The sequence below is a fragment of the Rhodoferax sp. TH121 genome (assembly GCF_002251855.1).
Lineage (GTDB): Bacteria > Pseudomonadota > Gammaproteobacteria > Burkholderiales > Burkholderiaceae_C > Allorhodoferax.
In genome coordinates, this window is the sequence record NZ_NOXW01000020.1 from 168,225 (window position 1) to 618,938 (window position 450,714).

Here is a 450,714-nt window from a genome sequence, read left to right on the forward strand (position 1 = left end):
GACTTCGATCAGCGCCACTGGCTCCAGCCAGTTGTCTTCGAACAGTTCGTCGAGCAAACGTTGCAGTCCAAGCAGTTTGAGGATCATGGAAGGCTCCCGGCGGGTTGCAGATGCAGCCACTCTAGGTGGCGAATATGACGCTTTGATGGCACTGTGGTGGCCTAGCCTCAGCCCTCAGAAAGACGCTGCACAGGAATCCATGCGTGCCTATGCTTGCGCTTTCTTTGGAGCTTTGCCGTGTCTCTGCGCACTCTCGATGCCCTGACCGAACTGGAGCGGATCCTGCAGCTGGCCGGCAGCCGTGTGGAGGTGCGCGTGGTGCGTGAAGTGGATTGCCGTGGAACGACCTTGCCGGTGTACGCCATTGCCCTGGGCAACCCGGCCCCCCAGGTGCCCGCCATTGGTTTCTTTGGTGGCGTACACGGCCTGGAGCGTATCGGTGCAGAGGTGGTGATGGCCTATCTGCAAAGCATCGTCACGCGCCTGACCTGGGACCACACGCTGCACCGCCAGCTCGAATCGCTGCGCCTGGTATTCATGCCGCTGGTCAATCCCGGTGGCATGGCCTTGGGCACGCGTGCCAACCCGCGCGGTGTGGACCTGATGCGCAATGCGCCCGTCGATGCGCTGGAGCCAGTGCCTGCCCTGGTGGGCGGTCAGCGCCTGAGTGCGCGCCTTCCTTGGTACCGTGGGGTGGCGGGCGCGCCCATGGAGGAGGAAAACCAGGCCGTGTGTGAGGTGGTGGCGCAGGAGCTGCTGCCGCGCGCCTTCAGCATGTCGGTGGACTGCCATTCGGGCTTTGGGGTGCAGGACCGGCTGTGGTTTCCCTTTGCCCACACACGCCAGGCCTTGCACCACCTGGCCGAGATGTATGCTCTGCAGGCGATTTTTCGCCAGACCTACAACACCCACCCTTATGTGTTCGAGCCGCAAAGCCTGCAGTACCTGGCCCATGGCGACCTGTGGGACCACCTCTACCTGCAGTCGCGCGCGCAATCTGAAGCGGTGTTTTTGCCGCTCACGCTGGAGATGGGCTCTTGGCTGTGGATCAAGAAAAACCCGCGCCAGCTCTTCAGCCGCCACGGCATCTTCAACCCGCTGATTGGCCACCGGCAGGAGCGCGTGCTGCGCCGCCACCTGTGGATGCTGGACTTTTTAACCCGTGCGGCGTGCAGTGCGGAGTCGTGGGTGCCGCAGGACAATCAGCGCCATGCCTTGCACGCCGAGGCGCTGCAGCATTGGTATTAATTGGTCCGGCTTACAGGGCGCGCAGCACACCCAGTGCAAAGGGCAGGCTGGCCATGCCGAGCAGGGTGGACAGGGTGACCAAGCCTGCGACATAGGCGCCGTCGTAGCCCATGCGCGCTGCCAGCACGTAGCAGCTGGATGCGGTGGGCAGGGCCGAGAAAGCCAGCAGGATGGTGGTCTGGGTGGGGTTCAGTCCAATGAGGAAGGCTACACCCAGCGCAGCGATGGGCGTAAGCGCATGGCGAATCGCCAGCACGGCCACGGCCAACGCCTTGCCACGCGCCAGCGCACCCAGCTGCATGCCGGCGCCGGCCGCCATCAGCCCCAAGGCCAGCGATGCCGCACCCAGGCGGGTGACTGTGGGTTCCAGCCAGGCCGGGATGCTGAAGCCCATGAGATTGGCCACCAGCCCGGAGGCCGTGGCGATGATGAGCGGGTTGCGCAGCAACTCGCGTCCAAAACCCCGTTGTGCATGTTTGGCCATGGGCCAAACGGCGGCCACATTGAACAAGGGCACACACACACCGATCAATACCGCAATCAGCTGCAGACCTTGTGGACCGGCCAGCCGATCGGCAATGGCCAGGCCGATGAAGGAGTTGAAGCGAAATGCAATTTGGGCACTGGAGGCGTGGTCGCGCAGGTCCATGTATCGGCCTAAGCAGGGCAGGCGCGGCAGGGCATAGGCCATGGCAATGCCGATCAGTCCCGTGGCCCAGCCCGCGCCCATTAGGCTGGACGCTGCGCCCAAATCCAGAGGGCTTTTCACAATCGAGTGGAACAGCAGCACCGGGAACAAAAAGTAGTACACCAGCGACTCGACCTGCTCCCAGACCGGGCGGTTCAGGGCGGTGTAGCGGCAGACCAGGTAACCCAGCAGGATGAGGGAAAAATCGGGGAAGAGCAGTTGGGCGTAATTCACCCCGGAAGGATAGCAGCCATGGGCGGCGCGTTCGGGTTTCTACGGGGTAGGCATGTAAGCCTGTGTCGGCCGCCAAGCGGGTACCATCCCCGGCAATTCAACAGGAGATTGCCATGCACCGTAGAGTTTTGTTTGCCATGGGGTTGCTGGCCGCATCGAGTGCGGCGCTAGCCCAAGGTTATCCCAACAAAGTCATCAAGCTGCAGGTGCCTTTTGCGCCGGGTGGCACCACGGACATCATCGCGCGTGTCATTGCCGATCCATTGGGCAAAGTGCTGGGGCAGTCGGTGGTGGTGGAGAACAAGGCCGGTGGTGGCGGTGTGGTCGGCGCCAACGAAACCGCCAAGGCTGCGCCCGATGGGTATTCCTTGGGTATGGCCACGGTGTCTACGGTGGCCGCCAACCCGGCCATCAATCCCAAAAACCCGTACAACCCGCTCACGGACTTCACACCCATTGTCAACATTGCGGCTACGCCCAACGTGATTGCGGTGCACCCCAGTTTTCCGGCCAGAGACTACAAGAGTTTCATGGCCGAGCTGAAGAAGAGCCCAGGCAAATATTCTTATGCGTCCTCTGGCACTGGTGGCATTGGCCACATGCAGACCGAGCTGTTCAAGAATCTGGCAGGCGTGTTCATCACCCACATTCCTTACCGTGGCGCGGGCCCGGCCCTGAACGACACCGTGGGCGGCCAAGTACCGCTGATTTTCGACAACTTGCCGTCCGCTTTGCCCTTCATTCAGAGCAACCGCCTGGTGCCCATTGTGGTGGCCGCGCCCCAGCGTCTGGCACAGTTGCCCAATGTGCCTACCTTCAAGGAAGTGGGGCTGGAACCAGTGAATCGCATGGCCTTCTATGGCATTTACGGCCCTAAGGGACTGCCCAAAGAGGTGGTGGACAAAGTCAATGCGGCCGTGCGCAAAGTGTTGGAAGACCCGGCTGTGCGCAAGCGTATTGAAGAAACCGGTTCGTTGATCGAAGGCAACAGTCCTGATCAATTCACGGCCCAGATCAAGGCCGAATTCGAGGTGTACAAGAAGGTGGTGGAGTCCGCCAAACTGCGTCTGGAATGACTGCGGGCGGCGTAGACACAGCAACGATCGATACCTTTATCGATGCACTGTGGCTGGAAGAAGGGCTGTCTAACAACACCCTTCAGGCCTACCGCCGCGATCTCTCATTGTTCGCGCAGTGGTTGCAAACCACACCCTTGGTCGCTGCGCAAGAGCTGCACATCCAAGGCTACTTTGCTGCCCAGCATGCGCAGACCAAAGCCACCACAGCCAACCGGCGGTTGACGGTTTTCCGCCGTTATTTTCGCTGGGCCTTGCGCGAAGGCCTGGTCCAGCAGGATCCGACTCTCAAGCTTGATGCGGCCAAGCAAGCCCCACGCGTCCCCAAGACCCTGACTGAGGCGCAGGTGGAAGCCTTGCTGGCTGCGCCGGACACCAGCGAGGCGCTGGGTATCCGCGATCGCACCATGCTGGAGCTGATGTATGCGAGCGGCTTGCGTGTGAGTGAATTGGTAGAGTTGCGGGTGCTCAATGTAGGGCTGAACGAGGGCGTGCTGCGTGTGATGGGCAAGGGCTCCAAGGAGCGCCTGGTTCCTTTTGGCGAAGTAGCGGGTGCGTGGTTGCAGCGGTATCTGGGCCTGGCTCGGGGGGAGCTACTGGGGTCCAAACAAACCCAAGACCTGTTTGTCACTGTGCGTGGCAGCAAGGCTGGCTCTGCCATGACGCGGGTGATGTTTTGGGGGCTGGTGAAGCGGTATGCCTTGCAGGCAGGTATTCGTGCGCCTATTTCACCGCATACCTTGCGCCATGCCTTTGCCACCCATTTGCTCAACCATGGGGCCGATTTGCGATCCGTGCAAATGCTGTTGGGCCATGCCGACATTTCCACAACCACCATTTACACCCATGTGGCGCGGGAGCGCTTGGCCGCTTTGCACGCCCAGCACCACCCCAGGGGGTGATGTGTACCAGTCGCAACTCGCCGCCGGGCCGTCCCAAGACGAGTTAGCCCCCTTCGGGGACAGCGACCCGCGCAGCGGCGGGGCGTGGGGGCCTAATCCAGCAGGGTTTCAGCCCAGGCCAGGGCCTGCAGGTGTGCCCAGTTGACCTGATTGCTACTCAGGCCCAGGGCCAAAGAGGTGTTGGCAAAGGCTTCGTCATCTCCGGATTCACAGGCTTGCGCCAGGGCCAAATAGGGAGCCAAAGGGCCGGTGCCGTAGAGCAAAGCATCTGTGACGGTGTTCGGCAAACTCAAGGAAGCCAATGCGGCAGGCATAGGCAGGCCGAGCAGTGTGTCCAGAAGGGAAAAGATGCCAACTACAAAGGCGTTGTCGCTTTCGTCTGCGGGTAGTGTGTCAGCGGCCAGCAATTCCATGAGCCGTCCACGTACGACCGCTGTACTGCCCACGGCAGGCGGCACACCGCCAGCTTGTGAAGTGGTCAGTAGCAGGGCCGCCCACTTGAAGAGTTTCTTGAGGCCCAACAACATCACCGCATGCTTGAATGAGGTCACCTCCGTGCGCAGCCCAAAACTGGCAGAGTTGATAAAGCGCAGCAGGTTAAAGGACAGGGTCGGGTCCCGCTTGAGCACTTCCTCAATTTCATGTGTGCTGGCCTGTTGGCGCACTAGGTTGATGAGTTGCAGGATGGTTGCTTGCGCGGGGCGTATGGTCTGCCCGTTGATCAGCACGGGTTTGGCAAACCAGTAACCCTGAAACAGCTGTACACCCAACTCCAACAGCATGGTGTGTTGCAAAGCTGTCTCCACTTTCTCGGCAACCAGTTTGGCGCTGGATTTCGATTGCGCCAGCTTGACAAAAGAACTGACTGCAGCAGGTTTCAGCACCGATACATCAAACTTGATGAAAGAGGCGAGAGGCAGCCACGTTTCGTACGACCGAGTGAGCACCGAGTAGTCAAACGCCAGTCGGAAGCCTCGCGCGTGCATGGCTTGCAGTGTCGGAAGCCGGGTCTGAATCTGGTCGAGCTGCGCAATCGGCAAGGGCGGGATCTCCAGCACGATGTGGTCGGGCGCGACGAGTTCCAGATGACCACCGGCCAGGCTGTCATGGGTGCAGTTGATGAACAAGGTCTTCTTCTGCATCAGTGCTTCGTTGTCGGCCATTGACAAGAGATTGAAGAGCAACTGTGCATCACTGGATGCGGTGTGAAGTTCAGCCGAGACAGAGCGGTCAAACAGTTCGTAGCCAAAGACGCTGCGTTCACCGTCAAGAATCGCTTGGCGGGCAATCGCAACCGAGGGACCTTCGGATGACGTCGTGGTGTTGGGGGCGGTGTCAGGCATGGTGGTCTGGGTATTCAGGGCATTCTAGACCTGCGGAGATCCACTGGCCTGCAAGGCCTGCAGCTCGGCCTCCGTGAAGCCAGCGCGTTTGCGGGCCAACAAATTAAAGGGCGGTTTGGGCCTGGGGGCGGCATGGCGTACCGCCGCTTGGGCATAAAAAGACGCGGGCTCCAGCCCCTCACGTTGACACAACCAATGAAACCACTGGTTGCCAACGGCGACATGCCCTACTTCTTCGCGCAGTATGGTGTCCAGAATCTCGCAAGCTTCCAGGGCTTGGGAAGTGCCGACCTTGCGTAGCTTGGCTTGTATCAGCGGGGTGGCATCCAGACCTCGCGCTTCCAGGGTGCGGGGTACCAGTGCCATGCGAGCGACTACATCGTGGCGGGTGTTATCGCACATGGTCCAAAGCCCGTCATGGGCTGGAAAGCTTCCGTACGTGTAGCCCTGGCGTTGCATATGTGATTGCAGAGACTGAAAATGTTGCGACTCCTCCAGCGCCACCTGCACCCAGTCGCGGTAGTAGGCTTCAGGCATGTTGTGGAAGCGCCAGACAGCATCCAGCGCGAGGTTGATCGCATTGAATTCGATGTGGGCGATGGAGTGCATCAGCGCAGCGTGGCCCTCCGCTGTAAAAGGCGAGCGCCTGGGCACATTTTTGGGGTCAATGAGCAACGGCAAATCGGGGCGCCCCGGCCGCTCGGGCCATGCCAAATGCTGCTGGCAGTCCACGCGCAGTGTGTTTTGCCTTGTGCCCAGTTGCTGTACTGCTGCAACCTTTTCGGTGGGGTCACAGATGCTAAAGGCTTGCAGCGCGCAATGTCGAAGTTCCATCTCTACAATTCTAGTTTTGAGCAGTCTGGAGAGAGACCATGGCTATTTATGAACTTGACCAGATTGCGCCGCGCGTCGCTGCATCGGCCTGGGTGGCAGACAGTGCCCAGGTAATGGGCAATGTGGAGTTGGCTGAGGACGCCAGCGTCTGGTTTGGTGCAGTGGTGCGCGGTGATACCGAGACCATTCGCATTGGCAAGGGCTCCAATATCCAGGATGCCAGCGTCCTGCATGCGGATATTGGCAAGCCGCTGACGATAGGCGAGAACGTGACTGTGGGACACCAAGTGATGTTGCATGGCTGCACTATTGGGGACGGATCGCTGATTGGAATCGGCGCCATCGTGCTCAACGGTGCCAAGATCGGAAAAGGTTGCATTGTGGGCGCTGGATCGCTGGTCACCGAAGGTAAGGAGTTCCCGGATGGCTCCATGATCCTGGGTAGCCCGGCGAAGGTTGTTCGTGCGTTGTCTGCAGAGCACCAAGCCGGTTTGCGCCTGAGTGCGATGCATTACATCGACAATGCGCGCCGCTTCAAAAACGGACTGAAGAAAATAGCTTAACCGCTGGCCCTAGGTGGGCTGGCTTGAAGGGAGAGGTGCATGTCTGAGTTGCACAAGTTTTTGTTTGATGGCTTGCCCGTGCGTGGCGCAGTGGTGCGCTTGACCGACGCTTGGGTCGAAATTCTGCGCCGACGCGCCTCCAACACCATCACTGGCGCCTATCCAGAACCCGTAAGAAACATGCTCGGAGAGATGAGCGCTGCGGCGGTGCTGATGCAGGCCAACATCAAATTCGATGGTGCCTTGGTGCTGCAGATATTTGGTGATGGGCCGGTGCAGGTCGCGGTGGTAGAAGTGCAGTCGGATTTAACGCTGCGCGCCACCGCTACGGTTGCTGGTGAGGTGCCTCAGGGTTTGCCCCTGAGTCAGATGGTCAATGTCCACAACCAAGGTCGTTGTGCCATCACGCTCGATCCCAAGACCAAGTTCCCGGGGCAGCAGCCCTACCAGGGGGTTGTGCCGCTGTTTGATGACCACGGACAGCCGATTGAAAAGCTCAGTGCTGTTTTGGAACACTACATGCTGCAGAGTGAGCAGCTGGATACGACGCTCGTGCTCGCGGCCGATGACAAGGTGGCTGCGGGCTTGTTGATCCAGCGCCTGCCCATGCAGGGGGAAAATAATTTGTCGGGCAGCTTGGTTACCAAGGAGAACGAGGATGCGATTGGCCTGAACGAGCATTACAACCGCATCGCTACTCTGGCGGCCAGTCTCAAGCGCGAGGAGTTGTTAACCCTGGATGTGGACACAATTCTTCGCCGCCTGTTTTGGGAGGAGCAGGTCACCCGCTTCGAGCCATTGGCGGGAGAGACAGCTCCCCGGTTTGTTTGCAGTTGCAGTCGCGAACGTGTCGGCCGAATGATTGTCAGCTTGGGGCGTGAAGAGGTGGAGAGCATCCTGTCAGAGCGCGACGATATCGAAGTGTCCTGCGATTTCTGCGGCGCGCAGCAGCGCTTTGATCCGGTAGATGCAGCCCAGCTATTTACCGATCCCGTGCAGCGCCTGGACGGAGGCTCAGACGCGCACTGAGGCCCCTTGGGTGAGTCGGCTGAAGAGCCTGTGTTCACACTCTGCATCTGAGCATGTGTCGCACACCCAAGCCCATGCCGCCGACGATGTGGCTGGAAGCTGTGCGCGTTGTGAGGCATCTGCGTGGTCAATCGCTTGCAGGGCCGCCTGTAAACGCCGGGGACCAAGCCCGTATACCGTTGCAAATGGAATCTGGTGTGTAAGCAGTACGTCGCGCAGTCGCTGATCTATGCGCTGTTGCATGGCTACTCCATCACGCTGAATGCCATCTGCTACCCAAGGCAGGTCTCGGCACGCAAGCAGTGTGAGGTCGAGTCTGCGCTGAAATGCTACCGCCGTATCGTACAGACTGCTGTCGTGAAACAACACATCGCTGTACACCGCAGTAACCAGAGGCGTGGTGTCTGCTACTACGCAATCCGCGTCGGCTTGTTCAATGTGCGCGGCTTGTGTGTCCGAGACATGCTGCTGTTCGTGGGCCTGCGGCGGACGACCATGCAGTGCACTCCATGTGCGCAAATACTCCGGGACGCATTCGATGGAAGCGAAGCGGGACCGCAGCGCTGTGTGCAGTGCTTGCGATAACGTAGATTTCCCGCTGCATTCTGCCCCCACGATACCGATCTTCATGGGGATGCGTCAGCGTGCAATTTGCACGTAAATCTCGTTGGCCTTGACCATGCCCAGCTCTGAACGGGCTTTTTCTTCCACCATTTCCAGACCTTCACGCAGGTCACTGATTTCAGCGGCCAAACGCTCATTGGCCAGTGTTGCTTGGATGTTGTGCTGTTTTTGAGTGTCTAGCTGGACTGATAGCTTGGACACATTCGGCACACTGCCCCGGCCAAACCAGAGTTGCCCGTGCAAGATCACCAGCAAGGCAATCAATGCAGCGGGAACAAGGCGATTGGCCATGGCAGTGGTTCAGTGAAAAGCGGTTGTTTCTACAGCCACGCTACACCACGCCGCAATGCGACCCCTGCGTAGAGGTGCAAGCGACGGGCAGTGCGTGAGCGTGTGAGTCACCATTACTTCAGGTTGTAGAACGCAGCGCGACCGGGGTATACCGCGACATCACCCAAGTCCTCTTCGATGCGCAGCAACTGGTTGTACTTGGCCATGCGGTCGGAGCGGCTCAAGGAACCGGTCTTGATTTGTCCAGCGTTGGTGCCTACTGCGATGTCGGAGATGGTGGAGTCTTCGGTTTCGCCCGAGCGGTGGCTGATCACGGCGGTGTAGCCCGCACGCTTGGCCATTTCAATCGCTGCGAAAGTTTCGGACAAGGTGCCGATCTGGTTGATCTTGATCAGGATCGAGTTGGCGATACCCTTGTCGATGCCCTCTTTCAGGATCTTGGTGTTGGTCACGAACAAGTCGTCGCCTACGATCTGCACTTTGGCGCCCAGACGGTCAGTCAAAACCTTCCAGCCATCCCAGTCGCCTTCGGCCATGCCGTCTTCGATGCTGATGATGGGGTATTTGTCGACCCAGGCGGCCAACATGTCGGTCCACTCCTGGGCAGTCAGGCTCAGGCATTCGCCTTCGAGCTCATACTTGCCATTCTTGTAGAACTCGGAAGCGGCGCAGTCCAGGCCCAGGGCGATCTGTTCGCCGGCCACATAGCCTGCCTTGTCGATCGCTTGCAGAATCATTTGGATCGCTGCTTCGTGGTTGGCCACGTTGGGGGCAAAACCGCCCTCATCACCCACGGCTGTGCTGATGCCCTGGTCATGCAGGATCTTCTTCAGCGCGTGGAACACTTCGGCGCCCCAGCGCAGGGCTTCGCGGAAGCTGGGGGCTCCCACGGGGATGATCATCAGCTCTTGCAGGTCGAGGTTGTTGTTGGCGTGTTCACCGCCGTTCATGACGTTCATCATGGGCACGGGCATCTGCACGCTGCCCATGCCGCCAAAGTAGCGGTACAGGGGCAGGCCGGCTTCTTCGGCGGCTGCGCGCGCCACAGCCATGGAAACGGCCAGCATGGCGTTGGCGCCCAAGCGGCTCTTGTTGTCCGTGCCGTCCAAGTCAATCAGGGTCTTGTCCAGAAAGGACTGCTCGGAGGCATCCAAGCCCAGTACTGCTTCAGAAATTTCGGTGTTGATGTGCTCCACTGCTTTGAGCACGCCCTTGCCCAGGTAGCGCTTCTTGTCGCCGTCACGCAGCTCAATGGCTTCGCGGGATCCGGTGGATGCACCGGAGGGAACGGCCGCACGGCCCATGACGCCGGATTCCAGCAAGACATCGCATTCGACCGTGGGGTTGCCACGGGAATCCAGAATTTCGCGACCGACGATATCAACAATTGCGCTCATTGGTTTCTTTCAAGTTCAAAATCACACAGACAAAACGGCAGATGGAATCATGCCTGCCATCACTGGAAGTCGTTCTCCAGCAAGGCAGTTTTTTTGGTTACGAAATCCAGCGCCACCAAGGTTTCCAGCAACGCCTTCATATGTTTGAGCGGTACGGCATTGGGGCCATCCGACCAAGCTTCGGCAGGGCGCGGATGGGTTTCCATGAAGAGTCCGGCCACACCAGCGGCAACGCCAGCACGGGCCAGTACCGGAACCATCTCACGCGCGCCACCGCTGCTGCCACCCAGACCACCGGGTTTCTGTACCGAGTGGGTCACGTCGAACACCACCGGTGCACCCGACTTGCGCATCTCGGCCAGGCTGGTCATGTCTGCCACCAGATTGTTGTAGCCAAAGCTCACGCCACGCTCGCAGGCCAGGAAGCGGTCCGGCGAGAGCCCGACTTCTTCGGCGGCTGCGCGGGCTTTGTCGATTACGTTCTTCATGTCCCAGGGCGCAAGAAACTGGCCCTTCTTGATGTTCACCGGCTTGCCGCTCTGAGCGACAGCACGAATGAAGTCGGTTTGGCGGCACAGGAAGGCAGGTGTCTGCATCACATCCACCACACTGGCGACTTCGGCGACATGCGATTCGTCATGCACATCCGTCAAAATGGGCAAACGCAGTTGGCGGCGTACCTCTTCCAGTATTTTGAGGCCGGCTTCCAGCCCGACACCGCGCTTGCTGGTCCCAGAAGAGCGGTTGGCCTTGTCAAAAGAGCCTTTGTAGATCAGCGGGATGCCCAGAGGCTCGCAAGCCTCTTTGAGTTGGCCTGCGACGTCGATGGACATTTCCAGCCCCTCAATGGAGCAGGTGCCTGCAATCAGGAAGAAGCGATGCTCCAGCCCGACGTCAAATCCGCAGAGTTTCATCAAGCAACCGCCTTCAGGTTTTTGCCGCCGGACTGGTGGTCCACGGCCGCCTTGATGAAGGCATTGAACAAGGGGTGACCGTTCCAGGGTGTGGATTTGAATTCAGGGTGGAACTGGACCCCCACATACCAAGGGTGCACCGCTTGGGGCAATTCCACGATCTCGGTGAGTTGTTCGCGTTGGGTCAGCGCCGAGATCACTAAGCCAGCCTTGCGCAGTTGGTCCAGGTAGTTGACGTTGGCCTCATAGCGGTGGCGGTGGCGTTCGGTGACCACGTTGCCGTAGATCTTGTGGGCCAGGGTGTCCTTGGCCACATCCGAGCTCTGTGCACCCAGGCGCATGGTGCCGCCCAAGTCGGAGTTGGCATCCCGGGTCTTGATCGTGCCGTCTGCATCTTTCCACTCGGTGATCAGTGCGATCACGGGGTGCGGGCTGGCCGGTTCGAATTCGGTACTGTTGGCGTCAGCAAGGCCGGCCACATGACGCGCGAATTCGATGGTGGCGACTTGCATGCCCAGACAGATGCCTAAGTAAGGCACCTTGTTCTCGCGGGCGAAGCGGGCTGTGCTGATCTTGCCTTCGATGCCACGCTTGCCGAAGCCGCCGGGCACCAAAATGGCGTCGTATTTGGCGAGCTGATTGACGCTGGTGTTATCGATCGTTTCAGAGTCCACGTGCTCGATCTTGACGCGCACATGGTTCTTCATCCCAGCGTGGCGCAATGCTTCATTGACCGACTTGTAACTATCGGTCAGGTCCACATATTTGCCGACCATGGCAATGGTGACTTCGCCTTTGGGGTGTTCGGTCTCATAAACCAGCTCGTCCCAGCGCTTGAGGTTCGCCGGCGGTGTGTTCAGACGCAGCTTGTCGCAGATCAGCCCGTCCAGGCCCTGCTCGTGCAGCATGCGCGGCACCTTGTAGATAGTGTCCACGTCCCACATGGAGATCACGCCCCACTCGGGGACGTTGGAGAACAGCGAAATCTTGGCCCGCTCCTCGTCGGGGATCGGGCGGTCCGCGCGACAAAGCAGGGCGTCGGCCTGGATGCCGATCTCGCGTAACTGTTTGGCCGTGTGTTGGGTCGGCTTGGTTTTGAGTTCGCCGGCCGCGGCAATCCAGGGCAGGTAGCTCAGGTGTACAAAGGCGCTGTTGTTGGGGCCGAGTTTGAGGCTGAGCTGGCGCACGGCTTCCAGGAACGGCAGAGACTCGATGTCACCTACGGTGCCACCGATTTCGACGATGGCCACATCCACTTCATCGGGCTCACCAAAACGCGCACCGCGCTTCACAAATTCCTGGATCTCGTTGGTGACATGGGGAATGACCTGCACGGTCTTGCCCAAGTAGTCGCCACGGCGTTCCTTGTCGAGCACGCTCTTGTAGATTTGGCCCGTGGTGAAGTTGTTGGTCTTGCGCATGCGCGTTTCAATGAAACGCTCGTAGTGACCCAGGTCCAGGTCGGTTTCAGCGCCGTCGTCGGTGACAAACACCTCGCCATGCTGCAGGGGGGACATGGTGCCGGGATCTACGTTGAGGTAAGGATCCAGCTTGATGAGGGTGACTGTCAGGCCCCGCGATTCCAGAATCGCAGCTAAGGAGGCTGAGGCGATTCCCTTGCCAAGGGAAGACACCACACCGCCGGTGACGAAGACAAATTTGGTCATGTCAGGGGCGAACCTATGGGTTCGATGAGGTGGTAAAGCGAGATTATAGGCGTCTGCTACATTGCGGTCCTCGGCTCTACAGGCACACCATGGATTTATCGGGCAAACACATTGTTCTGGGGCTTACCGGCGGCATCGCCTGCTACAAGGCGGCTGAGTTGTGCCGCGCTTTGATCAAACAGGGTGCCACGGTGCAAGTGGTGATGACCGAGGCGGCGGCGCAGTTCATCACACCGGTGACCATGCAGGCGCTGAGCAACCGCCCGGTTTTTGATTCGCAGTGGGACGCGCGGGAGCGCAACAACATGCCCCACATCAACCTGAGCCGTGAAGCCGACGCGATTTTGATCGCGCCGTGTAGCGCAGACTTCATAGCCAAGCTGCTGCACGGCCGTGCCGACGATTTGTTGAGCCTCATGTGCCTGGCCCGTCCCATCGATTCCGTACCCTTGCTGATTGCGCCTGCCATGAACCGCGAGATGTGGGCCCACCCCGCCACGCAGCGCAACCTGGCGCAGCTGCAGGCCGATGGCGCGACGCTGCTGGGTGTTGGCAGCGGCTTTCAGGCCTGTGGTGAGACGGGCGACGGCCGCATGCTGGAGCCGCAAGAATTGCTGGAGGACGTGATTGCTTTCTTCCAGCCCAAGGTGCTGGCAGGCCAACGCGTCGTGGTCTCAGCAGGCCCCACCTTCGAAGCGATCGATCCCGTGCGTGGCATCACCAACCTGTCCAGCGGCAAGATGGGTTTTGCCATTGCCCGCGCGGCACGTGAGGCCGGCGCGGATGTCACGCTGGTGGCAGGCCCGGTATCGCAACCCACACCGCGTGGCGTGCAGCGTGTGGATGTGAGATCTGCAAAAAATATGCACGCAGCCCTCGTAGAATATGCGCAAGCAGCTACTATTTTTGTAGCAACTGCCGCTGTGGCCGATTGGCGCCCAGCCCAAGCTTCAGACCAAAAGATCAAGAAAGACGGCTCTGGCAACGCGCCCGTGCTGAGCTTTGTTGAAAACGTGGACATCCTGTCCGAAATCGCCCATTCCCCGCGTGCGACTAGCGGCGAATTGTTCTGCGTGGGCTTTGCGGCCGAGAGCCACGACCTGCTAGCGCATGCCACGGCCAAGCGAGCGCGCAAGGGTGTGCCGCTGCTGGTGGGTAATATTGGCCCCGCCACTTTTGGGCAGGACGACAACGCACTGCTGCTGGTCGATGCCCATGGTGCGCAAGAACTTCCCCACAACTCCAAACTGGCGCTGGCCCGGCAACTGGTTGCTGAAATTGCCAAGCGCCAGCGCGCCGCCCACTGAACCCCGACCATGAAAATCGACGTCAAGATCATCGACAACCGCCTGCACGGCAACCTGCCCACCTACGCCACGCCTGGCAGCGCGGGGCTTGACCTGCGCGCCTGCCTGGACGCGCCACTGACCTTGGCGCCCAACGCCTGGCAGCTGGTGCCCACGGGCATGGCCATTTACCTGGAAGACCCAGCCTACGCCGCGCTCATTCTGCCGCGCTCGGGCTTGGGTCACAAGCACGGGATCGTGCTGGGCAATCTGGTGGGTTTGATCGACAGCGACTACCAAGGCCAGCTCATGGTGAGCGCTTGGAATCGCAGCGCCACAGAATTCACCATTCAGCCCATGGAGCGCATTGCCCAGCTCATGATCGTGCCGGTGGTGCAGGCGCAGTTCAATGTGGTGACCGAGTTTCCCGCGTCACAGCGTGGAGAAGGCGGCTACGGTTCTACAGGCAAGGCCTGAGACGGTAGCCGCGCCGCACTTCAGTGATGCGTGTCGCTGCCGGGGACTGCGGCGTGGAAGGGCTGGATGCGGAAGAAGCCTGTGCCCGCGGTGCCGCGGCCGATTTCCTCTTCGGTTGCTTCGCGTACTGACTCCACTTTCAGGCTGATGCGGATGGCAATGCCCGCTAGGGGGTGGTTGCCGTCCAGCACCACGTGCTCGGGGTAAATGTCGGTGACGGTGTACAGCGCATCTTTGGGGGCGTCCGGGTTGCAGCCTGCGGGCAGGGCGTGGCCTTCCAGCGTCAGTCCTTCTTGCAAATCTTTGGGAAACAGGGCGCGAGGTTCCAGGAAAAGCAGCTGGTCGTTGAAGTCGCCAAACGCCTGCTCTGGCTCAATTTGCAGGTCCAGTTTTGCGCCAGCCACATGGCCTTGCAGAGCCTGCTCGATAGGAGGCAGCAGGTCGTTGCCGCCCAGCAAAAACTCCACTGGTTCGTCCAAAACGTCCAGTTCTTCGCCCAGGGTGTCTTTCAGCGTCCAGGTCAGGGCAACGACGCATTGTGGTGTGATTTCCATAGGAGAATTGTCCCATGAACATCCAAGAACCACTGCAGCTGCTGGGCGGGCTCTCGCCAAAAACCTTTATGCAACGCCACTGGCAGAAAAAGCCGCTTGTGATTCGTCAGGCCATTCCGGGGTTCGCACCCTTGCTGGACCGGGCCGAGTTGCTGGATCTGGCCGCGCAGGAAGAAGTGGAGTCGCGGCTGGTGGTGCAGGCGTCTGCCAAAGGGGGGACGGGCTGGCGTTTCAAGCACGGGCCGTTTGCCCGCAAGGCCTTGCCCCCCTTCAAGCAGGCGGGCTGGACCTTGCTGGTGCAAGGCGTGGACTTGCACGACGAGCGTTTGCATGCCCTGATGAATCAGTTCCGTTTTGTGCCCGATGCGCGCCTTGACGATGTGATGATCAGCTACGCCACCGATGGCGGCGGCGTCGGGCCGCACTTTGATAGTTACGACGTCTTTTTGCTGCAGGCCCATGGACGCCGGCGCTGGCGCATTGGCCGCCAGAAGGACCTGAGCTTGCAACCCGACATGCCCCTCAAAATTCTGGCGAACTTTGAGCCTGAAGAGGAGTTTGTGCTGGAGCCCGGTGACATGCTCTACCTGCCACCCAAGTACGCCCACGACGGCATTGCCGACGGCGAGTGCATGACCTACTCCATCGGATTCCGTTCACCGGACCGCGCCGAGTTGGCGCAAGAGATTTTGCAGCGTTTGGCCGAGCAGGCGGTAGATGAGCTGGGGCCTGGCCTGTACCGTGACCCCAAGCAGGACGCCGTAGACCGTAGCGCAGCCATGCCGGTTGCCTTGGTGGATTTTGCCCACGCCGCCTTACAGGACGCCTTGCGCGATCCCAAAGCGATTGCCCGTGCGGTGGGGGAATATCTCAGCGAGCCCAAAGCCAATGTCTGGTTTGATGGTGGTGAACCCGTAGTGCATGGCGCAGTGCGCCTGGACCGCAAGACCCGCATGCTGTACGACGCGGACCATGTGTTCATCAATGGGGAGAGTTTCAATGCGAGCGGCAAGGATGCCCAACTGATGCAGACGCTTGCCAATACGCGTTGCCTCAGCGCCGCTGACGTCAAGCGCCTGAGCGCTGGGGCACGGTCCTTGATGGAAGACTGGTGTGCCGTGGGCTGGCTGCATCCTGATGACTGAGTTATTGGCACCATCTCCGCTGCCGGAGGGCAACTTTTCGGGCCTCGCTGCGTTCGCGCAACGGGTGCGCGATGCGCTGGCTTGTGCCGCGCGAGAGGGCTGGTCGCACATGGTGTGGAGTGATGCCAACTTTCTCGATTGGCCACTGCGTGAGAAGGCCGTGGTTGAGTCCTTGAATGCCTGGGCTGGCAGTGGTCGTCGTCTGGTTCTGCTGGCCCACCGGTTTGATGAGGTGCAACGTCACCATGTCCGTTTTGTACAGTGGCGCAACACATGGGACCATGTTGTGGACTGTCGCGTTTGCAAGCAGCATGATGTTTCGGAATTTCCCAGTGCGCTGTGGAGCCCGCATTGGGTGATGCGTCGCCTGGACTTGGAGCACAGCACGGGAATTTCGGGTACAGAGCCCCAGCGTCGGGTGCTCTTGAAAGAAGAACTGGATGAATGCAGGCGCCAGAGTTCGCCGGGTTTCCCGAGCACAATTTTGGGTCTGTGAGTGCATAAAAAGGGTTTACCCCTATGCACTGTTTTGGGTCTTGTATAATTTTGTGCTCTGGGGAAAGAGATCGAATGCTTTTGCCAGGGCTGGGTAGCTTGCTACCTAGGCAATTTCCGGAAATTGTTTCGTTAACTCACTTAAAGTTTTTAAAAATGAACAAGTCTCTCGTTTTGGCAGCCGTGATCGCTGCTGCTGCCCTGGCTGCTTGCGGTAAAAAGGAAGAAGCTCCTGCTGCTGCTCCCGCTGTTGAAGCTCCTGCTGCTGCTCCTGCACCAGCCGCTGCTCCTGCTGCTGACGCATCCGCTCCTGCTGCTCCTGCAGCTGCTGCTTCCGAGCCAGCCAAGCAATAATCTGCTTGCAGACGAAAAAAAACCACCGCAAGGTGGTTTTTTTTCGTCTGAATGTAGGGCGATGCAACCGCCCCAGAGCTGCTACTTGATATCGTCAGCCAGCACTTTGACGATGCGTTGCGCAATCGGCGAAGTTTCGGGTTGGCCGTTCGTGTCCAGTACCAGTACGTTGGACTGCTCACCGGTGCTGCGCACGGCGATCTGGTACTTGGAGGGCTCGGCGGCTTTGCCCGAGCCGCTGAACAGCTTACTGAAGAAGCCGGGTTCGGAGTTCTCGGAGGTGGTGCTCACATAGCGAACAAAGTAAATGCCTTGTTTGCGGTCGCGGTCTTCCACGGTGAAGCCAGTGCGGTCCAGTGCCAAACCGACGCGGCGCCAAGCGCGATCAAACCCTTCCTCGAGCTTGACAGCTGGCTGGCCGTTGACAGTGGTCACGGCGGCTACGGGTTTCGGTGCGCTATTCGCCACCAAGGCCTTGGATTGTTCTTGCGAAACGCCGAGCTTGACCATCAATCGGCGCAGGAATTCGGCTTCCAGCTCAGGGTCGGCAGCACGGGGCTGCCACATGGTCTGCTTTTCACCAGTGTTTGCAGCGCCACTGTTGGTATACACCTCGATCATTCCACGGTGGCTGATGAAGATCTCCGTGTTGCCGTTGGCGTCGCGTTCCAAGCGGGTGCGGAACTTGTCACGCTCGCCAGTGGAGTAAAGAGAGTCCAACAACTTGCCAAGGGCCGCGCGGATGGCATCTTGCGGAATTTTGGCGCGGTTTTCAGCCCAGTCCGTTTCCATGATGCCCAGATTGCTTTGGTCCATGGCCAACAAAAAGCCATTTTCTTGCCAGAAATCTTTCACCGGTTCCCACAGTTTGTCAGCGGGGCGATTGACCACCAGCCAGCGCTGGTTGCCCGCACGTTCAATGCGTACATCGCCCACACTCAAAGTGGCCACGGGAACCTTGCTGTTGGCGACTTGGTTGGCCTGGTAGCCTGATGCAGAGATCGCTCCATCCACCACCGTGTAGCGCGTGTCTTTGGAGAGCTGCGTCAGATCAGGAGGAATGTCCAAGGACGGTGCTTTGCCCGTGGACCGGTAGTCCACCTTATCTGTTTCCAGGGAGCCGCATGCGCCCAGTGCCAGGGTGATGCCAATCAAGGCAGCTTTGGAGGTGAAATTCACAGAGTGTTCCAGTGCCGTAGAGGCTCAGATCAGGCCGCAGGTTTTCAGCGCGCGTTCGAGCACGGGCTGGTTGGCTGCAGTCAACGGGGTTAAGGGCAAGCGCAAAGCCTGCTTGCTCAGGCCCATGCGGGACACAGCCCATTTCACGGGAATCGGGTTGGACTCGACAAAGAGGGCTTTGTGCATGGGCAGCAATTGCAGCTGGATCTCCATGGCACGGGCCACATTGCCACCCATGGCAGCCATACACAGCTCGTGCATTAGGCGCGGCGCTACGTTGGCTGTGACGCTCACATTGCCATGGCCACCACACAGCATCAGTGCCACGGCGGTGGGGTCGTCACCGCTGTAGATGGAGAAGTGTTTGGGGGCTTCCTTGATCAGCCACTGGGCGCGTTCGATGTTGCCAGTAGCTTCCTTGATGCCGACGATGCCAGGCACTTCGGCCAGACGCAGCACGGTATCGTGTGCCATATCTGCGACCGAGCGGCCAGGCACGTTGTACAGCACGATAGGCAAGTCGCCCGTAGCTTCTGCAATCGCCTTGAAGTGTTGGAACTGGCCCTCTTGCGTGGGCTTGTTGTAGTAAGGGACTACCTGCAGTTGGCAGTCGGCGCCCACACCTTTGGCGAATTTGGCCAAGGCAATGGCTTCGCGGGTAGAGTTACCGCCACAGCCAGCCATGATAGGCACGCGGCCTGCCGCCTGTTCGACCGACACGCGGATGATTTCGCAATGCTCGTCCACGCTCACTGTGGGGGACTCACCGGTGGTACCCACCACACCGATGCAATCGGTGCCCTCGGCGATGTGCCAATCAATCAGTTTGCGCAGCGCGGGGTAGTCCACGGAGCCGTCGTCGAGCATCGGAGTGATGAGGGCTACGATGCTGCCCCTGATTGGACCTTTGGAAGCGTTCATGTCGTGTGATTGGTTCGGTAAACGGGCATTTTAACTAGAGAGCGTGTCGGGTTGGCACGGCCCCAGAGGCTGGGTGGGTAAAGCTACGCAAAGCAGCGATGCGTTGGACGAAGCGTGCCGGGTTCTCCAGGAATCCCTGCTCAAACGCCACCACATGCCAACCAGCGCACGCCGTCAGCAGTTCGCCGGGTTGCAGCAAAAAGTCGGGGCGGCTGGGCCGCCCCACGGTTTCGTTGCCGGCGGCGAAGGTTTCGTACAGCAAGCATCCGCCAGGAGCCACGCTGTCCAGCAGGGTGGGGAACAAGGGGCGCCACAGGTAGTTGGTCACCACGACGGCACCAAACTGCCGGGGGCGTGCGTTGTGCATCAGTGGCCAGGGCCCGTTTTCGATGTCGGCCGTGAGCAGTGTGGCCGCAGGCACCGATTGTGCCGCCAGCGTCGTGTCCCGGTCAATCCCGGTCACCGCGTGGCCGCGATCGGCGAACCAGGCCAGGTGCCGGCCCGCGCCGCAGGCCACATCCAACACACTGGTGTCCGGGAGTAGCAGATGGCTCCAGCGCTGCACCCAGGCAGAGGCGGCGCCACTACCGTGGGCTGTGGGGTCGGCACTCATTGTGGTTTGACGTGGTCTTTGAGCGCTGCCAGCGCCATCTTTTCCACCATGCCGGGTAGCAGGAGCTTCAGGAAGCGGCCCAGCTTGCCCTTGGTGGTCATGACCACTTCGCGCTCACGCCTGGCCATGCCGTCCAAGATCAGCGCGGCACATTCTTCCACCGTCATGGCCTTGTCTTCTTTGAGGCCGCTGGAACCTGCTGCTTGGCCCGCGGCATTCAAGCCCCGGCTGCGGATATTGGTCAACACCACGCCAGGGTAGGCTGTGGTCACACTCACCCCTGTGCTGCGCAACTCGGTCCGCAGGGCCTCAAAAAAGCCGGCCATGGCAAATTTGGACGCGCTGTAGGCAGTCCGCCCCGGCACACCCACCAGCCCGGCCAGGGATGAGACGGCCACGATCCGGCCCCGGCTGGCCTTGAGGTGAGGAAGCGCGGCGTGGGTGCACCACACGCTGCCCCAGAGGTTGATACGCATGAGCTGCTCATACCAACCTAGGTCCTCTGCCTTGACGTCACTGAACAAGGCTTGCGCCGAAATGCCCGCGTTATTAATGAGCGCGTCCACGCGGCCAAAGCGCTGCAAGGTTTGCTCCACCAGCGCACGGCATTGGGCTTCTACCGAGACATCGGTGGGCACTACCAGCACCTGGGCGCCGAGATGGGTGCACTGTTGGGCAACGGTATTGAGCAGCTCTGCATTGCGCGCGGCCAGCACCAGCGCGCCCCTGGGGCCTAGCGTGCGGGCCAGTTGGCGCGCCATTTCGGCGCCAATGCCATCCGAGGCGCCAGTGATGATGATGGTGTTCAGAGAGTCGGTCATGCGTGGTTCATTAAAAACAGGCCCAAACCTGGTTGGCCAGTTGCACCAAAAAATCCGGTTGGGTGTAGAGGTAAAACACGCCCACCAGCGCCAAAGCTACGGCACCCCAGAGGACCAGGCGGTGGCGGGTGTTCACGTCAGTGCGCCAACGCGGTGCGCTGGATGGGAGCTTCACGCACCGGCAGGTTCACCAGCGCCGCCAATACACCCAGTGCAATGGCGATGTACCAGACGATGTCGTAGCTGCCGGTTTTGTCATACAGGTAGCCGCCCAGCCAGACCCCCATGAAGGAGCCAATTTGGTGGCTGAAGAATACAAATCCCCCCAACATCGACAGATGCGCCACACCAAAAATCTGCGCCACGGTGGCATTGGTGGGTGGGATGGTGGACAGCCACAACAGGCCCATGACGGATGCAAATACGTACACGCTGGCGGGCGACAAAGGCACGACCAGGAACACACTGATGGCCACCGCACGGGCCAAGTAGATAAACGCCAGGATGTTTTTCTTGGCTATTTTTTGGCCCAGCACGCCCGCGGCATAGGTGCCAAACACATTGAACAGGCCAATCAGCGCCAGCGCGTAGCTGGCCACCTGGGGGGACAGGCCTTTGTCTTTCAGGTAGCTGGGCATGTGCACGCCGATAAACACCACCTGGAAACCACAGACAAAGTAGCCCGCCATCAACAATTGGAAACTGGGGTATTGGAAGGCTTCGCGCAGCGCCTGCCCAATCGACTGGTCGCGCTGGGGGGGGGTAGCACCCCCAAAACTGGGCTCGCGCAGGCCCCAGGCCAGCGGGATCATCAGCAAGGCGGCCGCACCCAGTACTACCAGCGCTTGCTGCCAGCCCAGGCTGCCAATCAAAAAGCCTTCGGTCGGGACCATCAAAAACTGCCCGAATGATCCGGCTGCAGCCGCCACCCCCATGGCCCAAGAGCGTTTCTCCAGCGGAACATTGCGCCCGATCACGCCGTAAATGACTGCATAGGTGGTGCCCGCCTGCGCCATGCCAATCAGCACGCCGCTGGACAGCGAGAACAGCAGCGGCGTGTTGGCATAGGCCATGCCGACCAGGCCTAGTGCGTACAGCACGGCCCCACCCACAATCACGCGGAAGGCGCCAAAGCGGTCTGCCACCATGCCGGCAAAAATGCCAGAGAGGCCCCACACCAGGTTTTGGATGGCAATGGCGAAGGCGAAAGTCTCGCGCGTCCAGCCTTGGGCCTGGGTGATGGGCTGTAGCCACAGGCCAAAGCCGTGGCGGATGCCCATGGACAAGGTCACGATGGTGGCGCCGCAGGCCAGGATCTGGACGATGGAAAGCGGTTTGGGAGACGAAGTCATCGCTGAAATGTAGCCCGTTTGCCGTGGCCCTGCTGCAGCGCCTGTGACAAACTCGACGACACGAAGGCTGGTGTATTCTGTATATGCATACAGTTATTTCCCCAGCCACCACTACAATTCGCCCACTATGGCAGTGAAACCCACCCCCGAATATTCCGAATCGTCGATCCGTGTGCTCAAGGGCCTGGAGCCCGTCAAACAGCGCCCGGGCATGTACACCCGCACCGACAACCCCCTGCACATCATTCAGGAGGTGCTGGATAACGCGGCCGACGAGGCGCTGGCCGGCCACGGCAAGAAGATGAAAGTCACGCTGCATGCCGATGGTTCGGTGAGCATCGAAGACGACGGCCGCGGTATTCCGTTTGGCATGCACCCCGAGGAAAAGGCTCCCGTGATCGAGCTGGTCTACACCCGATTGCATGCGGGCGGCAAGTTCGACAAGGGCAAGGGTGGCGCCTACAGCTTCTCCGGCGGCTTGCACGGTGTGGGGGTGAGTGTGACCAATGCACTGGGCAAGCGCCTGGAAGTCACCACCTACCGCGAGGGCTCGGTGGCGCGCATCGTGTTTGAAGGGGGCGATGTGACCGAAGCCCTGCAGGTGCGCAAGGCGGGCGAGGGCGATCGCAAGCAGGGCACTACGGTGCGCGTCTGGCCGGACCCCAAATACTTTGAATCCGCCGTGCTGCCCATGGGCGAATTGACCCACCTGCTGCGCAGCAAGGCAGTGCTCATGCCCGGCGTGAGCGTGACGCTGGTGAATGAAAAGTCCAAAGACAGCCAGAACTGGCTCTACAAGGGTGGCCTGAAAGACTACCTGGGCCAGACACTCACGGCCGACCCGGTCATCCCCATGTTTGACGGTGAAGGGTATGCCGATGGCAACAACGACACCTTTGCCGAAGGCGAGGGCGCCAGCTGGTGCGTGGCCTTTACCGAAGAGGGCCAGCCGGTGCGCGAAAGCTATGTCAACTTGATCCCCACCAGCGCGGGCGGCACACACGAAAGCGGCCTGCGCGACGGTTTGTTCACCGCGGTCAAGGGTTTTATCGAGCTGCACAGCCTGCTGCCCAAGGGTGTGAAGCTCATGCCAGAAGACGTGTTCGCCCGCGCCAGCTATGTGCTGAGCGCCAAGGTGCTGGATCCGCAGTTCCAGGGCCAGATCAAGGAGCGGTTGAACTCGCGCGACGCGGTGCGCCTGGTCAGCAGCTTTGTGCGCCCGGCGCTAGAGCTGTGGCTCAACCAGCACGTGGACTATGGCAAGAAGCTGGCCGAGTTGGCGATCAAGGCCGCGCAAACACGGCAAAAAGCCGGCCAGAAGGTGGAGAAGCGCAAGAGCAGCGGCGTGGCCGTGCTGCCCGGCAAGCTGACCGACTGCGAGAGCCGCGACATTGCCTACAACGAAGTGTTTCTGGTCGAGGGTGATTCCGCCGGCGGCAGCGCCAAGATGGGCCGCGACAAGGAAAACCAGGCCATCCTTCCCCTGCGCGGCAAGGTGCTCAACACCTGGGAAGTAGACCGCGATCGCCTCTTTGCCAACACCGAAATCCACGACATCTCTGTCGCCATCGGCGTAGACCCGCACGGCCCCAACGACACACCCGACCTGAGTGGCCTGCGCTATGGCAAGGTCTGCATCCTGTCCGATGCGGACGTGGACGGTTCGCACATCCAGGTGTTGCTGCTGACCCTGTTCTTCCGTCATTTCCCCAAACTGATTGAAACCGGTCATGTGTTTGTGGCCCGCCCGCCGCTGTTTCGCGTGGATGCGCCTGCGCGTGGCAAAAAGCCTGCCAGCAAGGCCTATGCGCTGGACGAGGGCGAGCTCACCGCCATCTTGGATAAGCTGCGCAAAGAAGGCGTGCGCGAAGGCGCTTGGTCCATTAGCCGCTTCAAAGGTCTTGGCGAGATGAACGCCGAGCAGCTGTGGGACACGACCCTGAACCCCGACACCCGCCGCCTCATGCCCGTGGAGTTGGGTGCCATCGACTTTGGTGCGACCGAGGCCCTGATTACCAAACTCATGGGCAAGGGCGAGGCCGCCGCGCGCCGTGAGCTCATGGAGTTGCACGGCGACTCGGTGGAGATTGACGTCTGATTGCTATGAAAATAGTAGCTGCTTGCGCACTATTGACGGGGGCTTTGGCCTCATTTCATACCAAGGCAGACGTTTGGGTATGGGTCGATGCGGACGGCCACAGCCACTTTGCGGCCGAGCAGGTGGATGCCCGCTACAGCCTGTTTTACCGTGCGCCGATGGTGCCAGCGCCCCAGACCAGCCCGGCAACCGCGGCTCCCGCTGCGCCAGAGATTCACCCCAAGCTGGCCGAGTTTTTTGAATCGTCTCCGCGCTACCGCAAGATCCAGCCGCTGCTCCAGACCGCGGCCGCCCGCTACGGCGTGGATTACGAGCTGCTGCAGGCCCTGGTGGCAACCGAGTCAGGGTTCGACCCCGCCGCAGTGTCCCCCAAGGGTGCCATTGGCCTGATGCAGGTGATGCCCGACACGGCGCGCCGTTTTGGTGTGGATAGCGACCGCTGGCTGTCGATAGAAACCAAACTGGCCGATCCCAAAATCAACGTCAACCTGGGCACACGCTACCTGCGCTTGCTGATCGACATGTTCCCGGGCCGGTTGGACCTGGCTTTGGCCTCGTACAACGCGGGGGAGGGCGCGGTGCAACGCGCGGGCAACAAGGTGCCCAACTTCAAGGAAACCCAAAACTACGTGGCCACTGTGGGCGAGCTGTATGCCGCGCTCAAGCCTGTGCCTGTTGCCCAGGCCAAGTCCACCAATGGCCCCGTGAAAGTTACTTACGGCGAAGGCTATGTGCTGGCTGGTGCCCGTGATCCCTATTTACTCAAAGCGCCTGGCGCTGCCCAGGCTGTGGCCTTGGGTGGCGCCGCTGGCCGCGGCAATATGGTGGCGCCGCTGCAGCTGCCGCCAGCGCCGGATTCCCGCATCGCAGACTGAAGAAACATGACTGACCAAACCACGCTTGATTTGATCCCCGAACCCGCCGCTCCTGGTGAGGAGGGCGAACTGAACCTGGCCACCTACGCCCAGCGCGCCTACCTCGAATACGCCCTCTCCGTCGTCAAGGGCCGCGCCTTGCCCGATGTGTGTGACGGCTTGAAGCCGGTGCAGCGCCGCATTTTGTACAGCATGTCGCGCATGGGCCTGGGCTTTGGCGGTGCCAATGGCAATGTGGGTGCCAAGCCGGTCAAGAGTGCGCGTGTGGTCGGCGATGTGCTGGGCCGCTTCCACCCGCACGGCGACCAATCCGCTTACGACGCGCTGGTGCGCATGGCGCAGGACTTTTCGCAGCGCTACCCGCTGGTGGACGGCCAGGGCAACTTCGGCAGCCGCGATGGCGACGGCGCTGCGGCCATGCGCTACACCGAGGCCCGCCTGGCCAAGATCACCAGCCTGCTGCTGGACGAGATCGACATGGGTACGGTGGATTTCCAGCCCAACTACGACGGCTCCACCGAAGAACCCTGCCAGTTGCCTGCGCGCCTGCCCTTCAGCCTACTCAACGGCGCCAGCGGCATTGCCGTGGGCCTGGCCACCGAAATCCCCAGCCACAACTTGCGCGAAATTGCCGATGCTTGCGTGGCGCTGGTCAAGAACGACAAGCTCAGCGACGACGACCTGTTCACGCTGATCCCCGGCCCCGACTTCCCCGGTGGCGGCCAGATCATCAGCAGTGCCACCGACATTGCCGATGCCTACCGAAGCGGCCGCGGCTCGCTCAAAGTGCGTGCACGCTGGAAGATTGAAGACCTGGCACGCGGCCAGTGGCAGCTGGTGGTGACGGAGCTGCCGCCCGGCGTGAGCAGCCAGCGCGTGCTGGAAGAAATCGAAGAGCTGACCAACCCCAAGGTTAAGGCCGGCAAGAAGGCTTTGAGCCAGGAGCAGACGCAGCTCAAGGCCAGCATCCTCAGCGTGCTGGATGTGGTGCGGGATGAATCGAACAAGGACGCGCTGGTGCGCCTGGTGTTTGAGCCCAAGACCCGCACCGTGGAGCAGCAGGAGCTGATCACGGCACTGCTGGCCCACACCAGCCTGGAAACGTCTTCGCCCATTAACCTGACGATGGTAGGGCTGGACGGTCGGCCTACGCAGAAGTCGCTGCGCCAGATGCTGACCGAATGGATCAGCTTCCGCCAGACGACCATCGAAAAACGTAGCCGCCATCGCCTCGGCAAGGTGCTGGACCGCATCCATATTCTGGAAGGTCGCCAGACCGTCCTGCTCAACATCGACGAAGTGATTGCCATCATCCGCCAGTCGGATGAACCCAAGGCAGCGCTGATTGAACGCTTCAAGCTCAGCGACCGCCAGGCGGAAGACATCCTGGAAATTCGCCTGCGCCAATTGGCAAGGCTCGAAGCCATCAAGATCGAGCAGGAGTTGTCCGAGCTGCGCACCGAACAAGGCAAGCTGGAAGAAATCCTCAACAGCCCCGCCGCACTGCGCCGCCTGATGGTCAAAGAGATTGAGACGGACGCCAAGACCTTTGCCGACCCACGCCGCACCCTCATCCAGGCCGAAAAAAAAGCCGTGGCCGAAGTGAAGGTGGTGGACGAACCGGTGACCGTGGTGGTGTCTGAAAAAGGCTGGGTGCGTGCCCGCACCGGCCATGGCCACGAGGCGTCCACCTTCGCCTTCAAGGCGGGTGACGGCCTGTACGGCACCTTCGAGTGCCGCACGGTGGACACGCTGCTGGTGTTTGGTTCCAACGGGCGCATCTACACCGTACCGGTGTCCGCGCTGCCCGGCGGGCGGGGCGACGGCCAGCCGGTCACCACGCTGCTGGAGCTGGAGAGCAGCACGCAAATTCTGTACTACCTCGCGGGCCCGGCCAGCGCGCAGCTGCTGCTGTCCAGCAGCGGCGGCTACGGCTTTATCGCCAGCGTCGAGAACATGACCTCCCGCCAGAAAGCCGGCAAGGCCTTTGTGGGTGTGGGCGAGGGCGAAACCCTGTGTGCGCCGTCCGTCGTGTCGGGGGCACAAGGCAAGGTCACCGTGGCGGGCACCCCGGCGACTGTCGTAGCACCGGCCACCCACGTGGCTTGCGCGTCCACCGGTGGCCGCATCCTTACCTTCGAGATCACCGAGCTCAAGCAGATGGCCAATGGCGGTCGCGGCCTCATGCTGATTGACCTGGAAGCCAAAGACACCCTGGCGGGCGCCGCGGCCTACACGCGCAGCATCCGTATTGATGGCATCGGCCGCGGCGGCAAAGAGCGCGACGAAACCCTGGAGATCCGCAGCCTCAACAACGCCCGTGCCGCGCGCGGTCGCAAGGGCAAGGCGGCAGATCTGGGCTTCAAGCCGAACCGGATTACGCGGGTGGAGTGAGTGAGGGCGCAAGTGCTCCTGATTTAGGTGCTGCTTGCGCATATTTCACGTGGTTTTTGGCGTTATTTGCGTGATTTTCGCGTGTTCATCCAATGGTCCAGTGACACGGCCAGCAGCAGGATGGCGCCTTTGATGACGTCCTGCCAGTAGACCGACACGTCCAGCAAAATCAGCGAGCTGGTCACCACCGACAGCAGGGCCAGGCCCAGCACCGCACCGTAGATGGTGCCGGAGCCACCCTTGAGGCTGGCCCCGCCAATCACCGCTGCAGCTATGACGTTGAGCTCCATACCCACGCCGAAGGTGGGCGTGGCGGCACCAAAGCGGGCGGTGTAGATGACCCCGGCAATGCCCGACATGGTGGCGCACAACACGGTGACCCACAGTTTGACCTTGTTGACGTTGATGCCCGCATACATGGCGGCGCGCTCGTTGCTGCCGGTGTAGAACACCTTGCGGAACAGTGTGGACTTGCGCAGCACAAAGTCGCTCACGATGACGATAGCCGCAAAGATCAGGATCACGATGGGCACTCCGCCCACCGTGCCCTGGCCGATGGCCTTGAACGCCGGTGGAAGGGCGAATAGCGACTGTGGTGTGCCCTGAGTTACAGCCAGGCTCAGGCCGCGCGCGATGACCATGAAGGCCAGCGAGGCGATGAAGTGGCTCAGGCCAATCTTGGTGACGCACAGCCCCATGCACAGGCCGATGAAGGCGCTGGCGGCAATGGCGATGAGACTGGCTGACCACGGGTCCAGGCCCATGAGGAACAGGGCCCCGACGATGACCATGGCCAGGCAGACAACAGAGCCGACTGCCAAGTCGATCCCCCCCACGATGAGCAGCACCGTCATGCCGACGACCACGATGCCTTCGATGGCAAAGGACAGCAGCATGGCACGGATGTTTTCCCAGGTCAGGAAAAACTCGGAGGCAAAGGACATGGCTGTGCACAGCACGGCGATGATGACGATGAGGCCCGCTTCGCGGAGGTTGCTGGTTTTGAGTTTCATGGGGTCTTATTCCTGGGTCAGGCCCGAGGCCAGACGCAAAATCGATTCTTCGGTGGTGGCTTCGGCGCGTAGTTCGCCCACCACGCTGCCGTGGCGGATGACCAGGGTGCGGTCGCACAGGCCAATGATTTCGGGCAACTCTGAGGAGATCACAGCCACGCCCACGCCGTCGTTGGCCAGCTGGCGTAGCACCTGGTGGATCTCGGCCTTGGCGCCCACATCGACACCGCGGGTGGGCTCGTCCATGAAGATCACCTTGGGGTTGGTGGCCAGCAGCTTGGCAATGGCCACCTTTTGCTGGTTGCCGCCCGACAGGCTGTCGGCGTTGGCGGCCACGCTGCTGGCCTTGAGCTTCAGGCGCCGGCCCAGCCGTTCTGCCTGTTCAGTTTCCTTGGCTGCGTCCACCGTGAAGAACTTGGACCGCACGCGGGCGAGTGCCATGGAGGCAATGTTGGACCGGATGGGCAGTTCCAGGAACACCCCCTCCGACTTGCGGTCCTCGCTGAGGTAGGCAATGCCGTGCGCCAGCGCGCGCTGGTAGTTGCGGGTGTCCACGGGCTTGCCGTGCAGCACCACGCTGCCACCGGTTTGGGGCGTGATGCCGCAAATGACCTTGGCAATTTCGGAGCGGCCCGCGCCCATGAGGCCGGCAATGCCCAGTATCTCGCCAGGCCGTATCTGCAGCGAGACGGACTTGACCAAGTCCGCATCGCTGATGTCCTTCACGTCGAGCAGCGGCTCGGTTCCCACGGCGGTGGATTTTTCCGGGTAGTAGCTGCCCAGTTCACGCCCCACCATCTTCTTGATCAGTTCGTCGGGCGTAGTGTCTGCGATGGTGCCGGTGAATACGCTGGCACCATCGCGCAGCACTGTCACATGCGAGCAGTGTTCAAAGATCTCGGCCATGCGGTGGCTGATGTAGATGATGCCAATGCCCGCATCGGCCAGTTCATGCAGCACCTTGAACAGCGCCTGGGACTCCACCTCGGTCAGGGCCGCCGTCGGCTCGTCCAGGATGAGGATCTTGCAGTCCAGCGCCAGCGCCTTGGCAATCTCCACCAGTTGCTGGTTGGACAGGCTCAGGTTCTCTACCAGGGTGGCGGTGTCCAGGTCTTTACCCAGGCGCTGTAACAGGGCGCGAGCACGCGCCTGCAAGCCGGCGTAGTCCATCAGCAGCCGGGGCGACTGGTTAACTTCGCACATGAAAATATTCTCGGCCACGCTGGCGCAGCCGCAGAGTGAAATTTCCTGGTGCACCAGCGAGATCCCGAGCTGCGCTGCATGCCCGGGATCCTTGATGCAAACCGGCCCCCCCTCCATCAGGAGCTGTCCGGTATCGGGTTGCAGAATGCCGTCGATCACCTTCATCAGGGTGGATTTGCCTGCACCGTTTTCTCCGCAGACGGCGTGGATTTGTCCCTTGTCCAACGAAAAATCAATCCCCGCCAGTGCATGGGTCGCACCAAATGATTTCCTGATTCCACGTAATTCGAGCAGCATCCTCAGTCCTTACTCGTTGATACCCTTGGTCCCGCGACGGCTCAGGTATTTGTCCCAGTAGAAGTCATCCGCATTCGCCTTGGTCACCACCGAGAGGCCGTTGTCCAGGAAGGGCACCGACATGGGGTTGCGACCCGCGCGTTTGGCGTCGTTCATGGGGTCGATCAGCGCCGTGTTCTTCGCCATGAACAGCAGCATCATGCCCGCGAAACCCTGCATGCCCTGGTTGGGGTTGATGGAGCCGAACACGTCGCCCGACTTGATCATGTCCAGGATCTTGGCGTTCACGTCGCAGCACATCACCTTGATGTCCTTCTTCGATTCGACCTTGGCCTGCGCCGCACCCAATGCGGTGTTGGCTTCTGGCATGAACAGGGCGCCCAGGTTGGGGTTGGCCTGAATCAGGCTTTGCACGGCTTGGTAAGCCTTGTTGGCGTCCTGGTTGGTAGCGGCACGGCCCACCAACTTCATGTTCGGGTACTTGGACTTCATGCGGTCCACAAAGGCCGTGATGCGGCGGTCGTGGTTGTCCTGGCCGGGGTTTTCCAACACGGCGTATTCGCCCTTGCCGCCCATGGCGGTGGCAATCGCATCGGCAGCGGCTGCGCCTTCACGGAAGTTGTCGGAGGTGACAAAGGACACGCGCTGGGAGTTGGGGGAGTCTGCAGCAAACGTGACCACCGGAATGCCCATGGCCGTTGCGCGGGCGATGGGCTCGATAAACGGGTCCGGGTTCATGGGGTGCAGAAAGATGCCGGCTGGCTTGCGCGCCAGTTGCTGCTCAAAGGACGCGAGCTGCTTGTTCACATCGTATTCTGGTGTGCCCGAGTAGCGGGTTTTCACGCCCAGCGATTTGCCCAATGACTTGAACATTTCGTAAACAGGGAACCAGTATTCCACCCCGCTCACCATCACGTTCATCACGTAGGTGTCATTGGGGTTGCCACGCAGGCCCACAGCATTTGCAGTCTGTGCAAACGCGCCCAACGATGCCATTCCAGCACCTGCAGCCGCAGCTGTCTTCAGAAAATCACGCCTCATTTCGACTCCTTCATTGCTTTTGGAAAGTTGCTTGTCTGGTCCGCTCTATGACATGAAACATGGTTTTGTTGTCATGACAGGATTGAATGTAAGGCACAAAAAATAACTGGAATATAAGGAGAAACCCGTACAAATTCACTGAATTGCCTTGATAAGATGTAATGACATGTTTGTGTTTGAGAGGATTTTGAGAATGGTGACCAGCGGGTACTTCGGCAGCGCATTCCAAGCGGGGGTTGCATGAGCGACTTTGACTACATCGTGGTGGGAGGTGGAACGGCCGGCGCCTTGCTGGCCAACCGGCTCAGTGCTGACCCGCACAATGCGGTTTTGCTGGTGGAGGCCGGCGGCCGTGACCGCTACCACTGGATTCATATCCCGGTCGGTTACCTGTACTGCATCAACAATCCCAAGACCGACTGGTGCTTTCGCACCGAGCCCGACCCTGGCCTGAACGGCCGCGCGCTGATCTACCCGCGCGGCAAGACGCTGGGCGGCTGCTCCAGCATCAACGGAATGATCTACATGCGCGGTCAGTCGCGTGATTACGACGGCTGGGCCGAGCAACTGCGGGACGCGCAATGGAACTGGTCGTCCTGCCTGCCGTTTTTCAAGCAACACGAGTGGCACCACCGGCTGGACGCGAACCCGCAGGCCCCGCACTTTCCGACGGCAGACTTCCATGGTGGCCAGGGCGAATGGCGCGTGGAGCGGCAGCGCCTGCGCTGGGAGCTGCTCGATGCGTTTGCCCGCGCGGCGCAACAGGCGGGTATTCCCAGCAGTGACGACTTCAATACCGGCAGCAACGAAGGTGTGGGCTACTTCGAGGTCAACCAGAAATCGGGCCTGCGCTGGAATACCTCCAAGGCTTTTCTGAACGCGGATGTGCGCCGCCGGCCCAACCTCACCATCTGGACCAATACCCAGGCCAGCAAGCTGCTGCTGGCGCGCGACGCCCAAGGCGCCCGGGTGTGCCGGGGGCTGGAGGTGCTGCGCCAGGGTCACACGCTTGCACTCACGGCCCGCAAGGAAGTGGTGCTGTGTGCGGGCGCCATTGGCACGCCGCAGCTCTTGCAGCTGTCAGGCCTGGGGCCTGCCGAGCTGTTGGCCAAACATGGCATTCCCGTGGTGCAGGCCATGGAAGGTGTGGGCCAAAACTTGCAGGACCACCTGCAGATTCGCGCGGTCTACACCGTGCAGAACGCGCTCACGCTCAACACCCTGGCCAATTCGCTCTGGGGAAAGTTCAAGATCGGCATGCAGTACGCGCTCTTGCGCAGCGGGCCCATGAGCATGTCGCCCTCACAGCTGGGCGTGTTCACCCGCAGCGATGCAGCGCGCGTGCACCCCAACATCCAGTTCCATGTGCAGCCGCTGAGCCTGGAGGCCTTTGGCCAACCACTGCACCGCTTTCCGGCGCTCACGGCCAGCGTTTGCAACCTGAACCCCAGCAGCCGCGGACAGGTGGCCATCCGCTCGAAGGACTGCACCATAGCCCCGGCCATTGCGCCCAACTACCTGAGCACGCAGGACGACCAGCAGGTGGCCGCAGACTCTCTGCGCGTGGCGCGCCGCATTCTTGAGCAGCCTGCCATGCAGCCCTATGCGCCGGTGGAGTACAAGCCCGGCGTGCAGTACCAGACCGACAGCGAATTGATTGCGTTGGCCGGCGACATTGCTACCACCATCTTCCACCCCGTGGGCACCGCCAAGATGGGCTTGGCTACCGATGCCATGGCGGTCACCGACAGCCGCTTGCGCGTGCACGGCGTGCGCGGCCTGCGCATTGCAGATGCCAGTGCCATGCCCACCATCGTGAGTGGCAATACCAACAGCCCCACCTTGATGATGGCCGAGAAGGCCGCGGCCTGGATACGCACGGGCGAATGAAGCCGAAGGAGATAAGACCCCATGCCCATCGTCAACTTGCACATCGTGCGTGGCCTCAGCGTCGAACAGAAACGCACCTTGGTGGCAGAGATCACCCAGACCCTGGCCCGGGTGGCTGGCGCAAAGCCGGCCAGAACCCACATCGTCATCCAGGAGGTGGCCGATGAGGATTGGGGGCTGGAAGGGCAGCTGGTATTGGACCGAAGGGCCGCACCGCCAGCGACGGCGTAGGCAACGGCCTGTGCCGCAAAGAGGTAGAGATTCAGGCCTGGGTGCGTACGTGCAGGCGGGTGTTCTGGCAGCGGTGCAGCGCAACGTAGTGCTCCACGGCGCGTCCGTCTTTGGTGTAAGCGACAGACTCGATGCGCAGCAGCGGCTCCAGCGTTTCCAGCTGCAGCAGCTCCATGGTCTCGGCGTCCGGCAGCACGGCGTCAATCCAGCGTTCGGCCTTGGCCACATGCAGGCCGTACTGGCGGCGTAGCACCTCGTAGAGCGATTTGTCCTCCAGCCGGATTTTGTGCAGCTCGGGTGCCACATCGGTGGGAATGGCGGTGCTGACCAGCAGGCGGATGTTGCCGTCCACGCTGCGCAGGCGCTGCAGGGATGTGACCTCGGCGTTGCTCTGCAGGCCCAGTGCCAGGGCTTCTTTTTCTTCCGGTGCGCGCTGGCTTTGGTGCAGCACCTGGGTCTTGACCACGCGGCCCTTGAGCGCCATTTCGTCGGAGAAGCCTAGCACCATGGAAATGAAGTCTTCATCGCGCTTGGGGGTGGAAATGAAAGCGCCCTTGCCCTTGATTTTGTAGATCAACCCGCTGCGTACCAGGTCGGAGAGCGTCTCGCGCACCACGATGCGCGAGATGCCGTAGATCTCGCCCAGCTCTGCTTCCGAGGGGAGTTGCGCGTTCACGCCCAATTCCCCTGTGACGATCTGCTGGCGCAGGATGTCGCGCAGCTGGATCCACAAGGGGGTGCCGCTATCGCGTTGCAGATGCAGGGGTTGTGAGCTCACACGCAGCCTTTCTTCTAATGGACTTCCGCCAATCGCCGCACATGGTGTTTGTTGACAAGAATGGCGCGGCACCGGTTGAGTTCGAAGTCTTTCCTGTCGATGCCCCAGCCCAGCTCTTCGCTGGCGGCCTGGGCCAGGGTCTCCAGCGCTGTGGCATCCAGATGGCCCAGAAAGGCCGCCAGGCTGCGGTGCAGCACCAGATCGGACAAGTGGACCACCCCGGTCAGGCGGCACAGGCGACGCAGGGATTGTATGTCCCCCCCATCGAAGCCCAGGTCGGTGGCGGGAATGGGCAGGCCGGCGGTGGATACCGCTCGCGTCTTGCCCAGCAGTGCCAGCACCGCATCGGTGGCCTCCTCGGCCAGGGCGCGGAAGGTGGTCCACTTGCCACCTACCAGGTTCACCACCGCAATGGCGCGCGCTGCCTGCGGGCCGTCCACGATGACATGGTGGTCGCGCGAAATCTTGCCGGGTGTGCCCGGCGCGGCATTGCGTGAATGCAGCGTGGCCAGTGGCCGCACGCCGACAAAGGTATAGACGATCTGCTCACGCGCAAAGTGCAGGCGTGGGAACACCTCGTGCAGCACGGCCAGCAGGTAGTCGATCTCGGAGGCATCGGTCTGCACCCGGTCGGGGTCGGTCACGGGAATGTCGGTGGAGCCGGCCAGTACGCGCCCGTTGAAGGGGTAGACGATGCACACCCGCCCGTCCTTGGCCTCGAAATACACCATGCGGCCCTGCAGCGCGGCCAGCAGCGCCGGGTGGTCCAGCACCAGGTGTGAGCCCTTGGTGCCCACCAGGCGTCCGCCCGGCACGCTGAACAGGGTGCTGAGCTGTTCCAGCCACGCGCCGGTGGCGTTGACCACCGTGTCGGCCGTCACATGCACCTCGGTGTCCAGCACGGTGTCGCGCAGCGTGAGCCGCTGGCCGTGCAAGGCGGTCAGGGCGCAATGGTTGCTGACCACCGAACGGCGCTGGGCGCGGTGGCCATCGGCAATCAGCTCGTGCATCAGGCGTTCGGGATGGGTGATCCAGGCGTCGTAGAAGTGGGCGGTCCAGCGCACGTCGTCTGCCAGCAGCGCCTTGTCTGCGGCGCTGGTCGCTTGCACATGGTGCCCGGGCAGCGAGCGATTTTTGCGGCCCATCAGCGCGTACAGCATGAGGCCCAGCCACACGGCCAGCACCCCGCGCGAGCGTGCGGGCGGGTGTGCGCCAAAGAAGCGCAGCACGCTGCCAAACAGCCCTCCAAGCCGGGAGGACAGCGGTATCACCGTGTGCAAGGGCTGCACCAGGTGTGGCGCGGTGCGCAGCAGGTTGTTGCGTTCCTGGGCCGACTCCTGCACCAGTGAGAACTCGGCATTCTCCAGGTAGCGCAGGCCACCATGGATCATGCGCGAGGGGGCGCTGCTGGCGCCACTGCCCACGTCGCCCTTGTCAATCAGCAGGCATTCCACACCCTGCAGGCACAGGTCCCGGAAGACGCCAATGCCATTGATGCCGGCACCGACGATGACCACCGGAAAGTGGCGCCCGTCGATGCTGGTAGGGCGGGTATGGGGGTGTGCCTCGGGGGAGGCGGCTGAGGGCGAGGGCGTGGCGTGCATGCAGGGCGGGTTCATTCAAGGGGCTGGTTCAGCCGGGCAAAGATGGGTGCCATGTCGGTCCGCAGGGCTTCAAAGCTGGCCAGGTACTGGCGGTAAAAGCTGCGCAGCCCCTCGGTGGGCTGCACGGTCTGCAGCGTGGCCTGCAGTGGCTGCGTGGCGTGGCCCAAGGATGCGGCTGCAAACATGGCTGCGCCGCGCGCGCCACTCTCGTCCGCACCCGGGGTGAGTACCTGGCAGTCAAGCAGCGTGGCCAGCAGGGCGCTGAGCCGCGCATCGGCCGCGCCGCCGCCCAGTGCAAACAGGCGCGTACGCGGCAGGCCGCTGGCGGCCAGGGCGTTGAGGCTTTGTGCGTGCAGGGCCAAGACGCCCTCCACTGCGGCACGTGCCATATCCGCCCGCGTATGGAAGGCGCGTAGGCCCAGAAAGCCCGCACTCGCATCGCCGCCCCCGTTGATGAAGGGCAGGTAGCGCAGGCCGTTGGCACCCGGTGGTGAGGCGAAGGCGGCATCAATCAGCTCTGGGGCCGACAGCCGCAGGGTGCCGCCTAGCCATGTGGTGTTGGCCATGGCGGCGGCGCTGTTGTGCATATACATGACGGCGCTGCCCCCATCCAGCAGCACCACATTGCTGATGCTGGGCGAACCCGCTTGCAGAAAGCGGGCGATGGAACCGTCGATGGGCCCCACGGCGGCGTTGACGCACCAGGTGCCCAGCACGGCGGCCGTGTCTCCCGCCTGGGTGGCACCCACACCGGCCATGGCGCCATACAGGTCGATCGCCCCCATGGCGATGGGAATGCCGGCGGACAAGCCGGTGGATGCGGCCACCTGTGGCAGCAGCGGGCCCAGCGGGCTGCCGCTGTCCTGCAGGCGCGCCAGCAAGCCGGGTTGCCAGGCCGCGCTGTCGGCTACGGCAAAGGCGTGCGCGGCAGGGCGCCGGCTGGTGCTGTCCAGCAGGCCAGCGGTGCTGGCGTCGCTGTAGTCGGTGGCGCGCGCACCGCACAAGACCATGGCCACATAGTCCTTGGCGAAGAACAGGGTGTGCGCCTGCTGGAAGGCGTCTGGCCGGCGGCTGGCGATGTCGGCTGCAATCATCGCGGGTTGCCCCGACCAGGGGCCGGTGCCCACACTGGCAAACAGCGCACCGGCTTCGCGCCGGGCCAAGGCATTGGAAATGGGGGTGGCGCGCTGGTCCGTGGAGGACACGGCAAAGTCGTCCTGCAGTGCGCCCTCAGCGTCCACCACATACAAGCCGCCCCCATGGCCCACACAGGCCATGGCCGCCACCTGGGCTGCCCGTGCGCCCAGTTGCCAGCCCACCTGGGCCAGCACGTCCAGGATGAGGGGGCGTAGCACGGTGCCGGGCACCTGGCACAGCCCCGAGGCCGCGCGCTGCCAGGGAATGGCCGCACCGGCCTGTGCCAGCACGGCTCCCGAGCTCCCGTCAAACGCCGCAATTTTCAGACTCGTGGAGCCGAGGTCCAGGCCTATGTAGATATGACTTGCCATGCAAAAGCGCCTTGTTGTTTTGATTACTTGTCATTACAGCACAGGATGCGCTGGTTTGCCAATACTAGGGTAAACCTCTATAAAAAACCTACATATGGACCGATAAACTCCTCGACATGTCATGACAACTAGGTGTCAATGGCATGTGTCCACAGCATGCAAACAATGGAAAGAACATGAAGCAAAGCGTATTGGGAACGTCGGGAATCCAGTGCTCCGGCGTCGGCCTGGGCACCTGGGCCATGGGCGGGTGGATGTGGGGCGGCAATGACGACGGCGCGGCCATCCGATCCATCCATGCCGCACTGGACGCGGGTGTCAATTTCATCGACACCGCGCCGGCCTATGGCCTGGGCCACGCCGAAACCCTGGTGGGCACCGCCCTCCGGGGCCGGCGCGACCAGGTGGTCTTGGCCACCAAATGTGGGCTGGTGTGGCACACCCAGCGCGGCACCTTGTTCTTTAACGAAGAGGGCAAGGATGTGTACCGCTACCTGGGCAAGGATTCGATTGCGTACGAGGTGGAGCAAAGCCTGGCCCGCCTGAAGACCGACTACATCGACCTGTACTTCACCCACTGGCAGGACGCCACCACGCCCATTGCCGAAACCATGGGAGCGCTGCTGGCGTTGAAGAAACAAGGAAAAATTCGCGCCATCGGCATCAGCAATGCCGACGAGGCCATCCTGGCCGAGTACCTGCGTTATGGCCCGGTGGATGCCATTCAGGAGCGCTACAGCCTGCTGGACCGTGGCATCGAAAAAGACCTGCTTCCCCTGTGCAGGGCCAACCAGGTTTCGGTGCACGGCTACTCGTCGCTGGCGCTGGGGCTGCTGGCCGGCCCCATCGACCCCGCGCGCGTTTTCGGGGGCGACGACCAGCGAAAAGATAACCCCCGCTTCAGCGCAGCCAACCGCGCACACTTGGTGGATTTCTTCGCCGCGGTGGAGCCCATCCGCGCGGTCCACGGCTGCAGCTATGGGCAACTCATGATTGCCTGGTCCCTGTCCAACGTGGACGTGGCCTTGTGCGGCGCCCGCACACCCGCGCAGGCGCAAGACAACGCCGGTGCTGGCGCCATCACGCTGGCCCCCGGGGAGTTGCAGGCCATTGCCGCCGCCCAGACCCATTTGCACACCATTGTTTAAAGGAAAACCCATGAAAGAGATTCGCCTCCAACGGCTGTTCCAAAACGGCGGCTGTCTGGATATCGCCATTGACCACGGTGTCTGCAACGAGCCCTCGTTTCTGGACGGGCTGGAAGATATGCCCGCGGTGGTGGATGCACTGGTCAGCGCGCAGCCCGACGCCATCCAGATGAACTACGGCCAGGCCGACCTGCTGCAGCGCCGCCCGGGCCGCACCAAGCCCGCGCTGGTGATGCGCGTGGACATGGGCAACCCCTACAACGCCACCACCCATCGGGTGATGTGGGCACTTCTGCAGAACAAGAACGATCCGGTGTTGCCTGCAGTGCAGATGGATGCGGCCTGTGTGGTGGTCAACCTCTTTATGCTGCCCAATGAGCCCGACCTGTTCCGCCAGTGCGTGGAGAACATCTCTATCGTGCGTGCCGACTGCGACAAATACGGCATGCCCCTGATGATCGAACCGCTGGTGATGCGCCCGCACAGCGAAAAGGGTGGCTACATGGTGGACGGCGACGCCGAGAAGATCGTCACCCTGGTGCGCCTGGCGCGCGAGATGGGTGCCGACATCATCAAGGCCGACCCCACGGCCGATGCGAACGAATTCCACCGTGTGGTGGAAGCCGCCCGCTGCCCGGTGCTGGTGCGCGGCGGCGGCCGCGAAGACCTGCGCCAGGTCTTCGCCCGCTCTCGCACCCTGTTGGACCAGGGCGCCGTCGGCATGGTCTATGGCCGCAATGTGTACCAACACGCAAGCCCCAAAGCCGTGGTCAAAGCCCTGATGGCCATGATCCATAACGGGGCCAGTGCGGAAGATGCCTGGGCGTTGTACGAAGGCAAGTAGACAAAGCCAGAAACAAAAACAGCTCCTAAATTAGGAGCTGTTAGCGCAGTATTCATAAAGGCTAGAGCCCTATTTGACTACTATTTCTGCTCTGCAGCAGGCTCCGTCCAACCGCCGCCCAGCACCTTGTACAAGGTCACCAGGTTTTGCAGTTGCAGCGCCTGCACTTGCACCACCGCTTGTTGCGCGGTGAACAGCGAGCGCTGGGCGTCCAGCACGTCGAAGGAGCTGGCCACGCCGTTCTGGAAGCGCAGGTCGGTCAGGCCCATGCGGGTCTTTTCGGCTTCCAGTTGGGCGGTCTGCGCTTGCAGTTGCTCGCCCAGCGTGGCGCGCCCGGCCAGGGCGTCGGCCACTTCGCGGAATCCGGTCTGGATGGCTTTCTCGTACTGGGCCACCGCAATCTCCTTGTTCACCTTCGCAGCTTCCAGGTTGGCCTGGTTGCGGCCCGCGTCAAACAGGGGCATCAACAACTGGGGCACAAAACTCCAGGCGCTGGTGCCATTGCTGAACAGCTGCTCCAAGTCGTTGCTGGCTACGCCGGCGCTGGCCGTGAGCGTGATGCGCGGGAAGAAGGCCGCGCGTGCCGCGCCGATGTTGGCGTTCAGGGCGAGCAGGTTTTGTTCGGCCTGGCGCACATCGGGGCGGCGTACCAGCAGCTCTGAGGGCACACCGGCCGGCAGGTCGGCCACCAAGCCTTGCTCTGCCATGGACAAGCCGGCGGGCAGGTCGGTGGGCAGGGGCTGGCCGATCAGCAGCACCAGGGCGTTTTCGTCCTGGGCGCGCTGGCGGGTCAGTTGTGCCAGCGACACCTTGGCCGCCTCCAGCAGGCTTTGCGCGCTGCTGAGGTCCAGCTTGGACGCTGCATCGTTGTCAAACTTGAGCTGCATGAGGCGCAGGCTTTCCTGGCGCGTCTTCAGCGTCTCGCGGGTGGCGCGCAGCAGTTCGTCGTCGGCCAGCAGGTTCAGGTAGGTATTGGCCACCGACGCGATCAGGCTGATCTGCACCGTCTTGCGGGCTTCCTCAGAACCCAGCAGCTGGGCTTGGGCGGCCTGGCTGAGTGCGCGCACGCGGCCAAAAAAGTCCAGCTCGTAGGCGGTGACTGACAGGCCCGCGGTGTAGCTGCTGGTGACGGCGCCGTTGGCGGCTGGGCCGCGGCTGCCGTTGATGCCGGCGTTCACCGTGGGCAGCTGGTCTGCGCGCGCCACTTGCAGCTTGGCGCGGGTCTGCTCGATGTTGAGCGCGGCCACGCGCAGGTCGCGGTTGTTTTCCAAGGACAGCTCAATCAGACGCTTGAGGCGCGCATCTTTGAAGAAGGCTTGCCATTCGGTCTCGGCGGCACTGCGTGCGTTGGCCTCGGCCGTGGGCAGCGCAGGGGCGGCGGCCACGGTGGGGAAGCTCTCGGCCACCGGTGCCGCAGGGCGGCTGAAGGTGGGGATGAAGCTGCAACCGGCCAGCCACAGCGCGGCTGACAGGGTGGCCAGGCGCAAGGCCGGGCGTGTAATAGAAGGCTTACTCATGGGAATCCACTCCGATCTGGTGTCCGTGTTCTGCGTCAAATTGGCGCTGGCGTTCGCTGCCCTTGAAGATGCTGCGCACCACCACAAAGAAGATGGGCACAAAAAACACCGCGAGGACCGTGCCTACCGCCATGCCACCGATCACACCGGTGCCAATGGCGCGCTGGCTGGCCGAACCCGCACCGCTGGCAATGGCCAGGGGCAGCACCCCCAGCATGAAGGCCATGGAGGTCATCACGATGGGGCGGAAGCGCATGTGCGCCGCGGCCAGGGCCGACTCGATCACGCTCTTGCCCTGGGCCTGCAGGTCCTTGGCAAATTCAATAATCAAAATCGCGTTTTTGGCCGACAAACCGATGATGGTGATCAGGCCCACCTGGAAGTACACGTCATTGGCGTAGCCGCGGAACAGCGTGGCCAACACCACACCCAGCACACCGAGCGGCACCACCAAGATCACCGACAGCGGGATGGACCAGCTCTCGTACAGCGCTGCCAGGCACAAGAAGACCGCCAGGATGGCAAACGCGTAGAGGATGGTGGCTTGTGAGCCGGCCTGCTTCTCTTGGCGCGACTGGCCGGTCCATTCAAAGCCGAAGCCGGCAGGCAGTTTGGCCGCCAGCTTTTCCATCTCGTCCATGGCGGCACCCGTGCTGAAGCCAGGGGCTGCAGCACCGCTGATGCGTACGGCGGGGTAGCCGTTGTAGCGCACGGTTTGCATGGCGCCCTTGATCCAGCGCGTGCTGGCAAAGGCGGACAGCGGCACGGCTTTGCCCTGGTTGTTGATGGCGTTGAACTTCAGGATGTCGTCGGGCTGCATACGCGCGGTGGCGTCGGCCTGCACCACCACGCGTTGCAGGCGGCCCGCATTGGGGAAGTCATTGATGTAGCTCGACCCCAGCGCCGTGGAGATGGTGCTGTTGATCGAATCAAAACCCACACCCAGGGCGCTGGCCTTGTCGCGGTCAATGTCGATCTGCAACTGCGGCGCGTCTTCCAGGCCGTCGGGGCGCACCTGGGCCAGCACCTTGCTTTGCGAGGCCATGCCCAGCAGCTGGTTGCGTGCGCCAATCAGCGCGTCGTGGCCCTTGCCACCGCGGTCTTGCAGGCGGAATGTGAAGCCCGAGGCGGAGCCCAGCTCAGGGATGGGTGGGGGGCTGAGCGGGAAGATGAACGCGTCGCGGATACCCATGAGTGCCCCAAAGGCGCGGCCTGCCAAGGCCTCGGCCGACTGGCCGGGGCCCGGGCGCTCGGCCCAGTCCTTGAGCGTCACAAAGCCCAGCGCCGCGTTTTGGCCCTGGCCCGAGAAGCTGAAGCCCAGCACGGCGACCATGCTTTGCACTTCGGGTTGTTTCAGGATGAAACCTTCCACCTGCTGCATCACATTGAGCGTGCGCTCTTGGGTAGCGCCCGGGGGCAGTTGCACGTTCACGATGATGGAGCCTTGGTCTTCACCGGGCAAAAAGGACGTGGGCAGGCGCATATAGACCACCGCCACGGCACCGATGATGGCCGCGTAGATAACGAGATAACGGCCAGCCTTCTTGAGCAGGCGCATAACCACGCTCTCGTAGCCCTTGGCGGTACTGTTGAAGCGGCGGTTGAACCAGCCGAAGAAGCCGGTCTTGGCATGCGCGTGGCCAGCCTCCACGGGCTTGAGCAGCGTGGCGCACAGCGCGGGTGTGAGCGACAGGGCCAGGAAGGCCGAGAACGCGATGGAGCTGACCATCACCGCCGAGAACTGGCGGTAGATATTGCCTACCGAGCCGCTGAAGAAAGCCAGCGGCACAAACACCGCAATCAGCACCACGGTCACGCCCACAATGGCGCCCGAGATCTGGCCCATGGCCTTTTTGGTGGCCTGCAGCGGCGGCAGGCCTTCTTCGCTCATGATGCGTTCGACGTTCTCCACCACCACGATGGCGTCGTCCACCACGATACCAATCACCAGCACCATGCCGAACATGGTCAGCACGTTGATGGACATGCCCAGCGCCAGCAGTGTGGCAAAGGTACCCAGCAGCGCCACGGGCACCACGATGGTCGGGATGATGGTGTAGCGCCAGTTCTGCAAGAACAAGAACATCACCAGGAACACCAGCACCACGGCTTCGACCAGGGTTTGGGCCACTTGGGTGATGGAGATCTGCACGAAGCGCGAGCTGTCGTAGGGAATGCTCCACTTCACACCGGCGGGGAAGTAGCTTTGCAGCTGTTCCATGCGCTCACGCACCGCCTTGGCTGCGGCCATGGCATTGCCGCTGGGCGACAGCTGCACGCCGATACCTACGGCAGGCTTGCCGTTCAGGCGGGCCGAGGTGGCGTAGCCCTGAGCACCCAGCTCGATGCGGGCCACGTCTTTGAGGCGCACGGCGGAGCCATCGGCGTTGGAGCGTAGGGCGATGTTGCCAAACTGCGCGACGCTGCCCAGCTGGCCGTTGACCACCACGGTGGCAGCAATGCTCTGGCCGGTGATGTTGGGCAGGTCACCAATGGCACCCGACGACACCTGGGCGTTTTGCGCGCGGATGGCGGCATTCACTTCGGCGGTGGACAGGTTGAAGGCCGCCAATTTGGCGGGGTCCACCCAGACGCGCATGGCGCGCTCGGTACCGAACAGCTGGGCCTGGCCGATGCCGGGCAGGCGTTGCAGCTCGGGCACGATATTGCGCGAGGCGTAGTCACCGAGCTGGACCGTGTCGAGCTCTGGGTTGTCCGAGGACAACATGGTGAACAGCAAGAAGTTGGCGCGCGATTTGTCTACGCGCACACCTTGTTGTGTCACCGCCGCAGGCAAGCGCGGGCTGGCGCGCGACAGACGGTTTTGCACGTCCACTTGGGCCAGGTCGGCGTTGGTGCCGGTCTCAAAGGTCAGCGTGAGGCTGCCGGAGCCGTCGGCCTGAGCCACCGACTCCATGTAGATCAGGCCGGGTGAGCCGTTCATTTCGCGTTCGATGACGGACAGCACGCTGTCCTCCAGCGTCTGCGCGGAGGCGCCGGGGTAGGCGGTGTTGATGACGATGGACGGCGGGGCCACGGGCGGGTACTGCGAGATGGGCAGCTGTGTGATCGCCACGCCGCCCATCACCAGGATGAACAGCGAGATCACCCATGCAAAGATGGGGCGCTTGATAAAAAACTGGGCCATGGAAAAGTGCCTCGTGTGTACTTATTTGCCCGCGGCCGATGCGGCTGCGGCAGGGGCGGATGCAGGGGCTGCAGGCGCACCGGCAGCGGCTGGCGCAGCGCCCGTCCAGGGCACGGCTTTCACCGGGGCGCCGGGAACCATCATTTTCTGGAAGCCATCCACGATGACCTGGTCGCCTTCTTTCAGGCCATCCAGAATCACCCATTGGTTGTTTTGCGCGTTGCCCACCTTCACCGGGCGGGGGCCGGGTTTGCCGTCCGCTCCCACGACCAGCACGGTGTCACCTTGGTTGGTGCGGGTCACGGCTTGCTGGGGCAGCAAGATGCCGGAAGGCAGTTCCGCCTGCGACAGGCGCACACGCACGTACTGGCCGGGCAACAGCAGACCGTCGGCGTTGGGCACCTCGGCGCGCAAGGTGATCTGGCCGCTGGTAGTGTCCACCGTCAGGTCGCTGAACAACAGCTTGCCGGGTTTGGCCAGTTCGGTGCCGTCTTCCAGCACCACGCGCACGGGCACCGATCCATCACCGGCCGCACGCAACTGCTTGGAGGCAATGGCCTTGCGCAGGCGCAGTACATCGGTGCTGCTCTGGGTGAAGTTCACGTAGACGGTGGCCGTTTGCTGGATCACGGCCATCTGGGTGGCTTCGGTGGCGCTGACCAAGGCACCTTCGGTCACCAGCGACTGGCCAATGCGGCCCGAGATGGGGGCGGTGATGTTGGCGTAATTCAGGTTGATGCGGGCGGTTTGCACGGCCGCCTTGGCCGTGGCCAGGTCGGCTTCGGCCTGGCGCTGGGCGGTCACCAGGGTGGTGTATTCCTGCTTGCTGACAGCGTTGGCTTCCATCAGCGGCTTGTAGCGCTCGGCCTGGGCGGTGGTCTGGGCCACATTGGCCTGGGCCTTGGCCACGCTGGCTTCGGCGCTTTCCAGGCTGGCGCGGTAGGGGGCGGCGTCGATCTGGTAGAGCACCTGGCCGGCCTTCACTTCGCTGCCTTCACGGAACAGGCGTTGCAGAACTACGCCGTTGACCCGCGCGCGCACCTGCGCCACCCGCACGGCGCTCACGCGGCCGGGCAGCTCGGACTGCAGGGCCACGGACTGGGAGGCCACGGTGACCACGCCGACTTCGGCTGGGGGCATGCCGCCGCCAGGTCCGCCGGCCGCAGGGGCGCCGTCTTTGGCACCACAAGCGACCAGGGCAACGGCCAAGGGAATGGCCAGCAGGGCCACGCGGCCGGTAGAGGTAAGGGGCGCACGGCCCTGGGTCTGACGGAACAGCGACATACAGATTTCCCTTGTGACAAAGGTGGTTGGGGAGGCAATTGGGGGAAGGGCTTGCCGGCGGTTTGATCTAGGGCAAACCCTCAATAAAAACGCAACCCTACCGCGGCAATGGCAGGTAGTATACATACATGCAAGAATGTATGTTTATAAAAACCTACAATTCCCACACAGCTCTATGAGGTCAAACCATGGCCCGCAAAACCAAAGAAGACGCCCTCGCCACCCGTGAATTGATCCTCGACGCCGCGGAACGTGTGTTCCACCAGCGCGGGGTGTCACGCACCTCCCTGCAAGAAATTGCCAAGGACGCCGGCCTCACCCGTGGTGCCATTTACTGGCATTTTGAGAACAAGGGTGAGCTCTTCCACGCCATGATGGAGCGCGTCACGCTGCCCATGATGGCGCGCATGACCGAGATCACCCCGGACGACGAGGAGCGTCCTTTGGACAAGATTCGGCGCAACACGGCCTCGGCCTTGCACCAAATTGCCCAAGATCCCCAGGTGCGCCGGGTGTTCGAGATTGCCACCCAGAAGGTGGAATACGTAGACGAGTTGCTGAGCATGCGCGAGCGCCACATTGCCGGGCGCAACGACTGCATTGACGACATGCACCGCCTGTTGCAGCTGGCCCGTGACAAAGGCCATGTTCGCCGTGAAATGGACGTTCGCCATGCCACGCTGGGCCTGTTTGCCTTGATTGGCGGGCTCAAGTACAACTGGCTGCTGGACCCGCAGGCCTTCGACCTGGAGCAGGTTGGCATGGCCACGCTGGATGCCTACCTGGCCGGCTTGCAGGTGCCAAGCGCGGTTTGATGCAAGATTTTGCTATCTATTTGGTAGCTATTTGCGCAGTATCTACGGGGTATGGCGGTCTATTTGGCCATAAAACTGCTGCAGCACGGCAGCGGTGGCCGCATCGGCAGGCAAAAAGGTTTCCAGTGCCAGCTCTTGCAACGTGATATCGATGGGTGAGCCAAAAATCGTCACCGTGCTGATGAAGTTCAGCTGGCCATGGGCCGTGTCCAGCTGAAAGGGCATGACCACGCCCCGTGTTTCGCCCTGCAGGTGCACCCGGTCCGGGCCGTGGCTGGCGCCATAACTTTGCAATTCTTCCAATAGCGTCTGCAGCGCCGCATCGCCCGTGCTGTGGATCTGCTGGCGCAGACGCTCAAACAGATGGTGTTTCCACTGGCCCAGGTTGGCAATCTGCGGCGCCAGGCCCTGCGGGTGCAGGCTTAGGCGCAGCACGTTCACAGGTGGTTGCAGCAGCGCTGGCGCCACACCTGCCAGAAACACCGGCACCATGCGATTGGCGGCCACCATGTTCCAGTGACGGTCCATGGCCAGTGCGGGGTAGGGCTCGTGGCAGCGCAGGATCAGCTCCACGGCCGCACGCGCCTCGGCCATGTCGGGGTGGTCCAACGGGCGTTCGCGGTACATGGCGGCGTAGCCCGCGCTGGTGAGCAGCTGGTTGCGTTCGCGCAGCGGCACTTCCAGCCGTTCGGCCAGGCGCAGCACCATTTCGCGGCTGGGCACGGAGCGGTCGGTTTCCAGAAAACTCATGTGCCGGGTGGAGATGTCAGCCTGGTGCGAGAGCTCTTGTTGGCTCAGGCGGCGGTGCTGGCGCCAGTGCCGCAGGCGCTGGCCAAAGCTGGTGGGGGCGGTGAGAGGGGTAGGCATGGCGGCATGGTAGCGCCGTCGCCATTGCACCGGCATGACCTGCGAGGTAATGGCTTTGCCGCGCAGGGCGCCGCACCATGCAGGCTCTTTCAACCCTCAGGAGTTTCTGATGTCTGCTGTTGCTGCTTTCAATTCCTCCATCGGTATCCGCCGTGTGCTGTGGCTGGACGCCATCACCGGCGCGGGTTCGGCCCTCGTGTCCTTGGGCGCTCCGGCGTGGGTCGCCGCCACGCTGGGGCTGCCTGCGGCGCTGGTGCAGGGCTCGGCCTGGCTGGTGCTGGCGTTTGTGGCCCTGATTGGCTGGCTGTTGGCCCAGCCGGTGCTGTCGCTGCGCGGCCTGCGGCTGCTGGCCACGGGCAATGCGGTGTGGGTACTGGCCAGCGTGGCGCTGGTGCTGGCCGGTGGCCTGGGGCTGACATCGCTGGGCGTGGCCTATGTGCTGGCCCAGGCCGCGCTGGTTGCGGTACTGGCAGCGCTGCAGTGGCAGGCCTCACGCAGCCAGCTTGCTACCAATTAAGTAGCTGTTAGCGCAGTATTCTCAGTCTTCAAGAGCATTTTTTACTTGAAAAAGTCCTTGATCGCTGTGCCGGCCTTGTCCAGTGCCCCGCCGACGGATTTCGCCAGGGCGCCCATGTTCACCGCGCTAAGCAGGCGTTTCTCTACCGCGTTGGTGATTTCCAGGCCCAGCTCGCCAGGTGTGAGGCCGCCCTTGGCCTTGCCCAGATCGCGCAGGGCAATGTCGGGCAGGGCGACGGTCACCGTTTGCCCGTTGAGAAAGCTGGCGCTGACCTGTGCCTTGGCGCCGCGAATGACAAACTCCTGCACGATCAGCTTTTTGCCCGGCCCACTGCTGGTCGACGGGCCCAGATACTGCGCAATGTTCTTCTGGATGGCGTCAAAGTTGGTCATGGCGTCACCCTTTTCGTAGGTCACCTCAGGCGCGATTACGGCAATTCTTTTCACCAGCACCACGTCCTTGGTCAGCGAAGCCACGTCCACAGCCAGCTCAATGGTGTCGGCCTTGACGGCATACGGCGTCTTGAAGCCAGCAGGGTTGCCCACGACCAAGCCTTTGAGCATGCCCTGCCCGTCGGTGGCCTTGAGCTTGACCGCGCTCACCCGGACGGAGGCACCGGTCATGGCGCTGCCGTACTTGCCAATGGCCGCCTGCACCAGCCCATCCAGATTGCCGTGCAACCAGAAGGCGCCAGCGGCAATCAGCAGCACGAGCAGGGCAGCAAGGGCGAGCAGAGATTTTTTCATGGTGTGGTGGCTTCAGGGCTTGTCGGATTTCATGGCGTACAGGCGTTGGTCAGCCGCCGCGATCAGGGCGTCCTGAGTGCTGCCGTCCTGCGGGAAGGTGGCCAGCCCGTAGCTGAAAGACACGCGGAATTCTGCATCGCCCACACGGGTGGGTTTGGTGAGCAATTTGGCACGGATGGCTGCAATGTTTTTTTCCATCACTGGCAGGTCGCTCTGGAAGTAGCAGGCGACAAACTCGTCACCTCCGAGGCGGCCCATGATGTCCGAATAACGGCAGGAGGCACGCAGTGCATTGGCAATCGCCAGCAGCACCTGGTCACCCGCCAGGTGGCCCAGGCTGTCATTGGTTTCTTTCAGCTTGTCCACGTCAAACAGAGCCAGCACAAACGATTCCTGCTGGCGCAGTGCCCGGTCCAGCGATACCTTCAACAGGTCTTCGAAGTAACGCCGCGTGAACAGGCCGGTAAGGGCATCCACTTGGTAGCGCTGGATGTTGGCGGTGTAGCGCTCCCGGGCCAGCAACGCAATTTCAATTTGCGTGCGGAATTGATCCACGATCTGGACATCTTCCATGTTGTAGGTGTCGGCAACTGCAGAGTCCAGACTCAAAGCGCCAAACAGGCGGTCCCCGACAAATATTGGCGCGTTGATGACCGACTTGAATTCCCATTCTCCTGGCTGGAAAACCGTTTTGATGCGTTGAAAGTCTTTGCTCGTGAACAACTGGGTGTCCTTGATGTTGCCGCCGGTGGCTTGGAATAGAAAACTATCCTCGAGTCGCAGGCGAAAGTTGTTCACAAACTCTTCAGTAAATCCCCGGCACGCTGCGATCGTGAAGTAACCATTTGCCTCCAAGACCTGCACAGACCCGCCACTGGCTTTGTTGAAGATGCGGAATAGGTAGTCCATGATCGTGCGGTAGATCAGCTCAATGTCCTCGTTGAGCAAAATCTCTCGGTTCACCTGCACGTTCATCTCGGCCAGCAAGCGCAGGCGGCGTGACGATTCTCTCTGCGCCTTGAGGCGTCGGTAGAGCAGCATCAGGCCGACATTCAAAAACAGCACACTCACCAGCCCTCCGAGCAGAGGAGCCCAGTCGTAGCCAAACCATATCAACGAAATCACGCCTGCCGCAATGGCGCTCAGTTGCGCCACCGCAATCAACCCGAAGCTAGCCCCAAAAGGATGAGATTTCCACTGCATGGAACTAAGTATGTCACGCGAAAGTGGGCTTTAAATCCAGCAATGCCGCGAGCCCGCTGCGCTTGGGATCGCCACGCCACGCCACGCCACCCCACACCGCATTGCCCGGCTGCGAGCAACTTTTTTTCATGGCACTGGCTTCTATCGGTTGCCGGATTTCATCAAGTAGAGGCGCCGATCGGCAGCGGCCACCAGCGCATCCTTGGTGGTGCCATCGAGCGGGAAGGTGGCCAGCCCGTAGCTGAATGACAAGGTGCGCTCTTGATCCCCCAGCCAAGTAGGCTTGGTGCGAAGCCGGCCTCGGATGCCGGCCAGGTGTTTGTCCATGACAGCGATCTCGCTCTGGTGGTAGCAGGCAATGAACTCGTCACCGCCCAGGCGTCCCATGATGTCCGAGTAGCGGCAGGAGTCGCGCAGCGCATTGGCAACCGCCAGCAGCATTTGGTCACCGGCCAGATGGCCCAGTGAATCATTGGTGCTCTTGAGGTCGTCAACGTCAAACAGCGCCAGCACAAAAGACTCCTGCTGGCGCATGGCCCGGTCCAGCATCACTTTGAACAGGTCTTCAAAATAACGTCGCGTGAACAGCCCAGTGAGCGCGTCCACCTGATAGCGTTTGATGTTGGAGGTGTAGCGCTCGCGCGCCAGCAGGCCAATCTCGATTTGGGTGCGGAACTGCTCCACAACGGAGACATCGTTGGCATCGTACGTGCCAGCGACCGGGGAGTCCAGGTTCAAGACGCCAAATAGCCGTTCTCCGATGAACAGTGGCGCACTGATGACGGAGCGGTATTCCCATTCGCCTGGCTTGAACACTGTTTCTATCCGCCGGAAATCCTCGTTGGTGATGAGGCGTGTACCTTGGATGTTGCCGCCAGTGACCTGGTACAGAAAACTGTCTTCCAGTTTGAGGTGAAACTTGCTCACAAAATCTTCGGTGAAGCCTCTGGAGGCTGCAAAAGTCAGGTAGCCATCCGCTCCCAGAATCAATATCGAGCCAGTACTGGCCCGGTCGAACACGCTGAACAGGTAATTGAGGATGGTGCGGTAAATCAGCTCAATGTCCTCGTTCAAGAGGATTTCGCGGTTGACCTGCACATTCATTTCGGCCAGCAAGCGCAGGCGCCGCGAAGCTTCTTTTTGAGCCTGGTAGCGCCGCAGTGCCAGCAGCAAGCCGGCATTCAACAGCAAGAGGCTCAGGAGCATCACCCCTGCCAAGGGCACCGACGCCTTGCCGACACGAACCAGCAATGCCAAGGCAGCTGCAGCAATGCCCAGCTGCCCTGCAAGCAACAATCCGATTCCCAACCAGCGGGGATGAAGTTTCCGCAGCATGACACCGAGTATGTCACTTCAGGGCCTGGTGTTTGGGGCAGAAATGGCGGGGGTTTCCGTCACTGACGACGTGCGGCCACCCCGATGGCTGGCCGTTCAGGCTTCCATCGTGATGGCCACGCCACCCAGTACCGCATTGCCCGATAGGGGGTCGCGCAGTTGATCGTCCAGCAGGGCGTTGATGTTGGCGCCCGGGCGCTCTGCGGCCACGCGCAGTTGGGCACCGGGGAGGTTGTGGCCCCAGCCGTGCGGCAGGCTGACCACGCCGGGCATCATCTGGTCACTGATGTGTACTTGGACCTGCACGCTGCGGGGGCCGTTGCGCAGCGTGGCCATACCGCCGTCTAGCACTCCGTGGCGAGCCGCATCGTCCGGATGCACCAGCGCCGTACAGCGGAAGGGTCCCTTGGCCAGCGTCGGCAGGTTGTGCATCCAGCTGTTGTTGGTGCGCACGTCGCGCCGGCCGATGATGACCAAATCGGGTGCTGGCCGTCGTAGATCCTGCGCAGCACGCTGCAAATCTTGTAGCAGCAGGGGCGGGGCCAGCTCTACCTTGCCGCTGGGGGTGCGCAGCATTTCGGGGATGCGGGGCTGCAGTTCGCCCAGGTCGATGCCGCCGCTGGGGCTGGCTTCCATCACCTTGCGCAGGTTCAAACCTTCGGGCTTCAAGCCGAACTGGTCGCCATACGGGCCGCTGCGCAGTGCCACGTCCAAGCCCCGTTGCGGGCCGCGCAAGCCGGAGGTGGCGGCGATGACCGCTGCGGCATGGGGGCCGAACAGGCGGTTGGCGTCGTCGGCAAAATGTTCGTCGTCCAGGAGGTTGGCGTCCTGCTGGGCGCCCTGGCCTTGCACGATGGCGACGAGCTTGAGCAGGGTCTGCCATTCCTCGGGCTGACCTTCTGGGCGCGGCAGCACGGGCGGGCTGTAGCGCGCATGGTTGCGCCAGGACAGCTGTGGGAACGCCACGTCGTAGTGCAAATCTTCCAGCGGTGAGAGGCCGGGAAGAATCACATCCGCATGGCGCGTGGTTTCGTTGAGGTAAATATCCAGGCTCACCATGAAGTCCAGCCGCTCCAGTGCGGCCGAGAGGCGCGGGCCGTCGGGGCTGGAAAGCACCGGGTTGGTGGCCACGGTAATCAGCGCGCGGACCTGGCCCTCTCCCGGGGTTTCGATTTCTTCCGCCAGGCAGGTGATGGGCAGCTCGCCATACACCTCGGGCGCGCCGCTCACGCGCGCATGGTGGCGGCCCGTGCTCACGCCTTTGCCCACGCCGGGTTTGCCGACGGTATTGCTGGCAAAGGCGGCAGACTTGGCAAACAGCATGCCGCCCTCCATGTCCAGGTGGCCGGTCAGCGTGTTGAGCACGTCCACCAGCCAGCTGGCCAGCGTGCCGTATTCCTGTGTGCAGGTGCCGATGCGGGCGTAGACGGCCGCACGTGGGGTGCGGGCCAGCTGGCGCGCCAGTGCGCGTATGGTGTCTGCGTCCATGCCGCAGCGCGCAGCCGCGGCCTCGGGTGTGAAGGGGGCGATGGCAGCTTTGACTTCGTCCACGCCATTCACCCACGGGGCCACACGGCCCAGTGTTACCAGGTTTTCGTCAAACAGGGTGTGCACCATGGCCGCCAGCAGGAACACGTCGGCGCCGGGGCGGATGAAGTGGTGGGCGTCGGCAATAGCCGCTGTCTCGGTGCGGCGCGGGTCGATCACGATGAGCTTGCCGCCCCGTGCTTGTAGCGCTTTGGCCTTGCCCTTGAAGTCGGGCACGGTCCACATGCTGCCGTTGCTGGCCAGCGGATTGGCGCCGATGACCAGCAGCAGCTCGGTGCGGGTAATGTCGGGCAGCGCGGTGGAGAGCCAGTGGCCAAACATCAGGCCGCTGGCCAGTTGTTTGGGCATTTGGTCCAGCGTGGAGGCAGAAAACACGTTCTTGCTGCCCAGTGTGCGGGCCAGCTTGCCGAAGTAGGTGAGCAGGCCAATCTTGTGGGCAGACGGGTTGCCCACGGCGATGGCAGTGGCATTGCGCCCATGTGCGGCGATGAGCGGGGGGAGGCGTTGCTCTATCTCGGCAAAGGCTTCTTCCCAGGTCGCAGGTTCGTGTTTGCCATTGCGCTTGATCAACGGGGTGCGCAAGCGGTCCGGGTCCTCGTGCAAATCTTTGAGGGCCACGGCCTTGGGGCAGATGTAGCCCCGGCTCAGCACATCGGCCTCATGGCCGCGGATGCTGACGACTTTGTCGCCCTGCACCTTGATTTCCAGCCCGCAGCAGGCTTCGCACAAAGGGCAGATGCGGTGGTGGGTGGTCTCTGTCATGGCGTGTCTCTCGGGTCTTGGTTTGGGGCGCATTTACGCACGGAGCCAAGGGCTTGTCGATAACACAGGCGACAGGGTTTTCCGTGCGCTGCTAGGATGGCCCCATGACGATCCAGACCCCTGCCGCGCGGGCGCGCGTAGTCATCATCGGTTGTGGTTTCGGCGGACTGGAGGCCACCAAGGCCTTGCGCCAAGCCGATGTCGACATCACCGTGGTGGACAAGCACAACCACCATCTTTTCCAACCTTTGCTCTACCAGGTGGCCACCGCCGGGCTCACAGCCCCGGCGATTGCGGAGCCCATACGCCGCATCTTCCGCAAGCAGCGCAATGTGACCGTGCTGATGGCCGAGGTGACTGGGGTGGATGCCCAGACCCGCAGTGTGTTTCTCAACGACGGGCAGGTGCTGCCCTATGACCATCTGATCGTGGCAGCCGGTGCCACCCACAGCTACTTTGGCCATGATGACTGGGCCGCCCATGCGCCCGGGCTCAAGACGCTGGAAGACGCTTTTGTCATCCGCCACCGCCTGCTCATGGCCTACGAAGCCGCCGAGCGGCTTCCGCCGCAGGCGCCTGCGGAGCAACGTGATGCCTTGCTCACTTCGGTGGTGATCGGTGCTGGCCCGACCGGCGTGGAAATGGCAGGCACCATGGTGGAGATTGCGCGCCACACCCTCAAGGGGGAGTTTCGCCGCTTCCAGTCGCAAAAGGCGCGTGTGCTGCTTATTGAAGGCGGAGCGCGCGTGCTGGGCAATTACCCGCAGGCGCTGAGCGAGAGTGCCAAGCAGCAGCTGGAAAAAATTGGCGTTGAGGTGCGCATCGGTGCGCGCGTGACACAGATCGACGCGCAAGGCGTGACGCTGGAGGAGGGTGGACAGACCCAGCGCATTGCCGCCGCCACGGTGGTTTGGGCTGCGGGTGTAGCCGCATCGCCGCTAGGCAAGGTCGTGGCTGCCGCCACGGGTGCCGAGCTGGATCGCGCGGGCCGCGTGCAGGTGCTGCCCGACCTGAGCCTGCCGGGTCACCCGGAGATCAGTGTGGTGGGCGACCTGGCCGCCGCCAAGAGCTATGTGCCGGGGCAAGAACCGACGCCGGTGCCCGGTGTCTCACCGGGTGCCAAGCAGATGGGCCGCACCGCAGCGGCCAACATCCTGCGCCGGCTGCGCGGCGAGGCGGGCCAACCTTTCCGCTACATCAACTACGGGGATTTGGCCACCATCGGGCGCAAGGCTGCGGTGGCGGATGTGGGCGTGCCGTTGCTGGGGCAATTGCGCTTCACGGGTTTTCCGGCTTGGTTGTTTTGGCTGTTCATCCACGTCTTCTTCCTGATCGGCTTTCGCAACAGGTTGGTGGTGATGATTGACTGGGCGTGGTCGTATTGGACCTTTGAGCGGCATGCGCGGATTGTGGTGGGCAAGGACGAGACGTAATTTTCTTTGTTTAACACCCACTCCCCCAGCCCCTCGCCCCGTCGGCGAGGGGAGCTTTTAACAGCCATATCTTTTTGCTTCGCGCCGGCTGCGTGGCTACTGGGGTGACGATGCCGCCGTTACTTCGCACCACGGCCCGCGCTTGCGGTTGTGGTTAATTCGGAGAGAGCTGTGTGCCAACGCTGGCGGCTGCGCCCGCCAGTGGCTCCGCGCCTAGATGTCTTCATTCTCCACAACCGCTGGCACGGGCCGTGGCGCGCCCATCTGGTGGCAGCGTTGCTTGGGTAGCACCCTGGCCGGCGCGAAGCCCCCAAATCGGCTGTTGAAAAGCTCCCCTCGCCGACGGGGCGAGGGGCTGGGGGAGTGGGTGTTCAAAAAAGCAATCCTTCCCAACCCCCCTGCGGTCAGGTTAACCCGGCCCACTTCGTGCATCCGTCACGCCATCGCGCCACAATCGCAACAGTGCCCCAACCCCAACAGGAGAGTCCCATGCCCCACGCCTTTGCCTCGACCCTCAAGAAGTTCAAGACTGCCTCCGGCAAGAGCGGCCAGTTCCATTCCCTGCCGGCGCTGGCCAAGCAGTTCCCCAATGTCAGCCGCCTGCCGGTGTCGCTGCGCATCGTGCTGGAGAGCGTGCTGCGCAATTGCGATGGCAAGAAGGTCACCGCAGAGCACGTAGCCCAGCTCGCCAACTGGAAGCCCCAGGCCGAGCGCACTGATGAAATCCCCTTTGTGGTGAGCCGCGTGGTGCTGCAGGACTTCACCGGCGTGCCGCTGCTGGCCGACCTGGCCGCCATGCGCAGCACGGCCCAGCGCCTGGGCAAGAATCCCAAGAAGATTGAGCCGCTGGTGCCGGTGGACCTGGTGGTAGACCACTCGGTCATGGTGGACCACTACGGCAAGAAAAACTCGCTGGACCTGAACATGCGCCTGGAGTTCCAGCGCAACCGCGAGCGCTACGAGTTCATGAAATGGGGCATGCAGGCCTTTGACACCTTTGGCGTGGTGCCCCCGGGCTTTGGCATCGTGCACCAGGTGAACTTGGAGTACCTGGCGCGCGGTGTGCACAAGACTTCCAAAGACCTGTACTACCCCGACTCGCTGGTCGGCACCGACAGCCACACCACCATGATCAACGGCATTGGCGTGGTGGCCTGGGGCTGCGGCGGCATCGAGGCCGAGGCCGCCATGCTGGGCCAGCCGGTCTACTTCCTCACGCCCGATGTGGTGGGCTTTGAACTGACCGGCCGCCTGCGTGAGGGCGTGACGGCGACTGACCTGGTGCTCACCGTCACCGAGATCTTGCGCAAGCACAAGGTGGTGGGCAAGTTTGTGGAGTTTTTTGGCGAAGGTACGCGTACGCTGGCGTTGCCCGACCGCGCCACCATTGCCAACATGGCGCCCGAGTACGGCGCCACCATGGGCTTCTTCCCGGTGGATGAGAAAACTATCGACTACTTTGAGGGCACTGGCCGCACCAAGGCCGAGATTGAAGCCTTCGAGGCCTATTTCAAGGCGCAGGGCCTGTTTGGTGTGCCGGCCAAGGGCGAGCTGGACTACACCAGCGTGGTGACACTGGACCTGGGCGACGTGACGCCCAGCCTGGCCGGCCCCAAGCGCCCGCAGGACCGCATTGAGCTGGGCAAGGTGGCCTCCACCTTCAGCAGCCTGTTCAGCAAGCCGGCCGCCGAGAACGGATTCAACCAGCCTGCCGAGAAGCTGGACCGCCTGTTCCAGGCTGGCGCCGATGTGCTTGATGCCACCTACCCCGGCAAGGAGCCGCTGCCCTTGCTGGTGCAGAACGGCGACGTGCTAATTGCCGCCATCACCAGCTGCACCAATACCAGCAACCCCAGCGTGCTGCTGGCGGCGGGTCTCCTGGCCAAGAAGGCGGTGGAGGCGGGGCTGACCGTGGCGCCCCACATCAAGACCAGCCTGGCGCCCGGCTCGCGCATCGTGACCGAGTACCTGACCGAGGCCGGGTTGCTGCCCTACCTGGAGAAGCTGGGCTTTGCGCTGGCGGGCTACGGCTGCACTACCTGCATCGGCAACGCGGGCGACCTGACGCCCGAGCTCAACGAGGTCATCACCAAGAACGATTTGGTCTGCGCCGCCGTGCTGTCGGGCAACCGCAACTTTGAGGCGCGCATCCACCCCAACCTCAAGGCCAACTTCCTGGCCAGTCCGCCGCTGGTGGTGGCCTACGCCATTGCCGGCAATGTGACCAAGGACCTGATGACCCAGCCCGTGGGCCAGGGCAAGGGTGGCAAGGACGTGTACCTGGGCGACATCTGGCCCAGCAGCGAAGAGATCTACAAGCTCATGAAATTCGCCATGAAGGGCAAGGCCTTCCGTGCGAACTACGCCAAGGTCAAGACCGAGCCGGGCAAGCTGTGGGACAAGGTGAAGGGCGTGAGCGGCACCGCCTACACCTGGCCGACCAGCACCTACATCGCGCAGCCACCGTTCTTTGATAACTTTGCTATGGATTCAGGAGCTGCTCGCGCAGATTCCACGGGGGCTAAGGGCCAAAAAGGCTCTAAAACTTCCTCTGCCGAGGCGGTGCAGGGCGCCCGCATCATGGCCCTGTTTGGCGACTCCATCACCACCGACCACATCTCGCCCGCCGGCAGCATCAAGGAAAGCTCGCCCGCCGGCCAGTGGCTCATTGCCAACGGCGTGCAGAAGGCCGACTTCAACAGCTACGGCGCACGCCGCGGCAACCACGAGGTCATGGTGCGCGGCACCTTTGCCAACGTGCGCATCAAGAACCTGATGATTCCTGCCAAGGCCGACGGCGCGCGCGAGGAGGGCGGCGTCACGCTGTACCAGGGCACGCTAGGCCGTGGCGAAAAGCTCGCCATCTTCGATGCCGCCACCCGCTATCAAGCAGAGGGCACGCCCACCGTGGTGTTTGCCGGTGAAGAATATGGCACCGGCTCCAGCCGCGACTGGGCGGCCAAGGGCACGCAGCTGCTGGGCATCAAGGCCGTGGTGGCGCAAAGCTTTGAGCGCATCCACCGCAGCAACCTGGTGGGCATGGGCGTGCTGCCGCTGCAGTTCAAGCCCGGCACCAGCTGGAGCAGCCTGGGCCTGACCGGCAACGAAACGATTGACATCATTCCCGATGCCAACCTGACGCCCCAGAGCGATGCGCAGCTGGTGGTGACGCGCGCCGATGGCTCGCAAACCAAGCACACCCTGCTGCTGCGCATCGACACGCCGATCGAGGTGGACTACTACCGCGCTGGCGGCATCTTGCCCTTTGTGCTGCGCCAGTTGCTGGCCTGAAGGGGCAGGGCGCCGCTACACCGTCAGGGTCGCAAAGTGCTGGACCAGCAGGTCCAGCGCATGGCGCACCTTGGCAGGCTGCTCGCCACGGCGCACGGTGATGGCATAGGCGTCATAGTCCGGCGGGCGCCAGTCCGGCAGCACCGGCACCAGGCGGCCATCGGCCAGGGCGCGGCGGTCGTCGTCGCTCAGCACAATGCTGATGCCCCAGCCCGCCACACACAAGGCATGCAAGGCGGTGACCTGTGTGGCCGACGCGCGTGAAGTGACCTCCACCCGCGCCACCTGCCCGTCGTTGCTGTGCAGCTGCAGCACCTCGTGCGCGGCCGAGTGCGGGCGGCCACCCAGCCAGTCGTGCCGGGCCAGGTCGGCCGGGTGCTGGGGCCAGCCGCGCGCGGCCAGGTAGGCGGGTGAGGCACACAGCTGCGCCCGCAGCGTGCCCAGCTTGCGCGCCACCAGGCTGGAGTCCTGCAGGTTGGCCACGCGCACCGCAATGTCCACCCGCTCAGCAATCACATCCACCAGCGCATCGTCCATCAGCAGGTGCAAGCTCAGCTTGGGAAAGTTGCGCAGCGGTGCCAGCGCAGTGGCCAGCACGCTGCCAAAGCCGATGGGCGCGGCAATGCGCAGCTCGCCCTCGGGCTCGTCGCGGTGGTGCTCCAGCGCCTGGTTGGCAGCGCGGGCGGCGGCCACCATGGCGGTGCAGCCCTCCACATAGCGCGCCCCCGCCTCGGTCAGCGTGAGCTTGCGGGTGGAGCGGTGCAGCAGCGCCAGGCCCAGCGCGTCTTCCAGTTGGCGCAAGTGCTGGCTCACGGCCGATGGCGTCATGCCCAGCTGGCGCGCCGCGCCGCTCAGGCTGCCCGCAGCCACCACCTCGGCAAACACCGCCATGCGCTTGAGCTGGTCCATGGGTTTCCTTTTGTTAGTTTTACTTCACAGTCAAAGTGAAATTTACCGTCTATTCAGAGTTTGGTGAAGTAATCACACTAGCGGCTTCTTCTTTTGCACCACAGACACAGGAGTTTTTATGAAAATCGCACTCATTGGCGCCACCGGTTTTGTCGGTACCCCCTTGTTGGCCGAGTTTTTGGCCCGCGGCCACCAGGTCACCGTGCTGGCCCGCAACCCCGGCAAGCTGGCGGCCCAGCCCGGCCTGACCGTGGTGCAGGCCGATGCGCTGGACGCTGCCCAAGTGGCCAAGGCCGCCGCCGGCCACGACGCCGTCGTCAGCGCCTACAACCCCGGTTGGACCGAACCCAAGATTGGCGAAATCTTCTTGCAAGCCACCCACGCCATCTTTGCCGGCGTCAAGCAGTCAGGCGTCAAGCGCTTCTTGATGGTGGGTGGCGCCGGCAGCCTGTTTGTAGCGCCCGGCGTGCAGCTGGTAGACACCCCCGAGTTCCCCGCCGAATACAAGGTGGCAGCCGCCGCCGCGCGCGACGCCCTGAATCTGATCCAGAAGGAAACCACGTTGGACTGGACCTTCCTGTCCCCCGCCATCCTGCTGAACCCCGGCGTGCGCACCGGCCAGTACCGCGTGGGCGCCGACGCCCCCCTGTGGGCCGAAGGCGGTGCACCCGGCAGCATTTCGGTGCAAGACATGGCCGTGGCCATCATCGATGAGATCGAGAAGCCCCAGCACATCCAGAAGCGGTTTACGGTGGCGAACTAATTTGCAATTTCACCCGTTTGGGGGATGGGCAAGGCAACAGACACAGGTTAGATTGCGGTGCAATTTCAACCGCCCCTCAATTGATGGGAGCCATCTTTTGAGGTGAGTCAGTGTCTGAAACTCAAGAGCCGCAAGAACCAGCGGCCAGCCAGTCGGAGAGCCAAGCCGCGGGTGCTGTTGCAGCACCCAGCAACACAGCCCTTGCCGCCCTGTGCGCCATCGCCCGTTTCCACCAAATCTCCGCCGACCCTGCCACCCTGGCGCACCAGATGGGCATTGCCAGCACGGACTCAGTCACCACCGCTGATCTACTGGGCGCCGCCAAACACCTGGGCCTTAAAGCCAAACTCAGCCGCTCCTCAATAGACCGCCTGGGCCTGGTTCCATTGCCAGCCTTGGCCCTGATACACACCGACGACGGCTCCTTGCGCGTTGTCATCCTGGCGCAGAGCGATGGCAAGCGGGTCCTCTTTCAGGATCTTGCAAAGGCGTCTGCTCCCGGCGCCGCAGCAGGTCCCACCATCGAATCCACCGAAGTCTTCGCCACCCAGTGGACCGGAGAGCTGATCCTCGTCACCAGCCGGGCTTCCTTGGCAGGTGCTTTGGCCAAGTTCGACTTCACCTGGTTCATCCCCAGCTTGGTCAAGTACCGAAAACTCTTGGGCGAAGTGCTCTTGATCAGCTTCATGCTGCAGCTCTTCGCCCTGGTCTCCCCCTTGTTCTTCCAAGTGGTGATGGACAAGGTCCTGGTACATAAAGGTATGACCACTCTGGACGTTCTGGTCATTGGCCTGGTCATCGTGGTGGTGTTCGAGTCGGTTCTCAATGCCTTGCGCGCCTACGTCTTCAGCCACACCACCAGCCGCATTGACGTGGAACTGGGTGCCAGGCTGTTTCGCCACCTGATCCAGCTCCCCCTGTCCTACTTCCAGGCCCGCCGGGTGGGGGACTCCATTGCCCGCGTGCGCGAACTAGAGAACATCCGATCCTTCCTCACCGGCAATGCCATGACCGTCTTGCTGGACGTTGTCTTCTCGGTCGTCTTCATCGCCGTCATGCTGTTCTACAGCGTGCCGCTGACCCTGATCGTCCTGGTCAGCCTGCCGCTGTACTTTGGCCTCTCCTTGGCGGTAGTCCCAATCCTGCGTGCCCGCCTGGACGTCAAGTTCGCCCGCGGTGCAGAAAACCAATCCATGCTGGTGGAAACCGTCACCGGCATCCAGACCGTCAAGGCCACCGCCCTGGAGCCCAGCTTCGCCAAGCGCTGGGACACCCAGCTCGCCTCCTACGTCTCCGCCTCCTTCAAAACCCAGAACCTGGCCAGCGTCGCCCATGAGGGTGTCAACCTGATTGGCAAGCTGGTCAATGCCGCAACTCTGTGGTTTGGTGCCCACCTTGTGATGAACAACGAACTCACCGTGGGCCAGTTTGTGGCCTTCAACATGTTCGCAGGCCGAGTCTCCCAACCCATCATGCGCATGGCCCAGCTCTGGACGGATTTCCAACAGACAGGAATCTCAGTCGCCCGACTGGGCGACATCCTTAACACCCGCACCGAAGTCCCTCCCAGCAGCACAGCCCAGCTACCTGCATTAAAGGGCCGCATCACCCTGGACAAAGTCGTCTTCCGCTACCGCCCCGAGGCCACCCCGGTCTTGAATAGCGTGAGTTTGGATGTGCGCCCCGGTGAAGTCATAGGCATTGTGGGCCGCTCCGGCTCCGGTAAAAGCACCCTGACCAAACTGGTGCAGCGCCTCTACAGCCCTGAAGGTGGAAGATTGCTGGTAGACGGCATCGACATCAGCCTCATCGACGCCGCCCAGCTCCGCCGCCAAGTAGGCGTAGTCCTTCAAGAAAACCTGCTCTTCAACCGCTCCATCCGCGAAAACATCGCCATTGCCGACCCGGCCGCTCCCATTGAAGCGGTGATACGGGTGGCCCAACTGGCCGGTGCCCACGACTTCATCAGCGAACTGCCCGAGGGTTATGACACCGTAGTCGGTGAACAAGGTGGCAGCTTGTCCGGTGGCCAACGCCAACGCGTCGCCATTGCCCGGGCCCTCTTCACCAACCCCCGCATCCTGATCCTGGACGAAGCCACCAGCGCATTGGACTACGAGAGTGAAGCCATCATCCAGAAGAACATGCAGTACATCTGCCAGGGCAGAACCGTGCTCATCATTGCCCACCGCCTCTCGGCCGTGCGCAACGCCCACCGCATCATCGTGATGGAGAAGGGCAACATCGTGGAAGCTGGCCCGCACGAAGCCCTGATCCAGAAACCCAAGGGGCTGTATGCCCACCTCTGGGCGATGCAGGATGGGGTAAAGGTAGAGAGTGACGAGCCGCCCAGCAGCAAACCGCAAGGGGTGCGCGCATGAGCACCAGTGCCATACCTCAGGCCATGGATCAAGCCAGGCCTCAAGCCTTGTCTCAAGCGCTTTCCAGCGCTGAAGAAGCAAAGCCCCGTCACCCCACGCTGGAACTGCTGGCCCGCTACCAAGCCATCTTTGCAGCCGCCTGGGCCCACCGCAAAGAACTGGCAGGCCCCGCTCGCATGGCTGATGAAGTGGCGTTTCTTCCTGCAGCCCTCAGTCTGCAAGAAACCCCGGTGCATCCCGCACCACGCCGGTTGGCCTGGGGCTTGATGGTTCTGTTTGTGCTGGCCCTGGTCTGGTCCATCTTTGGGGAGGTGGACATCGTGGCCACGGCACCTGGCCGCATCATCGTCAGCGACCGCACCAAGGTCATCCAACCCCTGGAAGCCAGTGTCGTCAAAGCCGTCCTGGTCAAAGACGGCGACAAGGTGCACGCCGGCCAAGTGCTGGTAGAGCTAGACCCCACCATGGCCACGGCCGACAAAACCAGTGTGCAAGAGCAACTCAAAGCTGCCCACAGCGAAGAACAGCGCACCCAAGCCTTGCTGCAACTGCTATCAAAAGAGAAGCTGCTCGCGCAAGTAATAAGCGGGCTAGAGGGTGATATGAGCACCAAACTCCAGTTGAAGGCCCAACTCCAAGCCGAATGGCAAGACATCAGCGCCAAACTCGCAAAGCTCGATGCTGAGAGCAACCGCCGCCAGGCCGAGATCGCCACCGTCAAAGCCAGCATTGCCAAGCTGGAAGCCACCGTCCCCATGGCCCAAAGCCGGGAGGCGGACTTCACCCGGCTGGTGGACCAAGGCTTTATCTCTAGCCACGCCACCCAAGACAAGACCAGGGAGCGGGTGGAGCTGGAGCGGGACCTGGCTACCCAAAGAGCCCGCCTGAGCGAAGCACAAGCAACAGCCGCAGAGACCGAACAAACCAAAGCCGCCTACCGCGCAGAAACCCAGCGCCAACTGGCGGACCGCTACGCCCAGGCCAGTACCAAACGTATCCAGCTCAGTGCGGACAACTCCAAGGCCGACCAGCGGCAAAACCAGACCCAGCTCAGAGCCCCGGTCTCTGGCGTCATCCAGCAACTGGCCATCCACTCTGTGGGTGGCGTCGTCACCAGTGCCCAGGCCCTGATGGTGGTAGTGCCCGATTCCAAGCAGGTAACGGCTGAAGTCTCCATCGCCAACCAAGACATCGGGTTTGTGAATGCAGGGCAGGACGCAGAGATCAAGCTGGAGACCTTTAGCTTTACCAAGTACGGCACGGTCAAGGCGACCGTGGACAACGTGTCAGCCGATGCGGTGACTGACGAGAAGCGGGGGAGCTTTTACCCGGCCATCCTGACGCTGGAGAAGAAGGACATGCTGATTGATGGCAAGCAGATACCTATCAGTCCGGGGATGAACATCACGGCGGAGATTAAGACGGGGAAGCGGCGGATTATTGAGTTTCTGTTGAGTCCGGTACAGAAGATGGGCTCTGAGAGTTTAAGGGAGCGGTGAGATTCACCATGAAACAAATATTCAGAGGAGGTTTACTATGAAATTAGTAGCTGTCTGCGCATATTTTAAGAGGGTTGGAGGCCAATTTGGCTTGATTTCTACCCCACACACCATGGTTGCGTTTTCACCTCCCATTGCACCACCTACAACCGATCACACCAAGGAGCCCTCCATGCATAAACCAGCCACCCTTCGCAGCCTGATGCAAACCACCGCCCGCCGCACACTGCTTGCCATTGGATTGGTTATGGGCCTGAGTGCCTGCATCGGTGCGGTTGGCGCTAGTGGTACTGGTGGAGATACATGGCAAGAAGAAGTGCTGTTGCATGATGGACAGAAGCTCATTGTGGAGCGTTATCTGGAGCGCGGTTTTGGCGGAAATGAGGCTGGTCAGCCGTCTCCGGGCAAAGAACAAGGGTTACGCTTTACTTTGCCGTCATCCCAAGAGACGGTCGAATGGAAAACCCAATTCAGCCAAGACATTGGCCGGTTCGACTTCATGCCCTTGTTGTTGGATGTTGTGGGGAAATCCGCCTTTGTAGTGGCGGCGCCAGTAGGGTGCCAGGCCTACAACAAGTGGGGGCGGCCTAACCCGCCCTATGTGGTTTTTAAATACGCCGAAAAATCCTGGAGCCAGATTCCATTGACGGAGTTGCCGCCTGAGCTTCATACACCCAATGTCATTATTTCCTCACCCGACAAGACTGTGCAGCGACTTGGAACGAACTTCGTCAGCGCTGACGTGGTGCTCGGCCTCAATAAAAGTCAGAGTCAGCAGCAGGAATACAAGAGCATTTTGAGGACGCCATTAACTGAGATAGGGCGTCATTGCCGAGTTGAGTTCTCAAATGGCAGGGGTACGTGGTTGAGCGCGGACTGGTTTAGTGAAGAAAGAGATTTGGCAGCCTGCTTGAAAGTTTGTGATCGAAAGAATTTCAATCAAGAAACGTGCCCTTGCGGGCAACTTTTTAAAGGTAAATGAAAATGGCGACCAATATTGAGTTGGCCTTGATGGCTGGTGCCGCATACGAATCGACCCGTAATGAGAAAAATCGACTTCCTACTCCAGTCGATTGGGCATCTTTAAAGCATGAAACGCAGGACAGCGGATTTGAGGCTGTAGCCTTTGTAGGTGAAGGATCGACATTAAAAACAAGCTCCGAAATCATCATCTCCTTCGCTGGCACCGATCCGTATCACGCCAATTTGCTGTCAGATCCAGATGGCAAAACCAATACCGCATTGGCCAATGGCAAGTGGAGCGAACAATTGCTGCAAGCCGCGCAGTACTACCTCGATGTCAGAGCAGCTAACCCGACAGCCACTATCACATTGACCGGCCATAGCCTGGGTGGTGGTCTGGCGGCCTTGATTGCCGTGTTCTTTGACGTACCCTCCACTACCTTTGATCAGGCCCCGTTTGCGCAATCAGCGTTGGACTGGCCCAATGGCGACAACGCCACCATTTTGAAGAAACTCTTGCCCGCCACCTCTGGTGTGGGTGATGGGGCAGCCGCATATGCCGCAGCGATGGCCAAACTCAGCCAATACTTGCAGTTGCGCTTGGCCAGTACGGGCCAAGTAGAGTCCATCCCCCGCGCTGAGAACATCACCACGCTACGCGTGGAAGGCGAGTTTTTGGACGGCGGGCTTGCCACCTACAAGCCCATTGGCGTCGCACCAGAGTTGGTAAAGCAAACGCTATGGGACCACGGTCCCGGCGGTACCAGTCTTGATTTGCACTCCCAAGCCTTGCTCACAGCTTTCCTTCAAAGTCAAAAGAGCGCAACGGCGAATGGTGCACCTACACAAACCTTGAACGAAGTTAGCAAGAAACTCACAGGCCTGCTGGAGCTGATCTTCAAAGACAAGCTGTTCGCTGCGGAGACTGACCCCTTATCGACGACTGAAAATTTTCTGGACCGTCTGGTTCGCCACGAAGCCGGCGTGCAAGGCTCATTTGCTGCCGACGCCATGGTGACCCGCTTCACAGCTGACTTGTGGAAACTAGCCAAGGAGGGTGGATTAACGCTCAATGACAATGGTGTGCAAAACAGCTCGCATAACAAGCTCAGCAAAACCCTGATGGCCTTTGCCATGCAGTTCTATTACGAAGGTTCTTCCAACGCTGTTGACTCGAATAAAACGCTCTTCAGCAATGTGACCGGCGGCGTGCGCTTTGACATGGCCGATGTATCGAAGGACGCAAAAATCGCCATCGTTGCGAACAAAAAAATAGACCTGCAAAAGATCGAAAACGGTAAATACCAAATAGCGGGCTACAAGTACTTTTCCGACTACCTGAAGCAAAGCACCTTCACCGATACAGAGCGCCAGCTCATTCAATCCATGCTGCCCCATATGCGTGACTGGTATGTGCAAGCAGGCTCTAACGGTCTGACCGCTGCGGATGACTTGAACCGTGGCGCCTTCATGCTGGGCGCCAAAGGCACAGACACCTTGACCGGTGGAGCCGCTGCCGACTTGCTGGTGGGCAACCAGGGAGCAGACATCCTGCAAGGCGGGGCAGGTAACGACATGCTGATGGGCGGCAGTGACGCCGACACCTACCAATTCAGCGGCACTTGGGGCAAAGACACTCTCATCGACAGCGACGGCCTGGGGCAACTCCAGCTAGCCGGCATCACCCTGAGCGGAGGCAAAGGTGCAGGGGTGGCCAACACGTGGAAGCAAACCCTGGCCAATGCAGACGTCATCACCTACCGGGTGGTAGACAACCAGCTCTCAGCCACCGGCAAACAACTCCTGATCACCAAAGAAGGCGACAGCGCCAACAGCATCACCATCAACCACTTTGACCTCGCTCAGGCTACCAGCACCGCCCCAGGGAGCACCGGTTATTTAGGCATCAAGCTCAATCCGGATAAGAAAATCGCCGTAAAAGAAAGCACCAGCAGCAACGTCTGGAGCGACTCCAGCTTTACGTTGGATAGCCTTGCGGGCCAAGCATCAAGTCTGATTGAGGGAACCGCCAAGACCTTCACGTTCTATTTGAACCAGCCAGGTAAAGCTGGTGAAACCATTACCCTGGAGCTGTCCGCACAGGCCGATAAGTTCAAAGCCATCCTGGGCGACAGCGTGGTAGACGCCAACGGAGCTGTGATCACGTTGGCGGAAGGCCAGGCACAGGTTTCCATCGCTTTGGTGCAACAAGGCGAAATCACCGCAGACGCCAGCCTGCAACTCAGCGCCACCTATGCGGGTGCGCAAGGGACCGTGACCAGCAACGCCTGGGAAATCCAGTTGAAAGATGCGGGTGAGGTTGTCAAGACGTTCCGAGGCGACCAACACGGAGCCATCAACACAACACACAGCACCTCTGCCTACTACGACTGGAGCGGTACCAGCTGGGCGGCTGACGGAACTTTGGTCAACGGCGTAGAAGAGGCCGGGTACGGCGACGTGATCCTCGGCAGTGCAGGCAATGACAAGATGCTGGGCCTAGGAGGCAACGACGCGTTGGAGGGATTGGCCGGCAATGACCAAATCGACGGTGGGGATGGCAATGATCTCATTGCTGGGGGCATGGGTGCCGACAACATCAAGGGGGGGGCGGGGGATGACACCATATTCAGTGATGCGTACTTCCGCAACTGGGATGGCACTGCCCTGCGGCAGCACACCTATGTGCAGCCAGTAGGGACGCCGGATGAATGGCAGAGGCCGCAGCAATGGAACGGCCAATGGTCACTGCCTGCAGGCGCCACCGTATTTGCCGATGGGGGCACATGGGGCACATATGAGCTCAATGGGGTTCGTGGTACCTCTGTCTACTATGACGTCGGGCTGGATGTTGCGTCCGACGTGGTGGATGCGGGTGACGGCAGAGACTATGTACGCACCGGCGCAGGAGATGACCGTATTCAGGGCGGCGCAGGGGATGACCTACTGTATGCCGCAGCGGGCAGCGACGTTGTGGAGGGTGGGACTGGTGATGACAAGCTGTATGGAGATGAGGCCGGTGTTTCAGAAGACAAACATGGCAACGACTTCTTGGACGGCGGTGAAGGCAGTGACCTGCTCATAGGCGGTGGCCGCGATGACGTGCTGTATGGCGGATCTGGAGCAGATACCCTGACGGGGGACGGTACGGTCGATGTCCAGTACAGCGGCAACGACTATTTGGATGGTGAGGATGGCAATGACCAGTTGGAGGGGGGCGCAAAAGATGACATTTTGTATGGCGGTGCTGGTGACGACACCCTGCGTGGCGATGCGTGGTACGACCCCCAAAACGATGGCGCTGACTACCTGGATGGGGAGGATGGAAAAGATACCCTGATTGGGGGGGGCAAGGACGACACCTTGTATGGCGGAGCGGGTGACGACGCGCTGTATGGCGATGGCACTACAGATGATGCCCATTACAGCGGTGCTGATTACCTGGATGGAGAAGCTGGCAATGACACCCTGGTTGGCGGTGGCAAAGACGACACCTTGTTTGGCGGAGCGGGTGACGATGCGCTATATGGCGACAACTCGACCAATATGTTGGCAGGTGCGTCGCACGGCAATGACTATTTGGATGGAGAAGATGGTGATGACCTCATCCAAGGCGATGGCGGCAATGACTCCATTTATGGTGGCGATGGAAACGACACCTTGTGGGGTGACGCGCTTGCTACCAGGGTAGGCGGTCAGTTTCACGGGGCGGACTCTATCGATGGTGGGGATGGCAATGACGACATCACCGGTGATGGTGGTGCCGACACCTTGCTGGGCGGTGCCGGGGATGATCGCATCACGGGTGACAGTTCTCTGCGTAACTCAAACGATGTTGGTTACTTGGAAGCGCAATACCACGGTGATGACTTCATAGACGGCGGTGCAGGGAACGACAGCTTGTGGGGCGATGGCGGCAATGACACCATCTATGGCGGTGCAGGGAACGATACGCTGTATGGCGATGCCGGGAGCGACTACTTGGATGGCGGCGAGGGCGATGACACTTTAGTAGCGGGTGCGGGTGACACAGTTGTGGATGAAAAAGGCACCAATACCCTCAAACTGGCTGACGGAGCAGCTGAACGTGTGCATGCAGAGGGGGCCGACTTGTTGTTTGACTATGGTGCAAGCGGTGTGCTGCGAGTGGTAAATGCGCTGACGGGTAGCGTAGCCAGCATAGATGGGCTCGCGATGGAGGAATGGCTGAAAGGCAACCTGTTGGACGAGGTAGAGCTAACTACAACTCGTGCCCACCAAAGGCTTGCCGGCGGATCTGGCAACGATCGACTCACCGCGAACCATGAGAACGCCACCTTGCTGGGTGGCGAGGGGGCCGATACCTTGGTTGGCAGTTTTGGTGATGACCAGCTGCACGGCGGTGCTGGCAATGACGTTGTGGACGGTGGCGCTGGCAATGATGTGCTGTTTGCTGACGAAGGTCGCGATGTTTTGAGGGGCGGCGCTGGACTGGACACCTATGTGCTGGGCCGCAGTACGGGGCGGGCGACGGTGCAAGACGACTCCTCCGAAGGATCAGTCATCCGGCTCGATGACTCGGGCTTGGGTTTTGACAATCTGCAGGCTTCGCGTCTGCAAAATGATCTGCTGGTGAGTGTGCGAGGGACTGCAACCAGCATGCGGATTGAAGGCTACTTCAATCAGTCTCAGCCCAATTATTTGATTACAGACAATGCACAGAACACAATGACTGTGGATGCATTGCTGGCGTCTTCCAAGCCTAGCTGGGACGGGTTGATCAGTGGTCTTCGGCAGGATTACAAGCTGTACGCGAGGTCAGTGGTTGGCGCAAGTGCCTATGCACAAGGTATGACTTTGCAAGCGGATGGCAGTTGGAAATGGACCAGTTCATATAAAGGCTCCAGTGTGTCCAATCATGTGGACAACATAACCTACGACAGAAAAATTGTTCACCTGGACTTGAACACTGGGCAGTATTCGACTACCACTTCGACTGAACAGGTGACGAACGTATGGGACACGTCAAGTTGGGAATATTCGGAGAAGTCGGGAACTGCACTGACGGTCAACTTTAGTGAGTTCAATCAAACGTGGAATATGGATGGCAACGCCATAAATAGTCGTTCACAGGTGTTGAGTGAGTACACCACCTGGGCTACCACGCAATGGACGCAGGGCCAGGTCTACACGTTTGGTCGCGACTGGTATGAAACCGGTGACTACTGGTGGGCACCAGGCCCAGGGACCGAACCAACGGAGTACCGACAAACATATGCAAAGGACAGCACCGTGCGAGTGGAGTACCAAGGCATTCTTGGCGAGGAGTCCCTGATTGCGCCAGCTGGGCAATACCTCAATGGCCCCTTGCCAACCTTCATTCCAATCGACTACCAGCATTACATTGACAGTTACAACCTGGGCCAAACGTTTGTGCCCAACGGCACGTATCTGATTTATGCGGACCGAACAGCCGATATCGAACTCACGGTTGGGGATAGCACTGTATATGGTGGTGGATTTGTATACGGTGGTGTCGGAAATTCAACGCTGTCATCTGGGCACACCTTGGTGGCTGGAACGGGTGACCAACGGCTTGAATATGGCCAATATATGGTTGTGGGCGATGGCCACAACACAGTGATTGGAAAAACTGACAGCTCAATATATGTAGACCCCAACAATGCGGGTATGGACCTGATTGCCAGCAGCAACCATAACGACGGGGCCGTGCTAGACACCATCTATGCCAGCGAAGGCATCACCAACTGGGCAGAGCGGTACCAGTATGCTGGCATGCTCCGTGTATCTCTTCTGGAGGGCTATCGTGGTTACTTCAATTCGATTGATGAGGCCCGAAGTGATTTCAATGCCTCCGTGAGCTGGACCACATTTGACGACGCCGTGGGGCTGGGCTATCTCTCAGTGTCCCAAGTGGAAGCCTTGCCGTTCTTGCCAAAACTCTACAACATGGACGCATTGGCCAGTATGTCTGCCAGTGCCTATTACAACAACCACTCCACGCCCGGATTGGTGTTGGGCGCCACAGAGTTTGCTGCTTTGCAGCCTTACATTGACGCAGATGCACTGCAGACCCCTCGCGTGCATTTTGGCCCTGGTCTATCTTTGGCAGACATTCAGTTCTCGTGGAGTGAAGCCATTTCTCCCATCAATGGCAAGCTGCACATCACGCTGGATTTGCAATGGGGGCAGGATCAGGGAGTTCGCATTTTGATCCCTGGTGTCTCCGATCCGCTCAACAGTGCAGTGCAACATTTTGAATTCGCCAACGGATCGGTTGTGAATCTCACGGACCTGATTGCCTTGGCTCCGCCCAAGGTATTGAACCGTGCGCCTACTTTGAGCGACCCCGTAGAGGAACAAGGGGTTGCGCAAGGGCAGCTGTTCAGTTTCAGTGTGGCGGGCCTTGCTTTCGTGGATCCTGACGATGGTGACACGCTGTCATACGACGCTATCCAGGCCAACGGGGAACCTTTGCCAGACTGGCTGAGCTTCGATACGGAAACCGGCATCTTTAGCGGAACGCCTGGCAATGATGATGTAGGCGCGTTGGAGTTGAGCGTTACCGCGATCGATCGATTTGGGGAATCGGTCACGACGTCTTTCAATATGACCGTTGTCAACGCCAATGATGCACCTGTCGTTGCCATGGTGGCTGCCGATCTTGTATGCCAGCAAGCCGAAGCCCTAAGTCTGCAGATCGATGAGAATCTCTTTGCTGACATCGATGTGGGAGACAGTCTGCAGTGGAGTCTAAGCTTGGCCAACGGTGACCCTTTGCCAAGCTGGCTTAGCTTCGATGCGCTGACCAGAACGCTCCTGGGCACGCCCCAATTCAAAGATACCGGAGTGTTGTCTTTGCAAGTCACAGTCACTGACACATCGGGCGCAACAAGCAGCCAGACCTTTGCACTGACCGTGAACGAAACTGCAGGACTGCAGGTGACGGGCACTACTGCCGACGAATCCCTGTTCGGTGGCTCTGGTAGCGACCACATTGATGGAGGCCAGGGGGCCGACACCATGAGCGGTGGCGAAGGCAATGACGTGTACGTTGTCGACAATGCACTGGATGGAGTGATGGAGGCCGCCAACGAAGGACATGACCGCGTAGAGAGCGCAGTGAGCTACACCTTGGGTGCCAACCTCGAAGACCTCACCTTGACTGGAACCGCGGCGATCAACGGCACCGGCAATGCTGGCAACAACACCCTGGTTGGAAATTCTGCAAATAACAGCCTAAATGGTGGCGCCGGCTCTGACGTTCTGATCGGCGGAGCTGGGAACGATACCTACAGAGTAGATGTTGCAACCGACATCGTGATTGAAAACCAGAATGAAGGCACTGACATTGTCTCGTCTTCTGTTATCAGCCTGACTCTAGGCGCAAATATAGAAAACATGGTGCTTCTGGGTTCAGCCGCGCTGAATGGTACTGGCAATGAGTTGGACAACTTCATCACTGGAAATGCGGGTGCCAATATCCTGGTCGGAGGTCTCGGAAATGACTCCCTGTATGGCGCGGGTGGTGCTGACACCATGAGTGGTGGTCTTGGCAACGACTCGTTCTATGTGGATAACACGGGAGATGTGGTGTTGGAGTCTGCTGGGGAGGGATCGGATACGGTGATTTCAACCATCAGTTATTCCCTGGGGGGTGAACTGGAGAACCTCACGCTGGGTGGCACAGCAGCGATCAATGGCACCGGGAACGATCTGGGTAACGTGATGCGTGGCAATGCTGCGAGCAACATGTTGTCGGGTGGACTCGGGAACGATACTTTGGACGGAAGTGCCGGGGCAGACAGCCTGCTGGGAGGGCTTGGAAACGATATTTACATCGTAGACAACGCAGATGACCAGACCGTTGAGTGGGCCAATGAAGGTATTGACACTGTGCGTACCGATCTGTCTTGGACCTTGGGCGCGAATGTTGAAAACCTCACACTCACCGGAACTTTGGCCTCTAACGCCACCGGCAATGCAGAAGACAACTCTTTGCTGGGGAATGGGGCTAACAACACCTTGGTTGGTGATGCCGGGAACGACATTCTGGACGGTGGCAACGGTTCGGACACCATGCTGGGTGGAACTGGCAACGACACCTACTATGTGAATCTGACCACTGATGTCGTGCAGGAGTCCTTGAATGAGGGCATTGATACCGTCATTACGACCGCGACATTTACCTTGTCAGCCAATGTGGAGAACCTCACCATGACGGGCAATGGGACGATGAACGGAACCGGCAATGAACTCAACAACATCCTCCGTGGAAATTGGGGCCTCAATACGCTCACTGCCGGGGCAGGAGACGATGTTCTGGATGGCGGTGCACACCGAGACTATCTCTATGGAGGTACGGGCAACGATACGTATATTGTTGGCTTGGGTTATGGCAGCGAGACCGTCTACGAGGACGACGCCACCGCTGGCAACACGGACGTGTTGAGCTTTATGTCCGGCATCGCCTCAGACCAACTGTGGTTCCGCAAGTTGTCGAATGACTTGGAAGTTCAGATCATCGGAACGAGTGATAGGGTGACCCTGACCAATTGGTACTTGGGCAACCAGCACCACGTGGAGCAGTTCAAGACCAGCGATGGCAAGACTCTGCTGGACAGCCAGGTGCAGAACTTGGTGAGTGCGATGGCAGCGTTCTCGCCACCCACAGCAGGTCAAACTACGCTGCCAGTCAACTATGCGAATTCGCTGTCTCCAGTGATCGCGGCCAATTGGCAGTGAGGTCGGTACGTCAATGCGCGTGCCCGGGGTGGTTGGCCTGCGCCAGCTCCCCCCGCGCTTGCCGCCACACCTGCCAGCCGCCTTGCAGCGCCAGCGCGGCCATGCCGACTGCTACCAAGAGGTCGGGCCAGCTGCTGCCGGTGCCGAGTACGCCCAGGGCGGCCAGCATCACGGCGATGTTGCCGATGGCGTCGTTGCGCGAGCACAGCCAGACGCTGCGCATGTTGGCGTCGCCTTCGCGGAAGGCGTAGAGCATCCAGGCCACGGCAATGTTGGCGGCCAGGGCTATAAAGCCCACCACACCCATGGTGGTGGCATCGGGCACGCTGCCTTGCCACAGGCTCCAGGCCGCACGGCCCAGCACCAGCAGGCCAAAGCCCATCATGCTGACCGACTTGAGCAGCGCCGCGCGCGCACGCCATGCCAATGCGGCCGACAGCACGGCCAGCGAGACGCCGTAGTTCAGCGCATCACCCGCAAAGTCAATCGCGTCGGCCAACAGAGACAGGGATCCGGAGCGCCAGCCGGCCAGCACTTCCACGCCAAACATGGCGGCGTTGATGAGTAGCGCAATCCACAAAATGCGGCGGTAGCGCGCGGGGTTTTGCAGGGTGTGGGCGGCCGGGGTGTCGTGTTCGCAGCAGTGTTGGCTCATGGTGTTTCCTGGTTGATGCCTGCATTGGAAACCCTGAAGCCGCTACAGAGTCAAACCCCTGTCGCCCAGAGGGTGTTTCAGCCGCGGCGGCGTTCCAGCTGGGCGTCTTCGTAGTAGCGGGTCTTGGCCTCAAACATGGCCTGGTCGGCCGCATGGATGGCGGATTCCACCTCGGCCGCGCTGTGGCAGGCGGCGGTGCCGATGGCCAGGCTGAGTTTTTGGCCGGGGTAGAACTGGTTGTTCAGGTCCAGGATGGATTCGATGCGTTCGCGCAGGCCTTGCGCGGCGCGCTCGTCGCAGCCGGGCATCAGCGCCACAAACTCGTCGCCGCCAACACGCGCCATACACAGGGGCTGCTGGTCGCCAGCGGCCTTGGCCAGCACTTCGCCCGCGCGGCGCAGCAGGGCGTCGCCCGCAGCGTGGCCCTGGGCGTCGTTCACCGCCTTCAGGCCATTCAGGTCCATGGCCACAATGGCCAGCGGCCAGGGCCCTTTGCGCGAGATGCGGTTGAGCTCTTCCACATAGAAGGCGCGGTTGCGCAGGCGCGTCAGGGCGTCGTGTTTGCCCAGGTACTCCAGGTAGGCCTCGGCCTTCTTGCGGGCGGTGATGTCCACCAGCGACACCAGCACCATGTCCCAGTGGGCCTCGTGCCCGGGCATCACGGCAAACTGCATGTGGATGTTGATGAGCTCGCCGCTCAGCGAGTAGTTGATGACCTCACGGGTCTGCACGGTCTTGCCGTTCCACAGGTCCAGCAGCTGGTCGGCGAACGAGGCGTTCATCTCGCCCTTGAACACCAGGTCCAGCTTGCTGAGCAGATCGGCGCGGCCTGTCGCGGCAAACATGTCCAGCGTGTGCTGGTTCACTTCCAGCACGCGGATCTGTTCCATGCAGCGGCCCACAAAGTCGGGGTGCACGCTCAGGAACACCCGGAAGTCCTGTACCCCCGAGTGGCGCACCTCGTCCATCAGCTGCTTCACGCCACTGAAGTCCTCCACCCACAGCGACACGGGCGACAGGTCAAACAGGTTGCGCGCGTGCTGCTCGCTGCGCTCCAGTTGCAGGCGCGCCCGGGTGTGGGTGGTTGTGTCTTGCAGCGAGACCATCACGCGGTCCCAGCGCTCCTCGTGGCCGGGCAGGATGCGCACGTGGATCTGCACGTCAATGCGCCGCCCGTCCAGCCCGTAGTTGACCGACTGGTTGCTGAACTCCAGCTGGCCATTCCACAGCTGGACCAGCTCGTGCACCATGGGCTCGAACATGTCACCGCGAAACACCTCGGGCAGGCGGGCGATCAGTTCGTCCTGGCTCTGCGCACCAAACAGGCGCAGGGTCTGCTGGTTGACCTGCAGCACCTGGTAGCACTGCGAGCACTGGGCCGCGCGGGCCGGGTCGGCGCGCAAATGGGCTTCCAGGTCGCTCACCCCCTGGGCGCGCCAAGTGTCAAACAGGTCTTTCAGTGCGCTGTAGTCCTCCAGCCATAAAGAGATGGGGGCGGATTCAAATAGCAGTTCAAAGTCGGTGGCAGCAGTCATGGTCGGGGGCAAAAGAAGTGTGCACAAGCAGTGTAGCTGCGCAAGGTCAATGCCAGGCCCCGTGCAGGGCATGGACAATGGCCCCATGGACAAAACGATGGTGATTGTGGGTGGCGGGATTGGCGGGCTGGCCGGTGCGCTGGCGGCTGCACGCGCGGGCTTGCCGGTGCGCTTGCTGGAGCAGGCAGCTGCCTTTGGCGAGGTGGGGGCGGGCATCCAGCTGGGGCCCAATGTGGTGCGTGTGTTGCAGGGCTGGGGCCTGGGCGATGCACTGGCCCGGGTGGCTGCGTTTCCGGCCCGGCTGGAGGTGCGCAATGCCCTGAGCGCCGCCACACTGGGCGTGCTGCCGCTGGGGGAACACGCGGTGGCGCGGTATGGCGCCGCCTACGCCACGGTCGCCCGGGCCGATCTGCACACCCTGCTGCTGCAGGCCGTGCAAACCCACCCGGTGGACCTGCAGCTGGCCACCATCCTGACCCAAGTGCAGCAAGATGCCGATGGCGTGCACCTGCAAACAGCCGCTGGGGACCGCTGGCAAACGCCACTGCTGGTAGGGGCAGACGGCCTCTGGAGCCGGGTGCGCCAGCACCTGCTGCCCCAGGCGCAGCCGCGCGCCACGGGGCACCTCGCCTTTCGGGCCATGGTGCGCCAAGACAGCTTGCCTGTCATGCTGCGCAGCCAGGTAGTCACTGCCTGGCTAGGCCCTCGCTTCCATGCGGTGCAATACCCGGTGCGCGGTGGCGAATGGCTCAATGTGGTGGCCATTGTGCAAGGCCATGTGGAAGGTGACCCGCAGTCCTGGGACCACAGTGCCAATGCCGCTGAACTGCGCGCGCGCCTGGCCAATGCCCAAGCGCCGCTTTTGGACTTGATCCACACCATCAACGACTGGCGCTTGTGGCCCCTGTACGACCGCCCGCCCGTGGCCGGCGCTGCCGAGCAGGCCCAAGGCCGCATAGCGCTGCTGGGGGATGCCGCCCACCCCATGCGGCCGTACTTGGCACAGGGCGCGGGCATGGCCATTGAAGATGCGCAGCAACTGGTGGCCTCACTAGAGGCCCAGCCAAGGGCTGTGCCTGCAGCATTGGCGCATTACGCCCAGAGCCGCTGGCAGCGCAATGCCCGGGTGCAAGCACGCGCCATCCGCAACGGCAAGATTTTTCACCTGCAAGGCCCGCTGCGGGTGGGGCGCGACACCGCGCTGCGCCTGCTGGGTGCGCGGCTGTTGGATGTGCCGTGGCTCTATGGTTATCGCGCCTGAATTGCTATTATTTTGGTAGCTGTTTGCGCAGTATCTACGGGGTCTAGAGCACTAAAAGGCTTGAATTTCAGCGCAGCAGGTTAGCGCCTTGCCACTGGCCCGTGCTGCACAGCGCACGCACCAGCGCGTGGGTGAGCCGCTCCACGGCCTTGGACGCGCCAGAGCCCGGGATATGGCCCGAGGCACACAGGGCCAGGGTGCGTGTGAGCGGCGGGCTGCTCACCTTGGTGGCCTGCAGCAGGCCGCTCTCGATTTCGTGCTGGAAGGGCATCAGCGGCAGCAGCGTGCGCCCCAGCCCGGCCAGCAGGGTGGTGCGCAGAATGCTGATGGAGCTGATGTCTGCCTCCACCTGCGGGGGCGCCAGCCCGGCGCGCGCGGCGGCTTGGTCGATAGTGGGCCGTACCCCGTGGGGGTTGGCAGGCAGGGTCAAGGGCAGCGCCAGCGCTTGCTTGAGCGGGATGCTGGCCCGGCGCTTTTTGGCGTCTTGCGCGGGCTCGATCAAATACAGCTGCTCACTGAGCAGCGGCGTGCTCGCAAACTCCGACAACTGCCCATCGTCAAACAGCACCGCCAGCTGGATCTGGCCCGTGCGCAGCTGCTTGCTGAGGTTGCCGGTCAGCTCCTCCGTCAGCTCCAGCTGCACCTGGGGCAGCTGCTGGCGCACGGCCCGCAGCAGCGGCAGCGCCAGCGCGTTCGACACGCTGTGCGGAATGCCAAACACCACCTTGCCACAGGGTGCCGCACTGTCGCTGCGTGCGCTGGCCACCGCCTCGTCCGCCTGGCGCAGGATGGACACTGCATGCGGGTGGAAGCGGCTGCCCGCCTCGGTCAGCTCCACACCGCGGCGTGAGCGGTGGAACAGCGGCGCGCCCAGCTCGCCCTCCAGCTGCGCCATCTGGTGGCTCAGGGCCGACTGCGCAATGAACACGCGCTCCGCCGCCTTGGAAAACGAGCCGCTGTCGGCAATGGCAAGAAAGTAACGGAGTTGGCGCAGTTCCATGGCGGGCAGGCAGAGTAGGCCGCCATCCTAGCCTATCCATCTGGAATCAAGATGCTTTTATATGCAATGCATATTGGACAGATGGATGGCCGCACCGTCTAATCGCTCCACCCACTCTGCTGTTTTGCACTCTCTGGCTACCCGCCAGAGAGCCAGCCAGACCCGGCGCTTGCCAGCGGCAGGGACACTCCGTACCCGGGGTGTTGGCGGTGGGTTGCAGGCCTGCGGGACTCAGCCCTTGAGCTGGGGCACGGCAGTTTCAATGTCGTCCAGCAGCCGCGGCCACAGGCGTTCACCAATCGTGCGGCGAAACGGGCCGAAGTGGCCAATGCGTGGCACGCCCAGATCGGCCGGTGTCACGTGGCGCAGCTCCGCCACACCGGGCGCATGGGCAAAGGCCTGCTGCAGCGCCTCCACCACACGGCGCGGGCCGAATACCTTGTCGTCGCTGATGGCCCAGAGGTGGGCGGTGCCCGTCCAGCGGTGGGCCGTGATCTCCACCGTCGGGTCACTGGTGAAGTAGCCCGGCGTCATGCCCCAGCGGCTCCAGTCCAGCGCCGCTGCCGCAGGCAGGTCTTCGCCGCCGCCCAGAGCCCAGCCCGGCAAACGGCCAAACAGGCGCACACACAGCGGCAGCCAGAACCCAAAGAACAGCAGGGCGCCCATGCGCTGGTGCCAGCGCGGCCACAGGCGCCAGAAGGGCAGTTGGGCGGCCACACCAATCGCGGCGTCAATCTCCTCCAGCCCCTGGCACTGGGCCAGCGCATGCCCGCCCAGCGAATGGCCAACCCACAGCGTGGCCAGCGGTGCGCCGGAGTCCGCACGGGCGCGGTGCTGCACGGCGGCCAGTGCGGCCTGCAGGTCCTGCTGCATCCAGTCGCGCATGCTGATGCTGCGGGCCGGCTGCGCGGCCAGCCGTGATTCGCCAATCCCCCGGTAGTCCAGCGTGAGGACGGCATAGCCGCGCGTGCTGAGCCAGCGGGCGAAGGCCCGGTAGTAGTGGCGCGGCACCGCGGTGGCTGGCGCCACCAGCGCCACGGCGCGGGCGGGTGTGCGGGGCTCAAACACCGTGGCCCAGAGTTGGCTGCCATCTTGCGTGGTGAGGCACAGGTCCAGCTCGCTGTGGTCGGCGCCCGGTGGGCTTTCAAAGGCCTGCGTCAGGTGCTGCATGGCGGGCGTCATGTTGGTGGCGGGGAGCCAGCGTGACGCCATGTCTTGGGTGTTGGTCGAAGTCATGGCGCCATCGTCCCCGCTTTGCCACTGCTTGACTAGACTATGCGCAGCATGCACTCTGTCAACGTTATGGAACCAAAGAAGCTCGCCATTCCCCGCGCCACACCCACCACCGCCCTGGATGCAGATGCCCTGGAGCTGTTCGCCCGGGTGGCGCGCGCCGGCAGTTTTTCATTGGCAGCGCAGCAGGTGGGGCAGACCCGTGCTGCCGTCAGCCGGCGCATTGCCTACATGGAGCAACGCACCGGGCAAACGCTGTTTCTGCGCACCACCCGTTCGCTGACGTTGACAGCGACGGGCCGCCGCTTGTTGCCCCATGCCATGACCGTTCTGGACGCAGTAGCGCAAGCGCGCGGCACGCTCACCTCGGTGCATGCAGGTCTGGCCGGCAGCTTGCGCATTACCTCGCTGCCCAGCTTTGGCACCACGGTGCTGCCGCCCTTGTTGCTGAAATTCCGTGCCCTGCACCCGGGAGTGAACTACGACCTCATCCTCTCGGACCGGCGGGTGGACCTGCAGCGCGAGGGGGTGGACATTGCCTTTCGTGTCACGCGCAAGCCACCGCCCGATTGGGTGGCACGGCCCTATTTGCAATTCCACGTTGGGGCGTTTTGCGCACCCGGCCAGTGGGCGCCCATGGCGCACCCGGATGAGCTGGCACCGGTTCCCCTCTTGCTATTGGGGCCCGTGTCCATGAACCCGGAAATGCGCTGGGTGCGCCGCGATGGCAGCGATGCGGTGATCTGCGCGCGCGCACCGGCGGCAGCCCAAAGTGATGACCTCACCGTGCTGATGCGCTTGGCCGAAGGCGGCATGGGCGTGGTGCTGGCCCCCAGCTACTGTGTGCAAGACGCCGTGACTGCGGGGCGCTTGGTGGAGCTGCTGCCCGAGTGGGACCTGGACATCCGCCAGGGCAACACCGTGCAACTGCTGACCCTGCCGCGCCCTCAGCTCAGCGCCGTCGCGCGCGCATTTGCCAAGTTTGTGCAAGAGCAGGCACCAGCCTCCGACGCCTAACTTGCTATCAAAACAGAAGCTGCTCGCGCAATATCCACGAGGGATAGAGGCCTATTTGCTCTCATTTTCCCAGATGGCCTGCATGGTGGCTTCAAACGCACGCGCGATGCGGTCCTGATCCGCATGGCGGCCCTGGGTGATGACGCGGCGCCCGGCCACCCACACCTCCTGAAACGCAGCGCCATGGCTGGCAAACACCAACGCGTCCAGCGTGTGGCTGGCGGGCACGCCCCGCAAACCACTGGCCTGCGTGTCTAGCACCAGCAAGTCAGCGCGGGCGCCGCGCGTCAGCCCCCACGTCTTCATGCCTGCGGCGGGTCCACCCGCGTGCAGTGCGGCGTCCAGCAGGCGCGCGGCGGTGGCGGGCTGCTGGGCGGGCGCTGCCGCCACATTGCGCTGCTGCAGGCGCAGGCGTTGGCCGTACTCCAGCCAGCGCAGTTCTTCGGCCCACTGGCGGCCCACATGGCTGTCCGAGCCCACGGCCATGGGCACGCCAGCATTCAGCCAGGCGGGCAGGTCGGCAAAGCCGTCGCCCAGATTGCCCTCGGTGCTGGGGCAGATGACCATGCCCGCGCCGCTGCGCGCTACGGTGTCTATCTCGGCCTGCTTGGTGTGGGTGGCATGCACCAGCTGCCAGCGCGCGTTCAGTGCCCATCGCTGCGTCAGGTGGGCGATGGGCCGCTGGCCGGTGGCGGCCAGGCAGTCGCGCACTTCCTGCATCTGCTCGGCTATGTGGATGTGGATGGGCATGTCGGCATCGCCCACTTGCGCTAGCAGCGTGTCTATCGATTCGGGGGCTGCCGCGCGCAGCGAGTGGATGGACACCCCCGCGTTCAGCAGCGGGCGCCGCGCCGCCTGCACACTGCGCTGCAGCCGGGCGATGAAGTCCGGCGTGCCAGCAAAGCGGCGCTGGTCTGGCCGTAGCGCGGGCTGGGCAAAACCGGCGCGCTCGTAGAGCACGGGCAGCACGGTCAGGCCCATGCCCGCATCAGCCGCCGCATCGGCCACGGCCCAAGCCATGGTGGCCTCGTCGGCATAGGGCTGGCCGTCGGGCTGGTGGTGCAGGTAGTGGAATTCGCACACCTGTGTGTAGCCGCCTTGCAGCAGCTCCACATACAGCTGGGCTGCTACGGCGCGCAGCTGCGCGGGCGTGATGCGCAGGGCCACGCCATACATGCGGTCGCGCCAGGACCAGAAGTCATCCGCCGCTGATTCGCGCCGCTCAGCCAGGCCGGCAAAAGCGCGCTGGAAGGCATGGCTGTGCGCGTTGACCATGCCGGGCAGGACGGGGCCCGGCAGCACGGTGGCGTGCGCGGGTGGGGTATTAATGCTGGCCCTGATGTCGGCCCAATGGCCTTGGGCGTCCACCGACAGGCACACGTTGGCCTGCCAGTGTCCGTCGATCCATGACAGCGGTGCCCACAGCAGTTGCGCGCTCATGCGGGCCTCCAGTCCAGCATGGTTTGCACCAGTGCGCGCAGCACGGGCAACAGCGTGGCGGCACGCGCAGGGTCTATGGCGTAGGGCGGTTGCTCGGCCATGTAGCAGCGCCAGCACATCTCCAGCTGGATGGCGTGGATGTTCTCTGCCGGGCGGCCATAGTGGCGTGTGATGTAGCCACCCTTGAAGCGACCGTCCACCACCTGCGTGAAGTCACTTTGGCTTTGCAATACTTTTGATAGCTGCTCGCGCAGTGTTGGTGAGGCACTGCTGCCATTTACCGTGCCAAGGTTCAGATCGGGCAACTGCCCGTCAAACAACCAGGGCAGCACCGAGCAGATGCTGTGCGCGTCAAACAAGACTGCGTGGCCATGCACACTGCGCAGGCGCTGCAGCTCGGCGTGCAGGGCATCGTGGTAGGGGCGCCAGTAGGTGTCGACCCGCTCGGCAATCTCGGCCTCGGTGGGCGTCTGGCCCTCGCGGTACAGCGGCTCTCCGCTGAAGAAGCGCGTGGGGCACAGCTCGGTGTTGTTCACCCCGGGGTACATGGGCTCGTTCTCGGGCGGGCGGTTCAAGTCCACCACATAGCGCGCGTGGCGTGGGACGATGGTGCCCGCGCCCATGGCGCGCACAAAGGCGTAGAGCGCCTCCAGGTGCCAGTCGGTGTCTTCGGTGGCCAGCGCGCGCGGCACCAGGCGATCCTGCAGGCTTGGCGGGATCTCGGTGCCCACATGCGGAAAACTCACCAGCAGCGGGCTGCTGCCGGGTGTCAGGGTGAAAGTGGCATTCGTCATACGGTGCGCTCCAGCCCGCCCACGATGGTGCGGCGGCAAGGGTTGTGGCCAAACCAGTAAGCCAGCTCGTGCGGGTGGTCCAGGTCCCACACACAGAAGTCGGCACGCTGGCCGGCGGCCAGCGTGCCGCGGTCGTGCAGGCCCAGCGCACGCGCACCATTGACGGTGGCGCCGCGCAGCGCTTCTTCGGGTGTCAGGCGGAACAGCGTGCAGGCCATGTTGAGCATCAGCAGTAGCGACAGGCCGGGCGAGGTGCCGGGGTTGTGGTCGGTGGCAATCGCCATGGGTACGCCATGGGCGCGCAGGGCATCGATGGGCGGTAGCTTCGTATCACGCAAAAAGTAATAGGCGCCGGGCAGCAGTACGGCCACCGTACCAGCAGCCTTCATTGCCCGGATGCCCTTTTCATTCAAATGCTCCAGGTGGTCGCACGACAGGGCGCCAAACTCGGCTGCCAGCGCCGCGCCACCCTGGTCGCTGAGCTGTTCGGCATGCAGCTTCACGGGCAGGCCCAGTGCGCGCGCCGCTTCAAACACAAAGCGTGTCTGGGCCGGCGTAAAGCCAATGTTTTCGCAAAAGGCATCCACCGCATCCACCAGACCTTGGCGCTGCAGCGCGGGCAGCCAGGCGCATACGGCGTCGATGTAGTCATCCGTGCGGCCTGCAAACTCGGGGGGCACGGCGTGGGCGCCCAGGTAGGTGGTGCGCACGGTGAACGGCAGCGTCTCGCCCAGCGTGCGGGCCACGCGCAGGCAGCGCGCCTCATCCGCTTCGCTCAGGCCGTAGCCGGATTTGATTTCTACGGTGGTTACGCCCTCGGCCATCAGGCTCTGTGCCCGCCGTGTAGCGCTGGCCAGCAAGTCCGCGTCGCTCGCGGCACGCGTGGCGGCTACGGTGGAGCGGATGCCGCCGCCCGCTCGGGCGATCTCTTCGTAGCTGGCGCCTTGCAGGCGCAGTTCAAACTCGGCCGCGCGCTGGCCGCCATACACCAGGTGCGTGTGGCAGTCCACCAGGCCGGGGGTGAGCAGGGCCCCGCCCAGGTCGACTTCGTTCTGAATGTGTGGGGTCTGCGCGGTGGGCAGGGCAGCTGCGTCGCCCGCCCAGACGATGCGCGCGCCCTGGGTGAGCAGGGCACCATTGGCCACCCAACCCCAGGGCGTGTTACTGGTCAACGTGGCCAGCTTGGCGTTGCGCCAGAGGGTGAGGGCGCTCATAGGAAACCTCCGATGGTGGCGCTTTGGGGCGAGAAGCCCAGCCAGTATGCACAGATGGGTCGTGTGCCATCGGTCGCTGCAAAGCGCCAGCTGGCGCTGCGCGGCTGGGCATGCCACAGCAGGGTGTGCGCACTTAATTGCACTGTGTTTGTGCCGTCGGTCCAGGCTCCTGCGTGGACGGTGTACAGGCCGCATGACGCCAAGCTGGCGCACCAGGCTTGGTCGGCTTGCACCGCCTGCATGAGGCCTTTACCGCCACGCACCATCAGGTTCAGGTCTTGCGTCGGGCCATCCAGCAGCCGGCAGCCGGGGGCGGCCGCGCCGTCAAAGCACAGCGGGGCATCGCCCGCGCGCAGAGTGCGTTCGCTGTCCAGCTGTAGCGCCACACCTGCGCCCTGCAGCACTGCAAACCAGCGCTGCACGCCGGGGAAGGCGGAGAAGGGGCCGTCGCTGTCAATGTCTGCACGGCTGATGCGCAGCTGCCAGGGGTCTGCCGGATCAGCGGGCGGCCAGGTCAAGAGCTCGCGGGTTTGCCCGCCGCCATTGCGCCAGGGCTGGGGCGCGCAGTCTTGGGCGCGGATGATTTGCAGTGTCATGGCTTGAACTGCCCTTGCAGCTGGTAGCGCGCACCGGGGTGCACCAGGCGCGCCAGGGTGATGGGCACATCGCGGTTCATGGTGCGGCGCACGACGATGAGGCAGGGGTCTGCCGGGGCAATGCCCAGCAAGGCGGCTTCTTGCTCCGTGGGGCGCCCGGCTTCGATGGAGTACTGCGCCTCCCACAGCGGGGCCACTTCCAGCAGGTAGTGGGTGGGCGTGGTTTGGGTGAAGTCCACGCCCAAATAGTCCGGTGCGCAGGCGGGGTTCACATAGCGGTCTTCGCACTGCAGGGGTACGCCGTTTTCATGGTGGACGATGAGCGTGTGGAACACCGGCCCCCCCAGCGGCAGGCCCAGCTGTTGTGCCAGGCCATCGGCGGTGGCCTCCTCGCGCGAGAGGATGACGCGCGCCTGGTGCTGGTGGCCGCGGGCCCGTATCTCTTCGTGCAAATCCTGGATGGTGAGGGTGGATGCCACGCGCTGCAGGTGGGCGGCAAAGGTGCCCACGCCCTGCACGCGGGTGACAAAGCCTTCGGCCTGCAGCTCGCGGATGGCGCGGCCCACCGTCATGCGGCTGACTTGGAACTGGCTCACCAGCTCGGACTCGGAGGGCATCAGCGTGCCCGGCGTCCAGCGGCCGTCGGCCAGACCTTGTTTGAGGAAATCCTTGACGCGGGTATAGGGTGCTTGGGCCATGGTGCAAATTCTAGTTGCGTAGACATGTCTAGACAAGTAGACTCCGCCTCATTCTTTGTTGTTTGTGAGAGCACACCCCATGGCATCTACCCACACCCCCGCCCAGGCCCGCCCGGTACGCGCACCCCGCGGTACTGAGTTGCACTGCAAAAACTGGATCACCGAGGCGGCCTACCGCATGTTGCAAAACAATCTGGACCCCGAGGTGGCTGAGAACCCCGATGCGTTGGTGGTCTACGGCGGCATCGGCAAAGCCGCGCGCAATTGGGAGTGTTTTGATGCCATCTTGTCCAGCCTGCGCACGCTCGAAGAAAACGAAACCCTGCTGGTGCAAAGTGGCAAGCCTGTGGGCGTTTTCCGCACCCATGCCGATGCCCCGCGTGTGCTGATTGCCAATTCCAACCTGGTGCCCAAGTGGGCCACGTGGGAGCACTTCCACGAGCTGGATAAAAAGGGCCTGATGATGTACGGCCAGATGACAGCCGGCAGCTGGATCTATATCGGCAGCCAGGGCATCGTGCAAGGCACCTACGAGACCTTTGTGGAGGCCGGCAAGCAGCACTTTGGCGGCAGCCTGGCCGGGCGCTGGATTCTGACCGCCGGCCTGGGCGGCATGGGTGGTGCGCAGCCACTGGCGGCCACCTTTGCCGGCGCTTCGTCCCTCAGTATTGAATGCCAGCAAAGCCGCATCGACTTTCGCCTGAAGACCCGCTACGTGGACGAGCAGGCGACCGATCTGGACGACGCACTGGCACGCTTGGCCAAGTACACCGCAGAGAAGAAGGCGGTGTCCATCGCCCTGCTGGGCAATGCGGCCGATGTGTTGCCCGAGCTGGTGAAACGTGCCAAGGCCGGCGGCCTGCGCCCCGACATCGTGACCGACCAGACCTCGGCCCACGACCTGGTGAACGGCTACCTGCCCAGCGGCTGGACGGTCGAGCAATGGCGCGCTGCTCAGGCGGACGACACACAGCACGCTGCGCTGCGCCTGGCCGCTGCCAAGGGCTGCGCCGTCCATGTGCAGGCCATGCTGGACTTTCTGGCCATGGGCATCCCCACGGTGGACTACGGCAACAACATCCGCCAGGTGGCGCTGGACCAGGGCGTGAAGAACGCGTTCGACTTCCCCGGCTTTGTGCCCGCCTATGTGCGCCCGCTGTTCTGCCGCGGCAAGGGGCCCTTCCGATGGGTGGCGCTGAGTGGCGACCCCGAGGACATCCGAAAGACCGACGCCAAGATGAAAGAGCTGTTCCCCGAAGACAAGCATCTGCACCGCTGGCTGGACATGGCCGGTGAGCGCATTGCCTTCCAGGGCCTGCCCGCGCGCATCTGCTGGATCGGCCTGGGCGAGCGCCACCGCGCCGGCCTGGCCTTTAACGAAATGGTGAAGAACGGCGAGCTCAAAGCCCCCATCGTCATTGGCCGCGATCACCTGGACAGCGGCAGCGTGGCCTCACCCAACCGCGAAACCGAAAGCATGCAGGACGGCAGCGACGCCGTGAGCGATTGGCCGCTGCTCAACGCACTGCTCAACACTGCGGGTGGCGCCAGCTGGGTCAGCCTGCACCATGGCGGCGGCGTGGGCATGGGCTACAGCCAGCACAGCGGCGTGGTCATCGTGGCCGATGGCACAGACGCTGCGGCCCAGCGCCTGGAGCGCGTGCTCTGGAACGACCCCGGCACTGGCGTGATGCGCCATGCGGATGCTGGGTATGAGATTGCACAACAATGCGCACGCGAGCAAGGTATGAACCTGCCCATGCTGACCAAATAACCAGAAAGACGACGGAATGACTTCTCTCATCCTCAACGCCGGCAAGCTTTCGCTGGACGATCTGCAAGCCATCCACAACGGCGTGTGCCAGCTCAGCCTGCCCGAATCGGCCCGCGTGGCCATGCGCGCCTCGCACGCACTGGTCAAGGCCGCTGCTGATGGTGATGCGCCGGTGTACGGCGTGAACACCGGCTTTGGCAAGCTGGCCAACAAGCGCATCAGCAAAGACCAGCTGGCCACCCTGCAGCGCAACCTGATCCGCAGCCACAGCGTGGGTGTGGGCGAGCCACTGGCTGCACCCATCATGCGGTTGATGATGGCTACCAAGGCCGCCAGCCTGGCGCGTGGCTACTCCGGTTGCCGTGAGGTGGTGGTGGACACGCTCTTGGCCGTGCACAACGCGGGCCTGGTGCCCTGCGTGCCTTCACAGGGGTCAGTGGGTGCGTCGGGCGATTTGGCGCCGCTCTCCCACATGACGTTGGCGTTGATGGGTGAGGGCGACATGCTGGTGGACGGACAACGCGTGCCCGCGCTGCAGGCGCTCAAGGCTGCTGGCATCACGCCGCTGGAGCTGGAGGCCAAAGAGGGCCTGGCCCTGATCAACGGCACACAAACCTCCACCGCACTGGCGCTGCACGGCCTGCTGGCGTTTGAGCCGGTGTTGGAAGCCGCATTGCTGATTGGCGCGCTCACGCTAGACGCCGCCCGCGGTAGCGATGGCCCGTTTGACCCGCGCATCCACGCCGTGCGCGGCCAGCCCGGGCAGATTGACGTGGCCCAGTACTACCGCGAAGTACTCAAAGGCAGTGCCATCCGCCAGTCGCACGCCGAGGGCGATGACCGCGTGCAAGACCCGTATTGCCTGCGCTGCCAGCCGCAGGTGGTAGGCGCTGCGCTGGACCAGCTGCGCCACGCCGCGCGCGTGTTGCTGATTGAGGCCAACGCCGTGACTGATAACCCATTGGTGTTCCCCGACGATGGCGCCATGATCTCCGGCGGCAACTTCCACGCCGAGCCGGTCGCTCTGGCCGCCGATGGTATGGCCCTGGCCATTGCCGAAGTGGGCGCGATTGCTGAGCGCCGCATTGCCATGCTGATCGACAGCGGCGTGTCACGCCTGCCGCCGTTTCTCACGGCGGATGCAGGGCTGAACAGCGGCTTCATGATTGCGCACGTCACCGCCGCCGCGCTGGCCTCCGAGAACAAATCGCTGGCCCACCCCGCCAGCGTGGACAGCCTGCCCACCAGCGCCAACCAGGAAGACCATGTCTCGATGGCCACCTTCGCCGCGCGCCGCCTGCAAAGCATGATCCACAACACGGCCCACATCCTCGGCATCGAACTGCTGGCCGCCGCGCAGGGCATCGAATTTCTGCGTCCGCTCAAGAGTTCGGCCGTATTGGAAGAGGTGCATGCGCTCTTGCGCAAGGACGTGCCCGCGCACCACGTGGACCGCTACCTGGCGCCGGACATTGCGCATGCCACCGAGCTGGTGAGGGGCGGTGCGGTGGCACGCCTGCTGGCACCGTTGGCTGGTCTGCCGGAGTTGTGGACGCCCGCATAGGCGCGGCAATTCGCGCCTGGCGGGTTGAATCAAGTGGTAGGTCATCGGAGCACCCAAGTGGTAGCACTGCACGCCCGCCGAGTGGCCAGGAAATAAGAGAAGGGCAGGGTTGGGTAGTGCGCCGCTCATTTTTGCTATCAAAATAGAAGCTGCTCGCGCATATCTAGTAGGCGCTAGCTGGTGATTCGTATGTTCCGGTTGCGTGTGCTATACGGCCTGGCTATCTGGGCGCCATGTGGTCTACCATGTCCGACGCGGCGAAACGCATGTCGAGCGTTTTGCCAGTTGACTCTTGGAATGGTTTGAAGGACCCCGCATGAACACCACGTCCCCCGTCGCACTCGTTACCGGCGCTGGTACCGGCATTGGCCGGGCCGTCGCCCTCACATTGCTCAAGGCGGGGTACCGCGTCGTGCTGGCTGGGCGGCGCATTGGCCCGCTGACCGAAGTGGCCCAGGCCAGTGGCACCGTGTCGGCCTATCCGTTTTGTGTGGACGTGGGCCAGCCTGAATCGGTGGACGCGCTGTTCGCCATGATCAAGGACACCTTTGGCCGCCTGGATGTGTTGTTCAACAACGCCGGCGTGGGCGCGCCCAAAGTCAACTTTGAAGACATCAGCTTTGCGCAATGGCAGACCGTGGTGGACGCCAACCTCACAGGTTCCTTCCTCTGCGCGCAAGGCGCCTTTCGTTTGATGAAGAACCAAACGCCCCAAGGCGGGCGCATCATCAACAACGGCTCCATCTCCGCCCACGCGCCGCGCCCCAACTCCGCGCCTTACACCTCCACCAAACACGCCATCACCGGCCTCACCAAATCCATCTCGCTGGACGGCCGCAAGTACAACATCGCCTGCGGCCAGATCGACATTGGCAACGCGCTCACCGAGCTGTCCGCCCGCATGTCCACCGGTGTGCTGCAGGCCCATGGCGAGGTAGCCGTGGAACCCATGATGGACGTACAGCAAGTGGCCGACGCCGTGCTGCACATGGCCCAGCTGCCGCTGTCCACCAACGTGCAGTTCATGACCATCATGGCCACCAACATGCCGTTTGTGGGGCGAGGTTAGCGATTTCTGGAAACATTTAAAAATGTCCATATCTAAAAACATTTAAGAATCATTCGCATTTACAATGCAGGCCTTCGCCGGGGTATCTGGCCTTTTGAAGGAATGTTTATGCGAATTGCTGCCACCGCACGCTGGCTATGTCTCTTGGGCCTGACGGCCGGTCTGATTCAAACCGCGCAGGCGGCCCCCGAAGTGATCAAAGACGTGCTCGGCCGGTCCGTGCGCGTCGACCTGCCGGCCAAGCGTGTGCTGCTGGGCTTCTATTTCGAGGACTACATGGCCATCGGCGGCGAAAAGGCCTTTGACAAAGTGGCGGGCTTGTCGCGCGAGGCTTGGGAGGCTTGGCGACCTGCCAACTGGGCGCTGTTCGCAGCGCACCGTCCTTCACTCAAAGATCTGCCCGACGTGGGTGAAGTCGAAGCGCAAACCTTCTCCGTGGAAAAAGTGCTGGCGCTGAAACCCGATGTTCTGGTTTTGGCTGAATGGCAATACAAAGGCTTGGGCTCCGATGTGAAGCGGATCGAAGACGCTGGAGTGCCCGTTGTGGTGGTGGACTACAACATGGAGTTGCCGGCAAACCACTACGCCAGCACGCTGTTGCTGGGCAAGATCGCGGGCGAAGAGAAGCGTGCCCAGAAGATTGCGGACGAATACAAGACCGCCATCGATCAGGTGCAGTCGCGCATCGCAGCTGCCAAGCAGCCCAAACCGCGCTTTTATGTGGAGTTTGGCAACAAAGGCCCGGCCGAATACAGCTTCAGCTATGGCAAAGGCATGTGGGGCCCCTTGGGCACCTTGGCTGGCGGTGAAAACATCGCTGCCCCCTTCGTGGAGTGGTACGGCCCGATGAATCCGGAAAAAGTACTGGCCTCTCTGCCTGAAGTGGTGTTCATTGCGGGCACCGAATCGACCAAAAACCCCAACTCAATGCTGATGGGGCAGGGCGTGGAGCCAGCGGTGGCCCAGCAGCGGCTGCAAGGCTTTGCCCAGCGCGCCGGGTGGAGCGAACTGCCTGCCGTAAAGAACAAGCGCCTGTATGCGGTCTACCAAGGGGCATCGCGTTCGGTGCTGGACTACACCATGGTGCAGTTCATGGCCAAGGCCCTGTACCCCACGTTGTTCAAGGACATCGATCCGCAGGCCAACTATCTGGCTTTCTATCGCCGCTACTTGCCCGTGCAGGCCAAGGGCAGCTTTGCACTGGGGATGTAAATGAATCAGCATTTTTGGAAAAAAATCGCGCTGTCCGCCATGCTCGCGCTGGGCGCGATCAGCGCCTGGGCGGCGCCCAGCACCATCGAAGACGTGTTGGGTCGCAAGATCACCCTGGAGCTGCCGGCCAAGCGAGTGCTGCTGGGCTTCTACATTGAGGACTATTTCGCCGTCGGTGGCGATAAAGCGTTCGACCGACTGGTGGGCTTGTCACGCGGCTGGTTTGTCAAATCGCGCCCAGCGGTTTGGGCACAGTACACGGCCGCAAAGCCCACGCTGCGCGATGTGCCAGACGTGGGCAACGTGCAGGACCAGAGCTTCTCGCTTGAGAAAGCGCTGGCTACCAAACCCGATGTGGTCATTCTGGCCGACTGGCAATTCAAGGCACTGGCGTCTGAAATCCCCCGTCTTGAAGCCGCTGGCATCCCGGTGGTGGTGGTGGACTACAACGCGCAGACGCTAGAGCGCCATTTGGCCAGCACCAAAGTGCTGGGTCTGATTACTGGTGAAACCGTGCGCGCACAACGCATAGCCGACGAATACCGCCAGGTGGTGGAGACGATCCAGCAACGCATTGCCAAAGCCAAGCTCCCGCGCCCGCGTGTCTACATTGAGCTCGGCGACAAGGGGCCGGCCGAACATAGCTACACCTACGGCAAAAACATGTGGGGCGCCATGGCCGACCTGGTGGGAGGCGACAACGTGGCCGCCCCGTTCGTCAAAGACTGGGGGCCCATGAACCCCGAACAGTTGTTGGTCACCAAACCACAGGTGGTGTTCATCGCCGGGTACGAAAGCGTCAGCAGCCCTGACGCCATGCAAATGGGCGTGGGTGTGCCAGCGGCAGAGGCGCGCCGACGCCTGCAAGGCTTTGCCCAACGCAAAGGATGGAGTGCTTTGCCGGCAGTTCAGGATGGGCGTCTGTACGGGGTCTACCACGGCGCCACCCGCAGCCTGCTGGATGCTGCCCAATTGCAATACCTGGCCAAGGCCCTGTACCCCACGCTGTTTACCGACATTCAACCAGAGGCCACGTACCAGGACTTCTACCGCCACTACCTGCCTATCCAACCCCAAGGCACCTTCGTATTGAGCGGCAAATGACCGAAATCACCGCCACGCCCGACATGGGCATGCAGATCGTGCAGCGTCAGCGCCTGCGCGAGCTGCGCCGCTGGCGTTGGCTGGCCTTGTTTGTGATCCTGGGTTTACTCAGCCTGATGTTGGACGTGGCCACCGGTCCCTCCATGTTGGCGCTGGGTGATGTCGTGCGGACGCTGTTGTCGCCCGCGGCTGCAGACTCCATGACGCGCGCCATCGTGATGGACATGCGTCTGCCGATTGCGCTCATGGCGCTGGTGGTGGGGGCGGCCTTGGGCGTTGGCGGGGTCCAAATGCAAACCTTGCTCGACAACCCTCTGGCCAGCCCTTTCACGCTCGGTCTGGCTGCTGCAGCCGGATTCGGGGCTGCGCTGGCTTTGGTATCGGGGGGCTTTGGTCTTCCTCCGCTAGTGGCCATTCCCATTGGCGCATTTGTGTTCTGCATGCTGGCGGCCAGCCTCTTGTTCGGGCTGGCACTGATGCGCCATGTCAACAGCCAAACCATCATCCTGGCCGGCATTGCACTGCTGTTTCTCTTCCAGTCGTTGTTGTCCCTGCTGCAGTTTCTGGCGTCGCCCGAGCTGAACCAACAGATCATCTTCTGGCTGTTTGGCAGCCTCATGCGCACCACTTGGCCCATGCTGTGGATCACCGTTGGAGTGACGCTGGTGTGTGCGGTGCTGCTGCACCGCGATGCCTGGCAACTCACCTGCCTGCGCCTGGGTGAAACACGCGCGCGCAGCCTGGGGGTCAATGTCACGCGACTGCGCATCAAAACCCTGGTGCTCGTCGCCCTGATGACTGCGACTGCCATCAGCTTTGTGGGTGTCATCGGTTTCATCGGGCTGGTGGCGCCGCATGTCGCGCGCATGCAGGTAGGTGAAGACCAGCGTTTTCTGATTCCACAATCGGCGTTGTGCGGCGCAGTCATGCTCTCGGTGTCCTCAGTGCTGTCCAAATCCATCGTGCCCGGCGCGCTGTTTCCCATCGGGATCGTGACCGCGCTGATCGGCGTTCCTTTCATGATCTGGCTCATCCTGGGCAACCGAAAGCGTCACCGTGCTTGAACTCCATGACCTGACCCTGCGCATCGGCGAATTAACCCTGGTCGAGGGGCTGAACCTGTCGCTGCAAGCTGGGCAACTGCACGTGATCATTGGCCCCAATGGCACCGGCAAGACCAGCCTGCTGCGCGCCTTGTTTGGCGAGCTGCCCTTGACCCATGGCACCGTGCGTCTGCATGGCTCGGCCATGACGCCCCACAATCTGCCCAGCTGGCGCCAAAGCATTGGCTACATGCCCCAAAACACCCAGCTCGACCTGGACCTGAGTGCGCTCGAAGTGGTGGTGCTGGGGCGCTTGCAGCGGCTATCCATGCGCCTGTCCGACGACGACCTGGGCGCGGCGCTGGAAGCCCTGCAGGCGCTGGACATCGCCCATCTGGCCGACCGCCCGGTACACACACTCAGCGGTGGGCAACGCCAGATGGTGCTATTTGCCCAGGTGCTACTGCGCCAGCCCAAGCTGATGCTGCTCGACGAACCCGTGAGCGCGCTGGACTTGAAGCACCAAATGCAGCTGATGGAACACCTGCAAATGCAGACGGCCGCCCAAGGCTGGGTCAGCGTGGCCGTGCTGCACGATCTGAACCTGGCGGCCCAGTTTGCCGACCAAATGATTGTGCTGGGTGATGGCCGCCTGCAAGCCTTTGGCCCACCGGCCCAGGTGCTGAGCCGCGACCTCATCCATCAGCTCTACCACGTCCCGGTGGACGTGCTTCACGACCAGCAAGGCCAACCTTATGTGCGCACCCTGCGCACTCCACATCTGGCCCCCGCGAGCGCCTGAATGCTCCGGACGCCAACGAATCGCGATATGACAACCCACCCAACGCACCAGTATTCCCTGTATCGCTCCTTGCTGGGAGGCTTGTTGCTGCTTTGCAGCCTGTTCGCCTCGCCTGCTTGGAGCACCGAGCACGTAGTGCGCATGCTCAATGCGGGTGCCGACGGATCCATGGTGTTTGAGCCCGCCTTCGTGTATGCACAGGTCGGCGACACAGTGCGCTTTGAGCCCACAAGCACTGGCCACTTCGTCCGCAGTCTGGCGGTCCCCGATGGTGCCAAGCCCTGGCTCAGCGAGCTTGATGTGCCATTTGTGGTGACGCTGTCGCACCAAGGTTTGTATTTCTACAACTGCCCACCCCACCTGATGATGGGGATGGTTGGGCTTATTCAGGTTGCAGAGGCAGTCAATCGCAGCACCGCCACCGCCGTCATGAAGTCCACGCAGGGACGCATATACAGCCATGCGGCCCGTGTTGACAGCTTGCTGGCACTCGTAAGGTGAGCCCGTGGCGCGGGCTCAGTCCTGCCGCCCGCGTGTTGGTGGCCAACGGGCTGGCGTTCAACCTGGGCTTTTACATGCTCATGCCCTACCTGGCGCAGCACCTGGGGGCGGACTTGGGGCTGGCGGGGTGGATCACCGGGCTGGTTATGGGCCTGCGCGTCTTCAGCCAGCAAGGCTTGTTTTTGCTGGGCGGCTGGCTCGGCGACCGCCTGGGTTACCGCAGGGCCATCGTCTGGGGCTGTTGTTTGCGCGGCCTGGGCTTTGTCTTGTTGGGTTGGGCCCAGGCGCTGCCGCTGCTGCTGCTGGCCGCCTTTCTGACCGGCTTTGCTGGCGCGCTGTTCACCCCGTGTGCCCAAGCCAGCCTGGCCGCCCAGTGCCCCGACCTGTCACAGCGCCGCTATGCCTTCACCCTGCACAACGTGGCCAGCGAAGTCGGCATGCTGCTCGGCCCCCTGATCGGGCTGGCGCTGCTGAACGTGGACTTCCGCCTGACCGGCTGTGTGGCCGGCGGGCTGTTCCTGCTGTTTGGTGCACTGCAATGGCGCTTGTTGCCCCCAGACCAAGGTGTGCCCAAGCCCCTCAGCCAGTTGGCATCCGGCACAGTGCACGCATCCCCCAAATCTCTATTCACCCAGTTGGCAGATCCCAGCCTGCTGCGCTTTGTCGGCTTCTGCGCCACCTACCAGGTGATGTTTCACCAGCTCTACCTGGCGGTGCCTGCCTATGTCCAAACACACGGCCTGGGCAGCAGCGCGCTTAGCGCCGTGTTCACGGTCAGCGCGGTGGTGGGCATTGCCTTGCAATGGCCCGTGAGCCGCTGGCTTGTGCCACGCCTGGGCGATGCTGCCGCGATGGGGAGTGGTTTGGCGCTCATGGGCGCGGCTTTTCTGTCGCCCCTGGTGCTGGCGGCCTGGCCGCAGGCAGCCATGCTCGTGCTCGCAACCCTGTTGTCGCTGGGTTCCATCTTGTGTTTTCCGCTGTTTGCCACCGTGTTGCCCCGCTATGCGCGGGACTGCCCACTGGGCACCTGTTATGGCTTCATGTCAAGCGTCGGGGGCTGTGCCGCGCTGGTGGGGCAGGCGGCCGTAGGTGCAGGCCTGGGCACCGCCCAGGCAACGCCCGCCAGCGGCGTCTGGCTGGCCCTGGCTGCCTGCGGCGTGGTAGGCGGGCTTGGACTCTGGCGTGTGACACGAACCCAAGGCACGCCCGACACCCGGTAGTCATCTCTCTGCATGACGCCACACCCGCCAACATCCAATGCGGCGTGTTGCCCATGGTCGAGATAGCACGGATACACCGTCTCAGCGCGTTAATATGCTATCAAAACAGAAGCTGCTCGCGCAATATCCATAAGGCCTGGAGGCCAATTTGATTCAAATTAACGTGACTGAAAAGTCTGGCCCATGCCATGGCCAGCCCAGTACGCTCAAGCCTCTGGCAGCTTGGCAATCACCTTGATCTCGAACTGAAAGCCGTAGAGCCAGGTCACGCCAATACCCGTCAGCGTGGGGTGCGGAGCAGGGCCCCAGAACTCATGGATCACCGGCCAGATGGTCTCCAGATGTTTCTCGGGGTCCACGATAAACACCGTGACGTCGATCACGTCATCAAAGGTGCAGCCCGCAGCAGCCAGGATGGCATTGAGGTTCTCAAACGCTAGGCGCACCTGCTTCGTCAAATCGGGTTCTGGTGAGCCATCCGGCTTGCTGCCCACCTGGCCTGACACAAACAAAAAACCATTCGATTGGATGGCGGGCGAGTAGCGGTTCTGCTCATAAAGCGCCTGGCGCCCGGCGGGAAAAACAACATGGCGGACTGACATGGAATACCTCGATGAATGGTGGGAGTGAAGACAAAAGCCAACTGGCTCGCCCTGAATTTAGGGCGCCATGCCCGCGGGATAAACCAGCAAGTCGCACAATCACTGTTTGCAGTTCCCAAACAATCGACGGGGTAAGGTGAGGCCGAGATGGACCGTTTTGATGCAATGCAAGCCTTTGTGCGTGTGGTGGAGACCGGCAGCTTTACCAAGGCTGCGCTCACCCTGCACATGAGCAAAACCACGGTGACCCAGCTGGTGCAGCAGCTGGAGGCACGGCTGCGCGTCAAGCTGCTCAACCGCACCACGCGGCAAGTCCACGTCACCGCCGATGGCGCGGCCTACTACGAGCGGGCGGTGCGCCTGCTGGTGGACCTGGACGATGCCGAGACCAGCCTGTCCAGCGCCACCGCTGCACCCCGGGGGCGGCTGCGTGTGGATGTTCCAAGTCCGCTGGCGCGCATGCTGTTGGTTCCCGCATTCCCAGAGTTCCACGCCCGTTATCCGGACCTGCAGATCGAGATGGGCGTGAGTGACCGCCTGGTCGACCTTATCGGTGACAACGTGGACTGCGTGATACGCGGTGGGGAAGTCACCCAACCCTCGCTCATCGCGCGCCATGTGGGCGACCTGCAGCTTGGCGTGTATGCGGCGCCCAGTTATCTGCAAAGGGTCAGCCAACCCCTGCACCCTTTGGACCTGGAAGCAGACCCGCACCGCATCGTCGGCTTTTTGTCGTCACGCACCGGCAAGCTCTTGCCCAGCACCCTGCGCCACGGCGATGCGCGCATCGAAGTCAAAGGCAAACACGCCCTGGCCGTTGACGATGGCAACGCCTACCTTGCCGCTGGCTTGGCGGGCGTGGGGGTGCTGTGGCTGCCGCATTACATGGCCAAGCCCCACCTGGCGCGTGGCGAACTCGTGCCCTTGTTCCAAGACTGGGCGTTAGACCCCATGCCCCTGTACTTGGCCTTCCATCCCAACCGCCATGTCAGCGTCAAGTTGCGCGTCTTTATCAACTGGGTTGTGGAGGTGATGGCAGAGCACGCGCCCATCGCAGCCGGAGCAAGCGATTGAATGAAGCATCCGTGTTTTCGTCAAATCCGCAGACATAATTGAACAAGAGATCTGCTATGCATTGAGTAGCTGCTCGCGCAATATCCACGGGCTCTAGAGGCCTCTTTGACATATATCCTGTGTACTGACTGCTGCAATGTCTTCCATGTCGCACCAAGCAAGCTATCCGCCCAACGCAGCCCGCCTGGGCCTGCTGGCCGCCTGCGGCGCGGGCTTTCTGTGGGGCACGGGCGCGCTCATCGTGAACGTGCTCATCGCGCGCCATGGTTTCACGCCAGAGAACATTTCTTTATGGCGTTTTCTGGTGGGGGCCATTGCATTGATGGCCGTGTTTGCGCGTCGCAACTTGTGGGCTGCGGTGCGGCCGCGCCTGGGCTTGGTGCTGGTGGCTGGCACCTGCATGGCCATGTATGTGCTGTGCTGGTTTTTGGGCATTGAGCGCATAGGCGCCTCCATTCCCACGCTGATTGCCCTGTGTTTGCCCCCGGTGCTCGTCACCCTGTGGGCGCTGATGAAGGGGCGGGAGCGCCTGGATGTGAGCTTGGTGCTGGCGCTTGTGGCGGCGCTGGGGGGAACGGTTTTGCTGGTGTTGCGCCATGGGGGCGCAGCCGGTGGCAGCGGCGCGATGGTGGCTGGCGTGGCGTTCTCTGTGGCATCGGCCGTGCTCTACGCCGGGTTTACCTTGGTCAGCGGGCGCTTGTCGCACGACCTAGGGGCAGGGCAGGCCGCAGCGTGCCTTACGCTGGTGGCAGCGGTGGTTATGGGCTTGACCGGATTCTTTCGGCCCTTGGTGTGGCCTGCCGACGTGCCGCCCCAAGCGTGGTTTCTCTACCTGGGTGTGGTCACCGCAGCGCTGGCCCTGCTGGCGTTTAGCTGGGGCGCTGCGCGCCTGAGCCCCACAGCGCTGACCGTGGCCACACTGGTAGAGCCGCTGACTGCCGTGGTGCTGGCCGCCTTGCTCTTGGGCGAATCGCTGGCGCCACTGCAATGGTTGGGTGGGGCGTTGCTGATCGGCAGCATCTGGGCACTGGGCAAGCGTTGCGCAAGTGCGCACGGATAGTCAGTTTGCTATCAAAATAGAAGCTGCTCGCGCAATATCCACGGGGTCTATAGGCCAATTTGACCCATAAACGCCACCGAAACACCTGCTGGGGCTACAGCGCGTTGGCCGAAGGATATTTGTCCAGCGGCGGGTAGTATCTGCGTGATATCTAAGGGAGGATTTTCGATGGCTGATACACCGAAGACTAACTGTGCCATTGCAGACAACTGGAGCTTTCAGACTGTGGCGCACGCCCTTTCGAAAGGACTCGAAATGGGCGAAGCCTCTTTAATCCGCATCGACCAAAAAACAAGTTCTCACGAGTTTTCAGATGTGCCAGCAGGAGCATTTGCCGTTGAGGCAGTCTTCGATTTGATAGCTGACATCGTGCTTCGAGAGCAAATATGGGTCGACGAAGCTTTCCGTACGTCATGGGAAGGTAAGCATCCGGGGCTGGATCAATTGGTGGCGAAAGGCGTGGTCGTGCCCTTTCGCTTCCTTGGTCAGCCGCAAGAGTTAGATGAGCCTCGGCGGTTTTATACGTCCAAGTTGTGTGTCACAGAGTCGCTAAAACAAGCACAGCGGGAAAATGAGGAAGGTTGGAGACGCGATAGGACAACTCCCCACCCGTATCTTTCCCAAATAGTTTGGGGTGGTGCCGGTATGCTTGCCCGCTCGCTTGTGTATCGACATGCGTACACGCCATTCCCCGCACGGCGTCACCTCATGATTGCTGCCGGTGTTGCCTGGGCACCTGACGCCGCCCGCAATTTGCGCGCCCTTGTCACTGAAAAGCAAGCGCGAATGAGTGTTTTAGAAGGCGCCGGCGCGCGCGTTACCCAGCTAAAGGTCAACGGTGCCGAGATTGCCGCACTTGCGATCCGCGAATCATCTACGCCCAAAGATTTGCTTGAGGTGGCTTTGCAGTTACGTGCTGAGTACGCCGAGCTCCGTGCGTGGATCACTGATTATCAAAGGGCACTTGAAGAGGATGACGCTCGGACACTCGGGAAGTGTGAAAGTCTTTTGCGATCTGTCTCATCCTTTGTGGATGCTCGGCTAGGTCGTAGTACATCGTCGGGGCCGACGTTCACCTTGGGCTGGGGGGTAATGCAAGCAGCGCTACAAGGAAATCCATTGGATTCGGTACTGAATCGATTCGGAGTACGAGCGCAAATAAACAAGTTGATGTTTCAGCAAGGATCGAAACAAGACTTAACGAAATTGCTTGCAATTTTTGGTCAACGCACCAGTAGCAATGGGCTCCAGATCGCGGAGTATTTTCAGGTCCGTTAATTGCTCTCTTCTAGAGTTAGATTTGTGTCTAAGCTGCTTGAAACGCTATAAAAAAAGAAGCTGCTCGCGCAATATCCACGGGCACTAGAGGCCAATTTGACTCATAAACGCCAGCGAAATGCCGGTGGAGCCTACAGCGCGTTGACCGAAGGCAGCAGGGCGGCCAGGTGCTTGCGCCCCAGTGGCGTGACCTCCAGCGCGCGCTCACCGTCATGGCGGCGCAGCCAGCCGTGTTGCAGGCAGTGCGCCAGCAGCGCCTTGGGTAGTTTGCCCGCCATGTGGTCGCGCCGCTCGGACCAATCCAGGCAGCGGTAGGCCAGGCGGGCGGAAGCGGAGGCTTTGTCCATGCCGTCCATCGCAAAGCCCATCGCATCCAGCCCAGCCTTGCCCTGCGCGGTAAGCAGGTAGCCATCGCCCGCCGGGGCCAGCCATTCCTTGGACAGCAGCTGCGAAAACATCTCCACGCCCAGTTGCCCCGCCAGGTGCCCGTAGCAGCAGCGGGCAAAGCGCAGCCGCTGGCGCGTGGGGTTGGCCCAGGCGGCGGTGTGGGTGCGGCGCTCGGCCATCAGCGCCAGCGCCTCCAGCGCGTGGGCTACCTCATCGTCAGCCAGCTTGTAGTAGCGGTGCCGCCCGCGCTGTTCGCACACCAGCAGCTCCGCCGCCATCAGCTTGCCCAGGTGCCCGCTGGCCGTAGCCGGCGAGACCGACGCAGCGCGCGCCAGCTCCCCCGCGCTGGCGTAGTCGCCCGCCAGCAGGTAGCTCAGCATGCGCGCCCGCGTGGCGTCGGCAATCACGGCGGCCAGGCTGGCCAGCCGGGGTTCAAACGGGGCGGGGGAGGGAGTTGTCATGCGGGTCAGGAGTGGGGCGCCAGCAGTGCCAAGTTGGAATCGTCCGGGGCCTCGCTGCGCTGCGTTTGAGTGTAGTCGCGCAGCACCTGCGCCACGCGGATGCGGTAGTCGGCAAACACCGCCGCGCGCCCCTCGGCCTGCCCGGAGCGGTGGTTGGCCTGGTTGCGCCATGCGCGCACGGCGGCTTCGTCGCGCCAGTAGCTCAAAGACAAATAGGTACCGGGCCGCGTCAGGCTTTGAAACCTCTCCACCGACTCAAAGCCGTCAATGGCCTGCAAATGCTCGCCCAGCATGGCCGCAATGTCAAAGTAGCGGGCCTCTTGCCCCGGCAGGGGCGTCACCTCAAACAGCACGGCGATCATGCGGCCTCCAGATAACCTGTGGGCGCTTGCAGGTAGCTGGCGGGCACCGGCTGGGGGAAGGTGCGCTCTTCCTTCAGGATGAACCGCTCGCGCTGCGCAAACGCAAAGTTGGCCTGTGCTTCGTCGTCCACACGCAGGCGCTGGCGGTAGTCCTCATACGCCGCCAGGCTGGGGAAGGAGAACAGCCCCCACGCCTCGTAGTTGCTGCCCTCGTGCGGCACAAAGTAGCCCAGCAAATGCCCACCAAGGCGGGGGATGATGCGGGCCCAGTTGTTGGCGTACGCCGTGAACTGGTCTTTCTGGAACGGGTCGATTTCGTAGCGGATGAAGCAGGTGATGGGCATGGGGACTTCTCTTGTGGTGGTGAGAGAAGTCTGGGGGACGAATCTTGGGGATGCTTTGGTCGATGGCGAATTGATTTGAGGATTTTTAACTAAGCGCTTGGGGCGTGAGCACTTTTGAATCGATTGCTTAACGTAATGTTTGAAGGGCATCTGCAATGGACACTTGAGTTGCGTACCACCGCTCGTGTGTGTGAAAGAATCTAAGTGAAATTACAGGGAGAGGCTGATGAGTGAAGAAATGAAATATGGTGCGCTGCTGATTGATACATCCATTTTTGACGGAAATGGACTTCGGCTTGAGAAGGGGCTACTCGGAAAACTCACGCAATTCAAAAGAAGTCCTGTCGCATTCCTAATGCCAGATGTCATATGTGGGGAAGTCAAAACTCATTTGGAGCAAAAAATTAGAGCTTCACGAAGTGCGCTAGAAAAATCCATAAATGAGGCTGGAGATCATTTGTTTTTCGACGGAAATACCTTGAATGATGCGAAAGCTATGCTGCTGGATAGCAAAGAAATTGAGGGCTTAGCTGATTCAAGGTTGGAGGACTTTCTCGAAAAAACGGGCGCTTTGAAGTTGGAGTGTGCTGATCATCTGAACATATCGAGTTTGCTGGATCAGTACTTCTCTAACAAAGCACCATTTTCAGAATCCGGAAAGAAGAAGAATGAATTTCCCGATGCAATCACTTTGATGGCAGTTGAAAAATGGGCGGAAAAAAATGAAAAATTAGTTTTGGCAATAGCCCAAGACTCAGACTGGAGTAGGTATTGCGAACAGTCTGAACGTCTAAAGTGCATCACCGAGCTATCTGATGGTTTGGCGCTCTTCAACAAGGCAAATGCACCATACGCTTTCATTTCTAGACTAGAAGCAGATTTGGATAGCGGCAAAGCTCAGAATTTCATAGATGAAGTTGCATCCCATTTGACTGCAATTCTTGAAGGGTTTACTCCCGATCAAGATGCCGAGTCGTATCTCTATTGGGAGCCGGAGGGGAGCAACGGCTGGTTCAATAGTTTTTACTTCACTTCCAATGAGTTCAAAATAATTGAGAGTGGAGATGATTATGTTGTTCTTCAGGCCATGGCCGCGATAACGGTTAAGGCCGAAGGAGAGTTCTCACTGTCAGTTCACGATTCGATAGATGGTGACTATGTACACATCGATTCCGTTACAGCTGAGGTCGAAAGAGAGTTTGAGTCTGCGTTACTCATAACTATTGAGGGTAATCTTGATGTGCCAATTGAAACCTTGGACATAGAAGACGTCGAGATCGTTACACCCTTGAAGCGCATTCACTTCGGAACTTTAGAACCAGATTTTGATGGCGAAGAATAGTATGCATTCCGATGCTGCTTACGTGACGATGAAATCCGCTCAAACCATCGAAGCCCGATGCGCCCCAAACCCCGCCATCGCGCCATCCGCCACGGCCAGCGTCACATTCCCCGCCGCCCGCGCAGCATCCCCGCACGCAAACACATTGGGCACGCTGGTGGCCTTGCCTTCGTCTACCTTGATGAACACGCCCATGGGGCCGTCTTCCAGCGCGCAGCCCAGTTGCTCGGCCACGGGGCTGGCCAGCAGCGTACGCGGCTGGGTGAACAGGCCGTTCAGGATGATGGTGCGGCCGTCTCGCAGCACTACGTCGGCGTGGCCGTCTATGCGCGCAATGGGCGTGGCCTCGATCTGCGTGCCACGGCGCGCGATGGCGGCCAGGTCTTCGTCGCTGGGTGTGTAGGCGCCGTTCAAAAAGAGCGTGGGGCTGCCCCAGTCCGGCAGCATGATCGCGTGGTGCAGCGCCAGCGGTGACGCGGCGATGATGCCGATGGGGCCGGCGTTCATCTCGTAGCCGTGGCAATACGGGCAGTGGAAGATGCTGCGGCCCCAGCGCTCGGCCAGGCCGGGCACGGGCGGCAGCTCGTCGCGCACGCCGGTGGCGAGGATGAGCCGGTGGGCGCTGATGGCCTCCGTGCCAACGCGAAATTCAAGCCTGCCATCGCTGGCCACGCGCGCGTCTTGTGCGGTGCCGTGTTTCCATTCCACGTTGGGGTAGTTCATGAGCTGCTCGCGGGCGTCGGCGGCTATCTCGGCGGGCGGACGGCCGTCTTGCGTCAGGAAGCCGTGCGATGTTTCGCCTGCGGCATCTACAAAGCGGTTGCGGCGCTGGCCGGCGTCTACCACCAGCACATTGCGGCGCGCACGGGCCAGTTGCAGGGCGGCGGACAGGCCGGCGTAGCTGCCGCCGATGACGGCAAAGTCGATGTGCTTCACGATTTGTGTTCCTTCAGATGGTGGTGGCTGGTATGGCTTGTGTGGCCAGATGCCCTGTGCTGCGCCATGCGGCGGTGAAAGTCGGCCGACAGCGTGGCCAAGGTGACGGCTCCAAAACGTTTGAGCAGCAGGGCCTCGGCCTCTTGGGCGGCGCCGGCCAGTGCGTCGTTCACCGCCTGGGCCACCAGGCAGGTGGGCCGGTCTTCTCTAAAACCCAGCGACACCAGCGGCGGTGCGCCCAGCGCCTGGTACACATCGCCCAGGGTGATGCGGTCCATGTCGCACGCCAGCACCCAGCCGCCGCCGTGGCCCTTGGCGGACACCACAAACCCGGCGTCGCGCAGGCCGCCCATCAGGCGGCGCAGCACCACGGGGTTGGTCTGCATGGCGGCGGCCAGCGCCTCGGAGGTGGCTGGGCCATCGCCCTCGGCCATGTGCAGCAGCACGTGCAAGACGTCAGACAGTTGGCTGTTTTGTTTCATGTAACTAATGTAGTTGCATGATGAAAACCTGTGGCGTGCTAGGGCTTTAGTGGGAGTTGGAGGGCGTTGGTCGAGCGAGGTCGGGCAGCCGTTGGCGCCGTTCGATAATAGGCAGACCCCTTAGCCAGCCACCCTGGAGCCCGCCGTGTCCCTTGCCATGTTGAAAACCCTGTATGCCCAAAAGACTTGGGCCAATGCCGAGCTCTACGACTGCATGGCCACGGTGGACTCGACCCAGCACGCCGAGCCGCTGCACACGGCCATCCGCATGCTGAACCACATTTATGTGGTGGACCGCATTTTTCGGGCGCACCTGCTTGGTGAGCCGCACGGCTACACCCAGAGCAATACGGTAGAGACGCCCGAACTGGGCGAGCTGCACTTTGCCGCTGCCGAGACGGACCTGTGGTTCGAGGCCTACCTGGCCGGGCTGAATGAGGCCGCATTGGCAGACAGCCTGGCCTTCCAGTTCACCGATGGCGACGCCGGGCGCATGACGCGCGAGGAGATGCTGTTCCATGTGCTCACCCACGGGGCCTACCACCGTGGCAACGTGGGGCAGATTCTGAAATCCATCGCCGTCACGCCGCCGCGCGATCTGCTCACCAAGTTTTTGCACCAGCGTGAGCCTGCCAGACGGCAGGGCTGAGGCGCCTTTCCTTATTGCTACACGAGACACCACATGCCTGCTACCACCCCTTATGTTTCCAACAGTGCCACCTCTGAAGCCCAAGCCTGGGAAGCACTCAAAGCCCTGGGCGACGCCGCACTGGCGCAGGGCGGCTTGCAGGCCGTGCTGCAGATGTTTGTGGGCACCCTCACCGGCGCCGAAGAAGTGGCCCGCGTGAGCGAAGAGGCCGGCCACCCCGACACCATGACGCCCGAGGTGATTGCGCAGTGGATTTACACCGACTACGCGCCGGGCATGCAGCAGGCGCTGGCGCAGGGCGGGGCGGCGTAGGACGGGGAGTCGGCACCATGCGTGACTACACCTTGCCAGATTCCACCGTGAGCGACTACGCGCGCCAAGGCGCCGTAGTGCTGCGCGGTGTGCTTAAGCCCGCGGAGGTGGCCCAGCTGGAGCGGGGCATTGAATACAACCTGGCCCACCTGAGCCCGCTGGCGCAGGTGGCCAGCCAGGCCGATGACCCGGGCAAGTTTGTGGAAGACTTTTGCACCTGGCAGCACAACCCTGACTACGCGCACCTGATGCAACACAGTGCCTTGCCCCGCGTTGCGGCGCAGCTGATGCAGAGCGAGACGGTGCGTATCTACCACGACCACTTGCTGGTGAAAGAGCCGGGCACGCGCCAGCCCACGCCCTGGCACCAGGACCAGCCCTACTACAACGTGGCAGGCCGGCAGAACGTGAGCTTCTGGATACCGGTGGACCCGGTGCCGCTGGAGAGCACGCTGCGGTTTGTGGCCGGCTCCCACGCGGGAACCTGGTACATGCCGCGCACCTTTCGCGATCTGCAGGCCAAGTGGTTTCCCGAAGGCGCGCTGGCCGAGCTGCCGCAGATTGACGCGAATCCCGACCAGTTTGAACAGCTGGGCTGGGCGCTGCAGCCGGGCGATGCGGTGGCCTTCCATATGCTCACGCTGCACGCCAGCAGTGGCGTGGGGCCGGGCACGCGGCGGCGGGTGTTCTCGGCCCGCTACCTGGGCGATGACGCACGCCACGCGGTGCGCAGCTGGCGCACCTCGCCGCCGTTTGCGGGCCTGGCGGACCGACTGCCCGATGGCGCGGTGATGGATGACGCGATGTTTCCCTTGCTGAACTGGCGCTAGGCCGCATGGAGCTGCTGCCGCATTTGCGCTTGCTGCGCGCCTTGGCGGCCGTGGCTCAGGCGGGCAGCAGCCAGCGCGCGGCCACGCTCTTGCATGTGGCGCAGTCCTCCGTCGTCCGTGCGGTGCAGCAGCTCGAAGCTGCACTGGGCAGCCCCTTGTTTGAGCGCGTGGGGCGCGGCATGCAGCCCACGGGGCGGGGCCGCCAGCTGGCGTTGCGGGCCACGCGGGCCTTGCAGTTGCTGGCCGATGCCGACCGGCACCGCACACGCAGTGCGGCTGCCGCCTGGCACCACAGTCCGTTGGCACTGGGTGTGGCGGCGCGGCATTTGCAGGTGCTGCAGGCGCTGGTGGATACGGGCAGCGAAGGGCGTGCCGCGCTGCAACTGGGCGTGAGTCAGCCTGCCGTGCACCAGAGCCTGCAGCAGCTGGAGCACATGGTGGCGGCGCCGCTGTTTATTCGCGCACGCAGTGGTTTGCGTCTGGACGAGGCGGGCGAAGGCCTGCTGCTCGCCAACAAGCTGGCCCAGGCCGAGCTACGCCAGGCGGTGGACGAATGGCCCGAACCGGGCGCGGCCCTGCAAGGGCGGCTGGTGGTGGGGACATTGCCGTTTTCCACCACCATGCTGCTGGCCCCGGCGGTGGAGCAGCTGCTGGCGCAGCAGCCGCATGTGCAACTGGTGCTGATTGACGGCACCTTTGATGCACTGGTGGCGCAGCTGCGCCATGCGGAGCTGGACTGCATTGTGGGCGCGCTGCGCAGTGCACCACCCGCGCCCGACCTGAGTCAGGAGCTGCTGTTTGAAGACCGCCTGGCTGTGGTAGCGCGTGCAGGCCACCCGCTGGCCCAGCGCCGCCGCCTGGGCTGGACGGCGCTGCGCGCGGCGCAGTGGGTCATGCCCATGCCCAACACCCCGGCTGAAAAGGCATTTGCACAAATGCTGCATGCTGCCGGTTTGCCTGCACCGACCGCACAGGTGCGGGCCAACAGCGCATTGATGATGCTGGCCATGCTGCAGGACAGCGACCGTCTGGCCCTGATGTCGCCACGCCAGGTGGCGCGCGAAATAGCAGCGGGCTTGCTGGTGGAGCTGCCCTTGCCAGTGCAGCATGCGCAGCGGCAGATTGGCGCCTTGTGGCGCAGCAGCTACCTGCCCACACCGGCTGCCGCGCAGTGGCAGGGTATCTTGCGGCAGGTGGGTGGGGCGCTAGGGTCGGGTCAGGTGCCATAAGCAGATTGCATAGGTCAGCAAGTCTTTGCATTGGACGCGCTGCGGCCGCGCTTGCACACTGGTGCCGGACACAAATAACCGGAGACACACCCATGCAAAAACGCACCTTCATCCGCACCGCCGCAGTCACCGCGCTGGCCGCCAGCCTCAGCATGGCCTGGGCGCAAGACAACACGTTCAAGATCGGCCTGCTGCTGCCTCTGACTGGCCCCTTTGCCAGCACCGGCAAGCAGCTGGAGAGCGCAGCGCGCCTCTACATCGCCCAGAACGGCGACACCGTGGGTGGCAAAAAAGTGCAGCTGATTGTGAAAGACGACACCGGCGTGGCTGACGTGAGCAAGCGCCTGGCGCAGGAGCTGGTGGTGAACGAAAAAGTGAATGTGCTGGCCGGGTTTGGCCTCACGCCTCTCGCCATGGCCAGTGCCACCATTGCCACCCAGTCCAAAACGCCGATGGTGGTGATGGCGGCGGCCACCTCCAGCATCACCGAGGCCTCGCCCTACATCGTGCGCAGCAGTTTCACGGTGCCGCAGGTGGTGACCATCCTGGCGGACTGGGCGGTCAAGAACGACATTCGCAAGGTGGTGACCTTGGTGACCGACTACGCACCGGGCGTGGATTCCGAGACCTGGTTCAACCAGCGTTTTGTGGCGCAGGGCGGGGTGGTGGTGGAGTCGCTGCGGGTGCCACTGCGCAGCCCGGACTTTGCGCCGTTCTTGCAGAAGGTGCGCGATGCCAAACCCGACGCGCTGTTTACCTTTGTGCCCGCCGGTGTGGGCACGGCGCTGATGAAGCAGTTTGCAGAGCGCGGCATGGACAAGGCGGGCATTCGCGTGATTGCCGAGGGCAGCGTGACAGACGATGACATTCTGGACGGCATGGGAGATGTGGCGCTGGGCGTGGTGACGGCGCACCATTACTCGGCTGCACACAACTCGGCACTCAACAAAAAGTTTGTGGAAGCCTTTGGCAAGGCCAACAGCGGCCTGCGCCCCAACTTCATGGCGGTGGGCGCCTATGACGGCATGCGTGTGATCTATGAGGCGGCCAAGGCCACACAGGGCGGCACGGGCGATGCGCTGCTGGCCGCCATGAAAGGCCAGAGCTTTGAGAGCCCGCGCGGCCCGCTCACCATCGACCCACAGACGCGCGACGTGGTGCACAACATCTATGTGCGCAGGGTAGAGAAAGTGGGTGGTCAGCTCTGGAACACCGAAGTGCAAACCTTCACCGCAGTGAAGGACCCGGCCAAGGCGGGCAAGTGAAGATGGGTGTGCAGACTCTCGTTTTACTGCCCGGCCTGATGTGTGACGCCGGGGTGTGGGAGCCGTTGTTGGCCCACCTGCCCGCGGGCACTATGCCGTGGGTGGCCGACTACGGCATGGCCAATAGCCTGGGCGCCATGGCGCGTGGGGTGCTGCAGAGCGCACCCGCGGAGCGGTTTGCCGTGGCCGGCCATTCCATGGGCGGGCGCGTTGCCATGGAACTGCTGCGCCAGGCACCCCAGCGCGTGACCGGCGTAGCGCTGATGGACACGGGCCACCTGCCGCGCGCAGCGGGTGAGGCCGGTGCACAAGAGGCTGCCAAACGCCATGCATTGCTGGAAGTGGCGCGCAACCAGGGCGTACGTGCCATGGCCCAAACCTGGGTGCAGGGCATGGTGCACCCCGACCGGTTGCAGGATGCGGCGCTGATAGAAGCCGTGGTGGCCATGTTTGCGCGCAAAAGCGCCGATGTGTTTGCCGCGCAAATTGAAGCGCTGCTGGCGCGGCTCGATGCCAGCGATGTGTTGCGCGCGCTGGCCGTGCCCACGCTGCTGCAGTGCGGCGCGCAAGACAGCTGGTCGCCCCCGGCGCAGCATGCCGACATGCAGGCGCTGGCGCCGCACGCGGTGCTGGATGTGATTGGCCACGCCGGCCACATGGCACCGATGGAGCGGGCGGCAGATGTGGCTGCCAGCCTGACGCGCTGGTTGGCCAAGACGGCAGCATGAGCACGCTGGAGGTATTGGCTGCCGAAGCCGCATGCCGCGCGCTGGTGCTGCAAGGCGCTGACGCGGTGGACCGTGGGGATGCACAAGGTTTTGCCGCGCTGTTTGTGCCCGAAGGCACGCTGGTGCGGCCGGACGGCAGTGTGTTGCAAGGCCGTGCGGCCATCGCCCAGACCTACGCCAGCCGCGACCCCGACCGCCTGACCCTGCACCTGGTGTGCAACCAGCAGGTGAGTGTGGACCTGCAGGCCGGCACGGCGCAAGCCCGCAGCAAAGTGTTGTTATGGACCGGCCGCCACAGCAGCCCTTCCACCCCACAGGGACGCTTGGCCGACGCGACCAGCCAGGTGGGCGAGTTTGTGGACCTGCTGGAGCACACCCCCGAGGGCTGGCGCATCCGCAGCCGCCGGGCGCTTTTCATGTTGTACCGCCAGGGTGGGTGAAGCCTGCGACTTGTTCGCGTCAGAACTCGGTAACGACGGTCACGCCCGCCACCTCGAACTTGTCCATGTTCATCAGTGCGGCTATGGACTGCTGCAGGTTGATCTTCTTACCCACCAGCTTTTCAGGGGCCAGCTTGCCGGTGCGCACCATGTCCAGCATGGCGCCGTAGCGGTGGGCCTGCATGCCGTGGCTGCCCAGAATCTCCAGCTCATGGGCAATGACCTTGGCCATGGGGATGGCAGGCGTGCTGTTCTCGGCCAGCATCAGCCCCACCTGCACATGCTTGCCGCGCCGGCGCAAATTGCTGATGGAGTTGAAGCAGGTCGTGGGGTGGCCCAGCGCGTCCAGCGACACATGGGCACCGCCCTGGGTGATCTCCATCACCGCTTCGACCACGTTGGCCACTTGGGTGGCGTTGACCGTGGCCACCGCACCCATGGCGCGCGCCATCGCGAGCTTGTCTTCCGAGATGTCGATGGCCACCACATTGGCGCCCACCGCGTGGGCAATCATGATGGCCGACAGGCCTACGCCGCCACAGCCGTGCACCGCCACCCATTGGCCTGCTGAGGTCTTGCCCTGATCGACCACCGCGCGGAAGGACGTCACAAAGCGGCAGCCCAGGCTGGCGGCAGTGGCAAAGTCCAGGCTCTCGGGCAGGGCCACAAGGTTCAGATCCGCCTTGTGGATGGACACATATTGCGCGAACGAACCCCAGTGCGTGAAGCCGGGTTGGAATTGCTTTTCGCACACCTGCTGGTTGCCGGAGTGGCACTCCGGGCAGCTGCCGCAGCCGCCCACAAAGGGCACGGTGACGCGGTCGCCCACCTTCCAACGGGTGACGTCTTTGCCCACGGCCTCCACCGTGCCAGCCAACTCGTGGCCGGGCACATGGGGCAACACGATGTCGGTGTCATGCCCCACCCAGCCATGCCAGTCGCTGCGGCACACGCCCGTGGCCTGCACCTTCACCACCACGCCATGCGTCTCGGGCGTCGGGTCCGGCACGGTTTGCAGGCGGGGTGGGGCGGAGAAGGCTTCGTAGACGACGGCTTGCATGGGAGGTCCTTGTGGGGGCGTTGAGATAACTCACATGCTATCAAATGAATAGCTGCTCGCGCACATTCGGTGGGCGCTAGCAGTCAATTTCGCTTGTAATCGCCTACAGCGCTGTGCGCAGCGTCCAGATCTCGGGGAACAACACCACGTCCAGCATCTTGCGCAGGTAGCTCACGCCGCCGGTGCCACCGGTGCCGCGTTTGAAGCCGATGACGCGCTCCACGGTGGTGACATGGCGGAAGCGCCAGAGGCGGAAGGCGTCTTCCAGGTCGGTCAGTTCCTCGGCCAGTTGGTACAGGTCCCAGTGTGCCTTGGGGTCGCGGTAGACCTGCAGCCAGGCGGCCTCGACTTCGGGGCTGGCCGCGTAGGGCTGGGTCCAGTCGCGCGCCAAGTGGCTGGCGGGCACTGCAATGCCGCGGCGGGCCATGAGCTTGAGGGCTTCGTCGTACAGCGAGGGCGCCTCGTATGCGGCCTGCACCAGTGCCAGGCGCTCGGGCGCATGGGCGTGGGGCTTGAGCATGGCGGCGTTTTTGTTGCCCAACGAGAACTCGATGCAGCGGTACTGAAAGCTCTGGAACCCGCTGCTCTGGCCCAGGTAGGGCCGCATGGCGGTGTATTCGGGCGGCGTCATGGTGGCCAGCACGTCCCAGGCGTGGACCAGTTGCTCCATGATTTTGCTCACACGCGCCAACATCTTGAAGGCCGGTGGCAGGTCGTCCTGGGCGATGTGGCGCATGGCGGCAGTGAGCTCATGCAGCATGAGCTTCATCCACAGCTCGCTGGTCTGGTGCTGGATGATGAAGAGCAGCTCGTCGTGCGTGGGCGACAAGGTGTGCTGCGCCGACAGGATGGTGTCGATCTGCAGGTAGTCGCCATAGCTCATGGTCTTGCTGAAGTCGAGCTGGGCTTTTTCTTCGGCGACGATGGACTCGCCGGCGGAGGTGGCCGAAGCGCCGTGCATGGGGCAGCCAGAAGTGGTGTTGTTCATGTCAGGTCACCGCATGTTTCTGGTTGAACTCGGGGCGCTTCCATTCTTCGGTTTCCAGCACCTGGCGCAGATGTTCCACGGCATTCCAGACATCCTCAAAGCCAATGTACAGCGGCGTAAAGCCAAAGCGCAGTATGTCCTTGTGCTTGCCGCCATCGCCGGCGCGGTAGTCGCCGATGACGCCGCGTGCGATGAGGGCCTGCACGATGGCAAACGCACCTTCATCCCGGGTGAGGCAGACCTGTGAGCCGCGCTGCGCATGGTCACGCGGCGTGGCCAGGCCCAGGCCGTGTCCAGCGCAGCGCTCTTCGACCAATTGAATAAACAGGTCGGTCAGTGCCAATGACTTGGCACGCAGGGCTTCCATGCCACCGAGCTTCTCTGCTGCTTCAAAGCCTTCCAGGCCACAGCCCAGCAGCGACATGCTGACGATGGGTTGGGTGCCGCAGAGGTAACGCGTGATGCCGGGGGCGGGCTGGTAGTCTGGCGTGAAGGCAAAGGGAGCCGCATGGCCCCACCAGCCGGATAGCGGCTGCCAGAAGCGGTCGGCATGTTTGGGGTGTACCCACACAAAGGCCGGCGCGCCGGGGCCGCCGTTCAGGTACTTGTAGCCGCAGCCCACCGAGAAGTCGGCGCCCGAGGCCTTGAGCGTGACCGGCACGGCGCCCGCGCTGTGCGCCAGATCCCAAATCATCAAAGCGCCAGCGGCGTGGGCGGCGGCGGTCACGGCGGGCATGTCGTGCATGGCGCCGGTGCGGTAGTTCACGTGGGTGAGCATCAGCACCGCCACGTCGGCAGTCAGTGCGGCAGCAATCTCTTCTGGTTCCACCAGTTTGAGGGTGTAGCCGCGCTCTTTGCACAGGCCTTCGGCGATGTAGAGGTCGGTGGGGAAGTTGCTGCGCTCGCTCACGATGAGCTTGCGCTGCGGCGCGTCTTGCGCAGCAATGGACATGGCTGCGGACAGGACCTTGAACAGGTTGATGGATGTGCTGTCGGTAGCCACCACTTCATCCGCATCCGCTCCGATCAGCGGGGCGATACGGTTGCCCAGGCGCTGCGGCAGGCTGAACCAGCCGGCCGTGTTCCACGAGCGGATCAGACCCTGGCCCCATTCCTGGGTGACGACTTCAGCGGCACGTGCGGCGGCGGTTTTGGGCATCACGCCCAGCGAGTTGCCGTCGAGGTAGATCACGCCTTTGGGAATATCGAACAGGTCGCGCAGCGGGCGCAGGGTGTCGGCCGCATCACGGGCGCGGCAGTCGTTCAGGGTGAGGGGAGTGGTCATGGTGTCTCAACGTGGGTGGTTTTGCGAAATTATGTGTTGAGGGCTTTGAAAGGTTGATATCTAATCTTCAATATTCAGAAAATGGACTAAGTTAGTCTTTGAAGATCGTTTGGAGAAAAATTTATGCAGCAAGTCACCGATAAAGCCGACCGCCTGCTGCTGCGGGCTTTGCAAGACAACGCCCGCCTCACCTCGGGTGAGCTGGCGCAGATGGCCCATTTGTCGCAATCGCCCACCTGGCGGCGCGTCAAGCAGCTGGAAGAGGCCGGCACCATCAAGGGTTACCACGCCGCGCTGGACCGTCGGGCGCTGGGCTACAGCGTGCTGGCCTTTGTGCTGATCGGCATCGACCACCAGAATGAAGCCTCGTCCCAGGCTTTTGTAGAAGCGGTGTCCGAGATCCCAGAGGTGGTGCAGTTCCACGCGATCTCAGGGCAGGCAGACTTTCTGGTGGGGCTGGTGGCGCGCGATCTGGACCACTATTCGGAGTTGCTGCAACGCAAGCTGCACCGCCTGCCGGGTGTGCGGCAGGTGCAGTCGCATTTTTCGTTACAAGAATTCAAGGGACAGATGGCGGATCTGCCGGTTCCGCTGGAGTGATGGGCGTTGGGTCGAGCGGCGGCAGGCCTCGGTTTGCGCGAGCCCGTGCGCAGGCTTCGCTGCCCTCGGTCAGTTCATGGCAGGGAGCCGGGCGCAGTGCGTAGATGCTGCAGCCCACTTGCTCACCCAGTTTGCCTGTCAGTGCGGTACAGCGAATGGGCACTTCAGCGGTGCCATTCATGCGCCAGCGGTTGCCACTGACTTCATGCGCCAAGCCGGCGGGCACGGTGCCGCCGGCAAAGTCCATCTCGTAGACTGAAAACTCGACACGGAAGCACGCGCAGCAGGCACCGCACGTGGTGCAGGCAGACATACGTGCTCAGAGCTTGCCCAGCAGCAGGTACTCCATCAGGGCCTTCTGCACATGCATACGGTTTTCGGCTTCGTCCCAGACCACGCTCTGCGGGCCGTCGATCACTTCAGCCTCGACCTCTTCGCCGCGGTGGGCGGGCAGGCAGTGCATGAAGAGGGCGTCGGGTGCGGCCACGGCCATCATCTTGCGGTCCACGCACCAGGCGGCAAACGCTTTGCGGCGGACTTCGTTCTCGGCCTCAAAGCCCATGCTGGTCCACACATCGGTGGTGATGAGGTCAGCACCGCGGCAGGCTTCCAGCGGGTCGCTATAGGTTTTATAGCTGCCCGCGCCCATTCCATGAGCGCTAGCAGCCAATTTTTCATTGACTTCGTAGCCGCTGGGGGTGGAGACGCGCAGATGGAAGCCCATGATCGCGGCAGCCTGCAGCCAGGTGTTGGCCATGTTGTTGCCGTCGCCCACCCAAGTCACCGTCTTGCCTTCGATGGGGCCGCGGTGCTCGATGTAGGTGAAGATGTCGGCCAGGATTTGGCAGGGGTGGAACTCGTTGGTCAGGCCGTTGATGACCGGTACCCGCGAGTTGGCGGCAAAGGCTTCCAACTTGGTCTGCTCGAAGGTGCGGATCATCACGATGTCGGTCATGCGGCTGATGACCTTGGCGCTGTCCTCGATCGGCTCGGAGCGGCCCAGTTGGCTGTCGCCTGTGGTGAGGTGCACCACGCTGCCACCCAGCTGGTACATACCGGCCTCAAAGCTCACGCGTGTGCGGGTGGAGGCTTTCTCAAAGATCATGGCCAGCGTGCGGTCCACCAAGGTGTGGTGGCGCTCGAAGGTTTTGAACTTGCGCTTGATGAAGGCCGCACGTTCCAGCAGGTAGGCGTATTCGTCGGCTGTGAAGTCGTCAAACTGCAGGTAATGCCGCACGGGTGGCGCACCTTGGGGCAGGGTGCTGGGGATACCTTGGTTGAGGGGGCTCATGCGGACTCCTTCAGTAGAGCAGAAATCAGCGGTGTCAAAATAGCCACGATCTGGTCGGCCTCGGCCGTGCTCAAAATCAGAGGCGGCACTAGGCGCACCACGGTGTCGGCGGTCACGCTGATGAGCAGGCCGGCATCCAGCGCCCGCTGTACCAGCGTACCGCAGGGCTTGGCCAGATCAATACCCAGCATCAAGCCCTGGCCGCGGACTTCTTTCACGCTGCCGTTGGCCAGCTCGGCTTTCAAGGCGGCTTCCAGCCCGGCCTTGAGGTGTTGGCCCACCTTTTCTGCATTGGCCAGCAGGCCTTCGGCCTCCATGATGCGGATGGTTTCGACCCCAGCGCGCATGGCCAGCGGGTTGCCGCCAAAGGTGGAGCCGTGGTTGCCCGGCTGGAAGATGTTGGCGGCCTTGGGGCCGACCACCACAGCGCCGACGGGGACGCCGGAGCCCAGGCCTTTGGCCAGAGGCATCACGTCGGGCTGGATTCCGGCCCACTGGTGGGCAAACCATTTGCCGGTACGGCCCATGCCGCACTGCACTTCGTCAATCATCAGCAGCCAGTCGCGCTGGTCGCACAGGGCGCGCACGTCGCGCAAGTAGTCCATGTGCATGGGGTTCACGCCACCTTCGCCCTGAATGGCCTCAAAGAACACTGCCACTACATTGGGGTTGCCTTCGGTGGCCTTTTTCAGTGCGTCAATGTTGTTGACCGGCACGCGGATAAATCCTTCCACCAGCGGGCCAAAGCCAGCCTGCACCTTGGGGTTGCCCGTGGCGCTGAGGGTGGCAATGGAGCGGCCATGGAAGGCTTTCTCATAGACAACCACTTCTGGGCGTTCTATGCCCTTGTCGTGGCCGAACTTGCGCGCCAGCTTGAGAGCGGCTTCGTTGGCTTCCAGTCCGGTGGAGCAGAAGAACACGTTGGTCATGCCCGAACGTTCCACCAAAAGCTTGGCCAGTTCTTCCTGCAGGGGCACGTGGTAGTAGTTGGAGGTGTGGATCAGCTTGGTGACCTGGTCTTGCAGCGCAGCCACCAGCTGCGGATGGTTGTGCCCCACCGTGTTGACGGCAATGCCACCCAGGCCGTCCAGGTATTCCTTGCCATTCACATCCCATACGCGGCAGCCTCGTCCATGGCTCAGGGCGACGGGCAGTCGGCCGTAGGTGTTCATCACGTGGGGTGAAGACGGCGAGGTGGCGAGAGCGGCGGTCATGCAATAACTCCGGGGGTGGTTAAAAAACAAGGCGGCCCAACTTGAACAAAGGCAGGTTGGGCCGTTGAAGCCTGATTCTAGGCGCATGGCCTATGCCAGTTTCGTGACAAATACACATCACAGTGATGCGCGGCGGCATTGCTGCTTTGTCATCCTGACGACAGCGGAGCGGGTAGAATCTTGTGCGGCGCAGCACGGCATCTGGCTATTGCGTTCCGCTGCTTTTATTCTCAACCTGATGGCCTCCACTCCTTCCAAAGAACTCTACATCCTGGGACTGACCTTGCAAGGCAAGACGTTTCGCCCCAGCGACTGGGCAGAGCGCTTGGCAGGTGTCATGAGCCAGTTTCGCCCTGGCGGCCCGCAGCCTGGCAGCCACTTGGGTTACTCCCCCTGGTGCGTGCCCACCTCGATTGGCCAGACCAAGTGCGTGATCGTGCACAGCGACCTGCGCGACTACGATGTGATGGCCTGGGACTTTTGCCTGAACTTCGCGCGTGACAACGAGTTGCAGGTTAGCGAAACCCGTCCTGAAATTCCTCCGCGCGCATAGCACTGCGCCTGGCGCAAATCCAGAGAAACCAGAAACAAAAAAGCCGTTCAGATGAACGGCTTTTTTGCTTTTGCTGACAGCGCACCCACTACAAACGGCGAATCCTGGCCAGCAGGACTCGTGCGATTGCCTAAATGATTAGGCGGCGAGTGCCAAGGCTTTCACCTTGGTAGCCAAACGGCTCTTGTCGCGGGCTGCTTTGTTCTTGTGGAAGATGCCCTTGTCGGCGACGGTGTCGACGACAGCTTGCATCTTGGCAAACAGTTCAGCGGCTTTGGTCTTGTCACCAGCCACAACTGCTTTTTCCACGTTCTTCACCGCAGTGCGGTATTTGGAGCGCAGGGAAGTGTTCGCTGCGTTGATTTTGATGTCCTGACGGACGCGTTTACGGCCCGACGCCAGGCGCGGGTTCTTTTTCTTGGGTTTACCAGATGCCATTTTGAATATTCCTTGTGTTGGAGGATGTTGTCAGCAAAGCCCGCGATTGTACCAGTAACGCCAAGCAAGCCCAAATCCTGGCATGGGCAGGCCATCTTTGCGCTTCGGCAGGGGGCTACACTTGGCGGCGTGAGCTTGATCAAATCTGTATCTACCGTGTCTCTGTGGACACTGGCCTCCCGCGTGACCGGGCTGGCCCGCGAGCTGCTGGTGGCAGCGGCCTTTGGCGCCAGTGCCATGACCGATGCCTTCAATGTGGCATTCCGCATCCCCAACTTGTTTCGCCGCCTGTTTGCCGAGGGCGCCTTTAGCCAGGCTTTTGTGCCTGTGCTGGCCGCCAACAAGGCGCAGCACGGAGAGGCCTCCACCAAGCTGTTGGTGGACCGCGTCGCCAGCTTGCTGGTGTTGGCTTTGCTGTTGACCTGTGTGTTGGGGGTGTTGCTGGCACCGGTATTGGTGTGGGCCATGGCCAGCGGCCTTCAAAAAGATGCAGCCGGGTACGACGCTGCCGTGCAGATGACCCGCTTCATGTTCCCCTACATCGGCTTCATGTCCCTGGTGGCCTTGTCGTCCGGCATTCTGAATACCTGGAAGCGCTTTGCCGTGCCCGCGGCCACACCGGTGCTGCTGAACATGGCCATGATCACTGCCGCGTGGTTGGGCGTGCCGTGGTTGGCTGCACGGGGCATTGAGCCCATTTACGCCATGGCGGGCGGCGTGATGGTCGGCGGAGTGCTGCAACTGGCGGTGCAGATTCCAGCCCTGGCGCGGTTGGGCATGCTGCCCCGCCTGCGATTCATGGGGCCTGCGCTGCGTGAGGCCTGGACCGACCCTGAGACCCGCCGAATTGGCAAACTCATGCTGCCGGCCCTGCTGGGGGTCAGCGTGGCGCAGATTTCCTTGCTGATCAACACCCAGATTGCGTCGCACCTGCCCACTGGCAGTGTGAGTTGGCTGACTTATGCCGATCGGCTCATGGAATTTCCCACCGCCATGTTGGGTGTGGCGCTGGGTGTCGTGCTGATGCCGCAGCTGGCTGGCGCCAAAGCTACGGGCGATGCGGACAAGTACTCGGCCCTGCTGGACTGGGGGCTGCGCATTGTGGTGCTCCTGTCTGTGCCCTGTGCGATTGGCTTGCTGGCGTTTTCCAAACCGCTGGTGGCGGTGCTCTACCACTATGGGGCCTTCACCGCCCATGATGTGCAGCAAACCACACTGGCCTTGATGGGCTGGGGTGTGGGCTTGGTGGGCATTGTGGCCATCAAGGTGCTGGCGCCGGGCTATTACGCGAGCCAAGACATCAAGACGCCGGTGCGGATTGCCGTGGTCGTGCTGGTCGTGACCCAGTTGCTCAACATCGGGCTGGTACCCCTGTTCAAACATGCGGGCTTGTCGCTGTCGATTGGTTTGGGTGCCATGCTCAATGCGCTATGGCTCTTGGTCGGTTTGCTGCGCCGTGGCAGCTACCGGCCGCAGGCGGGCTGGGGGCGGTTTGTGCTGCAGGTGTTGGCAGCGAGCGCGCTGCTGGTGATTTACCTGCTGTGGGCCGCGGGCCTGGTGGACTGGGTGGCGCTGCGCAGCCAGAGCATGCTGCGGATTGGCTGGTTGACCCTGCTGTTGGGTGGTGCCATGCTGGTGTACTTGGGCGCGGCATGGGCCGCTGGCCTGAACCTGCGGCAGATGTTGCGCCGCTAGACGGAGACCTTGCCATGGCCCTGCAATTCGCCATTCCAACCCCGCTGGATTACTTTGGCACCCTCGTGCGCAGTGATAGCGACTTTGCCCTGTTTGAAGCTGCCATCACCCTCGCGCAGGATGAATACCCCGAAACCGACACGCAAACTGTGCTCGGGGAGGTGGATCAACTGCTGGCCCGTGTGAAACGCCGCCTGGCAGCCGATGCCCCGCCGATCCAGCGCTTGCGGGTACTGAACCGTTTTTTCTACGACGACCTGGGCTTTGGTGGCAACCACAACAATTTTTACGACCCGGACAACAGCTTTCCCAGCGTGCTTCTGCGCACCCGCCGCGGCATCCCCATTTCGCTGGCCGTGGTCTGGATGGAGCTGGCCCAGGGCTTGGGGCTGGAGGTCTATGGTGTGGGCTTTCCCGGGCATTTTCTGGTCAAGGTCATGCTGCCGATCGGGCAGGCCGTGATCGAGCCCTTGACCGGGCGATCCTTGAGCCGGGAAGAGCTGTCGGAGATGCTGGAGCCTTACCGCAAGCGCAGCGGATTGGTAGATGCCTTTGAGGCACCGCTGGGCCTGTACCTGCAGTCGGCCACGCCGCGCGAAATTTTGGCGCGCATGCTGCGCAACCTCAAAGAAATCTACAAGTCACAAGAGGATTGGCAGCGCCTGCTTGCCGTGCAAGAGCGGCTGGTGGTGCTCTTGCCCGAGTCGTGGTCCGAGTACCGCGATCGGGGGCTGGTGCATGCCTCGCTGGGGCACCGGGCCGAGGCCTTGGCTGATTTGGAGTGCTACCTGGTGCACGCGGAGCACGTGGTGGATGTAGATGCCGTGGCCGAACAGGTCAGTGTGCTGCGGCAACAGTTGCGATCCAGCTAGCGGTGGGTTGCCTTTAGTGGCGTAGCAAAAACTGTGGCACCACAGTGCCCTGGCCCGGCAGTGCACGATTCAAGTCCACCCCGACAACGCCGTCAGGTCCCGTTTTGATGCCGGGGGCAAACACACTCAGACGGCTGCCGTGCACCAAGGACTCTTGTGCAGGCATCAGGCTGGCGGCCCGAGGCGCTTGCACTGTGCTGGGCTGGGCGGCGGGTTTGCTGGCAGGGATGGCGGCGATCACCGGGGGCTGGAGGCGAGCGATGGGGCGCAGCCATGCGAGGATGGGCTCCCATTGGGCCAAGTCCGCTTGCTGCGATGGCCCGGCGGTGTCGAACAAGGTGACGCCGGTTTCCAGGCCCCGCACATAGCCCTGGGTTTCACGCAGCACACCCAGAAAATTCAGTTTGCGTTCGTCGGCCCACTGGCGTAAGGTCTCGGCCCCTTTGGTTCTGGCATCCAGCCGCATTCCTACCACACCGAGCTGGCAACGTCCCGATGCAACCCGGGGCAAAGTGGACAACTCGGCCAGGCAGGCGGCGGCGGATTCGCGGTCGAACAGGGAGTTGCACACCGGCACGACCACAGCGTCGGCCGACATCACGATGCGCGCCAATTCAAAACCCTGCATGCCACCCGGCGTATCCAGCACCACATGGGTCACACCGGGGGGCGCTTTCAAGACGTTCTTCTGGTCCAGCGCCCAGGGCGAGATGGCGGGAAGGTGGGAGGCCCGACGTTTGAGCCAGGCCTTGGTGCTTTGTTGGCGGTCCACATCCCCCAGCATGACGGCCACGCCTTGTTGCGCCAGCCAGGCGGCCAAGTGCGTAGCCAGGGTGCTTTTTCCACTTCCGCCCTTGCGGTTGACGATTGCGATAACCGGCATGCTGCTCCGTGTGGTGACCAACGAAGCACAAAGTTTGGGGCAAAAAGTGCCAAAAGTCTAGATGGATGCTGCGCGAGCAGCTATAAATTTACTAGCGTACTCAGTGAGTCTGGGATGAGCCTTGGGGTTGTATGAGCAGCAGGACCAGGGTCAAGGCCGCAAATGCGGCGCCTGCCGCGAAGGGCGCGGAGGCTCCGAGACTGTCCCACAAGTAGCCCGCCAACGCACTGGCTACCAGCAGGATCAGGCCACTGACAACGTTGAACAAACCAAAGGCGGTACCCCGCAAATGGTCGGGAGCGGCATTGGCGACCAAGGCCGACATCAGACCCTGCGCCATGGCCATGTGCAGGCCCCACAACACGATGCCAGCCCAGACGCCGAGCCCGCCGTGTGCCAGCAGGCCGTGGGCCCCCATCAGGACCAGCAGGCTGGCGCCTAACAGCAGGCGCGGATGGAGGCGGTCGGACCACTGGCCAAACGGGTAGGCCAGCCCGGCGTACACCAGGTTCATGGCGATCAGGACCAGTGGCGTCCACGCCAGTGGCAGACCGTCCTGTTGGGCGCGCAACACCAGGAAGGCTTCGCTGAACCGGGCCAGGGTCAGGCCAGCGCCCAAGGCCACCAGCCACCAGTAGGAAGCGCGGAGTTGCCGCAGATTGGCGCGGGTGATGGGGTTTTGCAGGCGCTTGCGGTCCGCCACCACCGGTTCGCGCACGCCCACATACAGAAGCAGGAGCGCCAGCACCGCTGGAATGGTGGCCACCCAGAACACCGCGCGATAGTCGTTGGCCCACAGCAGCATGAGCCCCATGGCCAGCAGGGGGCCCACAAAGGCGCCCACGGTATCGAGAGCCTGGCGCAGCCCGTAGGCCGCACCGCGCAGGGATTCGGGGGTGATATCGGCAATCAGCGCGTCGCGTGGCGCATCCCGCATGCCCTTGCCCGTGCGGTCCATCAGGCGGGCGGACGCGATCAGCGAGACACTGCCGGCGGCTGCCAGCAGGGGCTTGGCCGCCGCAGACAGGCCGTAGCCCAGCAGCACCAGGGGTTTACGGCGCCCCAGGTAATCGCTAAGGCTGCCCGAGAAGGCTTTCACCAGCATGGTGACGGCACAAGCGGCCCCCTCGATCAGGCCAATGGTGGAGGCGCTGACGGCCAGCTGCGTGACCAAAAAAACGGGCAGAAGTCCGCTGACCATCTCGCTGGAGATGTCGGTCAGCATGCTGACCAGACCCAGCATCCACACGCTGGTGTGGAGCCGGGCCGCGGGGCTGGGATCTGCCAAGGCGGGTGTCAGGCCACCACGACAGCGGCGCCTTGCCCGATGGGGGCGATCTGGCCAATCGTGTAGACCGTTTCGCCAGCGGCACGCAGGGTGGCGGCAGTGGCTTCGGCGTGGGCAGCGTCCACCACCACGACCATGCCAATGCCGTTGTTGAAGGTGCGGTTCATCTCGATGTCGTCAATGCCGGCAGTCTTTTGCAGCCAGGCAAACAGCTCGGTCTGGGGCCAGCTGCCTTTCTTCAGGTGGGCGGCGGTGCCTTCGGGCAGCACGCGGGGGATGTTTTCCAGCAGGCCGCCACCGGTGATGTGGGCCAGGGCCTTGATGGGGTGCGCCGCCAGCGCCGCCAGCACGTTCTTCACGTACAGGCGGGTGGGTTCCATGATGGCTTGCTTGAAGGGCTTGCCGTCCAGGGTGGCGGGGGTGTTGGCGCCGGCGCGCTCAATGCACTTGCGCACCAAGCTGAAGCCGTTGGAATGCACGCCATGGCTGGCCAGGCCCAGCACCACATCGCCGGGTTTCACGTCTGCGCCGGTCAGGATCTTGGATTTTTCGACTGCACCCACGGCAAAACCGGCCAGGTCGTATTCACCGGCGGGGTACATGCCGGGCATTTCGGCGGTTTCACCGCCAATCAGTGCGCAGCCGGACAGCTCGCAGCCCTTGGCAATGCCACCCACCACCGCAGCCGCTGTGTCCACGTCCAGCTTGCCGCAGGCAAAGTAGTCCAGGAAAAACAGGGGCTCGGCGCCTTGCACCAGCACGTCGTTGACGCTCATGGCCACCAGGTCGATGCCCACGGTGTCGTGCATGTTCCACTCAAACGCCAGCTTGAGCTTGGTGCCCACGCCGTCGGTGCCGCTGACCAGCACCGGTTCCTTGTAGCGCTTGGGCACCTCAAACAGGGCACCGAAGCCGCCAATGCCAGCCAGTACGCCTTCGCGCATGGTCTTCTTGGCCAGGGGCTTGATGCGTTCGACCAGCGCGTCGCCAGCCACGATGTCAACACCGGCGTCTTTGTAGGAAAGGGGAGTGGGGGAGGCAGATTGGGTCATGGGAGGTGGCTTGTGGGGCAGAGCAGAGGCAGACCCCGATAGAATTTGCCCAGATTTTACGGGTTTGCTCCCGCCATTTTTTGTATGCAATTCACCCCCACCCAAAAAAGATTCGCCGCATGGGCCCTGATTGCGGCCCTGCTGGTGCTGGCGCTATGGCTGCTGGCACCGGTGCTGGCGCCATTTGTGGTGGCGGCCGTGCTGGCATACGCACTGACTCCGGTGGTGGACTGGCTCGATGACGTGGGGCGCGGCCGCATTCCGCGTTTGGCCGCAGTGGTGCTGGTCGAGTTGCTGTTTGTGGTGGCATTGTTGGGCGTGTTGCTGCTGATCGTGCCGATACTGGCCAAAGAGCTGCCGCTGATGCGTGAGCAGCTGCCGGTGCTGCTGGACAGCCTCAACACCTCGCTCAAACCCTGGCTGGCCCAGTGGGGCATCCACTTCTCGCTCGACGTGGCGAGCATCAAGGGCTTTGTCATGAAGTACCTCAATGCCAATGTGGAAGACGCCTTGGGCTCCGTGCTGGCCTCGGTCAAACTGGGTGGCAGCGTGGCTTTTGCCATCATTGGCAATGCCATCTTGATCCCGGTGGCCTTGTTTTATCTGCTGATGGACTGGGACCGCTTTGTCCGCCAGGTGCGTGATTTGGTGCCCCCGCGCTTGCGCGAAGGGGTCGACAGCTTTCTGCATGAAGCGGATGAGGTGCTGGGGCAATACCTGCGTGGCCAGCTGCTGGTCATGCTGATTTTGGCGATTGCCTACAGCGTGGGGCTGGCCTTGTTTGGACTGGATCTGGCGCTGCCGATTGGCGTGTTCACCGGCCTGGCCATTGCGGTGCCCTACCTGGGCTTTGGGGTCGGCTTGGTGCTGGCCACGTTTGCCGGCTTGCTGGAGTTCTCCAGCGGTGGCTTGATGTATCCCCTGGCCATGGTGGCGGTGGTCTATGGCCTGGGCCAGCTGGTGGAAAGCTTGTACCTCACGCCGCGCCTGGTGGGGGAGCGTATTGGCCTGCACCCGTTGGCTGTGATTTTTGCCTTGCTGGCTTTTGGCCAGCTGTTTGGATTTGTCGGCGTGCTCATCGCCTTGCCGGCCAGTGCCGTGCTGCTGGTCGCGGTGCGGCGCATGCGCGCCGGTTATTTGGCCAGTCGCCTCTATTTGGGATAAAGCTTTGGCCATGCAACAGATCGCGTTGGACATCGGCCTGTCCGCAGGGCCCACTGTGGCCAATTTTTTTGCCGGCCCCAACGAAGCGGCGCGGAAGCACCTGGAGTTGTGGATTGGTGCCAAAAGCGGCGCCCAGGCCCGCTCGCCAGTGCCCACCTATGTCTGGGGACCCGAGGGATGCGGCAAGAGCCATTTGCTCAAAGCTGCCCGCGAGGCGCTGCGTGAGCAGGGTGCCCGCGTGGGCTGGATGGATGCCAACGTGCTGGAGCCTGTCGAGTTTGATGAAGGCTGGGCCGCCGTGCTAATGGACGATGTGCACCTCTACACCGCTGAGCAGCAGCACATGGCCTTCAATTGGTTTGTCAACGCCCAGACTCACCAGCGCCCGGTGCTGGCCGCGGGCGAGTTGGCGCCCATTGAACTGAAGCTGCGGGATGACCTGCGCACCCGACTGGGCTGGGGCCACATTTACGGTCTGCAGTTGCTGAGCGAGCCTGAGCGCCGCGCCGTGCTGCGCCAGGCGGCCGATGCGCGCGGCGTGTTTTTGAGCGACGAGGTGATGGACTTCATGCTCAAGCGCTTCAGCCGCGACCTGGGCAGCCTCATGGAGCTGCTGGAACTGATGGACGGCTACGCCCTGCAAACCCAGCGCGCCATCACCATTCCCATGATCAAAGCCATGCTGGACAACCAATGACATTGAAGAAATTAGCGCTTTTCGATCTGGACCACACCCTGATTCCGATGGATTCGGACCACGCCTGGGGCGAGTTCACCACGGCGCGAGGCTGGACCGATGCCGCCGAATTCAAGCGCCAAAACGATGCGTTTTACGAGCACTACAAGGCTGGCACGCTGGATGTGCACGCCTATGTGCGCTTTGCCACGGCTGCCATCGTACGCCAGGGCGCTAGCAATTCGATAGCTGCTCACGCAGAATTTATGAGGTCTGTGATCCAGAATGCCATCAAACCGCAGGCCCTGGAGTTGGTGCAGGCGCACCAGCGGGCGGGGGACACGGTGATTGTGGTGACCGCCACCAACGCCTTTGTGACTCGCCCGATTGCCAAGGCCTTTGGTGTGGACGAGCTGATTGCGGTGGACTTGGCCGTGGACGATGCCCCCGGCGGCACCGGTTGGTACACCGGCGCGATTGCCGGTACACCGTCGTTCCGCGAAGGCAAGGTTACGCGCGTGAACCAGTGGCTGGTTGACCACGGGTTGGACTGGAGCCAGGTGCACACCACCTTTTATTCCGACTCGTCGAACGACCTGCCGCTGCTGGAAAAAGCCACGGTTCCCGTGGCCACCAACCCCGACGCCCGCCTGCGCGCTCTGGCCCAAGAGCGCGGATGGCGCATACTTGAGCTCTTTCCCTGACCCGCGGCCCTGACCGCCTGGAACCTTCTCTTGATCAAGACATTCATCGACAAATTGCTGGGCAAGAGCCCGTCCGCCGCGGGCAAGAAGCCCCAGTTCGGCAAACGGGTGGAAGTGCCTGTGTCTGTGCACGGGATCGATCCCAAGCTGGTGGACGAACGCGCCATCCATGTCGTTCGCACCCTGCAACAAGCCGGTTTTGAAGCCTATGTAGTGGGCGGCGCCGTGCGCGACCTGCTGGTGGGCCTGCGCCCCAAAGACTTTGATGTGGCCACCAACGCCACACCTGAGCAGGTCAAGAGCCTGTTCCGCCGCGCTTTCATCATTGGCCGGCGTTTCCGCATCGTGCATGTGGTGTACGGTCGGGGCCGTGAGCACGAGGTGATCGAGGTCTCTACCTTCCGCGCCTACCTGGACAACGCCGCCGCCGAGCAGGTCAAGGGCAACGAACGCACCAGCAAGAACGAACTGGCCGGCATGCAGCATGCCGTGGACAGCAGCGGCCGCGTGCTGCGCGACAACGTCTGGGGCCCGCAGGAAGAAGACGCGGTGCGCCGTGACTTCACCATCAACGCCATGTACTACGACCCCGAGACGCAAATCGTGGTCGATTACCACAATGGCCTGAAGGACGCCAAGAGCCGTACCCTGCGCATGATTGGTGACGCCGCCACGCGCTACCGCGAAGACCCGGTGCGCATCATCCGAGCCATCCGTTTCTCTGCCAAGTTGAGCCCACTGGGCTTCAAGCTCGAAGCCAAGACCTCCGGCCCGCTGGTCAAGAGCCAGAAGCTGCTGAACGATGTGCCGCAAAGCCGCCTGTTCGACGAAATGCTCAAGCTGCTGCAAACCGGCCACGCGCTGGCCTCGGTGGAGCAGCTCAAGGTGCTAGGCATGGCCCGCGGCATCTACCCGCTGCTGGACGTTGTGGTGGAGCGGGCCGAGCAGGGCATCGTCGCTGCGGCACTGAAAGACACCGACCGCCGTGTGGGCGAAGGCAAGCCCGTGGCGCCCAGCTTCTTGCTGGCCTGCGTGCTGTGGGCCGATGTGCGCGACGGCTGGGACCAACGTGTCAAAAGCGGCCAGCACAGCCACCCGGCGCTGCAGGATGCGATTGAGGACGTGTTCAACGCCCGCATTGGCGACGTGTCCGGGCGCGGTAAGCTGGCTGGCGATATGCGCGAGATCTGGCTCATGCAACCCCGCTTTGAGAAGCGCGTGGGCAGCACCCCGTTTGGCATGGTGGACCAGCCGCGCTTCCGTGCTGGCTTTGACTTCATGCGCCTGCGTGCCGACGCGGGTGAGATTGACGAAGTGCTGGCCGATTGGTGGCAAGAGTTCAGCATGGCCAGCGACGATGTGCGCCAAGACATGGTGGACCAGGTGCGTGCCGAGCAACAGCAGCAGCGCAAGCAGGCCCCACGTGTGCACCGCGCACCGGCCAAGTCCACGCCTGCCGCGCCCGCCAAGCCCGATGCAGAGGGCGACGGGCAGGAATTCTCCGTCGATGGCCAGAATGCCCCGCGCAAACGGCGCCGCCGCCGCCGCTCGGGTGCGGCCAAAGGGGAGGGCGGCGCCTCCTCAGGCGGAGCCGCCGAGTAATCCGCCGGCCCGATCTGCAAACCACCATGCGTGCGCCGGTGCTGGCCTACATCGGCCTGGGGGCCAATTTGGGTGAGCCCGTGGCCGCGCTGCACGCGGCGCTGGCTGCGCTGGCAGTCGTGCCCCAGTGCCAGCTGCTGCGCCACTCCGCCCTGTACGGCAGCGCTCCTATCGACTCCAGCGGCCCGGACTACGTGAATGCCGTGGCCGAACTCTCCACCACCCTGACCGCCCCGGCCTTGCTGCAGGCCTTGCAGCAGATCGAGCAGGCTGCCGGCCGCCAGCGCCCCTACCGCAATGCCCCGCGCACGCTGGACCTGGACCTATTGCGTTACGGCAGTGCCACCATCCAGAGCCCCGAGCTCACAGTGCCTCACCCGCGTATGCGTGAACGCGCCTTTGTGCTGCTGCCGCTGGCAGAGCTCATTCCCGATCAAATAAATGCTACTGATTTAGTAGCGGTACAAGGCCAAGGTATTTGGCGCATGGCAGGGTAAATCCGGTTATTTCCAACGCTTCTCCAACGCTCCAGCGTGGTTAAATTACAAAATAATTAAAGGAGATTGGAATGCGTTTTGACCGACTTCGCCTGGCCACCAAGCTGTGGACCGCGATGGGGCTGATGGTGGTGGTGTTGGCCATCATCATTGCTTTTACAGCCCTGCAGTCCCGCAAGTCCCGCGAAGCTTATGGCGCCGTCAATGCTGCCATGCTGGCGCAGATCAAGACCGCCAACCAGTGGGCTGCGCTGGTGGACGTGAACACCACCCGCGCCTACGCGGTGGTGGTGGCGGTGGACCCCGGCGTGGCCAATGCCTTCAAGGACGAGATTGCCCAGAGCAACGCCAAGATTGAAGAACTGCAAAAAACCATTGAGGCCGCGGACCCCTCGGAGGCCGACAAGGCCCAGCTCGCCAAGATCACCGAGCTGCGCAAAAAGCTGCAAGACCTGACCAGCCAGACCGCATTGCTCAAGGTCGTGAAGCCCGGCGAAATGCCAGCGTTTGTGGAGACCCAGTACCGCCCTGCAGTGAAGGCCTTGCAGGACGCCCACCAGCAGTTTGTGCAGATGCAGGACGCCGCCAACGAGGCCTTGCGGGACAGTTTTGAGGCCGAAGGCCGCAAGCTGATTTTGATGTCAGCGGGTGGTTTGGTCGTGTTGATCAGCGGCATCCTGGTTGGCGCGGCATTCCTGATTCGCTCCATCAAACAGCCGCTGCTGCAGGCCAACGACCTGGCCGCGCGCATTGCCGAGGGCGACCTGAGTGGCCATGTGGACGAAAGCCGTGCCGACGAGTTTGGCGACCTGATGCGCTCGCTGGCGGGTATGAACCGCTCACTGGGCCTGATGGTGGCCCAGGTGCGCCAGAGCACCGACAGCATTGCCACCGCCAGCACCGAAATTGCCACCGGCAACAACGACCTGGCCCAGCGCACCGAGCAAACTTCCAGCAACCTCGCGTCCACCGCTTCCAGCATGGACAGCCTGACCCACGCCGTGCGCATGAGTTCGGACAATGCCCACCAGGCCGCCACGTTGGCCGCCAATGCCTCTAACGTGGCGCAGCGCGGCGGTGACGTGGTGGCGCAGGTGGTCAGCACCATGCAGCAGATCGACGCCAGCAGCAAGAAGATTGCCGACATCATCAGCGTGATCGACGGCATTGCCTTCCAGACCAACATCCTGGCGCTGAACGCAGCGGTAGAAGCTGCACGTGCGGGCGAGCAGGGACGTGGTTTTGCGGTGGTGGCCAGTGAAGTGCGCTCCCTGGCAGGCCGTTCTGCAGAGGCCGCCAAAGAGATCAAGGGTCTCATTGGTACCTCGGTGGAGAAGGTCGAGTCGGGCACCCAGCTGGTGACCGATGCGGGCGCCACCATGCAGGAGATTGTGCAAAGCGTGCGCCGGGTCGTGGACGTGATCGGCGAGATCACCGCCGCCTCCAGCGAGCAGAGCGCGGGTATTGCCGAGGTCAACCAGTCGGTTGGCAACCTGGACCAGATGACGCAGCAAAACGCAGCCTTGGTGGAAGAGAGCGCGGCAGCGGCCGAGAGCCTGCGCGACCAAGCCGCCCAGCTGGCGCAGGCGGTGGCGGTATTCAAGGTGGCGCCGCAGTTGGGGCATGCTGGCGCATCGGGTGCACCCTTGCTGCTGAATTAGCCTTGTCTTTGGCCCACAAAAAAGCGCTGCCTCGGCAGCGCTTTTGCATCGGGAATCGGCGCGGGAATTCGGCGACTTAGGCCACTTCGGCGATCAGCTCAATTTCCACGCAGGCGCCCATGGGGATTTGGGCTACGCCAAAAGCGCTGCGTGCATGTGCGCCCACCTGGGGGCCAAACACTTCGCCCAGCAGCTCGCTGCAGCCGTTGGTCACCAGGTGCTGTTCGGTGAAGTCGCCGGTGGAGTTGACCAGGGACATGACCTTGACGATGCGCTTCACTTTGTTCAGGTCGCCCACGGCGGCGTGCAAGGTGCCCATCAGGTCGATGGCGATGGCGCGTGCAGCCGCCTTGCCTTCTTCGGTGGTGGTGTTCTTGCCCAACTGGCCCACCCAGGGTTTGCCATCTTTCTTGGCAATGTGGCCACTGATGAAGACCAGGTTGCCGGTCTGCACAAAGGGCACGTATGCCGCTGCGGGCACGGCCACGGGTGGCAGGGTGATGTTCAGGGCCGCGAGTTTGTCGTAAATGCTCATAGGGGTTCCTTTGGGTGAAAAGTGCCGTTGGCGCCCATGGTTATTGCGCAAACAGCTATTTAATTGATAGCGCCTTGGCTTTGGCTCTGCGCAGCCGCAGTGGCGGGCGCCGAGCCGGTATTGTCGCTGCGGATCTCTTCCACCGTCACGCCCACAGTGAGCGTGTGGCTAGCTCCGCCGTGGATCACACCACGCAGCGGCGACACATCGCCGAAGTCGCGTCCGGTGGCGACTGTCACATAGTCCACGCCGGGGGCCAACCAGCCCCAGCGCTTGTTGGTCGGGTCCAGGTCCACCCAGCGCTGGCCTTCGGGCAGGTCGCCCACATAGACGCTGACCCAGGCGTGCGAGGCATCACTGCCGATAAGCTTGACCTCGCCAGGCGCGGGCTGGGTGAGCAGGTAGCCGCTCACGTAGCGCGCGGGCAGGCCCATGCTGCGCAGGCAGGCCAGCATGATGTGCGCAAAGTCCTGGCACACGCCCTTGCGCTGCTCCAGCGCCTGCAGGGCGGGGGTGTTGATCTGGGTGCTATCGCTCTCGTAGGTGAAGTCGGCGTGGATGCGCTCCATCAGGTCCACCGCCACGGCCAACACGCTGGTGCCCGCCGCAAAGCTGGGCCGTGCGTAGCCGGCAAACTCCTGGCGGCGCGGCACAAAGGGCGAGGCAAACACAAACTCGGAGGCCGCCTCAAAGGGCGTGTGCGCCTGGTAGCGCAGCCGGTCGCGCAGCTGCTCCCACGGCTGCTCGCTCTCGGGCAGGGCGTGAGCGCGGGTGGACACGATGCTCATGGCCTGCACCTCCAGCACATGGTGCGGCACCTGCAGCGAGAAAAAGCAGCGCGTGTTGCCATACACATCCTGCGTGCTGCGCTGCTGCGCCGGCTGCGGGCTGATGCTGAGCGTGTGGCTCAGCAGGCTTTGCCCAGCATGCTGCAATGGCTGCAGATAGGCCACGTGCTGGGCGGTCTCGACGGCCGGCTGGTAGTCGTAGCGGGTGTGGTGGGTGACTTGCAGCAGCATCAGGTGCCCACACTCTGTTTGGTCTGGCCCGAGTGCGTGAAATAGGTGGTGCTGATGTCCTCGGACACGGCAAATGCGCAGGTGCTCAACGCATCCAACAGCTTGCGCAGGGCGGCGGCGCTGGGTTCACCTTCGGGCGTTTCGCACAGTTGGGCCAGGTCCCATGTATCAGGGTTGGGCACTTGCAACGACATGCGGCTCAGTTCGCCCGCCGGGCTCAGCGCCAGCTTGGCCAGGCGCCCGCGCAGCGTGTGCGCCACCCAGCCCAGGGAGCGCGGGTTGTCCCGGTCCAGCACCAGCAGGTCGGTCAGCGCCGCGATGTCGCGGCTTTGCTGGTACTGGGCGTGGAACGTGATGGTGCTGTCAAACAGCGTGAGCAGGGCCTCAAAGCCGCCATCGGTGTCTACCGCGCCGGTCTCAAAGCTGCGGGCCAGTGCGCTGGCCAAAAAGTGCAGGCGCTCCACATGGCGGCCAATGCTTAGCAGGCGCCAGCCGTCGTCGCGCGTCATGCGGTCGGTCTGCGCCCCGGTGATGGCGGAGAGCTGGTCGCTCAGATCGCCCAGCACGCGCAGGGCCTGGGCCGGGGCGTAGTCGCCTTGGGCGGCCAGCCGGGCGCTTTGGGTGAACAGGGTTTCTTCGGCTTTGACGATGGTGTGCCAGTGCTCCTGCGACAGTCGCTCGCGCACCGTGGCGGCGGCCATCTTGAGGGCCCGCACATTAAAGCCCACACTCGTGGCGCCATCGGCCGAGGCCAGGCTGGCAACCAGCGTGCGCTCGAACACGCGGCGCGCCTGCACGGCGGACGGCGTGCCCGGCAGCACCAGGGTGTTGGCCACGGCCATCTGGCTCAGCCACTGCAGCAGCGGGGCTGAGCTTTGCTCTTCGCCCCCCAGGCAGTCCAGTGTGAGGGCAGCCAGCCGCGCGGTGTTTTCAGAGCGCTCGGTGTAGCGGCCCAGCCAGTACAGGTTTTCGGCCGCGCGGCTGGTGACCAGGCGCTTGCGCTGCGCCAGGACCGCAGGCGTCAGGGCCACGGGCAGCAGGGTGGTGGTGTCCACCTCGCCCTCGGTCAGCGCCCACACATCGGCGCTGCTGCCGCCACGCTGCATGCTGGCAATGTCGGCCGTGGTGCCGGCCACGCGGGCCAAGCCGCCGGGCAGCACACGCCAATGGGGGCGGCCAGCGGCATCCTGCCCGTCCGACACGGCGAACACGCGCAGCAGGACCGAGCGCGCCACCATGGCGCCGGGCTGGCCGGGGCCGGCGCTGTGCCAGGTCGGCATTTGCGACAGCGGCATATAGGCCTGCACGGTGTGGTCTTCGCTCTGGCGCATGATGCGGCCAGCCCAAGCGTCCAGCGCGGTCTGGCCCAGGGTGTGGCCAATGACAGATTCGAAACTGGTGTGGATGGCCGAGCCGGGGTAAGTGGGCTTGATGGTGTGCTCGCGCAGGCGGCTCAGGGCGTCTTCCATGGCGCTGCGCTCGCCACACCACCAGGTGGGCAGGGCGGGCAGGCGCAGGTCCTCGCCCAGTGCGTGCTGCGCCAGCGCCGGCAAAAAGCCCAGCAGCGCGGGCGACTCCAGAAAGGCCGAGCCCGGCGCATTGGCCACCAACACATTGCCTGCACGGATGGCCTGCAGCAGGCCCGGCACGCCCAGCGTGGAGTCCGGACGCAGCTCCAGCGGGTCCAGGTACTGGTCGTCCACCCGCTTGAGCAGGCCGTGCACCGGCACCAGGCCGCGCAGCGTCTTGAGGAACAGGCGCTCGTCGCGCACGATCAGGTCGCTGCCCTCCACCAGGCTCAGGCCCAGGTAGCGGGCCAGGTAGGCGTGCTCGAAATAGGTTTCGTTATACGGGCCGGGCGTCAGCAGGGCAATGTGGGCGTCGGCACCGGCCGGGCTGTGGGCTTTGAGGCTGTCCATCAGCGCGCGGTAGGTGCTGGCCAGGCGCTGCACCTTGAGCGCCTGAAACGCCTGCGGAAACTGGCGCGACACGGCCAGCCGGTTCTCCAGCAGGTAGCCCAGGCCGCTGGGCGCCTGGCAGCGCTGGCCCACTACCCACCAGTTGCCGTCGGGCCCACGGGCAAGATCAAAGGCGGTGACATGCAGGTGGCGCCCGCCCACGGGCTGCACCCCGGCCATGGCACGCAGATAGCCCGGGTGGCCGTGCACCAGCGCGGGGGGCAGCAGGCCCTGGGCCAGAAAGTTTTGCGGGCCGTAGACATCGGCCATCACGGCCTCCAGCAGGCGCATGCGCTGCTGCACGCCAGACTCGATGTGCTGCCAGCTCGGCGCATCTACCACCAGCGGAAACAGGTCCAGCGACCAGGGGCGCTGCGGGCCCTCGGCATCGGCGTAGACGTTGTAGGTCACGCCGTTGTCGCGGATCTGGCGCTGCAGGCTGGCGGCACGGCTGTCCAGCTCGGCGCTGGTTCGGGCCTCCATATTGGCAAAGAATTGGCCCCAAACCCCCGTGAATTCTGCGCGATCAGCTACTGAATTGATAGCGTTTTCAGTGCCGGTGGTGTTCGGGGGGGCGCTCTTGGGGGGGATCGTGGCGCGCAGTTCGTCAAAGTGCCCGGCGGCGGCCATGCACTGGCGCGCCTGGGACAGCACATCGGCGTCGGTGGCGGGCCCATTCACGGCAAGGGGATCGAGAGAGGAGTTCACTGGCCTGAGAGTATGCCAGCGCAGGGGGCGCCGGGGACCCAGATTTGCACGCAAGCCCCGTGCCGTGCCAAACAGCGCAAAGCCCGCTACCATGCGCCCAAGGCCCACTGCTAACACCGATGGAGACTGAATGAACGCTGTATGGCGCGCTGGATTGGCTGCATGGTTTGCTTGGGGCCTGTGCATGGTGCCGGCCCTGCCTGCCCGGGCGACCGACTACAAACTCAGCACGCTGGAGTGGGCACCTTACACCAGCGCTGCACTGCCCGGAATGGGCTTTATCACTAGCACCATTGTGGATGCCATGGCCCTGTCAGGTTCCAGTGTCGAGGTACAGTTTTTCCCCTGGTCCCGGGCCGTACGTCTGGTGGATACCGATGCTTCATACACTGGTTTTTTCCCGGCCTATTACTCGCGTGAGCGCGCTGCGCGTTACCTCTATTCCGACCCCGTAGGGCGCAGCCTTGTCGTTTTTTTGGAGCGCACGGATCGGCCTGTCAAATGGTCATCCTATGACGATTTGCAGGGCTTGCGCATTGGTGTGGTGCGCGGGTTTGTCAACACAGAAGAGTTGGACGCACGGATTGCCAGCAAGATGGTGGCCTCCGAAGAGGCGCCCGACGACCGCAGCAACATCCTCAAGTTGATAGCCGGCCGGGTGGACCTGGCGGTAGTCGACCAGCAGGTCTATGAACACCTGGTGCAGACCGACCCCCAACTGGCGCGGGTGGCCCAGCAGCTCCAGGTCAACCCCAAGGTGCTGGAGAGCAAGAACCTGTATGTGTGTTTTCAGCGCACGGCCAAGGGAGCCATTGCGCAGCGGGCCCTGAACACCGGATTGCGCAAACTGCGGCCTTCGCCCTAGCATTGCCCGGCCGCCTGTCACCGGGCCAGCAGTTCGTGCAACGGCCGTGGCTTCGCGTAGTGGTAACCCTGGCCGTATTCGCAGCCCATGCTGGCCAGCAGCGTGCCGGTGGCTGCGTCTTCAATGCCCTCTGCCACCGTGGAGATCCCCAGCAGCTGCGACAGCGCCAGCGCAGACTTGATGATCTGGAAACTGCGTTCCGAGCTGTGCATGTGTGCCACAAACGCACGGTCGATCTTGATGGTGGTGAAGGGCAATGTTTGCAGGTAGTCCAGCCCGGCGTAGCCGGTGCCAAAGTCATCCAGGGCGATACCGATGCCCATGGCTCGCAACTGCGCAATCGAGGCCGACACTTTCTCCACGCTGCTGATGATCACCGTCTCTGTCAGCTCAATACGCAGCTCGTGTGCGTCCATGCCCGTGGTCTGCAGGCAGCGCTGCACCGCCTCCACAATGCCGGGGCTGCACAGCTCCGGCGCCGAGAGGTTGACGCTGACAAACGGCCGCTCGCCGTCACGGGCGGCACAAGTGTCGCGTAGCGCGGGCCAGTCCGTGGTGGCGCGTTGCAGCACCCATTGGCCAATGCGGTGTACCAGGCCGGTTTTCTCGGCCAGCGGAATAAATTCGTCAGGCTGCACCACCCCCAGTTGCGGGTGGTGCCAGCGCACCAGGGCTTCATAGCCCGACAGCGTGCCGCCCGGGAGCCGCACGATGGGCTGGTAAAACAGGTCCAACTGGTTACGGTCAATGGCGTCGGACAGGTCGTGCGCCAGCGACAAGGTGCGCACGGCGGCGGCATGCAGGTCTTCGGGCGGCGCAAAGCTTGCGTGGCCCGACAAGGGCGGCAGTGCAGGGGGCAACTCGGACTTGGCACTGCTGCTGCGAAAGCGCTCCAGCAGCAAACGCAGCAGGTATTGGATTACTGGGTCGGCGCGCACCAATAGCTCTTCCACATGGGCGCGGTCAATGCGTACCAGCGTGGTGGGCACCAGGGTACGAACGGTGGCGGTGCGGGCCTGGCGGTCCAGCAGTGCCACTTCGCCAAACATGGCGCCTTCGGCCAGCACGGCCACCCGCTGCTGGGCGTGTGCGGCCCCCACCAGCACCTCCACGCATCCCGACTCAATCACATAGGCCGAGTCACCGGTGTCGCCCACCTGGAACACCGCTGCACCCGCTGCCAAAACCCCGCGGCTGAATTCGCTGATCAGGGTGTGCATGGTGCCCTCCGGCAGGCAAGTCGTTTACTTGGCGAAAAGTTGCCCGATGTCCTTGAAGGCCTTGAACTCCAGCGCATTGCCACAGGGGTCCAGCAGGAACATGGTGGCCTGCTCGCCCACCTGCCCCTGGAAGCGGATGCCCGGCTCCAGCACAAAGGCGGTATTGCGGCTCTTGAGCCGCTCGGCCAGTGCGTGCCAGGCGTCCCACGCCAGCACCACGCCAAAGTGCGGCACCGGCACGTGGTGGCTGTCCACCTCATTGGTGTGGGCGTGGGTTTGGGAGTCGTTCTTCGGCGCCAGGTGGATCACCAGCTGGTGGCCAAAAAAGTTGAAGTCCACCCACTGCGCGCTGCTGCGGCCCTCTTCGCAGCCAAACACCTCGCCATAAAACTGGCGCGCCAGGGCCAGGTCGTACACGGGAATGGCAAGGTGAAAAGGCTGGAGTGACATGGTGAGTTCCTTGGGTGGCAATAGTTTGGTGGATGCTAACCCAGCGTCAGCCCAGCGGCAGGGTGTCCAGCGTGGCGTAGGCGTTTTTGAGCCAGGTCTTCACGCGCTGTCGCTCCAGCATGCCCAGCGCGTCTTCGCCCTCCTTGCGGTGGATGGCGGCCCAGAAGCTGGCGTTTTGCCTGTCGATCTTGCGCATGCTGGCCTCGTGCAGGGCCGGCAGGCTGACCACCTGGCCGCCCAGGGCGTTGGCTTTCTTCAGTGCGGCAGATTCGTCCAACTGCGAGAAGTCGCTGCCCCGGCCCAGGTTCTTCACCACGATGTAGTTGGGCCCGGCGCCATAGGTGGCCACCAGCCGGTCCAACAGGTCCACCGAATCCTTGCCCGCGTCGGCCACATGCCAGAAGTTCACGGTCACGCCCATTTCCGCCATCAGCGAAACCAGATCCGAGTCCTTCACCCAGCGCGCCAGCGGTGCCGCAGTCTGCGCCGCCAGATCCACAATCACATTGGGCGGCAGGCCCACTACGGGCTCTTCTTCAAACACACCGGCAATCAGGTCCAGGCCCTCGTAGGTGTCCACCACCACCGGGGCCGCGTAGTCCGCATAAAAGCGGGTGAAGGAGGTGTGCGAGCGGTCCGTGTCAAAGCCGGTAAACGCGCGCCCCTTGTCGATGAAGTACTGCGCCAGCACCCGGGCCACGACCGATTTGCCGACCCCGCCCTTTTCGCCGCCAATGAAGTTGATTGAAGCCATGAAGTTCCTTAAAGAAGATCACAGCGTATGCAAGTTGCGTGCAAGGCGTCAGTCTGCCCCAGGACTGGGCAAGCTTCCAGTCACCTTCGGCTGGCGACTGCCCTCTCAAGAACATGCGCATAGACCTCCATGGGGTCTACTGCTAAGGCGGAGAGGTTGAGGTTTAGCGCCCCAAAGCCAAGCACTTTGTTGGCAGACGCCATTGCGCGTTTCAGCAGTGACATGCGCGCAGTCCACTGCTCTGGATTGCGCAACTCAAGACAAACAAAATAGTTGCGATTGACTGACCTCAGCGTTGCTCCTGTAATTTCTGACCACGGAATGACTCCGACCCCTAGGGTTCGATCGAAAACACCCTCATCGTTGAGTACCAAACGAGGCCTTGAATCGAACAACTGCCGGGCGAAAGATGAAACACATGCACCACAGAAGATAAGGCATCCCCAGCCGTTCCATACATTTCTGGATGTTGTGTCAGTGACCATCATGAGCCCGACGAAGAAACCAAAGATTGCGATAAGAAGGAATACTGCGTACTTAAACCTTGATGCATGAATAGTGATTGGCGTCATAAAGCAGCGATTTTTTTGAGCGAGCGCCTAGGTCTCACCACCGTGGCGTCGCTGCAGGTTTTGAACGTGTTCGATGTCAGTCTGGCGTGTGAGGGCCAGGCGTGATGTTTCTAGGCGACCCACGCAAAACTGGACGCGATTCACGGACAGTAACTCGTTGGTCTGGCTGCGCATGTTTTCGATGAACCGGGGCAGCGTAAATACTCCATCAGGAATTTCTGTTTTGAACTCCGCTTCGCCAGTGAACACAACGGCTGATTTCACAGCGTCTGGCGGCAAAAAATCCAGAAGCGTTTGGACTGCTCGCAAATGTTGGTAGTTCTGGAATATCGGATTTTGAAATTTGTACTTGCTTTTGAAAATTGTTTGAGTCCAAGTTGCATGTTTAGGGTTCGCGAAAATCCAGCCTTTGTAGTCTTTGGTTTCGATCACAAAAACTCCAAATCGTGAGACGAGTATGTGATCAACCTGCGTGGTGCCATCCTTCAGGGGGAGGGTCACGTTGTTCATCAAGTGATAGTCCGGAGCCGAAAAATGCCTCCGAATGCTACGAGCGAGTAGGGCCTCGCCACGATTCTGGAGTGCTCGCGCACGGTACCGTCCGAGGGCGTAACCCACAATGACAGCGATGAGGACGTAAAGGAGGGTGGTCAAGATTCGTATGGCTTTGCGCTGTCTCTCGTTGAGCCCTGGCTGGAAAAAAGTGGACTAAGGACCAGGCAATTCTCACTGCAATACTGGAGTTGGAATATCCCCGATTGGGTGAGTTTACAAATCGCGACTCCCTGCCCACCCACCCACAGAGCTGGGAGAACGGCCCCCCGCCTCATACTGTCAAACGCCCAGAAATCGGCGGGGGGCCATTCCCCCAGCTCTGTGCCCCCCCGTCTCTATGCGTTTGCTACATATTCAGTAGCTGCTCGCGCATATTCCAAAAGGGCTGGAGCCCGATTTCATTAAAAATCAAGCCCGCCGCATGTCCTTGGTGAACGGAAACTCTTTGCTGCCTGCCACGTTGATCGTGGCCGGTGGCACCACCAGCACGCCGGGCGTGTGGCCCATGGCGGCGAAGCGTGCGAGGCGGCGGCTTTCGGCCTCGTAGCTGTTGACCGGGAATGTGTCGTAATTGCGTCCGCCGGGGTGGGCCACAAAGTACTGGCAACCGCCCAGCGAGCGCTTCATCCAGGTGTCCACAATGTCAAAGGTCAGCGGCGCGTGCACGCCGATGGTGGGGTGCAGGCTGCTGGGCGGGTTCCAGGCCTTGTAGCGCACGGCGGCTACAAACTCACCCACGGTGCCGGTGCTGGTCATGGGCAGGGCTTCGCCATTGCAAGTGACCACGTAGCGGCTCTCGTTCAGGCCGGTGACCCGCACTTCCAGCCGCTCCAGGCTGGAGTCCACATAGCGGGCGGTGCCGCCCGCAGCGCTCTCTTCGCCCATCACATGCCAGGGCTCCAAGGCGTTGCGCAGGGTCATCTCCACGCCCATGCTCTTGACCGAGCCGACCATGGGGAAGCGGAACTCGTAATGCGGGGCGAACCAGCTGGTGTCAAACGCGTAGCCGGCAGCGTTCATGTCGGCAATCACGTCATCAAAGTCCATCTTGATGAAGGTGGGCAGCATGTAGCGGTCGTGCAGCTCGGTGCCCCAGCGGGTAACGGGGGCCTTGTACGGCGTCTTCCAGAAGCGGGCGACGAGTGCGCGCAGCAACAGTTGCTGCACGCTGCTCATGTGCGGGTGCGGCGGCATCTCGAAGGCGCGCAATTCCAGCAAGCCCAGGCGGCCTGTGGACGAGTCCGGCGAGTACATCTTGTCGATGGAGAACTCGCTGCGGTGGGTGTTGCCGGTCACATCGATCAGGATGTTGCGCAGCGTGCGGTCCACCAACCAGGGGGGCATGGTTTGCCCATAGATCTCGCGGTTCTTGTAGATCTGCTCGATAGCAATTTCCAGCTCATACAGCTGGTCGTTGCGCGCTTCGTCCACACGTGGGGCCTGGCTGGTGGGGCCCACAAACATGCCGCTGAACAGGTAGCTCAAGCTGGGGTGGTTGTGCCAGTACAGCAGCAGGCTGGCCAGCAGCTCCGGTTTGCGCAAAAACGGGCTGTCGGCCGGTGTGGCGCCGCCCATCACAAAGTGGTTGCCGCCACCGGTGCCGGTGTGGCGGCCGTCGGTCATGAACTTCTCGGCACTCAGGCGCGACTCGAAGGCCGCGTTGTAGAGGAACTCGGTGTTGTAGACCAGCTCACGCCAATTGGTGACCGGGTGCACATTGACCTCGATCACACCGGGGTCCGGGGTGACTTGCAGCAGCTTCAGGCGCGGGTCGCGCGGGGGCGGGTAGCCTTCCAGCACGACTTGCATCTTGAGTTCAGACGCCGTGGCTTCGATAGCGGCCAGCAGGTCAAGGTAGTCTTCCAAGCGCTCCAGCGGTGGCATGAACACGTACATCACGCCCGATTTGGAGCCCACAGCTTCTGCCTTGGGGCCGCTGGCGCGGCGCGGGTCGCGCACTTCCACGCACAACGCTGTGCGGGTGATCCAGTGGGCGGATTCAAAGCGGTTGGGCGCTTGTGCGTACATCGCGGGCTCTGGCTGTGTGGCGCTTTGGGCGTTGGTGGCAATGCTGCTGTTGCCAGTCCCCTTGGCCGTTTGCATCTTGCGGCCGGCTTCGGGCACGGCCAGGTTGCCGGCCAGATAGGGCAGGCCGTTGGCGGCTACCGAGCCACTGGTTGGTGTGGTACCGGCAGCGCCCGGCGCATAGCGCGCCGCAAACGCGTTATGCGGGGGCAGGGGGCCGCGGTCCACAGTCGGGTCGCGCTCCACCAGATAGGGGTAGTCCCCCTGGCTGACCCAGGGCAGGGAATCGAGCGGCAGGCGCAGGCCCATGGGCGAGTCGCCGGGCATGAGGTACATGCGTTCATCGCGGAAGAACCAGGGGCCGGTGGTCCACTGGGTACCGCTCAAGCCGGGGTTGCCACTGGCACCGACCTTGAGCGGCAGCACATAGCCCACCACCGAGTCCAGCTTTTGCTCGAAGACGCGGCGCAGGCGGGCGCGCTCCATCTCGTCATCAAGCTTGCTGTTGAAGGGGTCCACATTCACCGGCAGGCGGCGCTCGCGCCACAGGTAGTACCAAGTGTCTTCATAGCCAGCCTGTACGTACTTGTCGGTCAGGCCCAGCTTGCCCGCCAGGGTGCGGATGAAGTAACCCGCGTCCTCGGGGGTGTAGTGGGTGGGCTTGCGCTCGTCGGTGAACAGGGCGGGGTTGTTCCACACCTTTTGCTTGTCCGCACGCCAGTAAATGTTGAGGGCCCAGCGCGGCAGCTGCTCGCCGGGGTACCACTTGCCCTGGCCGAAGTGCAGAAAGCCGCCCTGGCCATATTCGTCGCGCAGTTTGTGCGTCAGTTCGGTGGCAAAACCGCGCTTGGTCGGGCCCAGGGCGTCGGTGTTCCATTCGGGCGCGTCGCGGTCGTTCACCGCCACGAAAGTGGGCTCGCCGCCCATGGTGAGGCGCACATCGCCAGCCACGAGTTCGGTGTCCACTGCGTCGCCCAGGGTCATCACCTCGGCCCATTGCTCGGGCGTGTAAGGCTTGGTGACGCGGGGGGACTCGTACATGCGGGTGACCTGCATGTGGTGGGCAAATTCCACCTCGCACTTGTCCACGCCGCCCTCAATGGGCGCAGCACCGCTGGGCTGCGGCGTGCAGGCCAGCGGGATGTGGCCTTCGCCGGCCAGCAGGCCGCTGGTGGCGTCCAGCCCGATCCAGCCTGCGCCGGGCAAATAGACCTCGCACCAGGCGTGCAGGTCGGTGAAGTCGACCTCGGTGCCGCTGGGGCCGTCCAGCGACTTGACGTCCGGTGCCAGCTGGATCAGGTAGCCCGAGACAAAGCGTGCGGCCAGCCCGCAATGGCGCAGCAGTTGCACCAGCAGCCAGCCGGAGTCGCGGCACGAGCCGCTGGCGAGCGTCAGGGTTTCTTCCGGCGTTTGCACACCGGGCTCCATGCGAATGGTGTAGTTGACGGCCTTGTGCACCAGCTGGTTGATGTAGACCAGAAAGTCGATGGTGCGGCGTTCCTTGCGGTCTATGCCGTCCAGGAATTTTTTGAACTCCGGTGTCAGTGGCTCTGCGGCCAGATAGGGCGCAAGCTCTTGGGCCAGCAGCTTGTCGTATTGGAAGGGGAAGTTCTCGGCGGCCGGTTCAAGGAAGAAGTCGAAGGGGTTGTAGACCGCCATTTCGACCACCAGGTCCACCGTGACCTTGAACTCCCGGGTCTTCTCGGGGAACACCAGGCGGGCTTGGTAGTTGGCAAACGGGTCCTGCTGCCAGTTGATGAAGTGGGTGCTGGGCTCGACCTTGAGCGAATAGGAAATGATTTTGCTGCGGCAGTGCGGGGCAGGGCGCAGGCGGATGACTTGGGGACCGAGGTTGACCAGACGGTCGTAGGTGTAGTGGGTGACGTGGTTCAGCGCTGCGTGGATGGACATGGGCCGGTCTCTCGGTAATCTCACTCGTTGGTGCCGGTGCAGCGGTGGCCACACCGGCTCCATACTAACAATCGGGTTTGACAGGGGGCTCCAAGCAAGTCCCGCGCCATGCGCTAGGCGCCCATCGAGCGCGGGTTAGCATGGCGCCATGTTCTCTGTCGCCCACCGCACCAGCGCGTGGCCCCGCACGGTGTTTGCGGCGCTGCTGGGTGGGGTCTTGGGAGCGGCGTGGCAGCTGCATCAGCCCGCGCTGTGGTCGCTGTGGGTTTATGTGTCTTTTGTGCTGCTAGCCCTGGTGCTGTATGCGCGAGCAGCTCCTGAAAAGATAGCGATATTCACCCGTAAGACGGTGCCATTTTGGCTGGCGTCGGTGCTGGTGCTGTTGGCAGGCATGGCGCTGGGCTGGGGCGTTACGGGTGCGCGGGCTGTGGTGTTTGCCAGTACGGCCCTGGCCCCCGCGCTGGAAGGGCGCGACCTGCGCGTGACCGGGGTGGTGGAGGGCTTGCCACAGAGCACCGAGGCCGGGCTGCGCTTCACCCTGCGGGTGGAGCAGGCCATGCTGGACGGACAGGCGGTGGCCGTGCCGACACGCATGGCGGTGGGCTGGTATGCCAGTGGCTACGCGCTGCAGGGGGAGCAGACGGGCCTGCAGCGCGTGCCGGCCCCGTTGCAAGCGGGCGAACGTTGGCTGCTCACTCTGCGTGCCAAGGCGCCGCACGGCAGCATGAATCCGCATGGGTTTGACTACGAGTTGTGGCTCTGGGGGCAAGGCGTGCAGGCCAGCGCCTATGTGCGCGCCGGGCCCCAAGACCCCGAGCCCCAGAACCTGGGCCAGACCTGGCAAGCGCCGGTGGCGCTGGCGCGTCAGCTGCTGCGAGACCGCATCGTTGCCTCAGTGGAAGACCGGCGCGCTGCGGGCCTGCTGGCCGCGCTGGTGGTGGGCGACCAGGCCGCGGTGGAGCGCAGCGACTGGGATGTGTTCCGCGCCACGGGGGTGGCCCACCTGATTTCCATCTCTGGCCTGCACATCACCATGTTTGCCTGGGCGGCGACCCTGTTGACCGGGATGTTGTGGCGGCGCTCGCGCCGGCTGTGTCTGGCTTTGCCCGCCCCATCGGCGGCGCTGCTGGGCGGGCTGCTGCTGGCCTGCGCCTACTCTGTGCTGGCCGGCTGGGGCGTACCGGCGCAGCGCACCTGCCTGATGCTGGCCACGGTCAGTCTGCTGCGCCTGGCCGGCGCGCGCTGGCCCTGGCCGCTGGTGTGGATGCTGGCCTGCGCCGCCGTGGTGGCGCTGGATCCGTGGGCGCTGCTGCAGCCGGGCTTTTGGCTGAGCTTTGTAGCGGTGGGGGTGCTGTTTGCTACAGATTCAGGAGCTGCCCGCGCAGATTTCACCGGGGCTAGAGGCCATTTTTTCTTAAAAATATGGCATCTGCTGCGGGAGCAGTGGATCATCATATGCGCCTTGGCACCGCTGAGCGTGCTGCTGTTTGGCCAAGTTTCTGTGGTGGGGCTGGTGGCCAATCTGCTGGCCATTCCGTGGGTGACCTTGCTGATCACGCCGATGGCGCTGCTGGGGGTGCTGCTGCCCCCGGTGTGGGGGCTGGTTGTGCAGGCCATCGAACTGCTGTGGTGGTGGCTCAGCGCGCTGGCCACCTGGCATGGGGCTACCGTCAGCTGGCCTTTGCCTCCGCTGGGCTGGGGGCTGCTGGCTGTGGTGGGTGGCGTGCTGTGCGCGCTGCCAGTGCCCCGGCATCTGCGCGCCCTGGGGCTGCCGTTGCTGGTACCCGTGCTGCTGTGGCGCCCCGCACTGCCACCGCCGGGCGAATTTGAATTGCTGGCCGCTGATGTGGGGCAGGGCAATGCGGTGCTGGTGCGCACGGCCCAGCATGCCTTGCTGTTTGATGCCGGGCCTCGCTACAGCCTGGAGAGTGATGCGGGTCACCGCGTGCTGGTGCCTTTGCTCCGGGCGCTGGATGTGCAGCTGGACACCCTGGTGCTGAGCCACCGCGACAGCGACCACGTGGGAGGCGCGGCTGCCGTGCTGGCCCTGCAGCCGCAGGCCCGCTTGTTGAGTTCCATCGAACCCGGCCACCCGCTGCAACAGCTGCGCACGGCGCAACGCTGCGAGGCGGGCCAGCGCTGGGAGTGGGATGGTGTGCCTTTTGAAGTGCTGCACCCGCAAGTGAAGGACTATGACGCCAGCCCGGCGCCCAAACCGAATGCACTGTCGTGCGTGCTGCGCATTGGCACCAGTACGCGGAGTGCGCTGCTGGTCGGCGACATTGAGGCCGCGCAAGAGCTGCGGCTGGTGCAAGCCTGGCAGGGCACGGACCATTTGCGCGCAGCGGTCCTGCTGGTGCCGCACCATGGCAGCAAGACTTCCAGCACGCAGGAATTCCTGCAGGCTGTGCAGCCGCAGTGGGCGCTGGTGCAGGCTGGCTACCGCAACCGCTTTGGCCACCCGGCATTGCCCGTGGTGGAGCGTTACACCCAGGCAGGCACCCATTTGGTGACATCACCCCGTTGTGGTGCGATGGTCTGGCGCTCGGAGCAGCCCCAAAATGTGGCGTGCCTGCGGGACACCGAGCACCGATACTGGCACCACAATGTGCCATAGTGGTGCATGCAGGCGTGGTGTATGTCGTGGCACTAAGCTTGCATAGAACAGGTCATAGGAGAGGTCTTTTTATGCGGAAATTCGATGAGATGTACACCCAGCTTCCCTACGAGTTCTTCACTCAGGGCAAGCAGATAAGAGACCACTACAAGATTTACGACGAATGGCTGGCCCGCCAACCCGGCGACATGATGGCCAAGCGCCGTGAAGAGGCAGAAATGATCTTCCGCCGTGTGGGCATCACCTTTGCCGTCTACGGCGAAAAGGACGAGGACGGCGCCGGCACCGAACGCCTGATCCCCTTTGACCTGATTCCGCGCATCATCCCGGCGCACGAATGGTCCAGCATGGAGAAGGGCCTGACGCAGCGCGTCACGGCTCTCAACCGTTTCATCCATGACATCTACCACGACCAGGAAATTCTGAAAGCCGGCATCGTGCCGCGCGAGCAGATCGAGGGCAATGCCCAGTTCCGCCCGGAGATGATGGGCGTGGATGTTCCCAACAACATCTACTCGCAGATCAGCGGCATCGACATCGTGCGCGCGCCGGACGACAAGGGCAATGGCGAGTACTACGTGCTCGAAGACAACCTGCGGGTGCCCAGCGGCGTGAGCTACATGCTGGAAGACCGCAAGATGATGATGCGGCTGTTCCCCGATCTGTTCAGCGCACACCGCGTCGCCCCCATTGCCCACTACCCCGACCTGTTGCTGGAGACCCTGCGCGCCAGCAGCCCGGCCACCACGGCAGAGCCCACCGTGGTGGTGCTCACACCCGGCATGTACAACAGCGCCTATTTCGAGCACGCCTTCCTGGCCCAGCAAATGGGGGTGGAGCTGGTGGAAGGGCAGGACCTGTTTGTGAAGGACAACTTTGTCTACATGCGCACCACGCGCGGCCCGCGCCGGGTGGACGTGATCTACCGCCGGGTGGATGACGACTTCCTGGACCCGCTGGTGTTCCGCCCCAATTCGACGCTGGGCTGTGCCGGTCTGCTGGGCGCTTACAAGGCGGGCAATGTGACCATCTGCAACGCGGTGGGCACCGGCATTGCGGACGACAAGTCCATCTACCCCTATGTGCCCAAGATGATCGAGTTCTACCTGGGCGAGAAGCCCATCCTGAACAACGTGCCCACTTACATGTGCCGCAACAAGGACGACCTGGCCTACACCCTGGCCAACCTGAAGGATCTGGTGGTGAAGGAAGTGCACGGTGCCGGCGGCTACGGCATGCTGGTGGGCCCCGCTGCTACCAAGGCCGAGATCGAAGACTTCCGCAAGGCGGTGGAGGCCAACCCCAGCGGCTACATCGCCCAGCCCACGCTGAGCCTGTCCAGCTGCCCCACATTCGTGGAGAGTGGCATTGCGCCCCGCCACATCGACCTGCGTCCCTATGTGCTGAGTGGCAAGACGGTGCAGATGGTGCCCGGTGGCCTGACCCGCGTAGCTTTGAAGGACGGGTCCCTGGTGGTGAATTCGTCGCAAGGCGGCGGCACCAAGGACACCTGGATTCTGGAAGACGATGCGCCTGCCATGGCCGCCGTTGCACAGACCCAAAAACAATAAGCGAACTGCGGAGATATTTGTATGCTGTCAAGAACCGCCGACCACCTTTTCTGGATGTCTCGCTACACCGAGCGGGCCGAGAACACCGCGCGCATGCTGGATGTGAACTACCAGACCTCGTTGCTGCCGCAAAGCCAGGCCGTGGCCCAGTTGGGCTGGCAGGGCCTGCTGTCCATCAGCGAGCTGCTGCATTCGTACAAGGAACGTCATGGCGAGATCCAGGCGCGCGAGGTGATGGACTTCATGGTCAAGGACGAGAGCAACCCGTCCTCCATCATGTCCTGCCTGAGCGCTGCCCGCGAGAATGCACGCGCCGTGCGCGGTGCGCTGACCACCGAAGTGTGGGAGACGCAGAACACGACCTGGCTGGAAGTGAAGCGCATGATCAAAACCGGCGAGTTTGAGAAGGACCCAGCGCAGTTTTTTGAGTGGGTGAAGTTCCGTTCGCATTTGTCACGCGGCGTGACCGTGGGCACCATGCTGATGGATGAGGCTTTGTTCTTCATGCGCATGGGCACCTTCTTGGAGCGGGCGGACAACACCGCCCGTCTGGTGGATGTGAAGTTCCACGCAGTACAGAGCGACTTTTTTGGTGCCGCCAGCGAGAAGGACCAAGAGTACGACTTCTACCACTGGAGCGCCATCTTGCGCAGCGTGTCGGGCTTCGAGGTCTACCGCAAGGTCTACCGCGATGTGATCAAACCCGAGCGTGTGGCCGAGCTGCTGATCTTGAAGCCCGACATGCCACGCTCGTTGCATGCCAGCTTGAACGAAGTGGTGAACAACCTGCGCTTGGTGGCCAGCGACCCCGGCAGCGAGACCCTGCGCCGCGCTGGCAAGCTGCGCGCCGAGTTGCAGTTTGGCCGCATCGATGAAATTCTGGCCACCGGTTTGCACGCCTACCTCACGCAGTTCCTGGACCGCGTGAACGACTTGGGTGCGCACATCAGCCGCGAGTATTTGGTGCCGGTGACCTGAGGCACTGGGTACAGGGTTTACGCGGTCTGAAATCAGGCGGGATTCTGCCGCGCAAATCCAAGTTTTCAGCATAATGTCTTTAACAAGGAGACAGCATGCGCGTAGCGGATATCGACCGTGAAATAGAAACCGCCAAGTCTGCCGGGCCGTTGCGAGAGATCGTGATCCAGCCCTGTCCAGCCTTGTTGACGGACCTGCGGGTGGAGTTCAACCGCGAAGATCCGGAGCCTGCCACGATTGCCAAAATTGCCTCCCGGGATGTGGCCATGGCGGCGGCGCTGATCCGGGTGGCCAACAGCCCCATTTACGCCCGCTCCCGCGCCGCTTCCACGGTGGCGGAGGCCGTGGCTTTGCTGGGCATGGCGCAGACTGTCTCCATCCTCACCGGCTTTCTGCTGCGTGAAGCCATCACGGTGAAGTCGCCCCTGTTGGAGCATTTCTGGGAAACCTCGACCCGCCGCGCCTACGCCATGGGCTATATCGCGCGCCAGATGTATGGCATCAACGCCGACATCGCCCACACCTGTGGCCTGTTTTGCCATGTGGGTTTGCCCATCATGCTGCAAGGTTTGCCGGGCTATGAGGCGACGTTGGCGCAGGCCATGCAGGACAAGGAACGCACCTTCACCCAGGTCGAGAACGGAGCCCACCGCACCGACCATGCGGTGGTGGGAGCTATTGTGGCCAAAACCTGGCGCTTGCCACCGATCGTGGCGATTGCAGTGCGCTTGCACCATGACTTCACGGTGCTACGGGATGACAACATTCCTGCTGAGGTGCGCACGCTGGTGGCCATGTCGCTGTTGGCAGAACACTTGGTGGCCTTGCATGAGGGCCAAACCGAACATGTGGAGTGGGACCAGCATGGTGCGGCCTGTCTGGCCCACCTGCATGTGAGTGATGCGGAAATTGAGCACTGGCTGGACGCGCTGCATGTCCAGTTCGCAGGGCCTGCAGGTTTTTAGACCCAGGCTGCCCGCTACTGGGGGGCGATTTGCGCGTCCAGCCCCATGGCGCGGACCTTGTCGACCACCCGTTCGGCCTCTGCCTCGGTCTCAAAAGGGCCAACCCGCACCCGGATGCGGGTGCCTTGGCTGGTCCTGACGGTTTGGGTGCTGGCGGGCAGCTCGGCATCTGTGAGTTGGGTGAGGGCGTTGCGGGCGTTGTTCTCTTGGGCAAACAAGCCCACATTCACGACATAAGTTTGTGCTTGCACTGTGCGTGTGGCTGGGGTGCTGGTGGCGCCATTGGTCCGGTTCGCGGCGGATTCTGCGGCTACCGGTTTGGACAAGATAATGATCTTGGCCGGTGCCGAGCTACTGGCACGCGCAGCCGTCGCTGGCGGCGTTGTCGCGGCGGGGGGCTTGGGAGCTACTAGTGCGGGTGTGGGCTTGGCAGCCGTAGACGGAGCTGGAGCTGATGCGCTGGCGGCGCGTGCCGTCGCTGGCGCGCTCGCAACTGCTGTGATTTGAGGAGCCGGGAGCACGGCTGTTGCGGACGCAGCGCGTTGCGCAAGAGGCGCTGGCACGCTTGCAGGTGCAGAAGCTGCCGCGACGGGGGCCGAGGTCGCCACAACGGGAGCCGAGGCGGCTGGCGCTGGTGCTGGTGCTGGCGGCACCGACACATCAATGGTGCGGCCCACGGCCACATTGCGGGCATCGGCTACCACGGGGGGCGCTGCTGTGGCAGGGCTCCAGCCTTCGAATTGCAGCCAGGCGTAGGCCAACAAGGCCAGTCCCAGTGCGTTGGCCACCATCTGGGCGATCAGGCTTTGTCGGGTAGGGGCTTTGCGGCCCAACATCGCACAGGCCTCTGCCACGGTGTGGGTGGCTTTGAGCGCGGCCTCCATCCGTTTGCGGGTGGCCGCATGCAACACAGCATTGCCCCCCAAACCGGGTAGCAACACCGAAAGCAACACCAGGCCGCCTACCAGAGCCCACTGGGTGGTCTCTGAAAACTGGAACACCAGCCGCCCGATGCCAAAAATGCCCAGCGCCAGCGCCACCAGGATCCCGGCGTAGACCAGTGCGGCGTGCCAGAGATGGCGAAATGCCAGCCAGTTGAGGGTGTAAAGCGCCGCTGCGCCATTCCAGCTTAGGCCCGCACGGTCGGCCGCTTCAAAGCGCGCAAACAAGGGCAGGTAATACGCGCTGTTGACCTCACCCACCGCCGCACGGTACAGCGCGGTCGTGGAGTGTTCGTCCGTGTTGTCCAGGGCAGTGTCGGCGGGTGTGGGCATGGTTTATTTTGGCATGCTGCCCAAAGGAGGCAAGGCAGCGGCCACTTCTTGCCCCAGTTCGATCACCGCCAAGGCGTAGTAGCTGCTCCAGTTGTAGCGGGTAATTGTGTAGAAATTGTCGGTCCCAGCAATGTAGAGCGGCGCGTCGGCGCCGTTCTGCAGTTCCACCAGCGCCAGCTTGCCGGGGTGTGCGGTTGCCACTGCGTCCAGCAGCACGCCTTTGTCGTGCATGGTTTGGGCGCTGAAGGTGGGCAGGATGTCAGGGGCCAGCAGGGTGGCGCGGTCCAACCGGGCCAGGTCAAATTGCACCGGGTAATGCGTGGGCTGGCCTGGTTGCCATTTGAAGGCGACAAAGTAGTTGGCCACCGAGCCAATCACATCTGCCGCGCTGTGGAACAGGTCCACGCGGTTGTCGCCATCAAAGTCCACCGCGTACTTGGCCCAGCTGGACGGCATGAACTGCGGCAGGCCCATGGCACCGGCGTAGCTGCCTTTGAGGGCCAACGGGTCGGTGTTGGTGCGGGCCGTGAGGCTCAAAAAAGCCTCCAACTCCGCAAGGAAAAACTTGGCGCGGTCGGCCGCTCGCGGGTGGGCCGTAGGAAAGTCAAAGGCCAATGTGCTGAGCGCATCGATGACGCGGTAGTTGCCGGTCTGCTGGCCGTAAATGGTTTCTACCCCGATGATGCCCACGATGATTTGGGCGGGCACGCCGGTTTCACGCTCGGCACGGGCCAGGGTCTCGCGGTTGTCTTGCCAGAACTGCACCCCAGCTTTGATGCGGACAGGGTCGATGAAGCGGCTGCGGTACACCGCCCAATTCTTGGGGGTACCCACGGCCGGTGGTGTGCTGGCGCGCTGGATGGCGGGCACCACCCGGGCCTGGCCGATCGCGTGGCGTACCCACGCCGGGTCCAGGTTGCGGCGCTGGGCCAGGTCTTCGGCCAGCTGCATGACCTCGGGGCGCGTGCTGTAGAGCGGGCCTGGTGCTGCCGCGCTTGCGCTGGGGCGGTGCTTACTTTTGGAGGTTTTTTGGGCTGCAAAGCCCGTCGATATTGCGCAAGCAGCTGTTAAAAAGAGAGTGGTGAGGCGGAGCGTTGGGGTCACAGGGAGCAGCTATTCACGGTAAGCGGATGGGCCATGGCAGTTGCCTGCATTCTCGCCGCAATGCGGCCAAGGTGGCTGGAGCTTGGGGGGCATAGCGCCAGGCTTCCAGCCGCAGAAGCCAGGCGGCAGCGGCCGCACTGCGCGGGTCTGCACTGGCATGGGTTTGCAAGGTGCTGGCGAGTTGGCGCGGGGTGTCTTGGGGGGCGACGGTCCAACCCGCCTTGCGCATTTGGGTTTGCGCCCGGTGCAAGAGCCTCAGCCAGGGGTCTTGGTGGTAGCGCTCCCACAGCGTCCACAGGGCTCCCACGCTGCTGGCCAGCACGACCAAGGCGATCAAGACATAACTCAGGTCTTCCCAGCTCGGCGCATCGAAGCCCAGATTGCGCAACAAGTCCATTTGTTTGGACTGGCTGTAGTTGAGCACCCACTGGTTCCAGCGGTTGTTGGTGGCCTCCCAGATCGCACGCAGGTTGATGGCAAAGCCTGGGCTCACAGTGTTGAGCGCCTGGGTGAACACGTTTTGAGGGGGCAGCAGGCGCACCACAGTGCCGGTGCGCCCTGGTGACACGGCAGAGGTTGGGTCCACCCGCACCCAGCCCTGGCCGGCCACCCAGACTTCGGCCCAGGCGTGGGCATCGCTCTGGCGCACGGTCCAGAAGCCATCCACGTTGTTGACTTGTCCGCCCTGGTAACCGGTGACCACGCGGGCCGGCACGTCCAGCGCCCGCATCAGCAGCACAAAGCTGGAGGCTATGTGTTCGCAAAACCCGGCCTTGCGGTCGAACCAGAATTCGTCCGCCGTGTGGGTGCCATACACCCCGGGTTCCAGTGTGTAGGTGTAGCCACCGGTACGCAGGCGCTGCATCACGGCGTCCACCAACTGCGGCGTCTGCGCATTGGCCAGTTCGGGGCTGCGGCGCATCTCGGCCGCCAGCTGCAGGGTGCGCGGGTTGAAGCCGCTGGGCAGATCTACATAGTCTTGCAGACCTACGGCCAGGCGGGTGGGGCCGTGGCGGAACTGCGGATAACTGGTGGCCCGGTAGCGCACCAGATCACTCATGGGCTGGTCGGTCAGCCATTGCAAATCCGGCCCCATCGTGGGGGTGTAACCCGCGATCTCGGGTTTGGTGGGGGTGGCGTCCAGCACGATCAGCCAGGGCCGGTTGTTGGCGGCAAGCGTCACTTGGTAGTTGACCGGGGAGCCTTGCACCTGCAGGTCGGCGCCCAGCTGGTAGCGCGCCGGAAACGACGAGCGCAGTGCACGCCACTCGCGCCCATCAAAACTGGAGAGCACAGGGCCTCGGAAGTACAGATCAGTTTGCGTGGGGGGCTGACCGTCAAAACGGATGCGCATGGCAATGCTGTCGTCCAAGGCCAGGCTGGCGATACTGCCCACCTGCATCTGGCCCGAGAGGCCGCTGCGCCCGCTCATAGCATCGCCCGGCAGGCCCCACAGCGGGGCAATGCGCGGGAACAACATGAATAGCACGGTCATGATGGGGGCACCCAACAGCGCCATCCAGCCCGCCGTCTTGGCGGCTTGCAGCAGGGGAGGGCGGCCTACCGGCATGTGGGCGTTGACCAGTGCGGTGAGCAGGCCCAGCAGCGCCACCAGCATGGCGGCGGCGGTGAGCAGGCTTTGCGAGAAGAAGAAGTTGCTGAGCATGGTGAAGAAGCCCAGGAAGAAGATCACGAAGGCGTCGCGCCGGGCGCGCATCTCCAGTGTCTTGAGGGTTAGCAGCACCACGATCAGCGTGACCCCGGCGTCGCGTCCCAGCAGGGTCTTGTAGCTCCACCAGGTGGCCGCACTGGCCAGCGCCAACAGGCCCAGCAGCCACCAGCGCGCCGGCAGCGACTGACCCTGCACCGCGATGTGTCCACGCCACAGCAGCACCACGGCCGCCATGGCACTGCACCACAGCGGCAGGCGTTCCACTTGCGGCAGGATGACCCAGGCAATCACGGCCAGCAGGAACAGGGTGTCGCGCGCTTCGCGGGGCAGGTGGGTAAGGCGTTGCAGCATGGGTATGGACGGTGCTGGGCTCAGGCCAAGGCCAGCGCCTGCAGGCAGTTTTTCTGGTGGGCGGGGCCGCTGTCGGGGGCAATGTCCTGGCCGCCCAGGCGCAACCCGTAGCGCATGCCTTGTTTCTCGGCCAGCAGCACCCACGCGCACAGGCGTGAAAGCGCGTGTTCGCGTGACGCACTGGCGGTATGGGCCAGGTCCAGCCATAGTTCAAATCGTTGCGACTGTTGGGCGTCGCGGCTCACCAGTTCGTCGGCCTTGGCCACTTTTTTCCAGACCACCAGCTTGAGCGGATCGCCACGGCGGTAGGCGCGCACGCCGTCGAATTCGCCCGTGTTTTGTTTGTGGCTGTTGGCGGCGCCGCCAGCCCGCGGTTCACCAGGCGGCAGGGGCGGCGGGTGGGCCTCCGGCGCCGGGTAGACCAGCACCTGGGCGGCCGGGCGCCACACGGTCCACACACGGAAGGTGCCCAGCGGGAAGCGGGTTTCGGCTGTCAAAGCGGGCAGGGGATGCAGGCCACGCTGCGTGGGGGTGAAAGCCACTTGCACTTTGGCACTGCCTTGGGCGGGCACATCGGTCCAGCTCCAGTGCTCGGTGCCCAGCACGGCAAGACCAATGCCGTAGCGCACGCGCCGGCTATTGCTCTGCAGTTGGATGCCAATGGGCACGCTAGCCCCCACAAACTGGGCGTCAGGTGCTATCAAATGCAGAGTGAGTCCGCGCAGGGTGCCGTGGCACACATGCATGCCAATCACCGCGCTGCCGGTCAGCAGGAAGGTCAGCACATAGCCCAGGTTGAGCTGGTAGTTGATGCTGGCCACCAAGAGCACCAAGAGCGTGAGACCCAGCATGAGACCGGGGCGCGTGGGCAGGATGTAGACGTTGCGCTGGGTCAGTGTGGTGCTGTCCTTCAGCGGCAGGCGCGACTCAAACCAGGCGCGGAACCTGCGGCGCAACATGGTGAGGGGGTTCCACACCAGGGCACCCGTGGAGCCGGCTAGGCCGGGCCAGAGGGTGCGCCCCCCTGGGGGGGAGGCGCCGGAGGCGCTTCGGGGGGGCGTCATCAGGGGAGAGGTACGGCTTGCACCATGGCGCGCACTTGTTCTACCGCGCCACGGCCCGAGTCGCCCACGGGGATCAGCCGGTGCGCAATGGTTTGCGGCAGCACGGCCTGCACATCGTCGGGCGCCACGTAGTCGCGTCCGCTGAGCAGGGCCTGCGCCTTGGCCGCACGCACCACGGCAATACCGGCCCGCGGCGACAGGCCTTGCAGAAACCACTGGCCCGAGCGGGTGGCTGCGATCAGGTCCTGCACATAATCGAGCAAAGGGCCGGCTGCGTGCACCGCCAGAACCGTGGCTTGCAGCTGCGCCAGTTCACCCTCGGCCAGCAGGCTGGGCAGCTCGTCGACCATAGCGCGGCGGTCGGCACCGGCCAGCAGCGCGCGCTCAGACGCTCGATCGGGGTAGCCCAGCGAGATGCGCATGAGAAAGCGGTCCAGCTGCGATTCGGGCAAGGCATAGGTGCCCAATTGGTCCAACGGGTTTTGCGTAGCGATTACAAAGAAAGGCTGGGGCAGGGGACGTGTCTCGCCTTCCACGGTGACCTGCTTTTCTTCCATCGCTTCGAGCAGGGCGCTCTGCGTCTTGGGGCTGGCGCGGTTGATTTCGTCCGCCAGCAGTACTTGTGCAAAGAGGGGGCCGGGGTGGAACACAAAGGATTCTTTGCCGCGTTCGTAAATCGACACGCCCGACAGATCGCTGGGCATCAGGTCGGAGGTGAACTGCACGCGCGAAAACTGCAGGCCAAAGCTGCGAGCCAGCGCATGGGCCAGCGTGGTTTTGCCTACGCCGGGGACGTCGTCAATTAGCAGGTGGCCACCAGCCAAGAGGCAGGCCACGCAGTCCTGGATTTGCGCGGGTTTGCCCACAATCACCGTGTTAAGCTGGGCCAGCAATGATTTAAGTTTGAGTTGTGCGTCCATGGCACGACGTTACCCGAAAATCCTGAATGACGAGCGCACTGGTGAACAAGACCGGATACTTTTCGCACCGCGATTGCCGCAAGCATGAGATGGGTGAGGGCCACCCCGAATGCCCCCAAAGATTGGATGCCATCGACGACCGTTTGTTGCTCACCGGCGTGGCCGATGCACTGGATGCCCGCGAAGCCCCTCAAGCCTCCATCACCGACCTTGAACTTGCGCACGGCCGCATGTATGTGGCCTCGTTGCGCGGCCTGACCGACAGCCTGCGTGAAGAGATGGCAGCGGGCGGACCGGCCCATGCGCAGGTGGACCCGGATACCAGCCTCAATGTGCATACGTGGGATGCTACCTTGCGCGCCGCCGGTGCGGCAGTGGCCGCCACCGATGCCGTGATGGCTGGCGAGCTGGCGAATGCTTTTTGTGCCACGCGCCCGCCAGGCCACCATGCGTGCAAAGACAAGGCCATGGGTTTTTGTTTTGTCAACAATGTGGCCGTTGCCGCACGTCACGCGTTGGAGCGCCATGGCCTCAAGCGGGTGGCCATCGTGGATTTTGATGTGCACCACGGCAACGGCACCGAAAACATCGTGGCTGGCGATCAGCGCATCCTCATGGTGAGCTTTTTCCAGCACCCGTTCTATCCCGAAGGCGGCTCGCGCTCTCACGCCAGCAACCTGGTGAATGTGCCGGTGCCTGCTTACACCAAAGGTGCGGAGGTGCGGGCGCTGATCGCCCAACACTGGCTGCCACGGTTGGAGGCCTACCGGCCCGAGATGATTTTTATCAGCGCGGGCTTTGACGCCCACCGCGAAGACGACATGGCCCAGATGGGCTTGGTGGAAGACGATTACGCGTGGATCACTGCGCAGATCAAGGCGGCGGCCCAGCGCCATGCGCAGGGACGTATCGTCTCCTGTCTGGAAGGCGGTTACCACCTGGAAGCGCTGGCCCGCAGCGTAGAAGCGCATGTGCGCGTATTGGCAGATTTGCAATGAACTCTCTGAAAAACCTTCCTGCTCCCAAACCGATTGATGATTTTGAGGCCTGGTTGGCCATGTTCACCCAAGCGACAGTACTGCTGGAGCTGTTGGTGTTGGCGTTGAGTGTGGCGTTGGCCTGGGGGCTGGTGGCCACCTTGCGTCGCACATTGGGTATGCAGGATGAGCGCTCCATTTGGTTTGGTAAACGGGTGGTGGACGGTGTGTTGTTTCCGCTGGCGCTGCTGTGTTTGGGCTACCTGTCCCTGGAGCTACTGGGCAATTTCGTACCGGTTGCGGTATTGCGCATTGCCATTCCGGTCCTCATGTCGCTGGTGGTGATCCGGGTGGGGGTCAAGGTATTGCAAGCTACGTTTGCCGAGTCGCGCTGGGTCAAACCACTGGAGCAGACCATTTCCTGGGTGGCCTGGCTGGCCATGGTGTTGTGGGTCAGTGGCCTGCTGCCCGTGATCCTGAACGAGCTGGACCTGATCACCTGGAAAGTGGGTGGAACCACTTTGTCAGTGCGGACGCTGCTGGAGGGCTTGATCACTGCAGGTGCCGTGCTGATCATCACGCTGTGGATTTCAGCCGGCATCGAGTCGCGCTTGCTGCGCTCGGCCAAGGGCGGGGAGTTGTCCTTGCGCAAGGCGGTGAGCAATGCTGCGCGGGCGCTCTTGATGTTTGTGGGCTTGATGCTGGCATTGTCGGCCGTGGGCATTGATTTGACCGCCTTGTCGGTGTTGGGCGGCGCGGTGGGCGTGGGTATCGGCTTCGGTTTGCAAAAGCTGGCGGCCAACTACGTGAGCGGATTTGTCATTCTGGCGGAGCGCAGCATGCGCATTGGGGATGTGGTGCGGGTGGACAACTTCGAGGGCACCATCACGGAGATCAACGCACGTTACACCGTGGTGCGTTCGCAATCCGGACGCGAGTCGATTGTGCCCAATGAGATGTTGATTACCCAGCGCGTGGAAAACATGTCGCTCGCAGACAGCCGGGTGAACCAAACCATCAACATCGCAGTAGGCTACGACAGCGATGTGGAGCAGGTGATGGCACTGCTCTTGCAGGCTGCCTTGAGCCAGCCGCGCGTGTTGCGGCAGCCCGCACCGGCCATCAGCCTGGCCAATTTTGGCGCGGACGGGCTGGAGTTCACGGTGGGTTACTGGATCAATGACCTGGAGAACGGGCAGGGCAATCTGCGCTCCGATATCAATTTGGCCATCCTGCGGGCCCTGCGCACGCATGGCATCGACATTCCGTATCCACAGCGGGTAGTGCATACGCGCTGACGGCATCGCTTTTTTAATAGGCTGCCTCTAAGTTAAGTCACCCAAGCGCCAGAAGGCTGCGTGCGCACCGCTATAATCTTAAAAAAGCACGATCGTTCTATTTTGTAGGTATGATGGCGGAGCGCAGACGATAGCCGAGGCCGCAAGGCCGTCCCGCATAGAATCGACTGATTGACGTATACGTCAACTGAAATTGAGTATTTTTTAACCATCTGGAGTGGCAGCAATGAAAGTCCTGGTACCCGTCAAACGTGTGGTGGACTACAACGTGAAAGTTCGAGTGAAGTCGGACGGCACCGGTGTAGACATCGCCAACGTCAAGATGAGCATGAACCCCTTTGACGAAATTGCGGTGGAAGAAGCCGTGCGTCTGAAGGAAAAGGGCGTGGTCACGGAAGTCATCGCCGTCTCCTGCGGCGTGGCCCAGTGCCAGGAAACCCTGCGCACCGCCATGGCCATCGGTGCCGACCGTGGCATCTTGGTGGAAACCACCGAAGAACTCCAACCTCTGGCGGTGGCCAAGCTGCTCAAGGCCCTGGTCGACAAAGAGCAACCTGGCCTGGTGATCCTGGGCAAACAAGCCATTGACGACGATTGCAACCAGACCGGCCAAATGCTGGCCGCGCTGGCAGACCTGCCGCAAGCCACCTTCGCCTCCAAGGTTGAAGTGGCCGACGGCAAGGCGAATGTGACGCGCGAAGTTGACGGCGGCCTGGAAACCCTGGCGGTCACGTTGCCCGCCATCATCACCACCGACCTGCGCCTCAACGAGCCCCGCTACGTCACCTTGCCCAACATCATGAAGGCCAAGAAAAAGCAGCTCGACACCTTCAAGCCCGAAGACCTCGGCGTGAACGTGGCCCCCCGCATCAAGACCCTGAGCGTGGCCGAGCCGGCCAAGCGCAGCGCCGGTATCAAGGTGCCCGATGTGGCCACCCTGGTGGACAAACTGAAGAACGTTGCAAAGGTAATCTGACCATGACCGCACTCGTAATCGCTGAACACGACAACACCTCCATCAAAGGCGCGACCCTGAACACCGTGACCGCTGCGGCGCAAGCCGGTGGTGATGTGCATGTGCTGGTGGCTGGCAGCAATGCTGGTGCTGCCGCTGCGGCTGCCGCCCAAATCGCTGGTGTTTCCAAAGTCATCCACGCCGACAGCGCGGACCTGGCCCACGGCTTGGCTGAAAACGTGGCAGCCCAGGTGTTGGCTATCGCCGGCAACTACAGCCATATCGTCTTCCCCGCTACCGCTTCTGGCAAAAACATCGCTCCCCGCGTGGCTGCCAAGCTGGACGTGGGCCAAGTCTCTGACATCACCAAGGTCGTGAGCGCTGACACCTTCGAGCGCCCCATCTACGCCGGCAACGCCATCGCAACTGTGCAGGCCACAGACGCCGTCAAGGTGCTGACCGTGCGTACCACCGGCTTTGACCCTGCCGCTGCCACCGGTGGCTCTGCCCCCGTGGAAACCACTGCAGCCGCTGCCGGCCATGCCGCAGTCGCCTTTGCGGGCGCCGAGATCGCCAAGAACGACCGCCCGGAGCTCACCGCCGCCAAGATCATCGTGTCGGGTGGTCGTGCCCTGGGCTCCAGTGAGAAGTTCAATGAAGTGATGACCCCCCTGGCCGACAAGCTGGGTGCGGCCATCGGTGCCAGCCGCGCGGCGGTGGACGCGGGCTATGCCGCCAATGACCTGCAAGTGGGTCAGACCGGCAAGATCGTGGCGCCCCAGCTGTACGTGGCCTGCGGCATCAGCGGTGCCATCCAGCACTTGGCCGGTATGAAGGACTCCAAGGTGATCGTGGCGATCAACAAGGACCCCGAAGCACCGATCTTCTCCGTGGCTGACTTTGGTCTGGAGGCCGATCTGTTCGTGGCTGTGCCTGATCTGATTGCTGCGCTCTGATGCCAGTGTGAAAAAGGGCATCGCGTGCGATGCCCTTTTTTTTGGCCCGAATACCCGTGTACCCCGCCTGTAACAAGAATTTCTGGAGACTCTCATGAGCTACGTCGCCCCCGTCAAGGACATGCTGTTCAACATTGAGCACCTGGCCAACATCGAACAAATCGCCCAGCTCCCTGGCTTTGAAGACGCTGGTCTGGACACGGCCCAGGCAGTGCTTGAAGAGTCCGCCAAGTTCACCGAGGGTGTACTTGCCCCGCTGAACTGGGAAGGTGACAAGAACCCATCGAGCTGGAAAGATGGCGTGGTCACAGCCACCCCAGGTTTCAAGGAGGCCTTCAAGCAATTCACTGACGGTGGTTGGCAAGGCCTGCAGCACCCCGCAGACTTTGGCGGCCAGGGCCTGCCCAAGACCATTGGTGCAGCCTGCGGCGAGATGGTGAACAGCGCCAACATGAGCTTTGCGCTGTGCCCGCTGCTGAGCGATGGTGCGATTGAAGCGCTGCTGACGGCTGGTTCCGACGAGCTGAAAGCCACTTACCTCGAAAACCTGGTGTCTGGCAAATGGACCGGCACCATGAACCTGACCGAGCCCCAGGCTGGAAGCGACCTGGCCGCGGTGCGCAGCCGCGCCGAGCCCCAGCCCGATGGCACCTACAAGGTGTTCGGCACCAAGATTTTCATCACCTGGGGCGAGCACGACATGGCCGAGAACATCGTCCATCTGGTGCTGGCCCGTGTGACCGGCGCGCCTGAGGGCGTGAAGGGCATCAGCCTGTTTGTCGTGCCCAAATTCATGGTGAACAAGGATGGCTCTTTGGGCGCACGCAACGATGTGCATTGCGTCTCCATCGAACACAAGATGGGCATCAAGGCCAGCCCGACCGCCGTGCTGCAATATGGTGACCACGGTGGCGCCATCGGTTACCTGGTGGGGCAGGAGAACCGTGGCCTGGAGTACATGTTCATCATGATGAACGCCGCGCGCTACGGCGTGGGCGTGCAGGGCATTGCGATTGCCGAGCGGGCGTACCAAAAGGCCGTACAGTTCTCCAAGGACCGCGTGCAAAGCCGCCCGGTGGATGGCTCCATGCCCGCCGCCGCAGCCATCATTCACCACCCCGATGTGCGCCGCATGCTCATGACCATGCGCGCCTATACCGAAGGCTGCCGTGCCTTGGCCAGCGTGGGCGCCAGCGCGTATGACGCGGCCCACCACCACCCCGATGCCGACACGCGCAAGCAGAATCAGGCCTTCTACGAATACTTGGTGCCGCTCATCAAGGGCTATAGCACTGAAATGAGTCTGGAAGTGACCAGCTTGGGTGTGCAGGTGCACGGTGGCATGGGTTTTATCGAAGAGACAGGCGCCGCCCAGTACTACCGCGATGCCAAGATCCTGACCATCTACGAAGGCACGACGGCCATCCAGGCCAATGACCTGGTGGGTCGCAAGACCGCGCGTGATGGGGGCCAAACGGCCAAGGGCATTGCCTCCCAGATCGAGAAGACCGAAGCCGAGTTGACCGCCAGTGGGTCCGCTCAGGCGTTGGCTGTGGCTCAGCGCCTGAAGGCCGCACGTTTGGCTTTTATCGACGTGGTGGACTTCGTGGCCGGCAATACCAAGGCCAGCCCTAACGCCGTGTTTGCGGGCAGCGTACCCTACCTGATGCTGGCCGGCAACCTGATGGCGGGCTGGCAGCTGGCGCGTGCGCTGCTGGTGGCAGAGAAGCAAGCGGCTGCTGGTACCGATGTGCCATTCATGCAGGCCAAGATCACCACAGCGCGCTTTTATGCCGATCACATTTTGAGCAAGGCCGGCGGCCTGCGCGACAGCATTGTGGACGGTGCCGACAGCGTGACGGCGTTGCCGCTGGACGCGTTCTGAGCGACAACGGATTGCTATTGAATTGCTAGCTGCTTGCGCAACAATTACAAGGGCTAGCGTCTGATTACTTAAAAAACCTGACCCGAGGAGACCCATGTCCAAACTACCCGCCCCGCTGGATCGTTTGCCGTTCCCCGTCATCGGCTCGCCGTTGTTCATCATCAGCAACCCCAAGCTGGTGATTGCGCAGTGCATTGCCGGCGTGGTGGGCTCCATGCCCGCACTCAACGCGCGCCCGGCCGAGCTGCTGGAAGAGTGGTTGAAAGAAATTACCGAGACCCTGGCTGCGTACAACGCGGCGCACCCCGACAAGCCTGCCGCTCCCTTTGCCATCAACCAGATCGTGCACAAGAGCAACGACCGGCTGGAGCATGACATGGCGCTGTGCGTGAAGTACAAGGTGCCCATCATCATCACCAGCCTGGGTGCGCGCGAGGACATCAACGCCGCGGCCCACAGCTATGGCGGCGTGGTGCTGCACGACATCATCAACAACAAGCACGCGCGCAAGGCGATTGAGAAGGGTGCCGATGGTCTGATTGCCGTGGCTGCAGGCGCTGGTGGCCATGCGGGCGTGAAGAGCCCGTTTGCGCTGATTCAGGAGATCCGTCAGTGGTTTGAGGGCCCGCTGGCCTTGAGTGGTTCCATTTCCACGGGCGCTGCCGTGCTGGCGGCACAGGCCATGGGGGCCGACTTTGCCTACATCGGCTCGGCCTTTATTGCCACCGAAGAAGCACGCGCTGCGCAGGAATACAAAGACGCCATCGTGGCCAACGATTCGGACGAGATTGTCTATAGCAACCTGTTCACCGGCGTACATGGCAACTACCTGGCGCCCAGCATCCGCGCCGCGGGTCTGGACCCGGCCAACTTGCCCGAGAGCGATCCCAGCAAGATGAACTTTGGCGGCGCTTCTGCCAAGGCCTGGAAGGACATCTGGGGCTGCGGCCAGGGTATTGGTTCCATCACCAAAGTGCAGCCTGCGGGCGAGTACGTAGCCCAGCTCAAGCGCGAATACGCCGCCGCCAAGGCCCAGCTGCTTTCGCACCAGTACGCCTAGTTTCAAGTCTTTTTGGCCTCTAGCCCGCGTGAAATCTGCGCGGGCAGCTCCTTTTTCAGGAGCGACGCTGCCCCGCTGTCCCTTCGAGCCTTAGGCTTGCAGGCGCAGTTCCGGCTCGTTATCTGCCAGCAGGCGGTTGAGTGCACGCTCCACAATCGGCGCTTGCTCAAGCATGTGCAGCGTTCCATTGCGCAGCATGGCCGCGACTTCACGCTCATTGCGCACAAAGGCGTCGAAGCCTTCGCGGTTGGTGAACAGAAACCGCGTGCGCATGGGACTGACCCAGCTCAGGCGGCAACGGTGTGGCAGCTGGTTGGGCTCAGCCACTTCAAACCACACGCCGCGCGTCAGCAGCTGGGCACTGGCGTCGAAATCATCCATGGCAGCGGGGTCTTGCACCGTGAGCTGCGTGGCGCGACGCTGGTCCAGCGCTTCCATGGCGGCGTCGCCCGCACTTTCCTCCAGCGCGGCACTTTGCGTGTCGATGGGAGGAGGCGCCTTCATGCGGATCGCCAGCATGTGGGTCCCGATCAGGCGGCGCGTGAAGGTGGCACGCGGATCACCGTGCCAACCGATGGCATCCAGCTCCACGTTCAGGGTGCGTACCAGCTCGGGGAGAACGGCGACCAGCGCCTTGCGGTCTTCGGAAGTGGTTTTGGGCTGGGTGCTCCAGATCAGCTGGTCCATGGTCTGCAGTGCAGCATTCCAACGGCCGGGTTCGCTGTCTTCCCGCATCCAAGCTGCGGCAATCACTTGGCGCCATTCCGTGGTGAGGAAGGGTTTGAGGAAGGGCACCAGGGGCAGGTTGTCGGGCAGGGCACTGATGCGCGCGTGCACGATTTCATCGGCATGGGCCAAGGCAGCATTCAAGGCTTCCTGGTCCCGCTCCTGGTTGGCTACCGGTTCGATCTGCTGTTGGGCCTGTTGTTCACTTTCGAACAGGAATTCGGTGAACTCGGCCAGCAGCAGGCTGAACAGCGTCAAGTCGTCTTCAAACTCTTGCAGCACACGTTGCACCGTGTGTTCGATGCGTTGGTACAGCGGGTCTTGCTCGCCTTTTTCGGGTGTCCAGGCCACCGAGGAAGCGGCGAGCGTATCCACCAGCTTGCGTGCGGGGTGTTCGCTGCTCAGGAAGAAGTCGCGGTCCATCATGGCCGCGCGCAACACGGGGATCTGCAGGCGACCGATCACCACCTTCATCTGCATGGGGATGGCCTGGTCGGCAAACACGTAGTCAAACACCTCGGCCAGGGCGTCCACGGTGCCGCGGTCCAGTTCAGGGGCCTGGCGGATTTCTTCCTGCTCGCGGATTTGGCGCAACACATTGTGGTGACCGTGCGGGCTGTCTTGGGGTTGCAGGTGTTGCCAGCGTGAGGCACGGGGGCCGGCATCCGCCTGCATCTGGCCCAGGAAACTGAGCAGAGCCGGGTCGGCTGGCACCCAGTTGGCCTCGGGTTGCACCGTGTTTGCGTAGCCGTGTTCAGAGCCTTCGGTGTCGCCTTCGTACAGGCGGGCAGCACCACCGTTCGCCGTGGCTGGTCCCGCGTAGGCCGCGCCTGCGGAGCCTAGGCCGGCCGACCCTGTGGCACTGACGTTGCCGGGGGCTGCGACCACGCCCAGACGTTGCAGAAAGCTTTTGACCTGGGTTGCAATCTGTTGACCGGCCGGGGCCAGGGCACTCCAGGCGCTGCGGACAGGTTCGGCACTGACCGGTGCCATGTGTTGCGTGAGGGGGCCATGGGCGGATTGCAAGGGCGCCTGGCTGCTTTGGCCCGCATCACCCAAGGGCGCAGCACCGGACAATGGCGCGTAGGCCGAGGACACGGACTTGCGAATGCGGTGCACGGTTTGGGCCTGAATACCCGCTTGGCTCAGCGTGGCGCTCAGGTCGGTGTAGAGAGGCGCAAGGTCCATGGTGTGAGCGGGTTCCAGCGCTTGCACCAGGTGTTCCGTTGCCTGGGGTTCGAACTCACCCTTGTCCCAGGCGCGCATAAAGGCTCCCAGCAGCACCCCTGGGCGGAAGGGGTTGGATGACAGGCTAGGGGATTCGTTGCCAAACAGTGCCCCCAATTTTTGCGTGAGCGGGGTTAGGCTGTTCTCGTAGCGGGTGTTGAATTGCTGGGCCACACGGTCCAGCAACAAAATGCGGTGAACTTCGTCGACGTCAATCAGGCTCAGTGTCATGCCGTCGAGTGCATGGTCGCTGACAGGCGCTGGCTTGGCCCCGAGCTTCTCCATCTCGGGCCAGACGGTTTGGATCTCCTCCTGCAAACTCTGCTGCAGGGCATCGCGGTACAGACGTTTGAACTTTTCGGCCTGGCGGTCCAGCAGCACGGCAGCTGTGCGAAGGTTCTGGGATTGCAGCAGTGGCAATTTGCTGTCGGCCAGGTCCAAGAGGTGGGCCCGAATTTGTTTGAGCTGCGCGTCTTCGCGGTCTTCAAAGTAGCCTAGCGTCTTTCCCATCATTGCGCGCACCAGCCTCAGCGCCTGCGCGCGCGACTCCGGGGTGCTATTGCTGGGGGAAAAAGGCTGAAATGCGCTCATGTACCGCTGAAGGGGAGGGCCGCCCGTTGAGGCTGACAAACCCTTCGTCCATCGACTGAATTTCTGATGTGGAATGATCGCATGGACCACGGGTCATCCCTAGCCCCTAGCCGGACCTGCCACCCAGATTTAGCCACTTGATACACAGTTTCTCGTAACGAGTTGTAAGTTGGTGCTAATCGGAGGGAAAAGTCACATCGGCTTGCCCGGGAATCCAGGCTGGGAGTTTGTCCATGGTGCACAGGTACGTGGTTGATCGTTCGAATTGCGCCAGCCAAGCCTGCAGGGCGGGCCAACCTTGCTGGGCAAACCACGGTGCATCGGTATGTGCAAACTGGCGCACGAACGGGGCCAGCGCGGCATCGGCCAGCCCGAAGTGCGCCCCCGCCAAATAGGCCTGGGTACGGAGTGTGGTGTCCAGTGCGTGCAAAAACACGGCACCTGCAGTGCGGTGGGCGATGCCATCGGGTAGCGCGTAGCGATGGGGGTATTTGTAGCGGTCCAGGGTCTGTTTGAAGGGCCCGTCGTTCTCTGCAATCCAGGCCCGTGTGCGTGCCCAAGCAGCCTCGTCGCGCGGTAACCAGTGCTCGGGGTCCTGGGCCTGCAGGGCCCAGAGCATGATGTCAAGGCTCTGGTCGATCACTGTCCCATCTGCCAGCACCAGCACGGGCACCGTGCCTTTGGGAGAGGCCTGCAGCAACTCGGCCGGTTTGTGGGCCAGCACCACTTCGCGTAACGCACATCGCTGCTGGCTTACCGCCACGGCCATGCGGGCGCGCATGGCGTAAGGGCAGCGCCGGAAGGAGTACAGCACCGGCAGCGCCATGGGACGTCTCAGTCCGCCACCGGCTTGGGTAGCACTGCCCCGATGTGCACCTGCTGGCGCATCTTGGCCAGTTCCCATTGGCGTTGCCGTTCGCGGGCGCTGTTCTTTTGCGCAGCACTGGTGTGAGCATGGCAGCGCGGGCAGCTCACACCCGCTTCGTACAAGGGCGAGTCGGTGGCGCCATCTTCCAGCGGTTGGCGGCAGGCGCGGCACAGGCCATGGTGGCCGGGCACCAGGCCGTGGCCCACGGACACACGTTCGTCGAAGACAAAACACTCACCACGCCACAAACTGTTCTCTGGAGCGATATTTTCCAAGTATTTAAGGATGCCCCCCTCCAGGTGGTAGACCTCTTCATAGCCTTGTGCACGCATGTAGGCAGTCGACTTCTCGCAGCGGATCCCGCCGGTACAAAACATGGCAACCTTGGGCTTGCGGCCCGCACGGGGGCGCAGTGGCTCGGCTTGCTGCACCCACGCGGGTAACGCTGAAAAGCTTTTGATATGTGGATTGAGGGCTCCGGCGAATGTCCCAATTTCCACCTCATAGTCGTTGCGGGTGTCCACCACCACAACGTCAGGGTCGGAGATCAAGGCATTCCAGTCTTCTGGTTTGACATAGGTACCGGCCATGTGGGTGGGGCTGATACCGTCCACCTGCATGGTCACGATCTCTTTCTTGAGCCGCACCTTCATGCGGTAGAACGGAGCTTTGTCCGCAAACGATTCCTTGTGCTGGAGGTCGGCCAGCCGTGGGTCCGCCCGCAGGTAGGCCAAGACTGCATGCACATCGTCGGGTGCTCCGGCAATCGTGCTGTTGATGCCCTCGCGGGCCAGCAGAATCAGGCCCTTGACCTGGCGGGATTCGCAAAAGGCCAGCAATGCCGGTTTGCGTTCGGCGTAATCGGGCAGGTCGACAAACTTGTAGAAGGCGGCGGTCAGGTAGCGGCTTGGAGACATCGTGTAATTGTGCCTTGGTGCAGGGGGCTAGGGGTCAGCAGGGCCAGGTAGAACCATGTTCAGGCACCAGTGCGCGCCAGTGCAGTTCGTGTTCGATTCGTCCTCGCATGGTGTCGGCAGCGTCGGGGTCACCGTGCACCACATAGACTTGGTCCGGGCGGCTCGGGCTGCTGCGCAACCAGTCCAGCAGCTGGTTGGCGTCGGCATGGGCCGAGGCGGATTCCAGCTGCACAATTTCGGCCTGGACCTCCACGTCCCGGCCATGGATGCGCACGCTGCGGGCTCCGCTGGCCAAGGTGGCGCCCCGTGTGCCGGGCGATTGGTAGCCTGTCAGGATGACCATGTTGCGGTGGTTGCCCGCGTGGTGGGCCAGGTGGTGCAGTACACGCCCCCCAGTTGCCATGCCACTGGCGGAGAGGATGACCATGGGCCCATGGCGCGCCGCCAGGGCCTTGGATTCGTCCGTGCTCTGGACCATGGTGGCAGTATGGGTCATGGCGTGCACCTCGCTCTTGCTCAGCCGGTGCTCGCCCGGGTGCTGCTCAAACAGATGCGTGGTGTGGACTGCCATGGGGCTGTCCAGAAACACCGGTAACCCGTGGGGCAGGGCGCCCCTGACCTTGAGTTGGGCGATGGCATGTAGCAGTGCCTGTGCGCGACCGACCGCAAACACCGGTACGACGGCTACGCCCCCGCGCGCTGCCAGGCGCTGAAGGGCCGGTCCGAGCTCTGCCAGCAAATTGTCCTGCGGGTGGGTGCGGTCACCATAGGTAGATTCGATCAACACGGTGTCTGCCTGAGGCGCTGGCGCGGGCGGATTCATCAGGGTGTCGTCCGGGCGCCCTAGGTCCCCCGAGAACAAAATGCGCCGACCAGCCACCTCCAGCAGGATGCTGGATGCCCCCAAAATATGGCCTGCGGGATGGAAGGTCGCGCGCCAGTTGGGCAGGGGCTGGAAAGTGTTGCCGTGCGGTACTGCCTTGATCAGGGGCAGGCAGTCCAGGGCGTCTTGGCGGGTGTACAGCGGCAGTGCGGGGCTGTGTTTGGAAAAGCCGTGGCGATTGGCGAAGGCCGCGTCTTCCTCCTGAATGTGGCCGCTGTCGGGCAACAACACACGGCACAAATCACGTGTTCCGGCCGATGCATAGATGGGGCCACGGTAACCCTCTTTGGCCAACAGGGGGAGGTAGCCGCTGTGGTCCAGATGGGCGTGGGTCAGCAGCACGGCATCCACTTGGTCTGGCACGATAGGCAGGGGGGCCCAATTGCGCAGCCGCAGTTGCTTGTAGCCCTGGAACAATCCGCAGTCCACCAGCAGGGATTGGTTTCCGTGCCGCACCAGGTATTTGGAGCCCGTGACGGTACCCGCCGCACCGAGAAAGGTGATGGAAACGCCCATGAAATTCTCCATAAAAAAAGCCGCTGGGTCGTTTATAGACCGAGCGGCGTGGAGAGAGCGCGAGCAAGCTCCGCCTTTCTTGACCTGGATCAGCTAAAGAAGCTCTTCAGACGGTCGGTCCAGCTGTCACCGGATGGCGAGTGTTTGCTGCCGCCCTTCTTGAAGGACTCGTCCAACTCCTTGAGCAGCTTGCGTTGGTGCTCAGTGAGTTTGACCGGTGTTTCCACGGAAATGTGGCAGTACAGGTCGCCAGGATAGCTGGAGCGCACGCCCTTGATGCCTTTGCCGCGCAGGCGGAACTGCTTGCCAGTCTGGGTGCCTTCGGGAATGTCGATCGCGGCCTTGCCGGCCAGCGTGGGGACGTCGATCTCACCACCGAGTGCGGCAGTAACAAAGCTGATGGGCACGGAGCAGTGCAGGTCATCGCCATCGCGCTCGAAGATGTCGTGCTTCTTCAGGCGGATTTCGATGTACAGGTCGCCGGGCGGGCCACCGTTGGTGCCGGGTTCGCCGTTGCCAGCGCTGCGGATGCGCATGCCGCCATCGATACCAGCTGGGATTTTGACTTCCAGCGTTTTCTGGCGCTTGATCTTGCCCTGGCCGCTGCAGGCGGTGCAAGGCTCCGGGATCACCTTGCCATTGCCGCGGCAGGTGGGGCAGGTTTGCTGCACGCTGAAGAAGCCTTGGCGCATCTGCACGGAACCCGCGCCATTGCAGGTGCCACAGGTCTTGACCTGGGTACCTGGCTTCGCACCCGTGCCTTTGCAGGTATCGCAGTTATCCCAGCTTGGGATGCGGATCTGCGCATCCTTGCCGCGGGCTGCTTCTTCCAGCGTCACTTCCATGGCGTAGCTCAGGTCGCTGCCACGGTAGACCTGACGGCCACCGCGACCACCGCCACGCTGTTGACCGAACATGTCGCCAAAGATGTCACCAAAGGCTTCGGCAAAGCCGCCATAGCCCTCACTGCCGCCGCCGCCCCGGTTAGGGTCCACGCCGGCGTGGCCATACTGGTCATAGGCGGCGCGCTTCTGGGCGTCAGAGAGCATCTCGTAGGCCTCTTTGGCCTCCTTGAATTTCTCTTCTGCGGCTTTGGCTGCATCGCCCTGATTGCGGTCAGGGTGGTGCTTCATCGCCAGTTTGCGATAGGCCTTTTTGATCTCGTCTTCTGAGGCGCCCTTGCTGACGCCCAGAACTTCGTAATAGTCGCGTTTGGCCATGTGTCTCTTGTGCCTGTTAACAACAGAAAAGCCGCGTTGAACCCCGACTGGCGTTCAACGCGGCATCTTTGTGCTGCGCTAATGTGCCAGCTTAGCCTTTTTTCACTTCTTTGACTTCAGCGTCCACGACGTTGTCGTCATCGGCCGGCTTGGAGGAAGCTTGTGCACCTTGCTCGGGCCCAGCTTCCGCACCGCCTTCAGCGGCTTGCTTGGCCTGCATGTCGGCGTACATCTTTTCGCCCAGCTTCTGGCTGGCTGCCATCAGGGCTTCGCTCTTGGCCTTGATGGCATCCTTGTCGTCGGACTTCAGACTGTCTTCCACGTCCTTGATGGCCGCTTCGATCTTTTCCTTCTCGCCGGCTTCCAGCTTGTCTCCGTACTCGCCCAGGCTCTTCTTGACGCTGTGGGCATTGGCTTCGGCTTCATTGCGAGCTTGCACCAGTTCCAGTTTCTTCTTGTCGTCGGCCGCATTCAGCTCGGCGTCTTTCACCATTTGCTGAATTTCGTCTTCCGACAAGCCGGAGTTGGCCTTGATGGTGATCTTGTTTTCCTTGCCAGTGCCCTTGTCCTTGGCGCCCACGTGCAAGATGCCGTTGGCGTCAATGTCAAAAGACACTTCGATCTGCGGAGTACCGCGCGCTGCGGGTGGGATGCCTTCGAGGTTGAACTCACCCAACATCTTGTTGGCAGAGGCAATTTCACGCTCGCCCTGGAACACCTTGATGGTCACGGCCGGCTGGTTGTCTTCCGCAGTCGAGAAGGTCTGCGCGAACTTAGTCGGGATGGTCGTGTTCTTGGTGATCATCTTGGTCATCACGCCGCCCAGGGTTTCAATTCCCAAGGACAGAGGCGTCACGTCCAGCAGCAGTACGTCCTTGCGGTCACCGGACAGCACCTGGCCCTGGATCGCGGCGCCCACGGCAACAGCTTCATCGGGGTTTACGTCTTTGCGGGGTTCCCTGCCGAACAGCTCCTTGACCTTCTCTTGCACCTTGGGCATGCGGGTCATACCGCCGACCAGGATCACGTCGTGCACTTCGGAGGCGGACACGCCGGCGTCCTTCAGGGCGGTGCGGATCGGTGCAATGGTGCGTTCGATCAGCTCTTCCACCAAGGCTTCCAGCTTGGCACGGGTCAACTTGATGTTCAGGTGCTTGGGACCGGACGCGTCTGCGGTGATGTAAGGCAGGTTGATGTCGGTCTGCGCGCTGCTGGAGAGTTCAATCTTTGCCTTTTCAGCGGCTTCTTTCAGGCGCTGCAGGGCCAGCACATCCTTGGACAGGTCCACGCCTTGCTCTTTCTTGAACTCGGCAATGATGAAGTCGATCACGCGCTGGTCGAAGTCTTCGCCGCCCAAGAAGGTGTCTCCGTTGGTGGACAGCACTTCGAATTGCTTTTCACCATCGACGTCGGCAATTTCAATGATGGACACGTCAAAGGTGCCGCCACCCAAGTCGTACACCGCGATCTTGCGGTCGCCCTTTTCGTTCTTGTCCAGGCCGAAGGCCAGCGCTGCAGCGGTGGGTTCGTTGATGATGCGTTTGACGTCCAGACCAGCAATGCGGCCAGCATCCTTGGTGGCTTGGCGCTGGGCGTCATTGAAGTACGCGGGCACGGTAATCACAGCCTCAGTGACTTCTTCACCCAAGTAGTCTTCTGCAGTCTTTTTCATCTTGCGCAGAATGTCCGCGCTGACCTGCTGAGGAGCCATGCGGTTCCCGCGCACTTCCACCCAAGCATCACCGTTATCGGCGGCGGCAATGGTGTAAGGCATCAGGTCGATGTCCTTTTGCACTTCCTTTTCGGTGAACTTGCGGCCGATCAAGCGCTTGACGGCGTACAGAGTGTTTTTGGGGTTGGTCACCGACTGGCGTTTGGCGGACGCGCCGACCAGCACTTCGCCGTCTTCCTGGTACGCAATGATGGAGGGCGTGGTACGCGCACCTTCCGCGTTCTCGATCACTTTGGCGGTGTTGCCTTCCATGATGGCGACGCAGCTGTTGGTGGTACCCAAGTCAATGCCGATGATTCTTCCCATGATTTACTCCTGCTAACTTAAAAATTCAGATGTGGATAAGGTGTGGGCTACTTCTAGGCTTTCAAGAGCCCACATCACGCAAAGTGGTATTTTTTAGAGCGCTTGCTTTATTTCGCGGCGGCCACAGTAACCAGGGCCGGACGCAACACCCGGTCGGCAATGGAGTAGCCTTTTTGCAGCACGCTGACCACGGTGTTGGCCTCCTGCTCAGCCGGTACGACGCTGATGGCTTGGTGTTGGTGCGGGTCAAACTTGGTGCCAGCGGCAGGTGCTATCGCGATGACTTTGTTGCGTTCCAGTGCAGCCACCAACTGGCGCAGGGTCGCTTGGGCACCCTCGCGGATTTGTTCGGGCGTGGCGTCCTTGATTACCAAGCCGGCCTCCAGGCTGTCTGCCACGGGCAGCAGGCTTTCGGCAAACGATTCGACGGCGAATTTGCGCGCCTTAGAGATTTCGTCATCGGCACGGCGACGGGCGTTCTCGGCCTCGGCTTTGGCGCGCAGGTACTGGTCTGCCAGATCAGCACTCTTGGCTTGCAGCGTGGCGAGTTCGGCTTGTGCCTGTGCCAGGGCATCTGCCTCGTTGGCGGCTTGGGCTGCAACCATTTCCTCGGTACTTTGGTAGTTGACGGCCGCGGGATTGGGGGGAGGTGTGGGGGAGGTATCAGACATGCGTTTGGCTCAAAAGAGAAGGCGGGAATGCGTACCAGATAGTGCTCTGGTACGCAGTTTCAAGGGCGTATTAGCCCGACACGCCCAGCAGTTCCACATCAAACTTCAGCGTGGCGTTGGGAGGGATGACGCCACCGGCGCCGCGGGCACCATAGCCCAGTGCGGCAGGGATGATCAGAGTGCGTGCACCGCCCACTTTCATGCCCGCCACGCCCTCATCCCAGCCGCGGATCACCATGCCGGCACCCAGATGGAACACGAAGGGGTCGTTGCGGTCTTTGCTGGAGTCAAACTTGGCGCCTTGTTCACCATCGTTGTACAACCAGCCGGTGTAGTGCACGGTAACGCTTTGGCCTTTGGTGGCTACGGCGCCGGTGCCTTCGGTGGTGTCTTCAAATTGCAGGCCGGTGGCGGTGGTTTGCATGGGGATGTCCTCGTTTGCTATAAAAATGGTAGCTGCTTGCGCACAGGGGGCGTGCGCTGGTGGGCAGAAAAGCCCTAAATTATGCCGCAGACGAAAAAAAGACAGGCCAAGCCTGTCTTGCGAGGTGTGAAGCCGGCGAGGCCGGCTACTGTTTACTTGGCTTTTTTGGCCAGGCTGGTGGACCACTTCACGGCAAAGGCCTGCAGGTCGCCCAAGCGTTTGAGCAGGTCGGCGCCAGCAGCGGTGACCACATACCCGTCGCTGCCATGGGTCAGAAGGCCTGCGTCGCGCAGTTCCTTGATGCGGGTGTTCAGGGTGTTGGGGGTGATGCCGCCCACACTGTCTTGTAGCAAGCGAAAGGTTTGGGCATGGCCGTCGCGCAAGGCCCACAAAACGCGAATCGCATAGCGGGATTCCAGCAATCCCAACAGTTGACCGACTGCGATTGATTCTTTTGCGCTCATTACCTTGCCCTTTGTCTGTACCGTAACAGATTGTGCCCGTGGGGCAGCAACCGCCGAAATGAGCGGAAACTATAGCGCAGATTTTCGGCTGCTACAAGTTTCATAGCTGGTAACGCATGTTTTCCGGGCAATCCCCTCTAAAAACGCCCACTTTGTTGGTCCCTCGAGTCTGTGTGTCAGCCCTTGCCAGGGGGCAGGGGAGGTGCTAACGTTCTCGGCCAGACCCCACTGGGGAGAGCATCTTGCGGAGATCGGCATGAATTTTAATTTCGAACAAGTCCACAACTATTACGAACGCCTGGTGTTTGAGGAGGTGGTGCGCCGTGCACAAGCGCACCCCGATTTCAGCAACGACATGCTGGCCGATGTGGCCTGTGTGGCGCTGAACCGTCTGCCCGCACGTTATGTACGCCATGATGTGGACATGATGTTTTACCTGACCGAGCAGGAGCGCCATGCCATCGAGCTCTCTCTCGAAGAGGTGCTGCAGTTTGCCTTTGGCTTTGTGCAGGAGCGGGCTGCCAAGGCACCCCGTTGATTCTTAAAAACTGGCTAGTACTCTCTGCATGAGGGCAGGCGAGATGGCTGGCAGTGGGCCGAACCACGCTTCAAATGCGGGCCGTGCTTGGTTGAGCAGCATGCCTAGGCCATTTACCGTGGGGTTTCCGCGGGCTTGTGCTGCCACCAGCAAAGGCGTTTCCAGGGGCACATACACAATATCCGACACTAAGGCCGTGACGGGCAATGCGTCCAAGCGCAACTCCAGTGCGGCTTGGCCATGCATGCCCTGGTTGGTGGTGTTGACCAGCAGCGCAGCGGCCTCCAGCGCCGCATGACGCTCGGCCCAGGGCACGGCCTTTACTGAGGGACCAAACTCCTGTGCCATGTCCATGGCCTTGCCATCACTGCGGTTGCTGAGGCGAATTTCGGTGGCGCCTTCGGCCAGCAGGCCGGCAATCACGGCACGTGCTGCCCCGCCAGCACCAATCACACTGGCCGGTCCCGTATCCGCACGCCATGCGGGGTGGGCATCGCGCAGGCTCTGGATGAAGCCAAAGGCATCGGTATTGCGGCCCGTGAGTGATCCGTCGGTACCCACCACAATGGTGTTGGCAGCACCGATGCGTTGTGCCAGCGGCTCCAGATGGTCCACGATGGACATGGCTGCCACCTTGTGGGGAATGGTCAAGTTGCAGCCGGCGAAGCCCAACACGGGCAGGGCGCGCAGGGCTTGCTCAATCTTTTCGGGCTCCACGGGCAGCAGCACATAGGCGCCGCGCAGGCCGTGTTCGGCAATCCAATGGTTGTGAAGAAGGGGGGAGCGGGAGTGGGCGACGGGCCATCCCATCACACCTGCGAGTCGGTAGGGTTGTTCGTGGGCCATGAACTTGATCGCAATATCTACTATTAAAAAAATAGCGCCCCGCGCACATTCCATGTGGGCTGGGGCGCTAAATGGCTTGAAAGCCGTATGCTTTACAGCGTGTCGGTAAAGCTACGCAGCTTGTCGGAGCGGCTGGGGTGCTTCAATTTGCGCAGGGCCTTGGCTTCGATTTGGCGGATGCGCTCGCGCGTCACGTCGAATTGCTTGCCGACTTCTTCCAGCGTGTGGTCCGAAGTCATTTCGATACCGAAACGCATGCGCAGTACCTTGGCTTCACGTGGGGTCAGACTGTCCAGGATGTCCTTGACCACATCGCGCAGGCCGGCTTGCATCGCAGCTTCCATCGGTGCGGTGTTGGCGCTGTCTTCGATGAAGTCGCCCAGGTGGCTGTCGTCGTCGTCCCCGATCGGCGTTTCCATGGAGATGGGCTCCTTGGCGATCTTCATGATCTTGCGGATCTTGTCCTCGGGGATCTCCATCTTGGCGGCAAGCACAGAGGCGTCCGGCTCAAAGCCGAATTCCTGCAGGTGCTGGCGGCTGATGCGGTTCATCTTGTTGATGGTTTCGATCATGTGCACCGGGATTCGGATGGTGCGGGCCTGGTCCGCGATCGAGCGGGTGATGGCCTGGCGGATCCACCAGGTGGCGTAGGTCGAGAACTTGTAGCCCCGGCGGTATTCGAACTTGTCCACGGCCTTCATCAGGCCAATATTGCCTTCCTGGATCAGGTCGAGGAACTGCAGGCCGCGGTTGGTGTACTTCTTGGCAATCGAGATCACCAAGCGCAAGTTGGCCTCGATCATTTCCTTCTTGGCGGCGCGCGAAGAATATTCGCCTTCGTTCATGCGCTTGTTGATGTCCTTGAGCTGGTCCAGCGGCACCACCACCTGGGCTTGCAGGTCCATCAGCTTCTGCTGCAGATCTTGCACGGGCGGAATGTTGCGGCCCATGACGGCAGCCCAAGGTTTGCCGGAGGCAGCCTGCTTCTCGATCCACTTGAGGTTGAGTAGGTTGGAGGCCACCTTGTTACCGGCCTTGTCTCGTCCGCTGAAGTCGGCAATGAACTGCTCTTGTGGGTAGCCACATTTGTCCACAATGATGCGACGCAGTTCGCGCTCTTTTTTGCGCACGTCATCGACCTGGCTGCGCACCATGTCACAGAGCTTTTCGATCGCCTTGGCAGTGAAGCGAATGGTCATGAGTTCATCACTCAGGGCCCGTTGCGCCTTGATGTAGGCTGGTGTTCCGTAGCCTTCCTTGTCGTAGACCTTGTGCACCTTCTCGAACAGCTCGCGCATCTTGTCGAACTTCTCCAGCGCCTGCTTCTTGAGCTCTTCGAGCTTCTTGGTCAGGGCTTTGGAGCCACCCTTGCCATCGTCATCGTCGGCTTCGTCGAACTCGTCAAAGTCTTCTTCGGCCACGTAGTCGTCGGCCTCATTGGGGTTGGAGAAGCCGTCAACGATGGTGGTGATGACCACTTTGCCTTCGCGGATGTCTTCGCCGAGGCGCAGGATTTCGGCGATCGTGGCGGGGGACGCGGAGATCGCTTCCATCATCGCCATCAGGCCGCCTTCAATGCGCTTGGCGATTTCGATTTCGCCCTCGCGGGTCAGCAGCTCCACGGTGCCCATTTCACGCATGTACATGCGCACGGGATCTGTGGTTCGGCCGAATTCGCTGTCCACCGTGCTTAGTGCGGCTTCAGCTTCTTCTTCCGCTTCTTCCACGGTCGCTGCAGTGGACACGTTGTTATTCAGCAGCAGGGTTTCCGCGTCTGGGGTCTGTTCGTAGACAGCCACGCCCATGTCGTTCAACATGGAGATCACGACTTCCAGGGTTTCTGCGTCGACCAGCTTATCGGGCAAGTGGTCGGAAATTTCGCCGTGTGTCAGGTAACCGCGGGTCTTGCCCAGGGTAATCAGGGCTTTGAGGCGGGCACGGCGCTTGGCCATGTCTTCTTCGGACAGCACGGTTTCGTCCAGGCCGAATTCCTTCATCAAGGCGCGTTCCTTCGCCTTGCTGATCTTCATGCGCAGAGGCTTGACCTTTTCGCCGGGCGCTGCGGCGGCTTCGGGTTCACCGGCCAAGTCGGCTTCGATGTCCGACATGTCCATGTCATCACCGCTGGATTCGGCTGCGGCCTTGGGCTTGCGGCCGCGTTTGGCGCCGGTGCTGGCCTTGGCTGGGGCGCTGGACTCCGCGGCAGCTGCCTTGGCCGGGCGGCCGGCTTTCTTCTTGGTGGGCGTTTCTGCGGCGGCCAAAAGCGCGTCGGCGGCTTCTTTCAACTGGGCGGCTTTGGATTTGGGTGCGGACACGGGGGAAGCTTTCTTATCGGTCTTCGGGGCGGACTTGCTGGCAGGCTGGACAGGCTTGGCGGATTTTGAAGCGGGCATGCAAAAACCTCAGGTCAACAAAAAAACAGGCAAACAGATCAGGCACCAGCTACATCACGCAGTGAGCGAAGTAGGTGGCAAGACGGGGTAGACATACCCCTGTGGCAAGATGGGAGGGCGATCATTTGGAATGCAGTCCTTGCGGTGAGGTGGCCGGTTGTGACTTGGTGTCAACATGTGGCCTGGCCCGGAGGTGCTGCTGTCGCTCTTGCCGAAACAATCCAAGATTATAGTTGGTAAATGGTTTTATTCAATGGAGTTCTGCTTGTGCTGGCCTTGGCGGTGGGTTGCCAGACGGCCTCTGCGCAGCCCCAGATGCCGATTCTGCAGGCTCTGACCGAGTCTCTGCCCCCCCTGAACTATGAGCACGATGGCAAGATCACCGGCTTTGCCAGCGAATTGCTGGACCTCATGGCTGCCGAGGCTGGTGTCTCCCTGCAAAAACAGATCTTGCCCTGGGTGCGCGCCTATGACCGCGCCACCAAGCCTGGCGATACGGTGCTGTACTCCCTGGTGCGTACGCCGGAGCGCGAGCCGTTGTTTCGCTGGGTGGGGCCGATTGGGCCCCGGCGCATCCTCCTGTACAAGTGGGCGGATCGCACTGATATCCAGCTCAAGTCGCTGGATGACGCCAGGGCGTACCGGATTGCAACCACCCTGGAGTCGGCGGCGACCAAAAACCTGATCAAGCAAGGTTTTGTACCCATGCCGGTGGATGGCGCGGCGTCGGGTCTGGAGCAGGGAGTGAACGATGAGCAGAACATGCGCAAGTTCATTGCCAAGCGCGTTGACCTGCTGGTATCTCTGGATTGGGCCGCTGCCTACAATGCCAAGAATGCCGGCATGGACCCCGCGGATTTGGCGCCAGCGCTGGTGCTGGATGAGAGTCTGGCCTATTGGTATGGCCTGAATCTCGCGGTCGCCCCAGACGTGGCCAAACGGCTCAATGCGGCCTTGCAAAAGCTGCGCAACGATGGGCGTTATGCCCAGCTGCGGCAAAAGTACCTGCTCAAGGCCGCCAGCAAATGACGCAGCGGTAACGGGCTTGCGTCAGCTTGCGGTGGCTGCGTTGGGCTGCACGGCAAGCTCAAGTTGCTTGCGGCGCGTTTGCAGTTCGCGGTAGCGCTGCAGTGCGCTGGGGTCGTGGTTGGCAGCGGCAATCGTCTCGGTCTCCAGCTCCTTGATGCGGTCGATCAACATCCGGTTGAGCAGGTCACGCAATTCGGGCCCGGACTCAGCCAGTGGCTCGGTCGTCACTGTGGGGCCGGCCATGAGCCGCAGCGCCAGGTCTTCGGCAGAGTGGCCGACGATGGCATCGCGCAGGGTGCCGCGTGATACCGGGCCATGCTCGTGCAGTTGGCCCTCCAGCCAAACAAACAAATCGCCATGGGGTGAGGGCAGCTCACACAACAAACCATGGTCTTCGCTGGTCAGCACTTCCCACAGCTCGCTGTGGCTCAGCAAAATGCGGGCTGCGTGGTCGGCCCGGCTGTCGATCTTGGCACGCGGGCCACTGGGGCGGGGTTCGCGGGCGCCAAAGCGGCTACCGCCTTTGCCTTCCCACTTACCTTCCCATTTGCCACTGCGTGGTGTCCAGCCGTCTTTTTTCCAGTCGCTTTTCTTCTTCCACTCTTCCTGGGGAATCCAGGGTTCCGACGGTTCTTCAAAGGCATAGTGGCCGTCGTCGGGTGGGCTGTCGTAGGAAGGCTGCGGGTTGGGTGCGGCTTTGCGGCGCTGCGGCTCAGTAGCCGGTTTGCCGCCCGAACTGGCCCACAGCGCGCCCAGTTCCGCGCTGCTGAGCTGCACCAAGCTCGCAATTTCGGCCAACAGTTGTAGCTTCAACGCGCCTTCGGGCAGCTGTGTCCACAGCGGTTTGGCGTTGCTGGACATATGGGCGCGTCCTTCGGCTGTCGTCAGATCGCAGCCTTCCTGGGCTGCTTCGATGAGAAAGCGGCTGAGCGGCGTGGCCTTGGAGACATAGTCGGCAAACGCTTCCTTCCCGTGGGCACGGATGAAGCTGTCAGGGTCGTGCTCGGCGGGCAGGAACAAGAACTTGATGCTGCGCACATCGCTGGCAAAGGGCAGGGCACCGTCCAGCGCCTTGCGCGCGGCGCGGCGGCCAGCGGCGTCGCCATCGAAGCTGAAAACCACCGCATCGGTGAAGCGGAACAGCTTTTGCACATGTTCGTTGGTGCAGGCCGTGCCCAGTGTGGCCACGGCGTTGGGAAAGCCCAGTTGCGCCAGCGCCACCACGTCCATATAGCCCTCGGTGACCAGCACATAGCCAAACTCGCGCAGCGAGCTGCGGGCCTCAAACAGGCCGTAGAGCTCGCGCCCCTTGCTGAACACCGGGGTTTCGGGCGAGTTCAGGTATTTGGGCTTCTCGTCGCCCAGCACACGACCACCAAAGCCAATGCACTCGCCCTTGATATTGCGGATGGGGAACATCACGCGGTCGCGGAAGCGGTCGTAGCGCTTTTCCTCGCCACCGTTCTCCGCCTCGTGCAGGATGACCAGGCCGCTCTCGATCAGTATCGGGTCGTCATACTGCGGGAAGATGCTGGCCAGGCTGCGCCAGCCTTCCGGCGCGTAACCTAGGCCGAACTGTTTGGCGATTTCGCCCGACAGGCCCCGGCCTTTGAGGTAGTCGATGGCGCGCGGCGACTCCTTGAGGCCGCGCCTGTAGGCCTCACCGGCTTTTTCCAGCACGCTGGTCAGGGTGTTTTGTTTTTCACGTTGGGCTTGTGCGCGGGCGCGGTCCTGCGGGCTGCCTTCCTCTTCGGGAATCACCATGCCATATTGGCCCGCCAGGTCCTTCACCGCTTCAATGAAGGTCATGCCTGCGTGGTCCATCAAAAAGCTGATGGCGTTGCCGTTTTTGCCGCAGCCAAAGCAGTGGTAGAACTGTTTGGTCGGGCTGACCGAGAACGAAGGTGATTTTTCGCCATGGAAGGGGCACAGGCCCATGAAATTGGCGCCGCCCTTCTTGAGCTGCACGTAACGGCCCACGATCTCCACCACGTCGGTACGCGCGAGCAGCTCCTGGATGAAGGTTTGGGGGATGGCCATGGGGGGATTGTAGGGAGGCCGGCAGTTCCCGCCGCGCTCAAAGGCCCGCTGGGACGGCGAATTTGCTATCGATTCAGGAGCTGCTTGCGCAATATTGACGGGGGCTAGAGGCTTATTTCGACTTGGGAATGCGGCCCAGCAGGTAGAACTCGGGGTTGGGCATCATGCTGGTGACATTGGCCATGCGGTTACTCAGGCCAAAGAAGGCGGTGATGCCTGCGATGTCCCAGATGTCTTCGTCGTCAAAACCGTGGGCGTGCAGGGCTTCAAAGTCGGCGTCTTCCACGGTGTGGCTTTCCAGGCAAACCTTCATCGCAAAGTCCAGCATGGCGCGCTGGCGCGGCGTGATGTCGGCCTTGCGGTAGTTCACCGCCACCTGGTCGGCCACCAGCGGTTTCTTCTCATAAATCCGCAGGATGGCGCCGTGCGCCACCACGCAGTAGAGGCATTGGTTGGCGGCGCTGGTGGTCGTGATGATCATCTCGCGCTCGCCTTTGGTGAGGCTGCTGCCTTCGCGCAGCATGAGTGCATCGTGGTAAGCAAAAAAGGCGCGCCACTCGGCCGGGCGGCGCGCAAAGGCCAGGAACACATTGGGCACAAAGCCCGACTTTTCCTGCACTTCCAGTATCTTGGCGCGGATGTCCTCGGGCAGGGTGTTCAGGTCGGGCAGGGGGTAGCGCGGGGTGGCCATGGGTGTCTCCTGTTTTTGTAAAAGCTATCGCCGTCATTCGTTCAATTGAATGTACATGCGGGGCGCAGATTCCTACCATTCATCCTACTGCGAACCTTCTCGCGCAACAGGAGCATTCACATGGCATCGATTCAGAAAACTCTCGGTCTCTCCATTTGGAGCAGCGGCCTGCTGGTCACCTTGGCCAACCTGGCGCAGTGGCACGGCGGCTGATGCCGCGGCTACCATCACGGGCATTGCCACCTCTGCCCTGATGGAGCCTCCCATGCCCCTGGACCCCGACCGTTTGCCCTTCTCCACCCAACCTGAGGCCTTTGACAAAGGCTTGGCCATGCGCACGCAGGTGATGGGTGAGGCCTTTGTGGACGCTGCCTTTGCCAATGCCACGGACTTCACCGCGCCCATTCAGGAGCACATCACCCGCGCGGCGTGGGGCGATGTGTGGCAGCGCCCGGGTTTGGACCTGAAAACCCGCAGCCTGATCACCGTGGCCATGCTGACCGCGCTGGGCAAGCAAAATGAACTGAAGGGCCATGTGCGCGGCGCGCTGAACAACGGCGCTACGGCAGCCGAGATTCAAGAGGTGTTGCTGCACGCAGCGGTCTACTGTGGCGTGCCCACATCGGTGGAAGCGTTTCGCACGGCCAATGAGGTGGTGGGCGGGCAGGTCTGAGGCCTGCCCGGCTAGGGCCTGGCGCCCCAAAGATTTAGCTGGCGCTGGGTTCTGCCGCTGCTTCCTGGGCCACGAATGACGAGGTGAGGGCACCGGCCAGCAGCTGCGACATGTCGCCGCCATTCTTCAGGCCCACTTCTCCCAAGAGCGCATCCACGACCGGCGCATTGGTGCGGTAGCGCAAGGCACTGGCTACCACCTGGTCGCTCAGGCCACCACCGGATGTTCCGCCCTGTGCATCGTTGGCTGAATTTCCGCTGCTGGCACCCGACAGACCGCCCACTTCTGCAATACGGATGGAGTCGATGTTGAGCAGTGGCTTCACGCTTTGTTCCACGATGGCTGGTAGCGCCGCCAGCACCGCCAGGCGCACCTGCAGGGCAATCTGCTCGGCCGACAGTTCGTTCTGCGCCTGGTTCTTTTTCACCAGGGCTTCGGCGGTCGCATTGCCCTCGGCAATCGTGCCCTCGGCACGCAGCACCGAGGCATCGCGTTCGCCCTGCGCGTCCATGCGGGCGGCTTCGGCTTTGTGGGTGGCGGCTTCTTTTTCGGCTTCGGCGGCCACCACCAGGCTGATGGCAGATTCCTTGGCTTTCTCCTCGGCGCGCACCACGGTCACTTGTTTGTTGCGGTTGGCTACTTCCACCTGGCGTGCGGTTTCCACGGCTTCTTCGGCGGCCACGGCCTTGGCGCGGGCCTCGTCGGCCAGAGCCTTGGCGGCGGCTTCGTCCTTGGACTTGTTGGCCACCAGAATGTTTTGCTCCTGGCCGCGCATGGTCACGGCGGCCTTGGCCTGCACATTGGCTTCTTCGGTGACGCGGTTGGCCTCGATGCGGTTGGTCTGGATTTCGCGGTCGGCGGCAATCTTGGCGGACTCAGCGTCTTTGCGCGCAGCGGCTTCGGTGGCGGCAATCGCCGACTGCTGGTTGGCGGTCAGCGTGGCAATGTCCTGCTCAGTGTTCAGGCGCACCTCTTCGGTTTGCTTGCGCAGGGACTGTTGCAGGCGTGTGGCTTCCAGGTTCTTGGTCTCGATGGCGACGGCGGTGTCCTGCTCAATGTCATTCACATTTTTGCGGCGCGCTTCGGTCTCGCGGGTTAACACCAGCAGGCCTTCAGCATCAAAGGCGTTGGACGGATCGAAGAACTGCTTCTGTGTTTGGTTCAGGGCGGTGAGGGACACACTCTCCAGCTCCAGGCCGTTTTTGGCAATGTCCTCGGCCACTACCTGCTGCACCTGTTGGACAAACTGGGCGCGCTGGGCGTTCAGGTCGTACATGGGCATCTTCACCGCCACCGCGCGCAGTGCGTCCACAAACTTGGCTTCCACCTGGGCCTTGAGCTCGGGCGGCTCCATGGTCAGTCGGCCCAGGGTTTGGGCGGCGTTGGCGACCGACTCTTCATCGGCCTTCACCCGCACATAAAACTCCACCTTCACGTCCACGCGCAGGCGGTCTGCGGTGATCAGGGATTCGCGGCCTTGTTTGTCCACCTCCAGGCGCAGAGTGCGCATATTGACTTCCACAATCTCGTGGATGCCGGGGATGACAAATGCACCGCCATTGAGCACCACCTTCTGGCTGCCCGCGCCCGTGCGCACAAAAGCTTTCTCTTTGCTGGACAGGGTGTAGAACTTCAGGCCCACAAAGCCCAGCGTGGCGATGATCAGCACGGCACCCAGAATGGTGCCAACGATGCTGATGAGGGGGCTCAGTGCGCCCAGGATGTCATTCATGTCTCAGTTCTCTTTCTTGCAATGGAATGGTTGGGGTGTTTACTTGCTGACCCGGTACAGCGCGATGGAGACACGCTCTGCCACCGTGAGTACCTCGCCTGCGGTGTAGGTCACATCGGGCAGGGTGGGCTCCACCATGAGTGTGTGGGTGGCACCAAATCGGTCGATAAAACTGGCGGCACCGGCGTAGCCCTGGCTGGCTTGCGGGCTGTTCAGGGTCACCCGCTGGCCGATGAAGCTGGCTGGCGATACCGCAGCGCTATGCACCAGCTTGAGCCCGGACAGGGCTTTGCCCATGGTGCGCACCGCCGCCAAAGCCCCGAGCAGCGACAACCCCACCACCAGCCCAGTGGGCAGGGGCAGGCTGAGGGCGTGCGTCATCACCCCTTGCAGCAGCAGGCCACAGATGCCAAAACTGGCCAGCAGGCTGCAGATCACGATGAGCAAGGGCAGCTCCTTCACCAGCAGCCAGTTGGTGAAGCTGGAGTCTGGGAGCGACTGGATGTCGACCAGTGAATCCAGCAGATCCGACAAGCCCGAGCCCGCCAGGGCCGTGAGGCTGACCTCCACGGTCAGGATCACGATGACGGCCAACAGGGCCCCGGTGAAAGGAGCGTAGGCGGGGGAGATGAGCAGGGTGAGACTGTCCATGGTGGGTCTAGGAGGTGGAACGGCGGTAGGGGGAAGGCGCGTTGATTCTGTCGTGCTTTGAAAAAAACGCCATCCCCCAAACGGGTGAATTTGCATCAAATAAGGCTTTGGACCTTATGGATACTGCGCAAGCAGCTCCTTTTTTAGGAGCGGTAGGTGTTGTTTATCCGCGTGCTTCGCGCACGGTGGCAGCCAGCAGGCTCACCCCCATGGCGCCCAGCAGTGATCCGGCCACGCGGTTGGCGCCGGTTTTGCTGCGGCTGTAGGCCTGGCGTACCCGCGGGCGCGAGAACAGGTAGGCCAGCAGCGTGTGCCACAGCAGCGCGTTGCCCACAATCATCACCACCGCGGCGGCTTGCAGCGTGTGGCTGGGCGCGTGGGGAAAGGACGCGGCAAACACGCTGCCAAAAAACAGCGCCGACTTGGGGTTGGTGATGTTGGTGAGAAAGCCCCGACGAAACGCCGCCCAGCCCGACATGCTGGCGCCCGCACCGCTCAGCTCGGGGCCGTTGGCGCGCCACAGGCGGCTGGCCACCCACAGCAAATACACGCCACCCACCACCTGCAGCCCCAGGCGCAGACTGGGAAAGGCGCTGAACACCGCGTTCACTCCCAGCACCGCCGATGCGGACCAGATCGCCGCGCCCACCGTAATGCCCAGCGCTGCCCGCATGGCGTTGGCTTTGTGGTCGCTGGCTGCCAGTTGCGACACCAGGAGCACATTGGCGCCGGGGCTCATCATGGCTGCAACGTGAAGGACCCAGATGGTGGCGAGGGTGGTGAGCATGGACTTCCTGCAAAAAGAATGCTGCGCCAGCGTGGCGCGGTGGCAGCACTCTACACCGGGGTTGCGCAGATCAGGTGCCCGAACGGCGGCACGTGTGATATACACGGGCATGCCCTTTGCTTTTGCACGTTTGTCCCGTGTAGCACCGGCGAAGCGGCATACAAGGGAACACCATGAAATCTGTCAAGAGCATGTATAAGGCCGCAGTTTCTTCCACCATCGCCGCAGCGCTGGGCGTCTGTCTGGCCCTGGCGCCTGCCGCTTGGGCGCTGGATGTACCCACCGACCCGGTGGTACTCACCGTGTCCGGGCAGGTCAGCATCACCAATGCGGGCAAGACGGCGGTCTTCAGCATGGCCATGCTGGCCAAGCTGCCCCAGCGTACCGTGGTCACCAAATCCCCCTGGTACCCAGCGGGTGCCGAATTCACCGGGCCGCTGCTGCGTGATGTGTTGGCTGCCGCCGGCGCCAAGGGCAGCAAGATCGTCGCAGTGGCCCTCAATGACTACAAAACCGATATTCCGTTTGACGACGCCACCCAGCACGATGTGATTCTGGCCCGGCTGATGAATGGCAAGCCCATGCCGGTGCGCGAAAAAGGCCCGCTGTTCGTGGTCTACCCGCTGGATTCCAAGCCTGAACTCCAGTCGCAGATCTACTACAACCGCTCGGCCTGGCAGCTGGCACGGCTCATCGTGCAGTAAGGCAGCCGCACACAGACGCGAGGGCGGCGAATGAAGCGCAGCAAGTGGCTGATGGCGCTGATCGTGGCGGGCCTGGCGGGCCTGTACCTGGCCATTGGGGTGGTGCAATACCGCCAGGACGAGAGCCTCAAGCGCGTGACGCTCAAGAGCGACCGTGAGGCGCTGTGGACCTTTTTCCAGCTGGAGAGCGAGTACCTGCGTTTTGGCAATGCGCTGACCCAGCGCGTCCTGTCGCCCGAGAGCATCACCATGGAGCAGCTGCAGCTGCGCTATGAAATTTTTGTCAGCCGCACCAGTGCGCTGGAACGCACCGATATGCAGGGGCTGATCCACGACCAGCAGTTGCTCCAGGACGCGCAGGACTCGCTCAAGGCCTTCATGGCGCTGGCCGACAGGACCTTGGGCAATGCCGATGCCCGGCGCTTGCCCGATCCCGCTGGCCTGCAAGAGTTGAAAGAACGGCTGGACGCCCTGAAAGACCCCATCCGGGACCTGACGGTGGCTGCGGGGCAGTCTTCGGCCCTGACGGTGGATGCGCGCACCGCGGAAGTCCAGGCGCACCTCACCACCAATGCGGCGTTAACGGGGTTCCTGTGCGGGCTCACCCTTCTGTTCGCCTTGGCCACCTGGCGCCAGAACCGCCAGCGTATTGCGGCGCAGGCCGAGTCCATGCGCAGCCAAATGGAGCTCGCCAGTGCTGCAGCGCGCCTGGAAAAAGATGCGGCCCTGCTTGCGGCCGAGGAGCAGTTGCGGGAGATCACCGAGGCTCTGCCGCTGGCGATTTTTCGGGCCCACCGTAGTAGTGATGGGCGCTTGAATTTCACCTACTTCAGCCACCAGATTGAAGCCTTGTGGGGCGTGACACCGCAGGCCATCGTGGCCGACACCGCGGCATTTTTCAGCCGGGTGCATGTGGATGACAGCCGCCAGCTGCAAGCCTTTGGAGCGGCTGCCGCAGAGACGCTGGAATCCTGCAACCTGGACATGCGGGTCGGCGCGCCGGATAGTACTCCGCACTGGGTCAATCTAGCCGCCACGCCCAAGCGGGAAGCGGACGGCAGCACCCTGTGGACCGGCTTTGTACGCAGCATTGACGAGCTCAAGCGACGCGACGAGGAGCGCAAGTCCATGGAAGCCCACCTGGCCGCCCAAGCCAGTTTCCAGAGTGCGCTGGTGGACACCATTCCCTATCCCGTTTTCTACAAGGGGGCGGACGCGCGCTTCCTGGGCGTCAACCGGGCCTACGAGCGTGTGTTTGGTGTGGAGCGGAATAGTTTGCTGGGCAAACGGGTGCTGGACCTGGAGTACCTGCCACCCGAAGACCGGCAGGCGTATCAGGCTGAGGACGAAGCCATCATCGCCACCATCGGGCAGGTCCAGCGCGAAATGGTGATGCCGTTTGCGGACGGGCGCCTGCACGAAACGCTGTATTTCGTGTCTGGTTTTGCGGGGGCTGACGGGGCACCTGTCGGGCTGGTGGGCACCTTTGTGGATGTGGCCGAACAAAAAGCGGCGGAGCGTGCCATTGCCGAGGCCGCGCAGGAGCAGCGTGTGATTTTCGAGGCGGTGAGCCTGGGCGTGTTGCTCACCGTGGACGGCAAGATCAAACGCTTCAACAGTGCCATTGAAATCATGTTCGGCTTTGGTGGTGATGCCTTGTTGGGGCGGTCCATCGAAGTGCTGTTTGCCAGTCCCGAGGCCTACGCGCGTGCCGGCGAAGAGGCCTACGCCAAGTTTTCCAAGGGGGAGCTCTACGAGGCGCAGCAACAGTACCAGCGCCTGGATGGCAGCCTCTTCTGGGCCAGTGTGCATGGCCGGGCTTTGGACACGGAACACCCCGAATGGGGCACGGTGTGGGTGCTCGAAGACATCACCGCGGACCGCGAAGCTGCGGCGGAACTGCAGCGTGCGAAGGAGGCCGCAGACGCTGCCAGCCAGGCCAAAGGCGACTTTCTGGCCAATATGAGCCATGAAATCCGCACGCCCATGAACGCCATCATTGGCATGTCGCACTTGGCCCTGAAAACCGAGCTCACGCCCCGCCAGCACGACTACATCAGCAAGATCCAGCAGTCCGGCCAGCACCTGCTGGGCATCATCAATGACATCCTGGACTTCTCCAAAGTGGAGGCGGGCAAGCTGTCGATGGAATCCATCCCCTTCGAGCTGGACAAGGTGTTGCAGAACGTGGCCACGGTGATTGTGGACAAGGCCACTGCCAAGGGCCTGGAGCTGATTTGTGATGTGGCGCCAGAGGTGCCACAAAGCTTGATTGGCGACCCGCTGCGCCTGGGGCAGGTGCTCATCAACTACGCCAACAACGCTATCAAGTTCACTGAGAAAGGCGAGATCAGCATTGCGGTGCGCCTGAAGGAAGGCTCGGACCACGAGGCGCTGCTGCGGTTTGAAGTGCGCGACACCGGCATTGGCCTCACCCAGCAGCAGATGGACCGCCTGTTCCAGAGCTTCCAGCAGGCCGACACATCCACCACCCGCAAGTACGGCGGCACCGGCCTGGGCTTGGCCATCAGCAAGAGCCTGGCCGAGCTGATGGGCGGTGCGGTGGGCGTGGAGAGTGAGCCGGGCAAGGGCTCCACCTTCTGGTTTACGGCGCGCCTGGGGCTGGGCGAGGCGCAGGCGCAGTTGCACCTTTCGCGCCACGATATCCAGAGCCGGCGCGTGCTGGTGGTGGACGACAGCGAACGTGCCGCCGCGGTCTTGTCCCACCTGCTCAGCACGATCGGTTTTGTCGTGGAGTCAGTCGGCTCCGGGGCAGAGGCCATCGACAAGGTGCGCCAGGCCGCCGCGCGCGGCCAGGCTTTTGACATCCTCATGCTGGATTGGCAAATGCCCGGGATGGACGGCATCGAGACCGCACAGCGTATCCAGGCCTTGGGGCTGAGTCCGGCACCCCACCCCATTATGGTGACTGCCTATGGGCGTGAGGAGGTGATCAAGAGTGCGCAGGAGGCGGGGATCGACGATGTGCTGATCAAGCCGGTCAACGCCTCGGTCTTGTTTGACACCATGCTGCGCGTGCTGGGCCATGTCGGTTCACCGGACCGCATGCCATCCGTGGTCAGGTCGCCCTCGGCCATGGGCCTGCTGGCACCTGTACGAGGCGCGCGGGTGCTGGTGGTGGAGGACAACGATCTGAACCAGCAAATAGCGCAGGAGCTGCTGGGGGATGCCGGCTTTGTGGTCGAGGTGGCCGACAACGGCCGCATTGCTGTGGACAAGGTGGTGGCCGCCATGGTGGCACTGGCGCCTTACGACATCGTGCTGATGGACATGCAGATGCCGGTAATGGACGGGGTTAGTGCGACCGAAGAGATTCGGCGGGATGCGCGGCATGCCGAACTGCCCATCGTGGCCATGACGGCCAATGCCATGCAGGTGGACAAGGACCGCTGCCTGGCCGCGGGCATGAATGACTTTGTGACCAAACCCATAGACCCTGATGCGTTGTGGCAAGCCCTGGCACGCTGGATCCGCCCGCGCGCGGGACTGGGCCAAGACACAGCGCAGAGTGACGATGCAGGAGCGCTACAGCCGCTCACACCCATGCCATTCGCCGCGGTGGACCATGCCGTCCTGCGTGACATTGAGGGGCTGGATACCCAGTTGGGCTTGCGCCGTGTGATGGGCAAGGAGGTTCTGTACATGAGTCTGCTGCGCAAGTTTGTGGCCGGCAACCAAGACGGGCTGGAGCTTATCGCCGACGCGCTGGAAGTGGGTGACACTGCGAGCGCCGAGCGCATGGCCCACACGCTCAAGGGTCTGGCCGGCAATATTGGCGCCACCGAGCTGCAGGCTGCCATGGCGCAGGTGGAGCGTGCCTTGCACGACCAAGAGCCGCCGACCCAGGTGTTGGACCTTTTGGTTCAGCCCCGGCAGCTGCTGGACGGGCTATTGGCTGCCCTGGCTGCTGCACTGCCACCCGAGCACGTGGCTGGTGCCCCAGCGGCAGTAGATCCAGCACAACTGGCCGAGGCCAGCAGCCAGTTGGCCGCCTTGCTGGCGGACGACGACCCGGAAGCCGCCGACGTAATGCGTACACATGCCCCGCTATTGCGCGCGGCATGGGGACCAGGTTTTCGCGCCGTGGAAGCGGCTGTGGAGAGTTTCGACTTTGAAGCGGCCTTGCAGGCCCTGAATGCGGCCGTCGCACAGACCGCCATAGACACATGAACCGGGAGCCTCAGGCCATGAACTCACTCGACTTCACCGAAAAATCCACCATCTTGGTCGTGGACGACACGCCAGAAAATCTCAGCCTCATGGCCGCCTTGCTCAAGGACACCTACAAAGTCAAGGTGGCCAACCACGGCGACAAGGGCCTGAAGATTGCAATGTCAGACAGCCCGCCCGACCTGATCTTGCTGGACATCATGATGCCCGATATCGATGGCTACGAGGTCTGCCGCCGTCTCAAGGCGAATCCCGCCACACGCGATATCCCCATCATCTTTCTGACGGCCAAGTCAGACATCGAAGATGAAAAGATGGGCCTGGAGCTGGGTGCGGTGGACTACATCACCAAACCCATCAGTCCGCCTATCGTCATGGCCCGCGTGGCCACCCAACTATCCCTCAAGGCCAGTGCCGACTTTTTGCGCGACAAAAACGACTTTCTGGAGCAAGAGGTGGCCAAGCGCACCCAGGAGGTGATGGCGATCCAGGAGGTGACCATTCTGGCCATGGCCTCGTTGGCTGAAACCCGCGACTCCGACACGGGCAACCACATCCGCCGCACCCAGCACTACATCCTGGCCTTGGCCGAGCACCTGCAGTTGCACCCGCGGTTTTCTGCATTTCTCACGCCTTACAACATCCAGATGTTGTTTCGCTCTGCACCGTTGCACGACATTGGCAAGGTCGGCATTCCGGACCGCATCCTGCTCAAGCCCGGGCGCTTGACCACCGAAGAGTTTGAGATCATGAAAACCCACACCACCCTGGGCCGCGATGCCATCGCCCATGCGGAGGAGGCGCTGGGGACACAGGTGGAGTTTCTCAGCATGTCCAAGGAAATTGCGCTCTCGCACCAGGAGAAATGGGATGGCACGGGCTACCCGGAAGGCTTGATGGGGGACGCCATTCCGATTTCGGCCCGCATGATGGCACTGGCGGATGTGTACGACGCGCTCATCAGCCGGCGTGTGTACAAAGAGGGCATGACGCACGAAGAGGCGGTGGTGATCATCGTGCAGGGCAGGGGCAGCCACTTTGACCCCGACATCGTGGACGGCTTTCTGCATGTGCAGGAGGTGTTCCGTGGCATCGCCCAGCAATATGCGGATTCTGACAACGACCTGGAGCAAAAAAACAGCGTGATCCAGACCGCGATCGGTGGCGGGGCAGCGTAGTCAACGGGCGGCATCTGCACTTATCTAAACGACCTACGTAATAGGTGGTAGGTGATTTCGAGTGCATGCGCCAATCAACCCACGCGTCATAGGGCCCACTCAGTTCCAACCCTCCAGCACCACCTTGCCGCGCGTAGTGCCTGACTCAATCAGGGCATGTGCGTGACGGAGGTTGGCCGCGCAAATGCCTCCAGCATGGTGGGCCAGAGTGGTGCGCACCAGACTTGCATCGACCAATTGGGCCACCTCGTTAAGCAGATGGTGTTGAGCCACCATGTCTGGAGTGTTGAACAGGGCGCGGGTAAACATCAGCTCCCAGTGCACTGAAATTGATTTGCGCTTGAACGGCATGATGTCTAGGCTTGGCATATCGTCAATCAGTGCAAGCTGACCTTGGGGCGCCAATACCTCCAGGATTTGCGGCAAGTGCTCACCGGTATGCGTCAGGCTGATAACCATGTCGACCTGTGACATTCCCACCGATGCAAGCCCCATGGTGAGTGGAAGCCGGTGGTCAATCACATGGTGGGCGCCCAAACTTTCTACCCAGGCTTGCGTTTCTGGCCGAGAGGCTGTTGCAATGATCGTGAGCCCGGTCAAACGACGTGCCAATTGGATCAAGACAGAGCCCACACCGCCTGCGGCTCCAATCACCAGCAAGGTTTTCGTGTTGGGCTTTTTGCCGGGCTGCACACCCAAACGGTCGAACAGCAATTCCCAAGCGGTGATGCTCGTCAACGGCAGGGCTGCAGCTTGGGCAAAGTCCAGGCTTTTGGGCATGTGGCCAACGATGCGTTCATCCACCAGGTGCAACTCGCTGTTGGTGCCGGGGCGCTGAATGGCGCCAGCGTAGTAGACGCGGTCGCTCGGCTTGAAGAGCGTCACCTCTGGACCCACGGCGCGCACGATACCTGCCGCGTCATACCCGAGGACTTTGAACCCATCACCAACGGAGCGATCCGCGCTGGCGCGGACCTTGGTGTCCACCGGGTTCACCGAAATGGCGTGTACTTCGACCAGCAGGTCATGCCCTGTCGCCACGGGCTCAGGCAGGGTGATGTCTTGCAGGCCAACAGGGGCCGACAGGGCGTGGGGTTGGGCGTAGCCAATGGCTTTCATGGGGTACTTTCTTGCGGAATGGATATGAAGCCTGCATCTTCTTTGCTATGGCTTGGAAGAAAAATAGGTCGCCTATTGAATCTACCTTCAAATAAAATTTGAAAATGAAAGCTCTGCAAGATTTGGATATCTTTGTGCGTACGGTGGACACAGGCAGCCTTTCGGCCACGGCGCGGGTATTGGACATCACACCAGCGGCGGCTAGTGCCGCGCTGAAGCGCTTAGAGACTGAGCTACAAGCGCCGCTCTTGGTGCGATCTACCCGAAGCCTGCGCCTCACCCCGGAAGGGGCGCTGTTTTTAGAGCACGCACGGCTGGCACTCTCGACCCTGGGCGAGGGCATGCAGGCTATGACCACCGGGCGCCACGAGGTGCAAGGCGTGTTGCGCCTGGCGGCCTCTTCGGACATGGGCCGCAATGTGCTGCTGCCCTGGCTGGACGAATTCCAGGCCCGACACCCGCAGCTGCGCTACCGCATCACGCTGTCCGACCGCATGGCCAATATGTTTAGCGAGCCGGTTGACGCCGCTTTTCGCCATGGCAAGCCTCGCGACTCCAGCCTGGTTGCCCTGCCAGTGGCGCCACACAACCGGCGTGTGTTGGTTGCCTCCCCGGGCTACCTGGCAAGCCATGGTGCACCCGCTACACCGCAAGACCTGGCATTGCACGACTGTCTTTGCTTTATGTTGGGTGAAGAGGTCAATGACCGTTGGACATTCCGCCGTGGCGGGCAGGAGATCAGCGTGCGTGTGCGGGGCGGCCATGTTTGCAACGACGGCGATGTGGTGCGTCGCTGGGCCTTGGCCGGGCGTGGCATTGCTTACAAGGCTTGGGTGGATGTGGCGCAAGACGTGGTGCATGGACGCCTTCACGTGTTGTGCCCTGAGTGGGACACGGAGCCCACCCCCATTTACATGGTGCTTCCAGACCGTCGTCAGCTCACGCCCGGCCTGCGCTTGCTGCGTGAATTTGTGGCCGATGCCTGCGCAGCATGGCCGCAAGCGCCCGCTCTCTCTTAGAGATTAAATGGGCCTGTAGCCCTTATGGAGTGTGCGCGAGCAGCTCCTGATTCGGTAGCGAATGCGCATCGGTCTGGAACACAGCAACCACGCGCACCAACTCTGCTGCCTGCGATTTGAGGCCACTGGCGGCGGCTGCCATCTGCTCCACCAGGGCCGCATTTTGCTGGGTCACCTGGTCCATCTCGTTCACCGCTTCGCCAATCTGCGAGACGCCAGCGCTCTGGTCCGAGCTGGCCGTGCTGATCTCGCCCACGATGTCGGTCACCTTGCGAATGGCGGCGACCACCTCGGTCATGGTGTGGCCTGCCTGGTCCACCAGTGCGGAGCCTTGTTCCACCCGTTGCACGCTGGTGCCGATGAGCTGCTTGATCTCCTTGGCCGCTTCAGCACTGCGCCCAGCCAGGCTTCGCACCTCGCTGGCCACCACCGCAAAACCGCGGCCTTGTTCGCCGGCGCGGGCTGCTTCCACTGCCGCGTTCAGCGCGAGGATGTTGGTCTGGAAGGCTATGCCATCGATCACGCTGATGATGTCGCCAATCTTGCGCGAAGCGTCGTTGATGCCCTTCATGGTCTGCACCACCTGACTCACCACGTCACCGCCTTGTACGGCTACGGTAGATGCATTCAGCGCCAACTGGTTGGCGTGGCCGGCGCTCAGGGCGTTTTGCCGCACCTTGGCGTTGAGGTCTTCCATGCTGGAGGCGGTTTCCTCCAGTGCGCTGGCTTGGTGTTCGGTGCGGCTGCTCAGGTCGTGGTTGCCCTGGGCGATCTCTGCGCTGGCAATGGCCACGCTGTCGGCCCCTTGGCGTACGGCGTGCACGATGCGGGTGAGCGACTCCTGCATGCGGGCCATGGCAGCCACCACACTGTCGGTATCGCCCGGGCGCACTGCCACGGGGGATGCCAAGTTGGCATCGGCAATGGTGCGGGCCAGCTGCGCCACATAGGCCGGTTGCCCCCCCAGCTGTCGCAACAACGCGCGGGTAATGAACAGCGCCAGCAGCACCGACAGCACGGCGCACACCACCGTCACCGCCAGCAGCATGGTGTTGGCCTTGACGGCTGAAACCCGACCCGACGCCTTGGCTGCATCCGCCTGGGCCAGGTGCATCTTCCATTGCGTTTGCACCGCGTTATACGCACCTTTGTAAGCCTGTTGGCTCGGGCCGGTGAAATAGTCGCTGGCTTCCACCGCGCGCTCGGACTCGGCGCCCGCCGCCGAGTTGGACATTTGCAAAAAGGTGCTGCGCGCTGCGTGGAACTGCGCAATGGCGGCGGCCAGCGCGGCATTGCTTTTCTCGTCCGACAGGCTGGCAGCGGCGGCCGTGTAATGCACCAGCGCTTCGTCAAGCGCTTTTACCGTCGCTTTTACGGCAGCTTCCTCGCGGTCCTTGGCAGGCATGGTCAGCGCAGCCAAGTGGCTAAGCTCGGCCGTGCGCACCACCTGCAGCCGGTCGTTCACATCGCTGAGCGCGGTGAGGGCGGGCAAGGTCTGGTCCACCAGTGCGTCAAAGTCGCGGTTCATGGCAGCAATGCGACTCCAGGCCGTCAGGGCCAGCAGCAGCACCAGCACCACGATCACGCCAAACGCCGCACCCAGTTGGCGGCCCACGGTCCATGTCATTTTTTTCATTTGATGTACCCCGCCACACGCATGACTTGTTCGGTCCGGGTCTGCGCTTTCTGCAGGGCCTGGTCTACGGTCTGCTTGCCAGCCAGGGCGTCACGGATTTCTGCGCCGGTGAGTTCGCCGATGTCCTGGAACTCGGGGATGGCGACAAACTGCACGCCCACATAGGGTGCTTTACCTTCGGTGGCGTCGCGCGGGTTGGCGGTCACCATGGCGATGGCCTCCGTCATGGCAAAGCGCGCGGTCTTGGTGAACTCGGGGCGTTGGTAGGTGGATAGGCGCGTGCCCGATGGCATGGCCGCCCAGCCATTGGTGTCCGCCACCAAGCGCAGGTAGGGCTCGGACGTGGCCCACTGCACAAAGCGCTGGGCGGCGTCTGCGTTCTTGCTGCTGGCCGGTATCGCCAACGCCCAAGCCCACAGCCAGCCCGCGCCCTTATTCGTGACTGCAGTGGGGGCTAGTGAGAATGCGGTGAGGTGCGCCACTTTGCTGAACTTGGGGTCGATCAAGGCGCCGCCGGCACTGGTGGCGTCCACCCAGATGCCGCACTTGCCTTGGGCAAACAGGTCCAAGTTCTCATTGAAGCTGTTGGCCATCGCGTTGGGCGGGCCGTATTTGGTGAGCAGTTGCATGTAAAAGCTGATCGCGTCCTTCCAGGGCTTGCTCTGGATCTGCGGGCGCCAGCCCATGTCGAACCATTGGCCGCCGAAGGTGTTGACCATGGTGCTGAGCAAGGCCATGTTGTCGCCCCAGCCGGCCCGCCCGCGCAGGCAGATGCCGTAGATGCCGGCGGCGGGGCTGTGGATCTTGGCCGCCGCGTCGCGGATCTGTTCCCAGGTGGGGCGGTTGTTGATGGAGAGGCCCGCTTTCTCGAACAGGTCGCTGCGGTACATGGTCATGGAGCCTTCGCCGTAAAAGGGCGCGGCGTACAGGCGCTTGTTGTACGAGAGGCCGTCGCGCACCGTGGGGATCAGGTCCTTCACGTTGTAGGCGTCGGTGGGCGTGATCTCGCGCAGCCAGCCTTTGGCGGCCCAGATCGGTGTTTCGTACATGCCAATGGTCACCACATCAAACTGGCCGCCCTTGTTGGTCACGTCGGCGCTCACGCGCTGGCGCAGGTCGGCCTCTTCCATGGTGGTCCACTTCACGCGGATATCGGGGTTGGCCTTTTCGAAATGCGCGCTTAGCTTCTGCATCTCGATCATCTGGCGGTTGTTCACCGTGGCCACGGTGATCTCCGTGGCCGCCTGGGCCAGACAAGCCCAGGCGGCCAAGCCCATTGCAGCCAGCGGCCGCAGATTCCAATGACGTCTCTTGTTCATATGCTCTTCGATCCAATGACTCAGTGGCTCGAAGGGTAGGCTGCAGCAGCGCAAGGTGCCTATACGCTGTGGCATCGGATTTGTACGCACCCAGCAAAGGCGGGCTAGGACTTTCCCTAGCGCCCCTGTTTGCGTGCAATAGAGTACCGGCGGCCTGGCGCTGCGGTATGGGCGTAGCGTGTTCGGAAGTGGAGCTTTTGTTGAACTGGCCAGCTGCCAGGTCGGCAAAGCGAATCTGTTGACTGAGCAGAAGCTGGGTTTGGCGAATCTCTGGATTCGACCCAAAGCGGTCCTCTAGCAATCCGGATTCATCACCCGCAAGCGGACATTCAACGGAAGCTTACAAGGCAGTTGCGATGGGCAGTCTATGAACGCCTTGGCAAAAGCACTTGTTTATGCAATCCAGTACATTGACGCAAGACCATCAACAGATGGCGATTCCGACGTGGCTGTGCTGGAATCAAAAGTGCAACATTGCATAGTCATTGCGGTAACTACAGATGATGACAGGCACAGAGGATTGATGCATGCCTTGACGGCCACTACAGCTAAATTGGCAGCAATTTTCTAACCACTTCTAAGTACTGGTAGCCGTCACGCGTGTCGCTGGCTGTACTTTCATTGCGGGGATTTGTGAAAGCACTAGCCCACAAATAATAAGTGCCAAACCTGTGAATCGAACAGCAGTTGCCGGGCGGACCACGGCGCCGAACAAGCCAAACTGATCAATGGCTGCGGACGTAAAAATCTGTGCAGCCATCACAAACAAAATCGCGTTGCCAACTCCAAACCTGGGGGCCAGCATGGTGATACTCAACACATAGAAACCGACAATCAGTCCACCGCCGTAGTTGACCGGCTCCACTTGCCTCATCAACATCAGCGATGGAAGTCGACCGGTTAGCAGCAAGCTTGCCAACCCAGTTGCCAATAAGCCCACTGCAAACAGCAAAAAAGCGGCATGCATCGGCTCACCCAAGGCCTTGCCGAGGCGAGCGTTCAACACGGCCATGACAGGGATGAACGCACCCGCACATGCGGCCCATATCGCATATCGGACATAGGTCATGACGCATCCCCAAGCACTTGGCCAAAGATTGCACGTTGGTATGCAGCCAACAGGGCAGGTTCTTCTATGGAGCCGTGATGGTGCAACTGACGCCAATTCCCATCCAAACGAACAAACCACCGTGTCGTACGAATACGTAGTTCAATGCGTCTAGTCGGAGTCTCACACACGCCCCGCTCCCTCCCAACGAATAGATGGCAGTTTTCACCACCTTGGCTGGTGAAATCGAAGAACTCGACTCGCACACGCGCTGGGCCATCGAACAGCTTTAGATAACCATCATGAATGGACCTCCAACCCCGGCGAATACCGCCAATGGGGTTATCCATGCTGGGCATGTCTGCGGCAGCCCAATTGCGGGCCAGAGAATCTATGTCTCGGGCATTAAACGCACGATAGAAATCAATCAGTGCATCGTGCGCACTACCGTCACCGGCGAGACTTTCGGCACCTGTTATGACCTGCTCTGTAGGAGTCATTGCTGTCATCATTTTCTAGTTTCCCCGCGCACGTCTTACCGTCACACTCTCGCCGGATATGCCCCAGTTGTCGGTGTCGATTTCATCAATGACCACCACAGTCGTGGCGGGGTTCTTGTTGAGTACATTTACCAAAAGCTGGGTAGCTCCTTCAATCAGCGCGGCCTTTTGCGCTGCGGTGACTACTTCACGGGTTATTTTGATGTTTACGTAGGGCATTAACTTCTCCTTTAAGTGGCTTGAAAATAGTCTTTGCGGCGGCGCAGTTCTGCAAAAATTTCGACCGGAGATGCTCTAGCCAGATCTAATTGGCGAGCAATGTCCGCCTCGGCAGCCCGTAAAAACGGGTTAGTGGCCAGTTCCTCCTGCAGGCTGGCGGGTACTGTCGCTTCACCCCGCGACCTGCGTTCCTGCGCCTGTGAAAGGCGCATCTGAAGTGCGGTGTTATGAGGGTCTACCGTGCATGCGAAGTGCGCGTTGGCAAGCGTGTATTCGTGCGCGCAATAAATCTGTGTGTCTGGTGGCAAGGCCATCAATCTGGACAGCGACGTCCACATGGTCGCCGCGTCGCATTCCATCAACTTGCCACATCCCATCAAAAACAAGGTGTCGCCACTGAACAAGCAGCCATCTTTGGCAAACCAAAAACAAATATGGCCGGTAGTGTGACCGGGCGTGAACAGCACTTTCGCTTCGCTAGAACCCAAATGAAATGTGTCACCGTCATTCAGAGCCAGCTCCATACCGGGAATGCGGTGTAGGTCAGCTGCTGCTCCCGCCACTTTGCAGCCAGTCGCGTTTTGCAGTTCGAGGTTGGCGCCCGTGTGATCCCAATGATGGTGCGTGTTGATCACCCAGTCCAACTGCCATCCGTTTTCATGCAGTGCATCCAATACCGGCTGTGTCTGCCCCGGATCAACCACTGCGGTCTTCCCACTTTCCACGTCGTTCAACAACCATATGTAGTTGTCGGTGTACGCAGGTACGCGAACGATAGACAAGCCCATGGCTGTACGGCCTTACGCGGCGCTAAAAATGCGCAGGAACAGAGTCACTTGTGCGCCAAAGCCAATCACAAATGCAATGGTTCGTAGAACAGGCACGCCAAAGGTGTAAATCACGGCATGTGCAACACGGCTCCAAAAGAAAAGCACTGCAGCAGTCGCTGTTGCCGCGGTCCCAAGGTTCAACATGTGCACAGTGAGCGCCAAGGGCGCAAAGACAACCAAGTTTTCAATGGCGTTGCGGTGGGCGTTGGCCAAACGGTATGCCCAGTTGGCTTCGGGACGGAGGTCGGGCTCGGGGTTCTTGAGCGCTTTCCATATCCCCATCTCGCGCAAACGATTGAGGATCAGCGGCACCCACAAGATGCCAGTCAATGCGGCGGAAAAGGCGGTATAGGTCAGCTCAGTAGAAGTCACGGTCATGTCAAAGCTCTTTCAATGTGGGTAGTTCTGGTATTCACTGTGGTTTGTGATGGTGTGGATGGTAGGCACTATCATCAGTTGCATGAATAGCTAAAACTATCGACTACTTAACTAAAACGACTATGACTACCAATTACCCAGATCCTCTAGATGAGGCATTGGCTGACTTACGCATCACTGGGTCTGTACTGCTTCACGAAGCCTATCGTGCCCCCTGGGTCATAGCAGTGCCTGGTGAGAATCAACTGCGTCAAGTGCTTGGTGTCGGTGCCGATGTGCGGGTTTTCGTATTTCACCTGGTACGCAGCGGAAGCTTTGAACTTCAGCTCGATGGACAAGACGCGATACCCATCCGCACCTCGGAAGTCGTCATTTGTCCTGCTGGCACCGGGCATCAAATGCGCCAAGGCAGCGGGGCGAAAAGCGTGGCATTGGAGGGCATTCTTCGCGGCGAAGACATGCCTGCCGTGACGCGTGGCACAGTGGGTTCCACCGAGCTAGTGTGCGGCGTTTTTTACATGCGCGCCGGAGCGCTCAACCCGATGTTGAATGCATTGCCTTCCCTCTTCCGGGTAGCAACCGACGATGCCATAGCAAGCCCCGTACTGGCCGGTACCGCCGCGCTGTTGTCACGTGAAGTGGACCGCGGAGCACAACGCAGTTTTACTGCGGCGCGTCTACTTGAAGTATTTTGTGCCGAGGCTATTCGCGCCTACCAGCGCACCGAAGGTAGGACGTCACCAGGTTGGTTCAAAGGACTCGCGGATCCTCGTATTTCAGAGGTAATTCGGCGTATTCATGCAGCCCCAGCGCAAGCTTGGTCGGTCCACTCCCTCGCCTCCACCGTCGCACTTTCACCGTCACGCTTTGCCGCAAGGTTTAAAGAAACTACAGGACAAAGCGTAATGGGCTACGTGTCGAATTTGCGTGCCAACGCGGCCTGCCGTTTGCTGCAAGACACGAATCTGGACTTGACGCAAATTGCCTATCGGGTTGGCTTTGAAAGCTTGCCCTCTTTTAGCAGAGCTTTTAAAGAAAAAACAGGTAAAGCGCCTGCCATATGGCGAACCGAAACAAGAAGAAAAGCCGCACAAGCCTCGTGAATACTCAAAAAAGTAGCTGATAGCGACCTTTCAATCCGTCGCCAGCCTGTTTGCATGATTTGCGGCCAGATTAGCGCCTTCTGCGTTCCTGAAAAGGCGATTCGGTTTAGTTGATCCACCTAAACTCCGAATAGCGGACCTTCACCGACGCCCGCAGCTAGCCCTGAGCCGTAGTCGATCCAATCCGGTCAGCCTAGACAGCGACTGAGCGCATTGGAAGGGGCGTGTGGCCCGGCGGACAAATTGCCGAATGCATGTTGAAAGCAGCACGTACTCCTCAGGTGCATTTCTTCGCTCGAAATTGGAGGCGGCGGCGGCTTCCCAGAGACGTTGACACCCCGCACGTAACGCAGAAGCAATACACCTGCGGAGCACGTGCTCAAAAGTCTGGCCGTGAAGTCCGCTTAACTTTTCCCCAGCCAACTGACAAACTCATCCGGGCCAAGTCGAGGCGTCAAGTACTGATTGACGGTCAAGTAGCCTAACGTTGCCCCGTTCTTCACAAACATCGGTGGAGTGGTCGAAAACTTGTTATACGGAGACTCTGCGCCGTACGGACTACCGTATTGGGAGTACTGATTGAATATGGATTCAGCTGAGTAGCGACTTCCATACTGACCAAACGGGTTGACCAGTGAATCACTGTCGAACGTGTTGCGGTTCACGCTGCCCAGGAAGACTCCGCTTGGGGTCCTCAACTGACTATCAAGAATGTTGTCAGTACTTAGCATCTCCGAAAAGGTTCTATTTCCGATGTTTGCCAAGAGTTCGGCGGCTGCCTCCGGCGGGACGTGCCCGGAGCTGACCAGTGACGCCAAGGACTCGAGTAACTTTGATGTAGGCCGGGACACCTCCACCTCGAAGTAATCCCGATAGCCACGCGGCAGCCTAGACATTCGGAGTCTGCGCAGCGGTTGCAGCGGCCTAAGAGGTCTCAAAGGTCGCAGCGGGCGCAAACGGCGGTGCCCTTGAACCTCTGTGTTTACGAGCAGTCGATCGTCGGCAGAAAGAGTGCCCATGTATGCCCCATCTTCTGCGCTGTACACGTCGTCGCCGTCTTCAATGAAGCCGATCCACTTCGACTTGGAATCGAACAAATGGCCTCCTTGGACAAAGGCGACGTAGTTCCCACTGGTATTGAAGATGTACCTGACGGTCATCAGTTCTCCCCCCAGAAGGCGTAGTACAGGCCTATGCCTTGAAAAATGATCCCGATCGCCATAACCGCCCAGCCAGTTGTCACCAAGGCGGTATTGCCACCCGTCAAAATGTTGATCGAAAACCCGATCGGAATGGCCGCAGCAGCCTGAAAGACCGCCCCGGTTCTGGCCCTTGTCTTCGCGTTCTCGTAGCCTCTTACGTACGTATTTGCGGTATTCAATTCATTGCTCAAAGATCCGTTTTCATTGTTGAGCCTGTTATGGTCATGCAACAACATCGTGAGTGCGGGCTTGTTCTTTAGCAGATCATCTACCGTGACTCCAGCCAGACTTGACTGAATAAAGCCGAGGGGGTTGATAAGCTGTGGCGCGGAAGAATCTGCTGAAGCGGTAGTCGCCGGAGATATCGACGTCGGCGCTTGATTCGAATCAGTGGTCAAAGTGCATTCCTCCGTCTAGCAATCATGAGTATGGCAATCGTGATCGCGCATCTTTTTATCTGTGACTGTATCCCCAAGGCACTTTGTCGTCGCAGCACCGTCCACGGCTACCAGCGACGCGCTGATGACTGGCCCCTCCTGCAACCGGAACCACTACGGCAGGAAACCTTGGCCCGACCTGACGTACTCGGCTCATTATCTCAACCCGGGCCAAGGTTTCCCGCCTTCGAAGCCTATTTAGCTCGCTCGTTGCACGTCTGCTTGCTGGTTTCGTGACCTACTGCTTTGGGTCGAGAGCACCTGTACGGTCAACACTAAGCGGAAGCTCACCGTCGGTTTGCCGCCGAAACATTCGCCAATGCCTACTCTGGGTTGCGGACCGGTCAAAGTTGGTACTAAGTTCCGAACGACCAGTAATGGTCAATGCAGTCATTAAGGTGCCGGATCGTGATTGACTCAGATCAGTCTGAAGCAGCAATGACACGGGAATCTATCTGATCTCTCCGCTTCCCGCTTAGAGCGTCCACAAAGCAGTCATTCTTGAAGTTCCGTAACTGGCCCCAAGGCATCGTCCATTCCTCTCGCTTCGCTCACCATAGGAACCGCTGTGGCAGTCCTTATAGCGTGGTTTCTCCAACCTAACCCCGCCCATCCCTTTGCAAGGCCTGCCGCATTCCATCGGCACTAGCTTGCGCGGACATCAACAGCTGCGCCCAGTCGGTCTGTTCAGCCTGCCAGACACCCAGGCCGCGCTCGTAAGCGTCGGGCATGGAGGCCAGCAGGCCGGCCACGCGCTGCGGCGCGCGCTTGGCCATGGCCAAGGCCACCAGGCAGCCGGCGGGCACCTCGTCGGCCACGGCGTCGCGTGCCATGCTTTTGGCCAGCGTGCCCAGGCTGCCAATCAGCAAGCCTAGGTCACACCCCAGGGCGACCCAGGCGTCGCGCTGGGTGTGCCACGGCGCAGCGGGCACAGTCAGGCCCAGTTGCTGGGCTACCAGCTGCACCACTTCGGCACCACGCTCGGGCGCCTGCGCCAGCGTTCCATTGAGTTGCACGCACAGGGCTGTGTTGGCGCTGTGCTCCAGGCGCTGCAGCGCACGAAGCAGGGGGGCTGCGTCCTTGGGCGTGCCCAGGGCGTCCAGCCGGTGGGTGCAATGCTGCACATCGCTGCGCAGCCGCTCCAGCACATCACGGGTGATGAGCACGGTGGCTGTATCCACCAAGTCTTGCTTGGTGCAGGCGAAGTGCACGTAGGAGGCGGCCTCGGGGTTGAACAGGCCCACCGTCTCGCGCAGGCTTTTGACCAGCGGGATCGCCAGGCTGCCTGCGCGGCCGCTGTCGCGCACGATCTTGGGTGCGTCAAACAGGTCTACCTTGCAGGTGCCCACGATGGACTGGGCCGCTGGCATGGGGATCAGCCCGCACTGTGCCTGGGCCTGCGCCAGCGCTGCCTCCACACGCAGCATGGCCGCCACAAAGCGCTGGGCCCCGAAGGACTCCAGCACCTCCGGCGGATGCAAAAAATCTTCAAACACACTGCTCATGGCAATCAGCGCCGTGCTTGTTTGAGGCGCAACTGGTTGGGCAGCGGCACGGAACGGCGCAGCACATCCTCACCCAGCCACAGGGCGGCGCGGCGTGCGCGCTGGGCCACGGTGGCCAGCGGCATCTGCTGGTAGTCGTCGTTGAAGACTTCAAAGCTGTAGTCGCCGCGGTAGCCGAGCTGGTGCAGCTTCAGCACCAGCTGGGCCAGGGCCTCGCTGTGTACGCCTTCGCCGGGGAAGACGCGGAAGGTACGCGCCGTGCTGATACGTTCCTCCACGGTTTTGATCTCGTTCCACATGAAGTCGGCCAGCTGCACCAGGAAGATCTTGCTGGGGTCCAGGATCTCCAGATCGTCCAACGGCGTCTTGGTGGCGAACATGTGGAAGGAGTCAAAACCCAGGCCCAGGTTGGGCATGTCGGCTTCCATGATGAGGTCCCAAGCCTGCGGAAACTCATTGATGGTGCGGCCCCAGGACAGCGCCTCGAACGCGATCTTGATGTTCATGGGGATGGCCAACATAGCCAGCTTGCGCAGGTCCTTCACCAGCGTGGCGGTGTCGCCGGTGGCGTGGGTGGACGTGCTGGAGCACGCCAGCATGACGCGGCAGTCCAGCGCGGCGCACATCTCCATCATGCTTTTGGCAATGTCCACCTTGTAGTCGTGCAGGTGGCCCGACAGGCCCTCAAAGTCGCGCAGCACCTGAAAGCCGGTGACGCGCAGGCCGCTGTCCTTCACCTCTTGCACCGCAGCCTGCCAGCCGTCGGGGTGGCCCACCAGGTCGCGGGCCAACAGCATCACCTGGCTGAAGCCGGCCTCCTTCATGGCCGCCAGCTTGGCCTTGAGCGGCCCGGCTAGCGTGATGGTGTCCATGCCGAAGTCGTCAAACTTGCCGTCGAATTGGCTCATGGCGTTCAGCTCCGCACGTGGTGAACCAGCTCAAACATGGCGTTGCCCATGGTGGGGCGGGTCAGCGCGCCCTTGCTGTCTTGTGCGGGGTCTTTGCTGGGCACAAAGTCCACACCACGCTGACGCAAGGCCGTCACCGTGGCCTGCACATCCGGGGTGCCCAGGCCCACGCGCTGGAAGCATTCGTCGTCCTCCACATCCAGCACGCCCGGTTCGGGCTCAATCAGCTGCAGGTAGAAAGTCTTGCAGGGGCTTTGCAAAATGCGACCCTTGGGCAGGATGCCGAAGCGGGTTTCGGGCTCCAGCGCAGTAAAGCCGAAAAGGGAGCCGTAGAACTCAGTCCAGTCGTCCACGCGGTCATTGCCGATGTATTGCACCACGCCAAAGAAGTGCAGGCCGGTGATGGCAGGCGGGAACTTGTCCACCGCCGGCACGGGAGTGAAGTCCACGTCGTAAATGGAGAACTCGCGGTGGCGGTCCACAAAGTAAATGCGGCTGTTGCCCACGCCGTGGATGGCGGGGATGTGCAGCTCCATCACCTCCACCTGCACCGGCACGGCCCAGGCGCCACGGTCGAGTGCGCGTTTGTAGGCAGCCGATGCGTCCAGCACACGCAGCGCAATGGCGGCAATCACCGGCTTCTCCGTGAGTGCGGCACCCCGGCCGTGGGCATTGACGATGACGTTCACATCCCCCTGGCGATACAACAGAACTTCGCGCGAGCGGTGGCGCGCAATCGGGCGGAAGCCCATGGCTTCGAGCACTTGGCCCAAGGCTTGCGGTTTGGACGTGGCGTATTCGATGAACTCGATGCCTTCCAGGCCCAGCGGGTTGGGGCCTTCGTCGATGTGCTCGCGGTCTGCGCCGCTGGGGCGGGGGGAAGTGTTGGCCATGGGGACTCCCGGGGAGGACAAAAGTTAAACAGTGGCGGGCGACGCAGCGGTGTGCGCGCCACCCAGGAACAGGCGTTCGATATTCGGGTCTGCCAGCAGCTCGGAAGCTGGCTTTTGCAGCACCAGGCGGCCCGACTCCAGCGCAATGGCTTCGTCCGAAATCTTCAGCGCGCTCTTCACGTTCTGTTCGACCATGAGCACGGTGGTGCCCTGGTCAGCCAGCTTGCGCAGCAGCTTGAACACATCGGCCACCACCATGGGCGAGAGGCCGATGGAGGGCTCATCGATCAGGATGACTTTGGGGCGCAGCAACAGGGCGCGGCCGATCTCCAGCTGCTTCTGCTCTCCACCAGACAGTGCAGACGCCGCGGAGTGCAGGCGCTCCTTCACACGGGGGAAGAACTCCAGCACTTCGGGGATGCGCTCGTGCGTAGTCTTCATGCCCAGCGTGATGCCGCCCAGCTCCAGGTTCTCCCAGACGCTGAGCTGGCCAAACAGGTTGCGGCCTTGGGGCACAAAGGCAATACCTTGTGCCAGTAGCTGCTTTTGCGTGGCGCCTGCGACGCTCACGCCGTCGAGCAGGATGTCGCCCTGGCGTGGCTTGAGCAGACCAAACAGGGTCTTGAGCACGGTGGACTTGCCCGCCCCGTTGGGACCAAGCAGCAGGGTGATGGTGCCGCGCTTGGCCTGGAAGGACAGGTTGTTCAGGATCATGAAATCCTTGTAGCCGGCTACGACGTCCTTGAATTCAATGGCAATGTTGTTGGTGCTCATGGCTTAGCTCCCCAGGTAGGCGTCCAGCACCTGTTTGTTGGCACGGATTTCGGCGGGTGTGCCAATGGCCAAGACCTGGCCTTCGACCATGACCATGATGCGGTGGCACAGGTCCATCACGAAGTCCATGTTGTGTTCAATCACGACAAAGGAACTCTGCTTGCCGAACTTGGGGTTCTGGTTGAGTTCTTTCAGCAGGGTGCTGATGCCGCCCACCAAGCTGGGGTTCACGCCTGCGCAAGGTTCGTCCAGCAGCACCAGGTCGGGCTCGCTCATGAAGGCCATGGCAATGTCCACCAGCTTTTGCTGGCCGTAGGACAACTCGCCGGCTTTCTTGTCGGCTACATGGCGGATGCGGAACTGGTCAATCAGCGCGTCGGCCTTGGCGCCCAGGCCCGAGTCGCTGGGGGCGAACATGCGGCTGAGCATGGTGCCCTTGTGCTCCTGTGCGGCGACCAGCAGGTTGTCGCGCACGCTCATCTTGCCGAAGACTTGCAGGGTCTGGAAGGTGCGGCCTACGCCCAACCGGTTTAGCTCAAGCGGACCGGCCTGTGTGACGTCACGGCCATTGAGTTCGATCTTGCCTTCGTCCGGGGTAATCTGGCCCAGCATGCTGTTGAACAGGGTGGTTTTGCCCGAGCCGTTGGGCCCGATCACGCCGAAGATCTCGCCAGGCATGACTTCGAAGGACACACCGCCCACGGCCTGGATGGCGCCATAGGCCTTCTTGATGTTGGTAACTTTGAGAACGGGTTGGCTCATCATCGGGCTCCCTGTTGTTGTGCGGCGGCGGCGCGTGCGGCGCTGGCTTCGCGGGCCTGGCGCTTGGCCTTGATGCGGTCGGGAATGCTCAGCAGGCCATCGGGCAGCCAGATCATCAGCACCACCACGGCGGCGCCGAAGACGAACAGGTACCAGGCCTGCGCAAAGCGCAGCCACTCGGGCAGGATCACGCCCACGGCCGAGCCCAGCAGCGGGCCCAGGAAGTAACCCGGGCCGCCCACCACCACCATGAGGTACATCATGATGGAGGCACCCACGGTGAAGGGCGCGGGTTCGATGAACTGCACCAGCGATGCGAACAGCGCGCCAGCTATACCGGCGTACGCAGCGCCAATGGCGAAGCTCAGCAGCGTGTAGCTGCGGGTATTGACACCCAGGCTTTCGGCGCGGATGGGGTTGTCCCGCAGGGCAGTGAAGGCCTTGCCCCAGGGGCTGCGCAGCAAGCCCCATTGGAGGGCTCCCAACAGCAGCGCGGTGGCGAGCACAAAGTAGTAGTAAGCCAGGTTGCCTTCTAGCGAGATGCCGAACAGGCTGGGGCGAGCAATATTGTTGATGCCGAAGGTGCCGCCAGTCAGCCACTCTTCATTGCGCATCACCAACCAGACCGCGGTGTTGAAGCCCAGGGTGGCAAAGGCCAGGTAGATGGTCTGCACCCGCAGTGCCGGAAAGCCCAGCGCGATGCCGACAAAGAAGCAGATCAGCGCGGCAGCAGGCAGGCCCAGCCAGAAGCTGAAGCCGGCCTTCATGAGGATGGCCACGGTGTAAGCGCCGATGCCGAAGAAGGCCGCATGCCCCAGTGATTTTTGCCCTGCATAACCCACGGTCAGATTCAGCCCCATGGTGGCGATCACGAAGACCAGCCAGTAGGACAGCAGGTAAATGCCGTAATTCTTGAGAAAAGGCGGTGCAGCCAACAGCAATACTGCGCAAGCAGCTATCAAAATAAGAGTAAGTTTTTTCATGTCAGACCTTGCGCTCTTCCTTCTTGCCCAAGAGCCCTTGTGGCTTGAACAGAATCACAACCATGAAGATGACCAACGCCACCGCATCCTTGTAGGCCGGGGAGATGTAGGCCGCAGCCAGGTTCTCGCACACGCCCACGATGAGCCCGCCCAGGAGGGCGCCGCGTGAGTTGTTGAAGCCGCCGATGATGGCTGCGAAGAAGGCTTTGGTGCCCAGCGACTCGCCCATGTCGAATTTGGCCAGGTACGTGGGTGTGACCAAGAGAGCTGCAGCGACGGCCAATATGGCGTTGATGGCGAAGGCATAAAAGATCATGCGCGGCACGTTGATGCCCAGCACGCTGGCACTCTCGGTGTTTTGTGCCACGGCTTGCATGGCGCGGCCTGTCACGGTCTTGGTCATGAAAGCCTGGGTGGCAAACACCAGCACCAGCGCGATGCTGAAGGTGCCGACATCGGCCAGCGTGATGGTCACGCCTGCAATATTGAACAGCTTGTCGGCAAACAAGCTGGGGAAGGGATGGGCCTCTGCGCTGTAGCCAGCGCGCAGGCCGTTGCGCATGGCGATCGAGAGGCCGATGGTGGCCACCACGATGGGCATCATGCCGAACTTGAACAGTGGGTCGACCAGTCCGCGCTTGAACACCCAGCCCAACAGAAACACCGCCAGCACCACGGTCATGCTGAAGCTCACGGCCATAGGCGCGCCCAGGCTCAGGAAGCCCAGCATCATGAAAGCCGGCAGCATCACAAACTCGCCCTGGGCGAAGTTGATGGTGCCGCTGGCTTGCCAGAGCAAGGTAAAGCCCAGGGCAGCCAGGGCATAGATGGCGCCTGTGGCCATGCCACTGAAAAAGAGTTGGAGGAAATCGGTCATGGGGGTTCCCGTGGTGTGACGTGGGACGCGTGGACCCGGGGCATGGGCCCCGGGTCAGGCAGGCTTACTTCTTGGCAGGCGCTGCGGCTTTGGCGGCGGGGGCAGCAGCCACTGGCTTGTTCACGGCGATGGGGTTGAGCGGAGGCAGGGTGGCTACGACCACCTGCTGGCCGTTCTTCACTTCTACCAGGAAGCTCTCGCGATCCAGATCGCCGTTCTGGTCAAAGGCCACATTCATCAGGATGCCGGGTTCCTTGTCGGTGGTGACGACCAGGCTGTGCAGGGCGTTGGCCACGGCTTTGCGGTCTAGCTTGCCCACCTTCTCGATGGCAGCCTTGAGGACGTAGACGCCGGAATAGCCCTTCATGCCGTTGTGGTCGGACACGTATTTGTAGTCGCGCTCAAACTTGGCGCGGAAGGCGCGGATGGCGGGCAGGGGGGCATCGACCGTCAGGCCCACGTGGGCTACAGCACCGTTGGCGGCCTCGCCCGCCAGCTCGATGACCTTTTGGCCGGTGAGCGTGGTTTCACCAATGATGGGCTTGTTCCAGCCCTGCTTGCGCAGCTCGCGCAGCATGCGGGCGGACTCTTCTTCGTTGGAGTAGACAAACACGCCATCGGCGCCGCTTTGTTTGGCCTTCAGCACAGCGGCCGAGAAGTCCACTTGGCCCGCGTCGGTGGAAATTTCAGTGACGATCTTGGTGGGCGATTTGTCCAGCGCCTTTTTGATCATGTCCAGGCCGCCCTTGCCAAAGTCGTTGTTCACGTAGACCACGGCCAGTGTCTTGAGTTTGGCTTGGTCGCTGATGTAACGCGCCACTTTGGGCATGGCCGTGGCTTGGGTGAAGCTGGTGCGGAAGATGTAGGGGTTGCCTTGCATGGTGATGCTGGCCGCTTCACCGCCGGTGAAGTTGGGGATCTCGGCTTTGCGGCTCTCAGCCATGGACACCATGATGGAGCCAGAGAACACCGGGCCAAAGATGGCAAACACGTCGTCGTCCACGGCCTTTTGCGTCAGGCCCTTGGCCACGCCGGGGTTGGACTGGGTGTCGGAGGTGATGGTCTGGATCTTCTTGCCCAGGATGCCGCCTGCGGCATTGATTTCTTTCACGGCCAATTCCACGCCGTTCTTGAAGTTGGTGCCCGCAGTGGCGCCGCCGCCGGAGAGTTCCACAATGTTGGCGATCTTGATGGTTTCTTGGGCAAAAGTGGCTGTAGAGCACACCAATGCTGCGCAAGCAGCTATCAATTTGAGAGTATTTCGTTTTTGCATGTCGTTGTCTCCTCGGTTGAAAAAATGGAAAGCCAGGGTGATGGGTCAGTGCGGTGCCGTCACAGCAGCGCAGGGATGAGCAGGTGGGGCTCACGCCCGCGGATCTCGCCGCGCAGCGTGCCGGGGTAGATCTGCTCGCGCAGAAAGGTCGCATCGCTGCGCACAAGTTCGGCTGCGGGGTGCAGGCCGAAAAAGTCGAGGTAGGGCGCGGTTTGCTGGATCAGCATCTCAAACCCGGGCTGAGCCTGCAGGCCACGGGCCCGCGCCGCACGCACCCAGCGGCTGGGCTGGTGCTTCATCACAATGTCCATCACCGCCGCGTGGGGCTCTATGCGTTGCACATCGCAGGGCAGGGCGTCGTCGGGGTTCAGCCCCAGCGGGCTGGCGTTGATCACCAGGTCAAACCCGGCTGGGTCATTGGTGGTGACCACCGCCACCGGCGCTGACGTCTGGGCGGCCAAGCGCTGGGCCAAAGCCTGGGCTTTGCCGGGTGCGGGGTCATAGAGGCTGACCTGGGCGGCTGCATGGGGCGCCGCGCTGGCCAATTCGGCGGCAATGGCCGCGGCGGCCCCGCCTGCGCCCAGCACCAGCACGCGTTTGCCACGGTAGGCCATGCCAAAGTAGTCCAGTGCGGCGCGCAAGCCTTGGCCGTCGAACATCTCGCCTTCGAGGCGTCCATCGGCTAGGCGGCGCACGGCATTCACGGCCCCAGCTATACGGGCGCTCAGGCTGCAGGTGTGCATCGCGTCTGCCAGCGCATTTTTGTGGGGAATGGTGGCGCACAGGCCCCGCACATTGGGGGCCAAGAAGGCAGATTTCACAAACTCCAGCAGGTGTTGCGGGGCGATTTCCACCGGAACCATCACGGCGTTCACGCCTGCGCGGGCGAACACGGCATTGAACAGGACTGGTGCCTGCACCTGGGCCACCGGGTAGCCGACGATCAGGTAAACGTCGGAGGTACCCGATAGGGGGGGGATGGCGGCGGAAAGCATGGGTCTGTTCGTTTGTCGATCAATATCGCGATTTCGAAGCGAACTTTAGCCATGAGCCATCTATTTCAAAAGGATATTTCTGTAAATATGATCGATCAACGAACGATGGTGTTCGATGATCGATCGTAATGCGGGTTATCACTAGGCCTTTTGCCGCCCCTTGCCGCCAGAATTTGCGTATGCCGCCTACCTCCATTCCTCCTTTTGCCCTGACCGAACCCGAAATGCCGGGGCTGGACAAGAAAGACTGGATTGCGGGGCTGGAAAAGGGCCTGTCCATCATTGAGGCCTTTGATGACGCCCACCCCCGCATGACCGCCAGCCAGGCTGGCGAGCGCTGCGGCATGACCCGCACCGCCGCGCGCCGTTACCTGCTGACCTTGCAGTACCTGGGCTATGTGGCTACCGATGGCAAGCTGTTTTGGCTGACGCCGCGTGTCTTGCGTTTGGGCCAGTCCTACTTGGAGTCGGCACGGCTGCCGCGCATCGTGCAGCCATTTTTGCAGCGGGTGACGGCGGGCACGCAAGAGATTGCCTACGTCTGTGTGATGGACGGGGACGACATCGTCTATATCGCGCGCAATGGCACCAACCGCACCATGAACACTGGCTACGTGCTGGGCGCACGGGTGCCCGCACAAGTGACAGCGGCCGGCATGCTGCTGCTGTCCATGCGCGAGCCGGAGTGGCTGGAGCGCTGGCTCACCACCCGCGAACTGCGCGCCTACACCTCGCACACCATTGCCAGCAAGGACCGCTTGCGGGTGGAATTGGCCCGCATTCGGCAGCAGGGCTGGTCGGTGTCAGAGCAGCAGTTGGAACTGAACCACCGCGGTGTGGCCGTGCCCCTGATGGACCGACACAGCGTGCTGGTGGGCGCGCTGAATGTGACCATGCCCATGGGCAACGAGTCGACGGACGATGCCGTAGCCCGCGTGTTGCCGGTGTTGCAGGAAACCGCGCGTGCCATGCGCAATCTGATTTGATACAAGGTGACCGACGATGAGCAAAGGCTATTGGGTGGCACGTGTGGACGTGACCGATCCCGAGAAGTACAAGACCTATATCACCGCCAACGCGGTGGCATTTGCCAAATACGGGGCGCGTTTTTTGGTGCGCTCGGGTGCGTTTGAGGTGGTGGAGGGGACTGCCCGCAGCCGCAATGTGCTGATTGAGTTTGCGAGTTACCAGATGGCGCTGGACTGCTGGAATTCACCGGAGTACCAGGCGGCGCGGGAGTGCCGGGTGGGGGCGGCTACGGCGGATGTGATTGTGATTGAGGGGTATGAGGGGGCGCAGCCTGGGTGATTCTTTTACTTATCTGGCCCTCTTTCTTTAACACCCACTCCCCCAGCCCCTCGCCCCGTCGGCGAGGGGAGCCTTCAACAGCCGTATCTTGTTTTTTGCCCCTGCTGCGCTGCTACTGGCGGGGCCTTAGAGCGGTTACTTTTTGCCATGGCGCGAACCTGCGTTGGGGGTGAACGCCGTCAAGTAGGTGCGGAGCCACTGGCGGTCGCAGCCGCCAGCGTGGGCGCACTGCGCTCTGCGAAGTCCCACAACCGCAGGTGCGGGCCGTGGTGCGAAATAGCAGTGGCAACCTACGCTTGCGTAGGCCGTATTCGATGCGAAATAACCAAATATGGCTGTTGAAGGCTCCCCTCGCCGACGGGGCGAGGGGCTGGGGGAGTGGGTGTTTAAAAAAACGGTGCAGGCTCAAAGCACCTAAACCCCCACCAACTCCAAACTCCAAGGCGTCTTCTGCCAAAGCTGCACTTCCTCTTGCAAGAGGTGCGCGCTCTGCGGAAACGCGGAGGCCCAGCCGTTGCGGCAACGCAGCTGGAAGGCTTGGTCTTCTCCGCGTGCCAACACCATGCCCTGCAAATCCGGCGCACGCCGTGCGTGGCACAAAATGACCGCAAGGCGCAGGCACATCAGCTGGAGGACCAGGTTACTGTCTTGCAAAGAGGCTTCGAGCTTGCGCAGTTTGCCGCGATGGCCCAGTACCAGAAGGCTCAAGCGGTGCATTTCCGAGAGTGAGAAGCCCGCAGCGTCGGCGTTGTCCAGGATGTAGGCGCCGTGTTTGTGGTAATCGCTGTGCGAGATGTGGCTGCCGATCTCGTGCAGGCGGGCCGCCCAATGGAGTTTGCGGAAGGTGCGGCCATGATCGGGGTGCTGCTCGTCCAGCGGGCCGCCCAGAACCTGCTGCAGCAAGTGGGTGGCTACTGTGCCCACACGTTCGCCGTGCGCGGTGTCCACATTGAATTTGCTGGCCAGGCGCTGCACACTTTTGGCGCGCAGGTCGCCATAGGTGTTGGCCGTGCCCAGCAAGTCGCAGATCAGGCCGTGGCGCAGGCCGCCAGCTGCGTGTTGCATCTCAGTAATGCCCAGCAGGTTGAAGACCGCGCGCATGACGCTCACACCACCGCCAATGATGGCTTTGCGGTCTTCGCGCATGCCGGGCATGCGCAAGCGGTCCGCGCTTTGGGCCGCAATCAGGCGCTCCAGCAGCCAGTCCAGCCCGTCCTGCGAGACGACACCAGCCGGCCAGCCCGCGGCCACGAGTACATCACCAATGGCACCTACCGTGCCGGCAGAGCCATAGGCCGTGTCCCAACGGTCCGCCGGGTAGGCGTCCAGGGCTTCGTCCAGCACCGCTTTGGCGGCAATTTCGGCCATCTCAAATGATTTTTTGCTGAATTGGCCGTCGGGGAAATAGCGCTTGGACCAGGCAATGCTGCCCACGCGGTATGACTCCATCACGCTGGGCGTGAGTCCGGTGCCCAGTATCAGTTCGGTAGAGCGTCCGCCGATGTCCACCACCAAGCGGCGCTCATCGGTGGCGGGCAGCATGTGGGCCACGCCCTGGTAGATCAGCCGGGCCTCTTCGCGGCCGGAGATGACGTCGATGGGAAAACCCAGCGCAGCGTTGGCGCGCTCCAGGAAGGCGTCGCGGTTGCGCGCTTCGCGCAGCGTCTGGGTGGCCACGGCTTTCACTTCATTCGGCTTGAATCCCGCCAGGCGCTCGCCAAAGCGGGCCAGGCATTCCCAGCCGGCTTGCATGGCGGCTGGGGTGAGGTTGCGGTCTTCGTCCAGACCGCCGCCCTGGCGGACGGTCTCTTTGAGGTATTCGGTCCGTCGAAATTCACCGTGGTCTACACGCCCAATTTCCAGGCGGAAGCTGTTGGAGCCCAGGTCCACGGCGGCCAGGCGATTTCCGTTTTGCATCGACGTTCTGTCAGGTAAGGGTTAAAGGCTGCAAGGAGCATAGCACCGGCCCGCGGCCGGATGCGGCGACTTACCCCACCAGGCGGCCATCGGCCGCGACCATGCTTTGGGTGACAAAGGCTGGGGTTTTGCGGCGCAGGTCGGGGTTGATGCGAAAGCCCCCCAAGTCCAGCGGCAGGCGTCGGGCAAAGGCCTGTAGCAGATTCGCGCGGTTCAAGCCGCCGTCCAGCGTGAGCATGACCTCTTGGGTGTAGCGGGCCGATAAATAGCCAGCGAGGCTTTGTGGGGTGGGTGGCTCATCAAACAGGCGGTTCAAGGTTTCGCGGTAGCTGCGCACAATGGGTTGGTTGCCGTTGACGGGCGGTACCGCCTGGGTGGCGATGACCGGGGTAAAGCGTGAGACGCCCAGCTGCTGCAGCGTTTGCAAGTTGACGTCTGACATGGCCACGATGTAGCGCTGCGCGGCCTGCTTCTCGATGCCTTGGGAAAATTGCAGCAGTTCCGGCGTGCCGCCCAGAAAGATCAGGATACGCGGGCTGTCGGGCCGCAACTCGGTGGCCAGGGTTTGCAGGGTGCTGCTGGGCACGTAGATTTTGAGTTTGAGTTTCAGGTTGGCCGCGGCTTGCTCGAGGTCGCCCTGGTAGCTGACGCGCTCCGCGGCAGAGGCAAACACGGCGCCCACCTCGGTCACACCCATGATGGACAGCGACTTCACGGCGTGGCTGATCTGTTCTTGGCGCGTGGCAAATATGCCAAACGTGCTGTCTTGCCCCTCCAGCGGCTGGCTGTGCTGCCAAGGCGCCACGTGGGCCACATCGGGCATTTCGCGCTGCAGCAAGGTGGCCAGTTGACTGGCTGCCCGGTGCCCGGCGCTTCCCACTACAGCGAGGCACTCGGGTTGGGCCTTGAGCGTGTCCACCGCCGAACGCAGGGATTGCGGACTTCCGTCTACCTCCACCACGACATGCCTGACCGCCTTGCCCCGGATGCCGCCACGGCTATTGAGGTCTTGCCAGGCGGCGCGCGCACCGATCAAAAAGTCCTTCGACACATCAATTTGGCTCTCCGACATGTCCACGACCTGCAGCACGCTGGGTGTCACGGCCGTCGCGCGGGGGGCCTGGGCCCAGCTGGTGGCGCTGCCAAGCAGGCCGGCACCACTGGCCAGACAGCCAAGAAATCTGCGGCGCAGCAGAGGACGGGAAGGGGAGTTAAGCATGGGTGTTCCAACGGAGGATTTTGCTATAAAAGTAGGAGCTGCTCGCGCATGTCCCATAAGGCCTAGGTGCCAATTTCCATAAAAAAAGGCCCGATTTCGGGCCATGGATGCGGGCGGCGGCTTTACTTGCTTGCGGGCGCCGGCAGCACGGTGTCCACCACATGCACCACGCCGTTGGTGGCTGCGATGTCGGCCTGGGTCACTGCGGCCGCTTCCACGGTGACAAAGTCGCCGGCTTTGGCGAGTGCCAGCATGCTGCCTTGCAGTGACTTCATATTGCTGTTTTTCACGTCAGCGGCCATCAGCTTGGCGGGTACCACGTGGTAGGCCAGCAATGCTTTGAGCTTTTCGGGGTTCTTGGCCAGTTCATCCATGGTTTTGGCAGGCACCGCCTTGAAGGCGTCATTGCTGGGTGCAAACACCGTGAAGGGGCCACCGGTTTTCAGGGTTGCGGTCAATCCGGCTTGGGCCACCAGGGTGTTGAGGTTGCTCAAGGAAGGGGTGTTTGCCAGTGTCTGGGCCAAGTCAACTGGTGCCGGACGGGTGGCGCAGCCCACCATGCCGGTGAGCAGGGCGGCTGCCAGCAGGCCACGGCGGCCCAGGGAGAGAGAGGTGCTGAAGGTCATGGGATGCTCCGGGATGAAAGCGCGAAGCGTAGAAATCCTGCGTGACAGGAATGTGACAGAGGCTTGAAAGTCCGGTGACTTCGCCCGCGCCGGTGCCTGGAGTCAGAAAAACCGTCGAATGTCATGTCTTTGTCACAAAAGGTTCTTAAATTCACATCGTTCGCAGTTTTCTCAACCAACCGACTGAGGGTTTTTCATGATCATTTCCTTCCAACGCGCACTGCTGGTTTCCGCGATGACCGCAGCAGTGGGCTTTGCCGGTGCTGCTGGCGCCCAAGAAATTACCGGTGCAGGCGCTTCTTTCCCTGCCCCCATCTATGCCAAGTGGGCCTCTGACTACAACAAGGCCACTGGCGTGAAGGTGAACTACCAGTCCATCGGTTCCGGTGGTGGTATCAAGCAAATCGACTCCAAGACCGTTGACTTTGGCGCCTCTGACGCCCCCCTGACCGACGAAGTACTCAAGTCCAAAGGCCAGATGCAATTCCCCACTGTATTGGGCGGCGTGGTGCCTGTGATCAACGTCAAAGGTATTGAACCCGGCCAACTGAAGCTGACTGGCCAGGTCTTGGGTGACATTTACCTGGGAAAAATTTCCAAGTGGAACGACCCCGCCATCAAGGCCCTGAACCCGACCTTGGCGCTGCCTGATGCGGCCATTGCCCAAGTGCGCCGTGCTGACGGTTCTGGCACTACCTTCATCTTCACCAACTACCTGAGCAAGGTGAACGCTGAGTGGAAGGCCAAAGTGGGCGAAGGCACAGCCGTCAACTGGCCTGTGGGTGCCGGTGGCAAGGGCAACGAAGGAGTGGCTGCGTTTGTGGGCCGCCTGCCCAACTCCATGGGGTATGTGGAGTATTCCTACGTCAAGCAAAACAAGCTGAACTATGCCGTAATGCAAAACTCTGCAGGCAATTTTGTCAAACCTGACGACGAAGCGTTCAAGGCTGCGGCGGCCGGTGCAGACTGGAACAAGTCCTTCTACCAAATCCTGACCAACCAGCCTGGCAAGGATGCCTGGCCTATCAGCGGTGCCACCTTCATCCTGATGCACCTGAAGCAGGACAAGCCCGCCAACGCGACCGAGACCCTGAAGTTCTTCAACTGGGCCTACGCCAACGGTGGCAAGGCTGCTGCCGATCTGGACTACGTGCCCATGCCTCCTTCCGTGATCGCCGTCATCCAAAAATCCTGGGGCGAGATCAAGGATGGCGCTGGCAAGCCTGTGGCCTTCAAGTAAGCAACCGCTACCACTGAACTGACGGAGAACACCCCCATGTCCTCTACACTCGTGCATGGGGATTCCCCGTCCAGTCTGTCTGCTACCCAGTCCTCTCGTGCCATGACCCAACCACCTCCCGTCAAGCGGGCCCGTTCGGGCCCGCTGGCTGACCGACTTTTCGGTTGGCTTGCCAAAGGCTCAGCCCTGTTGACGCTGGCCTTGCTGCTGGCCATCCTGACCTCTCTGACCATCAGCGCTTGGCCAGCCATCAGTAAATATGGCCTCTCGTTTTTGACCAGCACCGTCTGGGACCCTGTTCAAAATGAGTATGGCGGTTTGGTGATGGTGTACGGCACCCTGGCGACGTCGTTCATTGCCTTGTTGATTGCGGTGCCAGTGAGCTTCGGTATCGCCCTGTTTCTGACCGAGCTGTCCCCCGCTTGGCTCAAGCGCCCGCTGGGCACTGCCATCGAGTTGTTGGCCGCCGTGCCCTCCATCGTGTACGGCATGTGGGGCCTGTTGGTGTTCGGTCCGGTACTGTCCACCTACGTGCAGCAGCCCTTGCAAAGCCTGACCAACGGAATTCCCTACCTGGGTGCTTTTTTCTCCGGTCCGCCCGTGGGCATCGGTATCCTGTCGGCCGGCATCATTTTGGCCATCATGATCATCCCCTTCATCGCCTCGGTGATGCGTGATGTGTTCGAAGTAACGCCGCCCTTGCTCAAGGAGTCGGCCTACGGCCTGGGTGCTACCACTTGGGAAGTGGTGTCCAAGGTGGTGCTGCCCTACACCAAAACCGGTGTAATCGGGGGCATCATGCTGGGTCTGGGGCGCGCCATTGGTGAAACCATGGCAGTGACCTTTGTCATCGGCAACTTCAACCAGCTCGATTCGCTGAGCCTGTTCCAGGCCGCCAACAGCATCACGTCGGCCCTGGCCAACGAGTTTGCCGAAGCCGGCGAAGGCCTGCACCAAGCGGCCTTGATGTACCTGGGCTTGGTTTTGTTCTTCATCACCTTTGTGATCCTCTCGCTCTCCAAACTGTTGCTGTCGCGCTTGCGCAAGGCTGAAGGAACCAAAACATGAGCGCAACCTTGTCGCAAGTCCGCGCGGCCCGCTTTGCACAGCGCAAGCGCGTGAACGTCATCGCCACGGGCTTGGCCCTGGCGGCCATGGCCTTCGGTCTGTTCTGGTTGTTCTGGATCCTGATCGAAACTTTCCGTTTGGGGATTGGTGGCATGAACTGGGCTACCTTGACCCAGATGACACCCCCACCCAATGAAGAAGGCGGCTTGGCCAACGCCATCTACGGTTCGTTTCTCATGGTCTTTCTCGCCACCTGTGTGGGCACGCCCATTGGTGTGATGGCGGGCATCTACTTGGCCGAGTTCGACTCCAAGGGATGGCTGGCCTCGCTCACCCGTTTCGTCAACGATATTCTGCTGTCCGCACCCTCCATCGTCATCGGCCTGTTTGTGTACGCCGTGGTGGTGTCGCGTTTCAAGTCCTTCTCGGGGTATGCCGGCATCATGGCCCTGTCGCTGATCGTGATTCCTGTGGTGATTCGTACGACCGAAAACATGCTGCAACTGGTGCCAGCCGGATTGCGTGAGGCGGCCTACGCACTGGGAGCGCCCAAGTGGAAAGTTATTCTGAGCATCACCCTCAAGGCGGCCCGTGCGGGCGTGATCACCGGTGTGCTGTTGGCGGTGGCCCGCATTGCTGGTGAAACCGCGCCCTTGTTGTTCACCGCATTGAGCAACCAGTTCTGGACCTCGTCCCTGGGCGAGCCCATGGCCAGCCTGCCCGTCACGATCTTCAAGTTCGCCATGAGTCCCTACGAAAACTGGCAGCAGCTGGCCTGGGCTGGCGTCTTCCTGATCACTATCGCCGTGCTGGGCCTGAACATTCTGGCCCGCGTGTTGACCCGCAACAAATCCTGAGGCCGCCGAGCCCGCATAGAACGGAAACCATCCATGCTGAATACGCCTGCTGCACCGACCAAGTCCAAGATCTCGGTCAAGGACCTGAACTTTTACTACGGTAAATTCCATGCCCTCAAAGGCATCAACCTCGAAATCCCCGAAAAGCGCGTCACGGCCTTCATTGGCCCATCGGGTTGCGGCAAGTCCACTTTGTTGCGCATCTTCAACCGCATGTTCGAGCTCTACCCCGAGCAGCGAGCGGAGGGCCAGATCCTGCTGGATGGCGAGAACCTGCTGACCAGCAAGGAAGATGTGGCTTTGCTCCGTGCCAAGGTGGGCATGGTGTTCCAGAAGCCCACACCGTTTCCAATGTCGATTTACGACAACATTGCCTTTGGTGTGAAGTTGTTCGAGAACCTCAATGCCACCGACATGGAAGAACGTGTCGAATGGGCACTGCGCAAGTCGGCCTTGTGGACCGAAGTAAAGGACAAGCTGCACCAGAGCGGCTCCAGCCTGTCCGGTGGTCAACAGCAACGCCTGTGCATCGCCCGCGGCATTGCCATCAAGCCCGAAGTGCTGTTGCTCGACGAGCCCTGTTCGGCGCTGGACCCGATTTCTACGGCCAAGGTGGAGGAGTTGATTGTGGAACTGAAGAACGACTATACCGTGGTGATCGTGACACACAACATGCAGCAGGCTGCCCGCTGCAGCGATTACACGGCGTATATGTACCTGGGTGACTTGGTGGAGTTTGGTCCTACCGAGCAAATGTTCTTCAAACCCACGCGCAAAGAGACTGAAGACTACATTACCGGCCGTTTCGGCTGATCGACACAGAGGCTCCCATGTCTGATAAACATCTCTCTACCCAATTCGACAGTGAACTCACATCGGTCTCCACCCAGGTCATGGAACTGGGTGGGTTGGTGGAGTCGCAAATTCGCCAAGCCATTTACGCGCTGTCCCAATTCAGCGTAGAGGTGGCCAACGAAGTCACCTCGCGCGAAGCGCGGGTGAATGCCATGGAAATCGAGATCGACCGCGATCTTTCCTCCATCATTGCGCGCCGCCAGCCGACTGCACGTGATCTGCGCTTGCTGATTGCCATTTCCAAAACCACAGCCAACCTGGAACGTGTGGGTGACGAGGCGGAGAAGATTGCACGGATGGTGCGCTCCATTATTCAGAGCGGTGCTCCACGTTCTCTGCCCTCACTGGAGTTGCGTGTCGCAGCCGATTTGGCCTCGGGGTTGCTCAACAAGGCGCTGGATGCCTTTGCCCGTTTGGATGTGAATGCGGCGGTGGCCATTCTCAAAGAGGATGACCTGATCGACGCCGAATTTGATGGTTTTGTGCGCAAGTTGGTCACTTACATGATGGAAGACCCGCGCATGATTTCTCCCAGCCTGGACCTACTGTTCCTGGCCAAAGCGATCGAGCGCATTGGTGACCATGCCAAGAACATCGCTGAATTCATCATCTACGTGGTCAAGGGCGAAGATGTACGCCACTCCACCATGGAAAAAATCGAGTCCATCGTCAAATGAGAAACATGCCCGCCGTTCTGGTGGTGGAAGACGAGTCGGCCATTGCGGAGCTGATTGCTGTCAACCTGCGGCACAACGGCTTTCGGCCGCGTTGGGCCATGGACAGTGAGTCAGCCCAGCGCGAGATTGATGCCTCCGCCCCTGATTTGATTTTGCTGGACTGGATGTTGCCTGGCGAAAGTGGCCTGACACTGGCCAAACGTTGGCGCAATGACCCACGCACCAAGGACACACCGATCATCATGCTCACCGCCCGTGGCGATGAGGCAGACCGCGTGGCGGGGCTGGATGCAGGAGCCGATGACTACATCGCCAAGCCGTTCTCCACCAAGGAACTGCTTGCCCGCGTCCGGGCGGTGCTGCGCCGCCGAGCGCCTGAGGAGGCGGGGGAGGTCATCACCATTGCGGGACTCTGCCTGGACCCTTCCACCCACCGGGTCACGTTTGAAGGGCAACCCCTGAAGCTGGGGCCTACGGAATTCAAACTGTTGAATTACCTCATGGGCCACGCTGAGCGCGTGCACAGCCGTGCCCAGCTGCTGGACAAGGTATGGGGTGACCATGTGTATATCGAAGAGCGGACGGTGGACGTGCATGTCAAGCGTTTGCGCGAGGCGCTGACCGTGGCCGGTCCCATGGTGGAGACCGTGCGCGGTGCAGGGTACCGGTTGACGGCCAAGCCGGCGATTGCAGTGTCCGCAGACAAAGCCAGCGCGTGAACCAAGGCGGATCGGGCATGGTGTGGCGCTTGCTGTCCTTTGTGGGGCTGCAGGCCGCTGCCGCTGCATTGGCATGGGTGCTGGTAGCTCCTGGGGCACGTGTTTGGACGGCCCTGGTTGCCGCGATTGGGGCGGGTTATGTGTGGCTGTTGCTGGATGCCGTGCGTGGCTTGCGGCTCTTGAACTGGTTGCGGCGCGGAGAGTCCACCGAATTGGCGTTGGGTCAAGGCCTGTGGGGAGAAGCCGCAGAGCGTATGCGTCGCCTGTTGCGTACGCGTGAACGCCAAGTGGTAGAGGGCGAAGGCAAACTGCAGGATTTTTTGGCTGCTTTGCAGGCCTCTCCCAACGGGGTGGTTTTGCTCGATGCCCAGGGGCGCATCGAGTGGTTCAATCAGATGGCAGGGGTGCACTTCGGTTTTGATGTGCGCCGGGACTTGCTGCAGCACTTTGGCAATCTGGTGCGCGACCCTGAATTCGCGGCGTATTTTGCCGAGCGTGATTTCAGCCACGATGTGGTGATGCCAGGACGCGACAGTACCAACGCCATACCGGTGCGCTTGTCGGTGCAACTACACCCCTATGGTGAAGGCCGCAGTCTATTGCTGTCGAGAGACATTACCGCGGTGGAGCAGGCGGAGGCCATGCGCCGCGATTTTGTGGCCAATGTGTCGCATGAAATCCGAACCCCGCTGACCGTGTTGGCTGGCTTTGTCGAGACCCTGCAGTCCCTGCCTTTGGATGAGGAAGAGCGTCAACGGTACTTGGGTCTCATGGCCCAGCAGGCGCAACGCATGCAAAGCCTGGTGAACGACTTGCTGACTTTGTCTAGGCTGGAGGGCAGTCCCCTGCCATCGGCGCATGACTGGGTGTCGATTGCCGCTATGTTGCGAGCCTGTGAAGCCGAATCGCTTGAACTGTCACGTCTTCTGTGGGGACGCGCGCAGAGTATTGTGTTCGAGTCCGGCCCGCCCTGCGAACTGGCAGGCTCACAAGCAGAGCTCTACAGTGCGGTGTTCAACTTGGTGGGCAATGCGGTGCGCTACACCCCTGCAGACAAAAGCATCCACGTGCGTTGGCAATCAGTGGGCAATGGCGCGTGCATATTGTCTGTCGAGGACACTGGGCCGGGTATTGCGCCAGAGCATGTGCCTCGGTTGACAGAGCGGTTTTACCGTGTGGATCGCAGCCGTTCGCGAGATACCGGTGGTACCGGTTTGGGGCTGGCCATTGTCAAACATGTAGCCCAACGCCATGGCGCAGAACTGCGCATTGACAGTACACCGGGCAAGGGCTCTGTGTTCTCCCTGGTTTTCCCAGCCAGCCGGGTGAGGGGCATAGCTACCTAAACGTCTTTTGGCTCAGCGTCTGCGCAATAGCCAGACTGCCTCGGCCCGGTCCACGGGGTGCCGCAACAGGGTGTGTGGTGCCCACCGGCCAGCGTCGACGGAGGGGCGAATTCCCATGTTCTCAGTGGGCTCGCTGAGTTGCCACTCGCAGGTGCTCTCGCCATCGGCGGCCACCAAACGTATGCCGCTGTACCACTGGAAGGCGGACAGATGCACGGCACGCAGGCTGCCCGTTTCTGCGCAGCCTTCAGGTCCTACCCAAGGCGTAGCCTGTTGTACCAGGTTACGGTAGCTCTGCGCGTAATTGAGCAACGGCATCCACAGTGTCATGAGCAAGAGCCAGCACAAGGCGGCCCCTCCGGCAGGGAGTACCAAGCTTTTCCAGATGGCGGCACGGTGTCTGCCGACCCGCCATTTGACCAGCCAGGCCCAAGCCAGCGTGGCCACGATGGCTACGCTGAAGGCGAGCAGCGAGAAGCTCGCCTGAAATCCGGGTGCCAAGCGTGCCACATTGGCCGCCGGCTGACTGGGTACACCAGTCTGCATGGCGATCCAGACCACCCATATGGTGAATCCACAGCCCGAGAAAAATAGCAGCGTAAACCAGTCGATCAGCGCTGCCACTTGGCGTTTGAGCGTCGGCAGGGCAAAGGCTGCCAACGTTGCCAGCGCGGGCAGTGCCAGTAGCAAAGTGCGGTCCGAGTCACTGCCCAATGGTGTGGCAAGGACAGTGACCAGCACAAACCAGAGCGGCCAAGCCAGATGTCTATGTACCCCTCGGCTCCAAAGCTGCCAGCGCCAACGCCACAGTGTCCACAAGGCCAGCGGCCAAGCGGGCCATGTAAACCAGATTAGCAGCTGGGCGAAACCGTCCACCGTACCCCAGGACAAGGCAGGTGCCTCTACCTTCCAACGCCAAAGATCCAAATGGTACGCCGCTGTGCAAACCACTGCGGCGTAGGCTGGCAGTGCTAACAAGGCTTTGATCCTTGCCGAGCGCGTTGTTTGTATTGTTTCGCCTGGTTCACGGTCCAGCCAATGCACCAGTGCGCCTCCCAGCAGGTAGAGCATGGCCATGGTCGGAGCGCCAGACAGGCCCATGCCAAGCAGACCTGCAAAGATCGCTACGTGGGGGGCCTTGCTGCGGTACGGGAGGGCTGCGATGCCATAAAAAAGCAGTGCAGCAAAACCCAACTGTGCCAAGGCGGGCGTGGTTTCATGGGACAGCTGGGCAAGGCCCAGGCATGCAATAAAGGCCAGCACACCACCATCTGCCATGGCCCGTGCATAGTCCGTGGGTTGGGCTTCGCCTCCAAACGCAAAGGCAACCGGCTGGGCCGCAGGGCTACGGGCCAGGTAATAGGTGCCGTACCAAGTGGCCAGCAGGGCCAGCCCCAGCAGCAAACCAAAAGGGATGCGGACCACAAAATCCGCAGCCCATGCCGCAGGTGCCAGCTGCAATGCCCATGCACCTAGCCAGTAGGGCAATACGGCAGGATGTTCTGGCGACCAACCCCAGAGGGAGGGGGACCACCATGATGACGCCCCTTGGGCCAACGCGCCCATGAAACCCAGTGCGGTGATATCAGCGCTGCGCCACGCATCGCGTCCAAAAAAACCAGCACATACATAACTGAGGCACAGCAACAGCAATGCCCAGCGGGGCAGGCGGCGTACAGCCGCTTGGGAAACGATGGCAGGAGTCGGGTGTTTCACGGGCGCAAGTCAGGTAAAAAAAAAGCAGCTCGGAGATCCGGGCTGCCTTTTTGCAGAGAACTCAGGCGCAAGCCTGATCCCACATTACTTGGCGGCAGTTTTGCCGAAGCGGTTGCGGAACTTCTCAACGCGACCGCCCATGTTGTCCACAGACTTCTGCGTGCCAGTGTAGAAGGGGTGCGATTCGCTGGTGGTATCAAGCTTGAAGAGGGGCAGTTCGCGACCGTCTTCCATCTTGATCATTTCCTTGGTGTTGGCGCAGGAACGTGTCACGAACTTGAAGCCGTTGGACATGTCCTGGAAGCACACTTCGCGGTAATTGGGGTGAATGCCTTCTTTCATATCTTCTCCATCAGTTGCGTCAGCCGCGCCAGCCAATCTGGCGTACTTTTCGCGAAACCGCCGATTATAGCCTCTATCCGCCCCTGCGCATCATGTCAAAGAACTCACTGTTGTTCTTGGTGGCCTTCATCTGCTTGAGCACCATCTCCATGGACTCGATTTCATCCATGTTGTAGAGGAATTGGCGCAGGATGCGGGTTTTCTGCAGAATTTCTGGCTGCAGGAGCAATTCTTCGCGTCGGGTACCACTGCGGTTCAGTTGGATGGAGGGGAATACGCGTTTTTCGTACAGTCGGCGATCCAAGTGAACTTCGGAGTTGCCAGTGCCCTTGAATTCTTCAAAGATCACTTCGTCCATGCGGCTGCCAGTGTCCACCAAGGCGGTGGCGATGATGGTCAGTGAGCCGCCTTCTTCCACATTGCGGGCGGCACCCAGGAAGCGTTTGGGGCGTTGAAGGGCATTGGCGTCCACACCACCAGTCAGGACCTTGCCGGACGATGGCACCACGTTGTTGTAGGCGCGGGCCAGGCGGGTGATGGAGTCCAACAGAATCACCACATCTTTTTTCAGTTCGACCAGACGTTTGGCACGCTCGATCACCATTTCGGCGACGTGCACGTGGCGAGCGGCGGGCTCGTCGAAGGTGGAAGCAATGACCTCACCCTTCACGGTGCGCTGCATCTCGGTCACTTCTTCAGGGCGCTCATCAATCAGCAGCACCATCAGGTAGCTGTCGGGGTAGTTGGCAGAGATGGCATGTGCAATGTGCTGCATCATGACCGTCTTGCCGCTTTTGGGTTGTGCCACGATCAGGGCACGTTGGCCTTTGCCGATGGGCGCAATGATGTCGATCACACGGCCCGTGATGTTCTCATCTCCGCGGATGTCCCGCTCCAGCTTCATTTGTTCCTTGGGAAACAAGGGTGTCAAGTTTTCGAACATGACCTTGTGCTTGTTGCCTTCAGGGGGGCCGCCGTTGACTTTGTCCAGTTTGTTCAACGCAAAGTAGCGCTCGCCGTCCTTGGGGGTGCGCACTTCACCTTCGATCATGTCGCCGGTGTGCAAATTGAAGCGCCGTACCTGGCTCGGGCTGATGTAGATGTCATCGGTGCTGGCGGTATAGCTGGTGTCGGGGCTGCGCAAGAAGCCAAATCCGTCAGGCAGGATTTCCAGCACACCATCCGCAATGATCTGCTCACCGGTGCGGGCCCGTTTCTTGATGATGGCGAACATCAGCTCTTGCTTGCGCATGCGGCCGGTGTTTTCAATCTCAAGTTCTTCGGCTTGCTTGAGGACTTCAGACACGTGCAGTGCCTTGAGTTCGTTTAAGTGCATGAAATGGGTCCCGGTGAGGGCGTTGACCGATATTCGGCGAATTACAAAAATCTGGGGGATGGGGGAGGCAAAACTGGGTAAGCGCCTCTGCGTTCTGTGCCGGGAATCGGCGCCTGCCTTGGGGTGGGCGGGTGAACGGGATTTATTATGACAGGAAAACTTGGGTGTGCTCTATTTTGCTCTTTGGCAGCATATGGTCTGTGCTGCAGCGGGCCGCCAAGCGCTTGAAAACTTGGAGCGGCCCCTTGCAAGTCGCCCCGTTGTCAGGGCGAGGGGGTTCGATCAGGCCAGTTGCTGGTCGATGAAGGCTGTCAATTGGGCCTTGCTCAGCGCGCCCACCTTGGTGGCGGCCAGTTGGCCGTCCTTGAACAGCATCAGGGTGGGGATGCCGCGGATGCCGAATTTGGCGGGGATGTCGCGGTTTTCGTCCACATTCATCTTGGCAATCTGCAGCTTGCCCTGGTAGGTGGCCGACACTTCGTCAAGGATGGGGGCGATCATCTTGCAGGGGCCGCACCACTCAGCCCAGTAGTCCACCAAAATGGGTTGCGCCGCACCGAGCACATCGGCTTCGAAGGTGGCATCGGTGACATGTTTGATCAGTTCGCTGGCCATGGTGGCTCCTTTGGATGATTGCTAATGCAGCTAAAGTTGCGGCATTGTGACAGAAACCAAGCCCTTCCCTGATGCCGCTACGCCTATCGCCAGCATAGCGAAAAACGATGCTCCCCTAGCGCTCAAGGCCTTCAGTTATGGGGCAGAGCACCCCGCCATGGCACTCTGGCTCGCTGAAGCCTCGGGCTTGCTGCCGCGCATCCAAGCCCAATTGCAGGCCCGGCAGGCCCATCCTGCCCGTACCCTGGTGCTGCTGCCGTATGCCCAGCTGTTGCCGCTGGCCAGCCGGCTCTGGGCGCGCCTTTATCCTGATGGTTTCTCGCCCCGTTTTGAGACCACCCAGAACTGGGTTACCGCCCTGGGGGGCCGGACGCTGGACGCGCAGGATATCAGCATGGACCCCGCTGTGGACATCCTGACGGCCCAGGCCTTGCTGGCGGGCAGTGGGGCCCAGGGGCAGGAGTCCCTGGCGCCGCTGCTGGTGCAGGCCGCTTACCAACTGGCACCACTGGCCGCGGCCGCCGGGCCCACGCAACGCGCCGCCTGGGCGCAGAGCGCGCGGCAGCATGCGGGCCTGGGCATGGACAGCCAGGCTCTGGCTTGGGAGGCGCGTGTGGCGCGCTTGGCGGTGGAGTGGGCGGCCGTCTCGTCTTACACCAGCGACGCCCTGTTCGACCCCCTATGGCACGGAACGCTGGACTGCCTGGTGCTGGTGCAGGGGGCCAACCAGGATTCCTTGCCAGCGGGGCTGGCCCCGGTCTGGGTTGACAAACTGGTCTGCCTGCCCCTAGCTGAATCTGGCGTGGCGGCACCGCCAGCCCTGAGTGCAGCCCTGGCCCTGCATGCCTGTGAGGATGCCGAAGACGAAGCCCAGCGCACGGCCGCTTGTCTGTTGCAGCACATTGCGGCCGACCGTTACCCGGTGGCGTTGGTCAGTGCAGACCGTGCATTGACCCGCCGCGTGCGTGCCGTGTTGGACACGGCTGGGGTCGCAGTGCGGGATGAAAACGGCTGGAAGCTCTCTACCAGCCATGCGGGTGCCAGCGTGATGGCACTGCTGCGTGCGGCGCAATGGAACGCCAGTTGCGATGCCGTGCTGACCGCCTTGAAACAAGCACCAGGCTATCTGGAGGCGTTGGATGCGCTGGAAACTGCGGTGCGCCGTGACCAAGTGCGCGATTGGCGCCACGCTGCGGACAGCCCCGCCGTGCGCACAAGCCCGGCCTTGCTGGCGGCGTGTGCCGAGATCGAGCAGCTGCGCAGTGCCTTGGCCGGACGCAAGCCCCTGGCCGGATGGCTCGCGGCCCTGCAGCAGGTGCTACAAAAGATGGGCTTATGGGCGCAGCTCCAGACTGACGGCGCCGGCAGCAAATTGCTGGCTACTTTGCGGCTCACGCCGGCCGATGCAGCCCAATGGAGCCAACTGCTGGACCAGGCGCTGTGGGCCGGGCAGCGGCTGGACCTGATGGAGTTCACCCGCTGGGTTAACCAAGCGCTGGAGGGGGCGAGTTTTCAGCCCGACTATCCCGACCAGGAACAGGTCGTGATCCTGCCGCTGAGCCAGATGCTGGGGCGGCCCTTTGGGGCGGTGGTGATGGCCGGCTGCGACGAGGTGCGACTCAATCCCTCGCCCGAGCCGGCGGGCGTTTGGACCCCCGCACAGCGCGCGGCTCTGGGCCTGCCCGCGCGCGAGGCGCTGGAGGTCCAGCTGCGCCAGGTCTGGCGCCATGCGCTGGCCAGCCCGGCTTGCGACGTGCTTTGGCGCACCAGTGACGACACAGGCGAAGCCCTGCAGCCCAGCGCGCTGGTGCAGCAGCTGCGCTTGGAGCTGGGGGGGGAGCAGAGTGCGGCCGATCCGCGTGGCATCCGCAGCGTCACGCCACAGCCCTGCCTGCCGCCCCAGCCCACCGGCCCCGCGCTGGCGGTAGACACGCTGTCGGCCAGCGCCTACGAAGACCTCCGCCACTGTCCCTATCGCTTTTTTGCCCAGCGCATGCTGGACCTGCGGGCAGTGGACGAGCTGGATGCCGAGGTGGGCAAGCGCGACTTTGGCCTCTGGCTGCACGCAGTGCTGGAGCAATTTCATGCCCAGTTGGCCGCCCAGCCGGTGGCCGATGCCGCTTCACACCAGGCTTTGCTGGATGCGACGGCACAGCAGGTCACGGCGGACATGGCATTGCCTGAGGGCGAGTTCCTGCCCTTTGCCGCCGCCTGGCCTGCGGTGCGCGATGGCTATCTGGGTTGGCTGGCCGACCACGAGGCCACGGGTGCCGTGTTTGCCAGCGGTGAGACCCCGCAGCGTCAGGCGCTGGGCCAAGTAACGTTGGTCGGGCGGATCGACCGAACCGACCGTTTCGCGGATGGCAGCGTGATGTTGCTGGACTACAAAACCGAACCCTCGGGCACGACGCGCGACCGCACACGCGACCCGATGGAGGACACCCAAATCGCCTTCTATGCCGCGCTGCTGCCGCAGGACACCCTGCGCGCTGCGTATGTGAATGTGGGGGAGCGCGATGGCAGCACCACCTTCGAACAAACCGAGGTGGTGGCCGCGCGGGACGCGCTCATTGAGGGCCTGCAGCACGACCTGCAGCGCATTACTGCCGGTGCACCTCTGCCCGCGTTGGGCGAGGGCACGGTATGTGACTTCTGCCAGGTGCGTGGCCTGTGCCGCAAAGACTTTTGGGAGGCTGCATGAGCACAGTGCGACACGCGGCCTATGAGCACAACGGCCGCCTGGTCGACGCCCCGCGTTTTTATGAGATTGCCTGCGACCCGCGGCGCAGCGTGGTGGTGGAGGCCTGTGCCGGTGCGGGCAAGACCTGGATGCTGGTTTCGCGCATGCTGCGCGCCCTGCTGGAAGGCACACGGCCGCATGAGATTTTGGCCATCACCTTCACCAAAAAGGCAGCCGGTGAAATGCGCCAGCGCCTGCAGGAGTGGCTGCGCGAATTCGCCCACCTGGACGATGCTCGCTTGCAGCAGGAGTTGCAGATGCGCGGTGTGCGGCAGGCGGTGGATGCGGCCCAGCTGCAGACCCTGCGTGGCCTGCACGCGCAGCTGCTGGCCGGTGGCCGGCCGGTGCAGATACGCACCTTCCACAGCTGGTTTGCCGCGCTGCTGGGCAGTGCGCCCTTGGGCGTGTTGCACCAGCTGGGGCTGCCCACGCAGTACGAGCTGCTGGAGAACGATGCGGTAGCCGTGGCCCAGGTGTGGCGGCGTTTTCAGACCCGCGTGGCCGGCGATGCGGCAGCACTGGCCGACTACCAGGACGCCGTGCGCCTGTATGGTCGCCACCAGACCCACAAGGCGCTGGAGGCCGCCCTCAACAAGCGCACCGAGTTTGACCTGGCCGATGCGCAGGGTGTGGTGGACGCCTCGGTGCAGCACTTCACCGCACAGTTTCCGGCTTTTGCCGGCTTGCACACACCACAGGAGCGCCTGGCCCAGCCTTCTGTACAAACCTTGCTGTGGGACAGCGCCCGCGCGCTGGGCCAGTGCAGCGGCAAGACCTGCCTGACGGCTGCCAGTGCGCTGGAACGTGCGCTGAGCGATGCGCACTGGCCCGGCGTGGTGGAAGCGCTGTTCACCAAGACCGGTGGCCCGCGCAAACTCACTGACAAGCTGGTAGACCTGACGAACGTGCAGGCCGCGCAGGCGCTGCTGCAAGAGGTGCAGCAAGCCCAGCTGCAGGACCAAGCCTGGCAGCACCAGCAGCGCATGGCCCGGCTGGCGCGTGGCCTGGTGCAGGACTACGCGGCCCTCAAGCGCGAGCGTGGCTGGCTGGACATGGGCGATCTGGAGCGCACAGCGCTGGTGCTGCTGTCCGACCCCGAGCTCAGCGGTTGGGTGCAGGAGCGGCTGGATGCGCGTGTGCGGCACCTGCTGATTGACGAGTTTCAAGATACCAACCCGCTGCAGTGGCAGGCGCTGCACAGCTGGCTGTCGTCTTACGCCGGGGCTGGCAATGCGCCCAGTGTGTTCATCGTGGGCGACCCCAAACAAAGCATTTACCGCTTCCGCCGGGCTGAGCCGCAGGTGTTCCGTGCGGCCAAGGCGTTTGTGGCGCAGGGCCTGGGCGGCGACCAGCTGAGCTGTGACCACACACGGCGCAACGCGCCCGAAATCATTGCGCTGGTGAACCAGACCATGGGCCAGGCGCAGGACGAGGGGACCTACCAGGACTTCCGCCCGCACAGCACCGCGTCGGGCAAGACTGGCCAAGTGTTCAAGCTGCCACGTATTGAGCGCGAAGCCAAGCCCGACAAGGAGGCGCTGCCAACCGAAGCCGTGTGGCGCGACTCACTGACCGTGCCCCGCCACGAGGCTGAGGACACCCGCAAGACGCTGGAATGCCGCCAGGCTGCGCAGTGGCTGGCCGCGCAGATGGCCGCCGGGCAGACCCAGGCCAAAGACGTGATGGTGCTGGCGCGCAAGCGTGAGCGCTTGACCTTGATGGAACAGGAGCTGTCAGCGCTGGGCATTCCTGCGCAGCAGCCCGAGAAGGCCGAGCTCGGTGAGTTTGCCGAGGTGCAGGACCTGGTGGCGCTGCTCGATGTGCTGGTCTCGCCACGCCACGACCTGGCGCTGGCCCGGGTGCTCAAGTCGCCGGTGTTTGGTGCGTCCGACAACGACCTGGTAGCCCTGGTGCTGCGCCTGCGCGCGTTGCGGGCTGCCACGCGTGACGAGGCCGGCCAGACAGAGGCGGTGAGCTGGTGGCAGGCGCTGCATGCCAGCGCTGCGGACGCGCTCCCCCCCATTTTGTCCAATGCCAGCGCCACGCTGCTGCGCTGGCAGCAGTGGGTGGCGCAGCTGCCACCGCACGATGCGCTGAGTGCGATGTACGACGATGGGGATGTGCTGGCCCGCTACGCGGCCGCCAGCCCCGCCGTGCAGCGCGAGCGGGTGCTGGCCAATGTGCGGGCCTTGCTGAACGCAGCGCTGCAGGTGGACGGTGGGCGCTACACCACGGCCTACGGCCTGGTGCGCGCGCTGCGGGCGGGGGGCAACCCCGCGCCCGTGCGTGCCAACGCCCATGCGGTGCGCCTGCTGACCATCCACGGTGCCAAGGGGCTGGAGGCGCCGCTGGTGCTGATGCTGGACACCGATGGCGAGGCCGGCAAGACCGAGACCATGGGCGTGCTGGTGGACTGGCCCGGCGAAGACCCGCACCCACGGCGCTTCGTGTTTCTGGCCAGTGAATCGCGCCCGCCCGCCTGTGTGGTGGGCGCGCTGGCGCACGAGCAGGCCGAGCGCAGCCGCGAGGAGCTCAATGCGCTCTACGTCGCGCTCACGCGCACGCAGCAAACGCTGGTCATCTCCAGCCTGGCACCGCACCGCGAACATGCGGGCAGTTGGTGGCGCCGGTTGGAAGGCCAGGCGCAGGATGCGCCGCGCGCTGAGGCCAGCTTTGCGCTGCCGCAGCAGGCCGCCATGGCCGAGGTGCAGGCCCCGTATGTGCTGAAAATAGTGCCAAAACTGCCTCTGGACCCCGTCAATACTGCGCGATCAGCTCCTGAAAAGATAGCGAGTTCGGTGTCTGAAAACGGTGAGGAGACTCTGGAGTCCCGCCTGGGTCAGGCGCTGCACCGCCTGCTGGAGTGGGTGCCCGCCGTGGCTGGTGGTCATGCCCAAGAGTCCTACACTTGGAGCCCCGTGGCCCTGGCCCGGGTAGCCAAAGCGTTTGCCCTGGAAACCGCGCAGGCCCAGACCGCAGCACAGATGGCCCAGGCCATCTTGCAAGGCGAGGGCGCCTGGTTGTGGGACAGCACCCAACTGGCCTGGCACGCCAACGAAGTGCCCATCACCCAGCGCGGCCGTCTGCTGCGCATGGACCGGCTGGTGCAGCAGCGCAATGGCACCTGGTGGGTGCTGGATTACAAATCGAATGCACAACCGCAGCTGGATGCGGCTCTGTGTGCCCAGCTGCTGGGCTACCGAGAGGCGGTGGCCCTGGCCAACCCCGGGCAGGCCGTACGTGCCGCTTTTTTAACGCCGCAAGGCCAACTGATTGAATTGACGCCCGCATGAGTTCTGAACTTTCTCCGTCCGCCGCCTCTGTGCCTACCTCCGGCGAGGTCCGCCGTGTGGATGTGGCCATCGTGGGCGGTGGCCCGGCCGGGCTCATGGCCGCCCAGCAACTGGCCGAGGCCGGTGTGGCCGCGCACCTGTTTGACGCGATGCCCAGCATTGGCCGCAAATTCCTGCTAGCGGGCAAGGGCGGGCTTAACCTCACCCACTCTGACTCTGCCGACCGGTTTGCCGAACGTTATGGCGCACGCCGTGGTGCCATCGAGGCCCTGCTGCAGGGGCTGGACAGCACGGCTCTGCGCGCCTGGGCCCAGGGGCTGGGCATTGAGACCTTTGTGGGCTCGTCAGGCCGGGTGTTCCCCAAGGACATGAAGGCCGCGCCACTGCTGCGCGCGTGGCTACAGCGTCTGCGCAACCCCACGGCGCCCGGTGTGGGCGTGCAGTTCCATATGCGCCATCGCTGGACCGGTTGGGGCGACGCTGCTGCGGATAGCGCCGGCATCGTGTTGCGCTTTGACACGCCCACCGGCCCCCAAGAGGTGCAGGCGCGTGCGGTGGTGCTGGCGCTGGGCGGTGGCAGCTGGGCACGACTGGGGTCCAACGGGGCCTGGGTACCGCTCTTGGCCCAGCGCGGCGTGGCGGTGGCGCCGCTGCTGCCGGCCAACTGTGGTTTTGACGTGCAGGGCGGCTGGAGCCCGTTTTTTGCCGACAAGTTTGCCGGTCAGCCCTTCAAGTCGGTGGCCATAGGCGTCAGCACGGCACAGGGCCAGAGCTTTCAGCGCAAGGGCGAGTTTGTGGCCACCGCCACTGGGGTGGAAGGCAGCCTGGTCTACGCCGCGTCCAGCCTGTTGCGCGATGACATCATTCGCCATGGCAGCGCCACGTTCACGTTGGACCTGCTGCCCGATGTGCCGGCCGAGAAAGTGCTGGCCGAGGTGCTGCATCCGCGTGGCAGCCGGTCGCTGTCCAGCCACCTGAAGAGCCGCTTGCACCTGGAGGGAATCAAGTCCGCCATCCTCCACGAGCGCCTGTCTAAAGAAGCGATGAACGACCCGGCGCAGTTGGCTGCGGCCATCAAGGCACTGCCCATCACGCTGCAGGCCACCCGCCCGATCGACGAAGCCATCAGCACCGCCGGTGGTGTGTTGTTTGAGGTGCTCACGCCCCAGTTGATGATGGAGCAGCTGCCCGGTGTGTTCTGCGCTGGCGAGATGCTGGACTGGGAAGCCCCTACAGGCGGCTACCTGCTGCAGGCCTGCTTTGCCAGCGGTGCAGCGGCGGGGCAGGGCGCCGTGGCCTACCTGCGCCGCGATGGCTAATTTTTAACGTTTTTAGCCTATAGCCCCCGTGGATACTGCGCGAACAGCTCCTGAAATAATAGCGTTTAGGTGCTCTGCGGTGCATTGAGGCGGGGTGCCGCAGCGCGCACGCAGTTGCGGCCATGGTGTTTGGCTTCGTACAGAGCCTTGTCGGCGTCCGCCACCAGTGTGGCGGCCGTTGTCAGGCTGGCGGGGATGGCGCTGGCCACGCCAAAGCTGGCGGTGATGCGCAGGTGCTTGCCCTCAATGGGGATTTCCAGGGTGGCGATCTCTGCGCGCAGGTCCTCGGCCACGTCCAGCGCATCACCCAGCGTGCTGTTGATCAGCAGGACCACAAACTCCTCACCGCCGTAGCGGGCCAGTACATCCCCTGCGCGCAGTACTTTGCTGCGCAGAAAGTCGGCCAAGTAGCGCAGGCAGGCATCACCCGCCGGATGGCCCCAGCTGTCGTTGATAGATTTGAAGTGGTCGATGTCAAACATCAGCAGGGCCAAGGGTTGTTTTTGGCGGCTGGCGCGTTTGTGTTCCGTCTGCAGTGCATGGTCAAAGTAGGCCCGGTTGCCGACCTGGGTCAGGGCATCGGTATTGGAGAGGCGCTGCAGCTGTGCATTCACGGTTTGCAGTTTTTCCAGCGCATCGTGCAATTCGTTGGTGCGTTCCTGCACGCGGCTTTCCAGCTCCCGATTGGCTTGTGCGGTGGACTCGATCAGAGCTTTCTGCGAGGCGCGGGCTTTTTGTGCGTGGGCCAGGGCCACGGCCTGGGCGTTGATGCGCAGGCTGCGGTCGGTGTTGATGCGGTCGGCCAGCGTGAAGGACAGCAACAGCACCAGCAGCAACACGCCGATTTGGGACGCGTTGTCGGTCCAGAAGTTGGACGGTAGCAAGCCGAACTTGCCAATCGTCAACACGCTCACCCCCACAAACACGGAGGTCCAGGACAGACAGTAAAACCGCGCAAAACGTGCCCCGGTCCACCAGCGCCAGTAGCCACACCCCAGGGCGACCACCGAGACCACCAGAATCATGGCCGACGTCGCGCGGATGATGAGGGGGTAAGGCAGGACAAAAGCCCCGACAAACAACAGAATACTGATGCTGGTGAGTGCCAGAACGCCATAGTGCGCAGCGCGTGAGAAGCGCCGCAATTTGAGGAAACTGTCGGCAAACAGGCTGGCGGACACGCAGGCCGATGCAATGAAGACTGGCACGGCGATGCTGTTCCAGCGGATCTCATTGGGCCAGAGGTAGGCAAAGCTGTAGCCCCACAGCGTGCTCCAGAACATCAGGTAGCTGATCACGAAGGCGATGTAGTAGAGGTAGTTGATGTCGCGCGTGGAGAGGTAGATGAACAGGTTGTAGACGATCATCACTACCAGCATGCCCAGCACTGCACCATCCAGCAGGTGCTCTCTGGCGGCAGCGGTGTAAAAGGTGGCGGGTTCCCACAGGCGCAACGGTGCCTCGACGGTGCCACTGGAGGCCATGCGCAGGTAAAGCTGGTGCACGCCGGGTGGCAGGGTGAGTGGCATCACCAGGTTCTGGTGCTGGACCACGCGCTGGGCAAAGGGCTGTTCGTCGCCCAGGGCGTATTTGGCAAGTACCTTGCCCTCTTGCAGGTGAAACAGACGCACGTCGTCGATGAAGGCGCGTGGCAGTTCCAGCAGGCGTTGCTGGGTTTTGCCAGTGCGGTTGTCTAGCGCAAAGCGAAACCAATAGGCCTTGTTGGTGAAGCCAAAGTTGGGGCTGGTGCGGTCCATGCCGACCCAGGTTTGCAGCGGCCCACTGGCCTGCTCCAGGGACAGCTTGCGCTCCGCGTCCTCAAGATAGGCCAGATGGCTGCTCAGCTCGATGCGGCTGGGCGTGGTGTCCGTGAGGGTAAGGATGGGGAAATCAGGGTGCGGATCTGGTGCCTGGGCCCAGGCGGCCATCGCTGCGCTGCACGTCAGCAGCACTACACCAACCCAACGGGACAACACGCTGAGAGTCATTCCCGGAAATCCTCAGGGGTGGCAAGGCATGGAATGGGGGTTGACGAGCCTGACCCCGGCACTGGCTCCACAGTTAGGGCTGCTTGGTTCCCCACCTGACCCGGTTGGCCGCTTCACCATGCGGGAAGGCCCGTCAAAGCGCATTGTACCCAAAGCGCAGGCTGCTTTCGGGGCTGTCAGAGCAGGTTGGGCTGGGTGTTGGTATCCGAGGTGAAGCGGTAGCCATTGCGCCCCCCCGCTTTGGTGCGGTACATGGCCCGATCGGCGTTGTTGATCACCTCTTCGGCGGTGCTGCCGTCGTCCGGGAACTGGCTGATACCGATGCTGAACTCCACGCACAGGGTGTGGCCTTCAAAGACCATCGGTGCTTTGAGGGCTGCCAGCAGCTTCTCGGTGAAGGCGGCAATCAGGTTGCGTTCCGAGAAGTTGTCGATCATCACCACAAACTCGTCCCCACCCAGCCGTGCCACCGTGTCCACCTTGCGGGTGTGGCTGGCCAGGCGCCGGGCCACAGTTTTGAGCACGGCGTCACCGGCAGCATGGCCCAGGCTGTCGTTGAAGTTCTTGAAGTTGTCCACGTCGATGAAGAGCAGGGCAAAGCCTTCTTCGGTGCGTTCGGCCCTTGCAATCGCCTGGGCCAGCCGGTCCATGAACATGCGCCGGTTGGGCAGCTCGGTCAGCATGTCGTGCTGGGCCAAGTGTTCCAGTTCTTCACGGCTGTCCTGCAGGTCGTCCATTTGTTTGCGGATTTGGCCTTGCATACGGGCAAAGCTGCGCGCCAGGGTGCCTATTTCATCGCTGCGCTCCACAGGCAAAGGCAGGACTTTGTTGTCGTTGGAGAAGCGATGCACTGCGGCAATCATGCTGTTGATGGGGCGTGTGAGTGCGCGCGCCACCAAGACAGCCAGCAGCGCGCAGGCCACGCTCACCAAGACCACAATTTGCACAATGGTCTGGCCCAGTTGGTCGGTCTGCTTCAGCACGCCCTCCAGGGGGCGGGCCAGTCCTAGGATCAAGCGTGTCTCCTCACTGTTGGCCAGCACAGGGCGCCCGACAAAGGCCGCGAGCAAGGGGGCGAACGCGTGTGGGCCCTGGTCAGCTTGCAGCAGGATGTTTTCTGCACTTTGGTCTACCAACTTGGCAGCCTCCGCAAACTCATCCTGCACCAACACCCGACGGCCCCTGTCAAACCCGAAGGTCTTGGTGCTGTCAGGGTGGATCAGGTAGTCGCCCTCGTGGTTGGCCAAGTACAGGGCAAAGTCCTCGGGCAGGTCGGCTGACAGCAGGGCAAACATACCGTCCAGGTCCAGGTTGATCACCAGTAGGCCCAGTGCCTTGCCATTCGTATCGCTAACAGGGGTGGCCAGCTGCAGCGTGGGGCGATCCAGACCTGCGTGAGAGCCCTGCTCGTGGTTGATGGCAATGGGCGACAGGTAAGTTTCGCCATAGGCGAGCTTGAGGGTTTCCGACACATAAGCAAAGTGTCCTTTTTCCTGCAGGTCTTCGCCGGTTACTTCCTGCAGTGTGCCGCTGTCGCGGTCCACCCGTACCCGCTCCAGGCCATGGTCACGGGCGCTGATCAGGCGGATCTGCAGGTAGGCCGGATTGGCCGCCATCAGCACTTTGAAGAGGGTGGCCAATTGCGCCTGCGCACCCTCTGCATGGGGCTGCAGCGAGGCCTGCGCAGCTGGATGGGAAGCCAATACCATCAGATTGCGGGACACCTCTTGGCGGGTCAGTGCAATGCGGCGCGACAGGACCTGGGTGGACAGCAACAACTCGTCCTTGGACGACTGCACCAGCAGGCCACGGCTGACATGGAATGCATAAAACCCCGTCAACCCGGCGACGAGCAGGCCCACCAAGGCCAGCACCAAGGTCAAGCGTGCGCTGATCCCGAATCTCATGGCGCCATCACCTTGCTGGCTCGGTCGCCAGACAGAATGCGGCTCCACAGCAAGTTGCGCCGCTCCACATTTTCCACTGGCTCCAGCCAGATCAGTTTGTCCTGGGGCCCCAGGTAAGGCGAGGGCGCGGTTGTGTTGGCCAGGCCCTGGCGGTCCTGCAAGATCTGCCCGGGCACAGCCTCCAGGGTGTAGTTGATCCAAGCCTCGGCAAGCGCTGTGTCTTTGGCGCCGCGGGTGATCACCCAGCAGTCCAGCCAAGCCAACGCTCCTTCCTGCGGAATGGCGTACCCCACGTCCAGCCCGGCCGCTTGCAGTTGCTTGAACTGCTGCGACCCATAGTTGGCGAACAGCAGCGCCGCCTTGCGGCTTTGAAACCACTGCACCGAATCGTCCAGTTGGGTGTAGAAGGTCAGCGCATTGCGCCGCATGGCAATCAGTTGTTGGACTGCAGGCTCCCATTGGGAGGCTTGCAGCGTAAACGGGGTGCGGCTGCCCAAGGCCAGCGCGGCCAGTGCAAAGTTGTGGGCCCCTCCGTTGTAGACAAGCACCTTGCCCTGGTAGCGAGGGTCCCACAGCGCCTGAATGGAGGTGGGGGCGCTCTTGATCTGTTGGCGGTCGTAAATCAGGCCCATTTCAGAATAGGTGTAGGGCATGGCAAATACCTTGCCGCCGTGCACGATGCCTGGAATTTTTTCCAGGGCCTGAAATTGGGGCAGTTGGCGCCGCGTGTTGGTAATGGCCCCGATTTTGAGGGGCACAACCAGCGATTTCTTGATGTAGCGTTGCAGCTCTGCGGTGTTCACCGCAAACACATCAAAGTCGCTGCCCTGGTTTTTGGAGATACGTGACCAGAGAGCCTCGTCCGTATCGATGTAGCTCACCTCTACCTTGGCACCGGTGCGCTGCTCGAAGGTTTTGACCATGTCGGGGTCGGCGTAGCCCGGCCACGCCAGCACCCGCAACACGCCGCTGGCCTGCGCCGCGCTGCTCCATAGGCAGGCCGATAGCGCAAAAGACAGCCATACAAAGCAGCTTCTCAACAAAGTGGACACGTGGGTGGGTAGAGTGGTCTTTGCAGGCTCCCAGTCTAACTGAGAGGGCCCGGGTTGGCGCACTAGAATCGGTGCATGTCTTACCTCGTGCTCGCCCGCAAGTACCGTCCGCGCAACTTCACCGAAATGGTGGGGCAGGACCATGTGGTGCAAGCTCTGACCAATGCGCTGACCACCCAGCGCCTGCACCATGCGTACCTGTTCACTGGTACGCGGGGCGTGGGCAAGACCACGGTATCGCGCATTTTGGCCAAATCGCTCAATTGCCAAGGTGTTGATGGCCATGGCGGAATCACGGCGACCCCCTGTGGGGTCTGCCAAGCATGTTCTGATATTGATAGCGGTCGCTTTGTCGATTACACCGAACTTGATGCCGCGTCGAACCGTGGCGTCGACGAAGTGCAGGCGCTGCTGGAGCAAGCCGTTTACAAGCCCGTGCAGGGGCGCTTCAAGGTTTTCATGATCGACGAGGTGCACATGCTCACCAACACGGCGTTCAACGCCATGTTGAAGACTCTGGAGGAGCCGCCCGAGTACTTGAAATTTGTGCTGGCTACCACCGACCCCCAGAAGGTTCCGGTGACCGTGCTTTCGCGCTGCCTGCAATTCAACTTGCGGCCGATGGCGCCCGAGACCATCCGAGAACACCTGTCCCGGGTGCTGGAGGTGGAGCAGGTTAGTTCCGAGGTGCAGGCCCTGCGCCTGCTAGCCCGGGCGGCCCGTGGCTCCATGCGCGATGCGCTGAGCCTGACCGACCAGGCGATTGCCTTTGGCTCCGGCCAGTTGCAGGAGGCCACGGTACGCCAGATGCTGGGCAGTGTGGATCGCAGCTATGTGTTCCGTCTGATCGAGGCGCTGGCCCTGGGCGACGGCAAAACGGTGGTGGAAACTTCCGAAGCCTTGCGCCACAATGGCCTGAGTGCGGCCTCCACGCTGGAGGAAATGTCCACCGTGCTGCAACGCATGGCGGTGCTTCAGGCCATGGGGGGCACCGCCGGTGGTGGGGATGACAGCGATCCTGAGGCTTCAGATACGGCCCGCCTGGCTGCCCTGTTGCCCGCCGACGAGACGCAGCTGCTCTACAGCATTTGCCTGCACGGTCGTGCCGACCTGGGCCTTGCGCCCGATGAATACGCGGCACTGACCATGGTGCTGCTGCGCCTGCTGGCCTTCAAGCCGCAGACCGGTGTGGCGCCTCTGGCTGAAAAAAAAACTCTAGCTGACGCTGCGCCAGCGCCGCGTCCTGCCCCCGCAGCGCCTGCAGTTGCCGTGGCTGCACCCGTGTCCGTGCCGACAGCCGCGCCTGTGCCGGACCTTGTTAATACTGCGGGTCCATTGCTGCCAGCAGCCCCCGTGTCACCGTCGCTTGCGCCTGCCGCTGTGGCGCGTTCCCAGGTCGTTCAGCCCTGGGAAGACGCGCCTGAAGCCCCTGCAGCTGTGGTTGCCCAGGACCGTGCGGGCATTCCCCCGGGGCAGGTGCTCCCCGTGCGCGACAGTGGTTCGGATGATGAGGAGCCTGCTGACCTGTATGAGGATCAAAATGAGCCTCTAGCCCCCGTCCCACCTGCGCAAGTAGCTACCAAAGTTGTAGCGGTTCCGGTGCGTACCCAGGCCGAGAGCCGATCGGATGTTGTGGCCACACAGGCGCCGCAGGTGCTGGTGCCGACCGAAGAGGGGAATTTTTGGCATGCCACGGTGCAGCAGCTTATCCAGACCGAAGCCATCACGGCCATGGTGCGTGAACTGGCGCTGCAGTCGCAGCTGATTGCGCGCGACACCGACCAGTGGTTGCTGCGCCTGGAGCGCGAGACGCTGAACCAGCCCGGCACCCGTGACCGGCTGACCGCAGCGTTGGCGGCCGCCGGGTTTCCGGTGAAGTTGGCGATTGAGGTGGGGCGGGTGACCGACAACCCCAGCCGACGCAACGCGGCGGCATCGGCCGAGAAGCAACAGGCGGCCGAGAAGATAATCAACGACCACCCGTTTGTGCAATCCATGGTGCGGGACTTTGGCGCGAAAATCGTGCCCGGCTCCATTCGGCCCCTCTGAGGCCCGCACCCCATTTTTCTTTCTTTTACGCAAGGATATCCATGTTCAACAAAGGACAACTCGCCGGCCTGATGAAACAAGCCCAGGCGATGCAGGACAACATGAAGAAAGCTCAGGACGAGCTGGGTACTATCGAAGTGACCGGTGAGTCCGGCGCCGGGCTGGTGAAGGTCACCATGACATGCAAGCACGACGTGAAGCGCATCACCATCGACCCCAGCCTGCTGGCGGACGACAAGGACATGCTGGAGGACTTGGTGGCCGCAGCCTTCAATGCAGCGGTGCGCAAGGCGGAAGAAACATCTGCAGAAAAGATGGGCAAACTCACCGCCGGCATGCCTGGCTTGCCCGGTGGCATGAAGTTTCCCTTCTGAACGCCACTACGCTGCACCACGCTACGTGACCGATACCAATGCCGTAGACGCCCTGGTCCAGGCGCTCAAGCGCCTGCCTGGTGTGGGTGTGAAGTCGGCCCAGCGCATGGCCTTCCATTTGCTGCAGCATGACCGCCCGGGCGCTCAGCTGTTAGCACAAGCCTTGCTGCATGCCAGTACCCAGGTGCGCCACTGCGAGCGCTGCCACACCTTCACCGAGCAGGCGGTGTGCGTTTCCTGTCTGGACCCGCGGCGCGACCACAGCCAGTTGTGTGTGGTGGAGACTCCGGCCGACCAAGCTGCGATGGAGCGCACGGGCGCCTACAAGGGCCTGTACTTCGTGTTGATGGGCAAGCTCAGCCCCTTGGATGGTGTGGGTCCACACGATCTGGGTTTGAAGAAGTTGTTTGAGCGAGCCTGTGACGGTCTGGTGCAGGAAGTGATTTTGGCTACCAACTTCACGGCCGAAGGGGAGGCCACGGCCTATGTGATTGCCGAGGGTCTCAAGGCACGTGGCCTCAAACCCACGCGCCTTGCACGCGGCGTGCCGGTCGGTAGCGAATTGGAATATGTCGATCTGGGCACTATTGCCCACGCGTTGGTGGACCGCCGCTAGCGCGCAGCCCGCTGAGCCTGTTTTTTGAAAGTAGTTTATTCATGCAATACACCCATTTCACCGTGGCTTACTGGTGCGTACTGATTGCCGCGTTGTTACCTATTGCCTGCGCTGGCCTGGCCAAGTCGGGGCGTTTTAATGTGCCGCGCCGCGAGGGCGGTTATGACAATGTGAACCCGCGTGAGTGGCTGGCGCGCCAGACCGATTGGCGTGCCCGCGCCAATGCTGCACAGGCCAATAGCTTTGAGGCGCTGCCGTTTTTTATTGGTGCCGTGATCATTGCCCACCAGTTGGGGGCACACCAAGCACGTCTGGACATCCTGGCCTTTTTGTTCATCGTACTGCGCATGCTCTACATCATGATGTACGTAGCAGGCATGGGAACAGCGCGTTCCGTGGTCTGGAGTCTGGCGCTCGCAAGCAACATCGCCATTTTGCTGATCGGCTACCGCTGATCCGCATGCACAGGCCCGAAGCCTGTGCGACTTAACTGCACAGAGCTTGGGTCCTGCCAGGCTTGCATCCTATTTCTTGGCGACTTTGGTAGACGTGTTGCGTGGCTTGGCAACCACGGTCTTGCCTTTTGCGGGTGTTTTTGTAATCGTGGTTTTGCCACGGGCTTGGGCAGAGCTGGTTTTGCCGCGCGCCTTGGCAGGCAGATACAGCACGATCTGCTGGCCTGCCTTGAAGCCTGCGCTAGCGCTGACCTTGTTCCATTCGGCCACAGAACTCGCATTCACCTTGTATTTGCGTGCCACGCTGGCCACGGTCTCGCCTTTGGCGGCCCGCACGCTAGTGCGGCGCAAGGCCACTTCGGGTGCCAGGGTGAGTTGACCATTGTCTGCGACCCTTTCGGTGACGTCGGCCATGTGTGCGCTACGTGGCACCAGCAGCGTGGAGCCCGCGCGGATCACCACCCGTGCGGGGATGTTGTTGATGCTACGCAAATCACTCTCGGACATACCGACACGTTTGGCTGCGTCGGCCGGGCGCATGGTGGTGGGGGCTACCCAGGCAGTCCAGCTAGCCAGACGGTTGCTGCCATAGGCTTCCAGGTTGGATTGGAACACCTCCGCGTTGTCCCAGGGCAGCAAGATCTGTGGTGTGCCAGCCGCCAGGATCACGGGGCGATTGATGGAGGGGTTGAGGGCCTTGAAATCGGCCAAGTCCACTTCTGCCAGTTTCGCCGCCAGGGTCAAATCAATGTCCCGCTGGATGGTAACGGTCTGGAAATAGGGGTGGTTTTCGATCAGCGGCAACTTGGAGCTGAATTGCGCTGGATTGGAAACAATATTTTTCACCGCCTGCAGCTTGGGCACATAAAACCGAGTTTCCATCGGCATGTTGAGGTCGGCGTAGCCGGTGGGTAGGCCTGCGCGCTTGTTTTTGGCGATCGCGCGGCCCACGCTACCTTCGCCCCAGTTGTAGGCCGCCAGTGCCAAGTGCCAATCGCCAAACATGCCGTAGAGTTTTTGTAGGTAGTCCAGCGCAGCGCGCGTCGAAGCCAGCACATCGCGACGGTCATCGCGGAAGGCGTTTTGCTTGAGTTCGAAATACTTGCCCGTGGCGGGCATGAACTGCCACATCCCGGCCGCCTTGGCGCTGGACACCGCTTGGGGGTTGAACGCGCTCTCAATGAAGGGCAGCAGTGCCAGCTCGGTGGGCATGCCACGCAGTTCCAGCTCTTCAACAATGTGGAACAGGTACTTCTTGGAGCGCTCCGTCATGCGGAAAATATAGTCAGGGCGGCTGCTGTACCACTGCTCGCGGTCACGTACCAGCTCGGTGTCCAAGTTGGGCATGGCGTAGCCACGACGGATGCGTTCCCACAAATCCGCTGGTGGCGCCAGGGCCACCACGGGCCGTGAGGAGAGCGACTGGGCATCGATGTTGCTCAGAGCGGATGTGTTGGGACTGCGCTCCGCTTGCGAGGCTGGTTTGGCCGGTGTTTTACGTTGCAACTCGCGGCTGGTTTGCAGGCTCAGGTTGTCGGCTGGTGCATTCGCCGCAGTGGTCGCCGTTGTCGCCAGGGGCTGTTCTGCACTCCCAGATGGTTGCGGAACACTGGCACATGCCGTGAGCAGAGCAACAGCCAGCAGGCTGGAGATTTTGAGAAAGTTCATCGGTATTCGTTCTTCCAACGCCTTAACGTGGCAAAGGCGCCATCTCGGGCCAGCCCTGCAGCATCGAAATGGTGCAGGGCATCAAGGATGGCGGGCGCAGAACTGCGCAAAAAAGGGTTAATGCGCCGTTCCAAGTCTATCGAAGACGGAAGGGTGGGGAGACCCTGCGCACGCAGGGTCTGGCAATGGGTTTGGTACGCATGCAAGTGGGGGTTGTCTGGATCAACTGCCAAGGCAAACCGCAGGTTGCTGAGGGTGTATTCGTGGGTGCAACATACCTGGGTAGAGGACGGCAGTGCAGCCAAGCGGGCCAAGGAATCCTCCATCTGGGCTGGCGTGCCCTCAAACAGGCGGCCGCAGCCCGCGCTGAACAGCGTGTCACCGCAAAACAGGAGCGGCGCACCCGCGGCGTCCGCACTGTAGAACGCAATATGGCCCGCAGTATGTCCCGGTACGTCCAGTACCTCAAAGCGCAGACCCAGTAAGTCCAGCGTTTGGCCTTGCACCAGCGCTTGGTAGGGCCCGGAGATCGACTCCTTGGCAGGGCCCCAAACCTGCGCTCCCGTGGCCTCACGCAAGGTAGGAATGCCCCCTGTGTGATCGGCATGGTGGTGGGTGACTAGAATGCTGCGCAGTTCAATGCCTTCTCGTTGCAGAGCCTGCAGCACAGGCGCAGCGTCTCCCGGGTCCACCACCAGTGCTTCTCGTCCATCGTGCAACATCCAGACATAGTTGTCTGAAAACGCGGGTAGCGGTATTAACGTCATGAGCGACCAAATTATAGGTTTGCACGATTGGTTTCAGACGCCAGCGGGGCAGTACCTGCTGCGATGGGAGGACGCGCAGCTGGAATCTGCAGTGGCTGACATTTTTGGTTACCACGCTTTGCAGCTCGGGGTGCCACAACTGCACGGCCTGCGTGCCAATCGCATGCCACACCAATGGTTGGGCATGCCAAGTCCCGAGGCTGTGCCAGGCATTGCGGCGCCCTCTACTGCGCTGGTGGCGGACTATGCCGCACTCCCCTTCTCGGCTTGCAGCCTCGATCTGGTTGTCTTGCCCCACACGCTGGAGCTCAGTGCAGATCCACACACCACGTTGCGTGAGGTGGAGCGGGTGTTGGTTCCTGAGGGGCGTGTGGTGATCTGTGGCCTGAATCCTGTGAGTTTGTGGGGTCTTAGGCAGCGCCGGGCCCATGCCTTGCGGCGGCTGGGTGGTGGTGCTCTGTTTTTGCCCGATTGCGGTGAATTTATTGGGTACTGGCGTTTGCGTGATTGGTTGCGCCTGTTGGGCTTTGAAGTGGAAGTAGCGTGTTTTGGATGTTACCGACCCGCCGTAGGCAGTCAGGCATGGCTGGACCGCTGGGCATGGATGGACAGCGCCGGCCCGCGTTGGTGGCCCATCATGGGGGCTGCGTACTTTTTAGTGGCCGTCAAGCGTGTGCGTGGCATGCGCGTTTTGGGGCCTGCATGGAAAACAGCGCCGGCCGGTGCCGGTGCCACAGTGCCAGCCGTGCAACGACGCCACGGAGCGGGCCTTACACAAGAATGAAAGAAGATGGAAAGTGACTCAGAGCATGAATTCAGTGGTGATTTACACCGATGGCGCCTGCAAGGGCAACCCCGGACCCGGTGGTTGGGGCGTATTGCTGCGTTCGTCAGATGGCAGCGAGAAAGAGTTGTTTGGCGGGGAGTTAGGAACCACCAATAACCGCATGGAGATGATGGCGGTGATCCAGGCCTTGGGCGCGCTCAAGCGGCCGTGCAGCGTGGTTTTGCATTTGGATAGTCAGTACGTGCTCAAAGGCATTACAGAATGGCTGGCGGGGTGGAAAGCCAAAGGCTGGAAAACAGCGTCCAAACAACCGGTGAAGAACGTGGACTTGTGGCAGCAGCTGGACGCGTTGGTCAGCACGGCTGGTCACACCATTGATTGGCGCTGGGTCAAAGGGCATGCCGGTGACCCCGGCAATGAGCGTGCCGACGCCTTGGCCAACCAAGGCGTGGACAAGGCGCTGGGCCGACGCTAGCCCGACTGCGTGAATGCCAGTACGCGGGCACGGGGCTTGCATTGATGCGGGTCGGGTGTCACGCCCAGGCGCTACTATTGACGATTCGTCTGTTTTCAACCCCCAATTCATTGGTTTTTTCATGGCATCAAAAGCTGTTTACTCTGCGGTCGCGGTGGTTGGCATTGCAGCGCTTTCCGGCGCTGCGTGGTGGTACCAGTCCAAGCCCCAAGGCCCGAAGGAAATCGTAGGCGGCAAAGCCCCATTGACTGGCTCTGCTGCCGCGCCGCGCCTTGCCGGGGTTGAAGTTGCCAAGGTTACGCGCACCACCCTGCAAGACGATGCGCAATCGGTAGGGTCTTTGCGTTCGCGCCAAAGTGTAATGGTGCGTCCTGAGGTTGCGGGGCGGGTCAAGGCCCTGGGTTTCAAGGATGGCGCGCAGGTGCGCAAAGGGCAGTTGCTGGTGCAGCTGGACGACACCTTGCAACGCGCTGAACTCAGCCAAGCCCAAGCCCAGTTGTCGATTGCCGAGGCCAACCTCAAGCGCAACCAGGAGCTGCTTGCCCAGAATTTTGTGGCCCAGCGCGTACTGGACGAAAGTGCTGCCAACCTGCAGGTGGTGCAGGCCCAGCTTTCCCTGGCACAAGCCCGTCTGGGGCGTATGGCAATTGTTGCTCCGTTTGATGGAACGCTCGGATTGCGTGCTGTGAATGTAGGTGACTACGTCAAAGACGGGGCCGATCTGGTCAACCTGGAAGACATCGGCAGCATGCTGGTGGATTTTCGGCTACCCGAACGTTACCAGCGCAAATTGCGTCCTGGTCTTGTGGTGGAACTTGCCATGGATGCGTTTCCGGGACGTTCATTCAAGGCGCGCATCGAGGCGGTCGATCCGCTGCTGGATGCCAACGGCCGGTCCGTGGGAGTACGTGCAGTTCTGCCCAACACAGGTGGCGAGCCGGGTGGTGCAGCGGGTGGTGCGCCCTTGCGGCCAGGCATGTTTGCTCGCGTGACAGCTATTTTTGGTGTTAATGACGCAGCGCTGGTCGTGCCAGAAGAGGCTTTGGTGCCGCAAGGAGGCAAGCAGTTTGTGGTGCTGGTGGTCGCACCTTCAGAAGTACCTGCAGCAAACAATCTGCCAGCCAACACGGAGTGGGTGTCCAAGCGGCAGGAGGTAAAGCTGGGTGTGCGCCGCCAAGGTAAGGTGGAAGTCATTGAAGGGCTCAGCGAGGGGCAGACGATTGTGGTTGCGGGCCAGCAGCGTTTGCAGCGCGACGGAACGCCGGTGCGTATTGTGGAGGTGGGCAAGGGGCCTGCAGCGGCAGCTTCGGCGCCGGCCATTGGTGCCTCTGCACCTCGGGCCGCTGGAGGTTGATGCACCATGCAATTGGCTGAAACATCCATACGCCGGCCAGTCTTCGCGACGGTCTTGTCCTTGCTCATCATGTTGGTGGGTGCGGTGTCCTTCACGGGGTTATCGGTACGTGAGTACCCGAAGATTGACGAGCCTGTCGTGACGGTCACCACCCGCTTTGGTGGTGCGTCGAGTGAGGTGGTTGAGGCGCAGGTGACCAAGGTTCTGGAAGATTCCTTGGCGGGTATTGAGGGCGTGGACGTCATTACGTCCAGCAGCCGTCAGGAGCGCAGCCAGATATCCATTCGCTTTGCCTTGTCGCGCGATGCGGATTCAGCCGCCGCCGATGTGCGGGATAAGGTCTCTCGTGTGCGCCAGCGTCTGCCGCAGGGCATTGATGAGCCTGTTATTGCCAAGGTGGAGGCCGATGCATTCCCGGTGATTTTCTTGTCTTTGAGCTCCGACACACACAACGCCCTGCAGCTTTCGGAGATGGCCAATACCTTGGTCAAACCCATCTTGCAAACGGCTCCGGGTGCTGCGGATGTCACGATTTCCGGAGAGCGCAAGTTTTCCATGCAGATATCGTTGGATCCTGCCAAGCTGGCGGCGTTCCGGCTGACGATCCAGGATGTCGAAGATGCCCTGCGTCGCTCCAACCTCGAAGTCCCTGCCGGACGGATTGAAAGCAGCCTGCGCGAATTTAACGTGACTGCCGCGACAGACCTGAGCCGACCTAGCGAGTTTTCGCAGGTGATTGTTAAAACCGTGAATGGTTTTCCCGTACGGATTGGAGATGTCGCTCGCGTGGCGCAGGGGCCGGCGGAGGAGCGTTCCAGTGTGCGACTCAATGGCAAGGATGCGATTGGTGTGGGTGTCATTCGGCAGGCAACCGCCAATCCGCTCGATTTGTCAGCCGGGGTTCGGGCCTTGATGGACAAAATCCAGAAGGATTTGCCGCCGGGAGTGGTGGTGGAGGTCGCCAACGACAACTCCGTTTTTATTGATCGCTCCATCAAAGCGGTGTACCAAACCATCGTTGAAGCCTCCGTGCTGGTGGCCTTGGTCATTTTTGTTTTCCTGCGCACTTTGCGCGCGGCAATTATTCCGCTAGTCACCATCCCGGTGGCGCTGATAGGTGCATTCGCACTGATGGCCCTGGCTGGCTTCAGTATCAACACCTTGACCTTGCTGGCGTTGGTGCTGGCGATTGGCTTGGTGGTAGATGATGCCATTGTGATGTTGGAGAATATTTACAGGCACATCGAAGATGGCGTACCGCCTTTCCAGGCCGCGATCCAGGGTGCGCGGGAAGTGGGCTTCGCAATTGTGGCCATGACGCTGACCTTGGTGGCCGTCTACGTGCCCTTGGCCTTTGCGCCCGGTCGTACTGGCCGCTTGTTCACCGAGTTTGCGCTTGCCTTGGCTGGGGCCGTGTTGGTGTCGGGGCTGGTGGCGCTGACCTTGTCGCCGATGATGTCTTCTGTCTTGCTGCGCCACAATCCGCGTCCGAGCTGGTTTGACCGGACGATGGAGCATGCGCTGGAATCGTTCACCAGGGCCTATGCTGCCGCGTTGGGTTGGTCATTGCGGCACCGCTGGATCGTGGTACTCGTCATGGTGGGTAGCGGCGCGGTGACCTGGGCGGTGATGGGCTCCATCAAACGCGAACTGTCACCGATGGAGGATAGAGGTGTCGTGTTGGCGCAGATCAATGCTCCCGATGGGGCCACGCTGGACTACACGAACCGCTACGCACGCTCCATCGAAAAGGTGGGAGAAAACTTCCCGGAGTTCGACCGAATTTTTGCAAACATCGGTAGCCCCACAGTCGCCCAGGGCAATGTATTTTTCCGGGCTGTGCCTTGGGAGGAGCGCCAGCGCACCACGGTGGAGATGGCCCGTGAAATGACACCTCGTGTGTCCGGCATGCCCGGTGTTACCGCGTTTCCTATTACGCCTCCATCATTGGGGCAAGGCTTTACCCAGCGCCCGGTCAACTTTGTGATCATCACATCCGAGAGTTACCAAAATCTCTCGCAGGCAGTGCGTGCATTTCAGGATGAGCTGGCCAAGAATCCCGGCTTCTTGCAGGTGGATACCGACTTGCGGCTCAACAAGCCGGAGTTCCGACTGGAAGTAGACCGTGAGCGGGCAGCTGACATGGGCGTTGGCGTCGACGTGATCGCGCGATCCATAGAGACCGTGTTGGGGGGACGCAATGTGACCCGCTACAAGCGCGATGGAGAGCAGTACGACGTGGTGGTGCGGACCGCTGCGACAGGTCGGGATACGCCCGATGACATTGAGAACATCTTTGTGCGCGCAAAGGGGGACACCATGGTGCCGCTTTCTGCCTTGGTGAAAGTCAAGGAGGTTGTGGTGCCGCGTGAGCTGAACCACTTCGGACAGCGTCGCTCGGCGACGGTGACAGCGAACCTGTCCCCCGATTACTCTCTCGGAGAGGCTTTGGACTTTTTGGATGCCACGGCCAAAAAAGTGCTCAAACCCGGGTATGCCACCGATGTGAATGGTTCCAGTCGCGAGTTTCGCAAGTCTTCTGATTCTTTGACACTTGTGTTTTTGCTGGCACTGGTGTTTATTTTTCTAGTTTTGGCCGCCCAGTTCGAAAGTTTTGTTGATCCCCTCGTCATCATGCTCAGTGTGCCCTTGTCTATGGCGGGGGCACTGCTTGCTCTGAAATGGTCGGGTGGCACCTTGAATGTATTCAGCCAGATTGGTTTGATCACTTTGGTCGGACTGATCACCAAACATGGCATTCTGATGGTGGAGTTTGCGAACCAGTTGCGTGAGCAGGGCATGCAGACCCTGCAGGCCATTCAGCAGTCCGCGTCCCAGCGCATCCGCCCCATTTTGATGACCACGGGCGCCATGGTGCTAGGCGCTATTCCCCTGGCTCTCGCTTCAGGCGCTGGTGCAGAGAGTCGCCAGCAAATCGGCTGGGTGATCGTAGGGGGGATGTCCGTTGGTACCCTGTTGACAGTGTTCGTGGTTCCTACCATGTATACCCTCTTGGCCCGCAAACATGCGCCCGGCGCAAAGAAAGACCCTGTCTGATTCAATCGGGCGCCTTGGCGGTCAAGTCCGCCAAGGTGTTGAAGTTGTCGAAGGCGTTGGCCGGGTAAGTGGGGGTATCGAAATCCACCCACTGCACTTCGCAGACCTCCAGCCAGGTTTGTACTTTGCGTTGGCCGCTATCGAGGTAGCCGCGCAGATCGCTCACTAGGTGAGCAGACAACAGGCAGGCCAAAGGGTGGGTGCGCCCGTTGGCGCGGGCCGCAGCAGCGTGGCCTGGTGTGATCGCCAGCCTGCCCGACAAGCGCGATGCGAGGTCCAGCGGCAGGTAGGGCGTATCGCAGGGCATGACCAGTAGATAGTGCACGGCGGGGTGCAAAGTCGCCCCATGGTCCAGAGACGACAAGATGCCTTCCAAAGGTCCACTGTAACCTGGCCTCACATCAGTCCAAACTGGAAAGCCCAGCGCTGCGTACTCTTGCATGTGGCGATTGGCACTGATTCCGATGTGTTGTGCTGGCCCCCAGTCCTGTGCTTGCAGGCGTTGCAAGCTATGTGCGACGAGTGTCTTGCCCTGGTGCAACTGTAGGCCTTTGTCGACCCCTCCCATGCGCCGGCCTTGTCCACCCGCCAAGAGGACACACAATGTGTTGGAGGGCGTGGCGGCAGGTGCGCGGAGCTCAGCCACCGATGTAGCTCATTTCTACCCGACGCCCCTGCGACATGCTGCCCGGTGGCAATGCACTGCGCAAAGCTGAGTACTGTTCACTGCGCTGGTGCCAGATTTTCCGGATGGCCGCTGCCAGTTGTTCATCCGGGCTGCCATCGCGTAGCAGGCTGCGCAAGTCGTAGCCCTGGCTGGCAAAGAGGCAGAGATAGAGTTGTCCCTCCGTGGATAGGCGCGCCCGGTTGCAGTCACTGCAGAAAGCCTGCGTAACACTGCTAATGACACCGATCTCTCCGGCTGCAGGGTCATGGAGCCCCTCTGCGTTGGCATAGCCCCAGCGTTGCGCGGTCTCTCCGCGTTGGGCGTGTTCCAGGGGCAGCATCGGCCATTCGGTCTGCAGCAGGCGAATGACTTCTGCCGATGGCATCACTTCATCCATGCGCCAGCCGTTGGTGGCACCCACGTCCATGTATTCGATGAAGCGCAGCACGATGCCCGTGCCCTTGAAGTGCCGGGCCATGGCCAGGATTTGCTGCTCGTTGGTACCGCGCTTGACCACCATATTCACTTTGATCGGGCCCAGACCCACCGCCTGCGCAGCCTCGATGCCACGCAGCACATCGGCAACCGGGAAGTCCACATCGTTCATGCGCCTGAACACCGCATCATCCAGTCCATCCAGGCTCACGGTCACCCGCTGCAGTCCCGCATCTTTCAAGGCTTTCGCTTTTTTCGCCAGCAAAGATCCGTTGGTCGTGAGCGTCAGGTCCAGCGGCTGGCCTTCTGGCGTACGCAGGGCAGCGAGTTGCGCCACCAGGATTTCCAGGTTTTTGCGCAACAGGGGCTCCCCGCCTGTCAATCGTATTTTCTGGACTCCTTGGGCTACAAATTGGCGTGTCAGGCGGGTGATTTCTTCAAAGTTCAACAGTGCCGTTTGTGGCAGATATTGGTAGTCCTTGTCGAACACATCTTTGGGCATGCAGTAGCTGCAGCGGAAGTTGCAGCGGTCGGTGACGCTGATGCGCAAATCCCGCAAGGGACGCCCCAGCCTGTCGGTTAGGCTGGCCTGCTCGGCGCTTGATGTCCGCGGGTCAGCTGCCAAGCTGCCTACAGGAATGGATCGTGCGCGTTGGTCCACCAAGGGTACGATGCGCAAATTGCTGGGTTCTGCCATGCGCACTATTCTCCACCCTTCGGCCGAAGGTGGTTGAAACGCAAGGCAGAATTGCGGGATTAAAAAAATACCCCGTCGTTGGAGAACAAACCATGCCCTCCAAACTATTACCCGCACTTTTGATCCTTGTCAGCGCAACGGCCCGAGCCCAAAGTGGCACCGGTGCCAGTGCGCTCAGCGAGCGCGACTTTTTGGGGGACATTCCGGTCGTTTTGTCGGTGTCACGTTTGGCCCAGCCCGTGGATGAAGCCCCCGGGGCCGTAACGGTGCTGGACCGGCAGTTCATCCGCAACTCCGGGGCGCGGGACGTGGCGGACCTGTTGCGCTTGGTGCCTGGTTTCCAAACTACCACCTCGTTTGAAACCGATGCGCCTCTGGCGTCCTACCACGGCCGCAGTGACGACTGGGCCAACCGCATCCAGGTGCTGGTGGACGGCAGATCGGTCTACTCGGGTCATTTGCAGGGGTCTGCGGGGCTGGGGCTGCAGACGCTAGCCCTTGACGATATTGCCCGCATCGAGGTGTTGCGTGGATCTAACTCAGCGACCTATGGTGCGCGCGCTTTTTTGGGGGTGATCAACATCATTTCCAGGGATGTGCGCGACGTAGGGTCGGCAGCCAGTATGACGGTGGGAGACAACCGGGTGGCCGATGCCGGGGCCAGCATTGGTTGGGGGGGGGCGGGTGCCGCCTACCGCCTCAGTGTGGATTCGCGTGGGGACGATGGCCTGCGCGCCGCCTATGGCCGAAACCGGGTTGCACGCGTCAACGCGGTGGCTTCTTGGGATACTGGCGCGGGCGCGGAGCTGGATTTGCGAATGGGGGGGCTGAACATCGATGCTGGGCGCGGTTCGGCTGACTCTCCCGGCAATGTGCCACGCATGCGATTCCTGGGATCGCAGTACGTGCAGGTGGACTGGCGCAAACCGCTCGAGGGTGATCAGGACGTGCTATTGAGTTTTTCCCGGACGCAAAACACCCACCGGGACAACTTCCGCTATCAGAGCACAGACCTGATCAACGGAATCAATTATTTTGGCTCCATGGTGGACTTTGGTGCTCAGGAACAGAACGACGCACTAACTTTGCAACACACGGCAGTGCATACCTTGAGTTTTCGCTCTGTGTGGGGGGCAGAACTGCGGCGCGAGCAGGTCAATTCGCACTCCAGCTTCGACACCCGGGAGCAGGTGACATCGAACTTCTCCCGCCTGTTTGGCAACGTGGAGTGGCGTTTGCAACCTGATTGGGTGTTGAACGCCGGAGCCATGGCAGAGCAAAGTGACATGGGCGGCGGCACCTTCTCGCCGCGCCTCATGCTGAACTGGCATGCACTGGCAGGTCATACCCTGCGTGCGGGTGTTTCTAGCGCCTTTCGCCCGCCCAGTGCCTATGAAAAATACGCTGCCGTACGTTATTACGATGTCAACGGCGCCAATCCATTGACTACCGTGTTCAGTAGCGGGGCCTTGTCGCCCGAAAAAATCTACACCCGCGAGCTGGGTTACAACTTCAACTTTGCGCAGCGGGGCATTTCCGGAGATGTCCGCTTCTTTGATGAGCGTATCACCGACGGTATAGAGCGCCCCAGCGGGGTTTCTCCAGAGGATTACCGCAACATCGAAAATTTCAGCATCACTGGCGTGGAGCATCAGATCCAATGGAAGCCTGGTATGGCGACCCAGCTGTTTGTCACCCAGGCCTGGACTCAGATTGCCGGTGCAGATCGTTTTAAAACTGCACATGGCGCGGCCCGCTACGCGGCTTCGCTGGTGGTGGTGCACACCTTGCCTGCAAGAACCACCTTGTCGCTGATGCACCAGCAATCGGACGATATCGGCCTGATGTCTGGCGGCGACCGCCTCTATTCCATGGGGCGTACCGACCTGCGGATTGCCCAGCCCCTGCGCCTTGGTAAAAACAAGGCTGAGTTGGCCTTCACGGTCCAAAATCTGGACCAGCCCTACCGCGACGGCGATCGCAAGTTCTTTTTTGACCGTCGCGCCTTTGTGACGTTGCGGATGGACTACTAAGGCATGGACTTGCTGCGCGTGCTCCACAGCGTCCTGGCAATCTGGGTGCTTGGGTGTGCGGGCATGGTCTGCGCTGCGGAGGTTGTGGTTCTCAGCAGCGAGCGCAGCCCCAGTTACCTCGATGCGAGTCAGGCCACGGTCGGGGAGCTGGTGCGACTGGGAGTACGCCGTGCGGACATCGCAGTGCTTTATCTCCCCGAATTGGCGCCGACGGAGCTGGCAGCTGCGCACAGTGCCAAAGTCTGGATCACCTTGGGCTCGGACGCCCTGGCGCGCGCGTTGTCGCGCGAGGGGCGTCCCACCGTAGTGTCTGCCTTGATTCCGCGCTTGGGCTTTGAGCGAATTGTGCGCGACAACCCTGGAAAAGCCGAAGCTCCTGTGGTCGCTGTGTATCTGGATCAGCCCTTTGGCCGCCAACTCGATCTGATGCACCTCGCCCTGCCGGGGATGAAGCGCTTGGGAGTCTTGTGGGGACAAGAGTCACTGGCGCAACAGCCCAACTTGCTGGCCGCAGCCCAGGCCAGGGGAATTGACGTGTTGACGGTACCAGTACCGTCGTCGACCAGCCTGTTTTCCGGATTGAAAAACGTACTGGACGGTGCCGATGTGTTATTCGCCGTAGCGGACCCGCAGGTCTACAACAGCAACAACATTGCAAACATTTTGCTGGCAACTTACCGGGCTCGTGTGCCTGTTGTTGCGTTTTCCCCCGCCTACGTCAAGGCCGGCGCCTTGTTGGCGGTTTACAGTACGCCGCGCCAGATTGGCGTACAGGCGGGCATGATGGGGCGCACAGTGCTCCAAGGCGGGGCTGTGCCAGCTTCGCAATACCCTTTGGAGTTCAGTGTGGCGCTGAATGAGCATGTTGCCCGCTCGCTGGGCCTGTCTTTGGATGAGTCGGTTTTGAATGAACGGCTGCACCGCTTGGAGAAACGCCCATGATGTTTCCCGGTATTCGCACCCGCATGTTGGCGGCTGCCTTGGTGCCGGTCACTTTGGTGGTGCTGGCATTGGTGGCCGTATTCTGGACCAGTCGCATTTCCGACCTCGACGAATCACATGGACTGCGTACACGGCTGATGGCGCGCCAGGTCGCGCTGGCCAGTGAATATGGCCTGTTTTCCGGCAATGTGGCCGCGCTTCAAACGGTGTTGGCGGGTCTGCAGCGCGAACCAGATGTCCGTTCAGTGGCCGTTTTTGATGTGGATGGTCGTATGTTGGCCAGCTCTGGGCTGCTGCATTACAGCGGACTGAAGGAAGCCCGCAGTACGTCGTACGCCGATCAACAGCGCAAGGAGAGCATTGACGTAGTGGCGGTGGAAGTGAGCTCGGGCAACGTTCCCGTTGATGATTTGTTCTCACCTTCCCCCGGCGCGCAGGGCTCTGCTCCTGAGGTCTTCGGCCATGTCGTGCTGGAGGTGTCGCGTGCGCGGCTGGTAGCACGTGAGCGCGAGCTTCTGGTGTTGGCTTTGGGTATCGGCTTGGCCGGTTTGGTCTTAGGCGGGATTTTGGCTACCCGCATGGGCGAGGGCGTGGTACGACCGGTGTTGCGGGTGTCGCGGATGATCGAGCGTATTGGTGAGGGCGATCTGACCCCCAGCTCCGAGTCGCGCCCCAATGATCCGTTGTACGACTTGCAGACTCGTTTGAACCAGATGGCGCAGCGTCTGGCGTGGGGGCGTGAGGAAATGGAGTTTCGTGTGGAGTCGGCCACGCGTGAGCTACGGCTTAAAAAAGAAGAGGCCGAAACCGCCACACTGGCAAAGTCCCGCTTTTTGGCGGCCGCGAGCCATGATCTGCGCCAGCCTACCCACGCCTTGGGCATGTTTGTCGCCCGCTTGGGCCAGCTGCCCTTGGATGCCCAGACGCGACAGCTGGTGGCCAGCCTGGAGGCCTCAGTGCAGTCCATGCAGGATTTGCTCGACGGTTTACTCGATGTGTCGCGTCTGGATGCGGGTGCGGTCCAGGTGCAGCTGGGGCCGGTTAATTTGGGCGAGTTGTTTCATAGCTTGCGCAAGGCCTTGCAGCCGCTGGCTGAAAGCAAAGGGCTTCGCTTGCGCATACGCCCCAGCCCGTATTGGGCCATGACTGACCCCGTGCTGCTGCAACGCATGGTAATGAACCTAGCGAACAACGCAATCCGCTACACCGAGCGCGGCACGGTCATGATCAGCTGCCGGCGTGTGGATGGCGGGCGCAATGTGCGTCTCGATGTGGCCGATAGCGGGATTGGTATCTCGCCAACCCACCAAGAGGACATCTTCCGGGAGTTTTACCAGGTGGGCAATTCGGGTCGGGACCGTTCCCAGGGTCTGGGTCTGGGTCTGAACATTGTGGAGCGCACCGCCCAGCTGCTTGGGCATGCCATCACGCTGCGTTCGGCGCTGGGCTGTGGCACGCGCTTTTCCATCCACCTTCCAGCAGCGCAGGCGGTCGAAGCGTTCTCCCCCCTGGTTCCACCAGACCCACAGGGCTTGGGCGGTGTGGAGGGCATGCGCGTGCTGGTGATTGAGGACGATGGTTTTGCACTGGAAGCGATTCGTGACTTGCTGAGCTCCTGGGGCTGTGTGGTCAATGCGGCAGCCACGGTAGCGCAGGCGCTGGATTTTGTGAATGCCTATACTGCGCCCGATGTAGTGCTCAGTGATTTCCGCCTTGGCGAAGCACGCAATGGGTTGGATGTGATCGCCATGGTGCGCGCCCATGCGCGGCGCGAGATTCCAGCATGCTTGATGAGTGGTGACACGGATGCAGGTCTGATTCAGGCCGCCAAGGATGCGGGGCTCACGCTGCTGCACAAGCCGGTGCGTCCGGCTAAGCTGCGCAGCTTTCTGCGTCGATCGGCCATGGCGGCCGAGGTGGAAGAGCAGCCGGGAGCCTAGGCGGCTGAGGTGGGGCGGTAGCCGCAGCGTGCCGCGGCTACGACGGCCTGGGTGCGGTTCTGCACATCGAAATAGCGCAGGATGGAGGCCACGTGGGTCTTGACCGTTTCTTCCGACACATTGAGCGAGCTGCCGATTTCCCTATTGGAGCGTCCATCAAGGAGTTCGCGAAGTACCAGCTCCTGCCGTTGGGTGAGCGGGGGCTTGGCATTGGCACCATCAAAGGACAGAGCGCCAAAGTCACTGCCCAATTCGGAAGGGGAGTAGACATCACCGTTCAGAACCAGGCGCACCGCGTGCAACAGTTCATCGCTGAGGCTGGATTTGGTGACAAAACCCGAAGCGCCGGATTGCAGAACCTGGCGCATGATTTGCACATTTGCAGAGCCCGACAGCATGACGATGGGCAGTTCCGGGTGGTTTTTGCCAAACACATCCAGAGCCTGCAGGCCGGTCATGTCGGGCAGGTGGTAGTCCAGTAGCACCAGGTCAATGTCAACATGACTATCTGCCAATGCAAATGCCTGCTCGCAGGTTCCCGCCTGCAGCACGGAAACGTTTTCATCCAGACCTTTTAACACCTGGTGCAGGCCTTCGCGCACCAGAGCATGGTCGTCAATCACTAGTATTTTCACGGGCTTGCTTTAGGAGAGTGGCGCAAAACACGCCTATAACGGCATGGTAGCGCATCGCGGTGGCCACGCGCTACCCAAAAAAATGGCCCGCCAAAGCGGGCCATCGCCTTACTGGTGAGTGGTTAGCCGCCATGCAGCTTCATCATCAGGGGCACGATGAGCAGTGCCACGATGTTGATGATCTTGATCAGCGGATTCACAGCGGGCCCGGCCGTGTCCTTGTAGGGGTCACCCACGGTATCACCGGTCACAGCGGCCTTGTGGGTCTCCGACCCTTTGCCACCGTGGTGGCCGTCTTCGATGTACTTTTTGGCGTTGTCCCAGGCGCCACCGCCGGTGCACATGGAGATGGCTACAAACAGCCCGGTCACGATGGTACCCATCAACAAGCCGCCCAATGCAGCAGGCCCCAGGGCGAGGCCGACCACAATGGGTACCACCACAGGCAGCAGTGATGGAATCATCATTTCCTTGATCGCAGCAGTGGTCAGCATGTCCACCGCAGTGTCGTACTCCGGCTTGCCACTGCCGTCCATGATGCCCTTGATCTCTTTGAATTGGCGGCGTACTTCCACCACCACCGAACCTGCGGCGCGGCCCACGGCTTCCATGGCCATGGCGCCAAACAGGTAGGGAATCAGGCCGCCGATGAACAGGCCGATGATGACCATGGGGTCGCTCAGGTCGAAACTGATGACCTTGCCGTAGGCTTCGAGCTTGTGCGTGTAGTCGGCAAACAGCACCAGGGCGGCCAGGCCGGCAGAGCCGATGGCGTAGCCCTTAGTCACGGCCTTGGTAGTGTTACCCACGGCGTCCAGCGGGTCGGTGATGTCACGCACGCTGGCGGGCAGTTCGCTCATCTCGGCGATGCCGCCCGCGTTGTCTGTGATGGGGCCATAGGCGTCCAGCGCTACCACGATGCCGGCCATGCTGAGCATGGAGGTCGCTGCGATGGCAATGCCATACAAGCCAGCCAGCGCGTAAGCGGTGTAAATGGCGATGCACACAAAGATTACCGGCCAGGCCGTGGAGCGCATGGAGACGCCCAGGCCGGCAATGATGTTGGTACCGTGGCCGGTGGTGGAAGCCTGGGCGATGTGCTGCACCGGCGCGTACTGTGTGCCGGTGTAGTACTCCGTGATCCATACCAGCGCACCCGTCAGCACCAAGCCCACGGTGCAGGCGCCAAACAGGCTGCCGGCGGACAAGACGTGGCCGTCGGTCAAGGTGATGGCGGCGGGGAACATGGATTGCGTCACGAAGTAAAACGCAATCAGCGACAGCACACCGGCAATCGCCAGGCCCTTGTACAGCGCTGGCATCACGTTCTTCATGCCCGGCGAGGCCTTGACGAAGAAGCAGCCAATGATGGACGCGACGATCGACGCCGCGCCCAGTGCCAAGGGATACAAAACGGCGGTAGCCCCCGCAGCACTTGCGAGAAGTGCTCCTAAAACCATAGTGGCAATCAGTGTCACCGCATAGGTTTCGAACAGATCCGCGGCCATGCCTGCACAGTCGCCCACGTTGTCGCCCACGTTGTCGGCAATCACGGCGGGGTTGCGTGGGTCATCCTCGGGGATGCCGGCTTCCACTTTGCCCACCAGGTCGGCGCCCACGTCGGCGCCCTTGGTGAAGATGCCACCGCCCAGACGGGCGAAGATGGAAATCAGCGATGAGCCGAAGGCAAAGCCGATCAGCGGGTTGAGCTTGGCAGCCGTCACGGCGCCATCGGGCACCAGGAACCAGTAAAAACCGGTTACACCCAGCAGGCCCAAGCCCACCACCAGCATGCCGGTGATGGCGCCGCCGCGAAAGGCCACGTCCAGCGCCGGGCCAATGCCCTTGGTGGCCGCTTGCGCAGTACGCACATTGGCGCGCACCGAGACATTCATGCCGATAAAGCCGCAGGCGCCGGAGAGCACGGCACCGACCACAAAGCCTACGGCGCTCAGTGGGTCCAGAAACAGGCCAATCAGAATCGTCAGCACCACGCCCACGATGGCGATGGTCTTGTACTGACGTGAAAGGTAGGCGGCGGCTCCGGTCTGGATGGCGGCTGCAATCTCTTGCATGCGCGCATTGCCGGCGTCTTGGGAAAGAATCCAGCTGCGTGCCCACACACCGTACACCACGGCGATCAGTCCACAGCCAAGCGCCAGAAACAGCGCTGTGTTGCCCGTCATAGAAATACTCCTCTATGGTTGTTTCGCAAAGGTGGGAGCAACGCTAGCGAGGCTCCCGCTGCGTTGCTTCCTCAGTGCTCCAACCCTACAAAGCAAGGGGAGATGATTGGCCAACGGGCCGAATGTAGCGTGCTTTGATGACAGCACGTCGAAAACGAAAGTGTGTAGTCAGTAAAATCCGGGTTAATCCCTAGGTTTCCCCTTAGGGTTCCCATTTCCTACTTTCAACACCAAGAGAAAAGCATGTCCCTCGACAAAGTCACCCCCGGCAGCAAAGTCCCCGACGCGTTCAACGTCATCATCGAAATCCCCATGAACGCCGATCCGGTGAAGTACGAAGTGGACAAGGACTCGGGCGCCATTTTTGTGGACCGTTTCATGAGTACTGCCATGCACTACCCGACCAACTACGGTTACGTACCCAAGACCATTTCGGGCGACGGCGACCCGGTGGACGTGCTGGTGATCACCCCCGTGCCCCTGATTCCCGGTGTGGTGGTGCCCTGCCGCGCGATCGGTATTTTGAAGATGACCGACGAAGCCGGTGAAGACGGCAAGGTGCTGGCCGTGCCCGTGGACAAAATCCTGTCGCTCTACAGCCAGTGGAAGAAGCCCGAAGATCTGAACCCCTTCCGCCTCAAGACCATTGCCCACTTCTTTGAACACTACAAAGATCTGGAAGAAGGCAAATGGGTCAAGGTGCAAGGCTGGGAAGGCCCTGAAGCCGCCCAGAAGGAAATCATGGACGGCATCGCCAACTACAACAAGCAACAGGCCTGAGCCGGCTTGCGATGAAGTTTAGATGTCAAATAGGCATCTAGCCCTTATGAATGCTGCGTGAGCAGCTATCAATAAAAGAGCGCTAGCCTTGCAAGGGGCAGCGCTCTTGGTGTTTGTGGGCAGCTGGAACCGTGTGCTTAGCCTTGCTCAGGGCCGTGTGGGGTCGGGAAACACCCACTGCTGCAACTTGCCCGCACGTTCAAATGGCTTCCATTGGCCCGCTGCCTGGGCCAGCCGGTCCGCCACCACCCACCAGGCGCTGGGGTTCAGGCCCAGACCGATGTGGCTGGCAAACACTTCCACGTTTTCGGTATGCGGGTTGTTTTGGCAGGGCGCTTGCAGGCTGGAGGGCCAGGCCACCACGCCATCGGTGCGCGAGTAGATGGATGTGGTGGGCACGGGCGGAGCCGCGGGCAGGTCAAAATTTTCGACCTCTTGCGCAATGCTGCGGCCACTGGTGAGCTCATACAGGCGCCAGGCATTGGTGCTTTTGTGTGAGCCTGAAAACGGCGTGCCCAGAGTGATGACGCTGCGTACATGCCGGGGCAGTTCCTTGGCCAGTTCACGTGCATACACGCCGCCCAGGCTCCAGCCCACCAGGCTCACGGCCTCACCGCTGGCCTCTGCCGTCTCCCGCACCTGGCGCTTGGCGGTCTCCAGCACACCGGCACGGGGGCCAAAGTTGTAGCCCTGGTTCCAGCCCGAGATGTCATAGCCCAGGTTGTTGAGGTAGGCCCGTAGCGGCAAGGTAGAGCCGTCGCTGGCCGACAGGCCGGGAAACACAATGACTGGGTGTCCGTCGCCCACTGGTGCCTTTGCGAGCGCAGGCCAGCTGGGAAGCACCGACCACAGCTCCCAAGGGGCGCGCAGTTCCAGGGCCATGAGCCAGGCGTTCGGGGCGGGGTGGTGGTCCGGGGGGGCTTTCTTGGTGGCTTTGGCCATAGTCAGATCAGGGCTCAGGCGGCGCGGGCCGCACGCTTGCGGAGGGTCGGGGTTGTGACAGTAGCAGCTTTCGGGGCTTTGGCCCGGATGGCTTTAGTTGGGGTACTCTGTTTTTTTGTCGCGCTCGCGACTGGTGCCGCTGCAGGCGCTCCGCCCAGAAGCGCACGGCCTTCCTCAAACGCAGCCACCAGTGCCTGGGTCAGGTCCTGCACGGCAGGTACGGCCTTGGCGTCCGCAACCACACCAAAGTCCACGCTGCCGGCGTAGGTCTGCACCGTGATGTTGAGCGCAATGCCGTGGACCACAATGGACATGGGGTGGAAGGTACGCATGCGTGCGCCGGCCAGGTAAAGCGGCACGCGCGGCCCCGGGACATTGCTGATGATCAGGTTAGCAACCATAGGAAGACGGTGCGAGAGGCCGGTCGCACTATAGGTCTTGAAAGCAGCCTTGGCCACACCGCCCACAATCCAGGGCGCCAAGAGCGAGGGGTAATCGGTAGGCAGCATGCTCTTGAGCTGGGGCAAGGCGCTCTTTACCTTGGCCGTGGAGTCCATGATGGCTTGCAGGCGCTTGAGTGGCTGCGCCAGGTGTGTACCCAGTGCCACCACCGTCATGGACGCTTGAGTGCTGTAGTCGGTATTGCCCTCGTCGCGCAGGCTCACTGGCATGGCTGCTAGCAGGGGCTTGCGCGGAATGCTGCCGTGCTGGGCCAGGTAATCCCGCAGCGCGGTGGCACAAATCCATAGCACGATGTCGTTGAAGGAGCCTCCTGCTGCCTGGGCCATGGCGCGGCAGTCAGCAAACGGAATGCTGGCGGTGCCAAAGCTACGTGCGGTGCCCACCGCCACGTTGAAGTCGGTCATGGGGGCCAGCGTGAGGGGCGACTTGGGGCGCAAGCCGCTACCCCGGCCCTGTAGCGATTGCTTCGCCACTGTGCTGCCCAGTGCTTGCGCAGCCTGGGGCAGGGTGCGTGCCAGCTTGGCGTACTGGGCCAAAGAGTTGGAGAACACCGCGCCCAGCATCTGGGCTACTTTCAGACTTTGCACCTTGGGCGGTTTCTCGCTAGGCGGGGGCACAGGGCGTGGCGTTGGGCCCACGTCCATCATGGCCTGCGTGAGGATGGTGCCGGCCTTGCCATCCAGTGTGGCGTGGTGAATCTTGGAATACAGGGCGCCGCACACGCTGCCATCGGGGCACAGCACGCGGTCAAACACATGGAACTCCCACAGCGGGCGGCTGCGCTCAATCAGGCCGCTGTGTAGCTTGGCCGCCATCGCTTGGGCCTGTGCCAGCGGTAGCGCGCGGCCCTTGACCTTGCGGATATGGAAACCCAGGTCCACTGTATCGGCCGGCAGCCACACCGGGTGGCCCAGGTCCAAGGGCATGAAGCCCAATTTGCGTGTGAACACGGCCGCCAAGTGCAGCCGCTGACCGATATGGGCAGTGATGGCCCTGTGCAGGCTGAAGCGTGGGGTGTCGGGCAGTTCGTACAGACAGAACGAGCCCACATGCATGGGCATTTCAGGGGTCTCCAGATACAGGAAGGTGGCATCCAGGCCGCTGAGGGTATGCATGGTGGGTTTCTCCTAAGGACAGCGTAGCAGCGTGCCAAGCCGCTGCCAGCTAGGGTTTGCCAAGGGCCTGCTGAACCCGCTGATTTCAGTTCACACGCTGCAGGTGCGCGTGTATCATGAATTGCAAGTCGTTGGAGACCATGCGCGGAGCGTGTGGTTCATGGTGGATCCAGATTGGAGCAGCAGCATGAAACTTGGCGTACTAACCTCCCTGCGCGGGAAAATTGTGGCAACCGTGGGGCTGCTAGTCGCCGCCGGTTTGCTGGTCTTGTCGGCAACCAATGTGTACACGGCGCGCATCCATGCTTTGGAATCGCTGGACAACCAAACCCGCGCCCTGTCGCATTCACACGCAGCGGGTGTGGGGGACTGGGTCAGTGCGCGCAAGCAAGTGGTTCTCTCTTTCGCGGGGGCGGTGCCCGAGGCTGACCCCATTAAATACTTGCAGCAGGCCAAGATCGCCGGAGATGTGGACACGGCCTACATCGGCTTTGCTGACAAACGCACGGCCTTCTCCAGCCCACAAGAGCTGCCTCCCGATTACGACCCTACCTCACGCCCTTGGTACCAGTTGGCCGCCAAAGAGTCCGGGCCGGTAGTGACCGATCCGTACTTGGACGCAGGTACCAAAAAACTGGTGATTACCTTTGCCTCTGCGGTGAAGACGGGTGGTCAGCTTGCGGCTGTGACCGCGCTCGACGTTTTCATGGATGGTGTGGTGCGCAATGTGGCGTCGATTCGCCCCACGCCGGGCACCTACGGGCTGATTGTTGCAAAGGACGGCAAGATCGTGGTGCATGAGGACACGGCGCTGGCCATGAAGCCCATCACCGACATAGCCCCCAGCTTGGGCGGTGGCGGGCTGGATGCACTGGTTAGCGCGGCAGCTCTGCGCGATGTCACCATACGCGGTGAGAGTCGTCTGGTGTATGCCGAGCCCATCCCCGGCAGCAACTGGATTCTGCTGGTGGCGCTGAATCGGGCCGAGGCCATGCGCGGTGTCACGGCCTTGGTGTGGTCGGCCGCGGCCTGGAGCGTGGCCATTGCCGTGGTTGCTGTGCTGGTGATCGGTACCCTCCTGAGCAAACAGCTGGGCCGATTGGTCGTGCTGCGCAACGCCATGCAAGACATCGGCTCCGGCGAGGGCGATCTGACACAGCGTATTCCCACGGCCGGTAATGACGAGCTAGCCGCGATTGCCACAGGCTTTAACCAGTTTGTGGAGAAAACCCAGGGTGTGCTGCGCCAAGTGCGCACCAGCGCGGACAGTGTGGCCAATGCCAGTGCCGAAATTGCCCAAGGCAATAACGACCTTAGTGCGCGCACCGAGCAGCAGGCCAGTGCGCTGGAGGAGACTGCGGCCAGCATGGAAGAACTGGGCTCCACGGTCAAACAAAACGCCGACTCGGCTTCCCAAGCCAACCAGTTGGCCCTGAATGCCTCCAGGGTTGCCATCCAGGGCGGCGAGGTCGTAGGCCAAGTGGTCGAAACCATGAAAGGCATCAACGAGGCCTCGCGCAAGATTGCCGACATCATCAGTGTGATCGACGGGATTGCCTTCCAAACCAACATCCTGGCCCTCAATGCGGCGGTGGAGGCGGCACGCGCCGGTGAGCAGGGACGCGGCTTTGCCGTGGTGGCGTCTGAGGTGCGTTCGCTGGCTGGGCGCTCGGCAGAAGCCGCCAAGGAAATCAAAACATTGATTGGCGCCAGCGTGGAGCGCGTGGAGCAGGGCACCACACTGGTGGACAAGGCTGGCGAGACCATGACCGAGGTGGTCAGCAGCATTCGCCGGGTGACCGACATCATGGGCGAGATCAGTGCGGCCAGTAGCGAGCAAAGCGCCGGCGTGGCCCAGGTCGGCGAGGCGGTGACGTCCATGGATCAGACTACGCAGCAGAACGCGGCATTGGTGGAGCAGATGGCGGCCGCAGCTTCCAGTCTCAAGTCGCAGGCGCAAGAATTGGTGCAGGTGGTGGCGGTGTTCAAGCTCGGCAACGAATCCTCCGGCCATGGCGTCGGCCATATGCCGCCTGCGCAGGTGCGATCCAGCGCGCCTCAGGCGGCATCGTTCAAAGGGCTGGAGCGCCGTGGCGACGCCAAGCCTGCCGCAGTCCACGCATCCAAACCGGCCGCCAAGCCGAAGGCACCCCCCGCTCCGCCCGCGGCGGCCTATCCGCCCACCACCGTGGTGCCCAAGACCAGCACCAAGGTCACCCCCAAGGGCGGGGACGACGACTGGGAAACCTTCTGAGTGTGAAGATCAGGCCGGTTGCCTGAATGGCGTGCGCTGGCCCAGGTCGTCCAGGTAGTGGCCAATGCCTTCGCCTTCGCGCTCCAGAAAGCGGGCCACGGCATCGGCAAAGGCCGGGTGCGCCAGCCAGTGGGTGCTGGTGGTCTTGACGGGCATCAGCGCCCGTGCCATCTTGTGCTCGCCTTGGGCGCCGCCCTCAAAGCGCTGGTAGCCGTTTGCGATGCACCACTGCAGGGGCTGGTAGTAGCAGGCCTCGAAGTGCAGGCAGTCCACCGGCTCCAACGCACCCCAGTAGCGGCCATAGGCCACGCGGGTGATTTCAGTGTCGTTTTGGCCTCTAGACCGCGTGGAATATGCGCCAATAGCTATCAAACTACTAGCAACGGGGCGGCCATGGCGCTCGGCTACAAACAGCAACCAGTTCTCCGACATGGTGCGGGCCATTCGGGTGAAGAAGTCACGGTTCAGGTAGGGCGGGTTGCCGTGCTCCAGGTAGGTACGCTCGTAGCAGCGGTAGAAGAAGTCCCAGTCGGCGTCTGAAATCTCGGTGCCCTGGGCGTGGCGGAAGGTCACGCCGGCCTCGGCCACCTTGCGCCGCTCCTGGCGGATTTTCTTGCGCTTGTCCTGCGCCAAGCTAGCGAGGAAGGCGTCGAAGTCGGTGTAGCCGGGGCTGGTGTTTTTCCAGTGGAATTGCACCGTATGGCGCAGCATTAGGTCCTGGGCTTCGCTCGCCTGCACATCATCGTCACTCGCAAACAACGTGTGCAGAGAGGAAGCGCTCACGTCTTCACACCACGCCACCACCGCCCGCAGCAGCGCAGACCGTGCCTCCGCATTGCGGGCCAGCAGACGTGCACCCGGCACCGGCGTGAACGGCACCGCAATTACCGCCTTGGGGTAGTAGGGCAGGCCGTGCTGCTGGTAGGCACTTGCCCAAGCCCAGTCAAATACGTATTCGCCGTAGGAATGGCTTTTCAGATACACCATGCAGGCGGCTTGCAGCGTGTTATCCAGGTGCAGCGTGATGCAGTGCGGCGCCCAGCCAGTGCCAGGGCTGGCGCTGCCGCTGTCCTCCATGGCAGCCAGGTAGGCGTGGCGCATGAAGGGGCTGGGCTGGGCCTGCGCCGCCAGCAGTGCGTCCCAGGCGGCGGCGCCCACGCCGTGCACGGAGGCGTGGACCCCAATGACATAATTGGCTTCACCCATGGAGCGCCTTCTTCTCAAGGGTTAGCGCGATGGCTGCGCCCGCGGCGCGGCTGTGAACAACGACTGGCTGGTTCATGACTCTTTCACTGTGCGTGGCACAACTCAATTTCATCGTCGGCGATCTGGATGGCAACGTCAAAAAGATCGTCGATGCGGCGAAGCAAGCGTACGCGGACGGCGCGCGCCTGCTGCTGACCCCCGAACTCTCCATTTGCGGCTATGCGGCCGAAGACTTGTTTCTGCGGCCCGCTTTCATCCGCGCCTGCGATGATGCCGTGAAAGCCGTGGCCCAGCAGCTCGCCGGGTTAAAGGGCCTGAGCGTGGTGGTGGGCCACCCCATGGGAGGCGACAGTCGCACGCGCTCCGTGGCCGTGCAGCAGCGCCACAACGCTGCCAGCGTGCTGCGCGAAGGCCAAGTCGTCGCCACCTATGCCAAGCGCGAACTGCCCAACTACCAGGTGTTCGACGAGCGCCGCTATTTCACGCCCGGCAACGGCGTCTGCGTATTCACGGCAGGTGAGGGCGCGAATGCGGTCAAAGTCGGTCTGTTGATCTGTGAAGATGCTTGGTTCGAGGAGCCCGCACGCCTGGCCAAAGAAGCGGGTGCCGAGCTGCTGGCCGTCATCAACGCCTCGCCCTTCCATGTGGGCAAGGGCTACGAGCGCGAGGCCATGATGGCCCAGCGCTGCCAGGCGACGGGCCTGCCGCTGGTCTACGCCCACCTGGTGGGCGGGCAAGACGAGGTGGTGTTTGAGGGCCACTCGTTCGCCCTCAACGCCGATGGCTCGGTGGTCGGCCGCGCTCCCAGTTTTAAGGAAAATCTGTTTGTAGCCCTTGTGGAACGTGCGCATAAAGCTATGAAAATCGTAGCGACGGTAGAGCCGGAACGCAGCCCTGAGGCCGACCTGTGGGATGCGCTGGTGCTGGGCGTGCGTGACTACATCGGCAAAAACGGATTCCCCGGCGCGCTGCTGGGTTTGTCTGGCGGTATCGACTCCGCCCTGGTGCTGGCCGTGGCGGTGGACGCCATTGGCAAGGACAAGGTGCGTGCGGTGATGATGCCCTCGCCCTACACGGCCGACATCAGCTGGATCGACGCGCGAGACATGGCGGCCCGCCTGGGCGTGCGCTACGACGAGATTTCCATCGTGCCCGAGTTCGAAGCCTTCAAGGCATCCTTGGCATCGCACTTTGTGGGGCGCGCCGAGGACACGACGGAAGAGAACATCCAGGCCCGCATCCGCGGCACGCTGCTGATGGCGCTGTCCAACAAGTTCGGCAGCATCGTGCTGACCACGGGCAACAAGAGCGAGATGGCGACGGGTTACTGCACTTTGTATGGCGACATGGCGGGCGGCTTTGCCGTCATCAAAGACCTGGCCAAGACCACGGTGTTCAAGCTCTGCCGCTGGCGCAATCAGCATGATCCGTATGGCACGGGCAGTGCGCCCATTCCCGAGCGCATCATCACCCGCCCGCCTAGCGCCGAGCTGCGCCCCGACCAGAAAGACCAGGACAGCCTGCCGCCCTACGAGGTGCTGGACGCGATTCTGGAACGCTACATGGAGAACGACGAGAGCATTGAATCCATCATTGCCGCAGGCTTTGCCCCGGCCGACGTGGAAAAGGTAACCCGCCTCATCAAGATCAACGAGTACAAACGCCGCCAGGCGCCTGTGGGTATCCGCGTCACGCACCGCAGCTTTGGCAAGGATTGGCGTTATCCTATTACCAGTAAGTTCCGGGCCTGAGGGCCGATCCCATCACCGCATTGCAAGAGACAAGATCATGAAACAAATCACCGCCGTCGTTAAACCGTTCAAGCTCGAAGAAGTGCGTGAAGCCCTGGCTGACTGCGGCGTAACCGGCCTGACCGTGACCGAGGTGAAAGGCTTTGGCCGCCAAAAGGGCCACACCGAGCTTTATCGTGGCGCCGAGTACGTGGTGGACTTTCTGCCCAAGGTGAAGGTGGAAGTGGTCGTGAAGACTGAAGATGTGGACCGCTGCGTGGACGCCATCGTCAAGGCAGCTCATACCGGCAAGATTGGCGATGGCAAGATTTTCGTGACCAGCGTGGAACGCGTGATCCGTATCCGCACCGGCGAGCAGGACGAGTCGGCCGTTTAAGCCATCCCGCTGCGGAGCAGGCTCAGATCTGCTCCAGCCGCGTACCAGGTGCCATACCGGCGGCCTGTACCAGTTCTGGAAGAAGCGCCTGCGGCGTATCTTCCATCTGCACCAGTCCCATTTGCCAGTCCCCCAGAAAGCCCTGGGAGACGCTGGTACGCATGAAATCCATGAGCCCCTGGTAATAGCCCGCCGTATTGAGGAGGCCGATGGGCTTGTCATGGTAGGCCAGCTGTCGCCAAGTCCAGACTTCAAATAGTTCTTCCAGCGTGCCAATGCCGCCAGGCAGCGCTAAAAAGGCATCGGCCCGCTCGGCCATCATGCGCTTGCGGTCATGCATGGTGTCTACCACATGCAATTCGGTGCAGCCCCGGTGGGCCCATTCCTTGTCCACCAGCGCCTGCGGGATGATGCCCACCACGCGGCCACCCGCCTGCAGCGTGGCATCCGCCACCGCACCCATGAGGCCGTTATGCCCGCCGCCATAGACCAGTTGGCCACCGTGTGCAGCAATCCAGCGGCCCACTTCGCGGGCCACTTCCATATAGGCGGGGTCCGCGCCGGGGCGCGAGCCGCAGTAGACGCAGAGGGAGAAAGCCGGGGTGCTCATGCCAGAAAGCGCTGGCCCAGCGCCGCCAGCCAGATGCCCGCACAGACCAGCAGGCTCAGCAGCACGGCGGCGCTGCCCATGTCCTTGGCGCGTTTGGAGAGGTCGTGCCACTCGGGGCCCACGCGGTCGATGGCAGTTTCGATGGCGGTGTTCAGCAACTCCACCACCATCAGCAGCACCACGCTGCCGGCCAGCAGGGCCACTTCGACCCAGTTGCTACCCAACCAGAAGGCGAGAGGTACCAGCACAAACGCCGCGATGCATTCCTGGCGAAAGGCAGTTTCACCCCAACCCGCACGCAGGCCGGCGAGCGAGTAGCCAAAGGCGTGCCACATGCGGTTCAGGCCGGTGCGTTCTTTTTGCGGGTTGACCGGGGTGTCAGCAGACGACAAGGTAGGTTCCATGGGGGGAAAGAAGGTGCCCTAGCGGCTCAAGGGCAGGGAAGTCACCAGGCGGGTGCCGGCGAGTGCATCGTGCCAGAACTGACGTTGGGGGTGAAAGCGGCTCAACAAGGCCCAGATGGCAATCCAGCCAGCCACGATGACAAAAATTTCTGGTGCACCAAGTCGGAATGGTGCAACGGCGGCCAGCGGTGGCAAAAACCATAGCCAACTCAGAACATAGCGCCCCAATGCCCGACCTTGCGTGACGGCGCGCCCTTTGCTGTCCACCAGCCGGATATTCCACGTCTTCATGGGGAGTGTTTGACCATGGGCCCAGCACCAGACGAAATAAATGCCAAAAATGACAAAAAGAAAAGTGATCAGAAGTGGGCGCCGCGGGTCGATACCGCTGCGCATTTGCCCCAAGGTGCTAAACAGCCAGGTCGCGAGGAACGCCACTGCAAACAGCAAGATGCACTCGTATAGCCAACTCGCCATACGTCGCCGCAGGCTAGGAGCGTTTAAGGACAGAGACGGCAACGAATGGGCTGGCGAAGTTTCGGTGAGCGACATACGCCCCGATTGTAGAGAGGGCGCCTACATCTCCCCGCGTAGTGCACAAGCTGGTGGCTTACGGCGCCATCACAGGCAGCAGGGTATTCGGATCTATGGCTTGTTGGGCCGTGAACTTGGCGCGGTCTGCCTCTGGCGAGAGCCTCGTGACAGGAACAGGAGTGAGCTTGTTGGGCGGTACGGGTTTGGCGCTAATTGCCGCACCTGCAGGCTTGCCCGGGGTCTTTTTGGCAAGATTTTTTTTCTCTTCGGGGCTCAGGGCCTGGTAGGCCTCCCAGTTCGACGCACGCTCCGCTGGGGCCACTTTTTTGGCTTCTGCAAAGTTCAGTCGTGCCATTTCCCGTGCACGAGGCTTAAGGGCTGCCCACTCAGCCATACGGTTATGCATTTTGACTTGTTCGGCCGGGGCCAACTGGGGGTAATTGTGGGCCAGCGCAATCCATTTGCGTTTGTGCCCGTCATTCAGTGTGCTCCAGGTCGCTTCGAGGGGTTTGAGCGATTGTCGTTGTACTGCGCTCAAGTCTTGCCAGCCCAGCGCCATCAGAGGTGTGCTCAGGGCTTTGGGGGGTGTTACTGGGGCCTGTGCGAGTAAGGGCAGGGGAGCAAAGCTTGCCAAGAGGCACACGAGCACCCGGCGTGCCAGAGGCATCAGGGGGGTAGAGCGTGGGGCAAGCTGGCGCATGGCGAATCAATCTGGCAGTCGGGGATCACTCGGAGCGGTTCAGCCGCAAAAATTGGGCGAAGCCTGGGTCAGTAAATGCATCGGGAGGCAGGTCGTCAGTGAGCAACTCCACATCCACATCGGCAATTTCCTGGGCGCGGAAGTCATCTTGCACAAAATCAATGGTTACCAAGCCCGCAACGAGTGCCAGCAAGGGCAGCCAGGCGCCGATGAGGCGCCACTTGCCGCGCAGACCATCGCCGAGCTGTAACGCAGCAGAGGGGCCCGACGCTACAACGGCAGATGCCAGCCGGATTTGGGCCTGGCGGCGTTTTTCCAACGCCAGCATACGGGCCGCCTTGAGGCGTTCGCTTACGTCGTGGGGCAGTTGCTGGGACGCGTCCTGGAGGTGCGCTGTAATCGCACGACCCAATTCGTCTTGGCTGGCAATACGGTGGTTGGCGTGGTGTGTGGCTGTCATAGTCGAATTCCCTTGGCCTTGAGGGCGGCACCCAAGGCATGTACCGCCCGAGAGCAGTGTGTTTTAACACTTCCTTGGGAGCATCCCATGGCGGCGGCCGTCTCCGCGACGTCCATATCTTCCCAGTAACGCATTAAAAAGGCTTCGCGTTGACGCGCCGGAAGCTCCAAAATCTCTGTTTCAATCGCTCGCAATGTCTGTGCCCGCTCCAGTTGGGTCTCCGAGCTTTCGTTTTGTTCCGGGACGCTTTCTGAATGCAGGGTTTCCAGCAGGTCAAAGTCCCCGTCTTCGTTGGACGACTCGAAGTCCCCCATAGTTGAAAAAAGAGCGTTGTAGGTCTTTTGCCGACGAAACCAATCCAGGGTGCAATTCGACAGAATGCGCTGAAACAGCATGGGAAGCTCGCCGATGGGCTTGTGTCCGTAGTGTTCGGCCAGCTTCATCATGCTGTCCTGCACGATGTCCAACGCAGCTTGCTCGTTGCGCACGTGGTAGACCGAGCGTTTGAAGGCACGGCCTTCGACGCCTTTCAGAAAGTCGGACAACTCTTGTTCGGTAGCCAAGCGGTAGAGGTCTTTGAGTGCTGGTTTGTCGCCGCCAACAGGGCTGGGCGCGCCCGGATTATGGCATTGCATCGCCCTGAAACAGGGTAGGTTCGGGGCACCTCCAAACAGGTGCGATAATGCGGATGCAAATCAAAAGGCAAACGGGTCCCGGTCCGGCGCAATATTCGGTGCGTCCATGGCTTGGATCTCAAGTCCCGACACGACTCCACAAGAGTTTGCGTAGGGGCACCCAAGGTTTTTCGTTAGAGAAATTCACAAAGGTTCATCATGGAAATTACAAAAGCTGAAATCGCTTCGGCAACCTCTGCGTCCAAATCTTCTGCAACGTCCACAGTGCCCGAGCTGCGCGGTGCCGAGGTGTTGGTCAAAGCCCTGCAGGCCGAGAACGTGAAGTTCATCTGGGGTTATCCCGGCGGCGCGGTTCTACATATTTACGACGCGTTTTACAAGCAAGACACCATTCAGCATGTGCTGGTCCGCCACGAGCAGGCGGCCGTCCACGCGGCTGACGGCTATGCCCGTGCCACCGGCGACGTAGGCGTTGCCCTGGTCACCTCTGGCCCCGGCCTGACCAACGCGGTGACCGGCATTGCCACGGCGTATATGGACAGCATTCCGATGGTGATCATCAGCGGACAAGTCCCCACGCACGCCATCGGTCTGGACGCCTTCCAGGAATGCGACACCGTCGGCATTACCCGGCCGATCGTGAAGCACAACTTCCTCGTCAAGGACGCCAAGGACATGGCTGAGGTCATGAAAAAGGCCTTCCATATCGCGCGCAGTGGTCGTCCTGGTCCTGTGGTGGTGGACATTCCCAAGGACGTGTCCTTCAAAAAAGTTCCGTACCACGGCTACCCCGAGACCGTAGAAATGCGCTCCTACAACCCGGTGCGCAAAGGCCATGGCGGCCAGATCCGCAAGGCGCTGCAGCTGCTGCTGACGGCCAAGCGCCCCTACATCTACACTGGCGGCGGCGTGCTCCTGAGCAACGCGTCGCAAGAATTGCGCACGTTGGTGGACATGCTGGGTTACCCCTGCACGAACACATTGATGGGTTTGGGTGCCTACCCGGCCAGCTCGTCCAAGTTCCTGGGCATGCTGGGCATGCACGGCACGGTGGAAGCCAACAACGCCATGCAAAACTGCGACGTGCTGCTGGCCGTGGGCGCGCGGTTTGACGATCGCGTGATCGGCAACCCCAAGCACTTTGCGCAAAACGAACGCAAGATCATTCACATCGACATTGATCCCTCCAGCATTTCCAAGCGTGTGAAAGTCGACATCCCGATCGTGGGCGACGTGAAAGACGTGCTGACCGAGATGATCTCCATGATCCGCGAAGGCAGCGTCAAGCCTGACTCCAACGCCCTGGGCGCTTGGTGGGATACCATCGAAGGCTGGCGCAAGCGCGACTGCATGAAGTACAGCAAGGGCAATGGTGACGTCATCAAGCCCCAGTACGTGGTGGAAACGCTGTGGAACATGACCAAAGATGGCGACACCTACATCACGTCCGACGTGGGCCAGCACCAGATGTGGGCTGCGCAGTACTACAAGTTTGACGAACCACGCCGTTGGATCAATTCCGGTGGTCTGGGCACCATGGGTGTGGGCATTCCCTACGCCATGGGTATCAAGCTGGCCAAGCCGCAGGCCGAGGTGTTCTGTATCACCGGTGAAGGCTCGGTGCAGATGAACATCCAGGAACTGTCCACCTGCCTGCAGTACAACACGCCGATCAAGATCTGCTCCCTGAACAACCGCTATTTGGGCATGGTGCGCCAGTGGCAAGAGGTGGAGTACGAGGGCCGCTACAGCCACAGCTACATGGACGCGTTGCCCAACTTTGTGAAGCTGGCAGAGGCTTATGGCCACGTCGGCATGCTGATCGAACGTCCAGAAGACGTCGAGCCGGCATTGCGCGAGGCCCGCAAGCTCAAGGACCGCACGGTGTTCATGGACTTCCGGACCGACCCCACGGAGAACGTGTTCCCCATGGTGCAGGCCGGCAAGGGCATCACCGAGATGCTGCTGGGCGCGGAGGATCTCTAACCCATTCTGATCGTTTTGATGGCCTAACCCGCATGGAATGTGCGCGAGCAGCTATCATTTTTGAATGAATCTATTGTCTGCCGAGCCGTACGGTTACCGCCGTACGGGGAGGGCAGCGAAAAGAGGAATCACTTTTCATGAAACACATCATTGCAGTTTTGCTGGAGAACGAGCCCGGCGCTCTTTCCCGCGTGGTTGGCCTGTTCTCGGCCCGTGGTTACAACATTGAATCCCTGACAGTGGCTCCCACGGAAGACGCTAGTCTGTCGCGCATGACCATCCAGACAACGGGTTCGGATGACGTGATCGAGCAGATCACCAAGCACCTGAACCGCCTCATCGAGGTCGTCAAGGTGGTGGACCTCACCGAAGGCGCCTACATCGAGCGTGAACTCATGATGGTCAAGGTGCGTGCGGTGGGCAAGGAGCGTGAAGAGATGAAGCGCATGGCGGATATCTTTCGCGGCCGCATCATCGACGTCACCGAGAAAAGCTACACCATTGAACTCACAGGCGATCAGTCCAAGAACGACGCATTCCTCGAAGCCATCGAGCGTGCGGCGATTCTGGAAACGGTGCGCACCGGTTCCAGCGGTATTGGCCGGGGTGAGAGAATCCTGCGGGTTTAGTTTGTCAGGTCCGAGCGCGCGTTTCGATAGGCTCAACGCGAACGGACCTTGCTGTGGCGATCAACGTACATCGTTCGCCCTGAGCCTGTCGAAGGGCATTTCGCCAAACCATTTTTAGGAGAGAAGTGATGAAAGTTTTTTACGACAAAGATTGTGATCTGAGCCTGATCAAGGGCAAGACCGTGGCCATCATTGGCTACGGTTCCCAAGGCCACGCACATGCTCAAAACCTGAACGACAGCGGCGTGAAGGTTGTGGTCGGTCTGCGCAAGGGTGGTGCTTCCTGGGACAAGGTTGGCAAGGCTGGTCTGAATGTTCTGGAAGTGAACGACGCGGTCAAGGCTGCGGACGTGGTCATGATCCTGCTGCCCGATGAAGACATCGCAGCCGTGTACAAGAACAACGTGGAACCCAACATCAAGCAAGGCGCTTCGCTGGCCTTTGCCCACGGTTTCAACGTGCACTACAACCAGGTCGTGCCCCGTGCCGATCTGGACGTGTGGATGGTGGCTCCCAAGGCCCCCGGCCATACCGTGCGCAATACCTACACCCAGGGCGGCGGCGTGCCCCATCTGGTGGCCGTGCACCAGGACAAGTCCGGCAAAGCCCGTGATCTGGCCCTGAGCTACGCCATGGCCAACGGTGGCGGCAAGGCCGGCATCATCGAGACCAACTTCAAGGAAGAAACTGAAACCGACTTGTTCGGCGAGCAAGCCGTGCTGTGCGGCGGCGCTGTCGAGCTGATCAAGATGGGTTACGAAACCCTTGTGGAAGCTGGCTACGCTCCCGAAATGGCCTACTTCGAATGCCTGCACGAGCTCAAGCTCATCGTGGACCTGATCTACGAAGGCGGCATCGGCAACATGAACTACTCCATCTCCAACAATGCGGAGTACGGTGAGTATGTGACCGGCCCAGAAGTGATTAACGCAGAATCCCGCGTGGCCATGCGCAACGCCCTCAAGCGTATCCAGACTGGCGAGTACGCAAAGATGTTCATTCTGGAAGGCCGTACCGGCTACCCCAGCATGACCGCACGCCGCCGTCTGACGGCTGAGCACTCCATCGAAAAAGTGGGTGCCCAGTTGCGCGCCATGATGCCCTGGATTGCGAAGAACAAGTTGGTCGACCAGACTCGCAACTGATACTCGCGTGATAGGTGAAAAGGCCACTTCGGTGGCCTTTTCCTTTTATGGGACATGTGCTTTTGCACGCTTGGGCTGCCTTACACTGGCATATGTTGGTGGCGTGAAGCCTTCCTGGGTCAATGGGGCCTGGAATGCTTGGCAGCGATCAAGGAGAAACTATGCATGACGGTTCTGATTTAAAGGACAACAGCCCGGAAGGCGTTGTCATTCGCAAGCGGCGCAAGGGCATTTATGTGTTGCCCAATCTGTTTACGCTGGCGGCTTTGTTTGGTGGCTTTTATGCCATTGTGATGGCCATTAATGGTCGTTTCGACCAAGCAGCCGTGGGCATTTTTTGCGCAATGGTGCTGGATAGTTTGGATGGCCGTGTGGCACGTATGACCAACACGCAGAGTGCGTTTGGTGAGCAAATGGATTCGCTGTCTGACATGGTGTCCTTCGGTGCAGCGCCAGCCATTATTTCCTATGTGTGGGCCTTGCAAGGCCTGGGGCGCTGGGGCTGGATTGCCGCCTTTGTGTACTGTGCCTGCGCCGCACTGCGGCTGGCGCGCTTCAATGTGAATACGACTGTGGTGGACAAGCGCTACTTCCAGGGCTTGCCCTCACCCGCGGCGGCGGCATTGGTTGCCGGGTTTATTTGGTTGCTGACCGAGAATGGCCTGAAGGGCACTGGTGTGCTGGAGTTGGGGGCACTTGCCTTGTCCGTGCCGTGGGTGATGTTTGTGCTGGCCCTGTATGCCGGTCTCACCATGGTTACGAATGTGCCCTTCTACAGTTTCAAGGATGTCAGCATGAAGAAGAGCGTGCCGTTTGCTGTGATCGTGATGATTGCGCTGGGCATTGCCGTCATCAACATTGATCCGCCAACCGTGATGTTTGGCGTGTTTGTGGTGTATGGCCTAAGTGGGTACGTGGTGTATGCCGTGCGGCGTGCACGTGGTGTACGCACCAGTGTGATCAGCACCTCCACCGACGAGCCCGAAGAGCGCGGCTTACACATGTGAATGAAAGAATGAGGAGTAGCGGTATGGCAGACAAACTGATTATTTTTGACACAACCTTGCGCGATGGCGAGCAGTCGCCCGGTGCGTCCATGACTCGCGACGAGAAGCTGCGCATTGCGCGCCAGCTGGAGCGCTTGAAGGTGGACGTCATCGAGGCTGGTTTTGCTGCCAGCTCGAATGGTGATTTTGAAGCGGTGCAGCTGATTGCCAACACTATCAAGGACTCCACCATCTGCTCCTTGTCTCGCGCTAATGATCGGGACATCTCGCGTGCGGCCGAGGCCCTCAAGGGCGCGAATAGCGCACGTATTCACACTTTTATCGCCACTTCACCATTGCACATGGAGAAGAAGCTGCGCATGACCCCAGAGCAGGTCTTGGAGCAGGCCAAGCGGTCCGTACGTTTTGCGCGCAATCTGGTGGCCGATATTGAATTCAGTCCCGAAGACGGTTACCGAAGCGATGTAGATTTTCTGTGTCGTGTGCTGGAGGCGGTGATCGCCGAAGGTGCAACCACCATCAATGTGCCGGACACCGTGGGCTATGCGATTCCTGAGTTGTACGGCAATTTCATCAAGACGCTGCGCGAACGGATTCCCAATTCCGATAAGGCCATCTGGTCCGTGCATTGTCACAATGACTTGGGCATGGCGGTGGCCAATTCTTTGGCGGGTGTCAAGATCGGCGGCGCTCGCCAGGTGGAGTGCACGATCAATGGTCTGGGAGAGCGTGCCGGCAACTGCAGTCTTGAGGAAATTGTGATGGCCGTGAAGACGCGTCGCGACTACTTCGGTTTGGACTTGGGGGTTGATGCAACCCATATCCTGGCTGCCAGCCGCATGGTGAGCCAAACCACGGGTTTCGTGGTGCAACCCAACAAGGCCGTAGTGGGGGCAAATGCGTTTGCCCACGCGTCTGGCATTCACCAAGACGGTGTGCTTAAGGCACGCGATACCTACGAAATCATGCGTGCCGAAGACGTGGGTTGGACTGCGAACAAGATCGTGTTGGGCAAGCTCAGTGGGCGCAACGCCTTCAAACAACGCCTGCAGGAGCTGGGTGTTCAGCTGGAGAGCGAAGCCGAAATCAACGCGGCTTTCGCGCGCTTCAAGGAGCTGGCCGACCGCAAGAGCGATATTTTTGATGAGGATATCTTGGCGCTGGTCAGTGACGACAGCGTGACGCTGGACAAGGAGCAGTACAGCTTCGTGTCGCTGTCGCAGCACAGCGAGACCGGCGAGCGCCCGCATGCTGCAGTGGTGTTTACGGTGGCGGGCAAAGAGGTCAAAAGCAATTCGGATGGCAATGGGCCGGTGGATGCTTCCCTGAAAGCGATCGAAGCCCACGTGCAAAGTGGAGCGGAGATGGTGCTGTACTCGGTGAACGCCATCAGCGGATCCACCGAAAGCCAAGGCGAGGTGACAGTGCGCTTGCAGAACAGTGGCCGTGTGGTTAATGGCGTGGGATCGGACCCTGACATCGTGGTGGCTTCGGCCAAGGCCTATTTGAGTGCCTTGAACAAGCTGCAAAGCAAGTCCGACCGGGTCGCCGCCCAAGGATGAGCCCCTGACTCAAAATATTCTTGAGGTTTGCCCCGCAAGTTGTTGATCTAACATAAGTTTTCTGTTTAAACTGTGTCCATAACTGTTGGGTGCGTAGGGAAATTCATGTTTCCCTACTTCTGGAAGGACTTATGTTGAAACGCAGACTTATGCAACTTTGTGTCGGCGGCTTGGTGGCTGCTTGCATGTTTTTGCCACAAGATGGGTCGGCCGCCCAGCGCAAGAAGACGAGTGCCACCCAAACAGTAGCCAAAAAATCTTTGGCCAAAAAATCTTTGGCCAAAAAAGCAGCGGTCAAAAAAACGGCTCGACCCAAGACCGTCCGCAAGGTCGTTGCTGTTGCGCCGCCGCGTCCCTCCTACGGCCAATTGGCTGGTCTGCATGGCATGCAGGACGAATTGGATCTCAGGTCCAGCGTAGCGCTCGTGGTGGACCAAGATACCAACGAGGTCTTGTTCAGCAAAAACGAGTCTGCTGTGTTGCCCATCGCCTCCATCACCAAGCTGATGACCGGTGTGTTGATCAGCGAGGCCCAGTTGCCGATGGATGAAATGATCACCATTACCCAGGCCGACGTGGATACCGAGAAGGGTAGCTCATCGCGGTTGCGCGTTGGTACTGAGTTGAGTCGGGGGGAGTTGCTGCATTTGGCTTTGATGGCCAGCGAGAATCGTGCTGCGCATGCTTTGGGTCGCACTTTCCCTGGCGGACTGCAGTTGTTTGTCAACCAGATGAACATCAAGGCTAAGCTGATGGGCATGCAGGACACCCGCTATGTTGAGCCGACCGGTTTGTCCAGCAAAAACCAGTCCAGCGCCAAAGATTTGGCCACCTTGGTGAACTATGCCCACAGTGACCCTGTGTTGCGCGAGTTGTCCACCTCTACCGGCCACCAAGTGGCGGTTGGCAATCGCACACTGCAGTACAACAACACCAATCGCTTGGTCAAAAATCCGTCGTGGGACATCGGTCTCCAAAAGACCGGCTACATCACCGAAGCGGGTCAGTGCTTGGTGATGCAGGCCAAGGTGGCGGGTCGCAAATTGATCATGGTGTTTTTGGATTCTGCAGGCAAGCTCAGTCGCATCGGTGATGCTGAGCGGGTGCGTAAGTGGGTGGAATCCAACCATTCACCTTCTGTGCGTGCAGCGCCTTTGGCCAGCCGCGAGCACGCACGCCGCGGCTAAAAGTCCTCAGTTTTATTTCCGGTGGCCGCGGTAGCCCAGCGTTTCTGAGATCTGCCGTGCGGTGTCCTGCAATTTGGGGAGCCAGTCTTCTTCCAGGCGGCCTGACGGTGCCGAAATAGACAAACCAGCCACCAACTTGGCTTGGTCGTCATAGATGCCTGCAGCCATGCAGCGCACACCCAATTCCAACTCTTCGTTGTCGCTGGCCTGGCCATATTGACGCACTTTGGAAAGTTCTCGTTCCAAAGTCTCCAAGTCCGTGATGCTGTTTTTTGTGTGGCCTTGCAGGCCCGTACGTGTGGCGTAAGCACGTGTGCGCTGTGGGTCATCTGCCGCCAGAAATAGTTTTCCGACCGAGGTCAGGTGTAGCGGAGCGCGGCCACCTATCGCCCGTACCACCTGCATGCCAGACCGCTCGCTGTAAGCGCGCTCCACATAAATGATCTCGTCGCCCTGGCGCATGCTTAGGTTGACCGGTTGCTGGGTCAGCTTGTGCAACTCGCGCATGGGAATCAATGCGGCATCGCGGACATTCAGACGTGCTTTGACCAAATTGCCCAGTTCCAGCAAACGCATCCCCAGCCGGTAACTGCCTGACTGCGGCCGGTCCACAAAACGCCCCGCTACCAAGTCGTTAAGGATTCGGTGGGTGGTTGATGGGTGTAAACCTGCCTTTTCGCTGATTTCCTTCAGGGGAATCGCATCCTCACGGGAGGCCAGCACGTCAATCAGAGTGAACATCCGTTCAATCACTTGCACCGTAGGGGTATTGGGCGGGTCGAGGTCTTTTTTGGTCATAGTCGGTTACTCACCCAATGTTAACCCCCTGCTGGTCCTGCAGAGCCTGGCCTGTGGTGTCCGTCAGACGCATTTGCAAGTTCCGAGTCTGCCGCGCCCGATTGCCAGCGTCCGTTGTGGAGCAGTTCATAGGGACGGAAGAGGGATTTGTAGCGCATCTTGGGGCTTTGCTCGATCCAGTAGCCCAGGTAGACATGGGGCAAGCCCAGCCGTTTGGCTTGGGCCAGTTGCCACAGCACATTGAAGGTGCCGTAGCTGGCATGGGCATCAGGGGCAAAAAAGGTGTAGACCGCGGATAGGCCATCGTCCAGTACATCGAGGATGGACACCATCTTGAGTTCGCCGGGTGCATCTGTTCCGGACGGCTCCCGAAACTCGACCAAGCGCGAGTTCACCCGGCTTTGCAGCAAAAACTGGACGTACTGATCCACGCTGTCCTCGTCCATGCCACCACCGGCATGGCGGCTGGTTTGGTAGCGCAAGTACAGCGCGTAGTGCTCGGCCACATACCCCAGCTTCAGAACCCGGGCCTCGAGCTGGCCATGTTGCTTCCAGGCCCGGCGCTGGCTGCGGGTGGGGGTAAAGCTCTGTGTAAGCACACGCAGAGGCGTGCAGGCCTGGCAGCCGTCGCAATATGGGCGGTAAGTGAACATGCCGCTGCGCCGAAAGCCTTTGGCCACCAGACCGGAATACGCCGTGTTGTCAATCAGGTGGCTGGGGGTGGCGACTTGCGACCGCGCCTGGCGCTCTGGCAAATAACTACAGTCATAGGGCGCAGTGGCATAAAACTGCAGCGCCTGGAGTGGGAGGTCAGTCAGGTCTGTCATGGAGGCATGGCATCAGGCAGACAAAAGTTCACGCCAGTATAGAGGGCTGAAGGTCCAGTCGGGGGCGCTGGCGTTGCAGGCCTGGCCCACATGGCGCACAAAGTCTGCGCGTGGCATCTCGCGCGCGCCCAGTGATGCGAGGTGGGGCGTATTTTGCTGGCAATCCACCATTGTGATGCCCGCCTGCCTGCAGAACGCGATGAGCGCGGCCAGCGCAATTTTGGAGGCGTCGGTTTGCCGCATGAACATGGACTCGCCGAACACCGCTTGCCCCAGGTTGACGCAGTACAGTCCGCCCACCAGTGCGCCATCGCGCCAGGTTTCCACGCTGTGTGCCAGGCCCTGCGCGTGCAGCTTGCAGTACGCAGTCACCATCGCGTCGACGATCCAGGTTCCGGCTTGCCCGCGGCGTGAGGATTCGGCGCAGGCCCGAATTACCTCGCCAAACGCCGTGTCCATGCGTACCTCGCAGCCTGGGGTTCGCAGAAAAGTTTGCAAGGTTCTGCGCAGTGAGCGATGTAGCCGAAATTCGTCCACCCGCAGCACCATGCGGGGGTCGGGGCTCCACCAAAGAATGGGCTGCCCCTCACTGAACCACGGAAACACCGCTTGGCTGTAGGCCGCTTGCAGTGTGGTGTGAGAGAGGTCTCCGCCCGCAGCCAGCAGGCCTGGGGCGTCGCTCTCTGGACCCCAGGCCGAGCCTGTATCAGGGAAGGGCATTCCGGGCTCTAACCAGGGCAAGGTGGGTGTACGAGGGGACAAGGTGCAGAAAATGGCAATTAATTGGGGCGTCGGGGCGAAGCAGGCCAGCTTCACAGGTTAGAATACCAGCTGTCGGCGTGTAGCGCAGCCTGGTAGCGCACCTGCTTTGGGAGCAGGGGGTCCAAGGTTCGAATCCTTGTACGCCGACCACCATTCCAAAACAAAGGCCCCATAGTGTCGTGACTGAGGGGCCTTTGTTCTTTCTGTCCGTAGCTCAGTTGGATAGAGCAACAGCCTTCTAAGGTGGTTGGAAAATCCAGCACTGACGCGCCTCTCGGACGTATTCCCGCTCCGCAAAACTGTACGTTTAATCAGCATTCAAACCCATTGGATTCGTTGGCCTCTGCACGCCTGCGGAGCGGGTTTTCGTCACTTTGTGGGGCTCACCAGCCGGCCTTTGCGCAGATAGTGCTGCTGGGTGGTCGTCACACTGTCATGCCCAAGTAGATCGGCTGCGGCCTGTTCGCCACGTGTTTCGGCGGTGTCGTCTGCGGCCTTGGCGCGCAGGTCATAGAACCACATTGCCGCGATCTGGGCGGCCAGTTTGGGGTGGGTCTTTGCAGCCTGCTCCCGTGCCGCCTCAAACTGCTTGCGCAAGGTCTGTTTGGTCATGGGCTTGCCGTGCTGGTTCACCGTCAGGCTTGAGCAGTGCAACTTGTGGCCCGCCTTGCGCGCGGCGATCCGTTCCAGCACCTCGGCCAGCTTGCCTTCGATCTTGATGCGCAGCCTGGCGCCGGTCTTGCCCTGTTTGATGACCATGGCGCCGTCTACCAACTGGCTGTCATCCATGCGCAGGGTGTCGCTCGGGCGCTGGCCGGTGAGGTATGCCAAGTCCATCGAATCCCTGAGCGACTGGCTTCCGGCCTCGTAGACCGCGGCAAACACCTTGTCATCAATGTAGACCTCGCGCCTGTCCAGGGTGTAGCCCTCAATGCCTTTGACCGGGTTCTCGTTCTCGGTGTAGCCCCATGCCCTGGCGGTGTTGAACATGTGGCTGAAAACCCGCTTGAGCCGGTTGGCCGTGGTGGGGGTCTTCTTGTGATACTCCAGCAGCATGTGGATGTGCTTGGGCTTGATCTGGTTCAGCGGGGCAGGGGTGGGATTGCTGAAAAACTCTCTCAGCTTCTTGATGTCGCCCCGCTGGGTGGATTGGGTGCTCTTGGCCTTGGTGGGCAAAACCTCCCGCTCGTACCTGGTGGCCAGCTCTATGAAGGTGGAGACTTCCTCCCCTTTGTGGAGCTCGCTGGTCAGGTCAGCCCACTTCTTGACGGCAAGGACGTAATCCGGCCCAAGTGGGATCTCGCGCCGGGGTTTGCCGCCCTTGTCGAAATAGTAGTAGGTCTTCCCCGACTTTTGAACCCTTGCGCGAAATCCTTGCATGTCAGGCTCCTACTAGTCGTGGCTCCCATGTTGGTTGCCGAATTTCAGGTTGTGCCCCTCCTTCAATCACTGCGCGCGCGACCACGGGGCGGCCGGCTGCGTTGACGTAGTGGGGAACCTTCATTTTCTTGAGAGCGGCAATTTGCAGCTCAAAGCGGGTTTTTCCGGCTTCGCCCCGGCTGATGCCGGTCAGCTCGGCTATGTCGTCTGGGCTCAGGAAAAGGCTCATGGTGTTTGCTCCTTTGCTTCGCCTTTCTTGGTGATGCCGTGGGCGGCTTCGATAGATCGCGCGAACTGCTGAAAGCTAATGCGGCAAAACAGCGCTTTCTCGCAAATCAGATCAAGTTCTTCATCCGTCAGCGGCTCCCGCACAGGCTGAGTGCTGGCGGCTGCTAGGATGGCGCGGGCAATGTATATGCCCGGATGAACCCCTGTAATGCCTTGATCTTGGGCCTCTCGATACAGCTTGATTGCTTGCTCGTCCGTCAGCTCCCCCACTGGCATGGCGGTCCCATTGGCATGGCACAGTGCTTGGCGTTTCATGCATTTGCCATCAGCGGCGCAATTCGCGCAAAGATTGCCAGACTCTGGTGGAAGTGCTGGGGCGGATAGGAGGGCGGCGGCGTGGCGCATCGTGTCTGCGTAGTCGATATGGCTATAACCGTTGTCGCCAGCGTACATCAGCAAGTCCTCGATCACCTCCGCCCGCTCCCCCGCCGTGCTGGGTGCTGGCTCACCATTGCCCGCCTCAAGGTGTCCACAACCCATGTCGTTGCATGCTTGGCCCGTTGTTGCACCGCATCGAGCGCAAGAGAGTGCTGGCTCGGTGGCTGGCAACTCATCGCAAGATCGGCACACGGTATCCCAAAGTATTCCATGCTCACAGTACTCTGAGATTGGCTCGGTGGCTTGGGGGTGGGCGGGATTCCAGAATCCATGCGCAACAAGCTCGTCCTCTGCATCTTTGCGCGGGTCTTCCGAATCGCCTGTTGCAATTATTTCAAGAAGGCGGCGGCAGCACTCCAGCTTTTCAAAGTAGTCAACGCTGATCGTCACGTCGTCGCTGTCCTCCCACTGCGTCTGCTCCAGCGCTTGCTCGGTGGCTTGGGGGTGGGTGGCATTTACAGGCGCATTTGCAGGGTAGCGCAGCAAATTTATCGCGTCGTCGCAGTTGGACGGCGTACCGCTCCATCCGCCCCAGTGTTCATGGGCTTCTTTTATTCGATGAAGGATGTCGCAGACCATAATGACCTGCTCCTGCTTAGGTGTGTATGTTTTGACCTCCCCCTGCGTCTGCTCCAGCGCTTGCTTGCCTGCTGCTAGGGCGGCTGTATGCTTGATATTTCGGTCTTGCACAAATTGTTTCCAGCTTTCGCGGTGAATGTGCGGCTCGCGCCCGAGTACATCGACACGCTCCCACTCATCCAGCGCCCCCACAAGCTGCTCAATAACTGATAGAAGGTTGGTGGTCATGGTTGTTCCTTAATCGGTATGTATTTGGTGGGCGCTTGGTTTGGACGCACAGTGCAGCGCCAGCAGCGCAAAATGATTGCTACCTTGTCCACTTGCGGGGCGTTGCAAGTAGCGCAGTATTGGCCGGTGGTCATGGTGTGTTGTCTTTCAAAGATTCGATTGAAGGTTTGTGGTCATGCTGGAGCTTTAGGCAAGTAATAGTTGCACTCATCCTCAATTAAGAGCGGGCCGACTGGCCAATAAAAAATGCCAAAGCGCACGACTTGCTGCCAGAGAGATTTGCCCCGCTTATTGGTTGTGCGGCGAAACCACATGCGATCACAGCCTACGCCATAAGTTTTGTAGAAGGTAAATCCGATCATGATGTCGCTTTCGGTGTCAGTGACACAAATTCGTAAAAGTCACCGTATCGGGTGCGCTCTGTTTTTACTCGCCCGTCGAGTATTGGTTTGCGTAGCGCCGCGGAGACTGCCCTGCCATCCGTCCCACCATCAATGACAAAAGCAAGTTCGTGAGCTTTCATGCTCATGCCTGCGTTTTTTAAAGCAAGCACACATTTTTCGGTAGTGATGTCAGCCATCAAACACCCCCTAGCTTTTCGCGAAGTTCTGCTAGTGACTGACCGCAGCGTTTGTACGCCGCACAGAAAGCATCCCGCTCAACTCCGTGATAAAAGTCCGGCGCTACAGCCTGCAACGAATAATTGTGGGCAAGTGTGTTGAACCCCTGCACAAACTCCAATGGCACCGTCACCAGTCCAGCATCCTTGTCTGCGGGGGAGGCGAAGTTTCTGCTCTCTTCGATTGCAAGAATCGTGTCTTCTTCAGCGCCGCATGATTGAAGCATTACTTCACAGACGCGCCCAAAAACTCGGTTGTAAGCATCGTCTTCGCTAGTTGAAACGTCCATGCTGACCAGCTTGCCTTTCAACAAATCGTGCAAATCCTGCGCACGGATAGCCGCAAGCTCTGCGCGGAGGGTGTCGCGTTCGTCCGCAGCCTTATGCAGCGCATTGAGATTTACCTTGAAATTGTTGGTCAGCCTCTCAACCTCCCGCCCAAGTGCTTCCAGTGCGTCTAGTAGCGCAATGACTTTTGCGGGGTTGGTAAGCTCACGGTATTCATCAACGGCCTTTGCTGTACAGCATCCGCTGTAAACAATCGCTGCCAGCTCACGCAGCTTCATCAAATCTGTAGTCATAACCACCTCGTCGGAATTCTTATGGCCTTCCAGCCGTTGTTGATCTTGAAAGCTGCCCAATCCCAGGCGTGCAGGGCCAGCAGGTACAGGACTGCGCAGATGGCAAACACCGTGGCGCAGATGGCAAACAGGCACAGCGCCAGGTGTTTGAGCAGGCGGGTCATGGCTGCACATCCTTGGCATCTGTCATCCCAACGCCTTCGGCCTTGGCGATGTACTCATCAAGCGCTGTGCAAACAATCTGCGCCATTTGTGGCGAGGTCTGACCCAAAAGAAGGCCGCGCAAGGTGGCGCAAGCCGTCTTCAAGTTGTTTAGGTGCTTTTGCTCTGTTGTGGTCATTGGTGTGCTCCCTGCACAGCCTGCAGCCGCCGCTCCATCTGGTCCATGCTGATCTGCCCCTTCCAACCCTCTGGCGGCTCAAATGCAAACCGACTAGGCGGGGTGGGGTGTACCTGCACCTTCACGGTTTCTGGCCAGATGATCTTGGCGGGCTTGGCCGGGGCCTCTACCGGCACAGAACGCTGCAGCACCAGCTCCGCGCGCTTCTTCGGAGGCTTGGGCTTTGGCGGTGCCTTGGGCACTGGAGGGCGGCCCACGGGTCCACCTGTACGCGCACGCTCGGCCTTGCGCTGACGCTTGCGTTTGGCCGACTCTTTCATCATCGCCTTGTAAACGTCCTCTGCCACCAAGTCCCAAGCCTCGGCATGTGCCAGCGTAGCGAAGTAGCGGAAGTACCGGCGCACTCCTGCCTTGTATAAGCGGCCCTGGCGCACCAGTAGGCCAGCCAATGTGTTCACGGTGTCGGCGTGGTCATCCACTGCGGCGGCCAGCTCGGACAAGCACAGGCCTGCGGGGACGGTGCAGGCTTCAATGATTCGGGCGGATAGGGTCATTGGAATAGCTCCATTTGTGGTGCGGGTTGCATGGATGCGCGTCGTGCATTGGCCGCCCACTGCAAAAGAGTGAAGGCGAATGCCCGATGGCCTCGAGCGGAAAAGTGCCGGGACTGCGCAATGAACACCCGTGCGTTGTGGCGCAGTTTTTTTGCTTCTGGCATGGGTTTCATGGGTATGCTTGAGCCTCCATAAACAGGGAGTACATATGTCCACTGAGAAGAATGAGCTGACACAATCTCAAAATGACCGCCTTGCCAAGGCGGAGGCAGTTACAAGCGCGCAGATTGACGCCGCAATTCGGATAACCGAAGAGAAGTTTTCTAACTACCAATTCGAAAACAAGATGCGCTTTCTTGCGGCGACTATTCAGGCGCTTTCAACTAACTATTTGGCAGAAGTCACACGAGCATCAGCAAGCAAGTAGCTGGCGCATGAAGCAGCCATAGCTCTGGGGGGGGGCAGGGCTTTGCGCGCTTCTTGCATTGGCTTCATGGCTCAAGCATCCAGACGATGGCGCGTGACGTTGGGGAATGGGTTGTGCGCCGATGGCCCAGCAATGCGCGGGATGCCCAAAGCGTCATCCGGTGCGGTTTCCAAAAACTTGGATTTGTCCTGCCCGGTGATCTTGAGATACTCGTTTTCCACCCGTGCCGTGTCCACCAGCACAGAGGCAACTGAGGCGACCGCCTTGGCGCGCTCGATGTCCATGGGAGTCTCTTTGTTGCGAAGGTCAGCCAGGGTGTCCAGAAGCGACTGACGCACTTGGTCAATGTGAGGGGTGGTCATACGTTCTTGCTTTCTGCCTTTTTGGCAATGCGGTTGATCTGTCGGTTGATCGCGCCCTTGAGCTGGTACAGGCCAGCCAATTCAGGGTTGCGAGTGCGGAAGGAGTTGCGGCGCATGTTCTCTGCGCGGGTGATGCAGTCCACCTTGTCCAGGGTGATCTGCTCGGGGTCGGTGGTTGCCATACCCAGCTTGAAAACAACCACATGGCCTTCGGGTATGGGGCCGTTTTCCTTCTCCCATACAAGCCGGTGAACTGCCACCCAGCGGCGGGCGGGGTAGATGCTTGGGTCGTCCGTTACCTTGCGCTCTAGGTAGCCGTCTCCGCTGATTCGCAGGCTGCCAATGGGCTTGTAGTTGTGCTGCGCGGCCCCAAGCATCTGGCCTTTCTTGAATCGTGTCTCTGCACTGCGCCCGCCTGCCTGCCAGCCCCTTTTGCCGGAGTTCCAAGGCGTCTGCCCAGCCTTGAACCGGGTAGCAGCCATGGCGGGGTTTGTGGTGCCTCTGGCGATTCGCCCGGAGCGGTCACTCTCCCAAAACTCGGGGGACTTGGTAAGCCTAAGCTGTGCCGCTTTGTTGTAGACCTGGCTGGTGCGCAGGCCCATCAGCTCCCCAACGACTTCGGCTGTGTTGTCTGGGTACAGGCTGCGCAACTGCTCCAGCAGGGCAGGCGTCCATTGGATTCTTGACATGCTCTGCTTTCAAAAAGGTGGGGCGGCAGGCTACGTTCCGCTTTCGTGATTGAGCGCAATCTCTAAAGGCCATGCCTGTTGTCACTGCTTCCGGGCTGGGTGCTATCCAGCCGCTTCCCGTCATGTGCCGCCCCGTAACTGGTTCAAGCGGCTACTTCGCCGCCCAAGGCTTCAAGCAAGTCGGGGATAAGCTTTGACAGCTCCCCGGTGGCAATCGCCACGTCCGCATCGAAGTGGTCTTCGGCGTGATCACCCTTGCTGGCAGAGTCTTCAAAGCACAGGTCCAGAAACGTCAGCTTTTTGAGCGCCATGCCTTCGGTCAGCACGAATGAAACCCGGTCATTCCATGTAAGCGCCAGCTTGGTGGGCATCTTGCCCAGGCGGATGTGCTGGGCCACCTCTTCAATGTCCAGCGGGTGGCGGCCGTACTTCACCACGGCCTTGCTTTCATCGCAGGCCTTGAGCTCGCACTCGCGGTCTATGGTGAAGCCGTGGCTTGGCTCCTGCTCAACAAGCCATTGCGCCATGCAACTTGCCGGGGATACGTTGGTGTTGACCAACTGCAGCGCCAGTCCGTCCAGCGCCTTGATCAGCTCGGTTATTGCATCGTCAGCCTTGGATTGGCTGCTCGCGTCGATGGCGATGTAGTTGTCTTTGGAGTTGACCCAAATAAGCGTGCTGGAGCGCTTGGAGAAGGCCATGGGCAGCAGGGCCAGCTTGGCGTCCTCCTTGATTTCGCGGCGCTCCTTCTTACCGGGCTTGCGGCCTGTGGTCTGCTCGATGTGGGCCACCTGCTCGTCTACTTTGCGCTGCAGCACATCGCCGGGCACGGTTTTAACTTCGGTGGTCAGCTTGAGGATGGTGTGGCCGCCAATGACCGGGGCGAATTCGTCATGCTCGCCACCGCGGGGCGGCACCCAGCCCACCGATTTCTCTTGGCTTGCTCCGCATGGCACAAAGCCGCGCGCTTCCAGCGCTTCGGCAAAGTCCTCAGTGATGGCCGCTTGGATGATTTTGTAGAGTTGCAGGTTCTTGAACATGGTGGTGCTTCGTTGGTGGTGGTTCAGGCCGCCACAGCGGCGAGCTGCTGCTGCAGGTTGACAACCTCGTCTATGTGCTCTTGAAGCGCTCGGCAGATGGGTGCAAAGTCCTCTTCGTGGTACAGCTTTGAGGCGCGCATGGTGGTGGCTTCAAACCCGAGCCCCGCCAAAAATGCGCTGGTGACGTTGAAGCCCAGGCGGCTGGAGATTTCACCCAGCGTCAGCGTAGGCGGCGTGTCAGCCTTGGGCGCCATCGCTTGGCGCACCGTGGCGGGCATCATCACGCGGACTACATCGGAGTGGGTGACGGTGGGGACGGCAGGCACTACGGTCTGGTGCGATGGCGGTGCGGTTGCCAGCGTCAGTTCGGGCTGTGGTGCTGGCTTTGCTGCTTGCTCGGCGGCCAGCTTGTCGGCTTCTTCCTTGCGGATGCTCTCGCGCAGTTCCTCGGCCTTGCGGTCAGCCTCGGCCACGCGCAGGGCGATCACGGCGGCCAGGTCGTCCGGGGCCTTGAGTACCAGCGCGGCAGCGTCTGGAAAAGTCACCTTGTCGCCCACGGCTACCAGCTTTTGCATGTTGGCCTGGATGCGGTCGGCCGTGGCGTTGGCTTCGATCTTGGCGCGCGCCAGCTCTGTGGCTACCTTGTCCTTCATGCTGTCCAGGCTTTTCAGACCTTTGATCACGCCTTGGAAGTCGGCGGTGATGGTGGGCATAAAGGGCTGGCCCAGACGCTCATTCAGCTTGCGCACATGCGTCACCAGCTCGGCCACGGCATCACCCACGATGGCCGTTCGGCGGTTCTCCTTCTCGGCCTTGACCAGTTTTTCAACCAGTAGGCGGTTGGTGCGCGCTGTGTCGCGGTACAGCGCCACGGTCTTGCGCATGGTGTCGATGCTGTCAGTCTGTGCCAGCGCACCGGCTTCGGCTGCGTCCAGCGCTTCCTCGGCGGTCTTGAGTGTTTTCACCGTGGCTTCAAGGTCCGCAAAGTCCTGATCAGTTTCGGGCTTCTTGTTGATGCGCTCCACGTAGGCGGTGAGCGCAGCGCCGAACTTGTCCAGGTTGTCCACCAATGCGATGGAGCCATTCACGGTGATGCTGACGGCGGGCAGGCCCATCTGGGGCGCAGCGACGGGGGGCACGATGACCTCGGGCGCTTGGTAGGCGGAGAGGTCTTGAGCGAACTGCTCCCACCCGGCCACGATCTTGGCTCGCAGCTTGGGGTCAGATGCGTACCAGCACTTGCGCTGCTCCAGCAGGTTGTTGCCGTCCCACTTGGTGGCCATGAACAAGATGCGCTCGGCGCCAGACACCATGAGCTGCTGCTCCATCTGCACTTGGTACTGCAGGGGCAAGTCCCAGCCGTTGCCCTCGTCACGCATGGCGGCGCGCAGCTCGTCGTTCAGGGTCTTGTGTTCAAAACCCGTGTCTTCGGCCATGGTCAGGCCGTCAAAGCTGGCGCTGTACTTGCCTTCGGAGCCAACCACCGGGTACAGGTCTTCACCGATGATCTTCTCAGCCAGCGGGCGGGCCAGGGCTTCGATGCGGTGGCCCTCGTTGAAGCGCTGCTGTGTGGAGTAGTCCACTTCTACGACTTGGCCGGTAGCCAGCTCATGCAGCAACTGTGAGCGGGTTTTGTATGGACTGCATCCCAGCATTGCGGGCGCATCGCTGGCGTTGAAGTGGTTTGCACGGTAAGCAAGCCACTCGGGGCTGCCTTGAATCAGGTCATGCGTTTTCATACGTCTTTATCTCCAGTGAGTGGGGTTGTGGTGGCAGTGGCCTTGATGATTGCGGTTTGCTCTTCGGTCAGAACGCCGATCGTGGCGATGGTGGCCAGAACTTCGGGGATGGTCTTTTTGCCGGACTCGATCACCTTGCGCCAGATCACCAAGTTTTTTGCAAAGTCCTCGTCGCTGTAAGTTGGCAGCGCTGGCTTTGTCTTGGCGGCTGCGCCTTCGGCATCCCCGCCATGGCGCGTCAGGTGGTCGCGCAGCGCTTCGTCCATGTCTTCAAGGTCTTGGCCAAACATGTCGCCGCAGGCCGTGACGTTGATGGTCATGGCGATCTTGGCGCGCTTGTTCGCCATCTTCAGGATGGTGTTGGCCAGGTCAGCGGGCTCAGTGCGCACCTGCTTGGTGGTGTACTTGCCCTTCTTGATGCGGCGCAGGTTCTCCGGTGTCGCATTGAACTCATCGTCAAAGGCCTTGCGCCACTTGTACTTTTCCTCGCCGCTGGAGGACTCGCCCATGCCGGTGCCCAGTACGATGCCGGTGGCCTGGTGAGTTCCGATGCAGGTCACGCGGTAGCGCACGACATCGGCTGTGGACAGGTCTTCGACCTGGTAGGAGTCGGCCACGCGGAAGGCCATACACAGCACCTCGGCGCCCTGCTTGTAGAGGGTTGGCTTGTCGGTGCCGGGGATGATGCCGTAGTGCACCTCGGGCTTCATCACTGCGCGCATGACTTCTTGCACCATCGCCACGTGGCTGATGATGTCGGCCACGGCCATGCGGCCTTGGGATTGGGCAGCAAGCGCGCCGCCCGTGTGTTTCATTTCTAATACTGCGTTCATAAGTTGCCTCGTTCGGTTAAAAGAAAGGAGTCATAGGAAGGGCGGAAACAAGGGCCTGGGCAGCGGTGCTGATCCAGTCTTGAGCCGCTGCAAAGGCCGCGCTGTTGGCAACCAAGCCAACCAGCCACGCAACACCAAAGCAAAAAGCCACAGTGAGGCAGATAAGTACCGACCAGACGCAGAAGTGATCGAAGGCGTCCAGCGGCAGCATGGGCTGGTCTTCTTCAATTTGCTTATCTGTAGGTTCATCTGCTTGCGGTGGAGTGGAGGCCACGGCAATCGGAATGACAGGGGTGGCGCGCACCGGGCAGTGGGCGGTCTGGTCACAGATGCCGTATTCGCAGTTGCAGCTCACAGAACACCTCCCGCCAGCGTCACAGCGCCGGACTGTTTTGGCCCCTTGCGCTGAGCACAAGTCACCGTTGTTTCATCAATCCAGCGCGCCTCTGCGTTGCCGCAGATTTCATTGGCAGCACGCTCCTTGCGGGCCAGTTCAGCGGCTGCAAGTTGGGCGTCGATCAGCGCTTGGCTTTCGGCCCATTCGTTGCGGTGGTTCATGGACTCAGCAAGGGGCGCAGCACCAAGGACTACAGCAAGCAGAAGGGCAGCGGCCCAGCCTGCAGGGCTATTGATGCCTTGGCGGAAGGTGCGGGCGATTTGGCTGGGGTAGTTCATTGGGAAACCTTTTGCTTAACCGCGGCTATGACGGCATCGCACTGGGCGACGTCAAACCAGCCGATATGGCACTCGTTCACATTGGCTATACCCAATGCACCGGCCAGCCACGCATAGGCGGCGCTGCGCGTCATCGCGCCCCGTTGCCACAGCTTGTTAAATTCGTCTTTGGCAGCGCTGCGGGCCTTACGAATGGGTTCCGTAGCCAATGTGCCAAGCGGTATGCCGGTGAAGGGGTGGAGACCAACGTAGGCCCTGCAGCCGGAGCACAGAACAGCCCACGGCCATTCGCCGTATTCGCGGCCATAAATCTCGGAGTTGTTCACGATGCCGCAGCACTCGCCGCAATGCGGGCACTCTGTCGGCACGGGTAGTGGGTTGGTAACCCGTGCAATTGCTTTGCGTGATGGGTTCCAGGGTGTCTTTATTTCGCTCACATCACACCCCGCAGCGATTCAGGCAGCGCCAACTCCAGCCGCACAGCACGATCCCAGCTCTGCTGCAGCTTTGGGTCTACTGCTGGGGGTGTGTAGGGGGTGGTGATGATCTTGTGCACCACCGATTGCGGGGGCGCGAAGGGAAGCATTGCCGCGGCAAGCGCCGGGTGAAGTTGGGCGTTCATGCTGCAATCCCCTTCTGTCTAGCGTTCATGACGTTTTCCACGTAAGCAATCTCCCAAGGCTCCAGCCTGCTGCGCTCAGCCAGCAGAAATCCGAAAGTGATGCCGTCCGTATAGCTATGGCTGTGTGGGTCTGTGCGGATCCACGTCAGCAGCATTTGTGCATTGAGGTGCATGGGTTGCTCCTGTTTAGGCGTGAAAAAGCCGCTGTGATGCGGCTGGGAAATTGGTGACCGTCTTTCCGGCCTGTCAGATGGCACACCATCAAGCTGTTTTAGGTCGCATGGGACCCTAGCTGTTTCGTCAGTACCGCCTTAAAACGCTCAGTTGTTTGACCGTGTTCTGAGTCACGCCTGCTTTGCTCTGCGTTCCGATGGCCCATTGCTGGGGGTAGGTTTGAGTCACACAAAAAGCAAGTGAAAAAGCCCCACTCAGAAAGCACACTCGATGCACTTTCTGAGTGCCCCTGTTGCCAAGGGCTCGGCCGATCTATTCCCTATTCGGGTCCCGGCTCTATCGCAGCGAATTCGTGGCTCCGTTCCTCGGCTCAGCCCATCGCTGTTTGATGCATTTCTGTTCTTGGCTGGCATCGCCTCAACCGCTGCTCACGTCGCGGTATCCGTCAAGCTCCTGCAATCGGGTCACGCTTGCCTGTGCCTCTTTGCTATCCACTTGAACTCGCTGTTTTAAGGAACCCTGCCTGCTGAGATCAGCGTTTTGTTTGGCATGTGCGAAATATAGCATTACTAAATCCATAGCGCAAGCAATGCTAAATAAAAATTAAGCAAATTAGGGTAAATACTTGGATGCAGGCGTAAAAAGCCCTCGCTGGGAGGGCTGGGCCGATGCCGGAATTCCGGCATTGGAAGGGTGCTCACATTGTGAGTACCCCCAATGGGTGGTGATGCCGGAAATTCTGATATCACTCACAAGCAAGCGGGGGCATACCCAAGGCGATATGCGAATTCGCATATCGGGGATGAACGTCGACCATAACGAATGGTGAGAGTCGAAACAGTAGGCTGTCCACTTCTTGGACCTCCTTCAAGCAGGCGTAAAAAAAACCGCCTCGCGGGCGGTTTGGTGGGGTGGGGGAGGATTGGGCTTGCTAATGTGCAAGCTGCATGAGCCTGGATGCGGGCATGGCCCGAACAACCGACCCAAGAATGCCTATTTCATTCATTGCCTTCTCCGCATCCAAGCGGTCATCCACAATGATGAGTGGCGAGAGGTGATCAGAAAACGGGCCATTCTGAACGTCTCCAGCTTTACGCATTGCCGATCCTGTTGACCTCGCATCGGGAGCAATGATGTCGATAAGATCGTTGCCGTGCCTCAAGTCAAACATATGCTCTGAGCTTGATGCGCCGCGGACCTTAGGGTGTCTTTTGAATTCTGCAGTCGGATTGCGAGCAATCACATAGGGCTCAATTTCTGCAACTATGTCTGCGGGCTGTGCTTCAATGCGCAGCTGATCCCCCGCCCAGCTCGACAATGCCAGCAATCCAGTAACGGCCAATGCAAAACCATTTGCAGCATGCGCCGATCCAGCCAGGATAAAGGCTTCGCCTTTGGGCCCAAGTTGCATTTTGTTGCGGCTCAGAAGATCACGCAGAGAATTGAGCCGTGCAGCCTGCCATACGTCCAGCCCAAGACCGCCAAAGTGGAAGAGGGTGTCGGCGTTGTCGCTCACCTTGATGTGACTCTCACCAGCTTGAGTGATGTAGATGTTGATTGCCGCGCCATCGGGCATGCTGAACGGAGTGCCAATCTCCAGACATGGCAATCCATCCAGGCCCGTTAGGGTCTGGCAATCGTATCTGGTCAGTGACTTTGCCCAGTCACAGTTCAACATGATTTGGATCCTTGATTTCGAATGGCGTAATGCTTGTGCGCAGGAAAAACCAGCTCAATGCACCAGACCAATTGTCGCATTTAACCTCTTCCGCAGTAACCGGTAAAGGCTCATCCTCCCAATGGTGCTCATGGGGACCATAAATGGTTGTTAGTCCGTTGTGTGTGCGTTTTGATCTTGGGGCCACCTCAAGTTGATACGCGCGCACCCGCTTCTTGTTGCGAAGTTGGAAGATGCTAAACAAGTACAGGCAGCGCTCCACATCCGCAGGCGCCTTAACCTCAATCTGCATGGTCACGCCGGGGAGTGTGATGCCAGACGAATCAATAAGTTCGGCTACTCCGTAAAGATGGCCAACATGATTTGGTCTGGGTGACAGGCCAGACCAACGGATCGCACTTTTATTGATGTTTAGCAAATTCTGATCTCGCTATCAAATTGGCTGACTCACTTCCGACACTCCCGCGCCTCGCGCCTCGTCTTGGCCTTGTGGTCTTCCACAGTCAGCCATTGCATGTTCTCCGGCTCGTCCAGTCCAAGGCACTTGAGCGGGTCGATATGGTCAACCTGCCAGCCAGGGCATGGGAATTTGTGCAGGCCAGTTGATGGGCAGGCCTGCACCTTAATGAATGCCCGGAGAGCCGCCTTGCTTCTGACGTACTCGGCGTGGGCTGGGGCGCACAGGAAAATGGCCAGCAGTAGTAGCCTGGTCAAGAACTTAGTTCTTTGCGGTGTTTGACCGCGGCCGGCGAGTTGTATGGGATCAAGTTTGCGCCATCGCACGATGGACAGATATTGCGCTTGCTTGAGAGGCGCCATATTGAGTAGATCAGACCTGGGACAATGAAGCAGATCCACAGGACGACCTCAATCCAAATAGAACCCTTGGCTCTGATTGTTGGTTGCGAATCCACGCCACAGTCCATGCAGTGAAATTGTTCATCGCTGGATTTTGATTTGAGCATTAGCCAAGCCAACCAGCCAAAGAAAGCCAGCAACAAGACGATTCCGAAATCCATTTTCACTCCCTAGGTTGGTTAACACTACGACCTATTTCTATTGAGCGGTTACACCAATACGAACAGACATTCCCTGATCCAGGCTGACCCTGTACGTTTTGGATTCATTTACCCTGACGACTGCCTGTGACTCTGCATCGCCTCCGCCGCAAAGTCCAGAGGTCGCCGCGCCAAGGATGTATTCCCCTGCGGGGACATAGATAACAAAAACCTCGCCTGGATCAAGCTCGGCAAGCGGCTTGGCATCTAGAAATATTCGGGTAGTACAGGCTGCACCGGCAAGACCAATATCTCGTTTTATCGTCATCTTTCCAGTTGACGGGCGCTCTACTAGGAGGTTTTGCATAAACACGACTTTTGCCGCTTTGGCCTTGTCTGTGCTAATTGCCGTAGTCGCGCAAGCCGTCAGTGCGACAGTGGCTGCTATGGCTGCAAGCTTGTAAATCCTCATTGTTTTCCCTTGGTTAAATCCGCTCAGTCTGCCGGTAGACCACTTCCCCGACGATCTGCGTGGAGTCGTCACAAGCCTTGCGAGGGTGGCGGCGCTGGTCGGCGTTGTCACTTGTCAGCCACCACTGGCCGGAATCGCGCACCAGGCGCTTGACCACCACCTCACCCTCATAGATGCAGACGAAGGCTATCCCGTCCTTCGGCTCGGTCTGTAGGCTATTGATCACGATTAGGTCGCCTGCGTACAGGCTCGGCACCATGCTTTCACCAGCAACCCGCAGTGCCATCATCTTCTCTGGCCGGTAGCCGTGGAGGGTGTACCAATCCTTGCGGAACACAATGGGCGGCCCATCGTCGTTCATGTAGTCAACTGCGTACCCAGTTACGCCTGCCTGTGCTTTCAAAGACACCCTCCTGATGGCAGGGTAGTCTGGATTGTCAGAAAGCTCGATTGGCCTTTTTGGCTCTTCATGATCGCCCGTCCCTGAAATTAGATCTTCTACGGACACATCCAACCTGTTGGCGACGAGCAGCAGCTTGTCCTTGGAAATCCGTCCGGTTGCAAACCAACCAGACACAGCCCCAGGGGTGACGCCACAGAAAGCCGCCATTTCTTTGCCAGACACGCGCTTGGCGGTCATGAGCTTTTTTATGTGCGTTCCGATATGCATTGCTAAATTTTGCGCTTTAGTGCTATAGCAATGCTTGCCTTGTAGATTTAGTAATGCTATATTCAAAGCATGAACCTAAAAGAGTACACGGACAAGCACACGCAGATAGCGCTTGCCAAGTCCATTGAAGCTGCACCCAGCTTTGTAAATCAATGGGTGAAGGGTGATCGGCCTGTGCCAGCCATGTATTGCGTTGCCATCGAGCGCGTTACTGGCGGACAAGTCACCCGCCAAGAGCTGCGCCCCGACGACTTCTGGCTTATCTGGCCAGACCTTCCCGCCCCCGCAACCGCTGGAGCCTGACCCATGGACGGCCAGATCACTCCCCGCGCGCCCATCGTCGCCGCTGCCCAAGCCGCTGCGCACAACGGCCAGAACGTCGATGTCACCAACCCACACCCACCCCTTACAGCGGCGCACGCCCTGTGGCAGTTGAGCTACGAGCTGGCTTTGGGTGAGGTGGTCTGAGTTCATGGCTTCTATTTTTTTCACCACCCCTGATAAGGAGTGATACCAAGTGAAATCCGCAGTTATCAACCAACCCTCGAATCAGCTCACTTTGAGCTTTGAGCCGGGTCTTTCTGAGCGCCACCTGAGTCTGCGTGACTGCGTGGCCAGCGGCATCTATCAGCGTGGTCTGGGCCGTGTTGCCATCGACCTAAACAAAGCCCCCGGCAATCTGAGCGTTGAACTGTCCGAAGACCCCACCCGCAATTTCAGCGTGGACAGTTTGGAGATCTACATCACGAAGTCGGGCGACACGACCCCCATTCACTACCTGATCGACAAGTTCCTGCACGACAAGAGCAACAAGCAATCCGAGGCCATGGCCCAGCTTGCCCCGATCTTGGCTCAATTGGCGCCCCTGATGCGTCAGGCGGGGTTGGCATGAACCCCACCAGCCCATTCAACTGGCAGAACCAACCCTCTCAGATCAACCTAGGCCGCATCAAGTCCGAGCAGCAGGTTACCAAAGACGCCAACCGCGTCAACCCCTACAGCGTCACAGCCCGCAATTTGGGGCCGTTGAAGTCATCCACCGCACCACGTTGAGGAACCAGCCATGCAAAGCATTGAACACACTCGCGCGCGCCGCAGCGACCCCGCCACCAGCCAAGCAGCAGCCCGCAACGCTGACAAGTTCGCCAGCAGCCACGCCGGCCGCATCCTGGCGGCTTTGAAGGCTCACGGGCCTCTGAGCGCCGCACAGATGCACCCATTCACCGGCCTGACAACCGTGCAGGCAGATCGCCGCCGCAAAGAAATGATTGGCGCTGGCTTGGTGCGCATCAAGACCATGAACGATGGGCACCCGGTGACGCATGAGGGTTGCGAAGTCTGGGAGGCCGTGTAGTGGCAACTGACGCACGCTTGGCAACAGGATTGCCGGCGCACCCAAAGACCAAGAAGCTGATCAAGCGGCTAGGTCAGGCATCGGCATGGAATCTGGTCTGCCTGATCCTCTGGGCCGCTGATAACCGCTCTGATGGCGATCTTTCCGGCATGTCGGCCGAGGACATAGAGCTGTCAGCCGACTGGACTGGCGACGAAGGGCAGTTTGTAGCCGCCTTGGTGGCTGTGCGCTTTCTGGACGGCCAGGAAGGCGAGTACATGCTGCACGACTGGGCTGAGCACAACCCATGGGCTGCTGGCGCCGAATCGCGCAGTGCTAAGGCTCGCTGGAATGCTGCTAAACGTCACCACGGCATTGCTGAGGCTGATCGCCTAGTACCCGAGTACGCTGCTATCAGGTCTGCTACTAGCAATGCTACTAGCACGGAGCCAGCACAAACAGAGCAGCCGAGTAGCAATGCTCCGTCTCCGTCTCCGTCTCCGTCTCCGTCTCCGTCTCCAAAGACAAAGGCTCCCGCCTTCGTCGTCCCCGACTGGATCAACTCCGCTCACTGGTCGACATGGCACTCATGCCCCAAGCGCAAGAAAGCCTCGAACGAGCAAAAGCAGATGGCCGTGGACAAGCTGGACGCATGGCGACTGGCTGGACTGGACTACGCCGGGGCGCTGGAAAACGCCGCGATGGGCGGGTATCAGGGGCTTTTCCTGCCAGGCCAAAGCGCAGCCGCAAAGCCTGCCAAGCAGCCACAGCAAAAGACCTTCCAGCAGATCAACCGTGAAGAGGGCTGGGCGCGCTGGGAAGAGCAGACCAACCGCGTCCACCCTGACCGCATCAAGGCCCAGCAAGCCGAATTCCGCGAAACGATGGGCCAAGTGATCGACACAACCCCTAAACCTCTGGAGATTGCGCAATGAACGTGATTGAGTTGGCAAGGTTTTCTTTGGGTCCAAAGAACTACGAAAGCCTGATCAAGCAGGTGCGCAATGCCGCGCTTGAAGACGCTGCAAAGGTCTGCGATGAACTTGCGGAGCTGAACAGAAAAGCAATGACGGATTCCATGTGGCAGCAAGAAGAATGCGCCGCAGCTATCCGAACACGCAAGGAGGCCGCATGAACTCAGCCGCAGCCGTAGACCACGTTTTTCAGGTCATGGGCGCCACCTACGGGGCCGCATGGGATCGTTCCCTCGGTCAGGCACCCATCAGCGATGTGAAGACCATGTGGGGCGATGCCCTTGCCGACTTCATGCACAACGATGACGCCAAGCGCGCGATTGTCTGGGCGCTGAAAAACCTGCCCGACACCGTACCCAACTCGCGCCAGTTCCGCAGCCTGTGCCGACAAGCGCCCGCCAAGGTGGTGCCAATGCTGGCCGCCCCAGTGGTGAACCCAGAGATTGCTGCAAAGGTGCTGGGTGGCTTGAAGGCGACAGCGCTGCCCAAGGTCGATCACAAAGCCTGGGCACACCGAATCATTGCCCGGGCGAAGTCTGGGGCAAAAGTGAGCCCGACTGTGCTGCAGATGGCCGGGAACGCTCTGGGGGCCGCATGAGCAAAGCGCGCAAAGGATCTGGAGCTCCTTCGTTCTGCTGGGTTTGCACAAAGCAACTGCAGCGCGCACCGGGCAAGGGGTTGGGATTGTTCTATTTCGAGCTGGTCCGCGACCCTGCCGGCATTGATCACCGCGTGCATCAATCCATCTGCCTTGCTGAGGCTGTGAGCGATGGAAACAAGCACATCAAGGAGGCCGCGTAATGCATGGACCACTTCACCAACCAACTCACGCACCTGGCCGAACTAGCCAAGCTGCCCGCATGGAAAGCACACGCCTGCTGGAGGGCTCTGGAGCTGGAGTCCGACAGTTCCGGTCTATGGGCTGGGATCGTTGCGGAGCTGCAAAAACAGGTTCCTGGCCTGGAAAAGACCATGGCGTCCGTTGCCCAGGAATTGACGAAACGCCGCTGAGCGAGTCTGAGGTGCGGCAGCTGCTGCGGGAGGGCTTCCATGGTTGAGGTAATCCTGCCATGGCCCCCCAAAGGCCTGAGCCCCAACGCCCGCCTGCACTGGATGGCGAAGTCCAAGCAAGCCAAGTCCTACCGCATGGCCTGCTTTGTGCTGTGCATCGAGGCCAAGCTGAACCAGATGGCCCTGCCTGAGTCTGGCGCCGTCACGCTGGACATCGAATTCATCCCGCCAGACCGCCGCGCGCGCGACCTCGACAACATGCTGTCCAGCGTCAAGAACGGGCTGGATGGAATTGCCGACGCCTTGGGCGTGAATGACCGCCGCTTTGTTTTCCGCCTGTCCAGAGCGGACCAGGTGGGCGGGATGGTGAAGGTGCGGATTACTGCGGGGCCTGGCCAATGATCTGCGCATCCTGCCACCGCCGCCTAGCCAAGCCCGCCGCTTTCTCCATGGGGAAGCCAGTAGGCCCAACCTGTGCGAAGCGCATGGGCCTGATCGAACCAAAGCGCCGCGGCGTGGACTCGCACGCTGTGCCCGTGCTGCCGGGGCAGATGCGGCTGGAGTTGGAGGTTGTGCTGTGACCCGCGTCATCGTGTGCAGTTTCAGCTCCGGGCTGGACGACATGAAGCGCAAAGACCAGCGGGACGTGGTGAAGGTACTGCGCATCCTCGCGCAGTGCGGGCGTTTCAGCGTGTTTGAGGCAACGGCCAACCAGACCATCGCCACCATGATGGACAAGATTCTGCACAAGGGGTGCACGCTGGTTGCGGCCGATGGAACCAAGCGCAACTATGGGCTATTGCTCAAGACCACGGGCGGCGCATTCCCATGGACTGAGATTGAGCTGACCGCGGGCGGCAAGCAGCTGCTGGAGGACAACCCAGCATGACCGACATCACCCTCGTACGCCAGAACCCCACAGAGATTTCGGAGGACAAGCGTGCCGCCGCGCGGGAAGTCATGTTCGGCATCGTGGACGGCCTGGGCGACCGCGGCAAAAAGCAGTGGCGCCGGTTCATCAATGGGCTGATGCAGCTGGAGCCCGGCGAAATGGTCTCCATCAAAACCCACAAGGCCCGAAGCGGCCCCTTCCACCGCCGCCACATGGCCATCGAAACAGCGGTATTCGAGGCCCAAGAGAAGTTCGAGAGCTTCGAGCAGTTCCGCAACTGGATGAAGGTCGGCAGCGGCTTCTGTGACTGGATCGCAGGGCCGCGCGGTGCGGTTATCCCGGTGCCGAAGTCCATCGCCTTCGACAAGCTGGAAGACGACGAAATGCGCCAGGTGCACGACGAAATGGTGAGTTTCCTGCGCTCTGAGCATGCCGGCAAAGCGCTCTGGCGGCACCTGGGCCCCACCGAGCGCACAGAAATGATCGAGTCAGTCCTAAAGCAATTCAACGAATGAAAGCCACACCATGACCCAAGACGACAACCCCCAAGCCCCAGCATTCAACGACCCCCGCAACATCACCGTGGGCAACGCCCGCGTGATATGGGCCAGAGCCTGCGGCCGGCACCCCGAGGGCTATGTGCTGCCCGGTGGCACCAGGACGACCAACCGCTTCACGGCCCAGCATGCCGCGCACTTGATGCACCGGATGATGCTGGTGGGGCGGTATTGAAATGTTGAGGCGTAAACCGATGCGCCGCACTGGCTGGGCTCGCAAGTCGGGCACCACCCCTGCGCGTGCTCTGGTTTTGGAGCCAAATTCGGCCCACCACGGCGCTGAATGTGCGCAGGCAGCTATCAAAAAGATAGTGAGAAGTACGGCCGTAATGGCAAAAATCGGCGGTTTGGGCACCACTCCCTGCCCGAAGGCACCCAAGCCCCTGCGGAGCCGCGCCTACCGTGCGGCCGTCGCCAGCTTGGAGTGCTACCACTGCCGCCTGCACGGCCACAGCCAGGCCGCACACCCCAACACCGGCAAGACCAAGGGCGTGAAGGCCTGCGACAGCCTGTGCTTCCCAATGTGCTGCGTAAGCGGAAACGACCACCACCGGCAATTCGACCAGTACGAGCTGGTGCCGCGCGCTGACATGCAGGCCTATGAAGAAGCCGCCCACCGCTGGACGGTAGCCACGCTGCTGGCGCGCGGGATGTGGCCCAAGGGCATGGAAGTACCGGCTCTGGATAGGCTCAATTCCTCTCTCCCTAGCATGGCATGCATGTAATGCATGAATTGAAAAAAGGCCGCGATTTGTACGCCACAGCATCACCGCAGTACGCCCCTGAGCAGTTCGATCTGTTCCCCTGGCTACCTGTGCCCGCTGTGCGGAAAAAGACGCGGTGCGCCCGTAAGCGCCGCATGGGTGGCGGGTGCAGCCTGGGCTTTGTCCAGCTTGAGATTGACCTGCGCGACCCGGACGAAATCCCGGAAGAGGGCGATTACCCGGTGCGGGTCATGGTGTCGGCCTTGGAAGCGCCCGCGCTCAAGGTGTGCGGTGTGTCCAGCATCTTTGCGCTGGCCAGCAACCCGGCCATCTTCAAGCAGAAAGCATTCGCAACGCGGGAGCAGCAGGTGCACCGCAAGGTGACATGGGACCGCGGGGTATTGCGCCACTCGACCATCCTCCCGCAGGAGACCGAGGAATGGGCAGAGCGGGAACGAGCCCGCCGCGCAAGGCAGAAGCCACCCAAGCCGGTGGCATCGTTCAAGACCAAGAGCGACAAGTTCAAGAAGTTGATAGGTGTAGGCGAGGGGTAGCTGAGTCCCGGTCATCTTTGAGAGTGGCGAAGGGCACCACGGGGAAATGGTGCCAAGTTCCAGGTAAGCGCACCCACCACTCAGCGCGAAACGGTAGGCCCTGCGCAGCGATGCGTGAAATTCCGGAAGGGCGCTTAGTTTGTTCAACAACCGAAGGGATTGGAATGGGGCGACCATCGAAGCTGACCGATGCGCAGTGGGCAGAGGTAGAGCGTAGATTGCTACATGGGGAGACTGCCCGCGCACTAGGCCGGGAATTCGGTGTGACCGAGGGGGCTATCCGGCAAAGGTTTGGCGTAACTACGCGCGTATCTACGCAATCTACGCAAGTGCAAGAAACCGCCCGCAAGATAGCCGAAGCCAACACCGCCCTGGCTGCTTTGCCTCCCACCCAGCGCCCCGCCGCCATATCGCTGGCTGAGAAGCTGCAGAGCATCAGCGAGAGCCTGGCCTCTGCCGCCGCCCTGGGGGCCGCCACATCCCACCGGCTATCCGCTCTGGCCAATGTCGAGGTGAGCAAGATTGACGATGCCAAGGTGCTGAGCGCCGAAAGCATGGAGGCCATGCGCGGGGTTGCTGCCCTGACCAAGCTGGCGAACGAAAGCAGCAACATCGCCATCAACCTGCTGAGCGCCAACAAAGACCGGATGAAAGAGGCGGAGGAACAGGCGGGTAAGAAGTCTGTCCCGGCTGGCCTAGGCCACTTCTATGGCGAGCCAGCTTAAAACCACCCTCAACCCCTGCCTGCGCGACTTCTGGAAGGCCCCGGCCCGAAACCGGGTGCTTTACGGTGGGCGGGCATCGTCCAAGAGCTGGGACGCGGCTGGCTTCGCCACCTTCCTAGCCGACAACTACAAGCTGCGCATTCTGTGCGTACGGCAGTTTCAGAACCGAATCAGTGAATCGGTGTATGCCCTGCTGAAAATCCAGATTGAGCGGTTCGGGCTGGGCCATAGGTTCGACATCCAGCGGGACAAAATCTACAACACCGGAACGGACACCGAGTTCATGTTCTATGGGCTCTGGCGCTCGATTGATGAAATCAAGTCGCTGGAGTCCGTGGATGTGCTCTGGATCGAGGAAGCCCACAACCTGACAGAAGAGCAGTGGAAGGTGCTGGAGCCCACAATCCGAAAGGATCATTCTCAGGTGTGGATCATCTTCAATCCGAAGCTGGCCACAGACTTTGCATACAAGCGGTTCGTTCTGAACCCGCCGCCCGACACCATAGTGCGCAGGATCAACTACGACGAAAACCCTTTCTTGAGCGGCACCATGCTCAAGATCATTGAAGCCGCCAAGAAAGAAGACCCGGACGAGTTCGCCCACATATACGGCGGCGAGCCCATGCAGGATGACGATGGGGTCATCATCAAGCGCTCATGGCTTTTGGCTGCTATTGACGCCCACAAGGCCCTGGGATTCACGGCAGAGGGGCGCAAGCGCACCGGCTTCGACATTGCCGACAGCGGGCAGGACAAGTGCGCTACCGTGTACGCCCACGGCTCGGTGGCTCTGGGTGCCGACATGTGGAAAGCGGCAGAGGATGAATTGCTCAAGTCGTGCACGCGGGTCTACCACGCCGCCCGCGCGGTGGGATCGGATATCACCTACGACTCTATTGGCGTGGGCGCCAGCGCCGGGGCCAAGTTCGGAGAGATCAACCAGGCCCTGACAGGCTCGCTACCTGTTCGATATGCCAAGTTCAACGCCGGGGCGTCGGTGTGGCGGCCGGAATCCATCTACAAGCCAGACGCCCAGGGCAAGGGCACCAAGAACAAGGACATGTTCAGCAACATCAAGGCGCAAGCATGGTGGCTGCTGGCTGACCGTTTCCGCAATACCTACAACGCCGTGCGTAATGGCGAGAAATACCCGGTACAAGACATGATCAGCTTGTCCAGCGATCTGCCACACCTGAATCAGCTCATTGATGAACTGAGCACGCCAAAACGCGACTATGACGCCAATGGTCGGGTGAAGGTGGAGAGCAAGAAAGACCTGGCCAAGCGTGAAGTCGCATCGCCAAACCTTGCGGACGCGATTGTGATGGCCTACGCCCCAGAGGGCGGGGAAGCGGCTGGCATCTTCGCCTAGCCGCTCCCTAGCATGGACACATGAACATCGTAGTCAACACCTCCGACATTTCCCGCGCGCGCGAAGAACTCGCCGGATGGGCTGGCGCTCTGGATGCCAAGCGGCCCACCGCCTGGAACCAGTACGGATACCCCGTGGAGGTCACATTCCAGCAGTTGCTAACGGCCTACGAGCGCGGAGGCCCAGCACAGGGGGCAGTGCACCGCATCTTGGACAAGTGCTGGCAGGACTTACCTCGCATCAAGCAGCCCGACGCGGACAAGCCCACGCCCTGGGAAACCAAGCTATCCAAGCTGCTGAAATCGGTGCGCGCATGGGCCAAGCTGCGCGACTTTGACCGCCGCAACATGGTGGGCCGGTATGCTGGACTGATCTACCGGGTAGCCGACGACAAGACATTGAGCGAGCAGATGGACAAGGCCAGCAAGCTGGTTGACCTGATCCCGGTGTTTGAGGATCAGCTCAAGGTCACGAAGTGGCACAGCGACCCCAACGACCCGGACAACTTCGGCAAGCCTGCCATGTTCCAGTACCGGACACGCCTGCAGAGCGCAACCGACACCCAGGCCCAGCCCGACAAGTGGGAGGACGTTCACCCAAGCCGCGTGCAGATCCTGGCCGAGGGTAGCGTTGGCAACATGTTTGAGGGCGTGCCGCTGCTGAAAGCAGGTTTCAATTCGCTGGTGGACATCGAGAAGATCAGCGGGGGCAGTGCCGAGAGCTACCTCAAGAACAGCGCCCGGACCATCGTTTTCAAGTACGACGCCAATGCCAGCGTGCAGGCCCTCACCACGACCCCAGACGGCCAAACAAAGACCGTGCGCGAGGTGCACGAAGAGCAAACCCGCTCCCTGAACCGAAACCAGGACAGCTCCATTGTTTTGCAGGGCGGCGAGGCAGACGTTTTGAAGACCGCCACCAGCGACCCCGGCCCAGCGTTTGAGGTGGCGGCCAACCTTTTTGCGGCTTCGGTGCGCATTCCGTTCACCATCCTTTTTGGACAGCAGACCGGGCGGCTGGCAAGCGACGAGGACAAAGCGGACATGATCGCCCGCTGCGTGAGTCGCCAAGAAAACGAACTCACGCCCATGCTGGAAGAGTTTGTGACGCGCATGCAGGCGGCCGGGATCATTGAGCCGGGTGAGTTTGAAATCGAATGGCCTCCACTGGACGCCCCGGGCGACGATGCCAAATACGGATTGCTGGACAAGCTGACCGCCGCCATGCAGAAGGCGTTTCAGTCTGGGCTGTCGGAGCCACTGTTCGACGCCAATGAGCTGCGCGGGGTGGCTGGGTTTGAGACTAGGGTTGACGATGGCATGCCAACCGAAGGCGACCCGGCCAAGGGTCAAGACACAAACGGCCCTCCCTAGCATTAGTTGTGCGGATAGGGATGCACCCCGAAAAGCCTTAAGCAAGCCTGCCGCCTTCGTTGTGCTGTGCAAGGGGCTTGCCTTGAAAACTGAACTCACCGCAGAACGTCTGCGCGAACTACTCCACTACGACCCAGAGACCGGGGTGTTTACCTGGGCGAAGGCTCGCAAGGGTCAGAAGGCTCCCGCTGGCAGCGTCGCGGGCTATCTTGAAAAAGATGGTCATTGGGGTATCTGCGTAGTGGGGCGGCACTATCGCGCGCACCGCCTCGCATGGCTGTATGTTCATGGGAGCTGGCCGGCCAACGAGATCGACCACCGTAACGGCATCAAAACAGACAACCGAATCACGAACCTCCGCGATGCCACGCGCACCGTCAACGCCGAGAACCTGAGGCAGGCGAAGAGCAATAACTCCTGTGGCTTGCTCGGCGTCTACCTCCATAAGTCCAGCGGGCTATGGCACGCACGGATTAAGGTCGGCGGCAAAGTCACATCGCTCAAGTACCACGGCACCAAAGAAGCGGCGCATGAGGTGTACATCAGGGCTAAGCGTGAGCTGCACGAAGGATGCACCATCTGATGGTCAAACAGTCGTCATCAAACCCAATAATCCCCGGTAACGTCAAGGATAGAACTGGTACAGCCGGGATTCTTCGCAGGGCCAACGCCGAGATTAAAAAGCGGTATGCAGGGCTATCGCGTGAAGTTCTCGAAATCTTCGACCGCATACCTGTATTTGCGCTGAATGATGCGGCTGATCGCGTCCTGTATGGGATGACTCCCGAGCAAATGGCGGTCTTGTCCGCAGAGCTGCAGGCGGCAGTCGAGCGATGGATAGCATCGGGCCGCGACCCTGCATATTCATTTTGGTGGAATCAGTATGCGAGTGAAGCAAGCCACCTGGGTACGGCCCAAAGCGTGGCGAACCTGACCAACCTGTCGGCCACCTATGCCGCGGCGCGCTCCATTGAAACGGTGATTTACAGCCAGCCCTACCAGACCCGGCTGGGCATGGCTCAGATCAAGTCCTACGAGCATTGGACGGGCTTGGCCGCAAGCCAAAAGGCAGAGCTGGCCCAGATCATCGGGCGGGCCGTGGTGGACGGAAAGAACCCCAAGGCGGTGCGCACTGAAATCATGGAGCGGCTGGAGGTGAGTCGCAGCAAGGCGGCGCAATATGCCCAGACCGACATCACAGACACGTTGCGGCAAGCGCGCTGGGCCGAATCGGAGTACACCAGCGAGACGCTGGGCATCAAGATCGGGATGCTGTGGACTTCGGCGCTGCTGCCGACGACAAGGGCCTGGCACGCCTCCAAGAATGGGAAGGTGCTGACTACCGAAGAGGTGAGGGCGTTCTATTCGGTGAACGGGAACCGCTACAACTGCTATCTACCCGGCACTCGCGTGGCTGGTCGATTCGTTGCTGGCGCCAAATCTCGATACAAGGGGCCTGCCGTGCGTCTGGTGACTGCTAGTGGTCGCGAGTTGGCCGTTACCGCGAACCATCCCGTGATGACCAGTCGGGGATTGGTTGCGGCTGCAGAAGTCAGCAAAGGCGACAATCTGATTGCATACCTCGGCCAACAGGAAGACCCGACGGGGGTGGTTAACCTGAATGGTGAGTTGGTTAGCTCCAGAATCGAGGATGTGTTCAGTGCGCTTGTGGATTCTGGACATCAGCGGCTTGCCAGGGTGTGCGGAGTAGATTTCCACGGCGACGCGGCTTTCATGCAGCCAGACATCGAGGTTGTAGACGCCGAACGGGTGCTGCCCGTCGCAATGAATCCCGCGCTGGCGCAGCTCCTCGATGACCTCTCTTTCGTACATCCCGACTCGTCTGCTGCGGCTCGCAGAGCGCTTGAGCCTCTCTCCAATCGACACATCGCGGTTTCGAGCGGCGGCGTTCGCGGCTGCAACGTTTCTACGCCTCTCATCGGGGGAGATGTGGATGGACTTGGTGCGCTGGGCCTCACTCATATTTCTGGTGGACAACCCGGCGTCATGGATGGCGCGGGTGATGGCTTCGCGAGTAATTCCAAGACGTTTGCTCATAGAGAGAATGGATTCTCCCGCCATGTGAGCGGCGTGAAATTCAGCGGCGCGCAAGGCATGACGGGACCGAGCCCATTCATTCCAGCGGAACCCGGCCTTGTGGAAGGCCTCCATCAGAGTTCGATCACTGATGCCGAGGCTGTGCGCAATGTCCTTGAAGCATTCACCGGCCTTGCTTCTTTCGATGAGGTTGTTGATGTTGTCCGGAGTGAGTATGACGGGCATGTATTCGACCTGCAGGAGTTGAGTGGACTCATGCTAGGGAGCGGAATAGTTGCGTCAAACTGTCACTGCTCCCAGACCGAGGCTCTGCTAGACGCCGATGGCAAGCCCATCCTCACCAAGAAATTGCAATCCACTCTGAGCAATGAGCTGTCAGCGTGGAAGAAGAATTACGCTAAGTAGGCTTTTTCTTGGTAGCAGGCTTCGGCCCCGCCGCCCTCATGGCCGCTTCAAAGTCCCGCGAAATCTCTTCTGCCGCTTTATTCGGCTGGGTCTGCTGGATGTGGCGCCCCAGGATCGCCAGCGTCTGGGGGTTTAGTTTGGGCTTGGGGGTCTTGCGCACCGGGTGAGTTTAGGCGTTTTCTGTCCTCCCTAGCATGGCCGATATGACAAAACGCGTTCACATCCTCTCCGCCGTCAACGCGGCGAACGTCAGCAAGTCCGGGTCGGTCTACACGATCAAGGATGTGTGTGGCGCGGTTGACGACATCGTTATGAATGGTCGGCTCTACCCGGCTGACCAGCTCGCGGCAGGCATCGCCAGCTTGGAAGGAAAGCCCGCACCGGCAGGCCACCCCAAGAACTCCGCAGGCCAGCACATCAGCGCATTGAACGGCGAGGCTCTGGCATCTGCGTGGATTGGCTCGTATGCCAAGAATGCCCGCCACACCGCAGGCCGCACGCTGGTTGATGTGGTGGTGAACGAGGCCCAGGCCAAGGCCCACCCGGACGGCGCCAAACTGATCGAGCGCCTGGACGCCGCCATTGCTGGCACCAACGCCGAACCCATCCATGTGTCCACCGGTTTGATGCTGGACGAAATCAAGGCCAACGGCGAGAGCCTGGGCAAGAAGTATTCGACCATCGCAACCAATCTGCGCTATGACCACCTTGCCATCCTCTTGAATGAGTCCGGCGCGGGCACGCCAGAGCAGGGCGTTGGCATGTTTCTGAACTCCGCAGGCGAGCCCGAGGAAGTGGAAACCGTAGAGGTGAACCACGCGCCCGAGGACAAGCGCAACGCCGGTTTGCTGGGCTGGATTCGCTCCATGTTCACCAACTCCGACGAAATCTCCTTTGACCAAATCAGCGAAGGCCTGCGCGCCTTGCTGCCCGAGAACGCCTACCCGCGCGAGGTGTTCCAGCGCTATTTTGTCTGGTGCGACTACAAGGCCGACAAGCTCTACCAACAGGACTACGCAGTCGATTCTGAGGGCTCCGTAGCATTGCTTGGGCAGGCCGTAGAGGTACGGCGAAAAGTTGAATATGAACCGATTACCAACCATGAAAGGGTCGATCCAGTGAAAGACAAAATCCTAGCCGCGCTTAATGCAGCAGGCATTCAATCGGCAGGACTGGACGACGCCCAGCTCTTGACCGCCTACAACAGCTTGATCGCCAAGCCGCACACCGACGCGCTGACCGCCGCCAATTCCAAGTTGGCCGCCATGGAGTTGGCCGCCAACGCCGCAGCCGATGCCGAGCTGACCGCCTTGGCAACCTCGCTGGCCGTCAACACCAGCCTGACCGCTGACGACTTCAAGGCCATGGGCTTGGCTCGTTGCAAAGAGCTGGCAAGCGCCGCCAAGGCCGCGCCGGTGGTCACTGGCAACGCTGGCAAAGCCGCCGACGAGTTCGCTGGCTACTCGCTCAACTCGCTGAACAAGGAGGCCAAATAATGGCACGCGCATACCGTGGTCCCAATGACCGCCAACCCAAGACCGTCAACAACAAAACCGTAACCGGTGCGTTGCTCCCTTGCACGTTTGTGACCGAAGGCGCTACCGCCTTGGCTCAGGCCACGGCCAACGGCCCCATGCTGCGCCTGCTGGCCAATCGTGACTTCTACAGCGAAGGCGCATTCAACGCTACCGACCCGCTGCTGACCCCTTACGTGTCGGGCGAGACTGGCGTGGCCTTCGTGCTTGAGCCTGGACAGACCTACCAAGTCGCCATGGCTGCAGCCACCTACGCCTACGGCCAAGAGCTGGTTGTCGCCGCCGCTGGCCGCGCCGCTGCCGCTGCATCCACCAACCAAGTGATCGGCTTCTTCAAAGGCACCCCCGGCGCGTATGCAGCCGGTGCGCTGGCTGATGTCGAAATCGCCAACGTCTACACCAAGGCTTAAGGAGGCCACATGCTGCATTTCACCCCCGAACAAGAGCTGGCCGTAAACGCTGCACGAGCTCAATTCAACCAGTCGCAAACAGCCATCGCTGCGCAAGCATCCTTGGTGGGCAACGCCTCCCCCATCCCCCTGGACGCATGGCGCCGTATTGACAGCCGTGGCGCTGCCATTCAGCGCGATGTGCTGGCCGTGTTCAACCGTCTGGCCTCTGCCGACCAAACCCCCGTGGGTGTGGGCGACATCGTGAGCTTCTACCCGCAGATCAGCGACAGCGGCGAAGTGCATGTGTCGATGGACGGCCGCAGCGAAGGCAACGCAGACCAAGCCAACGTCAAGTACGCAGGTACTCCGGTGCCCGTGTTCGACTCTTACGCCCGTTTCGGCTGGCGTCAGATGGAAGTGATGCGCAAGGGCGGCAGTCTGGACACCAGCACCATTGCCAACCATCAGCGCAAGGTGGCTGAGAAGATGGAGGATGTGGTCTTGAACGGCCTGTCCAGCGTCTCCGTGAATGGCAACACCATCTACGGCCTGCGCAACTTCCCGCAGCGCAACACCGGCACGCACGGCCTGACCTTGGCGACATCTACCGGCGCTCAGTGGCTGACTGCGTTCAAGTCCATGCTGGATGCGCTGATTGCTGACAACGCGTTTGGGAAAGTGACCGTGTTCCTGAACTACGGCGATTGGCTCTCTGCCAGCATCAATGAGTTCGTGGCCGGTTACCCCAAGACCATCTTGCAACGTCTGCAGGAAATCCAGCAGATCGCGGAAATCGTGCCAGCCAGCAAGTGCACGGCCAACGAGATCCTGGGCATTGCCAACATCGGCACGGGCGAGTGGGGCACCATCCTTCAAGCCATGCCCATGGTGACACGCCCCAAGGCTCGCGCCAACGCCGAAGACGACTATGTGTTTGGTGTGCTGGCCATGGCCGCACCTCAGTTCAAGTCGGACTTTGATGGCAAGAGCCAGATTGTCCACATGACGGCTGCTTAATCATGCGCGTCCAAATCACCCACCTCAAAGCACCATGGCCCCAAGGGGCTGTGGTTGGTGATGTGCTGGAGCTTGACAGTATCCCCGCGTGGGCTGCTGGCAAGTGCCATCCTGTTGGTGATGATGTGGCGCTGACCATCGCTGTCACCAGCGACTTGAAGGCACCCGTCACCGAAGAAGCGCAAGCCTCCGAATCTTTGGCCCAAGCCGAAGCGCAAGCCGCAGAAGAAAAAGCCGAGATTCAAGGCAAGGGCAAGAAGCACAAATGATCACCAGCACACAGGCGCAAGAGTACCTAGACCAGGCACTTGGCGTCAGTGTGCCGGGGTTCATTGTGGATGCTGCTGTAGCGACAGTCGCCACGGCTGAAACTGCCATGGCCGACGCCGGATACAGCTCCAGCGATCAGCTTCTCATTCAAACCTACGCGGTGGCGATCATCGCCGCCGCAGGCAATCCGCGCCGCATCAATAGCCAGGGCGCAGCAAGCGGGGCAAGCCGCAGCTTCAAGAATGAAGACGGCGCACTCTCCGCACTTCGCCGCTCACTGGCCGCGCTGGACACGGCGGGCACGGTCACTGCGTTGGTCGGCCCAGACCCATCAGCCGCCACTCTATTCATGGTCGTCTGACCGACAAGAAGAAAGCACAACATGGCCACCATCGCATCAGCCCTCGCCACTGAGTTCACCCCCGCTGCTGGCGAGTTTGTTGCCCAGGCCTCTGGAGGTGCCGCACAACTGCAGCGCAAGCAAAGTGCGGGCGCTGCTTTCGTCAGCGTTGGATTGCTGCATAACGAGGGCGTAATCGTAAGCAATCCAGTAGCTGGAGCGGTCTACAAATTCGTCTCAGTCATCGGCACCCCAACCGTACAAGCTGACCAATGAGCAGCTTGAAGAGTTCTTTACGGTCGCCGCTGTCGCGGGCGGTTCGGTCTGTGTTTTCGGGCGAGGGTGTAAGCGACCCTGCTGGCCCATCGCTGCCACAAAGCGCAAATATTGTCTTTGACCTCGACCCAGAGTCGCTGGCGTTGGCAGACGGTGCAACAGCTTCCAGTTGGACGGACTCCAGTGTCAATGCTCTGACGTTCACCGGCACCGGCACATACCGCACGAATCAGCTGGGCGGAAAGCCTTGCGTAAGTTTTTCGGGGGCTGCAGGTCAATACATGTCAGCTGCCCGTGCGGGTACTGCACTTGATGCAGCCCTTACTAGTCAGGTTTGCACAACGATCATCGTTGCCAAGTCTCGCGGCACCAACTCCCTAGGCTGCATGTTTGGCAGCAATGCTGGCGGAAACAGTAACTTCATGGTGATTGATGGCGCCCAGGGGTCGAGCGCTATCGGCCGCTATGCCAACAACGTAACTTCGCGCGTTGCTCCTGCTGTCAACGCTGCGAACATGTTTGTGATGGTTCACACGAGCACCAAGCCGTACGCGATGGGCACAGGCACTGGTATTGAGCATGTTTACCTCAATGGAACATGCGTAACAAGTGACAACAACCCGGCCCCAGTTCCTAATCAGACCAACTTTGGCTTGGCTGCCCAGGGCGCAGGTGGTCAGCGTGCGTTACTCGATGTATTCCGTGTGATCGTCTATAACGCACGGCTGACCCCCGCTGAAGCGTTTGAAGCCACAGACTACCTATTTGACCATTTCGGTCAGGTCAAGCCATGGGCGGCGGTCAGCGATATTGTTGTTTATGACGGAAATTCGCTGGTACTCGGTGTGGGTTCGGGTGGCGTTGCGGGTTCTTACCCCTACAAATCTGCACAGGCTATGGGCCTTGCCTATGGTCAATGGACAAACGTTGCGGTAGGTGGAATCACCGCAACCAATATGCAAACCAAACTTCCTGAATGGTCTGGTATCGGGGCGGCGACTGGCAAAGGTATGAAGGTTGCAGCGTTCGAGTATTACAACCAAAAAGGCTCCGGTGCCGCGGCAACGATAGCTGCAAGTAATGCCTATATTGCAGCTGTCAAGGCGGTGCCAAATACCAAGCTGTGCTGGGGGACCAGTCTTTCACATGCTGGCGACCCTGACACGACTCGCAATGCGTTTAACGCAGCTTTTGATGCCGACCACTCAAACGTCGATTCGTATGTCCCTTTGCATCTCGATGCGAGCATTGGGGCCGAGGGGGCAGATTCTGTTGGCGGAAACGCCTACTTCAACAATTCTTCGACAAAGTGGAGTGACATCGTTCACTTGAATGGGGCCGGGTACACAGACCTACATAACCTAATGACTCCTGGGATTCAGGCGCTATGAGATCCCTAGCCCTTCTTCTAGCGCTCTATGCTGGTGCCGTGCAAGCCGCAGCCCCCGCCTGCGCCCCCATGCGCAACGCGGCAGGCTACCCCCTGGCACCGCGCTGGGAGTCTGGTGCTTTGGGCAATCATCTGATACTGATGTGTACCAACGCCAAACAGTCGCAGGCCTTCGCGGGCGGATTGAGCTGCTTGCACGCCGACTGCAACGTCAATGCCTTCGGCGCTGCGCTGCTCAAGGTGCTGCATGCCGAGGACCGCCAGGCTGCGTTGGATGCCGAGTGGGATAAGGGTGTGAAATGGACATGTGATGCACCGCCAACAGTGGCCCAGGCAAACCTCTGCAACGAGCGCGCGGCCCTGATCAAGGCGAATTGGTCCCGCTGGTCTGCTGGCTATGCAGTGGCAGTCTGGAAGGTCAAGGCCAACGGCGCCGCCACCACGCGCCCGGCCTATGCCCTGGCCAATGGTGTGCTGGGCACCAAGGAAGTTGCCCGCGCCCAGGTTGGCGCCATCTGCAACGTTATCCGCCCCACGGCCCCGGCCACGGGTGGCGACATCCGCGCAGAGTTTGGCCCCGCCAATGCGCCGGGTGTCGTGACGATCTGCAGCAAGCAGTAGAGCTCCCTAGCATGCCCCCATGTCCTCACTCGCACGCTGGGCCAACACTTCCAAAGCCACTTATTGGAGCCTGACCGGCTTCGATGACTGGACTCAAATCAAGACCTACGGCCCGCCCGTGGTGATTGACTGCGACTACAGCGCCGAATCCAAGCGCATGACCGACGCCAAGGGCATCGAGTTCACTACTCGCCAGATCATCTATACCGAGTGCGCAGACATCAAGCAGGGCGACTACATTCTGATTGGCGTGAGCGCCACAGCCTCACCGATTGCTGCCGGGGCCTTTGAGGTGCGGGCCATCGCGCGGGATGCAGACACCTTTGAGGGCAAGGCTGACGATTACAGGGTAATGACCTAGTGGCCACCAAACCCCGCGTCACCAACAACCTGCCGAAGTTCGCCGGAAAAGTGCAGATCCAGGCTGCGCGCGGGATGACCCAGGCGCTCATTCTGGGTGCCAGCGAGGCCAGCGCACTGACTCCAATCGACACCTCCACGCTGCTGAATTCTCAGTTCCGCAACGTGGACAAGCAGGGGGGGCGGATAGTCGGGACGGTTGGCTACACGGCCAGCTACGCGGTGCCAGTCCACGACCCGGAGAACCCGCAGAACTTCCGCCGCCCCAGCGCGACCAAGGAATTCCTGCGCAAGGGCTTTGAGCGGGCAGAGCCGAACATCACTGCGGTCATTACCGGGGCGATCAAGACGTAATCGGGGCCTCCCTAGCATTGGGCGCATGTCTGCATCCGACGCCCTGCGCGAGTTCCTTATCCCACTACTGACCGGCTGGAAGATTCAGCTTGGCCGCTGGGTTGACAGTGCCAAAACAGACCGCTTTGCCGTGATCCGGCCCGCTGGCGGTGCGCCCGCTGAGCTGGTGCGCAGACCCCAGTTCTCTCTGATGCTGATCGGCGCTCTCAATGAGCCCGCACAGACCGCCCAAGCCGCTGCCGACGCCATCGTGGAAGCCATGCGCGCGAGCAGCGGGTCGCTAGTTTTCTTGCAACCGGGCGAGCCGGTGTTTTGGGCCACCGATGACGGCCGGCCTGTTTTTGAAATCGCCGTCTCGGCAATCACCATTTGAAGGAGTAAATCATGAGTGCATTTACAGGGCGCGACGTTCTTGTCGAGTACGCCATCGCAGACGAAAGCGCCACCATCGGCTCGCTGACATTCAAGCGCCTGGGCATGATGCGCGGCAAGTCCATGAAGACAAGTTGGGACACGGTGGACACCACTGCCGACCAGTCTCCCGGCTTCACCAAGACCTCGCTGGTCACGTTCAAGGCCGTGGAATTCACGGGCGACGGCGTGAGCTATGACGATGCGGTCTACAACCAAAACGAGTTCAAGGCCCATGTGATCAGCCCGGGCGGCGCCACGGCAAACCAGCCCAAGGCGTGGATCAAGATGACCGACCCAGATGGCGGCGTGTACGTTGGCCCGTTCATCGTGTCCGAGTGGTCCGACGAGCGCCCCTACGCCGACGCCGCCACATGGAGCATTTCCGCCGCCAGCAACGGCAACGTTTCGTTCACACCAGGTTAAGGAGTTAAATCATGGCAGCAATCACATCCATTGACGCAAGCCAAGTTGGCCCATTCGCCGCAGCGATCACAACGCTGTCGGCTGACGACACGATCACATTCACCCCGACGAAGAAACAGCTTCTGGTGCTGACAAACACCACGGGCGGCTCTTTGACAGCCACCATTGACGGCAGCACCGGCACCACTGTAAATGTGGCTGGCGTTGGCTCCGTGGACGTGTCGGCAGGCAAGGCCATCGCCGTGCCCGCTGGCGAGTCTCGGGCCGTGGTGCTGAGCACTATCAGCGCCTATTGCTCGGGCGTGGTGCACATCACTGGCGCCGCAACCCTCAAGGCCCAACTGTTCGACCTCTGATGCTGGTCGAGTGCGGTTTTGCCAAGGCCACAACTAGCGAGGGTGTCGAATATTCGTTCACACCCTCGCTGGGCCGCATAGCCGCGCTCGGAACCCCGCAGGAAATCGTCAAGCTGTACGCAGGCCTGCACGGGCCTAGCGCGGCCAAGGATGCCGCCTACGTGCTGGCCAGCCTGTGCGATCAGGAAGACCCCACGCCGCTGGTCGGCTGGATTGACCAAGAAGGCACGCACCCCGGCGTCATGCCTGAGTCCGAGCAAATCATCATTGCCCGCCACCTGATGCAGCACGGCATTGCTGGCAAGGCCAAGCCCAGCAACAAGGGCGACGGCAAGTATTCCGACAAGTTTGAGGCCGCAGAGTACATCGCCGCGGCGCGCGTGCATCTGGGCCTTTCCAGCGCAGACGCCGAAGCCCTGAGCATGACCGAATTTCAGATGATGTTTGAAATGAAGTTCCCCAGCAAGGCGGACGGCAAGCGTGATGTGCCCACGCGCGAAGAGTACGCGGCTTCACTGAAAGCAATCGAGGGACGCCGCAATGGCTGAAAAAGTAGGCGAGCTCTATTATTCCGTCACCCTCGATACGCGGGAAATGATCGACGGACAGCGCAAGGTTGACCGGGAGCTGAAGAACACTTCCAACAGCCTGGACGCAATGTCCACAAAGCTGACTGCCACGGCAGCGGCAGTTGCAGTGCTGGCTGCTGGCTTTGCTGCCGTGAGAATTGCCAAACTGGCCGACGAGTTCCGCTTGCTGGGTGCCCGTATCGAGGTGGCAGCTGGAAGCATTGAATCCGGCTCTGCCGCATTTGCGGACCTTGTAAAGATCAGCCGCGCCACGCAAAGCAGCTTGGCCGGGAACATCGAGGTTTTTGCCCGCCTGAATCAGTCCATCTTGCAGATGGGCGGAACCCAGCAAGACACGCTGCAGCTCACGGAACTCCTGGCCAAGGCCATCAAGGTTTCGGGGGCGAGTGCGGTAGAGGCTAAATCGGCAATGCTGCAATTCGGCCAGGCGCTGGGCTCTGGAAAATTGGCGGGGGATGAACTGCGGTCATTGCTGGAAAACGCCCCGTACCTGATGCGCCAGCTTGCGGACGGCATCGGTGTTCCTGTTGGCTCATTGAAGATGCTGGGCGAGCAGGGCAAGCTCACTGCGGACGTTGTGACCAACGCGCTGACCAAAGCAGCAGCCCAGATTGACGAGGACTTTAAGAAGTTCCCGCAAACCATCGAATCCGCCATGGTGGTGGCCCAAGATGCCGCAGCTCTGGCTGCCTTGAAGTTTGACGAGCTCACCGGGTCGAGTGCCGCGCTTACTGGCGTGACAAAAGGCCTCGGTGATGTCATGGAGAAGCTGGCCGATCAGCTTGGCGCCGCCAACAGCGAGGCCGGGAACCTGGGCCGGAACAGCGCAGTGAAAGACTGGGCGGACTCTTCACGGAATGCACTCTCCTACTTGGTTGACGCTGCCGATGTGGTGTGGCAGACCCTGAGCGTGCTGGGCCGCAACGTCGCGTTTGTCTTTGAAGGCATCGGCAAGGAGATTGGCGGCATCGGTGCGCAGGTCGCTGCTGTGCTGCGTGGTGACTTTGCAGGAGCTCGGGCCATCGGTGAAGCCATGGTGGCCGATTCAGAAGCCCGCCGCAAGGCTCTGGACGAAGCCGACGCCCGCACATTGAGCAGGGCCAAGACCTTCGGCAAGCAGATGCGCGAAGCCTGGGACCAGGGCGCGGGTGGTGGCCGGGGCTCTGTCAATCCAATGGCAGCACCTTCTCAGCTCAGTGCTCCCGCCTCGGCTGGTGGCGGAACTAAGAAAGGGGCGGCTGGTCCGAAGTTTGACGCGCTGGCATACCTATCCGACCTCCGCAAGGCCCAAGCCTCTGAAATCAGCATCATCAATGAGACAGAGGCCGAAAAGCTGCGCATTGCCAAGCGGAATCTGGACGAGAAGAAAATCAGCGAAGCCCAGTATGTCGAGGCCGTCAAGCTGATCCAGACGGCCGCAGAGGAAGATCGCGTGGAGCTCATGCGCAAGACGCAGGAGAAGATCAACCAGGAGCGCGAGCGGGCCGATATTGCCGCCCAGCGCGCAGCCGAACAGCGCAAGAGCAACCAGGACGTTGCCAAGCGCGAGATTGCGGCGACCAACCCCATCGACGCTATCCGCTTTGAAGAAGAGCAAAAAATCGCGGTCATTGAGGCCTACCGGCTCCAAGACCTTGCCAATACCCAGCTCTACGAGGACGCCAAGGCGGCTATCCACGCCAAAGCAGCGGCAGACATCAAGGCGGTGCAAGACGCCAGCATGGTTGCCCAGCTACAAGGATACGGTCAGCTATTCGGAGGCATTGCAGACGTAACTAAGGCGTTTGCAGGTGAGCAGGACGATACTTACAAGGCCCTATTTGCAGCTTCCAAGGCATTCGCCATGGCTGACGCGATCATCAAGATTCAGCAGGGTATTGCCAGTGCCGCTTCGCTCCCATTCCCGTCCAACCTTGGGGCCATGGCTACCGTGGCCGCCCAGACTGCTGGCATCGTATCCACCATCAGCGGCACCAACTACGGCGGCGGGCGCCAGTACGGCGGACCGGTCTCCAGCGGCAGCATGTACCGGGTCAACGAAACCGGCGCGCCTGAAATGTTCACCGCCAACAACGGCAACCAGTACATGCTGCCCACCAAGTCCGGCAGCGTCACCGCGGCGGACAGCATCGGAGGCGGCGGTATCAGCGTGGTCGTGAACGTAGACGCTAGCGGATCCAGCGTGGAGGGCGATGGCGCGCAGTCCAAACAGCTCGGCGCCATGATTGGTAATGCAGTGCGCGCGGTGCTGATCCAAGAGAAACGAAACGGGGGGCTGTTGGCATGAGTACCTTTACATGGGCACCCGCTCCCGGCTCCAGCCAGAGCAAGGCCCCGCGCGTAAAAACTGCGCAGTTTGGCGACGGCTACAGCCAGCGCGTTGGGGACGGCATCAACACCATCAAGCGCGCGTGGTCGGTGACATTCACCCGGGCCACTGCTGACATTGATGCCATTGACGCATTCCTGACCGCGCGGGCGGGCGTGGAGTCGTTCGACTGGACGCCACCAACCGGTGCGGCTGGGAAGTGGATTTGCCCAGAGTGGGGACGCGACAAGATCCACAGCAACGTGCAGGCCATCAGCACCAACTTTATTGAGGTGTTTGGTGATTGAGTCAGACGTTCAAAAGCTGGCCCCCGGCGCCATCGTTGACCTGTTTGAGCTGGACGCAACGGCTCTGGGCGGCTCTGTCATCCGCTGGCACAACGGCGTGAATGCGCTTGGCAATGATGTGGTGTGGCAGGGCAACAGCTACACCCGGTTCCCCGTGGAGGCCGGTGGCTTTGCCCGAAGCGGGCAGGGCTCCATGCCGCGCCCCACCATGAAGGTTGCCAACGTGAGCGGCTTGGTGGGCGCCCTGGCGCGCGAGCTGCGCGACTTGTGCGGGGCTAAGGTCACGCGCCGCCGCACCTTCGTGAAGTACCTGGATGCCGTCAACTTCCCTGGGGGCGTGAACCCGCAAGCAGATCCGAACGTGGGTTTTCCCAATGAGGTCTGGTTTGTAGACCGCAAGGCCGCTGAGAACGGCATCTATGTGGAGTTTGAGCTGTCGGCCGCGTTCGATGTGCAGGGCGTCAAGCTGCCGCGGCGGCAGTGCATCCAGAACGTGTGCACCTGGATGTATCGAAGCGCGGAGTGTGGCTATGCGGGCGGGCCCGTGGCCGACAAGACAGACGCGCCAACCAGCAACCCGGCGCTAGACCAGTGCGGGAAACGGCTGGCCAGTTGCAAATTGCGGTTTGGGCAGTTTGAGCCATTGCCGATCGGCTCATTTCCGGGGGTCGGTTTGGTGCGGTGATATAGCTTTCACGCCTCCCTAGCATGGCGTGAATGATCGAGCTATCAGCGCCAATCCTTGCAGAAATCCGCGCCCATGCCGAGCGGGAGTACCCCCGCGAATCCTGCGGTTTGGTGGTGGTGCGCAAGGGCCGCAAGCGCTACATGCCCGTGCGCAACGTGGCCGAAAAGAACGTGCATTTCGTGATGCACCCGCAAGACCAGGCGGATGCAGAGGATGCGGGCGAAGTCTTGATGGTGGTTCACTCCCACCCCAACCTGCCGCCCGCGCCCTCCCAAGCTGACCTAGTTGGCTGCGAAGCCTCTGGACTGCCTTGGCTGATCGTGAACTGGCCCGTTGGCACAACGCACCAATTTGCCCCGAGCGGCTACAAGGCCCCGCTGTACGGTCGCCAGTTCTCCCACGGAGTGCTGGACTGCTACGCCTTCATTCGGGACTACTACCGCCAAGAGCTGGGCACTGAGCTGCCCGACTTTGAGCGCCCCGACGAATGGTGGCTCAAGGGGCAAGACCTTTACCGCGACGGCTTTGCCTCTGCCGGGTTTGAGCGCGTCACTGGCCCCATGCGGGCCCATGATGTGCTGCTGATGCGCGTGGCCTCGCCCGTACCGAACCATGGCGCGGTGTACCTGGGCGATGGCCGTATCGGTCACCACCAAATGGGCCGGCTGTCCAGTCGAGATATTTGGGGTGGCTGGTATGAGAAGGTAACCGTCGCCACGCTGCGCCACCGGAGCCTTGCATGAAGACGATTCTTCTGTATGGCTTCCTGGGTCGCCAATATGGCCGCGTGCACCGCTATGAAGTAGCCAGCCCAGCCGAGGCCGTGCGCGCCATGTGCGCCACCCTGCGCGGGTTCCGCAAGGCGCTGGTGGATGGCGGGGCATATCGCGTGCTGGTGGGCGGAAAGCAGGCCCTGGCCGCTGAAGAAGTGCCGCACCCCGTTTCTGACCGCGAAAGCATCCGCATCGTGCCGGTGATCGCTGGCGCTGGCAAGGGCGTTGGGCAGGTGATTCTTGGCGCGGCCCTGGTGGTGGCCGGATTCGTCTTTGCACAGCCTCAGTTGATCTATGTCGGTGCGGCCATGGTGATCGGCGGCGTTGCGCAAATGCTGTTTGCACCAAACACCCCGGAAAACACAGACCGGCCGGAGAACCAGCCTTCCTACGCCTTTGACGGTGCCGTCAACACCGCCGCCCAGGGCAATCCCATCCCCGTTCTGTACGGCGGCCCGTTGATCGTTGGCTCGCAGGTCATTTCTGCCGGCCTGTCGGTGGAGTCTATGGATTCGATCCCGACATGGATCGAGGTGACTATATGACCGCCAAGCACCAAATCCGAGGCGCTGGTGGCGGTGGCGGCAAAGACGGCGGCGGCAGTGGTCGCACGCCCGTAGAGTCACCCGACAGCCTGCGCTCGCGCCAATATGCCAGAGTGGTGGACTTGGTGTCCGAGGGTGAAATCGTCGGCTTGGTCAATGGTCTGAAATCGGTCTATCTGAACGACACACCGGTCCAGAATCCTGACGGCTCTTTCAATTTCAGCGGCGTGACCATGGCTAGCCGCGTGGGTACGCAGTCACAAGACTACATCCCCGGCTTCGCATCTGTAGAGGCCGAAACAGCCGTGTCGGTGCCCGTGGAAAATGCCGCGCCCGTGGTGCGCTCCATCAGCAACGCCAATGCAAACGCTGTGCGCGTCACCGTATCGGTGCCACAGCTCAGCCAATCCAACACAGCCAACGGTGACTTGGGCGGCACTTCGGTTTCCATTGCCATTGATGTCCAGACCGCTGGCGGTGGCTACGTGGAGAAGATCAGCGACACGATCAGCGGCAAGACCACCAGCCGCTACCAGCGCGCCTACCGTATCGAGCTGACTGGCACCGGCCCCTGGGATGTGCGCGTGCGCCGCTTGACTGCCGACTCCACATCCAGCGCCCTTAACAACGCAACGTATTGGGACAGCTACACCGAGATTGTGGACGCCAAGCTGCGTTACCCCAATTCGGCACTGGTGGCCATGTCCGTCGATTCGGAGCGCTTCAATGCCATCCCCAGCCGCGGGTATGAAATCAAGGGCCTGCTGGTACGAATCCCCGGCAACTACAACCCGGAGACGCGCGCTTACACCGGCACCTGGGACGGCACTTTCACCACGGCCTGGACGGATAACCCCGCCTGGTGCTTCTACGACCTGGTGACGAATGCGCGCTATGGGCTGGGTGCCTTCATTGATGCCGGCCAGGTGGACAAGTGGTCCCTGTACGAAATCGCCCAGCACTGCGATGAACTGGTGCCCGATGGCTACGGCGGCATGGAGCCGCGGTTCACTTGCAGCCTGTACCTGCAGAGCCAGCAGGAGGCCTTCAAGGTCATCAACGACATGGCCGCGATCTTCTGTGGCATGGCCTTCTGGGGCGCGGGCTCCATCATCCCGGTGCAAGACGCGCCATCCGATCCGGTCAAGCTCTTCACCCATGCCAACGTGGTGCCCAGCGCTGAGGGCATGTATTTCAACTACGCAGGCAGCAGCGTAAAGACGCGCCACACCGTGGCTCTGGTGAGCTGGAACGACCCGGCAGACCGCTACCGTCAAAAGATTGAGTACGTCGAGGACTTGGAAGGCATCGCCCAGTATGGCATCGTGCAAACGGAGGTCGTCGCCCTGGGCTGCACATCGCGCGGTCAGGCGCACCGCTACGGCCGGCGAATTCTGTACACCGAGCGCATGGAGACTGAAACCATCAGCTTCCGCGCCGGTCTGGATGGCCTGGACTTGGCGCCCGGTGACATTTTCCAGACCACAGACCCGGTGCGGGCCGGTGTGCGCCTTGGTGGCCGCCTGCTTGCCGCCACAACCGATACGTTGACGCTTGACGCCGCGGTGACGCTGGACGGTGCCGCCACCTACACGCTGTGGGCAGTGCTGCCCAATGGGGCGGTAGAGAGTAGGGCGGTGGTGACTGGCGCCGGTACAACCTTTGTGTTGGCAGTCTCACCAGATTTCAGCGATGCACCGCAGGCTATGGCCATGTGGGTCTTGGCGGCGTCCAACCTAGCGCCAGAGACTTGGCGTGCAATCAGCATTTCGGAAGCCGATGGCGGGATGATTGCCGAAGTTGCGGCCCTCAAATACTCGCCCAACAAGTACCTGGAGATTGAGCAGGGGATCGTGCTGGAGGCTCTGCCCACCAGTTCACTGACAACCACTCAGGGCGCCCCCGCTGGTTTCATCATCAGCGAAGACCTGTATCTGATCACCCCGAGCGTAGTAGGCGCCAGGATCACCGCATCCTGGCAGGGCAACGCGGCCCGCCACGAACTGCAGTACCGCATTCGGGGCGGAAACTGGATCACGCTATCGACCAGCGCAACATCGCTGGACATCCAACCGGTGGAGGCCGGAACCTACGAATTCACACTGACCGCCATCAGCACCCTGGGCGTGCGCTCTATTCCGGTAACCGCCACAAAAGAGATTTACGGCAAGACAGCAGCGCCCGCGCAAGTCGGTAACTTCGTGGTGACGAAGGTGGGCGGCGTGGCCATCGCAGTATGGGCTCTGGTGGCCGATCTTGATGTGCGCGTGGGCGGCCGGATCGTTGTGCGCCACAGCCCGATGGTCAGCGGAGCAACTTGGCAAGACGGCGTGGTGCTGGAAGAGTTCACCGGGGATTCGGTCACTGGCCTGCTGCCCCTGATCACTGGCACGTACATGGTGAAGGCCAAGGACAGCAGCGGCATCTACAGCCTGACAAGTTCCAGCTTCATTGCTACCGAAGGCATGGTTACCGGATTCAACACGGTGGCCACCAGCACACAGGCCCCCGGCTTCACCGGCACAAAAACAAACACTGCGGTGGTTGGTGGAGTTCTCCGCCTGGATACCGCTCTCATGTTTGACGATGCGCCGGGATTGTTTGACCTTGCAGCGGGCTTGTTTGATAGCTCTGGTGGCGTGAGCCCAACAGGTTCGTATCAATTTGATACCTACACCGATTTGGGGACGGTTGCCACCCGCCGCGTCGAGGTTGATCTGTCGGTTCTGTCCTACGACTCTGAGTCACTTTTCGACTACCGCGCTGGACTGTTTGACGAAAACACCGGCGACTTTGACGGCATCGCTATCAACGACTGCGATGCAACTTTGTACTACGCAGCAACAAATGACAACCCATCCGGTTCACCGACATGGAGCGAATGGACGCCGTTCTTTGTCGCAGACGTAACGGCCCGCGCTCTCAAGTTCCGCATGGATCTTGTAAGCGGTGACGCATCCCACAACATTGATGTCAGCACCTTGCGGGTTGACATCAAAGAGCCCGTTTAGAAAGGTACTCAATGTCACAACACGACATGGTTATTGAAAATCAGGGGTTCGCGGCAACGCGAGCGGACATCAATGCAGCACTTGCCGCACTGGCCACCAACAGCAGCGGCGCCACTGAGCCTGCAACCAAATACGCCTATCAATTGTGGGCAGACACCACCGCCGACAGGCTAAAAGTCCGCAATGCTGCGAATGATGCGTGGGTGAGTGTGCTGGTGTTGTCTACAGGCGCTCCGGTTTCTGGCGTTTCTGCAGGCCCCATCACCACCAGCGGCCTAACCCAAGCCACAGCTCGCATGCTGGGCCGAAGTACGGCAGGCACTGGCGCCGTGGAGGAAATTTCAGTCGGTGCAAAGCTCGCACTGACCGGTGGCGTCCTCAACCTGGCTGACACAGTGCAAAGCATGGTTCGGCTGGACACCCAAAACGGGAACGGCAGCACCAATGTGTGCTCCCCCCGATTCACCAATGTGCGAGCCAATACTGGAGATGTGACCTACGCCGACAGCGCATCCCTTGGTCCGACATTCACTATTGGCGTTTCAGACAAATACGACATTAGTTTTACCTACTCAGCCGGTGGATCGGAAGGCTTCGGACTCACGATCAACGAGAACCCATCTACTCACGCCGGGATTATTGCCCTTGTGGCCCGCGCAGAAATTCTCCAGATGAGTGATACGCCTGCAGCAAACGTGGCTGCTTGCGTTTCATGGTCTGGCTACCTGCCTGCCGGCACTGTGATTCGGGCACGCACAAGCGGCGGAACCTCTACCGGCTCCCGTTTCATGTTCACCATCTCCAACAGGAAGTAAAAGATGCGCTATTTCAAAGACTCTGGCGATGGGTTCTATGTAGTGTCCGAAGATGCCGAGCCAGCCGATGGATGGGCGGAAATTTCTGAGGCCGAGTGGCTTGCAAGCAATCCTGCAATTGCCCAAAGCCAAGCAGAAATAACAAGGGCAGAAATTGCCGATTTGTTGGCGACAGCAAAACTTCTGCCCGGTCAGGAATGGTTGCTTGATGTTGCCATGGCATCAATGGTGTCAGCAGGCGCCACGCAGGGGCTTACGGAGCCGCAACTTTATGCAGCAAACCCCGGCTACAAAGAGGTCAAAGACCTTGCAGCTCAGGTTTCAGCAAAGAAGGCCCAGCTATGACCAGGCTCCTTCTCTACCTACTCCCCCGCGCCCTGGCCTATGCCGAGGGTGGCCAGCGCCGCTACATCGTGCACGCCTTCGTAGCATGGATTGCTGATGTGATCGTGGCCCGCACCACCTTTGCAGAGATTGCCGGAAAACCTCACAAGGGCGAAGTGACGGTAAGCCACATGCTGGAGCGCTTGGCCCACCCCGATAACTGCTTTGACCCGGACTACATGCTGTACCGGGAGCTGGCGCTATTCATCAACCGCAAGAGCCCAACGGGCCGACACATCGAGGCCGTCACATCATGAGACTGATCACAATTTTTCTGCTCTGCCTGCACCTGCTGGCCCCCATTGCCACGTGGGCGCAAGAGGTCAACCGGACCAAGAACCCGCTGGACTACAGCCTCAAGCAATACGGCTTGATCCTTGGCATTGCCCTGCTGGGCGGGCTGGTGAGTTGGGGCGCCAAGGTGCGCAAGGGCGAGTTGCCAAGCTGGAGCATTAACCACCTGGTGGGCGAGCTGGCCACCTCGGCACTGGCCGGCCTGTTGTGCTTCTGGATATGTGAATGGGCAGGAGCTGCGCCGCTCCTGACGGCAGCTCTGACCGGCATCGTGGGCCACATGGGCACCAAGGCCATGACGATGCTGGAGGAATGGGGTCAGCGCAGATTCCCCGGCGCAACACCGCCCAACTAGGAGAGCCACATGATCAGCCTCAACGACTATGTAGGCCCACACAGCCACAGCAAAGACTGGAACGCCGAGCGCCGCGCGCATGCTGAGGCACTGCTGCCGCCCGTTAATGCGCTGCTGGCCGAAGCTGTGGCCGATGGCATCAAGCTGCACACCAACCCAGCCACTGGCAGCTACGTGAGCGGCCAGACCATGGGCGGCTTTCGCCCCCAAGACTGCACCCAAGGCGCACCAGGCTCCAGCCACAAGCAGGGGCAGGCGGTGGATGTGTACGACCCACTGCACAAGCTGGCCCCGTGGTGCCTGGCAAACCTTGATCGGCTGGAGGCCCATGGGCTCTACATGGAGCACCCAGACGCCACACCCACCTGGTGCCACCTGACCACCCGCGCGCCGAAGTCTGGACGGAGGGCGTTTTACCCATGAAAGCCAAACCCGTGAAGATTCTGGATGGGGCCTACACGCCTTGCCCGGTGGCAGAGGCCACCCACGTAAAGCTGAATTTCCCCGGCCCGGCTGGCTTGCTCTTTCTGCCCGTGCTCCTTAGTGGGACTAGGGACGGCACTGGCTGCTGGACATGGAATGGCGACGCTGACAAGCCAACCCTGCGCCCATCAGTGCTGACCGAAGGAACCGAGCGGATCACCGACAAAGAACACGCACGCCTCATGGCTGGCGAAAAGATCAATCCCCGTCCCTACCGATGCCACACCTGGGTGAATGACGGTCAGGCTCAGTTCCTGGGCGACTGCTCCCATGCGCTGCGCGGCCAGACCGTGGACATGCTGGAGGTGGACTAGCCATGATCATCGCCATCGATTACGACGGCACCTACACGGCAGATCCGGCCTTGTGGGATGCCTTTATTGCCGCTGCCCGCGCACGCCATCACCAGGTGCACATTTGCACCATGCGGGCGCCAGAAGAGCGGGTGCACATTGGCGCGCAGGTGGACCGGATCCACTACACGGACCGAAAGGCAAAGCGCCCGTTTATGCAGGCCCTGGGCTTGTCCGTCCAGATTTGGATTGACGATATGCCCGACTTCATCCTTGGATCGGCGGCCCCGCGTAGCCTGGAAGCGAATGCCTCCAGCGGACTCTGGGCGCCGGAAGGGGGAGGCCAATGACCGCCCTCCTGAACTGGCGCATCTGGGCCGCCATCGCCCTGGCCGTCATCCTGGCCGCCACCCACTGGAAGGTCTACAAGGTGGGCCAGAACGAAGTGCAGGCGAAGTGGACGGCCGAAAAGCTGGACACCGCCCAGCAAACCCTGCGCCTACTGGAGAAGAACACCCGCACAAGCACCGAACTGCAGGACCAAGCCGACAACACCCGGAGAGCTAAAAATGCACAAATTGCACAACTTGACGCTGATCTTGCTACTGCTCTTGAGCGGCTGCGCGAGCGCCCCGATCGTCCAAGCGGTGCCAATCTGCCCGCGGATACCGGCGCTGGACCAAACCCCGGCTGCACAGGTGCCCAGCTTTTCAGACCGGATGCAGGCTTTCTTGTCCGGGAATCTGCCAGAGCAGACAAGCTACTCGCTGACCTCGCCCAATGCCAAGCTGCCTACGATAGTGCCCGAAGCGCAGTGAACGGCCAATGATCGACGCCGCCCCGGTAATAGAAGCGCTGACCGCCTATCGGCTCAGGCTGAAAGAGCAGGGGAAAACTGCCAAGGCGGCGGCCGTGCAGCACTGTATTGACATCGTGCGCCGGCTGGCGAAGTAGTCAGGCCATGGGCTCAAACGCCCGCCGCCACTTTGGCAACTCTCTGGGCGGCTCTGGCAAAAACTCCATTTTTCCGGGTAGCAGCCTGCACCACCATGTCTGCACGTAGTACTCCACGTTGGCCTTTGACGACTCGTTGCGTGGCACGACTTCTGTGCCCATCACGACCATCCCGCTCTCTGTGATCTTGACCACGACGGCATCCACCAGGCAGTAGGTGGCTGGCTTACGGTTGGCGCCAAGCAGATCAGCGCGAAGCCGCACATTGCCAGCGTTGGTTCCGTCACGCCACTTCTGCAGGGTCAGTTCGCCCTTGAATGGCGGGCCAGGCCGGCGCATCTTGGTGCCCAGCGAGTAAAGGCATTGGACTTCGTAAAACACTGTTTAAGCATACAGTATCAAAGTAGTCTCAGGCCATCACCATGCCCATATAATCGGAAGTTAGATAGATTGCGGTTTTGAAATTGCGGAGCGCACCGCAAGCACAATCAAAATTGATAGCAAACAATCAAGTGTTTAAGCCACTGTCCGTAGCTCAGTTGGATAGAGCAACAGCCTTCTAAGCTGTGGGTCGGGGGTTCGATCCCCTCCGGACAGGCCATTTGGCTGCCGGCTTCGCCCGCCATTTATTTCCCTGCTTCAGACCGCCAAGGCGCTGACCTCGGTGTCCAGCTGCAACCAGCGAGCGGCAGCATCGCGCAGATCGTTGACTTGGCCCGTGGTGTAGAAGCGGGTGGGCGCGGTCGGTGCGGACTCTTGGCTCGCCAGCAAGCCTGCGGCCTCTAGCAAGCGCCGGGTTTGGCGTGCCACAGGGGCGCCACCCTCCAGCAGAGTGACATGTTCGCCGATGGACTGGCGCAGCACAGGCTCCACAAAGGGGTAGTGGGTGCAGCCCAGTACCAGTGTGTCCACGGCGCCAGAATTCAAGCCAAATTGGCCCATAGCCCTCGTGTACTCTGCGCAAAGCGCTTCTATTTTGATAGCGTCATTGTGCTCAATGGCAATCGCCAGGCCGTCGCAAGGCTGCAGTACAAAGGTGGCTTGTCCGTGCAGTGACGCGAGCAGGGCCTGGAACTTTTCACTCTGCATAGTGCCGCGGGTGGCCATGACGCCCACGGTCTTGGTCTGGCTGGCCGCCGCAGCAGGTTTAAGTGCTGGCTCAATGCCCACCAGCGGGATGGTCGGGTAGGCCGCCCGCAGGGTTTTGATGGCCGCCGCTGTGGCGGTGTTGCAGGCTACCACCAGCGCCTTGATCTGGTGGTGGCCCAGCAAGTAGTCGGTGATGGCGTGGGAGCGGGCGGTGACGTGGTCATCATCCCGCTCGCCATAGGGCGCGTTGCCGCTGTCGGCCACGTAGACAAACTGCTCGTGTGGCAGCTCGGCGCGCAGCGCACGCAGCACGCTCAAGCCACCCACGCCGCTGTCAAACACCCCGATGGGGTGGCTGGCAGAGGGCTTTGCCGTAGCGACTACCAAGGGCTTAGCGCGAGGTGACGGGAATGCTCTTGAATTCGCCCGTGGCAATCTTCTTTTGCCACTCGGCGGGGCCAGTGATGTGGGCGCTGGTGCCGCCGGAATCCACGGCCACGGTGACGGGCATGTCGACCACGTCGAACTCGTAAATCGCTTCCATACCCAGGTCTTCAAAACCGACCACCTTGGCAGCCTTGATCGCCTTGCTGACGAGGTAGGCCGCGCCGCCCACGGCCATCAGGTACGCACTTTTGTGCTTCTTGATGGCTTCAATGGCCACTGGGCCGCGTTCGGCCTTGCCCACCATGGAGATCAGGCCGGTCTGGGCCAGCATCATCTCAGTAAAGCCGTCCATGCGCGTGGCGGTGGTTGGGCCTGCGGGGCCCACAGCCTCGCCCTTGATCGGGTCCACAGGGCCCACGTAGTAGATCACGCGGTTGGTGAAGTCCACGGGCAGCTTTTCGCCCTTGGCCAGCATTTGCTGGATGCGTTTGTGGGCAGCGTCGCGGCCGGTCAGCATCTTGCCGTTCAAGAGCAGGGTCTGGCCGGGTTTCCAGCTCGCCACTTCGTCCTTGGTCAGCGTGTTGAGGTCCACACGTTTGCTCAGCTTGGTGTCCGGGGTCCAGTTGACGTTGGGCCACAGGTCCAGGCTGGGCGGGTCCAGGTACACGGGGCCGCTTCCGTCCATCACAAAGTGCGCATGGCGGGTGGCGGCGCAGTTGGGGATCATCGCAATCGGCTTACTGGCGGCATGGGTGGGATACATCTTGATCTTGATGTCCAGCACCGTGGTCAGGCCGCCCAGGCCTTGCGCGCCAATGCCCAGCGCGTTGACCTTCTCGAACAGTTCCAGACGCAGTTTTTCGACGTTGTCGAGTTCGGCTCCGCTGGCCTGCTTGGCCTGTAGCTCGTACATGTCCAGGTCGTCCATCAGACTTTCCTTGGCCATCAGCACGGCCTTCTCGGCCGTGCCGCCAATGCCGATGCCCAGCATACCGGGCGGACACCAGCCCGCGCCCATGGTAGGCACCGTCTTCAAGACCCAGTCGACCACGCTGTCACCGGGGTTGAGCATGTACATCTTGCTCTTGTTTTCGGAGCCACCACCCTTGGCGGCAACGGTCACTTCGACGGTGTTGCCGGGCACGATCTCGGTAAAGATGACCGCGGGCGTGTTGTCCTTGGTGTTCTTGCGCAGGAATTCTGGGTCGGCCACGACACTGGCGCGCAGGGTGTTGTCGGGGTGGTTGTAGCCTTGGCGCACGCCTTCGTTGACGGCGTCGTCGAGGCTGCCGGTGAAACCTTCCCAGCGCACATCCATGCCCACCTTCAGGAACACGTTGACGATGCCGGTGTCCTGGCAGATCGGGCGGTGGCCGGTGGCGCTCATCTTGCTGTTGGTCAGGATCTGCGCAATCGCGTCCTTGGCGGCAGCACTTTGCTCGCGCTCGTAGGCACGGGCCAGGTGGGCGATGTAGTCGGCCGGGTGGTAGTAGCTGATGTACTGCAGCGCGGCAGAGATGGATTCGATCAGGTCGGCTTGGCGGATGGAGGTCGTCATGGCGGTGGGCAGTGAAAGCATGCCCTTGGGCGGGGGCATGCGGGATTGAGGTCGGTGCTGAAAATCTTGCAGCCGCTATTTTGACAGGTCAACCCCGCCCAGCCTTCCGTGGGCCTTACAAGGGTGAGCGCAGCGGAGCCTCTCATTCGCAGGCTGGGGCGTGTGCGGACGCTAGATGTTTGGGAGGCTGTTGTTTGCTATTGAATTTGTAGCTGTTGGCGCACATTCCATGGGAACCAAGTGCCGATTTGGCTTGTATTTGCAACACTGGCGACTCGGGGGCGGGTTGTGCTTGGGTTTGTAAGCTAGCCGCCAGTCAGTGGCTTGTAAGTGCGGGCCACCACAGTCCGGGCAGTTTGCATTACCCGAGGAGACAAAAATATGAGTACATCGACATCGGCCATGGAGTCCCTGCTGGTTGAAAACCGCGTGTTCCCCCCCAGTGAAAGCATGGTGAAGGGCGCCCGCATCTCTGGCATGGAGGGCTACAACGCCCTGTGCGCCGAGGCCGAAAAGGACTTTGAGGGCTTCTGGGCTCGCCTGGCCCGCGAGAACGTGGTGTGGAACAAACCCTTCACCCGCACGCTGGATGAGTCCAATGCGCCGTTCTACAAGTGGTTTGACGATGGTGAGCTCAACGCCTCGGCCAATTGCCTGGACAAACACATGGGCACGCCGACCGAAAACAAGGTGGCAGTCATTTTTGAATCTGACGACGGCACTGTTACCAAAACGACCTACAAGGAACTGCTGGCCCGCGTGAGCCAGTTTGCTAACGCGCTGAAGGCCGATGGCATCCAGAAGGGCGACCGCGTGCTGGTCTACATGCCCATGACGCTCGAAGGCGTGATCGCCATGCAGGCCTGCGCCCGTATTGGCGCCACCCACAGCGTGGTGTTTGGCGGTTTCTCGGCCAAGGCCTTGCAAGAGCGCATCATTGACGCTGGCGCCGTGGCCGTGATCACCGCCAACTACCAGATGCGCGGCGGCAAAGAACTTCCGCTCAAGGCCATCGTGGACGAAGGCTTGGGCATGGGTGGCTGCGAGTCCATCAAGACTGTTTACGTCTTCCAGCGCACCAAGACCGCCTGCAACATGGTGGCCGGCCGCGACAAGACCTTTGACGAAGCCCTGGCCGGCAAGAGCACCGAGTGCGCGCCCGTGCCGGTTGGCGCCGAGCATCCGCTGTTCATCCTCTACACCTCGGGTTCCACTGGCAAGCCCAAGGGCGTGCAGCACTCCACCGGCGGCTACCTGCTGTGGGCCAAGCTCACCATGGACTGGACCTTTGACCTTAAGCCCAGTGACGTGTTCTGGTGCACCGCCGACATCGGCTGGATCACCGGCCACACCTACGTGGCCTATGGCCCGCTGGCAGCGGGCGCCACGCAGATCATTTTTGAGGGCGTGCCGACCTTCCCCAATGCCGGCCGGTTCTGGCAGATGATTGAGCGCCACAAGTGCACCATTTTCTACACCGCGCCGACCGCCATCCGTTCGCTGATCAAGGCCGCCGAAGGTGACGCTGCCGTGCACCCCGATCGCAGCGACCTGTCCAGTCTGCGCATCCTCGGTTCGGTGGGCGAGCCCATCAACCCCGAAGCATGGATGTGGTACTACAAGAACGTGGGCCACGAGAACTGCCCCATCGTCGACACCTTCTGGCAGACCGAAACCGGCGGCCACATGATGACGCCGCTGCCTGGTGCCACACCGCTGGTGCCCGGTAGCTGCACGCTGCCACTGCCCGGCATCATGGCTGCCATCGTCGACGAGGTGGGCAACGACATCGCCAACGGCACGGGCGGCATCTTGGTCGTCAAGCGCCCATGGCCGTCGATGATCCGCACCATCTGGAATGACCCAGAGCGTTTCAAGAAAGCTTATTTCCCCGAAGAGATGGGCGGCAAGCTCTACCTGGCCGGTGACGGCGCGGTGCGCAGTGCCGACCGTGGCTACTTCCGCATCACGGGCCGTATCGACGACGTGCTAAACGTGTCGGGCCACCGCATGGGCACGATGGAGATCGAGTCTGCGCTGGTGGCCAAGACCGACCTGGTGGCCGAAGCCGCCGTGGTGGGCCGCCCTGATGACCTGACTGGTGAAGCCATCTGTGCATTTGTGGTGCTCAAGCGCCCTATGCCCAAGGGCGACGAAGCCAAAGCCATTGCCAAAGAGCTGCGCGACTGGGTGGCCAAGGAAATTGGCCCGATTGCCAAGCCCAAAGACATCCGCTTTGGCGAGAACCTGCCCAAGACCCGTTCCGGAAAGATCATGCGCCGCCTGCTGCGTTCGCTGGCCAAAGGCGAAGCGGTCACGCAAGACACCTCGACCCTGGAGAATCCGGCGATTCTCGATCAACTGGGCCAAGCGTACTGATTGGCCATGTGGGGCGATGTCAATCGCCCCACAAATAAAAAGCCGCTGCACTTGCGCGTAGCGGCTTTTTATTTGGGCGGCCGGCTTTTGCAAGCGTGCCGCTGTTCCTCGGGTCTTACTTGGTGGCCAGCACCCAGGCAGCCAATTTTTTTGCATCTGCTTCGTTGACCTGGGCGTTGGCAGGCATGGGAACGGCACCCCATACACCGCTACCGCCCTTGATGATTTTGGTGGCCAGCTTGTCCACGGCGGTCTTGTCGCCCTTGTACTTGGCAGCCACTTCCTTGTAGGCGGGGCCAACCAGTTTCTTGTCTACGGCATGGCAAGCCATGCAGTTCTTGGAAGTGGCCAGCGCCAAGTCTGCAAAGGCGGGAGCAGCCGACAGGATGGCGCTTGCGCCGAGTGCCAAAGTGATCAGGGACTTTTTCATGGAGACCTCGTGGGTTGGTTTACAGTGCTTCAACGCCATTGTAGTAACAGAGGTTGACGCCACGCTTGCGGTGGCGCAATCCAGCAGGAGACAGTCATGTATTTTTTGGGAATCGGTTTGGTACTTCTGGTGCTGAAGTTCATGGAGGTGGAGCCGGTGGCTGCGTGGTCCTGGTTGACCGTGCTCGCACCGTTTGGTTTGGCGGTAGCCTGGTGGGCCTGGGCCGACAGCTCGGGCTATACCAAACGCAAGGCCATGGAACGTGAAAACGCACGCAAGCAAGAGCGGATTGACAAAAACCGCAAGGCCATAGGCACTCTGGGCAGCAAGAAGCGCCGCTAAGAGGCGCTGGGACATAATTGCAGCTGCTTTTGTAGCCCTCCAACCCCGAATCTTCAAGAATCACCATGCCAGCTTACCGTTCCAAGACCTCCACCGCCGGCCGCAATATGGCGGGCGCACGCTCCTTGTGGCGTGCCACCGGCATGAAGGACGCTGACTTCAGCAAGCCCATCATCGCCGTGGTCAATAGCTTCACCCAGTTCGTGCCTGGCCACGTGCACTTGAAAGACTTGGGCCAACTGGTAGCGCGCGAGATTGAAGCGGCAGGCGGTGTGGCCAAGGAGTTCAACACCATTGCCGTGGATGACGGGATTGCCATGGGGCATGACGGCATGCTCTATTCGCTGCCCAGCCGCGACATCATTGCCGACAGTGTGGAATATATGGTGAACGCCCACTGCGCGGATGCCATGGTCTGCATCTCCAATTGCGACAAGATCACTCCCGGCATGCTGATGGCCGCGATGCGCCTGAACATCCCGGTGGTGTTCGTATCCGGCGGTCCCATGGAGGCCGGCAAAGTAAAGCTGCTCAACCCCACCACGCAAAAAATCGAATTCAAAAAGCTCGACCTGATCGACGCCATGGTGATGGCAGCTGACGACAAGGTCAGCGACGCCGATGTGGCTGAGGTGGAGCGCTCTGCCTGCCCCACCTGTGGTTCGTGTTCGGGCATGTTCACCGCCAACTCCATGAACTGCCTGACCGAAGCACTGGGCTTGTCCCTGCCCGGCAATGGAACGGTGGTGGCCACGCATGCGGACCGCGAAAAACTGTTCAAGCGCGCTGGCAGCCTGGCGGTGGAGCTGTGCAAGCGCTACTACGAAGAAGACGACAGCAGCATCCTGCCGCGCTCCATGGGTTTCAAAGCGTTCGAGAACGCGATTGCGCTGGACATCGCCATGGGCGGCTCCACCAACACCATCCTGCACATTCTGGCAATTGCCCAAGAGGCCGAAATCGACTTCACCATGGCCGACATCGACCGCATGTCCAAGATCGTGCCGCAGTTGTGCAAGGTCGCGCCCAACACCAACAAGTACCACATCGAAGACGTGCACCGCGCCGGCGGCATCATGGGCATTCTGGGCGAGCTGGACCGTGCGGGCCGCCTACACACCGATGTGCCCACCGTACACAGCAAGACCATGAAGGACGCGCTGGACGCTTGGGACATCAAGCGCAATCCGTCCGAAGAGGTCAAGACCTTCTACATGGCGGGCCCCGGTGGCATTCCAACGCAAGTGGCTTTCAGCCAAGCGGCCCGTTGGCCCAGCCTGGACACCGACCGCGCTGAGGGCTGCATCCGCTCGTTTGACCATGCCTTCAGCAAAGAAGGTGGCTTGGCCGTGCTGGTCGGCAACATCGCGCTCAATGGCTGCGTGGTGAAGACGGCAGGCGTGGATGACAGCCTGCTGGTCTTTGAAGGCCCTGCCCACGTGGTGGAGTCGCAGGATGAGGCCGTGGCGAACATCTTGGCGGACAAGGTGGTGGCCGGTGACGTGGTCATCGTGCGCTACGAAGGCCCCAAGGGCGGCCCCGGCATGCAAGAGATGCTCTACCCCACGAGCTACATCAAGTCCAAGGGCTTGGGCAAAGCCTGTGCGCTGCTGACCGATGGCCGCTTCTCGGGCGGTACCTCGGGCTTATCCATCGGCCACGCATCGCCCGAAGCGGCAGCTGGTGGCGCCATTGGCCTGGTGCGCAATGGCGACCGCATCCGTATCGACATTCCCAACCGCAGCATCAACGTGCTGGTGTCCGACGAAGAGCTGGCCAAGCGCCGTGTGGAACAGGACAAGTTGGGCTGGAAGCCTGCCCAGCCGCGTCCCCGCAAGGTCTCGGCCGCCCTCAAGGCCTACGCAAAGCTGGTGATGTCCGCCGACAAGGGGGCAGTGCGCGACCTGTCCCTGCTCGACGACTGAGATTGACCGCCGGGGGCCTGCGCGGTCCCTCGGCCGGGGCACAATGCTGCCCATGCTGATTCACCCCCAAATTGATCCTGTTGCCCTCCAGCTCGGCCCCGTGGCCGTGCATTGGTACGGCTTGACCTACCTCGCCGCGTTTGCGCTGTTCCTGTTTTTGGGCAGTCGCCGCTTGCGCCAAGCGCCGTTCAATGCGCTGCAGGGGCAGGCCGCCTGGAGCTTCAAGGATGTCGAAGACATCCTGTTTTTGGGCGTGTTGGGCGTGGTCCTGGGCGGGCGCATTGGCTACTGTCTGTTCTACAAGCCGGGTTACTACGCCACCCACCCGCTGGAAGTGTTGTTTGTCTGGCAGGGCGGCATGAGTTTCCATGGCGGCATGCTGGGCGTGATTGCGTCCATGGTCTGGTTTGCACGGTCGCGCGGCCGCTCGTTCTGGCAGGTGGCTGATTTTGTGGCGCCCTGTGTGCCCACCGGGCTGGCGGCCGGACGGGTGGGCAATTTCCTGAATGGTGAGCTGTGGGGGCGCCTGGCTGACCCCACGTTGCCTTGGGGCATGGTGTTCCGTGGCGCGGGGGATGCGCCGCGTCATCCTTCGCAGGTCTACCAGTTTCTTTTGGAAGGCTTGCTCCTCTTTGTGTTGCTGTGGTGGTACGCCAGCACGCCGCGCAAGCAGGGGCAAGTGGCTGCGGCATTTTTGTTCGGCTACGGTGTCTTTCGCTTTGTCGCGGAGTTCTTCCGTGAACCCGATGCCCACCTGCTGTGGCTGCAGCAGCAAACCGGCATGAGCATGGGCCAGTGGCTGTGCGTGCCCATGATGGTGGGCGGCATCGCCCTTTGGCTGTGGGCCGGCCGCCAAACCACCAAACCGTAGGCGTCTGCTAGGGTAAACACTGGGCCGAAATGGCTTGACCATCGCGGCCTGCAGGTTTGTAATTATCCGTAATTACGGAAAATTACAGCGATGCGACTGATCCACAACTCCCTGCACGACGAGGTCGCCGATGGCCTGCGTGCGCGGATTTTTGACGGGGCGCTGGCACCGGGCAGTTTCATCGATGAGGTGGCCTTGTGTGCTGAATTGGCCATCTCACGCACACCGCTGCGCGAGGCGCTCAAGGTGCTGGCGGCTGAAGGCCTGGTACGCCACGAGCCACGCCGTGGAAGTTTTGTGAGCCAGGTGACCGAGCAGGACCTGGACGAGATCTTTCCCGTGATCGCCTTGCTCGAAGGCCGCTGTGCGCTGGAGGCTACCCGCAATGCCACCGATGCCGACATTGCCGCGCTGGAAACCCTGCACACCAGCCTGCAGCAGCACGCCGCGGCCAAGCGCATTACCGATTACTACGCGGTCAACTACGCCATCCACGAAGCCATCATCACCTTGGCCAACAACCGCTGGCTGGCCCAGGTGATTGCCGATTTGCGCAAAATCCTCAAGCTCGCGCGCTTGCAGCAGTTGCATGCGCCGGGGCGCCTGGAGCAAAGCCTGAACGAGCATCTGGCCGTGTTTGCCGCCATCAAGGCGCGCGATGGCGAAGCCGCCGACGCCACCATGCGTACCCATTTGCTGCGCCAGCGCGATGCGCTGCGCGAACTCTCCCGCACCCAGAAAAGCAGGTTGCTCGCATGAACCAGGACTCTTGGATCAACCGCAATGTGGCGCGGCTTATGCCCAGAAGTTCAAAGTCAAAAGAGGCTCTAACCCCCGTAGAAACTGCGCAAAATGCTCCTAAAAATGTAGCGGGCAATGGCGCGGGAGCGGCGGCTACCAAGCCCCCGGTGGGCCAGCGCAGCACTCGGGCCCGCCTGCAAGCCACCTTGCGCCATACTGGTGAGGCGCTGTCGCCGCGCATGTTGCGCCGCACGCTGCAAGAGCTTCAGGCCGTGATTGACGACCGTGTGAGCGAAGTGGAGGGCGGACGCCGAGCGGCTGCGCTGATGGCCTGGTACGCCGGTGCCACACCGGCCCGGCGCCAGGACATGTGGCTGCTGATGAGCGAGATGTTTATGGCCGACCCCGACAAGGTAAAGGCCGCCCAGGCGAAGTTTGCTGCCGCACTGGGCACGCCCGACGAGGCCGCTGCCGAGGTGCACTACCGTCGCGCCACCGTGTCGCCGCGCCGGCGTGTGCTGCAGCGTTTCAGTGCCGACGCGACCGGCATCCGATTTCTCGTCAACCTGCGCGCCGAGATGCAGCCCGCGCTCAAGACCGACAAACGTCTGCAAGCGCTGGACGTGGAGATGGAGTACATGTTCTCCACCTGGTTCGACGTGGGTTTTCTGGAGCTACGCCGCATTAGCTGGGACTCACCGGCCTCGTTGGTGGAAAAACTCATCAAGTATGAGGCGGTGCACGACATCAAGAGCTGGGCCGATGTGAAGAACCGGCTGGATTCGGACCGTCGCTGCTATGGCTTCTTCCACCCGCGCCTGCCGGATGAGCCCTTGATTTTTGTGGAAGTGGCGCTGGTCGATGCGCTGGCGGACAGCATCACACCACTGCTGGATGAATCTGCCGATGCGGCAGACCTCGGGGCTGCCACCACCGCCATTTTTTACTCCATCAGCAACACCCAGGAGGGGCTGCGTGGCGTGAGTTTTGGCGACTCGCTGATCAAGCGGGTGGTGGAAACACTCAAAGAAGAATTCCCCAAACTCAAGACCTTTGCCACGCTGTCGCCCATTCCGGGTTTTCGGTCCTGGCTGGGCAAAAACGCAGCGGCTGCGCTGGAACGACTGGATGCCAAGAGCCGTGCGGAGCTGGGGCGTGCAGTCGGGTTTGAGCCAGTCACCGCGGCCCACTTTTTGGCGGCGGCCGAATCACCCTTGGGGCTCAAGCCGGCGTCCGCAGTGCGCCTGATGCTGTTGCGCTGTGCCGCGCAGTATTTGGGGCAAGAGACGGTGCAAGGCCGCCCGCTGGATGCGGTGGCGCGCTTCCATCTGGGCAATGGCGCCCGCGTGGAGCGGATCAACTGGGCCAGCGACCCGTCGCCCAAAGGCCTGAAACAATCGTATGGTCTGATGGTCAATTACCTCTACGACCTCAAGCGCTTGGACAAGCATCGCGAGCTGCTGTCCCAGGGCAAGATTCCGGTGGCTCCGGCCATCAGTGAGCTGTTTTTTTGAGCGTGTTCTTAGTGTGTGCCGATCCGATAACAAACAGGAGACAAACATGACCCGATTCCCTCACCCAGGCGGCAGCAGCCGTCGCAGCCTTCTCGCCACAGGCGCTGCAGCAGCGGCCAGCTGGGCGCTGGCGCCCGCTGCCGCCCTGGCCCAGGCCAAGTGGCCGGCCAAGCCCGTGACCCTGGTGGTGCCGTTCCCGGCCGGTGGCGGCACCGATGCGTTTGCGCGCCCCATGGCGGCCCAGTTTGCCAAGCTCACCGGTACCCAGCTGGTGATCGACAACCGTGGCGGCGCCGGCGGCACGCTGGGTGCCAGCATCGCGTCCAAGGCGCAGCCCGACGGCTACACCCTCTTCATGGGCGCGGTGCACCACGCCATTGCCCCCAGCATGTACCCCAAGCTGGACTACGATATCCAAAAAGACTTTGTGCCCCTGGCCCTGGTGGCCAACGTGCCGCAGGTGCTGGTGGTGAACCCCAAAAACGTGCCCGGTGACTTCAAGGCATTTTTGGCGCAAGTCAAAGCCAACCCCGGCAAGATGAACTACGGCTCGGCTGGCGGCGGCACCTCTCACCATCTGGCAGGTGAGTTGTTCAAGCAGCAGAGCAAGACTTTCATCACCCACATTCCTTACCGCGGCGCAGGCCCGGCCCTGCAAGACCTGATGGCCGGCAGCGTGGACATGATGTTTGACGGCCTGGGATCATCGGCAGCCCACATCAAGGGCGGGCGCATCAAGGCGCTGATGGTTTCGGGTACCAAGCGCAACCCGGCCTTCCCGGATGTGCCTTGCGCCGCCGAACTGGGCCTGCCGGACTACACCGTCACCACCTGGTACGGCCTGTGGGCGCCCAAGGGCACCCCGGCCGACGTGCAAGCGCGCATTGTCGAAGAGGTCAACCGTTTGGCCGCTGCCGATGAGATCAAGGCCAGCTGGGCCAACAACGGCGCCGAGTTTGGCAAGCTCACCCCCGCGCAGTTTGGCACCTTTGTGGGTTCCGAAGTGAAGCGCTGGGCCGAGGTCGTCAAAGCCTCTGGCGCCAAGCTGGACTGAAGCTTCATTCCAACCGACAGGGCAAGCATGGCGGGCAGCATCCAGGTACACCACGGCAGGGGCGAGGCGCAAGGCGTGGTCCACATCACGCTGTCGCACCCCGGCAAGTTCAACGCCATGTCGCGTGCCATGTGGCGCGAACTCAAGGCTGTGTTCACCGCCATCCAGGCCGACCCGCAGGCGCGTTGCGTGTTGCTGCGCGGGGAGGGCGGGCACTTCTGTGCGGGCGGAGACATTGCCGAGTACCCCAGCTTTCGTTTCAACGAGGCCGAACTGCGCCAGTTCCATGAGGACGAGGTGTGGGGTGGCCTTCAAGCGATGCTGGATTGCGATGTGCCCATCGTGGCCCAGATTGAGGGCAATTGCATGGGCGCGGGCGTGGAGATGGCCAGTTGCTGCGACCTGCGGGTAGCCAGCGCGACGGCCCGCTTCGGCGCCCCGATTGCGCGGCTGGGCTTTCCCATGGCGCCCAAAGAGGCTGCGCTGGTGGCACAGGCCGCTGGCACCACGGTGGCGCGTGCCATGCTGCTCGCGGCCGAGGTGTTTGATGCGCCGGCCATGCTGGCACACGGTTTTCTGACGAAGGTGTTGGCCGAAGCCGAGGTGGCGGGCCACAGCCAGGCGCTGGCGCAACGCATAGCCGGCCTGGCGCCGCAGGCCGCACGCCTGAATAAGCAGATCCTGCGCGCCATTTTGGCATCAAATAGGCCTGTAGCCTCGGCGGATACTGCGCAAGCAGCTCCTGATTTAATAGCGAATTCGGTGCTCGTGCCCGATGCAGCGTATGCCTACGCCGACAGTGCCGAGCACCGCGAAGGCATCAGCGCCTTTCTGGCCAAGCGCAAGCCGCAGTTTTAATCCTCCCGACATCTGACTCCGACCACCGACACCCGAGACACGACCATGGCCCACCCCACCGAGAATGCCAACCTCTTTGCCGCACTGCGCGTCGCCTTTCCCGCAGACCTGAGCGCCTGCGCGGTAGAAACCGACAGTGGCTTGCAGTACAGCTGGTCCGATCTGGACCAGGCCACCGCCATGGTGGCCAATCTGTTCGAATTTTTGCAGCTGCCCAAGGGCGCCCGGATTGCGGTGCAGGTGGAGAAATCGGTGGAGGCGCTGGTGCTGTACTTGGCCACGCTGCGCGCCGGTCTGGTCTATCTGCCGCTCAACACCGCCTACCAAAGCGCGGAGATGGCCTATTTCATCGAAGACGCCAAGCCCGCCATGGTGGTGTGCAGTGCGCGCAACTTTGGGTGGGTGAGCAAGATGGCCTTCATGGCCGGAACGGCCCACGTGTTCACGCTCAATGACGACCGCACCGGCTCGCTGTTGGACCGCGCCAGCCAGTTCCCCACCACCCACACCATGGCGCAACGCAAGCCCGATGACCTCGCCGTCATCATCTACACCAGTGGCACCACTGGCCGCAGCAAAGGTGCCATGCTGAGCCACGGCAACCTGCTGAGCAATGCGCGTGTGCTGCACTCCTATTGGGATTGGCAGCCGGGCGATGTGCTGATCCACGCGCTTCCCATCTTCCACGTGCACGGCCTGTTTGTCGCCATCCACGGCGCGCTCATCAATGGCAGCAAGATGGTCTGGTGTGCCAAGTTCGACCCCAAGGTGGTGCTGCAGCACCTGCCGCGCGCCACTGTGTTCATGGGCGTGCCCACGCTTTATGTGCGCCTGCTGGCCGAGGCAGGGCTTACCGCGCAGGTCACCAAAAACATGCGCCTCTTTGTCTCCGGTTCCGCCCCCATGCTGGTGGACACGCACCACCAGTGGCAGGCCCGCACCGGCCACACGATTCTGGAGCGCTACGGTATGTCCGAGACCGTGATGCTCACCTCCAACCCCGGCCGCGCGGTGGATGGCGAACGCAAGGTGGGTACCGTGGGCCAGCCCTTGCCCGGCGTGCAGCTGCGCGTGTGCGACGACGCGGGCAAGCCCCTGCCGCAAGGCGAGACCGGCAATATTGAAGTGCGGGGTCCCAATGTGTTTCTGGGCTACTGGCAGATGCCGGAGAAAACTGCGCAGGAGTTCACTGCCGACGGTTACTTCAAGACCGGTGATGTGGGTCGCGTAGATGTCGACGGGTATGTGACCATCGTGGGCCGCAGCAAAGACCTCATCATCAGTGGCGGCTACAACGTCTACCCCGCCGAGATCGAGGGCTACATCAATAACCTGCCCGGTGTGGCCGAGAGTGCGGTGGTCGGCGTGCCCAATGCCGACTTTGGCGAGGTGGGCGTGGCAGTCATCGTGCCGCTGGCTGGTGCCACGGTGGACCCCACGCAGGTGATTGCCACCCTGAAAGCCATGCTGGCCAACTTCAAGGTGCCCAAGCGCTGCGTGGTGGTGCCGGAGTTGCCGCGCAATGCCATGGGCAAGGTGCAAAAAAATCTGCTGCGCGAGCAATACCGCACCTTGTAAGTTCTGCGTGGCCCAGCGTCGGCTACAGTAGGCCGGTTTCTGTCATATTTTGGTCATGCAGCACGTACTTATCGTTGACGACGTCCCCGCCGCCCTGGCCTTGCTCAGTGAGTTGGTGGAGAAGCTGGGAGACTGCCGGGCCATCCCCCTGTCCAATCCTGTGGAAGCCTTGGCATGGGCCAAAGGCAAGTCAGTCGATCTGGTGATCGTGGACTACACGCTCAACGGCATGGACGGGCTGGAATTCATCCGCCGGTTCCGCCAGATCCCGGGCCGGGACATCACCCCCATCATGATGGTCACCGCCAACGACCAAAAGCCGGTGCGCTACCGTGCGCTGGATGCCGGGGCCAACGACTTTTTGGGCAAGCCAGTGGACAAGGTGGAGTTTTTGGCACGCGCCAAAAACCTGCTGATTCTGAGTGACGCCCGGACCAAGCTGGCTGACCGGGCCGCGTGGCTGGCTGACGAAGTGCAGAAGGCAACGGCTGAGATTCTGGCGCGCGAGCGCGATACCGTGATGCGCCTGTCCCGAGCGGCCGAATTTCGCGACCCCGAGACCGGCGCCCATATCTCGCGCATGGCCCATTACTCCCGTTTGATTGCCAAAGGGCTGGGCTTGAGTGAGGCGGAGCAAGAGCTGCTGCTGGAAGCCGCGCCCATGCACGACATTGGCAAGGTGGGCATTGCGGACAATATTTTGCTCAAACCGGGGCGTCTGAGCGAAACCGAGTTCGCCATCATGCAGCAGCACGCGGTGTATGGCTACGAGCTGCTGCAGGGCAGTGCCTCGCAGGTGCTGCAGGCCGGCGCTGAAATCGCACTTGGCCACCACGAGAAATTTGACGGCAGTGGCTACCCCCGGGGTTTGAAGGGAGAGGCTATCCCGCTGTTCAGCCGCATCGTGGCGGTGGCCGATGTGTTTGACGCACTGACCTCCGAGCGGCCCTACAAAAAAGCCTGGACGCTGGAGGCTGCGGTGGACTTTCTCACCGCAGGCTCCGGCACCCATTTCGACCCCCGCTGCGTGCAGAGCTTTCTCAACGCCTGGGACGACATTTTGGCCGTGCGCGCGCTGCACGCGGATGCAGGCGAGTCGAAGCTGCTCTCTATTTTGTAGCTGCTTGCGCAGTATCCACGAGGGCTTGAGGCTGATTTACTTCAAAATCAGCACGGGGATGGCTGCGTGGGTCAACACGTGCTGCGTCTCGCTGCCCAGCAGCAGGCGTTTGATGCCCTTGCGCCCGTGCGAGGCCATGACCACCAAGTCGCACTGGTGCTTCTTGGCGGCAGCCAGGATGGCGTCGGACACCACATCGGAACGCACCACCACGGCCTTGGCCTCAACGCCTTTGGCGGCTGCGGCTTTCTTGACGGCGTCGACCACAGCCTGCCCGGCATCGCCCCAGGTCTTTTCGACCTGCTTGACCTCTGTCGGCGCCAGCGCAATGCCACCTTCAAAGTAGGACTGCGGATAGCGCGGCACCACTTTTAGCGCCACCAGCTCGGCGTTGCACAGTTTGGCCAGGGCAATGGCGCTGGTCACGGCCTTTTTGGAGAGGGTGCTGCCATCGGTGGGAACAAGAATACGCTGGTACATAGGGACTCCTTGTGACTTGGAAGCTTTCAGATTACGCTTGCGCCCAGAAGATGACTTGATTTGAATCAAGCTTTTCCTGCATAGGACTGGGCACACTCTCTCCATGACTGCTGCAACCTTGGCCCCCACTGCGCTTGCGCCCCATTCTGCGGCGGCGCTGGCATTGCTGGACGATCCCCAGGAGTGGGGCGCATTCAGCCGTGCGGACCGCCATGACCCGGCGCAGTGGGAGTCCAGCGTGGTGATCGAAGGCATGCACTGCGCGGCCTGTTCGCTCACCGTGGAAGACGCCTTGCGCCAGGTGCCCGGGGTGGTGAGTGCCCAAGTCAGCGCGGCCAGCCAGCGTGCGCGCGTGGTCTGGTCGTCGACAGTGGTGCAGCCCTCAGGCTGGATGCAGGCGGTGCAACAGGCGGGCTACCGTGCGGTGCCTGCCAACGACGTGTTTGCCAGTGAGCGCAGACGCAAGGCTTCGCGCCAAGCGCTGTGGCGCTGGTTGGTGGCAGGTCTGTGCATGATGCAGGTGATGATGTATGCGTGGCCCGCTTACGTAGCCCAGCCCGGTGACCTGAGTAGCGAAATGGAGCAACTGTTGCGCTGGGCCTCCTGGGTGCTGACCTTGCCGGTGGTCCTGTTTTCCTGTGGTCCGTTTTTCAAAAGTGCGCTGCGCGATGTGGCGCAGCTGCGCATCAGCATGGACCTGCCGGTGGCACTGGGCATGGTGATCACCTTTGTGGTCAGCACCGCGGGCACTTTTGACCCGCAAGGCATCTTCGGGCGCGAGGTGTATTTCGACTCGCTCACCATGTTTGTGTTCTTCCTGCTCACCGGCCGCTGGTTAGAGTTGCGCCTGCGCGATCGCACCGCGGGCGCGCTGGAGGCGCTGATGAACCGCCTGCCTGACAGCGTGGAGCGCCAGACCGCGTTGGGTGAGTTTGAGCGCGTGGCCGTGCGTCGGCTGGTGCCGGGAGACTTGGTGCGTGTGTTGCCTGGTGAGGCCTTTGCTGCTGATGGCGTGGTGGAGCAGGGCAGCACCCTGGTGGATGAGGCCTTGCTCAGTGGCGAGTCGCACCCCTTGCCACGCGCAGTGGGCGCGACCGTGGTGGCGGGCAGCCACAACCTGCATGCCACGGTGCTGGTACGTGTCACCGAGGTGGGTGACTCGACCCGTTTCGCCCAGATCGTGGCTCTGATGGAGAGTGCCTCCACCACCAAGCCGCGTGGCGCCCTGTTGGCCGATCGCCTGGCCAAGCCCTTCTTGTTGGCTGTGCTGGCCGCTGCAGCGCTGGCCTGTGCCTGGTGGTGGCCGCATGATCCCGGCCATGCGCTCATGGTGGCTGTGGCGGTGCTGGTGGTGACTTGCCCTTGCGCCTTGTCGCTGGCCACCCCTGCGGCCATGCTCGCCGCCGCCGGAACCTTGGCGCGTGCGGGGCTCTTGGTCCGCAACCTGCCCAGCCTGGAGGCCTTGGCGGCCGTGGACACTGTGGTGTTCGACAAAACAGGCACCCTGACCCGTGACGCCATGGCCTTGCAAGCGGTGCATACCCGTGCGAGTGTGGCGCGGGCTGATGCTGTGGCCATGGCATCGGCACTGGCCAGCCACTCTCTGCATCCAGCGTCCAAAGCGCTGGTGCAGGCGGCGCAGCGGGAATCGGGGTTGCCGCAGTGGACGTGTGCTGCCGTGCAAGAGTCTGCAGGGCAAGGCGTTGCTGGAAATCTGCGGCACGCAAGCGATGCGGGTGCTGCTGGCCAGCCCATGCGTTTGGGGTCTGCGGGCTTTTGTGAACTAACCAATGCTTTGCCGGTGCAGCAGGGTTTGTGCGTGCACCTGAGTGACAGCGCGGGATGGGTAGCTACCTTCGTGTTGCAAGAGGACTTGCGGCCCGAGGTGCCTGCAGTGGTGGCTGCCTTGCATGCGCAGGGCGTGCAGGTGCATGTGCTCTCCGGGGATCGCCCCGAGGCGGTGTTGCGCGTGGCCGAACAATCCGGCATTGCGCAGGCACAGGGTGGCTGTTCGCCCGCCGACAAGCTGGCCTACCTACAGCGCTTGCAGGCCCAAGGCCACACGGTTGCCATGGTGGGTGACGGCCTCAACGATGGCCCGGTGCTGGCCGGTGCCCATATCTCGTTTGCCTTTGGCCAGGCCGTTCCCCTGGCACAGGCGCAGTCTGATTTGGTGGTCATGGGCGGGCGCCTGGATGCGGTGCTGGGTGCGCTCCAGTTGGCACGCAAAACGCAGCGCATCGTGCGGCAAAACCTGTGGTGGGCACTGGCCTATAACGCGGCCTGTGTGCCGCTGGCCGTGGCCGGTTACTTGCCGGCCTGGCTGGCGGGGCTGGGCATGGCCAGTAGCTCATTGCTGGTCGTGCTCAATGCCTTGCGCCTGGCCCGCGTTCCGCGTTCGGGCCCCCTGAACATGGTGGAGGTTTGATGGACATTTTGTATTTGTTGATTCCCCTGTCCGTGGTGCTGGTGTTTTTCATTCTCGGAGGCCTCTGGTGGGCCATCGACCGCGGGCAGTTCGAAGACATTGAGTCGGAGGGGGAGCGCATCTTGCGTGATCCCTGACAAATGCAAGGGTTTTTAGGCCCCGGTTGATTTGGGTCAACCTGAGCGGGCAAGGGCGGTAAGACACTCGGTTTGCAGTAATCCAAGAAGAGGTAAATATGGCTTTTCCAAATCAACAGGCGACGGTTTACAACGACACCGTTGTGCGCCAGTTCGCCATCATGACCGTGGTCTGGGGCGTGGTCGGCATGCTGGTCGGCGTGATCATCGCCGCCCAGCTGGCCTGGCCCGAGCTCAACCTCGGTATTTCGTGGTTGTCGTATGGGCGATTGCGGCCCCTGCACACCAATGCGGTGATCTTTGCGTTTGGTGGCTGCGGCTTGTTTGCCTCGGCCTACTACGTGGTACAGCGCACTTGCCAGGTACGCCTGTTTGGCGACAAGCTGGCAGCCTTCACCTTCTGGGGCTGGCAGCTGGTCATTCTGGCCGCTGCGGTGTCCTTGCCGCTGGGTTACACCTCAGGCAAAGAGTATGCCGAGCTCGAGTGGCCAATTGACATCCTGATCACGCTGGTCTGGGTGGCCTTTGCCGTGGTGTTTTTCGGCACGGTGGGTACCCGCAAGGTCAAGCACATCTATGTAGCCAACTGGTTCTTTGGTGCTTTCATTTTGGCGGTTGCCATCCTGCACCTGGTTAATAGCGCAGCCATTCCTGCGGGCTTCATGAAGTCGTACTCGGCCTACGCTGGCGTACAAGATGCCATGGTGCAGTGGTGGTATGGCCACAATGCCGTGGGCTTCTTCCTGACCGCAGGCTTCCTGGGCATGATGTACTACTTCATCCCCAAGCAGGCTGGTCGTCCGGTCTACAGCTACCGCCTGTCCATTGTCCACTTCTGGGCGCTGATCTTCACCTACATGTGGGCCGGTCCTCACCACCTGCACTACACCGCGCTGCCCGACTGGACCCAATCTGTGGGCATGGTGTTCTCCCTGATCTTGTTGGCACCCAGCTGGGGCGGCATGATCAACGGCATCATGACCTTGTCCGGCGCGTGGCACAAGCTGCGTGATGACCCCATCCTGCGCTTCCTGATCGTGTCCCTGTCCTTCTACGGCATGTCCACCTTCGAAGGTCCCATGATGTCCATCAAGACCGTGAACGCATTGAGCCACTACACCGACTGGACAGTGGGCCACGTGCACTCGGGTGCTTTGGGCTGGGTGGGCTTGGTGACCATGGGCTCCATGTATTACCTGATTCCCCGTCTATTTGGCCAGAAGCAAATGTTCAGTGTCAAAGCCATTGAGTTGCACTTCTGGGTAGCCACCATCGGCATCGTGATCTATATCGCCGCGATGTGGATTGCCGGTGTGATGCAAGGCCTGATGTGGCGCGCTGTCAACCCCGACGGTACGCTGACCTACACCTTTGTGGAGTCCGTGAAGGCGACCTATCCCTTCTATGTGCTGCGTTTGCTGGGCGGGCTCTTGTACCTGGGCGGCATGCTGATCATGCTGTGGAACACCCTCAAGACTGCCACTGCGGGTCGGGCGACCATCGTGACCATTCCCACTGCTGCTGCTCACGCCTAAGGAGAACAAGAACATGGCTAACGAAACCAAGACCTCTGGCTTGTCGCACGAGAAGATTGAAACCAACAACTTCTTGATGATTGTGTTGATCCTGCTGGTTCTGCTGGTGGGCGGTATGGTGGAAATTGTTCCGCTGTTTTTCCAGAAATCCACCACTGAGCCGATCAAGGGCATCCAGCCCTACACCGCGCTGCAACTGGCGGGCCGCGACGTCTATATCCGCGAGGGTTGCTACAACTGCCATTCGCAGATGATCCGTCCCTTCCGTGCTGAAACGCTGCGTTACGGTCACTACTCGGTGGCGGGCGAGTCGGTCTATGACCACCCCTTCCAATGGGGCAGCAAGCGTACCGGTCCCGACTTGGCTCGCGTGGGCGGCAAGTACAGCGACGAATGGCACCGTATCCACTTGGTGAACCCGCGCGACGTGGTACCCGAGTCCAACATGCCCGCTTACCCTTGGCTGGAAAAGAATCTGGTTCCTGCAGCCGACATGCCTGCCCGCATGAAAGCCCTGCGCACTGTGGGTGTGCCGTACACCGACGAGCAGATTGCCAAAGCACCGGAAGAGGTGAAGGGTAAGACCGAGCTGGAGGCCACTATTGCCTACTTGCAAGTGCTTGGCCTGGCACTCAAGTAAAGCGAAAGGGAGATTTCCATGGACATCAATACCCTGCGTTCTGTGACCACTTTGGTCAGCCTGGTGGTGTTTGTCGGCATAGTCTGGTGGGCGTGGTCCAAGCGACGCTCGGGTGACTTTGCGCAAGCCGCCAACCTGCCTTTTGAGCAGGACTGAACCCGCATAAGGAATACAAATGAGCGACTTTACGAGCAATTTCTGGTCCGTCTATGTGGCGGCCATCACGGTGATTGGCATTGTGGCCTGTCTGCTGCTGCTGTGGTTCAGCGGCAAAGCGAAGGCCATGACTGCCAATGACAACACCACCGGACACGTGTGGGACGGTGACCTGCGCGAGATGAACAATCCCCTTCCACGCTGGTGGGTGTGGCTGTTCGTCATCACCATCGTGTTTGCTGGCGTGTACCTGGCGCTGTACCCCGGCTTGGGTACATCCGCTGGCAAACTGGGCTGGACCCAAGAGGGCCAGTACCAGGCCGAAGTGGCCAAGGGCAACCAAGAGGTTGCGCCCTTGTACGCCAAATTCGCCTCCATGAAGCCCGAGGATGTCTCCAAAGACCCGCAGGCCCATGCGATTGGTGAACGCCTGTTCATGAACAACTGCTCGCAGTGCCATGGCTCTGACGCCCGCGGCTCCAAAGGGTTTCCCAACCTGACCGATGCCGATTGGTTGCATGGTGGCACGCCCGACAAAATTGCTGAAACCCTGACCCAAGGCCGCATCGGTCAGATGCCTCCCATGGCTGCGGCAGTTGGTACGGGCGATGATGTGAAGAACGTGGCGCACTACGTGCTGAGCCTGTCAGGCAGCCCGCACGACTCGGTACGTGCCGCCTTGGGCAAGCCCAAGTTTGCTGCCTGTGCCGCCTGTCACGGTGGCGATGGCAAAGGCAATGTGGCACTGGGCGCCCCCAACTTGGCTGATGACATCTGGTTGCATGGCTACGGAGAGAACGCTATCGTGGCCATGATCAACAACGGCAAGGTCAACCAGATGCCTGCCCAGGCTGACAAGTTGACGGCCGCCCAAATCCAGGTGTTGGCTGCTTACGTGTGGGGCATGTCCAATAACGGAACGCCTGCCAAGTAAAGACCGCACCAGAGCGATTACGTTGAACACTGCGTCTGAGTCCTCGCGCAAAGTCATTCCGATTGCGCCGTCTCCGGATCGTGGCCCGATAGAGCCACCTCCCGGGGCCGATGCGGAGATGGTGGCTTTGTACGAGGCCCACAAAAAGATCTACCCCCGCAGCGTGAGCGGGTATTTCAGCAAGTGGCGTTGGGCGTTGGTGTTCCTCACGCAACTGGTGTTCTATGGCCTGCCTTGGTTAGAGTGGGGGCAGCGCCAGGCCGTGCTTTTTGACCTTGGCGCGCGGCGGTTTTATATTTTCAATTTGGTCCTCTACCCGCAGGACTTTGTCTATCTCACCGGCATTCTGGTGATCTCTGCCCTTTCGCTGTTCCTGTTCACGGCAGTTGCAGGGCGTCTCTGGTGCGGCTATGCCTGTCCCCAGACGGTGTACACCGAGATCTTTCTCTGGATGGAGAAGCTGGCCGAAGGCGACCGCTCAGCCCGCATGCGCCGTGATGCGGCCCCCTGGACTTGGGACAAAGTGTGGCGTAAAGCAACCAAGCAGTGCATGTGGATTGCCGTCTCGCTGTGGACAGGGTTTACCTTTGTCGGCTACTTCACGCCCATCCACACCCTTAGCCAGGAAGTCCTGCACTGGGGCTTGGGCCCTTGGGAGAGTTTCTGGATTCTGTTCTACGGCTTTGCCACCTATGGCAATGCGGGCTACATGCGTGAACAGGTGTGCAAATACATGTGCCCCTATGCCCGCTTCCAAAGCGCGATGTTCGACAAGGACACCCTGGTGGTGACCTACGACCAAGAGCGCGGAGAGCCCCGTGGTGCCCGATCGCGCAAAGCCGATCCCCTGGCTTTGAACCTGGGCGCTTGTGTGGACTGCAGCCTGTGTGTACAGGTGTGTCCCACGGGCATCGATATCCGCAAAGGTCTGCAGTACGAATGTATTGGCTGTGGTGCCTGCGCCGATGTGTGTGACACCGTGATGGACAAGATGGGTTATGCCCGCGGCTTGGTGAAGTACTCCACTCAAAATGCAGTCAGCCAACACTGGACCCGTGCTCAGACCATTCGCCATGTGCTGCGTCCCCGGGTGCTGGTGTACAGCGGCATTCTGCTGGCGGTGGTTGCGGCCATGTTGGTGAGTCTGGCCTTGCGTTCGCCCTTCAAGGTGGATGTGGTGCGTGACCGTGGCACGCTGGCGCGTATTGTCCAGGGTGGCAAGATCGAAAACGTCTACCGCTTGCAGATCATGAATGCCACCGAGCAAGACCAGGACTTCAGCGTTAGTGCCAGTGGCATTGAGGGCATGACTACCCAGATGGATAGTCCCACGGTGGCCATTGGCGCTACCCAGGCGCGCTGGGTGGCGATACGGGTACAAGTGCCGTACGAAGCTGCTCCCTCAGGCTCACATGCCATCCAGTTTGAGGTGGCCAATGCGACCCGTGACATGACCGTGACTGAAAAATCGGTGTTTATTGTTCCCCGTTAAGGACCCCATATGGACTCTCCATCAATCTCCTCCCAGCCCTGGTGGCACTTTGGGCATGTCTGGTTAGTGCTGGCTGGTCCGGCCATTGTGGTGGTGGCTGGTTTTATTACGTTGTACCTGGCCATGTCCGGGGCGGATCCGGTGGTGGACCAGAACTACTACCAAAAGGGCATTGAGATCAACCGCACGCTGGAGGGTGCCCCTGAAAGCTTGGCTCCTGCCATGCAGGCGCGCAACCATGCGGCAACGGGTGTCAAAACACCTGCGGCCCAGCCCAAACCCTGATACCCAAAGGCGCACCATGCCCAAAACCAAGTGGACAGCCATTGTGTGGCCTGCTTTTTTGGCAGCCTGTTTGCTGGAGTTGCTGGTGTTTGCGTTTGTTGACCCGCATGAGTTGCACTGGCTGGGGCAGCCTCTGGAGTTCTCTCGCCAAGGTGTTTACACCTTGGCTTTTTTTGCGTTCTGGTTGGTCACGTTGGTGGCCAGTGGGCTGACAGCACTGCTAAGTCTGAACCCCGCGGAAGTGAACGACTGATCAATTGCAGACCTTGGGATTCACGATGTCTTTGAGCGCATCGGTGTTGAGGATGCGCACATGGCGCTGCTTGACCTCCACAATGCCGTCCTCCACAAACTTGGAGAAGGTGCGGCTGACCGTTTCAAGTTTCAGTCCCAGGTAGCTGCCGATCTCTTCGCGCGTCATGCGAAGCACCAGTTCAGACTGCGAGAAACCGCGTGCGTGCAAGCGTTGCACCAGGTTTAACAGGAAAGCGGCTAGGCGCTCCTCGGCGCGCATACTGCCCAGCAATAACATCACGCCGTTTTCCCGCACGATCTCGCGGCTCATGATCTTGTGCACATGGCGTTGCAGGGCATTCACTTCGCGCGAGAGCTCCTCAATGCGCTCGAACGGCATGACGCAGACCTCGGCATCTTCCAGTGCCACGGCGTCGCAAGTGTGGTGATCATTCACGATACCGTCCAAACCAATCACTTCACCCGCCATCTGAAAGCCGGTGACCTGGTCGCGCCCGTCTTCCGAGGCCACGCAGGTTTTGAAGAAGCCGGTACGGATGGCGTACAGACTGGTAAAGCGCTCGCCATTGCGGAACAGGGTGCCGCCACGTTTGACCTTGCGGCGGCTGGCCACCACGTCATCAATCTTGTCCAGCTCGCTGGGGCTCAGACCCAGGGGCATGCAAAGTTCGCGCAAATTGCAGTTGGAGCACGCGACCTTGATGGTCTGAGGGCTCAGGGGCCCATTGGAAACGGGCGTGATGGCGATGGGTGCATGCACCTCGCCTGGTTTGCCGGATGGAGTGGTGGTTTCAAACATGTGGTTCCCCTGATGCAAGTCAATTATCCGCCTGTGCACCCGCTTGAGACTTGATTTGTATCAATGTCGGTCGCGGGCGTTTGGGCGACATTTGTGCTGCCAGTTTGGAGTATCCATGAACGCCGTCCTCGACACCCCGCCCATTTCTGAAAATTTGTTGACTCGCTTCGACGTTTCGGGGCCGCGTTACACCTCGTATCCCACCGCAGACCGGTTTGTCGAGGCTTTCACTGCAGACGACTACGCCCAGGCGCTCGCCCAGCGCCGCAGTGGCGCCGCCGCCTTGGCGCTGCCGTTGTCCTTGTACGTCCATATTCCGTTTTGCGAATCCTTGTGCTACTACTGTGCCTGCAACAAGATTATTACCAAGCACCATGACAAGGCCGCTACGTATCTGCGCTACCTGAGCCGTGAGGTGGACCTGCACACCGCGCGTATGGGCACTGGCCAGACCGTGAGCCAGTTGCACCTGGGGGGGGGAAGCCCCACCTTTTTGAGTGATGCCGAGTTGCGTGAGCTCATGGGCATGCTGCGGCGCAACTTCCACCTCGCCCCAGGTGGCGAATACTCCATTGAGGTCGACCCTCGCACCATCGACGCGCAGCGCCTGGATACGCTGGCCGAGCTGGGCTTTAACCGCTTGAGCTTCGGCGTGCAGGATTTTGACCCCGCCGTGCAGAAGGCGGTCCACCGGGTGCAGCCCGCGGAGCAGGTGTTTGCGCTGGTAGAGGCAGCACGTGCGCGCGGGTTTGAGTCCATCAATGTGGACCTGATCTACGGCCTGCCCCAGCAAAGCCCCGAGTCGTTTGACCGCACTTTGGCGCAGGTCAACCAGTTGCGGCCCGATCGCATCGCGTTGTACGCCTACGCGCACCTGCCTGAGCGCTTCAAACCGCAGCGACGTATTGCCACGGTGGAGCTGCCCAGTGCAGGCGCCAAGGTGTCCATGCTGTCGCGTTCATTGGCGGCTTTCATCGGCGCCGGTTATGTGTATGTGGGCATGGACCACTTTGCTTTGCCTGAAGACTCGCTGGCGGTGGCCAAACGCCAAGGGCGACTGCACCGCAACTTCCAAGGCTACAGCACCCAGCCCGACTGCGACCTGATTGCACTGGGTGTGTCGGCCATTGGCCGCATCGGCGCGACCTATAGCCAGAACGCCAAGACGCTCGACGAGTATTACGACTACCTGGACCAGGGGCGCTTTCCTGTCGTGCGCGGTCTGGCCGTCACGCGTGATGATCTAGTGCGCCGTGCTGTCATCATGGCGCTAATGTGCCAAGGCCAACTCCAGTTTGAGTCCATCAACCTGGCCTACTTGGTGGACTTCAAAAACTATTTCGCCAGCGAGATGGTGGCACTGCAAAGTCTGGCTGAGCAAGGCATGGTGGTGGTGGACGATGCAGGCATCCAGGTCACGGCCCAGGGCTGGTTTTTTGTGCGTGCGGTGGCCATGGTGTTTGACAAATACCTGCAAACCGACCGCACCCGTGCCCGCTTTTCCAAGATCATTTAGCATCGTCTGATGCAATCTTCTCTGGCACTCACGGCCCTGGTGATGGGTCTGGTGGGCGGGCCGCACTGTGTGGCCATGTGTGGTGCTGCCTGCGCAGGAATTGGGCAGGCTGCCGGTTCGCGCCAGACCTCCGCGCTTTTTTTGTTCCAAATCGGACGCGTTGTTGGCTACGCCGTGCTGGGCGCGCTGGCGGCAGCGTCCATGCAGGGATTGGGTTGGCTGACGGTGCAAAGTGCAGCCCTGCGACCCGTGTGGTCCATGGTGCACGTGGCAGCACTGGCGCTGGGGCTGTTGTTGCTTTGGCTGGGGCGCCAGCCACTGTGGCTACAGGCCGGGGCCCGCGCAGTCTGGAGCCGCACGCGCAGCCTGGGGCTGCGTTGGGGGCGGGGGGCGCCGCTAGGGCTGGGCATGGTGTGGGCCTTGTTGCCCTGTGGTTTGCTGTATTCAGCCCTGCTGGTGGCTGCGCTGGCGGGCGATGTAGTCAGCGGCGCCGGTGTGATGGCCTTGTTTGCCCTGGGCACCTCGGTCACCATGCTGCTGGGGCCCTGGCTGTGGTTGCGTCTGCAGGGCGCCCAGATGGGTGATGGGACCTGGGGGGTGCGGCTCGCGGGCGTCGCGTTGGCGGCCAGCTCGGGCTGGGCTTTGTGGATGGGGCTGGTGCACAATCAGGCGCCATGGTGCATCACACCTTGATGCGCATCAAGAAACCACCCCCTGTTGGAGGACTCGCCCGATGGATCGAACCACTGCTGAGGCTTTGCGGCTGGAAGAGTTGCGCCGCTTTGGCATTCTGGATTCCGCCGCTGAGCAGGCCTACGACGACGTCGTCAAGCTCGCGGCGTTTATTTGCGACACACCGATTGCCCTGATTTCTCTGGTGGACGAAGACCGCCAGTGGTTCAAGGCCCGGGTTGGTATGAATGAGATGGAAACTCCGCGCGGAATCGCATTCTGTGCCCATGCCATTACCGAGCCCGATGCCTTGATGGAAGTGCCCAATGCGCTCGAGGACAGCCGTTTTGCCAACAATCCGCTGGTGACTGGGGCCGAAGGGGTGCGCTTTTACGCGGGTGCGCCCTTGCTCACGCCCTCAGGCGCTGCCTTGGGCACGGTGTGTGTGATTGACCGCGTGCCGCGCAAACTCACCGAAGCCCAGGCCGAGGCACTCAAAGCCCTGTCGCGCCAGGTGGTGCAGCTGCTGGCGCTGCGCCGCGCCAATGCCGAGTTGGAGCTGCTGTCGCGCGCACAGACCATGCGCCAGCGTGAACTGGAAGTGGCCCAGAAACAGTTGCAGGAGCTCAACGAGGAGCTGTCCGAGCAAACCCTCACCGATGCGCTCACCCATCTGAAAAACCGCCGTGCTTTTGACCGGCTGCTGGCCAATGAATACGCACGGTCCTTGCGCACTCGCTCGCCGCTGGCCTTGCTGATGGTGGATGTAGACCATTTCAAGGCCTATAACGACCAGTATGGCCACCTGGCCGGAGACCAGGCGCTGCAGGCGGTGGCCGCTGCCATCAAATCGCAGGCCCGTGCCTACGACCATGTGGCGCGCTACGGTGGAGAGGAGTTCGCTGTCATCCTGCCCGACACCCAGGTGGCCGACACGCGGGCCGTAGCCGAGCGTATCCGCCAAGCGGTGCAGGCCCTGCAAGGGCTGCACCGTCCCGTGACGGTGAGCGTCGGTGCTGCCATGGCCGAGGCCAGGACGGACCCTGCCGACCTGGTCAGCCGTGCCGACCAAGCGCTCTACCAAGCCAAGCAAGCCGGGCGAAACCGGGTGCTCACGCTGCTGTGAGGGCCGGGCTGGGATAATCCAGCCTATGTCTTCTGCCTTGCCACTCTCTGGCCTCTCTACGTCTGCCCCCAACCCCTGGCGCCTGTCCGTCGCCCCCATGATGGACTGGACCGATCGCCATTGCCGCTACTTCCATCGCCTGCTGAGCCGCCACGCGCTGCTCTACACCGAGATGGTGACCACCGGCGCGCTCATCCATGGCGATGTGCCACGCCATCTGCGCTTCAACGCCGAAGAACACCCCGTGGCCCTGCAGCTGGGGGGCAGCGAGCCGGCCGATCTGGCGCAGGCTGCCAAGCTGGGCCAGGACTGGGGCTACGACGAAATCAACATCAACTGCGGCTGCCCGAGTGAGCGGGTGCAACGCGGTGCGTTTGGCGCCTGCCTGATGAACGAAGCATCTTTGGTGGCCGACTGCGTGAAGGCCATGGTGGATGTGGTGGACGTGCCAGTGACGGTGAAGCACCGGATTGGCATCGACAAAGAGGAGAGCTACGGCTTTGTGCGTGACTTTGTGGGCACCGTAGCCGACGCGGGTTGCACTGTGTTCATCGCCCACGCCCGCAATGCCTGGCTCAAAGGACTGAGCCCGAAGGAAAACCGTGAGATTCCGCCTTTGCGCTACGAGCTGGTGCACCAGCTCAAACAGGACTTTCCCCAGCTCACCATCGCCATCAACGGTGGGCTGACCACCAGCGCCCAGGTGGCCGAGCAACTGGAGCATGTGGACGGCGTGATGCTGGGCCGCGAGGCTTACCACAACCCCTGGTGGTTGGCCGAGTGGGATGCTACGTTTTTTGGAGCTGCTCCCGCAGAGTTGACGCGGGATAGCGTCGAATTGGCCATGGTGGAATACATGGAGCGCGAGGCTGCGGAGCTTGGCACCTCCTGGTACAGCATTGCCCGTCACATGCTGGGCCTGCGCCACGGCCTGCCCGGCGCGCGCAAGTGGCGCCAGGTATGGAGCGACCACCGCTACAAGACCCTGCCGGCCCGCGAAGTGATGGCGATTGCCCGGGGCCCTGCGCTTGTCGCGGCCTGAGCAGGAGCGCTGGGCCCTGCTGGGGCTGTGGCTCATTCCCGCACTGTGGGCGGTGAACTTCATCGTTGCGCGCTGGGCGCCTGGCACCATTGCGCCGTATGCGCTGGCGTTGGGCCGCTGGGCCATCGCCGGTGTGTTGTTGGGCTTTGTGGCCCGGCACGAGCTTTGGGCGCAGCGCCGCGCCATTCTGGCCGTGTGGCACCAGTATGTGGTGCTGGGCTTTTGTGGCATGTTGGTGTGCGGCGCCTGGGTGTACCTGGGGGCGCGCACCACCGGGGCCATGAACATCTCGCTCATCTATGCCGCATCGCCCGTGTTGATTGCCCTGGGGGCGGTGCTGTGGCTGGGAGAGCGTATGCGCTGGAGCCAAGTGGCGGGCGTGGTGGTAGCGCTGGCGGGAGTGGTGCACGTGGTGGTGCAAGGCCAGTGGCTGGCGCTGGGCCGGGTGCAGTGGGTGGTGGGCGATGCGTGGATCGTGGCGGCGATGGTGGCTTGGGCCGCTTACGCGCTGCTGCAAAAGCTGTGGCCCAGCCCGCTGGGCTCCACCGCGCGGCTGGCGGCCATTTGCGCCGGTGGTGTGCTCACGCTGATTCCCTGCGTGCTGTGGGAGGCGCAACTGCCAGAAACGCCTGCCTGGTCCTGGGCCGCCACCGGTCTGGTGGTGGCCGCGGCGCTGTTGCCCGGTCTGGCTGCGTACTGGATATATGGCGCCGCACAAAAAGTGCTGGGCGCCAGCCGCGTGGCGGTCACGCTGTACCTCGGGCCCTTGTATGCCGCCGTGGTGGCGTGGGGTGTGCTGGGGGAGCCGCTGGGCCTGCACCATCTGGTGGGGGCCGCGCTGATTTTGCCCGGCGTGTACTGGGTGTCGCGCCGCTAGCAGCCAGACGCGCAGGAGACAGCCATGGTCGCCCTGGCCCAGCACCATGCGCGAGTAGATATGTCCGCCTGCGCCGGTGCGGAACTGCGCAGGCTTGTCTGCGGGTTTGGCTGCCATTTTGTAGTCAAATTGGCCTCTAAGCCTTATGGGATGTGCGCAAACAGCTATCAAAATAGGAGTAATTGAGATGCCGAATTCGCTGGAATCGACCCCAGGCCGTGCGCCCGCAGCGGCGTTTTCTCCGCTGGACGCCCATGTCTTTCGGGCCAGCCAGCTCACGCGCGGTCCATGGCACCCGCAGCAGCAACACGCGGGCCCGCCCATCGCGCTGGTGAGCTACGCGCTGGAGGCTGCGGCACAGGCCCATGGCCTGCTGCACATGGCGCGGCTTACGGCCAACCTGCTGCGTCCGGTGCCGATTGCGGATATTGAAGTGCGCGTGCAAGAAGACTATGTAGGCGGCAACGCCGGGCATTTCTCGGCCGTGGCGCTGGCCGACGGCAAGGAATTGATCCGCGCCACCGCCTTGTTTCAGCGCGAAGGCGAGGTCGAAATTCCCGAAGATCTGCCCGGGCACCCACTGCCCAAGGCGCCCAAGACGCCAGCTGATTCGCCCGTGCAGCGCTTTCCGTTTGCCCGTGGTGAACTGGGCTACCCCGATTTGGTGGAGACCCGGCTGGCAGCAGGCCGCATGTTTGCGGGACCCAGTGCGGTGTGGTTCCGCCTCAGTTATCCGCTGGTCCAGGGCCAAAAACCTAGCCCGTACCAGCGTGTGGCGGTGGCGGCCGATTCAGGCAACGGCATCAGCGCCATCCTCGATCTGTCTACCCATGTTTTCGTCAACTCCGACCTCAGCATCAACCTACTGCGGCGCCCCGTGGGCGAGTGGATCTGCCTGGATGCGCGCACCCATTTGTCCAGCCACGGCGGCGGTCTGGCGGAGTCGGCGCTGTACGACGAAGTTGGACTGATTGGGCGGGCGACGCAGAGCTTGTTTGTGCGCAAGCGTGAGTAGGGCGCGCGTCAACGCACCAGATAGACTGTGCTGAAAGCGGCGTGGGGGTTCACTGCCGTTGGTTCATCCGCATTCACCATGAAACATCTCCACCTGCCTTTTGCAATCCTTGCAGCGCTTGCCTGCCTGCACGGTCACGCACAGACGGTCAGCCCGTCAACAGAGTCGATTGCCACTTCCAATGCGGCTGTTTTCAAGGCCTGCGCTACCGCGCCCACAGGGCAGGGCGCCTGTCCACTTGACGCGGTCTTCGGTCTATTCCGGCTGACGCCGAAGAACGAAGTGCTGGACTTCAAGGTGTCCAACACGGTGCCTCTGGTGGTCAACCAAAACTATGGGTGGGTTGCACGACTCAACCAGAAGTCGGGCAAGGTGCGAGTGCTTGAACGCATGACCTTGCCGGAAGCGCCCACGACCTGGGGCACCGGTGGCCAAGCTTATGGTACATCGGCAGATCGCAAGACGATGTCGATGGACCTGATGCTGAACGTCTACGACGGCACCGTCTCCAAGTCCTGGGATGTGGTGAGTGGCGACCCCGCGGGTCGCTATCACATCACGGTATTCATCGAAAACGCTGCGCCGCTGCAGTTTGAGTTTGACGTCGTTGATCCGCGGTGACTAAACGCCTGCTGTTGTCGGGGCTGCTGACGCACGTCAAGATTCACAATCGACCCTGAGCAGGCGGCGGATTCAACGACTGTTCAGCCCGCCGTAATCTCGCCAACGCCGTTGGCTTGCTTCCACGTTACTCCGCCGCTTCCAGTCCATTCGCAAAGTGCTCCCGCACCCTCTGCACGGTCAGCGCCGCGTCGCGCGCAGTCAGCGCGTCCATGATGGCGCGGTGTTCGGCCAGGGATTCTTCGATGCGGCCGGTTTTGAGCAGGGAGTTGTGGCGGTTCAGCTTCATGACTTTGCGCAGGTCGGCCACCATCTGGTCGCGCCAGCGGTTGTTGGCGATTTCCAGCAAGCGCATGTGGAATTTCTCGTTCACTGCAAAGAACTGGTCCGTGTTGGCCTGGCCGGCTTTGGCGGCGGATTCCAATGCCTTGTGCAGGGTCTGCAGATCTTTGAGTTCCGCGTCCGTGGCTTTGGTGGCGACTACGCCAGCCGCGTCGCTTTCCAGCAGGCTGAGCAGGTGGTACACGTCCGCCAGGTCTTGCTGTGACACCTCGGTCACATAGGCGCCGCGGCGCACTTTCATGGTGACCAGGCCTTCAGTAGCCAGCACCTTCAGTGCCTCGCGCAGCGGGGTGCGGCTGATGCCGATTTCTTCGGCAATCTTCAGTTCGTCGATCCAGGTGCCGGGCTCCAGCTCACGCTTGAAGATGCGCTGGCGCAGCAACTCAGCGACTTCTTCGTACAGGGCGCGGTGGGCGAGGGGGGGCGTGGCAGGTGGCATAAATGGCTGGCGTGCAGGGCTGCCAGATTGTAAAGGTGTGCCGCCTCAAAATACATAATTACGAATAATGCTAAGGCTCTCCTTGCTCAGGCGGAAGCCGGAAACACGGGCCACTGGGCGTCCAGGCGCCCCTGTTCAAACACTGCCAGCGGGCCAAATTGCAGAAACACGGCCTCGCTTTGCCGAGGGCGGAAAAACACCCAGTCGCCCGCCCGCAGGCCCACGGAGGGCGGGGCCACCATCACCTGTTGGTTGGACGACGGGCCGTACAAGCCGCTAGCCTGCACTCCCGGCGGCGACACCGGGTCTGCCAACCAATGACCCCCGTGGATGGCGAGCGCTTGGCGCTGGTTCACATCCCACCAGCGGGCCAGGGCAGAGACGGTTTCCGCGCCGCGTGGCAGGCGGAATGTCTCCATGGTTTTCAGGACCGGTGTCGCTATGAATGCGGCAGGCTCCAAGCTGGCCAGTGACGGTTTGTCAAAGTCCAGTGGTTTGACCGCCGCCGAGCCGACCGACAGTTCATTGGGGGCGTGCTGGTCATCGTGCAAATGGAAGGTGGGGGAGCCCGCGGCGTTGAGCGTCCACGGCGCGCCACTGGCACTGCCCAGCGCTTGGCGTGCCAGTGCCAGCATGTCGGCGTAGCGTGCTTGGGCGTGGGCCAAGGCCTGGCTACGGTTGCCTGGCAGGTCCGGAATAGCGGCCAAGTGGGCGTCGTACCCCATGAGGCCCGCAAACTCCAGCAAGGGCTCATTGCGCAGCAGGGTCAACATCTCGGTCATTTGCGCTGCAGATTCCACCCCGCCACGGTGCAAGCCCACATCAATTTCCAGGTTGATGCGCAGCGGGCGCCCAAGGCCCTGCGCCAGCGTGCGGTAGTCGGCCAGCAGGGCCGTGCTGTCCACCAGCCATTGGGTGCGCAGTGCGGCCGGGCTGTTGCCTGCTTGCTCCAGCGCCCAGCGGGCGGCGGAGGCACGCAGGGGCTTGCCCAGCAGCAGGTCCAATTGGGGGCGCGTTTTGGCGATCAGGGCCAGTTGTTGCGCGTTGAACAGCATGGCACGCTCGGTCTGCCAGGCGGTCAGGGCCTCGTCCAGCAAGGGCACCGAGGGCAAGGACTTGACCACCACGCGCAGCGGAAGCTTGGAGTGGGCCAGCGTGCGGATACGCCTTAGATTGGCCTGCAGGCGGGTTTTGTCCACCACCAGGGTGGGCTGGGCGGGGTGGTCTTGCAGGGCACGGGCCAGTGTCTGGAAGTAGGCGTCATGGGCGCCCCCGCGGTCACCGGGGCGCAGGGCCACGGCAGCGGCCACGCCAGTGGCGCTGGCGCCCAAAATCAGATGGCGGCGTTGCATGTTCAGGCTCCCATCAGGATGCGTTGCAAATGGGGATTCAGCATGCGGCCCTGGGGGTCGAGCTCGCGGCGCACGGCCAGGAAGTCGCTCCACCGCGGGTAGAGCGCGCGCAACTCGGCCTGGCTGCGGTCGTGCAACTTGCCCCAGTGCGGGCGTCCGCCATAGCGGCGGAAGATGACGCCCATGTCACGCAGCAGGTAGTCCCAGGGTTCATCGTGTGCGGCATGCACGGCTATCGAGCAACTGGCGCGCTGGTAGAAGGGGGAGAGCCAGGCATCGTCGGCGGCAATAAAGCGGAACTCAACCGGGAAAAACACATCATTGCGCAGCTCCAGGGCGGCCAGCACCTCGCGCAGGCAGGCCACGCCGTCGGCCTGGGGCACATGGCATTCAGTTTCGTTGAAGCGGGTGGGGCGCTGGGTGGACAGCAGTTTCCACGACCAGTCCACGGCCTCCTCCTGCAAGCTGGGGTCAATCAGGCGCTGAGCCACCCAGCGGCGCATGGCAGGCCAGCGGCCAAACCAGTCGCGCAGGCGTTTTAGGTCGGCCAGTACGTCCTCGTCGGGGGCTTCGGTGCGAGCCTGAGGTTGCTGTTGCACCTCGTCGTGCACGATGGCCGCACCGTAGCCAGTGTGGGGCAACAGGTAGCACTCAAACTGCCGGTGCGCGGTCGCCAGGCGTGGAATGGTGCGTAGCAGCTCCTCCGTCGGCAGCAACCAGGCCTTGCGCCGCAGCACATGCCGCGGACGCACGCGCAAAGTCATTTCGCTGATGGCACCCAAAGCCCCCAAAGACACTTGGGCTGCCGCAAACACCTCGGGGTGCTGCTGGCGGCTGCACTCCAGGCGCTGGCCGGTGGGGGTGAGCAACACCAGTTGCTGCAGGTCTGCGTGCAGGGCGGGCAGTTGCATGCCGGTGCCGTGGGTGCCGGTGGCCATGGCGCCGGCCAGGGTTTGCACATCAATGTCGGGCAGGTTGCGAAACGCCAGACCCACGGCGTCCAGCGCCCGTGAGGCCTGGGCCAAGCGTGTGCCGGCGCCCAGCGTGGCGGTGGCGGTTTTGAGGTCGTGCTGGCGCAAGCCTGAGAGCCGGTCCAGCGATAGCAGGCTGCCTGTGGTGGGCACAAGCGGGCTAAAGGAGTGGCCCGCGCCCAGGTTGCGCAGCGGGGGCGGGGCGGTTTGTAGAAGCTGTAGCACCTCGGTCTCATCGGCTGGTGCTTTCCAGGCTTGGGGCTGGCAACTTTGCAAACCCGACCAGTTGTGCCAGCCCTGCGGGGCGGTGCCGGTTTGGGCGGTAGCCGGGGGGCGCAGGCCGGCCATCAGGGCGCTTGCTGTCAGGGTTTGCAGGATTTGACGGCGTTGCATGCTCACTCCTTGGGGGCCCGCAAGTAGGCGATGAGTTGCTGAAAGTCTTCGTGGCTGCATTCGGCGCACCAAGCCATGGGTGGCATGGCGCCTTTGCCCTGGCGCACACTGGCCAGCAAGGCGGCCTCGCCCTGGCCGGCGCGGCGTGCCCACTCGGCGGTGTCGCCTTGCTGAGGTGCGCCGCTTCCCTTGGCGGCGTGGCAGTGGACACACGCCCGTTCGTACAGGGCCTGCAGGCGCGCATCCAGCACCACGCGGGGGCTGTCAGGCGGCGGGCTGCAGCCCGCCAGCAAGATTGCGACGAGGCACAGAGAGATGCGGCCCATATAAAACATAGTAAAAACTAGTTTATGGATTTTGCCGCTTTCCCGTACAGGGGAGAACCCTAGTCTGCGGGCCGGTGCTACCATGATTCAAAAGCCCCCTAGACCCATGACGGACCTTGCGAAAAAGACGACTACGCCCCAGCAAGTGCGGGCGCAACAAACTTACGAGCGGATCTTGGAGGTGGCCGCCGAGGTGCTGGCCGAAGCGGGTTTGGACGGTCTGACGACCAACCTCGTCTGCAAGCGCGCGGGGCTGACGCCGCCCACGCTGTACCGCTATTTCCACGATAAATACGACCTGCTGGAGGTGCTGGGGCATCGGCTGATGGATGCGCAAAACCAGGTGCTCATGGGCTGGGCCACCCCCGAGACTTTGCGCCAGCCGCCGCAGGCGCTGGGCCATAGCGTGCTGGCATTGTTTGCGCAGGTGCTGGAGCTGACCCGTGCCTACCCGGCGGGTGTGTCTATCACCCGGGCGGTGCAGGCTGTGCCGGCCTTGCATGGGGTGGTGCTGGAGTCGCACCGTAGCATGGCAGCTGCCCTGGCCTCGGTTTGCCAAGAGGCTTTCCCCCAAGCGCGGCCCGAACGGGTGCGAGCGATGACCCGTGTGGCCATCCAATGTGCTTATAGCCTGATGGAGATGCTGTTCGATGAGCCTGAGCAGCCCGTCGAGTTGGTGGGCGAGGGACTGGCCCGGGTGGTGGTGGCCTTGGTAGACGATCTGCGTCCCTGACTCGCTTCCTCCGCTTGCCTGCCTTGTTGTTTAATTTATAATTATGAATAATGAAACACGTTGCCCCGCGTTACCTGTGGAGATAAGCATGCAAGCACCTGCCCAGCCGGATCAGCCGGAAGAAATGTTCAAAACCTCCACGCTGGAGCAGTGGGCCAAGGCCGCAGCCAAGTCGGCCCCCGGCGGCAATGTGGACGCGCTGAACTGGATCACGCCCGACGGCATCGCGGTCAAGCCGCTCTACACCGCCGCAGACACGGCAGACCTGAAGCACGCCGACACGCTGCCCGGCTTTGAGCCCTACCTGCGCGGCCCGCAGGCCACCATGTATGCCGTGCGCCCCTGGACCATCCGCCAGTACGCCGGCTTCTCCACCGCCGAAGAGTCCAACGCGTTCTACCGCAAGGCTTTGGCGGCCGGCGGGCAGGGCGTGTCGGTCGCGTTTGACTTGGCCACCCACCGTGGCTACGACTCCGACCACCCGCGTGTGACGGGCGACGTGGGCAAGGCCGGTGTGGCGATTGACTCGGTGGAAGACATGAAGATCCTGTTCGACCAGATTCCGCTGGACAAAGTGTCTGTCTCCATGACCATGAACGGCGCGGTGCTGCCCGTGCTGGCCGGCTATGTGGTGGCCGCCGAAGAGCAGGGCGTGAGCCAAGACAAGTTGTCCGGAACGATTCAGAACGACATTCTGAAAGAGTTCATGGTGCGCAACACCTACATCTACCCGCCTGCACCCAGCATGCGCATCATCGGCGACATCATTGGCTACACCGCCAAGAACATGCCCAAGTTCAACTCGATCAGCATCTCGGGTTACCACATGCAGGAGGCGGGCGCTAATCAGGCGCTGGAGTTGGCCTTTACGCTGGCCGACGGCAAGGAGTATGTGAAGACCGCCATCGCTTCGGGTCTGGACGTGGACGACTTTGCCGGGCGCCTGAGCTTCTTCTGGGCCATTGGCATGAACTTCTATTTAGAGGTTGCCAAGATGCGCGCGGCGCGCTTGCTGTGGTGCCGCATCATGAAGGGCTTCGACGCCAAAAACCCCAAGAGCCTGATGCTGCGCACCCACTGCCAGACCAGCGGCTGGAGCCTGACCGAGCAGGACCCCTACAACAACGTGGTGCGCACCACCATCGAGGCCATGGCCGCCGTGTTTGGCGGCACGCAGAGCTTGCACACCAACAGTTTTGACGAAGCAATCGCGCTGCCCACCGAGTTCAGCGCGCGCATTGCCCGCAATACGCAGCTCATCATTCAGGAAGAGACCCACATCACCAATGTGATCGACCCCTGGGCCGGCAGCTACATGATGGAGAAGCTGACGCAGGACATGGCCGATGCGGCATGGAAGATCATCGAAGAAGTGGAAGCCATGGGCGGCATGACCAAGGCCGTGGACAGCGGCTGGGCCAAGCTCAAGATCGAAGCCGCTGCTGCAGAGAAGCAGGCGCGCATCGACAGCGGGCAGGACGTGATCGTGGGCGTCAACAAGTACAAGCTCAAGAGCGAAGACCTGATCGAGGCCCGCGACATCGACAACGTGGCGGTGCGCGAAGCGCAGATCGCGCGCTTGAAGGAAATCAAGGCAAAACGCGACTCAGCCGCCGTGGAATCTGCGCTGGCTGCTATCACTTCTGCAGCAGAGTCCGCTGGATCAGGAGGCGCCGCCAGCGGCGCGGGCAACCTGCTGGACTTGTCCATCAAGGCCATCCGCCTGCGTGCCACCGTGGGCGAGGTGAGTGATGCGCTGGAGAAAGCCTTTGGCCGCCACCGTGCCGATACCAACAAGGTGAGCGGCGTGTACGCTGCGGCATACGACTCTGCCAACGGAGACACCATGGAGTACTGGGACGCGCTCAAGAAGGACATCGCCACCTTCGCAGAAAGCCAAGGCCGCCGCCCCCGCGTGATGATCAGCAAGCTGGGCCAGGACGGCCACGACCGCGGCGCCAAGGTGGTGGCCACGGCCTTCGCCGACCTGGGCTTTGATGTGGACATGGGCCCGCTGTTCCAGACCCCTGAAGAATGCGCCCGCCAGGCGATTGAAAACGACGTGCACGCCGTGGGCGTATCGACGCTGGCCGCCGGCCACAAGACCCTGGTACCCGCCATCATCGCCGAGCTCAAAAAACAGGGAGCTGACGACATCATCGTCTTCGTGGGCGGTGTGATTCCGCGCCAGGACTACGACTTTTTGTACGCCGCAGGCGTCAAGGGCATCTACGGCCCGGGCACACCGATTCCGGTGAGCGCGCGGGATGTGCTGAGCCAGATCGAAAAGGCGCTCGGGTGACTCCTGAAGCCGTGCAGGTCGGTTTGCTGGGGGGCGAGTCCCCCTTGCAGCGCCGCGCCATCGCCAAAGCCATCACCCTGCTGGAGTCCACCCGCGTGGACCACCGCGCGCAGGGCGATGCGCTGCTCACCGCGCTTTTGCCGCATACCGGCAAGTCGTTTCGGCTGGGCATTAGCGGTGTGCCGGGCGTGGGCAAAAGCACCTTCATTGAAGCGCTGGGCTTGTACCTGATTGGCCAGGGCCACCGCGTGGCGGTGCTGACGATCGACCCTTCCAGCTCGGTGTCCGGCGGCTCCATCCTGGGTGACAAGACGCGCATGGAGCATTTGTCCATGCACGAGAAAGCCTTCATCCGCCCCAGCCCGTCCAGCGGCACGCTGGGTGGTGTGGCCGAGAAAACGCGCGAGGCCATGCTGGTCTGCGAGGCAGCGGGTTACGACATCGTGATCGTCGAGACCGTGGGCGTGGGCCAGTCTGAGACAGCGGTGCAGGGCATGACCGACATGTTTGTGCTGATGCAGTTGCCCAATGCGGGCGACGACCTGCAAGCCATCAAAAAAGGTGTGATGGAGCTGGCCGATCTGGTGGTCATCAACAAGGCCGACATTGACGCCGATGCCGCCACCCGCGCGCAGGCGCAGATCACCTCCAGCCTGCGCTTGCTGGGCCTGCACGGCAACCCGAATGACCCGCACAGCGATAAGCACTGGGCGCCCAAAGTGATTTCACTCAGTGCTCTGCAAAGCACTGGACTCGATGCATTTTGGGGTGCCGTGCGCGAGTACCAATCGCTAGGAGGCTGGGTGGTGCAGCGTTCTGCGCAGGTCAAGGAGGAGCCCGCACAGCGGGCGGGGGACACGGAGCAGAGCGCTGTGCCTCCCAGCCTCCGGGAGCACGCGAATGGCAGCATTGCCAAACGCCGCCAACAACAAGCATTGGCCTGGATGTGGGAGCGTATTGACGCGGGTCTGAAGCAAGCCTTCAAGCAAAACCCAGCGGTGCGCGAGCAGCTGCCCCAGCTCACTGCGGCGGTGCAGGCCGGTCAGTTGGCCGCCAGCACTGCAGCACGAAACCTGCTATCTGCCCTTGAATTTACTGCGCAAGCAGCTCCTAAATAGATAGCAAATAGCAATCCATTTTCTGACCTGAAGGACGACAACATGCAAGACATCCTCGAACAACTCGAAGCCAAGCGCGAGCTGGCCCGCATGGGCGGTGGGCAAAAGCGCATCGACGCACAGCATAAAAAAGGCAAGCTCACCGCACGCGAGCGCCTAGAAGTGCTGCTGGACGAAGGCACGTTTGAAGAGTGGGACATGTTTGTCGAACACCGTTGCGTGGACTTCGGTATGGACGAGCAAAAGATCCCCGGTGACGGCGTGGTTACCGGCTACGGAATGATCAACGGCCGCCTGGTGTTCGTGTTCAGCCAGGACTTCACGGTCTTCGGTGGTGCGTTGTCCGAGGCGCATGCCGAGAAGATTTGCAAGGTCATGGACCAGGCCATGAAAGTGGGTGCTCCGGTCATCGGCCTGAACGATTCGGGCGGTGCCCGTATTCAGGAAGGCGTGGCGTCGTTGGGAGGCTATGCCGACGTGTTCCAGCGCAATGTGATGGCCAGCGGCGTGATCCCGCAGATCAGCATGATCATGGGGCCCTCGGCTGGCGGCGCGGTGTACAGCCCGGCCATGACTGATTTCATCTTCATGGTGAAGGACAGCTCCTACATGTTCGTCACTGGCCCCGAAGTGGTGAAGACCGTCACGCACGAAGAAGTGACTGCCGAAGAGCTGGGCGGCGCACTCACCCACACCACCAAGAGCGGCGTGGCCGACCTGGCGTTTGAGAACGATGTGGAAGCGCTGCTGATGCTGCGCCGCCTCTACAACTACCTGCCGCTCTCCAACCGCGAGAAGGCCCCGGTGCGCAAGAGCGGCGACCCTATCGACCGCAAGGACCTGAGCCTGGACACCCTGGTGCCCGACAACCCCAACAAGCCCTACGACATGAAGGAGCTGATCGTCAAAACCGTGGACGATGGCGACTTCTTCGAGATCCAGCCCGAGTACGCCAAGAACATCATCATCGGCTTCGCGCGCATGGATGGACAGACCATCGGCATCGTGGCCAACCAGCCGCTGGTGTTGGCAGGCTGTCTGGATATCAAGAGCTCCATCAAGGCCGCGCGCTTTGTGCGCTTCTGCGATGCGTTCAACATCCCGGTGGTCACGTTTGTGGACGTGCCCGGCTTCATGCCCGGTACCAGCCAAGAGTACGGTGGCATCATCAAGCACGGCGCCAAGTTGCTCTACGCGTATGCCGAATGCACGGTGCCCAAAATCACGGTGATCACCCGCAAGGCCTACGGCGGTGCGTACGATGTGATGGCCTCCAAGCACCTGCGCGGCGACGTGAACCTGGCTTGGCCCAATGCTGAGATCGCGGTGATGGGCGCCAAGGGTGCGGTGGAAATCATCTTCCGCGAAGACAAAGGGGACCCAGCCAAGCTGGCGGCCAAAGAGGCCGAATACAAAGCCCGCTTTGCCAACCCCTTTGTGGCCGGTGCGCGCGGCTTTATCGACGATGTGATCCTGCCGCACGAAACCCGCAAACGCATTTGCCGCTCGCTGGTCATGCTCAAGGACAAAAAGCTGGAGAACCCGTGGCGCAAGCACGGGAACATTCCGCTGTGAGGCTACCCGTCGCTATGAAACGTCTCACTTCACTTGCTATCGCTGGGTGGGCAGGCATTTGCATATCCACGGCAGCCGCTGCTGCACCGGTTGTGCAAACCGTCGCCGCGGACTTGCCGGCTGCTTTGCGAGGCGCCAAGGTGACCGTGGTGCATTTTTGGAGCCCCGACCCGCGCTGCGGCTATTGCGTGAACGACGATCAGGCTTTTGATGCCTTGGCGCAAACCTACGGCCCCGAGGTCGTGTTTCGACGTGTGCAGTGGACGCCCTGGCGCAGCTTCCCGAAGATTGATTTGGATATCCGCCTGCAGGGCGTTCCCAATCTGTATGTCTTTAACGGCAGCCAGGCGGTTGCTGTTCTGGCGCGGCAGATCAAGAACGAGGCCGGTTGGGTGAAGTCCCATATCGACCGCGCGCTCGCGGGCAAGCACTTGCCACTGTTTGGTTCTCCTCCGCCAGCCACAGCGGGGCCGCATGCTGTGCCCCCCGGGGAGCCCACCGCAGGCGAACTGCAAGTGGCACAGCAATTGGTAACAGGGCTGGTGTTGAGTGAAGGTGTACGCCAGTGCACAGACCTGAATGCCAGCTCGGCCACAGGCCTTGCATCCGCTATGCGGCAGTGGCGCAAACGCGGCTTGGTGCCTGCTGATAGCGATGCACCGATGTTGGTGCCCAAATTCGGTGTGGCGGCTGTGCAGCAAATGCTGGTCGAGGCGCACCGCCAACTGGCAGGGGCGCTAACGCTGAACAATGCCACCCAAGCCGGCTGCCAAGAACTTCAGACGTGGCTGTTGAAAAGCTAACCCTACGTGCCACTGAAATTCTCCCAATCAGATATTCCATCAAGGAGTCCCCGATGTTCACCAAAATCCTGATCGCCAACCGTGGCGAAATTGCCTGCCGCGTGATTGCTACTGCCAAGAAAATGGGTATCAAGACGGTTGCCGTCTATTCGGACGCCGACAAAGAAGCCCGTCATGTGGCGCTGGCGGACGAGGCCGTCCACATCGGCCCTGCACCCAGCCGCGAAAGCTATCTGCAGGCTGAAAAAATCATTGCCGCTTGCAAACAAACCGGCGCACAAGCCGTGCACCCTGGCTACGGCTTCCTGAGCGAGAACGAAGCGTTTGCCAAGCGTTGTGAAGACGAGGGCATTGCCTTCATCGGCCCCAAGGCACATTCCATTGCCGCCATGGGCGACAAGATTGCCTCCAAGAAGCTGGCCAACGAGGCCAAGGTCAACACCATTCCCGGCTACAACGATGCCATCAGCGGCCCGGAGCAGGCGGTGGAAATCGCCAAGGGCATTGGCTACCCCGTGATGATCAAGGCCTCGGCTGGCGGCGGCGGCAAGGGCTTGCGCGTGGCCTTCAACGACAAAGAGGCGTTTGAAGGCTTTGCAAGCTGCCAGAACGAAGCCCGCAACAGCTTTGGCGACGACCGCATCTTCATCGAGAAGTTTGTGCAGGAGCCGCGCCACATCGAGATCCAGGTGCTGGGCGACAGCCACGGCAACGTGATCTATTTGAACGAGCGCGAGTGCTCTATCCAGCGCCGCCACCAAAAGGTGATTGAAGAAGCGCCCAGCCCCTTCATCTCTGATGCCACCCGCAAGGCGATGGGCGAGCAGGCGGTGCAACTGGCCAAGGCGGTGAAGTACCAATCTGCGGGTACGGTGGAGTTTGTGGTCGGCAAGGACCAAGACTTTTACTTCCTGGAGATGAACACCCGCTTGCAGGTGGAGCACCCGGTCACGGAGTGCATTACCGGCCTGGATCTGGTGGAGCTGATGATTCGCGTGGCTGCTGGCGAAAAGCTGCCTTTGAGCCAAGCCGACGTGAAGCGTGACGGCTGGGCGATTGAGTGCCGCATCAACGCGGAAGACCCGTTCCGCAACTTCTTGCCGTCTACTGGCCGCTTGGTGCGTTTTGCGCCGCCTGAGCAGACCATGTGGCAGGGCGACACCGCGCACCTGCAAGGCGTGCGCGTGGACACCGGCGTGCAGGACGGCGGCGAGATCCCCATGTTCTACGACTCGATGATTGCCAAACTCATCGTGCACGGCAAAGACCGCAATGATGCGATTGCCAAGATGCGTGAAGCCCTTAACGGCTTTGTGATCCGCGGTGTTTCCAGCAACATCCCGTTCCAGGCCGCGCTGCTGGCCCACCCCAAGTTTGTGAGCGGCGATTTCAACACCGGCTTTATTGCTGAGAACTACGGCAAGGGCTTCTTTGCCGAAGACGTGCCGCATGACGACGCAGCCTTCTTGACCGCGCTGGCGGCCTTTGTGCGCCGCAAGTCGCGCGAGCGCGCAGCTGGCATGTCCGGCCAATTGCCCGGCTACGCCGTGGACGCAGGCAAAGACTATGTGGTGGTCACGCTGGATGCTGCTGGCAACAACAGCTACACCGCAGTGCACGTGGACGAGTTCGAGGGTGAAACCGGCTCTGCGCGAGTAGCGGTGGGTGCGAGCAGCTATGTTATTCGTAGCAAATCCCGCTTGAATGACATTGCCATCACCGGCACGGTGAACGGCAAAGCCTTCACCGCCCAGGTGGAGCGCGGCACCCCCAAGAACCCGCTGGCCCTGCGCGTGCAGCACAATGGCACCCGTATCGATGCGTTGGTCATGTCCCCCCGCATGGCTGATCTGCATAAGCTCATGCCCCACAAGGCACCGCCTGACATGAGCCGCTACGTGCTCTCGCCCATGCCCGGCTTGCTGGTCGATGTGGCAGTGGTGCCCGGCCAGAAGGTGCAGGCCGGTGAGCGCGTGGCCGTGATCGAAGCCATGAAGATGGAGAACGTGCTGTTTGCGGCTGCTGATGGTGTGGTGGGCAAGGTGCTGGCCAGCAAAGGAGAAAGTCTCTCCGTGGACCAAGCCATCGTGGAGTTTGTATGACCGGTTCTGCAGCGAAACGCCCTTTCAAGGTCTTGGGTATCCAGCAGATCGCCATTGGCGGCCCAGACAAAAAGCGCCTGCAAACCCTGTGGGTGGACATGCTGGGCTTGGAGGTCACGGGTACTTTCCAAAGCGAGAAAGAAAACGTGGACGAGGACATCTGCGCCATGGGCTCCGGCCCGTACAAGGTGGAAGTCGACCTCATGCAGCCTATGGACCCCGACAAGAAGCCCGCAGTGCACACCACACCCTTGAACCATGTGGGCTTGTGGATCGACAACCTACCGGTCGCGGTGGAGTGGCTCACTGCCAAGGGGGTGCGCTTTGCGCCCGGCGGCATCCGCAAGGGAGCGGCGGGTTACGACATCACCTTTTTGCACCCCAAGAGCAACGAAGAATTTCCGATTGCCGGGGAGGGTGTGTTGATCGAATTGGTGCAGGCGCCTCCCGAAGTGATCGCCGCTTTGGGCTGAAGCGCCGGTATGGCACTGATGCTTGAGGGGAAACACGGGGGGCAATGCCCCCCATTTTTCTGTCATTTGTGGGTGGAAAAGCGATAAAGTCAAAGTAGTTGAAGAATTTCCAAGGAACGCCCGCTATGAGCTTTGTGAAGTTTCTGTACCCCGGCATGTGGGTCATGCGCAAGATGCGCTTCGGTTCCAAATTGGCCATCGTGTTTCTGGTGGCACTGGTTCCCCTTTTCTTCATCGTCGAACAGCTTATAGCCCGTACGGTGAGTGATATGCGAATTACCCGTGCAGAGGTAATGGGCGTGGAAGTGGTGGAGCAGACCACGGATGTGATCCGGAACGTGCAGGCCCACCGGGGGCAAACCAACATGGTCCTTCTGGGCAATGCTGCAGCTACAGGGGCCCGCGACCAGATCCGCAGCAAACTCGCTGATGAAGTCACTGAACTTAAGCGACTGGTGGATAGCAAGGACGGCATTGAGGCGCCGCCCGAGTGGAAAGAGCTCAGCGGGCGCCTGGACACCTTGGTCAAGGAACTGGACGGCAAAGACGCTCCTCAAGCCTTCGGTTTCCACACAGCGCTGGTGGAAGATCTGACCCGCTTTGTGTACGGTGTGGCCGACAAGTCCGGCCTCTTGTACGACCCGGATCCCCAGACCTATTTGCTGATGGATATGTCGGTCTCACGGCTGATTTCTTTGCGTGAGCAAATTGGGCGTTTGCGGGGTACTGGTGCCGGCTTTTTGAGCAGGCCCGAGATGAATGACGATGCTGTCGGCAGGGTGAGCTTGTTGGCGAATGCCTTGAGTGCATGGTCCAAAGACGTTGCTTACTCTCAGCAAATCCTTGCCCGTGTGGGTTTCAAAGACGCTAGCGGCGACGAGGCGCAGGCAGCAGTGGCCAAATTCGTTGCGCTGTCCAAGGATCGCTTCAAGGCCGGAGCTCCTAGCGGCGACTCAGAAGGCTACTTTGCGTCCGGCACGCAAGCGATTGACGCGATTGGCCAGTACCACAAGGCAGTCAACCAGACCATGGTGTCCTTGCTGAAGGAGCGGGAAAAATCATTGAACCGAGGCCTTTATCTGCTGATAGTGGGGAGTGTGGTTGCCACTGTTCTCTTGATTTATCTGATGCTGTCTTTCAATATCAGTTTCCTCTCAGATCTGCGCCAGGTGCTGCGCTTTATGGAGGAGACCGCAGCAGGCAATTTGCGCCACAAGGTGCAGATTCGCGGCAAGGATGAGCTGTCTGACATGTCGCATGCCATGGACGTGATGGTCAACAACATCTCTGTCATGGTGGCCAGTGTGCGCAGCAACTCGGCCTTGGTGGCCAATTCGGGCGACGTCCTGGTAACGGGCAACGAGGCTTTGTCGGGCCGTACCGAGCAGCAGGCCGCCAACCTGGAAGAAACCTCTGCCAGTGTGCAGGAGCTTTCGTCCACGGTGCAAGACAACGCCAACACCGCGCAGAAGTCAGACCAGGCAGCTCAGGTGTTGCGTGGCGTTGCGGAGCAGGGGGCTCAGGGAATGGTGGAAGCGATCGCCTCCGTGGAGGCGATTGAAGCCAGCACCAAACGCATGGACGAAATCGTGGGTGTGATTGACGGACTGGCTTTCCAGACCAACATCCTGGCGTTGAATGCGGCGGTGGAGGCTGCACGGGCCGGAGAGTCCGGCCGTGGTTTTGCCGTGGTGGCGACCGAGGTGCGCTCGCTGGCCCAGCGGTCTGCCGCATCCGCCAAGGAGATCCGCCAGCTCATTGGTGCCTCAAGCGCCCAGGTCGCCAGCGGGGTGGCGCAGATTCGCGCCGCCGGTACCAACATCACGCGCATCGTGGATGGCGTGCGTGATGTGGCGGCCAATATGTCGCACATCTCGGCGTCCAGCGCCGAACAGAGTAACAGTCTGGCCGAAATCACCACAGCGATTCGTCAGCTCGACGAGATTACCCAGCAGAACGCTGCCATGGTGGAGCAAGCCGTGAGCCAGGCCACGGCCCTACAGGAGCGGGCCAGTGTGCTGTCGGATGCCGTGTCAGTGTTCAAGCTGCAGCAGGGCTCGGCCGATGAGGCCCGCGCCCTGGTGGAGCGTGCCTTGTCCATGCGCCGTAGCGCGGGCAGCCGGGATGCGTTTGTACGCGAGGTCACGCCCAAGGAAAGCGGTTTGTTTGACCGGGACATGTACGTGTTTGTGTTGGACCGCAGCGGCCAGTACTTGGCGTTTGGCGGCAACCCGGCCAAGGTCGGCACCCGCGTGCAGGACGTAGCCGGCATTGACGGCAATGCGCTGATGGCTTCCATCATTGGCCAAGCCTCGGTGTCACCGGGCTGGGTGGAGTACGACATCGTCAACCCGCTTAATGGCAAGGTACAAACTAAGATGTCCTACGTGGTGCAGGTGGACGACGTGTTCGTCGGCTGCGGGGTCTACAAAAACCTGATGGCTTCGTTGTAGCCGTACGCCAACACCTGGCTGTCCCGGCTTAGTTGGCACCGCCGGGTTTGGCCCGGGCGCGGGCGCGGGCCAGTGCGGCTTCAATCACTGCGCGTTTTTTGTCCAGCACCGCCGGGTCGGTGTGCTGGGAGTGGGCGGGCAGGTCCGCCAGTTTCATTTCCGCTTTGGCTTGCAGGCGCAGCGCGTGTTCGGCGTCTTCGCGGGCCCGGCGCAGTTTGCGCGCGTCATACCGTGTGCGGGCCTCGTCCGCTTGGGTTTGGGGCCAGGCGCTCCAGCCAGTCCGGGTGCCACTCACGTTTTCCAGCAGGATGCAGTCCACCGGACACACCGGCAAGCACAGCGCGCAGCCGGTGCAGTGGGCCTCCAGCACGGTGTGCATGCGTTTGTTGCTGCCCATGATGGCATCGGTGGGGCAGGCGTCCAGACACAGGGTGCAACCGATGCACCAGTTTTCATCAATGAACGCCACGCTGCGCGGGGCTTCCAGACCAAAGGCTGGGTCCAGTGGCAATACTGGCTGGCCGGTGATGGCCGCCAGGCGCGCGATTCCCTCAGCCCCGCCCGGCGGACACTGGTTGATGCCCGCCTCGCCCTTGGCTATGGCTTGTGCATAGGCCGCGCAATCGGGGAAGCCGCAGCGCGTGCACTGCGTTTGGGGCAACGCGTCCAGCAGGCGCTGTACCAAAGGCGGTGCCGGCGTTTTGCCGGAGCTCACTGACTGGCGGTGCTGCGCTTGGTTGCTACCTTTTTAGGAGCTGTTCGCGCAGATTTTACGGGGGCTGCAGCCACTTTTTGTGCTGAATCTGAGGCTGACGCAGTCTTGCGGGGCGCCTTGGAGCCTGTGGTGGAGGCAGTGGAATAGGTCGTGCCGGGCAAAGCATGGGCTTGGATAAATGCCTTGACCTGCGGGTACACATGTTCGCGCCAGCGGCGGCCTGAAAAGATGCCATAGTGGCCGGCGCCCTTGGCTTCGAAGTGGCGTTGCTGGCTCTTGGGCACGCCACTGCAGATCTCATGCACGGCTTCGGTCTGGCCGGCGCCCGAAATATCGTCCAATTCGCCTTCCACCGACATGAGGGCCGTGGTCTTGATGTCAGCGGGTTTCACGCGCTCCAGCTTGCCCGCAGGGCTACGCACATCCCAGGTGCCATTGACCAGCGCAAAGTCCTGGAACACCACCTTGATGGTTTCCAGGTAGTAGTCCGCGTCCATGTCCAGCACAGCGTTGTACTCGTCGTAAAACTTGCGGTGGGCCTCGGTGCTGGCGTCGTCGCCCTTGATCAGGTCCTGGAAGTAGTCGTAATGGCTTTTGGCGTGGTGGTCGGGGTTCATGGCCACAAAGCCGGTGTGCTGCAAAAAGCCGGGGTAGACGCGACGACCCGCTCCGGGGAAGTTGCTGGGGACGCGGTAGATCACGTTGTTCTCGAACCAGCTGTGGCTCTTGTTCATGGCCAGGTTGTTTACCGCGGTGGGCGATTTGCGGGCGTCAATGGGGCCGCCCATCATGGTCATGGTCAATGGCGTCGTTTCGCCGCGGCTGGCCATCAGGGACACGGCCGCCAGTACCGGCACTGTGGGCTGACACACGCTCATCACATGGCAGTTGCCATACACGCCCTGCACGTGGCGGATGAATTCCTGCACATAGTTCACGTAGTCGTCGAGGTGGAATTCCCCATCCTCCAGGGGCACCAGGCGGGCGTTTTTCCAATCGGTGATGTAGACCTTGTGGTCCTTGAGCATGGTTTTTACGGTGTCACGCAGCAGCGTGGCGTAGTGGCCGGACAGGGGCGCAACGATCAGCACCACGGGCTGGCCTTTGATTTTTGACAATGTGGCCGGGTCGTCGGTAAAGCGCTTGAAACGGCGCAGCTCGCAAAACGGCTTGGTAATTTCCACGCGCTCGTGGATGGCCACGTCGACACCGTCCACATCAATGGTGCGTAGGCCGAATTCTGGCTTTTCGTAGTCTTTGCCCAGTCGGTGCATCAGGTCGTAACCGGCCGACAGGCGCTGGGCGAAGGGATTCTGTCCGGCCAGTGACAAGGGGTTGCTGTAGAGCTTGGCGGCAGCCAGGGCCAGATCAGAAAACGGCTCCATCAAAGAGCGTTGGGTTTCATACAGCTGGTACAGCATGGGAGGACCTCAGGAGAATGTTGCGGTGCAATATAACAGCAATGGACTTAATAGCGGTTGCCGGATCTGACAATGGCCCGCACGGCATTGCGACTGTGGGCGCCGAAATTCCCCATCAGCTCGTTTACCAGGCCCTGCAAGCGTGCGCGTCGCGTCGGGTCTTGGGCCAGCAGGTCTGGCAATAGCCGCATGGTCGCATCTTGCGGCTGCAAGTCAATCAGGGCTTCTGCCACCCACTCGGGCGGCAGTGTTTCCAGCAGCGTGCGCTGGGCGTTGTCAGCCAGCGCAGCACTTTGGGCGGCGACCACAGTTCGCAGGTAGCGGTCATTCCATTCGGGGTAGCTTGTGTCTTTGTCCTGGGTTTGCAGGGCTTTGGTACTTGGGGTCAGCAGCTGGGTTTGGAGTGCGTCCAGTAGCAGGCGCTGGTTGGTGATGGCGCGAATGCGTGCGGTGCGCGGGCCGGGCAGGCCCATGCGGGCGAGGGCGTTGTAGGCCACCAGGGTGGCACTGGATTCCCCTGGAGCGAGCCGCGTATGGTAGGGCTGTGTCAGGCTCTGCAGGTAGTGCAGGGCAAGCCCGGCAAAGCGCCAGCCCCAGTAGTCGTGGCCGGTGCGCAACGCGAGAGCGGACAGGCTGGCGTATTGATAGTAACGGGCTTGCACCAGGGAGCGCTTGGCCCAAGGTGCCACGCTGTAGAGCATGCGGTCTTCAAAGAAGAAGCCCATGCCAAAAGGGGTTTGAGAGGCGGCCGCCGAGCCTGGGTTGCCAAATGGCTGGGGCCCCAGCCCCCACTGTTTGCCCCAACCGGTGGGGCTGTCTTCCCACAAAAAGGTATCCAAGCCGTAGTCAGGTTCATCGGTTGCCGTGGCCAGCACCGCCAGCGGGCTCACCAGTTCCCCGGCTCTGAGGGGGATAAAACGCTTGTGGGCGTGGATGCTGCCATGCTGTGCCGGGACGCTGCTGACATCGGTGAGTCCCAGTGTGGCGTTCCCAGTGGCAGACGCATCGCCATTTTTGGCATCGGGCTCCAGGAAGAGCGCGAACTTGCTGTTGGGGGCAACACGCAGGGCTGCAAGAAAGGCCTGTCGGCGGGCTTCATCGCTGCGCTGCGGGCTGGCCACAAAGGCTTGTGCATCGGGCAGGGCCGGGTATTGCTCCACGGTGGCCATGGCCCAAGCTTCCTGGCTGGCCAGCAAGGCTTCCAGGGTTTTTTCCTGGGCGCGCAAAAAGCTGTCCAAGGTCTCCACGGCAGCCCGTGGCGCCTGGCTGAGCTCGGGCAGGGCTTCGAGCGCACGGTAGCTGGCCTGGGCGTGGTTGCCACCGGCCCAGGCTGGCAGGCCGACCACACACCAAGCCAGTGTCAGGCAAAAGGTGCGCAGCCGGTTAAAGCGCTGTTTGCTATGCATTGAATAGCTGCTTACGCATATTCCATGCGGACTTGCAGCATATTTCGTGTCAATTAGATGACCTTGGCGATGGCCGCGCAGACGTAGTCGATGTTTTTGCTGTTGAGCGCAGCCACGCACATGCGGCCGGTGTCGGTGCCGTACACGCCGAATTCAGAGCGCAGGCGCACCATCTGGTCCTTGGACAGGCCAGAGTAGCTAAACATGCCAATTTGTGTGGTGATAAAGGACATGTCCTTGCTCACGCCGGCAGCCTTCAGGCCGTCAACCAGCTTCTGGCGCATGGCCTTGATACGCACACGCATTTCGCCCAGTTCCTGCTCCCATTGGGCGCGCAGCTCAGGGTTGTTCAGCACTGCAGCCACGATGGCGCCGCCGTGGGTGGGCGGGTTGGAGTAGTTGGTGCGGATGGCGATCTTGAGTTGCGACAGCACGCGATCGGTTTCTTCCTTGCTGCTGCCGACCACACTCAAGGCACCCACGCGCTCGCCGTACAGGCTGAAGCTCTTGGAGAAGCTGGTGGATACGAAGATGTTGAGGCCAGCTGCGACGAACTTGGCGATCACGGCGCCGTCTTCCGCAATACCGTAGCCGAAGCCTTGGTAGGCCATGTCGAGGAAGGCGGTCAGCTTGCGGGCCTTGACCGCAGCAATCACCTGGTCCCACTGGGCGGCGGTGATGTCGTAACCGGTGGGGTTGTGGCAGCAGGCGTGCAGCAGCACGATGGTGCCTTCTGCGGCACCGTTCAGCTTGGCCAGCATGCCGTCAAAGTTGATGCCGCCCAGACCGCCGTTGGCGCTTTGGTCGAAGTAGGGGTAGGTGTCGACCGCAAAGCCTGCGTTGGTGAACAGGGCGCGGTGGTTTTCCCAGCTGGGGTCCGAGATCAGTACGGTGGCGTTGGGGCTGACTTTTTTCAGGAAGTCGGCTCCGATTTTCAGGCCGCCGGTGCCGCCAATCGCCTGGACGGTGGCTACGCGGCCACTTTTGACAACGTCAGAGTCGCTTCCAAACACCAGTCCTTTGACGGCGGCGTCGTATGCGGCAATGCCGTCAATAGGCAGGTAGCCACGGGCGGTGGGCTTGTCCATTATGGTCTTTTCTGCAGCCTGCACACATTGCAGCAGGGGCAACTTGCCGTTGTCGTCGAAGTACACGCCCACGCCCAAGTTCACCTTGTTGGGGTTGGTGTCTGCGTTGAATTGTTCGTTCAGGCCCAGGATAGGGTCGCGGGGAGCCATTTCGACGGCGGAGAAAAGAGACATGAAGAAGTCCTGTGATTGGAATGTCGGGGGAACCCGCCACGCTGCCTGCGATGCGGGTAATCCCTATTTTACCGGGCACTGCGCTGGTGCCTTTAGCAGGTGCTCAACGCACCAGGCCATCTGCCAGGGCACGTGTCAGATCTGCGGCAGGCACCGGTTGGCACTGGGAGGCGTTTTGGCCGCTCCACAGCGGGGTGAAATCGGTTCGGCCCAGGCTCTCGGCGCGGGCCCGCAATGGGGCTATGGCACTGGCGGCTAGTGGAAACGCGGGCGCCGTCGGGCTTAACGTCCCCAGCTCCCGCATCAGCCGGTTCATGATGCCGCGCGCCGGGCGGCCGGTGAAGAGGTTGGTGAGGGCGGTTTGACGCGCATCTGCGCTCTGCAGCACCGCGCGATGCAGTGCGGAGGTGGTGGCTTCGGGGCAGCACATATAAGCGGTGCCAATCTGCACGGCTGATGCGCCCACGGCCATGGCCGCTGCCACGCCTTGTACATCGGCGATGCCGCCGGCAGCGATCACCGGAACGCGGACCGCTCGCACGATTTGCGGTACCAGAACCATGGTCCCCACTTGGGTAGTCAAATCGTCACTGAGAAAAATGCCGCGGTGGCCGCCGGCCTCCAAGCCCTGGGCAATGATGGCATCTGCCCCGTGAGCCTGTAGCCACAGGGCTTCTTCGACCGTGGTGGCGGATGCCAACACCAGGCTGCCCCAGCTTTTCACACGCGTCAGCAGTGCGTCGGGAGGCAAGCCGAAGTGGAAGCTCATCACGGCAGGCTTGAAGGCCTCCACCACGTCGGCTACGGCTTCGCTGAAAGGTGCACGCCCCGGGCCCGGAACAATGTCGGCGAGCGACAGGCCCAATTCTTCGTAGAAAGGTGACAAGGCCTGTTGCCAGCCTGCTTCGCACTGCGGATCTGGCTGGGGCGGTGTGTGGCAGAAGAAGTTGACGTTGTAGGGCTTGTGGGTCAGCGCCGTGAGTTGCGTGAGTTCGTTGCGCAACGCCTCCAGGCTCAGCATGGCAGCAGGAATGGAGCCCAGGCCGCCGGCATTGCATACGGCGGCGGCCAGCGCATGGCCTTGTACGCCGGCCATCGGAGCCTGAATCAGGGGGAAGGTAGAGCCCAGAAACGAGGGGTTTGGCATGGTCCGGTCCTTTTGGTGCGCGGTCTAGTCTACAGTTCTACTTTTGCCCCTTTGAGCGCGCCGCCATGCCTTCGCCCCAACCTACCCCTGCAGTGACCGATGATGCCTTGGAGGTGCGCACGGGCACTTTTGTACGTTACCCGGATTCGCCGTATGAGCTGTACCAGCCTTACCCCCCGGCGGGCGACCAACCCGAGGCAATTGACCAGCTCGTAGAGGGGGTGACGGACGGGGAGGTGTTTCAGACTTTGTTGGGCGTGACTGGCTCCGGCAAGACCTACACAATGGCCAACGTAATTGCGCGTTTGGGGCGTCCTGCCATCGTGTTTGCACCCAATAAAACGCTGGCAGCCCAGCTGTACAGCGAGTTTCGGGAGTTCTTTCCCAAGAATGCGGTCGAGTATTTCGTCAGTTACTACGACTACTACCAGCCCGAAGCCTATGTGCCGCAACGCGACCTGTTTATCGAAAAAGACAGTGCGATCAACGAGCACATCGAGCAGATGCGCCTCTCGTGCACCAAGAGCTTGCTGGAGCGTCGGGATGTGGTCATCGTGGCCACGGTGTCGGCCATCTACGGTATTGGCAAGCCCGAAAGCTACCACCAGATGGTGATGACGCTGCGCACCGGCGACAAACTGGGTCAGCGCGACATGATTGCCCAACTGGTGCGCATGCAGTACCAGCGCAACGACATGGATTTCAGCCGTGGCGCGTTCCGGGTGCGCGGCGACACCATTGACATCTTCCCGGCAGAGCACAGCGAAATGGCGATTCGTGTGGAGCTGTTTGATGACGAAATCGAGAGCCTGCAGCTGTTTGATCCGCTGACCGGCCGCATCCGCCAGAAAATCCCACGGTTTACGGTCTACCCCAGCAGCCACTATGTGACACCGCGGGACCAGGTGCTGGCCGCGGTGGAGAGTATCAAGACTGAGCTGTCTGACCGGCTTAAGGAATTGGTAGGCGCAGGTAAATTGGTCGAAGCCCAACGCCTCGAGCAGCGTACACGCTTTGACCTGGAGATGCTGTCTGAGGTGGGGCATTGCAAGGGTATCGAGAACTACTCGCGCCATTTGAGCGGGGCGGCTCCCGGGGAGCCGCCCTCCACGCTGACGGACTACCTGCCCAAGGATGCGCTGATGTTTCTGGACGAGAGCCATGTGTTGATCGGCCAGTTCGGCGGCATGTACAACGGCGACCGTGCGCGCAAGACCACCTTGGTGGAGTATGGATTCCGCCTCCCCAGTGCACTTGACAACCGGCCACTCAAGTTCGAAGAGTTCGAAACCAAGATGCGCCAGGCGATCTTTGTGTCGGCCACTCCGGCGGATTGGGAAAAAGCGCATGCCGGTCAGGTGGTGGAGCAACTGGTGCGTCCCACTGGCCTGGTCGACCCCGAGGTGGAGGTGCGCCCGGCTGGCAGCCAAGTGGATGACGTGCTGCAGGAAATCCGCATTCGCGTGGAGAAGAACGAGCGCGTGTTGATCACTACGCTGACCAAGCGCATGGCGGAGCAGTTGACCGATTACCTGACCGACAACGGTGTCAAGGTGCGCTACCTGCACAGCGACGTGGACACGGTGGAGCGTGTGGAAATTCTGCGTGACCTGCGCCTCGGAACCTTTGATGTGCTGGTGGGTATCAACCTGTTGCGGGAGGGCCTAGACATTCCCGAGGTTTCGTTGGTAGCGATATTGGATGCGGACAAGGAAGGCTTTTTGCGCTCCGAGCGCTCATTGATCCAGACGATAGGCCGGGCTGCGCGCAATTTGGAGGGTAAAGCCATCCTGTATGCGGACAAGATCACGGACTCGATGGAGCGGGCGATTGGGGAGACGGAGCGGCGGCGCAAAAAGCAGATCGCCCATAACCTGGAGCGAGGCATTACCCCCAAGGCCATCGTCAAGAAAGTGCGCGACCTGATCGACGGCGTTTACAGTGAAAAGGCCGGCAAGGAAGCCGAGCGCCTGGAGCGCGATGCCCAGCAGCGGGCGCAGGTAGAAGACATGAGCGAGAAGGATATTTCCCGGGAGATCAAGCGGCTGGAGAAGCTCATGATGGAGCACGCCAAAAACCTGGAGTTCGAGAAGGCCGCCCGTGTACGGGACCAATTGCACATCCTCAAGGAGCAGGCTTTTGGTGCGCCGGGTGCTGACAATGTTGTTGCCTTGTAAAGTTGATTAAATCTATCGGATAAATAGACTGATCAGTCTGCTTACCCGAGCAAATCAAAGGGGTGTGTGCTATACTTGAGTCCGTTAGTCAACAACCCCCCCGACTGAAGGAGCAAGCGATGCGTCTCACCACCAAAGGCCGTTTTGCGGTCACCGCGATGATCGATTTGGGCCTGCGTCAAAGCTCGGGTCCTGTCACATTGGCCGCCATCAGCCAGCGCCAACAAATCTCCTTGTCCTATCTAGAGCAGTTATTTGGCAAGCTGCGTCGCCATGAGTTAGTGGAGTCCACCCGCGGCCCAGGGGGCGGGTATACCCTGGCCCGTAAAGCCAGCGACATCACTGTGGCGGAAATCATTGTCTCGGTGGACGAGCCCATTGATGCCACGCAGTGTGGTGGCAAGGAAAATTGCCTGGGCGAGGGTAATCGCTGCATGACCCACGATTTGTGGGCGTCTCTGAACACCCGCATGGTGGAGTTTCTGGATTCCGTGACGCTGCAGAAGCTGGTCGATGACCAGTTGGCCAAAGGGCTGCAAGTGGAAGACAAGCCCACCATCAAGCGCGCCATTTCTGCCATGCCAGTGGTCAAGCCCATTCGCGTGAACGCTCCCAACTCGGTGTTTGCCCTTGGCAACACGTTTGCCAAGTCCTGATCCCAATTCGTCTTATTTTTTGCCAGTACCGAGCCAGCCATGGATACCACCCCCCACTTCCCGATTTACATGGATTACAGCGCCACCAACCCTTGCGATGAGCGGGTGGTGGATGCCATGGTGCCCTGGTTGCGCAATCACTTTGGCAACCCGGCCTCGCGCAGTCACGCGTGGGGCTGGGAAGCCGAAGCGGCGGTAGAGAAAGCCCGCGAGCAGGTCGCTGCACTGATTGGCGCTGATCCACGCGAAATTGTCTGGACATCCGGTGCTACCGAGTCCAACAACTTGGCTTTGAAAGGCGCAGCCCATTTTTACCAGTCCAAGGGCAAGCACATCATCACGGTCAAGACTGAGCACAAAGCAGTGCTCGACACCTGTCGTGAGCTGGAACGCCAGGGTTTCGAGGTCACCTACCTTGATGTGCAAGACGACGGCTTGGTGGACCTAGAGGCATTCAAGGCTGCGATACGCCCTGACACCATCCTGGCCAGCGTGATGTTCGTCAATAACGAAATTGGCGTGATCCAAGACATCGCTGCCATCGGCGCGATCTGCCGTGAAAAGGGTGTGATCTTCCATGTGGATGCTGCGCAGGCCACTGGCCGTGTGGACATCGATATGGCTTCGCTGCCGGTTGACTTGATGAGCCTGACTTCGCACAAGACCTATGGTCCCAAGGGCATTGGTGCCTTGTTTGTGCGCCGCAAGCCACGTATTCGTCTGGAGGCGCAAATGCACGGTGGCGGCCACGAGCGTGGTATGCGCAGCGGCACGCTGCCCACGCACCAGATCGTGGGCATGGGTGAGGCGTACCGCATTGCCAAAGAAGAAATGCACGCGGAAAACGTGCGAATCAAAGCGCTGCATGACCGCATGCTGGCTGGCTTGAAAGATGTGGAGCAGGTGTTCATCAACGGCCACGAATCCAAGCGTGTGCCCCACAACCTGAACATGAGCTTCAACTATGTGGAAGGTGAGTCGCTGATCATGGGTATCAAGGGCTTGGCCGTGTCGTCTGGCTCTGCCTGCACCTCAGCCTCGCTAGAACCCAGCTATGTCTTGCGCGCCCTGGGCCGCAGCGATGAGCTGGCCCACAGCAGCTTGCGCATGACGATTGGCCGCTGGACCACTGAAGCCGATATTGATTACGCCGTGGACACCATCAAGAAGAACGTGGCCAAGCTGCGCGACTTGAGCCCCCTGTGGGACATGTACAAAGAAGGCATTGATATCAGCACCATCCAATGGGCTGCGCACTAAGAGTTATCGGAGAAACAACATGGCATATTCAGACAAAGTCGTTGATCACTACGAAAACCCCCGCAATGTCGGCAGCTTTGAAAAAGGTGACGACAGCGTAGGTACCGGTATGGTGGGTGCGCCTGCCTGCGGTGACGTGATGAAGCTACAAATCAAGGTGAACCCGCAAACTGGTGTTATTGAAGACGCACGCTTCAAGACCTATGGCTGCGGTTCTGCCATCGCATCCAGCTCTCTGGTCACCGAATGGGTCAAAGGCAAGACGCTGGACGAAGCGGCTGCGCTGAAGAACAGCCAGATCGCTGAAGAGTTGGCCCTGCCGCCCGTGAAGATTCACTGCTCCATCCTGGCAGAAGACGCCATCAAGGCGGCCGTGGACGACTACAAGAAAAAACACCTCAACTGATATGTCTGTCACCCTGACCGAAGCTGCAGCACGGCACGTCACCCGCTACCTGACCAAGCGCGGCAAGGGTGTTGGCGTTCGTCTGGGCGTCAAGACCACTGGCTGCTCCGGCTTGGCCTACCAACTGGAGTATGTGGACGAGTTGTCCCCGGAAGACATTGTGTTTGAGGGCCATGGCGTCAAAGTGTTGGTCGACCCCAAGAGCCTGGCTTACATAGACGGTACGCAACTGGACTTTGTGCGTGAAGGGTTGAATGAAGGCTTTCGCTTCAACAACCCTAATGAGCGCGACAAGTGTGGTTGCGGTGAGTCCTTCCGGGTGTGAACCTGCAGGCGGATGATTTCGAACTCTTTGGTCTGACAAAGCAGTTCGCCCAGCAACGCGCGGAACTCGACGCCCGCTGGAAGGCGCTGCAGCGCGAAGCCCACCCGGACAAGTTTGCTGCCCAAGGCGCTGCCGCTCAGCGTGTTGCCATGCAATGGTCGGTGCGCATCAACGAGGCCTACCAGCGCCTCAAGGACCCGCTCAAGCGCGCAGCGTATCTGTGCGAGCTTGCCGGTGCGCCCGTCAACGCGCATAGCAATACCGCCATGCCAGCAGCATTTTTGATGCAACAGATGGAATGGCGTGAGACACTGGACGATGCAGACGCCTTGCCGGCTCTGGAGTCACTGCGTCTGGAGGTGGAAGCCTCACGCCAACAACTGCTGCAACAATGCGAATCCTTGCTGGACCAGCAACACGATGCGGCGGCGGCCGTGGGTCCTGTACGGGCCCTGATGTTTATCGAAAAATTCACCCAAGACCTGCACCAGCGCTTAGACCAATTTGAATAATTACCACCATGGCGCTTCTACAAATTTCTGAGCCTGGGCAGTCGCCCAACCCGCATGAGCGTCGCATCGCCGTGGGGATCGATCTGGGGACCACGCACTCATTGGTGGCGGCAGTGCGCAACGGGTCTGCCGAGTGTTTGCCCGATGCCGATGGCAAGGTCATCTTGCCCAGTGTGGTGCGCTATGTGGATGCACAACGTCGCCAGATTGGCCATGCCGCGCTGGAGCACCAGGCCAGTGATCCCGCCAACACGATTGCCTCGGTCAAACGCCTGATGGGCCGCGGCAAAAAAGACATTGCGCATCCCGAGAAGCTGCCTTACACGCTTCTGGATACCCCGGGCATGGTCAAGGTGCGTACGGTTGCGGGCGAGAAAAGTCCAGTCGAGGTCAGTGCCGAGATATTGGCGACCCTGCGCTTTCGTGCGGAAGATACTTTTAATGATGACATCTACGGTGCCGTGGTCACCGTGCCGGCGTATTTTGATGACGCACAGCGCCAGGCCACCAAAGATGCTGCGCAGCTGGCCGGCCTGAATGTGCTGCGCTTGATCAACGAGCCCACTGCCGCCGCTATTGCCTATGGCTTGGACAATGCATCGGAAGGTGTTTACGCCGTGTACGACCTCGGTGGCGGGACCTTTGATATTTCCATCCTGCGTCTGTCGGCCGGGGTGTTCGAAGTTCTGGCAACCGGGGGCGATTCGGCGTTGGGTGGGGACGACTACGACCGGGCCCTGGCGGATTGGCTCATCCAAGAGGCCGGCTTGCGTGCCGATACGCCAGAAGACCAGGCCTTGCTGATGGCCGAGGCCCGCAGGGCGAAAGAGGCATTGTCCGCGGTAGACAGCGTGAAGGTCGATATTGACCTGTCGAGCGGCGCTCTGGGTGTGTTGCTGCACCGTGACCAGTTTGAACAGCAGACTGCGCCACTGACCGCCCGCACCTTGCAGGCAGTGCGCAAGGCGCTGCGTGATGCAGGCCTCCAGAAAGAGGACATTCAGGGGGTGGTCATGGTGGGAGGCTCCACCCGCATGCCACAGGTCCGCCGTTTGGTCGGTGAGTTCTTTGGCCAGGAGCCTTTGACGAACCTGAACCCGGACGAGGTGGTTGCACTCGGAGCTTCCATCCAGGCTAACCAGCTGGCCGGCAATAACCCTTCAGGCGATTTGCTGTTGCTCGATGTCATCCCCCTATCCCTGGGTATCGAAACCATGGGGGGCTTGGTGGAGCGTATCGTGCCGCGCAACCAGACGATTCCGACGGCCATGGCCCAGGACTTCACGACCTACAAGGATGGTCAGACTGCTCTGGCACTGCATGTGGTGCAGGGCGAGCGTGATCTGGTGGCGGACTGCCGCAGCCTGGCGCGTTTTGAGTTGCGCGGTATTCCACCGATGGCGGCCGGTGCAGCGCGCATTCGTGTCGCTTTCACGGTGGATGCTGACGGCCTTTTGAACGTGTCGGCCAGGGAGCAGGTGAGTGGCGTCGAGGCGCGTATCGACGTGAAGCCCTCGTATGGTTTGAGCGATGACCAGATTGCGCAGATGCTCAAAGAGAGTTTCACCACGGCAGAGTCCGACATGCGCGCCCGTGCACTGGTGGAAGCACGGGTCGATGCGGACCGCTTGCTGCTGGCGACCCAAAGTGCGTTGGCGATAGATGGCGATTTGCTGGGAGAGTCGGAGCGCGCTGTGGTGGATGCCGCCATGCGGGCATTGGACGCGGCACGTGCCAGCGAAGATGCCGCGTTTGTCGAAGCCGAATCCAAAGCCCTGGCCCAAGCCACGGAAGCGTTTGCCGCTTTGCGCATGAACCGCGGGATCGCGCAGGCGCTGGCAGGCAAAAACATTGAAACCCTCTGAATCTGCGCGGAAAGAATCCCTATGCCAATCATCAAAATCTTGCCGCACGCCGAGTACTGCCCCCAGGGCGCTGAAGTCTCCGCGCCTGCAGGGACCTCCATTTGCGAAGCTTTGCTGGAAAACGGCATCAAGATCGAACACGCATGTGACATGAGCTGCGCCTGCACCACCTGCCATGTGGTGGTGCGCGAAGGCTTTGCCTCCCTTAATGAACTGGAAGAGACTGAAGAGGACTTGCTGGACCGGGCTTGGGGTCTGCAGCCTCAGTCCCGCCTGAGCTGCCAAGCATTTTTGGCCCAAAAGGATTTGGTGGTAGAGATTCCCAAGTACTCACTCAACCACGCTAAAGAAAACCACTGAAGATAAATACACGCAAGCCATGACGCGTCAAATTTTTCTGGACACAGAAACCACGGGTTTCCATGCCAACCACCCGGACAATCCAGACCGCATGGTGGAAATTGGCTGTGTGGAGTTGGTGAACCGCAAGCTCACTGGCAACAACCTGCATTTCTACCTGAACCCAGGGCGGGACAGCGACGAAGGCGCGTTGCGTGTCCACGGTTTGACCACCCAGTTCTTGAGTGACAAACCGCGCTTCGAAGAGATAGCGCAGCAGTTGATGGACTACGTGGCCGATGCGGAGATCATCATCCACAACGCCCCCTTTGACTTGGGTTTTCTGGACATGGAGCTTGCGCGCGCGGGACACCGGCCATTCAAAGAGTACGTGGGCGGGGTGTTGGATACCTTGGTGATGGCCAAGGAGATGTTCCCGGGTAAGCGCAATAGCCTGGATGCCCTGTGCAGCCGCCTGGACGTGGACAACTCGGGTCGTACCCTACACGGCGCTTTGCTGGATGCGGAGTTGTTGGCCGACGTTTACATCAACATGACGCGTGGGCAAGATGCCTTGTTGATGGAGAGTGCAGTGGAGGAGACGGCCGGTCCGGTGGTGGAGGGCGTGGATTTGCGCGGCATCGTGCTGCCAACATTGCACGCGAATCCACAAGAGCTGGCTGCCCATGACGAGGTTTTGGCCCAACTCGACAAATCGAGTGGCGGAAAAACGCTGTGGCGGCAAATGGGGTGAATTATTGGTATATAATCTGAGGCTTACCTGATAAGTATTCAGGGCGATTAGCTCAGGGGTAGAGCACTGCATTCACACTGCAGGGGTCGCAAGTTCGAAACTTGCATCGCCCACCAAACACAAAAGGCCAGCGCAGTGCGCTGGCCTTTTTCGTTGGGGATTTGCCCCTCTTAGTTGCCTGTGTTTTGTGTGAGGTAGTTCAGCACCAACTTGTCGTTTTGGCTGCAGCCCTGAAAGGCCAGGCCAGCAAAGAAATGCTCGTGTCCCGCAGGGCGGTTGTGGTGGCAAATCTTGCCGCGCAGTTGCAGATGAACGGGGCAACCGTCGACGGAGACATCCATGGCCAGGTCCACCAGTTCACCAATGGCTCCCAGGGGATCGGGGGTGCTGACCATGGCGCCGTCGGTGCTGATGTCTACCAAGTCCACCAAGCGGGCACTGACGTCTGCTGCTGCATTTGCCGGACGCGCTGTGGTGGGCCATGACACTTTGGTGCGCATGGATTGGCGTACCCGCCTGGCGTCTACCTGCGCCGGGTAGGCCAGCAAGGCATAGGCAAACGGCTTCTCAAACGTTTGCAGCACCTTGCTGAGGAAAGAAAACTCGTACTGCCCAGTGAAGCCGCGCACCACACAGACTTCGCCTTCTTCCATGCCGGTTTGGGTGGCATCGGCGCTTTGCGGGCCGACCATCACGCCTTTGCCCTCGATGGCACCAAAAAATTGCGCTTCTTTTTTGCTGGTGCCTTCCACCAGACGCCGTGTTTGTAGCGCCATGCCGGAACGCAGCCCTAGGGCTTTGAGCGGCATGCGAAGGATGGTGTCGGTCTCAGTGCTCATCGATGGTGCTCCGGTCAGGGGGCGGGCAGGGCCTGGGCCCAGCGGATGATGGTCTGTGCCATCGGGGCGGTGGCCTTCGGTGCCTTGATGTCGCCGACCAGCACGTGCTGGCCCTTGGACTCGCTGTAGTCCACCGCCTGCATCTGCTTGGCGGGGGATCCTATGCGGGCAAAAGCGGCTTTGGTCTGTGCGGGCTCCACGGTCTGGTCTTTTTCGCTGTACAGCACCAGCAAGGGCGAGCGGAAGGCACTGAGGTCGCTCTCACGCACGCCTTTGACCAAGGCCATCATGGGGAAGAGTGCGCGTGTAGGGTAGACGTTGGTCCAGGCACCGTCTTCCGCTTCGCTTTCGGCGGGGCCGCCGCGGGTTTCGCCCTGCAGGGCGAAGGCAATTTGCTGGCCCCAGGGGCCGTTGATGATTTCTGCACGAGGGTCTTTGGGGCCGAAATTGGGCGACACAAACACATGGCCTGCCACCTGTGCGCTGTGGCCGTTGGTGCCGAGCCAAGTTGCCAGCGTAGAGCCTGTCGAGCAACTGATGACCAAGACTTTGTCGCCCAGTGTTTGGCCGATGCGCAAAGCCTCCTGGGCGTCTGCCAGCCAGTCTTGTACGGTGGCCTCACCCATCGCGGGCCCGGGGCGACCGTGGCCGGTGAGCCGGGTGTAAAAAGAGTTGGCGCCCAAGGCCTTGGCCACCATATCGGTCATCGGGGCCGTTTCCAGTCGGCTGGCAGAAAAACCATGGATATACACCACCGCCCAAGGCGTACGCTGACCGGCGGCGCCCGCCCAGACGATGCGTTTGTCGTTGTTGGGCTTGATGTCTGGAAATGCCGCCTCGCTCTTGCGAACCCAGTCGTCCAGCAGGGCAATCTCCTGCGGAGCTTGCGCGCGTGTGCTGGGGGTGTTGGGGCCAAAGGCGTTGCGCGGGCCAGCCAAGAATACCAGGACGACAAGCAACACCGCAGCGGCCAAAGCGGCCACCACACGAAACCAGGTTTTGCGAAACAGCGGGCGTGCGCCTGCAGAGGGGGGCATAGTCACGAGGGTCTCCCTACATCGAATAAGACTGCACCAAGTCACCGGAAGTGGGGCCCAGCGCAGCGGCATTTCCGGGCTTGGTGCCACGGTTTGTCGATAAGATGGTACACCGCTCACCGCCTTTATTTGCAACCCATGGAAGCCGCGTCATGAACCCACACAAACCTTTTGATGGACGTGTCCTGGTGGGGGCTGCAGGCTTGTTGCTGGGCCTTGGCGGGTGTGCTGATCTCAGCAATATGCTGGTCCAGTTGGGCTCCAGCCGTCCTACTGCTATCTTGCAGGTGCAAGGCCAACGCCTGGATGGCAAGTTGATCCTGAGCCCGGATCGCACAGGCACGCTGGAAGCCACTGCCAACCATGGGGAGCCCAGCTCCTGTCTGGGGGCACTGCGTTTTACTTCATCCACCCAGGGCGAGGTGGACCTGCGGTGCAACGACGGCACTGCCGCCGCGCTGAAGTTCAGCATGCTCACCGCAATCAAGGGATACGCCTACGGCGCCAGCCACAAAGGCCCCGTGGCACTGACATTTGGCATGATGGATGACGAGGCCCGGGCCTACCTGCAAAGCTCCCCAGCGGCGGTGACACCGTGAGCGCCAGCGTGGAGCAGGTCGACTGTGTGGTTGTGGGGGCAGGCGTGGTGGGGCTGGCTGTGGCCCGTGCGCTGGCGCAGGCGGGGCGCGAGGTGTTGGTGCTGGAGGCATGTGATGCCTTTGGCACCCAGACCAGTGCACGCAACAGCGAGGTCATCCACGCCGGTATTTACTACCCCGCGGGTTCTCTGAAGGCGCAACTGTGCGTGCGTGGCAAACAACTGCTGTACGACTACTGTGCGGAGCGTGGCCTGCCGCACCAGCGCTGTGGCAAATTCATTGTGGCCACCGATGCCGCCCAGGTGGCGCAGCTGCGGGGCATTCAGGCCAAAGCGGCGGCCAATGGGGTGCAGGACCTGGTGCTGCTGGACGCGGCCCAGGCCCGTGCCGCTGAACCCCAGCTGCAGTGCCTAGCGGCCCTGCATTCCCCCTCTACCGGTATTGTCGACAGCCATGCGCTCATGCTGGCGCTGCTGGGCGACCTGGAGCGTGCAGGCGGTGTTTTGGCACTAAATTCGCCTCTGGCCAGCGCCAATATTGCGCAAAAAGCTATCGATTTGATAGCGGAAGACGGCACCCGGCTGCGTGCTCGCACGGTGGTCAACGCAGCGGGTCTGCAAGCCCCGGCGCTGGCGGCGCGCTTTGCCGGGCTGACCCCGCAGCACGTGCCGCAGGCGCACTTTGCCAAGGGCAATTACTTCACCTTGGCCGGGCGCAGCCCGTTCTCGCGCCTGATTTATCCGGTGCCCGAAACCTCGGGGCTGGGAGTACACCTGACCATTGACCTGGGTGGCCAAGCGCGCTTTGGCCCCGACGTGCAGTGGGTCGATGACCCACAGGACCTGGCAGTGGACCCGGCGCGTGGCAACGCCTTTTATGCGGAGGTGCGCAAGTACTGGCCGGCACTGCCAGACCATGCTTTGCTGCCCGCCTACGCGGGCATGCGCCCCAAGATCGTTGGCCCAGGCCAAGCGGCTGCGGACTTCGTGATCCAAGGCCCCGCGGTACACGGCGTGCCCGGGCTGGTGAATTTGTTCGGCATTGAATCGCCGGGCTTGACCAGTGCCCTGGCCATCGCGGAATATGTGCAAACCTTGTTGGCGTCGCAATGACGGCATGGAACTTTTTGTTGGAAGGAATGATGATGGCTTTGTTGAAAAGAACAGCTTGGATGTGGACGCTGGGTGTGCTTGCCGTGGCGGGCTTGGCCGGGTGCGCGGCGGGGCCCGAAGTCCAAGGGCCGCTGCGCAAGGAAACCTTGCAGCTGCTGACCCAAAAAATGGAACTGCTCACCGTGAATGCGGGCCAGCCAGGCAAGGTGCTGCAGCGCACTGCGGTGACCGGCTTGCCTGCGGGTGAGAGCGTGGTGGGCATGGACTACCGCATTGCCAAGGGCGTGCTGTATGTGCTGAGCAGTGCAGGGCGGCTGTATACGTTGGATGTGCCCACGGGCGTGCTCAAACCGGTCGGCACCGGTGCAGGTGCTGCGCTGCAGGGGCAAGCCTTTGGCGTGGACTTCAACCCCGTGGCGGACCGTGTGCGGGTGGTCAGCAACACCGGCCAGAATATTCGTCTGCACCCCGATACTGGCGCCATGGCGGCTACCGACCCGGCACCAGCCTACGCCACGGGTGACGCACGTGCGGGTACCAAACCCGAGTTGGTGGCCGCGGGCTACACCTACAACAAGACCGACGAGAAGCTCACCACCAATTTCGCCATTGATCGCAATGGCGGCTACCTGGTGACCCAGGGCTCGCGCGAAGGCGTGCAGCCCGTGGTGTCTTTCAACACCGGCTTGCTGTTCAGTGTGGGGCCTTTGGGCATTGCGGACATGGTGGACGCCAATATGGACATCGCTGATGTCACCGGCGCAGCGTTTGCGACCGTGACGACCCAATCGCAGTCTGCCTCGCGCCTCTACAGCCTGGACCTTGCAAGTGGCAAAGCCACGCTGCTGGGCACGGTGGGCGACGGGAGCCGCGTGATCGGGCTCGCGGTGGAACCCTGATTTGCTACGAAATAAGGAGCTGCTCGCGCAGTGTTTGCGAGGGATAGAGCCTTATATCTTCATGTTCTTGATCGCCAGGGCTGCATCCTTCACAAGTGCTGGGCCCTGGTAAATCAGGCCGGTGTAGATCTGTACTACGTCCGCCCCCGCGTGGATCTTGCTCACCGCGTCGGCCGCGCTCATGATGCCGCCCACGCCGATGATGGGGAAATCCTTGCCTAGCGCGGCACGCAGCTGGCGAATTACCGCATTGCTTTTTTCCAGCACCGGGGCGCCCGACAGGCCGCCCGTTTCCTCGGCATGCGGCATGCCTTGGACGGCCTCGCGTGACAGGGTGGTGTTGGTGCCTATTACGCCCCAAGCGTTGTTGACTTGGCCGTTGCTGTCGGTGCCATAGCGCTTGAGCGTGGCAGCAATCACGGCCACCTGGTCGGCTTCCAGATCTGGGGCGATTTTCAGGAAGATAGGTTTGCGTTGGCCGTGCTTCTGGGCCAGCTGTTCGCGGCGTTCGGCAATCGCGCCCAGCAGCGCGTCCAGCGCCTCGTCGCTCTGCAGGCTGCGCAGGTTCTTGGTGTTGGGGCTGGAGATGTTGACGGTGATGTAGTCCGCATGCGGGTACACGCCGTCTAGGCAGATCAGGTAGTCGTCCGTGGCTTTCTCGATGGGCGTGGCGGCGTTCTTGCCGATGTTCAGGCCCAGCAGCAGCGACGGGTTTTTGCTCTGGCGCAAGGCAGACTGCTGCACGTTCGCAATGAAAGCGTCCAGCCCGCCGTTGTTAAAGCCCAGGCGGTTGATGAGCGCGTTGGCTGCGGGCAGGCGGAACATGCGGGGCTTGGGGTTGCCCGGTTGGGCCAGCGGGGTGACGGTGCCCACTTCCACAAAACCAAAGCCCATGGCGCCCAGGCCATCGATGCAGCGGGCGTTTTTGTCCAGCCCGGCGGCCATGCCCACGCGGTTGGGAAACTTCAGGCCCGCCAAGGTAATGGGGTCATTCACGCAGCCATTGCAGTACGCCAGCTTGAGCGGGTTCCCTTGGGTAGCTGCCAGGCCCGCCATGGTGATGTCGTGGGCGACCTCGGGGTCCAGATTGAACAAAACGCTGCGGGCGAGGGCGTAGGGCACCAGAGACATCGGATAATTCCTGCTTTCAGATTTCAACTCCCCGGATTGTCCCCCATGAGCACACCTACATCCCCCACCGTGTTGACCCAAGATGAACTCAAAACCCTGGTGGGCCAGGCCGCGCTGCAGTATGTGGTGCCCGGCGAGATTGTGGGCGTGGGCACCGGCTCCACCGTCAACAAGTTCATCGACGCGCTGGCCAGCATGAAAGACCAGATCAAGGGCGCCGTTTCCAGCTCCGTGGCCAGCACCGAACGCCTGCAGGCACTGGGCATCAAGGTGTTTGACAGCAATGCCGTGGACAAGTTGTCGGTCTATATCGATGGCGCGGACGAGATCGATGGCGCGGGCAATATGGTGAAGGGTGGTGGCGCGGCGCTGACGCGCGAAAAAATTGTGGCGGCACAGAGTGCCAAGTTTGTCTGCATTGCCGACGAATCCAAGTTGGTGCAGACGCTGGGCAAGTTCCCGCTGCCCGTGGAAGTCATCCCCATGGCCACGCAGCGCGTCATCGCCCAGTTTGCGGCCAAGGGCGGCGTGGGCAAGGTGCGCCAAAAGGATGGCAAGCCGTTGGTGACCGACAACGGCCAGTGGATTGTGGACGTGACGGGCCTGCAGATTACCGACCCGCTGGCCTTTGAGGCCGAAGTGAGCCAGTGGCCCGGTGTGGTGACCGTGGGCGTGTTCGCCTACCAGCGCGCCCAGGTCTGCCTGCTGGGCACTGCCGGCGGTGTCAAGACGCTGACCTTCTAAATACCTGTCAGCAAGGAGGGCAGGGCATGGCCGTCAATCATCTGGCCGAGGTGCTGACCCTCTCCAACACCCATATCGCCATTGAGGCGGCGGCTACGGTGGCTTTTGCATTGTCCGGCCTGATCGAAGCGGCGCGCAAGCGGCTCGATGCGGTCGGTGTGTGCATGGTGGCCGGGCTCACGGCCTTTGGCGGCGGCACACTGCGCGATGTGTTGCTGGACCGGCGTCCCTTCTTCTGGGTAGAGCATGCCAACTGGTTGTGGGCGCTGCTGGCCCTGTGTGTAGCGGCCATGCTGTTTTTGCGCGCCCGCCACTTCGAGCCGACCGAACGCGCCATGCAATGGCCCGATGCCTTGGGGCTGGGCTTGTTCACCGCGGGTGGCACCCACATCGCGTTGGAGATGGGCATGCCCGCCATCGTCGCCGTGCTCATGGGTATGGTGACAGCCGTGCTTGGCGGTGTCATGCGCGACGTGGTCTGCAATGAGATTCCGCGTGCCTTCCGCGACCATCAGCCGTATGCAGTGTGTTCGTTTGCCGGGGGCTGGGTGATGGTGGCAGCCTACGCACTGACTTGGCCGCTGTGGCTCGCTACGCTGGCCGCGGCAGGCACTGCAACGGTGTTTCGCCTGTTGGCGCTGTTGCGTGGCTGGAGCTTGCCGGAGTGGCGCTCCGGCGTCGGTCGCTGATCAGCCCTGGGCGGCAGGCGCCGTCATCATGCGCTCCACATAACGCGCAATCAGATCAATCTCCAGATTCACCTTTTTGCCCACGGCCAGCGTGTGCAGCGCCGTGTTCTGCACGGTGTGCGGAATCAGGTTGATGCTGACCTCGCAACCACCAGTCACATCGGCAATGCGGTTCACCGTCAGGCTTACGCCGTTGATGGTGATGGAGCCTTTGTAAGCCAGGTACTTGCCCAACGCCACCGGCGCCAGCACCCGCAGCGCCCAGCTTTCGCCCACCTGGGCAAAGTGGCTGACGGTGCCGATGCCATCCACGTGGCCGGACACCAAGTGGCCGCCCAGCCGGTCGTGCGCGCGCAGGGCTTTTTCGAGATTGATGGCCCCTAGAGTGTCCAGACCGGCGGTCTTGTCTAGCGATTCGGCTGAGATGTCGATGGTGAATTGGTTTTGGGCCACATCGAAGGTGGTCACCGTCATGCAGGCGCCATTGAGCGCAATGCTGTCGCCCAAGCCCACATCGTCCAGGTAGCCGGCGGGCGTCTGGATGGTGAGGCGCTTGCCATGGGTTGCGGAGTCGCCCAGAGCCTGGACGTCGGAAATGCGGCCTACGCCGGTAATGATGCCTGTGAACATAGGCAGGATTTTCGCAGGGAAAGGGCAGGGCGCTGGTCGCCACCGTGGCAAAACCCTAAAAGGCGTCTCGCCCCTGCACGCGCGCGACGATGCGCAGATCCGGCCCAATCATCTGGGTAGATTTGAAATCAAGCGCGACGCCCTGCGCCAGTTCGGTGAGTGGGCCTATGTTGAACATGCCCGAACCCTGGCCCAGCAGCTTCGGTGCGAGGTACACCACGAATTCATCCACCAGGCCTTCGCGCAACAGCGAGCCGTTGAGTTTGAAGCCCGCTTCCACGTGCAGCTCGTTGATCTCACGCTGGCCCAAGTCCTTGAGCATCGCGGCCAAGTCCACCTTGCCGGTAGCTTGGCCCTCGGCGTCGTGGCCGGGCAAGTAAATCACCTGGGCGCCGCATGCCTCCAGCGCCGCTTGTTTGGCATCATTTCGGGCTGCAGCATAGATAAATACTGCGCGACCAGCTATAAAAAAAGGAGCGTCTGGCGGTGTTTGCAGGTCGCTGTCAACCACCACCAAATGTGGCTGGCGCGGTGTATCTACCAGGCGCACATCTAGCCGGGGCTTGTCTGCCAAGACGGTACCAATGCCGGTCAAGATGGCACAAGACCGCGCGCGCCAGGCATGACCATCCGCGCGCGCTTCGGCAGACGTGATCCATTGGCTGGCGCCATTGTCCAGTGCAGTCGTGCCATCCAGAGAGGCCGCAACCTTGAGGCGCACCCAAGGTGTCTTGCGCACCATGCGGCTGAAGAAGCCGATGTTGAGTTCACGCGAGGCAATGGCCAGCGGATCCGCGGGGTCCAAAACCTCCACCGCAACCCCCGCAGCCCGCAACCTGGCAAAGCCCTGGCCCGCTACTAGCGGGTTGGGGTCCAGGTTGGTAGCCACCACCTTCTTGATACCTGCAGCAACTAGCGCATCGCAGCAAGGGCCGGTGCGGCCATGGTGGGAGCAGGGCTCCAGGGTGACGTAGGCCGTCGCCCCTTGTACTGGATGGCCTTGTGCCGCGGCATCACGCAGCGCCATGACTTCGGCATGTGGGCCACCAGCACGTTGGGTGTGGCCTTGGCCCAAAAGTACGCCATCTGCATTGGTGAGAAGGCAGCCTACACGGGGATTTGGGTTTGAAACGTGGAGGGCAGCTGCAGCGCTGCGCAATGCGGCGGAAATCAAATGAGAACTTGCGTTGACTGAACTTGGTGCCTCAGAGGCTATGGGGCGCACGGAGGGCAATGATCAATTTCATTGAAGTTCAGCGCCAGCATTCCGCTACTTGGGCTGCGGTTGCCGCGCCGCCATATCCGGTTACGCCGCGAACACCTGCCTGGGTAATGGACAGACCGCCACAAACATCGTTTTCCATCGCTCGCCCTGCCATGGGGCGCATGATCAATGTAAATGTTGTGGCGTTCGCCGCGCTGGCATTGGCTCCCGTATCGCCAATGTCATAAATTTGAACTCCGTCCGCCGGTGCTCGGCGAAATCCCGCTGGCATCACAGCCCACACGGTATTTGCATTGGCTCGGTCAACGCTGTAATTGTCATTGGCCGCATAGAAGCGCTGCATGTACTGTGCAGCTTGCATGAGCTGCGCACGTGCGGCTGCGCGGTGACCACGCTGGACATATGTCTGGTAGGAGGGGAGTGCGACCGCAACCAAGATGCCAATGATGGCTACCACGATCATTAGCTCAATCAAGGTGAAGCCAACTACGGAATGTCGCTTGCTTGGGCGCGCCATGAAAATTTCTCGTGTCATATCTGTTGAATCTTGGCTTTAGTTGTTGGTCCGCAGGAAAAGCTGTCGCCAAGACCGATTGAGTGTGGTTCCTTCACATACCACGGAAGGGTTCGCCGTGCGGTAGGCAGGGAGCGCGCAACATTCAGACTGGTGAGCCGCTGCGTATGCCGCACTGGTCAAACAAGTGCCACAAGTCTCCGGGTGGGCAGCTGCGTAAGTTGGATTGTTCTGACAGGTTGGAGAGCACTCTGAAGGATGTGCCGCTGCATATGTTGGACTATTCTGGCAGGTTTCGGTGGGAGGATCGCCAGCCCGGAACGTAGTTCCACCTGAGGAGCTTTGAGCATTACGCAGTCCTGTGTCCAAATTGGAGCTGTCAAGCAGCGTCAAAATCACGTCGCGACCGTCCGCCAAGGTCGTGTAGCCACAAATATCTTGCGCATCAGAAGAGTTGATTTGTCCGTCATTGTTGGTGTCCAAGGTTCCACCAACCCGGCATATCCCCGTGAGCGGATCAATGACCAAATTCAAACCATTGCTCTTGGACGCCTTGCAGCTGGTCGCACTTGCATCAGGCGTAACCGTATCAATTTTCACGACTTTGAGGATCTGCTCAACGGGATCGATGACCCGCTGCCCTGGGCGTTGGGGCAAATTGAATTCGATTTTCCAACCGCGCCGCGTGTTCCAGTCGATGGAAGTCACTCCGTTGACATAACTAGGGATGACATAAGACGAGCTTGCGGTCGGGTTTTGCAAGGTCTGTGTCACCGGTTCAAGCGAAGAGTCACTAATCGTATCAGCTCCACTGGAGCCGAAGGGCTTGCGATCCCACAGGCCAAAAGCTGCTTGGTTCACACTGGGTACGGCGGTGTCCCCAGCCTCAAAAAGCTTGCCTGTTGCAACCGTCACCATATAACTGGGTGAGTAACTTGGTTGGTCCGTACGTTCCATTACAGCAGGTTGGGCGGTGATCGGCATGCGAACGCCTCCACTTTCGGCCGTAAACAGAGCTACGCCGCCATTGCCCAATCCCCAGCTTGCGGGACTGCTGCTGCTCAGGTCAAATTTCCACAACCGTCCTTTCAGGTCGCCCGCATAAGCTCCAATAATTTGCTTGTTGGCATTCAATACCAAACGAACGCCACCGAGCCCATTACCCGTAGTCGCATCTGTATCTATGCGTCTCAATAGTCGGCCAGTAGCTGTCTCTACGATGAACAGGCTAGCTTTTCCGGATGCACTGTCATAGCCGTTGCCGAACACTGAAACCCAGTCTCCTCCAACGGTGGTTCCGTTCTGTACGGGCGACAGCACGTGCCCCAATTCAGAGAAAGAGGTACTTGTGTTTCCAGGCATGACGGGGAAAGCGGGGTCAGGATTAATTTCCCACAAAACTGATTTGTTATTCATGCTTGTCAAATCACTGACGTTTAAAGCATAAACCGCTTTGGCACCCGCACCGGTAGTCCCCACAATCAGGTTTTTCCAACCCAAGGAAGAACCAGAAGATGTCAGGTTGGGCGTCGTTACATAGGCATCAACTTCTGTGATGGGGCCATCAACAGTAAAGGTGTGTGCATAGGCGTAACCCGATGTGCTCAGGGCTTCAAGCTTGCCCAGTACGGAACGCGGCATGAATGCCACCAGTTCACGTCCAGGTGCATTTGCGGCATAGCCCTCAGCAAATGCGTGGAGCATGCCGTCGTTCGCACCCACAAACAATGCACCCTCCGTGCGTGCAGCTTTGCTAGCCATGTAGGTGGCGAATGAGCCTTGCCCCGGTGTACCGCTTGGTAATAGGTTGTACTCGGGATAGGTGTTGTTCTTGATAAACGCAGGTGTCGAGTTGACGATGTCACCCAAGATCGCCTGGCGTTTGCGCAAGGAGGTACCTTCATTGGAACGATCGCCACGCAGGAAATTAATGACGTCATTGGACACCGCGCTGGCCATTTGCATGTTGGCGTTGCTACCTTTGAGGTTATGTGTCGCGTTGTTCACATTAGTTGGGTTGAATGCAACAGCTTGGGTTGCAGCATTTACCCACACCAGTATGTTTCTGTCGGCGTAAGACGCAGGAAAAGTCGTTACTCCGGTGGGCTGACCATTGCCATCAGTCGCAATGACTTGCCATACCCTGGCCTGGGTTGCAACGTTCACCATCTCCAAGTTACCCCACCAAGAGCCGCTGGTGAAATAGGGCACAAATTTCTGAGTCCCGGTTGTGAGCGTTACCGCCGAAGCCGCCACACCCGCTTGCGAGAATTCCTGTCCGGCAATACTGCCGATTACGTTGCCCAAGTCGGTGGCGAATTGCGCAGCATTATTGACCTTCAGAAACTCACCACCGCCGTTGTGCGCCGCGTGTCGCATGTCATCGATGGTGGTGGGCTCATTGGCAACAGGCGCTGTCCAATTCAAAGCGCCTTGTTTCGCTTGAGCCACGGCTGCTTCGGTCATCCTGCCAGAGGCCCCAAAGCTCACCATATAGGATGTCATGTTTTGCCAAAAAGGGGGCGCACTGGGACCACCTGCTCCATAGTCGTCGGGCAGGTCCGGCCGCAAGTCAGAGACCCAGTATTTCAGCGCCACATCTGCCAAGGTATTGCTTGTTCCTCCGGTGCCGTTGGTATTGTCGGATTTGCCAATACTTCTTGCATCAGCTGCACTTCCAGGGGTGTATTTGTAGGTTTGTGTGGGTGTTGCAGTAGCATGGGTAAGCAAGGGGCCATTCTGGCCATCAACATTTCCCACGTTCGGCCTTGCCTGAACGCCACTCAGGCCATCGTTGTAAAAGCCGTCTGTAATCATCAATGTGAAAGAGCGTCGGCAAGAGAGATGGCTGGTCGCGGTTTCCCCCGCAGGCGGTGCACTAGGGTTTGCTCCCCAAGGACCGGAGTTTGCAGTACTGCTGTAGTAGATGCCTGCACGATTGAGGCCTGCGCGCAGTGGCGTTCCACTTCCTTCGCCCGATGCTCGAGCATCTAGCCAAGTGTAAAACGCAGTTTTGGCAAGACCGTAATCTTGCATGGTGTTGGGGGAGCCGTAGATCGTGCCGTAGGCTAGTCGAAAGTTGTCTATTTGGCTGGCAAAGGCCCCGCCAATTCCAGTTTTTGCCGCAGCCATGCGGTCAAAGTTGTAGGCCCGCCAATTGGCAATGTTTTGCCGTTCTTCAGCCAAATTGCAAGTCGCGGCCGCGCAATCAGTGCGACTACCCCCGTGGGCGCCGAAAATATTCGTTGCTGTTGTCGTTCCGTTGTTCAACCTGAAGCCGCCAGTGCGAACTTCATACTTATCGTATTTGTTCGCGTCGGTGAGTTGTGCTGATGTGGTGTAAGTTGTTGGATCTTGGCCACTTTTGGGCATGTACAGGGTGACAACTGAAGTGTTGTTTACGGTTGCATTGCCTTGCAAGGCTCCGGTAGCGGTATAGCCGCGCGCGTATCGAATTTTGGGGTTGTAGAACAACAAATTATTGACGGGCGATGCATGTCGGAGGTCATCACTGTCCAGACACGAATCTGTCAGGCCAGACCAAGTGGCACCTTCGGAGATAAAAAGATCCGTCACGTGTTTGGCATACACGCATTCCCAGGCCATGGACCCCGATGTGTCAAATACCAAGGCAATATTGGGGCGCACAGCCGCTGTACTGTTTAGCAGCGGGGACTGTGCGACAACAGAAAACGCGAATGAACTGCTAAGCGATAAGACCAAGGCAACCGTGATGCTGCGGAGAGTGGAGTATTTCATGAGCATTTCTCCTGAGGGCGTTAGTTCATGGTGATGACAGATTGCAACCACACTTCGGTGCCAACAGGCAGAGTCCCGTTTTTGGGATTGGGGGCTGCAGGGACTTCGGGACCGAATCCTCTAGCTGTCGTAACAAATACTTTGGTGTTCCCTGCGGATGTGTACTGCGACATACATTCTGGGGGACGTTGAAAGTACAGGCCGTTGCCGCCCACACCGTCACCCGCGGCAGCAAATGGCGCGATCTGCGGCGAGTTGGCGCCTGGCGCACTATCCCAAAAGTTTTGTCCCGCGTTGATTTCCCAATTGAAGATTCCAGCCCCCGGGGCCGCGCTAGGAATCAACCCTCCCAAATTTGGGGCATTTTTTGTGTTGTCCATGGCGTAGGCCTGTACCAGCGCCTCACAGTACCGCAGCGCTGCTTCTGCGGATTGTTGTCCCAAGGTTTTCAATCGATCTTGGTTGGCAATTTGCTCGGAAGATGAGGCACCCCGGATCGAAACACTGGCAAGGATAGTCAATACCATTAGCAGCAACAGGGCAACGACCAGAACGACGCCGCTTTGCTGGGTATTACTATGCCGCAAGGACATATGTTTAGTCATTGAAACCTACTCCATGGTTGCGCAGAAGCACCGTAGTGCGATACGCGCGGCGCAACCTCCCGTCCGCAATTGCAACTACATTGTCATTGCAATCCCGATAAGAAGGAGCGGATTCAGTATCTCGGAGGATGGGGGCTTCACTGACCACCACCACACATACACGGGCAGCGACAACCTTTTTCCAACGTTCTAGTGCCGTAAGCGCTGCAAAAGTAGCGTCTGCTGGTGCGCCATTGATGTCGGTAGCTGAGTAATAGCCCTGTACTACTTTGTTGTCTGCCGCGCTTCCGATACCAAACAGGAAGGTCATACTTTCAATATTCTCTGCCAATACTTGAGGTACCTGATTGAGCGTTAGGCGCGGCAAGGCTCCACCACTACCCAGGCAAGTCAGCGCATTGTTGGCGATGTAGAGGCGAGATTGCGCAGTGTAGTAATTTCCGCCCGCGATGGAGACGCCCTGTGCAACTATGCCGTTGCCTATGCAGTCCATGGGCAAGTTTCCGGCAGTGTTCCTGCCGCTTACCAAATCGGATTCGGAAACAACGGCAAGTGCACCGCCACTTCCGCCTGCGTTGCAAGTCAATCCACTGACCAGTAGCGCGGTGTTGTCTGTAAATCCGTTAGGGCATGCAAACAAGCCCCAGCCCCCTTGGCCTAAATCGTTTACGGCAGTTGAGGTCGGGCCAGTCGGGCGACGTGGGTTGTATCCGGCTTTGCGTAACTCTTGGGTTATGACAGACAGCGCCATTTGCGCATCCTCGTTCATTTGCCCTTGGGCTGCTGCGTAACGGGTCGCTGCGGCACCCGTCACGTACATGACCAGCATAGCCCCGATGACCACAATTCCAAGCGTGATCGATATCAGTAACTCAACGAGGGTAAAACCATTTTGATGCAGACGGACTGGAGTGCCGTTTGCAAAAGCAGGCTGTGGCCGGCGGTTCATAACTGCACCCGCATGTAAAAGCAGCGTGGCAGTGTGGCAAGGGCTCTTGCCGCCGCAGAGCAGTTGTCTGCATTGCCTTCTGCCGCAACGAGTATGCCTGGTTCTTGCCATGTAATCCAAATGTCAGCGGTTGAGCGGGCGGGCGCTACAGCCACGTTTGCAACCACCTGAACGCCGCCCAAAGGCAAACCTGAGCGTACCCGACGCTGAAAGCTAGTGATGTCGTAGGCCGCCAAATTGGCAGCAGTGTTACAAAACGGATACTCCGCAGGTGCTACGTCTTCGTCGGCAACTCCAGGGCATGCTGTCAAATTTGGTGCGCCTGGATTCGCTTGCGACATGAAGGCAACGTTGTAGTTGCCTGCGTTCAAACCAGCAGGGTTGACCCGTATCAGCTCTGCAAGTTCATTTGCCATCGTACTGGCAACGGATCTGTAGACGGCATTTTTTTGGGCTGCAATAGAGTAGGCTTGCATGCCTGCCACGGCCATCATTCCCAAAGATAGGAGTAGGATGGAGATCAAAATCTCAATTAAAGTCGCGCCATTCTGATGCGATCGAAGTATCTTGGATGAGCGCTTCAGCATGCCGCTTCTCCTGTGAGGAGCCTGACCCTTCCAACGGAGTTCATGCAAAGCGTTCTGGCAAAGCTCGGGTCCGTTGCAGCTGTCCCGGACGGATGAACCAACCATCTGCCTTGTTGACCAATTGCTCTGCCTGTGCCGTCGTAAACCACATTGTTACGAGTGCTGACGGCAGACGTCAGTGGTGCAGCACCTACGGCAAAAAAATCTGCCAGGCCCGTTAAGGGCTCCTGCACGCGCAAAACGCTGTCTCCGCCGGCATTGTTAAACGCACCGTTGCCGTTTTCATCAACGAAGACGACCCAGCCAGACGCCCAGCCTAATACTGCGAGGCCATCACCCGCTCCACAAACAGGTATCGCTGCGACCGGGTTGTTGCTCCTGCAAATCGTCACGCTTTTGCCTCTGCGCATGGCTTCGCCACGGGCGTATCGGGTGTCAGAAATAAAGTTATTGACAGCTTTGGTCACTGAAGAGCGAGAAATCAGCGCCGAAAAAGAGGGCGCTGCGAGGGTAATCAAAATACCGATGATGGCGACGACGACCATGAGCTCTATGAGGCTGAAGCCGCGCTGGTCCAAATTGCGAGAGCAACTAAGCTCCAGAGACGTAGGACAAATGTCGATAGAGTGAATTCTGACTTTCCGCATGCGACGATGGTAGTCGCGGTGTCTCGATCCTCTTATCAAAAATCGACATTCGGACAAACCAATATGATGAACGGCACAGCCAAGCCGGGTTAACGACTCACTTCGTCCACCAAAGTCTTGAACTCGTCTATGTCCTCAAAACTACGGTACACACTGGCAAAGCGCACGTACGCCACTTTGTCCAGCTTCTTGAGTTCGCGCATGACGAGTTCGCCGATGCGGGTGGATTGGACTTCGCGCAGGCCCAAATTGAGGAGTTTTTCTTCGATGCGCTCGATCGCGCTATCGATCTGTTCGGTGCTCACGGGCCGCTTGCGCAGGGCCAGGTTCATGGAGGCGAGTAGTTTGGTACGTTCAAACTCAATGCGGCGCCCGTCTTTTTTGACGATGGCCGGAAAGTTGACGTCCGGGCGCTCATAGGTGGTGAAGCGTTTGTCGCACGATCCGCACTGTCGGCGGCGGCGGATGAAGTCCCCGTCTTCAGATATTCGGGTCTCCACCACCTGGGTTTCCGAATGACTGCAGAACGGGCACTTCATCGTGGTCTAGCCTGACTTACTTGTAGACCGGGAAACGAGAGGTCAGGGCATGCACCTTGGCGCGCACCGCGGCAATGTTGGCCTCGTCGCGCGGGTTGTCCAGCACGTCGGCAATCAGGTTGGCCGTGGCGCGGGCTTCTTCGTCCTTGAAGCCGCGCGTGGTCATGGCGGGGGTGCCGACGCGGATTCCGCTAGTGACCATGGGTTTTTCAGGGTCGTTGGGGATCGCGTTTTTGTTGATGGTCATGTGGGCGGCGCCCAGCACGGCCTCGGCTTCCTTGCCGGTAATGCCTTTGGAGCGCAGGTCCACCAACATCACGTGGCTGTCGGTGCCGCCACTGACGATACGCAGGCCGCGTGCGGTCAGCGTTTCGGCCACGATCTTGGCGTTGCGGGCCACTTGTTGCTGATAGATTTTGAACTCAGGGCTGAGCGCTTCCTTGAAGGCCACGGCCTTGGCAGCGATGACGTGCATCAATGGGCCACCTTGCAAGCCAGGGAAGATGGCGCTGTTGATGGCTTTTTCGTGCTCGGCCTTCATGAGGATGATGCCACCACGCGGGCCGCGCAGGCTCTTGTGGGTGGTGGAGGTCACCACGTCAGCGTGGGGTACAGGGTTGGGGTAGACACCCGCGGCGATCAGGCCGGCGTAGTGGGCCATGTCCACCATGAAGATCGCGCCAACTTCCTTGGAAATCTTGGCAAAGCGTTCAAAGTCAATGGCGAGGGAGTAGGCGGAGGCGCCAGCAATGATCAGCTTGGGTTTGGTTTCGCGGGCTTTGCGTTCCATCGCTTCGTAGTCGATGGCTTCGTTGGCGTCCAGGCCATAGCTCACCACGTTGAACCACTTGCCGGACATGTTCAGCGGCATGCCGTGGGTCAAGTGGCCGCCTTCCGCCAGGCTCATGCCCATGATGGTGTCGCCGGGCTTCAGGAAAGCCAGGAAGACGGCTTCGTTGGCGGAAGCGCCGCAATGAGGTTGTACGTTGGCGGCTTCAGCACCAAAAATTTGTTTGATGCGGTCAATGGCCAGTTGCTCGGCCACATCCACATGCTCGCAGCCACCGTAGTAACGGCGGCCAGGGTAGCCCTCGGCGTATTTGTTGGTGAGCTGGCTGCCTTGGGCTGCCATAACGGCGGGCGATGCGTAGTTTTCGCTGGCAATCAGTTCGATATGGTGCTCTTGGCGGGCGTTTTCTGCCTGAATGGCAGCCCAGAGTTCGGGGTCGGCTTGTTCAACAAGGATGTTGCGGTCGTACATGGCAGTCCTAAAAGACAAATGGCCTGTGGGTCAGAAAGACACAGGGCTGCCCAGGCGAACGGCTGAACGCAAGCCCCGCTAGGGGTTGCGGCACGCTTCCCAGTGGTGTCCCACGTCAGCGCCAGAGGGCCTTGGGAGCCCAGCGCCTATCGCCAGTCGCGTGCAGGCAGGAGTTTAACCGAGCGCGCTTAGGAGTTGGCCATGCGGGCGACGTTTTCTGTGCCCACGGGTTGTGCGGCCTCCGGTGCGGGAAGCTTCACAGGTACTGACGTGGCAGGCGGCGCCATCAAGGGCAGGGGTTTGCCCGCAGCGATGGATTGCAGTCGTGCATGTTCTGCCATGACCTTGGCGGTGTAGCCGCCATCGTCCTCCAGGTTGGCTGCACCCACGTAATACTTGAGCCCGCCTTCGACAGAGCCAGCGCGCGCAATACATTCCTGTAGCACCTTGACGCCCACACGCAAGTTGGACACAGGGTCAAATGCAGCAAGTTTGCCGCCGAAGCCTTCGTACTTGTCGCTGTGGACCTTGGTCATGACCTGCATCAGGCCTTGGGCACCCACATGGCTTTGGGCAAATGGGTTAAAGCCAGACTCGATGGCCATGATGGCCAGGATAAGAGTGGGGTCCAATTTAGTACGCTGGCCAATTTCGTAGGCCTCTGCCACCAGTGCGCTCAAAGGTTCGGGCGCTACGCTGTATTTTTTGCTCAGCCAGAATGCCACCGCTGCCTGTTGCTTGGGCAGCGCTTGCGGGTTCGCGGCCGTAGCGCGCTCTACCGCATCGGGTTCGGTGGCAATGCCGGTGGCGACCACATGGCGGTTTTGTAGCCAGCCCATGAGCTGGATTTCGCCTGCTTGGCGGATTTCAGGGCGTGCCGTCAGGGTGATGATCGCAAACATGACGGCCAGGCCGAGGAGGGCAAAACCGTTGTGGGTAATTTCGAAGAAACCTTGGGCAATGTCTGTCGCAACGATGCGCAGGCCTTTGGTGAATTGTTGAGTCGCTGTCATAGCTCTTCCTTCTTAGGCGGGGGCCAGAACCTTGGCGCTGCCATGCAGCGGGGCGGATCGGACACCTCGTTTGGGTTGGTACGCTATCAATATCCTGCGGCGTCGTCTCGACATGTGCAGCGATTTGAATATGCCGGGTTCGGCAGCGGGGCGGGTAATCCCTAGTCAAAACTTGGAATGGGCGGATTCTAGGTGGCTTTTATATACATAGTCAACCATATCAAATTTGTTTAATATATTTTTATGTTTGTTTTCGACTCTTTTTAGGGCCGAAACAGGCAATTTTTCACATTTAGGCAAGCGGCCTTAACTTGCCAATCGACAGACGGCAGGCCATTGAAACTTTGATTTGAATCTGCGGTTTCGCGTGCCTAGACTGCGTTGGCCTGAACATTCAGGTCTTGTTCCGGCAGTAGCCAGTCCGTGCTTCAGGCACCGTGATAAAGCGGCCCCGGTAACCCCAAGGAGGCAATCTATTGCTTCATGTTCGCGGTGGGACACCAAGCTCCCCTGCGACAACCCGTGATGGCATGGACCTTCGGTCAGCCATCGAGCCCGGCAGCGGTCTGTTAAGACTTCTGTCGGGCTTTCTTTTGGCCACGCCCACGGCCAAAAATCCACTCCTCCAAGCGGATGGGTCTATATATATAGGTGTATCCGCGTCTTCCTAGGAGGATGCAGGGTGTCTTGCTTAAAAGGTGATGCCCATGCAGTGCTTTAGTTTGCTATAAAAAGAGGAGCTGTTCGCGCTTATTCCATAGGGGTTTTGGCAGTTTTTTTTTACAAATTTGGGGGGCGGCCTAGTCGCAATGGTGCTTTGGCCACTACGGCGCTATAAAAAACGGAGGGTGTAAGGCATTTCAAGGCGAAAATACCCGGCTGTATTTTTGTTCACCAACCCAGATTGCTATCCACTGTGACCTCGTCCCACTCTGCCAAACATTTCGACATTGCCCAACTGGACAGCCTGACCGGCGGTGCATTCTCCGCCGCAACCGCTGGCGACCGGGCCTCCCGCATTCGGGAGTGGCTGCAGGGCAACCCTGGCGCCGATTTGCTGGCTGAGGTGTTCCGTGAACTCAGCGTCAAGGACAAGGGCGCTGCCAAATTGGTGCGCGAGCGCTTAGACGAAGCCAAACGGGCCAAGGGGCAAGAGCTGCTGGCCGCCGAATGGGCTACCCGTGCCCAAGCGCTCATTGACACAGCCAAATTGAACATTGCCGATGCTTTGGCGTGGCAGCGTGACGCCGCAAAAGCGGGTGCCCCGTTGAGCAAAGAACCTTTAACCACCCTCAAGGCCCTCTTGGCCGAGCGCGTGCGTGGCATTGAGGACTTGCAGCACCAAGTGCAAGTCCAGCGGGAGGCCGCTGTGCTGCTGGCCCAGCGTATTGAGGTGCTGTCGACCAAGCCTTGGACTGACGCCCAAGCCGCGTTGGAGGCCTTGCGGGCTGACGTGGAACATTGGCAAACCCAAGCTGCGGCCTTGGTGGCGCATGCCAGCTGGGTCAGTGTGGACCTGAAGTTTCCGCCGTTGCTGGATGCCTCGCGCGGCCAATTGCTGGTGGTGTGGGACGCCTTCCAGGCGGCTCTGAACCTCGCTGTTGCAGCGGCGGCGGATGGCAGCGCGCCTTTGCCTCCCGTGCCGGTGTGGGCAGATGAGTTGCGCACCGCCCGTGGAGTACCTGTTGAGGCTCCCGCGAAACAAGCCAAACCCAAAATTGACCCCGAAGTGCGCGCACAGGCCACTGCCGCGGTGCGTGCAGCTCTAACGACAGTGGAGCAAGAAGTGGCCGAAGGCCACGGCAAGGCCAGCACGGGCGCGGCCAATGCGCTGCGCAATGCACTCAAGGAATTTGGCAAAGTCATCGATGGCAAGCTGGAAAACCAAGCTCACGCCGCGTTGGCGGCAGCGGGTGAACTCGAAGGTTGGCAGCGCTGGCGTGCAGACCAGATCCGTGAGGAGTTGGTCGCCAAGGCAGAAGGTCTGCTCAAGCGCCCCGAAGGGCAGGCCATCGGTGGTCGCAAGATGCAGGAAAGTCTGCGTAACCTGCGTGACCAGTGGAAACAGACAGACCAGGGCGGCGTACCCAACCACGCCTTGTGGAAGCGTTTTGACGAGGCTTGCAACGAAGCCTACAAGGTAGTCGAGGGCTGGTTGGAGAAGGTGAAGGCGGAATCTGCCGAGCACAAAGCCCAGCGCCTGGCGCTGATTGCCGAGGTCAATGCCTGGGCAGAAGCCAACCGCACCGCGCTGGATGATGACTGGAAGGGCTTCAACCGCATCCTGCACCAATTCGGCGACCGCTGGCGTGAGGGCGGTCATGTGGGTGAAAAGGTATTTGCCGAGCTGCAGCCTCTGTGGAAAGCCGCCATTGCCAATGCCGCTGCGCCCTTGGAGGCTTTGCAGGCCCAAAGCCTTGCTGCTCGCCACGCCATGATTGAAGAAGCCAAGGTGCTAGGCGCTGCCCCGGTGCTGCGCATTGATGCCGTGAAGGCGCTGCAGCAGCGTTGGCAGGCGCAGGCCCATGCCGTGCCGATTGACCGCCGCCAGGAGCAAAAGCTGTGGGACGCCTTCCGCAAGCCGATTGACGATGCCTTCAACCGCAAAACTGCTGAGCGTGAAAAGGCTGAGACGGCGTTGGGTGCACGGGACCGCGTGGTGCTGGATGCGGCCAAAGCCCTTGAGGCTGCCAATGCCTCGGGTGATGCTCAGGCCATTCGCGCCGCCATGGCTGCTTTGGAAGCGGCCTTGCAAGGCCAGGCCCTGGCGCGAGCCGAGGTGACGGCTGCCGGTGCGCAAGAGCAGGCCGCCCAGTCTGCTGCCGCTGAGGGATCAAATATGCCTCTAACCCCCGTGGATTCTGCGCAAGCAGCTACGGGATCGATAGCAAATTCTGATGCCGAAGGTGCAGCTCCAACTGAGGCGCTTGCCCAAGACACCGTCGTGGCGCCTGCTGCAGCCAAGCCAGCCCCCAAGCCCGTGGTGGCCGTGCGTGGCGACGACCGCCCGGGCATGAAAAAAGAAACGCCTGCCGCCCCCGGTGGTCGTAGTGGCAAATTTGGCGACCGCAAGGACGCTGGCGCCAGCCGCGGCGGTCGTGACGGTGGCGCTGCCCCCTGGGGCGACCGCGGCCCGCGCCGCGATGATCGGAGCGATCGTGGGGATCGTAGCTACGCACCTGCGGCACCTCGTTTGGGTGATGCCGCTTTCCGCGCCCAGCGTGATGCGCTGGAGCACGCCCAGCTTGCATTGAAGAAACTAGCTGCCCAGGCGCATGGCGAGGCCTTGACCCAGTTGCTGGCGGCCTGGGAAAAGCGCGATGCAGCGCTGCTGCCATCTGCCCAAGAACTGGGCAGCCGCGCCGCAGCCCAAAACCGACCTGTGTGGGCCAAGGCAGTGGAGGGCGCTGCCAAGCCGACAGCGGTGCAATCGCTGCTTCGCCTGGAAATGGCGGCAGAAGTCCCCACGCCTGCCGAGCATCTGGACGCCCGCCGCAGCCTGCAGTTGCAGTTGCTGACCCGCCGCAACGACCCGGCCCCGGCCCAGACTTGGGGCCAGGATGCCGCGGCGGTGCTAGCGGGCGAGTTCAATGCGGCCGATGCGCGCCGCTTGCAAACGGTGCTCAAGGTCTTGCTCAAGCGATAAACCCTGCGCGCCGGACAGGCGTGTTGTCTGCTGATGTGAAACAATGGTCTGGCCCGTGCACTAGGGCGCTTTGACCAAAGGGGACAACGGTGGACTCAGTGGACGATTTACTGCGCAGGCTGGAGCAACTCAACGCGATTGGTTCGGCGCTTTCCAAAGAGCGTGATATCTCGCGCTTGCTGGAGAGTATTTTGGTGGCCGCCAAAACCATCACCCACGCGGACGGTGGGACGCTGTACCGTGTAACCGATGACCAGCAGGCCCTGCGCTTTGAGATTTTGCGCACAGACTCCCTGCATATTGCCATGGGCGGCACCTCGGGCAATCCGATCAATTTTCCCAATTTGCCCCTGCACGATGTGGAGGGCAAGCCCAACGATTCACTGGTGGCGGCATACGCTGTGCTGCACAACCAGACCGTCAACATTGCGGACGCCTATACCGAGGCCAATTTCGATTTCTCGGGCACCCGTCAGTTTGACGAGCGCACGGGTTACCGCTCGCAATCTTTCCTGGCGGTTCCCATGAAAGACCATGAAGGAGATGTCCTCGGTGTGCTGCAGCTGATCAACGCCAAACACCCCGAGACTGGGGCGGTTCGGTCTTTTTCCAGTGCGGACCAGAGTCTGGCCGAGTCCCTGGCCTCCCAAGCCGCTATTGCCATCACCAATCGCAATCTGATGACGCAGTTGGAGGCCCTGTTTGAGTCATTTATCAGCCTGATCAACTTGGCCATTGACGAAAAATCGCACTACACGGGAGGGCATTGCCAACGTGTGCCTGCACTGACCATGATGCTGGCCGAGGCGGTGAATGCCACGCAAAGCGGTCCTCTGGCTGGTTTTCGCATGGATGACCGGGATCGCTATGAGCTCAAGATTGCCGGCCTGTTGCACGACTGCGGCAAGGTCACCACGCCCGTGCATGTCGTGGACAAGGCCACCAAGCTGCAAACCCTGTTTGATCGCATGCAACTGATTGACACCCGCTTTGAGGTGCTCAAGCGTGATCTGGAGATAGCGGCCTTGCGGGAGCAACTTGCCCTGCGCGAGGCGAAGGAATCCCAACGCGAAACTGAGATCATGGCAGCTGCCCGCGGTGCTATCGAGGCGTTGGATGAAGACCGTGATTTCCTGCGCAAGGCCAATCAAGGGGGGGAGTTCATGACGGACGCGGATGTGGAGCGCGTTCGCCGTTTGGGCTCAGGCATGTTGTGGCGTAACACGGATGGGGTGGAGTCCGAGTTTTTGACGGCCGACGAGATCGAGAACCTGACCATACGCGGGGGGACCCTCACGGCTGGCGAACGGGACATCATCAATTACCACATTGTTGCGACCATCAAGATGCTGGAGCAGCTGCCTTGGCCCAAGCACCTGAAGAATGTGCCGGAATATGCCGGTGGCCACCACGAACGCATGGATGGAAAGGGCTATCCCAAAGGCCTGACGCGTGAACAGATGTCGGTGCAGGCCCGAGTGATGGGGATTGCTGATATTTTCGAGGCGCTGACTGCGCGGGACCGCCCCTACAAGCAGGGCATGAAGCTTTCACAGGCCATGGGCATCATGCACAAGTTCCGTGTTGGTGGTCATATCGATCCCGATCTGTTTGATATCTTTGTTCAAGAGCAGGTGTACCTGCGATATGCCCAACAGTTTCTGGACCCTTGGCAGATTGATGAGGTTAATCCACAAGCTTGGGCGAACTGATGGCAGCATTGCCTGGCAGCAAGCGCTGGACCTGAACGGGGGCCCCTGACACGGGTGACCTGCAGAGGCGCAGCACTTCCGCGCGGGGAGGTGTCGCGACCACATCCCAATCGCTGAGCACGGTGCGGTCGTGTGTGGCATCCAGCGCATGGAAGCCGGGTTTGTGTGTATGTCCGTGTAGCAGGTGGAGCGCGTTCCAGGCGTTCAGGCACTCCAAGGCGGCTGGTGTATCGACGTCGGCATATTCGGTTCCACGCTGTTTTTTCGCCTCGCTTTGGGTGCGCAGGCCTCGCGCGACCTCTTGGCGCTGCGCCAAGGGTTGTCCAAGAAAGTTGCCTTGCCATGCAACGCTACGCACCTGGGTGCGGAAGTTTTGGTATTCGGTATCGTCCAGACACAGCGCGTCGCCATGGCTCAGCAGCCAGCGGTCGGAGCCGATCTGCAGAACGGTGGGGTCAGGAATCAAGGTGCTTCCGCAAGCTTGCATGAGAGCTTGGCCCATCAGAAAGTCGCGGTTGCCGTGCATGAGGTAGACCGGCAGGCGTTGTGAGGTTTGACGCAGGACATGGCTGCATTGGGCTTCGAAGCTGGAGGCGTCAGCCAATACGTCGTCGCCCACCCAGACTTCGAAAAGATCACCTAAAATAAAAACCGCATCCGCCGCAGTCTGGCCCAGGTACTGGCGCCACACCTCGAAGGTTTGCGGTTCACTGGCCTGCAGGTGCAGGTCAGAAATGAAGTCGATGTGGTGCCAGTGGGGTGGCGCGTGCAGTTCCATCCCCTGGCATCCAGTGCTTAGAGCGCGACTGCTTTTTCGATCACGACGTCTTCCTTGGGCACATCGTCGTGGAATCCTTTGCGGCCTGTCTTCACCGCCTTGATTTTGTCGACGACCTCGGTACCCGACACCACTTTGCCAAACACGGCATAGCCCCAGCCTTGGGTGGAGGGGGCAGTGTGGTTCAGAAAGCCGTTGTCTGCTACGTTGATGAAAAACTGTGCGGTGGCAGAGTGCGGGTCACCGGTGCGTGCCATGGCCACTGTGTAGACATTGTTTTTCAAACCGTTGTTGGCTTCATTCTCAATGGGAGCATCTGTGGATTTCTGGGCCATGCCGGGCTCCATGCCGCCACCTTGCACCATGAAACCTGGGATTACGCGGTGGAAGATGGTGCCGTTGTAGTGGCCCTTGTTCACATAGGCCAAGAAGTTGGCGGTGGACTTGGGGGCTTTTTCAGCGTCCAGTTCCAACGTGATGACGCCGTAGCCGGTGATATGCAGTTCGACTTGGGGATTGCTCATGGTTTATTTCGCCACTGTGGCGGAGTTGATGATGATGGGAGTTTGCGGAACGTCGCTGCGGAAAGGGCCGCCAGCGCCGGTGGGGGTGGACTTGATCTTGGTGATCACGTCCAGACCGCTGATGACCTTGCCGAATACGGTGTAGCCAAACAGCTGTGGTGAGTTCAGTAGTGCCGCACGCGGCGTGTCCTTGTAGACCTGACCCTGGTATTCAAACCGGGGGACAGGGTCCCCGGGCGGAATCAGCACCGGGTCCAAAAACGCATTGTCCTGCACATTGATGAAAAACTGTGCGCTGGCGGATTGCGGGTCATTGGTGCGTGCCATGGCCAGGGTACCCGTAACATTGCGCGGGCCACCACGCGAGAGTGCTTCACGGCCTTCGTGTGGCACCGGCGCGCGCGTCGGCTTTTCCACATACTTGGTGTCATAACCACCGCCTTGGACCATGAAGTTGGCAATGACGCGATGAAAAATTGTGCCGTTGTAGTGTTTGTCTTTTACGTATTGCAGGAAGTTTTCCACCGTCTTGGGCGCCTTGTCGGCGTAGAGTTCTACGGTGAAGTCTCCTGCGCTGGTTTGAAACTTGACTTGCGGATTTTGTGCTGCCGCATTCCAACTCAAGGAAGCCAGTGTGCAGGCCAATAACAGGGCGCGCAATGGCTTTGCCATCCAGGGTCGCATTACAAAATTCCTTCGTAGAAAATTTTCCATTGGTTGTCCTGGCGTATCCAGTACTGCCGCTTGGTCATGCCTGTGCGTACGCCTTCCGCCACTTCGCCAAAGGTGGCCACCATGGTGTCTGCGCTGTCGGTCCAGCGCAGGTAGGAAACATCCTTTAGCTGGATGGTGCGTCCCTGCGTTTTTTGCATCTCGGACCGGAGGGTGGGGGTCCACTGCGCCAGATTTTTCCCGTTGCTGTTGAAGTCGGCCGTGTAGAACGACAGGACTTGGTTCACGTCGCCAGCTGTTTTCGCATTGCGCCAAGCCAAAAGAGCATCTTCAAAAGGCTTGGCCTCTGCGCGAGATGCGCTGGGGCTGACCCAACGTAGTTGCGGCGCAATCAGCACGGGCGTAGCACGCACTTCGACTGTGCGGATGATGTGCTCCAAATCCGGGTTCGCCAGCACCACGCAGCCATCCGTGGCCTGTGGCGGGCGCGAGAACTGGTTGGGCGGCGTACCGTGAAGCCAGATGCCACTGCCCGTTTTGCCACGCTTGGCGTCCAGCACATTGGGGTAGTTGATGGGTAGGGCGCCGGAGCCGTAAAAGTCTTTCAGGCTTTTGGGGTCCAGATTGCTGGTGATGTAGTACACGCCCAAGGGAGTACGTTGGTCGCCCTCCACATCTTTGGAGGTGCCCGCTTTGCCCACCGAAATATAGTAGTCCGCCACCAAATTCAGTCCGGCAGGCGTGTTGGCAAACAGGTACAAGCGCGAACGTGACGCGTCTACCGCAATCGCGTGACGGGTACGTTGGGAGAGTTGCAGGAACTGTGCAGGCACCATGCCCGCAGGTGGGCGCTCTCGCAGCGCGCGTACGCGTCGCAGTGACTCCTCGCGCAATTCGTTCAACACTGCAGGCGCTGCCTTGGCCATGGTGTCGGGGACATCGCCCAACTTGGCTACGGGGCGGGTGCGGGCGGCCAATAGGTCACCGTAGACCAGCTGTGCAAGCTGAAAATGCGGTAATTCTTGCGCCAGTTTTTCTGCTTTGTGCAAGGCCTCGCGGCTCTGGCCCTTGCCTATCAGGCTGTAGATGTCGATCAGGCGCGCTTCCGCAACTCCCTGTGCATCCAGCGTGCTTGGGGTTGCGCTGGTGCGTTGGAGGTTGGATTTGTCCAGCCGTTTATTGGCCAAGCCTGTCAGCGGCGCGGCCATCGCCCATAGCACCAAGAGGTGCAACGGGAAGCTTAAACAGCGTTGCAGAAAACGGGAGGGGCGCACAGGCTCGCGAAGGCGGGTCATTGGCAGAAATAGAGACCGCAGATGCTGATTAGTTCACCGACTCACGAACAATAAGCCAGCGATCGCCAGACTTCATCAAGTCCAGCGTTTTGCGGCTGGAAACGGCCAGCGCGTCTGCTTTGTAGTCTTGGCGGAACTTGGCCACCGCTTTGTCGCCGTTGACACTCACAGTCAGGTTGTCGAGTTTGACGGTAATTTTGGATTTGCCGCCGATACGCTGGCGCCGCTCGGCTTCCCATGCACTGCGGCTGGTGTTGCCGGGAGGGTCGAACTCTTTGCCATAGGCGGCCAGGTAACCTTTGACGTCCTTGGCTGCCCAGGCCCGTGCCCACGCGCGTACCGCCGCTTCCGCGTCCTTATTGGCATTGGCGCTTGGGGCGGGGGGCTGCGTTGGCTCGGGCGCGGCGGGTGCCGGAGCAGGACTTGCCGTTGGTGCTGTCGCCACGGGGGCAGTTGCCGTGCTGGTGGTAGCCGCAGGCAAGCTTGGTGCAGGCTTGACAGCCGGTGGCGCCAGTGTAGGGGGGGCTTTGGTAGGTGGCGTAGCCGCAGCCACCACTTGCGGTGGCGCAGTGACGGCAGGCGTGCTGGAGGGACGCTGCCCCTTCGCAAGCGCCGGGTTGAACAGTTCACGGATCAAGGCCAGCTTGGGCGCTACCGCCGTATTGGATGCGTCGAGTTGCAGCGCCTTGCCATAGGCCTGGCTGGCCAGCTTGGCATAGACATCACCAAGGTTTTCATGTGCGGTGGTGTAGCTGGGGTTGGTACGGATAGCCATTTCGAGCGCAGTGCGTGCTTTGTCGAATTGGCTTTGGCCCGCGTACAGCACGGCCAAGTTGTTGTAGGGCTCTGGAAGCTCTGGGTAGTCTTCCGTCAGGCGGGTGAAGGTGGCGATAGCTTCTGTGGTCTTGCCGGAGTCGCGCTGGACCACCCCTTTGAGAAAGCGCATTTGGGGGTCACGCGGTTTGCCGGCCAGGTATTGGTCCGCCTTGGCAAGCGCCTCATTGAATTTGCCGTTGCGCGCGAGCTGGGATACGTCGGAGTAGTCATCCGCGTAGGCGGTGGAAACGACGAGGGTGGCCGCAAGTGCCACCAAACGCAGTGACATGCTTACAAATGAGGGGGCGTGCTTCATAGTGCCTTTGAAATCTTGCGCGTCGGAGGACCCCTCTTCAGGGGGCTTATACTGCGTTGCATTGTAGCTGAGGGGGTCGCCTGCGAACCCTTGGCGAACCCCGGATTGGACACCAAGCGAGCCCTGTCACCGAGTCTTCGGTTGTCATGGGCTCGCTGCATTTGTGAGTTGGTTTCGAGATACCCATGAGTTTGCGCATTTACAACACGCTGTCGCGTTCGTTGCAACCCTTTTCACCGGCTGAGCCCGGGCACGTACGCATGTATGTGTGCGGCATGACCATTTATGACCTGTGTCATATCGGACACGCGCGCATGATGATGGCGTTTGACGTGGTGCAGCGCTGGCTCAGGGCCAGCGGTTTACGCGTGACGTATGTGCGCAACATCACGGACATCGACGACAAGATCATCAAGCGTGCGCTGGAGCGCGGCATCACCATTCGCCAACTCACGGACGAAATGATTGCCGCCATGCACACCGACATTGGTGCGTTGGGGATTGAGCCTCCGTCGCTTGAGCCGCGCGCCACGGAGTACGTGCCACAGATGCTCTCGCTGATCGGGCAGCTCGAAGGCAAAGGGCTGGCCTACCGCGCCAGCAACGGGGATGTGAACTATTCGGTACGCAAGTTTGCAGGCTACGGGAAGCTTTCGGGCAAGTCGCTGGATGAGCTGCGCGCCGGGGAGCGTGTGGCCGTGCTCGATGGCAAGGAAGATCCGCTGGATTTTGTGCTGTGGAAGTCCGCCAAACCTGAAGAGCCAGCGGATGCCAAGTGGGACAGTGCATTTGGCGCAGGGCGCCCAGGTTGGCATATTGAGTGTTCAGCCATGAGTTGCTCCACGTTGGGCGAGACCTTTGATATCCATGGTGGTGGGGCCGACTTGCAGTTCCCCCATCACGAAAACGAGATTGCCCAGAGCGAAGGCGCCACGGGCAAGCCGCTGGCGCACTTCTGGGTGCACAACGGGTTTGTACGCGTGGACAACGAGAAGATGAGTAAGTCGCTCGGCAACTTCTTCACCATCCGCGATGTGCTGCAACAGTACGACGCCGAAACCGTGCGTTTCTTCATTGTGCGTGCCCACTACCGCAGTGCGTTGAATTACAGCGACACCCACTTGGACGACGCGCGTCAATCCCTCAAGCGCTTGTACACAGCGTTGGACCAAGTGGCTGTGGCAGATGTTGTCGTGGACTGGACCAACCCCTACGCCGAACGCTTCAAGGCGGCTATGGACGAAGACTTCGGCACCCCGGAAGCGGTGGCCGTGTTGTTTGATCTGGCCTCCGAGGTGAACCGAAGCAAATCGCCTGCTCTCGCGGGGCTGCTCAAAGCCTTGGCTGGCTGCCTGGGGTTGCTGCAAGGGGACCCCAAGACATTCTTGCAAGCCGGCGCTACCTTGGACGAGGCTTCGATACAGTCCCGCATTGCCCAGCGTGCTGCTGCCAAGGGCGCCAAGGACTTTGCACTGGCCGACAGTATCCGCAAGGACTTGCTGGCGCAGGGTATTGTGCTCAAGGACTCTGCAACCGGCACTACCTGGGAAGCCATGCAGTAATGGCTACCTCTGTGAAGAAAGCTGATCCACAGGCGACGGTCACGGCCACCCCCCACTTTTGGGAAGAGGCTTGCAAGCACTTGGTCAAGAAAGACCGGGTGATGAAACGCCTGATTCCCCAGTTCGGGGATGCCTGTCTGCAAACCCGGGGTGATGCTTTTGTGACTCTGGCGCGCAGCATTGTGGGCCAGCAAATCTCGGTGAAGTCTGCTCAAACTGTCTGGGATCGTTTTGTGCTGTTGCCGCGCAAGTTGACACCAGCCAATGTGCTCAAGCTCAAAGTGGACGATATGCGGGCTGCCGGCCTGAGTGCCCGCAAGGTGGAATACTTGGTGGACTTGGCGCTGCACTTTGACAACGGTGCTTTGCACGTCAAGGACTGGGACGGCATGGGCGATGAGGAAATCATCGCGGAGTTGGTCGCGATCCGTGGCATCGGCCGCTGGACGGCCGAGATGTTTTTGATCTTCCACCTGATGCGACCCAATGTGCTGCCGTTGGACGATGATGGGTTGATCCAGGGCATCAGCCAGAACTATTTTTCAGGTGATGTGGTCAGCCGCAGTGATGCGCGTGAGGTGGCAGCAGCCTGGGCGCCGTACTGCAGTGTGGCAACTTGGTATATTTGGCGGTCTCTCGACCCGCTACCGGTCGCGTACTAGAAGGAGAAACAGCGTTGGCTAAAAAGACATTTCTCGACTTTGAGCAGCCTATTGCCGAGCTCGAAGGCAAGATCGAAGAACTGCGCTATGTGCAAAACGAGTCGGCGGTGGATATTTCCGCCGAAATCGACCAACTGAGCAAGAAGAGCCAGCAGCTCACCAAAGACATTTACAGTGATTTAACCCCTTGGCAAATCACCAAGATTGCGCGCCACGCAGAGCGTCCATACACGCTGGACTACGTGAACGAAATCTTCACCCACTTCGTGGAACTGCACGGTGACCGTCACTTCGCTGACGACCTGTCCATCGTGGGCGGCCTTGCCCGCTTTAATGGCACCCCCTGCATGGTCATCGGCCAGCAAAAGGGCCGGGACACCAAGGAACGTGGCCTGCGCAACTTTGGCATGAGCAAGCCCGAAGGCTACCGCAAGGCCTTGCGCCTTATGAAGCTGGCCGAGAAGTTCAAGCTGCCGGTATTCACTTTTGTCGATACGCCTGGAGCGTACCCAGGCATTGATGCCGAAGAACGCGGTCAATCCGAGGCCATCGGCCGCAACATTTTCGAGATGGCCCAGCTCGAAGTGCCTATCATCACCACCATCATTGGTGAAGGTGGTTCTGGCGGCGCGCTGGCCATTTCTGTGGCCGACCAGGTCATCATGCTGCAGTATGCCGTGTACTCGGTGATCAGCCCCGAGGGCTGTGCTTCCATCCTCTGGAAGACCTCTGACAAGGCGCAGGATGCGGCCGACGCACTGGGCATCACTGCACACCGGTTAAAAGCCCTAGGCTTGGTTGACAAGATCGTCAACGAACCTGTGGGTGGTGCACACCGCGACACCAAGCAGGCGGCGGCTTTCCTCAAGCGTGCTCTAGCGGACGCTTACCGCCAGATCAGCGATCTCAAGGTCAAGGAGCTGCTGGACCGCCGCTACGAGCGCCTGCAAAGCTACGGCCGCTTTACCGACACCAAGGCCACCGGCAAGTAAGCCGGTTGCAGGCGACCTGCCGCACGCCATGACCCAGTCACTGGATGCGGCCGTGCGGGCTTTTGAGCCCGCTTTGCCTTTGGGGGTGGCGTTCAGTGGCGGCGCTGACTCTACGGCCTTGCTGATGGCCTGTGCCATTAAGTGGCCGGGGCAAGTGGTTGCTCTGCATGTGAACCACGGCCTGCAGGCCGCAGCAACAGACTTTGAAGCCCATTCCGTTGACCTCTGTACCCGGATGAATGTGCCTTTGCGGGTGCTGAGGGTGGATGCGAAACATGCACCCGGCCAAAGCCCTGAAGATGCTGCCCGCATCGCTAGATATAAGGCTTTTAGTGCTCTGGCCCTTGTGGATTCTGCGCAAATAGCTATTAAATCGATAGCGATTGCCCAGCATGCGGATGACCAAGTAGAGACCCTGCTGCTTGCGTTGAGCCGTGGCGCAGGTCTGCGTGGCTTGAGCGCCATGCCTGCACAGTGGGTGCGTGATGGTCTGGATTTTTACCGGCCCCTTTTGAGGGTCTCGGCGGCGCACATTCGGGAGTGGTTGGCCGAGCGTGCCATCCCGTTTGTGGAGGATCCGACCAACACCGACCAGCGTTTCACCCGCAACCGTATCCGTGCCCAGTTGCTCCCGGCACTGGACGCGGTGTTCCCAACGTGGCGCGATACGTTTACCCGAAGTGCTGCCCATGCCGCCCAAGCGCAGGGATTGCTGGATGACATGGCCATCGCTGATTTGCAGTTGGTGTGTCGCTCAGAGGATGGACTGCCCACCATCAAAGGCCTGCAAACCCTGGCCAAAGCGCGCCAGGGCAATGTTTTGCGCTATTGGTTTGCCAAGGCCTACGGGGTGATTCCGAGTGCGGCCCAATTGGCAGAGCTGCAGCACCAGATTGCCGCTTGCGTGACACGGGGTCACCGCATCCATCTCAAAGTGGCCCAGGGTTTTGTGGAGCGCAGGGGCGGCGGGCTAGCCTGGCGTGGACCATTGGAGCAGGATCCTCCTGCCGTTTGAGAAAACAGGGCTGAGTCTGTGCGATAATCCCGCCTGACCTTTAGGAGACGTGACCGAGTGGCCGAAGGTGCTCCCCTGCTAAGGGAGTATGGGGTGTAGAGCCTCATCGAGGGTTCGAATCCCTCCGTCTCCGCCAGAATGATAGACGCCATGCGGGTTTCAAGCTTGCATGGCGTTTTTTCATGCTCTGTATGCATATCTCCAACGTCGATTCATGAAGACGATATCGGAGGCATATGGACTATCTGTCTCCACTGTCTTCGGTTTCCGTGACTAATCTCCATCGGGCATGATCTAACTTCGATTCGATCACCGACAACGGAGGCTAAATGGCAGCGAGCCAAGTTACGACGAAAACTGATTTCGGAAAGACACCTGAAAAAAATACGACCAAACGTCGCAGGTATCCGAGGCCAAGTGAAAACTCAGATAGCGCCCGAGTCATTGTTCAAGAAACTTCGAGCATTGGACTTGTCAAATCGTAGTGTGCCGATGGCAGAAATTGCGGAGCAATTGGAGTTAGTAGGGGGCGAAAGCGATAGTCCCGACACGAGTCCAAAGAAGAAAGAGGTTCGTAATCGTCATGAACGGCTGGTGTACCGTGGCAGTCAGCTCAAGTGCGAAGCCGAAGCTCTGTCGGAAAAGGGGTATTTGAAGTTATCTGTGGCACAGCAACGCGGTGCCGTCCCAAATGAATCGCCATAAGCGCTACTTTTAGAGCATGAACTTTTACGACTGGATGATTCATAAAGGCCTATCGAAGTCCTCTGCGCGAAGCTATGACGGAGCGCTTCGAGGTTCGTTGTCGGAATGGGCGATGGAAAACGGCCTGATCTCAGGCCCTTTGATTGCTCTGACCAGTTCTTCGGCTCTCGGCTTGCTTTCCCCACGTATCTATGAACTGCCAGTTTTCAAAGAGCGAAACGCGCGCGGGCACCATATGTACAGCGCCACCTTGTCGCAGTTCTCTGCATACCTATCTAGCAATGGTGGCGACGACGTTCAAACCGATCTTGAACAAATCATCAGTGACCCAGTCACAACGATGACCGAAAAGACGGCGCTGATCAAGTCCAGAATCGGGCAGGGAACGTTTCGAGATAGGGTGCTGCTCCACTGGACCGGCTGCGCTGTGACCGGATTCAGCGATACCAGCCTTTTAGTAGCGTCTCACATTAAGCCTTGGAAAAAGTCAACGAATAGTGAGCGATTGGACCCCTGGAACGGGTTGCTGCTGTCGCCAAATTTGGACAAGGCATTTGACAAGGGCTTTGTCACGTTCGAGAAGGACGGGGCGATTCGCCTATCACCTCTCTTCACTGAGGCCACGAAACTCGGGATCTCGCTGTCAATGAAGATTGCACTAAAGCCCGAGCACGAGAAGTACATGGAACACCATCGAAATAAGGAGTTCAAAAGCGATTAGGACTCCAAGATCATTTGCTACTCAAATACGGGGGGACGTCGGGGCCATACCCATCTGACAATTGGCTCAACTCTTCAGTCAACGAGCTTGGACTGATACGGATGGATGGCTTCGTGATGACGAAGCGGCGTTGCTTTCGCCAATGCCATCCATACCCCGAACGGCAAATAATTGAATTGACGCTTTGGAGCCAATCGCAGGATCTCTAGCTTGTCCTGCCCCCACTGGATGACTCCACATTCGGCTGGAATTTCCTCCGGCTGTGCAATGGGTCGGTCCTTGGCGTCTCGGCCCAGGACATACCAACACTGTCCACCCAGCTCCAGATAGGCAGCCCGTTTTTCTGGTCGCTTGAGGTCACCCAACAAGTCGGCCCGGCTGACCTTGATTTCGTGCACGATAGGCTCCAGGTAGCTTTGGACGGAACTGTTGCGGATTGAGAACACGTCAGGTAGGCAGTATTTCCAATGCCCGTCTTCCTGGTCTTCCAATGTCACTTTGGCGCGTAGGCTGAGATTGGTCCAAACCAGGCGCCCCTCTTTGAGCATGTCTTGGGCAATCCTGTCGACCAATCCCTCATGGGCATCTTTGGCCTGACGGTTGACCATGGCGGCGCCGGCAAGGAACTGGATACCGACATCGGTAACCCGCAGGCGTTCGTGACCAGCGTCCTCTTGCAACCGTTCCAAGAGCCCCGCAGCCAACAGTTCGATCTCGACTACGTCCAGACAGGGCCAACCTGCTGAGCGGTACATCTCGCGCAAACGACGGGCGTGGATTTTCTTGAGAGTGATGCCGTTGATTACCGTTGTTGCGGAGGTATGAGGATGGGGCATGGTCAGGCCTTGGCTACCGGGATCTCGTCCCAACTGGTGGTGTATCGCGGGGTTCTACGTTCCTGCTTCATGGACCAGACGCGCTGATTGCCCTCCACCCCAGCACTGGCCATGTGCAATGTGCCTTTGCCATAGCGTTGGTTGAGTCCGTCCAGGGCCGCCATCAAACCACTGCGATCTTTCTGGCTATCGCCTTCCAAGTCCAGCTCACACTGTTGCTGCCCTTCGTGCTGGAGATCCAGGAGCATTACGCCGGCCTTGGCGTACTTGAAGCCCGGCTGGAAGATGCGATGCAAGCCGTCCAGTGCGGCTTTGGCAATGCAGGCGGTGTCTGCGCTGGGGCGTCGCAGGGGGGTGGTGATGGATCGGCTGTATTGGGGATCGGGTCGGAAGGGACTGGTACGGATGTAGACCAGCACCTGGTTGGCGAGTCCGCTTTGTTTGCGTAGTTTTTCAGCAGCGCGGGAGGCGAAGTCGGTGACGGCTTCTGCGAGTTGGTGCAGCTCCAGGACCGGTCGTCCAAAGGACCGGGTGGTGGCGATCTCTTTCTTGGGTGCTGGGTTGTGCTCCAGATCAATGCAGGGGGTGCCCTGCAGCTCCCGGACGGTACGCTCCAGAACCACGGACCAATGACCACGGATGGTTGCCAGGTCGATACGCATCAGGTCCTGTACGGTCTGAATCCCTCCCGCTTGTAGTTGCTTGCTGATCTGACGCCCCACGCCCCAAACCTCTTGAACCGCTGTGGCTGCAAAGATGGTGTCTCGCTCTTCGGGTGACATGGCCGCCAGGTTGCAGACCTGGGCCAGATGGCTGGGGTAGCTTCCGGGTTTGCGCTCTGCGGTTTTACCGATGTGGTTGGCGAGCTTGGCCAATGTCTTGGTACTGCCTATGCCTACACAGCAAGGAATGCCAACCCATTGGAGGATGCGGGAGCGGACCTTGTGGGCTCGCTCCGCCAAGTCACCCCGAATACCGCTGAGCTCCACAAACGACTCGTCGATTAAGAGGTACCATGGCCAGTGTTGCATTTCAATTAGAGGGAAAGCTCTGTACGTAGAGGTATCCCCAACCGTTATCTCCAGTGCTCGTCCGTACTCAAGCAGTTCCTGAACATGTCATCGTTGACCCCGTGAGACACATGCCAAGACTATGGTCCACGGCGTGGTCCCTAGGCCTCACGAGTAGTTCTCAGGCGACCAGCACGCGAAAGCTGTACCTCCAGCATCTGGACAGCTTTTATCGGTACTGTGACGAACGCTTCGGTGCCGACGCCTTCGACGAGGGTATGAGCACTCGGGACGCTGAGGGCGTGATGCTCATGGTGGAGTCGTTCTATCTAACGACAACCTCAGACCCGGCCTACAACACGACTGATGTTCAGCGGTGGGGCGTAGTCAGAGCATTCGTGCAATCGCTGGCCAAACGCTTAGCGCCTAGTAACCCAGAGTGGGCCGCAGCTGCTTCTATGCTGGCAGCCATGGGCAGGATGCGCGCCCCCCGTCTCGGTGGCTTCCGCTTCATTCGTGCGCTGCCGAAAACAACGCTGCTGGACCTCCTTGAGGTAGCGCATCCCAGCTCGCCTCGAAATCCTTTCAAGGGGTATCAAACGCGCGTGCGGAACTGGCTCATCGTCAACCTAATGCTGCTGGCTGGGCTCCGTCGTGGCGAAGCACTGCTGTTGGCCTGTGACTCCTTGAAGGAAGACGTGGACCCGGAGTCAGGAGAGGTGGTTCGTTGGCTTGACATCACCACGGTGTTCGAGAACGATCCGAGGTCGACCACGCCACGCATCAAAACTCTGGAATCCCACAGGCAAATTCCGGTGTCAGAGGACTTAGCTCTGCTCTACCAGCACTTCGCCGCCGAGCATCGACCTACCGATGCCGGACATGGTTTCCTACTGACCACCAAGGCGGGGGCCCCGCTCTCTGCCGAGGCACTAAGTAAGGTCTTCAGGAAACTGACGGATGCCCTGGCACCCGAGGCAATCCAAAGCCTCTTCGATAGATCTGGCGGCAAGACGAACATTTCGCCTCACGACCTGCGACACACCTGCGCCACGGCCAGATACACGATGTTTATGGAGCTGAACCCCGACCGCGAGTTGGCAATCCAACGGATGCGGGCGTTCTTCGGATGGTCAGCGAGGTCAGCCATGCCTGAGCACTACGCACGTGCGGCGATTCAGGACGACTTGATGCAAGCATGGAACACACTGTTTGCTGAAAAGACTAGTCTTATGCGGGGGATTTCTGCGTGAACCACGCCATTGAAATCGCCCTCCCGCAACCTCAGTCCGAGCATGGTGGGAAATCTCCCTTGGACTGGAAGTGGCCCGCTGCCCCCGCGTTGATGACCCTTTTCGACAAGTATTCCGGACGGGAGTCGGTGGTGAGGTTGGCGGACCGTCACTGGGAGGTCTTTGCAGCTGGCAGCACGGTACGGCTGGAGTTCGCCGAGGGTCAAGTTGGCGAATTACAGCGAGCGCTTGTTCTGCTGACACGACGGGCGTCCTCCCCAGCACCATTCCGGACCTTCGCCAACGTCCTCATAGCCAAATGGCCAGCCATCTTGGAACTGCTCGCTACCCCTGCGGAAAAGCTGCGAGAGACCTGGACCACTGTGCTGAGCCACCCGCTGGAGACGAACGTCGCGAAGGCCGTGTTGAAGCTAGCTTGCAAGGCTGGCGCCGGCCACTGGCGAGCAGTTCACATGCCTCTCGTGAAGAGCTTGGACACCTTCGTGAAGGAAGGCTTACGGCAGAACAAGCGAAGCATCGGCAAGAGAGAGCGTGTGGCTTCCGTTGACGCCCAGGCAGCTATTGTTCGAGTTCTGGATGCGGCGGCGAGCGAGGACGACTTGACCGACAGACAGGTGGAGGGCGCTGTCGCACTGCTTATCACCTACCAACACGGTATGCGACCAGTTCAGGCGCTGTGCCTCGACGTGACGCATGTCCGCTTCTTCCGTGATGCAAGCGACGACCTTGCTTGCGTGCTCTCGTTCCATGCTGCAAAGCAAACACCAGGCAACGAATTCGAGTTGCTACGCCAAGTCAAACCGGAGTGGGTTCCGCTCGTCGCGAGGCTGCACGCGACGGCGCTCGCTCACGGGCGGCAGCGGCTATTCAACGCAACCGGACCAATTACCTTCTGGGACAGGGCAGTGGTTCTCTGTAAGCGGTTCTCCGTGCAACTGGACAGCACGGCGCGCTCGCTCCGTCACACCGGGGCGCAAACGCTCGCCGATGCGGGGCATGATAGGGCTAGCATCCAAGCGTTCCTCGGCCACAAGTGCGCAGAGGCCGCGTCGCACTACATCCGGGCAAGCTTCAAGCAAGCCGAGCTCATCAACACGGCGCTCGGTGCGTCGAAACTCTACAACAGCCTCTTGGACATATCGACCGGCAGTTTCGTCTCAGCCGACGAGATACAGCTGGCTCCTGAGGACCAGCAGATTGGCGCTGTGGTGGGGTATCGGCTGGTTGCTGGCGTGGGACTGTGCAAAGCGGGTCAGAGCAGCTGCGCCTACAACCCGGTGACGTCTTGCTATGGCTGTCCGAAGTTCATGCCATCCCTAGACCGGGAGTCCCACGTCGAAGCTATCGAAGGGATGCGCGACCAAGTCCGCCTGTACCTAAAGCAGGGAATCTCCGATGAGACGCCGGCCTACCGGCAACTCACGCGCGCGCTGGCGGGGGCGCAGCAGGCGTTAACCCTGATTGATGACCGACCCAAGAACCACGGATGACCATCCACATCCTCTCGCCTCAACTGACGCCACCGCCGCAGGCCTATCTGAGCTTCATCGACCGGATGCGTCGTGTCGCTTCATCGCACGGACTTGACTGGCACATCGAACTCGACAGCAACGGCGCCGCCACGTCTAACACGGACTGGGACTTACGCAAGTTGAACAAAAGCCATGACCTCCACGTCCCTGGAAGTTGTGGCTTTGCGGTGTCGCGCGACCTGACCGCGATGGCGGCCTCAACTGGATGGCACCCCAGCCAATTGCCGGAAGGCGCGGTGCTCGGTGAAGACGTGCAGGACTTCATCAAAGCCCTAATCGTCGAGCACTGCAGCAGCGGCCGCTCGACCGGCGACACACAACAAATAGCCAGAGCTGCTCGTCGCCTCTTCTCTCTGGTTCGATGCCCGCCGTGGGAGCTTTCACGTGAAAACTTTGACGCCGTCTTGGGCCTTAAGGCCTGGTCCGACAAGCCGGCGCGCGACTTCTCAACGGTCGCGAGGTACATCGACGAGAACCTCATCTCCGTTCATTGCCCAGTCCGCCCGGAACTAAAAAGGAAGGAGTCGTCAGCGTTGCTCGGCTCGCTGCAGGAACGCCAGCACGCCGAGAAGCTACCGGACCTTTCCGCGCTACTTGAACTGACGCGAATCGTCTTCCAGGAGACGCCCCAGACCTACATGGACGCAGTTCGCTTCGGTGTCGTGAAACTGGCTCTGTTCACGGGACTGCGAATCGAGGAGGTGCTGACGATACCCGCCGACTGCTTGGTTTGGGATGAACACCTCGACATAGTCACCGGCCGCCCGGCCGGAACGGTGGGCGGCGTCTCACGCTCCTTGCGACTGCACTATTACGCCGAGAAGCACATCGACGGCGCCCCAAATCTGCTTGTTGAGGCACACCAGCATGTGCCCGCGATGTTCGAAGATGTTGTGGTCTCAACGGTCACTGAGATGGTAGAGATTGTCGGCCCCGTCCGAGAGCTGCTGCGCCTGCAACAGCAGAACCCCAGCCGATTTCCTGACTCGGATTGCCGGATTTTTCGTACCTCCTCCGGGCGGCCAGTTTGGACCAGCGACCGCCTATTTCTGAGCCTGGGGCGGAGTACGGCAGGACGAACTTACCCGCTCCAGCTTCCCCTTCAAGAGGACACAGAAATCAAGCCGATGCTGTACCCGGGAATGCTCATCGCGCTAGGACGTCATGCAGGCCGGTCGATGTTCAGTGTGTACGGACGGTCGCCTGAGTCGAAGTTGATGTCAATCAAGCCGCACAGTCTTCGGCATCTCATGAACACAGAGATGTTCCGTAAGAATGTGCCTGACACCATCATTACGCACCAGTTCGGTCGACGGACCGTCGCTCAGAGCTACGAGTATGACCATCGCAACCTCGCAGAGAAGTTGAGCTTCGTCAAACTGCCGCCTGCAGCGTCCAAGGTCCTTCCCGCAGGAAGCGCCAAGGAATTGGTGGGCAAGATGGTCGTCAGTGGTATGGCGCTGCAAAGCCATTTGGGGCAATCGTTTAAGCGCATCCAGCACGAGAGCGGTGATGAAGCAGCCTTCATCTACTTGGCGGCCAACGCAGATGGCTTCCACGTCACGCCGTACGGTTTCTGCACCAACAGCTTCTCTGTCAATCCCTGCACTCGACACCTCAAGTGCTTCGACCAGTGCAAGCACTTTACGGCCAGCGGGGTCGCTGAGCACCGGGTGACTCTTGAAGACCTTCGCTCGAAGCTCGTGGCGATGCGGGACGCGGCTCGTTGCAAGCCGGCCACCACCGTGGGGCGCAAGAACCAGATTGCCCATGCCGAGCGGCTGATTGCTGGTGTGTCGGCTGCGCTTCACGCCCAACCGAACCAATCCGTCTTCGCAGACGGCATCGACCATTCCACCCTGAAAGAGGACATCTTCAAATGAGGCTGCTCTTAGACCCCAAGAACGAGGAGCTGGCCGACATCCTCAACACGCTACTCACCGACAACATCGACATCACGGCGCGGGAGGTGGCACGGCGCCACAGCACGTTGAAGAACCCTTCAGCGTTCACGCGCAATGAGGCTAGAAGCGCGCTCATCGCTGCGGCCCAGGCACAGCAGCAAGGAGTACGCAAAATCGTCGCAGGAGGTGGGGGCGCCGGCAGTCTGCAAGACCAGGCCGCAGGCTACCGGCAGGACATCAAGCGGCTGGAAGCCCAGCTCACGCATATGGTGGCAGCCCACGCCGGCCTCATCCGCGCGGTTCAAATGGCCGGAGGCGGGCCTGCACTTGAGCGGTTCTGGCGAGACTACAAGGCGGTGGGCGACGCGGTACACAGCCTTTCAGCAGCCAACGCCGAGCGTCCAGTAACGCATCTGCCCTTGCGCGTCGTCAAGATGTCAGACGGAACGGCAGATTGACAGGTCGGAGCCGACCTGCCTGGGTTGAGTTTTTGCAGCAAATCCACAATGCGTTCGCACAACAAAACCTCCACTGATTCGCGTCGCCAATCCACCACCTAATCGCGCAGTGGCAACAGCAATGAGCGCTGATGTAGCCGAAGAAAGCTAGCGCCAGCGCAACTGTGTTGGTGTTCCTATCGGCCAAGTGCAGTCCTTGACCTATTTTTCCCCAAGAAGTGCATCAGGCTGATCTCCGACACTCGAACCTAACGCCTGAAAGTTCGCGTGTTGCGCAACTGGTCATTGGCCGAGCAGGGTCTCAAGCGACCGCTTTGTTGCTCAGACCGGTCACTCTATTGATGCGAGCCGGGCAAGGTAGCAGGAGCAACTGATCACACCAAGGATGAATTGGTTCTCCCGACCCGCTGCGGTCGGTGTTGATGTAGGCAACGATCCCAGAAAACCGTCCGAGAAACCGGGGGAATCCCACCCCGGATACTTGGCGGCACGGCTTATCGGAACCATTGCGAAGAGCATCCGCAGTTGGCTCTATGCCGTTTTGTGTGGAACGCCCCTGCCTCATTTCGCTGATGCCGGGTTGAAGGGGTGATCAGGCAGATGGGCCAGCTTGGACATGCGAAGGTATGCGACGGCGATGAAGTTGCCTGCCGTTCGGAAGCCTCGTGCGGCGCGTTTGGCCTGCTGCAACAGGCCGTTCATGGCTTCGACGAAGGCATTGGATCGGTTGTCCAGCATGCCGCTGATCACGCCAGCGAAGTGGGTCTTCAAGGTCTTGGCCAGTTTCTTGAAGGGCTCCAGCCGCGAGCGTGTGGCCCAGCTCAACCAGGCGCTCAGATCTGCCTGAGCCTGCCTGGGGTCGTTGTGCTTGAGCGCTGCGCCATAGACCTCGCGCAGGGCCATCTTCAGGCGCCACGCCCGCGCAGATTTCAGCGTGGAGTGCTGCAGCCAGTGCATGGCGCTGATCTGTTGGCCGCTCCAGGCAGGTGGGTTCTTGCGCATGCCCCACATCAGGCCCTTGAGCACTTTGCGGTCCGTGCCGCCCAAGGCCGCGTGCACGGCATGGGGCTGATCGCGCCATTCGGTTCGTCGCACTTCGTCCATGGCCTCGATGGCCATCTTGACGACATGGAAGCGGTCGTAGCTGATGGCAGCTGCCGGCAGCGCCAAGCCCACCCCCTTGGTGTAGGCAGCACTCATGTCCTGACAGACGTGATGCACGACAGCCGGATCGCCGCCATGGGCCTTGAGGTCTTGGGCAAAGTCCAACACGGAGTGGTGGCTGCGCCCTTCGGTGGCAAACAGCAGGCGCTTGGCAGCCAGATCGTGCACGACAGTGATGTAGTGCTGCCCACGCCGCAGGCTTGTCTCGTCGATGCCCACGGTACGTACCTCGCTCATGTCGTCGATTGCGCGGGCCTGTTGAACATAGTACTCAATGCGCCGCCACAGGGGCTTGTCGGCACAACGCAGCAGTGCAGCGGCTTGCCGCACCGGCAGCTCACGGCACAGCGACAACGCCAAGGCTTCAAACAGCGCCGTAAAGCCAGAGCCTTCGCGAGCCCAGGGCACACCCACCTGCGTGGTCTTGCCGCAGCCAGTGCAGGCCACCCGCGGCACATCGGCGTGCAGCCAGGCTTCGAACTGGAAAAAATCAAGGTGTCGCCACGAGCGGCGAAGGCGGTCATGGATGCCTTGCGCCGGGGTGTTGCAGTGCGGGCAACTGAGCAACTTGGCGTTGCAGCGCACCTCAAAGTCGATGCGCCGCTTGGCTGTGTCCAGATCCACCTTGGCCACCTCCCACGGCGCAACCAAACCCAACGCGCTGGTAAACAGCGTTTCAACTCCAACGCTCACGAGACAGCCTCCAGTTCATGCACTACAAGGCCGCATGGGCATGTGGACAAGCCGCTCTGCGACTTGCCCACATGCCCACACGGCGCTACGACCACCACCGATTGTCGCCGTTGGTTTCCACACGAAACGACGAGGGGCCCCGCAGTTGGCCCGCGGGTCCGAAACACGTAGCCAAGGTCTTCTCAAAGAATTAGATCGGCCAGAACCATAGAACGTCCAAAAGCATTCTCTGGTGTGGTGACCTCATGGCTGCACCGAGCAGTGCGAAGCTGCCACATGAGCCGCTCGGTGCGATGCCTCGTAGTGTGCAAGCGGCTCATTACCATTTAACGCAACGAGCAAATTTTCAGCAGCCTGCAACTCGATGGCTCGACGAACCTTCTTCACCGCCGAACCAATGTGGGGTGTGAAAACCGTGGAGGGGTGTTGCAAGAGTTCCGGATGAATCTGGCGTGGACGGTCTGCCAGCAGCCAGTCTTCCATCTCGTACACATCGGCGGCGTAGGCACCCAGGCGCTCGTCCTTGAGCGCCCGTGCCACGGCAGCCTCGTCCACAACCGAGCCTCGCCCAATGTTGACCAGGATCTGCCCCCGCCGAACACCTTCAAGCATGGTGTCATTGACGAGGTGACGCGTTACGTCCAGCAGCGGAACGGCCAGAATGACATAGTCGGATTGCGACAGGGCCTCACCCAGGCTCACCATGGTCAGGCGTTCGTCATCACCATGCGGGTCCACGCCCAGCAGTTGAGCGCAACCAAATCCGCAGAGGCGGTCAACGATGGCCCGTCCCACGGCGCCCAGGCCAACGACCGACACGACCGAGCCGTGCAGACCTATTCCATACAGCTGAGGACGCCAGCCGGCGTAGCCCCTGCGAACACGGGTGTCGCCAGCGAGCACGTGACGCGCAGCGGCAATGGCCAGACCGATGGCCAGCTCTGCCGTGGGCTCTGTCAGAAGGTCTGGCACAAAGCTCACGCTGACCCCCGCTTTTTCACAGGCCATCAGGTCAAAATTGTCATACCCTTTCAATGCGCAAGCGATGGTCTTGAGCCGTGGAGCGTTCAACAAAGTTCGCATGTCTACCCGGTCAGGCATGAACGCCATCATGGCGTCGGCGTCCTTCAGGTGGAGGTAAAGCTCTTCCTCGCTCCAAGGCTCAGGCCCTTGATTCATCACTACATCACCGGCGGATCGAAGACGCGCCAGAACTGCTTCATGGATGGGCTGCGTCACCACAATTTTCGGCATCATTACCTTCCTCTCTCTTTCTATTTCAGATGTTTGCGAAGCGCCGACCCAATGCCGTCGACCACGAGCACGCATATGAGGATGGACAGCAAAATGGCGGAGACTTCGTCGTACTTGATCAGGCGCAGAGCCGCCATGAGTTCAAAGCCAATGCCGCCCGCACCCACGATGCCCATCACTGCCGATGCGCGAAAGTGATATTCCCATCGGTAGATGGTGATGTCCGCCAACTGGGGCAAAACCTGCGGTAACACAGCATGGGTGATGACCTGAAACCGGCTTGCGCCCGCGGCCTTAGCGGCCTCCAGAGGTTTCGGGTCCACGTGCTCTATGGCTTCGGCGTAGAACTTGGCCACCATGCCCGTGGAATGCAGGGCCAACGCCAGCACACCAGGCAATGCCCCAAAGCCCACGGCCGCGACGAACAGAATGCCCAGGATGATTTCAGGCACAGACCGAAATGCAGCCAAGATGGTTCTGACGATTCGCCCAACCACCGCATTCGGCGCGGTGTTGGGCGCCGCCACCAGGGCCAGCGGCAACGACGCCAGAACGGTCAGCGCCGTGCCTGCGATCGACATGGCCAAGGTGTCGCGCAGTGGAATGACCCATTGCTCCCAGCGAGCGAAGTTGGGCGGCACCATCTCAGAGGCCAACTGCTGAATGGCAGGAGCCCCTTCGATGAAACGCTGCGCGTCAAAGAAACCGGTGACATGCAAAGCCACCACACAGACGAACAGAACGACACAGGCGGCGCCCAGCCGTCTGAGTCGCCGCTGTCCGTCAATGGCAATGATGGATTCCAAGGCTACCGATGTCATTTCATGCGTCCCAGATCAAGCTTGAGAATCTGTGCTGTGTCGCGAAGAATGTCGTAGGCCTTGTCATCGGTAGCGGCAAAGGCCTCGATACGGAATGATTTGAGAATCTCGGCGTCCTTCATCTGAAGAAAGGCGGCTCGGATGGCTTCCTTGAGCTCCGGCGTGAGATTACCTTGCATCGCAATGGGATAGTTCGGAATGGGTGCCGACAGTTCAAGTTGCACAATCTTGTTGGCATCCACCATGCCCTTTGCGATGAGGTTGTCCAGAATGGGTTTTGACAGAGCGCCGGCGGGAACCTGCCCTGCCTGAACAGCTCGGGCCACGGCATCGTGCGTGCCCAGGTGAACGGGGCGGTAGTCAGTCTCGCCGTTCAGTTGGTGGTTTTTAAGCAAGTGCGCGCGCGGTGCAAGGTGACTGGACGTCGAAGCCTGATCGCCAAAGCCAAACGGCTTTCCTCGAACGTCAGCCAGCGTCTTCACCGGGCCGCCCGCCGTGGCAATGAGAACCGACTGGTAGGTCGGAGAGCCGCGCTCCACGCCAACGGCAAAAGGCTCAATGTTGGGCGCCTTGGACTTGGCCAGCACGTAAGAGAACGGTCCAAAGTAGGCCACCTCGATGCGGCCAAAGCGCATGGCTTCAATCATCGACGAGTAGTCCGTAGTCACCGTAATCTCTATTTCCTTCTTCAGGGTCTGTTCCAGGTACCGCTTCAGAGGCTGTGCGTTCTGAATGATGGTGGCGGCGTTTTCGTCCGGCAACAGTGCAACGCGAAGCTTGGAAGGATTTTTGCCCTCGGCATGGGCGCCAAGTGGCAACAGGGCGGCCAAAGTGGCGGCAGCGATAAATTGGAAACGGCGGCGATTCAGCACGGTAAAAACTCCTTGGATTGAGAGGGGGAATCAAATTGACTGCCCATGTTGGCAGGTGAGGAAGAACGGGACGGTTCGACAGGTGACGACTTCGCGTACAGGGCAGACTGGGCTTCTTCCGTCAACTGCGCTGCTGTCCCGTCGAACACCACCTGGCCCTGGCGAAGGCCCACAATGCGGTCGGCGAACATGCGCGCGAGGTTGACTTGATGCAGACTCACGATGGCCGTGAGTCGGTCTTTCTTGCAGATGTCGTGAAGCAGGGTCAACACACTCTGCGCGGTCGCCGGGTCGAGGCTGGCCACCGGCTCATCGGCCAGCAGCAGGCGGGGCTTCTGCACCAAGGCACGCGCAATGCCAATGCGTTGTTGTTGCCCACCAGACAAGGTGTCTGCCCGTGCTAGGGCTTTCTCAAGCAGGCCTACGCGGTCAATGGCCGCCAGCGCCTCCAGCTTGTCAGCCTTGCTCCAAGGCCACAACGACGCCAGAGATCCGCGGGTGGCGAGCTTGCCCATCAACACATTGGCCAGCACGCTTTGCCGCCCGATCAGGTGGTGCTGCTGGAACACCATGCCGCAGTGGCGCCGATGCTCAAGAAGGTTGCGTTTTGAGACGGTGCCGCCCGGCAGATCGGCCACCGACACCTCTCCGTCTGTGGGGCTAACCAAGCCATTGATGCTGCGCAGCAGCGTTGACTTTCCCGCGCCCGACGCGCCCAGCAGCACAAGGAACCCGCCATGCTGTACCTCCAGCGAGGTGGGCGCAAGCGCTGTGTGACCATCGGCATAGGTCACCGTGATACCCCGCAAGCTCAGATGGCTCTCGCGAATTGCAGTTTTCATAGCTCGGTTTCATTTGTTGTGGTGCGCTAGACGCACACCAGGACTCAAGTGGTCAGAGGTATCTCTCGGGAAAGAGGAGGTTCTGGAAGAAACAGCTTCAGTGGAAGCACAGCTCAAGTCTGGGTGACCAAGGTGTCATGAATATGAAACTTTCATCCCTAAAAATGAGGGCACCCATAGATCACATCAATGTCTGGACTCAGCCTCCTCGCAGCCTTGAAGGCCTTTGACGCAACGGCCCGAGCCGGCAGCATGACCGCTGCCGCGAGAGTGCTCGCTATTCAACAACCGACTGTTTCTTCACACATACAGCGCCTGGAGGTCGACTTCGGCGTGGAGCTTTTTCATCGGCGCGGGCGGCGGCTTGAACTCACGTCCTTTGGACGCACTCTGTTGAACTACACCCGGCGTACCTTCAGTGGCGAGGAAGATGCGCACGCACTGCTCGCTGCTGCGAAAAATCAATACGTAGGGCGACTGGTCATCCATGCCATCGGGCCGCACAACGTGCTGCCCGTGTTGAAGCTGTTCATGAAACAGTTCCCCCAGGTCAACGTGGCTGTTGGCGTAGGCGACTCGCGAACCATCACCGAAAAGATTCTTGACTACCAGGGAGACGTGGGCATGGTGCTCAATCACGTCGCTCACCCAGATCTATTTGGCGCGGCTTACCGTACCCAGCGATTGGTGATATTCGGCAACACCCAACACTCACTCGCGCAACGGGCCACTCTCAAACTGCGTGATCTGCAGGGTCAGAGGTTCGTCATCCGAGAGGAAGGATCGACGACCAGACGCGTGTTTGAACAAGAACTAAAGGAGCGAGGCGTCGAGGTGCAGGTGGCTCTGGAGATGGGCAGCCGCGAGTCCGTTCGAGAGGCGGTGGCGGAGGGGCTGGGCCTAGGCGTCGTGGCGGAAACAGCCTACAGGCCAGATCCTCGCCTTGTTAAGTTAACTATTTCAGACACCAGCATGGTGACACAGGTGCACTTCATCTGTAGAAAGGAGCGGCATCAAGCTCCTCTGATCTCGACCTTCCTGGGTTTGGCGCATAGCGTAAGTCAGAAAATTGCCTAGGTATGGAACTTGGATTCCATGCAGCCGTGGGGCATGGGACCGAGGGGCAACTGTTCGCCTGTAGGCCGACTTAAGTTAAGGGTTGTAGGACGCCCGTAATCGCGCGGCGATCCCATCTTGACTGCGGGGCGCGGTCGTGTATCTGAATATGCGCTGTCAGGCTGACTGCCAGCGGTATGGCAGCAGCTCGCCGATCTGGGTGGCGGGCTGCATGGGCAGGCGTGCCATGACATCGCGCAGGTAGGCGTAGGGTCGTGCCCGTTCATGGGGAGACGTGTGCTAGACCATGACTGCAGCTCCCTCGATACCGGTCATCGATGCTGCCGCGCTGCTGGGTGAGCCAATGACAGCTTTGTGCCAGGCACCGTGAACTCAGGTCACGGCCGCGACCGACAGCAACCGCTGCGTAGCAGTCATAGAGTCCTGGAGGTTGAACGGCAGCAATAGGTGGCCGAATTGAATGCAAATCGTTGATGAGTTTGGGATGGAAATCGGTGGAGGACTTGTTGTGCGAACGCCTAGTGGGTTTGCTCCAAAATACTCACCCGGGTGCCCACTTGGCTTCCGGGCAATGGTCGCCACTGCCAATGAAACGCAACAGCCCTACTCTGTTAATCGCAACACCAGTCAACGACTTCCTTCTCAAAGGAAACGCAACAGTAGCCTGGTGCACTTAAATCGATGGAGTAGATCTCCTGCGCGTGCCCAAGGCCTGCAGCCAGGCTCATCATGCGGTCGGACATGTCCCCATACAGTTCAAAGTTGGCCGACAAAGCAACCAGTCCTGATTGCTCTGCCAGATGTTTGATCTGGAACCAGGGTGCCCCCATGGCGATACCCAGTGCCTTGGCCTCGTTGCTTCTGGCAATGGCACATCCATCGTTGTTGGACAGCACCACCACAGGAATACCTTCCAGGCTGGGGCGAAACACCCGTTCACAACTCACATAGAAGTTGTTTCCATCGACCAAGGCGTACACGGCAGTCTCATCCTGGCATGCGATTGATGAGCTGGATGGTCATGTCGTCGGCATCGCCCTTGAAGAACACTTTCAGTGCCTCTCCAAACAGGGGCTCCTGGGGTGCTGCCAGCTGGAACAGGGTCATGCAAGACCGAAACTTGAGGTTGTCCGGGTGGTGCAGGATCTCCAGGGCGGATTTGTCATGGTGCTGCAGGACCAAGGCAGTGCACTCTTTAAGCCGCGCCCCCAGAACGGGATGGCCGAAGTACATCCTGGCATCGGCCAAGTCACTCAGGCCATAGAACAAGGCGGTGGAGCTGCGACCCAGGGCTTTGAGCTGAGGGAAGATGAACCACATCCAGTGGGTTTGTTTGTCGCCAGCTCGCAGCTCTTCTAGGACGTGGGCATACAGGGGTTCTTGGGCGGCTAAAAAGCGGTCGTGTTCCATGGGACTTCTTTCCGTGTGTTCGTTGTAGCCCTGAGCCCTAGGCGGGAAGGACTTTGATAACGCTGGTGACCACGCCCCAGATTTGCAGGGTCTGCTCCTCCTTAGGGACGATGTCGGGATACGTGGGGTTGCCTGCCACCAGCTTGGTACGGCCGGATTTCCTGTACAGCTGCTTGACGGTGAACTCGCCATCCAGATTTGCCACCACAATCTGCCCATGGCGGGGACGCTTGGACTTGTTGACCACCAAAATGTCCTGGTCGTCGATCCCAAAGGCCACCATCGATACACCACTGGCTCGCATAAAAAATGTAGCCTGCGGGTTGGGCACCAGCAAACCAGAAATGTCCAGACGCTCGGCTCCCAGGTCTTCTGCAGGCGAAGGAAAGCCGGCAGTGACCTTGTTCAGCATGTACCGCACCAGCAAAGAACTAACCTTGCCTGGGATTGGTATCAAGACCTGCGATTTACTGTACATAAATACAGTATATTCAAAAGACCGCAAACGAACAATGCCAAAGCCCATCAGGGCACGATCGACGTAGCCCCCAATTCACCAGACATCACATGCCGCTTTGGAAACATGCACTCCTCACCTTGTTGGCAAGCGCCTGCGTGTGGGCTCACGCCGACACCATCACCGGAAAGGTGGTTGGTGTGGCAGATGGGGACACCATTACGGTACTGGACGACGCCAAGCGCCAGCACAAGATACGGCTCAGTGGCATTGATGCGCCTGAGAAGAGTCAAGCGTTTGGCCAGCAGTCAAAGGAAAGCCTCAGCGACCTGGTGTTTGCCAAAACAGTCGTGGTGGAGACCGACAAAATCGATCGCTATGGACGCCGAGTGGGAAAGATCTGGATCAAAGGGATCGACGCCAACTTAGAGCAGATCAAGCGCGGGATGGCCTGGCACTACAAGCAGTACGCGCGTGAGCAATCCGAAGAGGATCAGCGGGAGTATGCGGAGGCTGAAGATGAGGCGCGTGAGGCCAAACGGGGATTGTGGAAGGACGTCGAACCGGTTGCACCATGGGAGTTCAGACGTCGGCAATAAACGGATATTGCTCGTTCTGGATATCCGTGGTCGACCCAAAGCGGGCTTCTGCAGCCCGAGACTGATTGCCCGATAGCAGACATTCAGGACTGACAAGCCAGGCGGATACGATGGGCAGCCGAAATGCGGCGCGTGCTGCCGCTGGCCCGACGACAGCGAGCGAACCGTCTGGGCCGGCTTTCGGTCATACAGGTCGCCGGACCTACTGCGGAACAAGCGCCGGACTTGGGTGGCCTACCTTGTGCACTTACTCAAGGTCAACGAGAAGAGGAGACTTGGTCAAGCTTTGACTTCCGCAAGTTCGGGTTGCACCACGGGCACAGGCTCAAGAAATTTGTTGAGCTGCTCCTGCTGTTCGATCAGGAATGGCGCATCCTTGACCTTGGAGTGAAGGTTGAGCAAACGCTTCTCTGCACGATTCAAGATCGTCTCGTAGAGCATCGGGAAAATAGTGACTTCATCACCCTTGGATGTCGGCTCACTTTCACCGTCCTCTATGGCATCACCCAGCACGAAACAATCTACCTTGGAGTGCTTCTTGAGGTAGCCCTTCGCACGAAGCTCCTTCACATACTTCCAAACTTGGTCCTGCTCTTTTCCGCCAAGGCTCAGACCCGTGGTCTTCAGGTCAATGATGACAAGGTGATCAACACCATCTTCATCATGTTGGGCGTTGTAGGAGGGCCTTGCATAGAAGCCAATGCTGCTGTCAGGCAGGGCAACGAAGTCAGGACGGTTCCTTGTTCCCTTGCCTTTCTTGTCCCCGAATATTGTTTTGATGACCTGGGTCATGCCCCTGTTGGACGTAAACTCAATTGATTCAAATTGAGCGCCGAACATCCACAAGCCACGCTCAAAAAGAGGCTGTAGTTCGTGCACTTCATCAATGCCTACTACCTTGAGCTTTATGCGCAGTTCACTAATGAGCTTCAGGCGGGTTTGAATTTCATCCAAGGCCAGCTTCGCCATGCCGATTGACCAGTCACTGAGGATGCTGTGAAGAGCATCCAAGTCATCGGGCTTTTGGTCGTGTAGAAGCTCCAGCAAGCCAAACTGGGACTTGCTTTTTTCAAGGTTCGTCAGAAGTGCTCCAAGCTGAACGATTTCAGATTCACCGAAGGATGGCAGCTTGTCCACCACTTGAGCGACGAAGGTCTGCACACGTTCCTTGGAGAGCAATGACAACCCATTGATAGAGTTGCCAAGCTTGGTCATGACATTGGTTTTGAGGGCGGTCTTGCTTGCTTCACCTGTGTCAGAAATGATTTGGCGAATCCTGTCTTGAACCCGTGTGCGTGTATCCGTCCATGCTAGGTTCTCATCGTTGAAACCGCTCCAGTCACTGGCGACAGCACCCTTCTGATTGAGGTAGTCAGCTTGAACGATAAAAATAAATCTTTTGGCTTCTGAGGTGCGTCCGTCCAAGATGCGCTCGTAGTCACTTCCTGACCATTTACACTGCCCTACAGCACGGTTTTGAACCCACCATGCAATGCCGTGCTGCTTGGTTGTCTTGTTGGGCTTCTTGCTGTCAATGTGCAATATCTTGACGGTGCCATAACCCGGAACCTCAAGGTCTTCTTGCGATAGCAGGGCAGGTATGTCGTTGAAGGTGATCGTCTTACCGTTGATGGAAACCTTGAAGGCAGGGTTGAAGAGGAATCGGCTACCTATCAGTTCGCGTGCCTGCTCCTCGGTGAGTAGCTGGGAACGGATGTCCCCAGTCCCTACAATCTCGGTGCCGTGGCCTATCTGCTTCTCCGCCTCAAACGAGATGTTATTGATGACAAGGGGGCGCGTGCTGGAGGTGCTGACTTCACACTCAAAGCGTTGGCCATCTCTCGTCGATGCAGTGGTGTACTTGCTCGCAAAGCAAAACGATGCGAAGCGGCCTTTGCCGTTTTTTCCAAAGACCGCACGGGGAGAACCCTCTACACCTGGTGGTGGGTCTGAGAGTGGGCCTTCTGCGCCGATCTTGTCATAGGACATCGTTCGCCAAATGCCTTGGAACATCTCCAAGGTCATACCCTTGCCGTTGTCCTTGATCTTGAACTGCCTGCCTTGTGAGGAGTCTGGCCAAGTTATCTGGACATCGGTGGCATAGGCGTCCCAGCAGTTCGCAACCAGCTCCACGATAGCGGTAGCAGGGTCAGTGATGATGGAACCGGCATGGGCTTCCAAGAATCGCGGGTCGTAGAGAAGGTCTTCCTGTTCCATCATTTTTTTCCTAGTCTCGTTCTACTACCTGCTCGCTGTCGCCGTCATAACGATAGTGAACGATCTCGCCATTAATGAGAAGCTGGATGGCAAGCTCAATGCAGTCAAACGGTGCTATGAACCATTCCCGTGGGATGTGCAGCTTGCCTTGGCTGTCCGTTACCTTAAGATCCAGGCAATATTTGCCAAAGAAGGTGTGCAGCAAGTTTTCAAACTTCTGTGGGTTCAGGTTGTAGCACTGGAAGACAGAGACGATCTTGACCGGCGCCATCAAGTAGGTTGGCTCTTTGGCCGCGTTCTTGATTCGGTCTTCAACAGTCGTCGTGGAGAACCCAATCTTGAAGAGATTGTTGACGCTCTTCACTTCTGGAAGCTGGCTGGTCGACTTCAGAACATACACAAAGCCGGTGGCTTGGTCATCCTCTTTGATCAGCTCCAGCTCTTCCAAAGCCTTTTCATGGTTGTCCAGAATGCGCCTGCCTGACGGGTCTTTGTACAACTCCGTGGCAAGTGAGCGAAGCAACATGTTGGACTCTGTGCCATTGTCAAAGATGACACGAAGCCGCGCATTGACCTTCTTATTCTTAACTTCTTTCTCGCCCACTTCAGCGACATAGCAAACGATGCCATGCAGCACGAAGAAGTGACCTGGCTTGATTTGCTGTTCACCTGTGAATGCACGCATCTCACGAATGCCCGCCTTGAGTTCTCGGTGGCACAGGTCAAAGAGTGGCTCAAACTGGGGGAAGTCCATGCAAGGCTTGCGAGATGCAATCTTGTCAGGCATCTTCATCGTGGCAGGCACATGCTTCAGGTTGAAGATACTTTCTTCACCCGGACCCAGTAGCCCCAGCTCGTCATCGTCGTAGATGTCGTCCACCGTCTCCACCACCTTTTTCAGGAGCTGGTGGGTGTCTATGGCACGAAGAGAATCGGACTTGAGCTTGCTGGAGCGAATGCTTGCCAAACGGCTGTTAAGCTTGAATTCATGCATGTCTGCATGGTTCGCTTGAGGCTCCTCGCCATGCTTGGCTACGAAGGCTTCTATCTCCTTGAACGATGCTACTAGGCGATGGTCCGCCGTCATCGCAGGGGTAGCCAATGGCTTGACCTTCAGCAAGTCAAGATCATCGTCCTCCACCAGTTTGAGCAAGTCTTCCTTCTTCATACGCCTTGCTGCCTGCGCTGGTTGCGGATGTAGATGAGGGCTTGTCCCATGCGTGCTTCTAGAGCATCGTTGGACTGGGGGTCAGGTGGGTTGCCATGGATCTTGGTGAACTCCTTGACCTTCGGCCAGAGTATCACGGCTTCCTCGGGTGTCATGACAATCCGCGTGGCTTCAATCGCTTCTTGAATGGTCTTCAGGACATTGGCAGTCACTGATTTGGACAGGATTTCAAAGGCTGACTGGAAGGGGTTGATGCGATCAATCAAGTCAATGTGCAAGTCGTCAATATTCACGAACTTGCCAGCCATCTTAATGAACCTGCGATCACCGTCTTCCTTGAACTCACCACTCTTCAAAACGGAGTCAGCCACGATGTGCTGGCGCACAGTTTCAATTTCGTCATCCGTGAGGTCTGGATAGCGAAGCTTGATGATTTTCGGGATGAGAACCTTGTTGATGACTTCAGGATCAACGTTTCCTGGAATCGCCTTGAGCATGGTGTCATCTTGAAGAATGACAGCCTTCATGTCGTTCAGATCTTGCTCAATGATGTCCTTGAGTTTTTTGCTTGAAGGCTCTTTGAATCCACCAATCTTGACTTCGCCGGGACCGGCTTTGTCGTCGTCGTTGAGCTTGGTCTTAAACTTGAAGTTCGGCGCAAGAACTTGCTCCATTAGGAGGGAGCAAGTAATGGCTTTGAGCATGTTGTTGACGGCCAGCTTCACCAAGTCGTCATGTGCATCAGGTTGAGCAATGAGGTTGGTAAATTGAGCATGAGACTTGTTCGGGCTGTCTCGCGTGCATCTGCCAATGATCTGAATAATTTCTGTGAGTGACCCACGGTAGCCCACGGTCAAGGCATGCTCACAGAATGACCAGTCAAAGCCTTCCTTCGCCATGCCTAGAGCAATGATGAGATCCAGCTCTTCGGGGGTCTTGATGGTGCGCAGGAAATCAACAATCTTGTCGCGTGCCTTTGGTTCGTCGTGCACCAAATCTGCAACACGAATGATCTTGCCGTCAGTGTGGCGTCTTACCGTGATAACCCCTGTCTCTGGATCTTGTGCTTGGACAACTCCAATGATGTCCAAAATGCTGTCAACCTCGTTGCTCTTTTCCTTGGTGGATTCGCCTGAACGGACATGAGGAATGTGCAGGATGGTCTTCTTGTCGGTGTCCAGAATATCGGCAATAGCACTGAGGTACTTCCTTTGATAGAAGTGATACCCAATGCCCAATGACTTCATGTAGGTGTAGCCGTTCAATTGCTCGTAGTAGTTGTAGGTCACTTTCACGAACTTGGCTTCATCTTCTGGCAGCAACACCGGCACGCTGTCGCCACGGAAATATGAGCCAGTCATGGCAATGATGTGCACCTTGGACTTCTGCATGACACTGCGAAGCAAGAATCCAAGCTTGCTGTCGGCGTCTGCTGAGACATGGTGAAACTCGTCAATCGCAAGCACACAGTCATCCAAGGCTTCCTCTTCAATCGCTTCAAAGGCGAACCTGAGGGTGGCATGGGTGCAAATCAGGATGTCGCTGTCATCCTTCAAGAAATTCTGAAAGGCTGTGACCTTGCTGGAGTCGCCACCAGGCGTGCACAGGTTGTTCTCCGGCTTGACTACCCAGTCTGTGAAGAAGCCGTGCTGTGAGAGAGGGGTGGAGGCGAACGATGACCCAATGGAGCGCTCTGGCACTGCAATGATGGCCTTCTTGACCCCTTGCTTGTGGATCTTGTCCAAGGCCAGGAACATGAGGGCTCGGCTTTTCCCTGAAGCTGGTGGAGCCTTCAGCAACAGGTACTGCTCATTGCGTGCTTCATAGGCGCGGGCTTGCATCTCACGCATACCCATATCGTTGAGCTTGGTGCTTTCACCTGTTTGGTGATATGTGACTTCAACAAGATTAGGCATGAATGGTCCCTTTGGTCATTTTTGTGTAGAGCTTGAAGATCGCAGTAAGCCTGTCTTCATCGGTGACATCACCTGTCAATCCATAAGCTGACTCAACAACCGAGTCCAGCTCAAGGTGGGCATCCAGCAACTCTGGGGGCATTAGATCGGGGTCGTACAACTTCGCCAAGGTCATTTCGCTGTATGACTCGCGCACGGTCAGAATCTTGCCTACAGCAACCGTGAGCTTCTTTTTAATGCTGTCATTGAGGACTGGTACAGGAAAATTGTTGTACAACAACGCGGAGGAATATCTATAGTCGTTCTTCAGCTTGCCGCCAACTGCTTCAATCCAAATCATGTGGAATCTTGAGGCGAGTAACCCAAAAACTATTGGTGTTGCATTGGGAACCACGTAAATTTGGTTTGATGCAACGACTTCTGATTCCAAGAACTCAATCGGCAAGTACTTTCTTCTTTCGGAAGAAACCGTTGGCACTGCCAGATAATTTTGAGTAGGCTGTCTGATCTCGGCAAAGAGATGTGAGGTTGCAGCCAGTTTTTTAGTCGTTGCACGGTCACTGTTGCTGCGCCAAGTTTTAACTTTCTCGTAGCGCATCTGAATGGGGCGGCACTTTAGTGCTTCTTCCAGATTATCCCTAAGCCAAAGACAATACCTTTCCTCACCATGCAGCAATTCTCTCGCTCCGATAAACGGACGAAGGAACTTGGAAGCGGTGGGGCATTCCTGCCGTATTGCCGTTGCTTCGTTGGCCGTGAGTGTGTAGTTGCCATCATCTAAGGCGAAGCTTCCATAGTTGATGGGTGGCAAAGCTGATAGGCCCGTTTTTCTAGGATAGATGAACAGGTTTTCTGCATCGGCAAGATAAGCATTGATGTTCTTTGCTTTCTTGCGCAGGCCGTCATCAAAGATGAACTTATCTTCTTGTGAAACATGACGAAGGCCGACGATCACACAAATAACTGCTGCGTTCTTCTTTGCACTGTTTTCCCACTTAAATGAGAGATGGCAGAAGAAAATCTCAAGACCTTTCCCGAACAGTAGAGGCCACAAGATCGCCACCTGTACCCCTTGTGTCAGGGAGTTGGTTGATACAAATGCAAAGCGAACATTCGTTTTCTCGGCGTATTCAGCCGCTTTCAGGAACCACACTGCGATGTAGTCCAAGTCCCCACTACCTTGAATCTTTGAAAAGCTCAGTTCTACATCTGTTTTCTGCTCGGATGATTGCTGCCTTGCTCCGAGGTAAGGAGGGTTGCCAAGAACGTAGATTTCCTCATCCTTGTTGGCAGGGCATACACTTTGCCAAGGCGTGCGTGCCGCATTTCCGCATTTGACGTTCCCACTCGGCTTCAGTGGCAAAGTGGGTGAGGTGGTCTTGAAGCGGGCATAGAAGATCACATTCATCTGGTGCTCTGCTAACCACAGGGCAAGCGTCGCAATCTCAGATGCGAAGTCATCAAGTTCAATGCCGTAAAACTGGCTCAGTCTGATTCCGCTTAACGAGAAGGCATGCTGTTGATTTAATGCTGCCAACGCCTCAAGAATCTCCATTTCCAGCTTGCGCAGCTCCTTGTAAGTAATAATCAAGAAATTGCCAGAACCGCAAGCTGGGTCAAATATCTTGATTTTAGTGAGCCGTGAAAGCAACTCCTCCAGCTTTTTTGCATTACCTCTGTGTGAGTCCAGGTCTTCATGCAGAGCATCTAAAAATAACGGGCCAGCTACTTTCATGATGTTCTGGTATGAGGTGTAGTGCATCCCCATGTTGCCTCGTTGCTCAACATCAACGACGGCCTGGAACATTGAGCCGAAAATGTCAGGGTTGATCTCTGACCAATCCAAGTCCAAACCACAACGAATCAGAAGCTCACGGCAGCGCTTGTTGAGGGCTGGAACTGGGACATGCTTTTCAAACAAGCCACCGTTCACATACGGGAATTTCTCGTAGTAGCTAGGTGTGCCTTCCCGGCTTTCCTCATCCAGCACCTTGAAGAGGCCCTGAAGGTATTCGGCAAGGTCGCTACCGTCTGCACTGGTGTGAGACTCAATGCTCTTGCTGAATAGCTTCGCTTCAAAAATGGTGGTGTCTTCTGCAAAGTAGCAGAACAACAGGCGAGACAAAAAAACGTTGAGGATGTGGCGTTGCTCATCGTTTTGAACTGGATTCTGCTCAAGGATGAGGTCATAGAGCTTCGCCATCTTCTCGGCGGCTTTGACATCAGCGGGACTGTCCTGAGTCTGCTTTGATTTCTCCATGCCAGCCCACGGGAGGAAGAAATCAAACCTGCTCGCCAACTCTACAAACGCTATATCCAAAGTCTCTTCAGACTTGGTGTCGTATGCACAGAACTTGTCAAAGTTCGTGGCAATGATGAATCGTGGCTTGTGCTTCTTGACAGGATCAGCCTGCTTCATCTGCTCCATGATTTGGGCAGGGGCATGATTTCCAGTGTGTGTGAAGTACACATTGCTTTTCCAAAGGACATAGTCCTTGTCCTTGGAAATGTTGTACTCACCAGCCTGCAACCTGGTCACAGATGCCTTGGGCTTGCCGTAAGCAGTCAGCAAATCATAGATAAAGGTTTCAGGCTTGGTATTGAGAAGAAGGTTGCGAACACCTTCAGCAATTTGAGCAATGTGCATTTACTTTAATAGTCTTCTTGGCTAAGTTCGCAAACAATAAGGTTGGTTTGATACCTGCTGTTTTTCTTCAAGTGGCTAAAAATTTCATCCTGAGGAATCCCAATCCGGGCACCATTGATAAGATTGGCAAAAAGCAAGGGTGGAGCTTTTGCCTCTCAAACTCACCAATACGCTACAAGTTCTCTACATCCTGGTCTTTTCGACAAATTAAGAAGGTCACCTTTTTCTCCCACACTGATTCCGAAGATTTGTCCACATTCACAAATACCTCATGACCTTCCGTTTGATTGACAATCGCAAATGCTAGCAGCACATCTTTCCGGGGCCGCAGTATTTCCACCCGATAGCGTCGGCTGAGCCAGATCGGCTTGGCCGCATATGACAATTCGAGCCAGCGAAAACATTCAGCGTTCGAGAGTAAATCTGCTAACTTACATGGATTTGCTGTGTAAATTGTTTGTATTTTGGATATTTATTGCTATGAAAATGCATAAATAAGCTAAAATCTAGCTGCCGGCATTGCACTCTTTCCAGAGCCAAACGCACCATCCATGGCGTACCAAATGGACCGCGCCAACCTTTAGAAAGTGCTTTGCTCATCCAGGTCAGGGACTCGGCTCTACCGCCGCATGACCATGGCTCGGGTGTTGATCTCCTCTACCAGGTCAAGGCTTCTTCTCTCCTCTCCCTAACTCCCCACTTCACCTGATGTAGCTGGCTTTCCCGTGGGCATCCAGTTGCGCCGCCGCATGGGCGTGTGTCATGGCCGTCAACTAGGCCAGGCGCAGCCCTGCCTGTCGTTTTGGCATCAGTGGGCGGGGTTACCACCACCTTGAGGTATCACATGCAACAACTGCCTTCGCCTTCAACGTCGCCCGCTGACTTCAATCCGGTCCCAACCGTTGTGGATGGAAACGTCAGCCCCAGCAAACGGCCGCCACGTCGTCCCAGAGGTTCGCCACTGTCCAACGCATCGACCGACGCATATGCCAAGGACCTGCGCCTGTTCAAGGAGGGTGGCGGTGCGGTCCCCTGTGATGCGCAAGCCCTGCGTGCCTACATCTGGAAGCACCGCAATAAGGTAGCACCTAACACCTTGTACCGACGCATGATGGCCGTGCGGCATGCTCACCTGTCATTGGAACTCCCATCACCAACCGCGGAACTGACGGCTGTACTCAAAAACCTCCACCGAGGTTTCGTCCCAGACAAGTCAGTTCTCGACGGGGTAGAGACCCCACCTATCAGCACCCGCCGACGCGCAGTCCGCTCTGCCGCCCCCATCACACGCTCGATCCTGGGACGCATATTGGAGTCCCTGCCGCGCAACATGAAAGAACGACGCGACCGGGCCTTGGTTGGATTGATGTTCATGGGAGCGTTACGCCGAGGTGAAGCCGTCCGCCTCAATATCGAAGACTTGCGATTCACTCCTGATGCGCTGATCGTCCAACTCGGTACCTCCCGACAGATAGCAATTCCGGTTACTGGCGGGGATTTGTGCGGTGCCACCCTGGTCCGCGAGCTTGTGCAGCGCGCAGCCTGGGACATTGAAGGTACTACAGGCCCCTTGTTCCGGCGGGCAGATCGTAGCGGTGCGCTTTCTGAGGACCGGCTGGACAGTAGCTGGGTCAGCGTGATAGTCAAGCAGATGGTGGCTGCAGCAGGTCTGGATGCCTCCAAGTACTCGGGACAAAGCCTGCGCGCAGGACGCATGGCAGAAATGGCGCGAGGTGTGCGATGAGCAGCAAACCGCCACTGTTCTGTTTGGGACAAGTCGTTGCTACCCCTGGCGCTTTGCAATTGCTGGCCGAAGTCGGGCGCCATCCGTTGGAGTTTCTTGCCCAACACGTCACCGGTGACTTTGGTGACCTCGATGAAGAAGACAAGCAAGCCAATCTCGCATCCATTGCCCACGGCGGGCGGGTGCTGTCGAGCTATAGGGTGGGACGCAACGCGCAGGAGGCTAGCTGGAAGCTCTGGATCATCAGTGAAGGCTGCAATGCTGAGGGCGAGGCCTACCAGGTTACGACGCTGCTCTTGCCGGAGGAGTACTAATGGGCACCCTCACCATGCGACTCCATCCTGGCTCCACCAATCCTGAAAACTGGCGCATGAAAGGCCGCTCCCGCGCATACCTAGCCAAGGGCAGTATCAGCGGGTCAGTCAGTGGCTACCTGTGTGCCTGCATGGCCCTCATCGTGCTGGGCGTAACAAGCCGCTCCCACATCCGATCCGCCTACGCAGTCCCAGAAGGGCGGCTCCAGGACTTCTTTTTGGCAGGGCTGGAATCCTCGTTCGGCCTGGATGACAAGGGCATGGCGGAACTGCTGACGACAGTACGCCGCTTTGTGCGGGCACTCCGATTTCGGGGCAAACGGGATTGGCTCCTGCAAGGCGCTATCTCTCGCCTCAGTGAAGGCGAGGTATCACTGCTTTGCATTGGCGACAACAGTTTCCGCTACTCAGAATGGAAATTAGCCATTGGCGTTGAATGGCGCACCGACACCACCGGCACCAAGCCAACGGCGCTTCTGGTGCTCGATCCGACGGCTCCAATTGGCCGCATGGTGGCGTGGAACGGAAGGCTGGAGCTGACTGGCAAGCCAGATTCCAAGTATCTGTACTACACCACCTGGGACGGTGACATTCAAACCGTCACGCTCAAGTGTGTGTTTGCCCTGAGAAAGAAGAAATCATGGGAGACCTGAATCATTGGGTCAAAGGTGACCGCATCAAGGACTTCACCATTCAGCACAAACTAGGCAGCGGATATGAGGCTGTGGTGTACCTGGTGCGTGATGAGCGGGATGGCAAGCTTCGCACGTTGAAGCTCTTCAAGCGCACCAATATCCTGGCCGACGTGCAGCACACCTACAAGCATTGGCTGCAGTACGCAGGCCTCTCCAGCGTGAAACAGTGTCTGGAATGGGGAGTGCTGCAAGGGCAACGACGCGTGTCAGAACGACCCTGGATACTTCTTGACTACGCCCCAGGAGAGACCTTGGCCATGAAGATTGAACGAGGCCACATACGCGATCCAACGGAACTGGTGATCCAACTGCTGCAAGCCCTGGCACCGATCCATGCACGGGGTCTGGGCATTGGCGACCTCGACAAAGGGCGCAATGTCATTGTCGAACGGGAAAGCGGCAACTGCGGCCGGATGGTCTTCATTGATATGGATGCAGGATCACCGGCACATCGCCCACCGGAAATCTACGAAGACCTACTTGAGGTGCTGTGGTTGGCCAGGAAGTGTTGCAGGGGGGAGTTGCAGGGCAATCTAGTCAAGTTGCTGACAGAGCTACCTGATGCGGCAGCTGCGCTTCAGGTCATCAAGCAGCCTGCGATCAACCCAGTGAAGAGGCGAACTCAATGACCTTGGTTTTCTTCGGCTTGCTCAAGCGATGGAAGGCCAAAAGCAATTCTGCTTCGTTGTCGTCCTTGGCATAGAAGTAGGTGGCAGGTACTTTCAGGACCTTTGCAAACGCCTCGACAAGCTCAGGGTTGGGTGTTCGATTGCCGTTCTCGTAGCGATTTACACGCACCCGCGCAGAGCCAGGATCCAACTCGGCCTCCTGACCAACTTTCTCTTGCGATAGACCAAGTCGCTCTCGGGCTTGCCTGAGGCGTCTACCAATCACGGACATCAAAACACTCACTGAAACGGGTGAGCTGATAGTCCAAAAAATACTCATGCAAAATAGTACCGACTTGGTACATGTGACAGAAACGACACATGCTCCGATCAGGTAACAAAGACTAAGGGGAATGAAAAATGAAAAAGTGCTATCGATTGATTCGTTCGCTGCTGCCACTGGTGGGGGCCATGGCTTGCAGTCCTACTGTCGTACATGCCCAGTCGATTCTGCCGATGAACCAGGGTGTGGCGATGGCCCCAGACGATTGGCTGGTCGGAAAAGGGCGTCCGTGGTTCTATCGCGGTGCCCCTGCGGACACCCCATCGGAAATTACCCGGCGCGAGCCAACCAGCGATGAGCTGCCTGTCGTTGAAAAAGCGAAGCACCTGTTCTCCAAACAGCCCGGAAAGGTCATCGCTTTGATCGATGGCCGCGAAGTTGTCTATGAAGACTCTAAAGCCCCGGCCTATGAGGACGCCTACTTGTTCAGCTTTAGTGTGGGCAAGACCATCACCAGCATGGCAGTTGGCAAGGCAATCTGTGCTGGGAAATTACAGTTCTCGACACGGGGCGACCAGGTTATTCCAGAACTAAAAGGCAAGGACCTGGGCGCCGTCACCGTGGTTGATCTCCTGAAAATGGCATCTGGCATGCCTGCTGGCGGGCCAGGAGGTACTGCTTTCACTCCTGCCCAAAACAAGCTCTGGGGAGAGGGCAAGCTCAACATATTGGACACGCTACTTGAGGATCGTATCTCGCGTTCCGATCGCGGGGTCTTCTCGTCGTATAAACCTGGCGAGGTTTTTTTGTACAAAAGCACTGATCCGCTGACACTTGGGATCATGGTTGGGAATGCGACTGGGGTGCCGTTTGCTCAATGGGTAACTGAGAACGTGTTGCAGGCGGCTGGTATCTCCCAATCGGTCATTATTGGAGTGGACAAGTTCTCTCACGTGCAAGCAGATGGCAATGTTCGTATGCTGAAGGACGACTGGATTCGCTTTGCCATTTGGGTCAAAGAATCCTCCAAGGAGCCAGGCTGCTTTGGGGACTACGTTCGCAGCGCCATGAGCAAGCAGATCAGCAATGGCTATAGCCCTGCATCGCGCAAAGACGGTAAGCAGTTTTCCAGCTATGGGTATCTCACCTGGACTGACAACGACATTGCACCCAACACCGCCTGGGCAGTTGGATGGGGTGGCCAACGGATTGGCTGGAACAAGAGCAATGACCGCATAGTCATCGTGTTCTCCAATGCTGAGAACTGGATGTCGGATGTGTATGAGATCGCAAAAGCCTGGGGGCAGCTATAAGGGCTAGGGGCAGCAGA

At 60.9% G+C, this 450,714-nt stretch carries 433 protein-coding genes, 4 tRNA genes, 1 other RNA gene, 2 pseudogenes and 1 riboswitch; of the genes and pseudogenes, 231 read left to right on the plus strand and 209 right to left on the minus strand.

Going from position 1 to position 450,714, the window contains the following annotated elements:
* The first annotated feature begins 237 nt into the window (after positions 1-237).
* Positions 238-1,248 carry a M14 family zinc carboxypeptidase gene (locus CHU94_RS06840; RefSeq protein WP_094478115.1) on the plus strand — a complete coding sequence of 337 codons (1,011 nt, stop codon included), beginning with the start codon at positions 238-240 and terminating at the stop codon, positions 1,246-1,248.
* Between the two features lie 10 nt (positions 1,249-1,258).
* On the opposite strand, the gene CHU94_RS06845 is transcribed toward CHU94_RS06840, so the two are convergent.
* A complete protein-coding gene (locus tag CHU94_RS06845; RefSeq protein ID WP_094478117.1) occupies positions 1,259-2,170 on the minus strand; it encodes an AEC family transporter in 912 nt (303 codons plus the stop codon).
* A gap of 113 nt (positions 2,171-2,283) precedes the next feature.
* On the opposite strand from CHU94_RS06845, the gene CHU94_RS06850 reads away from it, so the two are divergent.
* On the plus strand, positions 2,284-3,246 hold the full coding sequence (locus CHU94_RS06850; protein ID WP_094478119.1) for a tripartite tricarboxylate transporter substrate binding protein BugE: 963 nt from the start codon (positions 2,284-2,286) through the stop codon (positions 3,244-3,246).
* Complete coding sequence (gene xerD / locus CHU94_RS06855) at positions 3,243-4,148, plus strand: site-specific tyrosine recombinase XerD (protein WP_094478121.1); 906 nt, start codon at positions 3,243-3,245, stop codon at positions 4,146-4,148. The genes CHU94_RS06850 and xerD overlap by 4 nt, the downstream gene beginning before the upstream one ends.
* A gap of 92 nt (positions 4,149-4,240) precedes the next feature.
* Here the strand turns inward: xerD and CHU94_RS06860 are convergent, their stop codons facing one another.
* Both CHU94_RS06860 and CHU94_RS06865 read right to left on the minus strand, forming a co-directional pair.
* On the minus strand, positions 4,241-5,491 hold the full coding sequence (locus CHU94_RS06860) for an EAL and HDOD domain-containing protein (RefSeq protein ID WP_094478123.1): 1,251 nt from the start codon (positions 5,489-5,491) through the stop codon (positions 4,241-4,243).
* Positions 5,492-5,515: 24 nt separating this feature from the next.
* Positions 5,516-6,325: a ferritin-like domain-containing protein gene (locus CHU94_RS06865; RefSeq protein ID WP_094478125.1), complete on the minus strand. Its 810-nt coding sequence runs from the start codon at positions 6,323-6,325 to the stop codon at positions 5,516-5,518.
* A gap of 38 nt (positions 6,326-6,363) precedes the next feature.
* Here CHU94_RS06865 and CHU94_RS06870 point away from each other — a divergent pair, with 38 nt between their 5' ends.
* Together CHU94_RS06870 and CHU94_RS06875 are read left to right on the plus strand one after the other, a co-directional pair.
* Positions 6,364-6,888 (plus strand): gamma carbonic anhydrase family protein, encoded by a 525-nt coding sequence (locus tag CHU94_RS06870; protein WP_094478127.1) that lies wholly within the window; start codon positions 6,364-6,366, stop codon positions 6,886-6,888.
* 39 nt (positions 6,889-6,927) lie between these two features.
* Positions 6,928-7,917 (plus strand): Hsp33 family molecular chaperone HslO, encoded by a 990-nt coding sequence (locus CHU94_RS06875; RefSeq protein ID WP_094478129.1) that lies wholly within the window; start codon positions 6,928-6,930, stop codon positions 7,915-7,917.
* Here the strand turns inward: CHU94_RS06875 and CHU94_RS19680 are convergent.
* From CHU94_RS19680 to CHU94_RS06900, 5 genes are all read right to left on the minus strand, one after another.
* Positions 7,903-8,547, minus strand: coding sequence for an AAA family ATPase (locus CHU94_RS19680; protein WP_094478131.1), 645 nt, complete (start codon positions 8,545-8,547; stop codon positions 7,903-7,905). The two genes, CHU94_RS06875 and CHU94_RS19680, sit on opposite strands and share 15 nt — an antisense overlap.
* Positions 8,548-8,556: 9 nt before the next feature.
* Complete coding sequence (locus CHU94_RS06885; protein WP_094478133.1) at positions 8,557-8,832, minus strand: septum formation initiator family protein; 276 nt, start codon at positions 8,830-8,832, stop codon at positions 8,557-8,559.
* Positions 8,833-8,945: 113 nt separating this feature from the next.
* Positions 8,946-10,229 carry a phosphopyruvate hydratase gene (gene eno / locus CHU94_RS06890; RefSeq protein WP_094478135.1) on the minus strand — a complete coding sequence of 428 codons (1,284 nt, stop codon included), beginning with the start codon at positions 10,227-10,229 and terminating at the stop codon, positions 8,946-8,948.
* 59 nt (positions 10,230-10,288) lie between these two features.
* Positions 10,289-11,143 (minus strand): 3-deoxy-8-phosphooctulonate synthase, encoded by an 855-nt coding sequence (gene kdsA / locus CHU94_RS06895; protein WP_094478137.1) that lies wholly within the window; start codon positions 11,141-11,143, stop codon positions 10,289-10,291.
* Positions 11,143-12,810, minus strand: coding sequence for a CTP synthase (locus CHU94_RS06900; protein WP_094478139.1), 1,668 nt, complete (start codon positions 12,808-12,810; stop codon positions 11,143-11,145). The genes kdsA and CHU94_RS06900 overlap by 1 nt, the downstream gene beginning before the upstream one ends.
* Before the next feature lie 89 nt (positions 12,811-12,899).
* On the opposite strand from CHU94_RS06900, the gene coaBC reads away from it, so the two are divergent.
* Both coaBC and dut read left to right on the plus strand, forming a co-directional pair.
* Positions 12,900-14,117 (plus strand): bifunctional phosphopantothenoylcysteine decarboxylase/phosphopantothenate--cysteine ligase CoaBC, encoded by a 1,218-nt coding sequence (gene coaBC, locus CHU94_RS06905; RefSeq protein ID WP_094478141.1) that lies wholly within the window; start codon positions 12,900-12,902, stop codon positions 14,115-14,117.
* Between the two features lie 9 nt (positions 14,118-14,126).
* Entirely contained in the window at positions 14,127-14,573 is a 447-nt protein-coding gene (dut, locus tag CHU94_RS06910) for a dUTP diphosphatase (protein WP_094478143.1), read from the plus strand.
* A gap of 20 nt (positions 14,574-14,593) precedes the next feature.
* On the opposite strand, the gene CHU94_RS06915 is transcribed toward dut, so the two are convergent.
* Positions 14,594-15,127, minus strand: coding sequence for a peptidylprolyl isomerase (locus tag CHU94_RS06915; RefSeq protein WP_094478145.1), 534 nt, complete (start codon positions 15,125-15,127; stop codon positions 14,594-14,596).
* Positions 15,128-15,141: 14 nt separating this feature from the next.
* On the opposite strand from CHU94_RS06915, the gene CHU94_RS06920 reads away from it, so the two are divergent.
* Both CHU94_RS06920 and CHU94_RS06925 read left to right on the plus strand, forming a co-directional pair.
* Entirely contained in the window at positions 15,142-16,272 is a 1,131-nt protein-coding gene (locus CHU94_RS06920; RefSeq protein WP_094478147.1) for a cupin domain-containing protein, read from the plus strand.
* On the plus strand, positions 16,265-16,768 hold the full coding sequence (locus tag CHU94_RS06925) for a hypothetical protein (protein ID WP_176451943.1): 504 nt from the start codon (positions 16,265-16,267) through the stop codon (positions 16,766-16,768). Before CHU94_RS06920 ends, CHU94_RS06925 begins: the two co-directional genes overlap by 8 nt.
* A 105-nt stretch (positions 16,769-16,873) precedes the next feature.
* Here the strand turns inward: CHU94_RS06925 and CHU94_RS19195 are convergent, their stop codons facing one another.
* From CHU94_RS19195 to CHU94_RS06955, 7 genes are read right to left on the minus strand one after another with little or no spacing between them, the layout of a single operon-like run.
* Complete coding sequence (locus CHU94_RS19195) at positions 16,874-17,152, minus strand: hypothetical protein (RefSeq protein WP_176451944.1); 279 nt, start codon at positions 17,150-17,152, stop codon at positions 16,874-16,876.
* 50 nt (positions 17,153-17,202) lie between these two features.
* A complete protein-coding gene (gene bamC, locus CHU94_RS06935; protein WP_094478151.1) occupies positions 17,203-18,300 on the minus strand; it encodes an outer membrane protein assembly factor BamC in 1,098 nt (365 codons plus the stop codon).
* Between the two features lie 24 nt (positions 18,301-18,324).
* Positions 18,325-19,221, minus strand: a complete 897-nt coding sequence (gene dapA / locus CHU94_RS06940) for a 4-hydroxy-tetrahydrodipicolinate synthase (RefSeq protein ID WP_094478153.1) — start codon at positions 19,219-19,221, stop codon at positions 18,325-18,327.
* A 34-nt stretch (positions 19,222-19,255) separates the two neighbouring features.
* Positions 19,256-19,834: a bifunctional 2-polyprenyl-6-hydroxyphenol methylase/3-demethylubiquinol 3-O-methyltransferase UbiG gene (locus CHU94_RS06945; RefSeq protein WP_094478155.1), complete on the minus strand. Its 579-nt coding sequence runs from the start codon at positions 19,832-19,834 to the stop codon at positions 19,256-19,258.
* Positions 19,831-20,643, minus strand: coding sequence for an SDR family oxidoreductase (locus CHU94_RS06950; RefSeq protein WP_094479276.1), 813 nt, complete (start codon positions 20,641-20,643; stop codon positions 19,831-19,833). Before CHU94_RS06950 ends, CHU94_RS06945 begins: the two co-directional genes overlap by 4 nt.
* Before the next feature lie 22 nt (positions 20,644-20,665).
* Entirely contained in the window at positions 20,666-20,791 is a 126-nt protein-coding gene (locus tag CHU94_RS19460) for a hypothetical protein (RefSeq protein WP_255033874.1), read from the minus strand.
* A gap of 1 nt (position 20,792) precedes the next feature.
* Complete coding sequence (locus CHU94_RS06955) at positions 20,793-22,007, minus strand: MFS transporter (protein ID WP_094478157.1); 1,215 nt, start codon at positions 22,005-22,007, stop codon at positions 20,793-20,795.
* A gap of 127 nt (positions 22,008-22,134) precedes the next feature.
* Here CHU94_RS06955 and CHU94_RS06960 point away from each other — a divergent pair, with 127 nt between their 5' ends.
* Genes CHU94_RS06960 through parC form a run of 3 tightly spaced genes read left to right on the plus strand, consistent with a single transcriptional unit; the run spans position 22,135 to position 27,374 of the window.
* Positions 22,135-24,105, plus strand: coding sequence for a DNA topoisomerase IV subunit B (locus CHU94_RS06960; protein ID WP_094478159.1), 1,971 nt, complete (start codon positions 22,135-22,137; stop codon positions 24,103-24,105).
* Positions 24,106-24,110: 5 nt separating this feature from the next.
* The gene (locus CHU94_RS06965; RefSeq protein ID WP_094478161.1) at positions 24,111-24,980 is read left to right on the plus strand and encodes a lytic transglycosylase domain-containing protein; all 870 of its coding nucleotides are present in this window, start codon (positions 24,111-24,113) and stop codon (positions 24,978-24,980) included.
* Between the two features lie 6 nt (positions 24,981-24,986).
* On the plus strand, positions 24,987-27,374 hold the full coding sequence (parC, locus tag CHU94_RS06970; RefSeq protein WP_094478163.1) for a DNA topoisomerase IV subunit A: 2,388 nt from the start codon (positions 24,987-24,989) through the stop codon (positions 27,372-27,374).
* A 62-nt stretch (positions 27,375-27,436) separates the two neighbouring features.
* Here the strand turns inward: parC and CHU94_RS06975 are convergent, their stop codons facing one another.
* Genes CHU94_RS06975 through CHU94_RS06985 form a run of 3 tightly spaced genes read right to left on the minus strand, consistent with a single transcriptional unit; the run spans position 27,437 to position 30,928 of the window.
* Positions 27,437-28,387 carry an ABC transporter permease gene (locus CHU94_RS06975; protein WP_094478165.1) on the minus strand — a complete coding sequence of 317 codons (951 nt, stop codon included), beginning with the start codon at positions 28,385-28,387 and terminating at the stop codon, positions 27,437-27,439.
* Positions 28,388-28,393: 6 nt separating this feature from the next.
* Positions 28,394-29,887, minus strand: a complete 1,494-nt coding sequence (locus CHU94_RS06980) for a sugar ABC transporter ATP-binding protein (RefSeq protein WP_094478167.1) — start codon at positions 29,885-29,887, stop codon at positions 28,394-28,396.
* Positions 29,888-29,896: 9 nt separating this feature from the next.
* Positions 29,897-30,928: a substrate-binding domain-containing protein gene (locus CHU94_RS06985; RefSeq protein WP_094478169.1), complete on the minus strand. Its 1,032-nt coding sequence runs from the start codon at positions 30,926-30,928 to the stop codon at positions 29,897-29,899.
* A gap of 240 nt (positions 30,929-31,168) precedes the next feature.
* On the opposite strand from CHU94_RS06985, the gene CHU94_RS06990 reads away from it, so the two are divergent.
* Together CHU94_RS06990 and CHU94_RS06995 are read left to right on the plus strand one after the other, a co-directional pair.
* Positions 31,169-32,818: a GMC family oxidoreductase gene (locus CHU94_RS06990; protein ID WP_094478171.1), complete on the plus strand. Its 1,650-nt coding sequence runs from the start codon at positions 31,169-31,171 to the stop codon at positions 32,816-32,818.
* 21 nt (positions 32,819-32,839) lie between these two features.
* Positions 32,840-33,049 carry a 4-oxalocrotonate tautomerase family protein gene (locus CHU94_RS06995; RefSeq protein WP_094478173.1) on the plus strand — a complete coding sequence of 70 codons (210 nt, stop codon included), beginning with the start codon at positions 32,840-32,842 and terminating at the stop codon, positions 33,047-33,049.
* Between the two features lie 31 nt (positions 33,050-33,080).
* Here CHU94_RS06995 and CHU94_RS07000 read toward each other — a convergent pair whose 3' ends face one another.
* Genes CHU94_RS07000 through CHU94_RS07010 form a run of 3 tightly spaced genes read right to left on the minus strand, consistent with a single transcriptional unit; the run spans position 33,081 to position 36,939 of the window.
* The gene (locus CHU94_RS07000) at positions 33,081-33,827 is read right to left on the minus strand and encodes a GntR family transcriptional regulator (RefSeq protein ID WP_255033875.1); all 747 of its coding nucleotides are present in this window, start codon (positions 33,825-33,827) and stop codon (positions 33,081-33,083) included.
* A 14-nt stretch (positions 33,828-33,841) separates the two neighbouring features.
* Entirely contained in the window at positions 33,842-35,446 is a 1,605-nt protein-coding gene (locus CHU94_RS07005; RefSeq protein WP_255033876.1) for a glycerol-3-phosphate dehydrogenase/oxidase, read from the minus strand.
* Positions 35,443-36,939, minus strand: a complete 1,497-nt coding sequence (locus tag CHU94_RS07010; RefSeq protein ID WP_094478175.1) for an FGGY-family carbohydrate kinase — start codon at positions 36,937-36,939, stop codon at positions 35,443-35,445. Before CHU94_RS07010 ends, CHU94_RS07005 begins: the two co-directional genes overlap by 4 nt.
* A gap of 176 nt (positions 36,940-37,115) precedes the next feature.
* Here CHU94_RS07010 and CHU94_RS07015 point away from each other — a divergent pair, with 176 nt between their 5' ends.
* Complete coding sequence (locus CHU94_RS07015) at positions 37,116-38,087, plus strand: aldo/keto reductase (protein ID WP_094478177.1); 972 nt, start codon at positions 37,116-37,118, stop codon at positions 38,085-38,087.
* A 10-nt stretch (positions 38,088-38,097) separates the two neighbouring features.
* Positions 38,098-38,931 (plus strand): class I fructose-bisphosphate aldolase, encoded by an 834-nt coding sequence (locus CHU94_RS07020; RefSeq protein ID WP_094478179.1) that lies wholly within the window; start codon positions 38,098-38,100, stop codon positions 38,929-38,931.
* An 80-nt stretch (positions 38,932-39,011) separates the two neighbouring features.
* On the opposite strand, the gene CHU94_RS07025 is transcribed toward CHU94_RS07020, so the two are convergent.
* The 3 genes from CHU94_RS07025 to CHU94_RS07035 are packed head-to-tail and all read right to left on the minus strand — an operon-like array spanning position 39,012 to position 44,880.
* A complete protein-coding gene (locus CHU94_RS07025) occupies positions 39,012-40,448 on the minus strand; it encodes an efflux transporter outer membrane subunit (RefSeq protein WP_094478181.1) in 1,437 nt (478 codons plus the stop codon).
* Positions 40,441-43,596: an efflux RND transporter permease subunit gene (locus CHU94_RS07030; RefSeq protein WP_094478183.1), complete on the minus strand. Its 3,156-nt coding sequence runs from the start codon at positions 43,594-43,596 to the stop codon at positions 40,441-40,443. Before CHU94_RS07030 ends, CHU94_RS07025 begins: the two co-directional genes overlap by 8 nt.
* A gap of 21 nt (positions 43,597-43,617) precedes the next feature.
* Complete coding sequence (locus CHU94_RS07035; protein ID WP_094478185.1) at positions 43,618-44,880, minus strand: efflux RND transporter periplasmic adaptor subunit; 1,263 nt, start codon at positions 44,878-44,880, stop codon at positions 43,618-43,620.
* A gap of 188 nt (positions 44,881-45,068) precedes the next feature.
* Here CHU94_RS07035 and CHU94_RS07040 point away from each other — a divergent pair, with 188 nt between their 5' ends.
* Entirely contained in the window at positions 45,069-45,695 is a 627-nt protein-coding gene (locus tag CHU94_RS07040) for a TetR family transcriptional regulator (protein WP_094478187.1), read from the plus strand.
* A gap of 42 nt (positions 45,696-45,737) precedes the next feature.
* Here the strand turns inward: CHU94_RS07040 and CHU94_RS07045 are convergent, their stop codons facing one another.
* The gene (locus CHU94_RS07045; RefSeq protein WP_094479282.1) at positions 45,738-46,562 is read right to left on the minus strand and encodes a helix-turn-helix domain-containing protein; all 825 of its coding nucleotides are present in this window, start codon (positions 46,560-46,562) and stop codon (positions 45,738-45,740) included.
* A gap of 109 nt (positions 46,563-46,671) precedes the next feature.
* On the opposite strand from CHU94_RS07045, the gene CHU94_RS07050 reads away from it, so the two are divergent.
* A complete protein-coding gene (locus tag CHU94_RS07050; RefSeq protein ID WP_094478189.1) occupies positions 46,672-47,079 on the plus strand; it encodes a hypothetical protein in 408 nt (135 codons plus the stop codon).
* 41 nt (positions 47,080-47,120) lie between these two features.
* Here the strand turns inward: CHU94_RS07050 and CHU94_RS07055 are convergent, their stop codons facing one another.
* The 4 genes from CHU94_RS07055 to CHU94_RS07070 form a co-directional block, all read right to left on the minus strand.
* Positions 47,121-47,825 carry a hypothetical protein gene (locus CHU94_RS07055; protein ID WP_094478191.1) on the minus strand — a complete coding sequence of 235 codons (705 nt, stop codon included), beginning with the start codon at positions 47,823-47,825 and terminating at the stop codon, positions 47,121-47,123.
* Between the two features lie 12 nt (positions 47,826-47,837).
* The gene (locus CHU94_RS07060; RefSeq protein WP_094478193.1) at positions 47,838-49,028 is read right to left on the minus strand and encodes a diguanylate cyclase; all 1,191 of its coding nucleotides are present in this window, start codon (positions 49,026-49,028) and stop codon (positions 47,838-47,840) included.
* 141 nt (positions 49,029-49,169) lie between these two features.
* Positions 49,170-50,363: a diguanylate cyclase gene (locus tag CHU94_RS07065; RefSeq protein WP_094478195.1), complete on the minus strand. Its 1,194-nt coding sequence runs from the start codon at positions 50,361-50,363 to the stop codon at positions 49,170-49,172.
* Between the two features lie 96 nt (positions 50,364-50,459).
* Positions 50,460-52,673 carry a molybdopterin-dependent oxidoreductase gene (locus CHU94_RS07070; RefSeq protein ID WP_094478197.1) on the minus strand — a complete coding sequence of 738 codons (2,214 nt, stop codon included), beginning with the start codon at positions 52,671-52,673 and terminating at the stop codon, positions 50,460-50,462.
* A gap of 104 nt (positions 52,674-52,777) precedes the next feature.
* On the opposite strand from CHU94_RS07070, the gene CHU94_RS07075 reads away from it, so the two are divergent.
* Both CHU94_RS07075 and acnA read left to right on the plus strand, forming a co-directional pair.
* Positions 52,778-54,106, plus strand: coding sequence for an NAD(P)/FAD-dependent oxidoreductase (locus CHU94_RS07075; protein ID WP_094478199.1), 1,329 nt, complete (start codon positions 52,778-52,780; stop codon positions 54,104-54,106).
* Positions 54,107-54,595: 489 nt separating this feature from the next.
* On the plus strand, positions 54,596-57,397 hold the full coding sequence (gene acnA, locus CHU94_RS07080) for an aconitate hydratase AcnA (protein ID WP_094478201.1): 2,802 nt from the start codon (positions 54,596-54,598) through the stop codon (positions 57,395-57,397).
* A 15-nt stretch (positions 57,398-57,412) separates the two neighbouring features.
* Here the strand turns inward: acnA and CHU94_RS07085 are convergent, their stop codons facing one another.
* On the minus strand, positions 57,413-58,306 hold the full coding sequence (locus CHU94_RS07085) for a LysR family transcriptional regulator (protein WP_094478203.1): 894 nt from the start codon (positions 58,304-58,306) through the stop codon (positions 57,413-57,415).
* 118 nt (positions 58,307-58,424) lie between these two features.
* On the opposite strand from CHU94_RS07085, the gene CHU94_RS07090 reads away from it, so the two are divergent.
* The 5 genes from CHU94_RS07090 to CHU94_RS07110 all read left to right on the plus strand — a co-directional run bounded on the left by CHU94_RS07090 (position 58,425) and on the right by CHU94_RS07110 (position 72,657).
* Positions 58,425-59,069 carry an NAD(P)-dependent oxidoreductase gene (locus CHU94_RS07090; RefSeq protein ID WP_094478205.1) on the plus strand — a complete coding sequence of 215 codons (645 nt, stop codon included), beginning with the start codon at positions 58,425-58,427 and terminating at the stop codon, positions 59,067-59,069.
* Positions 59,070-59,179: 110 nt separating this feature from the next.
* Positions 59,180-61,450, plus strand: coding sequence for a type I secretion system permease/ATPase (locus CHU94_RS07095; protein ID WP_094478207.1), 2,271 nt, complete (start codon positions 59,180-59,182; stop codon positions 61,448-61,450).
* Positions 61,447-62,949: an HlyD family type I secretion periplasmic adaptor subunit gene (locus tag CHU94_RS07100; RefSeq protein ID WP_255033877.1), complete on the plus strand. Its 1,503-nt coding sequence runs from the start codon at positions 61,447-61,449 to the stop codon at positions 62,947-62,949. Before CHU94_RS07095 ends, CHU94_RS07100 begins: the two co-directional genes overlap by 4 nt.
* A gap of 172 nt (positions 62,950-63,121) precedes the next feature.
* Positions 63,122-63,931: a hypothetical protein gene (locus CHU94_RS07105; protein WP_094478211.1), complete on the plus strand. Its 810-nt coding sequence runs from the start codon at positions 63,122-63,124 to the stop codon at positions 63,929-63,931.
* Between the two features lie 2 nt (positions 63,932-63,933).
* Entirely contained in the window at positions 63,934-72,657 is an 8,724-nt protein-coding gene (locus tag CHU94_RS07110) for a putative Ig domain-containing protein (RefSeq protein ID WP_176451945.1), read from the plus strand.
* A gap of 10 nt (positions 72,658-72,667) precedes the next feature.
* On the opposite strand, the gene CHU94_RS07115 is transcribed toward CHU94_RS07110, so the two are convergent.
* Together CHU94_RS07115 and CHU94_RS07120 are read right to left on the minus strand one after the other, a co-directional pair.
* Positions 72,668-73,312, minus strand: a complete 645-nt coding sequence (locus CHU94_RS07115; RefSeq protein ID WP_094478215.1) for a cation transporter — start codon at positions 73,310-73,312, stop codon at positions 72,668-72,670.
* A 77-nt stretch (positions 73,313-73,389) separates the two neighbouring features.
* The gene (locus CHU94_RS07120) at positions 73,390-74,847 is read right to left on the minus strand and encodes a sensor domain-containing diguanylate cyclase (RefSeq protein ID WP_176451946.1); all 1,458 of its coding nucleotides are present in this window, start codon (positions 74,845-74,847) and stop codon (positions 73,390-73,392) included.
* 85 nt (positions 74,848-74,932) lie between these two features.
* Here CHU94_RS07120 and CHU94_RS07125 point away from each other — a divergent pair, with 85 nt between their 5' ends.
* On the plus strand, positions 74,933-76,108 hold the full coding sequence (locus CHU94_RS07125; RefSeq protein WP_094479286.1) for an FAD-dependent monooxygenase: 1,176 nt from the start codon (positions 74,933-74,935) through the stop codon (positions 76,106-76,108).
* Between the two features lie 67 nt (positions 76,109-76,175).
* Here the strand turns inward: CHU94_RS07125 and CHU94_RS07130 are convergent, their stop codons facing one another.
* Both CHU94_RS07130 and CHU94_RS07135 read right to left on the minus strand, forming a co-directional pair.
* Entirely contained in the window at positions 76,176-77,108 is a 933-nt protein-coding gene (locus CHU94_RS07130) for a LysR substrate-binding domain-containing protein (protein WP_094478217.1), read from the minus strand.
* A gap of 231 nt (positions 77,109-77,339) precedes the next feature.
* On the minus strand, positions 77,340-78,344 hold the full coding sequence (locus tag CHU94_RS07135; RefSeq protein WP_141211408.1) for an alpha/beta hydrolase: 1,005 nt from the start codon (positions 78,342-78,344) through the stop codon (positions 77,340-77,342).
* 48 nt (positions 78,345-78,392) lie between these two features.
* Here CHU94_RS07135 and CHU94_RS07140 point away from each other — a divergent pair, with 48 nt between their 5' ends.
* Entirely contained in the window at positions 78,393-79,358 is a 966-nt protein-coding gene (locus CHU94_RS07140; protein WP_176451947.1) for a LysR family transcriptional regulator, read from the plus strand.
* Positions 79,359-79,409: 51 nt separating this feature from the next.
* Here the strand turns inward: CHU94_RS07140 and CHU94_RS07145 are convergent, their stop codons facing one another.
* From CHU94_RS07145 to hutC, 5 genes are read right to left on the minus strand one after another with little or no spacing between them, the layout of a single operon-like run.
* Positions 79,410-80,798: a formimidoylglutamate deiminase gene (locus CHU94_RS07145; protein ID WP_094478223.1), complete on the minus strand. Its 1,389-nt coding sequence runs from the start codon at positions 80,796-80,798 to the stop codon at positions 79,410-79,412.
* Positions 80,795-81,592 carry an N-formylglutamate deformylase gene (gene hutG, locus CHU94_RS07150; protein WP_094478225.1) on the minus strand — a complete coding sequence of 266 codons (798 nt, stop codon included), beginning with the start codon at positions 81,590-81,592 and terminating at the stop codon, positions 80,795-80,797. The genes CHU94_RS07145 and hutG overlap by 4 nt, the downstream gene beginning before the upstream one ends.
* Positions 81,589-82,806 carry an imidazolonepropionase gene (gene hutI / locus CHU94_RS07155; protein ID WP_094478227.1) on the minus strand — a complete coding sequence of 406 codons (1,218 nt, stop codon included), beginning with the start codon at positions 82,804-82,806 and terminating at the stop codon, positions 81,589-81,591. The genes hutG and hutI overlap by 4 nt, the downstream gene beginning before the upstream one ends.
* The gene (locus CHU94_RS07160) at positions 82,803-83,402 is read right to left on the minus strand and encodes a HutD family protein (protein WP_094478229.1); all 600 of its coding nucleotides are present in this window, start codon (positions 83,400-83,402) and stop codon (positions 82,803-82,805) included. Before CHU94_RS07160 ends, hutI begins: the two co-directional genes overlap by 4 nt.
* Positions 83,399-84,100 (minus strand): histidine utilization repressor, encoded by a 702-nt coding sequence (gene hutC / locus CHU94_RS07165; RefSeq protein WP_094478231.1) that lies wholly within the window; start codon positions 84,098-84,100, stop codon positions 83,399-83,401. Before hutC ends, CHU94_RS07160 begins: the two co-directional genes overlap by 4 nt.
* A 79-nt stretch (positions 84,101-84,179) precedes the next feature.
* Between hutC and hutU the strand changes: the two genes are divergently transcribed.
* The 9 genes from hutU to CHU94_RS07210 all read left to right on the plus strand — a co-directional run bounded on the left by hutU (position 84,180) and on the right by CHU94_RS07210 (position 94,389).
* On the plus strand, positions 84,180-85,874 hold the full coding sequence (hutU, locus tag CHU94_RS07170) for a urocanate hydratase (RefSeq protein WP_094478233.1): 1,695 nt from the start codon (positions 84,180-84,182) through the stop codon (positions 85,872-85,874).
* 16 nt (positions 85,875-85,890) lie between these two features.
* Complete coding sequence (hutH, locus tag CHU94_RS07175; RefSeq protein WP_094478235.1) at positions 85,891-87,438, plus strand: histidine ammonia-lyase; 1,548 nt, start codon at positions 85,891-85,893, stop codon at positions 87,436-87,438.
* A 316-nt stretch (positions 87,439-87,754) separates the two neighbouring features.
* A complete protein-coding gene (locus CHU94_RS07180; RefSeq protein WP_094478237.1) occupies positions 87,755-88,507 on the plus strand; it encodes an SDR family oxidoreductase in 753 nt (250 codons plus the stop codon).
* A gap of 108 nt (positions 88,508-88,615) precedes the next feature.
* Positions 88,616-89,719: an ABC transporter substrate-binding protein gene (locus CHU94_RS07185; protein WP_094479288.1), complete on the plus strand. Its 1,104-nt coding sequence runs from the start codon at positions 88,616-88,618 to the stop codon at positions 89,717-89,719.
* Positions 89,720-90,823, plus strand: a complete 1,104-nt coding sequence (locus CHU94_RS07190) for an ABC transporter substrate-binding protein (protein ID WP_094478239.1) — start codon at positions 89,720-89,722, stop codon at positions 90,821-90,823.
* Positions 90,820-91,887, plus strand: coding sequence for an iron ABC transporter permease (locus CHU94_RS07195; RefSeq protein ID WP_176451948.1), 1,068 nt, complete (start codon positions 90,820-90,822; stop codon positions 91,885-91,887). The genes CHU94_RS07190 and CHU94_RS07195 overlap by 4 nt, the downstream gene beginning before the upstream one ends.
* Entirely contained in the window at positions 91,880-92,668 is a 789-nt protein-coding gene (locus tag CHU94_RS07200; protein WP_094478241.1) for an ABC transporter ATP-binding protein, read from the plus strand. The genes CHU94_RS07195 and CHU94_RS07200 overlap by 8 nt, the downstream gene beginning before the upstream one ends.
* 27 nt (positions 92,669-92,695) lie before the next feature.
* Positions 92,696-93,169, plus strand: coding sequence for a plastocyanin/azurin family copper-binding protein (locus CHU94_RS07205; protein ID WP_094478243.1), 474 nt, complete (start codon positions 92,696-92,698; stop codon positions 93,167-93,169).
* On the plus strand, positions 93,166-94,389 hold the full coding sequence (locus tag CHU94_RS07210) for an MFS transporter (protein ID WP_217901288.1): 1,224 nt from the start codon (positions 93,166-93,168) through the stop codon (positions 94,387-94,389). Before CHU94_RS07205 ends, CHU94_RS07210 begins: the two co-directional genes overlap by 4 nt.
* Before the next feature lie 206 nt (positions 94,390-94,595).
* On the opposite strand, the gene CHU94_RS07215 is transcribed toward CHU94_RS07210, so the two are convergent.
* Positions 94,596-94,991, minus strand: coding sequence for a RidA family protein (locus tag CHU94_RS07215; RefSeq protein ID WP_094478245.1), 396 nt, complete (start codon positions 94,989-94,991; stop codon positions 94,596-94,598).
* A 147-nt stretch (positions 94,992-95,138) separates the two neighbouring features.
* On the opposite strand from CHU94_RS07215, the gene CHU94_RS07220 reads away from it, so the two are divergent.
* From CHU94_RS07220 to CHU94_RS07230, 3 genes are all read left to right on the plus strand, one after another.
* A complete protein-coding gene (locus CHU94_RS07220) occupies positions 95,139-96,065 on the plus strand; it encodes a LysR family transcriptional regulator (protein ID WP_094478247.1) in 927 nt (308 codons plus the stop codon).
* 145 nt (positions 96,066-96,210) lie between these two features.
* Positions 96,211-97,125 (plus strand): DMT family transporter, encoded by a 915-nt coding sequence (locus CHU94_RS07225; protein ID WP_217901289.1) that lies wholly within the window; start codon positions 96,211-96,213, stop codon positions 97,123-97,125.
* A gap of 168 nt (positions 97,126-97,293) precedes the next feature.
* A complete protein-coding gene (locus CHU94_RS07230; protein ID WP_094478251.1) occupies positions 97,294-98,403 on the plus strand; it encodes a hypothetical protein in 1,110 nt (369 codons plus the stop codon).
* 131 nt (positions 98,404-98,534) lie between these two features.
* Here CHU94_RS07230 and CHU94_RS07235 read toward each other — a convergent pair whose 3' ends face one another.
* Genes CHU94_RS07235 through CHU94_RS07245 form a run of 3 tightly spaced genes read right to left on the minus strand, consistent with a single transcriptional unit; the run spans position 98,535 to position 99,957 of the window.
* Positions 98,535-99,251: a helix-turn-helix transcriptional regulator gene (locus tag CHU94_RS07235; RefSeq protein ID WP_255033878.1), complete on the minus strand. Its 717-nt coding sequence runs from the start codon at positions 99,249-99,251 to the stop codon at positions 98,535-98,537.
* A gap of 5 nt (positions 99,252-99,256) precedes the next feature.
* Positions 99,257-99,613 carry an antibiotic biosynthesis monooxygenase gene (locus CHU94_RS07240; protein WP_094478253.1) on the minus strand — a complete coding sequence of 119 codons (357 nt, stop codon included), beginning with the start codon at positions 99,611-99,613 and terminating at the stop codon, positions 99,257-99,259.
* Positions 99,610-99,957 (minus strand): NIPSNAP family protein, encoded by a 348-nt coding sequence (locus tag CHU94_RS07245; RefSeq protein ID WP_094478255.1) that lies wholly within the window; start codon positions 99,955-99,957, stop codon positions 99,610-99,612. The genes CHU94_RS07240 and CHU94_RS07245 overlap by 4 nt, the downstream gene beginning before the upstream one ends.
* Before the next feature lie 226 nt (positions 99,958-100,183).
* Between CHU94_RS07245 and CHU94_RS07250 the strand changes: the two genes are divergently transcribed.
* Positions 100,184-101,299 carry a PIN domain-containing protein gene (locus CHU94_RS07250; protein WP_094478258.1) on the plus strand — a complete coding sequence of 372 codons (1,116 nt, stop codon included), beginning with the start codon at positions 100,184-100,186 and terminating at the stop codon, positions 101,297-101,299.
* Between the two features lie 39 nt (positions 101,300-101,338).
* Here the strand turns inward: CHU94_RS07250 and CHU94_RS07255 are convergent, their stop codons facing one another.
* Positions 101,339-102,235: an NAD(P)/FAD-dependent oxidoreductase gene (locus tag CHU94_RS07255; protein ID WP_094478260.1), complete on the minus strand. Its 897-nt coding sequence runs from the start codon at positions 102,233-102,235 to the stop codon at positions 101,339-101,341.
* Complete coding sequence (locus tag CHU94_RS07260; protein WP_094478262.1) at positions 102,232-102,717, minus strand: Rrf2 family transcriptional regulator; 486 nt, start codon at positions 102,715-102,717, stop codon at positions 102,232-102,234. Before CHU94_RS07260 ends, CHU94_RS07255 begins: the two co-directional genes overlap by 4 nt.
* Before the next feature lie 157 nt (positions 102,718-102,874).
* Here CHU94_RS07260 and CHU94_RS07265 point away from each other — a divergent pair, with 157 nt between their 5' ends.
* The 7 genes from CHU94_RS07265 to CHU94_RS07295 all read left to right on the plus strand — a co-directional run bounded on the left by CHU94_RS07265 (position 102,875) and on the right by CHU94_RS07295 (position 108,170).
* A complete protein-coding gene (locus tag CHU94_RS07265) occupies positions 102,875-103,366 on the plus strand; it encodes a DinB family protein (RefSeq protein ID WP_255033879.1) in 492 nt (163 codons plus the stop codon).
* A gap of 33 nt (positions 103,367-103,399) precedes the next feature.
* Positions 103,400-103,678, plus strand: coding sequence for a hypothetical protein (locus CHU94_RS07270; protein WP_094478266.1), 279 nt, complete (start codon positions 103,400-103,402; stop codon positions 103,676-103,678).
* A gap of 17 nt (positions 103,679-103,695) precedes the next feature.
* Positions 103,696-104,508 (plus strand): phytanoyl-CoA dioxygenase family protein, encoded by an 813-nt coding sequence (locus CHU94_RS07275; RefSeq protein ID WP_094478268.1) that lies wholly within the window; start codon positions 103,696-103,698, stop codon positions 104,506-104,508.
* Between the two features lie 5 nt (positions 104,509-104,513).
* The gene (locus CHU94_RS07280; protein ID WP_094478270.1) at positions 104,514-105,737 is read left to right on the plus strand and encodes a LysR family transcriptional regulator; all 1,224 of its coding nucleotides are present in this window, start codon (positions 104,514-104,516) and stop codon (positions 105,735-105,737) included.
* A 92-nt stretch (positions 105,738-105,829) separates the two neighbouring features.
* Complete coding sequence (locus CHU94_RS07285) at positions 105,830-107,002, plus strand: ABC transporter substrate-binding protein (protein WP_094478272.1); 1,173 nt, start codon at positions 105,830-105,832, stop codon at positions 107,000-107,002.
* Between the two features lie 2 nt (positions 107,003-107,004).
* Positions 107,005-107,730, plus strand: coding sequence for an alpha/beta fold hydrolase (locus tag CHU94_RS07290; protein ID WP_094479296.1), 726 nt, complete (start codon positions 107,005-107,007; stop codon positions 107,728-107,730).
* On the plus strand, positions 107,727-108,170 hold the full coding sequence (locus CHU94_RS07295) for a nuclear transport factor 2 family protein (RefSeq protein WP_094478274.1): 444 nt from the start codon (positions 107,727-107,729) through the stop codon (positions 108,168-108,170). Before CHU94_RS07290 ends, CHU94_RS07295 begins: the two co-directional genes overlap by 4 nt.
* A 19-nt stretch (positions 108,171-108,189) precedes the next feature.
* Here the strand turns inward: CHU94_RS07295 and CHU94_RS07300 are convergent, their stop codons facing one another.
* The 3 genes from CHU94_RS07300 to kynU form a co-directional block, all read right to left on the minus strand.
* The gene (locus CHU94_RS07300) at positions 108,190-109,230 is read right to left on the minus strand and encodes a zinc-dependent alcohol dehydrogenase family protein (RefSeq protein WP_094478276.1); all 1,041 of its coding nucleotides are present in this window, start codon (positions 109,228-109,230) and stop codon (positions 108,190-108,192) included.
* A gap of 103 nt (positions 109,231-109,333) precedes the next feature.
* Positions 109,334-110,218: a tryptophan 2,3-dioxygenase gene (gene kynA / locus CHU94_RS07305; RefSeq protein ID WP_094478278.1), complete on the minus strand. Its 885-nt coding sequence runs from the start codon at positions 110,216-110,218 to the stop codon at positions 109,334-109,336.
* Position 110,219: 1 nt separating this feature from the next.
* Positions 110,220-111,503, minus strand: a complete 1,284-nt coding sequence (gene kynU, locus CHU94_RS07310) for a kynureninase (RefSeq protein ID WP_094478280.1) — start codon at positions 111,501-111,503, stop codon at positions 110,220-110,222.
* A 123-nt stretch (positions 111,504-111,626) separates the two neighbouring features.
* Between kynU and CHU94_RS07315 the strand changes: the two genes are divergently transcribed.
* The gene (locus tag CHU94_RS07315; protein ID WP_094478282.1) at positions 111,627-112,103 is read left to right on the plus strand and encodes an Lrp/AsnC family transcriptional regulator; all 477 of its coding nucleotides are present in this window, start codon (positions 111,627-111,629) and stop codon (positions 112,101-112,103) included.
* Here the strand turns inward: CHU94_RS07315 and CHU94_RS07320 are convergent.
* Genes CHU94_RS07320 through CHU94_RS07330 form a run of 3 tightly spaced genes read right to left on the minus strand, consistent with a single transcriptional unit; the run spans position 112,063 to position 114,608 of the window.
* Positions 112,063-112,416, minus strand: coding sequence for a YkgJ family cysteine cluster protein (locus CHU94_RS07320; RefSeq protein WP_094478284.1), 354 nt, complete (start codon positions 112,414-112,416; stop codon positions 112,063-112,065). The genes CHU94_RS07315 and CHU94_RS07320 overlap by 41 nt on opposite strands.
* Positions 112,417-112,422: 6 nt before the next feature.
* Positions 112,423-113,394: an ornithine carbamoyltransferase gene (gene argF / locus CHU94_RS07325; protein ID WP_094478286.1), complete on the minus strand. Its 972-nt coding sequence runs from the start codon at positions 113,392-113,394 to the stop codon at positions 112,423-112,425.
* Complete coding sequence (locus CHU94_RS07330; protein ID WP_094478288.1) at positions 113,391-114,608, minus strand: aspartate aminotransferase family protein; 1,218 nt, start codon at positions 114,606-114,608, stop codon at positions 113,391-113,393. The genes argF and CHU94_RS07330 overlap by 4 nt, the downstream gene beginning before the upstream one ends.
* Before the next feature lie 238 nt (positions 114,609-114,846).
* On the opposite strand from CHU94_RS07330, the gene CHU94_RS07335 reads away from it, so the two are divergent.
* Positions 114,847-115,161, plus strand: coding sequence for a DUF3579 domain-containing protein (locus CHU94_RS07335; protein WP_094478290.1), 315 nt, complete (start codon positions 114,847-114,849; stop codon positions 115,159-115,161).
* 138 nt (positions 115,162-115,299) lie between these two features.
* On the opposite strand, the gene rpsT is transcribed toward CHU94_RS07335, so the two are convergent.
* Positions 115,300-115,599: a 30S ribosomal protein S20 gene (rpsT, locus tag CHU94_RS07340; protein WP_094478292.1), complete on the minus strand. Its 300-nt coding sequence runs from the start codon at positions 115,597-115,599 to the stop codon at positions 115,300-115,302.
* Positions 115,600-115,728: 129 nt separating this feature from the next.
* Between rpsT and murJ the strand changes: the two genes are divergently transcribed.
* Complete coding sequence (murJ, locus tag CHU94_RS07345) at positions 115,729-117,294, plus strand: murein biosynthesis integral membrane protein MurJ (protein ID WP_094478294.1); 1,566 nt, start codon at positions 115,729-115,731, stop codon at positions 117,292-117,294.
* A 14-nt stretch (positions 117,295-117,308) separates the two neighbouring features.
* A complete protein-coding gene (locus tag CHU94_RS07350) occupies positions 117,309-118,166 on the plus strand; it encodes a SirB1 family protein (protein ID WP_094479298.1) in 858 nt (285 codons plus the stop codon).
* Between the two features lie 13 nt (positions 118,167-118,179).
* Here CHU94_RS07350 and CHU94_RS07355 read toward each other — a convergent pair whose 3' ends face one another.
* From CHU94_RS07355 to purM, 3 genes are all read right to left on the minus strand, one after another.
* On the minus strand, positions 118,180-119,049 hold the full coding sequence (locus tag CHU94_RS07355) for a ParA family protein (protein WP_094478296.1): 870 nt from the start codon (positions 119,047-119,049) through the stop codon (positions 118,180-118,182).
* A gap of 100 nt (positions 119,050-119,149) precedes the next feature.
* Positions 119,150-120,337, minus strand: a complete 1,188-nt coding sequence (locus CHU94_RS07360; protein ID WP_255033880.1) for an MFS transporter — start codon at positions 120,335-120,337, stop codon at positions 119,150-119,152.
* Between the two features lie 8 nt (positions 120,338-120,345).
* Entirely contained in the window at positions 120,346-121,389 is a 1,044-nt protein-coding gene (purM, locus tag CHU94_RS07365; protein ID WP_094478298.1) for a phosphoribosylformylglycinamidine cyclo-ligase, read from the minus strand.
* Positions 121,390-121,473: 84 nt separating this feature from the next.
* Between purM and CHU94_RS07370 the strand changes: the two genes are divergently transcribed.
* The 6 genes from CHU94_RS07370 (at position 121,474) to CHU94_RS19650 (ending at position 127,693) form a co-directional block, all read left to right on the plus strand.
* Positions 121,474-122,553, plus strand: coding sequence for an AI-2E family transporter (locus tag CHU94_RS07370; protein ID WP_094478300.1), 1,080 nt, complete (start codon positions 121,474-121,476; stop codon positions 122,551-122,553).
* Positions 122,554-122,563: 10 nt separating this feature from the next.
* Positions 122,564-123,250, plus strand: coding sequence for a DnaA regulatory inactivator Hda (hda, locus tag CHU94_RS07375; RefSeq protein ID WP_094478302.1), 687 nt, complete (start codon positions 122,564-122,566; stop codon positions 123,248-123,250).
* Positions 123,247-123,933 (plus strand): HAD family phosphatase, encoded by a 687-nt coding sequence (locus CHU94_RS07380; RefSeq protein WP_094478304.1) that lies wholly within the window; start codon positions 123,247-123,249, stop codon positions 123,931-123,933. The genes hda and CHU94_RS07380 overlap by 4 nt, the downstream gene beginning before the upstream one ends.
* Positions 123,934-123,963: 30 nt before the next feature.
* Positions 123,964-125,535: a polynucleotide adenylyltransferase PcnB gene (gene pcnB / locus CHU94_RS07385; protein ID WP_094478306.1), complete on the plus strand. Its 1,572-nt coding sequence runs from the start codon at positions 123,964-123,966 to the stop codon at positions 125,533-125,535.
* Between the two features lie 26 nt (positions 125,536-125,561).
* Positions 125,562-126,032 (plus strand): 2-amino-4-hydroxy-6-hydroxymethyldihydropteridine diphosphokinase, encoded by a 471-nt coding sequence (folK, locus tag CHU94_RS07390; protein WP_094478308.1) that lies wholly within the window; start codon positions 125,562-125,564, stop codon positions 126,030-126,032.
* A gap of 71 nt (positions 126,033-126,103) precedes the next feature.
* Positions 126,104-127,693, plus strand: coding sequence for a methyl-accepting chemotaxis protein (locus tag CHU94_RS19650; RefSeq protein ID WP_094478310.1), 1,590 nt, complete (start codon positions 126,104-126,106; stop codon positions 127,691-127,693).
* Between the two features lie 76 nt (positions 127,694-127,769).
* Here CHU94_RS19650 and CHU94_RS07400 read toward each other — a convergent pair whose 3' ends face one another.
* The 3 genes from CHU94_RS07400 to CHU94_RS07410 are packed head-to-tail and all read right to left on the minus strand — an operon-like array spanning position 127,770 to position 131,835.
* Positions 127,770-128,228 (minus strand): RidA family protein, encoded by a 459-nt coding sequence (locus tag CHU94_RS07400; RefSeq protein WP_094478312.1) that lies wholly within the window; start codon positions 128,226-128,228, stop codon positions 127,770-127,772.
* Positions 128,229-128,287: 59 nt separating this feature from the next.
* Positions 128,288-129,247: a transglutaminase family protein gene (locus tag CHU94_RS07405; protein WP_094478314.1), complete on the minus strand. Its 960-nt coding sequence runs from the start codon at positions 129,245-129,247 to the stop codon at positions 128,288-128,290.
* The gene (locus tag CHU94_RS07410; RefSeq protein WP_176451991.1) at positions 129,247-131,835 is read right to left on the minus strand and encodes a circularly permuted type 2 ATP-grasp protein; all 2,589 of its coding nucleotides are present in this window, start codon (positions 131,833-131,835) and stop codon (positions 129,247-129,249) included. The genes CHU94_RS07405 and CHU94_RS07410 overlap by 1 nt, the downstream gene beginning before the upstream one ends.
* A 208-nt stretch (positions 131,836-132,043) precedes the next feature.
* Between CHU94_RS07410 and CHU94_RS07415 the strand changes: the two genes are divergently transcribed.
* A complete protein-coding gene (locus tag CHU94_RS07415; RefSeq protein ID WP_094478318.1) occupies positions 132,044-132,778 on the plus strand; it encodes an ABC transporter substrate-binding protein in 735 nt (244 codons plus the stop codon).
* Positions 132,779-132,795: 17 nt separating this feature from the next.
* On the opposite strand, the gene CHU94_RS07420 is transcribed toward CHU94_RS07415, so the two are convergent.
* The 6 genes from CHU94_RS07420 to CHU94_RS07440 form a co-directional block, all read right to left on the minus strand.
* Positions 132,796-133,998, minus strand: coding sequence for an EAL domain-containing protein (locus CHU94_RS07420; RefSeq protein ID WP_094478320.1), 1,203 nt, complete (start codon positions 133,996-133,998; stop codon positions 132,796-132,798).
* 24 nt (positions 133,999-134,022) lie between these two features.
* Positions 134,023-134,448 carry a VOC family protein gene (locus tag CHU94_RS07425; protein WP_094478322.1) on the minus strand — a complete coding sequence of 142 codons (426 nt, stop codon included), beginning with the start codon at positions 134,446-134,448 and terminating at the stop codon, positions 134,023-134,025.
* A gap of 46 nt (positions 134,449-134,494) precedes the next feature.
* Positions 134,495-135,202: a mobilization protein gene (locus tag CHU94_RS07430; protein WP_094478324.1), complete on the minus strand. Its 708-nt coding sequence runs from the start codon at positions 135,200-135,202 to the stop codon at positions 134,495-134,497.
* An 80-nt stretch (positions 135,203-135,282) separates the two neighbouring features.
* Entirely contained in the window at positions 135,283-135,774 is a 492-nt protein-coding gene (locus CHU94_RS19020; protein ID WP_141211409.1) for an STM3941 family protein, read from the minus strand.
* A 27-nt stretch (positions 135,775-135,801) separates the two neighbouring features.
* Positions 135,802-136,392, minus strand: coding sequence for a nuclease-related domain-containing protein (locus tag CHU94_RS07435; protein WP_094479302.1), 591 nt, complete (start codon positions 136,390-136,392; stop codon positions 135,802-135,804).
* A gap of 345 nt (positions 136,393-136,737) precedes the next feature.
* Positions 136,738-140,265: a DUF2126 domain-containing protein gene (locus CHU94_RS07440; protein ID WP_094478326.1), complete on the minus strand. Its 3,528-nt coding sequence runs from the start codon at positions 140,263-140,265 to the stop codon at positions 136,738-136,740.
* A 148-nt stretch (positions 140,266-140,413) separates the two neighbouring features.
* On the opposite strand from CHU94_RS07440, the gene CHU94_RS07445 reads away from it, so the two are divergent.
* From CHU94_RS07445 to CHU94_RS07460, 4 genes are all read left to right on the plus strand, one after another.
* A complete protein-coding gene (locus CHU94_RS07445) occupies positions 140,414-142,882 on the plus strand; it encodes a DNA internalization-related competence protein ComEC/Rec2 (RefSeq protein ID WP_094478328.1) in 2,469 nt (822 codons plus the stop codon).
* A 71-nt stretch (positions 142,883-142,953) separates the two neighbouring features.
* The gene (locus tag CHU94_RS07450) at positions 142,954-144,453 is read left to right on the plus strand and encodes a circularly permuted type 2 ATP-grasp protein (RefSeq protein WP_094478330.1); all 1,500 of its coding nucleotides are present in this window, start codon (positions 142,954-142,956) and stop codon (positions 144,451-144,453) included.
* Positions 144,454-144,474: 21 nt separating this feature from the next.
* Positions 144,475-145,431, plus strand: a complete 957-nt coding sequence (locus tag CHU94_RS07455) for an alpha-E domain-containing protein (protein ID WP_094478332.1) — start codon at positions 144,475-144,477, stop codon at positions 145,429-145,431.
* Between the two features lie 95 nt (positions 145,432-145,526).
* Entirely contained in the window at positions 145,527-146,396 is an 870-nt protein-coding gene (locus CHU94_RS07460; protein ID WP_094478334.1) for an HDOD domain-containing protein, read from the plus strand.
* Between the two features lie 14 nt (positions 146,397-146,410).
* Here the strand turns inward: CHU94_RS07460 and CHU94_RS07465 are convergent, their stop codons facing one another.
* The 5 genes from CHU94_RS07465 to CHU94_RS07485 form a co-directional block, all read right to left on the minus strand.
* Complete coding sequence (locus CHU94_RS07465) at positions 146,411-147,670, minus strand: SPOR domain-containing protein (protein ID WP_094478336.1); 1,260 nt, start codon at positions 147,668-147,670, stop codon at positions 146,411-146,413.
* A 3-nt stretch (positions 147,671-147,673) separates the two neighbouring features.
* Positions 147,674-148,621: a lytic murein transglycosylase B gene (gene mltB / locus CHU94_RS07470; RefSeq protein WP_094478338.1), complete on the minus strand. Its 948-nt coding sequence runs from the start codon at positions 148,619-148,621 to the stop codon at positions 147,674-147,676.
* 166 nt (positions 148,622-148,787) lie between these two features.
* Entirely contained in the window at positions 148,788-150,797 is a 2,010-nt protein-coding gene (locus CHU94_RS07475; RefSeq protein WP_094478340.1) for a DUF3488 and transglutaminase-like domain-containing protein, read from the minus strand.
* A gap of 20 nt (positions 150,798-150,817) precedes the next feature.
* On the minus strand, positions 150,818-151,756 hold the full coding sequence (locus tag CHU94_RS07480; protein ID WP_255033901.1) for a DUF58 domain-containing protein: 939 nt from the start codon (positions 151,754-151,756) through the stop codon (positions 150,818-150,820).
* Positions 151,757-151,860: 104 nt separating this feature from the next.
* Entirely contained in the window at positions 151,861-152,781 is a 921-nt protein-coding gene (locus CHU94_RS07485; protein ID WP_094478344.1) for a MoxR family ATPase, read from the minus strand.
* A 41-nt stretch (positions 152,782-152,822) separates the two neighbouring features.
* On the opposite strand from CHU94_RS07485, the gene CHU94_RS07490 reads away from it, so the two are divergent.
* The 6 genes from CHU94_RS07490 (at position 152,823) to CHU94_RS07515 (ending at position 159,912) form a co-directional block, all read left to right on the plus strand.
* Complete coding sequence (locus tag CHU94_RS07490; protein WP_094479305.1) at positions 152,823-153,779, plus strand: histone deacetylase family protein; 957 nt, start codon at positions 152,823-152,825, stop codon at positions 153,777-153,779.
* Positions 153,776-155,056 (plus strand): mechanosensitive ion channel family protein, encoded by a 1,281-nt coding sequence (locus tag CHU94_RS07495; RefSeq protein ID WP_094478346.1) that lies wholly within the window; start codon positions 153,776-153,778, stop codon positions 155,054-155,056. Before CHU94_RS07490 ends, CHU94_RS07495 begins: the two co-directional genes overlap by 4 nt.
* Positions 155,057-155,282: 226 nt before the next feature.
* Entirely contained in the window at positions 155,283-156,032 is a 750-nt protein-coding gene (locus tag CHU94_RS07500) for an electron transfer flavoprotein subunit beta/FixA family protein (protein ID WP_094478348.1), read from the plus strand.
* Positions 156,033-156,034: 2 nt separating this feature from the next.
* Complete coding sequence (locus CHU94_RS07505; protein ID WP_094478350.1) at positions 156,035-156,967, plus strand: electron transfer flavoprotein subunit alpha/FixB family protein; 933 nt, start codon at positions 156,035-156,037, stop codon at positions 156,965-156,967.
* 94 nt (positions 156,968-157,061) lie between these two features.
* Complete coding sequence (locus tag CHU94_RS07510) at positions 157,062-158,852, plus strand: acyl-CoA dehydrogenase (protein WP_094478352.1); 1,791 nt, start codon at positions 157,062-157,064, stop codon at positions 158,850-158,852.
* A gap of 94 nt (positions 158,853-158,946) precedes the next feature.
* The gene (locus tag CHU94_RS07515) at positions 158,947-159,912 is read left to right on the plus strand and encodes a nitronate monooxygenase family protein (protein ID WP_094478354.1); all 966 of its coding nucleotides are present in this window, start codon (positions 158,947-158,949) and stop codon (positions 159,910-159,912) included.
* A gap of 90 nt (positions 159,913-160,002) precedes the next feature.
* Here CHU94_RS07515 and CHU94_RS07520 read toward each other — a convergent pair whose 3' ends face one another.
* From CHU94_RS07520 to CHU94_RS07560, 9 genes are all read right to left on the minus strand, one after another.
* Positions 160,003-162,456, minus strand: coding sequence for a DUF1631 family protein (locus tag CHU94_RS07520; protein ID WP_094478356.1), 2,454 nt, complete (start codon positions 162,454-162,456; stop codon positions 160,003-160,005).
* Between the two features lie 175 nt (positions 162,457-162,631).
* A complete protein-coding gene (locus CHU94_RS07525) occupies positions 162,632-163,282 on the minus strand; it encodes a glutathione S-transferase (protein ID WP_094478358.1) in 651 nt (216 codons plus the stop codon).
* Positions 163,283-163,290: 8 nt separating this feature from the next.
* Positions 163,291-164,241, minus strand: coding sequence for a rhodanese-related sulfurtransferase (locus CHU94_RS07530; RefSeq protein WP_094478360.1), 951 nt, complete (start codon positions 164,239-164,241; stop codon positions 163,291-163,293).
* 34 nt (positions 164,242-164,275) lie between these two features.
* Positions 164,276-165,640, minus strand: coding sequence for an MBL fold metallo-hydrolase RNA specificity domain-containing protein (locus CHU94_RS07535; protein ID WP_094479307.1), 1,365 nt, complete (start codon positions 165,638-165,640; stop codon positions 164,276-164,278).
* An 89-nt stretch (positions 165,641-165,729) separates the two neighbouring features.
* Positions 165,730-166,860 carry a molecular chaperone DnaJ gene (gene dnaJ, locus CHU94_RS07540; protein WP_094478362.1) on the minus strand — a complete coding sequence of 377 codons (1,131 nt, stop codon included), beginning with the start codon at positions 166,858-166,860 and terminating at the stop codon, positions 165,730-165,732.
* 91 nt (positions 166,861-166,951) lie between these two features.
* The gene (gene dnaK, locus CHU94_RS07545) at positions 166,952-168,898 is read right to left on the minus strand and encodes a molecular chaperone DnaK (RefSeq protein WP_094478364.1); all 1,947 of its coding nucleotides are present in this window, start codon (positions 168,896-168,898) and stop codon (positions 166,952-166,954) included.
* Positions 168,899-169,005: 107 nt separating this feature from the next.
* Positions 169,006-169,569, minus strand: a complete 564-nt coding sequence (grpE, locus tag CHU94_RS07550) for a nucleotide exchange factor GrpE (protein ID WP_094478366.1) — start codon at positions 169,567-169,569, stop codon at positions 169,006-169,008.
* 70 nt (positions 169,570-169,639) lie between these two features.
* On the minus strand, positions 169,640-169,999 hold the full coding sequence (locus tag CHU94_RS07555) for an FKBP-type peptidyl-prolyl cis-trans isomerase (protein WP_094479310.1): 360 nt from the start codon (positions 169,997-169,999) through the stop codon (positions 169,640-169,642).
* A 146-nt stretch (positions 170,000-170,145) separates the two neighbouring features.
* Positions 170,146-170,457: a helix-turn-helix domain-containing protein gene (locus tag CHU94_RS07560; RefSeq protein ID WP_094478368.1), complete on the minus strand. Its 312-nt coding sequence runs from the start codon at positions 170,455-170,457 to the stop codon at positions 170,146-170,148.
* A gap of 256 nt (positions 170,458-170,713) precedes the next feature.
* On the opposite strand from CHU94_RS07560, the gene CHU94_RS07565 reads away from it, so the two are divergent.
* The gene (locus CHU94_RS07565; RefSeq protein WP_094478370.1) at positions 170,714-170,995 is read left to right on the plus strand and encodes a late competence development ComFB family protein; all 282 of its coding nucleotides are present in this window, start codon (positions 170,714-170,716) and stop codon (positions 170,993-170,995) included.
* A gap of 3 nt (positions 170,996-170,998) precedes the next feature.
* On the opposite strand, the gene CHU94_RS07570 is transcribed toward CHU94_RS07565, so the two are convergent.
* Positions 170,999-171,841, minus strand: coding sequence for a shikimate dehydrogenase (locus CHU94_RS07570; RefSeq protein ID WP_094478372.1), 843 nt, complete (start codon positions 171,839-171,841; stop codon positions 170,999-171,001).
* A 92-nt stretch (positions 171,842-171,933) separates the two neighbouring features.
* Positions 171,934-174,234: an RNA polymerase sigma factor RpoD gene (gene rpoD / locus CHU94_RS07575; RefSeq protein WP_094478374.1), complete on the minus strand. Its 2,301-nt coding sequence runs from the start codon at positions 174,232-174,234 to the stop codon at positions 171,934-171,936.
* A gap of 240 nt (positions 174,235-174,474) precedes the next feature.
* Here rpoD and CHU94_RS07580 point away from each other — a divergent pair, with 240 nt between their 5' ends.
* Entirely contained in the window at positions 174,475-175,263 is a 789-nt protein-coding gene (locus CHU94_RS07580; RefSeq protein WP_094478376.1) for an ABC transporter substrate-binding protein, read from the plus strand.
* 21 nt (positions 175,264-175,284) lie between these two features.
* Here CHU94_RS07580 and dnaG read toward each other — a convergent pair whose 3' ends face one another.
* Together dnaG and CHU94_RS07590 are read right to left on the minus strand one after the other, a co-directional pair.
* Entirely contained in the window at positions 175,285-177,303 is a 2,019-nt protein-coding gene (gene dnaG, locus CHU94_RS07585; protein ID WP_094478378.1) for a DNA primase, read from the minus strand.
* 112 nt (positions 177,304-177,415) lie between these two features.
* Positions 177,416-177,994: a peroxidase-related enzyme gene (locus CHU94_RS07590; RefSeq protein WP_094478380.1), complete on the minus strand. Its 579-nt coding sequence runs from the start codon at positions 177,992-177,994 to the stop codon at positions 177,416-177,418.
* A gap of 265 nt (positions 177,995-178,259) precedes the next feature.
* On the opposite strand from CHU94_RS07590, the gene pcaC reads away from it, so the two are divergent.
* On the plus strand, positions 178,260-178,667 hold the full coding sequence (gene pcaC / locus CHU94_RS07595) for a 4-carboxymuconolactone decarboxylase (RefSeq protein ID WP_094479312.1): 408 nt from the start codon (positions 178,260-178,262) through the stop codon (positions 178,665-178,667).
* A 34-nt stretch (positions 178,668-178,701) separates the two neighbouring features.
* Here pcaC and CHU94_RS07600 read toward each other — a convergent pair whose 3' ends face one another.
* The 3 genes from CHU94_RS07600 to CHU94_RS07610 form a co-directional block, all read right to left on the minus strand.
* Positions 178,702-180,399 carry a flotillin family protein gene (locus CHU94_RS07600; protein WP_094478382.1) on the minus strand — a complete coding sequence of 566 codons (1,698 nt, stop codon included), beginning with the start codon at positions 180,397-180,399 and terminating at the stop codon, positions 178,702-178,704.
* Between the two features lie 39 nt (positions 180,400-180,438).
* Positions 180,439-181,050, minus strand: a complete 612-nt coding sequence (locus CHU94_RS07605; protein ID WP_176451949.1) for an OB-fold-containig protein — start codon at positions 181,048-181,050, stop codon at positions 180,439-180,441.
* A gap of 163 nt (positions 181,051-181,213) precedes the next feature.
* The gene (locus CHU94_RS07610) at positions 181,214-181,837 is read right to left on the minus strand and encodes a LysE family transporter (RefSeq protein ID WP_094478386.1); all 624 of its coding nucleotides are present in this window, start codon (positions 181,835-181,837) and stop codon (positions 181,214-181,216) included.
* Positions 181,838-182,010: 173 nt separating this feature from the next.
* Between CHU94_RS07610 and CHU94_RS07615 the strand changes: the two genes are divergently transcribed.
* From CHU94_RS07615 to CHU94_RS07625, 3 genes are read left to right on the plus strand one after another with little or no spacing between them, the layout of a single operon-like run.
* Entirely contained in the window at positions 182,011-182,541 is a 531-nt protein-coding gene (locus CHU94_RS07615) for a molybdopterin-dependent oxidoreductase (protein ID WP_255033881.1), read from the plus strand.
* A gap of 30 nt (positions 182,542-182,571) precedes the next feature.
* A complete protein-coding gene (locus tag CHU94_RS19200) occupies positions 182,572-186,732 on the plus strand; it encodes a response regulator (RefSeq protein WP_176451950.1) in 4,161 nt (1,386 codons plus the stop codon).
* 17 nt (positions 186,733-186,749) lie between these two features.
* On the plus strand, positions 186,750-187,910 hold the full coding sequence (locus CHU94_RS07625; RefSeq protein ID WP_094478388.1) for a two-component system response regulator: 1,161 nt from the start codon (positions 186,750-186,752) through the stop codon (positions 187,908-187,910).
* Positions 187,911-188,009: 99 nt separating this feature from the next.
* Here CHU94_RS07625 and CHU94_RS07630 read toward each other — a convergent pair whose 3' ends face one another.
* Entirely contained in the window at positions 188,010-189,029 is a 1,020-nt protein-coding gene (locus CHU94_RS07630; RefSeq protein WP_094478390.1) for a zinc-binding alcohol dehydrogenase family protein, read from the minus strand.
* A 104-nt stretch (positions 189,030-189,133) separates the two neighbouring features.
* Between CHU94_RS07630 and CHU94_RS07635 the strand changes: the two genes are divergently transcribed.
* Entirely contained in the window at positions 189,134-190,048 is a 915-nt protein-coding gene (locus tag CHU94_RS07635; protein ID WP_176451951.1) for a LysR family transcriptional regulator, read from the plus strand.
* A 22-nt stretch (positions 190,049-190,070) separates the two neighbouring features.
* Here the strand turns inward: CHU94_RS07635 and CHU94_RS19655 are convergent, their stop codons facing one another.
* Together CHU94_RS19655 and CHU94_RS07645 are read right to left on the minus strand one after the other, a co-directional pair.
* Positions 190,071-191,684 (minus strand): methyl-accepting chemotaxis protein, encoded by a 1,614-nt coding sequence (locus CHU94_RS19655; protein WP_141211410.1) that lies wholly within the window; start codon positions 191,682-191,684, stop codon positions 190,071-190,073.
* Positions 191,681-192,961 (minus strand): sugar ABC transporter substrate-binding protein, encoded by a 1,281-nt coding sequence (locus CHU94_RS07645; RefSeq protein ID WP_255033902.1) that lies wholly within the window; start codon positions 192,959-192,961, stop codon positions 191,681-191,683. The genes CHU94_RS19655 and CHU94_RS07645 overlap by 4 nt, the downstream gene beginning before the upstream one ends.
* 409 nt (positions 192,962-193,370) lie before the next feature.
* Here CHU94_RS07645 and CHU94_RS19025 point away from each other — a divergent pair, with 409 nt between their 5' ends.
* Positions 193,371-193,574 carry a hypothetical protein gene (locus CHU94_RS19025; RefSeq protein ID WP_141211411.1) on the plus strand — a complete coding sequence of 68 codons (204 nt, stop codon included), beginning with the start codon at positions 193,371-193,373 and terminating at the stop codon, positions 193,572-193,574.
* 6 nt (positions 193,575-193,580) lie between these two features.
* Here the strand turns inward: CHU94_RS19025 and CHU94_RS07650 are convergent, their stop codons facing one another.
* From CHU94_RS07650 to CHU94_RS07670, 5 genes are read right to left on the minus strand one after another with little or no spacing between them, the layout of a single operon-like run.
* Positions 193,581-194,072: a DMT family transporter gene (locus tag CHU94_RS07650; RefSeq protein ID WP_094478396.1), complete on the minus strand. Its 492-nt coding sequence runs from the start codon at positions 194,070-194,072 to the stop codon at positions 193,581-193,583.
* Entirely contained in the window at positions 194,069-194,563 is a 495-nt protein-coding gene (locus CHU94_RS19685; RefSeq protein ID WP_217901292.1) for a nuclear transport factor 2 family protein, read from the minus strand. Before CHU94_RS19685 ends, CHU94_RS07650 begins: the two co-directional genes overlap by 4 nt.
* Before the next feature lie 3 nt (positions 194,564-194,566).
* A complete protein-coding gene (locus CHU94_RS07660; protein WP_094478400.1) occupies positions 194,567-194,770 on the minus strand; it encodes a 2-hydroxymuconate tautomerase family protein in 204 nt (67 codons plus the stop codon).
* An 11-nt stretch (positions 194,771-194,781) separates the two neighbouring features.
* On the minus strand, positions 194,782-195,558 hold the full coding sequence (gene gloB / locus CHU94_RS07665) for a hydroxyacylglutathione hydrolase (RefSeq protein WP_094478402.1): 777 nt from the start codon (positions 195,556-195,558) through the stop codon (positions 194,782-194,784).
* A gap of 12 nt (positions 195,559-195,570) precedes the next feature.
* Complete coding sequence (locus CHU94_RS07670; protein WP_094478404.1) at positions 195,571-195,978, minus strand: MAPEG family protein; 408 nt, start codon at positions 195,976-195,978, stop codon at positions 195,571-195,573.
* A 122-nt stretch (positions 195,979-196,100) separates the two neighbouring features.
* Here CHU94_RS07670 and CHU94_RS07675 point away from each other — a divergent pair, with 122 nt between their 5' ends.
* The gene (locus CHU94_RS07675) at positions 196,101-197,081 is read left to right on the plus strand and encodes an AraC family transcriptional regulator (protein ID WP_094478406.1); all 981 of its coding nucleotides are present in this window, start codon (positions 196,101-196,103) and stop codon (positions 197,079-197,081) included.
* 404 nt (positions 197,082-197,485) lie between these two features.
* On the opposite strand, the gene CHU94_RS07680 is transcribed toward CHU94_RS07675, so the two are convergent.
* The 11 genes from CHU94_RS07680 to CHU94_RS07730 all read right to left on the minus strand — a co-directional run bounded on the left by CHU94_RS07680 (position 197,486) and on the right by CHU94_RS07730 (position 207,690).
* Positions 197,486-198,241: a 4-fold beta flower protein gene (locus CHU94_RS07680; protein ID WP_094478408.1), complete on the minus strand. Its 756-nt coding sequence runs from the start codon at positions 198,239-198,241 to the stop codon at positions 197,486-197,488.
* Positions 198,241-198,681, minus strand: a complete 441-nt coding sequence (locus CHU94_RS07685) for a hypothetical protein (RefSeq protein WP_094478410.1) — start codon at positions 198,679-198,681, stop codon at positions 198,241-198,243. Before CHU94_RS07685 ends, CHU94_RS07680 begins: the two co-directional genes overlap by 1 nt.
* A gap of 638 nt (positions 198,682-199,319) precedes the next feature.
* A complete protein-coding gene (locus CHU94_RS07690; protein ID WP_094478412.1) occupies positions 199,320-200,225 on the minus strand; it encodes a lyase family protein in 906 nt (301 codons plus the stop codon).
* A gap of 5 nt (positions 200,226-200,230) precedes the next feature.
* Positions 200,231-201,133: a sugar phosphate isomerase/epimerase gene (locus CHU94_RS07695; protein WP_094478414.1), complete on the minus strand. Its 903-nt coding sequence runs from the start codon at positions 201,131-201,133 to the stop codon at positions 200,231-200,233.
* A gap of 5 nt (positions 201,134-201,138) precedes the next feature.
* Complete coding sequence (locus CHU94_RS07700) at positions 201,139-202,026, minus strand: 4-hydroxyphenylpyruvate dioxygenase (protein ID WP_094478416.1); 888 nt, start codon at positions 202,024-202,026, stop codon at positions 201,139-201,141.
* A 24-nt stretch (positions 202,027-202,050) separates the two neighbouring features.
* Positions 202,051-202,800 (minus strand): ABC transporter ATP-binding protein, encoded by a 750-nt coding sequence (locus tag CHU94_RS07705; protein WP_094478418.1) that lies wholly within the window; start codon positions 202,798-202,800, stop codon positions 202,051-202,053.
* 3 nt (positions 202,801-202,803) lie between these two features.
* Positions 202,804-203,562 carry an ABC transporter ATP-binding protein gene (locus CHU94_RS07710; protein WP_094478420.1) on the minus strand — a complete coding sequence of 253 codons (759 nt, stop codon included), beginning with the start codon at positions 203,560-203,562 and terminating at the stop codon, positions 202,804-202,806.
* Positions 203,562-204,545, minus strand: a complete 984-nt coding sequence (locus tag CHU94_RS07715; RefSeq protein ID WP_094478422.1) for a branched-chain amino acid ABC transporter permease — start codon at positions 204,543-204,545, stop codon at positions 203,562-203,564. The genes CHU94_RS07710 and CHU94_RS07715 overlap by 1 nt, the downstream gene beginning before the upstream one ends.
* Before the next feature lies 1 nt (position 204,546).
* Positions 204,547-205,422 (minus strand): branched-chain amino acid ABC transporter permease, encoded by an 876-nt coding sequence (locus CHU94_RS07720; protein ID WP_094478424.1) that lies wholly within the window; start codon positions 205,420-205,422, stop codon positions 204,547-204,549.
* A gap of 64 nt (positions 205,423-205,486) precedes the next feature.
* Positions 205,487-206,695 carry an ABC transporter substrate-binding protein gene (locus CHU94_RS07725; protein ID WP_094478426.1) on the minus strand — a complete coding sequence of 403 codons (1,209 nt, stop codon included), beginning with the start codon at positions 206,693-206,695 and terminating at the stop codon, positions 205,487-205,489.
* A gap of 59 nt (positions 206,696-206,754) precedes the next feature.
* Complete coding sequence (locus tag CHU94_RS07730; protein ID WP_094478428.1) at positions 206,755-207,690, minus strand: shikimate dehydrogenase; 936 nt, start codon at positions 207,688-207,690, stop codon at positions 206,755-206,757.
* A 179-nt stretch (positions 207,691-207,869) separates the two neighbouring features.
* Here CHU94_RS07730 and CHU94_RS07735 point away from each other — a divergent pair, with 179 nt between their 5' ends.
* Both CHU94_RS07735 and CHU94_RS07740 read left to right on the plus strand, forming a co-directional pair.
* Positions 207,870-208,676 (plus strand): IclR family transcriptional regulator C-terminal domain-containing protein, encoded by an 807-nt coding sequence (locus tag CHU94_RS07735; protein ID WP_176451952.1) that lies wholly within the window; start codon positions 207,870-207,872, stop codon positions 208,674-208,676.
* A 16-nt stretch (positions 208,677-208,692) separates the two neighbouring features.
* Positions 208,693-208,998: a DUF1330 domain-containing protein gene (locus tag CHU94_RS07740; protein WP_094478430.1), complete on the plus strand. Its 306-nt coding sequence runs from the start codon at positions 208,693-208,695 to the stop codon at positions 208,996-208,998.
* A 414-nt stretch (positions 208,999-209,412) separates the two neighbouring features.
* Here the strand turns inward: CHU94_RS07740 and CHU94_RS07745 are convergent, their stop codons facing one another.
* From CHU94_RS07745 to CHU94_RS07755, 3 genes are all read right to left on the minus strand, one after another.
* Positions 209,413-210,915 carry a Ppx/GppA phosphatase family protein gene (locus tag CHU94_RS07745; protein ID WP_094478432.1) on the minus strand — a complete coding sequence of 501 codons (1,503 nt, stop codon included), beginning with the start codon at positions 210,913-210,915 and terminating at the stop codon, positions 209,413-209,415.
* Positions 210,916-210,985: 70 nt separating this feature from the next.
* Positions 210,986-212,134 (minus strand): ABC transporter substrate-binding protein, encoded by a 1,149-nt coding sequence (locus tag CHU94_RS07750; protein ID WP_094478434.1) that lies wholly within the window; start codon positions 212,132-212,134, stop codon positions 210,986-210,988.
* 122 nt (positions 212,135-212,256) lie between these two features.
* Complete coding sequence (locus tag CHU94_RS07755) at positions 212,257-212,760, minus strand: fasciclin domain-containing protein (RefSeq protein WP_094478436.1); 504 nt, start codon at positions 212,758-212,760, stop codon at positions 212,257-212,259.
* Positions 212,761-212,956: 196 nt separating this feature from the next.
* Here CHU94_RS07755 and pstS point away from each other — a divergent pair, with 196 nt between their 5' ends.
* The 7 genes from pstS to phoR all read left to right on the plus strand — a co-directional run bounded on the left by pstS (position 212,957) and on the right by phoR (position 219,522).
* The gene (gene pstS / locus CHU94_RS07760) at positions 212,957-214,000 is read left to right on the plus strand and encodes a phosphate ABC transporter substrate-binding protein PstS (RefSeq protein ID WP_094478437.1); all 1,044 of its coding nucleotides are present in this window, start codon (positions 212,957-212,959) and stop codon (positions 213,998-214,000) included.
* A 102-nt stretch (positions 214,001-214,102) separates the two neighbouring features.
* Complete coding sequence (pstC, locus tag CHU94_RS07765; protein WP_094478439.1) at positions 214,103-215,068, plus strand: phosphate ABC transporter permease subunit PstC; 966 nt, start codon at positions 214,103-214,105, stop codon at positions 215,066-215,068.
* A complete protein-coding gene (gene pstA, locus CHU94_RS07770; protein WP_094478441.1) occupies positions 215,065-215,925 on the plus strand; it encodes a phosphate ABC transporter permease PstA in 861 nt (286 codons plus the stop codon). The genes pstC and pstA overlap by 4 nt, the downstream gene beginning before the upstream one ends.
* Before the next feature lie 33 nt (positions 215,926-215,958).
* Positions 215,959-216,738, plus strand: a complete 780-nt coding sequence (pstB, locus tag CHU94_RS07775; RefSeq protein WP_094478443.1) for a phosphate ABC transporter ATP-binding protein PstB — start codon at positions 215,959-215,961, stop codon at positions 216,736-216,738.
* Between the two features lie 17 nt (positions 216,739-216,755).
* Positions 216,756-217,457: a phosphate signaling complex protein PhoU gene (gene phoU / locus CHU94_RS07780; protein ID WP_094478445.1), complete on the plus strand. Its 702-nt coding sequence runs from the start codon at positions 216,756-216,758 to the stop codon at positions 217,455-217,457.
* Positions 217,454-218,176 (plus strand): phosphate regulon transcriptional regulator PhoB, encoded by a 723-nt coding sequence (phoB, locus tag CHU94_RS07785; protein ID WP_094478447.1) that lies wholly within the window; start codon positions 217,454-217,456, stop codon positions 218,174-218,176. Before phoU ends, phoB begins: the two co-directional genes overlap by 4 nt.
* A gap of 17 nt (positions 218,177-218,193) precedes the next feature.
* On the plus strand, positions 218,194-219,522 hold the full coding sequence (phoR, locus tag CHU94_RS07790) for a phosphate regulon sensor histidine kinase PhoR (protein ID WP_094479320.1): 1,329 nt from the start codon (positions 218,194-218,196) through the stop codon (positions 219,520-219,522).
* A gap of 12 nt (positions 219,523-219,534) precedes the next feature.
* Here the strand turns inward: phoR and CHU94_RS07795 are convergent, their stop codons facing one another.
* The 4 genes from CHU94_RS07795 to trxA all read right to left on the minus strand — a co-directional run bounded on the left by CHU94_RS07795 (position 219,535) and on the right by trxA (position 223,531).
* On the minus strand, positions 219,535-221,238 hold the full coding sequence (locus CHU94_RS07795; protein WP_094478449.1) for a hypothetical protein: 1,704 nt from the start codon (positions 221,236-221,238) through the stop codon (positions 219,535-219,537).
* Between the two features lie 84 nt (positions 221,239-221,322).
* Positions 221,323-221,580, minus strand: coding sequence for a type B 50S ribosomal protein L31 (locus CHU94_RS07800; protein ID WP_066705893.1), 258 nt, complete (start codon positions 221,578-221,580; stop codon positions 221,323-221,325).
* Positions 221,581-221,653: 73 nt separating this feature from the next.
* Entirely contained in the window at positions 221,654-222,916 is a 1,263-nt protein-coding gene (gene rho / locus CHU94_RS07805; RefSeq protein WP_094478451.1) for a transcription termination factor Rho, read from the minus strand.
* A 282-nt stretch (positions 222,917-223,198) separates the two neighbouring features.
* The gene (gene trxA / locus CHU94_RS07810; protein WP_094478453.1) at positions 223,199-223,531 is read right to left on the minus strand and encodes a thioredoxin TrxA; all 333 of its coding nucleotides are present in this window, start codon (positions 223,529-223,531) and stop codon (positions 223,199-223,201) included.
* Between the two features lie 157 nt (positions 223,532-223,688).
* On the opposite strand from trxA, the gene CHU94_RS07815 reads away from it, so the two are divergent.
* Genes CHU94_RS07815 through CHU94_RS07825 form a run of 3 tightly spaced genes read left to right on the plus strand, consistent with a single transcriptional unit; the run spans position 223,689 to position 230,883 of the window.
* Entirely contained in the window at positions 223,689-226,232 is a 2,544-nt protein-coding gene (locus tag CHU94_RS07815; protein ID WP_094479322.1) for a PD-(D/E)XK nuclease family protein, read from the plus strand.
* Positions 226,229-229,564 carry an exodeoxyribonuclease V subunit beta gene (locus tag CHU94_RS07820; RefSeq protein WP_176451953.1) on the plus strand — a complete coding sequence of 1,112 codons (3,336 nt, stop codon included), beginning with the start codon at positions 226,229-226,231 and terminating at the stop codon, positions 229,562-229,564. Before CHU94_RS07815 ends, CHU94_RS07820 begins: the two co-directional genes overlap by 4 nt.
* A complete protein-coding gene (locus tag CHU94_RS07825) occupies positions 229,561-230,883 on the plus strand; it encodes a TIGR03862 family flavoprotein (protein ID WP_094478455.1) in 1,323 nt (440 codons plus the stop codon). Before CHU94_RS07820 ends, CHU94_RS07825 begins: the two co-directional genes overlap by 4 nt.
* Positions 230,884-230,948: 65 nt before the next feature.
* Here CHU94_RS07825 and CHU94_RS07830 read toward each other — a convergent pair whose 3' ends face one another.
* The 4 genes from CHU94_RS07830 to CHU94_RS07845 form a co-directional block, all read right to left on the minus strand.
* The gene (locus tag CHU94_RS07830; RefSeq protein ID WP_094478457.1) at positions 230,949-232,871 is read right to left on the minus strand and encodes a diguanylate cyclase; all 1,923 of its coding nucleotides are present in this window, start codon (positions 232,869-232,871) and stop codon (positions 230,949-230,951) included.
* A 39-nt stretch (positions 232,872-232,910) separates the two neighbouring features.
* Positions 232,911-233,006: signal recognition particle sRNA small type (gene ffs / locus CHU94_RS07835), an RNA gene on the minus strand.
* A 41-nt stretch (positions 233,007-233,047) separates the two neighbouring features.
* Positions 233,048-234,778, minus strand: a complete 1,731-nt coding sequence (locus CHU94_RS07840; protein WP_094478459.1) for a GGDEF domain-containing protein — start codon at positions 234,776-234,778, stop codon at positions 233,048-233,050.
* On the minus strand, positions 234,775-235,830 hold the full coding sequence (locus CHU94_RS07845) for an extracellular solute-binding protein (protein ID WP_176451954.1): 1,056 nt from the start codon (positions 235,828-235,830) through the stop codon (positions 234,775-234,777). Before CHU94_RS07845 ends, CHU94_RS07840 begins: the two co-directional genes overlap by 4 nt.
* 75 nt (positions 235,831-235,905) lie before the next feature.
* On the opposite strand from CHU94_RS07845, the gene dnaX reads away from it, so the two are divergent.
* The 4 genes from dnaX to CHU94_RS07865 are packed head-to-tail and all read left to right on the plus strand — an operon-like array spanning position 235,906 to position 239,324.
* Complete coding sequence (dnaX, locus tag CHU94_RS07850) at positions 235,906-237,879, plus strand: DNA polymerase III subunit gamma/tau (RefSeq protein WP_094478463.1); 1,974 nt, start codon at positions 235,906-235,908, stop codon at positions 237,877-237,879.
* 41 nt (positions 237,880-237,920) lie between these two features.
* On the plus strand, positions 237,921-238,253 hold the full coding sequence (locus CHU94_RS07855; RefSeq protein ID WP_094478465.1) for a YbaB/EbfC family nucleoid-associated protein: 333 nt from the start codon (positions 237,921-237,923) through the stop codon (positions 238,251-238,253).
* Positions 238,254-238,278: 25 nt separating this feature from the next.
* A complete protein-coding gene (gene recR / locus CHU94_RS07860; RefSeq protein ID WP_094478467.1) occupies positions 238,279-238,869 on the plus strand; it encodes a recombination mediator RecR in 591 nt (196 codons plus the stop codon).
* Positions 238,870-238,910: 41 nt separating this feature from the next.
* Complete coding sequence (locus CHU94_RS07865; RefSeq protein ID WP_094478469.1) at positions 238,911-239,324, plus strand: MAPEG family protein; 414 nt, start codon at positions 238,911-238,913, stop codon at positions 239,322-239,324.
* A gap of 69 nt (positions 239,325-239,393) precedes the next feature.
* Here the strand turns inward: CHU94_RS07865 and CHU94_RS07870 are convergent, their stop codons facing one another.
* Positions 239,394-240,992, minus strand: a complete 1,599-nt coding sequence (locus tag CHU94_RS07870) for a transglycosylase SLT domain-containing protein (protein WP_094478471.1) — start codon at positions 240,990-240,992, stop codon at positions 239,394-239,396.
* Complete coding sequence (gene gloB / locus CHU94_RS07875; protein ID WP_094478473.1) at positions 240,989-241,759, minus strand: hydroxyacylglutathione hydrolase; 771 nt, start codon at positions 241,757-241,759, stop codon at positions 240,989-240,991. The genes CHU94_RS07870 and gloB (CHU94_RS07875) overlap by 4 nt, the downstream gene beginning before the upstream one ends.
* Between gloB (CHU94_RS07875) and CHU94_RS07880 the strand changes: the two genes are divergently transcribed.
* The 4 genes from CHU94_RS07880 to CHU94_RS07895 all read left to right on the plus strand — a co-directional run bounded on the left by CHU94_RS07880 (position 241,758) and on the right by CHU94_RS07895 (position 247,432).
* A complete protein-coding gene (locus CHU94_RS07880; protein WP_176451955.1) occupies positions 241,758-242,543 on the plus strand; it encodes a class I SAM-dependent methyltransferase in 786 nt (261 codons plus the stop codon). The genes gloB (CHU94_RS07875) and CHU94_RS07880 overlap by 2 nt on opposite strands.
* A gap of 25 nt (positions 242,544-242,568) precedes the next feature.
* Positions 242,569-243,021 carry a ribonuclease HI gene (gene rnhA / locus CHU94_RS07885; protein ID WP_094478475.1) on the plus strand — a complete coding sequence of 151 codons (453 nt, stop codon included), beginning with the start codon at positions 242,569-242,571 and terminating at the stop codon, positions 243,019-243,021.
* Positions 243,022-243,142: 121 nt separating this feature from the next.
* Positions 243,143-244,375, plus strand: coding sequence for an efflux RND transporter periplasmic adaptor subunit (locus CHU94_RS07890; protein WP_094478477.1), 1,233 nt, complete (start codon positions 243,143-243,145; stop codon positions 244,373-244,375).
* A 6-nt stretch (positions 244,376-244,381) separates the two neighbouring features.
* Positions 244,382-247,432, plus strand: a complete 3,051-nt coding sequence (locus CHU94_RS07895) for an efflux RND transporter permease subunit (protein ID WP_094478479.1) — start codon at positions 244,382-244,384, stop codon at positions 247,430-247,432.
* 1 nt (position 247,433) lies between these two features.
* Here CHU94_RS07895 and mobA read toward each other — a convergent pair whose 3' ends face one another.
* Both mobA and moaA read right to left on the minus strand, forming a co-directional pair.
* The gene (gene mobA, locus CHU94_RS07900) at positions 247,434-248,078 is read right to left on the minus strand and encodes a molybdenum cofactor guanylyltransferase MobA (RefSeq protein WP_141211413.1); all 645 of its coding nucleotides are present in this window, start codon (positions 248,076-248,078) and stop codon (positions 247,434-247,436) included.
* Positions 248,071-249,231 carry a GTP 3',8-cyclase MoaA gene (moaA, locus tag CHU94_RS07905; protein ID WP_094478483.1) on the minus strand — a complete coding sequence of 387 codons (1,161 nt, stop codon included), beginning with the start codon at positions 249,229-249,231 and terminating at the stop codon, positions 248,071-248,073. Before moaA ends, mobA begins: the two co-directional genes overlap by 8 nt.
* A 92-nt stretch (positions 249,232-249,323) precedes the next feature.
* On the opposite strand from moaA, the gene CHU94_RS07910 reads away from it, so the two are divergent.
* The 3 genes from CHU94_RS07910 to CHU94_RS07920 are packed head-to-tail and all read left to right on the plus strand — an operon-like array spanning position 249,324 to position 254,146.
* Positions 249,324-251,264, plus strand: a complete 1,941-nt coding sequence (locus CHU94_RS07910; protein ID WP_176451956.1) for a TonB-dependent siderophore receptor — start codon at positions 249,324-249,326, stop codon at positions 251,262-251,264.
* Between the two features lie 3 nt (positions 251,265-251,267).
* Positions 251,268-252,206, plus strand: a complete 939-nt coding sequence (locus CHU94_RS07915; protein ID WP_094478487.1) for an ABC transporter substrate-binding protein — start codon at positions 251,268-251,270, stop codon at positions 252,204-252,206.
* A complete protein-coding gene (locus CHU94_RS07920) occupies positions 252,203-254,146 on the plus strand; it encodes an ATP-binding protein (RefSeq protein ID WP_094478489.1) in 1,944 nt (647 codons plus the stop codon). Before CHU94_RS07915 ends, CHU94_RS07920 begins: the two co-directional genes overlap by 4 nt.
* Here the strand turns inward: CHU94_RS07920 and CHU94_RS07925 are convergent.
* Positions 254,143-254,781 (minus strand): response regulator transcription factor, encoded by a 639-nt coding sequence (locus CHU94_RS07925; protein ID WP_094478491.1) that lies wholly within the window; start codon positions 254,779-254,781, stop codon positions 254,143-254,145. The two genes, CHU94_RS07920 and CHU94_RS07925, sit on opposite strands and share 4 nt — an antisense overlap.
* 122 nt (positions 254,782-254,903) lie before the next feature.
* Positions 254,904-256,967, minus strand: coding sequence for a sodium-translocating pyrophosphatase (locus tag CHU94_RS07930; RefSeq protein ID WP_094478493.1), 2,064 nt, complete (start codon positions 256,965-256,967; stop codon positions 254,904-254,906).
* Between the two features lie 243 nt (positions 256,968-257,210).
* Between CHU94_RS07930 and ppa the strand changes: the two genes are divergently transcribed.
* Positions 257,211-257,747, plus strand: coding sequence for an inorganic diphosphatase (ppa, locus tag CHU94_RS07935; protein WP_094478495.1), 537 nt, complete (start codon positions 257,211-257,213; stop codon positions 257,745-257,747).
* Positions 257,748-257,894: 147 nt separating this feature from the next.
* Here the strand turns inward: ppa and CHU94_RS07940 are convergent, their stop codons facing one another.
* Together CHU94_RS07940 and CHU94_RS07945 are read right to left on the minus strand one after the other, a co-directional pair.
* The gene (locus tag CHU94_RS07940) at positions 257,895-258,689 is read right to left on the minus strand and encodes a triacylglycerol lipase (RefSeq protein WP_094478497.1); all 795 of its coding nucleotides are present in this window, start codon (positions 258,687-258,689) and stop codon (positions 257,895-257,897) included.
* 14 nt (positions 258,690-258,703) lie between these two features.
* Positions 258,704-260,266 (minus strand): wax ester/triacylglycerol synthase family O-acyltransferase, encoded by a 1,563-nt coding sequence (locus tag CHU94_RS07945; RefSeq protein WP_094478499.1) that lies wholly within the window; start codon positions 260,264-260,266, stop codon positions 258,704-258,706.
* Positions 260,267-260,453: 187 nt separating this feature from the next.
* Here CHU94_RS07945 and CHU94_RS07950 point away from each other — a divergent pair, with 187 nt between their 5' ends.
* Positions 260,454-262,520: a methyl-accepting chemotaxis protein gene (locus CHU94_RS07950; protein WP_094479328.1), complete on the plus strand. Its 2,067-nt coding sequence runs from the start codon at positions 260,454-260,456 to the stop codon at positions 262,518-262,520.
* Between the two features lie 9 nt (positions 262,521-262,529).
* Here CHU94_RS07950 and CHU94_RS07955 read toward each other — a convergent pair whose 3' ends face one another.
* Entirely contained in the window at positions 262,530-263,726 is a 1,197-nt protein-coding gene (locus tag CHU94_RS07955; RefSeq protein WP_094478501.1) for a GNAT family N-acetyltransferase, read from the minus strand.
* Between the two features lie 74 nt (positions 263,727-263,800).
* Between CHU94_RS07955 and CHU94_RS07960 the strand changes: the two genes are divergently transcribed.
* Both CHU94_RS07960 and CHU94_RS07965 read left to right on the plus strand, forming a co-directional pair.
* Entirely contained in the window at positions 263,801-265,477 is a 1,677-nt protein-coding gene (locus CHU94_RS07960; RefSeq protein ID WP_094478503.1) for an NAD+ synthase, read from the plus strand.
* A 37-nt stretch (positions 265,478-265,514) separates the two neighbouring features.
* Positions 265,515-265,853 carry a P-II family nitrogen regulator gene (locus CHU94_RS07965; protein WP_094478505.1) on the plus strand — a complete coding sequence of 113 codons (339 nt, stop codon included), beginning with the start codon at positions 265,515-265,517 and terminating at the stop codon, positions 265,851-265,853.
* Positions 265,854-265,875: 22 nt separating this feature from the next.
* Here the strand turns inward: CHU94_RS07965 and CHU94_RS07970 are convergent, their stop codons facing one another.
* From CHU94_RS07970 to CHU94_RS07995, 6 genes are read right to left on the minus strand one after another with little or no spacing between them, the layout of a single operon-like run.
* Positions 265,876-266,463, minus strand: a complete 588-nt coding sequence (locus CHU94_RS07970; RefSeq protein WP_094478507.1) for a TIGR00730 family Rossman fold protein — start codon at positions 266,461-266,463, stop codon at positions 265,876-265,878.
* Positions 266,460-266,867, minus strand: a complete 408-nt coding sequence (locus CHU94_RS07975; RefSeq protein WP_094478509.1) for a diacylglycerol kinase — start codon at positions 266,865-266,867, stop codon at positions 266,460-266,462. Before CHU94_RS07975 ends, CHU94_RS07970 begins: the two co-directional genes overlap by 4 nt.
* A gap of 18 nt (positions 266,868-266,885) precedes the next feature.
* On the minus strand, positions 266,886-267,419 hold the full coding sequence (locus CHU94_RS07980) for an RDD family protein (RefSeq protein WP_094478511.1): 534 nt from the start codon (positions 267,417-267,419) through the stop codon (positions 266,886-266,888).
* Positions 267,420-267,477: 58 nt separating this feature from the next.
* On the minus strand, positions 267,478-268,101 hold the full coding sequence (locus CHU94_RS07985) for a DUF3106 domain-containing protein (RefSeq protein ID WP_094478513.1): 624 nt from the start codon (positions 268,099-268,101) through the stop codon (positions 267,478-267,480).
* Between the two features lie 25 nt (positions 268,102-268,126).
* Positions 268,127-268,561 (minus strand): DUF3619 family protein, encoded by a 435-nt coding sequence (locus tag CHU94_RS07990; RefSeq protein WP_094478515.1) that lies wholly within the window; start codon positions 268,559-268,561, stop codon positions 268,127-268,129.
* The gene (locus tag CHU94_RS07995) at positions 268,558-269,124 is read right to left on the minus strand and encodes an RNA polymerase sigma factor (protein WP_094479330.1); all 567 of its coding nucleotides are present in this window, start codon (positions 269,122-269,124) and stop codon (positions 268,558-268,560) included. The genes CHU94_RS07990 and CHU94_RS07995 overlap by 4 nt, the downstream gene beginning before the upstream one ends.
* Before the next feature lie 270 nt (positions 269,125-269,394).
* On the opposite strand from CHU94_RS07995, the gene CHU94_RS08000 reads away from it, so the two are divergent.
* The 6 genes from CHU94_RS08000 (at position 269,395) to pbpG (ending at position 276,712) form a co-directional block, all read left to right on the plus strand.
* Complete coding sequence (locus CHU94_RS08000; protein ID WP_094478517.1) at positions 269,395-271,182, plus strand: acetolactate synthase 3 catalytic subunit; 1,788 nt, start codon at positions 269,395-269,397, stop codon at positions 271,180-271,182.
* A gap of 137 nt (positions 271,183-271,319) precedes the next feature.
* Entirely contained in the window at positions 271,320-271,811 is a 492-nt protein-coding gene (gene ilvN / locus CHU94_RS08005) for an acetolactate synthase small subunit (protein ID WP_094478519.1), read from the plus strand.
* A gap of 128 nt (positions 271,812-271,939) precedes the next feature.
* Positions 271,940-272,956, plus strand: coding sequence for a ketol-acid reductoisomerase (ilvC, locus tag CHU94_RS08010; protein ID WP_094478521.1), 1,017 nt, complete (start codon positions 271,940-271,942; stop codon positions 272,954-272,956).
* Between the two features lie 161 nt (positions 272,957-273,117).
* The gene (gene pssA, locus CHU94_RS08015) at positions 273,118-273,963 is read left to right on the plus strand and encodes a CDP-diacylglycerol--serine O-phosphatidyltransferase (protein ID WP_094478523.1); all 846 of its coding nucleotides are present in this window, start codon (positions 273,118-273,120) and stop codon (positions 273,961-273,963) included.
* 23 nt (positions 273,964-273,986) lie between these two features.
* Positions 273,987-275,525, plus strand: coding sequence for a 2-isopropylmalate synthase (locus CHU94_RS08020; protein WP_094478525.1), 1,539 nt, complete (start codon positions 273,987-273,989; stop codon positions 275,523-275,525).
* Positions 275,526-275,710: 185 nt separating this feature from the next.
* On the plus strand, positions 275,711-276,712 hold the full coding sequence (gene pbpG, locus CHU94_RS08025) for a D-alanyl-D-alanine endopeptidase (protein ID WP_255033882.1): 1,002 nt from the start codon (positions 275,711-275,713) through the stop codon (positions 276,710-276,712).
* Positions 276,713-276,724: 12 nt separating this feature from the next.
* Here pbpG and CHU94_RS08030 read toward each other — a convergent pair whose 3' ends face one another.
* From CHU94_RS08030 to aat, 3 genes are read right to left on the minus strand one after another with little or no spacing between them, the layout of a single operon-like run.
* Positions 276,725-277,510, minus strand: coding sequence for an IclR family transcriptional regulator (locus CHU94_RS08030; RefSeq protein WP_094478529.1), 786 nt, complete (start codon positions 277,508-277,510; stop codon positions 276,725-276,727).
* Between the two features lie 20 nt (positions 277,511-277,530).
* Entirely contained in the window at positions 277,531-278,337 is an 807-nt protein-coding gene (locus CHU94_RS08035) for an arginyltransferase (RefSeq protein ID WP_094478531.1), read from the minus strand.
* 12 nt (positions 278,338-278,349) lie between these two features.
* Entirely contained in the window at positions 278,350-279,057 is a 708-nt protein-coding gene (gene aat, locus CHU94_RS08040) for a leucyl/phenylalanyl-tRNA--protein transferase (RefSeq protein WP_094478533.1), read from the minus strand.
* Positions 279,058-279,172: 115 nt separating this feature from the next.
* Here aat and CHU94_RS08045 point away from each other — a divergent pair.
* Positions 279,173-279,249: transfer RNA gene (locus tag CHU94_RS08045), tRNA-Pro, on the plus strand.
* A gap of 219 nt (positions 279,250-279,468) precedes the next feature.
* On the opposite strand, the gene CHU94_RS08050 is transcribed toward CHU94_RS08045, so the two are convergent.
* The 9 genes from CHU94_RS08050 to CHU94_RS08075 form a co-directional block, all read right to left on the minus strand.
* Entirely contained in the window at positions 279,469-280,479 is a 1,011-nt protein-coding gene (locus CHU94_RS08050; protein ID WP_094478535.1) for a tyrosine-type recombinase/integrase, read from the minus strand.
* Position 280,480: 1 nt separating this feature from the next.
* Entirely contained in the window at positions 280,481-280,708 is a 228-nt protein-coding gene (locus CHU94_RS08055; protein ID WP_094478537.1) for a DUF4224 domain-containing protein, read from the minus strand.
* The gene (locus tag CHU94_RS08060; RefSeq protein ID WP_094478539.1) at positions 280,705-281,952 is read right to left on the minus strand and encodes a hypothetical protein; all 1,248 of its coding nucleotides are present in this window, start codon (positions 281,950-281,952) and stop codon (positions 280,705-280,707) included. The genes CHU94_RS08055 and CHU94_RS08060 overlap by 4 nt, the downstream gene beginning before the upstream one ends.
* A gap of 173 nt (positions 281,953-282,125) precedes the next feature.
* On the minus strand, positions 282,126-282,314 hold the full coding sequence (locus CHU94_RS19030; RefSeq protein WP_141211414.1) for a hypothetical protein: 189 nt from the start codon (positions 282,312-282,314) through the stop codon (positions 282,126-282,128).
* Positions 282,311-282,532, minus strand: coding sequence for a hypothetical protein (locus CHU94_RS19035; RefSeq protein WP_141211415.1), 222 nt, complete (start codon positions 282,530-282,532; stop codon positions 282,311-282,313). Before CHU94_RS19035 ends, CHU94_RS19030 begins: the two co-directional genes overlap by 4 nt.
* Complete coding sequence (locus CHU94_RS08065) at positions 282,532-283,152, minus strand: hypothetical protein (RefSeq protein WP_094478541.1); 621 nt, start codon at positions 283,150-283,152, stop codon at positions 282,532-282,534. The genes CHU94_RS19035 and CHU94_RS08065 overlap by 1 nt, the downstream gene beginning before the upstream one ends.
* Positions 283,149-283,316, minus strand: coding sequence for a hypothetical protein (locus tag CHU94_RS19210; protein ID WP_176451957.1), 168 nt, complete (start codon positions 283,314-283,316; stop codon positions 283,149-283,151). Before CHU94_RS19210 ends, CHU94_RS08065 begins: the two co-directional genes overlap by 4 nt.
* Positions 283,313-283,492, minus strand: a complete 180-nt coding sequence (locus CHU94_RS08070) for a hypothetical protein (protein WP_094478543.1) — start codon at positions 283,490-283,492, stop codon at positions 283,313-283,315. The genes CHU94_RS19210 and CHU94_RS08070 overlap by 4 nt, the downstream gene beginning before the upstream one ends.
* A complete protein-coding gene (locus tag CHU94_RS08075; protein ID WP_094478545.1) occupies positions 283,489-284,046 on the minus strand; it encodes a hypothetical protein in 558 nt (185 codons plus the stop codon). The genes CHU94_RS08070 and CHU94_RS08075 overlap by 4 nt, the downstream gene beginning before the upstream one ends.
* A 208-nt stretch (positions 284,047-284,254) precedes the next feature.
* Here CHU94_RS08075 and CHU94_RS08080 point away from each other — a divergent pair, with 208 nt between their 5' ends.
* Positions 284,255-284,473, plus strand: coding sequence for a hypothetical protein (locus CHU94_RS08080; protein ID WP_094478547.1), 219 nt, complete (start codon positions 284,255-284,257; stop codon positions 284,471-284,473).
* A 71-nt stretch (positions 284,474-284,544) separates the two neighbouring features.
* Here the strand turns inward: CHU94_RS08080 and CHU94_RS08085 are convergent, their stop codons facing one another.
* The 15 genes from CHU94_RS08085 to CHU94_RS08145 form a co-directional block, all read right to left on the minus strand.
* Entirely contained in the window at positions 284,545-284,835 is a 291-nt protein-coding gene (locus tag CHU94_RS08085) for a hypothetical protein (RefSeq protein ID WP_176451958.1), read from the minus strand.
* On the minus strand, positions 284,832-285,524 hold the full coding sequence (locus CHU94_RS08090; protein ID WP_094478549.1) for an HNH endonuclease signature motif containing protein: 693 nt from the start codon (positions 285,522-285,524) through the stop codon (positions 284,832-284,834). Before CHU94_RS08090 ends, CHU94_RS08085 begins: the two co-directional genes overlap by 4 nt.
* 143 nt (positions 285,525-285,667) lie before the next feature.
* A complete protein-coding gene (locus tag CHU94_RS08095) occupies positions 285,668-286,564 on the minus strand; it encodes a recombination-associated protein RdgC (protein ID WP_094478551.1) in 897 nt (298 codons plus the stop codon).
* Positions 286,565-286,587: 23 nt separating this feature from the next.
* Complete coding sequence (locus CHU94_RS08100; RefSeq protein WP_094478553.1) at positions 286,588-288,303, minus strand: YqaJ viral recombinase family protein; 1,716 nt, start codon at positions 288,301-288,303, stop codon at positions 286,588-286,590.
* Positions 288,300-289,136: a hypothetical protein gene (locus CHU94_RS08105; protein WP_141211416.1), complete on the minus strand. Its 837-nt coding sequence runs from the start codon at positions 289,134-289,136 to the stop codon at positions 288,300-288,302. The genes CHU94_RS08100 and CHU94_RS08105 overlap by 4 nt, the downstream gene beginning before the upstream one ends.
* 16 nt (positions 289,137-289,152) lie before the next feature.
* A complete protein-coding gene (locus CHU94_RS08110) occupies positions 289,153-289,491 on the minus strand; it encodes a hypothetical protein (protein WP_094478557.1) in 339 nt (112 codons plus the stop codon).
* Positions 289,488-289,811 carry a hypothetical protein gene (locus tag CHU94_RS08115; RefSeq protein ID WP_094478559.1) on the minus strand — a complete coding sequence of 108 codons (324 nt, stop codon included), beginning with the start codon at positions 289,809-289,811 and terminating at the stop codon, positions 289,488-289,490. The genes CHU94_RS08110 and CHU94_RS08115 overlap by 4 nt, the downstream gene beginning before the upstream one ends.
* A complete protein-coding gene (locus CHU94_RS08120) occupies positions 289,808-290,248 on the minus strand; it encodes a zinc-finger-containing protein (protein ID WP_369597392.1) in 441 nt (146 codons plus the stop codon). Before CHU94_RS08120 ends, CHU94_RS08115 begins: the two co-directional genes overlap by 4 nt.
* On the minus strand, positions 290,245-290,433 hold the full coding sequence (locus tag CHU94_RS19040) for a hypothetical protein (RefSeq protein WP_141211418.1): 189 nt from the start codon (positions 290,431-290,433) through the stop codon (positions 290,245-290,247). Before CHU94_RS19040 ends, CHU94_RS08120 begins: the two co-directional genes overlap by 4 nt.
* Positions 290,430-290,606: a hypothetical protein gene (locus CHU94_RS19215; RefSeq protein WP_176451959.1), complete on the minus strand. Its 177-nt coding sequence runs from the start codon at positions 290,604-290,606 to the stop codon at positions 290,430-290,432. The genes CHU94_RS19040 and CHU94_RS19215 overlap by 4 nt, the downstream gene beginning before the upstream one ends.
* A gap of 932 nt (positions 290,607-291,538) precedes the next feature.
* On the minus strand, positions 291,539-292,285 hold the full coding sequence (locus CHU94_RS08125) for a DUF1828 domain-containing protein (RefSeq protein WP_094478563.1): 747 nt from the start codon (positions 292,283-292,285) through the stop codon (positions 291,539-291,541).
* The gene (locus CHU94_RS08130; RefSeq protein WP_141211419.1) at positions 292,272-292,583 is read right to left on the minus strand and encodes a hypothetical protein; all 312 of its coding nucleotides are present in this window, start codon (positions 292,581-292,583) and stop codon (positions 292,272-292,274) included. Before CHU94_RS08130 ends, CHU94_RS08125 begins: the two co-directional genes overlap by 14 nt.
* A gap of 412 nt (positions 292,584-292,995) precedes the next feature.
* Positions 292,996-293,304, minus strand: coding sequence for a YqaE/Pmp3 family membrane protein (locus tag CHU94_RS19220; RefSeq protein ID WP_176451960.1), 309 nt, complete (start codon positions 293,302-293,304; stop codon positions 292,996-292,998).
* Between the two features lie 37 nt (positions 293,305-293,341).
* Positions 293,342-293,755, minus strand: coding sequence for a hypothetical protein (locus tag CHU94_RS08140; protein WP_094478567.1), 414 nt, complete (start codon positions 293,753-293,755; stop codon positions 293,342-293,344).
* 13 nt (positions 293,756-293,768) lie between these two features.
* Positions 293,769-294,395, minus strand: a complete 627-nt coding sequence (locus CHU94_RS08145; RefSeq protein ID WP_176451961.1) for an XRE family transcriptional regulator — start codon at positions 294,393-294,395, stop codon at positions 293,769-293,771.
* A gap of 99 nt (positions 294,396-294,494) precedes the next feature.
* On the opposite strand from CHU94_RS08145, the gene CHU94_RS08150 reads away from it, so the two are divergent.
* The 50 genes from CHU94_RS08150 (at position 294,495) to CHU94_RS19495 (ending at position 325,932) form a co-directional block, all read left to right on the plus strand.
* On the plus strand, positions 294,495-294,728 hold the full coding sequence (locus CHU94_RS08150) for a YdaS family helix-turn-helix protein (protein WP_094478571.1): 234 nt from the start codon (positions 294,495-294,497) through the stop codon (positions 294,726-294,728).
* Positions 294,729-294,731: 3 nt separating this feature from the next.
* Positions 294,732-294,893, plus strand: coding sequence for a hypothetical protein (locus tag CHU94_RS19225; protein ID WP_176451962.1), 162 nt, complete (start codon positions 294,732-294,734; stop codon positions 294,891-294,893).
* A gap of 49 nt (positions 294,894-294,942) precedes the next feature.
* Positions 294,943-295,317 carry a hypothetical protein gene (locus tag CHU94_RS08155; protein WP_094478573.1) on the plus strand — a complete coding sequence of 125 codons (375 nt, stop codon included), beginning with the start codon at positions 294,943-294,945 and terminating at the stop codon, positions 295,315-295,317.
* Complete coding sequence (locus CHU94_RS19230; RefSeq protein WP_176451963.1) at positions 295,314-295,478, plus strand: hypothetical protein; 165 nt, start codon at positions 295,314-295,316, stop codon at positions 295,476-295,478. The genes CHU94_RS08155 and CHU94_RS19230 overlap by 4 nt, the downstream gene beginning before the upstream one ends.
* A gap of 10 nt (positions 295,479-295,488) precedes the next feature.
* Complete coding sequence (locus CHU94_RS08160) at positions 295,489-295,779, plus strand: hypothetical protein (protein ID WP_094478575.1); 291 nt, start codon at positions 295,489-295,491, stop codon at positions 295,777-295,779.
* Complete coding sequence (locus CHU94_RS08165; RefSeq protein ID WP_141211420.1) at positions 295,779-296,693, plus strand: hypothetical protein; 915 nt, start codon at positions 295,779-295,781, stop codon at positions 296,691-296,693. Before CHU94_RS08160 ends, CHU94_RS08165 begins: the two co-directional genes overlap by 1 nt.
* Complete coding sequence (locus CHU94_RS08170; protein ID WP_094478579.1) at positions 296,690-296,893, plus strand: hypothetical protein; 204 nt, start codon at positions 296,690-296,692, stop codon at positions 296,891-296,893. Before CHU94_RS08165 ends, CHU94_RS08170 begins: the two co-directional genes overlap by 4 nt.
* Entirely contained in the window at positions 296,890-297,330 is a 441-nt protein-coding gene (locus CHU94_RS08175; RefSeq protein ID WP_141211421.1) for a hypothetical protein, read from the plus strand. The genes CHU94_RS08170 and CHU94_RS08175 overlap by 4 nt, the downstream gene beginning before the upstream one ends.
* Positions 297,327-297,533 carry a hypothetical protein gene (locus CHU94_RS08180; protein WP_094478583.1) on the plus strand — a complete coding sequence of 69 codons (207 nt, stop codon included), beginning with the start codon at positions 297,327-297,329 and terminating at the stop codon, positions 297,531-297,533. Before CHU94_RS08175 ends, CHU94_RS08180 begins: the two co-directional genes overlap by 4 nt.
* 3 nt (positions 297,534-297,536) lie before the next feature.
* Positions 297,537-297,743, plus strand: a complete 207-nt coding sequence (locus CHU94_RS08185) for a hypothetical protein (protein WP_094478585.1) — start codon at positions 297,537-297,539, stop codon at positions 297,741-297,743.
* Between the two features lie 39 nt (positions 297,744-297,782).
* Entirely contained in the window at positions 297,783-298,145 is a 363-nt protein-coding gene (locus tag CHU94_RS08190; protein ID WP_094478587.1) for an endodeoxyribonuclease RusA, read from the plus strand.
* A 175-nt stretch (positions 298,146-298,320) separates the two neighbouring features.
* Positions 298,321-298,632: a hypothetical protein gene (locus CHU94_RS08200; RefSeq protein ID WP_094478591.1), complete on the plus strand. Its 312-nt coding sequence runs from the start codon at positions 298,321-298,323 to the stop codon at positions 298,630-298,632.
* On the plus strand, positions 298,629-299,150 hold the full coding sequence (locus CHU94_RS08205; protein WP_094478593.1) for a DUF1367 family protein: 522 nt from the start codon (positions 298,629-298,631) through the stop codon (positions 299,148-299,150). The genes CHU94_RS08200 and CHU94_RS08205 overlap by 4 nt, the downstream gene beginning before the upstream one ends.
* Positions 299,151-299,160: 10 nt before the next feature.
* Complete coding sequence (locus CHU94_RS08210) at positions 299,161-299,367, plus strand: hypothetical protein (RefSeq protein ID WP_094478595.1); 207 nt, start codon at positions 299,161-299,163, stop codon at positions 299,365-299,367.
* 154 nt (positions 299,368-299,521) lie between these two features.
* Positions 299,522-299,917, plus strand: coding sequence for a hypothetical protein (locus tag CHU94_RS08215; protein ID WP_141211422.1), 396 nt, complete (start codon positions 299,522-299,524; stop codon positions 299,915-299,917).
* Positions 299,917-300,450, plus strand: coding sequence for a hypothetical protein (locus CHU94_RS08220; RefSeq protein ID WP_094478599.1), 534 nt, complete (start codon positions 299,917-299,919; stop codon positions 300,448-300,450). The genes CHU94_RS08215 and CHU94_RS08220 overlap by 1 nt, the downstream gene beginning before the upstream one ends.
* Before the next feature lie 329 nt (positions 300,451-300,779).
* Positions 300,780-301,175: a hypothetical protein gene (locus CHU94_RS08225; protein WP_094478602.1), complete on the plus strand. Its 396-nt coding sequence runs from the start codon at positions 300,780-300,782 to the stop codon at positions 301,173-301,175.
* Entirely contained in the window at positions 301,159-302,547 is a 1,389-nt protein-coding gene (locus tag CHU94_RS08230) for a PBSX family phage terminase large subunit (RefSeq protein WP_094478604.1), read from the plus strand. The genes CHU94_RS08225 and CHU94_RS08230 overlap by 17 nt, the downstream gene beginning before the upstream one ends.
* 20 nt (positions 302,548-302,567) lie before the next feature.
* Positions 302,568-303,920 carry a phage portal protein gene (locus CHU94_RS08235; RefSeq protein ID WP_094478606.1) on the plus strand — a complete coding sequence of 451 codons (1,353 nt, stop codon included), beginning with the start codon at positions 302,568-302,570 and terminating at the stop codon, positions 303,918-303,920.
* A gap of 82 nt (positions 303,921-304,002) precedes the next feature.
* Positions 304,003-304,503 (plus strand): HNH endonuclease signature motif containing protein, encoded by a 501-nt coding sequence (locus tag CHU94_RS08240; protein ID WP_217901293.1) that lies wholly within the window; start codon positions 304,003-304,005, stop codon positions 304,501-304,503.
* On the plus strand, positions 304,503-306,383 hold the full coding sequence (locus CHU94_RS08245; protein ID WP_217901294.1) for a phage minor head protein: 1,881 nt from the start codon (positions 304,503-304,505) through the stop codon (positions 306,381-306,383). Before CHU94_RS08240 ends, CHU94_RS08245 begins: the two co-directional genes overlap by 1 nt.
* A gap of 203 nt (positions 306,384-306,586) precedes the next feature.
* A complete protein-coding gene (locus tag CHU94_RS19490) occupies positions 306,587-307,879 on the plus strand; it encodes a DUF2213 domain-containing protein (RefSeq protein WP_255033883.1) in 1,293 nt (430 codons plus the stop codon).
* Positions 307,879-308,328: a hypothetical protein gene (locus tag CHU94_RS08255; protein ID WP_094478612.1), complete on the plus strand. Its 450-nt coding sequence runs from the start codon at positions 307,879-307,881 to the stop codon at positions 308,326-308,328. The genes CHU94_RS19490 and CHU94_RS08255 overlap by 1 nt, the downstream gene beginning before the upstream one ends.
* A 9-nt stretch (positions 308,329-308,337) precedes the next feature.
* The gene (locus CHU94_RS08260; RefSeq protein WP_094478614.1) at positions 308,338-309,327 is read left to right on the plus strand and encodes a major capsid protein; all 990 of its coding nucleotides are present in this window, start codon (positions 308,338-308,340) and stop codon (positions 309,325-309,327) included.
* Between the two features lie 2 nt (positions 309,328-309,329).
* The gene (locus CHU94_RS08265) at positions 309,330-309,596 is read left to right on the plus strand and encodes a hypothetical protein (protein WP_094478616.1); all 267 of its coding nucleotides are present in this window, start codon (positions 309,330-309,332) and stop codon (positions 309,594-309,596) included.
* Positions 309,593-309,958: a hypothetical protein gene (locus CHU94_RS08270; RefSeq protein WP_094478618.1), complete on the plus strand. Its 366-nt coding sequence runs from the start codon at positions 309,593-309,595 to the stop codon at positions 309,956-309,958. Before CHU94_RS08265 ends, CHU94_RS08270 begins: the two co-directional genes overlap by 4 nt.
* A gap of 21 nt (positions 309,959-309,979) precedes the next feature.
* Complete coding sequence (locus CHU94_RS19045) at positions 309,980-310,213, plus strand: hypothetical protein (RefSeq protein WP_141211423.1); 234 nt, start codon at positions 309,980-309,982, stop codon at positions 310,211-310,213.
* Positions 310,210-311,604, plus strand: a complete 1,395-nt coding sequence (locus CHU94_RS08275; RefSeq protein WP_141211424.1) for a hypothetical protein — start codon at positions 310,210-310,212, stop codon at positions 311,602-311,604. The genes CHU94_RS19045 and CHU94_RS08275 overlap by 4 nt, the downstream gene beginning before the upstream one ends.
* Before the next feature lie 38 nt (positions 311,605-311,642).
* A complete protein-coding gene (locus CHU94_RS08280) occupies positions 311,643-312,224 on the plus strand; it encodes a hypothetical protein (RefSeq protein ID WP_094478622.1) in 582 nt (193 codons plus the stop codon).
* A 19-nt stretch (positions 312,225-312,243) separates the two neighbouring features.
* Entirely contained in the window at positions 312,244-312,585 is a 342-nt protein-coding gene (locus CHU94_RS08285; protein WP_094478624.1) for a hypothetical protein, read from the plus strand.
* Positions 312,585-312,938 carry an HK97 gp10 family phage protein gene (locus CHU94_RS08290; RefSeq protein ID WP_094478626.1) on the plus strand — a complete coding sequence of 118 codons (354 nt, stop codon included), beginning with the start codon at positions 312,585-312,587 and terminating at the stop codon, positions 312,936-312,938. The genes CHU94_RS08285 and CHU94_RS08290 overlap by 1 nt, the downstream gene beginning before the upstream one ends.
* 25 nt (positions 312,939-312,963) lie before the next feature.
* On the plus strand, positions 312,964-313,311 hold the full coding sequence (locus tag CHU94_RS08295; RefSeq protein WP_094478628.1) for a hypothetical protein: 348 nt from the start codon (positions 312,964-312,966) through the stop codon (positions 313,309-313,311).
* Positions 313,312-313,322: 11 nt separating this feature from the next.
* Entirely contained in the window at positions 313,323-313,775 is a 453-nt protein-coding gene (locus CHU94_RS08300; RefSeq protein WP_094478630.1) for a phage tail tube protein, read from the plus strand.
* Positions 313,776-313,786: 11 nt separating this feature from the next.
* On the plus strand, positions 313,787-314,131 hold the full coding sequence (locus tag CHU94_RS08305) for a hypothetical protein (protein WP_094478632.1): 345 nt from the start codon (positions 313,787-313,789) through the stop codon (positions 314,129-314,131).
* Positions 314,131-314,679: a DUF6246 family protein gene (locus tag CHU94_RS08310; protein ID WP_094478634.1), complete on the plus strand. Its 549-nt coding sequence runs from the start codon at positions 314,131-314,133 to the stop codon at positions 314,677-314,679. The genes CHU94_RS08305 and CHU94_RS08310 overlap by 1 nt, the downstream gene beginning before the upstream one ends.
* On the plus strand, positions 314,672-317,008 hold the full coding sequence (locus CHU94_RS08315) for a tape measure protein (protein ID WP_094478636.1): 2,337 nt from the start codon (positions 314,672-314,674) through the stop codon (positions 317,006-317,008). Before CHU94_RS08310 ends, CHU94_RS08315 begins: the two co-directional genes overlap by 8 nt.
* Positions 317,005-317,337, plus strand: a complete 333-nt coding sequence (locus CHU94_RS08320; RefSeq protein WP_094478638.1) for a phage tail protein — start codon at positions 317,005-317,007, stop codon at positions 317,335-317,337. Before CHU94_RS08315 ends, CHU94_RS08320 begins: the two co-directional genes overlap by 4 nt.
* Positions 317,327-318,022, plus strand: a complete 696-nt coding sequence (locus tag CHU94_RS08325; RefSeq protein WP_094478640.1) for a phage minor tail protein L — start codon at positions 317,327-317,329, stop codon at positions 318,020-318,022. Before CHU94_RS08320 ends, CHU94_RS08325 begins: the two co-directional genes overlap by 11 nt.
* Positions 318,023-318,054: 32 nt before the next feature.
* On the plus strand, positions 318,055-318,768 hold the full coding sequence (locus CHU94_RS08330; RefSeq protein ID WP_094478642.1) for a C40 family peptidase: 714 nt from the start codon (positions 318,055-318,057) through the stop codon (positions 318,766-318,768).
* The gene (locus CHU94_RS08335) at positions 318,765-319,343 is read left to right on the plus strand and encodes a tail assembly protein (protein ID WP_094478644.1); all 579 of its coding nucleotides are present in this window, start codon (positions 318,765-318,767) and stop codon (positions 319,341-319,343) included. The genes CHU94_RS08330 and CHU94_RS08335 overlap by 4 nt, the downstream gene beginning before the upstream one ends.
* On the plus strand, positions 319,340-322,354 hold the full coding sequence (locus CHU94_RS08340) for a host specificity protein J (protein ID WP_176451964.1): 3,015 nt from the start codon (positions 319,340-319,342) through the stop codon (positions 322,352-322,354). Before CHU94_RS08335 ends, CHU94_RS08340 begins: the two co-directional genes overlap by 4 nt.
* An 11-nt stretch (positions 322,355-322,365) precedes the next feature.
* The gene (locus CHU94_RS08345) at positions 322,366-323,169 is read left to right on the plus strand and encodes a hypothetical protein (RefSeq protein ID WP_141211426.1); all 804 of its coding nucleotides are present in this window, start codon (positions 322,366-322,368) and stop codon (positions 323,167-323,169) included.
* A 3-nt stretch (positions 323,170-323,172) separates the two neighbouring features.
* Complete coding sequence (locus CHU94_RS08350; RefSeq protein WP_094478650.1) at positions 323,173-323,514, plus strand: hypothetical protein; 342 nt, start codon at positions 323,173-323,175, stop codon at positions 323,512-323,514.
* Positions 323,511-323,810, plus strand: coding sequence for a hypothetical protein (locus CHU94_RS08355; RefSeq protein WP_094478652.1), 300 nt, complete (start codon positions 323,511-323,513; stop codon positions 323,808-323,810). The genes CHU94_RS08350 and CHU94_RS08355 overlap by 4 nt, the downstream gene beginning before the upstream one ends.
* The gene (locus tag CHU94_RS08360; RefSeq protein WP_094478654.1) at positions 323,807-324,202 is read left to right on the plus strand and encodes a phage holin family protein; all 396 of its coding nucleotides are present in this window, start codon (positions 323,807-323,809) and stop codon (positions 324,200-324,202) included. The genes CHU94_RS08355 and CHU94_RS08360 overlap by 4 nt, the downstream gene beginning before the upstream one ends.
* Positions 324,203-324,211: 9 nt before the next feature.
* Positions 324,212-324,625 carry a hypothetical protein gene (locus CHU94_RS08365; protein ID WP_094478657.1) on the plus strand — a complete coding sequence of 138 codons (414 nt, stop codon included), beginning with the start codon at positions 324,212-324,214 and terminating at the stop codon, positions 324,623-324,625.
* Positions 324,622-324,999, plus strand: coding sequence for a DUF6527 family protein (locus tag CHU94_RS08370; protein ID WP_217901295.1), 378 nt, complete (start codon positions 324,622-324,624; stop codon positions 324,997-324,999). Before CHU94_RS08365 ends, CHU94_RS08370 begins: the two co-directional genes overlap by 4 nt.
* 2 nt (positions 325,000-325,001) lie before the next feature.
* Positions 325,002-325,328, plus strand: a complete 327-nt coding sequence (locus tag CHU94_RS08375) for a hypothetical protein (protein WP_094478659.1) — start codon at positions 325,002-325,004, stop codon at positions 325,326-325,328.
* Positions 325,325-325,807 (plus strand): hypothetical protein, encoded by a 483-nt coding sequence (locus CHU94_RS08380; RefSeq protein ID WP_094478661.1) that lies wholly within the window; start codon positions 325,325-325,327, stop codon positions 325,805-325,807. Before CHU94_RS08375 ends, CHU94_RS08380 begins: the two co-directional genes overlap by 4 nt.
* Positions 325,804-325,932 (plus strand): hypothetical protein, encoded by a 129-nt coding sequence (locus tag CHU94_RS19495; protein WP_255033884.1) that lies wholly within the window; start codon positions 325,804-325,806, stop codon positions 325,930-325,932. Before CHU94_RS08380 ends, CHU94_RS19495 begins: the two co-directional genes overlap by 4 nt.
* On the opposite strand, the gene CHU94_RS08385 is transcribed toward CHU94_RS19495, so the two are convergent.
* Positions 325,933-326,313: a hypothetical protein gene (locus tag CHU94_RS08385; RefSeq protein ID WP_094478663.1), complete on the minus strand. Its 381-nt coding sequence runs from the start codon at positions 326,311-326,313 to the stop codon at positions 325,933-325,935.
* A gap of 143 nt (positions 326,314-326,456) precedes the next feature.
* Here CHU94_RS08385 and CHU94_RS08390 point away from each other — a divergent pair.
* A tRNA-Arg gene (locus CHU94_RS08390) sits at positions 326,457-326,533 on the plus strand.
* 38 nt (positions 326,534-326,571) lie between these two features.
* Here CHU94_RS08390 and murI read toward each other — a convergent pair.
* Both murI and CHU94_RS08400 read right to left on the minus strand, forming a co-directional pair.
* On the minus strand, positions 326,572-327,408 hold the full coding sequence (murI, locus tag CHU94_RS08395; protein ID WP_094478665.1) for a glutamate racemase: 837 nt from the start codon (positions 327,406-327,408) through the stop codon (positions 326,572-326,574).
* A 4-nt stretch (positions 327,409-327,412) separates the two neighbouring features.
* Positions 327,413-328,966 (minus strand): fumarate hydratase, encoded by a 1,554-nt coding sequence (locus CHU94_RS08400; RefSeq protein ID WP_094479338.1) that lies wholly within the window; start codon positions 328,964-328,966, stop codon positions 327,413-327,415.
* Positions 328,967-329,347: 381 nt separating this feature from the next.
* Between CHU94_RS08400 and acs the strand changes: the two genes are divergently transcribed.
* Positions 329,348-331,345 carry an acetate--CoA ligase gene (gene acs / locus CHU94_RS08405; protein WP_094478667.1) on the plus strand — a complete coding sequence of 666 codons (1,998 nt, stop codon included), beginning with the start codon at positions 329,348-329,350 and terminating at the stop codon, positions 331,343-331,345.
* A gap of 115 nt (positions 331,346-331,460) precedes the next feature.
* Here the strand turns inward: acs and CHU94_RS08410 are convergent, their stop codons facing one another.
* Positions 331,461-331,775, minus strand: a complete 315-nt coding sequence (locus CHU94_RS08410) for a c-type cytochrome (RefSeq protein ID WP_094478669.1) — start codon at positions 331,773-331,775, stop codon at positions 331,461-331,463.
* A 96-nt stretch (positions 331,776-331,871) separates the two neighbouring features.
* Between CHU94_RS08410 and CHU94_RS08415 the strand changes: the two genes are divergently transcribed.
* The 9 genes from CHU94_RS08415 (at position 331,872) to CHU94_RS08455 (ending at position 341,778) form a co-directional block, all read left to right on the plus strand.
* The gene (locus CHU94_RS08415) at positions 331,872-332,117 is read left to right on the plus strand and encodes a TIGR04438 family Trp-rich protein (protein ID WP_094478671.1); all 246 of its coding nucleotides are present in this window, start codon (positions 331,872-331,874) and stop codon (positions 332,115-332,117) included.
* A 65-nt stretch (positions 332,118-332,182) separates the two neighbouring features.
* Positions 332,183-334,042, plus strand: a complete 1,860-nt coding sequence (gene ilvD / locus CHU94_RS08420) for a dihydroxy-acid dehydratase (RefSeq protein WP_094478673.1) — start codon at positions 332,183-332,185, stop codon at positions 334,040-334,042.
* Between the two features lie 52 nt (positions 334,043-334,094).
* Positions 334,095-334,913, plus strand: a complete 819-nt coding sequence (gene lgt, locus CHU94_RS08425) for a prolipoprotein diacylglyceryl transferase (RefSeq protein WP_094479340.1) — start codon at positions 334,095-334,097, stop codon at positions 334,911-334,913.
* A 90-nt stretch (positions 334,914-335,003) separates the two neighbouring features.
* A complete protein-coding gene (locus CHU94_RS08430; RefSeq protein ID WP_094478675.1) occupies positions 335,004-335,672 on the plus strand; it encodes a GntR family transcriptional regulator in 669 nt (222 codons plus the stop codon).
* Positions 335,669-337,168, plus strand: a complete 1,500-nt coding sequence (locus CHU94_RS08435; RefSeq protein ID WP_094478677.1) for a malonyl-CoA decarboxylase family protein — start codon at positions 335,669-335,671, stop codon at positions 337,166-337,168. The genes CHU94_RS08430 and CHU94_RS08435 overlap by 4 nt, the downstream gene beginning before the upstream one ends.
* Positions 337,169-337,214: 46 nt before the next feature.
* Positions 337,215-338,222, plus strand: coding sequence for a tripartite tricarboxylate transporter substrate binding protein (locus CHU94_RS08440; RefSeq protein WP_094478679.1), 1,008 nt, complete (start codon positions 337,215-337,217; stop codon positions 338,220-338,222).
* Between the two features lie 27 nt (positions 338,223-338,249).
* Complete coding sequence (locus CHU94_RS08445; RefSeq protein ID WP_094478681.1) at positions 338,250-339,080, plus strand: enoyl-CoA hydratase/isomerase family protein; 831 nt, start codon at positions 338,250-338,252, stop codon at positions 339,078-339,080.
* 45 nt (positions 339,081-339,125) lie between these two features.
* On the plus strand, positions 339,126-340,658 hold the full coding sequence (locus tag CHU94_RS08450; protein ID WP_094478683.1) for a malonyl-CoA synthase: 1,533 nt from the start codon (positions 339,126-339,128) through the stop codon (positions 340,656-340,658).
* Between the two features lie 55 nt (positions 340,659-340,713).
* Entirely contained in the window at positions 340,714-341,778 is a 1,065-nt protein-coding gene (locus CHU94_RS08455) for an HD domain-containing phosphohydrolase (RefSeq protein WP_094478685.1), read from the plus strand.
* 36 nt (positions 341,779-341,814) lie between these two features.
* On the opposite strand, the gene CHU94_RS08460 is transcribed toward CHU94_RS08455, so the two are convergent.
* Complete coding sequence (locus CHU94_RS08460; protein ID WP_094478687.1) at positions 341,815-342,258, minus strand: universal stress protein; 444 nt, start codon at positions 342,256-342,258, stop codon at positions 341,815-341,817.
* Between the two features lie 103 nt (positions 342,259-342,361).
* Between CHU94_RS08460 and CHU94_RS08465 the strand changes: the two genes are divergently transcribed.
* The 9 genes from CHU94_RS08465 (at position 342,362) to CHU94_RS08505 (ending at position 350,118) form a co-directional block, all read left to right on the plus strand.
* Positions 342,362-344,686 carry a cation-translocating P-type ATPase gene (locus CHU94_RS08465; RefSeq protein WP_094478689.1) on the plus strand — a complete coding sequence of 775 codons (2,325 nt, stop codon included), beginning with the start codon at positions 342,362-342,364 and terminating at the stop codon, positions 344,684-344,686.
* Complete coding sequence (gene ccoS / locus CHU94_RS08470; protein ID WP_094478692.1) at positions 344,686-344,823, plus strand: cbb3-type cytochrome oxidase assembly protein CcoS; 138 nt, start codon at positions 344,686-344,688, stop codon at positions 344,821-344,823. The genes CHU94_RS08465 and ccoS overlap by 1 nt, the downstream gene beginning before the upstream one ends.
* Before the next feature lie 98 nt (positions 344,824-344,921).
* Positions 344,922-346,358, plus strand: a complete 1,437-nt coding sequence (gene ccoN / locus CHU94_RS08475; RefSeq protein WP_094478695.1) for a cytochrome-c oxidase, cbb3-type subunit I — start codon at positions 344,922-344,924, stop codon at positions 346,356-346,358.
* Between the two features lie 13 nt (positions 346,359-346,371).
* On the plus strand, positions 346,372-346,998 hold the full coding sequence (ccoO, locus tag CHU94_RS08480) for a cytochrome-c oxidase, cbb3-type subunit II (protein WP_094478697.1): 627 nt from the start codon (positions 346,372-346,374) through the stop codon (positions 346,996-346,998).
* Positions 346,999-347,016: 18 nt separating this feature from the next.
* Complete coding sequence (locus CHU94_RS08485) at positions 347,017-347,154, plus strand: cbb3-type cytochrome c oxidase subunit 3 (protein ID WP_094478699.1); 138 nt, start codon at positions 347,017-347,019, stop codon at positions 347,152-347,154.
* Between the two features lie 19 nt (positions 347,155-347,173).
* Positions 347,174-348,088 carry a cytochrome-c oxidase, cbb3-type subunit III gene (gene ccoP, locus CHU94_RS08490; protein WP_094478701.1) on the plus strand — a complete coding sequence of 305 codons (915 nt, stop codon included), beginning with the start codon at positions 347,174-347,176 and terminating at the stop codon, positions 348,086-348,088.
* A 118-nt stretch (positions 348,089-348,206) separates the two neighbouring features.
* Entirely contained in the window at positions 348,207-349,580 is a 1,374-nt protein-coding gene (ccoG, locus tag CHU94_RS08495; RefSeq protein ID WP_094478703.1) for a cytochrome c oxidase accessory protein CcoG, read from the plus strand.
* A 9-nt stretch (positions 349,581-349,589) separates the two neighbouring features.
* The gene (locus CHU94_RS08500) at positions 349,590-349,865 is read left to right on the plus strand and encodes a FixH family protein (protein WP_094478705.1); all 276 of its coding nucleotides are present in this window, start codon (positions 349,590-349,592) and stop codon (positions 349,863-349,865) included.
* 16 nt (positions 349,866-349,881) lie between these two features.
* A complete protein-coding gene (locus tag CHU94_RS08505) occupies positions 349,882-350,118 on the plus strand; it encodes a hypothetical protein (protein ID WP_094478707.1) in 237 nt (78 codons plus the stop codon).
* Here CHU94_RS08505 and fnr read toward each other — a convergent pair whose 3' ends face one another.
* Positions 350,119-350,838 carry a fumarate/nitrate reduction transcriptional regulator Fnr gene (gene fnr, locus CHU94_RS08510; RefSeq protein WP_094479342.1) on the minus strand — a complete coding sequence of 240 codons (720 nt, stop codon included), beginning with the start codon at positions 350,836-350,838 and terminating at the stop codon, positions 350,119-350,121.
* Between the two features lie 196 nt (positions 350,839-351,034).
* Between fnr and hemN the strand changes: the two genes are divergently transcribed.
* The 7 genes from hemN (at position 351,035) to CHU94_RS19050 (ending at position 357,788) form a co-directional block, all read left to right on the plus strand.
* The gene (gene hemN / locus CHU94_RS08515; RefSeq protein ID WP_094478709.1) at positions 351,035-352,435 is read left to right on the plus strand and encodes an oxygen-independent coproporphyrinogen III oxidase; all 1,401 of its coding nucleotides are present in this window, start codon (positions 351,035-351,037) and stop codon (positions 352,433-352,435) included.
* 9 nt (positions 352,436-352,444) lie between these two features.
* Positions 352,445-353,128: a sulfite exporter TauE/SafE family protein gene (locus CHU94_RS08520; RefSeq protein WP_094478711.1), complete on the plus strand. Its 684-nt coding sequence runs from the start codon at positions 352,445-352,447 to the stop codon at positions 353,126-353,128.
* A 40-nt stretch (positions 353,129-353,168) separates the two neighbouring features.
* The gene (locus CHU94_RS08525; protein WP_176451965.1) at positions 353,169-354,233 is read left to right on the plus strand and encodes a diguanylate cyclase; all 1,065 of its coding nucleotides are present in this window, start codon (positions 353,169-353,171) and stop codon (positions 354,231-354,233) included.
* 25 nt (positions 354,234-354,258) lie between these two features.
* On the plus strand, positions 354,259-355,275 hold the full coding sequence (dusA, locus tag CHU94_RS08530) for a tRNA dihydrouridine(20/20a) synthase DusA (protein ID WP_094478715.1): 1,017 nt from the start codon (positions 354,259-354,261) through the stop codon (positions 355,273-355,275).
* A complete protein-coding gene (locus CHU94_RS08535) occupies positions 355,244-356,152 on the plus strand; it encodes a DMT family transporter (RefSeq protein ID WP_255033885.1) in 909 nt (302 codons plus the stop codon). The genes dusA and CHU94_RS08535 overlap by 32 nt, the downstream gene beginning before the upstream one ends.
* Positions 356,153-356,339: 187 nt before the next feature.
* The gene (locus CHU94_RS08540) at positions 356,340-357,167 is read left to right on the plus strand and encodes a thioesterase family protein (RefSeq protein ID WP_094478717.1); all 828 of its coding nucleotides are present in this window, start codon (positions 356,340-356,342) and stop codon (positions 357,165-357,167) included.
* Positions 357,168-357,245: 78 nt separating this feature from the next.
* Positions 357,246-357,788 (plus strand): hypothetical protein, encoded by a 543-nt coding sequence (locus CHU94_RS19050; RefSeq protein WP_141211427.1) that lies wholly within the window; start codon positions 357,246-357,248, stop codon positions 357,786-357,788.
* A gap of 127 nt (positions 357,789-357,915) precedes the next feature.
* On the opposite strand, the gene CHU94_RS08550 is transcribed toward CHU94_RS19050, so the two are convergent.
* The 4 genes from CHU94_RS08550 to CHU94_RS08565 form a co-directional block, all read right to left on the minus strand.
* Complete coding sequence (locus CHU94_RS08550) at positions 357,916-358,569, minus strand: GntR family transcriptional regulator (RefSeq protein WP_094478721.1); 654 nt, start codon at positions 358,567-358,569, stop codon at positions 357,916-357,918.
* 86 nt (positions 358,570-358,655) lie between these two features.
* On the minus strand, positions 358,656-359,921 hold the full coding sequence (locus CHU94_RS08555) for an alanine racemase (RefSeq protein WP_094478723.1): 1,266 nt from the start codon (positions 359,919-359,921) through the stop codon (positions 358,656-358,658).
* Positions 359,922-359,923: 2 nt separating this feature from the next.
* The gene (locus CHU94_RS08560; RefSeq protein ID WP_094478725.1) at positions 359,924-361,285 is read right to left on the minus strand and encodes a D-arabinono-1,4-lactone oxidase; all 1,362 of its coding nucleotides are present in this window, start codon (positions 361,283-361,285) and stop codon (positions 359,924-359,926) included.
* 2 nt (positions 361,286-361,287) lie between these two features.
* Complete coding sequence (locus CHU94_RS08565; RefSeq protein ID WP_176451966.1) at positions 361,288-361,611, minus strand: cytochrome c5 family protein; 324 nt, start codon at positions 361,609-361,611, stop codon at positions 361,288-361,290.
* A gap of 106 nt (positions 361,612-361,717) precedes the next feature.
* On the opposite strand from CHU94_RS08565, the gene CHU94_RS08570 reads away from it, so the two are divergent.
* From CHU94_RS08570 to CHU94_RS19500, 8 genes are all read left to right on the plus strand, one after another.
* A complete protein-coding gene (locus tag CHU94_RS08570; RefSeq protein ID WP_176451967.1) occupies positions 361,718-362,344 on the plus strand; it encodes a TetR/AcrR family transcriptional regulator in 627 nt (208 codons plus the stop codon).
* 88 nt (positions 362,345-362,432) lie between these two features.
* Positions 362,433-364,646 carry a methylmalonyl-CoA mutase gene (scpA, locus tag CHU94_RS08575; RefSeq protein ID WP_094478731.1) on the plus strand — a complete coding sequence of 738 codons (2,214 nt, stop codon included), beginning with the start codon at positions 362,433-362,435 and terminating at the stop codon, positions 364,644-364,646.
* Positions 364,643-365,764 (plus strand): methylmalonyl Co-A mutase-associated GTPase MeaB, encoded by a 1,122-nt coding sequence (meaB, locus tag CHU94_RS08580; RefSeq protein WP_094478733.1) that lies wholly within the window; start codon positions 364,643-364,645, stop codon positions 365,762-365,764. Before scpA ends, meaB begins: the two co-directional genes overlap by 4 nt.
* A gap of 42 nt (positions 365,765-365,806) precedes the next feature.
* On the plus strand, positions 365,807-367,339 hold the full coding sequence (locus CHU94_RS08585; RefSeq protein ID WP_094478735.1) for an acyl-CoA carboxylase subunit beta: 1,533 nt from the start codon (positions 365,807-365,809) through the stop codon (positions 367,337-367,339).
* Between the two features lie 92 nt (positions 367,340-367,431).
* A complete protein-coding gene (locus CHU94_RS08590) occupies positions 367,432-368,142 on the plus strand; it encodes a thioredoxin family protein (RefSeq protein ID WP_094478737.1) in 711 nt (236 codons plus the stop codon).
* Positions 368,143-368,195: 53 nt separating this feature from the next.
* Entirely contained in the window at positions 368,196-370,244 is a 2,049-nt protein-coding gene (locus tag CHU94_RS08595; protein WP_094478739.1) for an acetyl/propionyl/methylcrotonyl-CoA carboxylase subunit alpha, read from the plus strand.
* Positions 370,241-370,717: a VOC family protein gene (locus CHU94_RS08600; protein WP_094478741.1), complete on the plus strand. Its 477-nt coding sequence runs from the start codon at positions 370,241-370,243 to the stop codon at positions 370,715-370,717. Before CHU94_RS08595 ends, CHU94_RS08600 begins: the two co-directional genes overlap by 4 nt.
* A gap of 125 nt (positions 370,718-370,842) precedes the next feature.
* The gene (locus CHU94_RS19500) at positions 370,843-373,170 is read left to right on the plus strand and encodes a methyl-accepting chemotaxis protein (RefSeq protein ID WP_255033886.1); all 2,328 of its coding nucleotides are present in this window, start codon (positions 370,843-370,845) and stop codon (positions 373,168-373,170) included.
* Positions 373,171-373,198: 28 nt separating this feature from the next.
* Here the strand turns inward: CHU94_RS19500 and rsxB are convergent, their stop codons facing one another.
* The 5 genes from rsxB to CHU94_RS08630 all read right to left on the minus strand — a co-directional run bounded on the left by rsxB (position 373,199) and on the right by CHU94_RS08630 (position 379,121).
* Positions 373,199-373,885, minus strand: a complete 687-nt coding sequence (gene rsxB / locus CHU94_RS08610; protein WP_094478743.1) for an electron transport complex subunit RsxB — start codon at positions 373,883-373,885, stop codon at positions 373,199-373,201.
* Positions 373,882-375,306 carry a polyhydroxyalkanoate depolymerase gene (locus tag CHU94_RS08615; RefSeq protein ID WP_094478745.1) on the minus strand — a complete coding sequence of 475 codons (1,425 nt, stop codon included), beginning with the start codon at positions 375,304-375,306 and terminating at the stop codon, positions 373,882-373,884. The genes rsxB and CHU94_RS08615 overlap by 4 nt, the downstream gene beginning before the upstream one ends.
* Before the next feature lie 47 nt (positions 375,307-375,353).
* Positions 375,354-376,712, minus strand: coding sequence for a hypothetical protein (locus CHU94_RS08620; protein WP_094478747.1), 1,359 nt, complete (start codon positions 376,710-376,712; stop codon positions 375,354-375,356).
* 53 nt (positions 376,713-376,765) lie between these two features.
* Positions 376,766-377,974 carry an amino acid aminotransferase gene (locus CHU94_RS08625; protein ID WP_094478749.1) on the minus strand — a complete coding sequence of 403 codons (1,209 nt, stop codon included), beginning with the start codon at positions 377,972-377,974 and terminating at the stop codon, positions 376,766-376,768.
* 103 nt (positions 377,975-378,077) lie between these two features.
* On the minus strand, positions 378,078-379,121 hold the full coding sequence (locus tag CHU94_RS08630) for a nitronate monooxygenase family protein (protein WP_094478751.1): 1,044 nt from the start codon (positions 379,119-379,121) through the stop codon (positions 378,078-378,080).
* A 65-nt stretch (positions 379,122-379,186) separates the two neighbouring features.
* On the opposite strand from CHU94_RS08630, the gene uvrB reads away from it, so the two are divergent.
* The 10 genes from uvrB to CHU94_RS08680 all read left to right on the plus strand — a co-directional run bounded on the left by uvrB (position 379,187) and on the right by CHU94_RS08680 (position 387,531).
* Positions 379,187-381,298, plus strand: coding sequence for an excinuclease ABC subunit UvrB (gene uvrB, locus CHU94_RS08635; RefSeq protein ID WP_255033887.1), 2,112 nt, complete (start codon positions 379,187-379,189; stop codon positions 381,296-381,298).
* 119 nt (positions 381,299-381,417) lie between these two features.
* A complete protein-coding gene (gene iscR, locus CHU94_RS08640; protein WP_094478753.1) occupies positions 381,418-381,954 on the plus strand; it encodes a Fe-S cluster assembly transcriptional regulator IscR in 537 nt (178 codons plus the stop codon).
* 39 nt (positions 381,955-381,993) lie between these two features.
* Positions 381,994-383,214 carry an IscS subfamily cysteine desulfurase gene (locus CHU94_RS08645; protein ID WP_094478755.1) on the plus strand — a complete coding sequence of 407 codons (1,221 nt, stop codon included), beginning with the start codon at positions 381,994-381,996 and terminating at the stop codon, positions 383,212-383,214.
* A 19-nt stretch (positions 383,215-383,233) separates the two neighbouring features.
* On the plus strand, positions 383,234-383,620 hold the full coding sequence (gene iscU / locus CHU94_RS08650) for a Fe-S cluster assembly scaffold IscU (RefSeq protein ID WP_094478757.1): 387 nt from the start codon (positions 383,234-383,236) through the stop codon (positions 383,618-383,620).
* Between the two features lies 1 nt (position 383,621).
* Complete coding sequence (iscA, locus tag CHU94_RS08655; protein WP_094478759.1) at positions 383,622-383,945, plus strand: iron-sulfur cluster assembly protein IscA; 324 nt, start codon at positions 383,622-383,624, stop codon at positions 383,943-383,945.
* The gene (gene hscB / locus CHU94_RS08660) at positions 383,942-384,457 is read left to right on the plus strand and encodes a Fe-S protein assembly co-chaperone HscB (RefSeq protein ID WP_094478761.1); all 516 of its coding nucleotides are present in this window, start codon (positions 383,942-383,944) and stop codon (positions 384,455-384,457) included. Before iscA ends, hscB begins: the two co-directional genes overlap by 4 nt.
* Before the next feature lie 8 nt (positions 384,458-384,465).
* A complete protein-coding gene (hscA, locus tag CHU94_RS08665) occupies positions 384,466-386,322 on the plus strand; it encodes a Fe-S protein assembly chaperone HscA (protein ID WP_094478763.1) in 1,857 nt (618 codons plus the stop codon).
* Between the two features lie 21 nt (positions 386,323-386,343).
* Positions 386,344-386,682 carry an ISC system 2Fe-2S type ferredoxin gene (gene fdx / locus CHU94_RS08670; RefSeq protein WP_094478765.1) on the plus strand — a complete coding sequence of 113 codons (339 nt, stop codon included), beginning with the start codon at positions 386,344-386,346 and terminating at the stop codon, positions 386,680-386,682.
* A gap of 19 nt (positions 386,683-386,701) precedes the next feature.
* Positions 386,702-387,415 (plus strand): DNA polymerase III subunit epsilon, encoded by a 714-nt coding sequence (gene dnaQ / locus CHU94_RS08675; protein ID WP_094478767.1) that lies wholly within the window; start codon positions 386,702-386,704, stop codon positions 387,413-387,415.
* Between the two features lie 41 nt (positions 387,416-387,456).
* A tRNA-Val gene (locus tag CHU94_RS08680) sits at positions 387,457-387,531 on the plus strand.
* A gap of 54 nt (positions 387,532-387,585) precedes the next feature.
* Here the strand turns inward: CHU94_RS08680 and CHU94_RS08685 are convergent.
* Positions 387,586-388,254, minus strand: a complete 669-nt coding sequence (locus tag CHU94_RS08685; RefSeq protein ID WP_094478769.1) for a PilZ domain-containing protein — start codon at positions 388,252-388,254, stop codon at positions 387,586-387,588.
* A gap of 14 nt (positions 388,255-388,268) precedes the next feature.
* Positions 388,269-389,297, minus strand: a complete 1,029-nt coding sequence (locus CHU94_RS08690; protein WP_141211429.1) for an alpha/beta fold hydrolase — start codon at positions 389,295-389,297, stop codon at positions 388,269-388,271.
* A gap of 146 nt (positions 389,298-389,443) precedes the next feature.
* On the opposite strand from CHU94_RS08690, the gene CHU94_RS08695 reads away from it, so the two are divergent.
* Genes CHU94_RS08695 through CHU94_RS08705 form a run of 3 tightly spaced genes read left to right on the plus strand, consistent with a single transcriptional unit; the run spans position 389,444 to position 391,901 of the window.
* Entirely contained in the window at positions 389,444-389,890 is a 447-nt protein-coding gene (locus tag CHU94_RS08695) for a hypothetical protein (protein ID WP_094478773.1), read from the plus strand.
* Positions 389,891-389,898: 8 nt separating this feature from the next.
* Positions 389,899-391,002, plus strand: a complete 1,104-nt coding sequence (locus tag CHU94_RS08700) for an NAD(P)/FAD-dependent oxidoreductase (protein ID WP_094479350.1) — start codon at positions 389,899-389,901, stop codon at positions 391,000-391,002.
* Between the two features lie 32 nt (positions 391,003-391,034).
* On the plus strand, positions 391,035-391,901 hold the full coding sequence (locus CHU94_RS08705) for a DUF4394 domain-containing protein (RefSeq protein WP_094479352.1): 867 nt from the start codon (positions 391,035-391,037) through the stop codon (positions 391,899-391,901).
* A gap of 51 nt (positions 391,902-391,952) precedes the next feature.
* Here the strand turns inward: CHU94_RS08705 and CHU94_RS08710 are convergent, their stop codons facing one another.
* Positions 391,953-393,032, minus strand: coding sequence for a quinone-dependent dihydroorotate dehydrogenase (locus CHU94_RS08710; RefSeq protein WP_094478775.1), 1,080 nt, complete (start codon positions 393,030-393,032; stop codon positions 391,953-391,955).
* Positions 393,033-393,077: 45 nt separating this feature from the next.
* On the opposite strand from CHU94_RS08710, the gene rpiA reads away from it, so the two are divergent.
* Together rpiA and CHU94_RS08720 are read left to right on the plus strand one after the other, a co-directional pair.
* Positions 393,078-393,776 (plus strand): ribose-5-phosphate isomerase RpiA, encoded by a 699-nt coding sequence (gene rpiA, locus CHU94_RS08715; RefSeq protein WP_094478777.1) that lies wholly within the window; start codon positions 393,078-393,080, stop codon positions 393,774-393,776.
* Between the two features lie 26 nt (positions 393,777-393,802).
* A complete protein-coding gene (locus CHU94_RS08720; protein WP_094478779.1) occupies positions 393,803-394,465 on the plus strand; it encodes a trimeric intracellular cation channel family protein in 663 nt (220 codons plus the stop codon).
* On the opposite strand, the gene CHU94_RS08725 is transcribed toward CHU94_RS08720, so the two are convergent.
* The 11 genes from CHU94_RS08725 to CHU94_RS08775 all read right to left on the minus strand — a co-directional run bounded on the left by CHU94_RS08725 (position 394,466) and on the right by CHU94_RS08775 (position 406,194).
* Positions 394,466-395,095: a riboflavin synthase gene (locus CHU94_RS08725; protein ID WP_094478781.1), complete on the minus strand. Its 630-nt coding sequence runs from the start codon at positions 395,093-395,095 to the stop codon at positions 394,466-394,468.
* 55 nt (positions 395,096-395,150) lie between these two features.
* A complete protein-coding gene (gene ribD / locus CHU94_RS08730; RefSeq protein WP_094478783.1) occupies positions 395,151-396,269 on the minus strand; it encodes a bifunctional diaminohydroxyphosphoribosylaminopyrimidine deaminase/5-amino-6-(5-phosphoribosylamino)uracil reductase RibD in 1,119 nt (372 codons plus the stop codon).
* Positions 396,270-396,348: 79 nt separating this feature from the next.
* Positions 396,349-396,855 (minus strand): type IV pilin protein, encoded by a 507-nt coding sequence (locus tag CHU94_RS08735; RefSeq protein WP_094478785.1) that lies wholly within the window; start codon positions 396,853-396,855, stop codon positions 396,349-396,351.
* A gap of 18 nt (positions 396,856-396,873) precedes the next feature.
* On the minus strand, positions 396,874-400,593 hold the full coding sequence (locus CHU94_RS08740; RefSeq protein WP_176451968.1) for a pilus assembly protein: 3,720 nt from the start codon (positions 400,591-400,593) through the stop codon (positions 396,874-396,876).
* A gap of 20 nt (positions 400,594-400,613) precedes the next feature.
* Positions 400,614-401,198 carry a PilX N-terminal domain-containing pilus assembly protein gene (locus tag CHU94_RS08745; RefSeq protein WP_094478789.1) on the minus strand — a complete coding sequence of 195 codons (585 nt, stop codon included), beginning with the start codon at positions 401,196-401,198 and terminating at the stop codon, positions 400,614-400,616.
* The gene (locus CHU94_RS08750; protein WP_176451969.1) at positions 401,191-402,147 is read right to left on the minus strand and encodes a PilW family protein; all 957 of its coding nucleotides are present in this window, start codon (positions 402,145-402,147) and stop codon (positions 401,191-401,193) included. Before CHU94_RS08750 ends, CHU94_RS08745 begins: the two co-directional genes overlap by 8 nt.
* On the minus strand, positions 402,144-402,734 hold the full coding sequence (gene pilV / locus CHU94_RS08755) for a type IV pilus modification protein PilV (RefSeq protein WP_176451970.1): 591 nt from the start codon (positions 402,732-402,734) through the stop codon (positions 402,144-402,146). The genes CHU94_RS08750 and pilV overlap by 4 nt, the downstream gene beginning before the upstream one ends.
* The gene (locus CHU94_RS08760) at positions 402,728-403,381 is read right to left on the minus strand and encodes a GspH/FimT family pseudopilin (RefSeq protein ID WP_094478795.1); all 654 of its coding nucleotides are present in this window, start codon (positions 403,379-403,381) and stop codon (positions 402,728-402,730) included. Before CHU94_RS08760 ends, pilV begins: the two co-directional genes overlap by 7 nt.
* 89 nt (positions 403,382-403,470) lie before the next feature.
* Positions 403,471-403,920, minus strand: a complete 450-nt coding sequence (gene nrdR, locus CHU94_RS08765) for a transcriptional regulator NrdR (protein ID WP_094478797.1) — start codon at positions 403,918-403,920, stop codon at positions 403,471-403,473.
* 16 nt (positions 403,921-403,936) lie between these two features.
* The gene (glyA, locus tag CHU94_RS08770; RefSeq protein WP_094478799.1) at positions 403,937-405,181 is read right to left on the minus strand and encodes a serine hydroxymethyltransferase; all 1,245 of its coding nucleotides are present in this window, start codon (positions 405,179-405,181) and stop codon (positions 403,937-403,939) included.
* Between the two features lie 41 nt (positions 405,182-405,222).
* Positions 405,223-405,351, minus strand: a riboswitch (ZMP/ZTP riboswitch).
* A gap of 18 nt (positions 405,352-405,369) precedes the next feature.
* Positions 405,370-406,194, minus strand: a complete 825-nt coding sequence (locus CHU94_RS08775) for a lytic transglycosylase domain-containing protein (protein ID WP_094478801.1) — start codon at positions 406,192-406,194, stop codon at positions 405,370-405,372.
* A gap of 916 nt (positions 406,195-407,110) precedes the next feature.
* Here CHU94_RS08775 and CHU94_RS08780 point away from each other — a divergent pair.
* Together CHU94_RS08780 and CHU94_RS08785 are read left to right on the plus strand one after the other, a co-directional pair.
* A complete protein-coding gene (locus CHU94_RS08780) occupies positions 407,111-409,840 on the plus strand; it encodes a DUF349 domain-containing protein (protein ID WP_255033888.1) in 2,730 nt (909 codons plus the stop codon).
* An 89-nt stretch (positions 409,841-409,929) separates the two neighbouring features.
* Positions 409,930-411,552, plus strand: coding sequence for an HD family phosphohydrolase (locus tag CHU94_RS08785; RefSeq protein ID WP_094478805.1), 1,623 nt, complete (start codon positions 409,930-409,932; stop codon positions 411,550-411,552).
* Here CHU94_RS08785 and CHU94_RS08790 read toward each other — a convergent pair.
* Genes CHU94_RS08790 through CHU94_RS08810 form a run of 5 tightly spaced genes read right to left on the minus strand, consistent with a single transcriptional unit; the run spans position 411,527 to position 415,926 of the window.
* Positions 411,527-412,330, minus strand: coding sequence for a UDP-2,3-diacylglucosamine diphosphatase (locus tag CHU94_RS08790; protein ID WP_094478807.1), 804 nt, complete (start codon positions 412,328-412,330; stop codon positions 411,527-411,529). The genes CHU94_RS08785 and CHU94_RS08790 overlap by 26 nt on opposite strands.
* A 17-nt stretch (positions 412,331-412,347) precedes the next feature.
* A complete protein-coding gene (locus CHU94_RS08795) occupies positions 412,348-412,854 on the minus strand; it encodes a peptidylprolyl isomerase (protein ID WP_094478809.1) in 507 nt (168 codons plus the stop codon).
* Positions 412,855-412,857: 3 nt separating this feature from the next.
* Positions 412,858-413,538 (minus strand): peptidylprolyl isomerase, encoded by a 681-nt coding sequence (locus tag CHU94_RS08800; protein ID WP_094478811.1) that lies wholly within the window; start codon positions 413,536-413,538, stop codon positions 412,858-412,860.
* The gene (locus tag CHU94_RS08805; protein WP_094478813.1) at positions 413,538-414,821 is read right to left on the minus strand and encodes a murein L,D-transpeptidase family protein; all 1,284 of its coding nucleotides are present in this window, start codon (positions 414,819-414,821) and stop codon (positions 413,538-413,540) included. Before CHU94_RS08805 ends, CHU94_RS08800 begins: the two co-directional genes overlap by 1 nt.
* 28 nt (positions 414,822-414,849) lie before the next feature.
* Positions 414,850-415,926: a tetratricopeptide repeat protein gene (locus tag CHU94_RS08810; RefSeq protein ID WP_255033889.1), complete on the minus strand. Its 1,077-nt coding sequence runs from the start codon at positions 415,924-415,926 to the stop codon at positions 414,850-414,852.
* Positions 415,927-416,138: 212 nt separating this feature from the next.
* Here CHU94_RS08810 and cysS point away from each other — a divergent pair, with 212 nt between their 5' ends.
* From cysS to CHU94_RS08840, 6 genes are all read left to right on the plus strand, one after another.
* Positions 416,139-417,515: a cysteine--tRNA ligase gene (cysS, locus tag CHU94_RS08815; protein ID WP_094478817.1), complete on the plus strand. Its 1,377-nt coding sequence runs from the start codon at positions 416,139-416,141 to the stop codon at positions 417,513-417,515.
* Complete coding sequence (locus CHU94_RS08820) at positions 417,515-418,177, plus strand: DNA-3-methyladenine glycosylase (RefSeq protein ID WP_094478819.1); 663 nt, start codon at positions 417,515-417,517, stop codon at positions 418,175-418,177. Before cysS ends, CHU94_RS08820 begins: the two co-directional genes overlap by 1 nt.
* A gap of 14 nt (positions 418,178-418,191) precedes the next feature.
* Complete coding sequence (locus CHU94_RS08825; RefSeq protein ID WP_094478821.1) at positions 418,192-419,169, plus strand: acetyl-CoA carboxylase carboxyltransferase subunit alpha; 978 nt, start codon at positions 418,192-418,194, stop codon at positions 419,167-419,169.
* A gap of 28 nt (positions 419,170-419,197) precedes the next feature.
* Entirely contained in the window at positions 419,198-420,184 is a 987-nt protein-coding gene (gene tilS / locus CHU94_RS08830; protein ID WP_094478823.1) for a tRNA lysidine(34) synthetase TilS, read from the plus strand.
* A 43-nt stretch (positions 420,185-420,227) separates the two neighbouring features.
* A tRNA-Ser gene (locus CHU94_RS08835) sits at positions 420,228-420,320 on the plus strand.
* Between the two features lie 585 nt (positions 420,321-420,905).
* Entirely contained in the window at positions 420,906-421,610 is a 705-nt protein-coding gene (locus CHU94_RS08840) for an HNH endonuclease (protein ID WP_094478825.1), read from the plus strand.
* Between the two features lie 74 nt (positions 421,611-421,684).
* Here the strand turns inward: CHU94_RS08840 and CHU94_RS08845 are convergent, their stop codons facing one another.
* Positions 421,685-422,446 (minus strand): hypothetical protein, encoded by a 762-nt coding sequence (locus tag CHU94_RS08845; protein WP_094478827.1) that lies wholly within the window; start codon positions 422,444-422,446, stop codon positions 421,685-421,687.
* Positions 422,447-422,448: 2 nt separating this feature from the next.
* The gene (locus CHU94_RS08850) at positions 422,449-423,477 is read right to left on the minus strand and encodes a DUF4113 domain-containing protein (protein ID WP_094478829.1); all 1,029 of its coding nucleotides are present in this window, start codon (positions 423,475-423,477) and stop codon (positions 422,449-422,451) included.
* Positions 423,478-423,734: 257 nt separating this feature from the next.
* Here CHU94_RS08850 and CHU94_RS08855 point away from each other — a divergent pair, with 257 nt between their 5' ends.
* Genes CHU94_RS08855 through CHU94_RS08870 form a run of 4 tightly spaced genes read left to right on the plus strand, consistent with a single transcriptional unit; the run spans position 423,735 to position 428,603 of the window.
* Positions 423,735-424,709: a tyrosine-type recombinase/integrase gene (locus CHU94_RS08855; protein WP_211296892.1), complete on the plus strand. Its 975-nt coding sequence runs from the start codon at positions 423,735-423,737 to the stop codon at positions 424,707-424,709.
* Complete coding sequence (locus CHU94_RS08860) at positions 424,706-426,199, plus strand: site-specific integrase (RefSeq protein ID WP_094478835.1); 1,494 nt, start codon at positions 424,706-424,708, stop codon at positions 426,197-426,199. Before CHU94_RS08855 ends, CHU94_RS08860 begins: the two co-directional genes overlap by 4 nt.
* Positions 426,196-428,124 (plus strand): hypothetical protein, encoded by a 1,929-nt coding sequence (locus CHU94_RS08865; RefSeq protein WP_094478837.1) that lies wholly within the window; start codon positions 426,196-426,198, stop codon positions 428,122-428,124. Before CHU94_RS08860 ends, CHU94_RS08865 begins: the two co-directional genes overlap by 4 nt.
* Positions 428,121-428,603, plus strand: coding sequence for a hypothetical protein (locus CHU94_RS08870; protein ID WP_094478839.1), 483 nt, complete (start codon positions 428,121-428,123; stop codon positions 428,601-428,603). Before CHU94_RS08865 ends, CHU94_RS08870 begins: the two co-directional genes overlap by 4 nt.
* A gap of 561 nt (positions 428,604-429,164) precedes the next feature.
* Here the strand turns inward: CHU94_RS08870 and CHU94_RS08875 are convergent.
* The 5 genes from CHU94_RS08875 to phnC all read right to left on the minus strand — a co-directional run bounded on the left by CHU94_RS08875 (position 429,165) and on the right by phnC (position 434,249).
* Positions 429,165-430,460, minus strand: a complete 1,296-nt coding sequence (locus CHU94_RS08875) for an ISL3 family transposase (RefSeq protein ID WP_094478841.1) — start codon at positions 430,458-430,460, stop codon at positions 429,165-429,167.
* Positions 430,461-430,703: 243 nt separating this feature from the next.
* On the minus strand, positions 430,704-431,717 hold the full coding sequence (locus tag CHU94_RS08880; RefSeq protein ID WP_094478843.1) for a phosphonate dehydrogenase: 1,014 nt from the start codon (positions 431,715-431,717) through the stop codon (positions 430,704-430,706).
* A 17-nt stretch (positions 431,718-431,734) separates the two neighbouring features.
* On the minus strand, positions 431,735-432,535 hold the full coding sequence (phnE, locus tag CHU94_RS08885; protein ID WP_094478845.1) for a phosphonate ABC transporter, permease protein PhnE: 801 nt from the start codon (positions 432,533-432,535) through the stop codon (positions 431,735-431,737).
* The gene (gene phnD / locus CHU94_RS08890; protein WP_094478847.1) at positions 432,532-433,407 is read right to left on the minus strand and encodes a phosphate/phosphite/phosphonate ABC transporter substrate-binding protein; all 876 of its coding nucleotides are present in this window, start codon (positions 433,405-433,407) and stop codon (positions 432,532-432,534) included. The genes phnE and phnD overlap by 4 nt, the downstream gene beginning before the upstream one ends.
* A complete protein-coding gene (gene phnC, locus CHU94_RS08895; RefSeq protein WP_008903163.1) occupies positions 433,401-434,249 on the minus strand; it encodes a phosphonate ABC transporter ATP-binding protein in 849 nt (282 codons plus the stop codon). The genes phnD and phnC overlap by 7 nt, the downstream gene beginning before the upstream one ends.
* 189 nt (positions 434,250-434,438) lie before the next feature.
* On the opposite strand from phnC, the gene CHU94_RS08900 reads away from it, so the two are divergent.
* Positions 434,439-435,326, plus strand: coding sequence for a LysR substrate-binding domain-containing protein (locus tag CHU94_RS08900; protein ID WP_094478849.1), 888 nt, complete (start codon positions 434,439-434,441; stop codon positions 435,324-435,326).
* 156 nt (positions 435,327-435,482) lie between these two features.
* Here the strand turns inward: CHU94_RS08900 and CHU94_RS08905 are convergent.
* The 4 genes and pseudogenes from CHU94_RS08905 to CHU94_RS08920 form a co-directional block, all read right to left on the minus strand.
* Positions 435,483-435,578: pseudogene (locus tag CHU94_RS08905) on the minus strand (transposase domain-containing protein); the annotation flags it as partial.
* Positions 435,579-435,997: 419 nt separating this feature from the next.
* Positions 435,998-436,306, minus strand: a pseudogene (locus CHU94_RS08910) (DNA polymerase V subunit UmuC); the annotation flags it as partial.
* Positions 436,307-436,313: 7 nt separating this feature from the next.
* Entirely contained in the window at positions 436,314-436,736 is a 423-nt protein-coding gene (locus CHU94_RS08915) for a DUF1810 domain-containing protein (RefSeq protein ID WP_094478851.1), read from the minus strand.
* Positions 436,737-436,773: 37 nt separating this feature from the next.
* Positions 436,774-437,148 (minus strand): LexA family transcriptional regulator, encoded by a 375-nt coding sequence (locus CHU94_RS08920; RefSeq protein ID WP_094478853.1) that lies wholly within the window; start codon positions 437,146-437,148, stop codon positions 436,774-436,776.
* Positions 437,149-437,303: 155 nt separating this feature from the next.
* Here CHU94_RS08920 and CHU94_RS08925 point away from each other — a divergent pair, with 155 nt between their 5' ends.
* Positions 437,304-437,792 (plus strand): thermonuclease family protein, encoded by a 489-nt coding sequence (locus CHU94_RS08925; protein WP_094478855.1) that lies wholly within the window; start codon positions 437,304-437,306, stop codon positions 437,790-437,792.
* A gap of 279 nt (positions 437,793-438,071) precedes the next feature.
* On the opposite strand, the gene CHU94_RS08930 is transcribed toward CHU94_RS08925, so the two are convergent.
* From CHU94_RS08930 to CHU94_RS19235, 5 genes are all read right to left on the minus strand, one after another.
* Positions 438,072-440,009, minus strand: a complete 1,938-nt coding sequence (locus CHU94_RS08930) for an ATP-binding protein (protein ID WP_094479354.1) — start codon at positions 440,007-440,009, stop codon at positions 438,072-438,074.
* Between the two features lie 10 nt (positions 440,010-440,019).
* Entirely contained in the window at positions 440,020-441,177 is a 1,158-nt protein-coding gene (locus CHU94_RS08935) for a GIY-YIG nuclease family protein (RefSeq protein WP_094478857.1), read from the minus strand.
* Positions 441,174-443,093: a DEAD/DEAH box helicase gene (locus CHU94_RS08940; RefSeq protein ID WP_094478859.1), complete on the minus strand. Its 1,920-nt coding sequence runs from the start codon at positions 443,091-443,093 to the stop codon at positions 441,174-441,176. Before CHU94_RS08940 ends, CHU94_RS08935 begins: the two co-directional genes overlap by 4 nt.
* Positions 443,086-445,740, minus strand: a complete 2,655-nt coding sequence (locus CHU94_RS08945) for a DNA methyltransferase (RefSeq protein ID WP_094478861.1) — start codon at positions 445,738-445,740, stop codon at positions 443,086-443,088. The genes CHU94_RS08940 and CHU94_RS08945 overlap by 8 nt, the downstream gene beginning before the upstream one ends.
* A 426-nt stretch (positions 445,741-446,166) precedes the next feature.
* Positions 446,167-446,340, minus strand: coding sequence for a hypothetical protein (locus CHU94_RS19235; protein ID WP_176451973.1), 174 nt, complete (start codon positions 446,338-446,340; stop codon positions 446,167-446,169).
* Between the two features lie 244 nt (positions 446,341-446,584).
* Here CHU94_RS19235 and CHU94_RS08950 point away from each other — a divergent pair, with 244 nt between their 5' ends.
* The 4 genes from CHU94_RS08950 to CHU94_RS08965 are packed head-to-tail and all read left to right on the plus strand — an operon-like array spanning position 446,585 to position 449,122.
* Positions 446,585-447,484, plus strand: coding sequence for a tyrosine-type recombinase/integrase (locus tag CHU94_RS08950; protein ID WP_094478863.1), 900 nt, complete (start codon positions 446,585-446,587; stop codon positions 447,482-447,484).
* Positions 447,485-447,507: 23 nt separating this feature from the next.
* Entirely contained in the window at positions 447,508-447,798 is a 291-nt protein-coding gene (locus tag CHU94_RS08955) for a hypothetical protein (protein ID WP_255033890.1), read from the plus strand.
* Positions 447,798-448,451 carry a hypothetical protein gene (locus CHU94_RS08960; RefSeq protein ID WP_094478867.1) on the plus strand — a complete coding sequence of 218 codons (654 nt, stop codon included), beginning with the start codon at positions 447,798-447,800 and terminating at the stop codon, positions 448,449-448,451. The genes CHU94_RS08955 and CHU94_RS08960 overlap by 1 nt, the downstream gene beginning before the upstream one ends.
* Positions 448,439-449,122 carry a hypothetical protein gene (locus CHU94_RS08965; protein ID WP_094478869.1) on the plus strand — a complete coding sequence of 228 codons (684 nt, stop codon included), beginning with the start codon at positions 448,439-448,441 and terminating at the stop codon, positions 449,120-449,122. Before CHU94_RS08960 ends, CHU94_RS08965 begins: the two co-directional genes overlap by 13 nt.
* Here the strand turns inward: CHU94_RS08965 and CHU94_RS08970 are convergent.
* Complete coding sequence (locus tag CHU94_RS08970) at positions 449,094-449,393, minus strand: helix-turn-helix domain-containing protein (RefSeq protein ID WP_094478871.1); 300 nt, start codon at positions 449,391-449,393, stop codon at positions 449,094-449,096. The two genes, CHU94_RS08965 and CHU94_RS08970, sit on opposite strands and share 29 nt — an antisense overlap.
* 128 nt (positions 449,394-449,521) lie before the next feature.
* Here CHU94_RS08970 and CHU94_RS08975 point away from each other — a divergent pair, with 128 nt between their 5' ends.
* On the plus strand, positions 449,522-450,697 hold the full coding sequence (locus tag CHU94_RS08975; RefSeq protein WP_094478873.1) for a serine hydrolase: 1,176 nt from the start codon (positions 449,522-449,524) through the stop codon (positions 450,695-450,697).
* Positions 450,698-450,714: the final 17 nt, after the last annotated feature.

What these genes read in the sequence shown, in the direction of transcription:
- CHU94_RS08750 (WP_176451969.1), bottom strand. Translation starts at nt 402,147, where the DNA reads ATGAACCGCCGGCCACAGCCTGCTTTTGCAAACGGCACTCCAGTCCGT.
- CHU94_RS08360 (WP_094478654.1), top strand. Translation starts at nt 323,807, where the DNA reads ATGAGACTGATCACAATTTTTCTGCTCTGCCTGCACCTGCTGGCCCCC.
- CHU94_RS08970 (WP_094478871.1), bottom strand. Translation starts at nt 449,393, where the DNA reads ATGTCCGTGATTGGTAGACGCCTCAGGCAAGCCCGAGAGCGACTTGGT.
- CHU94_RS07660 (WP_094478400.1), bottom strand. Translation starts at nt 194,770, where the DNA reads ATGCCCTACGTAAACATCAAAATAACCCGTGAAGTAGTCACCGCAGCG.
- CHU94_RS08775 (WP_094478801.1), bottom strand. Translation starts at nt 406,194, where the DNA reads ATGACAGCGACTCAACAATTCACCAAAGGCCTGCGCATCGTTGCGACA.
- purM (WP_094478298.1), bottom strand. Translation starts at nt 121,389, where the DNA reads ATGACCCAATCTGCCTCCCCCACTCCCCTTTCCTACAAAGACGCCGGT.
- CHU94_RS07440 (WP_094478326.1), bottom strand. Translation starts at nt 140,265, where the DNA reads ATGTCCATCCACGCAGCGCTGAACCACGTCACCCACTACACCTACGAC.
- CHU94_RS07985 (WP_094478513.1), bottom strand. Translation starts at nt 268,101, where the DNA reads ATGCGCCAGCTTGCCCCACGCTCTACCCCCCTGATGCCTCTGGCACGC.
- CHU94_RS07725 (WP_094478426.1), bottom strand. Translation starts at nt 206,695, where the DNA reads ATGCAAAAACGAAATACTCTCAAATTGATAGCTGCTTGCGCAGCATTG.
- CHU94_RS08035 (WP_094478531.1), bottom strand. Translation starts at nt 278,337, where the DNA reads ATGACAGACCTGACTGACCTCCCACTCCAGGCGCTGCAGTTTTATGCC.
- ccoS (WP_094478692.1), top strand. Translation starts at nt 344,686, where the DNA reads ATGGACATTTTGTATTTGTTGATTCCCCTGTCCGTGGTGCTGGTGTTT.
- CHU94_RS08745 (WP_094478789.1), bottom strand. Translation starts at nt 401,198, where the DNA reads ATGACTAAACATATGTCCTTGCGGCATAGTAATACCCAGCAAAGCGGC.
- pssA (WP_094478523.1), top strand. Translation starts at nt 273,118, where the DNA reads ATGCATGACGGTTCTGATTTAAAGGACAACAGCCCGGAAGGCGTTGTC.
- CHU94_RS07680 (WP_094478408.1), bottom strand. Translation starts at nt 198,241, where the DNA reads ATGACCGTCAGGTACATCTTCAATACCAGTGGGAACTACGTCGCCTTT.
- dnaQ (WP_094478767.1), top strand. Translation starts at nt 386,702, where the DNA reads ATGACGCGTCAAATTTTTCTGGACACAGAAACCACGGGTTTCCATGCC.
- CHU94_RS06865 (WP_094478125.1), bottom strand. Translation starts at nt 6,325, where the DNA reads ATGGAACTTCGACATTGCGCGCTGCAAGCCTTTAGCATCTGTGACCCC.
- CHU94_RS07430 (WP_094478324.1), bottom strand. Translation starts at nt 135,202, where the DNA reads ATGGCTTCAATCAACTTCATTGGCGGCGAAAAGGGCGGGGTCGGCAAA.
- pstB (WP_094478443.1), top strand. Translation starts at nt 215,959, where the DNA reads ATGCTGAATACGCCTGCTGCACCGACCAAGTCCAAGATCTCGGTCAAG.
- CHU94_RS07090 (WP_094478205.1), top strand. Translation starts at nt 58,425, where the DNA reads ATGAAAATCGCACTCATTGGCGCCACCGGTTTTGTCGGTACCCCCTTG.
- CHU94_RS07970 (WP_094478507.1), bottom strand. Translation starts at nt 266,463, where the DNA reads ATGAGCACCCCGGCTTTCTCCCTCTGCGTCTACTGCGGCTCGCGCCCC.
- CHU94_RS07120 (WP_176451946.1), bottom strand. Translation starts at nt 74,847, where the DNA reads ATGACTGCTGCCACCGACTTTGAACTGCTATTTGAATCCGCCCCCATC.
- CHU94_RS07700 (WP_094478416.1), bottom strand. Translation starts at nt 202,026, where the DNA reads ATGGCCAACACTTCCCCCCGCCCCAGCGGCGCAGACCGCGAGCACATC.
- CHU94_RS07335 (WP_094478290.1), top strand. Translation starts at nt 114,847, where the DNA reads ATGGCCTCCACTCCTTCCAAAGAACTCTACATCCTGGGACTGACCTTG.
- CHU94_RS07855 (WP_094478465.1), top strand. Translation starts at nt 237,921, where the DNA reads ATGTTCAACAAAGGACAACTCGCCGGCCTGATGAAACAAGCCCAGGCG.
- CHU94_RS08740 (WP_176451968.1), bottom strand. Translation starts at nt 400,593, where the DNA reads ATGAAATACTCCACTCTCCGCAGCATCACGGTTGCCTTGGTCTTATCG.
- CHU94_RS07045 (WP_094479282.1), bottom strand. Translation starts at nt 46,562, where the DNA reads ATGCCTACCCCTCTCACCGCCCCCACCAGCTTTGGCCAGCGCCTGCGG.
- CHU94_RS08160 (WP_094478575.1), top strand. Translation starts at nt 295,489, where the DNA reads ATGCAAAGCATTGAACACACTCGCGCGCGCCGCAGCGACCCCGCCACC.
- CHU94_RS19040 (WP_141211418.1), bottom strand. Translation starts at nt 290,433, where the DNA reads ATGAACGCCCAACTTCACCCGGCGCTTGCCGCGGCAATGCTTCCCTTC.
- CHU94_RS07300 (WP_094478276.1), bottom strand. Translation starts at nt 109,230, where the DNA reads ATGCAAGCCGTCGTCTACGAAGCCTTCTCCGCCCCACCCCGCCTGCAA.
- CHU94_RS06995 (WP_094478173.1), top strand. Translation starts at nt 32,840, where the DNA reads ATGCCCATCGTCAACTTGCACATCGTGCGTGGCCTCAGCGTCGAACAG.
- ppa (WP_094478495.1), top strand. Translation starts at nt 257,211, where the DNA reads ATGTCCCTCGACAAAGTCACCCCCGGCAGCAAAGTCCCCGACGCGTTC.
- CHU94_RS08375 (WP_094478659.1), top strand. Translation starts at nt 325,002, where the DNA reads ATGATCATCGCCATCGATTACGACGGCACCTACACGGCAGATCCGGCC.
- CHU94_RS08170 (WP_094478579.1), top strand. Translation starts at nt 296,690, where the DNA reads ATGAACGTGATTGAGTTGGCAAGGTTTTCTTTGGGTCCAAAGAACTAC.
- CHU94_RS08900 (WP_094478849.1), top strand. Translation starts at nt 434,439, where the DNA reads ATGTCTGGACTCAGCCTCCTCGCAGCCTTGAAGGCCTTTGACGCAACG.
- CHU94_RS08820 (WP_094478819.1), top strand. Translation starts at nt 417,515, where the DNA reads ATGGCTACCTCTGTGAAGAAAGCTGATCCACAGGCGACGGTCACGGCC.
- CHU94_RS07500 (WP_094478348.1), top strand. Translation starts at nt 155,283, where the DNA reads ATGAAAGTCCTGGTACCCGTCAAACGTGTGGTGGACTACAACGTGAAA.
- CHU94_RS08450 (WP_094478683.1), top strand. Translation starts at nt 339,126, where the DNA reads ATGGCCCACCCCACCGAGAATGCCAACCTCTTTGCCGCACTGCGCGTC.
- CHU94_RS08415 (WP_094478671.1), top strand. Translation starts at nt 331,872, where the DNA reads ATGTATTTTTTGGGAATCGGTTTGGTACTTCTGGTGCTGAAGTTCATG.
- CHU94_RS07670 (WP_094478404.1), bottom strand. Translation starts at nt 195,978, where the DNA reads ATGACCGTGACTTCTACTGAGCTGACCTATACCGCCTTTTCCGCCGCA.
- CHU94_RS08710 (WP_094478775.1), bottom strand. Translation starts at nt 393,032, where the DNA reads ATGTCTCTGGTGCCCTACGCCCTCGCCCGCAGCGTTTTGTTCAATCTG.
- CHU94_RS08380 (WP_094478661.1), top strand. Translation starts at nt 325,325, where the DNA reads ATGACCGCCCTCCTGAACTGGCGCATCTGGGCCGCCATCGCCCTGGCC.
- CHU94_RS08050 (WP_094478535.1), bottom strand. Translation starts at nt 280,479, where the DNA reads ATGCAAGGATTTCGCGCAAGGGTTCAAAAGTCGGGGAAGACCTACTAC.
- CHU94_RS07270 (WP_094478266.1), top strand. Translation starts at nt 103,400, where the DNA reads ATGCCTGCTACCACCCCTTATGTTTCCAACAGTGCCACCTCTGAAGCC.
- CHU94_RS08150 (WP_094478571.1), top strand. Translation starts at nt 294,495, where the DNA reads ATGAACCTAAAAGAGTACACGGACAAGCACACGCAGATAGCGCTTGCC.
- CHU94_RS07990 (WP_094478515.1), bottom strand. Translation starts at nt 268,561, where the DNA reads ATGACAGCCACACACCACGCCAACCACCGTATTGCCAGCCAAGACGAA.
- CHU94_RS08615 (WP_094478745.1), bottom strand. Translation starts at nt 375,306, where the DNA reads ATGCTGTACCAGCTGTATGAAACCCAACGCTCTTTGATGGAGCCGTTT.
- CHU94_RS19200 (WP_176451950.1), top strand. Translation starts at nt 182,572, where the DNA reads ATGAAGCGCAGCAAGTGGCTGATGGCGCTGATCGTGGCGGGCCTGGCG.
- CHU94_RS07530 (WP_094478360.1), bottom strand. Translation starts at nt 164,241, where the DNA reads ATGTCTCCAAGCCGCTACCTGACCGCCGCCTTCTACAAGTTTGTCGAC.
- ilvD (WP_094478673.1), top strand. Translation starts at nt 332,183, where the DNA reads ATGCCAGCTTACCGTTCCAAGACCTCCACCGCCGGCCGCAATATGGCG.
- CHU94_RS07520 (WP_094478356.1), bottom strand. Translation starts at nt 162,456, where the DNA reads ATGAGCGCATTTCAGCCTTTTTCCCCCAGCAATAGCACCCCGGAGTCG.
- CHU94_RS19230 (WP_176451963.1), top strand. Translation starts at nt 295,314, where the DNA reads ATGAACCCCACCAGCCCATTCAACTGGCAGAACCAACCCTCTCAGATC.
- CHU94_RS07695 (WP_094478414.1), bottom strand. Translation starts at nt 201,133, where the DNA reads ATGAGCCAATTCGACGGCAAGTTTGACGACTTCGGCATGGACACCATC.
- CHU94_RS08625 (WP_094478749.1), bottom strand. Translation starts at nt 377,974, where the DNA reads ATGTCTCTTTTCTCCGCCGTCGAAATGGCTCCCCGCGACCCTATCCTG.
- CHU94_RS08305 (WP_094478632.1), top strand. Translation starts at nt 313,787, where the DNA reads ATGGCAGCAATCACATCCATTGACGCAAGCCAAGTTGGCCCATTCGCC.
- CHU94_RS08235 (WP_094478606.1), top strand. Translation starts at nt 302,568, where the DNA reads ATGAACATCGTAGTCAACACCTCCGACATTTCCCGCGCGCGCGAAGAA.
- CHU94_RS08275 (WP_141211424.1), top strand. Translation starts at nt 310,210, where the DNA reads ATGAGCAGCTTGAAGAGTTCTTTACGGTCGCCGCTGTCGCGGGCGGTT.
- dnaG (WP_094478378.1), bottom strand. Translation starts at nt 177,303, where the DNA reads ATGGCCATCCCCCAAACCTTCATCCAGGAGCTGCTCGCGCGTACCGAC.
- CHU94_RS08440 (WP_094478679.1), top strand. Translation starts at nt 337,215, where the DNA reads ATGACCCGATTCCCTCACCCAGGCGGCAGCAGCCGTCGCAGCCTTCTC.
- uvrB (WP_255033887.1), top strand. Translation starts at nt 379,187, where the DNA reads ATGCCTTCGCCCCAACCTACCCCTGCAGTGACCGATGATGCCTTGGAG.
- CHU94_RS07140 (WP_176451947.1), top strand. Translation starts at nt 78,393, where the DNA reads ATGCACTCTGTCAACGTTATGGAACCAAAGAAGCTCGCCATTCCCCGC.
- CHU94_RS07735 (WP_176451952.1), top strand. Translation starts at nt 207,870, where the DNA reads ATGCCGCCTACCTCCATTCCTCCTTTTGCCCTGACCGAACCCGAAATG.
- dut (WP_094478143.1), top strand. Translation starts at nt 14,127, where the DNA reads ATGAAAATCGACGTCAAGATCATCGACAACCGCCTGCACGGCAACCTG.
- CHU94_RS08285 (WP_094478624.1), top strand. Translation starts at nt 312,244, where the DNA reads ATGTCCTCACTCGCACGCTGGGCCAACACTTCCAAAGCCACTTATTGG.
- CHU94_RS07005 (WP_255033876.1), bottom strand. Translation starts at nt 35,446, where the DNA reads ATGAACCCGCCCTGCATGCACGCCACGCCCTCGCCCTCAGCCGCCTCC.
- CHU94_RS07485 (WP_094478344.1), bottom strand. Translation starts at nt 152,781, where the DNA reads ATGGACGCACAACTCAAACTTAAATCATTGCTGGCCCAGCTTAACACG.
- CHU94_RS08550 (WP_094478721.1), bottom strand. Translation starts at nt 358,569, where the DNA reads ATGCCACCTGCCACGCCCCCCCTCGCCCACCGCGCCCTGTACGAAGAA.
- CHU94_RS19655 (WP_141211410.1), bottom strand. Translation starts at nt 191,684, where the DNA reads ATGAAAAAAATGACATGGACCGTGGGCCGCCAACTGGGTGCGGCGTTT.
- CHU94_RS07480 (WP_255033901.1), bottom strand. Translation starts at nt 151,756, where the DNA reads ATGTTGCGCCGCAGGTTCCGCGCCTGGTTTGAGTCGCGCCTGCCGCTG.
- CHU94_RS07535 (WP_094479307.1), bottom strand. Translation starts at nt 165,640, where the DNA reads ATGGGCGTTTCCATCACCTTTCTCGGTGCGGCGGGTACCGTCACGGGC.
- pilV (WP_176451970.1), bottom strand. Translation starts at nt 402,734, where the DNA reads ATGCTGAAGCGCTCATCCAAGATACTTCGATCGCATCAGAATGGCGCG.
- CHU94_RS07510 (WP_094478352.1), top strand. Translation starts at nt 157,062, where the DNA reads ATGAGCTACGTCGCCCCCGTCAAGGACATGCTGTTCAACATTGAGCAC.
- CHU94_RS07135 (WP_141211408.1), bottom strand. Translation starts at nt 78,344, where the DNA reads ATGACTTCGACCAACACCCAAGACATGGCGTCACGCTGGCTCCCCGCC.
- CHU94_RS08735 (WP_094478785.1), bottom strand. Translation starts at nt 396,855, where the DNA reads ATGACACGAGAAATTTTCATGGCGCGCCCAAGCAAGCGACATTCCGTA.
- CHU94_RS08430 (WP_094478675.1), top strand. Translation starts at nt 335,004, where the DNA reads ATGCGACTGATCCACAACTCCCTGCACGACGAGGTCGCCGATGGCCTG.
- CHU94_RS07715 (WP_094478422.1), bottom strand. Translation starts at nt 204,545, where the DNA reads ATGAAAAAACTTACTCTTATTTTGATAGCTGCTTGCGCAGTATTGCTG.
- CHU94_RS07370 (WP_094478300.1), top strand. Translation starts at nt 121,474, where the DNA reads ATGCAATTCACCCCCACCCAAAAAAGATTCGCCGCATGGGCCCTGATT.
- CHU94_RS07980 (WP_094478511.1), bottom strand. Translation starts at nt 267,419, where the DNA reads ATGTCGCTCACCGAAACTTCGCCAGCCCATTCGTTGCCGTCTCTGTCC.
- CHU94_RS07650 (WP_094478396.1), bottom strand. Translation starts at nt 194,072, where the DNA reads ATGACCTATGTCCGATATGCGATATGGGCCGCATGTGCGGGTGCGTTC.
- CHU94_RS08185 (WP_094478585.1), top strand. Translation starts at nt 297,537, where the DNA reads ATGGACCACTTCACCAACCAACTCACGCACCTGGCCGAACTAGCCAAG.
- CHU94_RS07945 (WP_094478499.1), bottom strand. Translation starts at nt 260,266, where the DNA reads ATGCATACCCTCAGCGGCCTGGATGCCACCTTCCTGTATCTGGAGACC.
- CHU94_RS08945 (WP_094478861.1), bottom strand. Translation starts at nt 445,740, where the DNA reads ATGCACATTGCTCAAATTGCTGAAGGTGTTCGCAACCTTCTTCTCAAT.
- CHU94_RS08140 (WP_094478567.1), bottom strand. Translation starts at nt 293,755, where the DNA reads ATGAGGATTTACAAGCTTGCAGCCATAGCAGCCACTGTCGCACTGACG.
- CHU94_RS07630 (WP_094478390.1), bottom strand. Translation starts at nt 189,029, where the DNA reads ATGAAAGCCATTGGCTACGCCCAACCCCACGCCCTGTCGGCCCCTGTT.
- kynA (WP_094478278.1), bottom strand. Translation starts at nt 110,218, where the DNA reads ATGAACAACACCACTTCTGGCTGCCCCATGCACGGCGCTTCGGCCACC.
- CHU94_RS08880 (WP_094478843.1), bottom strand. Translation starts at nt 431,717, where the DNA reads ATGATGCCGAAAATTGTGGTGACGCAGCCCATCCATGAAGCAGTTCTG.
- glyA (WP_094478799.1), bottom strand. Translation starts at nt 405,181, where the DNA reads ATGTACGACCGCAACATCCTTGTTGAACAAGCCGACCCCGAACTCTGG.
- CHU94_RS07030 (WP_094478183.1), bottom strand. Translation starts at nt 43,596, where the DNA reads ATGGCCCAGTTTTTTATCAAGCGCCCCATCTTTGCATGGGTGATCTCG.
- CHU94_RS07465 (WP_094478336.1), bottom strand. Translation starts at nt 147,670, where the DNA reads ATGCCCACACCCGCCGACACTGCCCTGGACAACACGGACGAACACTCC.
- CHU94_RS08210 (WP_094478595.1), top strand. Translation starts at nt 299,161, where the DNA reads ATGACCCAAGACGACAACCCCCAAGCCCCAGCATTCAACGACCCCCGC.
- CHU94_RS19225 (WP_176451962.1), top strand. Translation starts at nt 294,732, where the DNA reads ATGGACGGCCAGATCACTCCCCGCGCGCCCATCGTCGCCGCTGCCCAA.
- CHU94_RS08565 (WP_176451966.1), bottom strand. Translation starts at nt 361,611, where the DNA reads ATGGGCCGCATCTCTCTGTGCCTCGTCGCAATCTTGCTGGCGGGCTGC.
- CHU94_RS07100 (WP_255033877.1), top strand. Translation starts at nt 61,447, where the DNA reads ATGAGCACCAGTGCCATACCTCAGGCCATGGATCAAGCCAGGCCTCAA.
- CHU94_RS08105 (WP_141211416.1), bottom strand. Translation starts at nt 289,136, where the DNA reads ATGAACGCAGTATTAGAAATGAAACACACGGGCGGCGCGCTTGCTGCC.
- CHU94_RS07975 (WP_094478509.1), bottom strand. Translation starts at nt 266,867, where the DNA reads ATGGAACCTACCTTGTCGTCTGCTGACACCCCGGTCAACCCGCAAAAA.
- CHU94_RS06960 (WP_094478159.1), top strand. Translation starts at nt 22,135, where the DNA reads ATGGCAGTGAAACCCACCCCCGAATATTCCGAATCGTCGATCCGTGTG.
- CHU94_RS08865 (WP_094478837.1), top strand. Translation starts at nt 426,196, where the DNA reads ATGACCATCCACATCCTCTCGCCTCAACTGACGCCACCGCCGCAGGCC.
- CHU94_RS19650 (WP_094478310.1), top strand. Translation starts at nt 126,104, where the DNA reads ATGCGTTTTGACCGACTTCGCCTGGCCACCAAGCTGTGGACCGCGATG.
- CHU94_RS07840 (WP_094478459.1), bottom strand. Translation starts at nt 234,778, where the DNA reads ATGAGATTCGGGATCAGCGCACGCTTGACCTTGGTGCTGGCCTTGGTG.
- kynU (WP_094478280.1), bottom strand. Translation starts at nt 111,503, where the DNA reads ATGACCACTCCCCTCACCCTGAACGACTGCCGCGCCCGTGATGCGGCC.
- CHU94_RS08455 (WP_094478685.1), top strand. Translation starts at nt 340,714, where the DNA reads ATGCAGCACGTACTTATCGTTGACGACGTCCCCGCCGCCCTGGCCTTG.
- CHU94_RS07040 (WP_094478187.1), top strand. Translation starts at nt 45,069, where the DNA reads ATGGCCCGCAAAACCAAAGAAGACGCCCTCGCCACCCGTGAATTGATC.
- hscA (WP_094478763.1), top strand. Translation starts at nt 384,466, where the DNA reads ATGGCGCTTCTACAAATTTCTGAGCCTGGGCAGTCGCCCAACCCGCAT.
- CHU94_RS07050 (WP_094478189.1), top strand. Translation starts at nt 46,672, where the DNA reads ATGTCTGCTGTTGCTGCTTTCAATTCCTCCATCGGTATCCGCCGTGTG.
- CHU94_RS07710 (WP_094478420.1), bottom strand. Translation starts at nt 203,562, where the DNA reads ATGAGCCAACCCGTTCTCAAAGTTACCAACATCAAGAAGGCCTATGGC.
- CHU94_RS07610 (WP_094478386.1), bottom strand. Translation starts at nt 181,837, where the DNA reads ATGCTCACCACCCTCGCCACCATCTGGGTCCTTCACGTTGCAGCCATG.
- parC (WP_094478163.1), top strand. Translation starts at nt 24,987, where the DNA reads ATGACTGACCAAACCACGCTTGATTTGATCCCCGAACCCGCCGCTCCT.
- CHU94_RS08630 (WP_094478751.1), bottom strand. Translation starts at nt 379,121, where the DNA reads ATGCCAAACCCCTCGTTTCTGGGCTCTACCTTCCCCCTGATTCAGGCT.
- CHU94_RS19210 (WP_176451957.1), bottom strand. Translation starts at nt 283,316, where the DNA reads ATGACCCGCCTGCTCAAACACCTGGCGCTGTGCCTGTTTGCCATCTGC.
- CHU94_RS08595 (WP_094478739.1), top strand. Translation starts at nt 368,196, where the DNA reads ATGTTCACCAAAATCCTGATCGCCAACCGTGGCGAAATTGCCTGCCGC.
- CHU94_RS07060 (WP_094478193.1), bottom strand. Translation starts at nt 49,028, where the DNA reads ATGCAGTGGAAATCTCATCCTTTTGGGGCTAGCTTCGGGTTGATTGCG.
- CHU94_RS08620 (WP_094478747.1), bottom strand. Translation starts at nt 376,712, where the DNA reads ATGCATAGCAAACAGCGCTTTAACCGGCTGCGCACCTTTTGCCTGACA.
- CHU94_RS07625 (WP_094478388.1), top strand. Translation starts at nt 186,750, where the DNA reads ATGAACTCACTCGACTTCACCGAAAAATCCACCATCTTGGTCGTGGAC.
- CHU94_RS07445 (WP_094478328.1), top strand. Translation starts at nt 140,414, where the DNA reads ATGTTCTCTGTCGCCCACCGCACCAGCGCGTGGCCCCGCACGGTGTTT.
- CHU94_RS08410 (WP_094478669.1), bottom strand. Translation starts at nt 331,775, where the DNA reads ATGAAAAAGTCCCTGATCACTTTGGCACTCGGCGCAAGCGCCATCCTG.
- CHU94_RS08445 (WP_094478681.1), top strand. Translation starts at nt 338,250, where the DNA reads ATGGCGGGCAGCATCCAGGTACACCACGGCAGGGGCGAGGCGCAAGGC.
- CHU94_RS08370 (WP_217901295.1), top strand. Translation starts at nt 324,622, where the DNA reads ATGAAAGCCAAACCCGTGAAGATTCTGGATGGGGCCTACACGCCTTGC.
- CHU94_RS07285 (WP_094478272.1), top strand. Translation starts at nt 105,830, where the DNA reads ATGCAAAAACGCACCTTCATCCGCACCGCCGCAGTCACCGCGCTGGCC.
- CHU94_RS08845 (WP_094478827.1), bottom strand. Translation starts at nt 422,446, where the DNA reads ATGCCCCATCCTCATACCTCCGCAACAACGGTAATCAACGGCATCACT.
- CHU94_RS07565 (WP_094478370.1), top strand. Translation starts at nt 170,714, where the DNA reads ATGAATTTTAATTTCGAACAAGTCCACAACTATTACGAACGCCTGGTG.
- CHU94_RS08855 (WP_211296892.1), top strand. Translation starts at nt 423,735, where the DNA reads ATGAGCACTCGGGACGCTGAGGGCGTGATGCTCATGGTGGAGTCGTTC.
- CHU94_RS07075 (WP_094478199.1), top strand. Translation starts at nt 52,778, where the DNA reads ATGACGATCCAGACCCCTGCCGCGCGGGCGCGCGTAGTCATCATCGGT.
- CHU94_RS08870 (WP_094478839.1), top strand. Translation starts at nt 428,121, where the DNA reads ATGAGGCTGCTCTTAGACCCCAAGAACGAGGAGCTGGCCGACATCCTC.
- CHU94_RS06885 (WP_094478133.1), bottom strand. Translation starts at nt 8,832, where the DNA reads ATGGCCAATCGCCTTGTTCCCGCTGCATTGATTGCCTTGCTGGTGATC.
- dnaX (WP_094478463.1), top strand. Translation starts at nt 235,906, where the DNA reads ATGTCTTACCTCGTGCTCGCCCGCAAGTACCGTCCGCGCAACTTCACC.
- CHU94_RS08125 (WP_094478563.1), bottom strand. Translation starts at nt 292,285, where the DNA reads ATGTTGAACTGTGACTGGGCAAAGTCACTGACCAGATACGATTGCCAG.
- CHU94_RS07420 (WP_094478320.1), bottom strand. Translation starts at nt 133,998, where the DNA reads ATGCACACCCTGATCAGCGAATTCAGCCGCGGGGTTTTGGCAGCGGGT.
- CHU94_RS08585 (WP_094478735.1), top strand. Translation starts at nt 365,807, where the DNA reads ATGCAAGACATCCTCGAACAACTCGAAGCCAAGCGCGAGCTGGCCCGC.
- xerD (WP_094478121.1), top strand. Translation starts at nt 3,243, where the DNA reads ATGACTGCGGGCGGCGTAGACACAGCAACGATCGATACCTTTATCGAT.
- CHU94_RS08795 (WP_094478809.1), bottom strand. Translation starts at nt 412,854, where the DNA reads ATGAGCAATCCCCAAGTCGAACTGCATATCACCGGCTACGGCGTCATC.
- CHU94_RS19495 (WP_255033884.1), top strand. Translation starts at nt 325,804, where the DNA reads ATGATCGACGCCGCCCCGGTAATAGAAGCGCTGACCGCCTATCGGCTC.
- pcaC (WP_094479312.1), top strand. Translation starts at nt 178,260, where the DNA reads ATGCCCCTGGACCCCGACCGTTTGCCCTTCTCCACCCAACCTGAGGCC.
- CHU94_RS08800 (WP_094478811.1), bottom strand. Translation starts at nt 413,538, where the DNA reads ATGCGACCCTGGATGGCAAAGCCATTGCGCGCCCTGTTATTGGCCTGC.
- CHU94_RS07720 (WP_094478424.1), bottom strand. Translation starts at nt 205,422, where the DNA reads ATGACCGATTTCCTCCAACTCTTTTTCAGTGGCATGGCCACAGGCGCC.
- pstC (WP_094478439.1), top strand. Translation starts at nt 214,103, where the DNA reads ATGACCCAACCACCTCCCGTCAAGCGGGCCCGTTCGGGCCCGCTGGCT.
- iscR (WP_094478753.1), top strand. Translation starts at nt 381,418, where the DNA reads ATGCGTCTCACCACCAAAGGCCGTTTTGCGGTCACCGCGATGATCGAT.
- CHU94_RS08330 (WP_094478642.1), top strand. Translation starts at nt 318,055, where the DNA reads ATGATCGAGCTATCAGCGCCAATCCTTGCAGAAATCCGCGCCCATGCC.
- CHU94_RS07515 (WP_094478354.1), top strand. Translation starts at nt 158,947, where the DNA reads ATGTCCAAACTACCCGCCCCGCTGGATCGTTTGCCGTTCCCCGTCATC.
- CHU94_RS08080 (WP_094478547.1), top strand. Translation starts at nt 284,255, where the DNA reads ATGTCCACTGAGAAGAATGAGCTGACACAATCTCAAAATGACCGCCTT.
- CHU94_RS06990 (WP_094478171.1), top strand. Translation starts at nt 31,169, where the DNA reads ATGAGCGACTTTGACTACATCGTGGTGGGAGGTGGAACGGCCGGCGCC.
- moaA (WP_094478483.1), bottom strand. Translation starts at nt 249,231, where the DNA reads ATGGCAGAACCCAGCAATTTGCGCATCGTACCCTTGGTGGACCAACGC.
- CHU94_RS06980 (WP_094478167.1), bottom strand. Translation starts at nt 29,887, where the DNA reads ATGCTGCTCGAATTACGTGGAATCAGGAAATCATTTGGTGCGACCCAT.
- CHU94_RS07895 (WP_094478479.1), top strand. Translation starts at nt 244,382, where the DNA reads ATGCAATTGGCTGAAACATCCATACGCCGGCCAGTCTTCGCGACGGTC.
- CHU94_RS07380 (WP_094478304.1), top strand. Translation starts at nt 123,247, where the DNA reads ATGACATTGAAGAAATTAGCGCTTTTCGATCTGGACCACACCCTGATT.
- CHU94_RS19215 (WP_176451959.1), bottom strand. Translation starts at nt 290,606, where the DNA reads ATGCACCTCAATGCACAAATGCTGCTGACGTGGATCCGCACAGACCCA.
- CHU94_RS08180 (WP_094478583.1), top strand. Translation starts at nt 297,327, where the DNA reads ATGAGCAAAGCGCGCAAAGGATCTGGAGCTCCTTCGTTCTGCTGGGTT.
- CHU94_RS07125 (WP_094479286.1), top strand. Translation starts at nt 74,933, where the DNA reads ATGGACAAAACGATGGTGATTGTGGGTGGCGGGATTGGCGGGCTGGCC.
- CHU94_RS07800 (WP_066705893.1), bottom strand. Translation starts at nt 221,580, where the DNA reads ATGAAAGAAGGCATTCACCCCAATTACCGCGAAGTGTGCTTCCAGGAC.
- CHU94_RS07265 (WP_255033879.1), top strand. Translation starts at nt 102,875, where the DNA reads ATGTTGAAAACCCTGTATGCCCAAAAGACTTGGGCCAATGCCGAGCTC.
- CHU94_RS08975 (WP_094478873.1), top strand. Translation starts at nt 449,522, where the DNA reads ATGAAAAAGTGCTATCGATTGATTCGTTCGCTGCTGCCACTGGTGGGG.
- CHU94_RS07750 (WP_094478434.1), bottom strand. Translation starts at nt 212,134, where the DNA reads ATGCTTAACTCCCCTTCCCGTCCTCTGCTGCGCCGCAGATTTCTTGGC.
- CHU94_RS08300 (WP_094478630.1), top strand. Translation starts at nt 313,323, where the DNA reads ATGAGTGCATTTACAGGGCGCGACGTTCTTGTCGAGTACGCCATCGCA.
- CHU94_RS07315 (WP_094478282.1), top strand. Translation starts at nt 111,627, where the DNA reads ATGCAGCAAGTCACCGATAAAGCCGACCGCCTGCTGCTGCGGGCTTTG.
- CHU94_RS07910 (WP_176451956.1), top strand. Translation starts at nt 249,324, where the DNA reads ATGCCCTCCAAACTATTACCCGCACTTTTGATCCTTGTCAGCGCAACG.
- CHU94_RS08540 (WP_094478717.1), top strand. Translation starts at nt 356,340, where the DNA reads ATGCCGAATTCGCTGGAATCGACCCCAGGCCGTGCGCCCGCAGCGGCG.
- CHU94_RS07015 (WP_094478177.1), top strand. Translation starts at nt 37,116, where the DNA reads ATGAAGCAAAGCGTATTGGGAACGTCGGGAATCCAGTGCTCCGGCGTC.
- CHU94_RS06870 (WP_094478127.1), top strand. Translation starts at nt 6,364, where the DNA reads ATGGCTATTTATGAACTTGACCAGATTGCGCCGCGCGTCGCTGCATCG.
- CHU94_RS08075 (WP_094478545.1), bottom strand. Translation starts at nt 284,046, where the DNA reads ATGACCCTATCCGCCCGAATCATTGAAGCCTGCACCGTCCCCGCAGGC.
- phoB (WP_094478447.1), top strand. Translation starts at nt 217,454, where the DNA reads ATGAGAAACATGCCCGCCGTTCTGGTGGTGGAAGACGAGTCGGCCATT.
- CHU94_RS08600 (WP_094478741.1), top strand. Translation starts at nt 370,241, where the DNA reads ATGACCGGTTCTGCAGCGAAACGCCCTTTCAAGGTCTTGGGTATCCAG.
- CHU94_RS06955 (WP_094478157.1), bottom strand. Translation starts at nt 22,007, where the DNA reads ATGACTTCGTCTCCCAAACCGCTTTCCATCGTCCAGATCCTGGCCTGC.
- pbpG (WP_255033882.1), top strand. Translation starts at nt 275,711, where the DNA reads ATGTTTTTGCCACAAGATGGGTCGGCCGCCCAGCGCAAGAAGACGAGT.
- CHU94_RS07250 (WP_094478258.1), top strand. Translation starts at nt 100,184, where the DNA reads ATGAGTGAAGAAATGAAATATGGTGCGCTGCTGATTGATACATCCATT.
- CHU94_RS08560 (WP_094478725.1), bottom strand. Translation starts at nt 361,285, where the DNA reads ATGCAACGCCGTCAAATCCTGCAAACCCTGACAGCAAGCGCCCTGATG.
- CHU94_RS08320 (WP_094478638.1), top strand. Translation starts at nt 317,005, where the DNA reads ATGAGTACCTTTACATGGGCACCCGCTCCCGGCTCCAGCCAGAGCAAG.
- iscA (WP_094478759.1), top strand. Translation starts at nt 383,622, where the DNA reads ATGTCTGTCACCCTGACCGAAGCTGCAGCACGGCACGTCACCCGCTAC.
- phoR (WP_094479320.1), top strand. Translation starts at nt 218,194, where the DNA reads ATGGTGTGGCGCTTGCTGTCCTTTGTGGGGCTGCAGGCCGCTGCCGCT.
- CHU94_RS19025 (WP_141211411.1), top strand. Translation starts at nt 193,371, where the DNA reads ATGAACGCCTTGGCAAAAGCACTTGTTTATGCAATCCAGTACATTGAC.
- ccoN (WP_094478695.1), top strand. Translation starts at nt 344,922, where the DNA reads ATGGCTTTTCCAAATCAACAGGCGACGGTTTACAACGACACCGTTGTG.
- CHU94_RS08340 (WP_176451964.1), top strand. Translation starts at nt 319,340, where the DNA reads ATGACCGCCAAGCACCAAATCCGAGGCGCTGGTGGCGGTGGCGGCAAA.
- CHU94_RS07190 (WP_094478239.1), top strand. Translation starts at nt 89,720, where the DNA reads ATGAATCAGCATTTTTGGAAAAAAATCGCGCTGTCCGCCATGCTCGCG.
- CHU94_RS07230 (WP_094478251.1), top strand. Translation starts at nt 97,294, where the DNA reads ATGGCTGATACACCGAAGACTAACTGTGCCATTGCAGACAACTGGAGC.
- CHU94_RS08930 (WP_094479354.1), bottom strand. Translation starts at nt 440,009, where the DNA reads ATGGAACAGGAAGACCTTCTCTACGACCCGCGATTCTTGGAAGCCCAT.
- CHU94_RS08435 (WP_094478677.1), top strand. Translation starts at nt 335,669, where the DNA reads ATGAACCAGGACTCTTGGATCAACCGCAATGTGGCGCGGCTTATGCCC.
- CHU94_RS07730 (WP_094478428.1), bottom strand. Translation starts at nt 207,690, where the DNA reads ATGCTTTCCGCCGCCATCCCCCCCCTATCGGGTACCTCCGACGTTTAC.
- CHU94_RS08220 (WP_094478599.1), top strand. Translation starts at nt 299,917, where the DNA reads ATGCATGAATTGAAAAAAGGCCGCGATTTGTACGCCACAGCATCACCG.
- CHU94_RS08400 (WP_094479338.1), bottom strand. Translation starts at nt 328,966, where the DNA reads ATGACGACCTCCATCCGCCAAGCCGACCTGATCGAATCCATCTCTGCC.
- dusA (WP_094478715.1), top strand. Translation starts at nt 354,259, where the DNA reads ATGTCTTCTGCCTTGCCACTCTCTGGCCTCTCTACGTCTGCCCCCAAC.
- CHU94_RS19035 (WP_141211415.1), bottom strand. Translation starts at nt 282,532, where the DNA reads ATGGCTGACATCACTACCGAAAAATGTGTGCTTGCTTTAAAAAACGCA.
- ccoG (WP_094478703.1), top strand. Translation starts at nt 348,207, where the DNA reads ATGGTGGCTTTGTACGAGGCCCACAAAAAGATCTACCCCCGCAGCGTG.
- CHU94_RS07330 (WP_094478288.1), bottom strand. Translation starts at nt 114,608, where the DNA reads ATGACCGCCGCTCTCGCCACCTCGCCGTCTTCACCCCACGTGATGAAC.
- hda (WP_094478302.1), top strand. Translation starts at nt 122,564, where the DNA reads ATGCAACAGATCGCGTTGGACATCGGCCTGTCCGCAGGGCCCACTGTG.
- CHU94_RS08085 (WP_176451958.1), bottom strand. Translation starts at nt 284,835, where the DNA reads ATGACCACCCCTCACATTGACCAAGTGCGTCAGTCGCTTCTGGACACC.
- CHU94_RS08115 (WP_094478559.1), bottom strand. Translation starts at nt 289,811, where the DNA reads ATGAACTACCCCAGCCAAATCGCCCGCACCTTCCGCCAAGGCATCAAT.
- CHU94_RS06975 (WP_094478165.1), bottom strand. Translation starts at nt 28,387, where the DNA reads ATGAAACTCAAAACCAGCAACCTCCGCGAAGCGGGCCTCATCGTCATC.
- CHU94_RS07115 (WP_094478215.1), bottom strand. Translation starts at nt 73,312, where the DNA reads ATGAGCCAACACTGCTGCGAACACGACACCCCGGCCGCCCACACCCTG.
- CHU94_RS08760 (WP_094478795.1), bottom strand. Translation starts at nt 403,381, where the DNA reads ATGCGGAAAGTCAGAATTCACTCTATCGACATTTGTCCTACGTCTCTG.
- hutH (WP_094478235.1), top strand. Translation starts at nt 85,891, where the DNA reads ATGACTTCTCTCATCCTCAACGCCGGCAAGCTTTCGCTGGACGATCTG.
- CHU94_RS08685 (WP_094478769.1), bottom strand. Translation starts at nt 388,254, where the DNA reads ATGAGCACTGAGACCGACACCATCCTTCGCATGCCGCTCAAAGCCCTA.
- CHU94_RS08100 (WP_094478553.1), bottom strand. Translation starts at nt 288,303, where the DNA reads ATGAAAACGCATGACCTGATTCAAGGCAGCCCCGAGTGGCTTGCTTAC.
- nrdR (WP_094478797.1), bottom strand. Translation starts at nt 403,920, where the DNA reads ATGAAGTGCCCGTTCTGCAGTCATTCGGAAACCCAGGTGGTGGAGACC.
- pstA (WP_094478441.1), top strand. Translation starts at nt 215,065, where the DNA reads ATGAGCGCAACCTTGTCGCAAGTCCGCGCGGCCCGCTTTGCACAGCGC.
- CHU94_RS07920 (WP_094478489.1), top strand. Translation starts at nt 252,203, where the DNA reads ATGATGTTTCCCGGTATTCGCACCCGCATGTTGGCGGCTGCCTTGGTG.
- CHU94_RS07830 (WP_094478457.1), bottom strand. Translation starts at nt 232,871, where the DNA reads ATGACTCTCAGCGTGTTGTCCCGTTGGGTTGGTGTAGTGCTGCTGACG.
- CHU94_RS07600 (WP_094478382.1), bottom strand. Translation starts at nt 180,399, where the DNA reads ATGAATGACATCCTGGGCGCACTGAGCCCCCTCATCAGCATCGTTGGC.
- CHU94_RS08965 (WP_094478869.1), top strand. Translation starts at nt 448,439, where the DNA reads ATGGGAGACCTGAATCATTGGGTCAAAGGTGACCGCATCAAGGACTTC.
- CHU94_RS07450 (WP_094478330.1), top strand. Translation starts at nt 142,954, where the DNA reads ATGCGGAAATTCGATGAGATGTACACCCAGCTTCCCTACGAGTTCTTC.
- CHU94_RS07690 (WP_094478412.1), bottom strand. Translation starts at nt 200,225, where the DNA reads ATGAGCAGTGTGTTTGAAGATTTTTTGCATCCGCCGGAGGTGCTGGAG.
- dnaJ (WP_094478362.1), bottom strand. Translation starts at nt 166,860, where the DNA reads ATGGCCAAACGCGACTATTACGAAGTTCTGGGCGTCAGCAAGGGCGCC.
- CHU94_RS08705 (WP_094479352.1), top strand. Translation starts at nt 391,035, where the DNA reads ATGGCTTTGTTGAAAAGAACAGCTTGGATGTGGACGCTGGGTGTGCTT.
- CHU94_RS07880 (WP_176451955.1), top strand. Translation starts at nt 241,758, where the DNA reads ATGAGCGACCAAATTATAGGTTTGCACGATTGGTTTCAGACGCCAGCG.
- CHU94_RS19030 (WP_141211414.1), bottom strand. Translation starts at nt 282,314, where the DNA reads ATGATCGGATTTACCTTCTACAAAACTTATGGCGTAGGCTGTGATCGC.
- ccoO (WP_094478697.1), top strand. Translation starts at nt 346,372, where the DNA reads ATGGCTAACGAAACCAAGACCTCTGGCTTGTCGCACGAGAAGATTGAA.
- CHU94_RS08000 (WP_094478517.1), top strand. Translation starts at nt 269,395, where the DNA reads ATGGAAATTACAAAAGCTGAAATCGCTTCGGCAACCTCTGCGTCCAAA.
- mltB (WP_094478338.1), bottom strand. Translation starts at nt 148,621, where the DNA reads ATGCAGCTGGCCGAAGACCTGGCCCAGCGCCGCAACCTGGACCCGGCG.
- CHU94_RS08145 (WP_176451961.1), bottom strand. Translation starts at nt 294,395, where the DNA reads ATGACCGCCAAGCGCGTGTCTGGCAAAGAAATGGCGGCTTTCTGTGGC.
- CHU94_RS07955 (WP_094478501.1), bottom strand. Translation starts at nt 263,726, where the DNA reads ATGGGTGAAGCCAATTATGTCATTGGGGTCCACGCCTCCGTGCACGGC.
- CHU94_RS07415 (WP_094478318.1), top strand. Translation starts at nt 132,044, where the DNA reads ATGAACGCTGTATGGCGCGCTGGATTGGCTGCATGGTTTGCTTGGGGC.
- CHU94_RS07295 (WP_094478274.1), top strand. Translation starts at nt 107,727, where the DNA reads ATGAGCACGCTGGAGGTATTGGCTGCCGAAGCCGCATGCCGCGCGCTG.
- CHU94_RS07525 (WP_094478358.1), bottom strand. Translation starts at nt 163,282, where the DNA reads ATGGCGCTGCCGGTGCTGTACTCCTTCCGGCGCTGCCCTTACGCCATG.
- CHU94_RS08485 (WP_094478699.1), top strand. Translation starts at nt 347,017, where the DNA reads ATGGACATCAATACCCTGCGTTCTGTGACCACTTTGGTCAGCCTGGTG.
- CHU94_RS07570 (WP_094478372.1), bottom strand. Translation starts at nt 171,841, where the DNA reads ATGGCCCACGAACAACCCTACCGACTCGCAGGTGTGATGGGATGGCCC.
- CHU94_RS08850 (WP_094478829.1), bottom strand. Translation starts at nt 423,477, where the DNA reads ATGCAACACTGGCCATGGTACCTCTTAATCGACGAGTCGTTTGTGGAG.
- CHU94_RS07890 (WP_094478477.1), top strand. Translation starts at nt 243,143, where the DNA reads ATGGCATCAAAAGCTGTTTACTCTGCGGTCGCGGTGGTTGGCATTGCA.
- CHU94_RS07405 (WP_094478314.1), bottom strand. Translation starts at nt 129,247, where the DNA reads ATGCTGCTGCAAGTCACCCACCACACCCGCTACGACTACCAGCCGGCC.
- CHU94_RS07865 (WP_094478469.1), top strand. Translation starts at nt 238,911, where the DNA reads ATGCAATACACCCATTTCACCGTGGCTTACTGGTGCGTACTGATTGCC.
- CHU94_RS08315 (WP_094478636.1), top strand. Translation starts at nt 314,672, where the DNA reads ATGGCTGAAAAAGTAGGCGAGCTCTATTATTCCGTCACCCTCGATACG.
- CHU94_RS07195 (WP_176451948.1), top strand. Translation starts at nt 90,820, where the DNA reads ATGACCGAAATCACCGCCACGCCCGACATGGGCATGCAGATCGTGCAG.
- CHU94_RS07215 (WP_094478245.1), bottom strand. Translation starts at nt 94,991, where the DNA reads ATGTCAGTCCGCCATGTTGTTTTTCCCGCCGGGCGCCAGGCGCTTTAT.
- CHU94_RS07475 (WP_094478340.1), bottom strand. Translation starts at nt 150,797, where the DNA reads ATGCTGCAACGCCTTACCCACCTGCCCCGCGAAGCGCGCGACACCCTG.
- CHU94_RS07505 (WP_094478350.1), top strand. Translation starts at nt 156,035, where the DNA reads ATGACCGCACTCGTAATCGCTGAACACGACAACACCTCCATCAAAGGC.
- CHU94_RS08570 (WP_176451967.1), top strand. Translation starts at nt 361,718, where the DNA reads ATGACGGACCTTGCGAAAAAGACGACTACGCCCCAGCAAGTGCGGGCG.
- CHU94_RS08805 (WP_094478813.1), bottom strand. Translation starts at nt 414,821, where the DNA reads ATGACCCGCCTTCGCGAGCCTGTGCGCCCCTCCCGTTTTCTGCAACGC.
- CHU94_RS07950 (WP_094479328.1), top strand. Translation starts at nt 260,454, where the DNA reads ATGAAACTTGGCGTACTAACCTCCCTGCGCGGGAAAATTGTGGCAACC.
- CHU94_RS08295 (WP_094478628.1), top strand. Translation starts at nt 312,964, where the DNA reads ATGTCTGCATCCGACGCCCTGCGCGAGTTCCTTATCCCACTACTGACC.
- trxA (WP_094478453.1), bottom strand. Translation starts at nt 223,531, where the DNA reads ATGGCCAGCGAACTGATCAAACATGTCACCGATGCCACCTTCGAAGCC.
- CHU94_RS07290 (WP_094479296.1), top strand. Translation starts at nt 107,005, where the DNA reads ATGGGTGTGCAGACTCTCGTTTTACTGCCCGGCCTGATGTGTGACGCC.
- phnC (WP_008903163.1), bottom strand. Translation starts at nt 434,249, where the DNA reads ATGAAAACTGCAATTCGCGAGAGCCATCTGAGCTTGCGGGGTATCACG.
- rpsT (WP_094478292.1), bottom strand. Translation starts at nt 115,599, where the DNA reads ATGGCATCTGGTAAACCCAAGAAAAAGAACCCGCGCCTGGCGTCGGGC.
- gloB (WP_094478473.1), bottom strand. Translation starts at nt 241,759, where the DNA reads ATGACGTTAATACCGCTACCCGCGTTTTCAGACAACTATGTCTGGATG.
- CHU94_RS08465 (WP_094478689.1), top strand. Translation starts at nt 342,362, where the DNA reads ATGACTGCTGCAACCTTGGCCCCCACTGCGCTTGCGCCCCATTCTGCG.
- phoU (WP_094478445.1), top strand. Translation starts at nt 216,756, where the DNA reads ATGTCTGATAAACATCTCTCTACCCAATTCGACAGTGAACTCACATCG.
- CHU94_RS06875 (WP_094478129.1), top strand. Translation starts at nt 6,928, where the DNA reads ATGTCTGAGTTGCACAAGTTTTTGTTTGATGGCTTGCCCGTGCGTGGC.
- CHU94_RS07455 (WP_094478332.1), top strand. Translation starts at nt 144,475, where the DNA reads ATGCTGTCAAGAACCGCCGACCACCTTTTCTGGATGTCTCGCTACACC.
- CHU94_RS07020 (WP_094478179.1), top strand. Translation starts at nt 38,098, where the DNA reads ATGAAAGAGATTCGCCTCCAACGGCTGTTCCAAAACGGCGGCTGTCTG.
- hutG (WP_094478225.1), bottom strand. Translation starts at nt 81,592, where the DNA reads ATGACGAATGCCACTTTCACCCTGACACCCGGCAGCAGCCCGCTGCTG.
- CHU94_RS07815 (WP_094479322.1), top strand. Translation starts at nt 223,689, where the DNA reads ATGGCACTCTGGCTCGCTGAAGCCTCGGGCTTGCTGCCGCGCATCCAA.
- scpA (WP_094478731.1), top strand. Translation starts at nt 362,433, where the DNA reads ATGCAAGCACCTGCCCAGCCGGATCAGCCGGAAGAAATGTTCAAAACC.
- CHU94_RS08840 (WP_094478825.1), top strand. Translation starts at nt 420,906, where the DNA reads ATGAACTTTTACGACTGGATGATTCATAAAGGCCTATCGAAGTCCTCT.
- dapA (WP_094478153.1), bottom strand. Translation starts at nt 19,221, where the DNA reads ATGAACGCTTCCAAAGGTCCAATCAGGGGCAGCATCGTAGCCCTCATC.
- CHU94_RS08310 (WP_094478634.1), top strand. Translation starts at nt 314,131, where the DNA reads ATGCTGGTCGAGTGCGGTTTTGCCAAGGCCACAACTAGCGAGGGTGTC.
- CHU94_RS08355 (WP_094478652.1), top strand. Translation starts at nt 323,511, where the DNA reads ATGACCAGGCTCCTTCTCTACCTACTCCCCCGCGCCCTGGCCTATGCC.
- rnhA (WP_094478475.1), top strand. Translation starts at nt 242,569, where the DNA reads ATGAATTCAGTGGTGATTTACACCGATGGCGCCTGCAAGGGCAACCCC.
- CHU94_RS08525 (WP_176451965.1), top strand. Translation starts at nt 353,169, where the DNA reads ATGGATCGAACCACTGCTGAGGCTTTGCGGCTGGAAGAGTTGCGCCGC.
- CHU94_RS06915 (WP_094478145.1), bottom strand. Translation starts at nt 15,127, where the DNA reads ATGGAAATCACACCACAATGCGTCGTTGCCCTGACCTGGACGCTGAAA.
- CHU94_RS07425 (WP_094478322.1), bottom strand. Translation starts at nt 134,448, where the DNA reads ATGTCACTCCAGCCTTTTCACCTTGCCATTCCCGTGTACGACCTGGCC.
- CHU94_RS07755 (WP_094478436.1), bottom strand. Translation starts at nt 212,760, where the DNA reads ATGACCTTCAGCACCTCTCTCTCCCTGGGCCGCCGTGGCCTGCTGGCA.
- CHU94_RS07605 (WP_176451949.1), bottom strand. Translation starts at nt 181,050, where the DNA reads ATGGACAGTCTCACCCTGCTCATCTCCCCCGCCTACGCTCCTTTCACC.
- CHU94_RS07085 (WP_094478203.1), bottom strand. Translation starts at nt 58,306, where the DNA reads ATGGACCAGCTCAAGCGCATGGCGGTGTTTGCCGAGGTGGTGGCTGCG.
- CHU94_RS08090 (WP_094478549.1), bottom strand. Translation starts at nt 285,524, where the DNA reads ATGTCAAGAATCCAATGGACGCCTGCCCTGCTGGAGCAGTTGCGCAGC.
- CHU94_RS06985 (WP_094478169.1), bottom strand. Translation starts at nt 30,928, where the DNA reads ATGAGGCGTGATTTTCTGAAGACAGCTGCGGCTGCAGGTGCTGGAATG.
- CHU94_RS08245 (WP_217901294.1), top strand. Translation starts at nt 304,503, where the DNA reads ATGGTCAAACAGTCGTCATCAAACCCAATAATCCCCGGTAACGTCAAG.
- CHU94_RS07870 (WP_094478471.1), bottom strand. Translation starts at nt 240,992, where the DNA reads ATGAACTTTCTCAAAATCTCCAGCCTGCTGGCTGTTGCTCTGCTCACG.
- CHU94_RS08255 (WP_094478612.1), top strand. Translation starts at nt 307,879, where the DNA reads ATGGCACGCGCATACCGTGGTCCCAATGACCGCCAACCCAAGACCGTC.
- hutU (WP_094478233.1), top strand. Translation starts at nt 84,180, where the DNA reads ATGGCATCTACCCACACCCCCGCCCAGGCCCGCCCGGTACGCGCACCC.
- CHU94_RS08270 (WP_094478618.1), top strand. Translation starts at nt 309,593, where the DNA reads ATGATCACCAGCACACAGGCGCAAGAGTACCTAGACCAGGCACTTGGC.
- CHU94_RS07185 (WP_094479288.1), top strand. Translation starts at nt 88,616, where the DNA reads ATGCGAATTGCTGCCACCGCACGCTGGCTATGTCTCTTGGGCCTGACG.
- CHU94_RS08190 (WP_094478587.1), top strand. Translation starts at nt 297,783, where the DNA reads ATGGTTGAGGTAATCCTGCCATGGCCCCCCAAAGGCCTGAGCCCCAAC.
- CHU94_RS07320 (WP_094478284.1), bottom strand. Translation starts at nt 112,416, where the DNA reads ATGTCTGCCTGCACCACGTGCGGTGCCTGCTGCGCGTGCTTCCGTGTC.
- CHU94_RS08060 (WP_094478539.1), bottom strand. Translation starts at nt 281,952, where the DNA reads ATGACCACCAACCTTCTATCAGTTATTGAGCAGCTTGTGGGGGCGCTG.
- CHU94_RS08520 (WP_094478711.1), top strand. Translation starts at nt 352,445, where the DNA reads ATGCAATCTTCTCTGGCACTCACGGCCCTGGTGATGGGTCTGGTGGGC.
- CHU94_RS07035 (WP_094478185.1), bottom strand. Translation starts at nt 44,880, where the DNA reads ATGTCGCTGTTCCGTCAGACCCAGGGCCGTGCGCCCCTTACCTCTACC.
- CHU94_RS08345 (WP_141211426.1), top strand. Translation starts at nt 322,366, where the DNA reads ATGTCACAACACGACATGGTTATTGAAAATCAGGGGTTCGCGGCAACG.
- CHU94_RS07110 (WP_176451945.1), top strand. Translation starts at nt 63,934, where the DNA reads ATGGCGACCAATATTGAGTTGGCCTTGATGGCTGGTGCCGCATACGAA.
- CHU94_RS07915 (WP_094478487.1), top strand. Translation starts at nt 251,268, where the DNA reads ATGGACTTGCTGCGCGTGCTCCACAGCGTCCTGGCAATCTGGGTGCTT.
- CHU94_RS07220 (WP_094478247.1), top strand. Translation starts at nt 95,139, where the DNA reads ATGGACCGTTTTGATGCAATGCAAGCCTTTGTGCGTGTGGTGGAGACC.
- CHU94_RS07180 (WP_094478237.1), top strand. Translation starts at nt 87,755, where the DNA reads ATGAACACCACGTCCCCCGTCGCACTCGTTACCGGCGCTGGTACCGGC.
- grpE (WP_094478366.1), bottom strand. Translation starts at nt 169,569, where the DNA reads ATGTCTGATACCTCCCCCACACCTCCCCCCAATCCCGCGGCCGTCAAC.
- CHU94_RS06965 (WP_094478161.1), top strand. Translation starts at nt 24,111, where the DNA reads ATGAAAATAGTAGCTGCTTGCGCACTATTGACGGGGGCTTTGGCCTCA.
- hutI (WP_094478227.1), bottom strand. Translation starts at nt 82,806, where the DNA reads ATGAGCGCCCTCACCCTCTGGCGCAACGCCAAGCTGGCCACGTTGACC.
- CHU94_RS07145 (WP_094478223.1), bottom strand. Translation starts at nt 80,798, where the DNA reads ATGAGCGCGCAACTGCTGTGGGCACCGCTGTCATGGATCGACGGACAC.
- CHU94_RS08505 (WP_094478707.1), top strand. Translation starts at nt 349,882, where the DNA reads ATGCCCAAAACCAAGTGGACAGCCATTGTGTGGCCTGCTTTTTTGGCA.
- CHU94_RS08230 (WP_094478604.1), top strand. Translation starts at nt 301,159, where the DNA reads ATGGCGAGCCAGCTTAAAACCACCCTCAACCCCTGCCTGCGCGACTTC.
- CHU94_RS08555 (WP_094478723.1), bottom strand. Translation starts at nt 359,921, where the DNA reads ATGCAACGCCGCCATCTGATTTTGGGCGCCAGCGCCACTGGCGTGGCC.
- CHU94_RS07590 (WP_094478380.1), bottom strand. Translation starts at nt 177,994, where the DNA reads ATGGCCACCCCGCGCTACCCCCTGCCCGACCTGAACACCCTGCCCGAG.
- CHU94_RS07055 (WP_094478191.1), bottom strand. Translation starts at nt 47,825, where the DNA reads ATGAAAAAATCTCTGCTCGCCCTTGCTGCCCTGCTCGTGCTGCTGATT.
- CHU94_RS08940 (WP_094478859.1), bottom strand. Translation starts at nt 443,093, where the DNA reads ATGCCTAATCTTGTTGAAGTCACATATCACCAAACAGGTGAAAGCACC.
- CHU94_RS08960 (WP_094478867.1), top strand. Translation starts at nt 447,798, where the DNA reads ATGGGCACCCTCACCATGCGACTCCATCCTGGCTCCACCAATCCTGAA.
- CHU94_RS08645 (WP_094478755.1), top strand. Translation starts at nt 381,994, where the DNA reads ATGGATACCACCCCCCACTTCCCGATTTACATGGATTACAGCGCCACC.
- ilvC (WP_094478521.1), top strand. Translation starts at nt 271,940, where the DNA reads ATGAAAGTTTTTTACGACAAAGATTGTGATCTGAGCCTGATCAAGGGC.
- CHU94_RS07745 (WP_094478432.1), bottom strand. Translation starts at nt 210,915, where the DNA reads ATGCAAAACGGAAATCGCCTGGCCGCCGTGGACCTGGGCTCCAACAGC.
- CHU94_RS07825 (WP_094478455.1), top strand. Translation starts at nt 229,561, where the DNA reads ATGAGTTCTGAACTTTCTCCGTCCGCCGCCTCTGTGCCTACCTCCGGC.
- CHU94_RS07205 (WP_094478243.1), top strand. Translation starts at nt 92,696, where the DNA reads ATGACAACCCACCCAACGCACCAGTATTCCCTGTATCGCTCCTTGCTG.
- CHU94_RS08950 (WP_094478863.1), top strand. Translation starts at nt 446,585, where the DNA reads ATGCAACAACTGCCTTCGCCTTCAACGTCGCCCGCTGACTTCAATCCG.
- CHU94_RS08725 (WP_094478781.1), bottom strand. Translation starts at nt 395,095, where the DNA reads ATGTTCACAGGCATCATTACCGGCGTAGGCCGCATTTCCGACGTCCAG.
- tilS (WP_094478823.1), top strand. Translation starts at nt 419,198, where the DNA reads ATGACCCAGTCACTGGATGCGGCCGTGCGGGCTTTTGAGCCCGCTTTG.
- CHU94_RS07930 (WP_094478493.1), bottom strand. Translation starts at nt 256,967, where the DNA reads ATGACGGGCAACACAGCGCTGTTTCTGGCGCTTGGCTGTGGACTGATC.
- CHU94_RS07940 (WP_094478497.1), bottom strand. Translation starts at nt 258,689, where the DNA reads ATGGCCAAAGCCACCAAGAAAGCCCCCCCGGACCACCACCCCGCCCCG.
- CHU94_RS08055 (WP_094478537.1), bottom strand. Translation starts at nt 280,708, where the DNA reads ATGAGCCTTTTCCTGAGCCCAGACGACATAGCCGAGCTGACCGGCATC.
- CHU94_RS08460 (WP_094478687.1), bottom strand. Translation starts at nt 342,258, where the DNA reads ATGTACCAGCGTATTCTTGTTCCCACCGATGGCAGCACCCTCTCCAAA.
- CHU94_RS07560 (WP_094478368.1), bottom strand. Translation starts at nt 170,457, where the DNA reads ATGAGCGCAAAAGAATCAATCGCAGTCGGTCAACTGTTGGGATTGCTG.
- CHU94_RS08095 (WP_094478551.1), bottom strand. Translation starts at nt 286,564, where the DNA reads ATGTTCAAGAACCTGCAACTCTACAAAATCATCCAAGCGGCCATCACT.
- CHU94_RS06900 (WP_094478139.1), bottom strand. Translation starts at nt 12,810, where the DNA reads ATGACCAAATTTGTCTTCGTCACCGGCGGTGTGGTGTCTTCCCTTGGC.
- phnE (WP_094478845.1), bottom strand. Translation starts at nt 432,535, where the DNA reads ATGACATCGGTAGCCTTGGAATCCATCATTGCCATTGACGGACAGCGG.
- CHU94_RS07350 (WP_094479298.1), top strand. Translation starts at nt 117,309, where the DNA reads ATGGCCCTGCAATTCGCCATTCCAACCCCGCTGGATTACTTTGGCACC.
- kdsA (WP_094478137.1), bottom strand. Translation starts at nt 11,143, where the DNA reads ATGAAACTCTGCGGATTTGACGTCGGGCTGGAGCATCGCTTCTTCCTG.
- CHU94_RS19500 (WP_255033886.1), top strand. Translation starts at nt 370,843, where the DNA reads ATGAGCTTTGTGAAGTTTCTGTACCCCGGCATGTGGGTCATGCGCAAG.
- CHU94_RS07460 (WP_094478334.1), top strand. Translation starts at nt 145,527, where the DNA reads ATGCGCGTAGCGGATATCGACCGTGAAATAGAAACCGCCAAGTCTGCC.
- gloB (WP_094478402.1), bottom strand. Translation starts at nt 195,558, where the DNA reads ATGGGCTTGTCTATCGTTCGCGTACCTGCGTACACCGACAACTACATA.
- eno (WP_094478135.1), bottom strand. Translation starts at nt 10,229, where the DNA reads ATGAGCGCAATTGTTGATATCGTCGGTCGCGAAATTCTGGATTCCCGT.
- CHU94_RS08070 (WP_094478543.1), bottom strand. Translation starts at nt 283,492, where the DNA reads ATGACCACAACAGAGCAAAAGCACCTAAACAACTTGAAGACGGCTTGC.
- CHU94_RS19490 (WP_255033883.1), top strand. Translation starts at nt 306,587, where the DNA reads ATGACAAAACGCGTTCACATCCTCTCCGCCGTCAACGCGGCGAACGTC.
- CHU94_RS06850 (WP_094478119.1), top strand. Translation starts at nt 2,284, where the DNA reads ATGCACCGTAGAGTTTTGTTTGCCATGGGGTTGCTGGCCGCATCGAGT.
- acnA (WP_094478201.1), top strand. Translation starts at nt 54,596, where the DNA reads ATGCCCCACGCCTTTGCCTCGACCCTCAAGAAGTTCAAGACTGCCTCC.
- CHU94_RS08335 (WP_094478644.1), top strand. Translation starts at nt 318,765, where the DNA reads ATGAAGACGATTCTTCTGTATGGCTTCCTGGGTCGCCAATATGGCCGC.
- CHU94_RS08350 (WP_094478650.1), top strand. Translation starts at nt 323,173, where the DNA reads ATGCGCTATTTCAAAGACTCTGGCGATGGGTTCTATGTAGTGTCCGAA.
- ilvN (WP_094478519.1), top strand. Translation starts at nt 271,320, where the DNA reads ATGAAACACATCATTGCAGTTTTGCTGGAGAACGAGCCCGGCGCTCTT.
- CHU94_RS19680 (WP_094478131.1), bottom strand. Translation starts at nt 8,547, where the DNA reads ATGAAGATCGGTATCGTGGGGGCAGAATGCAGCGGGAAATCTACGTTA.
- CHU94_RS07400 (WP_094478312.1), bottom strand. Translation starts at nt 128,228, where the DNA reads ATGAGCATTTACGACAAACTCGCGGCCCTGAACATCACCCTGCCACCC.
- CHU94_RS07740 (WP_094478430.1), top strand. Translation starts at nt 208,693, where the DNA reads ATGAGCAAAGGCTATTGGGTGGCACGTGTGGACGTGACCGATCCCGAG.
- CHU94_RS07160 (WP_094478229.1), bottom strand. Translation starts at nt 83,402, where the DNA reads ATGACACTGCAAATCATCCGCGCCCAAGACTGCGCGCCCCAGCCCTGG.
- CHU94_RS07355 (WP_094478296.1), bottom strand. Translation starts at nt 119,049, where the DNA reads ATGCCGGTTATCGCAATCGTCAACCGCAAGGGCGGAAGTGGAAAAAGC.
- CHU94_RS08915 (WP_094478851.1), bottom strand. Translation starts at nt 436,736, where the DNA reads ATGGAACACGACCGCTTTTTAGCCGCCCAAGAACCCCTGTATGCCCAC.
- CHU94_RS07105 (WP_094478211.1), top strand. Translation starts at nt 63,122, where the DNA reads ATGCATAAACCAGCCACCCTTCGCAGCCTGATGCAAACCACCGCCCGC.
- CHU94_RS08925 (WP_094478855.1), top strand. Translation starts at nt 437,304, where the DNA reads ATGCCGCTTTGGAAACATGCACTCCTCACCTTGTTGGCAAGCGCCTGC.
- CHU94_RS07240 (WP_094478253.1), bottom strand. Translation starts at nt 99,613, where the DNA reads ATGATCGCCGTGCTGTTTGAGGTGACGCCCCTGCCGGGGCAAGAGGCC.
- coaBC (WP_094478141.1), top strand. Translation starts at nt 12,900, where the DNA reads ATGGATTTATCGGGCAAACACATTGTTCTGGGGCTTACCGGCGGCATC.
- CHU94_RS06925 (WP_176451943.1), top strand. Translation starts at nt 16,265, where the DNA reads ATGACTGAGTTATTGGCACCATCTCCGCTGCCGGAGGGCAACTTTTCG.
- CHU94_RS07235 (WP_255033878.1), bottom strand. Translation starts at nt 99,251, where the DNA reads ATGACAACTCCCTCCCCCGCCCCGTTTGAACCCCGGCTGGCCAGCCTG.
- CHU94_RS07025 (WP_094478181.1), bottom strand. Translation starts at nt 40,448, where the DNA reads ATGAGTAAGCCTTCTATTACACGCCCGGCCTTGCGCCTGGCCACCCTG.
- argF (WP_094478286.1), bottom strand. Translation starts at nt 113,394, where the DNA reads ATGAGCCCCCTCAACCAAGGTATCCCCAGCACCCTGCCCCAAGGTGCG.
- CHU94_RS07965 (WP_094478505.1), top strand. Translation starts at nt 265,515, where the DNA reads ATGAAACAAATCACCGCCGTCGTTAAACCGTTCAAGCTCGAAGAAGTG.
- CHU94_RS08265 (WP_094478616.1), top strand. Translation starts at nt 309,330, where the DNA reads ATGCGCGTCCAAATCACCCACCTCAAAGCACCATGGCCCCAAGGGGCT.
- CHU94_RS07820 (WP_176451953.1), top strand. Translation starts at nt 226,229, where the DNA reads ATGAGCACAGTGCGACACGCGGCCTATGAGCACAACGGCCGCCTGGTC.
- CHU94_RS07065 (WP_094478195.1), bottom strand. Translation starts at nt 50,363, where the DNA reads ATGCTGCGGAAACTTCATCCCCGCTGGTTGGGAATCGGATTGTTGCTT.
- CHU94_RS08365 (WP_094478657.1), top strand. Translation starts at nt 324,212, where the DNA reads ATGATCAGCCTCAACGACTATGTAGGCCCACACAGCCACAGCAAAGAC.
- CHU94_RS07260 (WP_094478262.1), bottom strand. Translation starts at nt 102,717, where the DNA reads ATGAAACAAAACAGCCAACTGTCTGACGTCTTGCACGTGCTGCTGCAC.
- CHU94_RS07275 (WP_094478268.1), top strand. Translation starts at nt 103,696, where the DNA reads ATGCGTGACTACACCTTGCCAGATTCCACCGTGAGCGACTACGCGCGC.
- CHU94_RS07010 (WP_094478175.1), bottom strand. Translation starts at nt 36,939, where the DNA reads ATGGCAAGTCATATCTACATAGGCCTGGACCTCGGCTCCACGAGTCTG.
- rpoD (WP_094478374.1), bottom strand. Translation starts at nt 174,234, where the DNA reads ATGCCCGCTTCAAAATCCGCCAAGCCTGTCCAGCCTGCCAGCAAGTCC.
- CHU94_RS19045 (WP_141211423.1), top strand. Translation starts at nt 309,980, where the DNA reads ATGGCCACCATCGCATCAGCCCTCGCCACTGAGTTCACCCCCGCTGCT.
- cysS (WP_094478817.1), top strand. Translation starts at nt 416,139, where the DNA reads ATGAGTTTGCGCATTTACAACACGCTGTCGCGTTCGTTGCAACCCTTT.
- CHU94_RS08030 (WP_094478529.1), bottom strand. Translation starts at nt 277,510, where the DNA reads ATGACCAAAAAAGACCTCGACCCGCCCAATACCCCTACGGTGCAAGTG.
- aat (WP_094478533.1), bottom strand. Translation starts at nt 279,057, where the DNA reads ATGCCCTTCCCTGATACAGGCTCGGCCTGGGGTCCAGAGAGCGACGCC.
- hutC (WP_094478231.1), bottom strand. Translation starts at nt 84,100, where the DNA reads ATGGCCCAAGCACCCTATACCCGCGTCAAGGATTTCCTCAAACAAGGT.
- folK (WP_094478308.1), top strand. Translation starts at nt 125,562, where the DNA reads ATGCGTGCGCCGGTGCTGGCCTACATCGGCCTGGGGGCCAATTTGGGT.
- CHU94_RS08065 (WP_094478541.1), bottom strand. Translation starts at nt 283,152, where the DNA reads ATGACTACAGATTTGATGAAGCTGCGTGAGCTGGCAGCGATTGTTTAC.
- CHU94_RS08790 (WP_094478807.1), bottom strand. Translation starts at nt 412,330, where the DNA reads ATGGAACTGCACGCGCCACCCCACTGGCACCACATCGACTTCATTTCT.
- hemN (WP_094478709.1), top strand. Translation starts at nt 351,035, where the DNA reads ATGAACGCCGTCCTCGACACCCCGCCCATTTCTGAAAATTTGTTGACT.
- CHU94_RS06945 (WP_094478155.1), bottom strand. Translation starts at nt 19,834, where the DNA reads ATGAGTGCCGACCCCACAGCCCACGGTAGTGGCGCCGCCTCTGCCTGG.
- CHU94_RS07705 (WP_094478418.1), bottom strand. Translation starts at nt 202,800, where the DNA reads ATGAGCACCAACAACATTGCCATTGAATTCAAGGACGTCGTAGCCGGC.
- CHU94_RS07960 (WP_094478503.1), top strand. Translation starts at nt 263,801, where the DNA reads ATGACTCTTTCACTGTGCGTGGCACAACTCAATTTCATCGTCGGCGAT.
- CHU94_RS08500 (WP_094478705.1), top strand. Translation starts at nt 349,590, where the DNA reads ATGGACTCTCCATCAATCTCCTCCCAGCCCTGGTGGCACTTTGGGCAT.
- CHU94_RS06920 (WP_094478147.1), top strand. Translation starts at nt 15,142, where the DNA reads ATGAACATCCAAGAACCACTGCAGCTGCTGGGCGGGCTCTCGCCAAAA.
- CHU94_RS08695 (WP_094478773.1), top strand. Translation starts at nt 389,444, where the DNA reads ATGAACCCACACAAACCTTTTGATGGACGTGTCCTGGTGGGGGCTGCA.
- CHU94_RS07645 (WP_255033902.1), bottom strand. Translation starts at nt 192,961, where the DNA reads ATGGGCTTGGCCGCCTGGGCTTGTCTGGCCCAGGCGGCCACGGAGATC.
- rpiA (WP_094478777.1), top strand. Translation starts at nt 393,078, where the DNA reads ATGAGCACACCTACATCCCCCACCGTGTTGACCCAAGATGAACTCAAA.
- CHU94_RS19050 (WP_141211427.1), top strand. Translation starts at nt 357,246, where the DNA reads ATGAAACATCTCCACCTGCCTTTTGCAATCCTTGCAGCGCTTGCCTGC.
- CHU94_RS06860 (WP_094478123.1), bottom strand. Translation starts at nt 5,491, where the DNA reads ATGCCTGACACCGCCCCCAACACCACGACGTCATCCGAAGGTCCCTCG.
- CHU94_RS19235 (WP_176451973.1), bottom strand. Translation starts at nt 446,340, where the DNA reads ATGAGCAAAGCACTTTCTAAAGGTTGGCGCGGTCCATTTGGTACGCCA.
- CHU94_RS19220 (WP_176451960.1), bottom strand. Translation starts at nt 293,304, where the DNA reads ATGGATTTCGGAATCGTCTTGTTGCTGGCTTTCTTTGGCTGGTTGGCT.
- rho (WP_094478451.1), bottom strand. Translation starts at nt 222,916, where the DNA reads ATGCACTTAAACGAACTCAAGGCACTGCACGTGTCTGAAGTCCTCAAG.
- CHU94_RS07615 (WP_255033881.1), top strand. Translation starts at nt 182,011, where the DNA reads ATGAAATCTGTCAAGAGCATGTATAAGGCCGCAGTTTCTTCCACCATC.
- CHU94_RS07410 (WP_176451991.1), bottom strand. Translation starts at nt 131,835, where the DNA reads ATGGCCGCCGCCGGGCACTTTGACGAACTGCGCGCCACGATCCCCCCC.
- CHU94_RS07635 (WP_176451951.1), top strand. Translation starts at nt 189,134, where the DNA reads ATGAAAGCTCTGCAAGATTTGGATATCTTTGTGCGTACGGTGGACACA.
- CHU94_RS07280 (WP_094478270.1), top strand. Translation starts at nt 104,514, where the DNA reads ATGGAGCTGCTGCCGCATTTGCGCTTGCTGCGCGCCTTGGCGGCCGTG.
- CHU94_RS08920 (WP_094478853.1), bottom strand. Translation starts at nt 437,148, where the DNA reads ATGCTGAACAAGGTCACTGCCGGCTTTCCTTCGCCTGCAGAAGACCTG.
- CHU94_RS08020 (WP_094478525.1), top strand. Translation starts at nt 273,987, where the DNA reads ATGGCAGACAAACTGATTATTTTTGACACAACCTTGCGCGATGGCGAG.
- CHU94_RS07070 (WP_094478197.1), bottom strand. Translation starts at nt 52,673, where the DNA reads ATGACAGAGACCACCCACCACCGCATCTGCCCTTTGTGCGAAGCCTGC.
- CHU94_RS08810 (WP_255033889.1), bottom strand. Translation starts at nt 415,926, where the DNA reads ATGTCACTGCGTTTGGTGGCACTTGCGGCCACCCTCGTCGTTTCCACC.
- acs (WP_094478667.1), top strand. Translation starts at nt 329,348, where the DNA reads ATGAGTACATCGACATCGGCCATGGAGTCCCTGCTGGTTGAAAACCGC.
- iscU (WP_094478757.1), top strand. Translation starts at nt 383,234, where the DNA reads ATGGCATATTCAGACAAAGTCGTTGATCACTACGAAAACCCCCGCAAT.
- CHU94_RS08175 (WP_141211421.1), top strand. Translation starts at nt 296,890, where the DNA reads ATGAACTCAGCCGCAGCCGTAGACCACGTTTTTCAGGTCATGGGCGCC.
- CHU94_RS08205 (WP_094478593.1), top strand. Translation starts at nt 298,629, where the DNA reads ATGACCGACATCACCCTCGTACGCCAGAACCCCACAGAGATTTCGGAG.
- CHU94_RS07130 (WP_094478217.1), bottom strand. Translation starts at nt 77,108, where the DNA reads ATGGAACTGCGCCAACTCCGTTACTTTCTTGCCATTGCCGACAGCGGC.
- CHU94_RS08215 (WP_141211422.1), top strand. Translation starts at nt 299,522, where the DNA reads ATGGCAAAAATCGGCGGTTTGGGCACCACTCCCTGCCCGAAGGCACCC.
- dnaK (WP_094478364.1), bottom strand. Translation starts at nt 168,898, where the DNA reads ATGGGAAGAATCATCGGCATTGACTTGGGTACCACCAACAGCTGCGTC.
- CHU94_RS07580 (WP_094478376.1), top strand. Translation starts at nt 174,475, where the DNA reads ATGGTTTTATTCAATGGAGTTCTGCTTGTGCTGGCCTTGGCGGTGGGT.
- ccoP (WP_094478701.1), top strand. Translation starts at nt 347,174, where the DNA reads ATGAGCGACTTTACGAGCAATTTCTGGTCCGTCTATGTGGCGGCCATC.
- pstS (WP_094478437.1), top strand. Translation starts at nt 212,957, where the DNA reads ATGATCATTTCCTTCCAACGCGCACTGCTGGTTTCCGCGATGACCGCA.
- CHU94_RS07495 (WP_094478346.1), top strand. Translation starts at nt 153,776, where the DNA reads ATGAACTCTCTGAAAAACCTTCCTGCTCCCAAACCGATTGATGATTTT.
- CHU94_RS08935 (WP_094478857.1), bottom strand. Translation starts at nt 441,177, where the DNA reads ATGAAGAAGGAAGACTTGCTCAAACTGGTGGAGGACGATGATCTTGAC.
- CHU94_RS07225 (WP_217901289.1), top strand. Translation starts at nt 96,211, where the DNA reads ATGTCGCACCAAGCAAGCTATCCGCCCAACGCAGCCCGCCTGGGCCTG.
- lgt (WP_094479340.1), top strand. Translation starts at nt 334,095, where the DNA reads ATGCTGATTCACCCCCAAATTGATCCTGTTGCCCTCCAGCTCGGCCCC.
- fdx (WP_094478765.1), top strand. Translation starts at nt 386,344, where the DNA reads ATGCCAATCATCAAAATCTTGCCGCACGCCGAGTACTGCCCCCAGGGC.
- CHU94_RS19685 (WP_217901292.1), bottom strand. Translation starts at nt 194,563, where the DNA reads ATGATGACAGCAATGACTCCTACAGAGCAGGTCATAACAGGTGCCGAA.
- CHU94_RS07675 (WP_094478406.1), top strand. Translation starts at nt 196,101, where the DNA reads ATGACTACCAATTACCCAGATCCTCTAGATGAGGCATTGGCTGACTTA.
- CHU94_RS08720 (WP_094478779.1), top strand. Translation starts at nt 393,803, where the DNA reads ATGGCCGTCAATCATCTGGCCGAGGTGCTGACCCTCTCCAACACCCAT.
- CHU94_RS08260 (WP_094478614.1), top strand. Translation starts at nt 308,338, where the DNA reads ATGCTGCATTTCACCCCCGAACAAGAGCTGGCCGTAAACGCTGCACGA.
- CHU94_RS19020 (WP_141211409.1), bottom strand. Translation starts at nt 135,774, where the DNA reads ATGACGCCAATCACTATTCATGCATCAAGGTTTAAGTACGCAGTATTC.
- CHU94_RS07245 (WP_094478255.1), bottom strand. Translation starts at nt 99,957, where the DNA reads ATGCCCATCACCTGCTTCATCCGCTACGAAATCGACCCGTTCCAGAAA.